The 461,373-nt window shown below is 63.6% G+C and carries 399 protein-coding genes and 4 pseudogenes (2 of these 403 cut by a window edge); 234 read left to right on the top strand and 169 right to left on the bottom strand.

Translation table 11 applies throughout. The annotated features are described in order from the left end of the window. The 3 genes in view from B9Z01_RS18785 to araD are tightly spaced (at most 26 nt apart) and all read left to right on the top strand, a layout consistent with a single transcriptional unit that may run on beyond the window. Positions 1-287, top strand: the 3' portion of a protein-coding gene (locus tag B9Z01_RS18785) for an ABC transporter permease (RefSeq protein WP_085485663.1). It extends 592 nt beyond the left edge of the window; 287 of the gene's 879 nt are visible here — the last part of the coding sequence; its start codon lies off the left edge, out of view; it ends in the stop codon at positions 285-287. Beyond that, positions 287-1,228, top strand: coding sequence for an ABC transporter permease (locus B9Z01_RS18780; protein ID WP_085485661.1), 942 nt, complete (start codon positions 287-289; stop codon positions 1,226-1,228). Before B9Z01_RS18785 ends, B9Z01_RS18780 begins: the two co-directional genes overlap by 1 nt. Positions 1,229-1,254: 26 nt before the next feature. Continuing rightward, the gene (gene araD, locus B9Z01_RS18775; protein WP_085485659.1) at positions 1,255-3,015 is read left to right on the top strand and encodes an L-arabinonate dehydratase; all 1,761 of its coding nucleotides are present in this window, start codon (positions 1,255-1,257) and stop codon (positions 3,013-3,015) included. A gap of 120 nt (positions 3,016-3,135) precedes the next feature. On the opposite strand, the gene B9Z01_RS18770 is transcribed toward araD, so the two are convergent. Beyond that, on the bottom strand, positions 3,136-3,588 hold the full coding sequence (locus B9Z01_RS18770; RefSeq protein WP_085485657.1) for a DUF3005 domain-containing protein: 453 nt from the start codon (positions 3,586-3,588) through the stop codon (positions 3,136-3,138). A 343-nt stretch (positions 3,589-3,931) separates the two neighbouring features. Between B9Z01_RS18770 and B9Z01_RS18765 the strand changes: the two genes are divergently transcribed. Continuing rightward, on the top strand, positions 3,932-4,165 hold the full coding sequence (locus tag B9Z01_RS18765) for a hypothetical protein (protein WP_085485655.1): 234 nt from the start codon (positions 3,932-3,934) through the stop codon (positions 4,163-4,165). Positions 4,166-4,332: 167 nt separating this feature from the next. Next, complete coding sequence (gene epsC / locus B9Z01_RS18760; protein ID WP_085485653.1) at positions 4,333-5,259, top strand: serine O-acetyltransferase EpsC; 927 nt, start codon at positions 4,333-4,335, stop codon at positions 5,257-5,259. Positions 5,260-5,291: 32 nt separating this feature from the next. On the opposite strand, the gene B9Z01_RS18755 is transcribed toward epsC, so the two are convergent. Then, the gene (locus tag B9Z01_RS18755; RefSeq protein ID WP_085485651.1) at positions 5,292-5,804 is read right to left on the bottom strand and encodes a metal-dependent hydrolase; all 513 of its coding nucleotides are present in this window, start codon (positions 5,802-5,804) and stop codon (positions 5,292-5,294) included. 167 nt (positions 5,805-5,971) lie between these two features. After that, positions 5,972-6,325 carry a hypothetical protein gene (locus tag B9Z01_RS18750; protein ID WP_143808977.1) on the bottom strand — a complete coding sequence of 118 codons (354 nt, stop codon included), beginning with the start codon at positions 6,323-6,325 and terminating at the stop codon, positions 5,972-5,974. A 732-nt stretch (positions 6,326-7,057) separates the two neighbouring features. On the opposite strand from B9Z01_RS18750, the gene B9Z01_RS18745 reads away from it, so the two are divergent. After that, positions 7,058-7,606: a hypothetical protein gene (locus B9Z01_RS18745; RefSeq protein ID WP_085485647.1), complete on the top strand. Its 549-nt coding sequence runs from the start codon at positions 7,058-7,060 to the stop codon at positions 7,604-7,606. Positions 7,607-7,680: 74 nt separating this feature from the next. Here B9Z01_RS18745 and B9Z01_RS18740 read toward each other — a convergent pair whose 3' ends face one another. Continuing rightward, positions 7,681-8,124 carry a hypothetical protein gene (locus tag B9Z01_RS18740; RefSeq protein ID WP_085485776.1) on the bottom strand — a complete coding sequence of 148 codons (444 nt, stop codon included), beginning with the start codon at positions 8,122-8,124 and terminating at the stop codon, positions 7,681-7,683. 245 nt (positions 8,125-8,369) lie between these two features. Here B9Z01_RS18740 and B9Z01_RS18735 point away from each other — a divergent pair, with 245 nt between their 5' ends. The 5 genes from B9Z01_RS18735 (at position 8,370) to B9Z01_RS18715 (ending at position 13,272) form a co-directional block, all read left to right on the top strand. Continuing rightward, entirely contained in the window at positions 8,370-9,077 is a 708-nt protein-coding gene (locus B9Z01_RS18735) for a CDP-alcohol phosphatidyltransferase family protein (RefSeq protein WP_085485645.1), read from the top strand. A 14-nt stretch (positions 9,078-9,091) separates the two neighbouring features. Continuing rightward, on the top strand, positions 9,092-9,916 hold the full coding sequence (locus B9Z01_RS18730) for a HalD/BesD family halogenase (protein WP_085485643.1): 825 nt from the start codon (positions 9,092-9,094) through the stop codon (positions 9,914-9,916). Further along, a complete protein-coding gene (locus tag B9Z01_RS18725) occupies positions 9,913-10,938 on the top strand; it encodes a lysylphosphatidylglycerol synthase domain-containing protein (protein ID WP_085485641.1) in 1,026 nt (341 codons plus the stop codon). The genes B9Z01_RS18730 and B9Z01_RS18725 overlap by 4 nt, the downstream gene beginning before the upstream one ends. A 27-nt stretch (positions 10,939-10,965) precedes the next feature. Beyond that, positions 10,966-11,730 (top strand): phosphocholine cytidylyltransferase family protein, encoded by a 765-nt coding sequence (locus tag B9Z01_RS18720; RefSeq protein WP_085485639.1) that lies wholly within the window; start codon positions 10,966-10,968, stop codon positions 11,728-11,730. A 138-nt stretch (positions 11,731-11,868) separates the two neighbouring features. Next, positions 11,869-13,272: an MFS transporter gene (locus tag B9Z01_RS18715; RefSeq protein WP_085485637.1), complete on the top strand. Its 1,404-nt coding sequence runs from the start codon at positions 11,869-11,871 to the stop codon at positions 13,270-13,272. Positions 13,273-13,385: 113 nt separating this feature from the next. Here B9Z01_RS18715 and B9Z01_RS18710 read toward each other — a convergent pair whose 3' ends face one another. Further along, positions 13,386-14,588 (bottom strand): Fic family protein, encoded by a 1,203-nt coding sequence (locus tag B9Z01_RS18710; protein WP_085485635.1) that lies wholly within the window; start codon positions 14,586-14,588, stop codon positions 13,386-13,388. A gap of 156 nt (positions 14,589-14,744) precedes the next feature. Continuing rightward, the gene (locus B9Z01_RS18705; protein ID WP_085485633.1) at positions 14,745-15,791 is read right to left on the bottom strand and encodes a S1C family serine protease; all 1,047 of its coding nucleotides are present in this window, start codon (positions 15,789-15,791) and stop codon (positions 14,745-14,747) included. A gap of 238 nt (positions 15,792-16,029) precedes the next feature. On the opposite strand from B9Z01_RS18705, the gene B9Z01_RS18700 reads away from it, so the two are divergent. Together B9Z01_RS18700 and ppk2 are read left to right on the top strand one after the other, a co-directional pair. Beyond that, positions 16,030-16,428, top strand: coding sequence for a VOC family protein (locus B9Z01_RS18700; RefSeq protein ID WP_085485631.1), 399 nt, complete (start codon positions 16,030-16,032; stop codon positions 16,426-16,428). 226 nt (positions 16,429-16,654) lie between these two features. Next, the gene (gene ppk2 / locus B9Z01_RS18695) at positions 16,655-17,581 is read left to right on the top strand and encodes a polyphosphate kinase 2 (RefSeq protein WP_085485629.1); all 927 of its coding nucleotides are present in this window, start codon (positions 16,655-16,657) and stop codon (positions 17,579-17,581) included. A gap of 158 nt (positions 17,582-17,739) precedes the next feature. On the opposite strand, the gene B9Z01_RS18690 is transcribed toward ppk2, so the two are convergent. Further along, positions 17,740-19,326 carry an inorganic phosphate transporter gene (locus B9Z01_RS18690; protein WP_085485627.1) on the bottom strand — a complete coding sequence of 529 codons (1,587 nt, stop codon included), beginning with the start codon at positions 19,324-19,326 and terminating at the stop codon, positions 17,740-17,742. 550 nt (positions 19,327-19,876) lie between these two features. On the opposite strand from B9Z01_RS18690, the gene B9Z01_RS18685 reads away from it, so the two are divergent. Next, positions 19,877-20,722, top strand: coding sequence for a CHAD domain-containing protein (locus B9Z01_RS18685; RefSeq protein ID WP_085485774.1), 846 nt, complete (start codon positions 19,877-19,879; stop codon positions 20,720-20,722). 289 nt (positions 20,723-21,011) lie between these two features. Here B9Z01_RS18685 and B9Z01_RS18680 read toward each other — a convergent pair whose 3' ends face one another. The 3 genes from B9Z01_RS18680 to B9Z01_RS18670 form a co-directional block, all read right to left on the bottom strand. Further along, positions 21,012-22,049, bottom strand: coding sequence for a VTT domain-containing protein (locus tag B9Z01_RS18680; protein ID WP_085485625.1), 1,038 nt, complete (start codon positions 22,047-22,049; stop codon positions 21,012-21,014). 81 nt (positions 22,050-22,130) lie between these two features. Continuing rightward, on the bottom strand, positions 22,131-22,772 hold the full coding sequence (folE, locus tag B9Z01_RS18675) for a GTP cyclohydrolase I FolE (RefSeq protein WP_085485623.1): 642 nt from the start codon (positions 22,770-22,772) through the stop codon (positions 22,131-22,133). Between the two features lie 157 nt (positions 22,773-22,929). Continuing rightward, positions 22,930-23,859, bottom strand: a complete 930-nt coding sequence (locus B9Z01_RS18670; protein ID WP_085485621.1) for a LysR family transcriptional regulator — start codon at positions 23,857-23,859, stop codon at positions 22,930-22,932. Between the two features lie 396 nt (positions 23,860-24,255). Here B9Z01_RS18670 and B9Z01_RS18665 point away from each other — a divergent pair, with 396 nt between their 5' ends. From B9Z01_RS18665 to pcaC, 5 genes are all read left to right on the top strand, one after another. Beyond that, positions 24,256-24,963 carry a 3-oxoacid CoA-transferase subunit A gene (locus B9Z01_RS18665; RefSeq protein ID WP_085485619.1) on the top strand — a complete coding sequence of 236 codons (708 nt, stop codon included), beginning with the start codon at positions 24,256-24,258 and terminating at the stop codon, positions 24,961-24,963. Between the two features lie 13 nt (positions 24,964-24,976). Next, on the top strand, positions 24,977-25,636 hold the full coding sequence (locus B9Z01_RS18660) for a 3-oxoacid CoA-transferase subunit B (RefSeq protein ID WP_085485617.1): 660 nt from the start codon (positions 24,977-24,979) through the stop codon (positions 25,634-25,636). Positions 25,637-25,953: 317 nt separating this feature from the next. Then, the gene (locus B9Z01_RS18655; RefSeq protein WP_085485772.1) at positions 25,954-27,333 is read left to right on the top strand and encodes a 3-carboxy-cis,cis-muconate cycloisomerase; all 1,380 of its coding nucleotides are present in this window, start codon (positions 25,954-25,956) and stop codon (positions 27,331-27,333) included. Between the two features lie 5 nt (positions 27,334-27,338). Continuing rightward, positions 27,339-28,130, top strand: a complete 792-nt coding sequence (gene pcaD / locus B9Z01_RS18650; protein ID WP_085485615.1) for a 3-oxoadipate enol-lactonase — start codon at positions 27,339-27,341, stop codon at positions 28,128-28,130. Further along, positions 28,127-28,528 (top strand): 4-carboxymuconolactone decarboxylase, encoded by a 402-nt coding sequence (gene pcaC, locus B9Z01_RS18645; protein ID WP_085485613.1) that lies wholly within the window; start codon positions 28,127-28,129, stop codon positions 28,526-28,528. Before pcaD ends, pcaC begins: the two co-directional genes overlap by 4 nt. A gap of 67 nt (positions 28,529-28,595) precedes the next feature. On the opposite strand, the gene B9Z01_RS18640 is transcribed toward pcaC, so the two are convergent. After that, positions 28,596-29,357 (bottom strand): TetR/AcrR family transcriptional regulator, encoded by a 762-nt coding sequence (locus tag B9Z01_RS18640; protein ID WP_085485611.1) that lies wholly within the window; start codon positions 29,355-29,357, stop codon positions 28,596-28,598. A 315-nt stretch (positions 29,358-29,672) separates the two neighbouring features. Here B9Z01_RS18640 and B9Z01_RS18635 point away from each other — a divergent pair, with 315 nt between their 5' ends. From B9Z01_RS18635 to B9Z01_RS18585, 11 genes are all read left to right on the top strand, one after another. Beyond that, complete coding sequence (locus B9Z01_RS18635; protein WP_085485609.1) at positions 29,673-31,274, top strand: 6-hydroxynicotinate reductase; 1,602 nt, start codon at positions 29,673-29,675, stop codon at positions 31,272-31,274. 69 nt (positions 31,275-31,343) lie between these two features. Then, positions 31,344-32,282: a UPF0280 family protein gene (locus B9Z01_RS18630; protein WP_085485607.1), complete on the top strand. Its 939-nt coding sequence runs from the start codon at positions 31,344-31,346 to the stop codon at positions 32,280-32,282. After that, on the top strand, positions 32,258-32,848 hold the full coding sequence (locus B9Z01_RS18625) for an amino acid synthesis family protein (protein WP_085485605.1): 591 nt from the start codon (positions 32,258-32,260) through the stop codon (positions 32,846-32,848). The genes B9Z01_RS18630 and B9Z01_RS18625 overlap by 25 nt, the downstream gene beginning before the upstream one ends. A 123-nt stretch (positions 32,849-32,971) precedes the next feature. Further along, positions 32,972-33,556: an amino acid synthesis family protein gene (locus B9Z01_RS18620; RefSeq protein WP_085485603.1), complete on the top strand. Its 585-nt coding sequence runs from the start codon at positions 32,972-32,974 to the stop codon at positions 33,554-33,556. A 189-nt stretch (positions 33,557-33,745) separates the two neighbouring features. Continuing rightward, a complete protein-coding gene (locus B9Z01_RS18615; protein ID WP_085485770.1) occupies positions 33,746-35,698 on the top strand; it encodes an ABC transporter permease in 1,953 nt (650 codons plus the stop codon). After that, the gene (locus B9Z01_RS18610) at positions 35,695-36,510 is read left to right on the top strand and encodes an ABC transporter ATP-binding protein (protein WP_085485601.1); all 816 of its coding nucleotides are present in this window, start codon (positions 35,695-35,697) and stop codon (positions 36,508-36,510) included. Before B9Z01_RS18615 ends, B9Z01_RS18610 begins: the two co-directional genes overlap by 4 nt. After that, positions 36,507-37,220: an ABC transporter ATP-binding protein gene (locus tag B9Z01_RS18605; RefSeq protein WP_085485599.1), complete on the top strand. Its 714-nt coding sequence runs from the start codon at positions 36,507-36,509 to the stop codon at positions 37,218-37,220. The genes B9Z01_RS18610 and B9Z01_RS18605 overlap by 4 nt, the downstream gene beginning before the upstream one ends. Positions 37,221-37,269: 49 nt before the next feature. Further along, the gene (locus B9Z01_RS18600) at positions 37,270-38,469 is read left to right on the top strand and encodes an amidohydrolase family protein (protein ID WP_085485597.1); all 1,200 of its coding nucleotides are present in this window, start codon (positions 37,270-37,272) and stop codon (positions 38,467-38,469) included. Positions 38,470-38,497: 28 nt separating this feature from the next. Beyond that, positions 38,498-39,007 carry a (2Fe-2S)-binding protein gene (locus tag B9Z01_RS18595; RefSeq protein WP_085485595.1) on the top strand — a complete coding sequence of 170 codons (510 nt, stop codon included), beginning with the start codon at positions 38,498-38,500 and terminating at the stop codon, positions 39,005-39,007. Continuing rightward, entirely contained in the window at positions 39,004-42,684 is a 3,681-nt protein-coding gene (locus tag B9Z01_RS18590; RefSeq protein WP_085485593.1) for a molybdopterin cofactor-binding domain-containing protein, read from the top strand. Before B9Z01_RS18595 ends, B9Z01_RS18590 begins: the two co-directional genes overlap by 4 nt. 104 nt (positions 42,685-42,788) lie before the next feature. Further along, a complete protein-coding gene (locus B9Z01_RS18585; protein WP_085485591.1) occupies positions 42,789-43,997 on the top strand; it encodes an ABC transporter substrate-binding protein in 1,209 nt (402 codons plus the stop codon). Positions 43,998-44,134: 137 nt separating this feature from the next. Here the strand turns inward: B9Z01_RS18585 and B9Z01_RS18580 are convergent, their stop codons facing one another. The 5 genes from B9Z01_RS18580 to aptA all read right to left on the bottom strand — a co-directional run bounded on the left by B9Z01_RS18580 (position 44,135) and on the right by aptA (position 48,692). Beyond that, entirely contained in the window at positions 44,135-44,386 is a 252-nt protein-coding gene (locus B9Z01_RS18580) for a hypothetical protein (RefSeq protein WP_085485589.1), read from the bottom strand. Between the two features lie 180 nt (positions 44,387-44,566). Beyond that, the gene (locus tag B9Z01_RS18575) at positions 44,567-45,997 is read right to left on the bottom strand and encodes a DHA2 family efflux MFS transporter permease subunit (protein WP_085485587.1); all 1,431 of its coding nucleotides are present in this window, start codon (positions 45,995-45,997) and stop codon (positions 44,567-44,569) included. After that, positions 45,990-46,556, bottom strand: a complete 567-nt coding sequence (locus B9Z01_RS18570) for an isochorismatase family protein (RefSeq protein ID WP_085485585.1) — start codon at positions 46,554-46,556, stop codon at positions 45,990-45,992. The genes B9Z01_RS18575 and B9Z01_RS18570 overlap by 8 nt, the downstream gene beginning before the upstream one ends. A 66-nt stretch (positions 46,557-46,622) precedes the next feature. Next, the gene (locus B9Z01_RS18565; RefSeq protein ID WP_085485583.1) at positions 46,623-47,084 is read right to left on the bottom strand and encodes a MarR family winged helix-turn-helix transcriptional regulator; all 462 of its coding nucleotides are present in this window, start codon (positions 47,082-47,084) and stop codon (positions 46,623-46,625) included. Between the two features lie 279 nt (positions 47,085-47,363). Beyond that, positions 47,364-48,692: an omega-aminotransferase AptA gene (gene aptA / locus B9Z01_RS18560; RefSeq protein ID WP_085485581.1), complete on the bottom strand. Its 1,329-nt coding sequence runs from the start codon at positions 48,690-48,692 to the stop codon at positions 47,364-47,366. A gap of 248 nt (positions 48,693-48,940) precedes the next feature. Here aptA and B9Z01_RS18555 point away from each other — a divergent pair, with 248 nt between their 5' ends. Next, positions 48,941-50,356 (top strand): aminotransferase-like domain-containing protein, encoded by a 1,416-nt coding sequence (locus B9Z01_RS18555; protein ID WP_085485768.1) that lies wholly within the window; start codon positions 48,941-48,943, stop codon positions 50,354-50,356. Between the two features lie 15 nt (positions 50,357-50,371). Here B9Z01_RS18555 and B9Z01_RS18550 read toward each other — a convergent pair whose 3' ends face one another. Further along, positions 50,372-50,995, bottom strand: coding sequence for a LysE family translocator (locus tag B9Z01_RS18550; protein ID WP_085485579.1), 624 nt, complete (start codon positions 50,993-50,995; stop codon positions 50,372-50,374). 257 nt (positions 50,996-51,252) lie between these two features. Here B9Z01_RS18550 and B9Z01_RS18545 point away from each other — a divergent pair, with 257 nt between their 5' ends. Further along, complete coding sequence (locus B9Z01_RS18545) at positions 51,253-52,155, top strand: glutamate/aspartate ABC transporter substrate-binding protein (protein ID WP_085485577.1); 903 nt, start codon at positions 51,253-51,255, stop codon at positions 52,153-52,155. Between the two features lie 275 nt (positions 52,156-52,430). Further along, a complete protein-coding gene (locus tag B9Z01_RS18540; RefSeq protein ID WP_244196066.1) occupies positions 52,431-52,766 on the top strand; it encodes a hypothetical protein in 336 nt (111 codons plus the stop codon). Between the two features lie 105 nt (positions 52,767-52,871). On the opposite strand, the gene B9Z01_RS18535 is transcribed toward B9Z01_RS18540, so the two are convergent. The 3 genes from B9Z01_RS18535 to B9Z01_RS18525 all read right to left on the bottom strand — a co-directional run bounded on the left by B9Z01_RS18535 (position 52,872) and on the right by B9Z01_RS18525 (position 56,364). Further along, positions 52,872-54,671, bottom strand: a complete 1,800-nt coding sequence (locus B9Z01_RS18535; RefSeq protein WP_085485573.1) for a chloride channel protein — start codon at positions 54,669-54,671, stop codon at positions 52,872-52,874. Positions 54,672-54,673: 2 nt separating this feature from the next. Then, complete coding sequence (locus tag B9Z01_RS18530; RefSeq protein ID WP_085485571.1) at positions 54,674-55,090, bottom strand: MarR family winged helix-turn-helix transcriptional regulator; 417 nt, start codon at positions 55,088-55,090, stop codon at positions 54,674-54,676. 107 nt (positions 55,091-55,197) lie between these two features. After that, on the bottom strand, positions 55,198-56,364 hold the full coding sequence (locus tag B9Z01_RS18525; RefSeq protein ID WP_208626078.1) for an HPP family protein: 1,167 nt from the start codon (positions 56,362-56,364) through the stop codon (positions 55,198-55,200). Between the two features lie 314 nt (positions 56,365-56,678). Between B9Z01_RS18525 and B9Z01_RS18520 the strand changes: the two genes are divergently transcribed. From B9Z01_RS18520 to B9Z01_RS35610, 3 genes are all read left to right on the top strand, one after another. Then, positions 56,679-56,996, top strand: coding sequence for a DUF1840 domain-containing protein (locus B9Z01_RS18520; protein ID WP_085485567.1), 318 nt, complete (start codon positions 56,679-56,681; stop codon positions 56,994-56,996). A 156-nt stretch (positions 56,997-57,152) separates the two neighbouring features. Further along, positions 57,153-57,617 (top strand): universal stress protein, encoded by a 465-nt coding sequence (locus tag B9Z01_RS18515; protein WP_085485565.1) that lies wholly within the window; start codon positions 57,153-57,155, stop codon positions 57,615-57,617. A 127-nt stretch (positions 57,618-57,744) separates the two neighbouring features. Further along, positions 57,745-57,882, top strand: coding sequence for a hypothetical protein (locus B9Z01_RS35610; protein WP_167387513.1), 138 nt, complete (start codon positions 57,745-57,747; stop codon positions 57,880-57,882). An 18-nt stretch (positions 57,883-57,900) separates the two neighbouring features. Here the strand turns inward: B9Z01_RS35610 and fabI are convergent, their stop codons facing one another. Next, positions 57,901-58,692 (bottom strand): enoyl-ACP reductase FabI, encoded by a 792-nt coding sequence (gene fabI / locus B9Z01_RS18510; RefSeq protein ID WP_085485563.1) that lies wholly within the window; start codon positions 58,690-58,692, stop codon positions 57,901-57,903. Positions 58,693-58,971: 279 nt separating this feature from the next. On the opposite strand from fabI, the gene B9Z01_RS18505 reads away from it, so the two are divergent. Genes B9Z01_RS18505 through B9Z01_RS18495 form a run of 3 tightly spaced genes read left to right on the top strand, consistent with a single transcriptional unit; the run spans position 58,972 to position 61,340 of the window. Beyond that, entirely contained in the window at positions 58,972-59,250 is a 279-nt protein-coding gene (locus B9Z01_RS18505; RefSeq protein WP_085485766.1) for a hypothetical protein, read from the top strand. Continuing rightward, complete coding sequence (locus tag B9Z01_RS18500; protein WP_244196065.1) at positions 59,247-59,570, top strand: hypothetical protein; 324 nt, start codon at positions 59,247-59,249, stop codon at positions 59,568-59,570. Before B9Z01_RS18505 ends, B9Z01_RS18500 begins: the two co-directional genes overlap by 4 nt. Next, entirely contained in the window at positions 59,571-61,340 is a 1,770-nt protein-coding gene (locus B9Z01_RS18495; RefSeq protein ID WP_244196064.1) for a PepSY-associated TM helix domain-containing protein, read from the top strand. 17 nt (positions 61,341-61,357) lie between these two features. On the opposite strand, the gene B9Z01_RS18490 is transcribed toward B9Z01_RS18495, so the two are convergent. After that, the gene (locus tag B9Z01_RS18490; protein WP_085485561.1) at positions 61,358-61,924 is read right to left on the bottom strand and encodes a TetR family transcriptional regulator; all 567 of its coding nucleotides are present in this window, start codon (positions 61,922-61,924) and stop codon (positions 61,358-61,360) included. An 81-nt stretch (positions 61,925-62,005) separates the two neighbouring features. On the opposite strand from B9Z01_RS18490, the gene B9Z01_RS18485 reads away from it, so the two are divergent. After that, positions 62,006-62,899 carry an SDR family oxidoreductase gene (locus B9Z01_RS18485; protein ID WP_085485559.1) on the top strand — a complete coding sequence of 298 codons (894 nt, stop codon included), beginning with the start codon at positions 62,006-62,008 and terminating at the stop codon, positions 62,897-62,899. 124 nt (positions 62,900-63,023) lie between these two features. Here the strand turns inward: B9Z01_RS18485 and B9Z01_RS18480 are convergent, their stop codons facing one another. Both B9Z01_RS18480 and B9Z01_RS18475 read right to left on the bottom strand, forming a co-directional pair. Beyond that, entirely contained in the window at positions 63,024-65,225 is a 2,202-nt protein-coding gene (locus B9Z01_RS18480; RefSeq protein ID WP_085485556.1) for a TonB-dependent receptor, read from the bottom strand. A gap of 772 nt (positions 65,226-65,997) precedes the next feature. Further along, positions 65,998-66,453, bottom strand: a complete 456-nt coding sequence (locus B9Z01_RS18475; protein ID WP_085485554.1) for a hypothetical protein — start codon at positions 66,451-66,453, stop codon at positions 65,998-66,000. A gap of 667 nt (positions 66,454-67,120) precedes the next feature. On the opposite strand from B9Z01_RS18475, the gene B9Z01_RS18470 reads away from it, so the two are divergent. From B9Z01_RS18470 to B9Z01_RS18460, 3 genes are all read left to right on the top strand, one after another. Next, entirely contained in the window at positions 67,121-67,546 is a 426-nt protein-coding gene (locus B9Z01_RS18470) for a phasin family protein (protein WP_085485552.1), read from the top strand. 490 nt (positions 67,547-68,036) lie between these two features. Beyond that, a complete protein-coding gene (locus tag B9Z01_RS18465; RefSeq protein WP_085485550.1) occupies positions 68,037-68,837 on the top strand; it encodes a hypothetical protein in 801 nt (266 codons plus the stop codon). Next, on the top strand, positions 68,834-69,091 hold the full coding sequence (locus tag B9Z01_RS18460; protein WP_085485547.1) for a hypothetical protein: 258 nt from the start codon (positions 68,834-68,836) through the stop codon (positions 69,089-69,091). Before B9Z01_RS18465 ends, B9Z01_RS18460 begins: the two co-directional genes overlap by 4 nt. Before the next feature lie 166 nt (positions 69,092-69,257). On the opposite strand, the gene B9Z01_RS18455 is transcribed toward B9Z01_RS18460, so the two are convergent. Further along, positions 69,258-70,442 (bottom strand): zinc-binding metallopeptidase family protein, encoded by a 1,185-nt coding sequence (locus B9Z01_RS18455; protein WP_085485545.1) that lies wholly within the window; start codon positions 70,440-70,442, stop codon positions 69,258-69,260. A 418-nt stretch (positions 70,443-70,860) separates the two neighbouring features. On the opposite strand from B9Z01_RS18455, the gene B9Z01_RS18450 reads away from it, so the two are divergent. From B9Z01_RS18450 to B9Z01_RS18440, 3 genes are read left to right on the top strand one after another with little or no spacing between them, the layout of a single operon-like run. Further along, positions 70,861-74,397, top strand: coding sequence for a transglutaminase family protein (locus B9Z01_RS18450; protein WP_085485543.1), 3,537 nt, complete (start codon positions 70,861-70,863; stop codon positions 74,395-74,397). Positions 74,398-74,426: 29 nt separating this feature from the next. Next, on the top strand, positions 74,427-77,129 hold the full coding sequence (locus B9Z01_RS18445; protein ID WP_085485541.1) for a circularly permuted type 2 ATP-grasp protein: 2,703 nt from the start codon (positions 74,427-74,429) through the stop codon (positions 77,127-77,129). Beyond that, a complete protein-coding gene (locus B9Z01_RS18440) occupies positions 77,126-78,028 on the top strand; it encodes a transglutaminase family protein (protein WP_085485539.1) in 903 nt (300 codons plus the stop codon). Before B9Z01_RS18445 ends, B9Z01_RS18440 begins: the two co-directional genes overlap by 4 nt. Before the next feature lie 129 nt (positions 78,029-78,157). Here the strand turns inward: B9Z01_RS18440 and B9Z01_RS18435 are convergent, their stop codons facing one another. The 4 genes from B9Z01_RS18435 to B9Z01_RS18420 form a co-directional block, all read right to left on the bottom strand. Then, on the bottom strand, positions 78,158-78,658 hold the full coding sequence (locus B9Z01_RS18435; protein ID WP_244196063.1) for an energy transducer TonB: 501 nt from the start codon (positions 78,656-78,658) through the stop codon (positions 78,158-78,160). 250 nt (positions 78,659-78,908) lie between these two features. Next, positions 78,909-79,307 (bottom strand): ExbD/TolR family protein, encoded by a 399-nt coding sequence (locus B9Z01_RS18430; protein WP_085485535.1) that lies wholly within the window; start codon positions 79,305-79,307, stop codon positions 78,909-78,911. Next, positions 79,307-79,939 (bottom strand): MotA/TolQ/ExbB proton channel family protein, encoded by a 633-nt coding sequence (locus tag B9Z01_RS18425; RefSeq protein WP_085485533.1) that lies wholly within the window; start codon positions 79,937-79,939, stop codon positions 79,307-79,309. Before B9Z01_RS18425 ends, B9Z01_RS18430 begins: the two co-directional genes overlap by 1 nt. A 21-nt stretch (positions 79,940-79,960) precedes the next feature. Further along, positions 79,961-82,306, bottom strand: coding sequence for a TonB-dependent receptor (locus B9Z01_RS18420; protein ID WP_085485531.1), 2,346 nt, complete (start codon positions 82,304-82,306; stop codon positions 79,961-79,963). 540 nt (positions 82,307-82,846) lie between these two features. Here B9Z01_RS18420 and B9Z01_RS18415 point away from each other — a divergent pair. The 13 genes from B9Z01_RS18415 (at position 82,847) to B9Z01_RS18355 (ending at position 96,855) form a co-directional block, all read left to right on the top strand. Then, positions 82,847-83,269: a MarR family winged helix-turn-helix transcriptional regulator gene (locus B9Z01_RS18415; RefSeq protein ID WP_085485530.1), complete on the top strand. Its 423-nt coding sequence runs from the start codon at positions 82,847-82,849 to the stop codon at positions 83,267-83,269. An 81-nt stretch (positions 83,270-83,350) separates the two neighbouring features. Then, positions 83,351-83,773, top strand: a complete 423-nt coding sequence (locus B9Z01_RS18410; protein ID WP_085485528.1) for a MarR family winged helix-turn-helix transcriptional regulator — start codon at positions 83,351-83,353, stop codon at positions 83,771-83,773. Between the two features lie 81 nt (positions 83,774-83,854). Further along, a complete protein-coding gene (locus B9Z01_RS18405) occupies positions 83,855-84,967 on the top strand; it encodes an HlyD family secretion protein (RefSeq protein WP_208626075.1) in 1,113 nt (370 codons plus the stop codon). Between the two features lie 7 nt (positions 84,968-84,974). Then, the gene (locus B9Z01_RS18400; RefSeq protein ID WP_085485524.1) at positions 84,975-86,546 is read left to right on the top strand and encodes a DHA2 family efflux MFS transporter permease subunit; all 1,572 of its coding nucleotides are present in this window, start codon (positions 84,975-84,977) and stop codon (positions 86,544-86,546) included. A 9-nt stretch (positions 86,547-86,555) separates the two neighbouring features. Then, entirely contained in the window at positions 86,556-87,989 is a 1,434-nt protein-coding gene (locus B9Z01_RS18395; protein WP_085485522.1) for an efflux transporter outer membrane subunit, read from the top strand. 387 nt (positions 87,990-88,376) lie between these two features. Beyond that, a complete protein-coding gene (gene panE, locus B9Z01_RS18390; RefSeq protein ID WP_085485520.1) occupies positions 88,377-89,312 on the top strand; it encodes a 2-dehydropantoate 2-reductase in 936 nt (311 codons plus the stop codon). Between the two features lie 57 nt (positions 89,313-89,369). Then, positions 89,370-89,669, top strand: a complete 300-nt coding sequence (locus tag B9Z01_RS18385) for a hypothetical protein (protein WP_085485518.1) — start codon at positions 89,370-89,372, stop codon at positions 89,667-89,669. Positions 89,670-89,751: 82 nt separating this feature from the next. Beyond that, positions 89,752-91,239: a MocR-like pyridoxine biosynthesis transcription factor PdxR gene (gene pdxR / locus B9Z01_RS18380; protein ID WP_085485516.1), complete on the top strand. Its 1,488-nt coding sequence runs from the start codon at positions 89,752-89,754 to the stop codon at positions 91,237-91,239. A 379-nt stretch (positions 91,240-91,618) separates the two neighbouring features. Further along, positions 91,619-92,071 carry an HU family DNA-binding protein gene (locus B9Z01_RS18375; RefSeq protein ID WP_085485514.1) on the top strand — a complete coding sequence of 151 codons (453 nt, stop codon included), beginning with the start codon at positions 91,619-91,621 and terminating at the stop codon, positions 92,069-92,071. Between the two features lie 383 nt (positions 92,072-92,454). Then, complete coding sequence (locus tag B9Z01_RS18370) at positions 92,455-93,864, top strand: circularly permuted type 2 ATP-grasp protein (protein WP_085485512.1); 1,410 nt, start codon at positions 92,455-92,457, stop codon at positions 93,862-93,864. A gap of 178 nt (positions 93,865-94,042) precedes the next feature. After that, positions 94,043-94,993, top strand: a complete 951-nt coding sequence (locus tag B9Z01_RS18365) for an alpha-E domain-containing protein (protein ID WP_085485510.1) — start codon at positions 94,043-94,045, stop codon at positions 94,991-94,993. 12 nt (positions 94,994-95,005) lie between these two features. Continuing rightward, positions 95,006-95,806: a transglutaminase family protein gene (locus B9Z01_RS18360; RefSeq protein ID WP_085485508.1), complete on the top strand. Its 801-nt coding sequence runs from the start codon at positions 95,006-95,008 to the stop codon at positions 95,804-95,806. 176 nt (positions 95,807-95,982) lie between these two features. Then, positions 95,983-96,855 (top strand): proteasome-type protease, encoded by an 873-nt coding sequence (locus B9Z01_RS18355; RefSeq protein WP_085485506.1) that lies wholly within the window; start codon positions 95,983-95,985, stop codon positions 96,853-96,855. A 129-nt stretch (positions 96,856-96,984) separates the two neighbouring features. Here the strand turns inward: B9Z01_RS18355 and B9Z01_RS18350 are convergent, their stop codons facing one another. Then, on the bottom strand, positions 96,985-98,163 hold the full coding sequence (locus tag B9Z01_RS18350; protein ID WP_085485504.1) for a porin: 1,179 nt from the start codon (positions 98,161-98,163) through the stop codon (positions 96,985-96,987). A 458-nt stretch (positions 98,164-98,621) separates the two neighbouring features. Continuing rightward, on the bottom strand, positions 98,622-99,971 hold the full coding sequence (locus B9Z01_RS18345) for a YihY/virulence factor BrkB family protein (protein ID WP_085485502.1): 1,350 nt from the start codon (positions 99,969-99,971) through the stop codon (positions 98,622-98,624). A 215-nt stretch (positions 99,972-100,186) separates the two neighbouring features. Between B9Z01_RS18345 and B9Z01_RS18340 the strand changes: the two genes are divergently transcribed. Then, positions 100,187-100,726, top strand: coding sequence for a YbaK/EbsC family protein (locus tag B9Z01_RS18340; RefSeq protein ID WP_085485761.1), 540 nt, complete (start codon positions 100,187-100,189; stop codon positions 100,724-100,726). Positions 100,727-100,929: 203 nt separating this feature from the next. Here B9Z01_RS18340 and B9Z01_RS18335 read toward each other — a convergent pair whose 3' ends face one another. The 5 genes from B9Z01_RS18335 to B9Z01_RS18315 all read right to left on the bottom strand — a co-directional run bounded on the left by B9Z01_RS18335 (position 100,930) and on the right by B9Z01_RS18315 (position 107,897). Continuing rightward, entirely contained in the window at positions 100,930-101,520 is a 591-nt protein-coding gene (locus tag B9Z01_RS18335) for a BPSL1445 family SYLF domain-containing lipoprotein (RefSeq protein WP_085485500.1), read from the bottom strand. Positions 101,521-101,827: 307 nt separating this feature from the next. Continuing rightward, a complete protein-coding gene (locus tag B9Z01_RS18330) occupies positions 101,828-103,216 on the bottom strand; it encodes an FAD-binding oxidoreductase (protein ID WP_085485499.1) in 1,389 nt (462 codons plus the stop codon). Positions 103,217-103,347: 131 nt separating this feature from the next. Next, entirely contained in the window at positions 103,348-103,665 is a 318-nt protein-coding gene (locus tag B9Z01_RS34955) for a hypothetical protein (RefSeq protein WP_143808975.1), read from the bottom strand. A 586-nt stretch (positions 103,666-104,251) separates the two neighbouring features. Continuing rightward, on the bottom strand, positions 104,252-106,726 hold the full coding sequence (locus B9Z01_RS36660) for a hypothetical protein (protein ID WP_275937507.1): 2,475 nt from the start codon (positions 106,724-106,726) through the stop codon (positions 104,252-104,254). A 601-nt stretch (positions 106,727-107,327) separates the two neighbouring features. Further along, on the bottom strand, positions 107,328-107,897 hold the full coding sequence (locus B9Z01_RS18315; RefSeq protein ID WP_244196061.1) for a hypothetical protein: 570 nt from the start codon (positions 107,895-107,897) through the stop codon (positions 107,328-107,330). A gap of 154 nt (positions 107,898-108,051) precedes the next feature. Between B9Z01_RS18315 and B9Z01_RS18310 the strand changes: the two genes are divergently transcribed. The 3 genes from B9Z01_RS18310 (at position 108,052) to B9Z01_RS18300 (ending at position 110,397) form a co-directional block, all read left to right on the top strand. After that, complete coding sequence (locus B9Z01_RS18310) at positions 108,052-108,402, top strand: FKBP-type peptidyl-prolyl cis-trans isomerase (protein WP_208626092.1); 351 nt, start codon at positions 108,052-108,054, stop codon at positions 108,400-108,402. 108 nt (positions 108,403-108,510) lie between these two features. Further along, positions 108,511-108,972: a DUF488 domain-containing protein gene (locus tag B9Z01_RS18305; RefSeq protein ID WP_085485495.1), complete on the top strand. Its 462-nt coding sequence runs from the start codon at positions 108,511-108,513 to the stop codon at positions 108,970-108,972. Between the two features lie 351 nt (positions 108,973-109,323). Further along, positions 109,324-110,397 (top strand): DUF6765 family protein, encoded by a 1,074-nt coding sequence (locus tag B9Z01_RS18300; RefSeq protein WP_085485494.1) that lies wholly within the window; start codon positions 109,324-109,326, stop codon positions 110,395-110,397. A gap of 84 nt (positions 110,398-110,481) precedes the next feature. Here the strand turns inward: B9Z01_RS18300 and B9Z01_RS18295 are convergent, their stop codons facing one another. Next, a complete protein-coding gene (locus B9Z01_RS18295) occupies positions 110,482-110,730 on the bottom strand; it encodes a hypothetical protein (RefSeq protein ID WP_208626069.1) in 249 nt (82 codons plus the stop codon). A 404-nt stretch (positions 110,731-111,134) separates the two neighbouring features. Here B9Z01_RS18295 and B9Z01_RS18290 point away from each other — a divergent pair, with 404 nt between their 5' ends. The 3 genes from B9Z01_RS18290 (at position 111,135) to B9Z01_RS18280 (ending at position 113,039) form a co-directional block, all read left to right on the top strand. Next, on the top strand, positions 111,135-111,473 hold the full coding sequence (locus tag B9Z01_RS18290; protein ID WP_085485757.1) for a hypothetical protein: 339 nt from the start codon (positions 111,135-111,137) through the stop codon (positions 111,471-111,473). A 194-nt stretch (positions 111,474-111,667) separates the two neighbouring features. Further along, positions 111,668-112,510 carry an H-NS histone family protein gene (locus tag B9Z01_RS18285; protein WP_085485493.1) on the top strand — a complete coding sequence of 281 codons (843 nt, stop codon included), beginning with the start codon at positions 111,668-111,670 and terminating at the stop codon, positions 112,508-112,510. Positions 112,511-112,532: 22 nt separating this feature from the next. Next, positions 112,533-113,039, top strand: a complete 507-nt coding sequence (locus tag B9Z01_RS18280) for a hypothetical protein (RefSeq protein ID WP_085485492.1) — start codon at positions 112,533-112,535, stop codon at positions 113,037-113,039. Between the two features lie 9 nt (positions 113,040-113,048). On the opposite strand, the gene B9Z01_RS18275 is transcribed toward B9Z01_RS18280, so the two are convergent. From B9Z01_RS18275 to B9Z01_RS18235, 9 genes are all read right to left on the bottom strand, one after another. Further along, positions 113,049-113,987 (bottom strand): hypothetical protein, encoded by a 939-nt coding sequence (locus B9Z01_RS18275; RefSeq protein WP_244196059.1) that lies wholly within the window; start codon positions 113,985-113,987, stop codon positions 113,049-113,051. Next, positions 113,981-114,769, bottom strand: coding sequence for a MetQ/NlpA family lipoprotein (locus tag B9Z01_RS18270; RefSeq protein WP_085485491.1), 789 nt, complete (start codon positions 114,767-114,769; stop codon positions 113,981-113,983). The genes B9Z01_RS18275 and B9Z01_RS18270 overlap by 7 nt, the downstream gene beginning before the upstream one ends. Continuing rightward, positions 114,766-115,848, bottom strand: a complete 1,083-nt coding sequence (locus tag B9Z01_RS18265; protein ID WP_085485490.1) for a formylglycine-generating enzyme family protein — start codon at positions 115,846-115,848, stop codon at positions 114,766-114,768. Before B9Z01_RS18265 ends, B9Z01_RS18270 begins: the two co-directional genes overlap by 4 nt. Before the next feature lie 7 nt (positions 115,849-115,855). Continuing rightward, positions 115,856-117,874: an arylsulfatase gene (locus tag B9Z01_RS18260; RefSeq protein ID WP_244196058.1), complete on the bottom strand. Its 2,019-nt coding sequence runs from the start codon at positions 117,872-117,874 to the stop codon at positions 115,856-115,858. 144 nt (positions 117,875-118,018) lie between these two features. Next, positions 118,019-118,561, bottom strand: coding sequence for a hypothetical protein (locus tag B9Z01_RS18255; RefSeq protein WP_085485489.1), 543 nt, complete (start codon positions 118,559-118,561; stop codon positions 118,019-118,021). Between the two features lie 123 nt (positions 118,562-118,684). Continuing rightward, positions 118,685-119,368: a Fe2+-dependent dioxygenase gene (locus tag B9Z01_RS18250; protein ID WP_085485488.1), complete on the bottom strand. Its 684-nt coding sequence runs from the start codon at positions 119,366-119,368 to the stop codon at positions 118,685-118,687. Continuing rightward, positions 119,365-120,177 (bottom strand): tetratricopeptide repeat protein, encoded by an 813-nt coding sequence (locus tag B9Z01_RS18245; protein WP_085485487.1) that lies wholly within the window; start codon positions 120,175-120,177, stop codon positions 119,365-119,367. Before B9Z01_RS18245 ends, B9Z01_RS18250 begins: the two co-directional genes overlap by 4 nt. Before the next feature lie 20 nt (positions 120,178-120,197). Then, complete coding sequence (locus tag B9Z01_RS18240; RefSeq protein WP_085485486.1) at positions 120,198-122,447, bottom strand: TonB-dependent receptor; 2,250 nt, start codon at positions 122,445-122,447, stop codon at positions 120,198-120,200. Between the two features lie 432 nt (positions 122,448-122,879). Further along, positions 122,880-124,112, bottom strand: a complete 1,233-nt coding sequence (locus B9Z01_RS18235; protein WP_085485485.1) for an NAD(P)/FAD-dependent oxidoreductase — start codon at positions 124,110-124,112, stop codon at positions 122,880-122,882. Between the two features lie 285 nt (positions 124,113-124,397). Between B9Z01_RS18235 and B9Z01_RS18230 the strand changes: the two genes are divergently transcribed. Genes B9Z01_RS18230 through B9Z01_RS18215 form a run of 4 tightly spaced genes read left to right on the top strand, consistent with a single transcriptional unit; the run spans position 124,398 to position 128,922 of the window. Then, positions 124,398-125,210 carry a DUF3348 domain-containing protein gene (locus B9Z01_RS18230; RefSeq protein WP_085485484.1) on the top strand — a complete coding sequence of 271 codons (813 nt, stop codon included), beginning with the start codon at positions 124,398-124,400 and terminating at the stop codon, positions 125,208-125,210. Positions 125,211-125,220: 10 nt separating this feature from the next. Then, the gene (locus B9Z01_RS18225) at positions 125,221-127,578 is read left to right on the top strand and encodes a DUF802 domain-containing protein (RefSeq protein WP_085485483.1); all 2,358 of its coding nucleotides are present in this window, start codon (positions 125,221-125,223) and stop codon (positions 127,576-127,578) included. Further along, the gene (locus B9Z01_RS18220; RefSeq protein WP_085485482.1) at positions 127,575-128,228 is read left to right on the top strand and encodes an OmpA family protein; all 654 of its coding nucleotides are present in this window, start codon (positions 127,575-127,577) and stop codon (positions 128,226-128,228) included. The genes B9Z01_RS18225 and B9Z01_RS18220 overlap by 4 nt, the downstream gene beginning before the upstream one ends. 28 nt (positions 128,229-128,256) lie before the next feature. Then, positions 128,257-128,922, top strand: a complete 666-nt coding sequence (locus B9Z01_RS18215) for a DUF2894 domain-containing protein (protein WP_244196076.1) — start codon at positions 128,257-128,259, stop codon at positions 128,920-128,922. Between the two features lie 41 nt (positions 128,923-128,963). Here the strand turns inward: B9Z01_RS18215 and B9Z01_RS18210 are convergent, their stop codons facing one another. Both B9Z01_RS18210 and B9Z01_RS18205 read right to left on the bottom strand, forming a co-directional pair. Continuing rightward, on the bottom strand, positions 128,964-129,263 hold the full coding sequence (locus B9Z01_RS18210) for a TFIIB-type zinc ribbon-containing protein (RefSeq protein WP_085485480.1): 300 nt from the start codon (positions 129,261-129,263) through the stop codon (positions 128,964-128,966). A 118-nt stretch (positions 129,264-129,381) separates the two neighbouring features. Next, positions 129,382-130,137 carry a TerC family protein gene (locus tag B9Z01_RS18205; RefSeq protein ID WP_085485479.1) on the bottom strand — a complete coding sequence of 252 codons (756 nt, stop codon included), beginning with the start codon at positions 130,135-130,137 and terminating at the stop codon, positions 129,382-129,384. A gap of 123 nt (positions 130,138-130,260) precedes the next feature. On the opposite strand from B9Z01_RS18205, the gene B9Z01_RS18200 reads away from it, so the two are divergent. Next, on the top strand, positions 130,261-131,142 hold the full coding sequence (locus B9Z01_RS18200; protein WP_085485478.1) for a LysR family transcriptional regulator: 882 nt from the start codon (positions 130,261-130,263) through the stop codon (positions 131,140-131,142). A gap of 73 nt (positions 131,143-131,215) precedes the next feature. On the opposite strand, the gene B9Z01_RS35600 is transcribed toward B9Z01_RS18200, so the two are convergent. Then, the gene (locus B9Z01_RS35600; protein ID WP_167387512.1) at positions 131,216-132,289 is read right to left on the bottom strand and encodes a hypothetical protein; all 1,074 of its coding nucleotides are present in this window, start codon (positions 132,287-132,289) and stop codon (positions 131,216-131,218) included. Between the two features lie 524 nt (positions 132,290-132,813). Here B9Z01_RS35600 and B9Z01_RS18185 point away from each other — a divergent pair. After that, positions 132,814-133,776, top strand: a complete 963-nt coding sequence (locus tag B9Z01_RS18185) for a response regulator (protein WP_085485475.1) — start codon at positions 132,814-132,816, stop codon at positions 133,774-133,776. Positions 133,777-133,783: 7 nt separating this feature from the next. On the opposite strand, the gene B9Z01_RS18180 is transcribed toward B9Z01_RS18185, so the two are convergent. Then, positions 133,784-134,299 carry a thioesterase family protein gene (locus B9Z01_RS18180; RefSeq protein WP_085485474.1) on the bottom strand — a complete coding sequence of 172 codons (516 nt, stop codon included), beginning with the start codon at positions 134,297-134,299 and terminating at the stop codon, positions 133,784-133,786. A 281-nt stretch (positions 134,300-134,580) separates the two neighbouring features. Between B9Z01_RS18180 and B9Z01_RS18175 the strand changes: the two genes are divergently transcribed. Beyond that, a complete protein-coding gene (locus tag B9Z01_RS18175) occupies positions 134,581-134,919 on the top strand; it encodes a DUF4148 domain-containing protein (protein WP_085485473.1) in 339 nt (112 codons plus the stop codon). Positions 134,920-135,103: 184 nt separating this feature from the next. Here the strand turns inward: B9Z01_RS18175 and B9Z01_RS18170 are convergent, their stop codons facing one another. The 4 genes from B9Z01_RS18170 to B9Z01_RS18155 all read right to left on the bottom strand — a co-directional run bounded on the left by B9Z01_RS18170 (position 135,104) and on the right by B9Z01_RS18155 (position 140,153). After that, a complete protein-coding gene (locus B9Z01_RS18170) occupies positions 135,104-136,525 on the bottom strand; it encodes an MmgE/PrpD family protein (protein WP_208626066.1) in 1,422 nt (473 codons plus the stop codon). Positions 136,526-136,655: 130 nt separating this feature from the next. Further along, positions 136,656-137,402: an MmgE/PrpD family protein gene (locus B9Z01_RS18165; RefSeq protein ID WP_085485471.1), complete on the bottom strand. Its 747-nt coding sequence runs from the start codon at positions 137,400-137,402 to the stop codon at positions 136,656-136,658. Then, complete coding sequence (locus B9Z01_RS18160; RefSeq protein WP_085485470.1) at positions 137,395-138,750, bottom strand: MmgE/PrpD family protein; 1,356 nt, start codon at positions 138,748-138,750, stop codon at positions 137,395-137,397. The genes B9Z01_RS18165 and B9Z01_RS18160 overlap by 8 nt, the downstream gene beginning before the upstream one ends. Beyond that, positions 138,747-140,153: an MFS transporter gene (locus tag B9Z01_RS18155; RefSeq protein ID WP_244196057.1), complete on the bottom strand. Its 1,407-nt coding sequence runs from the start codon at positions 140,151-140,153 to the stop codon at positions 138,747-138,749. The genes B9Z01_RS18160 and B9Z01_RS18155 overlap by 4 nt, the downstream gene beginning before the upstream one ends. Positions 140,154-140,382: 229 nt before the next feature. Between B9Z01_RS18155 and B9Z01_RS18150 the strand changes: the two genes are divergently transcribed. Further along, on the top strand, positions 140,383-141,075 hold the full coding sequence (locus tag B9Z01_RS18150; protein ID WP_085485468.1) for a GntR family transcriptional regulator: 693 nt from the start codon (positions 140,383-140,385) through the stop codon (positions 141,073-141,075). A 32-nt stretch (positions 141,076-141,107) separates the two neighbouring features. Here the strand turns inward: B9Z01_RS18150 and B9Z01_RS18145 are convergent, their stop codons facing one another. The 5 genes from B9Z01_RS18145 to phnC form a co-directional block, all read right to left on the bottom strand. Further along, positions 141,108-142,397 carry a 4-aminobutyrate--2-oxoglutarate transaminase gene (locus B9Z01_RS18145; protein ID WP_085485467.1) on the bottom strand — a complete coding sequence of 430 codons (1,290 nt, stop codon included), beginning with the start codon at positions 142,395-142,397 and terminating at the stop codon, positions 141,108-141,110. Positions 142,398-142,611: 214 nt separating this feature from the next. Then, a complete protein-coding gene (locus B9Z01_RS18140; protein WP_085485466.1) occupies positions 142,612-143,448 on the bottom strand; it encodes a DMT family transporter in 837 nt (278 codons plus the stop codon). A 180-nt stretch (positions 143,449-143,628) separates the two neighbouring features. Then, a complete protein-coding gene (phnE, locus tag B9Z01_RS18135) occupies positions 143,629-144,507 on the bottom strand; it encodes a phosphonate ABC transporter, permease protein PhnE (protein ID WP_085485465.1) in 879 nt (292 codons plus the stop codon). Continuing rightward, on the bottom strand, positions 144,504-145,481 hold the full coding sequence (gene phnD / locus B9Z01_RS18130; protein WP_085485464.1) for a phosphonate ABC transporter substrate-binding protein: 978 nt from the start codon (positions 145,479-145,481) through the stop codon (positions 144,504-144,506). The genes phnE and phnD overlap by 4 nt, the downstream gene beginning before the upstream one ends. A 125-nt stretch (positions 145,482-145,606) precedes the next feature. After that, complete coding sequence (gene phnC / locus B9Z01_RS18125) at positions 145,607-146,497, bottom strand: phosphonate ABC transporter ATP-binding protein (RefSeq protein ID WP_085485463.1); 891 nt, start codon at positions 146,495-146,497, stop codon at positions 145,607-145,609. Positions 146,498-146,809: 312 nt separating this feature from the next. Here phnC and B9Z01_RS18120 point away from each other — a divergent pair, with 312 nt between their 5' ends. The 4 genes from B9Z01_RS18120 to B9Z01_RS18105 all read left to right on the top strand — a co-directional run bounded on the left by B9Z01_RS18120 (position 146,810) and on the right by B9Z01_RS18105 (position 154,905). Further along, the gene (locus B9Z01_RS18120; protein ID WP_085485462.1) at positions 146,810-147,847 is read left to right on the top strand and encodes a M14 family zinc carboxypeptidase; all 1,038 of its coding nucleotides are present in this window, start codon (positions 146,810-146,812) and stop codon (positions 147,845-147,847) included. Continuing rightward, entirely contained in the window at positions 147,844-148,740 is an 897-nt protein-coding gene (locus B9Z01_RS18115; protein WP_085485461.1) for an alpha/beta fold hydrolase, read from the top strand. Before B9Z01_RS18120 ends, B9Z01_RS18115 begins: the two co-directional genes overlap by 4 nt. A 204-nt stretch (positions 148,741-148,944) precedes the next feature. Then, complete coding sequence (locus tag B9Z01_RS18110; RefSeq protein ID WP_085485460.1) at positions 148,945-153,783, top strand: NAD-glutamate dehydrogenase; 4,839 nt, start codon at positions 148,945-148,947, stop codon at positions 153,781-153,783. A gap of 216 nt (positions 153,784-153,999) precedes the next feature. After that, a complete protein-coding gene (locus B9Z01_RS18105) occupies positions 154,000-154,905 on the top strand; it encodes a cation diffusion facilitator family transporter (RefSeq protein ID WP_085485459.1) in 906 nt (301 codons plus the stop codon). A gap of 99 nt (positions 154,906-155,004) precedes the next feature. On the opposite strand, the gene B9Z01_RS18100 is transcribed toward B9Z01_RS18105, so the two are convergent. The 3 genes from B9Z01_RS18100 to B9Z01_RS18090 form a co-directional block, all read right to left on the bottom strand. After that, a complete protein-coding gene (locus B9Z01_RS18100; protein WP_085485458.1) occupies positions 155,005-155,985 on the bottom strand; it encodes an aldo/keto reductase in 981 nt (326 codons plus the stop codon). 354 nt (positions 155,986-156,339) lie between these two features. Continuing rightward, positions 156,340-156,645: a DUF4148 domain-containing protein gene (locus B9Z01_RS18095; RefSeq protein ID WP_085485457.1), complete on the bottom strand. Its 306-nt coding sequence runs from the start codon at positions 156,643-156,645 to the stop codon at positions 156,340-156,342. A gap of 300 nt (positions 156,646-156,945) precedes the next feature. After that, a complete protein-coding gene (locus B9Z01_RS18090) occupies positions 156,946-157,950 on the bottom strand; it encodes a LysR family transcriptional regulator (RefSeq protein WP_085485456.1) in 1,005 nt (334 codons plus the stop codon). A 160-nt stretch (positions 157,951-158,110) separates the two neighbouring features. Here B9Z01_RS18090 and B9Z01_RS18085 point away from each other — a divergent pair, with 160 nt between their 5' ends. The 4 genes from B9Z01_RS18085 (at position 158,111) to B9Z01_RS18070 (ending at position 165,280) form a co-directional block, all read left to right on the top strand. Next, entirely contained in the window at positions 158,111-158,965 is an 855-nt protein-coding gene (locus B9Z01_RS18085; RefSeq protein ID WP_085485455.1) for an alpha/beta hydrolase, read from the top strand. Between the two features lie 34 nt (positions 158,966-158,999). After that, complete coding sequence (locus B9Z01_RS18080; RefSeq protein WP_085485454.1) at positions 159,000-160,220, top strand: efflux RND transporter periplasmic adaptor subunit; 1,221 nt, start codon at positions 159,000-159,002, stop codon at positions 160,218-160,220. Between the two features lie 145 nt (positions 160,221-160,365). Next, complete coding sequence (locus tag B9Z01_RS18075; RefSeq protein WP_085485453.1) at positions 160,366-163,551, top strand: efflux RND transporter permease subunit; 3,186 nt, start codon at positions 160,366-160,368, stop codon at positions 163,549-163,551. A gap of 13 nt (positions 163,552-163,564) precedes the next feature. Beyond that, positions 163,565-165,280 carry an efflux transporter outer membrane subunit gene (locus tag B9Z01_RS18070; RefSeq protein WP_085485452.1) on the top strand — a complete coding sequence of 572 codons (1,716 nt, stop codon included), beginning with the start codon at positions 163,565-163,567 and terminating at the stop codon, positions 165,278-165,280. Positions 165,281-165,441: 161 nt separating this feature from the next. Here B9Z01_RS18070 and flhC read toward each other — a convergent pair whose 3' ends face one another. The 5 genes from flhC to B9Z01_RS18045 all read right to left on the bottom strand — a co-directional run bounded on the left by flhC (position 165,442) and on the right by B9Z01_RS18045 (position 169,592). Then, the gene (gene flhC / locus B9Z01_RS18065; RefSeq protein ID WP_085485451.1) at positions 165,442-166,005 is read right to left on the bottom strand and encodes a flagellar transcriptional regulator FlhC; all 564 of its coding nucleotides are present in this window, start codon (positions 166,003-166,005) and stop codon (positions 165,442-165,444) included. Between the two features lie 14 nt (positions 166,006-166,019). Further along, positions 166,020-166,340, bottom strand: coding sequence for a flagellar transcriptional regulator FlhD (gene flhD, locus B9Z01_RS18060; protein ID WP_085485450.1), 321 nt, complete (start codon positions 166,338-166,340; stop codon positions 166,020-166,022). Between the two features lie 536 nt (positions 166,341-166,876). Beyond that, on the bottom strand, positions 166,877-168,100 hold the full coding sequence (locus B9Z01_RS18055; RefSeq protein ID WP_085485449.1) for a YeeE/YedE family protein: 1,224 nt from the start codon (positions 168,098-168,100) through the stop codon (positions 166,877-166,879). Positions 168,101-168,180: 80 nt separating this feature from the next. Further along, entirely contained in the window at positions 168,181-168,708 is a 528-nt protein-coding gene (locus tag B9Z01_RS18050; protein WP_420814691.1) for a GNAT family N-acetyltransferase, read from the bottom strand. Positions 168,709-168,731: 23 nt separating this feature from the next. Then, positions 168,732-169,592 carry a helix-turn-helix domain-containing protein gene (locus tag B9Z01_RS18045; RefSeq protein ID WP_244196056.1) on the bottom strand — a complete coding sequence of 287 codons (861 nt, stop codon included), beginning with the start codon at positions 169,590-169,592 and terminating at the stop codon, positions 168,732-168,734. Between the two features lie 158 nt (positions 169,593-169,750). Here B9Z01_RS18045 and B9Z01_RS18040 point away from each other — a divergent pair. Next, a pseudogene (locus B9Z01_RS18040) lies at positions 169,751-169,861 on the top strand (BrnA antitoxin family protein); the annotation flags it as partial. Between the two features lie 108 nt (positions 169,862-169,969). On the opposite strand, the gene B9Z01_RS18035 reads toward B9Z01_RS18040, so the two are convergent. Next, entirely contained in the window at positions 169,970-170,314 is a 345-nt protein-coding gene (locus B9Z01_RS18035; protein WP_143808971.1) for a hypothetical protein, read from the bottom strand. Between the two features lie 102 nt (positions 170,315-170,416). Continuing rightward, positions 170,417-170,710, bottom strand: coding sequence for a hypothetical protein (locus B9Z01_RS34935; RefSeq protein WP_143808970.1), 294 nt, complete (start codon positions 170,708-170,710; stop codon positions 170,417-170,419). Between the two features lie 75 nt (positions 170,711-170,785). Between B9Z01_RS34935 and B9Z01_RS18030 the strand changes: the two genes are divergently transcribed. From B9Z01_RS18030 to B9Z01_RS18010, 5 genes are all read left to right on the top strand, one after another. After that, complete coding sequence (locus B9Z01_RS18030) at positions 170,786-171,154, top strand: nuclear transport factor 2 family protein (RefSeq protein ID WP_085485443.1); 369 nt, start codon at positions 170,786-170,788, stop codon at positions 171,152-171,154. Between the two features lie 40 nt (positions 171,155-171,194). Then, complete coding sequence (locus B9Z01_RS36920; protein ID WP_244196055.1) at positions 171,195-171,578, top strand: hypothetical protein; 384 nt, start codon at positions 171,195-171,197, stop codon at positions 171,576-171,578. Positions 171,579-171,869: 291 nt separating this feature from the next. Beyond that, on the top strand, positions 171,870-172,334 hold the full coding sequence (locus B9Z01_RS18020) for an RbsD/FucU family protein (protein ID WP_085485441.1): 465 nt from the start codon (positions 171,870-171,872) through the stop codon (positions 172,332-172,334). A 333-nt stretch (positions 172,335-172,667) separates the two neighbouring features. Further along, complete coding sequence (locus B9Z01_RS18015; protein ID WP_085485439.1) at positions 172,668-173,102, top strand: DoxX family protein; 435 nt, start codon at positions 172,668-172,670, stop codon at positions 173,100-173,102. Positions 173,103-173,193: 91 nt separating this feature from the next. Next, positions 173,194-173,466 carry a hypothetical protein gene (locus B9Z01_RS18010; RefSeq protein ID WP_085485437.1) on the top strand — a complete coding sequence of 91 codons (273 nt, stop codon included), beginning with the start codon at positions 173,194-173,196 and terminating at the stop codon, positions 173,464-173,466. Positions 173,467-173,482: 16 nt separating this feature from the next. Here the strand turns inward: B9Z01_RS18010 and B9Z01_RS18005 are convergent, their stop codons facing one another. After that, complete coding sequence (locus B9Z01_RS18005) at positions 173,483-174,991, bottom strand: MFS transporter (RefSeq protein WP_085485435.1); 1,509 nt, start codon at positions 174,989-174,991, stop codon at positions 173,483-173,485. A gap of 233 nt (positions 174,992-175,224) precedes the next feature. Then, positions 175,225-176,526, bottom strand: coding sequence for an MFS transporter (locus B9Z01_RS18000; RefSeq protein ID WP_085485433.1), 1,302 nt, complete (start codon positions 176,524-176,526; stop codon positions 175,225-175,227). A gap of 368 nt (positions 176,527-176,894) precedes the next feature. On the opposite strand from B9Z01_RS18000, the gene B9Z01_RS17995 reads away from it, so the two are divergent. The 7 genes from B9Z01_RS17995 to B9Z01_RS17965 all read left to right on the top strand — a co-directional run bounded on the left by B9Z01_RS17995 (position 176,895) and on the right by B9Z01_RS17965 (position 182,815). Next, complete coding sequence (locus B9Z01_RS17995; protein WP_085485431.1) at positions 176,895-177,632, top strand: response regulator transcription factor; 738 nt, start codon at positions 176,895-176,897, stop codon at positions 177,630-177,632. Positions 177,633-177,791: 159 nt separating this feature from the next. After that, positions 177,792-178,748, top strand: a complete 957-nt coding sequence (locus B9Z01_RS17990; protein WP_085485429.1) for a 4-hydroxyproline epimerase — start codon at positions 177,792-177,794, stop codon at positions 178,746-178,748. Beyond that, positions 178,745-179,908, top strand: a complete 1,164-nt coding sequence (locus tag B9Z01_RS17985) for an NAD(P)/FAD-dependent oxidoreductase (protein ID WP_085485427.1) — start codon at positions 178,745-178,747, stop codon at positions 179,906-179,908. Before B9Z01_RS17990 ends, B9Z01_RS17985 begins: the two co-directional genes overlap by 4 nt. Further along, a complete protein-coding gene (locus tag B9Z01_RS17980; protein ID WP_085485425.1) occupies positions 179,901-180,176 on the top strand; it encodes a (2Fe-2S)-binding protein in 276 nt (91 codons plus the stop codon). The genes B9Z01_RS17985 and B9Z01_RS17980 overlap by 8 nt, the downstream gene beginning before the upstream one ends. Beyond that, complete coding sequence (locus B9Z01_RS17975) at positions 180,173-181,531, top strand: FAD/NAD(P)-dependent oxidoreductase (RefSeq protein ID WP_085485423.1); 1,359 nt, start codon at positions 180,173-180,175, stop codon at positions 181,529-181,531. Before B9Z01_RS17980 ends, B9Z01_RS17975 begins: the two co-directional genes overlap by 4 nt. 171 nt (positions 181,532-181,702) lie before the next feature. Next, positions 181,703-182,470, top strand: coding sequence for an AraC family transcriptional regulator (locus B9Z01_RS17970; protein ID WP_085485752.1), 768 nt, complete (start codon positions 181,703-181,705; stop codon positions 182,468-182,470). 15 nt (positions 182,471-182,485) lie between these two features. Continuing rightward, positions 182,486-182,815, top strand: coding sequence for a hypothetical protein (locus tag B9Z01_RS17965; RefSeq protein ID WP_085485421.1), 330 nt, complete (start codon positions 182,486-182,488; stop codon positions 182,813-182,815). A 72-nt stretch (positions 182,816-182,887) separates the two neighbouring features. Here the strand turns inward: B9Z01_RS17965 and B9Z01_RS17960 are convergent, their stop codons facing one another. The 3 genes from B9Z01_RS17960 to B9Z01_RS17950 all read right to left on the bottom strand — a co-directional run bounded on the left by B9Z01_RS17960 (position 182,888) and on the right by B9Z01_RS17950 (position 185,879). Beyond that, positions 182,888-183,142, bottom strand: coding sequence for a hypothetical protein (locus B9Z01_RS17960; RefSeq protein ID WP_085485419.1), 255 nt, complete (start codon positions 183,140-183,142; stop codon positions 182,888-182,890). A gap of 178 nt (positions 183,143-183,320) precedes the next feature. Beyond that, positions 183,321-183,653 (bottom strand): hypothetical protein, encoded by a 333-nt coding sequence (locus tag B9Z01_RS17955; RefSeq protein ID WP_085485417.1) that lies wholly within the window; start codon positions 183,651-183,653, stop codon positions 183,321-183,323. A 333-nt stretch (positions 183,654-183,986) separates the two neighbouring features. Beyond that, a complete protein-coding gene (locus B9Z01_RS17950) occupies positions 183,987-185,879 on the bottom strand; it encodes a bifunctional sugar phosphate isomerase/epimerase/4-hydroxyphenylpyruvate dioxygenase family protein (protein WP_085485750.1) in 1,893 nt (630 codons plus the stop codon). Between the two features lie 318 nt (positions 185,880-186,197). Here B9Z01_RS17950 and aroQ point away from each other — a divergent pair, with 318 nt between their 5' ends. The 3 genes from aroQ to B9Z01_RS17935 all read left to right on the top strand — a co-directional run bounded on the left by aroQ (position 186,198) and on the right by B9Z01_RS17935 (position 189,044). Next, positions 186,198-186,653 (top strand): type II 3-dehydroquinate dehydratase, encoded by a 456-nt coding sequence (gene aroQ / locus B9Z01_RS17945; protein ID WP_085485415.1) that lies wholly within the window; start codon positions 186,198-186,200, stop codon positions 186,651-186,653. After that, positions 186,650-187,579, top strand: coding sequence for a shikimate dehydrogenase (locus B9Z01_RS17940; RefSeq protein ID WP_085485413.1), 930 nt, complete (start codon positions 186,650-186,652; stop codon positions 187,577-187,579). The genes aroQ and B9Z01_RS17940 overlap by 4 nt, the downstream gene beginning before the upstream one ends. Before the next feature lie 91 nt (positions 187,580-187,670). Next, complete coding sequence (locus tag B9Z01_RS17935) at positions 187,671-189,044, top strand: MFS transporter (protein WP_085485411.1); 1,374 nt, start codon at positions 187,671-187,673, stop codon at positions 189,042-189,044. Between the two features lie 101 nt (positions 189,045-189,145). Here the strand turns inward: B9Z01_RS17935 and B9Z01_RS17930 are convergent, their stop codons facing one another. The 3 genes from B9Z01_RS17930 to B9Z01_RS17920 form a co-directional block, all read right to left on the bottom strand. Further along, entirely contained in the window at positions 189,146-189,841 is a 696-nt protein-coding gene (locus B9Z01_RS17930; RefSeq protein ID WP_085485409.1) for a TetR/AcrR family transcriptional regulator, read from the bottom strand. A gap of 106 nt (positions 189,842-189,947) precedes the next feature. After that, positions 189,948-191,249, bottom strand: a complete 1,302-nt coding sequence (locus B9Z01_RS17925; protein ID WP_085485407.1) for an NAD(P)/FAD-dependent oxidoreductase — start codon at positions 191,247-191,249, stop codon at positions 189,948-189,950. A 105-nt stretch (positions 191,250-191,354) separates the two neighbouring features. Beyond that, positions 191,355-192,290: a dihydrodipicolinate synthase family protein gene (locus B9Z01_RS17920; protein ID WP_085485748.1), complete on the bottom strand. Its 936-nt coding sequence runs from the start codon at positions 192,288-192,290 to the stop codon at positions 191,355-191,357. A gap of 182 nt (positions 192,291-192,472) precedes the next feature. On the opposite strand from B9Z01_RS17920, the gene B9Z01_RS17915 reads away from it, so the two are divergent. Both B9Z01_RS17915 and B9Z01_RS17910 read left to right on the top strand, forming a co-directional pair. Next, positions 192,473-193,435: a LysR family transcriptional regulator gene (locus B9Z01_RS17915; RefSeq protein ID WP_085485405.1), complete on the top strand. Its 963-nt coding sequence runs from the start codon at positions 192,473-192,475 to the stop codon at positions 193,433-193,435. Positions 193,436-193,627: 192 nt separating this feature from the next. Beyond that, positions 193,628-196,732, top strand: coding sequence for a transglycosylase domain-containing protein (locus B9Z01_RS17910; RefSeq protein WP_085485403.1), 3,105 nt, complete (start codon positions 193,628-193,630; stop codon positions 196,730-196,732). Positions 196,733-196,772: 40 nt separating this feature from the next. Here the strand turns inward: B9Z01_RS17910 and B9Z01_RS17905 are convergent, their stop codons facing one another. Further along, positions 196,773-197,846, bottom strand: coding sequence for a LacI family DNA-binding transcriptional regulator (locus B9Z01_RS17905; protein WP_085485401.1), 1,074 nt, complete (start codon positions 197,844-197,846; stop codon positions 196,773-196,775). Positions 197,847-198,038: 192 nt separating this feature from the next. Here B9Z01_RS17905 and B9Z01_RS17900 point away from each other — a divergent pair, with 192 nt between their 5' ends. From B9Z01_RS17900 to B9Z01_RS17880, 5 genes are all read left to right on the top strand, one after another. Beyond that, the gene (locus tag B9Z01_RS17900; protein WP_085485399.1) at positions 198,039-199,223 is read left to right on the top strand and encodes an ABC transporter ATP-binding protein; all 1,185 of its coding nucleotides are present in this window, start codon (positions 198,039-198,041) and stop codon (positions 199,221-199,223) included. A gap of 20 nt (positions 199,224-199,243) precedes the next feature. Next, entirely contained in the window at positions 199,244-201,244 is a 2,001-nt protein-coding gene (locus B9Z01_RS17895) for a beta-galactosidase (protein WP_085485397.1), read from the top strand. Positions 201,245-201,331: 87 nt separating this feature from the next. Further along, entirely contained in the window at positions 201,332-202,585 is a 1,254-nt protein-coding gene (locus B9Z01_RS17890) for an ABC transporter substrate-binding protein (RefSeq protein WP_085485396.1), read from the top strand. 67 nt (positions 202,586-202,652) lie between these two features. Next, complete coding sequence (locus B9Z01_RS17885; RefSeq protein WP_085485746.1) at positions 202,653-203,627, top strand: carbohydrate ABC transporter permease; 975 nt, start codon at positions 202,653-202,655, stop codon at positions 203,625-203,627. 10 nt (positions 203,628-203,637) lie between these two features. Next, a complete protein-coding gene (locus B9Z01_RS17880) occupies positions 203,638-204,489 on the top strand; it encodes a carbohydrate ABC transporter permease (protein WP_085485395.1) in 852 nt (283 codons plus the stop codon). A gap of 105 nt (positions 204,490-204,594) precedes the next feature. Here B9Z01_RS17880 and B9Z01_RS17875 read toward each other — a convergent pair whose 3' ends face one another. Then, positions 204,595-206,805 (bottom strand): hypothetical protein, encoded by a 2,211-nt coding sequence (locus B9Z01_RS17875; protein ID WP_085485394.1) that lies wholly within the window; start codon positions 206,803-206,805, stop codon positions 204,595-204,597. An 824-nt stretch (positions 206,806-207,629) separates the two neighbouring features. On the opposite strand from B9Z01_RS17875, the gene B9Z01_RS17870 reads away from it, so the two are divergent. The 6 genes from B9Z01_RS17870 to B9Z01_RS17850 all read left to right on the top strand — a co-directional run bounded on the left by B9Z01_RS17870 (position 207,630) and on the right by B9Z01_RS17850 (position 212,088). After that, positions 207,630-207,962 (top strand): DUF2322 family protein, encoded by a 333-nt coding sequence (locus tag B9Z01_RS17870; protein WP_085485393.1) that lies wholly within the window; start codon positions 207,630-207,632, stop codon positions 207,960-207,962. 231 nt (positions 207,963-208,193) lie between these two features. Beyond that, positions 208,194-208,484, top strand: a complete 291-nt coding sequence (locus tag B9Z01_RS17865) for a hypothetical protein (RefSeq protein WP_085485391.1) — start codon at positions 208,194-208,196, stop codon at positions 208,482-208,484. Positions 208,485-208,545: 61 nt separating this feature from the next. Beyond that, positions 208,546-208,689 (top strand): hypothetical protein, encoded by a 144-nt coding sequence (locus B9Z01_RS35595; RefSeq protein ID WP_167387511.1) that lies wholly within the window; start codon positions 208,546-208,548, stop codon positions 208,687-208,689. Positions 208,690-208,787: 98 nt separating this feature from the next. Further along, complete coding sequence (locus B9Z01_RS17860; protein ID WP_085485389.1) at positions 208,788-209,015, top strand: hypothetical protein; 228 nt, start codon at positions 208,788-208,790, stop codon at positions 209,013-209,015. Positions 209,016-209,362: 347 nt separating this feature from the next. Next, entirely contained in the window at positions 209,363-210,388 is a 1,026-nt protein-coding gene (locus tag B9Z01_RS17855) for a M23 family metallopeptidase (RefSeq protein ID WP_085485387.1), read from the top strand. An 833-nt stretch (positions 210,389-211,221) separates the two neighbouring features. Next, entirely contained in the window at positions 211,222-212,088 is an 867-nt protein-coding gene (locus tag B9Z01_RS17850; RefSeq protein ID WP_085485385.1) for a sterol desaturase family protein, read from the top strand. 98 nt (positions 212,089-212,186) lie between these two features. Here the strand turns inward: B9Z01_RS17850 and B9Z01_RS17845 are convergent, their stop codons facing one another. From B9Z01_RS17845 to B9Z01_RS17825, 5 genes are all read right to left on the bottom strand, one after another. Further along, positions 212,187-213,365 carry an MFS transporter gene (locus B9Z01_RS17845; protein ID WP_085485383.1) on the bottom strand — a complete coding sequence of 393 codons (1,179 nt, stop codon included), beginning with the start codon at positions 213,363-213,365 and terminating at the stop codon, positions 212,187-212,189. Then, on the bottom strand, positions 213,362-214,156 hold the full coding sequence (locus tag B9Z01_RS17840; RefSeq protein ID WP_085485381.1) for a DeoR/GlpR family DNA-binding transcription regulator: 795 nt from the start codon (positions 214,154-214,156) through the stop codon (positions 213,362-213,364). The genes B9Z01_RS17845 and B9Z01_RS17840 overlap by 4 nt, the downstream gene beginning before the upstream one ends. Before the next feature lie 88 nt (positions 214,157-214,244). Next, positions 214,245-215,768, bottom strand: coding sequence for a PepSY-associated TM helix domain-containing protein (locus B9Z01_RS17835; RefSeq protein ID WP_085485379.1), 1,524 nt, complete (start codon positions 215,766-215,768; stop codon positions 214,245-214,247). 73 nt (positions 215,769-215,841) lie between these two features. After that, positions 215,842-218,229, bottom strand: a complete 2,388-nt coding sequence (locus B9Z01_RS17830) for a TonB-dependent receptor (RefSeq protein WP_085485377.1) — start codon at positions 218,227-218,229, stop codon at positions 215,842-215,844. 82 nt (positions 218,230-218,311) lie between these two features. After that, positions 218,312-218,722 (bottom strand): DUF2946 domain-containing protein, encoded by a 411-nt coding sequence (locus tag B9Z01_RS17825; RefSeq protein WP_085485375.1) that lies wholly within the window; start codon positions 218,720-218,722, stop codon positions 218,312-218,314. 231 nt (positions 218,723-218,953) lie between these two features. Here B9Z01_RS17825 and B9Z01_RS17820 point away from each other — a divergent pair, with 231 nt between their 5' ends. Together B9Z01_RS17820 and B9Z01_RS17815 are read left to right on the top strand one after the other, a co-directional pair. Beyond that, positions 218,954-221,074 (top strand): tetratricopeptide repeat protein, encoded by a 2,121-nt coding sequence (locus B9Z01_RS17820; protein WP_085485369.1) that lies wholly within the window; start codon positions 218,954-218,956, stop codon positions 221,072-221,074. 206 nt (positions 221,075-221,280) lie between these two features. Beyond that, positions 221,281-222,210, top strand: coding sequence for a DUF1932 domain-containing protein (locus B9Z01_RS17815; RefSeq protein ID WP_085485367.1), 930 nt, complete (start codon positions 221,281-221,283; stop codon positions 222,208-222,210). 5 nt (positions 222,211-222,215) lie between these two features. On the opposite strand, the gene B9Z01_RS17810 is transcribed toward B9Z01_RS17815, so the two are convergent. Together B9Z01_RS17810 and B9Z01_RS17805 are read right to left on the bottom strand one after the other, a co-directional pair. After that, positions 222,216-223,523, bottom strand: a complete 1,308-nt coding sequence (locus B9Z01_RS17810; RefSeq protein WP_420814687.1) for a LysR substrate-binding domain-containing protein — start codon at positions 223,521-223,523, stop codon at positions 222,216-222,218. Further along, on the bottom strand, positions 223,520-224,221 hold the full coding sequence (locus B9Z01_RS17805) for a GntR family transcriptional regulator (protein ID WP_085485742.1): 702 nt from the start codon (positions 224,219-224,221) through the stop codon (positions 223,520-223,522). The genes B9Z01_RS17810 and B9Z01_RS17805 overlap by 4 nt, the downstream gene beginning before the upstream one ends. Before the next feature lie 390 nt (positions 224,222-224,611). Here B9Z01_RS17805 and B9Z01_RS17800 point away from each other — a divergent pair, with 390 nt between their 5' ends. The 3 genes from B9Z01_RS17800 (at position 224,612) to ppnP (ending at position 226,309) form a co-directional block, all read left to right on the top strand. Continuing rightward, complete coding sequence (locus tag B9Z01_RS17800) at positions 224,612-225,457, top strand: gallate dioxygenase (protein WP_085485365.1); 846 nt, start codon at positions 224,612-224,614, stop codon at positions 225,455-225,457. Next, positions 225,454-225,813 (top strand): protocatechuate 3,4-dioxygenase, encoded by a 360-nt coding sequence (locus B9Z01_RS17795; RefSeq protein ID WP_085485364.1) that lies wholly within the window; start codon positions 225,454-225,456, stop codon positions 225,811-225,813. The genes B9Z01_RS17800 and B9Z01_RS17795 overlap by 4 nt, the downstream gene beginning before the upstream one ends. Before the next feature lie 175 nt (positions 225,814-225,988). Then, positions 225,989-226,309, top strand: a complete 321-nt coding sequence (gene ppnP, locus B9Z01_RS17790; protein ID WP_085485362.1) for a pyrimidine/purine nucleoside phosphorylase — start codon at positions 225,989-225,991, stop codon at positions 226,307-226,309. 46 nt (positions 226,310-226,355) lie between these two features. Here the strand turns inward: ppnP and B9Z01_RS17785 are convergent, their stop codons facing one another. Further along, positions 226,356-227,096 carry an ArsR/SmtB family transcription factor gene (locus B9Z01_RS17785; RefSeq protein ID WP_085485360.1) on the bottom strand — a complete coding sequence of 247 codons (741 nt, stop codon included), beginning with the start codon at positions 227,094-227,096 and terminating at the stop codon, positions 226,356-226,358. 134 nt (positions 227,097-227,230) lie between these two features. Between B9Z01_RS17785 and B9Z01_RS17780 the strand changes: the two genes are divergently transcribed. Continuing rightward, complete coding sequence (locus tag B9Z01_RS17780; protein WP_085485358.1) at positions 227,231-228,625, top strand: MFS transporter; 1,395 nt, start codon at positions 227,231-227,233, stop codon at positions 228,623-228,625. A gap of 42 nt (positions 228,626-228,667) precedes the next feature. Here B9Z01_RS17780 and B9Z01_RS17775 read toward each other — a convergent pair whose 3' ends face one another. Further along, complete coding sequence (locus B9Z01_RS17775) at positions 228,668-229,315, bottom strand: DsbA family oxidoreductase (protein ID WP_085485356.1); 648 nt, start codon at positions 229,313-229,315, stop codon at positions 228,668-228,670. Between the two features lie 308 nt (positions 229,316-229,623). On the opposite strand from B9Z01_RS17775, the gene B9Z01_RS17770 reads away from it, so the two are divergent. From B9Z01_RS17770 to B9Z01_RS17755, 4 genes are all read left to right on the top strand, one after another. Further along, a complete protein-coding gene (locus B9Z01_RS17770) occupies positions 229,624-230,349 on the top strand; it encodes a 2OG-Fe(II) oxygenase (protein ID WP_085485354.1) in 726 nt (241 codons plus the stop codon). 119 nt (positions 230,350-230,468) lie between these two features. Continuing rightward, positions 230,469-231,383: a LysR family transcriptional regulator gene (locus tag B9Z01_RS17765; protein WP_085485353.1), complete on the top strand. Its 915-nt coding sequence runs from the start codon at positions 230,469-230,471 to the stop codon at positions 231,381-231,383. A gap of 143 nt (positions 231,384-231,526) precedes the next feature. Continuing rightward, the gene (locus B9Z01_RS17760) at positions 231,527-233,512 is read left to right on the top strand and encodes an aconitase family protein (protein ID WP_085485740.1); all 1,986 of its coding nucleotides are present in this window, start codon (positions 231,527-231,529) and stop codon (positions 233,510-233,512) included. A gap of 230 nt (positions 233,513-233,742) precedes the next feature. Then, positions 233,743-235,239: an MFS transporter gene (locus B9Z01_RS17755; protein ID WP_085485351.1), complete on the top strand. Its 1,497-nt coding sequence runs from the start codon at positions 233,743-233,745 to the stop codon at positions 235,237-235,239. A 34-nt stretch (positions 235,240-235,273) separates the two neighbouring features. Here the strand turns inward: B9Z01_RS17755 and B9Z01_RS17750 are convergent, their stop codons facing one another. The 3 genes from B9Z01_RS17750 to B9Z01_RS17740 form a co-directional block, all read right to left on the bottom strand. Continuing rightward, on the bottom strand, positions 235,274-237,658 hold the full coding sequence (locus B9Z01_RS17750; RefSeq protein WP_085485349.1) for a DNA polymerase II: 2,385 nt from the start codon (positions 237,656-237,658) through the stop codon (positions 235,274-235,276). A 182-nt stretch (positions 237,659-237,840) separates the two neighbouring features. Continuing rightward, positions 237,841-238,851 (bottom strand): DUF2891 domain-containing protein, encoded by a 1,011-nt coding sequence (locus B9Z01_RS17745; RefSeq protein ID WP_143808982.1) that lies wholly within the window; start codon positions 238,849-238,851, stop codon positions 237,841-237,843. 154 nt (positions 238,852-239,005) lie between these two features. Then, entirely contained in the window at positions 239,006-239,923 is a 918-nt protein-coding gene (locus tag B9Z01_RS17740; RefSeq protein ID WP_085485346.1) for a LysR family transcriptional regulator, read from the bottom strand. 104 nt (positions 239,924-240,027) lie between these two features. Between B9Z01_RS17740 and mdlC the strand changes: the two genes are divergently transcribed. The 9 genes from mdlC (at position 240,028) to B9Z01_RS17695 (ending at position 252,671) form a co-directional block, all read left to right on the top strand. Beyond that, complete coding sequence (mdlC, locus tag B9Z01_RS17735; RefSeq protein ID WP_085485344.1) at positions 240,028-241,683, top strand: benzoylformate decarboxylase; 1,656 nt, start codon at positions 240,028-240,030, stop codon at positions 241,681-241,683. An 89-nt stretch (positions 241,684-241,772) separates the two neighbouring features. Continuing rightward, positions 241,773-243,224, top strand: a complete 1,452-nt coding sequence (locus B9Z01_RS17730; RefSeq protein WP_085485342.1) for an aldehyde dehydrogenase — start codon at positions 241,773-241,775, stop codon at positions 243,222-243,224. Between the two features lie 26 nt (positions 243,225-243,250). Further along, positions 243,251-244,183, top strand: a complete 933-nt coding sequence (locus B9Z01_RS17725) for a ketopantoate reductase family protein (protein WP_338047377.1) — start codon at positions 243,251-243,253, stop codon at positions 244,181-244,183. Between the two features lie 55 nt (positions 244,184-244,238). Continuing rightward, entirely contained in the window at positions 244,239-245,642 is a 1,404-nt protein-coding gene (locus tag B9Z01_RS17720) for an MFS transporter (protein ID WP_085485738.1), read from the top strand. A gap of 234 nt (positions 245,643-245,876) precedes the next feature. Continuing rightward, complete coding sequence (locus B9Z01_RS17715) at positions 245,877-247,013, top strand: porin (RefSeq protein ID WP_085485339.1); 1,137 nt, start codon at positions 245,877-245,879, stop codon at positions 247,011-247,013. A 468-nt stretch (positions 247,014-247,481) separates the two neighbouring features. After that, the gene (locus B9Z01_RS17710) at positions 247,482-248,816 is read left to right on the top strand and encodes an FAD-dependent oxidoreductase (protein WP_085485337.1); all 1,335 of its coding nucleotides are present in this window, start codon (positions 247,482-247,484) and stop codon (positions 248,814-248,816) included. Positions 248,817-248,857: 41 nt separating this feature from the next. Beyond that, positions 248,858-249,598, top strand: a complete 741-nt coding sequence (locus B9Z01_RS17705) for an enoyl-CoA hydratase/isomerase family protein (protein WP_208626063.1) — start codon at positions 248,858-248,860, stop codon at positions 249,596-249,598. After that, positions 249,595-251,196 carry a CoA-transferase gene (locus B9Z01_RS17700; RefSeq protein ID WP_085485333.1) on the top strand — a complete coding sequence of 534 codons (1,602 nt, stop codon included), beginning with the start codon at positions 249,595-249,597 and terminating at the stop codon, positions 251,194-251,196. The genes B9Z01_RS17705 and B9Z01_RS17700 overlap by 4 nt, the downstream gene beginning before the upstream one ends. A 179-nt stretch (positions 251,197-251,375) precedes the next feature. Further along, the gene (locus tag B9Z01_RS17695) at positions 251,376-252,671 is read left to right on the top strand and encodes an MFS transporter (RefSeq protein WP_085485331.1); all 1,296 of its coding nucleotides are present in this window, start codon (positions 251,376-251,378) and stop codon (positions 252,669-252,671) included. 75 nt (positions 252,672-252,746) lie between these two features. Here B9Z01_RS17695 and B9Z01_RS17690 read toward each other — a convergent pair whose 3' ends face one another. Continuing rightward, complete coding sequence (locus tag B9Z01_RS17690; protein ID WP_085485329.1) at positions 252,747-253,442, bottom strand: GntR family transcriptional regulator; 696 nt, start codon at positions 253,440-253,442, stop codon at positions 252,747-252,749. Between the two features lie 218 nt (positions 253,443-253,660). Then, entirely contained in the window at positions 253,661-254,392 is a 732-nt protein-coding gene (locus B9Z01_RS17685; protein WP_085485327.1) for a DUF2278 family protein, read from the bottom strand. A gap of 232 nt (positions 254,393-254,624) precedes the next feature. On the opposite strand from B9Z01_RS17685, the gene B9Z01_RS17680 reads away from it, so the two are divergent. From B9Z01_RS17680 to B9Z01_RS17660, 5 genes are all read left to right on the top strand, one after another. After that, entirely contained in the window at positions 254,625-256,553 is a 1,929-nt protein-coding gene (locus B9Z01_RS17680; protein ID WP_143808967.1) for a phospholipase D-like domain-containing protein, read from the top strand. A gap of 176 nt (positions 256,554-256,729) precedes the next feature. Beyond that, complete coding sequence (locus B9Z01_RS17675) at positions 256,730-257,722, top strand: ABC transporter substrate-binding protein (protein ID WP_085485323.1); 993 nt, start codon at positions 256,730-256,732, stop codon at positions 257,720-257,722. Between the two features lie 25 nt (positions 257,723-257,747). Next, positions 257,748-258,830: an ABC transporter permease gene (locus B9Z01_RS17670; RefSeq protein WP_085485321.1), complete on the top strand. Its 1,083-nt coding sequence runs from the start codon at positions 257,748-257,750 to the stop codon at positions 258,828-258,830. After that, entirely contained in the window at positions 258,824-259,627 is an 804-nt protein-coding gene (locus B9Z01_RS17665) for an ABC transporter ATP-binding protein (protein ID WP_085485319.1), read from the top strand. Before B9Z01_RS17670 ends, B9Z01_RS17665 begins: the two co-directional genes overlap by 7 nt. A gap of 58 nt (positions 259,628-259,685) precedes the next feature. Then, the gene (locus B9Z01_RS17660; protein WP_085485317.1) at positions 259,686-260,723 is read left to right on the top strand and encodes an ABC transporter substrate-binding protein; all 1,038 of its coding nucleotides are present in this window, start codon (positions 259,686-259,688) and stop codon (positions 260,721-260,723) included. 70 nt (positions 260,724-260,793) lie between these two features. Here the strand turns inward: B9Z01_RS17660 and B9Z01_RS17655 are convergent, their stop codons facing one another. Genes B9Z01_RS17655 through B9Z01_RS17645 form a run of 3 tightly spaced genes read right to left on the bottom strand, consistent with a single transcriptional unit; the run spans position 260,794 to position 264,197 of the window. After that, on the bottom strand, positions 260,794-261,897 hold the full coding sequence (locus B9Z01_RS17655) for an LLM class flavin-dependent oxidoreductase (protein ID WP_085485315.1): 1,104 nt from the start codon (positions 261,895-261,897) through the stop codon (positions 260,794-260,796). 42 nt (positions 261,898-261,939) lie between these two features. Next, complete coding sequence (locus B9Z01_RS17650; protein ID WP_085485313.1) at positions 261,940-263,160, bottom strand: acyl-CoA dehydrogenase family protein; 1,221 nt, start codon at positions 263,158-263,160, stop codon at positions 261,940-261,942. A 41-nt stretch (positions 263,161-263,201) separates the two neighbouring features. Next, entirely contained in the window at positions 263,202-264,197 is a 996-nt protein-coding gene (locus tag B9Z01_RS17645) for an ABC transporter substrate-binding protein (RefSeq protein ID WP_244196053.1), read from the bottom strand. Positions 264,198-264,412: 215 nt separating this feature from the next. Here B9Z01_RS17645 and B9Z01_RS17640 point away from each other — a divergent pair, with 215 nt between their 5' ends. Continuing rightward, on the top strand, positions 264,413-265,324 hold the full coding sequence (locus B9Z01_RS17640; protein WP_085485311.1) for a LysR family transcriptional regulator: 912 nt from the start codon (positions 264,413-264,415) through the stop codon (positions 265,322-265,324). A 61-nt stretch (positions 265,325-265,385) separates the two neighbouring features. On the opposite strand, the gene B9Z01_RS17635 is transcribed toward B9Z01_RS17640, so the two are convergent. The 5 genes from B9Z01_RS17635 to B9Z01_RS17615 form a co-directional block, all read right to left on the bottom strand. After that, positions 265,386-266,993, bottom strand: coding sequence for a rhodanese homology domain-containing protein (locus B9Z01_RS17635; protein ID WP_085485309.1), 1,608 nt, complete (start codon positions 266,991-266,993; stop codon positions 265,386-265,388). Positions 266,994-267,019: 26 nt separating this feature from the next. Then, a complete protein-coding gene (locus B9Z01_RS17630; protein WP_085485307.1) occupies positions 267,020-267,598 on the bottom strand; it encodes a cysteine dioxygenase family protein in 579 nt (192 codons plus the stop codon). Continuing rightward, positions 267,598-268,413 (bottom strand): class II aldolase/adducin family protein, encoded by an 816-nt coding sequence (locus tag B9Z01_RS17625; RefSeq protein WP_085485305.1) that lies wholly within the window; start codon positions 268,411-268,413, stop codon positions 267,598-267,600. The genes B9Z01_RS17630 and B9Z01_RS17625 overlap by 1 nt, the downstream gene beginning before the upstream one ends. Positions 268,414-268,432: 19 nt before the next feature. Next, on the bottom strand, positions 268,433-269,509 hold the full coding sequence (locus tag B9Z01_RS17620) for an LLM class flavin-dependent oxidoreductase (RefSeq protein WP_085485303.1): 1,077 nt from the start codon (positions 269,507-269,509) through the stop codon (positions 268,433-268,435). 224 nt (positions 269,510-269,733) lie between these two features. Continuing rightward, positions 269,734-270,753, bottom strand: a complete 1,020-nt coding sequence (locus B9Z01_RS17615; RefSeq protein WP_085485301.1) for a DedA family protein/thiosulfate sulfurtransferase GlpE — start codon at positions 270,751-270,753, stop codon at positions 269,734-269,736. A gap of 262 nt (positions 270,754-271,015) precedes the next feature. Between B9Z01_RS17615 and B9Z01_RS17610 the strand changes: the two genes are divergently transcribed. Continuing rightward, a complete protein-coding gene (locus B9Z01_RS17610) occupies positions 271,016-271,621 on the top strand; it encodes a peroxidase-related enzyme (protein ID WP_085485299.1) in 606 nt (201 codons plus the stop codon). 39 nt (positions 271,622-271,660) lie between these two features. On the opposite strand, the gene B9Z01_RS17605 is transcribed toward B9Z01_RS17610, so the two are convergent. Further along, entirely contained in the window at positions 271,661-272,923 is a 1,263-nt protein-coding gene (locus B9Z01_RS17605) for an MFS transporter (RefSeq protein ID WP_085485298.1), read from the bottom strand. Positions 272,924-273,005: 82 nt separating this feature from the next. Beyond that, positions 273,006-274,001 carry a LysR substrate-binding domain-containing protein gene (locus B9Z01_RS17600; RefSeq protein WP_085485296.1) on the bottom strand — a complete coding sequence of 332 codons (996 nt, stop codon included), beginning with the start codon at positions 273,999-274,001 and terminating at the stop codon, positions 273,006-273,008. Positions 274,002-274,346: 345 nt separating this feature from the next. Here B9Z01_RS17600 and B9Z01_RS17595 point away from each other — a divergent pair, with 345 nt between their 5' ends. The 4 genes from B9Z01_RS17595 (at position 274,347) to B9Z01_RS37060 (ending at position 277,422) form a co-directional block, all read left to right on the top strand. After that, a complete protein-coding gene (locus B9Z01_RS17595; protein ID WP_085485294.1) occupies positions 274,347-275,072 on the top strand; it encodes a DUF899 family protein in 726 nt (241 codons plus the stop codon). A gap of 686 nt (positions 275,073-275,758) precedes the next feature. Then, positions 275,759-276,241 carry a DUF2778 domain-containing protein gene (locus B9Z01_RS17585; protein WP_085485292.1) on the top strand — a complete coding sequence of 161 codons (483 nt, stop codon included), beginning with the start codon at positions 275,759-275,761 and terminating at the stop codon, positions 276,239-276,241. Beyond that, the gene (locus tag B9Z01_RS17580) at positions 276,238-276,537 is read left to right on the top strand and encodes a hypothetical protein (protein WP_085485290.1); all 300 of its coding nucleotides are present in this window, start codon (positions 276,238-276,240) and stop codon (positions 276,535-276,537) included. Before B9Z01_RS17585 ends, B9Z01_RS17580 begins: the two co-directional genes overlap by 4 nt. A gap of 450 nt (positions 276,538-276,987) precedes the next feature. Then, positions 276,988-277,422: an HU family DNA-binding protein gene (locus B9Z01_RS37060; protein ID WP_476704043.1), complete on the top strand. Its 435-nt coding sequence runs from the start codon at positions 276,988-276,990 to the stop codon at positions 277,420-277,422. Positions 277,423-277,660: 238 nt separating this feature from the next. Here the strand turns inward: B9Z01_RS37060 and B9Z01_RS17570 are convergent, their stop codons facing one another. From B9Z01_RS17570 to B9Z01_RS17560, 3 genes are all read right to left on the bottom strand, one after another. Beyond that, positions 277,661-278,779: a 3-deoxy-7-phosphoheptulonate synthase gene (locus B9Z01_RS17570; protein ID WP_143808966.1), complete on the bottom strand. Its 1,119-nt coding sequence runs from the start codon at positions 278,777-278,779 to the stop codon at positions 277,661-277,663. Positions 278,780-279,089: 310 nt separating this feature from the next. Further along, positions 279,090-279,935 (bottom strand): DUF72 domain-containing protein, encoded by an 846-nt coding sequence (locus B9Z01_RS17565; RefSeq protein ID WP_085485286.1) that lies wholly within the window; start codon positions 279,933-279,935, stop codon positions 279,090-279,092. 38 nt (positions 279,936-279,973) lie between these two features. Continuing rightward, positions 279,974-280,813, bottom strand: coding sequence for a TetR/AcrR family transcriptional regulator (locus B9Z01_RS17560; RefSeq protein ID WP_244196052.1), 840 nt, complete (start codon positions 280,811-280,813; stop codon positions 279,974-279,976). A 239-nt stretch (positions 280,814-281,052) separates the two neighbouring features. Between B9Z01_RS17560 and B9Z01_RS17555 the strand changes: the two genes are divergently transcribed. The 4 genes from B9Z01_RS17555 to B9Z01_RS17540 all read left to right on the top strand — a co-directional run bounded on the left by B9Z01_RS17555 (position 281,053) and on the right by B9Z01_RS17540 (position 286,875). Further along, a complete protein-coding gene (locus B9Z01_RS17555; protein WP_085485284.1) occupies positions 281,053-282,234 on the top strand; it encodes an isovaleryl-CoA dehydrogenase in 1,182 nt (393 codons plus the stop codon). Between the two features lie 83 nt (positions 282,235-282,317). Then, on the top strand, positions 282,318-283,925 hold the full coding sequence (locus B9Z01_RS17550) for a carboxyl transferase domain-containing protein (protein WP_085485282.1): 1,608 nt from the start codon (positions 282,318-282,320) through the stop codon (positions 283,923-283,925). Positions 283,926-283,987: 62 nt separating this feature from the next. Continuing rightward, complete coding sequence (locus B9Z01_RS17545; RefSeq protein WP_085485280.1) at positions 283,988-284,773, top strand: enoyl-CoA hydratase/isomerase family protein; 786 nt, start codon at positions 283,988-283,990, stop codon at positions 284,771-284,773. A 44-nt stretch (positions 284,774-284,817) separates the two neighbouring features. After that, positions 284,818-286,875 (top strand): acetyl/propionyl/methylcrotonyl-CoA carboxylase subunit alpha, encoded by a 2,058-nt coding sequence (locus B9Z01_RS17540; protein WP_085485278.1) that lies wholly within the window; start codon positions 284,818-284,820, stop codon positions 286,873-286,875. Positions 286,876-286,917: 42 nt separating this feature from the next. Here B9Z01_RS17540 and B9Z01_RS17535 read toward each other — a convergent pair whose 3' ends face one another. The 10 genes from B9Z01_RS17535 to B9Z01_RS17490 all read right to left on the bottom strand — a co-directional run bounded on the left by B9Z01_RS17535 (position 286,918) and on the right by B9Z01_RS17490 (position 297,202). Next, positions 286,918-287,709, bottom strand: a complete 792-nt coding sequence (locus B9Z01_RS17535; protein ID WP_085485276.1) for a phosphate/phosphite/phosphonate ABC transporter substrate-binding protein — start codon at positions 287,707-287,709, stop codon at positions 286,918-286,920. 19 nt (positions 287,710-287,728) lie between these two features. Next, positions 287,729-288,007: a DUF1488 family protein gene (locus B9Z01_RS17530; RefSeq protein WP_085485274.1), complete on the bottom strand. Its 279-nt coding sequence runs from the start codon at positions 288,005-288,007 to the stop codon at positions 287,729-287,731. A 287-nt stretch (positions 288,008-288,294) separates the two neighbouring features. Further along, positions 288,295-289,026 carry a maleate cis-trans isomerase family protein gene (locus B9Z01_RS17525; protein ID WP_085485272.1) on the bottom strand — a complete coding sequence of 244 codons (732 nt, stop codon included), beginning with the start codon at positions 289,024-289,026 and terminating at the stop codon, positions 288,295-288,297. Positions 289,027-289,047: 21 nt separating this feature from the next. Beyond that, positions 289,048-290,427, bottom strand: coding sequence for an isoxanthopterin deaminase (locus B9Z01_RS17520; protein WP_420814696.1), 1,380 nt, complete (start codon positions 290,425-290,427; stop codon positions 289,048-289,050). A gap of 135 nt (positions 290,428-290,562) precedes the next feature. Continuing rightward, the gene (locus B9Z01_RS17515; RefSeq protein WP_085485268.1) at positions 290,563-291,903 is read right to left on the bottom strand and encodes a nucleobase:cation symporter-2 family protein; all 1,341 of its coding nucleotides are present in this window, start codon (positions 291,901-291,903) and stop codon (positions 290,563-290,565) included. 89 nt (positions 291,904-291,992) lie between these two features. Beyond that, complete coding sequence (locus tag B9Z01_RS17510; protein ID WP_085485266.1) at positions 291,993-293,111, bottom strand: CobW family GTP-binding protein; 1,119 nt, start codon at positions 293,109-293,111, stop codon at positions 291,993-291,995. 40 nt (positions 293,112-293,151) lie between these two features. Continuing rightward, the gene (locus B9Z01_RS17505; protein ID WP_085485265.1) at positions 293,152-293,790 is read right to left on the bottom strand and encodes a UbiX family flavin prenyltransferase; all 639 of its coding nucleotides are present in this window, start codon (positions 293,788-293,790) and stop codon (positions 293,152-293,154) included. Then, on the bottom strand, positions 293,787-295,181 hold the full coding sequence (locus tag B9Z01_RS17500; protein WP_085485263.1) for a UbiD family decarboxylase: 1,395 nt from the start codon (positions 295,179-295,181) through the stop codon (positions 293,787-293,789). Before B9Z01_RS17500 ends, B9Z01_RS17505 begins: the two co-directional genes overlap by 4 nt. 138 nt (positions 295,182-295,319) lie before the next feature. Further along, positions 295,320-296,246, bottom strand: coding sequence for an amidohydrolase family protein (locus tag B9Z01_RS17495; protein WP_085485261.1), 927 nt, complete (start codon positions 296,244-296,246; stop codon positions 295,320-295,322). Next, on the bottom strand, positions 296,246-297,202 hold the full coding sequence (locus B9Z01_RS17490) for an amidohydrolase family protein (RefSeq protein ID WP_085485259.1): 957 nt from the start codon (positions 297,200-297,202) through the stop codon (positions 296,246-296,248). Before B9Z01_RS17490 ends, B9Z01_RS17495 begins: the two co-directional genes overlap by 1 nt. Before the next feature lie 241 nt (positions 297,203-297,443). Between B9Z01_RS17490 and B9Z01_RS17485 the strand changes: the two genes are divergently transcribed. Continuing rightward, on the top strand, positions 297,444-298,331 hold the full coding sequence (locus B9Z01_RS17485; protein ID WP_085485257.1) for a LysR substrate-binding domain-containing protein: 888 nt from the start codon (positions 297,444-297,446) through the stop codon (positions 298,329-298,331). Here B9Z01_RS17485 and B9Z01_RS17480 read toward each other — a convergent pair. Then, the gene (locus B9Z01_RS17480) at positions 298,328-299,224 is read right to left on the bottom strand and encodes a LysR substrate-binding domain-containing protein (protein ID WP_085485256.1); all 897 of its coding nucleotides are present in this window, start codon (positions 299,222-299,224) and stop codon (positions 298,328-298,330) included. The two genes, B9Z01_RS17485 and B9Z01_RS17480, sit on opposite strands and share 4 nt — an antisense overlap. 164 nt (positions 299,225-299,388) lie before the next feature. Between B9Z01_RS17480 and B9Z01_RS17475 the strand changes: the two genes are divergently transcribed. From B9Z01_RS17475 to B9Z01_RS17465, 3 genes are all read left to right on the top strand, one after another. Next, positions 299,389-299,916 (top strand): (2Fe-2S)-binding protein, encoded by a 528-nt coding sequence (locus B9Z01_RS17475; protein ID WP_085485254.1) that lies wholly within the window; start codon positions 299,389-299,391, stop codon positions 299,914-299,916. After that, positions 299,916-302,204 carry a xanthine dehydrogenase family protein molybdopterin-binding subunit gene (locus B9Z01_RS17470; RefSeq protein ID WP_085485252.1) on the top strand — a complete coding sequence of 763 codons (2,289 nt, stop codon included), beginning with the start codon at positions 299,916-299,918 and terminating at the stop codon, positions 302,202-302,204. The genes B9Z01_RS17475 and B9Z01_RS17470 overlap by 1 nt, the downstream gene beginning before the upstream one ends. 1,138 nt (positions 302,205-303,342) lie before the next feature. Continuing rightward, the gene (locus B9Z01_RS17465; protein ID WP_085485250.1) at positions 303,343-306,501 is read left to right on the top strand and encodes an amino acid adenylation domain-containing protein; all 3,159 of its coding nucleotides are present in this window, start codon (positions 303,343-303,345) and stop codon (positions 306,499-306,501) included. Between the two features lie 277 nt (positions 306,502-306,778). Here B9Z01_RS17465 and B9Z01_RS17460 read toward each other — a convergent pair whose 3' ends face one another. Next, positions 306,779-307,984, bottom strand: coding sequence for a succinylglutamate desuccinylase/aspartoacylase family protein (locus tag B9Z01_RS17460; RefSeq protein WP_085485248.1), 1,206 nt, complete (start codon positions 307,982-307,984; stop codon positions 306,779-306,781). A gap of 414 nt (positions 307,985-308,398) precedes the next feature. Then, positions 308,399-309,202, bottom strand: a complete 804-nt coding sequence (locus B9Z01_RS17455; RefSeq protein ID WP_167387510.1) for a TetR/AcrR family transcriptional regulator — start codon at positions 309,200-309,202, stop codon at positions 308,399-308,401. A 515-nt stretch (positions 309,203-309,717) separates the two neighbouring features. Between B9Z01_RS17455 and B9Z01_RS17450 the strand changes: the two genes are divergently transcribed. The 8 genes from B9Z01_RS17450 to B9Z01_RS17415 all read left to right on the top strand — a co-directional run bounded on the left by B9Z01_RS17450 (position 309,718) and on the right by B9Z01_RS17415 (position 320,841). Beyond that, complete coding sequence (locus B9Z01_RS17450) at positions 309,718-310,599, top strand: enoyl-CoA hydratase/isomerase family protein (RefSeq protein ID WP_143808965.1); 882 nt, start codon at positions 309,718-309,720, stop codon at positions 310,597-310,599. Between the two features lie 340 nt (positions 310,600-310,939). Beyond that, a complete protein-coding gene (locus B9Z01_RS17445; RefSeq protein ID WP_085485242.1) occupies positions 310,940-312,040 on the top strand; it encodes a porin in 1,101 nt (366 codons plus the stop codon). Between the two features lie 283 nt (positions 312,041-312,323). Then, positions 312,324-313,247, top strand: a complete 924-nt coding sequence (locus B9Z01_RS17440) for an amidohydrolase family protein (protein WP_085485241.1) — start codon at positions 312,324-312,326, stop codon at positions 313,245-313,247. A gap of 295 nt (positions 313,248-313,542) precedes the next feature. Next, entirely contained in the window at positions 313,543-315,282 is a 1,740-nt protein-coding gene (locus B9Z01_RS17435; protein WP_167387509.1) for a CocE/NonD family hydrolase, read from the top strand. Positions 315,283-315,345: 63 nt separating this feature from the next. Beyond that, positions 315,346-316,134 (top strand): enoyl-CoA hydratase/isomerase family protein, encoded by a 789-nt coding sequence (locus B9Z01_RS17430; protein WP_085485237.1) that lies wholly within the window; start codon positions 315,346-315,348, stop codon positions 316,132-316,134. Positions 316,135-316,209: 75 nt separating this feature from the next. Further along, the gene (locus tag B9Z01_RS17425; protein WP_085485732.1) at positions 316,210-317,946 is read left to right on the top strand and encodes an AMP-binding protein; all 1,737 of its coding nucleotides are present in this window, start codon (positions 316,210-316,212) and stop codon (positions 317,944-317,946) included. Between the two features lie 115 nt (positions 317,947-318,061). Next, complete coding sequence (locus B9Z01_RS17420) at positions 318,062-319,822, top strand: FAD-dependent oxidoreductase (RefSeq protein ID WP_085485235.1); 1,761 nt, start codon at positions 318,062-318,064, stop codon at positions 319,820-319,822. Between the two features lie 71 nt (positions 319,823-319,893). After that, a complete protein-coding gene (locus tag B9Z01_RS17415) occupies positions 319,894-320,841 on the top strand; it encodes a hydroxymethylglutaryl-CoA lyase (protein WP_085485233.1) in 948 nt (315 codons plus the stop codon). Between the two features lie 41 nt (positions 320,842-320,882). Here the strand turns inward: B9Z01_RS17415 and B9Z01_RS17410 are convergent, their stop codons facing one another. From B9Z01_RS17410 to B9Z01_RS17400, 3 genes are all read right to left on the bottom strand, one after another. Then, positions 320,883-321,566: a TetR/AcrR family transcriptional regulator gene (locus B9Z01_RS17410; RefSeq protein ID WP_085485232.1), complete on the bottom strand. Its 684-nt coding sequence runs from the start codon at positions 321,564-321,566 to the stop codon at positions 320,883-320,885. 132 nt (positions 321,567-321,698) lie between these two features. Next, positions 321,699-322,772: a maleylacetate reductase gene (locus B9Z01_RS17405; RefSeq protein ID WP_085485230.1), complete on the bottom strand. Its 1,074-nt coding sequence runs from the start codon at positions 322,770-322,772 to the stop codon at positions 321,699-321,701. Positions 322,773-322,817: 45 nt separating this feature from the next. Beyond that, positions 322,818-323,702, bottom strand: coding sequence for an intradiol ring-cleavage dioxygenase (locus tag B9Z01_RS17400; RefSeq protein ID WP_085485228.1), 885 nt, complete (start codon positions 323,700-323,702; stop codon positions 322,818-322,820). Positions 323,703-323,833: 131 nt separating this feature from the next. Between B9Z01_RS17400 and B9Z01_RS17395 the strand changes: the two genes are divergently transcribed. Then, positions 323,834-324,784, top strand: coding sequence for a LysR family transcriptional regulator (locus B9Z01_RS17395; RefSeq protein WP_085485226.1), 951 nt, complete (start codon positions 323,834-323,836; stop codon positions 324,782-324,784). A gap of 41 nt (positions 324,785-324,825) precedes the next feature. Here the strand turns inward: B9Z01_RS17395 and B9Z01_RS17390 are convergent, their stop codons facing one another. Next, positions 324,826-325,755, bottom strand: coding sequence for a LysR family transcriptional regulator (locus B9Z01_RS17390; protein ID WP_085485224.1), 930 nt, complete (start codon positions 325,753-325,755; stop codon positions 324,826-324,828). Between the two features lie 180 nt (positions 325,756-325,935). Between B9Z01_RS17390 and B9Z01_RS17385 the strand changes: the two genes are divergently transcribed. The 3 genes from B9Z01_RS17385 (at position 325,936) to B9Z01_RS17375 (ending at position 328,128) form a co-directional block, all read left to right on the top strand. Next, positions 325,936-326,640, top strand: a complete 705-nt coding sequence (locus B9Z01_RS17385) for a pirin family protein (RefSeq protein ID WP_085485222.1) — start codon at positions 325,936-325,938, stop codon at positions 326,638-326,640. A gap of 42 nt (positions 326,641-326,682) precedes the next feature. Further along, positions 326,683-327,099, top strand: coding sequence for a DoxX family protein (locus tag B9Z01_RS17380; RefSeq protein WP_085485220.1), 417 nt, complete (start codon positions 326,683-326,685; stop codon positions 327,097-327,099). A 165-nt stretch (positions 327,100-327,264) separates the two neighbouring features. Next, complete coding sequence (locus B9Z01_RS17375; protein ID WP_085485218.1) at positions 327,265-328,128, top strand: aldo/keto reductase family oxidoreductase; 864 nt, start codon at positions 327,265-327,267, stop codon at positions 328,126-328,128. 245 nt (positions 328,129-328,373) lie between these two features. On the opposite strand, the gene B9Z01_RS17370 is transcribed toward B9Z01_RS17375, so the two are convergent. Then, on the bottom strand, positions 328,374-329,225 hold the full coding sequence (locus B9Z01_RS17370) for an aldo/keto reductase (RefSeq protein WP_085485216.1): 852 nt from the start codon (positions 329,223-329,225) through the stop codon (positions 328,374-328,376). 68 nt (positions 329,226-329,293) lie between these two features. Continuing rightward, positions 329,294-330,214, bottom strand: a complete 921-nt coding sequence (locus tag B9Z01_RS17365; RefSeq protein ID WP_085485214.1) for a pirin family protein — start codon at positions 330,212-330,214, stop codon at positions 329,294-329,296. Positions 330,215-330,809: 595 nt separating this feature from the next. On the opposite strand from B9Z01_RS17365, the gene B9Z01_RS17360 reads away from it, so the two are divergent. Together B9Z01_RS17360 and B9Z01_RS36275 are read left to right on the top strand one after the other, a co-directional pair. Then, on the top strand, positions 330,810-331,259 hold the full coding sequence (locus tag B9Z01_RS17360; protein ID WP_085485212.1) for a nuclear transport factor 2 family protein: 450 nt from the start codon (positions 330,810-330,812) through the stop codon (positions 331,257-331,259). A 37-nt stretch (positions 331,260-331,296) separates the two neighbouring features. Beyond that, a pseudogene (locus tag B9Z01_RS36275) lies at positions 331,297-331,374 on the top strand (GMC oxidoreductase); the annotation flags it as partial. A gap of 93 nt (positions 331,375-331,467) precedes the next feature. Here B9Z01_RS36275 and B9Z01_RS17350 read toward each other — a convergent pair. Beyond that, positions 331,468-332,403, bottom strand: a complete 936-nt coding sequence (locus B9Z01_RS17350; RefSeq protein ID WP_085485208.1) for a LysR family transcriptional regulator — start codon at positions 332,401-332,403, stop codon at positions 331,468-331,470. Between the two features lie 175 nt (positions 332,404-332,578). On the opposite strand from B9Z01_RS17350, the gene B9Z01_RS17345 reads away from it, so the two are divergent. From B9Z01_RS17345 to B9Z01_RS17280, 14 genes are all read left to right on the top strand, one after another. Next, on the top strand, positions 332,579-333,196 hold the full coding sequence (locus tag B9Z01_RS17345) for an FMN-dependent NADH-azoreductase (RefSeq protein WP_085485206.1): 618 nt from the start codon (positions 332,579-332,581) through the stop codon (positions 333,194-333,196). Positions 333,197-333,403: 207 nt separating this feature from the next. Continuing rightward, positions 333,404-334,003, top strand: a complete 600-nt coding sequence (wrbA, locus tag B9Z01_RS17340) for an NAD(P)H:quinone oxidoreductase (protein WP_085485204.1) — start codon at positions 333,404-333,406, stop codon at positions 334,001-334,003. A gap of 144 nt (positions 334,004-334,147) precedes the next feature. Further along, a complete protein-coding gene (locus B9Z01_RS17335; RefSeq protein WP_085485202.1) occupies positions 334,148-334,309 on the top strand; it encodes an alpha/beta hydrolase fold domain-containing protein in 162 nt (53 codons plus the stop codon). A 142-nt stretch (positions 334,310-334,451) separates the two neighbouring features. After that, positions 334,452-335,126: a Crp/Fnr family transcriptional regulator gene (locus tag B9Z01_RS17330; RefSeq protein ID WP_085485200.1), complete on the top strand. Its 675-nt coding sequence runs from the start codon at positions 334,452-334,454 to the stop codon at positions 335,124-335,126. 101 nt (positions 335,127-335,227) lie between these two features. Further along, a complete protein-coding gene (locus B9Z01_RS17325; RefSeq protein ID WP_085485198.1) occupies positions 335,228-335,641 on the top strand; it encodes a RidA family protein in 414 nt (137 codons plus the stop codon). Positions 335,642-335,796: 155 nt separating this feature from the next. Then, entirely contained in the window at positions 335,797-336,750 is a 954-nt protein-coding gene (locus tag B9Z01_RS17320) for an MBL fold metallo-hydrolase (protein WP_085485196.1), read from the top strand. An 84-nt stretch (positions 336,751-336,834) separates the two neighbouring features. Further along, the gene (locus B9Z01_RS17315; protein ID WP_085485194.1) at positions 336,835-337,866 is read left to right on the top strand and encodes a 4-hydroxyphenylpyruvate dioxygenase family protein; all 1,032 of its coding nucleotides are present in this window, start codon (positions 336,835-336,837) and stop codon (positions 337,864-337,866) included. Between the two features lie 173 nt (positions 337,867-338,039). After that, complete coding sequence (locus tag B9Z01_RS17310) at positions 338,040-338,432, top strand: YybH family protein (protein WP_167387508.1); 393 nt, start codon at positions 338,040-338,042, stop codon at positions 338,430-338,432. Positions 338,433-338,632: 200 nt separating this feature from the next. Further along, the gene (locus tag B9Z01_RS17305; RefSeq protein WP_244196049.1) at positions 338,633-340,069 is read left to right on the top strand and encodes an amino acid permease; all 1,437 of its coding nucleotides are present in this window, start codon (positions 338,633-338,635) and stop codon (positions 340,067-340,069) included. 233 nt (positions 340,070-340,302) lie between these two features. Next, positions 340,303-341,478, top strand: coding sequence for an ABC transporter substrate-binding protein (locus B9Z01_RS17300; protein WP_085485188.1), 1,176 nt, complete (start codon positions 340,303-340,305; stop codon positions 341,476-341,478). Positions 341,479-341,480: 2 nt separating this feature from the next. Then, the gene (locus B9Z01_RS17295; protein WP_085485186.1) at positions 341,481-342,509 is read left to right on the top strand and encodes a branched-chain amino acid ABC transporter permease; all 1,029 of its coding nucleotides are present in this window, start codon (positions 341,481-341,483) and stop codon (positions 342,507-342,509) included. Continuing rightward, positions 342,499-344,298, top strand: a complete 1,800-nt coding sequence (locus B9Z01_RS17290; protein WP_085485184.1) for a branched-chain amino acid ABC transporter ATP-binding protein/permease — start codon at positions 342,499-342,501, stop codon at positions 344,296-344,298. The genes B9Z01_RS17295 and B9Z01_RS17290 overlap by 11 nt, the downstream gene beginning before the upstream one ends. Next, complete coding sequence (locus B9Z01_RS17285; protein WP_085485182.1) at positions 344,295-345,023, top strand: ABC transporter ATP-binding protein; 729 nt, start codon at positions 344,295-344,297, stop codon at positions 345,021-345,023. Before B9Z01_RS17290 ends, B9Z01_RS17285 begins: the two co-directional genes overlap by 4 nt. A 152-nt stretch (positions 345,024-345,175) precedes the next feature. Continuing rightward, positions 345,176-346,489 (top strand): amidase family protein, encoded by a 1,314-nt coding sequence (locus B9Z01_RS17280; protein WP_244196048.1) that lies wholly within the window; start codon positions 345,176-345,178, stop codon positions 346,487-346,489. Between the two features lie 62 nt (positions 346,490-346,551). On the opposite strand, the gene B9Z01_RS17275 is transcribed toward B9Z01_RS17280, so the two are convergent. Continuing rightward, entirely contained in the window at positions 346,552-347,190 is a 639-nt protein-coding gene (locus B9Z01_RS17275) for a Crp/Fnr family transcriptional regulator (protein ID WP_167387507.1), read from the bottom strand. A 335-nt stretch (positions 347,191-347,525) separates the two neighbouring features. Between B9Z01_RS17275 and B9Z01_RS17270 the strand changes: the two genes are divergently transcribed. The 3 genes from B9Z01_RS17270 (at position 347,526) to B9Z01_RS17260 (ending at position 350,297) form a co-directional block, all read left to right on the top strand. Then, a complete protein-coding gene (locus tag B9Z01_RS17270) occupies positions 347,526-348,023 on the top strand; it encodes a flavin reductase family protein (RefSeq protein WP_085485176.1) in 498 nt (165 codons plus the stop codon). 118 nt (positions 348,024-348,141) lie between these two features. After that, positions 348,142-349,281, top strand: a complete 1,140-nt coding sequence (locus tag B9Z01_RS17265; RefSeq protein WP_167387506.1) for an acyl-CoA dehydrogenase family protein — start codon at positions 348,142-348,144, stop codon at positions 349,279-349,281. Between the two features lie 236 nt (positions 349,282-349,517). Further along, complete coding sequence (locus B9Z01_RS17260; RefSeq protein ID WP_275937506.1) at positions 349,518-350,297, top strand: SDR family NAD(P)-dependent oxidoreductase; 780 nt, start codon at positions 349,518-349,520, stop codon at positions 350,295-350,297. A 111-nt stretch (positions 350,298-350,408) separates the two neighbouring features. On the opposite strand, the gene B9Z01_RS17255 is transcribed toward B9Z01_RS17260, so the two are convergent. The 3 genes from B9Z01_RS17255 to B9Z01_RS17245 all read right to left on the bottom strand — a co-directional run bounded on the left by B9Z01_RS17255 (position 350,409) and on the right by B9Z01_RS17245 (position 353,569). Beyond that, positions 350,409-351,362, bottom strand: coding sequence for an HpcH/HpaI aldolase/citrate lyase family protein (locus tag B9Z01_RS17255; RefSeq protein WP_085485170.1), 954 nt, complete (start codon positions 351,360-351,362; stop codon positions 350,409-350,411). Then, positions 351,359-352,516: a CaiB/BaiF CoA transferase family protein gene (locus tag B9Z01_RS17250; protein ID WP_085485168.1), complete on the bottom strand. Its 1,158-nt coding sequence runs from the start codon at positions 352,514-352,516 to the stop codon at positions 351,359-351,361. Before B9Z01_RS17250 ends, B9Z01_RS17255 begins: the two co-directional genes overlap by 4 nt. Before the next feature lie 126 nt (positions 352,517-352,642). Continuing rightward, the gene (locus tag B9Z01_RS17245) at positions 352,643-353,569 is read right to left on the bottom strand and encodes a LysR substrate-binding domain-containing protein (protein WP_085485166.1); all 927 of its coding nucleotides are present in this window, start codon (positions 353,567-353,569) and stop codon (positions 352,643-352,645) included. 180 nt (positions 353,570-353,749) lie between these two features. Between B9Z01_RS17245 and B9Z01_RS17240 the strand changes: the two genes are divergently transcribed. From B9Z01_RS17240 to B9Z01_RS17220, 5 genes are all read left to right on the top strand, one after another. Then, positions 353,750-355,195 (top strand): aldehyde dehydrogenase family protein, encoded by a 1,446-nt coding sequence (locus B9Z01_RS17240; RefSeq protein ID WP_085485164.1) that lies wholly within the window; start codon positions 353,750-353,752, stop codon positions 355,193-355,195. 49 nt (positions 355,196-355,244) lie between these two features. Further along, positions 355,245-356,357 (top strand): zinc-binding dehydrogenase, encoded by a 1,113-nt coding sequence (locus B9Z01_RS17235; RefSeq protein ID WP_085485162.1) that lies wholly within the window; start codon positions 355,245-355,247, stop codon positions 356,355-356,357. A 156-nt stretch (positions 356,358-356,513) separates the two neighbouring features. Next, positions 356,514-357,545 carry a TRAP transporter substrate-binding protein gene (locus tag B9Z01_RS17230; RefSeq protein ID WP_085485160.1) on the top strand — a complete coding sequence of 344 codons (1,032 nt, stop codon included), beginning with the start codon at positions 356,514-356,516 and terminating at the stop codon, positions 357,543-357,545. Next, positions 357,542-359,446, top strand: coding sequence for a TRAP transporter large permease (locus B9Z01_RS17225; RefSeq protein ID WP_085485158.1), 1,905 nt, complete (start codon positions 357,542-357,544; stop codon positions 359,444-359,446). Before B9Z01_RS17230 ends, B9Z01_RS17225 begins: the two co-directional genes overlap by 4 nt. 133 nt (positions 359,447-359,579) lie before the next feature. Continuing rightward, positions 359,580-360,338: an SDR family NAD(P)-dependent oxidoreductase gene (locus B9Z01_RS17220; protein WP_085485156.1), complete on the top strand. Its 759-nt coding sequence runs from the start codon at positions 359,580-359,582 to the stop codon at positions 360,336-360,338. 6 nt (positions 360,339-360,344) lie between these two features. Here B9Z01_RS17220 and B9Z01_RS17215 read toward each other — a convergent pair whose 3' ends face one another. Continuing rightward, entirely contained in the window at positions 360,345-361,232 is an 888-nt protein-coding gene (locus B9Z01_RS17215; protein ID WP_085485730.1) for a LysR substrate-binding domain-containing protein, read from the bottom strand. Between the two features lie 285 nt (positions 361,233-361,517). Between B9Z01_RS17215 and B9Z01_RS17210 the strand changes: the two genes are divergently transcribed. Both B9Z01_RS17210 and B9Z01_RS17205 read left to right on the top strand, forming a co-directional pair. Further along, complete coding sequence (locus tag B9Z01_RS17210; protein ID WP_085485154.1) at positions 361,518-362,795, top strand: ribulose-bisphosphate carboxylase large subunit family protein; 1,278 nt, start codon at positions 361,518-361,520, stop codon at positions 362,793-362,795. 55 nt (positions 362,796-362,850) lie between these two features. Beyond that, complete coding sequence (locus B9Z01_RS17205) at positions 362,851-364,260, top strand: four-carbon acid sugar kinase family protein (RefSeq protein WP_085485152.1); 1,410 nt, start codon at positions 362,851-362,853, stop codon at positions 364,258-364,260. A 137-nt stretch (positions 364,261-364,397) separates the two neighbouring features. Here the strand turns inward: B9Z01_RS17205 and poxB are convergent, their stop codons facing one another. Next, a complete protein-coding gene (gene poxB / locus B9Z01_RS17200) occupies positions 364,398-366,119 on the bottom strand; it encodes a ubiquinone-dependent pyruvate dehydrogenase (protein ID WP_085485150.1) in 1,722 nt (573 codons plus the stop codon). Positions 366,120-366,444: 325 nt separating this feature from the next. Between poxB and B9Z01_RS17195 the strand changes: the two genes are divergently transcribed. The 4 genes from B9Z01_RS17195 (at position 366,445) to B9Z01_RS17180 (ending at position 370,214) form a co-directional block, all read left to right on the top strand. Beyond that, a complete protein-coding gene (locus tag B9Z01_RS17195; RefSeq protein WP_143808961.1) occupies positions 366,445-366,738 on the top strand; it encodes a hypothetical protein in 294 nt (97 codons plus the stop codon). A 195-nt stretch (positions 366,739-366,933) separates the two neighbouring features. Continuing rightward, positions 366,934-367,737, top strand: coding sequence for a MurR/RpiR family transcriptional regulator (locus tag B9Z01_RS17190; RefSeq protein WP_244196047.1), 804 nt, complete (start codon positions 366,934-366,936; stop codon positions 367,735-367,737). A gap of 371 nt (positions 367,738-368,108) precedes the next feature. Next, the gene (locus B9Z01_RS17185) at positions 368,109-369,536 is read left to right on the top strand and encodes an MFS transporter (RefSeq protein WP_085485145.1); all 1,428 of its coding nucleotides are present in this window, start codon (positions 368,109-368,111) and stop codon (positions 369,534-369,536) included. Positions 369,537-369,551: 15 nt separating this feature from the next. Further along, positions 369,552-370,214, top strand: a complete 663-nt coding sequence (locus B9Z01_RS17180; RefSeq protein ID WP_085485144.1) for an aspartate/glutamate racemase family protein — start codon at positions 369,552-369,554, stop codon at positions 370,212-370,214. A gap of 37 nt (positions 370,215-370,251) precedes the next feature. Here the strand turns inward: B9Z01_RS17180 and B9Z01_RS17175 are convergent, their stop codons facing one another. Both B9Z01_RS17175 and B9Z01_RS17170 read right to left on the bottom strand, forming a co-directional pair. After that, complete coding sequence (locus tag B9Z01_RS17175; RefSeq protein WP_208626054.1) at positions 370,252-372,420, bottom strand: gamma-glutamyltransferase family protein; 2,169 nt, start codon at positions 372,418-372,420, stop codon at positions 370,252-370,254. A gap of 307 nt (positions 372,421-372,727) precedes the next feature. Then, complete coding sequence (locus B9Z01_RS17170; protein ID WP_085485142.1) at positions 372,728-373,597, bottom strand: MurR/RpiR family transcriptional regulator; 870 nt, start codon at positions 373,595-373,597, stop codon at positions 372,728-372,730. A 241-nt stretch (positions 373,598-373,838) separates the two neighbouring features. Here B9Z01_RS17170 and B9Z01_RS17165 point away from each other — a divergent pair, with 241 nt between their 5' ends. Beyond that, positions 373,839-374,543: an SDR family oxidoreductase gene (locus B9Z01_RS17165; RefSeq protein ID WP_085485140.1), complete on the top strand. Its 705-nt coding sequence runs from the start codon at positions 373,839-373,841 to the stop codon at positions 374,541-374,543. 121 nt (positions 374,544-374,664) lie between these two features. On the opposite strand, the gene B9Z01_RS17160 is transcribed toward B9Z01_RS17165, so the two are convergent. The 13 genes from B9Z01_RS17160 to B9Z01_RS17100 form a co-directional block, all read right to left on the bottom strand. Further along, positions 374,665-375,009 carry a GFA family protein gene (locus B9Z01_RS17160; protein ID WP_085485138.1) on the bottom strand — a complete coding sequence of 115 codons (345 nt, stop codon included), beginning with the start codon at positions 375,007-375,009 and terminating at the stop codon, positions 374,665-374,667. Positions 375,010-375,040: 31 nt separating this feature from the next. Further along, positions 375,041-376,069, bottom strand: a complete 1,029-nt coding sequence (locus B9Z01_RS17155) for a zinc-dependent alcohol dehydrogenase (protein WP_085485136.1) — start codon at positions 376,067-376,069, stop codon at positions 375,041-375,043. Between the two features lie 24 nt (positions 376,070-376,093). Beyond that, entirely contained in the window at positions 376,094-376,795 is a 702-nt protein-coding gene (locus B9Z01_RS17150; RefSeq protein ID WP_085485134.1) for a hypothetical protein, read from the bottom strand. 29 nt (positions 376,796-376,824) lie between these two features. Then, positions 376,825-378,192 carry an MFS transporter gene (locus tag B9Z01_RS17145; protein WP_143808960.1) on the bottom strand — a complete coding sequence of 456 codons (1,368 nt, stop codon included), beginning with the start codon at positions 378,190-378,192 and terminating at the stop codon, positions 376,825-376,827. A 61-nt stretch (positions 378,193-378,253) separates the two neighbouring features. Next, positions 378,254-379,390, bottom strand: a complete 1,137-nt coding sequence (locus B9Z01_RS17140; protein WP_167387504.1) for a porin — start codon at positions 379,388-379,390, stop codon at positions 378,254-378,256. Between the two features lie 206 nt (positions 379,391-379,596). Further along, positions 379,597-380,508, bottom strand: a complete 912-nt coding sequence (locus B9Z01_RS17135; protein WP_085485128.1) for a LysR family transcriptional regulator — start codon at positions 380,506-380,508, stop codon at positions 379,597-379,599. A 262-nt stretch (positions 380,509-380,770) separates the two neighbouring features. Next, positions 380,771-383,626, bottom strand: coding sequence for an ATP-dependent Clp protease ATP-binding subunit (locus tag B9Z01_RS17130; protein ID WP_085485126.1), 2,856 nt, complete (start codon positions 383,624-383,626; stop codon positions 380,771-380,773). 13 nt (positions 383,627-383,639) lie between these two features. Next, a complete protein-coding gene (locus B9Z01_RS17125; RefSeq protein WP_085485124.1) occupies positions 383,640-384,491 on the bottom strand; it encodes a family 1 encapsulin nanocompartment shell protein in 852 nt (283 codons plus the stop codon). Further along, a complete protein-coding gene (locus tag B9Z01_RS17120; RefSeq protein ID WP_085485122.1) occupies positions 384,484-385,533 on the bottom strand; it encodes a Dyp-type peroxidase in 1,050 nt (349 codons plus the stop codon). The genes B9Z01_RS17125 and B9Z01_RS17120 overlap by 8 nt, the downstream gene beginning before the upstream one ends. Before the next feature lie 363 nt (positions 385,534-385,896). Beyond that, a complete protein-coding gene (locus B9Z01_RS17115; protein ID WP_208626050.1) occupies positions 385,897-387,213 on the bottom strand; it encodes a cytochrome c in 1,317 nt (438 codons plus the stop codon). A gap of 2 nt (positions 387,214-387,215) precedes the next feature. Further along, the gene (locus tag B9Z01_RS17110; protein WP_085485120.1) at positions 387,216-388,988 is read right to left on the bottom strand and encodes a GMC family oxidoreductase; all 1,773 of its coding nucleotides are present in this window, start codon (positions 388,986-388,988) and stop codon (positions 387,216-387,218) included. A gap of 87 nt (positions 388,989-389,075) precedes the next feature. Next, positions 389,076-389,756, bottom strand: a complete 681-nt coding sequence (locus B9Z01_RS17105) for a gluconate 2-dehydrogenase subunit 3 family protein (protein ID WP_208626047.1) — start codon at positions 389,754-389,756, stop codon at positions 389,076-389,078. A gap of 408 nt (positions 389,757-390,164) precedes the next feature. Beyond that, a complete protein-coding gene (locus B9Z01_RS17100) occupies positions 390,165-390,929 on the bottom strand; it encodes an aspartate/glutamate racemase family protein (RefSeq protein WP_085485726.1) in 765 nt (254 codons plus the stop codon). A 526-nt stretch (positions 390,930-391,455) separates the two neighbouring features. On the opposite strand from B9Z01_RS17100, the gene B9Z01_RS17095 reads away from it, so the two are divergent. From B9Z01_RS17095 to B9Z01_RS17070, 6 genes are all read left to right on the top strand, one after another. After that, the gene (locus B9Z01_RS17095; RefSeq protein ID WP_085485116.1) at positions 391,456-392,616 is read left to right on the top strand and encodes a porin; all 1,161 of its coding nucleotides are present in this window, start codon (positions 391,456-391,458) and stop codon (positions 392,614-392,616) included. 106 nt (positions 392,617-392,722) lie between these two features. Next, entirely contained in the window at positions 392,723-394,471 is a 1,749-nt protein-coding gene (locus B9Z01_RS17090; RefSeq protein WP_085485114.1) for a thiamine pyrophosphate-dependent enzyme, read from the top strand. Positions 394,472-394,496: 25 nt separating this feature from the next. Further along, entirely contained in the window at positions 394,497-395,951 is a 1,455-nt protein-coding gene (locus B9Z01_RS17085) for a protoporphyrinogen/coproporphyrinogen oxidase (protein WP_085485112.1), read from the top strand. Positions 395,952-396,042: 91 nt separating this feature from the next. Then, positions 396,043-397,077 (top strand): ABC transporter substrate-binding protein, encoded by a 1,035-nt coding sequence (locus B9Z01_RS17080; RefSeq protein WP_085485110.1) that lies wholly within the window; start codon positions 396,043-396,045, stop codon positions 397,075-397,077. Between the two features lie 29 nt (positions 397,078-397,106). Next, positions 397,107-397,910: an ABC transporter ATP-binding protein gene (locus tag B9Z01_RS17075; protein ID WP_244196072.1), complete on the top strand. Its 804-nt coding sequence runs from the start codon at positions 397,107-397,109 to the stop codon at positions 397,908-397,910. Then, positions 397,907-398,827: an ABC transporter permease gene (locus B9Z01_RS17070; protein ID WP_085485106.1), complete on the top strand. Its 921-nt coding sequence runs from the start codon at positions 397,907-397,909 to the stop codon at positions 398,825-398,827. The genes B9Z01_RS17075 and B9Z01_RS17070 overlap by 4 nt, the downstream gene beginning before the upstream one ends. A 153-nt stretch (positions 398,828-398,980) precedes the next feature. Here the strand turns inward: B9Z01_RS17070 and B9Z01_RS17065 are convergent, their stop codons facing one another. Both B9Z01_RS17065 and B9Z01_RS17060 read right to left on the bottom strand, forming a co-directional pair. After that, a complete protein-coding gene (locus B9Z01_RS17065) occupies positions 398,981-399,580 on the bottom strand; it encodes a UbiX family flavin prenyltransferase (protein ID WP_085485104.1) in 600 nt (199 codons plus the stop codon). Then, positions 399,577-400,920 (bottom strand): UbiD family decarboxylase, encoded by a 1,344-nt coding sequence (locus B9Z01_RS17060; RefSeq protein ID WP_085485102.1) that lies wholly within the window; start codon positions 400,918-400,920, stop codon positions 399,577-399,579. Before B9Z01_RS17060 ends, B9Z01_RS17065 begins: the two co-directional genes overlap by 4 nt. A 253-nt stretch (positions 400,921-401,173) precedes the next feature. Here B9Z01_RS17060 and B9Z01_RS17055 point away from each other — a divergent pair, with 253 nt between their 5' ends. Together B9Z01_RS17055 and B9Z01_RS17050 are read left to right on the top strand one after the other, a co-directional pair. Continuing rightward, positions 401,174-402,352 carry a helix-turn-helix transcriptional regulator gene (locus tag B9Z01_RS17055; protein ID WP_085485100.1) on the top strand — a complete coding sequence of 393 codons (1,179 nt, stop codon included), beginning with the start codon at positions 401,174-401,176 and terminating at the stop codon, positions 402,350-402,352. A 166-nt stretch (positions 402,353-402,518) separates the two neighbouring features. Beyond that, positions 402,519-403,946 (top strand): aldehyde dehydrogenase family protein, encoded by a 1,428-nt coding sequence (locus B9Z01_RS17050; RefSeq protein WP_085485098.1) that lies wholly within the window; start codon positions 402,519-402,521, stop codon positions 403,944-403,946. A 436-nt stretch (positions 403,947-404,382) separates the two neighbouring features. Here B9Z01_RS17050 and B9Z01_RS17045 read toward each other — a convergent pair whose 3' ends face one another. Then, positions 404,383-405,981: an MFS transporter gene (locus tag B9Z01_RS17045; RefSeq protein WP_208626044.1), complete on the bottom strand. Its 1,599-nt coding sequence runs from the start codon at positions 405,979-405,981 to the stop codon at positions 404,383-404,385. Positions 405,982-406,301: 320 nt separating this feature from the next. On the opposite strand from B9Z01_RS17045, the pseudogene B9Z01_RS36915 reads away from it, so the two are divergent. Continuing rightward, a pseudogene (locus B9Z01_RS36915) lies at positions 406,302-406,403 on the top strand (IS6 family transposase); the annotation flags it as partial. 40 nt (positions 406,404-406,443) lie between these two features. On the opposite strand, the gene B9Z01_RS17040 reads toward B9Z01_RS36915, so the two are convergent. Both B9Z01_RS17040 and B9Z01_RS17035 read right to left on the bottom strand, forming a co-directional pair. Then, on the bottom strand, positions 406,444-407,289 hold the full coding sequence (locus B9Z01_RS17040; RefSeq protein WP_085485094.1) for an NHL repeat-containing protein: 846 nt from the start codon (positions 407,287-407,289) through the stop codon (positions 406,444-406,446). Positions 407,290-407,630: 341 nt separating this feature from the next. Continuing rightward, entirely contained in the window at positions 407,631-408,263 is a 633-nt protein-coding gene (locus B9Z01_RS17035; protein ID WP_167387503.1) for a TetR/AcrR family transcriptional regulator, read from the bottom strand. Between the two features lie 185 nt (positions 408,264-408,448). Here B9Z01_RS17035 and B9Z01_RS17030 point away from each other — a divergent pair, with 185 nt between their 5' ends. The 9 genes from B9Z01_RS17030 to B9Z01_RS16990 all read left to right on the top strand — a co-directional run bounded on the left by B9Z01_RS17030 (position 408,449) and on the right by B9Z01_RS16990 (position 420,080). After that, complete coding sequence (locus tag B9Z01_RS17030) at positions 408,449-409,522, top strand: hypothetical protein (protein WP_085485090.1); 1,074 nt, start codon at positions 408,449-408,451, stop codon at positions 409,520-409,522. Positions 409,523-409,544: 22 nt separating this feature from the next. Continuing rightward, positions 409,545-410,897 (top strand): MFS transporter, encoded by a 1,353-nt coding sequence (locus B9Z01_RS17025; protein ID WP_085485088.1) that lies wholly within the window; start codon positions 409,545-409,547, stop codon positions 410,895-410,897. Between the two features lie 23 nt (positions 410,898-410,920). Beyond that, positions 410,921-412,531: an acetate--CoA ligase gene (locus tag B9Z01_RS17020; RefSeq protein ID WP_208626041.1), complete on the top strand. Its 1,611-nt coding sequence runs from the start codon at positions 410,921-410,923 to the stop codon at positions 412,529-412,531. A gap of 281 nt (positions 412,532-412,812) precedes the next feature. Continuing rightward, positions 412,813-413,574 (top strand): enoyl-CoA hydratase/isomerase family protein, encoded by a 762-nt coding sequence (locus B9Z01_RS17015; protein ID WP_085485086.1) that lies wholly within the window; start codon positions 412,813-412,815, stop codon positions 413,572-413,574. Positions 413,575-413,654: 80 nt separating this feature from the next. Further along, complete coding sequence (locus B9Z01_RS17010) at positions 413,655-414,716, top strand: ABC transporter substrate-binding protein (protein WP_085485084.1); 1,062 nt, start codon at positions 413,655-413,657, stop codon at positions 414,714-414,716. A 10-nt stretch (positions 414,717-414,726) separates the two neighbouring features. Beyond that, the gene (locus B9Z01_RS17005; RefSeq protein WP_085485082.1) at positions 414,727-415,788 is read left to right on the top strand and encodes an ABC transporter ATP-binding protein; all 1,062 of its coding nucleotides are present in this window, start codon (positions 414,727-414,729) and stop codon (positions 415,786-415,788) included. A gap of 31 nt (positions 415,789-415,819) precedes the next feature. Continuing rightward, complete coding sequence (locus B9Z01_RS17000) at positions 415,820-417,601, top strand: ABC transporter permease subunit (RefSeq protein ID WP_085485080.1); 1,782 nt, start codon at positions 415,820-415,822, stop codon at positions 417,599-417,601. Positions 417,602-417,629: 28 nt separating this feature from the next. Continuing rightward, positions 417,630-419,171, top strand: coding sequence for an AMP-binding protein (locus B9Z01_RS16995; RefSeq protein ID WP_085485078.1), 1,542 nt, complete (start codon positions 417,630-417,632; stop codon positions 419,169-419,171). A 66-nt stretch (positions 419,172-419,237) separates the two neighbouring features. Further along, positions 419,238-420,080, top strand: a complete 843-nt coding sequence (locus tag B9Z01_RS16990; RefSeq protein ID WP_085485076.1) for an IclR family transcriptional regulator — start codon at positions 419,238-419,240, stop codon at positions 420,078-420,080. A 67-nt stretch (positions 420,081-420,147) separates the two neighbouring features. On the opposite strand, the gene B9Z01_RS16985 is transcribed toward B9Z01_RS16990, so the two are convergent. From B9Z01_RS16985 to B9Z01_RS16965, 5 genes are all read right to left on the bottom strand, one after another. Then, positions 420,148-421,620, bottom strand: coding sequence for a benzaldehyde dehydrogenase (locus B9Z01_RS16985; protein WP_085485074.1), 1,473 nt, complete (start codon positions 421,618-421,620; stop codon positions 420,148-420,150). Between the two features lie 85 nt (positions 421,621-421,705). Beyond that, positions 421,706-423,352 (bottom strand): GMC family oxidoreductase, encoded by a 1,647-nt coding sequence (locus tag B9Z01_RS16980; RefSeq protein ID WP_085485072.1) that lies wholly within the window; start codon positions 423,350-423,352, stop codon positions 421,706-421,708. A 153-nt stretch (positions 423,353-423,505) separates the two neighbouring features. Beyond that, positions 423,506-424,408: a LysR substrate-binding domain-containing protein gene (locus tag B9Z01_RS16975; protein WP_085485070.1), complete on the bottom strand. Its 903-nt coding sequence runs from the start codon at positions 424,406-424,408 to the stop codon at positions 423,506-423,508. A gap of 184 nt (positions 424,409-424,592) precedes the next feature. Beyond that, on the bottom strand, positions 424,593-425,348 hold the full coding sequence (locus B9Z01_RS16970) for an SDR family NAD(P)-dependent oxidoreductase (RefSeq protein ID WP_085485068.1): 756 nt from the start codon (positions 425,346-425,348) through the stop codon (positions 424,593-424,595). A 45-nt stretch (positions 425,349-425,393) separates the two neighbouring features. After that, positions 425,394-425,834, bottom strand: coding sequence for a YybH family protein (locus B9Z01_RS16965; protein WP_085485066.1), 441 nt, complete (start codon positions 425,832-425,834; stop codon positions 425,394-425,396). Between the two features lie 232 nt (positions 425,835-426,066). Here B9Z01_RS16965 and B9Z01_RS16960 point away from each other — a divergent pair, with 232 nt between their 5' ends. Further along, positions 426,067-427,767, top strand: coding sequence for an FAD-dependent oxidoreductase (locus tag B9Z01_RS16960; RefSeq protein ID WP_085485064.1), 1,701 nt, complete (start codon positions 426,067-426,069; stop codon positions 427,765-427,767). Positions 427,768-427,868: 101 nt separating this feature from the next. Here the strand turns inward: B9Z01_RS16960 and B9Z01_RS16955 are convergent, their stop codons facing one another. Next, a complete protein-coding gene (locus B9Z01_RS16955) occupies positions 427,869-428,162 on the bottom strand; it encodes a YciI family protein (RefSeq protein WP_085485722.1) in 294 nt (97 codons plus the stop codon). A gap of 195 nt (positions 428,163-428,357) precedes the next feature. On the opposite strand from B9Z01_RS16955, the gene B9Z01_RS16950 reads away from it, so the two are divergent. From B9Z01_RS16950 to B9Z01_RS16890, 13 genes are all read left to right on the top strand, one after another. Then, positions 428,358-429,599, top strand: a complete 1,242-nt coding sequence (locus B9Z01_RS16950) for an ABC transporter substrate-binding protein (protein WP_085485062.1) — start codon at positions 428,358-428,360, stop codon at positions 429,597-429,599. A gap of 67 nt (positions 429,600-429,666) precedes the next feature. Beyond that, positions 429,667-430,419 (top strand): ABC transporter ATP-binding protein, encoded by a 753-nt coding sequence (locus B9Z01_RS16945; protein WP_085485060.1) that lies wholly within the window; start codon positions 429,667-429,669, stop codon positions 430,417-430,419. Further along, the gene (locus tag B9Z01_RS16940; RefSeq protein ID WP_085485058.1) at positions 430,412-431,143 is read left to right on the top strand and encodes an ABC transporter ATP-binding protein; all 732 of its coding nucleotides are present in this window, start codon (positions 430,412-430,414) and stop codon (positions 431,141-431,143) included. Before B9Z01_RS16945 ends, B9Z01_RS16940 begins: the two co-directional genes overlap by 8 nt. A 51-nt stretch (positions 431,144-431,194) precedes the next feature. Further along, a complete protein-coding gene (locus tag B9Z01_RS16935) occupies positions 431,195-433,105 on the top strand; it encodes an ABC transporter permease (protein WP_085485056.1) in 1,911 nt (636 codons plus the stop codon). 61 nt (positions 433,106-433,166) lie between these two features. Beyond that, positions 433,167-434,033 (top strand): SDR family oxidoreductase, encoded by an 867-nt coding sequence (locus B9Z01_RS16930; RefSeq protein ID WP_085485054.1) that lies wholly within the window; start codon positions 433,167-433,169, stop codon positions 434,031-434,033. An 89-nt stretch (positions 434,034-434,122) separates the two neighbouring features. Beyond that, positions 434,123-434,911, top strand: a complete 789-nt coding sequence (locus B9Z01_RS16925) for an SDR family NAD(P)-dependent oxidoreductase (protein WP_085485052.1) — start codon at positions 434,123-434,125, stop codon at positions 434,909-434,911. A gap of 46 nt (positions 434,912-434,957) precedes the next feature. Next, a complete protein-coding gene (locus B9Z01_RS16920) occupies positions 434,958-435,734 on the top strand; it encodes an SDR family NAD(P)-dependent oxidoreductase (protein ID WP_167387502.1) in 777 nt (258 codons plus the stop codon). 158 nt (positions 435,735-435,892) lie between these two features. Further along, a complete protein-coding gene (locus tag B9Z01_RS16915; protein ID WP_085485048.1) occupies positions 435,893-437,152 on the top strand; it encodes an alpha/beta fold hydrolase in 1,260 nt (419 codons plus the stop codon). A gap of 15 nt (positions 437,153-437,167) precedes the next feature. Further along, complete coding sequence (locus B9Z01_RS16910; RefSeq protein WP_085485046.1) at positions 437,168-438,031, top strand: VOC family protein; 864 nt, start codon at positions 437,168-437,170, stop codon at positions 438,029-438,031. 26 nt (positions 438,032-438,057) lie between these two features. Beyond that, complete coding sequence (locus B9Z01_RS16905) at positions 438,058-439,749, top strand: AMP-binding protein (RefSeq protein WP_085485044.1); 1,692 nt, start codon at positions 438,058-438,060, stop codon at positions 439,747-439,749. Between the two features lies 1 nt (position 439,750). Next, on the top strand, positions 439,751-440,533 hold the full coding sequence (locus B9Z01_RS16900) for a maleate cis-trans isomerase family protein (RefSeq protein WP_085485042.1): 783 nt from the start codon (positions 439,751-439,753) through the stop codon (positions 440,531-440,533). 116 nt (positions 440,534-440,649) lie between these two features. Next, on the top strand, positions 440,650-441,789 hold the full coding sequence (locus B9Z01_RS16895; RefSeq protein WP_085485040.1) for an FAD-dependent monooxygenase: 1,140 nt from the start codon (positions 440,650-440,652) through the stop codon (positions 441,787-441,789). Positions 441,790-442,034: 245 nt separating this feature from the next. Next, the gene (locus B9Z01_RS16890; RefSeq protein ID WP_244196046.1) at positions 442,035-442,730 is read left to right on the top strand and encodes a TetR/AcrR family transcriptional regulator; all 696 of its coding nucleotides are present in this window, start codon (positions 442,035-442,037) and stop codon (positions 442,728-442,730) included. On the opposite strand, the gene B9Z01_RS16885 is transcribed toward B9Z01_RS16890, so the two are convergent. The 4 genes from B9Z01_RS16885 to B9Z01_RS16870 are packed head-to-tail and all read right to left on the bottom strand — an operon-like array spanning position 442,727 to position 445,385. Further along, positions 442,727-443,215, bottom strand: coding sequence for a nuclear transport factor 2 family protein (locus B9Z01_RS16885; RefSeq protein WP_085485036.1), 489 nt, complete (start codon positions 443,213-443,215; stop codon positions 442,727-442,729). The two genes, B9Z01_RS16890 and B9Z01_RS16885, sit on opposite strands and share 4 nt — an antisense overlap. A gap of 24 nt (positions 443,216-443,239) precedes the next feature. Next, positions 443,240-444,070, bottom strand: a complete 831-nt coding sequence (locus B9Z01_RS16880) for an oxidoreductase (RefSeq protein ID WP_085485034.1) — start codon at positions 444,068-444,070, stop codon at positions 443,240-443,242. Next, positions 444,067-444,966, bottom strand: a complete 900-nt coding sequence (locus B9Z01_RS16875) for an NAD-dependent epimerase/dehydratase family protein (RefSeq protein WP_085485032.1) — start codon at positions 444,964-444,966, stop codon at positions 444,067-444,069. Before B9Z01_RS16875 ends, B9Z01_RS16880 begins: the two co-directional genes overlap by 4 nt. 32 nt (positions 444,967-444,998) lie before the next feature. Next, positions 444,999-445,385: a nuclear transport factor 2 family protein gene (locus B9Z01_RS16870; RefSeq protein WP_208626039.1), complete on the bottom strand. Its 387-nt coding sequence runs from the start codon at positions 445,383-445,385 to the stop codon at positions 444,999-445,001. 203 nt (positions 445,386-445,588) lie between these two features. On the opposite strand from B9Z01_RS16870, the gene B9Z01_RS16865 reads away from it, so the two are divergent. Together B9Z01_RS16865 and B9Z01_RS36270 are read left to right on the top strand one after the other, a co-directional pair. Beyond that, on the top strand, positions 445,589-446,485 hold the full coding sequence (locus B9Z01_RS16865) for a LysR family transcriptional regulator (RefSeq protein WP_085485028.1): 897 nt from the start codon (positions 445,589-445,591) through the stop codon (positions 446,483-446,485). 211 nt (positions 446,486-446,696) lie between these two features. Beyond that, positions 446,697-446,795: pseudogene (locus B9Z01_RS36270) on the top strand (GntR family transcriptional regulator); the annotation flags it as partial. Between the two features lie 6 nt (positions 446,796-446,801). Here the strand turns inward: B9Z01_RS36270 and B9Z01_RS16855 are convergent. Beyond that, on the bottom strand, positions 446,802-447,746 hold the full coding sequence (locus B9Z01_RS16855) for an AraC family transcriptional regulator (protein WP_085485024.1): 945 nt from the start codon (positions 447,744-447,746) through the stop codon (positions 446,802-446,804). Between the two features lie 186 nt (positions 447,747-447,932). Here B9Z01_RS16855 and B9Z01_RS16850 point away from each other — a divergent pair, with 186 nt between their 5' ends. The 7 genes from B9Z01_RS16850 (at position 447,933) to B9Z01_RS16820 (ending at position 456,447) form a co-directional block, all read left to right on the top strand. Further along, entirely contained in the window at positions 447,933-448,394 is a 462-nt protein-coding gene (locus B9Z01_RS16850) for a (2Fe-2S)-binding protein (protein WP_085485022.1), read from the top strand. Positions 448,395-448,396: 2 nt separating this feature from the next. After that, the gene (locus B9Z01_RS16845) at positions 448,397-450,607 is read left to right on the top strand and encodes a xanthine dehydrogenase family protein molybdopterin-binding subunit (RefSeq protein WP_085485020.1); all 2,211 of its coding nucleotides are present in this window, start codon (positions 448,397-448,399) and stop codon (positions 450,605-450,607) included. Positions 450,608-451,003: 396 nt separating this feature from the next. After that, positions 451,004-451,732 carry a basic amino acid ABC transporter substrate-binding protein gene (locus B9Z01_RS16840; protein ID WP_244196071.1) on the top strand — a complete coding sequence of 243 codons (729 nt, stop codon included), beginning with the start codon at positions 451,004-451,006 and terminating at the stop codon, positions 451,730-451,732. A gap of 103 nt (positions 451,733-451,835) precedes the next feature. Beyond that, the gene (locus B9Z01_RS16835; protein ID WP_085485018.1) at positions 451,836-452,618 is read left to right on the top strand and encodes an amino acid ABC transporter permease; all 783 of its coding nucleotides are present in this window, start codon (positions 451,836-451,838) and stop codon (positions 452,616-452,618) included. A 355-nt stretch (positions 452,619-452,973) separates the two neighbouring features. Next, complete coding sequence (locus tag B9Z01_RS16830; RefSeq protein WP_085485016.1) at positions 452,974-454,407, top strand: MFS transporter; 1,434 nt, start codon at positions 452,974-452,976, stop codon at positions 454,405-454,407. Positions 454,408-454,420: 13 nt separating this feature from the next. After that, the gene (locus B9Z01_RS16825) at positions 454,421-455,620 is read left to right on the top strand and encodes a CaiB/BaiF CoA transferase family protein (protein WP_085485014.1); all 1,200 of its coding nucleotides are present in this window, start codon (positions 454,421-454,423) and stop codon (positions 455,618-455,620) included. A 2-nt stretch (positions 455,621-455,622) separates the two neighbouring features. Then, positions 455,623-456,447: a citryl-CoA lyase gene (locus tag B9Z01_RS16820; RefSeq protein WP_085485012.1), complete on the top strand. Its 825-nt coding sequence runs from the start codon at positions 455,623-455,625 to the stop codon at positions 456,445-456,447. Here B9Z01_RS16820 and B9Z01_RS16815 read toward each other — a convergent pair. The 5 genes from B9Z01_RS16815 to B9Z01_RS16795 all read right to left on the bottom strand — a co-directional run bounded on the left by B9Z01_RS16815 (position 456,435) and on the right by B9Z01_RS16795 (position 458,901). After that, a complete protein-coding gene (locus tag B9Z01_RS16815) occupies positions 456,435-457,304 on the bottom strand; it encodes an IclR family transcriptional regulator (protein ID WP_244196045.1) in 870 nt (289 codons plus the stop codon). The genes B9Z01_RS16820 and B9Z01_RS16815 overlap by 13 nt on opposite strands. Before the next feature lie 146 nt (positions 457,305-457,450). Continuing rightward, positions 457,451-457,669: a hypothetical protein gene (locus tag B9Z01_RS16810; RefSeq protein WP_085485008.1), complete on the bottom strand. Its 219-nt coding sequence runs from the start codon at positions 457,667-457,669 to the stop codon at positions 457,451-457,453. Positions 457,670-457,697: 28 nt separating this feature from the next. After that, entirely contained in the window at positions 457,698-457,994 is a 297-nt protein-coding gene (locus B9Z01_RS16805; protein ID WP_085485006.1) for a 4Fe-4S dicluster domain-containing protein, read from the bottom strand. Then, complete coding sequence (locus tag B9Z01_RS16800; protein WP_085485004.1) at positions 457,991-458,305, bottom strand: hypothetical protein; 315 nt, start codon at positions 458,303-458,305, stop codon at positions 457,991-457,993. The genes B9Z01_RS16805 and B9Z01_RS16800 overlap by 4 nt, the downstream gene beginning before the upstream one ends. 17 nt (positions 458,306-458,322) lie before the next feature. Further along, positions 458,323-458,901, bottom strand: a complete 579-nt coding sequence (locus B9Z01_RS16795) for an RNA polymerase sigma factor (RefSeq protein ID WP_085485002.1) — start codon at positions 458,899-458,901, stop codon at positions 458,323-458,325. Positions 458,902-459,122: 221 nt separating this feature from the next. Between B9Z01_RS16795 and B9Z01_RS16790 the strand changes: the two genes are divergently transcribed. Next, positions 459,123-459,890 carry an SDR family oxidoreductase gene (locus B9Z01_RS16790; protein WP_085485000.1) on the top strand — a complete coding sequence of 256 codons (768 nt, stop codon included), beginning with the start codon at positions 459,123-459,125 and terminating at the stop codon, positions 459,888-459,890. Between the two features lie 113 nt (positions 459,891-460,003). Here the strand turns inward: B9Z01_RS16790 and B9Z01_RS16785 are convergent, their stop codons facing one another. Further along, positions 460,004-461,373, bottom strand: partial view of a pyridoxamine 5'-phosphate oxidase family protein gene (locus tag B9Z01_RS16785; protein ID WP_244196044.1) — the 3' portion only. 682 nt of this gene lie beyond the right edge of the window; 1,370 of the gene's 2,052 nt are visible here — the last part of the coding sequence; the start codon falls outside the window, past its right edge; its stop codon occupies positions 460,004-460,006.

Genomic DNA, 461,373 nt, shown 5'->3' with positions numbered 1-461,373 from the left:
GCCGCATCTATCTGCCGCTGCTCATGCCGGGTCTGACGATGGCCGCGTGTCTGTCCTTCGTGCAGGCGTTCTCGGTGTTTCCGTCGGCGGTGCTGCTCGGCGCGCCCGCGGGACCGACACGCGTGATGTCGATTGCGGCCGCCGAAGCCGCGTTCGAAAGCTACGACTATTCGCTGGCCTCGGCGATTGCGATGGTGATGGGCTTCGTGCAGTTGCTCGTGGTTGCCGCGCTGCTCGGCGCGCGCCGCTGGTTCTACCGCGGCCCCGTAACCGGAGGCAAAGGCTGATGACGACCGATCGCCGCGCGGCGCAGCCCGAATGGTCCGCATCCGGGGCCGTGTCCGCTTCGCAACAGCCGGGCGACGGCGCGCGCGAGCCCGTGAGCCACGCGCGGCAGCGCGCGAGCGTGGCGGGGCGCATCTGGCAGGTGCTCGTGTGGACCCTGATGGCATTCTTCCTCATCAACGTGGTGCTGCTGATCGCGACCGTCGCGGTCAACTCGATCGCGACGCGCTGGTTCGGCACCGCGTTGCCGCAAGGCTTCACGCTGCACTGGTATGCGCAGGCGTGGAGCGACTTCCAGCTTGCGAGCGTACTGTGGGTGACCGTCGAGGTGGTCGGCGCGGTCGTGCTGCTGTCGGTGCTGCTCGGCGTGCCCGCCGCGTATGCGCTTGCGCGCGTGCAGTTTCCGGGCAAGCGCCTCGCGATGCTGATCTTTCTGTTGCCCCTGATGGTGCCGCCCGTCACCTATGGCATTCCGATGGCGACCGTCATGTACAAGGTCGGACTCGCCGGTACGCTGTGGGGCGTGATTCTTGCGAACCTCGTGCCCGCATTGCCGTTCGTGATTCTCGTGATGACGCCGTTCATCGAGCAGATCGATCCGAATCTCGAAGCGGCCGCGCGCATTTTCGGCGCGAACACGTTCCGCTATTTCCGCTACGTGCTGCTGCCGCTGCTCGTACCCGGCATGCTGGCGGCCGGCTTGCTCGTGCTCGTGCGCACGATCGGCATGTTCGAGCTGACGTTTTTCACAGCGGGACCGGCGACGCAAACGCTCGTGGTCGCGTTGTACTACGCTGTATTTTCAACCGGTGTGCGCGCGCCGCAATCGATCGACGCAATGGCGATGATCTATATGGCGATCACGCTGATCTGGGTGCTGATCGCGCTGCAATTCGTGAGTCCCACGCAGATCGTCTCGCGCGTGAAGGAAGAGAGGCACTGAAGCATGACGAAATCCTGGAGTAGACGTTGACGAAGAGAAAGACCCCCGAGGAATTGCGCAGCCACCGCTGGTACGGCGCGAACGATCTGCGTTCGTTCGGACATCGCTCGCGCACCGCGCAGATGGGCTACAACCGCGACGAATACGCGGGCAAGCCGGTCATCGCGATTCTCAATACATGGAGCGAGATCAACGCGTGCCATACGCATTTCAGGCAGCGCGTCGAGGAGGTGAAGCGCGGCATCTGGCAGGCCGGCGGCTTTCCGGTCGAGCTGCCGGTGCAGACGCTTTCCGAGCCGTTCCAGAAGCCGACCACGATGCTGTACCGCAACTTCCTCGCGATGGAAGCCGAGGAGACTTTGCGTTCCTATCCCGCCGATGGCGTCGTGCTCATGGGCGGCTGCGACAAGACCACGCCCGCGCTGCTGATGGGCGCGATTTCGATGGACTTGCCCGCGATCTTTCTACCCGCCGGTCCGATGCTGCGCGGCAACTGGAACGGCGTGACGCTCGGCTCCGGCTCGGACTCCTGGAAGTACTGGGCCGAACTGCGCGCGGGCACGATCACGCCGGAGGACTGGCAGGGCATCGAAGGCGGCATCGCGCGCTCGCCGGGGCATTGCATGACGATGGGCACCGCCTCGACGATGACGAGCGCGGCCGAAGCGCTCGGCTTCACGCTGCCCGGCTTCGCATCGATTCCGGCGCCCGATTCGCGCCACGCGCAGATGGCGGTGCACACCGGCATGCGCATCGTCGAGATGGTGTGGGAGGACCTGAAGCCATCGGACCTGCTCACGGCCGGTTCGGTCGACAACGCGGTGACCACCTGCCTCGCGCTGTCCGGCTCGACCAATGCGGTCGTGCATATGATCGCGGTGGCGCGGCGCGCGGGCATCGAGTTGACGCTCGATCGCTTCGACGAGATCGCGCGCTGCACGCCGGTGCTCGCGAATATCCGGCCGACCGGCGCGTATCTGATGGAGGACTTTTTCTATGCGGGCGGCTTGCGCGCGTTGCTGGCGGAACTCGGCGAACTGATCGACCGCTCGCAGAAAACCGTGAATGGCCGCACGCTCGGCGAGAACCTCGAAGGCGCGCGGATTTTCAACGACGACGTGATTCGCCGCCGCACTGCCGCGCTGCTGCCGGACAGCAGCCTCGCCGTGCTGCGCGGCAATCTCGCGCCCGATGGCGCCGTCATCAAACCCGGTGCGGCCGAGGCGCGGCTGCTCGTGCATACCGGCCGCGCGGTCGTGTTCAGCGACTACAACGACATGGCGGCGCGCATCGACGACGAAGCGCTCGACATCGACGAAAACAGCGTGATCGTGTTGCAGCACGCAGGGCCGGTCGCCACGGGCATGCCCGAGTGGGGCCAGTTGCCGATTCCGCGCAAGCTGCTGCAAAAGGGCGTGCGCGACATGGTGCGCATCTCCGATGCGCGCATGAGCGGCACGAGCTACGGCGCATGCGTGCTGCATGTGGCGCCTGAGTCGTTCGTCGGCGGGCCGCTCGCGCTCGTGCAAAGCGGCGATCTGATCGAACTCGATGTGCCGCAACGCAAGCTCAACATGCTCGTATCGGACGAGGAGCTTGCGCGCCGCAAGGCCGCATGGATCAAACCGGTGCCGCGTTTTGCGCGCGGCTACGGCGCGCTGCATCAGGCGCACGTGATGCAGGCGGACCGTGGTTGCGACTTCGATTTTCTGCAACGCGGGGGGGCGCAGGCATCAGTGGATGGCGTCGCGGGCGAGGGTCAGGCGGGCGAGCCGGAGATTCACTGAGGCGGCTGCTCGAGGCACGCACCAGAATTGAAACGGTGCGTGCTCTCTTATTGATTGATTAATGGGAATAAACGCCGCAATTCAAACGCGAACCCGCATGCGGCAATGCGCGGCCCACGCCTATTTCAGCCGATGCAATTCGATTACGCGCGCGGGCCGCAAATGATTGAGCGCGTAATGGATGCGGCCGCGGTCCTGACGGCGCCCGACCGGACGCGGGTCGTCGTATTGATGGTCGGCCGAATAGACGGCTTGCGGCGCGATCATGCCCCGGTCGATCACGGCGTAACCCGGCTCGAGCGCGAGCAGCAGATGATTGCCGCCAGACCGGCTGTCGAAACCGGCCATGCCGTCGAGCGCTTCAGGCACGCTGTTGGTGAGCGTCGCATTGCTCGTGGTGATTTCGTCGGGCGAGATCACGCTGTAGCCCGCGATGCGCGCGGCTTCGTGATTCTTGCCGTCGGTGTCGACGGTGCTGTCGTGCGTGCGGTCGTTGTGCAGGTCCGTCGTTTTCGGGTTCCTCGCGTCCGGTTTCGTGCCGGCGTTTTCTGGCTTGCTGATCGCGCTGTTCATCGTGCATTCTCCTGAAGAGGACATGGTTGAAGGCAGCAAAAGCCGTTCCGGGTGACACGGCGCTTCTTTCACACTTCTCTCGCGCGGCACTTGCCCTGTGCATGCCAGGTGCTCTCATGCGACGGACGTTTCTCCGCGCGATTAGATGGCGATTGCGTTCGCGATTCTTTTCGTTTTTTTTAATGGACGCATATTTTCTACAGAGTATGATCTTACTCCGACGAGCGATGCGCGGCTAAATTGACGACATGCTCCGGCTGCTCCACCGTGGTCGGAAATAATGAACAACAAAATGGCCGCGCGACTGAATACCTATTCCGGGGCTGTCAGGGGCGGGCAACACATGCACTTCGATGCTGCATTCACACATCGCGGCTATCTGCTGAATTGTGAACCGGCGCGCGCGGGCGACGGCAGCTGGCAACCGTATGTGGTGATTTCGCGCTCGAGCGACGGCGAACTGGTCGCCAACCGTTTCTTTCCCACCGAGCTGCGTTTTTCCGACGAAGCTGCCGCGATAGCACATGCCCGCGACTGGGCAGTGCGCTGGATCGACGCGAGCAGCATGACTATCTGAAGAACGGAACGCACACGGCGCACCATGAACGCATGCGGGCTGCACGGCCGCGCGCGTCGGCCGCGCTGAGCCGCACGGTGCGAGCCACCGCGCGCGAGTCACGATAAAACGCGGTAATCTCTGCGCATAACCACTTCGAACCGTGTTCGTCGCACGGCGCTGTCCTTATGCCTAACGTGCCTACCCAGAACTGGGGTCTCGAACAGATCGTCGCGGATCTGCGCGCCTCGCGCGAACAATTGCATCGCACACGGCATCCGCTCGGCATTCGCGAATTGCCGTCGCGTGAAGCGGTCGTCAACATCGTGACCGGCCTGCGCGCCGCGCTCTTTCCCACCCATTACGGTGCGCCCGATCTGACCGACGAAACCGTCGACTACTACGTCGGCCATACGCTCGAGAGCACCCTGCGTCTGCTCGCCGAACAGATTCGCCGCGCGCTGCGCTTTCTGCCCGAGTTCGGCGCGACGCCGGACACGGAGTTGCAGGAGCGCGCGTTCGCGGTGGCGCGCGAATTCGCGACGCAATTGCCGGGCATTCGCGCGCTGCTCGTAAGCGACATTCAGGCGGCTTTCACCGGCGACCCCGCCGCGCAGCACATCACCGAAATCCTGCTTTGCTATCCGGGCGTGTGGGCGATGACACATCACCGGCTCGCGCATGCGCTGCATCGGCTCGGCGTGCCGCTGCTCGCGCGCTTCATCAACGAGATCGCGCACTCGGCGACCGGCATCGACATTCATCCGGGCGCGACGATCGGGCCGAGCTTCTTTATCGACCACGGCACGGGCGTCGTGATCGGCGAGACCGCGATCATCGGCGAGCGCGTGCGTGTCTATCAGGCGGTGACGCTCGGCGCGAAGAGCTTTGCGGCCGATGAAGACGGCACGCTCATCAAGGGCAATGCGCGGCATCCGATCGTCGAGGACGACGTCGTGATCTACGCGGGCGCGACGATCCTCGGGCGCGTGAAGATCGGGCGCGGCTCGGTGATCGGCGGCAACGTGTGGCTCACGCATAGCGTGCCGCCGGGCAGCAGCGTGTCGCAAGGCAAGATCCGCGAAGGCGAACGCGGCGACGAGGGGCGGCAGTGATGAGCGGTGCATGTGGCCAGCAACCCGCTCCCTCACCCCACGCGCAAATGCTCCCACCACGGCAGCCCATGCGCGCCATGCAGCCACAGATGCTCGCCGACGAACCACGCCGCCGCCCACGATGCCGCCACCACGATCAGATCGCAGTGCCCGCTATTCCATAGATTCAACGAATGCCGTCTGGCGATCCACGGCACGCCGAGCGGATTCGGCCAGTCGGCGAGCAGGTGCATGAGGCCGCCGCATGCGAAACCGAACGCGGGCGCGGCGTAGAGCGAATGCCCAAGCGAGCGGTACGACACCGCGAGCAACGCGAGCCATCCGATGCCCCAATGCGTCAGCGTGCGATGCGTGATCCACAGCCGCCGCGCGCGCGACCACCATGCGACTTCGAGCCAGTCCGGCGCGGTGCCGCCGGCCACGCCGGCGATGAAGCCCAGCAGCACGCCCGGATGAAACAGACTGCCGCCGTTGTGCGCGACGATGACCGCCGCGATGACGCCGGCCGCAAAACCGGTCGCATGATGTGCCTTGCTGGATGCCATCGAAACTCGCGGTACGAGCGCCGCGCGAAAAACAGAGGGCGGCTATGTTCGCAGATGAGCGGATAAAAAAATAGCCGATGCGCGAGATAAAAATTCGTGCATCGGCCTTGCGTTCATGACGTTCACGGCGTTCACGATACCGGGGCCGTGAACGTGCGAAGCGATGCTCAGGTCGCGCAGCGCGCGATGTCGAAGCGCATTTCCTCTTCGGGCGGATCGGCGGGAGCATTGGCCGGATGCATGACCTTGATGGTCGTGCTGCCGTTGAGCGGCGTCAGCGTGATGAAGTACGAGTTGTTCGAATCGGAGCCGACCGCGAGTTCGGTCGTGGCGCCGGCTTGCGACGTGCGAACGCGCGGCAGACGATCCTTGAGGCAGGCGGCGATGGACGCAGGCGTGCGTGACGACGACACATAGACCAGCGGCGCGGACGCATCGCGTGCGGGACCGCTCGAGGAGCCGCACGCGGCGAGGGTGGCGGTGATGGCGACAGCGGAGGTAAGCAGGAGAAGTCTTTTCATGATCCGATCATCGGCGTTCCCGGTCGTGCATGGGAAGGTGAGGCGCGGGCGAAGCGCGCTGCGCTGGTGCGCAACGCACTGCTTCGCGGCGAAGCCGCCGTGCATCCGTCGCGGCATCGCTGAGGATGAGGTGGCCGGGGCAGTATACCCATCGTGCGTTGGCGCCGTCACTACCTGCTGCCTTCGTTCGTCTCCTTGGCGTTTCGCAGCGAAGCGTAATGCCCGTTATGTGGGTATTTAATTGAATGCGATACGACAATTAATTTCCGCATTCGAGATGAGGGGAATTAATCGCGTAAATACAGGCTGATAAAAGTTAAATGTTATTTACAATAAACTGCGCGTAAGCTGTCAAATCCAAAACATGGCCCGGCCGCAACGGTGCACGGAACAGCGAGACGCTTCATGGCCGTCGATTCATGCTGTTTTTCGCAATGCAGTCTTCCGGCATTGCCGCTAAACCGAAGGAGCTTGCCCCTTATAATTTTGTTAGACCCCTTTGACCAAGGGTGTCTTTTTCATTTTTTCACGCGACCTTCGGGTCGCGTTTTTTTATGCGATTTTTAAAACGGATTTATACATTGCCGCGACTCGCGAATTGGCTTGTTTCGAACGGCGCGAGGCGCGCCGTGGCTTGTCCGTTCGTCAGAGGGAGCAGGGCGGCATCTGCCTGGCGGGTAGAATTGCAAGTTCGATATGTTTTTCGCCCCCGCGAACGCGAGTGAACCTGTAATGACCGACACGCCCCTTTCCTCGTCCAATGCAGATGCCGATCTGGCTGCTGATTCCCTCACGGAAGATTCGTCCCGCCTCGACGAAAGCGTGCACGAAGATCGTCTATGGCGCGACAACGGCTGGACCGCGCGCGTCATCAAGAATGAAGACGACGACGGCTGGGCCGTCGAAATGATCAAGGACGGCGAAGCGGAACCCGCGCTCGTCGGACCGTGGACAATGGGCCGCAACAAGAAGGACCCGAAGCCGCTCGACGTCTCGGCGTTCAACACGCTGGTAAAGACCGCTTCGGAAGTGCTGCGCCGCCACGAGCAGCAACTGCGCGCGCAACTGCATAAGGCGGTGCGGGTGCCGAGCGCGGACGGCGACGGCGAACTCGATATCACGCTCGACATCATCCCCGACGAAGACGAGCCCTATGCGCTGCTGAGCGCGCTCGATCCCTTCGGCGAACAGCTCGCGCAGGTTCAGGTCGCGCCGGGTTTCAAGCTCACCAAGGCAAGCGCCGCCGCGTGGGTGGAAAGCGGCTTTCGCCGGCCGGGTTAGAGGGGCGGCGCAGGCCGAATCGAAACGTCCTGGGCAGACCGGGCCGGGGACCCCGCGGCCTGGCTTCCCAAACCTCAGTTGCGCTTGCAGAAAATCGCGGTGATGAGCGGCGCGACGTGATGCACGATCGCCGTGCTGCCCGCATCCGTCAGCGCGCTCTGCACCTTGTCTTCGCTGCCGAACACGACCACGCCGTAGGCGGACTGCGCGAGCGGCTCGCCGTCGCCGGTACGGAACATCGGGTCGTCTTTTTCAAAGCCGACCACCGCGAAGACGCGAAAGCCGAACGCGGTCAGATGGGCGTTAGGCGTCGGCGAAAACGCGTTGATCGAATTGCGTTCGACATGGCTCGGCTTCGGGTTGATCAGTTGCTGGTTCATGAGGTCAGCAATGAACTGGTGGCCGCTTTCGTTGCAGACGAGCGGCGCGTCCAGCGTCGCGTCGGGCGTTGCGGCGAAACTGCGAAGCGGCAGCGCCGCGACCACGAGAAACGATAGAGAGACAAATAAACGGTTCATGAGCTTGAGCGGCAATCCGGATTCGATGTCGTGGATGCGCAACGGCCAGTGGCGTCGCGTGTAGACCCGCAGGGCATTGCATATCGAAGGGATTCAGCATGACGGGCCGGGCGCAACTGGATTCGCACTTTATCGTGATTCGGCGAATTCCGCTTCATGACCGACACGGAATTGTCATCGACAAACTGCAAAGAAACGCACGGGAGGAAAGCAACAATTTGTAATCCCGTATATATTTCCGGGTTATGACTTCGCAACCCCAACCTCCATTTAATGTTCCACCGCCACGCACATGGGACGCGCGGCTCGCCCGCCGGCTCGTGACGCCGCTCGTCAATACCTGGGTCACGCCGAATCATCTGACCACGCTGCGCCTGCTGATCGGCCTCGCGGGCGCGCTGTGCCTGGCTCACGGCGGATTCACGTGGACCAATGCAGGCGCATTGTTGATCGTGCTCTCCAATTTTGTCGATCATACCGACGGCGAACTCGCGCGTATCGGCGGCAAATCGAGCCGCATCGGTCATTTTTACGACCTCGCCTGTGACGCGCTCGTGACCGTGATGCTGTTCGTCGGCATGGGCGTCGGTGTGGGGGTTGGTTCGGGCGTTGGTGCGGGCGGCGTGCAAATCGGCGGCACCGAGGTCGCGCCGGGCGTGCTCGGTGCGATAGCCGGCGTGGCGGTCGCGCTGATCTTCTTCCTGCGCATGCGCATCGAGGAAATGGTCGGCAAGGCGGGCACGAAGCAGGCATCCGTCGGCGGCTTCGAAACCGAAGACGTGCTGTACCTGCTGCCCATCGTCACGCTGACGAACGTCGTGATGCCATTCGTCGTGGTGGCCTCGATCGGCGCGCCGCTTTTCGCCGCATGGGTGGTGATCGACTACGTGCGCGTTTCGCGCCGTAGCGCTCACCTCGCAGCCGACACCGCCAACGCCTCCGAAACCCGTTAACTTTGAGCCAGCGAATGAGTACCCACGCCGAAGACGACGTGATCGCGCCGGTGTCCGCCGTGGCCGGTACATCGGCTTTCACGACCGCCGTGCCTGCACCGCAGGCCGATCGCGCGGTCGCGAGCCGCACCCGCACGTTCGACAACGCGCGTCTGCGCAAGGACTTTGCCGCGCAGGACGCGTTTCTCTACCTGGAAGACTTTCTCGCGCCGGAAGTCACCGCGCAACTGGTCCACAGCGCACGGGCGCTGCTCGACGAGGTGAACCGCAACTATCTGCCAGGTCACAAGCAGGGCGGCAGCGTAAGCCGCCATACGATCGACCGCCTTGCGCCGTTCATCGCTGAGCTGTATCGCTCGAAGGAGCTGATCGGCTGGCTCGAGCAACTGAGCGGCGACAAGCTGCAGGTCTCGCCCGCCGACGATCCGCACGCCTACGCGCTCTATTACTACACGCGGCCGGGCGATCATATCGGCTGGCACTACGATACTTCCTACTACGATGGACGCCGTTACACGCTGCTGCTCGGCGTGATCGACGAATCGTCGTGCCGGCTCGATTACGAGCTGCATACGCGCAATCCCGACGTGCCCGATCAGCCGGGTTCGGTGCAGATTCCGCCGGGCGGCCTCGTGTTTTTCGACGGCGACAAACTCCGCCACCGCATCACGCCGGCCGGTGCGAACGAGATGCGCGTCTCGCTCACGTTCGAGTACGTCACCGATCCCAACATGCGGCCGTGGCGCCGTTTCATCTCGAACATGAAGGACGCGGTCGCGTACTTCGGTTTTCGCCAGGTTTTCCGTCAGATGGCCTCGCGCGGCAAGGGCTCCGCATGAGTCGCGCCGCACTGCTTCTGCTGTCGATCGGCACGGCGCTGTTCGTCGGCCTGCTCGCGTGGCAGGGGTTCGGCTCGGTGGCTTCGACCTTGCTCGCCGCCGGCTGGGGGCTGGCGGTCGTCGCGGCGTTCCACGTCGTGCCGCTCATGCTCGATGCAGGCGCGATCTCGGTGCTGATGCGACGCAGCGACGAATCGCGCGGCGCTTCCCACGGTGTGTCGCTGCGCGACGCGTTGTTCGCGCGCTGGATCGGCGAGTCGGTCAATAGCCTGCTGCCGGCCGGGCAGATCGGCGGGCCCGTCGTGATGGTGCGGCAACTGTCGCAGCGCGGCATGCTGCTGCGCGATGCGGCCGCCGCGATCACCGTCAGCACGACCTGGCAGGCGCTCGCGCAAATCATCTTCGCGCTCGGCGGCCTTGCGCTGTTCGGCGCCTACGCCGCGCACGGCGCGCTGCATGATCTGCGAATCGCGACGCTGATCGCCACGGCCGTGCTCGGCGCGATGATCGCCAGTTTCTACTACGCGCAGCGCCGCGGCCTGTTCGGCCGGCTGCTCGGCGTGGTGTCGAAGGTGTTCGGCAAGCGCGACTGGTCCTCGCTGATGACGCGCGCGGAAGCCGTCGATGCCGCCGTGCAGTCGCTGTATCGCGAGCGCGGCCGGGTCGTGGCGAGCTTCGCATTGAGTCTCGTGGGCTGGGTCGTCGGTACGGTCGAGGTGTGGCTTGCGCTGCGTTTTCTCGGCCATCCGGTCGGCTGGATCGACGCGCTGCTGCTCGAAAGCATCGGCCAGGCGATTCGCGGCGCGGCGTTCATGATTCCGGGCTCGCTCGGCGTGCAGGAGGGCGGCTATCTGCTGCTCGCGCCGCTCGTCGGTCTGCCGCCCGACGCGGCGTTGGCGCTCTCGCTCGCCAAGCGCGCGCGCGAAATCCTGCTAGGCTTGCCGGGCCTGCTGGTTTTGCACTTCAGCGAAAGAAGCTGGCAACGGCGGCGCTCCATGCAGCGCGTGCCGGTTGCCGATTGATTCCCGTATTTTTTCAAAGGACCGCGCATGCGTGCCATCATTCTCGCCGCGGGCCTCGGCCTGCGTCTTCAGCAGCCGCCGCAGGCCCAGTTCCCGAAATGCCTGCTGCAGTTCGACGGTATGAGCCTGCTCGAGCGGCATCTGCAAATGCTCGAAACCGCCGGCGTGACCGATGTCGTGCTGGCGCTCGGTTTCCAGCCGGAATCGGTGCAGGCGGAACTGGAGCGCATCAACTGGCCGCATGAGGTCGAGACCGTGCTGAACCCGCGTTTCGATCTCGGCAGCGTGCTGACGGTGCATACGGTGGCCGATGCGTTGACGCGCGGCGGCGATGTGCTGCTGATGGACGCCGACGTGCTCTATGACGAACGCATTCTGGACGCGCTCGTGGCTGGCGACTCGGTCAACCGTCTCCTGATCGACCGCGATTTCGAAGCGGGCGACGAGCCCGTCAAGCTGTGCCTGAAAGACGGCGTGCCGGTCGAATTGCGCAAGCAGCTCGCGGTCAATCTCGAGTACGACACGATCGGCGAATCGGTGGGCTTCTTCCGCTTCCGCGAGGAAACCGCGCGGCGCTTTACGCAGATCGTGGCGGGCTATATCGACAGCGGCCGCGCCAACATGCCTCACGAGGAAGCGGTGCGCGACCTGCTGCTCGAGCGCAGCCAGGTGTTCGATACCGCCGACGTGACCGGCGCGCCATGGATCGAGATCGACTTCCCGAACGACGTCGAGCGCGCAGCCCGCGAAATCCTGCCGCAGTTGCAGCCGCTCGTCAGCGCGTCGCGCTAAGGCGCTCGTGCTGCGCGTTCAGCGGCCGCATTGCGGCGCGCGGCACGATCCCTTCGCGCAACAACATCACATCTGCTGCCGCCGCAATGCCATAATCGTTGCTTTACATTGCTGGCCTAGCCGCCCGTCGCCACGCCAATGCCGCTCGCTTTAGGCGCTTTCATCGTTCCGCTGATCGTCGCGTGCGCGATGTTCATGGAAAACGTGGACGGCACGGTGATCGTGACGTCGCTGCCGGTTCTGGCGCGCGATCTCGGCCACGACCCCATCACGCTGAAGCTCGCCGTCACGGCCTATGTGATCGGCCTTGGCGTGTTCATTCCGATCTGCGGCTGGGTGGCCGACCGCTTCGGTTCGCGCACCGTGTTCCGCACGGCCATCGGCATCTTCATGGCGGGCTCGCTGATGTGCGCGGCCTCCACCTCGCTCGACACCTTCGTGGCCGCGCGCTTCGTGCAGGGCATCGGCGGCGCGCTGATGGTGCCGGTAGGCCGCATCATCATTTTCCGTTCGGTGCCGAAGTCCGAATTCATTCGCGCGATGAACTATCTGTCGGTGCCGGCGCTGCTCGGACCTGTGGTCGGGCCGCCGCTCGGCGGCTTTATCACGACGTATCTGCACTGGCGTCTGATCTTCGTCATCAATATTCCGATCGGCCTGTTCGGCATCTGGCTCGCGAACAAACACATCGCCAATACGCGCGAGCCGCATCCGGGCCGGCTCGACTGGATCGGCTTCGCGCTGTCGGCGAGCGGCGCGTCGCTATTCATGCTGGGGCTTTCGCTGGTGGGCGGCGAACTCGTGTCGACCAGTGAGTCGGTCGGTATGTGCGTGACGGGTGTGGTGCTGCTGCTGATTTACGTGCTGTACGCGAACCGCGTCGCGTTGCCGGTGCTCGATCTGCGTTTGCTGCGCATTCCGAGTTTTCATGCGAGCGTGGTGGGCGGGTCGCTCTTTCGTATCGGACTTGGCGCGGTGCCGTTTCTGTTGCCGCTTGCGTTGCAGGAAGGACTCGGCATGACCGCGTTCAGGGCGGGCGCGATTACCTGCGCGTCCGCGTTCGGCTCGATCTTCATGAAGACGGTGGCGTCGCGCATTCTCGGACACTTCGGCTTTCGCACGGTGCTGATGGTCAACGCCGCTTGCGCGGGTCTCGCGATCGCGGTGTACGGGCTGTTTTTTCCAGGTACGCCGCACTGGCTGATCTGGTGTGTCGTGCTGGTGGGCGGCTTCTTTCCGTCGCTGCAATTCACGTCGCTCAATACGCTCGCGTATGCGGATATTCCGAGCAGCGATGTCGGCCGCGCAACGAGCGTGGCGAGCGTGATCCAGCAGATGTCGCTCGGGCTCGGCGTGACGGTTGCCGGTATCGTGCTGCAGATTTCGCATCATGTGCAGGGCCATCCGACAATCGTGTTCTCCGATTTCTGGCCGGCCTTTCTCGTCGTCGGCCTGTTCTCGTGCCTGTCGATTCCGATTACCGCACGCCTGCCGCAAGGCGCGGGCGATGAAATTGCGCGCGGCAGCCGCGGGCGCGCGTGAGCGATGGCCTTTTTGTGTGCCGCAGCAGAGGGGTGACGCGGGTGATTCAGTCGGCGTTGCGAGGGGCCGCCGGGAGTATCCAGCGGCTCTGTCTGGCGGGTGCGGAGTACGGCCTACTCCTGATCGACTTCCGGCCAGAGTCGCGGGAACAGGAAGCGAAGGCTTTCTAATGGGAGTCCGAAGAAAAGGTCGCCGCGATGTGAGGGCGAACTGAGCAGGCCGATATCGAGCAGCGAGCGCGTAATCCTGCGAGCCAGAACATCGCTTACGCCGAGCATCTGATTGAATTCCGCGCGCGTGACTGCGCGACGCGTCGCGACGAATTCCATTGCCAGCGCCGAAGCTTCCGGTTTGATAACCGATTTTTCCGAACCGATCATCCACGGATTGGAATCGAGATATCGCAATAGATCGGCCAGACGATCTGCAATGCCGTCGAACCCGGTCATGCGGACCATAAAGCGTACCTGGTCCAGACAACAGTCGAGGAAGAACTGCGCGAACTGCACGAGACCCTCCTGAGAGAGATTGCCCCGGCCATCGAGATCATTGCGGCGCGTCTGGTCGGCCCCACTCAATCTGGCGTAGTACTGCTCATGTTCGCGCGCGAGGCCACGAAGCGGGGACCATAGGTCGTGGGTCAAATCGGCGGCGCGCAAGGCGAGATGGGAATGCAAACGTGCTACCCGGCCATTGCCGTCCGCAAATGGGTGAATCCATGCCAGGCGATGATGCGAACAGGCAATGCCGATCAGTTGGTAGTCCTTGATTCGTATCCGCGCATATCGCGTGGCCCACGCAATGAGGAGCGGTTCGATCATCTCGGGCTCCGGTGCCAGATGGCGACCCACGGTGACCTCCGTTTTGCGAAGCTCGCCCGGCACAATCGGGTCGCCTTCGCTGGTCAATCGCTCATCGGCCGGCAGATAGGAAAAGAATCGGTCGTGAATGGTTGAAAGCCGAGCCGGCTCGAACAGGGCGGGCACCGCAAGCGAAGACCACTCTTCTTCGAGTGCGGCTTCCGTTGCTATATGCGCCATCGCAAGGCGTTGCTTTTTGCGCTCGGCAACGTCGGCCGAGTAGTCCCGTTTTAGCGCAGCCTCGATCCTGGCAGGCGTGGTGTGCTGACCTTCGATCTTGTTCGTGTAGTACGAATTCATCGCGCGCAATTGCGGGACGAGCGCCGCGGCAAGCGGCGTTTCTCTTACGGCAAGCAGCTTTTGCGACGAATCGATGAGCTCCGCGGTACGCTCGAGCAGCGGATCGAGTACACGGTCTTCGGGAAACAATGGTTCGAACGAAACGACTGTCGTCATAGCGGACTGTACGGTTTTGTGTAGGGTTCGATGTCCGCGATTATATATCGTAATTATTTGATTTATATTGATTTGTTATTTTTTATGTAGAGTTTCATGTAGGGTTGTAAGTCGGGTTCCGCGGTTAGCCAGCCGCATGGTGGCCAGCCCCTCTCCTCACCCCGCCTGCTCCACCGGCGTCAACGTCAATTCAACTCGCTGCGCGCCGCGCAGCACGGTCACGCTGACCGGCTTGTCGATACGCGAAGCGTCGAGCGTACGTTGCAGGTTATCCACGTCCTGCACAGGCTGCGTGTCGATCGCGACAATCGTGTCGTCGGTGCGCAAACCGCCGAGCGCGGCCGGGCTGCCTTTGACGATCTCCATCACGTGCACACCGCTTTGCGCGCTGAGGCCGAAATAGCGCTGCACGCGGCGCGACAGCGGCGTCGTCGTGCCGGCCACGCCGATATACGCGCGCCGCACCCGGCCGTGCGCGAAGATCTGCATGATGACCCACTTCGCGGTATCGATTGCCGTTGCAAAGCAGATCGCCTGCGCGCCCGGGATGATCGCGGTATTCACGCCGATCACCTGGCCCGCCGAATTGATTAGCGGTCCGCCCGAGTTGCCGGGGTTGAGCGCGGCGTCGGTCTGGATCACGTCGTAAATCATGCGGCCGGAGTTCGAGCGCAGCGAACGGCCGAGCGCCGAGATCACACCGGTCGTCACGGTTTGCTGGAGACCGAGCGGATTGCCGACCGCAATCGCGATCTGCCCGACGCGCAGTTTCGACGATTCCCCGAGTTCGACATGCGGCAGCGGCTCCGGCGAGCCGATGCGCAGCACCGCAAGATCGCTGCCGGGGTCGTCGCCGACGAGATCGGCGTCGAATTTCGCGCCGTCGGCGAGCGTCACCTGAATATGCGTGGCGCCATGCACGACATGGCTATTGGTCAGCAGATAGCCGTCGGGCGTAAACAGAAAGCCCGAACCGGTGCCGCCGCGCGCGCCCCGGCCACGTTCCGGCGGCTCGCCGGGCAATCGGCGTTCGACGGCGATAAACGCGACGGCCTGCTGGACGCGTTCGAGCGCGCCGATCACCGTGCGCGAATACGCGTCGAGCAAGGTGATGTCGTCGATTAGAAGTTCGGTGGACTGGGGCCCGGGGGCGTCGGATGCGGCGCTCGACAGGTCATCGATGAAGCGTGGGCGGCTTCCCATGGCGATGCTCCGGATGAACGGGCTTCGAGATGCGGGGCGGGGCGCGGGTTTTCAAGGGCGCCAAATATGGGCGCGGCGCCGGCGGCGTATGAGACACTTTCTGCACGCCCGCGGCTGGGCGGCGATCCGGTTTCCCCGCGCGGCTGCGCGCTGCCCGCGGTTTGGACCGGGCGAGTTGGCCGGCGGCGAGGCGTTATCGATGCGCCGTCACGCTTCATCATCACGAAGGAGACGTCTCATGTCGGCCGCTATTGCTTCATCGTCGCAAACCGCTGTGCCGGAACCGCAAATCGAAGCGCTGAGCGCGATCACGCTCGCCACCGGCGACATGCAGCGCGCTGTGCCGTTCTACGAGGCGCTCGGTTTTCCGCTGAAATTCGGCGGTCCGCAGGAGGCGTTTACGTCGTTCGCATTCGGCGGAACCTACCTGAACCTGATTGCCGATACGCGCGCACCGGTCAACTGGTGGGGGCGCGTGATCTTCTATGTATCGGACGTCGATGCGCTTTATCGCAAAGCGCTGGCGGCGGGATTGCAGCCGTCGTTCGCGCCGTCCGATGCGCCTTGGGGCGAACGCTATTTCCATATCACCGACCCGGACGGCCACGAATTGAGCTTCGCGCGGCCGCTGCGTTAGCGCCGGACGTCCGCGCAAAACTCGCTATCATGGGTATCGCCACGCGTGTGCGACGCCGCGATGCGCGTTATTGCGCCGCAGCCGTCGTTCAATGCACCGCTGGAGCGTCCAACGTCGTTCGGCGCGGTAACACGGCTGACACCTCCCGCTTCGATAATCGGCCGATTGCATCCGCGTCGCGCTTGCCGCCGCGCACCGAACCATTTCTGTTGCGAGGAGAGCCGCTATGAAAGAGCTTGACCCGAGGTCTGAAACCCAATTGATGGCTGAGCGGCAGCGCCGTTTCGAGGAAGACCTCATTGATGCGTACGACGAAGAGCTCGAGATGGAAGTCGACGATCGCATGCTCGACGGCGCAGACGGCTTTACTCCCGAGCATCGCGAAGCGCGCAAGCGCTATTTCCGCGAACTGTTCCGCTTGCAGGGCGAACTGGTCAAACTGCAGGACTGGATCGTGCAGACCGGCCACCGGCTGGTCGTCATTTTCGAGGGACGCGATGCGGCGGGCAAGGGCGGCGCGATCAAGCGCATCACACAGCGCCTCAATCCGCGCGTATGCCGCGTGGCGGCGCTGCCCGCGCCGAGCAACCGCGAGCGCACGCAATGGTATTTCCAGCGCTACGTATCGCATCTGCCCGCGGGCGGTGAGATGGTGCTGTTCGATCGCAGCTGGTACAACCGCGCGGGCGTCGAACGTGTGATGAATTTCTGCACCGACGACGAGTACGAAGAGTTTTTCCGCTCGGTGCCGGAATTCGAAAAGATGCTCGTGCGCAGTGGCGTGCAGATCATCAAGTACTGGTTTTCGATTACCGATGAAGAACAGGAAATCCGTTTCCAGACCCGCATTCATGATCCGCTCAAGCAGTGGAAACTGAGTCCGATGGATCTGGAGAGCCGGCGCCGCTGGGAAGCCTATACGCTCGCCAAGGAAGTGATGCTGCAACGCTCGCATATTCCCGAAGCGCCGTGGTGGGTCGTGCAGGCCGTCGACAAGAAACGCGCGCGCCTGAACTGTATTCATCATCTGCTCGGCCAGGTGCCGTATCACGAGATCGAGCATTCGCATATCGAATTGCCGTCGCGCGTTCATCACGAGGACTACAGCCGCCAGCCGGTGCCGCAGTCGATGATCGTGCCTGAAGTGTATTGAGTGGCGGGGTGACGTGAATTTGGCGTTGGTTTGGCGTATGAAGTAGCAGGTCGATAAAAAAGCGCGATACGTAGATACGTATCGCGCTTTTTCATTGGCGGGCCGGTGGTCGTGCAAACCACCGGCCCGCTGTCTGCATCGATGCCCGGTCAGCGCGCCTAGAACACCGCCCGGAACAACCAGTACAACCCCGCCGCGAGCGCGATCGACGCGGGCAGCGTCAGCACCCAGGCGAGGATGAGGCTGCGCACGGTGCCCCATTGCAGCCCCGAGCCGTTGGCGGCCATCGTGCCCGCCACGCCGGAGGAGAGCACATGGGTCGTCGACACCGGCAGGCCGTATGCGTCGGCGGCGCCGATCGTCACCATCGCCACGACTTCAGCCGCCGCGCCTTGCCCATATGTCAGATGCTGCTTGCCGATCTTCTCGCCCACCGTGACGACGATGCGCTTCCAGCCCACCATCGTGCCGAGCCCCAGTGCGATCGCGACCGCCACCTTGACCCATGTCGGAATGAACTTGGTCGCGTGGTCGATCTGCGTTCTGAAATTGCTGATGATCCGCGCATGTTCGGGCGCGAACTGCGGCTGATTGGCCTTCAGCATCAGACGGATCGCCTCGGATGTGACATACATGTTGTTGCGCACGTTATCGACGATGCCTTGCGGCACCGCGGCCATCGATCTCGATTCTCCAACCTGGTGGCCGATCTGTTCGGTGAGCTGCTGCAGCGCCGGCAGCGTGGCGGGCGTCAACTGACGCGTGCGCACGAAGGCCTCGACATCGGCACGCGGATTCAAGGAAGGCGCCGCGCCCTGCGTATAGTGCGCGAGCGTCGTCGCGGTCTGCTGGGCGACCGCGACGAAGGTCTGCGTCTGCTCAGCCGTGACCGCCTTGTTCAACGCGTAGGCGGTCGGCACCGTGCCGATCAGGATCAGCATGATGAGGCCCATGCCTTTCTGGCCGTCGTTCGAGCCATGCGCGAACGAGACTCCCGTGCAGGTCAGAATCAGCAGACAGCGAATCCAGAACGGCGGCGGCTCCTTGCCCTTCGGCTCGGCATAGAGGGCGGGCACGCGTACTACCGCTTTCATTATCAGCAGCAGCAAGCCGGCGAGCAGAAAGCCGACGATCGGTGAAAACAGCAGCGACTTGCCGACGCCGAGCGCCTGATTCCAGTCGACGCCGCTCGTGCCGTTCGCACCATGCATCAACTGATTCATCAGGCCCACGCCGATGATCGAGCCGATCAGCGTGTGCGAACTCGAAGAAGGCAGTCCGAAATACCAGGTGCCGAGATTCCAGATGATCGCGGCGATCAGCAGTGCGAAGACCATGGCGAAGCCGGCGCTGCTGCCGACCTGCAGAATCAGCTCGACGGGCAGCAGTTGCAGGATGCCGAATGCGACTGCGCCGCTCGACGTCAGCACGCCGAGAAAATTCCACGCGCCGGACCACACGACCGCAAGGTTCGGCGTCAGCGAATGGGTGTAGATCACGGTGGCGACCGCGTTGGCCGTATCGTGAAAGCCGTTGACGAATTCGAAGCCTAGCGCGATCAGCAGCGCCACACCGAGCAGCAGATACGGCAGGATCGAGCTTTCACGAACGGGTTGCAGATCGTCGAGCAGATGCACGGCGCAATAAATGATGCCGGTAACGAGCAGGGCCAGAAAAATATACAGGCCGAAATTGCGCCCTTTGCCGCTGGCGGCGCCTGGTTGCGGATACGAAAGTTCCGGCATGACGTGAGCCCCAAAAGTTGGTCGCAGAGTTTTCGATGCTGCTTTCACCATGTGTCGCAATGATGACAGCGGGGTGACCGCAGGCGCGAGGCGGGCAATGGCTGTACGTCATACGATAAAGTCCGCCGCGAAATGGCGGGCCAAGAAAGTCAGACGTCCGAATCAAGCTGGAGCGGTAGCCGAGCCACGAAGTAGGGATCACTTCGCCGCGCGCGTTGCCGTCATGGTTGCATTGATTGGTCTGCGCGATGGATCGCGGCCGGCTCACCTTGCAATGCGATTGCGGTCCATCGGCAGCGGGTCTGACTATCTGCGCCGCCAACATGCTGCATGACGTATGCGTGCCTACTCGCGCGGATGCAATATAGGTTCGGGATAGACGCCCCGGGGCGCGCGGCGCCATCGAGTGGCAGGAAAAGCGCTCGGATACGCGCCGGCAATATTTTGTCGCGCGTTTTTGCGCGTATCCGGCATATCAAATGTGTCCGAATATCTTCTGAGTATTATTTTTTGCTACGCTGGAAGGAAGGTCATGTTCCATGGGGCGTCGATGAAGCAAGACAGCGAAGCAGCCAGCCCGCCGGTGGGCGAATCCTCGGCGCAGCAGGCTTTTGCGTCCTATGCCGCGCCGCTGATCGGCCAGGTGATCGAACTGGCCGAAGCGGTGCGTGAAGACACATCACCCGAAGCGCTGCACAAGCTGCGGGTGTCGCTGCGGCGGTTGCGGTCGTTGTGGTGGGCATTCGCGCCTCTGCTCGATAAGGGCGAGAACGCCCGCCAGCGCGCAGTCTTCCAATTTCTCGCGACAGCGGCCGGTAAGACGCGCGACTGGGACATCCTGATCGAATTGCTCGCGCAGAGCGACAGCGGCGCAGGCGAACTGTTGCCCAAACTCGAGGCGGCGCGCGGCGAGACACTCGCGCTCAGCCGCGAAACGTTATCGAACGCGGACGTCAAGCGTCTGCTGCAGGAGGCGTTCGCGAGCACGTCGGCGGAACTGGACAGCAACCAGGAGCCGCGCATTGCACTGCGCAAATTTGCCGCTCGGCGTGTGAGCGCATCGAAGCGGTCGCTAGAAACGCGCATCAAACGCGCGAGCCGCGCGAAGCGCTCGAACTACGCCGCCTTTCACGATGTCAGGAAGGCGGGCAAGAAACTGCGTTATCTGTTCGAGTTTTTCGGGCCGGTGCTGAAGGGAAGCCATCAACGCACGCTCGAACGTTTGAAGCGAATTCAGGAACGCTTCGGCCATCTAAACGATACGGTCTCAAGCGAAGCGCTGTTACGCGAGCATGCCGCATTGCTCGCCGGGGCCGACGACATGGATGCCGCACTGCTTTGGCTCGGCAGGGAGCGCAAGCGCCGCATGCGCGCGGCGGCTGGATTGCTGCACTGATTTGCTGCACTGATTGCGCGTGATGCAAGTTTTCGGCGAGTCGACGAGGCGCGCCTTGGCCATGCTCGAATCTCGACACGGATGTATGTCGCAGTGCAGCGACCGCGCGAAAGGAGCGTCTGCGAAAGAAGGCGACGAGGGTGGCATGGCAGACGCTTTCGCTGCGCTGCCGGCCGTGCATGATGTTGTGCCTGTCGCCAGAGCCGGCATGACGCGCCAGATGGACGCCAGCCGTGGGCCGCCGGCTTGGCGGGCACGCCGCTCAGCCTGCTGCAACGCGATTCGCGCGCTAAGCGCTGCGCGGCGCGAAACCACGCAACGTGATCGAGCCTTGCGTGTCGCCCGGCAACGGCGGGGCCGCTTGATCCGCAACCTGTCCATCCGCACCCGCCAGCAATCCGACCGGAAAGCCGCGCCGCTGCCATGCGTCGAGGCCGCCGTGCAGTGCGCGAATCCGCGTATAGCCGTGGTTGCGCATGCGTTGAGTGACTTCGAGCGCGGTTGCGCTGTCCGGACAGATGCAATAGATCACCATGTCATGCGTGCACAGCGCGCCGTCGATCTGCTCGGGCGAGTAGGGATCGAGCGCGAGCGCGCCGGGAATGCCGCTCAGCGAGTCGACCATCAGCGCGCCCGGACGGGCATCGAGCACTCTGGACGGCGCCATGCGGCGCCAGCCGCGCGCGGTCCTCGATGCGCGCGGCATCGATGCGGCGCGCGCGAACAGGCGCCGCTCGCGGTAGCGCAGATATAACCGGTAAAGCAGATAAGCGAGCGCCGCGGCAAGCAGGATATCGGCGAGCGTGCCGCCGCGCGACTCGACCAGCGCGCGCAGCATATGCAGCTCTCTTTCCACCGCGGCACCGCCGAGCAGCCAGAATGTCGCCCAGGCGAGCGCGCTTGCGAAATCCCACAGTGCGTAGATGCGGATATCGACGGCGGTCGTGCCCATCAGCGGCGGCGTGATGAGGCCGAGCCCGGGCACGAACTTTGAGATCGACACGAGCGGCACGCCATAGCGCTCGAATAGCGAGCGCGCTATTTCGACTCTGGCATCGATTGCGGGAGACAGGCGGCCGAGCGCGGCAAGCAGCTTGCGGCCATAGAGACGGCCGGCCGTGAACCAGGTGCCGTCGCCGATCAGCGCGCCGAGCACCGCGGCGCCGAGGATCGGCCAGAACGACAGGGTACCGGCGGCGATTGCCGAGCCCGCGAAAAGCAGCATGGGGACGGCGGGAATCGGCACGCCGAGGCGCGTCAGCAATACGTTGACGAACACGATTGCGCTGCCCCAGGTTGAAACCGCCGACGACGGAAACTCTACCAATTGAGGCGCTCCTGTTCCTGCTGTTGGGCCGGCATGCGCGCGCAAGGCCCTGGCGTGCGGGGGGAGTGGGCCTCGCCCCGCTCACGTATTCGGCACCGCCATTCCCTCCGGACTCCCCACGATCGACAGAAACTCCCGCCGCGTCGACGGATCGGTGCGGAACGTGCCGAGCATGCGCGACGTCACCATCGTGACGCCGGCCTTGTGCACCCCGCGCGTCGACATGCACTGGTGCGCGGCTTCGAGAATCACGCCGACGCCCGCCGGTTGCAGTACCTCATTCAGCGTATCGGCGATCTGCACCGTCATCTTTTCCTGGATCTGCAGGCGCTTCGCGAACGCATCGACAAGCCGCGCGAGCTTCGAGATGCCCACCACCCGGTGTTGCGGCAGATAGGCGACGTGCGCGCGTCCGATGATCGGCACCATATGGTGCTCACAATAGCTTTCGAAGCGGATGTCCTTCAGCACGATCATTTCGTCGTAGCCGTCCACTTCGGAGAAGGTGCGGGCAAGGATATCGCGCGGGTCGGTCTGGTAGCCCGCGAAGAACTCCTCGTACGCGCGCGTCACCCGCGCGGGCGTATCGAGCAGCCCTTCGCGCTGCGGATCGTCGCCGGCCCAGCGCAACAGCACGCGAACGGCTGCCTCAGCTTCTTCGCGGCTCGGGCGTTCCACGACCGCTGCGGGTGGGGTGTTGTTTTCTGCCTTGCTGCTGGTCATGCGTCGTTCCTCCTGGAGCGCGCGCCGACGCTGCACGGGGCGCGCGGGGTCAGTAACTGCGGTCATTGTTCCATGTTTTGCGCTCAGGGGTATCGATGCCCCCTTTGGCTGTCGGGGCGCCTGCGCCCGGACCGCGCCGGGTTTGCGCCGGGAGCCGTTACTTCGGCCACTCGTCCATCGCGTCGTTGAAGAGTTCGGAGACCACGCCGCGCAGCCAGCTGCCGCGCGGATCGTTATGAAACTTGCGATGCCAGTGCTGCCGCAGATCGAAGCGCGGCAACGGCAGCGGCGGCTCGACGAGCATGATCGACGCATGCTCCGACACGTACGCGAAGCCGATTGCGTGCGGCACGGTTGCGAGCAGGTTGGTGCGCGCGAGGATGAACGGCAGGCTCATGAAATGCGGCGTTTCCAGCACCGCGCGGCGCTTGATGCGCTTCTTTTCGAGGTACTGCTCGAGCACCTCCTGGCTGCGTCCCTCGGCGCGCACGACCGCGTGCCCCGACGCCACGTATTGCTCGAGCGTGAGCGGCCCCTTCGACAGCGGGTGATCGCTGCGCATCAGGCAGATGAAGCGGTGCGTGAAAAGCCGCTGCTGGAAGAAGTTGTTGCCCGACAGATCCGGGAAATAGCCGATGGCGAGGTCGACGTCGCCTGATTCGAGCCCGCGTTCCACCTGCGACGGCGACACCGTGACCGAGCGCAGATTCGCGAACGGCGCGCGCTCGGCGAACAGTTGCAGGAGCCTCGGCAGGAACACGATTTCGCCGACATCGGACAGGGCGATCGAGAACGTATGGGTGCTCGTGGCCGGGTCGAAGTCCTGCACGTCGAGCATGCCTTTTTCGATGCGCAGCAGCGCGTCGCGTGCGGCGGGCAGGATGGCGAGCGCGCGCGGCGTCGGCTCCATGCCTTTGGACGTGCGCACGAAGAGCGGGTCGTCGAAGTATTCGCGCAGACGGCCGAGCGCGGTGCTCACGCGCGGCTGGCTCACGCCGAGCTGCTCGGCGGCGCGGCTCACGTTGCGCGTGTCTTCCATCGCGACCAGATAGGGGATCAGGTTCAGATCCAGTTGTGTTTCGGACATGCTTGCTGTCGGTTTGCGGGCGGGTGCGGCTTGACCATGTCTATTCGGTATCGCCATAAAGGGTAGATCAAAAATCGCCCTTAAGGATACTGGAAGTACGTACAGCGGGCTTTTTCGTGAGCCAGGGAAGCCGTCTTTGTCGCGCGCAACGACCTATGATGAAGGGGATTTCCCTGCCTTGACAACCCGCCCAAAGGACAACCATAATCGCTGGAACGTTCGCTAAACGAATCACTGTTCATGTAACGAACAATTCAACCGTGAACGAACCGAAGGCGCCAGCCCGCTCCCAACTTCGCGAGCCGTCGCCAGCATGCCCGGAGACTGTTCCGCGCGAGCCTTGCCGGTCACGGCCGCCGGCTCAGCGGCACGTAGCGCCCCCAAAGGAAATTCGACATGATCAACAAGATTTTCGAGTCACTGCAGTCGGCGGTCGCCGATGTCCACGACGGCGCGACCGTCATGATCGGCGGCTTCGGCACGGCAGGGATGCCGTCGGAGCTGATCGACGCGCTCATCGAGCAAGGCGCGCGCGAGCTCACCATCGTCAACAACAACGCGGGCAATGGCGACATCGGCCTCGCCGCGCTGCTCAAGGCGAAGCGCGTGCGCAAGATCATCTGCTCGTTCCCGCGCCAGACCGACTCGTATGTGTTCGACGCGCTCTATCGCGCCGGCGAAATCGAACTCGAACTCGTGCCGCAAGGCAATCTCGCCGAGCGCATCCGCGCGGCGGGCGCCGGCATCGGCGGCTTCTTCACGCCGACCGGCTACGGCACCAAGCTCGCCGAAGGCAAGGAAACCCGCCTGATCGACGGCCGGCATTACGTGCTCGAAGCGCCGCTGCATGCGGACTTCGCGCTCATCAAGGCGTACAAGGGCGACCGCTGGGGCAACCTGATCTATCGCAAGACGGCGCGCAATTTCGGCCCGATCATGGCGAGCGCGGCGAAAACCGCGATCGTGCAGGTGTCGCAAGTCGTGCCGCTCGGCGGGCTCGACCCGGAAGAAATCGTCACGCCCGGCATTTTCGTGCAACGCGTGATCGAAGTGCCGCAAGCGGCACATGCCCCGACGCCCAATCCTCACGACGCTGCTGCCTGATTCGGAGACCGACATGAAGAAACTGACCCGCGATGAAATGGCGAAGCGCGTTGCCCAGGATATTCCTGAAGGCGCTTACGTGAACCTCGGCATCGGTGTGCCGACGCTGGTGGCGAACCACCTCGGCGCCGACAAGGAAATCTTCCTGCACAGCGAAAACGGCCTGCTCGGCATGGGCCCGGCGCCCGCGAAGGGCGAGGAAGACGACGAACTGATCAACGCCGGCAAGCAGCACGTCACGCTGCTGACGGGCGGCGCTTACTTCCACCACGCCGATTCGTTCGCGATGATGCGCGGCGGCCATCTGGACTTCTGCGTGCTCGGCGCGTTCCAGGTGTCGGCGAAGGGCGATCTCGCGAACTGGCACACCGGCGCGCCCGACGCGATTCCGGCCGTGGGCGGCGCGATGGACCTCGCGATCGGCGCGAAACAGGTCTACGTGATGATGGAACACCTGACCAAGCAAGGCGAAAGCAAGATCACTGCTGAGTGCTCATACCCGGTGACGGGCATCGGGTGCGTGAACCGTATCTACACGGACCTCGCGATGATCGACGTGACGAAGGAAGGCCTGGTGGTGCGCGAGATTTTCTCGGACATCGATTTCGCCGAGTTGCTCAAGCTGACCGGCGTGCCGATGACCGACGGCACGCAGGCTGCGCGCGCAGCCTGATGGTTGGCTGAGGCGTGGCGGCGTCAATGCCGCCACCCACGTGGCGCATAGTGTTTTGCGAACAGGCCAGCGCTGATGGAGCAAACGCTTCGTCAGCGCTGGCCTAGCGACTTCGGCAACGTGTTTGCCGCGTTTGGCGCAAAATACGCAACGACGTGCACCAGTGCGTACCGGCATGCAACGCGACAGCATGCATGTCATGCGCCTGAGCGAGCGTCAGCGCGAAGCACGGCAGTGAGCACGCAGCCGCGCCTGCCTTGAGACGCTACACGCCGCGCCCATTCTTCATCTCCGTTCCCTCGAACATCGACGTGACCATGCTCGACTCCAGCGCCCGTCTGACGGGCCTTCTTTGCGGCACACAGCCGATGAACGACATCTGGGCGCCGCGTGCCACGCTGCAACGGATGCTCGATGTCGAAGCCGCGCTCGCGCGCGCTTCGGCAGCACACAAAGTCATTCCCGAATCCGCCGTGCCCGCGATCGAGGCGGCCTGCCAGGCCGATCAGCTCGACGCCGAAGCGCTCGCGCGCGACGCCGCGCTCGGCGGCAACCTCGCGATTCCGCTCGTCAAGCAGCTCACCGCGCGCGTCAAGGCAGCCGATGCCGAGGCGGGAAAATACGTGCACTGGGGCGCGACGAGCCAGGACATCATCGACACGGCGACGGTGCTGCAACTGCGCGACACCTTCGATCTGCTCGACAGCGGTTTGCAAGCCACCTGCGATGCGATCGCGAAACTCGCGGCCACCCATCGCGCGACGCCGATGATCGGCCGCACCTGGCTGCAACAGGCGCTGCCGATCACGCTCGGCCTCAAATTCGCGCAGTGGCTCGATGCGCTGCTGCGTCATCGCGAGCGGCTCGATGCATTGCGCGAGCGCGTGCTCGTGCTGCAATTCGGTGGCGCGGCCGGCACGCTCGCAAGTCTGCGCGATGCGGCGCCGCAGGTCACGCGCTCGCTCGCTCAGGAACTCGGTCTCGTGGTGCCGACGCTGCCGTGGCATACGCAGCGCGATCGCATCGCCGAAACGGCGTCGCTGTTCGGCATGCTGATCGGCACGCTCGGCAAGATCGCGCGCGACATTTCCCTGCAGATGCAGACCGAAATCGACGAACTCGCGGAACCGGCCGCGGCCGGCAAGGGCGGTTCGTCGACGATGCCGCACAAGCGCAACCCGGTCGGCTGCGCGGCGGTGCTGACGGCCGCGACGCGCGCGCCGGGCCTCGTCGCGACAGTGTTTGCCGGCATGGTGCAGGAGCACGAGCGCGCGCTCAGCGGCTGGCAGGCCGAATGGGACGCGCTGCCCGATCTCGCCCGCCTCGCGGGCGGCGCGCTCGCCAATATCGAACAGATCGCCGCCGGCCTCAACGTGAACGTGGCGCGTCTCGCCGCCAATCTCGACGTCACGCACGGCCTGATTCTCGGCGAAGCGGTCATGCTCGCGCTCGGCGACAGCATCGGCCGGCTCGACGCGCATCATCTCGTGGAGCGCGCGTCGAAAGCGGCGATCCGCGACGGCAAGACGCTGTTCGACGTGCTCTCCGCCGATGCGGAAGTCACCGCTCATCTTTCCCCCGAGCGCCTGAAAGTGCTGCTCGATCCCGCTCAATACGTCGGCCAGGCGCACGCATATGTGGACGCTGCGCTGGCGCTTCATTCCACGCGCGCGCAGCGCGCCCATTCCAAGGAGTAACCGGCATGCCCTACGCCGCAGTCAACGGCACCGAGCTTCACTATCGCATCGACGGCGACCGTCACGGCCACGCGCCGTGGATCGTGCTGTCGAATTCGCTCGGCAGCGATCTGTCCATGTGGACGCCGCAAGTCGCGGCGTTGTCGAAGCACTTTCGCGTGCTGCGCTACGACACGCGCGGCCACGGTCATTCTGAAGCGCCGAAAGGGCCGTACACGATCGAGCAACTGACCGGCGACGTGCTCGGCCTGATGGATACGCTGAAGATCGCGCGCGCGCATTTTTGTGGCGTGTCGATGGGCGGCCTGACCGGCATCGCGCTCGCCGCGCGTCACGGCGAGCGCTTCGAGCGTGTCGTGCTGTGCAACACGGCCGCACGCATCGGCTCGCCGGAAGTGTGGGTGCCGCGCGCCGCGAAGGCACGCAGCGAAGGCATGCTCGCGCTCGCCGACGCGGTGCTGCCGCGCTGGTTTACGGCCGGCTATATCGAGCATGAGCCGGTCGTGCTCGCGATGATCCGCGACGTGTTCGTGCATACCGATAAGGAAGGCTACGCATCGAACTGCGACGCGATCGACGCGGCCGACCTGCGTCCCGAAGCGCCCGGCATCAAGGTGCCGGTGCTCGTGATCAGCGGCACGCACGACCTCGCCGCCACGCCCGCGCAAGGCCGCGAACTCGCGCAGGCGATTCCGGGCGCGCGCTACGTCGAACTCGACGCCTCGCATATTTCCAACATCGAGAAGGCGGATGCTTTCACGAAGACCGTGCTCGACTTCCTTACGGAGACGAAATGAACGACGAAGACCGTTACGAAGCCGGACTCGGTGTGCGTCGCGCGGTGCTCGGCAGCGCTCACGTCGACCGTTCGCTCGCGAACCGCACCGAATTGACTGAGGAATTCCAGAACCTCATCACGCGCTATGCGTGGGGCGAGATCTGGACGCGCGACGGCCTGCCGCGCCATACGCGCAGCCTGCTGACCATTGCGATGATGGTTGCGCTCAACCGCAGCGAGGAACTCGCGCTGCACCTGCGCGCCGCGAAAAACAATGGCGTGACGCGCGAGCAGATCAAGGAAGTGCTGCTGCAAACCGCGATCTATTGCGGCGTACCGGCGGCCAATTCGGCGTTCCATCTTGCCGACAAGCTGTTCCGCGAAGACGATGCGGCGGCCGCTGCTGCCAAGCCGTAAAGCCAGCAGGCTGTAGCTTTCTGCCTGATTCAGAAGACGCGCGACGGAATACCCGTCGCGCGTTTTTTTATGCGGCGCCGCGCGCGGGTTCGCTTTGATTCCGGCGTTGGCTGTCGCTCCCGCTTTCGTGATGATCCAGCGAGGCCGTCGCCGCTGCCTCGCCTGCCGGTATCCGCACACACACCGCGCGCCGCACCGTCTCCTTGATGACCTCCTGCCAATGTGCGAGCGCCGCCTTGTCCATCAGCGGCTCGCCGAGAAACGCGCCGAGCGTGTACTGATTGGCGTTATAGAAATAGCCGAGCGACGCGATCATCAGATATACGTCACGCGCTTCTATGTCGGCGCGAAATACGTTTTGTACGCGGCCGGCGTCCAGTAGCTTCTGCACGACCGAAATCGCGTAGCCGGAAATCTCCCTGAGTTTCAGCGATTTTTTTGCATGCTTGCCTTGGTGCAGGTTCTCGCTCGACAGCAGCGTGACGAACTCCGGATGATCGAGGTAGTACTGCCAGACGAATTCGACCATCTGTTCGAGCCCATGCACCGGATCGCGCAGATCGAGATCGAGTTTGCTTTCCGCCTCGTTGAACTGCGTGTAGATCGTCTCCAGCACTTCGATGAACAACTGCTCCTTGCTGCCGAAGTAGTAGTAGATCATCCGGTCGTGCGAACGCGCAGCCTTCGAAATACTTTCGATGCGGCCGCTCGCATAACCCTGCTTCGCGAACACCTTGATGGCCGCTTTCAGCAGCTTGGCGCGCGTGTCCTGCGCCTGTTTCGCGCGGATGCCGGGGGCGCCCGGCTTGCGGGCGGCGGTGGGACTCATGGCGGTCCTGGATCTCTGGTCTCGAATCTTTGTCAGCGTCGGTCGGCGTAGCGTCAAGATGCATTCACGGTGTCTTGCGTGCGTGTTTCGCACGCCGATACCGCATCGCACCATGAGGCCGCGCGGTGGAAAACACGTTGCACAGTCGATTTTGATCGGGTAGATTTCAATCGAGTTTGATGTAGAAGATACTACATGAACGGTAAGTGGCCGCAACATGAAAATGCTCGGCCCACGCGAAAATGTCCTGAAACAAGGGCGATTCACGAACCGCGCAGTACCACCAGGGCCTGTTGTGTCGTACGGAACCCCACGATGACAGAACATACGAAGGTCGATTTCGGTGCGGAGAGCGTCGATCGCGATACCGCGTCGACGCCAGGTCCGACCGTGCTCGAAAAGTCGGCGCCGCGCAGCGAGCGGATGGCGTCGAACAAGATCGAATGCAATGCATGTCCGGTGCTATGCCAGATTTCGGCTGGGCGCACCGGCGCGTGCGACCGGTATGCGAATGCGGACGGGCGGCTGATACGGGTCGATCCGGTGGTGCTCCTCTCGCGGGCGGCGGCGTTGCCCGATGCTGCTCACGCCGACGCTTCGGACGCGGCAATCGCATTCGGCACGGCGCCCGAAGTGCCGGACAGCATCGACGAATCCGCGCTCTTCGTCACCGGCGTCGGCGCGTCGTCCACCTATCCCGACTACAAGCCCGCTCCCTTCATCGTCGCGTCGAAGCTCGATGACGTCGACATGATCACCGTTGTCACCGAAGGCATCTTCAGCTATTGCAGCTTCAAGGTGAAGATCGACACCGACCGCTTTCTCGGCCCCGAACAGGCGAACGTGCGCTGCCAGGGCGAGATCGTCGGACACGTGACGACGGCCGAATACGGCTCGCAGATGCTGAGCCTCGGCGGCGTCCATCATCTGACCGGCGGTAGCAAGAAAGAAGGCCGCGTGACCTGCGACATGATGCTCGCGCTAGGCAACAAGGAGGCGGTCGAACTGAGTATCGACGGTGGCGCGAGTCTCGTGATTCGCGCGGGCGCGGCGCCGGTGGTCGATGGCGTCGAGGAGCAGCGCATGCGCGTCGGCTGCGGTTCCGCGACGATAGGCATTTTCGCGAAACAATGGTTCGGCCACGTGGACGAAGTGGTGGTGGTCGACGATCACATTACCGGCGTGCTGACCGAACATCAGGCAGGGCGGTGTCTCGGCATGACGCGCTCGGGCCTGAAGATTCGCGGCCGCAAATCGACGCCGGGCCGCTATTTTCAGGTCGCGAATCCGGGCACTGGCTGGGGCGGCACCGACATTCAGGATCCGCTCGCGATCGTCGAAGGGTTCGACCCGGCCGTCGCGAAACCGGGCATGCGCGTGCTGATGGTGTCGACGACCGGCGAGCACGCGCAATGGTATGAACTCGACGCGCAGCTCGTGCCGCGCGTCGCCCCGATGCCCGACGCGGTGCGCCACACGGTCGAGCGGATCGGCGAGAACTGCGAGCCCTCGCTTGCGACGGTGCTGTTTCTCGGTGGCGCGGGCGGCAGCCTGCGCGCAGGCGCGACCGAGAATCCGGTGCTGCTCACGCGCGCGATCAAGCGCAAACTCGTCAACGTTACCTGCGGCGGCGCGCCGGCCTATGTGTGGCCGGGCGGCGGCATCACCGTGATGGTCGACGTGATGCGTATGCCGGACCGTTCGTTCGGGACCGTGCCGACGCCCGCGATCGTCGCGCCGATCGAATTCACGATGACGTACGACACGTATCGCGATCTCGGCGGCCACGTCGACGCGGTGCGCTCGTTACAAAGCGTGCTCGCGAATGGGCCGGCGCATTCGGAAGGCGCGCCGCTCGCGCGTCGCACACTGGTGCGCGACCCCGACAATCCGTGGCCGCCCGTGCTGCCTGGTTAAGCATCCCGACTCAACGATCCCGGTTCATTCACGCCGCTGCTCACCGATTTCACTGACGCCACCGACCCGATGACCCCCACCCGCACCCGGCTCGACGAACACCGCTGGCACTGGCAGCACGGGCCGATCGACCTGATTCTCGGCGCTAACGGCGAGCCCGCCGCGCTGCGGGCTGCGTATCACGCGTGCTGGGAGCGATTCGGCAGCGTGTTGCAGGACCTGGTCGGCGAATTGAATGCGCTTCGGCAACCGGTGCGGGCCGCGGCGTTTTTGCAGGACTGCCCGTTGCAAGGACCGGTCGCGCGCCGCATGTGGCGCGCGTGCCATCCACATCGCGCGCGCTTTATCACGCCGATGGCGGCGGTCGCGGGCAGCGTCGCCGATGAACTGATCGCCGCGTTTGCGCGCGACGGCATCGAGCGTGCGTTTATCAACAACGGCGGCGATATCGCGCTGCACCTGAGCGAAGGGCAGCGCTATCGCGTCGGCGTATTCGCGGACCTTGCGCAATACGCGGGCACACGCTTCGCGCGCGATCCCGCACTCGACGCGCATCTGACGCTCGACGCGAGCCAGCCGATCCGCGGCATCGCGACGAGCGGCTGGCGCGGCCGCAGCTTCAGCCTCGGCATCGCCGACAGCGTGACCGTGCTCGCGCGCGACGCCGCGAGCGCCGACGCCGCCGCGACGATGATCGCGAACGCGGTCGACCTCGACCATGCGGGAATCGTGCGGCGTCCGGCTTCATCGCTGAAAGACGAGAGCGATCTCGGGGATCTGCTCGTGACCGTCGACGTGTCCCCGCTGCCGCTGCCGCTGATCGATTTCGCGCTGGCACGCGGTGTCGACGTCGCGCGGCGGCTGCGCGAGCAAGGTTTGATCGAAGGCGCCGCGCTGTTCCTGCAAGGGCAGGTGCGCGTGACTGGCATTGACGACATCGGCGCGTTGCCCACAACGCGCGCTTCACTGACAACGGAGGTTCCGTGTTCGAAATACGCCGCGTGCTGACGCACGTCGAAGACATCTTCCACGAGTTCGGGCCCGCGCCCGCGCAGCCGCTCCGGCGCGGTGCGATTGCAGCGGTCATGACGAATCCGTTCGCCGGGCGCTACGAAGCGAAAATCGAGCACGCGATGGACGCGCTGAAGCCGATCGGCTTCGACATGGCGCAACGGCTGCTGACGGCGATGGCGGTGCCGCATGCGTCGATCGAAAGCTATGGCAAGGGTGCGATCATCGGCTCGCGCGGCGAACTCGAACATGGCGCGCTGTGGCACGTGCCCGGCGGCTATGCGATGCGCGAGCTGCTGGAGAAGAACGGCGTGCCGACCAACGCGATCGTGCCGTCGACGAAAAAAGTCGGTGCGCCGTCCACCGCGCTCGACGTACCACTCACGCATGTGAACGCGAGCTATGTGCGCAGCCATTTCGACGCGCTCGAAGTGCGCGTGCCGGGCGCGCCGGCCGCCGACGAGATCGTCTACATCCTCGTGATGAGCACCGGGCAGCGCGTGCATGCGCGCGTCGGCGGTCTCGCGAAAGAGGCGATCGTCGGCAAGGATGGTTTGCGCTGACGCGGCACGCCGAAGCGCCGGCACTCACACGGGGCCGCGCAATAGCGCCGCACGGAAGCGCTGCAAACAAACAGCGAAACAAACGCAACGAAACAGTAAAGCATCGAAACTCGGAGAGCGGAAATGGCAATCAGGCTTCGCAAGCTGGTCGTGCAGGTCGACGAAACGCGTATCGAAATGGGCCAGGCGGTCGAGCCGCCCGTGCGCCGTGCGGTGGCGATCGCGGTGATCGATAATCCGTATGCAGGCCGCTACGAGGCGAAGCTCGACGCGCTGATCGAAGCCGGCGAGGAACTCGGCGCGCTGCTCGGCAAGCGCTGCGTCGAAGCGCTCGGCATCGCGCCGGGCGAAGCGCAAAGCTACGGCAAGGCCGCGATCGTCGGCGAGGCGGGCGAACTCGAACACGCAGCCGCGATCCTGCATCCGAAGCTCGGCGCGCCGCTGCGCGCGGCGGTCGAAAAGGGCGCGGCGTTGGTGCCGTCGGCGAAGAAGATGGGCACGCTCGGTACCGCGATCGACGTCCCGCTCGGCCACAAGGATGCCGCTTTCGTGCGCAGCCATTTCGATGCGATCGAGGCGCGCGTGTCCGACGCGCCGCGTGCCAACGAAATCGTCGTGGCGGTCGCGGTCACGGCATCGGGCCGGCCGCTGCCGCGCATCGGCGGCCTGCAGGTCAGCGAGATCAAGGGCGAGGACGGCCTGCGCTGAAGCCCGCGCCGGTCTTTTCCCCGCCGCTTTTTGCACCGCTTTTTGCACCGCTTGTAGCGCGGGTTGTTTCGCTGGTAGTGTCCTGCCGTTGATGCGGGCGCGCAGGGTGCCGCCCGCGCTGCAACGTCTGCCGGGCGGGTCGATATGCGTGTCATACACGCGCCGTTCAGCAAGCTGCCGAGGGTCGCGATGCTTTCGAATCTGCTGGTACAACTGGTCAATGGACTCGCCGACGCGTCGACGCTGTTTCTGGTCGCCACCGGTCTGTCGTTGATCTTCGGCGTGACGCGCATCGTCAACTTTGCGCACGGCTCGTTCTATATGTTCGGCATCTACGTCGCGTACAGCATCGCGAGCCGCTTCGGCCACACGGCGGGCGGCTTCTGGCTGTCGGTGCTGGCCGCCGCGCTGGCGGTCGCGGTGCTGGGCGCGCTGGTCGAAATCGTCGTGCTGCGGCGGATCTATCAGGCGCCCGAGTTGTTCCATCTGCTCGCCACTTTTGCGCTGGTGCTGATCTTTCGCGACGCCGCGCTGTGGCTATGGGGCCCCGACGATCTGTTCGGCCCGCGCGCGCCGCATCTGGCCGGCGCAGTCGATTTTCTCGGCCACCCGCTGCCCACCTACGATATCGCGCTGATCGTGATCGGCCCGCTGGTGTTGCTGCTGCTCTGGTACGCGTTGACGCGCACGCGCTGGGGCACGCTGGTGCGCGCGGCGACCCAGGACCGCGAGATGCTCGGCGCGCTCGGCATCAACCAGGCCTGGCTGTTCACCGGTGTGTTCTTCGTCGGCGCGTTTCTCGCGGGACTCGGTGGCGCGCTGCAAGGGCCGCGCATGTCCGCGAACCTGTCGCTCGATCTCGAGACGATCGGCAATGCGTTCGTTGTCGTCGTGGTCGGTGGAATGGGCTCGATTCCGGGCGCGTTCGTCGCGGCGTTGCTGATCGCCGAGATCAAGGCGCTGTGCATCGGCATCGGTCATGTGACGATCTTCGGGGTGGGGCTGTCGCTGAGCCGCTTTACGCTGGTCGCGGAATTCGTCGTGATGGCGGTCGTGCTCGTCGTGCGGCCGTGGGGGCTGCTCGGTCGCGCGAGCGCCGCGGTGCGCGCGATGGGCGCGCCGGAAGCGCCGTTGTGGCCGGCGGGCAAGCGTCTGAAGTGGCTCGCCGGGTTCGTGCTGCTGGTGCTCGTGCTGGCGCCGCTCGCGGCCAACGCGTTTCCGTATATGCCGGTACTGCTGGTCGAAATCCTGATCGCGGTGCTGTTCGCGGCGAGCCTGCATTTCATCATGGGCCCGGGCGGCTTGCATTCGTTTGGGCATGCCGCGTACTTTGGACTCGGCGCCTACGGCGCGGCGTTATTCCTGAAGGTGCTGAATCTGCCGATGGAAGCCGCGCTGCTGCTCGGGCCGTTGCTCGCGGTGGTGGGCGCGCTGGTGTTCGGCTGGTTCTGCGTGCGCCTCTCCGGCGTCTATCTCGCGATGCTGACGCTCGCGTTCGCGCAGATCGTCTGGTCCGTCGTGTTCCAGTGGGACGACGTGACCGGCGGCAGCAACGGCGTGCTCGGTCTATGGCCGTCGAACTGGTTATCGTCGCCGGTCGCGTTCTATTACCTGACGCTCGCATGCGCGGTGCTCGGCGTGTGGCTGCTGCGCCGCATGCTGTTCTCACCGCTCGGTTACGCCATGCGTGCATCGCGCGATTCCGCGTTGCGCGCCGAGGCGATCGGTATCGACGTGAAGCGCGTGCAGTGGGCGTCGTTCGTGATCGCGGCGCTGTTCTGCGGGCTGGCCGGATCGCTGTACGCGTTTTCGAAGGGCAACATCTCGCCGGAAGCGATCAGCGTCAGCCGTTCGGTCGACGGCCTCGTGATGGTGCTGCTCGGCGGCTTGCAGACGCTGAGCGGGCCGATCGTCGGCGCGGCGGTGTTCACGTGGCTGCAGGATACGGTCGCACGGCAGACCGACTACTGGCAGGCGCTGCTCGGCCTCGCGATCCTGCTGCTGGTGATCGCGTTCCCGCAGGGCATCGTCGGTTTCATTCGCGATCGCTTCGGCGACAGCAATGCCGATCAGGCCGATAAAACCAATGGCGGCGCCGCGTCGCCGTCGCAACGGGCCGCGGCGGTCAAGGAGGGGCTATGAGCCTGCTGCGCGTGAGCAATCTGTCGCGATCGTTCGGAGGCCTGACGGCTGTCGATAATGTTTCATTCGATCTCGAAGCCGGCCAGTTGCTGGCGCTGCTCGGGCCGAACGGCGCGGGCAAGTCGACCTGCTTCAACATGGTCAACGGCCAGCTGCAGCCGTCGTCGGGCTCGATCCGGCTCGACGGTCATGAGCTGGTCGGCATGCGGCCGCGCGATATCTGGCGGCGCGGCGTCGGCCGCACGTTCCAGATCGCCGCGACGTTCAACTCGATGACGGTGCTCGAAAACGTGCAGATGGCGCTGGTGTCGCGTGAGAAAAAGACCTTCGGTCTGTGGAAGCCGGCGGGCTCGCACTATGCCGACGAAGCCTTCGCGCTGCTCGAACAGGTCGGCATGGGTGCGCACGCGAATCGCGCATGCGGCGTGCTCGCGTATGGCGACGTGAAGCGAGTCGAACTCGCGATCGCGCTCGCGAACCGGCCGAAGCTGCTGCTGATGGATGAACCGACCGCCGGCATGGCGCCGCAGGAACGCAACGAATTGATGGCGCTGACCAAACGTCTGGTGACCGGGCACAAGATCGGCGTGCTGTTTACCGAGCACAGCATGGACGTCGTGTTCGCCTACGCCGACCGGATGATCGTGCTCGCGCGCGGCAAACTGATCGCCGAGGGCGATGCCGACACGATTCGCAACGACGCGCGCGTGCAGGAAGTTTATTTCGGCACCGGCAAGACGTTCCGGCCGCATGCGCCGCTGCACGATGCGGCGGGCGGCGCGCAAGATCAGAGCCGGGGAGCGGTGCAATGAGCGAGCCGATGCTGAAAGTCTCCGGCCTCAACGCGTTCTATGGCCGCGCGCATATCCTGTTCGACGTCGGCCTCGAAGTCGGCCGCGGCGAGGTCGTCGCGCTGATGGGCCGCAACGGCGCGGGCAAATCGACGACGATGAAAGCGGTGATGGGGCTGCTGCCGCGCCGTCAGGGCGAGGTGACGTTTCGCGGCCAGAACATCGGCGCGCTGCCGCCGTACAGGATCGCGCGCATGGGCATCGGCTTCGTGCCGGAAGACCGCCGCGTGTTCGCGGACCTGACGGTGATGGAAAACCTCGACACCGGCCGCCAGCCGCCGCGCGAAGGCGCGCCGCAATGGACGCCCGAAAAACTGTTCCGCCTGTTTCCGAATCTCGGCGAAATGCCGAGGCGCCCCGGCGGCCAGATGAGCGGCGGCGAACAGCAGATGCTGACCGTGTCGCGCACGCTGATGGGCAATCCATATCTGGTGCTGCTCGACGAACCGTCCGAAGGTGTCGCGCCGGTGATCGTCGAGCAGATGGCGAACATGATTCTCGAACTGAAGCGCGAAGGGCTATCCATTCTGTTGTCCGAACAGAATCTGCACTTCGCCGAGCTGGTCAGCGACCGCGCGTATGTGCTCGAAAAAGGGCAGATCCGTTTCAGCGGCACGATCGGCGAACTCGCACGGAACGAAACAGTGAGGCGCGCGTATTTGAGCGTATGAACTGAGCGTGTAAATCCATCCGGTAGTGTCGTGGCGAAAGGAGAGGCAGATGGCGGCAGAGACGTTGACAGGTTTGTCGGGCAAGGTCGTGGTAACGAACATCGGGCTGCTGCTATCGGGCGATATCGACCGGCCGATTCTGGACGCCGACACGCTGGTGATCGACGACGGCGTGATCGTCGCTGTTGGCAAGGAGAAAGACTGCGATCTCGAAGGCGCGCGCACCACGGTCGATTGCAAGGGTACGACGGTCGCGCCCGGCCTGATCGATTCGCACGTGCATCCGGTGTTCGGCGACTGGACGCCGCGCCAGAATCAGCTCGGCTGGATCGAATCGAATCTGAACGGCGGCGTGACGACGATGATTTCCGCCGGCGAAGTGCATCTGCCCGGCCGCCCGAAAGATGTGCTCGGCGTGAAGGCGCTGGCGATTACCGCGCAACGCTCGTTCGACGGCATGCGCGCGGCCGGTGTCGGCGGCGGCGTCAAGGTGATGGCCGGCGCTCCCGTGATCGAGAAGGGCATGGTCGAGCAGGACTTCAAGGAGCTGTCGGAAGCGGGCGTGAAGCTGCTCGGCGAAGTCGGGCTCGGCAGCGTGAAGGGCGGCGAGGAAGCGCAGCAGATGGTCGCGTGGGCGCGCAAGTACGGCATCCAGAGCACGATTCACACGGGCGGGCCGTCGATTCCGGGCTCCGGGCTGATCGATCGCGACGTCGTGCTCGCCGCCGATGCCGACGTGATCGGCCACGTCAACGGCGGCCACACGTCGCTGTCGTACCGGCACGTGTGTGATCTGTGCGAGCAGTCGAGCCGCGCGCTCGAAATCGTCCACAACGGCAACGAGCGGATCGCGCTGCTGACCGCGCGTCACGCGATCGAACTGAAGTGTCCGCACCGGATCATTCTCGGCACCGATAGCCCGGCCGGCTCCGGCGTGCAACCGCTCGGCATTCTGCGGATGATCGCGCTGATCTCGAGCCTTGCCGACGTGCCCGCCGAAATCGCGTTCTGCTTCGCGACCGGCAACACCGCGCGGCAGCGCAATCTGCGCCAGGGGCTGATCGAAGCGGGCCGTCCCGCCGACCTCGTGTTCATGGACCGCGCGCAGCATACGGCCGCCGATACGCTGCTCGAAAGCGTGCAGCTCGGCGATATTCCGGGCGTCGGGATGGTGATGATCGACGGCTTGATCCGCTGCCGGCGCAGCCGCAATACGCCGCCCGCGACCGAAGTGCCGGTGGTGCTGTGAGCGCACGGCGTCGGCGGGTGGCGGGATCATGACGAACCGTCCCGCGCAGTTCGTGCTGAAGGTGAACGGCGCGACGCACGTGGTCAGCGCGTCGGTGCGGACGCCGCTGCTGTATCTGCTGCGCAACGATCTCGCGCTGAACGGGCCGAAGTTCGGCTGCGGCCTCGGCGAATGCGGCGCGTGCACGGTGCTGCTCGATGGGGTGCCGACGCGCGCGTGCGTGACCACCGCCGAAGTCGCGCTGGGCCGCGAGATCACGACGCTCGAAGGGCTCGGCACGCGCACCGCGTTGCACCCGGTGCAGCAGGCGTTTATCGAGGAGCAGGCCGCGCAATGCGGCTACTGCCTGAACGGCATGATCATGACGGCGAAGGCCTTGCTCGATCGCGATCCGCATCCGGACGTCGCGACGATCCAGCACGAGTTGTCGCGCAATCTGTGCCGCTGCGGCACGCATGTCGAGATCGTGCGCGCGGTGCAGCGCGCGGCGCAATTGCTCGCCGAGCGGGCTGACGCGCACGACGGAGCGCACGTATGACGGGGCCGGATTTCAGCGTCGATCGGCGCGGCGCGCCGCCGTCGCGCAAGCAGCTGTACGACGCGCGGAGCGTGCTGATCGTCGCGCGGCCGCCGCAGGCGCCGGTCAAGGCCACGCCCGGTCAGCCGGGTTCGCGTTCGTCGTTCGTGCCGACCGAGGCCGATCTGTTTCTGGTCGTGCGTGACGACGGCAGCGTGGTCGCGTTCAACGGTCACGTCGATCTGGGTACGGGCATCGGTACGGCGCTCGCGCAGATCGTCGCGGAAGAACTCGACGTGCCGCTCACGCGTGTATCGATCGTGCTGGGTCACACCGGCGAGGCGCCGAATCAGGGGCCGACGATCGCGAGCGCGACGATCCAGATTTCGGCGGTGCCGCTGCGGCAGGCGGCAGCGCAGGCGCGTCGGTATCTGATCGGCGAAGCGGCGGCGCGCCTCGGTGTCGACGCACAAAATCTCGACGTGCAGGACGGCCGCGTTTTTCCGCGCAGCGGCGATGCGGCGCAAGGCATTTACTACGCAGACCTGATCAAGGGCCGGCGAGTCGAACTGCTGCTTGCCACCGACGCTCCATTGAAACCGCCGCACGACTACAGGATCGTCGGCAAAAGCGCGCCGCGCATCGACATTCCGGCGAAGGCGACCGGCGAGCTCAGCTTCGTCCACGACGTGCGCGTCCCGGGCATGCTGCATGGGCGCGTCGTGCGTCCGCCGTATGCGGGCGTCGCGCAAGGCGAGTTCATCGGCAATAGTCTGCTGGAAGTGAACGAGGCGTCGATTCGCGATCTGCCGGGTATCGTCAAGGTGGTCGTGATTCGCGACTTCGTCGGCATCGTCGCCGAGCGCGAGGAAATCGCGCAGCAGGCGGCGCAGCGGCTCGACGTGCGCTGGAAAGCGGTCGATGGTTTGCCGCCGCTCGATACCAGCGAACAGGTCGAAGCGGCGTTGCGCGCGAATCCAGCCCAGCGGCGCGATCTGGTGATCGAAGGCGACGTCGATGCGGCGCTCGCGCAGGACCCTGCGCGTACGCTCGAACGCACGTACGTGTGGCCGTTCCAGCTGCATGCATCGATCGGCCCGTCGTGCGCGGTGGCCGATTACCGGAGCGCTCGCGACAACAGCGCCGGCGCCGCGCTGAAAATCTGGTCCGGCACCCAGAATCCGCATTCGCTGCGCGCCGATCTCGCGCTGCTGATGGCGCTCGACGAAGCGCGCATCGAGGTCGTGCGGATGGACGCGGCGGGCTGCTACGGCCGCAATTGCGCGGATGACGTCGCCGCCGACGCGGCGCTGCTATCGCGTGCGGTAGGCAGCCCGGTGCGTGTGCAACTGTCGCGCGAAGACGAACATGCGTGGGAGCCGAAGGGGGCCGCGCAACTGATGGACGTGCGCGGCGCGCTGACCGGCGAAGGCGAACTGGCCGCTTACGACTTCGCGACACGCTATCCGTCGAACGATGCGCCGACGCTCGCACTGCTGCTGACCGGCACGCTCCCCGCGCAGCCGCAGGTGTTCGAGATGGGCGACCGCACCGCGGTGCCGCCGTACGACTATCGCAGCATGCGCGTCGTCTGCGACGACACGCCGCCGATCGTGCGCGCCGCGTGGCTGCGCGGCGTCTCGGCGTTGCCGAACACGTTCGCGCACGAGTCGTTCATCGACGAACTCGCGGAGCAGGCGGGCGTCGACCCGGTCGAATTCCGCCTGAAACATCTGACCGATCCGCGCGCGATCGACCTCGTTAAAGAGGTCGCGGAGCGGGCCGGCTGGGAACCGCGCGAGCCTGCGTTCAAGACACGCGGCAAGGAAGACGGCGCCGCAAACGGCAACGCGGACGGCGACATCGCGCGCGGCCGTGGCATCGCCTACGCGCGCTACGTGCACAGCAAATTCCCCGGCTTCGGCGCCGCATGGTCCGCGTGGGTCGCCGAGGTCGAAGTGAACCGCAAGAGCGGCGAACTCGCGGTCACGCGCGTCGTGGTGGGCCAGGACAACGGCACGACGGTCAATCCGGACGGCGTGCGCCATCAGATTCACGGCAACGTGATTCAGGCCACGAGCCGCGCGCTGAAGGAGCAGGTCGGCTTCGGCGGCAACGCGGTGACGAGCCAGGAGTGGGGCGCGTATCCGATCCTGACGTTCCGCGAAGTGCCGGTGATCGACATCGTGATGATGCCGCGCCATGGCGAGCCGCCGATGGGCGCGGGCGAATCCGCGTCGCTGCCCGGCGCGGCCGCGATTGCGAACGCGCTGTACGACGCGACCGGCGTGCGCTTTCGCCGGCCGCCGTTCACGCCGGAGAAGATCCGCGCCGCGCTCGCCGACGCGCAGGCCGAAGACGCGGCGGCGGCACGCCGCAAAAAACGCTGGCGGCGCGGCTTTTTCGGCTTGCTGGCGGCAGGGGCAGCGGGCGCGGTGGGTTGGCTCGGCGCGTTGTCGTTCGCGTCGGTGCCCGCCACGCCGATTGCGCCGATCGCGCCGCCGCTCGCGAGCGCGTTCGCGCCGGAGCTGGTCGCGCGCGGCAAGCTGCTCGCGTCGCTTGGCAACTGCGCGGTCTGCCATACCGCGCACAACGGTGTGCCGAACGCCGGCGGCAAACCGCTCGCGACGCCGTTCGGCACCGTCTACAGCACCAACCTGACGCCCGATGGCCTGACCGGCATCGGCAACTGGTCGCTCGACGCGTTCGTGCGCGCGATGCGGCACGGCATCAGCCGCGATGGTCATCGGCTGTATCCGGCGTTTCCGTACACGTCGTTCCAGAACATCTCCGACGACGATCTGCACGCGCTGTACGCGTATCTGATGTCGCAAACGCCGGTGCGCAGCCGCCCGCCGCAGACGAAGCTCGCGTTTCCGTTCAGCGTGCGTCCGTTGATGGCCGCCTGGAACGGACTCTTTCTGCAGCGCACGGCGTTTGCCGCCGATCCCGCGCAAAGCGCGCAGTGGAATCGCGGTGCGTATCTGGTGAACGGCCTCGGCCATTGCAGCGCGTGTCATACGCCGCGCAACGCGTTCGGCGCCGAGAAGACCGGCGCCGCGTTCATGGGCGGCGGCATCGCCGAGGGCTGGGAAGCGCCGGCGCTGTCCGCGTTGTCGAACGCGCCGGTGCCGTGGAGCGAAGAGGAGCTGTTCAGCTATCTGCGCACCGGTCACGCGCCGCTGCACGGTGTCGCGGCGGGGCCGATGGCGCCCGTGATCGGCGATCTGGCGGCGCTGCCCGACAGCGATATCCGCGCGATGGCCGTCTATCTCGCGTCGCTGAACCCGCTGGAGCCGAACGCCGATCCGGGCGCGACCGCGCGCGAATACGAGCAGGCCAGCACGCCGGCCGGTGCGCCGGTGAGCGTGGGCGCGCGCCTGTTCGACGGCGCGTGCGCCGCCTGCCATCACACCGGCAGCGGGCCGCAGCTGTTCGGCGCGCACCCGTCGCTCGCGCTGAACACGAACCTGCATGGCGCGACGCCGGACAACCTGATTCGCGTGATTCTCGATGGCATCGGCTCGCCTGCGCGGCCCGAACTCGGTACGATGCCGGCTTACCGCGACAGTTTCAACGACGCCCAGGTCGCCGAACTCGTGTCGTACCTGCGCGCGCAATTCGCGGGCGGCAAGCCGGCATGGCAGGACGTCGCGACGAGCGTGGCCAGAATCCGCGCCGAGCCGCGCGAGCAATGAGCCGCGTGAGCGCGCCGTGGGTCTGTCGTGAGCCTTGTCGTGAGCCATCGGGCCGCCCGAACGCCTCAAAAAAACCAGCAATCCTTCTGATAACGGAGAAACGCATGACCACGCGCGCAGGACGGATCTCTCGCTTCATGGTGTCGACCTTGTGCTCGTTCGCCGCACTCGGCGCGAGCGCCCAGCAGACCATCAAGATCGGCGAGATCAATAGTTACAAGGCGCAGCCCGCCTTTCTCGGACCCTACAAAAACGGCTGGAATCTCGCGCTTGAGCAGGTGAACGCGGCGGGCGGCGTGCTCGGCAAGCAGCTCGAAGTGGTGTCGCGCGACGACAACGGCAACCCCGGCGACACGATCCGCGTCGCGCAGGAACTGATCGCGCGCGAGCAGGTGCAACTGCTGTTCGGCGGCTTCCTGTCGAACACCGGCCTCGCGCTCGCCGACTTCGCGAAGCAGAAGAAGATTTTCTTCCTCGCCGCCGAGCCGCTGACCGACAAGATCGTCTGGGCCGATGGCAACAAATACACGTACCGTCTGCGTCCTTCGACGTACATGCAGGTCGCCATGCTGGTGCCGGAGGCGGCGAAGCTGAAGAAAAAGCGCTGGGCGCTCGTGTATCCGAACTACGAGTACGGGCAATCGGCGGTCGCGACCTTCAAGAAGCTGCTGAGCGCCGCGCAGCCCGACGTGCAGTTCGTCGTCGAACAGGCAACGCCGCTCGGCAACGTCGACGCGGGCGCCGTGACCCAGGCGATCGCCGACGCGAAGCCCGATGCGATCTTCAACGTGCTGTTCGGCGCGGACCTCGGCAAGTTCGTCCGCGAGGGCAATACGCGCGGGCTCTTCAAGGATCGCGCGGTGGTGTCGCTGCTGACCGGCGAGCCGGACTACCTCGATCCGCTCGGTGCCGAAGCGCCGACCGGCTGGATCGTGACCGGCTACCCGTGGTATTCGATCGATACGGCCGCGAACAAGCAATTCGTCGACGCGTACCAGGCCAAGTATCACGACTATCCGCGCCTCGGCTCGGTGGTCGGCTATTCGGCGCTGATGTCGATCGCGGACGGGATCAAGAAGGCCGGTTCGACCGATCCGGACAAGCTCGCCGCCGCGTTCAAGGGACTCAACGTGCAGACGCCGTTCGGGCCGGTCATGTATCGCCCGCAGGACAACCAGTCGACGATGGGCGCGTATGTCGGCGTGACCGGCGTGAAGGACGGCAAGGGCGTGATGACGTCGTACCGGTATATCGACGGCGCGAGCGTGCAGCCGTCGGATGCCGAGGTGAAAAAGCTGCGGCCGGCGGACTGAAGGCCCGGGTGCGTGTCAGCGGCGCACATGCCGCAGATGACGGTTGCGCACCGGCTTCGCGACCCTGCGCCCGTGGCAGCCATTGCCGCGGGCGTGCTGAAAAGCGGGCGCCGCACCGTTACGCGCGCCCGCGCAAACTACTCCTCCGCGTCGTGCTCGGTAACGAAGCGCTTCAGATAAGCGAGCACGGCCGCCTCGATCGCACGATGATCGGCGGTGCTCTTCGAGCCCGCGTTCTCTTCGTCACCGAACAGTGTGCATGGCGCGTCGTGCACGTCCACTTCCTGCCCCTCGCGAAACACGCGAATTTCGTGGACGTCTTCGGCGTACTCGGCGACCCAGTGCACGCCCTCGATATGCGCGCCCGCGCGAACGGTAGGTATCTTCATGGACATCTCCTGTCGATCGGAGCGAGCGCTTCAGCACTCACCCCGATCCCATGCAAAGCCGTCGGGGCGGACCATGCGCCGACCCTTGTCCACAACCATACGCCGTCCTGCTGACAGGCGCGAGTCCCGCCCGCCAAATTGCCGGAGTTTGGTGGCGATTCACGCGGATGCGCGAATCAATCAACCCTCGACGACGGCAAGCGGTAGCCGCGTGGTTGCCATGCACGTCAGTCCATGCAGCGCGCACAACGCGATGAATGCCCACATGTACGGCCCCGGCATCCACTGAGCGGCATGCGCCTGCTCCTTCAACTGCCAGGCGAGCAATAAGGTGCACAGCGTGGTCCAGGTTGGGCCGCCGAGTCGCTGGACGATATTCATCGTCGTCGTTGCCATCGGCAGATGCGGTCGCTCGACCGATGCATACGCCGCGGATAGCGATGGCGCGCCGATGGCGCTCAGTCCCATCCCGCGCAGAAAAAGCGCCGGGGCAAGGACAGACGGATGAAGGCCATGGCGCGCCAGCCAGACAAACGGCAACGTGCCGAGCAGCGAAAGCAATGCGCCGCTCAGGGCAAGCTTGCGTACGCCGAACCATGTCGTCAGCTTGCCCATCCATAGATACGTGACCAGCATGCCCAGGCCCATCGGCATGAGCATCCAGCCCATTTCTCCGGGCGAGCGGCCACAGGCGTCGATCAGGAACATGGGCACCAGCGCCTGGCCGGCGAACATCGCGCCGTTCGACAGGAACTGCGTCGAGGCCACGGCGCCGAAGACTTTGCCCCGAAAGAGCCCCAGATCCAGCAGCGCGCGATCACCCTTGCGGCGCTGCACGTACAGAAAGGCCATCAGCAGCGTGACGCTGACCGGTAACGTCACCATGCCGGCAGGCTCGCCAAGCCGCGCGCAGCCGTAAAGAAAGAGGACCAGCGCTGGCGATAGCAGCATGAGCCCCAGCCAGTCGAGTTCGCGCGGCTGCGTCTGGGTTCGGTCGTGCGGCAGGAACCGCCATGCCAGCACGAGCGCGAGCACGCCGATCGGCAAGTTCAGCAGAAACAGCCAGCGCCAGGATGCATGCTGCAGGATCGCGCCCGCGACCAGCGGCCCGAGAATCGGCGCCGCGAGCACGGGTAGGGCCACGTAGCCGATCACACGCGCCATCTGCACGCCCGCCGCGCGCGCGACGATCATCTGCGCCATCGGCGCGAGCAGCCCGCCGCACGCGCCCTGCAGCACGCGAAAGCCGATCAGGGAAGGCGCGGACCACGCCATGCCGCACAAGGCCGACGTGAGAGTGAATGCCAGAAAACACCACAGATAAACTGCCTTCGCGCCGATCCGGTCCACCAGCCAGCCGCTCATCGGCAGAACCAGCGTGAGCGTCAGCAGATAGCCGCTCGTCACCCATTGAATCGTCGCGAGACTGGCATGCAGTTCTGATGCGAGACTCGACAGCGAGACGTTCACGATGGTCGCATCGAGTTGCGACAGCAGCGAGCCAATCGTCGCTACGGAGATGATCTTCCATTGCGCGGCACCGAGCCGCCTCGCGGATTGGTGGCGGGACGCGGAATCCACGCCCTCGGCATTGCCGGCATCTTCAGGCATCGCGCCGATCCAGAGCCTCGCAGATGGCCTGCGCCGTGCCTGTTTCTCCCAGTCGCGGGAAAATCCGCGACAGACTGTTTTCGTGAGCTTCCGCGCTCAGTTCAGACATCGCGTCGATCGCGAGCGTCACGTTAAACCCCAGTTCATGCGCCTGACGCGCGGTGGATTCCACGCCGATGCTGGTCGACACTCCCGCAAGAACGACCTGCGTGACACCGCGTGCGCGCAGATGCGTTTCGAGATCGGTGCCGGTGAAGGCTCCCCAGGTCCGCTTCGTGACCAGGTGGTCGTGCGGCTGCCGGTTCAGCTCGGGCAGCAGTTCCATCCAGTCGTCGGGCATCGACATGGCCTGATACGGTTGTTCATTGCGGCCTGGGGCGACGCCCGCGACGTTGACGAACACTATCGGCAAATCGTGGCGGCGGAAGGCCTCCACAAGCATGACAGCGCTTGCCACGGTCTGGCTGAGCGGAGGCACGACATTGGGCAGAATGGTCACGCCTTTCTGCAGATCGACAACGATCAGTGCGGTCTTCGGGTCAATAGCCGTGATGCTCATGCACTTCTCCTGCGAAATTGAAAAGAACTGCGAGTTGAAGGGTTAACTCGACGGGTTAAACCAGATTCATATCGAGCCGCCCGATGGCGGGTTGCCTAATCGCCTGAGCAACGGAATGGCAGCTTCCAGTGCCCGCATCTCCTCGGGCTGGAAGGTGGCCAGCGCCGCCATCATCCATTCGCGCTTCGCGACGCCGCGCCTTCTGCGTTCTTCGGCGCCCGCGGCAGTCAGTACGAACAGGATCTGGCGTCCATCGGTCGGATGCGGGCGCCGCTCGACCAGGCCGTCTTCTTCGAGGCCCGCGAGAATCGCCTTCATCGACTGAGGCTTCATGGCCTCCATACGCGCCAGATCGGCAGTTGTCGCCGGGCCTTGCCGCTCAAGCCTCGCAAGCGCGCCCATTTGCGACAGATTCAGTTCGTTCGGATTGCCTTCGGAGCGTAGCCTGCGGACGATCTGACCCAGGGCCAGCATCAGGTCGGCGGTGATGGTTTCGGCAGAAGGGGCGGGGTGGCGGTTTTTCTTCATGTGCGCATCATAGATATAGAAAGTTTATCTTGCAAGATTGACTTGCAAGTTTATCTGTTTAATTTCTTGTGAAGCCGTTTTTTTCCGGTGCGAACCGGTATCAGATCAGGCGCAGATACGCGAGTTGAAAGACTCGGTTCCCAGGAGCTCGATAGGGCCGCGCTGAGGCGTGGTAGCCCAGCGAATCGCGGTGCAGGGGTCATCGTGAAATAAAAAAAGCGGCGACACGCCTTGGCGTGCCGCCGCTTCGTCGCGACGCGAGCGTCGTGCCCGCCGCGCTTACTGCACGGTCGCGAGCACGTCGCCGACCGTCTTGAAGAGGTGCGCGATCTGTTCCTCGTCGATGATGAGCGGCGGCGAAAACGCGAGGATGTCGCCCGTGAAGCGGATCAGCACGCCCGCCTCGAAGCATTTGACGAACGCCTCATAAGCGCGTGCGCCCGGTGCGCTGTCGCGCGATTCGAGTTCGATGCCCGCGACGAGGCCGAGGTTGCGCACGTCCTTCACGTGCTTCGCGCCACGCAGCGCGTGCGCGGCAGCCTCGAACTTCGGCGCGAGACCGGCCGCGCGCTCGAACAGGTTTTCGCGGCGATACAGATCGAGCGTCGCGACCGCGGCGGCGGCCGCGGCCGGGTGAGCTGAATACGTGTAGCCGTGGAACAGTTCGATCGCGCCCGGCGCGCCGCTGCCCACGACCGTGTCGTGGATCGTGCGGCTCGCCGCGACCGCGCCCATCGGGATCGACGCGTTGTTGATCGCCTTCGCCATCGTAATCAGGTCCGGCGTGACGCCGAAGTGCTCGCTCGCGGTGGCTTTGCCGAGACGCCCGAAGCCGGTGATGACCTCGTCGAAAATCAGCAGGATGCCGTGCTTCGTGCAGATTTCGCGCAGCTTCTGCAGATAGCCTTGCGGCGGAATCAGCACGCCGGTCGAGCCGGCCACCGGTTCAACGATCACTGCGGCGATCGTCGACGCATCGTGCAGCGTGACGATCCGCTCCAGTTCCTCGGCCAGATGCGCGCCCCACGCGGGCTGACCCTTCGAGAACGCGTTGTGTTCGAGGTCGTGCGTGTGCGGCAGATGATCGACCGCGGGCAGCAGCGCGCCCGAGAAGGTTTTGCGATTCGGCGCGATGCCGCCGACCGAAATGCCGCCGAAGCCCACGCCGTGATACCCGCGCTCGCGGCCGATCAAACGCGTGCGCTGGCCTTCGCCGCGCGCGCGGTGGTAGGCGAGCGCGATTTTCAGCGCGGTATCGACCGATTCGGAGCCCGAGTTCGTGAAGAAGATACGGTCGAGCCCGGCCGGCATCAGCCCGGCGACTTTGGTGGCCGCTTCGAACGCGAGCGGATGGCCCATCTGGAAGGTCGGCGCGAAATCGAGCGTCGAGAGCTGTTGGGTGATCGCCGCGACGATCTCCGCGCGGCCGTGGCCTGCGTTCACGCACCACAGCCCGGCGCAGCCGTCGAGAATCTCGCGCCCGTCGGTGCTGCGGTAGTACATGCCCTGCGCCGATTCCAGCAGGCGCGGCGCGGCCTTGAACTGGCGGTTGGCGGTGAAGGGCATCCAGAACGACGACAGGTCTTCGATGACGGGGCGCGAAGTCATGGTTTCTCCTCGATGAGGTGGGTAAAGGGCGAAAGGACGAAATGACGAAAGGGCGTAGCGCAACTGTAGCGTCCGCGGTTTAATGTCGGCATAAACAGTTGACGAAGTGTGGTGCTAACTGTGCTGGCAGATTCGTGCGAACTGTCTCGTTGCGCTCGTTTCGCGGCACGAGCAGTCCGGCATCGCATCCGCCCAACCCCAGCCGGCCGCCGCAGCCTGCTTTTTCGCCAGGACTCATCGCCCGCATCATGATCGAACTGGAACTTCAGCGCGACCGCCGCGCCGCGCCGACGCTCGTCGAGCAGGTCGTGCAAGGCTTCGCGCGCGCGATCGAGGCGCAATCGCTGCGCGCGGGCGCGCTGCTGCCGTCGGTGCGGCAGCTCGCGCACAGCCACGCGCTGAGCACTTTCACGGTGACCGAGGCGTATAACCGGCTCGTGTCGATGGGGCTCGTCGTCGCGCGGCGCGGCTCCGGCTATCGCGTCGCCGCGCGCGGGCCGGCCACGCGTGCGACCGCCGCCGACTGGCAGCCGCCGAGCCTGACCGCGACCTGGTTGCTGTCCGACGTGTTCGCCGACCACTCGGTGCCGATCAAGGCCGGCTGCGGCTGGCTGCCGAGCGAATGGATCAACGAGAGCGGCCTGCAGCATGCCTTGCGTGTGGTGAGCCGGGTGCCGGCTGTGCGCCTTGGCGACTACGGGCATCCGTACGGATTTGCGCCGCTGCGTGAACGAGTCGCCGAACAGCTCGACCGGCGCGGCCTGCCGGTCGACGTGACGAACGTGCTGCTCACTCAAGGCGCGACGCAGGGGCTCGATCTGATCGTGCGCACGTTGCTGCGCGCGGGCGACGCGGTGATCGTCGAAGACCCCGGCTATTGCAATCTGCTACAGATCCTCAAGCTCGCCGGTCTCGTCGTGCACGGCGTGCCGCGCACGCCGGCAGGCGTCGATACCGACGTGCTCGACACGCTGGTCGCGCGGCACAAGCCGAAGGCGATCTTCGTCAACACGACGCTACAGAATCCGACCGGCGCGACGTTCGGCATGTCGGCCGCATTCCGCTTGCTGCAGATCGCCGAGCGCGAGCGCATGTGGGTGATCGAGGACGATGTGAGCCGCGAACTGGCGCCCTCCGGCGCGCCGCTTTTTGCCGCGATGGAGGGGCTGCAGCGCGTGGTGTACGTGAGCGGCTTTTCGAAGACGGTTACGCCCGCGCTGCGCTGCGGCTATGTGGTCGCCGAGACGGCGGTGCTGCGCGAACTGGCGCGCACGAAGATGGCAGTGGGGCTGACCTCGTCGGAAACGATCGAGCGGATCGTCGAGAAGGTGTTGCTCGAAGGGCGTTACGCGCGCCATGTCGAAACCGTCAACGAAAGACTCAAGCTCGCGCATGCGGCGCTCGAGGAACGGCTCGATGCGCTTGGACTCGAGATATTTCACCGGCCGCGCGCGGGGCTTTTCCTGTGCGCGCGCCTGCCGGTCGAGCCGGAGCGCGCCGGCGAGGTCGCGACGGCCGCGCTCGCGCACGGCATCTGGCTCGCGCCGGGCTCCTATTTCCGTCCCGACGACGCGCCGAGCGCATGGTTCCGCTTCAACGCGCCGTATTCGACCGACGATGCGTTGTGGCGCTTCATCGAGCGGGTCGGACGAGGGGCGCTGTAGGAGTTGGCGGCGCGCTCAGGCGCCGTGACCCAGCAGTCTCAACGCGATCGGATACAGCGAGGCCACCAGCAGCAGTGCCATCGCCACGTTGAAAACGCGCAGCCGTTTCGGATTCGACAGCACCTGCCGCATGGCCGTGCCGAAACCTGCCCACAGGCAGATGCACGGAAAACCGATCACGTAGAACACCACTGCCATCGCGACGACGTTCATGCCGAAGCTCTCGCTCAGGTGGATCGTGGTGGCGGCGGTGAGCACCATCATCCAGGCCTTCGGATTGACCCACTGAAACGCGATAGCCTCGTGAAAGCGCATGGGCCGGCGCTCGCCCTTCTTGAGTTTCAGTTCGCCCGAGGTGCCGATTTTCCACGCCAGATACAGCAGATAAACGACGCTGACGACTTCGAGCACCGTGTACAGCACCGGGAAATGCACGAACGCTTCGCCAAGACCGATGCCGACCGACAGCATCAACAACACCATCCCGGCGCTGATGCCCGACAGATGCGGCAGCGTGCGGCGAAAGCCGAAATTGACGCCCGAGGCCAGCAGCATCGTGTTGTTCGGACCGGGCGTGATCGAGGTGACGAGCGCGAACAGAATGCCGGCGGGTAGCGCGCTGAGACTGACGAAGGACATGGGGGCTCCGGTATCGGCGGAAAGACGAATGGCACGTGGGGCTCATTCTAGCGACACTTGCCTGTACAGTACCTGTACGGTTTTTGGGATGGTGTCCGGTACGGATCAGGTGTACCGGAGCGGCTTGGGAAGCGGTGCTGCGTCGCACTCGGTAGTTAACATATGTTGCAATTATTTTTTTAATGGCAACATATGTAGACGGCTCGTAAAGAAGCCCGCAATCCATGAGAACCATGCCGTACGATCGGAGAAAACCCATGAAAGTCATGAACTGGTCCGTTGCCGCCGCGCTCGTTGCCCTGAGTTCGGCGAGTTCGAGCGCTTTCGCGCAGGACTCGCAGTCCACGCTCGCGAAAATCCAGCAAAGCGGTGTGATCGCGATCGGTCACCGCGAAACGTCGGTGCCGTTTTCGTATGTCGATGCGAACAACGAGGTGATCGGTTTTTCGCAGGATCTGTGCAACAAGGTCATCGAGGCGGTCAAGGTAAAAACGAAACGCCCCGACCTCAAGGTGCGCTTCATTCCGGTGACGTCGCAGAACCGTATTCCGCTCGTGCAGAACGGCACGGTCGATCTCGAATGCGGCGTGACGACCAATCTCGCGGCGCGGCAAAGTCAGGTGACGTTTGCCGATACGTTCTTCGTTGCGACGACGCGGCTTCTGACGCGCAAGGATTCCGGCATCAAGGACTTTCCTGATCTCGCGGGCAAGACCGTCGTGACGAATCAGGGCACGACGTCCGAGCGCATTCTGCGCAAGATGAACGAAGACAAAAAGATGAACATGCAGATCATCAGCGCGAAGGATTACGGCGAAGGGCGGCTCACGCTCGAAAGCGGCCGCGCGGCCGCGTACATGATGGATGACGTGTTGCTTGCCGGTACCCGCACGCTCACCGCGAAGCCGTCGGACTGGATCATTACCGGCACGCCGCAATCGTCGGAAGCGTATGGCTTCATGATGCGCCGCGACGATCCCGAATTCAGAAAGCTCGTCAACGGCACGCTCGAACAGGTGATGAAAGGGCCGGAAATCCACACCATGTACGACAGATGGTTCGTGAAGCCCGTGCCGCCGAAGAACATCAGCTTTGATTTTCCGATGAGCGCTTCGCTGAAGCAGCTTTACGCGACGCCGAACGACAAGGCGCTCGAATAACGGCGTTTTAGCGCTTGTGATGCCGTGCGGTGCTGTCGCGCCCGCACGGCGGTCATCTGGAGGTCATCTATGCGCAGCCGCTAGCGAACGGCGTTTCTGTGGCAGTCCCCGTGGCAGTCCTTGTAGCAGTCCTTTTCTCTTTCTTCTATACCTGATAGAGGCAACGCGTTTCGGCCAATCAGGCGGCTGCGCGATTCGAAGGGAGACGCAAAGTGACCGGGCTAACAGAGCATGCAGGGGACGGACGGGCTTTCCTCAGTGGAATCTTCCGCTCTATGCCGTTGATGGCGGGCATCTTCCTGTTCACCGCGAACGCGGCTGCGGAAATGCGCTCGATTACGATCGTATCGGGCACCTATGGCGAGAACTGCGGCGCGCCGCGCGGCAACATGACTCATGACGTCGCGCGCCATTGCAATGGGCGCGCGAGCTGCGATTACACGATGCCCGGGATATATAAAGACGGGCTGGTCAGCGCGTGCAGGAGCGATTTTCTTGCCGAATGGCATTGCGACGGCACGGATCTTCACAGCGCCGCGCTGAGCGCCGGTGCGAAATCGGGCGATACGCTCGTGCTCAGTTGTGTCGAGTCACGTGGCGCGGGCAAATAGCCAGCGCGTGTTAGCCGTGGAGCGCGCGCTGTGCGAGCGGAAGTTGCAAATAGAAAGGCCGAGGCCATGACTGGCCTCGGCCTTTCATCTTCAATGGCGATTTTTTCAGCCGGTCTTGCGAACCGGCGCAAAGCGCCGTTTGCCAAGCGACGGTCCAATGCGCCGGAAGCGTTCCCGCTTGTGTTCTTCCTCGAAGTGCGTGAGCGACGGTTTGACGAGGTCGCTGCGTGACACGATGCCGACAAGACGCATGCTCCTGGCGTCAGCCACCACCGGCAAGCGTTCGAGACCGAGCACGGCGAGGCGCGTCGCGACGAGCCGGCATGTTTCGGATGACAAAGCAAATGCGGTGCTCTGCTGGGCGAATACGTCGGCGAGCGTCATGGCGCGTTTGCGTTCCGCCTCTTCGGCGCAAAAGCGTTCGAGCAGCATGCGATCGGCCACGCCGATCACCGCGCCGTCGCGCACCACCGGATAGGCACGGCGCACCTGGTTCGCGCCGAACAGCGTTTGCAGCGTTGCGCCGACCGTCTGGCCGGCATCGACCGATTCGACCGAGGCTGTCATCACTTCATCGACATAGTGGCGCTCGAGTGGATCGACGCCGTACTCGCGATAGATGTGATAACCGCGGCGCGCGATTTTCTCGGTCATGATCGAGCGCCGCATCACCACGGTCGCAAAGCCGTGCGCGATCAGCGTGGCGGTCAATAGCGGCAGCAGTGCGTTGCTGTCGTGCGTGAGGCCGAACGCGAACACGATGGCCGTGAGCGGCGCGCCAAGCGTGGCGCCGAGCGTCGCGGCCATGCAGACGAGCGGCCACAACGCCGGCTCGCTGCCCGGCAGCCAGTGTGCGAGCACCGTGCCGAGTCCGGCGCCGAGCATCAGCAGCGGCGCGAGCACGCCGCCGGACGTGCCGGAGCCGAGCGCCACGACCCACATCACCGCCTTCACGGCGAGCAGCACGAGTGCGACCTGTACCGCGATGTGCTGGTGCAACAGGTCGCCGATCACGTCGTAACCGACGCCAAGTGCGCGCGGCTCGAGCCATCCGCCGATACCGACCACGATGCCGCCGAGCGCGGGCCACCACATCCAGTGGATCGGCAACTTGCCGAACAGGTCTTCCACTTTGTACAGCGAGGCGGACAGTCCCGATGCCAGCGCGCCCGACAGCACGCCCGCGATGGCGCATGAAATCAGCGCCCAGGCATTGGGCGCGACGGTCTGAAGCGGAAACAGCGGACCTGTGCCGAAGAAAATCGCGCGGGTGAAACCGGCGACCGCGCAGGCCACCGCGACCGGCAGGAAGCTGCGCGGCCGCCATTCGAACAGCAGCAGTTCGACCGCGAGCAGCACGGCGGCGAGCGGCGTGCCGAACACCGCGGTCATGCCCGCGGCGGCGCCGGCGACCAGTAGCGTCTTGCGTTCCGCCGACGTGACCTTCACGCACTGCGCGATCAGCGAGCCGAGCGCGCCGCCCGTCATGATGATCGGGCCTTCCGCGCCGAATGGCCCGCCGCTGCCGATCACGATGCCCGACGACAGCGGCTTGAGCACGGCCACTTTCGGCGACATCTTGCTCTTGCCGAACAGGATCGCTTCGATCGCCTCGGGAATGCCGTGGCCGCGGATTTTTTCGGAGCCGAAGCGCGCGATCAGCCCGACGATCAGCCCGCCGATCACCGGCACGCCGATGACCCAGAGGCCGAGCGTATTGGTAGCGGGCGACCGTTCGACGAACGACAGCGTGCCGAAGAAAAACAGATTGGTGAACAGACGAATCAGGTTCAGCAATACGAAAGCGGCAAGCGTACTCACCATGCCGATGCACGCCGCCAACGCAAAAATGCCGGGCAACCGTGCATTGGTCGAAAAGTCGCGCTTGTGGGAATCCATGCTCATAGTTAGTCGAAGTCGATCTGTGGAATCTGGAAAGAACCTTCGAGCGATTTCAATTCAGCGCGGTGCAATTCCGCGAGACGCTCGAGTACCCGCTCGCCGGCTTTTTCGAGGTGCACTTCAACCTGGCGGCGATCGGTTTCGCTGACCTGGCGGCGCACGAGCTCGAGCGCTTCGCAGCGCGACACCAGTGCGACGACGCCGTGATGCTGCGCCTGCAACCGCTCCGCGAGTTCGCCGATGCTCGCCCAGTCGCGCTCCGGATAACCCTTGATATGCAGCAACAGCAGGTATTGCAGCGGCGTGATGCCTTCGTTCTGCGCGGCCTGTTCGGAGAACCGTTCGAAGCGCCGCATCTGGTAGCGAAATTGCGACAGTTGTTCGAAGTCGCTCTTGTTCAGCTTGCGAGACCGTACTTTCATGGGTTATCCGCTGATGTGAAGAAGCTGCAAATATATCATATAGTGATGTATTTGGTCGAATTGCGGCCCTTGTACGCGACTTGCGCGTTGTCTTTTTTCAGTTAGTCCTAAGCCGCCTGGCGGGCTTTGGCGACGGTTTGCCGGTAAAGCCCGGAGATCAGATCGACCTGCGTAATCATGCCGACCACACGCCCCGCGTGATCGAGCACCGGTACGTGGTGATGGCCGAAGTTCGCGAACATTGGCACGAGTTCGGTAATCGGCGCGTTTGCGTTGACGGTACAGACTTCGGTGGTCATCACGCTGCCGACGTTGGGAGTACGAAGCGCGTCGCCGCGCAGCCAGCCGTCGAAGTAGTCGAGGATCGGCGCGAGCGCTCCGAGGCTTCTCTTGTCGACGAAATCGGCGCGCGTGACGATGCCGAGCAGTTTCTGCTCCGCGTCGACCACCGGGAGTGCCTTCACCTTGTTGCGCTTGAACAGATCCCAGGCGCCCGCCGCGCGCGTGGCCGCGGAGACCGACACGACGTGGCGGGACATGATGTCTTCGCAACGCAGTTCGTCGAAACTGCGCGAGAACGCCTGAAGCTGCGTTTCGCGCAGCAGCGAATAGAGATCGTCGGGATCGATGTCGAGCATTTCGCCGCGGCGCGCGAGAACCGCTTCGACGTCTGCTCGCGCAAAGCCGACACGCGATGCTTCGTCGGCGGCCTGGCTGGCCGTGGCGCGATCCTGGCGGCCCGCATGCGGATAGCGGTGGCCGGTGGCGGCGTGATAGGCGAGCGCCGCGAACAACAGCGCGGCCGACTGAATCGCAATGGGTTCGAGCACGAAGCGGTAGCCGAGCGCATGAATCACTGGGCCGCCCAGCACCGCGGTCAACGCGACAGCGCCCGACGGCGGGTGCACGCATCGCAGCGCGAACATGCCGCAGATCGACAGCGCAACCGCTAGCGCGGCCGCGAGAGTCGGATCGCCGATCAGTTTCGCGCAGGTCACGCCGATCGTCGCGGATACGAGATTGCCGCCGATGATCGACCACGGTTGCGCGAGCGGACTCGCGGGCACCGCGAATAGCAGCACCGCGGAGGCGCCCATCGGCGCGACGAGCAGCGGAATATTCGCAGCGGGCCCGAGCAGCAGGTACATGAGCCCGCCCGTGAACGCGATGCCGAGCAGTGCGCCGAGGCACGATCGCGCACGCTCGTGCCATTTCACGGCGACCGGTGCGGGGAGAAAGCTGGCAAGCCAGCCAAGGACGAAGGAGCGGGACAAGATAAGGAAGAAGCAGAAAGTAGTCGATGATGCCGGGCCCGACATTACCGGGGAAACCCTGGCAACGCGAATACACTCTGGTCATGATTATATTTCAATGTGATATAAAACGCCGGTTTTGCGTGTCGCAGTGCGGAAAAGCCGTGGCGTTGCGCCGACAATCGACAGTCGTGCCTCACGGGTGGACTGCGCGCCGGATGTATCGGCATCGGGCGGCGGTCGTGCATTTTTATCATGTTGTGATATAAAATGACCGCAGAAGATCGAGCCGGCTCGGTGACTGGCGCGGCTCGCCCATCCAGAAAGGAGCTGTCATGATGATTACATTTCAATCGACAGCGTCACCGGACGTCGTGATGCTCAGGGATCTTGCGCAATATCTGCTGGGCTTGATCGGCAAGCGGCTCGGCGAACGTGGCGTCATCATGCACGACGAGCTGCCGCATGCGATCGATCGGCTCGAAGCCGCGATCTCGGAAGACGCGACCGCGGAAGCGACGCTCGAAGCGTTACATCATTCGGCGGGCAATCGCCGTGACTCGCGCAACCGGCTCTCGCAGCGCGCATGGCCGTTTCTCGACATGATGCGCGAAGCGCGCAAGAGCGACGCGGACATCATCTGGGGGCTTTGAAAGCGTTCCATTGATGACTGCGGAGAATCGAAAATAGTGAGCGCTTGACCGCGATTCTTTATGTATTTGCGTGGCAGCCTGGCGGCGCTGTATGTATCATGAATTGACATATAATGAATGACTAATATGCCGCGAAAGCAGTGCAGGGGAAACGATATGTCGAGCTTCAATCGCATTCTTCTCTGTTACGACGGAACGCGCGAAGGGCAACACGCGCTAAAGGACGGCGCCGTCCTGGCGCAAGATCTGAACGCGCAGGTACACCTGCTTTCCGTACTCAACAATACGGCCTGGATGCAGGGCGCGGATATTACTTCCGCGGTGCCGGTCGATTTCATCAACGAGTCCGCGAAAAACCTGCTCGACGAAGGATTGAAGAAACTCGCTGCACGCGGAATTCACGCTACGGGGCATCTCGCGATCGGCGAGCCGCTCGAGCAGATTCCATTCTTCGCCAAAGATCTGAACGTCGATCTCGTCGTCGTGGGGCATCGTCGCAGTCACGGACTCGCGCGCTGGTGGGGCGGCCGTCACGACGGCCTGCTGCTCGACCGGGTCACGTGCAGTGTGCTCGTGACGATGGGCGCGGAAGCCGATGCACCTTCGGCGGCGGCCGGCTGAAACGCCACCGGCGTGGGGGCTCCTTCACGTTGTCCGAGCCATGCGAAGGCTCATTTCCATGCTATGTCATAGAGTGATATATTCAGGCGCAGCGCTTCATTGATCTGCCTTGGCATGGAGGCACGCCATGAGAGACGTCGAAGAACAGTTCCGGCACCCGCAGCCTGTGAAACACAGCGACAACGAAAAGAGCAAGCTGCCGCAGCGCGACGACGACCAGCACAAGCAGAAGAAAAAGCCCGAGGGCGAGCCGCCTGTCGAATGACGCGCGGCATCGGTCCGCTTAGTTCGCGCGTCCGTCCATGATGCTGACGCCACCGTCGACGAAAATCGTGTTGCCTGTCATACGCCGCGCGTAGGGCGTCGCGAGAAACGCGCAGGTGTAGCCGACGTCCATGATGTCCACGAGTTCGCCGATCGGCGCGCGCGCGGCGGCTTCGTTGAGCAGCAGATCGAAGTCCTTGAGCCCCGACGCCGCGCGCGTTTTCAACGGCCCCGGCGAGATTGGATGCACACGGATGCGTTGCGCTCCGAGTTCATGCGCGAGATAGCGGCACGACGCTTCGAGCGCGGCCTTGACCGGGCCCATCAGATCGTAGTTCGGCACGACGCGCGTCGCGCCGAGGTAGCTCATCGCGAACAGCGAACCGCCTTCGTTCATGAGCGGCGCCGCGAGTCGGGCCATGCGGATGAACGAGTGGCACGAGATGTCCATCGCCTGCGCGAACCCTTCTGCGGAGCTGTTGAGCAAACCGCCTTGCAGATCGTCCTTCGGGGCGAACGCGATCGAGTGGACCGCGACGTCGAGCCGCCCCCAGCGCTCGCGGATCGTGTCGAATACGGCGTCGAGTTCGCCGGGCTTCGCGACGTCGAGCGGCAGGAAGATTGACGCGCCGAGTTCTTCGGCCAGCGGCTCGACATAGGCTTTCGCCTTGTCGTTCAGGTAGGTGATCGCGAGATCCGCGCCCAGCTCACGGAAGGCGCGCGCACATCCATAGGCGATCGAATGTTCGTTGGCGATGCCGACAATCAGCACCTTGCGTTGCGCGAAGGGCTGCGCGGACAGCTTCTCCATGCTCATTTCTCCGGTCGGTCGAACGAGGTCGTGCGTCCCGGACACGGGACGCGGAACGGCATGTGCTGCACTGCATCAACCCGTGCAGTGTAGATGGCGCAGTTGCGGCTGACAAACAGGATGGAGAACGCGGATCCCGGGCACGGATGCCGGACGGGTGAGTGTTGGGTGGGCGTTGAAAACCCGAGCCTCGCCGCCCGAATCTCATGCTTACGTGTATGATAATGATTCTCATTAATCAGCGTGGGCAACACCAGCCTCACGCTGCTTCGCCGAATCATGGGGAATCTTCTGATCGTCGCGTCGGCCGTGGCCGGCGCGCTCCTGTTTTATCTCAGCTCGCCGGGCCAACGCTGGCTGCGCGCGCCGTGGCCCTCGCGGCCAGCGCGTATCGTGGCCGCAGCATGCGTTGCGCTCTCGCTCGTGTGTGCGGCGCGTGCGTTTCAGCCCGCGACATCGTTATCGGTTGTCGTGACGACGCTGATGGCGAGCCTGACCGCCTGGCCGTTCATCGGCGCGTTGATCGAGCGTGGCCGTGCGCGGCGCACCGCGCGATGATGCGCGAGCGCGCCACCCGCGCCACCGGTCGCGCGGCCGGGTCGATCGAACACGATCTGCTCGCGAAATTCGTGGCTGGCATCGTTGGCGGCTTCGGTCTCGCGATCGCGGCAAGCGCGTTGTTCGCGCGGCTCTCGCCAGGCGGCCTGACCGCGGCGAGCAAATTTCACGTTGCAATGTGGCTCGTGCCGCCGCTGTGGATCGCGGCCGCTTCCGCGTCGTTCATGTTTCGTAGCGGCGCGCGCGCGTCGGGGTGGCTGGCGTTGAGCAATCTCGCTGCGTTTGCACTGGTGCTGCTGTGTCAGCACGTGCCGCTGTGAATGTTCGATCGAGGCGCGCGCGCCGCGCTGCCGCTTCTGCCGCCGCTTCTGCTTCCGTTACCGTGCTTCCGTCATTCATTCCGCGAGCGGGCCGCCCGCCAGCCGTTTCAGTTCCGTCTACCGTTCAGCATGCGCAGCGACATTCTTCGCGTCTATAAGACCGTTCATACGTGGACCGGCATCGTTGCCGGTCTGCTGCTTTTCATCGCGTTCTACGCAGGCGCGATCACGATGTTCAAGGACTCGCTCAGCGACTGGACCACGCCGCCCGCCGTCGCGGCGTCGCCGACGGTGCCGCTCGAGCGCGCCGACGCGCTGATCGAACGCACGCTCGACGCGCATCCGGCCGCGCGCAAGCTGTTCACGCTGGCGCTCGTCGGCGGGGACCGCGTGCGGCTGTCGTGGCAAGCGTCGCCGGGGCAGCGCTGGGACGCATGGCTCGACGACGCCGGGCAACTGCACACGGCGCAAAGCCGGCCCTCGGACGCGGCGCGCTTCATCGACGTGCTGCATATGACGGCGGGTGTGCCGGGCGGCTACGACGTCGGCATGGGCGTAATGGGCGTGGTCTCGCTGCTGTACGGACTCGCACTCGTGTCCGGCGTGATCGTGCTGCTGCCGACGCTCGTGAAGGATCTGTTCGCGCTGCGCATCGGCAGGAATCTGAAGCGGATGTGGCTCGATGCGCACAACGCGATCGGTATTCTGAGCCTGCCGTTTCATCTCGTGATGGCGCTCTCGGTCGTCGCGTTCGGCTTGAGCGACTACATCTTCAACGTGCAGGACAAGGTGATCTACGACGGCGCGCTCAAGCCGATGATGCTCGCGCAGAACCCGTACTTCGCGAAGGCGCCCATCGTGCCGCGCGCGGCGTCCGGGCCCGCGCCGGTGATGCTGCCGCCCACCCGGCTACTCGCGAAAGTGCGCGAGCGCGCGCCGCGCTTCGAGCCGGCCGCGCTGCGCTATCGTCGCGCGGGGCAGCCGGGCGCGACCGTGTTCGTGGCCGGTGGCGATCCGCGCTATCTCGCCCGCGACGGCGGCTTCGCGTTGATGGACCCGTTCACCGGCAAGTTTCTCAACGCGCAGTTTCTGCCGGGCGGCGACAACGGCAACAACTGGTCGGCGTCGACGAGCGCGTTCTACGCGCTGCACTTCGGCAGCTATGGCGGCGCGCCGGTGCAATGGGGCTATTTCGTGCTCGGGCTCGCGGGCGCGTTTCTGTTCTATTCGGGCAACCTGCTGTGGATCGAAAGCCGGCGCAAGGCGATGCGGCGTGACGGCATGCCTGTCACGCAGCGGCACTCGGCGTTCGTGATGGCGTCGCTGACGGTCGGCGTCGCGCTCGGCTGCATCTGCGGAATTTCGCTGACGCTGCTCGCGGGCAAGCTGCTGGCCGGACGCGTCGACGACCTGCACACGTGGCATATCGGCCTCTACTACACGGTGTTCGTTGGTTCGATTGCGTGGGCGATGGTGCGCGGCGCGGCACGCGGCTCGGTGGAACTGCTCGCGCTCGCGACGTTGTCGAGCGCGGCGATTCCGCTCGCGAGCCTGGTCGGCGCGCTCGCGCCCGCGAGCGGACTGTGGTTTTCCGCCGATGCGGGGCCGCTCGGTGTCGATATCGGCGCAGCGCTCGGCGCGCTGTGTTTCGCGTGGATGTGGCGCAGGACGCGTCGGCGGATCGCGTCCGACCGGACGGATAGCGTGTGGTCGTTGCGCGCGGAGCAGACATCTCGGTCTTGCCGGCAACGGGGTGTGGCTCAACAGTGAGCCAGTCGGTGAGCCGGTCAGTTGGCCACGAGCGTTCTCAGTCGCGCCAGCGATTCCTGCACGATCCCGCCGTAGCTGCGCCGCTCGTCCTCGCCGACCCATTGTGCGAACGCAACCCGAAAGACGGCGATGCCTGCCTCGGCTGCGAGGCTCGCGTCCGGCTCGCCGACACCGCGCTCGCGCAGTGCCTGAGCGAGCGCCGCGGACAGCCTCGCCAGCTTGATCAGCTCGCGCTCGCGCAGGTCCGCGTTGGCTGCGATCACCGTGCTGCGCAGACGCGAGAATGGGCGCAGGTCGTCATCGAAGAACTCGCCGGCCTTCATCAAGGCGGCGGCGATCGCATCTACCGCTGAAGCCTCGGCTGGCGCATCGGCCAGCGCATCGACCATCGTCTGCTGAAGATGTTCGGAGCCATTGAAGAGCACTTCGCGCTTGTCGGCGAAGTAGCGAAAGAACGTGCGCGCAGTCAGCCCCGCGCGCTCCGCGATGGCCGCGACGGTCGTCTGCTCGTAGCCGATCTCTCCGAACAGTTCGATGGCCGCCGCGCGGAAGCGGTTCTCGGCATTGGGCTCCCAACGACCCATGTTCCCTCCAGTTTTTTGTTGACACAGAGTGACATCATAGGCCTATACTGATGTCACTCAATGACATCAACGGAGTTTCCCATGCGAATTCTCGTCACCGGCGCCTCGGGCTGGATCGGCTCGGCCAGCGTCAAGGAACTCATCTCCGCAGGACACCATGTTCTCGGCCTCGCCCGCAGCGACGAGTCCGCAGCCAGAATCGCCGGGCTTGGCGCCGAGGTGGTGCGCGGCAGCCTGGACGACCTTGCCAGCCTGCGCGGCGCAGCCGCGCTCGCCGAGGGTGTCGTGCACCTCGGCTACAAACACGACTTCTCGCAGATGGCGGCCGCGGCGCAGACCGATCGCGCGGCCATCGACGTGTTCGCCGATGCGCTGCAAGGCACGGGCGGTCCGCTGCTGATCGCCTCGGGCACAATGGGACTGGCTCCGGGCCGCGTGGGCACCGAGCAGGACATGCCGAATGCCGGGATCCACCCGCGCATCGCCAACGCGGCCTACACGCTGGGCCTCGCTGATCGCGGCATCCGGTCGATGGTCGTGCGCTTCGCGCCGACGGTGCATGGCGCGGGCGGCGACCACGGATTCGTCGCGGTGCTGGCGCGCATCGCTCGCGAAAAGCGCATCTCGGGCTACATCGACGAAGGCCAGAACCGCTGGACGGCGGTGAACCGGCTCGATGCCGGCAAGCTCGTACAACTCGCGATCGACAAGGCCACGCCGGGCAGCGTGCTGCACGCCGTCGCCGAGGAGGGCGTCGCCACGCGCGACATCGCGACGGCGCTGGGGCAGTCCCTGGATGTGCCAGTGGGATCGATTCCCGCCGAACGCGCGCAGCAGCACTTCGACTGGCTCGGCATGTTCTTCGGTATCGACGCCGCGGCCTCCAGCGCACGCACGCGTTCGCTGCTGGGTTGGGAGCCGACGCACGGAACGCTCCTGGAAGACATCGCGGCTGGACACTACCCCGGAAACTGAGCGCGGCGTGGCTGGCTACGCACGGCCTCGCGCGCCTCGGGCTGCAGTAGCGCGGTGTCCTTCCCGTGGTCGGGCGGGTAAGGGGTAAAGGGTAAAGGGAAGCGTCTCTCGCGACCTGGTCGGCTTAGAAATCCGTCGTCATCGACATCAGGAACGTGCGCGGCGCGCCTTGCGTCAGGTAACCGCCAGTCGTCGACGCCCAGTACGACTTGTTCGCGACGTTGAACACGCTTGCGCGGAACGTGGTCGGCTTGCCGAACAGCACCGTTGCGTAGCGCGCGCCGAGGTCCACCGTGTCCCACGTCGGAATCGACAGCGTGTTGGCCGTGTTCAGATACTGCGGACCCGTGTGCGTCCAGCGCGCGGTCAGCGTGAGGCCGTTGACCATCGGCACGTCGTATTCGGCGCCCAGATTGAAAAAGAAGCTCGGCACGCCGATCGGCCGCTTGCCGTCGGTGGCGGCGCTGCCGGTGTCGAGCTGCGTCGCGTTGATGTAGGTCGCGCCCGCGATCAGACGGACGCCCTTATATGGCTCGCCGAACACCGATGTCTCGATACCGCGATGCCGCTCGGTGCCGTCCGCAACGAAGATGTTGGCGCTATTCGTGAAGGTCTGCGGCTTGTCGATCTGGAACGCGGCGATCGACGCGCCGTATTTGCCGTTGTCGTATTTCGCGCCCACTTCGTATTGCTTCGAGCGCTCGGGCGGGAGTTGCTGGCCGAAGTTCGCCGCCGACGAAGGCGCGACCTCGCCGGCCGCCAACCCCTCGCTGCGGTTCGCAAAGAGCGCCACGTTCGCCCACGGCTTGACGACGAGGCCGAACAGCGGCGTCGTGATCGAGTCGTTGTAGTTCTGCGTCTGCTTGCCGGTGTAGTCGAACGTGTTCGAGAGAATCGACTGATGGCGCGCGCCGAGCGTCAACAGCACGCGATCGTTCAGGAAGCCCAGCGTATCGGACACGGAGACGCTACGCAGCAGCGTGAGCGCCGTGGTCCGCGGATCGGCCATGTTGCCGCCGGTATACAAGGTGGGCGGCGACGGCACCTGCGGCGTGTTGTACAGGTCGGTGTCGAACGAGCCGCTCATCGTGTAGGCCGACTGTGCGTCGACCCGCACGATCGACGCGCCCGCCGTCACGAAGTGCGAAACCGGACCGGTGTTGAAGCGGCCGCGCACGCCGGTTTCGGCGGAGGTCGCGTCTTCCTTGTGCGGGACGGTCAGGCGCGTGGCGGTCGTGCCGGTGTCGCCGAAGTACGGCGACGAATAGCTGCCCTGTTCGTCGGTATGGCGCGCGCCGCCCGCGACGTAGGCGGTCCAGTTCGGCGCGAAGTCGTACTCGGCGCGCAGGATGCCGACCGTGTCTTCGAGCGATGCGTAGGTCCACGTCTGCGCGAAGTTGTAGGTTGCCGACGGCGTGTCCGGCACGGTGTCGCCGGTGACGAACACGGTCGGGCGGCCGCCGTTGACGCGCTGGCGCTGATACAGGAAATCACCGTACAGACGCAGCTTGTCGCCGCGCCAGTCGAGCGAAACCGCAGTGGTGTTGTCGCGCCGGTGTTCGCCGTCGATCGAGGTTGCGCCGTCGCGATTCGCCTGGTTCACGCGAATGCCGAACTGGTCCTCGCTGCCGAAGCGCCGGCCTACGTCGATGTGCGCGCCGATTTCACCCGAGCCGCTGCCTTCCAGCGTGACGCGGGTGATGGGCTTGTCGTCCGCGCGTTTCAGTTGCAGGTTGACGCCGCCGCCGATCGCCGAGCCAGCCGGCGACGCACCGCCGAGGAACGCATTCGCACCCTTGAACACGTCGACGCGCTCGAGCGCGTCGGTTGCGACCAGTTGGCGCGGCGTGATGCCGTAGAGCCCGTTCAACGATACGTCGTCGCCTTGCAACTGGAAGCCTCGGATCACGATCACCTGCGAGAAGTTGCCATAGCCGTAAGCCGTGCGTACCGCGGGATCGTTCGCGAGCACGTCCGCGATCGTGCGGGCCTGCTGGTCTTCGATCAGCTTCGACGTGTACGTCGTCATGCTGAACGGCATGTCGATGTTCTTCTGCTGGCCGAGCACGCCGAAGTCGCCGCCGCGCGCGACCTGGCCGCCGCGGAAGGTCGGCGCGAGGTCGCCCGGCAGCACGTCCTTGGCGGCCTGAACCCGGACGGTCGGCAGCGTGCTGTCGGTGGTGGGAGCAGGAGCAGGGTCGGCGGATTGGGCTGAGGCAATGGCCGGGGCGGCGAAGGCCAGGGCGATGGCGGCGCGGATCGTGGCGCGATGGAGGGCGGTTTTGGCAGGCGCGACCTGCGGTTCATACGGGCGTGAAACGGACATGAAATGGAAGATTGGCGTGGTCGTCGGTGCTCCGTCCAGGGGCGCTCACTCGAATCCGGACCGCATGTTTTCTGCGTGCGCGGAAGATGCGGTTCGATGTAAGTCATCAACGTACGGAACGAAAGGTTCGCCGTAATTATAGTGAAAATAAGAATCATTCCTATTGCATAAATACAACGTTTTAAGTGCCGAATGTAGAAAGAATGGGGGTGCGATGAGGAGGAGCGTGCCTTGCCGCGCTAATTGTGCGTCGCGGCGGGCACGGAACAGGGCGTGTTATTCGTTGATATTTTTAATCGCAAGCTGCCGCGCATGTTCGCGGCATTGTCACGTTCACGGGTGAGTTGGAATCATCGGCATGCGGCCAGTACGCGAAACGGAACGTGCCTCGGCAAAGACGCGTGGCGATCATTGCAACGCGAGCTTGACGATGCAGCACAGAACCAACACGAGCAGAACGGCGGCAACAGCCATGTTTAGCGGATAGCGCATTCTTCACCCTGCACGAACGTTTCGGTGCTCCTATCCTAATCACCTGAGGGAAGATGAAAAGCGGCAGTGAGGCGGCAATGTGGGACATCCAACGCAGTGCGCGCAAGGGCTGCGCGACGGAGGCGGCGGGAGCGCTTCCAGTGGGGGCGGCCGGCAGCGATCGCCAGTCGTTTTGCTGAATGGGATGCGAAAGGACGCGCCGCGTTGCGCGCGGCGCTCTTTCGCAACGTGCTGTGAGAGCCGGCTGCGAGAACCGGCCGCGAGAACCTGCTGAGAGGATTTACTGCGACTGCCCCGGCGGCATGCCGCCCGGCGCGCCATGCGGCGCTTTGTTCGCCGCGGCGAGGTCTTCTGCGAGACTCGTGCGCAGCGTCGCGATTGCCTGTTCGGGATTGGCGGGCTTCAATTGCTCGCGAGCCAGCGAGTTGTACACGTAGTGCCGCAGCATCGGATCCTGCGTCTTGTTGAGCACATCGTGATAGACCGCGACGATCTCGCCTTCATGGCCGCTCAGCGCATAAAGACGGCGCAACTGCTCCAGATCGCGGATCACCGCGACGCTCGGGCCGCGCGGACCCATCATCGGACCCATTGCGCCATGTGCGCCGTGAAACGGCGGCGGCCCGTCGCCATGCATCGCGGCAGACGGCGGAGGCGGCGCTTCGTCGGCGAACGCGGCCGTTGCGGTCACGCCAAGAACGGCGGCGAGAGCCGCGCTGAAGAGTGCTTTTTTCATGATGTCGCTCCCATGGCAAACAGCGCCGGCGCCCCGGCGGGCCAGCGCAGGAGCAACGATAGTCGACCCGCTGGTGCATCGTGTTACTGAAATGCTTCTGTAACTTACCGGAGCTTGCATGCCGCGCGGCGCAGGCCGTTTGAGGCGATCGAGCGCGAACGGATGCAACCGGTGCGATCAGATGCGACTGAGTGCGATTGAATGCGACTGGGTACGACCAGATGCGACTAGATGCGACTAGATGCGACTAGGTGCGATCAAGTGCGATCAGGTGCGATCAGGTGCGCCTCCGGACGCAATCGAGCTACTGACCCGCCCGGATGCAACCCGGCTCCACGAGAAACGATTCGCAGCCACCAGAAACAATCAGACCTGACCCGTACCGCCGCGGCCGCGTTGCGCCGGGGTGAGTCCGCTGGCGCGTTGCGCCGGGGTGAGTCCGCTGGCGCGTTGCGCCAGGGTGAGTCCGCGGCCGCGTTGCGCCAGGGTGAGTCCGCTGGCGCGATGCGGCCGGATAGAGCATGATTGATCCGATGTGCCGTGCGACCCCACAATCAGCCTGCCGTGGCGGCACGTGCGGTACACGCCGCCGTCAGGTGCCGGCGTCACGCTTCTTCCCGGTGGCGACGCGCCGGTGACGAGTATTCAACCGCAAGGAGGATTTCGCATGGACCGACCCGAAGCTGCCAATCCGTTTGGCGATCTCACCAGAATGCTCGAGCAGTTCAAGCTCCCCGGCTTCGACGTACCCGCCATCATGGAAGCGCGGCGCAAGGACATGGAAGCGCTGGTTCAGGCGAATCAGACGGCTTTCCAGGGCATGCAGTCGCTCGCCCAGAAGCAGGCCGACATGTTGCGCGCAACGTTGAACGAACTGCAGTCGCTGACGACACAACTGTCGACGGCGGGCGCGGTGCCGTCGGCGAAAACCGCGGAGTTAGTCCAGCAGAGTCTGCACAAGTCGCTTGCCGACATGCAGCAGCTCGCGCAGGCCGCGTATCAGACGCAGGCGGAGTCGTATGCGGTGATCGCAAAGCGCGTAGAGGAAAACGTGCAGGAGTTGAAGTCGCTTCTGCAGCAGCAGAAGAAGTAGCGGACGAAGTAACCGGACGCTTCGCGTCCCGAAGATCAATGCCGCGGAAGGCGAGAGCCATCCGCGGCATTTTTTTTTGCCCGGATGGAAGTCATTCGCGAGCCGCCGGCGGTCGGGGAGTACGCACGAATACGTGTATGCGGCGATCGAGCAGCAAGCGACGCCGGGTGGCCCGCGGCCATATGTTGCTTACTGAGCGATTAGGGGCCGTGAGCGCGTGAGCGAGGCGCTCAAGCACCCAAAAGCGCATAAGCGAAAGCTGCGCATCGCCAAACCTATGAAGCCCGTAGCCTGTCAATCCGGCAACGGGCTTCTTTCATGCGCTTGATGTTGTTTGCAGTCTTATTGATAACGTTCGTCATTTTTTTGTTTCATCGAAGGCAGTGGAGATTTTTGGGCCGTCGCCCATGTACGGACAGCCCGTCGCACGGTATTTATTCTGATCTCTGCCGATCCGGGCAGCGATTTCAGATAGAGCGTCGACACACCTATGTCCTTGTCCGTATTTGAGATGTGCTCCGTGGAACTGTGCTGTCAGAGACCACTGGGCGCCCGTTATGTTATCTGCGATGAACAGCACTACAAAGCGTGCCTGAGAAAGGCCGCCGACCTCGGGAAGGCTAAAGCCGATACGCAGGAATTTCTCGGTATTGCCGGGTTGAACCGTCGCGGGTGGGAGAAGGACGGGAATCTGGTCAGGAGTATCCAGAAGCGTGGCTGGCTGTGGTTGCGTGGTGTTCGGGACCGCAACCCCGACACCGATGGCTGGTGGGTTATCAATGCGCTTCTCTCCGAGGTGCACAGGGGCTCGCTGCTTGCCATCAAAGGCCCTCGTGCCGACCTGTTTCCGCGACCCCACAGCACGCCGTTGCGGACTCTCCCAGCGAGCGCAGTCTATCTCCCGAACAGAGAACCCACGCTGTTCGGCCGGTATGATCCGGGCACCCGGCAAGGCCGGTTGATCGGCGCACGCGCGGCCATGGCTGGCGGCAGCGGCGGTGGCGGTCTGCCCGACGCGGCTGTCGTCGGTGCGCTGACCGGTGATGGGGACACCTCAACGCCACTCAGCGATGCGCAGCCGTTCGAGTACGTTGAGAAAGTGGCCGATGCAGTTCAGCAGGTTGCTGTCGGCTCAGCACAGGCGGCAGAATGCATGATGCAGTGGGAACAGGATGAAGCTGACTGCCGATTGTTCGGGAAAATGATGGGCGGGTACGCTGGCGTGCAAATGTGCCTGGACAGAGCGCGGTATCGCTATAACGTTTGCATGGGATACACGAGGCCAATATGAGCAAGCAAAGAACTCCCAGTTCGATCGTCGTTCACTACGATACCGAGCAAAAAATGCTGGTGTGCAATGCTGTCGCTGAGGCGGCAGTACGTCCCTTGTGCGAGGGGAAACTGGATATTCCCGTGCTGCTGGAAGAATTCGATTTCAAGCTTGACGACGAGTTCGCACGTCGTTTCGGCGCGGCTATTCTGAGCCTGCTGGCCGAATACAAGCCGGAGTTGAAACAGTTCGTTTCTGTCACGCCAGCACAATAGGGTTAGGAAATCAAAGCGCTGATATTCCGGCTGAAAACGGCCTCCATCGACTGCAAACATGAGGGTGGCGCTGCTGCCCCCGAGTCGCCATCGCGAGCGCGGATCGAAAGCAGGTGCGCCTCGCCGGAGAGCCTGGTTGCTTCATACAGAAAGAGGGTATGCAGGCTCAGACTTTGTCGCCGTCGAACTGACGCCGCGGTGTAACCGCTGGGTCCGATGATGCGGGTTGGTCCGCGGCGGGTTCATCCCTGCTGGCGAGCCCCGATGGCGCCGCCGCTTCACGCGCCTTTCCATCCCCCGCCGCCGCGATCACGCGATGCACGAAGCGCAGCTTGCCCACCACCGGCGCGGCGAGCGTGAACGGATAACCGTCGGCGATACCGAGGCTGCGGTTCAGGCTGTTCAGCGCATACGTGAGCGGAAACCAGCGCTGCATCAGATTTTCGAAGCTCGCGTCTTCGACCGGTGTGCGGTCGGTGAGGGTCGGCTCGCGCGGATCGCCGGGCAGCAGCGCGAGGCCGTATGTGCTCGCGGTATCGAGCACGTCGACGATCAGCAGATAGTGCGCCCACGTCTCGGCCCAGTCTTCCCACGGATGCATCGTCGCATACGCGCTGATGTACGACGCCTGCCAATCGGCCGGCGCGCCGTTGCGATAGTAGGCGTTCAGCGCCTCGCCGTAGTCGGCGCGTTCGTCGCCGAACAGCTTGCGGTACGGCTCGAGCCAGCGCGGCTCGTTTTCGATCAGCTGGCTGAAGTAGTAATGCCCCGTCTCGTGACGGAAGTGCCCGAGCAGCGTGCGGTATGGCTCGCCCATCGAGGTGCGCACTTTCTCGCGGTGGGCGTCGTCGGCTTCTGCGATGTTCAGCGTAATCAGGCCATTGTCGTGGCCGGTCATCACGCGCGCGCCGTCGCTGTCGTCGGCGAGAAATTCGAACGCGAGGCCATGCTCGGGGTCCGCGTCGCGCGACGTCACTTCGAGTCCGAGTTCGCCGAGCGTGTACAACAGACGCCGCTTTGCCACTTCGAGCCGATACCAGTAGAGCCGGTTTTCCGGTTCGCCCAGGTTCGGAATCGTGCGTGTCAACTGACAGGCGCGGCACAGCGTGTCGGGAGAATCGGCGGGGATCATCCAGTTGCAGATGTTTTCGACCGCGTAGTTGTGGCATTGCCGGAACAGCGCGCCGTTCGCGCGCGGATGCAGACTGCGCCAGCGGCCATCGCCGGCATCGTCGAATGCGCTGATTTCTCGCAGTTCGGGCAGATAGCCGAGCAAGGACTCGCAGCGTTCGCAACGGACGTTCTCATAGAACACGAGTTGCGCGCAGCGATTGCAGAGGAAGGTTTTCATCGGTGAGGCCCGGTGGTGTGCAGCTTGAAGGATGCGCTCGTGAGTGAAAGCGGGCTGCAATCTTCATGCCGCGATTGCCAGAGGTCACCGCTTTAACGCACAGTACGTACATGATCGTGCATCGGCGCCGCGCCGGTTTGGTGCATAGGTTGACGAAACTCCGTGGCAACGCTTGTTCCGCCTCGGCGGCGGCCGGGCGCGCTCGGGGTTGGACCGGATGGCGAATCGATCGAAGGCCAGCGCGCTGCGATGAATTTCGCGGCGGGTGGAAGTGGCCGCTGCAAGCAGCAGATGAAACCCCAGCAGGCACAAGCGCAACGCAGTTCATGAGTTACAGGCGGTTCAGGCACGGCTTGTCGTTCAACGGCATAAAGCTTGCTTTTTCGGCGGGCTGCCCATCTTCGTCGAGGAGTCCGGAGTGTCCATTCGCGTCGCGTTGCATCACGTCACTCATTATCGCTATGACAGGCTGGTCACGCTGTCGCCCCAGGTCGTGCGGCTTAGGCCCGCGCCGCACTGCCGTACGCCGATCCTGTCGTATTCGATGCGGGTCGAGCCGGCGCGGCACTTCATCAACTGGCAGCAGGATGCGTTCGCCAACTACCAGGCGCGGCTCGTGTTTCCCGAGCAGACGCGCGAGTTCAAGGTGAGCGTCGATCTGGTCGCCGAAATGGCCGTCTACAATCCGTTCGACTTCTTCCTCGAACCGTCGGCCGAGCAGTTTCCGTTCGATTACGCGCCGGAGCTGGCGGCGGAACTCGCGCCGTACCGCATCAAGCGGCCGATGACGCCGCGCTTCGCCGAATTCGTCGCGAGCATCGACCGCGCGCCGGCCGGCACCGCGAACTTCCTCGTCGCGCTCAATCAGCGGCTGCAACACGAGATCCGTTATCTGATCCGGATGGAGCCCGGTGTGCAGACGCCCGAGCAAACGCTCGTGAACGCGTCGGGTTCGTGCCGCGATTCGGGCTGGCTGCTCGTCGAGACGCTGCGGCAACTCGGCCTCGCGGCGCGCTTCGTGTCGGGCTATCTGCTGCAACTCGCGCCCGACGTCAAATCGATCGACGGCCCGAGCGGCACCGAAGTCGACTTCACCGACCTGCATGCGTGGTGCGAGGTCTATCTGCCCGGCGCGGGCTGGATCGGGCTCGACCCGACCTCGGGGCTGCTCGCGGGCGAGGGGCATATCCCGGTCGCCTGCACACCGGAGCCGGGCAGCGCGGCGCCGATCTCGGGCGCGGTCGACGAATGCGAGGTCGAGTTCGGCCACACGATGTCGATCGAACGTATTCTCGAAACGCCGCGTGTCACGAAGCCGTATAGCGAAGCGGCCTGGAACGACGCGCTGAAGATGGGCGCGCAGGTCGATCGCGAACTCGCGGACATGGACGTGCGCCTCACGATGGGCGGTGAGCCGACCTTCGTGTCGGTGCGCGATCGCGACGCCGCCGAATGGAACACCGACGCGCTCGGCCCGACCAAGCGCGGCTACGCGGTCGCGCTGATGGACCGGCTGCGCGAGCGCTACGGCGCGAACGGCTTCCTGCACATCGGGCAGGGCAAGTGGTATCCGGGCGAGCAACTGCCGCGCTGGGCGATGTCGCTGTACTGGCGCGCCGACGGCGAGCCGTGCTGGCGGAACCCCGCGCTCTTCGCCGACGAGCGCGAGCCCGGCCGCTACACGGCCGGCGACGCGCAGCGCTTCATCGCGCATCTGGCGGACAGGCTGGCGGTCGCGCGGGACTGCATCGAGACCGGCTATGAAGACGCGTGGTACTACCTGTGGCGCGAGCGCCGCCTGCCGGTCAACGTCGATCCGTTCGACGCGCGCCTCGACGACGAACTCGAGCGCGTGCGTCTGCGGCGCGTGTTCGATGCGGGCCTCGGCAATCCGACCGGCTACGTGCTGCCGCTCGGTCGCGAGCGCAGCCTGCCGGGCGCCGCGCCGAAGTGGGTGAGCGGCCGCTGGTTCTTCCGCGACGAACGCATGTACCTGATCCCGGGCGATTCGCCGATGGGCTACCGGTTGCCGCTCGAATCGTTGCCGTGGGTGTCGAAGACCGACTATCCGTATCAGCACGCGCACGACCCGTTCGCGCCGCAGCAGCCGTTGCGCACGGCCGCGCAGTTGCGCGTGCAGTACGAAGGCGGGCGTGAGAGCGCGGAGGCGGCGACAGGCACCGGTCCGCGCGAGGCGGCCGATCAGCGTGAGGCGGCTGCGCTGTCGCTTCGCGCGGCGGATTTGCTGAGCGGCACGCCGGGCGGCACCGTGCCCGGGTATGCGCGTCAGCCCGGCGCAGTACTGGAGAACTCGCAGGAAAACCCACAGGAAAACCCGCAGCCGCCCGCGCGCGGGCAGTCGTCGACGGACACGCTGCGCACCGCGCTGTGCGTCGAGGCGCGCGACCCGAAACGCGCGGCCGGCCCGAAAGCCGAGACCGATTCGTTCGGCAGCGGCCGCACGCTGCTGCATGTGTTCATGCCGCCGCTCACCGATCTCGACGATTATCTCGATCTGCTCGCCGCGGTCGAAGCGACAGCCGCCGAACTGAAGATGCAGGTGGTGCTCGAAGGCTATCCGCCGCCGCGCGACGCGCGCCTGAAAGTGCTGCAGGTGACGCCGGACCCCGGCGTGATCGAGGTCAACATTCATCCGGCCGCGAACTGGGACGAACTCGTCGATCACACCGAGTATCTGTACCAGTCGGCCGCGCACAGCTATCTGAGCAGCGAGAAGTTCATGCTCGACGGGCGCCACACCGGCACCGGCGGCGGCAATCACTTCGTGCTCGGCGGCGCGACACCGGCCGACAGTCCGTTCCTGCGCCGCCCCGATCTGCTCGCGAGCCTGATTGCGTACTGGCACAACCATCCTTCGCTGTCGTATCTGTTCTCGGGGCTGTTCATCGGACCGACGAGCCAGGCGCCGCGTATCGACGAAGCGCGTAACGACCAGGTCTACGAACTCGAAGTCGCGTTCGGTGAATTGCAGCGGCAGATCGATCTGCTCGGCGGCCGCGACAGCGCGAGCCTGCCGCCGTGGATGATCGACCGCGCGCTGCGCAACATCCTGATCGACGTGACCGGCAACACGCACCGCGCCGAATTCTGCATCGACAAGCTCTATTCGCCCGACGGCCCGGCAGGCCGCCTCGGCCTGCTCGAACTGCGCGGCTTCGAAATGCCGCCGCATGCGCGCATGAGCCTCGTGCAGCAACTGCTGCTGCGCGCGCTCGTCGCGCGCTTCTGGCGCACGCCATACACGCAGCGCCTGACGCGCTGGGGCACCGAGCTGCACGACCGCTTTCTGCTCGGCACCTTCGTGGAGATGGATTTCGACGACGTGCTCGCCGAACTCGGCGAGGCCGGCTTCGCATTCCACAGCGCGTGGTTCGCGCCGCACTTCGAATTCCGCTTCCCGCTCGTCGGCGAGATGACGGTGGGCGGCGTCGATCTGACGATCCGCAGCGCGCTCGAACCGTGGCACGTGATGGGCGAAGAGGGCTCCGCGGGCGGCACGGTGCGCTATGTCGATTCGTCGGTGGAGCGGCTCGAAGTGCGCGTGCTCGGGTTGAACGGCAACCGCCATCTGCTGACCGTCAACGGCGTGCCGGTGCCGTTGCAGCCGACCGGGCGCGTCAGCGAATACGTGGCCGGCGTGCGCTTTCGCGCATGGTCGCAGCCGTCGGCGCTGCATCCGACGATCGGCGTGCATGCGCCGCTCACGTTCGATCTCGTCGACACATGGATCGGCCGTTCGCTCGGCGGATGCCAGTATCATGTCGCTCATCCGGGCGGGCGCAACTACCAGACCTTCCCGGTCAACGCCTACGAGGCGGAAAGCCGGCGGCGCGCGCGCTTCTTCGCGTCGGGTCATACGCCGGGGCCGCTCGCGGTTGGCACGCCGCAGCGCAGTCTCGAGTTTCCGTTCACGCTCGATCTGCGCCACTGTTGAAACCGATGGATTCCTGAACGCACACAACCTTGGCCTTTCAATCGACCTTGCCCTTCGAAGCATCCGCGCAGCACGCGGATGCTTCGTCCCTGTTGCGGTTGCTGCCGGGTCATGACGGACATTGGGACGAATTGCGCGACGCCTCCGGCGCGCTGCGCGAACCGTGGCGGCAGTTCTTCGCGCTGCTCGGCGAAAGCGGCATCGCCCGGCTCGCGGACCATCACGCGTCGATCGCGCAGCAGATCCGCGACAACGACATCAGCTACAACGTCTACGCGGACAACGGCAAGTCGCGGCCCTGGGCGCTCGACCTGCTGCCGTTTCTGATCAGCGAGGCCGAGTGGGCGCAGATCGAGCGCGGCGTCACGCAGCGCGCGCATCTGCTCAACGCGATCGTCGCCGATATCTACGGGTCGCAGACGCTGCTCGAACGCGGGCAACTGCCGCCCGCGCTGGTGTTCGGGCATCCCGGCTATCTGCGCCCGGTGAAGGGCTTCACGCCGCTGGGCGGCCAGTATCTTCAGGTTGTCGCGCTCGATCTCGCGCGCACGCCGAATGGCGACTGGAGCGTGATCGCGCATCGCACCGAGGCGCCGTCCGGTCTCGGCTACGCGCTCGAAAACCGGCTCATCGTCTCGACGCTGTTCGCCGAGCCGTTCCGTTCGCTGCACGTGAGCCGCCTCGCGCCGATCTATTCGCAACTGATGGCGACGCTGGTGCAGGCCGCGCAGGAGACGATGCGCGATGACGAAAGCGCCGATTCAGCGTCGTTCGACGCGTCGCCGCATATCGCGCTGCTCACGCCTGGGCCGTACAGCGAAACCTATTTCGAGCACGTGTTTCTTGCCCGCTATCTTGGCGTCACGCTGGTCGAGGGCAAGGACCTGACCGTGCGCGGCGACCGGCTCTATCTGAAGACGCTCGCCGGGCTCGAGCGTGTGCACGTGGTGCTGCGCCGTCTCGACGACGCGTTCTGCGATCCGGTCGAGTTGCGCGCCGATTCGACGATCGGCGTGCCGGGCCTGTTGCAGGTGATGCGCGCGGGCAATGTGATCGTATCGAACGTGCCGGGAGCGGGCTTCGTCGAATCGCCTGCGCTGCACGGTTTTCTGCCGGGCATCGCTGAAGCGCTGCTCGGCGAAGAACTCGTGCTGCCGGGCGTGCCGACCTGGTGGTGCGGCGAAGAGGCCGCGCGCGAGCAGGCGTTCACGCATCTCGACGACGCGTTGATCGTGCCGACGTGGCCGCTCGCGGAACGCGCCGCGCCGCCCGGCATCGAGCAGGGCGCGCAGCCGCTCGCGGCATGGCGCGAGCGCATCGAGGCGATGCCCGACGCGTTCACGATCCAGCAGGAGCAGCGCTTTTCCTGCACGCCGCGCTACGAGGCGGGCTCGATCGGCAGCCGGCCGTCGGTGCTGCGCGTCTATGCGATTGCCGACGTCAACGGCGGCTGGCATGTGATGCCGGGCGGCTTCACGCGTGTGGCCGGCGAGCGGCAGCGAACCGTGTCGATGCAGCACGGCGGCAGCAGCGTCGATACGTGGGTGCTGTCGAGCCAGCCGACCTCGACCTTCACGCTGTTGCCTTCGCCGATGCAGCCCGCCGACCTCGCGCGCAAGCATCGCACCGTGTCGAGCCGCGCCGCGGAAAACCTGTTCTGGGCCGGCCGCTACGGCGAGCGCGCGGAAAACAACGTGCGGCTCTTGCGGCTGATTCTCGGTTCGCTCGAAGGCAATGACGCCGACGCGATGTTTCCGGCGCTGGTCGAACTCGCGACGTACTGCGGCCTCGTGCAGCCCGGCGATATGGCGTCGCCGCATGCGCCGCCTTCGCCGCAGACGTTCGAGCGCGCGCTCGTCGCGAATCTCGGCGAGAGCGCGGGCAGTGTGAGCATCAGCCAGAACCTGAACTGCCAGGCGCGCGCGAACGGCGAGGTGCGCGGGCGATTGTCGAACGATCACTGGCGCGTGATTCTCGCGGCGCGCAACGACTTCGAGGATGCGTTGCAGGCGTTGCTGCCTTTGCAGGGCAACGGCAATGGCGGCCCTGGCGGCGCAACGAATGGCGCAACGAATGGCGCGACCAGCGGCGTGATGAATGGAGCGATGAATGGCCCGGGCAGCAGTGCCGTCGACCGCTACGACCGCGTGACGCTCGCGAGCGCGCTCGAACATCTGTCGGTGCAGTTATCGGCGATCAGCGGCGCGCAGGGCGATCGCATGACGCGCGACGAAGCGTGGCGCCTGCTGTTCGCCGGACGCCACATCGAGCGCGTGGCGACGATGGCCGCGTTCATGCGCGGCGTCGCCGCGCACGGCCAGCTTGCCACGCCGGCCGGTTTCGATCTGCTGCTGCAACTGTTCGACAGCACGCTTACGTATCGCTCGCTGTATCCGGGTCGTTTCGAAGTGCCGGCCTTGCTCGATCTGCTCGTGATCGAACCTCAGAATCCGCGCGGTATTTACGGCGTGTATGAACGCTTGCGCAACAAACTCGACGAAATCGCGGTGACGGCGGGCGGGGTGCGGCACCGGCCATTCGCGGAATTGTTGCCGCCGCTTTCATTGCTGCCGACGCTCGAATCACTGTGCGAAGTCGACGAGCACGGCGCCTACGCCAGGCTGATTGCGCTCTGCGATCAGATTGGCGGCCTCGCGAACGCAGCCGCTCATGAAATCAGCGCGCGTTATTTCAGTCACGCGACCACGCTCGCCTCGCAGGTATGGGTATGAAGCACGCGCCGACCGTGCTGTCCGTATCGCATCGGACCACTTATCACTATTCGACCTATGTCGAGACCGCGCAGCATCTCGCGACGATCCGGCCGCTTGCGTGTCCGTGGCAACACGTGATTTCGCGCAGCGAACGGATCGAGCCGCAGCCGTCGTATCTGCACAGCCGCATCGACGCGTTCGGCAACGACGTGCTGTACTTTGCGCTCGACACGCCGCACGAGCGCCTGCAACTCGTCAGCGAAACCACGGTGTCGCTGACGCCGCGCTGGACCGACCTCGACGCCGAGGCCACGCCCGCGTGGGAAACGGTGGCCGAGGCGCTGCGGTTTCACGTGGGCGGCGAGTTCCGGCCCGAGGCGGAGTTCTGTTTCGCGTCGCCGAACATCGCGCTGCGGCCGTCGCTGCGCGACTATGCGTTGCCGAGCTTTACGCGCGGCAAGCCGCTCGTTGCAGGCGCGATCGATCTGATGCGCCGGATTCACGCGGACTTCGCGTACAAGCCGTCGGCGACGCTATTCGATACGCCGGCCGAGCGCGCGTTCGAACTGAAGAGCGGCGTGTGCCAGGATTTCGCGCAGGTGATGATCGGCTGCCTGCGCTCGCTCGGTTTGCCCGCGCGCTACGTGAGCGGCTATCTGCGCAACGATCCGCCGCCGGGGCAGCCGCGGCTCATTGGCGCCGACGCATCGCATGCGTGGGTGTCGGTGCATTGCCCGGGCAGCGGCTGGATCGATCTCGATCCGACCAACGACGTGCTCGCCGACCTCGATCATGTGACGCTCGCAATCGGCCGCGATTACAGCGACGTGTCGCTGTTGCGCGGGACGATTCTCGGTGGCGGCGCGCATCGGATGGAAGTGGGGGTGACGGTGCTGGGGCTGCAAGACGCGTCCTGAAGACGGGTTGCGGGTTCGCGCGCTTCTCGCCGATCCGGTCTGATTCGGTCCGATCCGCGCGCGGGCTTTCCTTGGCGGTGAACCGCGGTTAGCAGAACCTCCTTCCGCAACGCCATCGGGCACGCCCGCTTAGCTGACGTTGAAATGCACGCGAACGTCCTGCGTGCTTTCGACGGGACGCCCATCGCGTAAAGCAGGGAAGAAGCGCCAGCGGCGCAGCGTCTCGAGAAGCAACTGGTTCAATCGCGGATTAGGCGTTGCCTTGATCAGCTCGACATCGACCGAGCCGTCCACATGAATCGTGAAGCGCGCCGTCGCGACGGTTTGATACGCCTGCTCGCGCAGATCGTCGGGCAATGCCGGTAGCGGCTGCGAGATCGAGCGTGCCGTGGCGTTCGACGTTGCCGCGGCGGCCGGTGCTTCAGCGTGTTGCCCGGACGTTGGCTGCGGTTCGGCTGTGGCCGTCTGTTCTGGCCGCTCATCCTGAGTTTGGCGTTGTGCCGGATTAACAGGCGGGGCAGGGGGGGCGGCAGGCGAGTCGATCGTATCGGACCTGGTTTGCACGGACGGCGTCGCGCGATGTGCCGGTGTGCGCGCTTGCGTTTGCGCGCGTGGGAGCGATTTTTCCACTGCGACTGCCGCGCGCGGCTTCGAGGACGTTGAGGGCGCTGGCGGCGCGCTGGAACCTGGCGGTGCGGGCGAGTCGAGTACGACGATGCGCATGTCCAGCGGAGCAGGCGATCGATGCGGATGGATTGGCCTCAGCAAACCGGACGAGAGTGCGAAAAGAACCAGCAGCCAGATGCCGAGCGCAATCGTGCAGGCGATTGCGGTGCGCAAGGTCCCCACGCCTCGCTCGTCAAGCAGCGCGTCGCAGCTTCTATTCACGATGCACGGCAATCAGAAAGTGTTCCGCGCCCGCGCGCCGTGCAGCGAGCATTGCCTGCACGACTGCGCCGTGACCCGCGTGATCGTCCGCCGCGATGATGACATTGCCGTCCGGGCGCAGCAGGCGCTTCACTTCCGCTTCGACCTGATCCACGCGCACGATATGGCGATTGACCGAGACCGCATCGTTGCCATCCACGGAGATCGTCAGCGGCTCGCTGGCGTTGATCGGTTGCGCGCGTCCCGACGGCAGGTTGATCCGCACCGCGTCGAGACGCTGCATCGCCAGCGATGCAAGCATGAACGTCGCGAGCAGGAAGAACATCACGTCGATCATCGGAATGATTTCGATGCGTCCGCGCCGCGCGGTCCGCGAGCGTTTGAGTTCCATCACCGCTCTCCCCGCGCTTCGTGGCGCAGGCGTAGTTCATTGAGCCGCGCGTTGGCGAACAGTTCGAGTTCGTCCATCAGACGTTCGAGCCGACGCGAAAAATAGTTGAATGCGAAGAGTGCGAAGACCGCGACGATCAGCCCGATCGCGGTTGCCACCAGCGACTGCGCGACGCCGCCCGTGACCCCGCCCGGATCGACGAGCCCATTGCCGCCGAACAGCTGGAACGATTTCATCATGCCGACGATCGTGCCAAGCAGTCCGAGCAGCGGAGCCGCCGTGACGATCGTCTCCAGCAGCCAGAGACCGCGGCCCATGTCGCGCTCGATCTGTGACGCGATCGCTTGCGCGTCGGCCTCGCGCAGCCACAGCGGCGAGCCGGATTCCGCCAGCCACGGCGCGGCCATGCGCCGGAACGCATTGTGTGGCGCGAGACCGTCGAATCCCTGGGATGACTCATTATCGACCGACGCACCGCGCGGAAACGGGCGCGTCGGCGCACGCGCGAAGCGCGCGAACACATAGGCCCGCTCGATGATGATGGTCAACGCGAGAATGCCCAGCACGCTGAGCGGATACATGATCCATCCGCCCGTGCGCATCGCTGCCATAAAGCCTGTCCATTCCTGCATGATTCTTCTCCGTGTCGTCGATCAGAAGTACTTGGTTACGCCCGCATACACGGAGAAATGTGGACCGTACTGCGGCGCACCGACACCGATGCCCGAGCCGTCGCGCAACTCGTACACGCGGTTGAATGCGTTGACTATCAGCACGCGCGCATCGAACTTGCCGATCATCGGCTCGTTGAAATGCTGGATCACGCCGAGATTGAACTGGGCGTACACGGGCAGGCGATCCGTGTTCGCAAAGCCGCTGCGCAAACCCGAGCCGACGATTCCGTCGAACGTGAACGTGGTTCGGTAGAAATCGTAAGCGGCGCCGAATGAAGCCGTCACGCGCTGGTCGTGATCGAGAAATACCCAGTGGCTCGAGATGAACGCGAGTTCTTCCGGATCGAAATTGAACTGCGCCGAACTGATCTGTTTGCCCTGCGCGCGGCTATAGGCGAGGTTCAGATAAGCGGAGATATTGTTCTGCTTGTAGTTCGCGGTGAATTCCACGCCGTATGTTTTGCCGTACTGATAGTTGAACGGCGTGTAGATGAGCGCGGAGCCGAATTGCCCTTCGTCGAGCAGATCCGTCGATTTCTTGTAGTACGCGTCCAACCCGAGTGTGACGGCCGGGCCGAGCTTCTGCGTGATACCGAGGTCGAAGTAATGACTGCGTTCCGGCTGCACCGGGGCGTTCTGGCTCGACGGGCTCTGGTTCGTCGTGCCGTCGAACTTCGATATCGTCGAGCCGGACACGAGTTCGAAGGGAGGCGGCGTGAAATAGCGCGCGTAGCCCGCGTGCACGGTCGTCGTCGGCGTGAGCGTGTAGACGAGGCCAACGCGCGGGCTCAACTGGCTCGCGCTCGTGTACTCGTCCATCCGGTCGTATCGCAGGCCGTAGTTCATGGTGAGCCGGTCGGTGAGCTTCCACTCGTCCTGCGCGTACAGACTGTACAGATAGCCGGTCTTGCTGCTGCTGTCCTGGATGTTGAAGGGTATGTCGGAGAGCTGGTTGCCGTTTTCGTCGGCTGGGAACACGCTCACGTTGTTGTCGAACACCGCGTGTTCCTGCTGGAAAAAGAGACCCGCGCGAACCGTATGGCTGTCGTTCAGACGCCATGTGGTGTCGACCTGCACGCCGTTGGCCGTGTTGCTGTGGAAGTCCTCCGAAGCCACGCCGTTGAACATCAGGTCGCCAATCGGATCGGGGTTGAACTTCGTGCGCGTATAGCGCGTGAAGAAGGCGACCTGGTAATCGAGCGCGGCGCCGTTCGTCCCCTGAAGCGCGATGGCCGCAAAATTGTTCAGCTCGGATTGCGTTTCGTTCAACTGCGACGAGTCGAATGTGCTGTGGCCGTTCAGCGCAAAGTTGGTCGGCAGCCCAGGCGTGTTCGGAATTTCGAACTGGTTGCTGGTCGCACCGAAAAGCAGGCTCACGCGCGTCAACGGATTGATCAGATATGACAGGTAGCCGAACGCATTGCCTTGCCGCGTGTGATCGTGAATGGCATTCGCGCTTGCGGTGGGGTTCTCGATGCCGAGATTGTTCATGCCGAGCGAGCCGCTCAGATAGTAGCTGAACGGCCCCTGGCTGCCGAATACGTCGGCACTGGTTCTGATGGTCCCGTGGCTGCCCCCGAATACATCGACCGAACCGCCGCTCCCCGTGTCGCCCGACTTGGTGCGGATGTCGACAATGCCGGCCGTGCGGTACCCGTATTGCGCGGGCAGTGCGCCGGTGAGCAGATTCAGTTGATCGATGATGCGCGTGTCGAGCGACTGACCAAAGCCGCTGATCGGCTCTGGAATGATGATGCCATTGATCCGGTATTGCAGATTCGCGTGCTCGCCACGCACATGCAATTGTCCGTATGAGTCATTTGCGACCCCGGGCGCCTGCAGCAGCACCTGATTGAGCGGAGTGTTCGCACCCGCCGGCATGGTGTCGATATCCGCTTGCGTAAAGCGGTAGACGCTGCTGCCCGTTTCGGGCAGCAAACCGTTGCGCGCTGTGTTCAGACGTTGTGCGTTGACCTGTACATCAAGCGCATCGCTCTTTTGCAGTTGCACGCTGACGCTCGCCGGGGCGCCGGACTGCGCCGTGGCAATGCTGCTGCCGCTGGCAAAACCCGGTGCGGTGACGACGACTGCGTACGTGCCCGGCGCCACACCGCTGATCGCGAAATGCCCGGACGAGTCGGTGTTCGATGTGCTGACGGATGCGCCGCTCGCATCCTGCACGTCCACTTTCGCGTGGGCGACGGGTTTGCCCGCGGGATCGGCCACCGTGCCCGTCAGCACGGTGCTGCCCGGCGCGCCCCACGCGCTCGAGACGGCGGCACAGAACACAATCGCCGCGTGCGCGGTCAGTGTGCGGTTTTTCATTGTTTTACTCGCTCTATGGACGATGCGTTGATGATGGGATTCGATTGGCAAAAGCTCGCCCACCTCGCCCCTGGCTGCCAGGAGAAGGACGTATGAAGAAAGATGAGACGACGCTCGCTGCATCGCGCTATCGGCCGCATCAGGTGGCCGGCACGCGACAGCGATCACGTCATTCGATCAGGACTACTTTGTGATGGAAAGGAGTAGGGACGGTGGCGGTCATAAGCGGTCGATGGATGAGGGTAGTCCGCTCGCATGTCGGACGGATTTCTTTCGCAAAACGGTTAGCTGCGGTTGGATAACCGCAGAAATGTTATAACATAACATTATTGGGTGGCAAGCCCGAAACAGCAGATTGCTGTCGCGCAACGGACGACAGACTTGCCGGAACCAACGGACCAGACCAGACGTCAATGAGGCTCTCCTTGTGCCGGGTGCGATTTGGGCGACCTTCGAATGAAGACCGTGATGACCGGCACACCGGTTCCGGGTCACAGCAAAAACTTGACTCTGTGCGTATGCACATATAGACTGCCTCGCATGACCCGTCCTCTCTCTTACGACGAATGCAACTGCTTCGCGCTGCGCCAGGCGGCGCGGCACGTCACGCAAATCTACGAGCGCCATCTTGGCGAGGTAGGGTTGACGGCCGCGCAGTTCACGATTCTTGCCAAGCTCGCGCGCACGCCGAATCTGCCGATGGCGGATCTCGCGGAAGCCATGGTGATGGAGCGCACCACGCTGGTTCGCGCCATGAAACCGTTGCAGCGCGACGGCCTCGTGTTGGCCGAAGCGGCCGAGCACGATGGCCGCACGTTCCTGTTCAGCCTGACGGAAAAGGGCGAGGCGACGTTCGATCAGGCCTCGGTGGCATGGCGCGCAGCGCAGGACGAATTTGAAAAGAAGTTCGGCCGCGCGCGTGCCAGAACGCTGCGCGCCGAGTTGTTCAGCATCACCGGTTAGATAGCGCGTATGAACCCGTCCCGGCGGGTTTCAGTACGCCTTTAAATGTGCATATGCACTTTAAGGCAAGGAAGTATCGAAATGGAAGTGCTTTTCGATGACGACTGCTTTGCGATCCGTCAGGCCGCGCGTCACGTGTCGCAGATTTACGACCGGCATCTGTCGAATGTCGGGCTGACCATCACGCAGTTTTCGCTGCTGGGTCGGCTCAAACGCACCGGTCCGGCGACGATGAGGCAGATTGCCGAGGCGATGCGCATGCAGCGCACCACGCTGGTTCGCACGATTCAGCCACTGCGCCGCGATGGCCTCGTGTCCAGCGAAACGATGGGTGTGGATGCGCGCACGCTTTTGATCTCCTTGACCGAAGTCGGCGAAGAACGGCTGGAAGCGGGCCGCGCGCATTGGTATGCCGCGCAAGCCGAATTCGAGCACCGCTTCGGCGAGCAGCGCGCGGCCGCGCTGCGCGGCGAACTGTTTGCGCTCACAAAGGATTTTCTCTGACGCAAACGATAAAGGTAGCGGAGACCGGCGCATTGCGCCGTTTTTTTCAACTTAACGAGTGCATACGCACATATAGAGACTATGTCTACTACACCTTCGACTGTCGCGCCGCCGAGCGCGCTGCCAGCCGCGAGACAGGCGCGGCGCATTCCGTGGATGCTGCTTGCGATTCTCTCGGTTCTCGTCGTGCTGGCGCTGGCCGCTTCGTACTGGTTCTTCGTCGGCCGCTTCGTCGAGACCACCGACGATGCCTACGTCGGCGGTGACGTGACCGTCATGGCGCCGAAGGTGAACGGCTTCGTCACCGACGTGCTCGTGCACGACAACGAGTTCGTCCACGCGAACCAGGTGCTGGTGCGGCTCGATGCGCGCGATTACGACGCTCGCCTCGCGCAGGCGAACGCGGAAGTGGAGAGCGCGCAGGCCGCCGTGATCGAGCTGGAAGCGAAGAAATCGCTGCAGCTTGCGGCGATCAGCGAGCAGGCTGCCGAGGTTCGCGCCTCCGGCGCCGAATTGACGCGCAGTGCCGCCGACCAGACGCGCTACCGCGAACTCGTGAAGGACGACGCGGTGTCGAACCAGGTCGTCGAGAAGGCCGACGCCGATCTGACCAAGGCGCGTGCCGCGGTCGATCGCAGCAGTGCGGCACTGCTTGCCGCGCAGCGTCAGATCGCGGTACTCGACGCGCAGATCGGCGACGCCAAGGCGCGTATCGCAACCGCGCAGGCGGCGCAGCGCGTCGCCGCGTTGAATGTCGAGTACACGACGATCCGTTCGCCAATCGACGGCTATGTCGGCAATCGCACCGCGCGTGTGGGGCTGCTCGCGAACACCGGCGTGTCGCTGCTGACCGTCGTACCCGCGAGCGGCCTCTGGGTCGACGCCAATTTCAAGGAAGATCAGTTGAAGGAGATGCGCACGGGCGACAGCGTCGACGTCGATCTCGACGCATCGAACAAGCCACTGCACGGCGTGGTCGAAAGTCTCGCGCCCGCTACCGGCGCAACCTTCAGCGTATTGCCCGCCGAAAACGCGACCGGCAACTTCACGAAGATCGTGCAGCGTGTGCCGGTGCGCGTGCGCCTCGACGTGCCGAAGGACATGCAAAACGTGCTGCGTCCCGGTCTTTCCGCGACCGTCAAGGTGCACGTCGACTCAGGTAGCGGCTCAAGCAACGCAGCCGCGCACGGATAAGCCGATCATGACTCACGTTCCCGACAATCCCGCCGACCAGCCGACCCGCACCAAGGTTTTCGCGTTCGCGCTGATGTGCGTCGGCTTCTTTATGGCGACGCTCGATATCCAGATCGTCGCGTCCTCGCTGCGCGACATCGGCGGCGGGCTGTCCGCGAGCCAGGACGAACTCTCGTGGGTACAGACCTCGTATCTGATCGCGGAGATCATCGTGATTCCGATGTCCGGCTGGCTCACGCGTGTGTTCTCGACGCGCTGGCTCTTCACGTTCTCTGCGTTCGGCTTCACGGTCACGAGCATGCTGTGCGGGCTCGCGTGGGACATCAACTCGATGATCCTGTTCCGCGGTCTGCAAGGCGCGCTAGGCGCCGCGATGATTCCGACGGTGTTTACCACCGCGTTCGTGCTGTTCCCCGGCAAGCAGCGTTTGATTGCGGCCACCACGATCGGCGCGCTCGCGTCGCTCGCGCCGACGATCGGCCCCGTGGTCGGCGGCTGGATCACGTCGCAATGGTCATGGCACTGGCTGTTCTATCTGAACCTCGTGCCCGGCGTGTTCGTCACGCTGATGGTGCCGAAGTACGTGCATATCGACAAGGTCGACCTGTCGCTGCTGAAAAAAGGCGACTACGTCGGCATTCTGCTGATGTCGGGCTTTCTCGGCTGCCTCGAATACGTGCTCGAAGAAGGCCCGCGCAAGAACTGGTTCGGCGATGACGTGATCGTGCTGTGCGCGTGGGTGGCGGCAATCTGCGGCTTTCTTTTCATCGTGCATGCGTTCACCGCGAAAGAGCCGATTGTCGATCTGCGCGCGCTCGCGGTGCGCAACTTCGGTATCGGCAGTCTGCTGTCGTTCATCACCGGCATCGGGATTTTCTGTACGGTGTTTCTGACGCCGGTGTTTCTTGCCCGCGTGCGCGGCTTCGACTCGTTGCAGATCGGTCTCGCGTTGCTGTCGGTCGGCTGTTTTCAGTTGCTGGCGCTCGCCGCCTATTCGACGCTCGCGCGCTTCGTCGATATGCGCAAGCTGATGGTGTTCGGCCTCGTGCTGTTCGGTCTCGGCTGCTATCTGTACGTGCCGCTGACGAGTCAATGGGGCTGGCAGCAGCTGCTGATTCCGCAGGCGTTGCGCGGTATCGGCCAGCAGTTCTGCATTCCGCCGATCGTCACGATGGCGCTCGGCGCGTTGCCGCCGTCGCGGCTGCGCTCCGCGAGCGGGTTGTTCAATCTGATGCGCAATCTCGGCGGCGCGATCGGCATTGCGGTCAGCAGCACGATGCTCAACGACCGCCTGAATTTCCACTACGAACGGCTCGACGAACATCTGAGCGCGGGGCGTCCCGTGGTCGAAGCGATTTTGCAGAAGCAGGCCGAGTATCTGTCGGCGATCGGCGGCAACGTCCTGAACGCCGCGAACGCGGGGCTCGGCGAATTGCACGAGATCCTGATGCGCGAAGCGCTCGTGCTTACTTTCTCCGACGCGTTTCTCGCCGTGTCGCTTTGCTTCGTGGTCGGCCTGTTGAGCGTGCTGTTCTCGCGCCCGTTCGGCAATTCCGCGCCACCGCCCGAAGCACATTAAGGAGCCAACATGAAGCGAATGGTGATGAACGTAGTGGCGAGCGCGGCATGGCTCGCGCTCGCGGCCTGCGCGGTGCAGCCGGCCACGCACGCGGATTTGCCGCAGACAGTGAAGACGGTTGCGCCGGTTGCATGGAGCGTCGACGCGCCGCAGGACAGCGTGAGCGCCGACGCATGGTGGGCGCAATTCGGCGACCCGGTCATGCATCAACTGGTCGAAGCGGTGTTGACCGGCAATCTCGACGTGCAGGCCGCAGTGGAACGCGTGAAGCAGGCGCGGGATCTCGTCACGCAGGATCGCGCGGCGCTGGTGCCGGAGCTGAACGCGAACGCAGGCGCGTCGACCACGCGCCAGAACACGCCGCCGCCGCTCGGCTATGTGCGGCAGGCCGGCTTCGGCGTGGCGGCAAGCTGGACACCTGACGTGTTCGGCGGCGAACGTCTCGCGGTGCTGGCCGCGCAGGCGCAGGTGTCGGGGCGCGAGGCGGCCTTGAACGAGTTGCGGCTCGCGCTCGCCGCGAATACCGCCGCAGCCTATATCGACCTGCGCTGGGCACAGGCGCAATTGCAGATTCTCAGCGACAACGAAGAGATCCGCAGCCGCGCGCTGAAGCTCACGCAGGAGCGTTTGCATTACGGTCTGTCGACGCAGCTCGACGTGGCGCGCGCACAGAATCAGCTGGAAGATTTGCAGGCGCAGATTCCGCGTATGCAATCGGCGGTGCAGCATCAACTGAGTCTGATCGCCGTGTATTCGGGGCGCACGCCGGAGAGCGTCGACGATCTGCTGCTCGCCAACGCGCGCGAGATTCCGGTGCCGGCGCAAAGCGCGCCGCAGGTGTTGCCGTCCGAGGCGCTGCTGCATCGGCCCGACGTACGCACCGCATACGCGCTCGTCGAGCAGCGTGCGGCGGAAGTAGGGGTATCGAAAGCGCAGCGTTATCCGCAGTTCAGGATCAATCTCGCGGACGGCCTGCTCGCCTCGTCGTATCTCGGCCTGCCGACGCTGACCGATAATCTCTTTAGCGCAGCGCTCAATGCGACGAGCCCGATCTTCAACGCCGGCCGCATTACCGCGAATATCGACGCGAGCGAAAGCCGCATGCGCGAATCGCAACTTGGCTTGCAGCAGACGATGCTGCAGGCGCTAAAGGAAGTCGAGGACAGCCGCAGCGATCTCGTGAGCGGCGCGCTCCAGGTGCAGCGCCTCGGCGGCGCGCTCGATGCGTCGAATCACGCGCTGCGTCTGTCGACCGAGCTGTACAAGGGCGGCGCGTCGAGTTTTCTCGACGTGCTCGCCGCGCAGGAGGCGTATCTGCGCGACGCGGAATCGTTGAACCAGGCAAGGCGCGAGCATGCGCTCTCGGCAATCGCGCTGTATCGGTCGCTCGGCGGCGGCTGGGACGAGCATGAAACGGTGGCGTCGGCGGCGGCGAATCGGTGATTCGTAGGAAGAGAGCGAACACGAAGCGTCGCGGGGCGCGCGTGATGGTTGGGCAGACGAGCTGCATGGGGCGAGACGCGCGGGCAAAATGCGCAGATGAAGCGCGCAGATGAAACGCGCTGGCGAGACGCGCAAGTGAAATGCGAGGTGAAATGCAGGGTGAAACAATCAGCCAGAGAATCAGCCGGAGCGCACTCATGAACCCGCGCACGTTGCATTGCAGCACGCGCAACCCCGCGAGGGTGGCAGGAAGCGATCCGCAATCTTTGCTACATTCCTGCACACGCAACGCATACGCGGCATCGCAGTGTGCGTCGAAAGTCGCGGTGCGTGATGGAACATGAGTAGGCACGAGCGGCGTGACCGAAATCTTTCAAGAGGCTAAAGATGCGAATTCTGGTGGTGGGAGCAGGCGCGGTCGGCGGATACTTCGGCGGCCGTCTGGCGGCGGCCGGTCAGGATGTGACCTTTCTCGTGCGAGCGGGCCGTGCGGAAAAGCTGCAGCGCGAAGGGCTCGTCATCAACAGCACGCGCGGCAATCTCGTGCTGCGCGACGTGAAGACGATTCTCGCCGGCGCGAGCGCCGAGCCGTTCGACCTCGTGCTGCTTAGCTGCAAAGCCTACAGCCTCGACGACGCGATCGATTCGTTCGCGCCGCTCGTCGGCGAGTCGACCGTGATCCTGCCGATGCTCAACGGCATGCGCCATATCGACGTGCTGACCGAGAAGTTCGGCGAGGAGCGCGTACTCGGCGGCCAGTGCGTGATCGCCGCGACGCTCGATGCCGAGCAGCACATCGTGCATCTGAACGACATGCAGGCCATCACGTTCGGCGAACTGCCGGGCGGCACGTCCGAGCGCGTGCAGGCGATTGCCGAGGCGATGGGCGGCGCGAATTTCGACGTGTCGGTCAGCGACAACATTTTGCTGCGCATGTGGGAGAAATGGGTGTTCCTCGCCACACTCGCGGCCAGTACGTGCTTGATGCGCGGTTCCGTCGGCGATATTCTGGCTGCGCCTGACGGCAAGCGCGCGATCGAAAACCTGCTTGGCGAGTGCCGCGCGGTGGCCGAGCACAACGGCTTCACGATGGGCGCGGACTTCGACGCGCGCGCCACGCAAACGCTGTTGACGCCGTCGCCGCTGACCGCGTCGATGCTGCGCGACGTGGAAAATCACTCGCACACCGAGGCCGATCACATTCTCGGCGATCTGATTTCGCGCGGCGGCGATGCGCAGAAGGGCGAGCATGGTTTGTCGCTGCTGCGCGTCGCCTATAGTCATCTGAAGACGTACGAAGCGCGGCAGGCGCGTACTTCCTGACGGAGCGCCGCGGCCGGCGCGGGAGCGCCGTCGCAATCTGACTATCGGAGATGAAGCATGCCGAGTCCAACCGGATCGGTGGCCGCGATCAGTGCCGCCTCTGCAACCGTTTTCTCGATCGGTATCATCTTCCTCGGCTACTGGGGCATGTATGAGCCGACCGCATGGCGCGCTGCCGACGTCGTGGTCGTCGTGTTCGCGCTCGGAGGCTTCGCGTGTCTCGGCCTCGTGCCGTGGATGGCGACGAGCCCCGTCGACTCGGAGAGCGACGACAGCCGCATCCGCATCGCGCGGCACCTGTTTCTCTCGGGCGTGAGCGCGATCTGGCTCGCGGTGGCGGTCTCCGTGATCTTCTGAATCGAACCGCACCGCGCTTGCCGCAGCCTTGCTCCGGCTTCTTCCCGAACGACGTCGGCCGATCTCCGAGGTAGCCAGTCGAATGGACATTCACATCGCGGTCCAAGGGCATCACGATCTGTCCGGACAGATTTATCGCCAATTGCGCGCGGGCATCGTCGAAGGACGCCTTGCCGGCGGCACGCGCCTGCCGTCCACGCGCGATCTCGCGACGCAGCTCGGCGTATCGCGCAAGACCACGCTCGACGTGTTCGAGCGGCTGCTGTCCGAAGGCTATCTGAGCGCGCGCACCGGTTCCGGCACCTTCGTCGCCGACGGGCTCGAACGCCTGCCCGTCGGGCGCCCGGCGCAGGCGCGTGCCGCGGATGCGTCGCGTGAACGGGCCGCGGCGAAAGCAAAGGCCGCCGCACGTGCGCAACCGCTGTGGGAGCAGATGCCCGACAGCCTGCCGTTGCCGCGCCCTTCGGTGCCGTCGCCGCTCGATTTCATCGGCGGCGCAACCGACAAGACGCTGTTCCCGTTCGACGTCTGGCGCCGCTGCGTGAATCACGCGCTGCGCGCGCAGGCACGCAGCTCCGGCACCTATCGCGACGTGGCCGGCGACCAGGAACTGCGGCTCGCGATCTCGCGCTACCTCGCGTTCAACCGCGCGGTGTCGAGCAACTGGGACGACGTGATCGTTACGCAGGGCGCGCAGCACGCGCTCGATCTGCTGGCGCGCATCACGCTGCGGCCGGGCGAAATCGCCGCGCTCGAAGACCCCGGCTATCCGCCCGCGCATGCGTGCTTCACGGCGACCGGCGCGCGCGTCGTGCCGGTGCCGGTGGACCGCGAAGGGTTGATCGTGAGCAAGCTGCCGGACAAGGCGCGGCTCGTTTACGTGACGCCTTCGCATCAGTTTCCGCTCGGCATGCCGATGAGCCTCGAGCGTCGCGTCGAACTGCTCGAGTGGGCGCAAAAGCGCGGCGCGGTCGTCATCGAGGACGACTACGACTGCGAGTACCGTTTCGAAGGCCGGCCGATGGAGCCGCTCAAGAGCCTCGATCGCGCCGGACTCGTCGCCTACGTCGGCACCTTCTCGAAGACGATCTTCCCCGAGTTGCGCGTCGGTTACGTCGTGCCGCCGGCCTCGCTGCACGGTCCGCTGCTGAAAGCACGCCAGATTGCCGACACGCACGGCTGCACGCTCACGCAAATCGCGCTCGCGTCGTTCATGCTCAACGGTGACTTTGCGCGGCATCTGCGGCGCATGCACAAGGCGTACGCGGCACGCCGCGCGATGCTGCTCACGCATCTGCAGGGCGGGCTCGCGCGCTGGTTCGAACCGATCGTGCCGACCGCGGGCATCCACATGGCGGCGCGCCTGAAGGCGCCGCTCGCGTCGCTCGGCGAAGCGGCGCTCGTCGGCGCGGCACGCGAAGCGTCGATCGGACTCTATGGACTCGCGCCGTTTCACCACCGTGTGACGCCGCAGCCGGGGCTGATCTTCGGCTACGGCAGCATCGCGGTCGAGCATATCGACACGGCGCTCACGGCGCTCGCGGGCATCCTGCCGCGTCTCGCGCGCTGAGCGAAACGTGCCGCAAGCGGGGCAAAAAGCCTCGACGAAGCCTCGGGCGAATGCTGCGGCTTTAACGAAAAATGACGAAAGTGCCTTGATTCAAGGGGTGAAAAGACCACGGCGGCGCGCGGCAACCCGCCCCGGCAGCTACCCGAAACGAACTGTAACGAGCGTTACGTGCCCGTGTTGAAGACCGCTCCGCACACGTTTTACCCGCTAAAACAGGCATCAAAACGTGTTGCGCAGTCGGCGCTACGCAACAAACCTGCATCGCTATACATAAAAGAGTCGCGCAAATCGCGTGAGCGCTTGTAGAATCCGGCGTTGAAGCGTGCGCATACCGTGTGCGCTTCGTGCAATTCAATTGACCACAACAGGTAGGAGAAACATGCCGACTTCCGCAAAAAAGGTGGCCAAGAAGGCTGCTGCCCCGGTACCGACCAAGAAGGTTGCTGCAAAGAAAGTTCCTGCGAAGAAAGCCGTCGCAGCCAAGAAGGTCGCCGTGAAGGCGTCCGGTGCACCCGCGCCGATCAAGGACACCTTCACGAAGGCCTCGTTGGCAGCTCACGTCGCTGAACGCGCTGCAGTGGAACCGAAAACCGCCAAGGCCGTGCTGGCCGCGCTCGAAGACACGATCCTCGGCTCGGTGCACAAGAAAGGCGCTGGCGAATTCACGCTGTCCGGTCTGTTGAAGATCGTCGTGCAGTCTGTGCCGGCGAAGAAGAAGCGCTTCGGCAAAGACCCGTTCACGGGCGAAGAGCGCTGGTTTCCGGCCAAGCCGGCAAGCGTGCGCATCAAGGCACGCGCGCTGAAGAAGCTGAAGGACGCAGCATCAGCCTAAGTGCCGCACGCGCTTTTCGGGCGTCGAGGTTTAACCATGCCTGACGTTTGAGCGCGCGTTCGAGTGCTTGCATGCAGTAGTCCGAATCCCCGTGGATGCGAATCCACGGGGATTTTTTTATGCGCACGCTTCGTAGTGAGTCGCCGGACAGCCTTCATACGCGCATAGTGCGCACCCTGATGGCGCGTTCGCACAGCACTGGCGCATCATGATCCACGGCAGTACGATAAGAGCGACGCGATGCCATTCCGATGCGCTTTGAGTGTGCACGCAAGCATGCTTCATCGCGGGAAACTCAATGGCATAACGCTTGCTTGATCGAGAGTCGAGTACCGAATGCGCAGCGCATTCGCCTTCTATCCGACAACAAGAGTGGGGCTGAGATGCGATGCTATGACGAGATGCGTCATCAGGACGATGGCGTGCGGCCGCATTACGCACGCTTCGAGCGATGGTTGGTGAAGCAGGGGAACGAGGCAATTGCACGCAAGCGTGCGGAGGCCGACCTGCTGTTCCGGCGGGTCGGCATCACCTTCGCGGTGAACGGCGACCTGTCCGGCACCGAGCGGCTGATTCCCTTCGATCTGATCCCACGCATCATTCCGCGCGGCGAGTGGCAGACGCTCGAGGCGGGTTTGCGTCAGCGCGTGCAGGCGCTCAATCTGTTCATCCACGACGTCTATCACGAGCGCAACATCGTGCGCGCGGGCGTCGTGCCGGCCGAGCAGGTTTATACCAACGCGCAGTATCGTCCCGAGATGCAGGGCGTCAATGTGCCGCTCGGTGTTTACGCGCATATCGCCGGTGTCGACGTGGTGCGCGCCGGCGACGCGGGCGAGTTCTACGTGCTCGAAGACAATCTGCGCGTGCCGTCGGGCGTCTCCTATATGCTCGAAAACCGCAAGATGATGATGCGGCTTTTCCCCGAGCTGTTCGTGCAGAACCGCATCGCGCCGGTCGCGCATTATCCCGATCTGCTGCTCGATACGTTGCGCTCGGTGGCGCCCGAAGGCGTCGACGATCCGGTCGTCGTCGTGTTGACGCCGGGCATGTACAACTCCGCCTATTTCGAGCACTCATTCCTCGCGCAGCAGATGGGCGTCGAACTCGTGGAGGGCAAGGACCTCTTCGTCGACGACAACTACGTGTTCATGCGCACCACGCAGGGGCCCAAGCGCGTCGACGTGATCTACCGGCGCGTCGACGACGACTTTCTCGATCCGCTCGCGTTTCGTCCCGATTCGGCGCTCGGCGTGCCGGGTCTGCTCACCGCTTATCGCGCCGGCCGCATCGCGCTCGCGAACGCGATGGGCACCGGCATCGCCGACGACAAATCGATCTATCCGTACGTGCCGGACATGATCGAGTTCTACCTCGGCGAGAAGCCGATCCTCAACAACGTGCCGACGTACCAGTGCCGCAAGCCCGACGACCTCGCGTATACGCTCGCGCATCTGCCGGAGCTCGTTGTCAAGGAAGTGCATGGCGCGGGCGGCTACGGGATGCTCGTTGGGCCCGCTTCGACGGCGGCCGAAATCGAAGCGTTCCGCGAGCGTCTGATCGCGCGTCCGGCCGGCTATATCGCGCAGCCCACGCTCGCGCTGTCCGCGTGTCCGACGTTCGTCGAGGCGGGCATCGCGCCGCGCCATATCGACCTGCGGCCGTTCGTGCTGTCCGGCAAGACCACCACGATGGTGGCGGGCGGCCTCACGCGCGTCGCGTTGCAGGAGGGCTCGCTCGTCGTCAATTCTTCGCAGGGAGGCGGGACCAAAGATACATGGATGGTCGACTGACGCGGTTGGCGCCGCGCCCGTCTGCGCCTTTTGATGAGGCACAGCACGGCGCCGCGCTCGCAGCCCAACGCGCCGGTAGCGGCACGCAGTGCGCCGCCGGCGCTTACGGATAACCAGCGCAGACCTTCGCCGCTGACGAAGGCTCTGCGTCATCAGCTCTCAGATATGGAACGCCGTCATGCTTAGCCGAACCGCCGATCACCTCTTCTGGATGGCCCGCTATATGGAGCGTGCGGAGAACACCGCCCGCATGCTCGACATCAACCTGAAGGCGCAGCTTCTGCCGCAGACGCCCGAACAGGAGGCCCGCGCGCAGCGCTCGGTGCTGCGCATCTCCGAGCTCGAAAACGCATTCGCGCAGCGCTACGAGGAGGCGACACGCGAGCACGTGCTCGACTTCATGATCGCCGATGCGGGCAATCCGTCGAGTATCCATTCGTGCCTGCAGGCCGCGCGCGAAAACGCCCGCGCAGTGCGCGGCACGCTCACGACCGAGTGGTGGGAAACCATCAACGACACGTGGCTCGAATTCAACGAGCGGCTGTCAGGCGGGCAGGCCGCGAGCAATCCGGGCGCGCTGTTCGAATGGGTCAAGTTCCGCTCGCATCTGTCGCGCGGCGTGACGATCGGCACCGCGCTGCAGGACGACGCGTTCCTGTTCTCACAGCTCGGCACGTATCTGGAGCGCGCCGACAACACCGCGCGGATTCTCGACGTGCGTTTCGCGAACGTCGAGCCGAATTCGCGCGACGCCGCGCGCCAGCTCGAGGACTTCTATTACTGGACCTCGATCCTGAGCTCGGTGTCGGCGCTCGAGATTTATCGCAAGGTGTATCGCGACGTCGTGACGCCCGCGCGCGTGGTCGAGCTGATGATTCTGAACCAGCAGATGCCGCGCTCGCTGCTCGCGTCGCTCGACGGCGTCTGCACGAATCTCGCGATGCTGCGCACCTCGGGCTCGAATCAGTGCGAGCGTTTCGCCGGCAAGCTGCGCGCCGAGCTGCTGTACGCCGACATCCGGCAGATTTTCGAAACCGGCCTGCACGCCTATTTGACGCAGTTCCTCGCTCGCGTATTCGAGCTGGGCAACCTGGTGGCGCGCACCTATCTGATGCTGCCAGTCGCCTGACGGAGTTCTTTTATGTACCTGACGATCCGCCACGACACTTCCTATCGCTACGAAGCGACGGTCCATTATTCGATCCAGCAGTTGCGTCTGACGCCCGCGAGCGGCGCCGCGCAGACGGTGCGGCGCTGGAGCATCGACGCGCCGGGCAAGCTCGACGCGACGCTCGATGCATACGGCAACGTGCTGCATACGCTCGTCATCAACAAGCCTCATAGCGAGATTCATCTGCGCGTGTCGGGCGAGGTGGACACGGTGCCGCTCGTCGACGGCGTGCTGCGCGATCCGCCCGGCCCGATTCCGCTTGAGCATTTCACCTGCGCGACGCGCCTGACCGAAGCCGATGCGGCGATCCGCGAACTCGCGGCGACGGTGCCGGGTCTCGCCAGCCCCGCGAATCTGATCGCGCTGTCCGAGCAGATCGTGCAGCGCGTGCAGTACCGCACCGGCATCACCGAGGTCAGCAGCACGGCCGCCCAGGCGCTCGCGCTCGGCAACGGCGTGTGCCAGGACCACGCGCATCTGATGCTCGCGTGCTGCCGCGCGCGCGGCGTGCCGGCGCGTTACGTGAGCGGCTATATCGAGCCCGGTGAGGTCGCGCACGCGGCGAGTCATGCGTGGGTCGACGTGTGGCTCGAAGGCAAGGGCTGGGTGTCCGTCGACGTCACGCATGCCGCGTTTGCGAGCGAGATCTACTGCCGGCTCGCGGTGGCGCGCGACTACGAGGCCGCGGCGCCGGTGCGCGGCCGGCGCATCGGCGGGCTCGAAGAGGAGCTGGACGTGTCGGTGACGGTCAGCGCGCAGATGCCGCAGTAACCTGAGTCCAGCGGCGTGCCGGCGCTTCGCCGCCGGTTCTCCCGATGCTCTGCCGCGGGTTCCCGCGTTTGACAATTGTTCGGATCCGACGCGCAAAAAAGGCCGTAAATACCGATAAAACGGACATCTGCGCCGCATTACAATAGCGTCGTTCAGTTGTCTCCTGCGGATTCCTCATGACCTATTGCGTAGCGATGGCCGTCAACGACGGCCTCGTGTTCCTGTCCGACACGCGCACCAATGCGGGCGTCGATCACGTCAGCACCGCGCGCAAGATGTCGGTGTTCGAGCAACCCGGCGAACGCCTGCTCGTGCTGCTCGGCGCCGGCAATCTCTCGCTCACGCAGGCGGTGCTGCACGAGCTGTCCGAGCCCGCCGACGCCGCGCAGCCCACGCTCTGGAGCGTGCCGACGATGGCCGATGCGGCCCGCGTGGTCGGCAATGCGGTGCGCCGCGTCCATCAGCGCGAGGCCGACGCGCTGCAGGGTTTCGGCGTCGATTTCAATTGCAGCTTCATTCTCGGCGGGCAGATCGCGGGCAACCGGATGCGTCTGTTCATGATCTACGCGGCCGGCAATTTCATCGAAGCATCGGCCGTGAATCCGTATTTCCAGATCGGCGAGTCCAAGTACGGCAAGCCGATCATCGACCGCGTGCTGACGCCATCCACGCCGCTCGACGAAGCCGCGAAATCCGCGCTGATCTCGATGGACTCGACGCTGCGCTCGAACCTGTCGGTCGGTCTGCCGCTCGATCTGCTCGTGTACGAGAAGGACGCGCTGCGCGTTACGCGGTTCGTGTCGATCGATCGCGACAACGCGTACTTCGAGATGATTCACCGCACGTGGGGAGAGCGCCTGCGCCAGATATTCGCCGAGATCCCCGACCCGGACTGGCAGGAATCGCTCGGCGCGCCGACGCTGCAACCCGAGCAGGCGCTGGTGCTGTATCACGCGCCGGTCGGCGAGGACGGCATCGAGCATGAGCGCGATGCGACACCCGCACAGACGCTCGCGCAGGCCGACAGGGGCAAGTCGCAGCGGCGCTAGGTTCACCGCACGGCCGCGCTGCGCACCGCGATTAGCCGACAAAACCTCAGGACGAAAAAAAGCCAGCCATCGGCAATGCCTCTGGCTGGCTTTCGACTACGCGGCGGATTAGCCGCGTATCAAGTCCGATTAGAACTTGTGACGGATACCGACGCTGACCATGACCTGGTTGTCGGTGCTCGACTGGTTGCCGTACGAACCGATCGAAGCCGTTGCCGACACGAGTTCGCCGGTAGTCGGATCACGCTGCTGGCCGCTTGCATGCTGCCATGCGCCAACCGCGTACAGGTCCGTGCGCTTGGACAGCGCGTAATCGCCGCCCAGCGAGACCTGGTTGTACGTTGCTGTCGCGTCGCCCGTACCGCGGGTGTACGCGTAGCCGATACCCAGCAGGGCTGCCGGCGTGACCTGGTAGCCGAGGTACACGCGGCCGACGTTGAACTGCTGCGACGACAGGAAGGCCGACTGCGCGTCAGGCTTGTAACGGGCGTTGCTGTACGACAGGTTAGCCGTGAACGGGCCCGTTACGTACTGAACCGCTGCCGAAGCAATGCCGATCGACTTCGCCGTGGAGTAAGCGGCGTTGATGCCCGCGTTGTTCGGGAAGTTGGAGTCGAACGTACCGCCCGTCGTGCTCGACCAGCCCGTGCGCAACGGGAGATCCGTAGTCGTGTTATCCGCATGCAGGTAGCCGGCAGCGACGCTGAACGGACCCGTTGCATAAGTTGCCGCGCCCGCCCACGTCTGGCCCGAACCCGTCGCACCCGCGACGCCGCCCAGCGCGTACATGCCTTCGAACTGGAAGCCGCTCCACACCGGCGACACGTACTTCAGCGCGTTGTTCACGCGGAAGCTGTTGTCGTTGTTGTCGACGTCACCCGGCGTAGCGAACGTGCTGCCGAAGTAGTTGTCGCCCGTCAGCGGCTGGATCATGTCGACCAGCGGGTCGTACTGACGGCCAGCCGTCATCGTGCCCCAGGAGTCGCTCGACAGACCGACGAAAGCCTGACGACCGAACATCAGACCGCCTTGACCGAGCTTGCCGCTGTTGATGTCAAAGCCGTTTTCCAACTGGAAGATTGCCTTCAGGCCGCCGCCGAGGTCTTCGGTGCCCTTCAGGCCGAAGCGGTTGCCTTGCAGGTTGCCGCCGAACATTTGCACGAGGCTACCGCCGTGGGGCGTAGCGTTGTTTACGTATTGGACCGATTCATCGATCAGGCCGTAGAGGGTCACGCTGCTTTGAGCGTGGGCCATGCCGGTGACGCCGAGTAGCGTCAGCGAGAGGGTAGACAGTGCGATTCGTTTCATCCAATTCTCCACGCAGATGATTGTTCGTTGTTGCGGAAAGCAGAATAGCTCACTGGCTCAATCGGTAAAAACAGGAAAAAAAAGAGTGTCGTCAAAAACTGACAAGTTGCGTAAAGCCTTGTATTTAAAGCTCGTCAAGGATTGTTTCTATTTGCGCAATACTTATTGAGTAATCGAGCATTATTGTTGTTTTGTCGATAGTGACAGGGTGAATAAGCGTGCTTTCTGCATTGATTTGGATGTGGAATGTAATCTAGTCGTCTACTCGTCTGGCCGACTTTGTAGCGAATACATAAAGACGGGCCCGGCCGGCTCGCTCGGCAGGCTGGACAGATTCAGTGTGTTGTGCCCAGGCGCAACCTGGGAGGTCCGAAAGGTGCAACCGCGAGGCGCGCGGAGGTGGCAAGTTGGGAAAGCGCTAGTGCAGCGCTTGCCGGTGGCGTTCGGAAAGCGGCGGTTCAGCGCTTGTCCGCGCCGCGGCGCGCTACCGCCGCGGCGGCTAACCCGGCGGCCGCCGCTAGCAGTACTGAAGTCCAGGGGTTGCGCCGGACGTAGCGATCGGCGGCGGCGGCCTGGCGGCCCGCCTCGACGAGTGCGACGGCCGCCATGCGGGTGGCTTGCGCCTCAGTATCGAGCAGCTTGCGGCCGATCTGCACGGCGGTTTGGTGTGCGGAAGCCGGGCCGCGCGTGTGCGTTCCGGGCGCTGCCGCTGGTGCCATTGGTGTCGCCGCTGATGCTGACGCAGGCGCTTGTGTCGTCGCCTCCACCGTGCCGGCGGCCGCGCGAGCGGCGGGCATGGACGGCGTGGCGTCGCGGCGCGCTGGTTCGCCGGCGCGTGACGCGGCGCCCATGCCGACCGTCGACGCCGCCAGCACCGAAGCGAGCTTCGCGCGGCTGCCCGCCGGAGCGCCGCTCTGGATGCCCCAGCCGCCGCGCGGATCGTGCAGGCGTCCGCGCGCCGCCGAAAACTCCGCGCCGAGCAGCAGCACCACCGCCGAGAAGTACAGCCACATCAGCAGCACCGCGAGCGAGCCGGCCGCGCCGAACGAGCTCGCCATCCCGGCATGCGCGAGATAGAGCGCGAACAGTTTCTTGCCCGCCGTGAACAGCACGGCTGCGACGATGCCGCCCACCAGCGCGTCGCGCCAGAGCACTTTCGCGTCGGGCAGGAATTTGAGCAGCCCGGCGAACGCGAACACCAGCACGAGCAGCCCGACGCCGAGCTGCAACAGGTTGCCGATCACGACATAGGGCGAGTCGCCCCACAGCCATCGGCCGATGAACAGGATGACCGTATCGAGCACGAGCGAGACGATCAGCAGGAACGCGACGCCGAGCACGAGCCCGAACGAGATCAGGCGCACCCGCACGAGCGCGAGCACGCTCGAGGTGCGCGGGCCGGTATCCGGCCACACCATATTGAGCGCGCTGTTGAGTGACGAGAACGTGGCCGACGCGCCGATCGCGAGCAGCGAAAACGAAATGATCGTCGCGATGCCGCCTTTGGCACCGGCATGATGGGCGTTTTCGACGATCGTCTGCACGCCGGCCGCGGCTTGGTCGCCGATCAGGCCGTTGATGTGGCCATACAGTTCGCCACGCGCCGCCGCCGGGCCGAAGAACCAGCCGGCCACCGCGATCACCATGACGAGCGTCGGCGCGAGCGAAAACGCCGCGTAGAACGCGATGCTGGCCGCCATCGCCGGGCAGCGGTTTTCCGAGAACTGCCGCAGCGCGCCGATCACCCAGTTGGCCTGCTTGCGGGCTGCCTGCTGGAGATTCTCGGGAGAGAGGGAGTCGATGTCCATGGTCGTTTTCTGAGCGGTGCCGGTGCCGCAGGGCGTTCGCGAGGTTTTCGCCTGCGTGCCTCTCGCAAACCTTGTGCCTGTTACTAGTCACTATACAAGCTAAGCGCCGCCGGCCGTCCTGATAAGGGCACGTGGCGGACACTCGGGCGAGCCATCTGCGGCGAGCGGCGCATGCCGTTAGAATGCAGCGGATTCTTTCCACATTCGTCGTCATCATGCATTCGCACGAACTCATACAGCAACTGGACGTCATCGCGACCGAACAATGGCGCGCGCACCTGCCCGCGCACGTCGTCGAGCAATTACCGGCGCAGGGGGTGAGCGTTTTCATCGTCAGCGACGACGCCTCCGATACCGCCGAATTCAGCGCGCGCTATGGCTTCGGCCTCGAAGACTGCGCGAACACGATCGTGATCCGCTACAAGAAAGAGGGCGGCGAACATTACGCGGCGCTCGTCTCGCTCGGTTCGCGGCGGCTCGACATCAACGGCGCGGTGAAGGCTGCCCTCGGCGCGCAGCGGCTCTCGTTCGCGAAGCGCGAGGCGGCGGTCGAGCATAGCCAGATGGAGTTCGGCGGAATCACTGCGTTTGGACTGCCGGACGATTGGCGCATCCTCGTCGACGCCGCGGTGATGGAGCGCATGCAGATCGTAATGGGCGCGGGTGTGCGCGCGGCCAAGCTGCTGCTCTCGCCCGAGGTGCTGCGGCAATGGCCGCGCTGCGAGATCGTGTCGCTGACGCTGCCGCCGCAGTGATGCTGCGGGCGGCGCCTCGGTGCACACATTGACGTAGGCAGCAACGCATTCTTCAAGTTACGAAGGCACGAGTGGCACGGAAGATCGAAGGCCGCGTGCTCCCAGTCGCGATGGGCAAGATAGGGTGCCTCAGTCGAGAAATTGCGTTACGCCAATGAAGTCACGCAAACGCGCTTCGCAAACGCGTTTTGCAAATACCCCGCTCAAATGATCAGACGCGAAATCTTCGTGCCTTCGAGCGAGACGCCCGCCATCAGCCCGCCGTTGGTCAGCACGAAAGCCTCCACCGGGCTCATGGCGGTCGAGGTGTCGACCGCGCCGTTCGCGCCGACCTTCAGCACCGCGACGGTCGCGTCCGCGCCGGCTGCCCATCCCTGGCTGTGCGTGAATTTGTCGAGTGCTTCCTGTGTCATGAACAGAAACACGAGCGCCTTGGACTGCGCGCCGATCTGCAAACCGAACGAGCCCGCAACCGTGCTGTAGTAGCCGGCCGTGCGGCCGTCGATGCGCAGCGCGCCTTCACCGTACTGTGCGCCGACCCAGAAGCCGGCCGAGATCACCGACGGGAACACGAGCACGCCGCGTGCTTTTTCGACGAGTTCGCGCGAGCCGGTGACGTTTTCGTAGAGACGCGCGAGTGTCGAGTCGACGCCCGCGTTGATCGTGTCGCGCCTGCCGGCGTTGGCCGAGGGCGAGGCGCTGGAGGACGGCGAAGTCGTCGTGCAACCGGTGAGGCTCAGGCCCGCGGCGGCCAATGCAGCGCTGCCGGTCATGATGAACTGTCGTCTGCGCATGAATGTTTTCCTTTACGTTTTGAACGCGTGTTGTCCGTTATCGGAGAGTGCGGCAGTTTTGCCCACCTTCGTTTGTTCTGTTTTGCGCCCCAGAGTTTCCGCGCGGGCTCCGTTGCAGTGAAAAGGATGTGCCGCGCCGCCGGCGTGCAGGTGCGTCAGCGCGTCAGCGAATGATCTGAAAGATTGAGCAGACGGCGTGCTCAAAAGGGGCGCGCCGCCTTGCGCAAGGGCTGCGGCGCACGTCGTTGCCGTTGCGCCGCAAGCCGAGGATACGCGGGACTTGCGGCAGGTTCGCGGCTTTGTCCGGCTAGAGCGTTGGGCGAATGTTCTGGTTGTGGCGGAACCAGTTGTCCGGATCGTAGCGGTTCTTGACGGCGACGAGCCGCTCGTAGTTCGACCCATATGCTTGCCCGACGCGGTCGCCTTCTTCCTGCGTCATGAAATTCACGTACACGCTGCCGAGTGCGAATGGCCGCGCTGCCTCGAAGAATTCGCGCGCCCACGCGACGCAGCGCTCGTCGTCGCGCGCATCGTCCCAGCGGCCGTGCACGTTCATCGCGTAGAGCGTGTCGCGGCACGGATAGGCGGTTGCATCGACCGGCACGCGCTGCGTTTGCGCGCCGATCAGCCCGAAGAATATCTCGCATTGAGCCGACGGCAGATGATCGATTGCGTGGAGCAGCGCATCGATCAGGCCGTCGTCGATGCCGGCGAGATTGTGCGATTTCCAGTAGTTGCGCGCGCCCGGCGTGAGCAGCGGATCGAATGCCTGCTGCCACATTTCGTACGGCATCGGCCCGAGATGTTCGCCAAGCGGCGTGCCGAAGCCGCGCGCGCTTTCCACCGCGGCCGGCCCGTTTTCGAGCGGGCCGCTGTAACACATCGCGAAGACGAGCACCGGCTTGCCGTGTACGTCGGGCGGCAGGAACGGCAACGGCGGCGCAAGCCGCGCAACCGCCCACACGCTCAGCTCGTCTGGCATGCCGGGCGCCGCCGCGCGGTATTTGACGAGCGCATCTTTCGCGCTCTCGATCGGCAGCACGACGAGGCCGCCGTACACCAGCGGGCCGACCGGATGCAGTGCGAATTCGAATAGTGTGACGACGCCGAAATTGCCGCCGCCGCCGCGGATCGCCCAGAACAGATCGTCGTGCGAAGTGGCGCTGGCGCGGCGCCATTCGCCGTCCGCGGTGACGACGTCGGCGGCGACGAGGTTGTCGACCGTCATGCCGTAGCGGCGGCTGAGCCAGCCGAATCCGCCGCCGAGCGTGAGACCCGCGACGCCGGTCGTCGAGTTGATGCCGAGCGGCGTCGCGAGTCCGAACGCCTGCGCTTCGTGATCGAAATCGTGCAGCGTCGCGCCCGGTTCGACGTAGGCGCGCAGCCCGGCGGGATCGATACGCACGGATTTCATCGGCGACAGGTCGAGCACGAGCCCGTCGTCGCATAGCGCGCTGCCGCCGATGTTGTGACCGCCACCGCGAATCGCGAGCGGCAGGCCGTGCTCGCGTGCGAACGCGATGCCGCGGCGCACGTCGGCCGCGCCGGCGCAGCGCAGAATCATCACGGGATAACGGTCGATCATCGCGTTCCAGATGCTGCGCGCTTCATCGAAGCCGGGGCTGTCGGACAGCAGAAGCTGGCCGCGCAGACCGGATTTGAATTCGTCGATTGCGCTGCTGGAGAGAGTAACCATGGCGTACCTCGCAGGAGAGTGGAAGGCGCTCCCAGGACACTTATTCAGAAGACCAAACTAAATGGGATGCGCTGACTGAAAACGTATTGAGAGGTTGGTGTGCGTCCAGTAAACGGGGCGGCGCGCTCAAGTCAAACAAAGGTATACCCGCGCCTGCTCGCGACGGCGCGCAATCGCTCCTGCAACAGGCGTTCGCGTGCCGTATCGCTGACGGCGCCCTGGCGAGGTGTCGTGGATGGTGCAAATACTTCGGGAAAAGATCGCGCGATGAAGTGTTGGTTTGCGCCGCGCTGGTGGATGCGCCGCGACACTTCGCATGCGGCGCGCGAGTGTGGAGGCGGTCCCGATTGTGGTTTCAGTTTCGGCTGCGCTTGCGATTGTTTGAAGCGTGAGTTCGTCTCCGGTTTTGCCGGGATGATGTGCTTGCCGATGTATGAGTGGTAGCGCACATCGCGTGAGATCCTTTTCTCAGAGAGAACAATGCGCCGTCGATCTGGTGTTTCGAACGTGATGCGGCGGTTTTCGCTAAATCGTCTGTGGGGTTGCGCTCATTCGGCTTTTGGCATTTTTCGCTTTATGTGCGGATAAACACATGAATAAAACGGGCGATATGTAAATGGCCCGCTTTACTCCGAGAAAACCCTGAATGATTTTGCCGTTGCCGATTCGCGTTCGTCGACGGCAATAGTGTGTTGCGCATGTCTGAGCATGACGATTAGCGGCCTTTTTAAGGCGGTGTGTCGATTAACCATATTTGACAGTCTGTTTGCGGAACTCGCCTGAAAAAAATGGCGATATCGCATTGCGTGGTCTAGCGCACGGTCACGCTATCGCTCTGCGCATAACTTCAACGTCCATCGAGCCTCGCTGTGTCGTTCTAACGATTAAGTCCACGCACAGCCTGCCGATTCTCTCGACGCACGTTAAATCGGACCGGGGATTTTCCGCGAGAGAAGTGTCTTGTGTGACTGGTTTTTATATCGCGCGAGACGAAGCCGGCCAGGCTCCGAATTTTCGTTTTCTCAATGAGCGGAGTCAGTCGTTATTGAGACCGGTCGTTCTGGATGAAATAATTAGGAGAGTGAAATGAAAAAGCAAAACGGGGATGCGTGGATTTTGGGGACGCGGCGTGCGGCATTGGCGGTTGCGGTAAGTCTTTATGCGGCGATGGCGGGTGCGCAGACGAATCCGGCGCCGTCCGCCGCGCAGATGACCGGTTTGGGGACCATGGTGCTTGCGCAGGCCGAGGGCGGCCGATGCGGGGTCGGCGGCGGACCCGGTTGCTCCACCACGGGACCCAGCCTGATCGCGGCAGGTGGGATGGGCGTCGCATCGGTGGGACTCGGGTCGACCGCCGCAACGGGCTCGCAGGCGGGCAACGGCAACGGAACGTCGTCGACGGGCACGAGCGGCAGCGGCGGGAATAGCGTGAGCAACGGGAATAGTGCGGCCAATTCCGGCACGGGCGGACTGGGCTCGGGAACTACTGGAGGGGATGGCGGAAAGGGCAACGGCAACGGCAACGGCAACGGCAACGGCAACGGCAACGGCAACGGCAACGGCAACGGCAACGGCAACGGCAACGGCAACGGCAACGGCAACGGCAGTGGTGCTGGCAGCGGTGGTGATGGGTCGGGAAGCGGCGGGACCGGAGGCGATGGCTCCGGAGGAGACGGCGGTAGCGGTGGCGATGGCGGTGGTGGAGATGGTGGTCACGGACACGGCCATGGTGGCGGTCACGGTGATGGTGGCCATGGTGATGGCGGTCATGGCGATGGCGGTCATGGCGATGGCGGCCACGGTGACGGTGGCCACGGTGATGGTGGTCACGGTGACGGTGGCCACGGCGATGGTGGCCATGGTGACGGCGGCCACGGTGACGGTGGTCACGGTGACGGTGGCCACGGTGATGGCGGTCATGGCGATGGTGGCCATGGCGATGGTGGCCATGGTGACGGCGGTCATGGTGATGGGGGGCATGGCGATGGTGGCCATGGTGACGGCGGTCATGGTGATGGGGGGCATGGCGATGGTGGCCATGGCGATGGTGGCCATGGCGATGGCGGCCATGGCGATGGCGGCCATGGCGATGGCGGCCATGGCGATGGCGGCCATGGTGACGGCGGCCACGGTGATGGCGGCCACGGTGACGGCGGCCACGGTGACGGCGGCCACGGCGATGGCGGTCATGGCGATGGTGGCCATGGTGATGGCGGTCACGGCGATGGTGGCCACGGTGATGGCGGCCATGGTGATGGCGGTCACGGCGATGGTGGCCATGGTGACGGCGGTCATGGTGATGGTGGCCATGGTGACGGCGGTCATGGTGATGGTGGTCACGGTGATGGTGGCCATGGTGATGGTGGCCATGGTGACGGCGGTCATGGTGATGGTGGTCACGGCGATGGTGGCCATGGTGATGGCGGTCACGGCGATGGTGGCCATGGTGACGGTGGTCACGGCGATGGTGGCCATGGTGATGGCGGTCATGGCGATGGTGGCCACGGTGATGGTGGCCATGGTGACGGCGGCCATGGCGATGGTGGCCACGGTGATGGCGGTCATGGTGACGGTGGCCATGGCGCTAGCGGGCACGGTGGCAGTGGTGGCCCGGGTAATGGTGGCGACGGTGGTGGCCAGGGCAACGGCGGCTCCGGAAATGGTGGCAACGGTGGCCCCGGTAACGGAGGCAACGGCGGCGGCCAAGGCAACGGCGGTTCCGGGAACGGCGGTCATGGTGGCAACGGCGGCCCTGGCAACGGAGGCAACGGTGGTGGCCAGGGCAACGGCGGCTCCGGAAATGGTGGCCATGGTGGCAACGGTGGCCCCGGTAACGGAGGCAACGGCGGCGGCCAGGGCAACGGCGGTTCCGGGAACGGCGGTCATGGTGGCAACGGCGGCCCCGGCAATGGAGGCAACGGAGGAGGCCAGGGCAACGGCGGCCCCGGTAACGGCGGCAACGGTGGCGGCCAGGGCAACGGCGGCTCCGGAAACGGCGGCAACGGTGGCGGCCAGGGCAACGGCAGCTCCGGAAATGGTGGCCATGGTGGCAACGGCGGCCCCGGCAACGGAGGCAACGGCGGCGGCCAAGGCAACGGCGGCAACGGTGGTGGCCAGGGCAACGGCGGCCAAGGCAACGGCGGTCATGGTGGCAACGGCGGCCCCGGTAACGGCGGCAACGGTGGCGGCCAGGGCAACGGCGGTTCCGGTAACGGTGGCCATGGTGGCAACGGCGGCCCCGGCAACGGAGGCAACGGCGGCGGCCAAGGCAATGGCGGTTCCGGGAACGGTGGCCATGGTGGCAACGGCGGCCCCGGCAACGGAGGCAACGGCGGCGGCCAAGGCAACGGTGGTTCCGGAAACGGTGGCCATGGCGGCCCGGGCAGCGGCCACGGTGGTGGCTTCGGCGGCGGCTTCGGCGGTGGTCATGGCGGCGGCTTCGGCGGCGGCCACGGTGGTGGTGGCTACGGCGGCGGCCACGGCGGAGGCAACCACTAACCACAGCGACATCCCCGCACCACGCGGGGGTTTTACCAGCGGAGACCAGCCCCGGTCTCCGCATCGAAGTCCGCTCAGAGCACTGAGCAGCAGGCAGCAAACGAAGTGGACGGCCGCCGCCGTCCACTCACCCTACCGGCTCGATCACCTTCTCCCGCCCCACGAGAAAGACGAGAAAGACCTTCTCTCCAGTGATGCGCCCAGTCTCACGCGCTTCTTCGACAAAATTTCCAAACGCCAGCAAGCAGCATTCCGCAGTCGATCCCAAACGGGAAACATGGCACACGCACCGGCTCGGTCCACGTCGTGATCCGATAGACCGGATGCCCATGATCCGCAAGCACGTACGCGTCTTCGACTGCACGCGGGTGACGACACAGTGCCCACGACCCAGGACCCCACGGCTCTCTCTCACGTATTCGATCTTCAACCTGCGAGGCAACGCACTCGCACGCCGGTCGTGATGACCTTCGACGAGTGCTACCCGCGAGTGCGCATGCATTCGTCGCACGCGAGGCATGCATGCGCGTCAGTGATAAAGAGCGCGTACAACACGGGATCGAAACTTGCGCGCAAGCTCGACAGCACGGGCGACTGTCAGCGGGCTTTATCTTTACGCCGCTTTTTCGAATTCGACCCGCATCCGCTCGACGCGATCCGCAGAGCCTCTGCGCGTTGCCCATTTTGCGCAAGCATCCAACGTCAACGGAAACGCTAACGGCGTCGGCTTCCCTGGATGCATGACGACGCGACTCGTGTTCATACACTCGGGCAGGAAGCGAATGTGCTCTATGCCGAGTCCTTGCCACAGTACTTCGGTATCGGTTTGACCCGACAGAAGATTGCCGCAATCGTGCCCGCGGAAAATTCCGTAGAGAAGTCCGCTCGAAGGTTCGCTCGACACCTGCAATCGCCGCGCGCTTTTTTCCCGCCTGGCATGCATCGGAAACACGAGACCCGAGACGCGCGCAATCTTGCGAAAAATCCGAAACGTGCGCTCGAAACATTTAAGGCTCGCGAGAATGCCGTAATCGAGTTCATTGGGCGGGAGCAGTCCGTTCTGAAATTGCGCTTCCCGATCGAATGGTGGTGCGCACAGCAACTCGAAACCATAGTCGTTTATCGAAATCGAAAACGTGCTGGGCTTTGCGTGTGCAAACCGCAGTTCGAGCAACGGCTGCACTACGCGCATTTCCGGTTCGTCGATGATCGAATGCGAGGGCGGCTGCGGGCGACATCCGATCCGTTACAATGGAGTGAATCGATTACCCCACTGGAGACTTGCCTTGAAATCACTCGTTGCTCTGCTGGCCGCAACCGTTCTTTCTTCGACCGCAATGGCCGCCGCGCCGACCACGGAAAAACTGCCGTCGGGCGTCATCGTCGAACACCTGACGCAAGGCACGGGCCCGCAGCCCTCGGCGGAGGACATCGTGAAGGTCAACTATCGCGGCACGCTTCCCAACGGCACCGAATTCGATAGCTCCGCGAAGCATGGTGGTCCGGCAACGTTTCCGCTCAATCGCGTGATTCCGTGCTGGACGCAAGGCGTTCAGAAGATGAAAGTGGGCGGCAAGGCCCGGCTTACGTGCCCGGCCGCGACCGCTTATGGCGACCGCGGCGTCGGCCCGATTCCGCCGAATACCGATCTGACGTTCGAAGTCGAACTGGTTGGCATCGTCAAGTAAAGGTGCGTGAAATGCGCTGAAGACGCGCTGAAATGAGGCCTCGCTCCGGATATCGCAGCGAGGCTTTGTTTTTTGGGGAACCGAATTGCCCACCTTGGGGGATTCATCATGAAGCGTGATAAAAGTGCCGTGCAGGTAGCCAGCATCGGCTTTACTGGCAAGACCGCGCAGAAGTTCTTCGATCTGCTGAAAGAAGGCCACGTGCGCACGGTTCTCGACATTCGCCTGAATAACACCTCGCAGCTCGCAGGCTTTGCGAAGAGACAGGATCTGCCTTACTTTCTCGAACACTTGTGCAATGCGGCGTACGTGGAGGTGCCGGAGCTGGCTCCCGAGCCGGATTTGCTGAAACGTTACCAGGGGAAGGAGCTGACCTGGGAGAACTTTCGCGAGGAGTATGTCGAACTGCTTGCAAGGCGTCGTGTGGAAAGCAACCTGGATATCGCGCTCTTTCAATCGGGCTGTCTGCTTTGCAGCGAGCATTTACCCCATCACTGCCACCGGATGTTTGCGCTCGAGTATCTGAACAAACACTGGAATAACCGTTTCGCCATTACGCACCTGACCTGACCCAATGGGCGCGCAGCGGCTTCACGAGCCGTCCGGCGGCGGTTTTTCCACGCGGTTTTCACGCTGCGCTGGCTGCGTTGCGCGGGTCCGATTCATCGTTCCCTCAGTAGCCCGAATGTTCGGGCCGCCCGACACGCGGGAACGATGTCGAAAAAGCATGCGGAAAGGCGCGCAAAGAAAAGTTGAAAAAACACTCGAAAGCGCGTCCTTTTTTCAAGTTGCGCATACCTCGCTCGTCTACTATCTACTCACGCGCAGCACCCCGTATCCGCTGCCATGCCGCCGGCAAAACCTCGGAAAATCGCCTGGAAACCGCCGGCCGTCTTTCTACGCGCGCGAGGAGCGCTCCCCATGAATATCGACTTTCACTACGGTGTGGTCTACATTGCCGCGCGGGTGGGCGGAATGACCGCCGGAGACGCGCTGACCGTGGCGCATGCCTGCCAGTATGTCGACGACGCGACGACCACCGGAATACTGCGTTTCAAAGGCGGCGAGACTTTCGAGCGTTTTGCCACCGCACACAAGTTATTCGATTACGCCAATACCGAGAATGACCAGAACCGTCTCGTGTGGACGCCATTTCATTTTCTGCCGGCCGGCGAGGGCGCAACCCTCGAAGAAAAAGCGATTTGTCGGCCGGATAGCGAGGTGGCGCGCGAGTTGGTGCGGCGCGCAATCCGCCAGCGCGATGCGCAGACGTGTTTGCACCGGTTGGGCGTGACGCTTCATACGTATGTCGATACGTGGGCGCATCAAGGGTTCGCGGGGATCGAAAGCCCGTGGAATCGCGTGCATCTGCTGGAGGCGCAGGATTGCACGCGCAAGGGCTGGCTTGCCAGACTCAGGCTCGCGGCCGGGCATCTGCTCGAACATATCGAGGAAGATGTACTGACGATCGCGCTGCCGGTCGGTCATGGCGCGGCGTTGCATTATCCCGACCAGCCGTGGGCGCGCTGGCATTACATCGACGGTCGAAACAACTTCATCTCGCGGCACAATCTGCCGGATTTCGTGCAGGCGGCGGAGATGGCGTGCCGGGCCGTGCGCGGATATCTGGCGGGACGTGAGGACTTCGAAACTCAGGCCGGTATGCCGGAGGATGCGAAAGATGCGATCACCAGGCTGCTCGACACGAACCGGGATCCGGACGATAACCAGCGCCTGCGAAACGTTTGCGAATGGATCAAAGCCGGCCGTATTCCCGGCTTGAAAGAAGCGGTGCCCGGCTATATCGCCAAAGGCCCCGGCTCGTGGAAACACAAAGCCACCGGACTGTTGTGCGACGACGACACCGGGGACAGACCGGAGTGGACAAACGCCTTCGAGGAAAGCGACTACCGCCTTTTTCACGACGCAGTCAAACAGCATCGTTTCGTGGCGACCCAGGAGATCTTGCCCGCGCGCGGCTTGCGTATCGCGTGAATAGGCGGGACGGGGCGCTTTGTCGAAAACGAGGTTTCAAACCGCATGACGTGATGGTTTGCGGCGACGCCCGCCTCTTCCCAACTACTGAATCCTTGCCTGCTGGCGTTGGGTGGTCTGTTCCGCAGCCTGCTCTTCAGCGTGCTTTTTAGCCATATGCCGTCCGACGAAACAGCCGCCGACGGCGCCGGCCACCGCGTGATGCCCCGCATAATGTCCGGCGACGCCGCCCACTACTGCTCCCTTCAGGCAACCTGCCGCATTTGCCGTGCCGGCCATTGCGCAGGAGAGTGCTACCGCCGCGAGGGCGGCCCGAATATAACCAGTCTTCATTGCAAGTACCGTACTGTCGAGTGGGTCGAAAATGGGGTGGCCCGGCATCTTTTCAATAGCCTGCGAGAGTCTCTGTGCTTCGCGAGCGCTCTATTGAACACGAATGTGCTGCGGGCACGGACTGAAGTGTAGAAGGATGGTCCTCGCGCAGGCGCAACAGGCATTGCAAGATTGGTAACCGAAGGTTACCGGCTGAAGCAGGTGTATTTTCGCGCTCCCCAGGTTGCGACCTTTTGCCATCTTCAATGTGCTGTCCTAAAGCCGGTCGCGAGAAAAAGGCGTTTTCAATAGAAAAAATGAACGACTCTCCTTTGCATATTCGAATGCTTGCCTATAGTAGAAGCGACTATTGTCGCGAAACACGGCAACGGTTTTTTGTTGATGCGGGTGACGGGGAAACACAAATGACGACATCGAATGCTGCGATCCGTCCGTCGAGGACCTGTACGCCGGAGTCGTTGCGAACACTCGCGGGCTACCTCGAATTGGCGCTCGACGAAGGAAAGAGTGTGGTCGTGATGAGAGTCGGCAAGCAGGTGCGCAGCGTTTATGTCGGCAACCCATCCGGCGCATTGGAGGATTTAACGGATTCCGGTGTTGTCGATGCATTCCAGGCGGATGAAATGCTGATGTTGACCTGCCTGGGGCTCAACCGGATAACGGCAGACGGCCAACACTACCGGTTTGTGCGGAGTGTGAGGTACATTGCCGATCGCCAGGTTGTCGTTTTCACGCCGATCTGAGTTGCGGAACTCAGACAGGAAAGAAGAATCAAGAGAAAAGAAAGAAAACGTGGCCGAGTTAGTAGAGAAGCTGAAAGCTTTGTATTTGAACGTCGCGTGACCGGCTCATATCGATGTACTGAAGGCACTAATAGGCCACCTTTCTTCCGTCATTCATGGCATAGTTCGACGATTACCACATAAGGAGCACTCGAATGCCTACGTTAGAGCAAATCCAAGCAAAGCTTAAGAAGCTCCAGGCGCAAGCTGATGTTCTAATTGCCAGAAAAGCACAGGCCGCGGTCGACCAGATTCGCGAACTGATGCTCAAGCATGGCCTTACTACCGCAGATATCGAATCCCAGGCAAAGGCAAGACGTACAGCGAGAAGCCTGAATGGCGCGGCAAAAGCCGCTGGCGCGACCAAAGCGGCCAGAACCGCGACGCCGGCGAAGTACCGCAATCCTGAAACCGGCGCGACGTGGACCGGTCATGGCCGCGCACCAGGCTGGATTGCCAGCGCGAAGGACCGCGCGTCGTTCCTGATCGACGGCGCGAGCGAAACGAAATCCGCGGCTGCGCCCGCGAAACGCGGCAAAGGTCAGCCGAAAGGCGCGCAACCGCCGAAGTATCTGAATCCGAAAACCGGCGCGACCTGGAGCGGTCGTGGTCCGGCACCCGCATGGCTTGCATCGGTCAAGGACCGCACCAGATTCCTGATCGACAGTGCGGCAGCGGCTGCGGCTCCCAAAGCCACCAAGGCGGCGGCAAAAACCGGCAAAGGCAAATCGGCAGCGAGCAAAAAGACCGCCGCGAAAAAGGCTGGCGCTACCCGGAAGACTGCAGCGAAGAAAGCCACAGCGAAAAAGGCCACAGCGAAAAAGGCCGCCGCGAAAAAGACACCCGCTGCGAGCAGAAAAGTCGCTGTGAAGAAAACCGTGGCAAGGAAAGGCGCCATGAAGACGGCGAGAAAGGCGCCGGTGCGCAAAGCCGCCGCGAAAAGCTCCGCGTCGGCGTCCGCGGCGCCGCAAGCCGCTACGGTGGAAGCCAGCGCGTAAGCGCATCGGAGTCGTGAAGTAGATGGTCAGCACGTTCGATGCACCCCAGCAGGAAGACGAGGTCGTCCTGCTGGACTCCGCTCCCCATCCGGCAGCCGATACCGCCGAGCCTTTTCTCGTTGCCAGCGACCGCCGTGTGGTTCTGACTTATCCCATCGCGGAAGCAGACTTCGAACGGTTCGGGCCATTCGATCCCGACGACGATCCCTTTTGCGCAGTGCTATTTCCCGGCACCGTGTTTCACCGGCTGGGTCCGCCGGGCGACGAAGATCTCGGGATTCATCCGCTCACCGCGCAAGGTCTCCGCGGCTATTCGGCGCATGAGGTCGTGAATTCGTCGCTGTGCGCGGAAATTGCCGCAGTGCCGCCTGGCGCGATGCCGGTGGCGACCGCGGCACCGGCGCGGCGTCATTTCGTCATTACGTTTGGCGAGTCGACGTTCGAATGCGTGGCGTCGGACTATACGGTAATCGGCGTATTTGGCGCGGGCGAAATCGCCAGCCGGGAAGCATTTGCATTGGTCAGATAAAGCGCGCGGTCAGTAAAGCGGCTTATCGTCGAGTCCAATTTCACTCCGGCCGAAAAAACCAGAAACAACTTCATCCGCGAGCGCTGCCCTTGCATGCCGGTACGCGTTCGCGAAACCGCGCAACTGCTGTGTGACTGGACGATCGTCGAGCCGTCGCCGCAATAACGCTCGTTCGATACTGCGCTCGATCAACGCAAGCTGACTGTCGATATAGCCGATGCACAACTCGCGACAGCGCGCGGAAGACTGCGCGAGCGTCAGCAACGCGGGCACGATCGAGATCGTCAGAAAGCCGCCTGCGGGAATGCGCGCGAGTGCGGCGGGCGAATCGAACAGATCCTTGCGCAGCGCCTCGAAGACCGCTTGCGTCCATACCACGCGCTCCTGTTCGAGCGCACGACGGCGCCGCATGAGTGCGTCCCGCGCCTGTGCATCCACAATGCGGCCTTGCGCGAACAGCAACGCCGCGTTATCGCGCTCGCCTTCCTGAATGCAGGCGCTGCCGAGATAGACAGCGCTGTGGCCGCGTTCCGCCAGTACCAGATTTTGCAGACCGTCGGGCACGAGCGGATCGAGTGGCACCACTTCGCACGTGAGCGGCTTGCCGTGCAGATGGATCGCGCAGCGTCCATCGTCGGCAAGAGCAGGGCAGCGCGCGAGCGAGGGATAGTCGAAACCCTGCGCGGTGATGCTGAAGATGTTGTCGCCCGCGCGATGCAGCAGCGTCCCGGCAATGGCATCGAACGCGGTGCAATCGGCTTCGTCGAGCACGGCTTCATGGCTGCCCGCGCGCAGCCGCTCGCCGGGCCGTCTGCGCGGCACGCGCCCAATCGCAATGCAGCCGATAAACAAGTCCCGATGCGCGAATAGCTCCGCGAGCGTCATCGACGGCGGGCTGTTGCAGCATTGGCCGCATGCCGAGCACGCGAACGAAAACGTGTTCACCATGGCCGGCGCACCGAGTCCTGATAGCGCGTGAGAATGAAATGCGCGACCTCACTCGAATGATAGGCGGCGACCAGTTGCGCGACCCATGTGTCGCCGCGGTCGCTGTCGCGCACGGTCAGCACATTCGCGTAGGGCGAGCGCGCATCCTCGAGGCTGAGACTGTCGCGCGCCGGATAAAGGCCCGCGCGGGCTGCGCTGTCGCTGTCGATCACCACGAACGCGGCGCTGTTCAGCGCCTCGTGGAGACGCGCGCGCGGCACCTGGCGAATCTTCAGATTCAGCCGGTTGCTCGTGATGTCGGCGAGCGTCGCGTGCAGACCCGCGCTGTCTCTGAACGTGAGCAATGTGTCGTTCTGCAGCAGGATCAGCGCGCGTGCGGTGCCTTCGCGATCGCCGGGAATCGCGATCGTCGCGCCGCGTTGCAACTGGCCGAGGTTCGTCAGCTTGCGCGAGTACAGCGCGGCCGGAAAGGTCACGGTCGTGGCGACACTCGTCAAAGCGTAGCCATGCTGTTTGCGCTGCGTGTCGAAAGCCGGTTCGTCTTCGAAGCTCGCGGCATCGATCTGTTTCGCGGCGAGCGCGGCATCGATACGCGACGGCTGATCGAACACGACGACGTCGAGCGCGAGCCCCTCGTTTGCGGCAACGCGTCGCACTTCGTTCATGATCTCGGCGTGCGGGCCGGGACTCACGCCGATTCTGATCGTTTGCGATGCGGCCTGCGCGAGTCCAGGCAGCAAAACGGGCAACAACGCAAACGCCGCAACGATATATCGCATCATGATGCATCTCTCAGCACGGTGCGAAAGCCGATATGCGAGGCCGGCAAATCGGCTTCCTGCTGCTCGCGTGATGCCGCGCGATACCTCACGCAATAGTCGCGCGAGCACAGGAACGAGCCGCCTTTGATGACCATCGGCGTATCGTGCCGGCGCCCGGGCGGCGCGACCGCCGCCGTGTCGCCATTGGTGTGCGGCTGGTGTGGGCCCGTGTACACGTCTTTAGTCCATTCCCACGCGTTGCCGATCATGTCGTAGAGCCTGAAGTCGTTCGCCGCATAGCAGCCGACGGGTGCGAGCCCGACGTGACCGTCCTCGTTGGTGTTGAGCACGGGAAACACGCCTTGCCAGTAATTCGCGCTTGGTTTGCCATGCGCATCGCGCGGCGCGGTGTCGAGATCCGCGCCCTCGTGGCCGGCCTTGCCCGCATATTCCCACTCGGCTTCGGTCGGCAAGTCGCGGCCGAGCCAGTGCGCGTAAGCGAGCGCGTCGGCCTGCGTGATCATCGTGACCGGCTGGTTCAGGCGGCCGTCGAGATTGCTGCCGGGGCCGGCCGGATGATTCCACGCGGCCCCCTTCACCCAGCTCCACCACGCGAGATCGCGCGCGTTCATCTCCTCGCGTGTCGGCGTGTGGAACACGACGGCGCCGCCCTGGCGCTCGGCATCGCTGACATAGCTGGTCGCCTGCACGAACGCGGCGAACTGCGCGTTCGTGACGTCGGTCTGGTCGATCCAGAATCCCGCGACACGGGTTTTGCCGTCGCCGGCGGGACGTTCGTCTTCGTAACCGAGCTTGCTGCCGAGGATGAAGTTGCCCCCATGCAGATGCACCATGCCGGCTTTCGGATCGTCGCGCCAGCGCGCGGGCAAACCCGAGTAACGCTCGCATTGCCGCTCGGAGCCGAGCGCGACGAGCGGGCGCGAGCGGTTCAGGCTGTCGAATGCGCTTTGCTGGCCGCCGCTGTCGAACGCGTTAGCCGCCGCCGCGGCGGTAAAGGCCACGGCGAACGCGGCGGCGGCGATCGCGGCATAGGTGCCGTACAGCGCGGCGCGGCCCTCGAGCTTGAATGGAAAACTCATCGCGTGCTCAGTAGTAACCGCGCGGACGCAATGGCTCGACGCCGCCGACGCTGCTCATATAGCTGTTCCATTGCTGCACGAGGCCGTCGATGATCGACGGATTCTGCGTGGACACGTCCTGCGTTTCGCCGCGATCGGCGCTCATGTCGAACAGTTGCCAGTGACCGTCGACGGGACCGGTCGGCGGTTCCGTCCACAGCGCTTTCCAGCGGCCGTCGGCGCTGCGCAGATAGCCGCGCCCGTAGGCTTCGTCGCCGAACGACGCGGTATGCACCGCGTCTGTCGTCTGATCCTCGAGCAACGGCAACAGCGATTGCCCGGTGATCGGATACACGTAGCGATTGTTGTAGACCACCTTGCCCTTGTTCTGATCGACGCCGGTCAGCGTGTTGATGAGCGCGGGCGCGGGTGTGGTCGGCGGAGAAATCTGCGCGACGGCGAGGAATGTGGCGGTGTTGTCGGTCACGTGCGTGAACTCGCGCAGCGTCGGCTTCTGCGAAGTCTGGCCCGGCAGATGCACGATCAGCGGCGTCGACACACCGCCTTCGCCCGAATAGCCCTTCGTCAGGCGGAACGGCGTCGCGCTCACCTCGGCCCAGCGCAGACCGTATTGCAGGCGCTGCGCGTTCTGCTTGCCGTTGTCGGTGCCGAGCTGCGAGTAGGTGGGCTCGGTCGCGTTCGCGGTGTCGGTTGCGGTCGGGTCCGCGCCGGAGTCGATCGGCCAGCCTTCCGCGCCGTTATCCGACTGGAACATGATGAACGTGTTGTCGTATTCGCCGATGTCCTTCAGATGCTGGATCAGCAGGCCGATGTTGTGATCGAGGTTTTCGACCATGCCCGCGTAGATTTCCATGTAGCGCGCCTGCGCTTTCTTTTCGGCGGGCGAAAGGCTGTCCCACTTCTTGTTCACGTAGCCGGGGCCGTAGTCGGTGTAACCCTGGGCGGCGCTATGAACGGCGCTCACGTATTTCGCGTTCGCGGTGCCGTTGTTCGCGGTGGCTGGGCTCGCGGCCAGCGCCTCGGGTGCGCCATCGTACGGCACGAAGTCTTGCGGGATGATGCCGAGCGCTTTTTGCCGTGCAATGCGCGCGTTGCGGATCGCGTCGTAGCCCGCATCGTATTTGCCGGCGTAATTGTGCAGATAGGGTTCGGGCACCTGCAGCGGCCAGTGCGGCGACGTGTAGGCCGCATAGGCGAAGAACGGCTTGCCGTCGCCCTTGTTCGAATCGATGTACGAGATCAGGCGTTGCGTATAGAAGTCGGTCGAATAGAACACCGCGGGGCTGCCGCCAGTGCCGCCCGGTTGTCCAGGCTGGCCGGGTTGCACGTACTTGCCGTCTTCGGTGTAGTTCTGCGAGCCGGCCAGTTCGTGTGCGAAGTGATTAGTCGCGGCGCCGCCGAGCAGCGCATAGCTGTGCTCGAAGCCCCACTGGTCCGGCGTCTGCCCGCTGCCCGTCGCACTGCCGACGATGCCCGAGCCGATGTGCCACTTGCCCGCCATATATGTGTGATAACCGCGGTCCTTGAGCAACTGCGCCACCGACAGCGCGCGGTCGTTCAGATAGCCTTCATAGCCCGGCAGCCCCTTGCGTTCGTCGGTCGGTACACCCATCGTGCCTTCGCCGACCAGATGGTGGTCGGTGCCCGAGATCAGCATCGAACGCGTGATCGCGCAGACGGTGCCGGTGTGGTGATTCGTGAGGATGCGGCCGCTTTGCACGAGCGCATCGAGATTGGGCGTGTTGATCTCGCCGCCGAACGCGTGGATGTCGGAATAGCCGAGATCATCGGCCATGATGTACAGAATGTTCGGCCGCTTCTGCGCGACGACGGGCGTGCTGGCCGGCGCGGCTGTGGATGCGGGCAGATTGTCGTCGCCGCATGAGGCGAGCGCGACGAGGCTCGCGGCGGCAGCGGCGATCAGGGCGGGGCGAAGTGAGGTGTGAATTGAGTTGTGAAATGAGCTGTGAAATGAGGCGTGAAGCGAAGAGCGAAACTCGGGGCGGCGGGATCGTGGTGTTGTCATTGTTTTGCGGACCGTAAGGTTGAGCCGCCGATGTTAGCAATGACGTCATGAGGGCCAAAGATCGATTTCTGCGTTGCTATCGACGTTTGCCGATATAGACGACCGCAACGAAAAACCTCGCGCTAAACCTCGCACTACGCTGCGCTAATTGCCCGGTTCGAGCACGGGCTTGTCCGGATCGGCCTGCGTGCGGTACGGCAGTTGCGCGGCGTGCGGGTTCGTGACCGTGTTGTCGATGACCCGTTCGACGTCCGCGGTTTTCGCCAGTTCGGCGAGGAAGGTCGTTTTGTCGAAGCCGGGCGCGACGCAACCCTCGACATAAATAAAGCGGCGTTGCAGCGTGAGCCAAAGCGAGGACTGCTCGCGCCAGTGCGTCGCGACGTTGAGATTCGCGAGACGCCGCTGCACGGTCCCGGCGATTTCCTCATCGTAGAGATAGGCGTTCGGCAAACGGCAGCGGCCTTCTATCCAGCAGCTATTGCCGCGCTCGATGCGGTAATGGCTGTCGTCGAGCCATTCCTTTTCCGTTTCGAACGGACCGAGCGGCGTCGGGCAGCCGGCGATTGCTTTGGATATCTGAATGAACGGATCGTGACCGCGATTGACGCGCGGTGCTTCGGCATAAGCATGGACCGTTGCCGCGCAGATCAGCAGACAGGCGAGCCGGAGTTCGATCAGGCGTTTCATGCTCGAGCCGCTCCAGGGTGTGGGGTCGTCAAGCGCCGGCAGCGAGCCCGGATTCGAAGCGTCGCCGCACGCTGTTCGTCCATTATCGCGCAGGCAGGCACATCGGCGCCGCGCGCGCTCCATTCAGGCGTCGGCCCAGCGGCGTAGCAGATTGTGATAGATCCCGGTGAGACTCACGACCGTTGCGTCGCTCGCGCCTCGTTCGGCGGCAAGCTGCTGCACGTCGTTATCGAGCTGGAACAGCGTCGCGCGCTGGCCGTCGTCGCGCACCATGCTCTGGATCCAGAAAAACGACGCGACGCGCACGCCGCGCGTGACCGGGCTCACGTGATGCAGACTCGAAGCAGGGTAGAGCACCATGTCGCCGGCCGGCAGTTTCGCGCGATGCACGCCGTAGGTGTCCTCGATGCAGAGTTCGCCGCCGTCGTAGGTATCGGGCTCGGCCAGAAACAATGTCGCGGACAGGTCGCTGCGAATGCGGAAATCGGTGCCGCGCAATTGCCGGATCGCATTGTCCACGTGTGTGCCGAAACCGTCGCCGCCCGCATAGCGGTTAAAGAGCGGCGGGAACACTTTCAGCGGCAATGCGGCGGAAAAGAAACGCGCGTTGCGGCCGAGCGCGTCCTGAATCGCATCGCCGATCGCGCGTGCGGCGGCCGAGCCTTCAGGCAATTGCTGGTTGCGCTTGGCCTGAGCCGACTGTACGCCGGACGTCGCATTGCCGTCGATCCATTGTGCCGCATCGAGCACGTCACGGCATTGCGCGACCTGCTGTTTGCTGAGCACCCCTTGCAGATGCAGCATCATGCGCGAGGCTCCTGCGTGCGGTTCAGCATGGCACGGCCCTGCGGGTTCACGTCTGCATCCGGACTTCCATTCACGCTCCCGGCAAGGCTCTGCTCGAGCGCACGAAACGCGCTGACCGGCGACGCAGCGAGCCATCTCCGCATCTTCGCGACGAACGCCGCGGTCGCCGTGCCCGGCACACGCTGCAACCATTGCAATGCATCGGCAATCTCGCCACGCTCCGCGAGCAGCCGCGCGTAGTTGAACTGGCCGCGAAAATCGCCGCCTTCGGCCGCGCGCCGATAGTAGTCGAGCGCGATATCCGCATCGGCGTCGACGACCCAACCGTCCTCGTAGAAACTGCCGACGAAGTTCAGCGACTTCGCGTGCCCGAGTTCGGCGGCGCGCTGAAACCACTGCAATGCCTGCGCGCGATCGCACTCGATGCCATGACCGAGCGCAAGCGCCGACGCATAGTTGTACATGCCCCAGTCGAGCCCGGCACGCGCCGCGAGACGGTACCAGTAGACGGCCACCGGCGCGCACGCGGCCGTGCCCCAGCCATGTTCGTAGCAGCGGCCGAGCATGTTCATCGCCATCGGATGATCGCGCCGCGCCGCATGCCTGAACCAGACGAAGGCTTCGTCGAGGTTGCGCTCCACGCCGTGACCGTCGAGCAGATATTGGCCGTACACGGCCTGCGCCTCGACGATGCCGTTCTGCGCAGCCGCCCCGACCCACGCGGCGGCCTGCGCGGGCGGGCCGGACAGGATCGCCGCGAACTCGTCGTGCGAAACGTTCGCGAGCGCCTTCAACGTGACCTGTGTCATCGTGCCGTGGTCCGCCGTGCTCAGTAGTGCGCGCTGAGCGTCAGGAACGCCGAGCGTCCCGGCGCGATCGACGCATAGTGCGCCGCATAGGCCTGGTCGTAGTACGTGCGGTTGAAAATGTTTTGCACGTTCAACTGCAGATCGAGGTGCTTGTTGAAGCGATACGTCGCCATGCCGTCGAAGCGCCAGTAAGAGGGCACCGCGCGCAGATTCGCCGTGTCGCCGTATACCTGCGACATGTAGAACGCGCCGCCGCCGATCGTGAACTTCGGCAGCACCTCGTAGTTGGTCCACAGGCTGATGCTGTTCTTCGGCGTATTCGGGAACTGATGGCCGTTGTCCGACGTCGTCTTGCCGTTGTCGCGCAACTGGCTCTTCAGATATGTATAGCCGCCGAACACCTGCCATTTGTTCGTCAACTGGCCGGCCACGCCGAACTCGAAACCTTGCACGCGCTTGTTGCCCACCATCGCGTATTCGTTGTTCGGCAGCGTGACGCGCGCATTGGTCGTGTCGATCTGGAACAGCGCGCCGGTCAGCGAGAGCTTGTTGTTCAGCACGTTCCACTTGGTGCCGAGTTCGATGCTGCGGTTCTTTTCCGGCGACAGTTCGTCCGCGTTCAGGCCGACTCCGCCACGGCCCGGCGTCAGCGACTGCGTTTCGCTGCCCTGGCCCAGCATCGCGCCGGCCGGCGTCGACGAAGTCGCGATCGACGCATACACGCTGCCGTTCGAAGCCGGCTTGAACACGAGGCCGAACTGGTAGTTGAACAGCGTGTCGTTGCGTGAGACGCGCGTCGCGCCGTTGGCTACGGTGTTGCGCAACTCGGTCGAGTAATCGTCGACGCGCAGGCCGACGTTGGCCTGCCAGCGCTTCGTGAATTCGATCGTATCGAATGCGTAGAGGGATTTCGTCGTGGTGCGCTGCTCGCTCGGATCGTTAGTCTGACTAACCGATCCAGCCCACGGATCGTTTGGATTCGGCGTCCAGAGGCTCGTGCAGTTGTAGCCCGATGCTACGCCGATGCCGTTGGTCCGGCAGATCGCGCCGGTCGCGGCGGCAACCGTGTACGAATCGTTGACGCTCGTTTCGCGCGACAGTTCGATGCCGGTCGTGAAGCTGTGCTTGAGAAAACCGGTCTTGAACTCGCCGAACAGTTCGGTCTGGTTCGCGAGACTGTAGACGTCGCTCGCACGCGTATTCGCGCGGCGCCACACCATGCCGTTGACGACGTTGCCCTGACTGTCGTCGGGCTGGGTCCAGATGTAGTCCTGAGTCGCCTTCGTATAGCGCGTGGTATTGCGGATCGTCAGATCGCTGTTGATGTCGTGCTCGATGCGCAGCGTGCCGATGTCCGAAGTCGTCTTGCGGAAATCGCGGTCGATGAGCCCGTAGAAGTTGTGGCGGTCCACCGGGGCCGGGTAGATCGTATTGACGTTCGCCGGCTTGTTCGTGGTCGTGTAGTAGTACGGAATACCACTGTCGGGCAGATCGTCGGTCGTGAGGTGGTAGTAGCTCGCGGTCACGCGGGTCGGCGTGCCGAGGCCGTACGTGAACGAGGGCGCCACGCCCCAGCGTTCGTTGTTGACCGCGTCGCGGCCGGCCACGTCGTTGTTGTGGCTCATCACGTTCAGGCGGAACGCCGCGTGATCGGCCATCTGCCAGTTGCCGTCGGCGGTGAAGCGGCGGTAGCGGTCGGTGCCGAGGCCCGCGCTGCCGTCGGCGGAATTGCCCAGGTGCGGCGTCTTCGTAATCAGGTTGATGCTGCCGCCCGCGCCGCCGCGGCCGCCGAAGGCGCCGTCCGAGCCCTTCGTCACTTCGATGCTCTCGATGTTGAACACTTCGCGCGTGGTTGCGCCGATATCGCGCATGCCGTCGACGAACGTGCTGGCCTGGGCGTCGTAGCCGCGAATGAACGGCCGGTCGCCGAGCGGATTGCCGCCTTCGCCGGCGCCGAACGTGATGCCGGGCACGGTGCGCAGCGCTTCGGTCAGCGTCGACGCGCCGGTGCTGCGGATCAGTTCCTGCGGGATCACGGTGACGGACTTCGGCGTATCGAGCAACGGCGCGGTGAATTTGACCGACGCGGAATGATCGGTCTTGAAGCCGTCGTCCGATTGACCCTGCACGGAAATCGGCGCGAGCTGGTTCTCGCTGTCGGGCGGCGCGGCAGCCGTTGTGCCCTGCGCGAGGGCGGGGCCGGCAGCCAACATGCCGCACAGTGTCGTGCTGATTTTGCCGAGCTTCGGATCGTCGGACCGCAACTTCATTTTTATCCCCGTCGAGTTCGGGAAGCCGGTTTGGGCGTCGTCAGCCTTACCCGTGCATTCCATGTTTATTACAAAATATTTGCGACGTGCATTCTATGCAATCAGCGAGTAATTGAGAAGCGTTCTCAATCAAGTTTTTGCGGAATACGCACAGAATAGAGGGTGGTGAAGAGGGGGATTAAGAGAGGAAGGGTGTTAATTGGTGATGGAAGTAGTGTATTTGGCAGTCAGTTGGCTGATTTTTTGAAAACTGCGCGGAAGGCTTTGATAAGCGGGTGGAAAGGCTGTAAAGGACGGGAGGAGCTTCGGCCAAGGCCCCCTGGGCCGGCCCGGAACAGCACAAAACAGGCATTGGAACAGCCCTATTCCGTCGCCGGAAGCGGGTCATTTCTTTCACAAAAATAACAAACCCGCGCTCCGGACCCGCCGCGGCTAGAACCGCTCGACCCGGAACGGCCGCGGATCCACGAGCGTGTCCTCGCCGGTCATCATCTCGGCGATCAGCCGCCCCGTCACCGGCCCGAGCGTGAGACCGTGATGCGCGTGGCCGAACGCGAACCACAAGCCCTGGTGATTTCTCGCGGGCCCGATGATCGGCATCATGTCCGGCGTGCAGGGACGGCGTCCCATCCACGGTTCGGCGTCGAGACGCTCGCCCAGCGGGAACAGCGTGCGCGCGATCGGTTCGACCGCGTCGAGCTGCGCCGGTGTCTTGTCCGCATCGCGCCGCGCGATTTCCGCGCCGGTGGTCAGACGAATGCCGCGCGCCATCGGCGCGAGCACGTAGCCGTTTTCGACGTCCAGCACCGGGTGATTGAGCCGGGCCGTCTGACGCGGCGCGTAGTGCATGTGATAGCCGCGCTTGACGGCAAGCGGCAGCCGGTAACCGAGCCGCGTGCTCACGCGATCCGACCACGGCCCGAGCGCGACGACCACCGACGACGCCTCGATCGTCCCCGCCTGCGTATCGACCTGCCAGCCTTCTCGCAGCGTGTCGGCGTCGCCGATGAAAAACCGTCCGCCAAGCGTTTCGAAATACCGCGCGTATGCGGTGACGAGCGCGTTGGGATCGCTGACGGAGTCGGATTCCGGATAGCGCAGCCCGCCTTGCAGGCGCTTGTCGAGATCGGGCTCCATCTGCTGCAGGCGCGATGCGTCGAGCGTTTCGAACGCGACGCCGTATTCGCGATGCCATCGCTCGGCAATCTGTATTTCGGCGTCCCTGGTAATGCTGCTGCGAAACACCTTGATCCAGCCGGTCGGCCGCAGGAGCGCGCTCGCGCCCGCGGCGGCGGCCAGCGCATGGTGTTCGCTGATGCAGTGCTCGATCAGCGTCGCGTAAGACTTCGCGATCTCCGCGTGCTTCGCGGGATGCGAGTTGCGCCAGTAGCGCCACAGAAACGGCGCGGTTTCGAGCATCGCATTGGCGTGGTAGCGAACGTCGGGCGACTGATTGCGCGCGTAACGCAGCAGCGTGCCGAGCCCGCGCGGAAACGCGTACGGATAGACGCCTTCGCGCTGGATCAGCCCGGCGTTGCCGAACGACGTCTCGTTGCCGGGCAGCTTGCGGTCGATCAGCGCGACCGCGCGTCCGCGCTTCTGAAGATGCACGGCCACGCAGACACCTACAATGCCGGCGCCGAGCACCACGGTATCGAATTTCATGCAGCTTTTCGCCTCGTATCGTTCACTGCGTTCGACGCTCCGGAGTGGCGGCAGCCTGGACGCTGCGATGTGCAACGGGGAGCGAGTTTTCATCTTATACGGGTATGGGCCGGTTATTCCATTGGCATAAAACCGTGGTCGGGAAAACATAGGGAGTGCGCCGGGAGCGCGCAGGGAACGTCGATCAGCGTTGCCGAAACCCGCGTTCGAACGTCGGGTGGATCGGCCGAGATCGGCCTCGCGACCGCCAGCGTGTAAACTGCTGACTTTTTTGCTTCCGGTGGTATGTTGCAAGCCCCCCAGCGCACCGCCCTCAGCGGGCCCGCACTCGTTCGCCTACTGGCCCGTCTCGCGGATGTCGATGCCGTCGAATCGAAGCAATCGCTGTCGGACCGGCTGAGCCAGTGGCTCGGCTGGACCGATGCGATTGCGTTGTCGTCGGCGCTGAACGGCAGTCCGCCGGCCGCCGCCGCTGGCGCGCGCAGCTTCGGCCGTGCCGAGGAAGACGAATGCGCGCGCGTGCGCAACTCGCTCGCGAGCGCGATCGCCGGTGACAGCGTGTTCGCGGTGGCGCGGCGGCGTGGTTCGGCGCAGGCGGCGCCGCGCGGCTCTGTCGAGACACAGGCGGACTACGCGGTGTTTCGCCAGCGCTATCTCGCGCTCCAGCAATCGATGGAAACGGCGATCGGCACGTTGCGCGGCCGCTTGCGCGCGCTGCTCGCCGCGCGAACGCCGGCATTCGCGCGGCTCGCGGTGGTCGATGCCGTGATGGAGCGAGCGCTGAGCGAGCGCGAGCGGACGCTGCTGGCCGCCGTGCCGGGACTGCTGGGCGGACACTTCGAACGTTTGCGCGACGCCGCTGCGCAGCAGAGCCTGGCTGAGGCTGAAGTCCACGCCGCCACAGAAGCAGAAGCCGAAGCAGCCGCGACGTCCACGGACCCCTCGCGGCCAGCGGCGACCACCGCCCACGCCGCGCCGCTCACCCAGGACACGTGGCTGAACGTATTCCGCAAGGACATGCAGAGCGTCTTGCTTGCCGAACTGGATGTTCGTTTTCAACCGGTCGAAGGGCTGCTCGCAGCTCTTCGCGCCTGCTAACCGGGACCCCATGTCCAGATATCGTATCGATCTCGTTGTGTTTCTCGCGGGTCTCGCCGCTGCGTGCTGGATCGCGGCCGGCTATGCCGTGTCCAACCCGCTTGCGCTGGCCGTCACGCTGCTGATCGGCGTCTTCTATGTGACGGGCGCGCTCGAATTGCGCCGCTATAGCCAGGCCACCGCCACCTTGACGCGCGCGCTCGCCGCGCTGTCCGGGCCACCGCCGAGCCTCGCCGCATTTCTCGAACCTGTGCATCCGAGCCTGCGCAACGCGGTGCGTCTGCGCGTCGAGGGTGAACGCGTCGCCTTGCCGGGGCCCGCGCTGGCGCCTTATCTGGTCGGTCTGCTGGTGTTGCTGGGCATGCTCGGCACACTGCTCGGCATGGTGATGACGCTGCGCGGCACAGGCCTCGCACTCGAAAGCGCGAGCGATCTGCAGGCGATTCGCGCGTCGCTGGCGGCACCGGTGAAAGGGCTTGGCTTTGCGTTCGGCACGTCGATCGCGGGCGTCGCGACCTCCGCGATGCTCGGTCTGCTGTCCGCGCTGTACCGCCGCGAGCGGCTCGACGCCGCGCAACAGCTCGACGTGAAGATTGCGACGACGTTGCGTGTCTATTCGCAAAGCCATCAGCGCGAGGAAAGCTTCAGGCTGCTGCAACGTCAGTCCGAAGCGATGCCGCAACTGGTCGAGCGTCTGCAAACGATGATGAGCGCGATCGAGCAGCAGAGCGTCGCGTCGAACGAACGGCAAATCACGAATCTCGACGCTTTTTACGGGCGCACCGAAGCGGCGTATCTGCGTCTCGCCGGCGTCATCGAACAGTCGCTGAAGGACAGCGTGGCGGGTAGCGCGCGGGCCGCCGGCGAGACGCTGCAACCGGTCGTCGAAGCGACGATGGCCGGTCTCGCGCGCGAGACCGCCGCGTTGCACGATTCGGTGACGCACGCAGTGCAAAAGCAGCTCGACGGCATGTCGAGCTGCTTCGCGGCGACGAGCGCGAACGTCGCCGGGATCTGGAACGACGCGCTCGCCGGACACCGCAAGGCGAGCGAGGAACTGGCCACGCAGCAGCACGCGTCGCTCGCGGGCGTTGCCGAAGCGTTCGAACAGCGCTCGGCCGCGTTGCTCGACGGCGTGTCCGCGCGCCTCGAGGCGGCCGCGAGCGGCATGTCGCAGGCGTGGAGCGAGGCGCTGTCGCGCCAGCAAAGCGCGGGCGAAAAGCTCGCGGAGAACAACGAGCAGGCGCTGGCGCGGGCCGCCGCGACGTTCGAGCAGCATGGCGCCTCGCTGCTGCGCGCGCTCGACCAGTCGCATGCGCAATTGCAGACGGAATTGGCCGCGCGCGACGAACAGCGTTTGATCGCGTGGACCGAAACGCTCGGCTCGATGAGCGCGAAGCTGGGCGAGGAGTGGCAGCAGACCAGTGCGCAAACCGCGAACCGTCAGCGCGAGATCGGCGAAGCCTTGGCGCAGACTGCCCGCGATATTTCGGCGCAGACGCAGACCCATGCGCGCGAAACGATCGGCGAAATCGAGCGCCTCGTGCAGGCGGCTGCCGAAGCACCGAAGGCGGCACTGAATCTGCAAACCGAACTGGCCGCGCGCGACGAACAGCGGTTGACGGCGTGGACCGAAACGCTCAGCGCAATGGCCGCGAAGCTGGGCGAAGAGTGGCGGCAGAGCGGCGCGCAAACCGCGCACCGTCAGCAGGAGATTTGCGAAACGCTGGCGCAGACAGCGCGCGACATCTCGGCGCAAGCGCAGACGCATGCCGGCGAAACGATCGCCGAAATCGGGCGTCTCGTGCAGGCAGCGTCCGAAGCGCCGAAGGCCGCGGCCGAAGTCGTCGCCGAACTGCGCCAGAAACTCTCCGACAGCATGGTCCGCGATACCGCGATGCTGCAGGAGCGCAGCCGTCTGCTCGAAACGCTGGAGACGTTGCTCGACGCGGTGAACCACGCGTCCACCGAACAGCGCACAGCCGTCGATGCGCTCGTCGCCACGTCGGCGGATCTGCTCGAACGCGTCGGCAGCCGCTTCACCGAGCACCTCGAACATGAAACCGGCAAGCTCGGCGCGGTCGCCGCGCAGGTCACCGGCAGCGCGGTCGAAGTGGCGAGCCTCGGCGAAGCATTCGGCGCGGCCGTGCACGTGTTCGGCGAATCGAACGACAAGCTCGTCGCGCACCTCGAGCGCATCGAAGCGGCGCTCGACAAATCGCTGGCGCGCAGCGACGAGCAACTGGCCTACTACGTGGCGCAGGCGCGTGAAGTGGTCGACCTGAGCGTGATGTCGCAAAAGCAGATCGTCGAAGATCTGCAGCAGCTTGCCGCGCAGCGCGCGACCGTTGGAGCCGACGCCGTATGAGCGAGGAAATCGATGGCGGCGTGGAAACGACCGCGCCCATCTGGGCCGCCTTTGGCGATCTGATGTCGGTGCTGCTCGGCGCGTTCGTGCTGATTCTGGTGAGCGTCATCGGCGTGCAGCTGGAGCTGTCGAGCAAGCTGGAGCAGGAGGTCAAGCAGCGTCAACTCGAAACGCAGCGCCGCAAGACGCTCGAGCAGGCGCTCGCCGGGCCGCTGGCGGCGGGGCGCGTGACGCTGGTCAACGGGCGCATCGGCATCAGCGGCAACGTGCTGTTCGCGTTGAATTCCGCTCAGTTGCAGCCCGAGGGCCGCGTGCTGTTGAAGAGTCTCGCCGGACCTCTCGCCGCTTATCTGCACGCGAGCGACCAGATCCTGATGGTGAGCGGCTTTACCGACGATCAACGCCTGCGCGAAGGCAATCGGCATTTCGCCGATAACTGGGAGCTGTCGGCGCAGCGCGCGTTGACCGTGACGCGCGCGCTGATCGACGAGGGCGTGCCGGCTTGGTCGGTGTTTGCGGCCGCGTTCGGCTCCGGGCAGCCGGTGAGTTCGAATGCCGATGAACAGGGCCGGGCCAAAAACCGCCGCGTCGAAATCGCGCCGGTGCCGCGGCCGTCGAGCGCGGCGGCAACGGAGAAGTCCGGTGCTTGACGGCGATTGTGGTGATAGCGGCGATAGCGTGGTAACGGACGACGCGGTTCATCCGGCCCGAGCGACGCTCGACGCGTGGCGCGCGCGCGGCGCGGATCGCCTCGACCCGGTGCGTTTTCATTTCATCGCTGCACTCGCGCGGCGTGCGGCTCATCACCGGGGCGAGGCGCGGCGTGTTCTTGACGAGAGAGTGTCGGGACTGCTGGGCGCTTATGCGGCGGATCTCGCGCGCGCCGATACGGCGGCCGCTTCCGATATCGTGTCCGAGTCCGCCGCGGCAAGCGGGCCTGACAATGCCACGCTCGCGGGACTGGTCGAATACATCGAACGCAGCGAACACACCGTCCATCAAGCCGTCCATCACGCGCGAACGGATAGCCGTGGCGCCGCCGCTTATCCCGAACTGCCCGCGCTCGACTACTTCCGGGAAGTCTGGTCCAAAGTCCGTACCGAGAAACAGTTGCGCCAGTCGCTCGCGCAGGTGCCCGGCAACGCGGGACCGCTCAATTCGAGCAGCCTCGTGCATCGGTCGCTGTCGCTGATGCGCGAGTTGTCACCGGGGTATCTGAAGCAGTTCCTGTCGTACGTCGATACGCTGTCGTGGCTCGAACAGATGAACGGTGGTGCGCCCGCTGCCAAAGAGGCGCCGCGCGCCGCGACCGCGAGCAGGAGCGCGCGCGGGAAAGCGCGCTAGTTCCTGCCGCTGTTTCTGCTGCTCCCGCTGCACCGAGGCGTTCAGTCGAAATCGAACATGTCGAAAATCGAGCGCTTCTTTTTATATCCGCGATAGTCCGCGCGACGCTCGTCATATCCTCGATGGCGCTCGCTCTCATACGCATGGTCCCGGCGCGGTAAGTCGTCGCGAGCGGCGCGCGCCGTAGCGAGCGCGTCCGCGTTTTCCACATCCTGCGCAATCAGCTTGTCCAGTTCGCCGCGATCGAGCCATACGCCGCGGCAGTTCGGGCAGTAGTCGATCTCGATCGAGCGGCGCTCGGTCATGAGCAGATCGGTTGTCGTGCAGACAGGGCATTTCATGATGACGCTCCTTGAGTTCGAAGGCATCGAACAGGACGATGCCCTTTGCTGAACCGCATTCCAGATGCGGACCTGAGGTGCGCGGCGGCGCACGCGATGACGTTTCCCGCCGCGCCCGTCATGACTGCGCGCCGCTTCCCGCGCGCTTCATCTTTGTGCGTCTCGCCAGCATGTTCATCGCCTCGACGAACGCGGAGAACGCCATCGCCGCATAGATATAGGTCTTCGGCACGTGCGAACCGAAACCCTCCGCGATCAGCGTCATGCCGATCACGAGCAGGAAGCTCAGTGCGAGTATCACGATGGTCGGATTGCGGTCGATGAAACGCGCAAGCGGCTGCGCGGCGAACAACATCACCATGACCGAGACGATCACTGCGGCGAACATGATCGGCATGTGCCCGGTCATGCCGACCGCGGTGATGATGCTGTCGACCGAAAACACGATGTCGAGCAGGATGATCTGGCCGATCGCGGCCGCCACGCTCAACTGTACAGTCGAGCTTGCCGTGGCGGCGTTCTCGTCCGCGCGGGTCACGTGGTGACGGATTTCGCTCGTCGCCTTCCACACGAGGAACAGGCCGCCGCCGAGCAGGATCAGATCGCGCCACGAAAAATCATGGCCGAACAGCGTGAACGCGGCTTCGGTCAATTGCGCGATCCACGCGACCGTGCCGAGCAGGGTCAGCCGCATCACGAGCGCGAGCATGAGGCCGAGGCGCTGCGTGCGCGCGCGTTGCGCCGGCGGCAGCTTGTTGCTGAGGATCGAGATGAAGATGAGATTGTCGATGCCGAGCACGATCTCCATCACGATCAGCGTGAGGAGCGCGGCCCAGACGGCGGGGTCGGCAGCGAGTGCGAGCAGATAGTCCATGACGTAGCGGGAAAAGGAGGTGCGCCGAGTGTGGCGGAACCGTCATGATCGCCGTCTGCATGGTTCGAATAAACCAGTGATAATCTGAACGATCTATCGGTTTTTTCGAAGTATCAGGCGAGCATGCTCAACTACCGTCACTTGTACTATTTCTGGATCGTCGTGAAGGAGGGCGGCTTCGCCCGCGCGGCCGAGCGGCTCGACATGGCCGTCCAGACCATCAGCGCGCAGGTGCGCGAGCTCGAGAAAGCGCTCGGGCGTCAGTTGCTGAAGCCTGCCGGGCGCGGCGTCGCGATGACCGAGGCCGGCGAGCAGGCGTTCAATCGCGCGGAACAGATCTTCCAGCTCGGCGCGGCGTTGCTCGACGAGATGCGCGAAGCGGCGGGCGAAGGCGCGGCGCGGCTTGCGGTGGGGTTGTCGGATGGCATTTCGAAGCTCGCGGCGCATGCGTTGCTCGCGCCGGTGCTCGCCACGCCGTCGCTGAGGCTGCTTTGTCACGAGGGGGAGCCCGCGCAGTTGTTGTCGGAACTCTCGCTGCATCGGCTCGACCTCGTGCTGGCGTGTCAGCCGGCGCCGCACGGCACGGACTTGCGCGTCGTGAGCCAGCGCGTCGCGGGTTCGCCGGTGGACTGGTACGGGCCCGCGCAGATCGTGCGCAAGCCGGTCCGCGCGAGCTTTCCGCACTGTCTCGCGGAGGTGCCCGTGCTGCTGCCGACCCGGCACGGCGCATTGCGCGCGCGGCTAGACCGGTGGTTCGAGGCGCAAGGAATCCGGCCGCGTATCGTCGGCGAATTCGAGGACAGCGCGCTGATGGCGGTGTTCGCGGCGCGCGGGCTCGGCGTGTTTCCGCTCGCGGAGTTAGGCGCCGAAGACCTGTCGTTGCTGCGTAGGTTGCGCTGGCTCGGGCGCGCGGAAGGCGTGCTCGAGGAGATTCACGCGATCCGTTCGCGACGCGGCCAGCATCATGCGCTCGCGTCGCAGGTGATCGCGGCGGCGCAGCCGTAAGGACGCCGCATGCCGGCCGTCACCGCCGCCTGCGCGCTGCCGCCCGCGCAGCGCAGCTTTTCGCGCGAGCCTCTCAGGGCTTGCCAACCGCCTGCGACGGCGACTGTTGCGCCGGCGTCACTTTAGAGGATTGCCTCACCAACTGATCGGTCAGCGCCGAGGCGACCGGATTCGTGCCTTGGCCAGCGGGCGTCTGCAGCGGCACGCTGACACCGGATGGCATCGGCAGCGACGGATCGGGTTTGGCGGATTCCTTCACCAACTGATCGGTCAGTGCCGCCGCGACCGGGTTCGAGCCCCGGCCATTGTGCGTCTGTGCCGGTATCTGTGCGGGCATCTGCGCCTGCAGCGGCACGCTGACGCCGGAAGGCATCGGCAGCGATGGATCGGGCTTGGCTGAGTCATTGACCAGTTGCTGCGTGAGCGCCGCCGCGACCGGGTTCGAGCCTGCAGCCGGGTTGGGGGCGGCGCTCGCGTACGGGCCGGTCACGTGCGGCTCGTTGTGCCGGCGGGCTTGCGCCTGTTCGACGCGCGGGGCGGGCTGAGGCTTGAACTGCGGCTGGGGTTGCGGCTTCGGCTGCGGTTGCGGTTGGGATTGGGTTTGCTGCAGCGGTTGGGACTGGGGCTGCGGCTGCGGCTGGTATTGGGGCTGCGGCACCGGCTGGGACTGCGATTGGGATTGGGCTTGCGGCAGCGGTTGGGACTGCGGCAGCGGCCGCGGCGTCACGGGGACCGGTGCCGCCGGTTGAACCGCTGCAACCGCCGCATTGTCGATCCGCCCGGAAGCGACCTGGCCGGAGTCCGGCGCGACATTCGGCGCGGGCGCGACCGGCTGCGCCGGCAAAGCGCCCACGGCGGGTAGCGGGGACGACGGCGCCATCGCCACTTTGTCCGTCGTGCTGGCGGGCGGCGCCGCCGGGATCACGCTGCCGCCAGCCACGGTGGGCGAGTCACCTTGCGAATCTAGTGCCGCATCGCTATCGGTGCTGCCGGGCACCGTGCCGACGGCTGCCGGCCGCCGGTCTTCCTTAGGGAAAAGCATATAACCGGCGACCCCTGCATCGATCAGGAGCAGGCCGATTATCAATATCTTGCCGGTATTCGTCATATCTAACCAACGGTCATTCAGGAACTGCAACAAGTCCATGATAAACGACCGCTCCCCCGACGACGATTTTTCCCCAGCAGATCGAGATCGCTCACGATCGCTGATGTCGGACTCGATCTGGAACCAATAAAGAGCGCGCGAGTGTTGTTATGACGATTGGCGCGCAACGCCGGAATGGGATATTTTTTGTGCTATTCCGATTTTATTTTTTTGCCCCGGTTAATCGCGCCAGATTCAATTGGCATACACCAGCGGCAGTGCGTGCAAGTTGCACTGTCGATACACGGAGCCTGTACTATATGGATCAGCGGAGACGACCGGCAGCCAAGGTTGGATTATCCGGCGCGCAAAAACTGACCATCAGATCACGCGCCGGCATGCTCGCGGGAAGCGGCGGCGGCAGGCGAGGACCGGAAGTGGCGGGAATGACACATTGACAATGCGATCCACGGCGAGGCATCGCCTTGCGTCTGTTGGGTTGTCGTGCTGCGAAACGCTGCAAGGACGGGCAGCCTTGCTCGCCGAAGCGTTTCCAGCGGGGGCGTGACGAACCACGTGAAAATATGAACAACTTTATTCGACCACCAGTTTTTTATCCGTCAACGGTTGTTTTCGTCGACGACAACGACAGCTATCTCGATGCCTTGCGCCGGTTCTTTCCGGACACGGATACCAATCTGTTTTTTACGCGGCCGCAAACCGCGCTCAACTATATCAACCAGCATGCGCGCGAGAATTCGCTCGAATTCGCATCGGCATCGGCCTGTCTGAGCGAGCCGGGCGTCGAGCGTTTCGTGGAAACCTCGGCGGAGCGCGATATCGTCGCGCGGCCGTCGCGCTTCGAGGAAGTGGCGGCGGTCGTCGTGGACTACGACATGCCCGGCATAGGCGGGGTCGAATTTCTGTCGTCCATTTCGCATCTGCGCTGCGCGAAGGTGCTGCTCACCGGCGTCGCGGATGAAACCGTCGCGGTCAAGGCGTTCAATGCCGGCATCGTCGATCTCTACCTGCGCAAGACCGACCCCGATTCCGCCAATCGGCTCCTGCACTTTCTCAAGGACGCGAAGAACCGGCATTGTTCGGAATCGGGCTGGCTCGCGCTTGGCGAGAACGGCATGACCTATTGCGATCCGCGCACACGCAAGGTGATCGACGAAGTGGTGGCCGCGCAAGGCATCGTCGAGTGTTACTGGCGGCCCGAGCAGAACGTGATCCTGATGTTCGACGGAGCGGGCAATCCGAGCGTGTTCGTCGCGTGGGCCGAGAACGACTGGATTTCGCAGGGCGAGATCGTCGCCGACGAGGGCGGCCCGTCCGAGCTGCTCCGGCAGCTCGCGGTGCGCGAGGTCATGCCGCTTTTCTGGCCGGACCTCGCCTACCGCTCGGGCATGAAGTTCAGAACGCTGACGCCGCAGGGCATCCCCGGCTGGGACGACGCGTTCTACGGCTGGACCCGCATCGAGCCCGCCGACGTCGGTCTCGACCTCGTGACGTTTGCGCAATGGCGCAAGCAGCGCAATCGCTGAGGTTCGCTCACACATCCTTGCTCTTCGCATGTTGCGTTGCGACCGGCAGGCCGATTACGCGCCCTGCGAAGCGGGCGGGCGGTAACGCAGCGTGAGCCCGGGCGAGTTCGCGCACGCGCGCTTCGACATCGGGATCGAAAGCGACGCCGCGCGGTCCGCTCGTATCGACATGCAGCAGCATCTGCTCGCCCGTGGCAACGGGTTCGACGCGGTTGCTATCGGGCACGAACATTTCGAGGTATAGATGCAGCCGCTTCGTGTCGTGCGCGAGCACGCGCATGTCGACGCGCACCTGCGTGCCTTCCTTGATTTCACGCAGGTAGTTGATGTGCGCTTCGAGCGTGTAAATCGAGCGCTGCCGCTTTTTGCGCACAGCGTCGGGAAGGCCGATCAGATCGATCAGTTCATCGCCAGCGAGACTGAAAATCAATAGGTAGAAAGCGTCGCGCATGTGGCCGTTGTAATCGACCCATTCGGTGCGCACGGTTTCGCGATAGGAAGGCAGGGCAACGGGATGCGGCATGGGCGCGTGTCTCCTCGATCGGATGCGATGGCTGTGGCGCATGGTTCTGCGTTAGCAGTGTAATTCACGGTGATCGGGCGGCGCGGGCGGCTTGTTTGAACGGCGGCATCTGCGCCGAATCGTAGCGGCCGAATTGTGGTGGTTATAGCAACAGTGAATTCATGCTTCAGGGGTTTCTATGTGGGGTGGCCGGCTTCTAAACTGTGTTCATCGCTGCGGATATCTGATGGTTACACGAGGCTCCGCGGCAATTGCATAACACAATCTCTGGAGGTGGAATCATGAAGTCGCTGATCAAAGCTGCTGTTATCGCCGCTCTCGTTACTGCGCCGTTCGCGGCGTTTGCCCAATCGAATCAGAACAATCAGCCGGTTACGCGCGCACAGGTGCGCGCCGAACTGATCCAGGTGGAAAAGGCCGGCTACGATCCGTCCACCGCGAACGACATCGATTATCCGGCGAATATCCAGGCGGCCGAAGCGCGTGTCGCGGCGCAAAACCAGGCTGTGCAGAATAGCGGTTATGGTTCGCCGGCGAATGGTTCGTCGCAGACGGGCGGCCGTACGGATTCCGCGGCGAGTTCGTATTCGGTGCCGGTGGTGAACTACGGCCACCAGTGAGTCGGTGAGCGTGAGCGTGGGGCTCGCGCTTGTGGTTCTAATTGATCTCTAACGCGAATGGTCTGCTGTCGCCGAGCGGCGAAGCAGGCCATTCGCGCATCTGGCTTCTGCTCTCCAGGCTTGTGCTCGCCACATCACGTACTGCGTGAAAATGTGACCCATACGCGGATCGTTGACGTCCTGCTCAGCCAGCCGTGTACAGCGGCCGCAACTCCCGCATGTCCTTCACGGTTTCCAACCGGTTGATCTGCTCGATAAGCCGATCAGTTTTTGCGGAACCTAGAACCGGCGCCATCAGATCGCGCGCTTTCGCGCTGACGGCTTCGGTACTCAGTGGGTTTTCCTTCGTGCCGGGCGGGAATTTCGTGTAGTGCTCGACCTTCCTTCCATCGGTCAACGTCACTTCGACGATCGCGCCGCGCGGTGCGGCCGGATCCATCAATGCGGCATCTGGCGTGACCGTCACCTTTGCGCGCTGCGCGAGAATGCGTGGGTCGTGCATCAGCGCGACGTCGTGGCTATCGGCGAAAGAGACCGCTCCCTTGACGAGCGCGACCGCGACGAGATGCTGGCAATTCACGTCCGGCATCGCGCTGTCGCCGACGATGCCCTCGGCGTCGGTCGGAATCTTCACGACGATGCTGCGCACGTTGTCCGGGTTGAGACCGTATTGCTTGCGCAAGGTGAGGAGCGCGTCGAGCGGCGACTGGATCGGATAGCCGACCGAGTACGTTTTGATCGCGGTTTCTGTGACGTAGAAATGGTTGCCCAGTCCGTCGAGCATCGCCTCCGGTTTCGGGCTCGTGGAGAGCGCGATGAACAGATTGTTGGTGCCGTCGAGTACGTCGTAGACGCCGGTGAAACCTGCCTGTGCCATGTCTACCGCCATCACGCCGTTGCGCGCCCCCATGCCCGCGAAGTCGAACGCCTTTTCGATGTGGTCCTTGTCCTTCACCCAGCTCCACAAGCCGGACACCTGTTGTGCGGAGTAGGAGATCGCGTAGCGCGTCTGCAGTTCATTCAGTTGTGCAAGCGCCGCCGCCGCGCCCAGCGCGCCGAACGTGGATGCGGTGCCCTCGGCGCTGCGATGCGTGCCGCGCACGAGGTCGGGGCCGAGCGCCATCAGCAGACGGCAACCGAGGTCGTAGCCGAGCGTGACCGCGCGAATGAACTGCACGCCGCTGCTGCCTTCGCGATCGGCCAGTGCAAGCGCCGACGGCACAACCGAGCTGCCCGGATGTGCCTTCGTGACGGGCTCGAAGTCGTCCGTTTCATCGGAATGCGCGCACATTGCGTTGGCGAGTGCCGCGTTGACCGCCGTCGTGCGAAACCTTGCGCCAATTACCGATGACTGTGGCTCGCCGCCGAGCTTCCGAACGTAGCTGACCGCCATCGACCCCGGCCTCATGCGGGAGCCGGAGACCATTGCGCCGAACGTGTCGAGAATACGATGCTTGCATTCGAGCACGACCGCGTCGGGCAGCGTCGCGCCGCGCGCGGAGACCATATAGCGGGCGAGCTGTCCGGTTACGTCGGCGCTGTCCGCGGCGAGAAGGCGAATAGGTGACAGCGTCAACGCGACGAGTGCCCCGGTGGATTGAAGCATGCGGCGGCGCGTTGGCATCGGGCACTCGGCCATGGGTTTTCCTGATGGTTATGAGTTATTCAGTTGTACTACTGAAACGATCAATTCCATCGATGTGCGCCTGAAATCGGTATCGCGGTTTTATTTGATTTCATTGCGGTAACGACACCCAACGTGTGCCCAGCCCTTCGATGATCGAGGCTTCATCGAAACGGTACGCCATCAGGGCAGCGAAGCCGCGCCGGCCGTCTATCGATGCTGGTGCGCTCGTGAACCCATGTTTGGCGAGCAGAACCGCTTCGATTGCGTCGGCGGCGGCCTTGCCGGTCTCGATGGCCGACATCGGCTGTCCTTCGTTGCGCGCCAGTCCCGCCGCCTGGGTGGCCGCGATACCCAGCGCATGGCGGGTGCGTGCCGCGTCGAGCCGATGCAGGCGCGCGAGCGCCAGCGCCGCGCCCAGAATGCCCACGGCGGATGAGCCATTCCAGCGGGCACGAAATTCATCGTTATCCACCGCGGCGAGCAGGCGCGCGGCTGCTTCGATGCCGATGGCGGCGGCCGCCGCGATTTCGTCATCCGATGCAGCGAGTTTGCTGCCCGTCGCGATGACCGCGGCAAGAATCGGCGTTGCGGTCGAGGCGGGTGTCTGCTTCGCGAGTATCGCGCCGAGCAGCCATGCACGCGTGCGCGTGTCGTTTGGCGTCGAGTCATGCGTTGGGTCTTGTGCTTGCAGCAGCACGGCGAGTTGCTGCGCTGTGTCGCCAGCTTCAGCAATCTGCTTGCGTGCTTCATCGAGCTTCCGTTGCGCGGCGCTCCGCACGTGTTGATCCGTCAACGGGATGGCGGTGAATCCGGTGAGCGCATCCGACACGGCGGATTGAGCGGCTGGGTTATGCATGATTCAGTTCCTTGTTCGGAGTGCACAGCGAAAACAGCGCATCGAGATCAGGCGCGGTATGCAGCGCTTCCACGCTTGCGGCGAGCTTTGCGGCGGTGCCCGCGCCCAGTTGCGGGTCCACCAGCAGACGGACCTTGTCCATCAGTTCGTCGTCGGTCAGCGGCCGCGCGAGGCTGCCGCGCGCATGCTCGACGTGATGCGTGAGCGTTGTACCGTCCTCCATCTTCGCTTCGATGAACACCTCGTCGCGTTTGACCGACGCGTCCGGTGCGAGCGTCGTTTTCGCACGCAACGCGCACACGTCGTCCCGCACTACACGCTGGTCGTCGTATTGCGCGAGGCCGACCTGCTTGTCGCACAACGCGGCCGCGACACCGTGAATCGCGCTGAAACGGGCTTGCAGGCCATCCTTCGGTTGCGGGTTGCCCATCAATTCGGGCACGAGCGGGTGGCAGCGCAGCGTAATCGAACCGATCGAATCGACGTTGCCAATCCGCGTGGAAAGCGCGAGCCCGCCGTCGATGGCGGGATGCGCAACGATTCCGCACGGATAGGGCTTATAGGTATTGAAGAGCAGTTCCCAGCGCTCACCGAACTCGCCGTTCATCTGCCCGAAATCGACTCGTGTTGAAAGCGAGTGCGAGTAACCGCCCGGCGCTTCGAAGATATCCGGCAGCGCACGCTGGCCGCGCTGCGCGAGCCGTGCAGCTGCGATGCCGTTCGCGGCCGCCTTGCCGGGGTGATAGGGCTTCGTCATCGTGCCGAACGCTTCGCGCTGGCCGACGAACATCGACGCGGCAATCGAAACGGCCTCGGCAAGCCCCATTTCATCGAGCCCGAGCAGCAGCGCCGCCGCTGCCGCACAACCGACCACGCCGCAAGTGCCGGTAATGTGCCAGCCGCGGTCGTAGTGTTCCGGCGAGATCGACACGCCCACGCGCAACTGCGCTTCGCAGCCGAGCGCGAATGCGGCCAGCGCCTTCGCGCCATCCGGCCGCGTTTCGGGAGCGAGCGCCGTCAACACGGCGAACACCGAAGCGGCCGGATGAATCACGGTGGCGAGATGGGTGTCGTCGAAATCGTCGAGATGACCGGAAAAGCCCGTGGCCAGCGCGGAGAAATGACTATCGACGCGCTCGCGGCGGCCGGGCACCGGCGCGATTTCACGCGAGCCCAGTTCGCTGGCGGTCGCGAGAATGGCTTCGACACCCGGATGCCGGCAGGCGCCGATCGACGTGCCGATCACGTTGATCAGCGAGCGCTTCGCTTCCTTCGCGACATGGTCGGGCAACGGGCGCTGCGCGAGACGGTGAAGGCCCTGTGCGAAAGCGGCGGCAATGGAACTCATTGGGACAACTCCTCGAGACGAACGCCGTTGGTCCTCGGCCCGAACACACCGACCATCACGACGATCACAAGCATGGCTGACGAAATCAGCACGAACACGGCAGGCACACCCGAATGCTTGAGCAATGCCGCCACCCAGAAGCCGACGAAGATCGAACTGATCCGGCTCCAGCTGAACACGAAGCCGACAGCACGGGCGCGGATGCGTGTCGGATACAGCTCGGCCTGATACGTATGGAAAATGCCGATCATCCAGTTGTTCGCGATGGTCACGATGCAGCCGAATAGCACGATCAGCACCGGCTCGCGCACCATGCCAAACAGCACGCCAGCGATAGCGACGGCGAGAGCGCAGCCCACCAGCTGCCATTTGCGTTGCAGACGTTCGGCGCAGCACATGGCGCCGAGCGCGCCGAGCGGCGTCGTGAACGCAATCACCATCGTGTAGAGCAACGAATGTGTGATCGTGATCCCCTTCGAGTAGAGCAGAACCGGCACCCACGCGCCGAAGCCGTATACGCCGAAGGTCTGGAAGAAGTTGAACATCGACAGCATGATCGTGCGGCTCAGATAGCGCCCGTGCCATATCTCGGCCCACGAGCCCCGTTCGCCGCGGCATGATCCGGGTGCGTCGAGGCTCGGCGCTGGCAGCGTGGCGCCGGTCTCGGCGATCACGCGCGCTTCGATCATATCGACGATCGCATGCGCTTCGGCCTCGCGGCCCTTGCTTTCGAGCCAGCGCGGCGACTCCGGCAGGCCGCGCCGCATGAACCAGATCAGGATCGCGCCGGCCGAACCGAAGATCATCACCCAGCGCCAGCCGTCGAGGCCGAGCACCGCGTGCGGCACCAGCAGATACGACAGCACCGCGACGATCGGCACCGAAGTCAGGATCACGAGAATGCTGAATGCCGAATAGCGGCCGCGTGTGCGGGACGGCGTGAGCTCGGAAATGTAGGTATCCACAGTAATCAGCTGAACGCCGATACCGACGCCCGCGAAGAAGCGCCATACATCCATCGCAACGGGGGTCGACTGGAACGCCGCGATGAAGGTCGCGATCGAGTAGATCAGCATCGCGGCGGTGAAGACCGCACGCCGTCCGAAGCGGTCGGTAAAGCCGCCGAGCGCGACAGTGCCGATGAACATGCCCGCGAAGAACGAACCGAGAAAGCTCGCGAAGCCGTTGACGTCGAACAGGCTGGCCGTGGTCGCGCGATAGAGCCCGCTGTGAATGAGGCCGAGAGAAATGTACGCGGCCATGAACATTTCGTAGAACTCGAACCAGCCGCCGATCGCGATGCGCACGACGAGGCCGCGGAAGTATCGCGTGGGCGGCAGGCGGTCGAGGCGTGCCGACACGCTGGGCGCGGCGTGAACCGACCCCGCAATTTCCTTTTCCATGTACATGACGTCTCCTGGTCTGTATGGAATGAGCGTGCCGTATTTGGATTTAGTGTCGACACTTTGCTGATGATAATGGGTATTCATTGAAGAATACAAGGTATGTATCAATAATCTGTGTACACTTTGTCTGGTGCTATGAGACGATTCCAGGGCGGAACCGGGCGGGGCGGTTTGCTAGAATCCGCTCCTGTGGCCGCTCGGGCACGTTCCAAGAAGAGGACAGCAGATGGACCAGAATGTCGACAGAAGCGCGCTGACGGACGACGGCGAACCGTCGCCGGTGGCGGAGATCGTCGACTGGGTGGCGCGCGAGATTATTGAAGGCAGGCTCGTGGCCGGCGACGATCTGAATTCGGTTGAACTGGCGAAGCGCTTCGGCGTGAGCCGCACGCCCGCGCGCGAAGCGCTGTTCGTGCTGAGCCGCGAAGGGCTCGTCGACTGGTCGCCGCGACGGCGGCCGCGTGTGTCCGCCGTCAAGCTGAAGGATGTGCGCGAGATTTATCAGCTGCGCGCCGTTCTGTATGCGCAGGTGTCGCTCGCGATCGTGGAGAACGCCACCGACGAAGACATCGCTTCGCTGTGGCGAGCGCATCAGCGTCTGGCCGACGTCGCCGCGAAAGGCGACGTGGACGGCTATTTCTGGGCCAACGTCGCGTTTCGCGATGAAGAGCTGCGCGTGAGCCGCAACGGCATCTTCAAGGAAGTGCTCGATTCATTGCGGATGCGCACCAATCGTCTGCGGCATCTGAGCACGACGCTGCCTGGCCGTCTGCAGCGCTCGTGCACGGACCATCAACGGCTGTGCGAAGCGTACGCCGAGCGCGACGGTACGCTCGCGGCGGCGTTGAATCGTTCGATCGTGCTGAGTGCGTTGCATGCTATCGAGCAGGCGTGGACGAAGGGGCCGGACGAGCACTGAATCCGGGGCACCTCCCAGCGCGACCGAAACCCTCAGGCCGCGACTTCGACGCTTTCCTTCAACACATCCCCGAGAATCGCGAGCGCCTCGTCGAACACCGTGTCCTGAATCGTGAGCGGGAACAGGAAGCGCACCACGTTCGAATAAACGCCGCACACGAGCAGCAGCAGACCGCGTTCGAGCGCGCGCGTCTGCACGCGCTTTGCAAATTCCGCGTCCGGCTCCGTGCTGCCCGGCTTGAGGAATTCGGCGGCTACCATTGCGCCCGGGCCGCGCACCTCGGCGAGCTGCGGCACGTCTCGACGCAGCTCATCGAGCTTGGCCTTGAGGCGGTCGCCAAGCGCGTTGGCGCGTTCGCAAAGCTGCTCTTCGTCGATGATGTCGAGCACCGCATGCGCGGCCGCGAGTGCGAGCGGATTGCCCGCATAGGTGCCGCCGAGACCGCCGGGCGCCGCCGCATCCATCACGTCCGCACGGCCGACCACGCCCGAGAGCGGCATGCCGCCCGCGAGGCTTTTCGCCATCGTCATCAGATCGGGCACGACGTCGTAGTGATGCATCGCGAACAGCTTGCCGGTGCGCGCGAAGCCGGTCTGCACTTCGTCGGCGATCAGCAGAATGCCGTGCGCGTTGCACAGCTTGCGCAACGCGCGCACGAACTCGGCCGGCGCCGGATAGAAGCCGCCTTCGCCTTGCACCGGCTCGAAAATGATGGCGGCGACGCGCTTCGGATCGATGTCTGCCTTGAAGAGGGATTCGAGCGCCTTCAGCGAATCGGCGGTCGTCACACCGTGCAGAGGATTGGGAAACGGCACATGGAACACGTCCGACGGGAACGGTCCGAAGCCGCTCTTGTACGGCACGACCTTGCCGGTCAGCGCCATGCCGAGCAGCGTGCGGCCGTGGAACGCGCCGTTGAACGCGATCACGCCGGGGCGGCCGGTCGCGGCGCGCGCGATCTTGATCGCGTTTTCGACGGCTTCGGCGCCTGTCGTGAAGAACGCGGTTTTCTTCGGATAGTCGCCGGGGGCGCGCGCATTGATCTTCTCGGCCAACTCGACATACGACGCGTACGGCACGACCTGATACGCGGTGTGTGTGAAGCGATCGAGCTGATCGCGAATCGCGGCGACGATCTTCGGATGACGGTGCCCCGTGTTGCACACGGCGATGCCGGCGGCGAAGTCGATGAACCGGTGACCCTCGATGTCCCACAACTCGGCGTTTTCGGCACGCGCGGCGTAGAAATCGCACATCACGCCGACGCCGCGAGGCGTCGCGGCGTCCTTGCGGCTCTGCAGTTCGGCATTCGTCTGGCTCATCTCGCTCGCTCCGGTTTTGGGACTGACGCCATGCGTGTGGCGCGGCACATGGAGCGAACTATAAAGAGATTTGGCTCTCGACTTTAGAGCCATTTCGATGAAAATGTAGGAGCCAATTGCGTGCGCGAGCGGATCCCGGAGCCGCTTGCGCGGCGTGTCGAAGGGTGCGGTGAGCGAGCCTCGCAGGCCCGTGCGGAGCCTGTTGCGCCGTATGTCAAATGCGGATCAGCACCGCGCCGAGCGTCACGAGTGCGCATGCAACGATACGCCGCGCGGTCAGTTTCTCGCGCATGAAGAGCCAGCCGATCAGCACCGCGAAGATGGAACTCAATTCGCGCAGCGCGGAGACCATCGCAATCGGCAGATAGCGATACGCCTCGATGATGAGGCAATACGCGCCGAGCGCGAGCGCGCCCGACGCAATGCCCTTGAGCACGAGCGTGCGGCCGATAAAGAGCCCCTTGGCGCCGCCGCGCCAATGCCATGCGAGCAGGAACTGCGGGATGTTCCAGATCAGATAGACCCACATGATGTAACTGAGGCCATTGCCCGCGACGCGCGCGCCGACGCCGTCGACGACCGAATACGCCGCGATGAACAGACCGGTCAGCAGCGCGAACGGCACGCTCTCGCCGGAAAAGCGCATACCGCGGCGAAACGCGAGCGAGATGATGCCGATCGATACGAGCGCCACGCCCGTGGCGGCGAGCGGCTTGAGTGTTTCGCCCGCGAACACGAGCGCGCCGGCGAACACGAGCATCGGCGAAAGGCCGCGCGCGATCGGATAGATCTGGCCGAAATCGCCGCTCCTGTAAGCGCGGATCAGCGCGAGCAGATAACCCCATTCGAGCACCACCGAGGCGACGATATACGGCCATGCGGCGGGCGCGGGCAATGGCAACACGAGCACGCCGATCGCGCTGACCGCGATGTACGGCATCGCCATCATGCCGAGCAGCCAGACGCGGTCTTCGGACAGGTGCAGGAACGCGTTCCAGGTGGCGTGCAGCAGCGCGGAGAACAGCACCAGCAGGACGACAAAGGTTTCCATCGACGGCGGGAAAAAGCGGGGGCAAGGGGAAAGGCCGCGCGTCTCGCGCGCCGCAAGCCCGTGATTATTCCAGCAGAAAGCCCTCCTGACGGAGTGCACGACCAAAGTGAAGGGGCATTATGGGGAGAAAAGCGGCGTTTTGCGGTACGCAAAACGCCGTGCCGCGAACCTCAGCCCAGTTCAGATCACGCGCTCACGCAACCACGCCGAGCCGAGATCGATCACGGTCACGACGACGATCACCATAATCATCACCGCCGCCGTCTGCGCATAGTTGAACGAGCGGATCGCCTCGTACAGCACGACGCCGATGCCGCCCGCGCCGACCATGCCGACCACCATCGCCGAGCGCACGTTCGATTCGAAGCGATACAGCGCGTACGAGATCCATAGCGGCAGCACTTGCGGCAGCACCGCATAGACGATTTCGTCGATGGGCGTCGCGCCGGTCGCGCGCACGCCTTCGGCCGGGCGCGGATCGATTGCCTCGACGGCTTCGGCGAAGAGCTTCGCGAGCACGCCCGTGGTATGCACCCAGAGCGCGAGCACGCCCGCGAACGGCCCGAGTCCGACCGCGACGATGAACAGCATCGCGAAGACCATTTCGTTGATCGCGCGGCACGCATCCATCAGGCGGCGCACCGGCTGCACGATCCACATCGGCGCGATGTTGTGCGCCGACATCAGGCCGCACGGCACCGCGCAGACGAGCGAGAGCGCTGTGCCCCATACCGCGACCGAGAGCGTCACGAGCATTTCATGCACGTAGCTGCGCCACTCGGTGAAGTCGGGCGGAAAGAAGTCCTTCGCGAACTGGCCCATGTTCGCGGAGTCGCTAAACAGATCGAGCGGACGCATGTCGGCGCCGTGCCATGCGCCGCCGAGAACCGCGAGTACGGCGATCCAGCCGAGCAGCGACGCCCAGCCGCGCTTGCCGGCCTTCGCGCGCGCTTGCGCGGCGTGCGTGGTTTGCTCCGCTCGCGCCGCGGCCTGTTGCGCCTGCGCCGCGGACGTTTCGTTCGCGCGCGCCGGCGTGCTGATCAGATCGGCCGTGTTCATTGCTTCGACTGCGCGCCATTGAGCGCGCTCAGCTTCGCATCGAGCGCGGCGAGCTGGGTCTTGCGCTCGCTGTCGGACAGATGCGCGTCACTCTCGATCTTCTGCTTCTGCTGGAACAGCGCGACCTGGCGGATCGGCAGCAACTGTTCATCCGATGCCGCCGCGAAACCGCTGTAGCCCGTAATCGCAGCCATCACCGCTTTTTCGTGCGCATCGGTCTTCGCGTAGTTCAGGAAGAAATTGCGGATCTTGTCTTTGGTCGCTTGCGGCAGATCCTTGCGCCACACGAGCGGGTCCGACGCAATCAACGGCGAGGTCCACAGCACGCGCACCTGGGCGAACTTGTCCGGATGCTCGCGTTTGAGCGTGTCGAGCATCTCGGTGTTGTTGGTCGCGATGTCGATCTTGTTGTTCACGACGGCCAGCAGATTCGCCTCGTGACTCGACGGCAGCACGCTCTTGAACGACGTATTGACCGGCGCGTTGTGCTTCGCGAACAGGTAGTATCCCGGCACCAGCGTACCCGACGTCGAGTTCGGATCGCCGAAGCCGAGCGTGACGTCCTTGGTATTCCTGAACACGTCGTCGAGCGTCTTGAAGCGGCTGTTCACGTTGGTGATGAGCACCGAGTAGTAGCCGCCTTGACCGTTCGCATGCACGACCTTCGCAAATACTTCGCCGTTCGAGCGATCCACCGCCTCGATCGCCGACGCGTTGCCGAAATAGCCGACCTGTACCTTGTTGAAGCGCATGCCTTCGATAATGCCGGCGTAGTCGGTCGCGAAGAACGCCTTCACGTTCAGGCCGGTCTGCTTCTTCATGTCTTCGATCAGCGGTTCCCAGCGTTGCTTCAGCACCGACGAAGAATCGGTCGAGATGATGCCGAGGTTGATGTCCTCGGCGTGAGCCGCGGCGACGCAGGCGAAAGCGGCCGCGCCGGCGGCCAGCGTAATCAGGGAGCGCAGGAATTTCATCGGTAGAGATCCGGGTGAGTGAACGGAATGGGCGGAATGGGCGGAATGGGCGGAATGGGCGGAATGAGCGGAATGGGCGGAATGGTTTGAATGGGCTAAGCAGCGCGCTGCCGACTGGTTCGAGCTCAGCTCGAATGCGCGGGATCGAGCGCGAGCGCGAAAGGGTGGTGCGAAACGGCGGGCCTCGCGTCGTTCTGCTGCGCGGGCGCGGCAGAGGTGTCCTGCGGTGCCTCGTCGAGCAGTTCGCGCGCGTCGTCGCCATAAAGCTTCTTGAGAAGCACCGGCGTGAGCGCGCCGGACGGGCCGTCGTAGACCACCTTGCCGCGCCGCAGCGCGATCGTGCGCGGGCAGTACCGCATCGCTATGTCGACCTGATGCAGCGACACGAGCACCGTGATCCCATGCTCGACGTTGAGCGCGCGCAGCATGTCCATCACGCGGCGCGACGATTCCGGATCGAGCGACGCGATCGGTTCGTCGGCGAGCACGATGCGTGCGCGCTGCACGAGTGCGCGCGCCAATGCCGCGCGTTGCTGCTGACCGCCGGACAGATTCGCGGCGCGCTCACGCGCATGTTCACCGATGCCGACTTCATCGAGTGCGGCGAGCGAGAGCGCGCGCTCCGCCTGAGGAAAGCGGCCGGTCAGACGCCGCCACCACGACAGCCGCGCGAGCGCGCCGATCAGCACGTTGGTCTCGACGGAAAGCCGGTTGATCAGATTGAATTGCTGGAACACGAAGCCGATGTCGCGGCGAATGTTGCGCACTTCCCTGACGATGCGGCCGTTCTGCTGGATCGGCCGGCCGAGAATCTCGATCTGCGACGGCTGCGCGTCCGAGGCCGTGAAGCCCGCGATATGCCGCAGCAAGGTCGACTTGCCCGAGCCCGATGCACCGATCAGCGCGACCATTTCGCCTGGCGCGACGCGCAGATCGATTTCATCGAGCGCTTTGCGGCCGTTGCCGAACGTCTTGCTCAAACGCTCGATTCGAATAGCTTCACGGATCGCTTCCATCTATATCCCCTCGATGCAGCCGGCTGCTGCCGGCATGTGTGAGGCTCATTCTAGGAAGCGTCTGTGACGGTTGAGTGAAGGCATCGCAACGTCTAGACGACTATATCTTTGGCACATCCTTATGTGTCGTCAGGATGGCAAAACAGAGTCACTCAGAAGTCAGTACGGATTCGATGGACCGAACGAAAAATGACGTGCGTGTGACACGATTGGCGCGGCGATGCACCGCTCGCGCATGATGACGCGCAGCCAGGCTATATTGCGGCATCCACGTGCCGCCCCTCATGGCCCTTTCACTCCGGTCACGCCGTCATGCAGACTCCTTTGAGCTTTCTTCCCGACAGTTTTGCGGAATACGAAGATCTCAAGTCGATTCTCGACCACGGCAGCGCGAGCTTCGAAATCCGCGCCGTGTGCGAAACCTCGGTGCGTGGCCGGCGCTTTTCCGTCTACACCGCGAGCATCGGTTCGTCCGATCCGCTCGCGCCCGCCATCGGCTTTTTCGGCGGCATTCACGGGCTCGAACGGATCGGCTCGCAACTCGTACTCGACTACATGCGTTCGCTGCTCGCGCGGCTCGAGTGGGACGAACTGCTGGTGCGGCAATTGCAGGCGATCCGCCTGATCTTTCTGCCGATCGCCAATCCCGGCGGCATGTGGGCGTCGACACGCGCCAATCCGCGCGGCGTCGATCTGATGCGCAACGCGCCGCAGAACGCGGACGAACGCGTGCCGCTGCTCGCGGGCGGCCAGCGCGTCGGCGCATGGCTGCCGTGGTATCGCGGCCGTGTTGGAGAGCCGATGGAGCCAGAGGCGGCCGCGTTGCTGCAGGTGGTCGAAACGCAACTGGCCACGCGGCCGTTGAGCATCGCGCTCGATTGCCATTCCGGTTACGGCTGGCGCGACAGCATCTGGTTTCCCTACGCGCGAACCCGCAAGCAGATGCCGCATTTGCCCGAGATGTACGTGCTGAAAAGCATGTTCGAACACGCGCATCCGCATCACGGCTATACGTTCGAACCGCAGAGCCACCAGTATCTGCTGCACGGCGATCTATGGGACTACGCGTACGACCGCGCGCCGGCGCCGAACATCTTCCTGCCGATGACCCTCGAACTCGGTTCGTGGCTATGGATCAAGAAGAATCCGCGCCAGCTGTTTTCGCGGCAGGGCATGTTCAATCCGGTCAAGGAACATCGCACCGCGCGCGTGCTGCGGCGCCATGCGAACCTGTTCGACTTCCTTGCGCGCGCGGCGTTTTCGGCGCAGCGCTGGCTGCCGCAGGGCAATCGCCGCGAGCAGATGCTGCAAAGCGCGATCGACCACTGGTATAAACAGGACACCCTATGAGCACGTGGATTCTGCTGCGTGGACTCACGCGTGAAACGCGTCACTGGGGACACTTGCCGGATGCGTTGCGCGAGAGCTTGGGCGCTGCGTCATGTGATACCTCATGCGATACCTTGCACGACAGCTTGCGCGATGCAACAGAGGGGGCGGCGCACGATCCGCGTTTGCTGCTTCTCGATCTGCCCGGCAACGGCGAATTCGCGCATCTGCGCGCGCCGGCAACCGTTGCGGGTATGGTGGCGTTCGTGCGGCAGGCAGCCATGCAAATGGGCGCGCCGGGGCCGTACAGTGTGCTCGCGATGTCGCTCGGCGGCATGGTGGCGACCGATTGGGCGCAACGGCATCCCGGCGAAATCGAGCGGCTCGTGCTCATCAACACGAGCATGCGGCCGTTCAGCCGTATGCACGAGCGGCTGCGGCCATCGGCGTGGCTAGGCCTGCTCGGCGTCGCCGCGCACTGGAGCGATGCGGTCGATGCCGAGAGCGGCATTCATCGGCTGACGTGCAATAACGTCGAGACGCTCGGTGCGGATCTCGACGCGTGGGTCGGGATTCGCCGCAGCGCGCCGGTGAGCCGCGCGAATGCGCTGCGGCAGCTCTGGGCCGCCGCGCGTTTCACCGCGGCCGCCGCGGCGCCGCATTGTCCGCTGCTGATCTTGTCCTCGTGCGCGGACGGGCTCGTCAATCCGGTCTGTTCGGCGAAGCTCGCGGCGGCGTGGGGCGCTGCGCATCGCGAGCATCCGTGGGCCGGGCACGATCTGCCGCACGACGATCCGGCGTGGACCGCGGCGCAGATCCGCACATGGCTTGGGCAGCGAAGCGCAGAGGAGAGTGCGCGCGTGGCCGCGCCCGGGGCCGTCGATCCGGCCGCGCCTGCGAAACCCGCGCTCTGAGCGGTCCGCGCAAAGGCAGCCGCACCGCAGCACTGCCGCGCCGCGGCGACGCAAGAAGCGCTTCCAGCGCCGCGGCTTCGTTAGCGGGTATTACCTGACTGCGCCAATCGATCGCATTGCCCGCAGCAGGCGCATAATCCGTTTTCAGACGTTGCATGCGAATCACACGATACTCACCATTGCCGCCAGTCAGGGGAGTCGATCATGCAAGCAAAGAACGAAGAAGCCGTCACACACCTGCTGAACGATGTCGTCGAATTCGCGCGCGGGCGGCTGCCCGAGCCGACCTTCAACGTCGTCGAACCCTTCCTGCGGCACTACTACGATTTCGTCGACAGCGGCGATCTGCAAAGCCGTTCGATCGCCGATCTCTACGGCGCGGCGTTCGCGCACTGGCAGACCGCGCAGCGTTTCGTGCCGGGCGAGCAACGGCTGCGCGTCTATAACCCGATTCTCGAACAGCATGGTTGGCACTCCGATCACACGGTGGTCGAGATCGTCAACGACGATATGCCGTTTCTCGTCGATTCGGTGTCGATGGCGGTCAACCGGCAGGGGCTCGCACTGCATTCGGTCGTGCATCCGGTGTTTCGCATCTGGCGCGCGGCCGACGGCAGTATCGAGCGCGTGAGCCAGGGCGCCGAGGAAGCCGGCGACACGCGCTCGCATCTGACCTCGTGCATCCATTTCGAAGTGGACCGTTGCGGCGATGCCGCAAAACTCGATGCGCTGCGCGACGACATCGCGCGCGTGCTCGGTGACGTGCGCGCGGCCGTGGAGGACTGGCCGAAGGTGATCGAGCGCGCGAAAACCACGATCCAGGACCTCAAGGCGCGCGAGACGAGTCCGGAAGGCGTGGAAGCACGCGCGTTCCTCGAATGGATGGTGGCCGACCATTTCACGTTTCTCGGCCAGCGCGACTACGAACTGGTGCAGCAGGAGAGCGGCTATGGCCTGCGCGCGGTGGAGGGCTCCGGCCTCGGCATTCTGCGCGATGCGTTGCGGCCCGCCGGCGCCGCGGAAGTCACGTCGCTGCCGCCGGCCGCCGCCGAGATCATCGCGGGCTCTTCGCCGATCTTTCTGACCAAGGCCAATTCACGCGCCACCGTGCATCGGCCCGGCTATCTCGACTATGTCGGCATCAAGCTGACCGGCGCGGATGGCAAGGTGACCGGCGAGCGGCGCTTCATCGGGCTCTATACGTCCACCGCGTATTTCGTATCGGCCGCGGAAATTCCGATCGTGCGGCGTAAATGCGCGAATATCGTGCGCCGCGCTGGATTCTTGCCAAAAGGTCATCTGGCGAAATCGCTCGTCACGGTGCTCGAAACCTATCCGCGCGACGAACTGTTTCAGGCCGACGAAGACCAGCTCTACGACACCGCGCTCGGCGTGCTGCGGTTGCAGGAGCATCAGCGCACGCGTCTGTTCGTGCGGCGCGACCGCTTCGACCGCTTCGTGTCGTGCCTCGTGTTCGTGTCGCGCGACAAGTACAACACCGATTTGCGCCAGCGTATCGCGAACCTGCTTGCCGACGCGTTCAATGGCGAGAACGTCGAATTCACGCCGCTGCTCTCGGAGTCGACGCTCGCGCGGATTCATTTCGTAGTCCATGCGAAACCGGGCGGCATGCCGAACGTCGACACGCGTGAGCTGGAGGCGCGGCTCGTGCAGGTCGCGCGCCGCTGGCAGGACGATCTGGCCGACGCTTTGCTCGACGTGTACGGCGAGGAGCACGGCAACCGTCTGCTGCAGCTCTACGGCGATTCGTTTCCGGCCGGCTATCGCGACGACTATCCGGCGCGCACGGCGGTGCGCGATATCGAACTGATCGAGCGCGTGCAGGGCAGCGAAAGACTCGCGATGAACCTGTACCGGCCGATCGAATCGGGACCGCGCGCGTTCCGCTTCAAGGTTTATCGCGCGGGCTTGCCGATTGCGCTGTCGCGCAGCTTGCCGATGCTCGAGCATCTCGGCGTGCGCGTCGACGAAGAGCGGCCTTATCTGATCGAGGCGCCGGGGGCCACGCCGGCATGGATTCACGACTTCGGCCTCGAACTCGCGGACGATGCCGAATTCGACATCGAGCGCGTGAAGGATCTCTTCGAGGAAGCGTTCGAGCAGGTATGGACGGGCGCGATCGAAAGCGACGACTTCAATCGTCTCGTGCTGCGTGCGCAACTGAACGCGCGCGAGGTGACGATTCTGCGCGCGTATGCGAAGTATCTGCGCCAGGTGGGCTCGACGTTCAGCGATGCGTATATCGAGCGCGCGGTGACCGGCAATCCGGCGATTGCGCGCATGCTCGTCGATCTGTTCATCGCGAGCTTCGGTCCCGTGCCGGGCGATGCGCGCAAGGCGCGCGTCGAAAGCTGTCTCGCGGCGATAGACAGCGCGCTCGACCAGGTGCCGAATCTCGACGAGGACCGCATACTGCGGCAGTTCCTCGGCGTCATCAAGGCAACGAAGCGCACGAACTACTATCGCTACGACGCCGAGGGACGGCCGAAGCCGTACCTGTCGTTCAAGTTCGATCCCGCGCAGGTGCCGGGCCTGCCCGAACCGAAACCGATGTTCGAGATCTGGGTCTATTCGCCGCGCGTCGAGGGTGTGCATTTGCGCGGCGGCCGCGTCGCGCGCGGCGGCTTGCGCTGGTCCGACAGACGCGAGGATTTCCGCACGGAAGTGCTCGGCCTCATGAAGGCGCAGATGGTGAAGAACGTCGTGATCGTGCCGGTGGGCTCGAAAGGCGGCTTCGTCGTGAAGAATCCGCCGCCGCAGAGCGAGCGCGATGCGTGGATGCGCGAGGGTGTCGCGTGCTATCAGACCTTCCTGCGCGGCCTGCTCGATCTGACCGACAACCTCGCGGGCACGGACGTGGTGCCGCCGCCCGACGTGGTGCGCCACGATCCCGATGATCCCTATCTCGTGGTCGCCGCCGACAAAGGCACGGCCACGTTCTCCGACTACGCGAACGCGATCTCGCAGGAATACGGCTTCTGGCTCGACGACGCATTCGCGTCGGGCGGCTCGGTCGGCTACGACCACAAGAAGATGGGGATCACCGCGCGCGGCGCATGGGAGTCGGTCAAGCGGCACTTCCGCGAAATAGGCGTGGACACCCAGAGCATGGACTTCACGGTGGCCGGTGTCGGCGACATGTCGGGTGACGTGTTCGGCAACGGCATGCTGTTGTCGCCGCATATCAAGCTCGTTGCCGCGTTCGATCACCGGCACATCTTTCTCGACCCGGATCCCGATCCGGCGAAGAGCTTCGCCGAGCGCGCGCGGCTTTTCATGCTCGACCGTTCGAGCTGGGCCGACTACGACCCGTCGCTGATCTCGGCGGGCGGCGGCGTGTTCCCGCGCGCCGCGAAGACGATTCCGCTGTCCGCGGCCGTGCAGTCGGTGCTCGGCATCAGCGCGGCGGCGTTGTCGCCGGCCGAACTCATGCGCGCGATTCTGCAGGCGCCGGTCGATCTGCTCTACAACGGTGGCATCGGCACGTACGTGAAGGCGAGCCGCGAGACGCATCAGCAGGTCGGTGACCGCGCAAATGACGCGATTCGCGTGAACGGCGCCGATCTACGCTGCAAGGTCGTGGCCGAGGGCGGCAACCTCGGTCTGACGCAACTCGGCCGCATCGAATTCGCGCAGCGCGGCGGGCGCATCAATACCGATGCGATCGACAATTCCGCGGGCGTCGATTGTTCGGATCACGAAGTCAACATCAAGATTCTGCTCGGCCTCGTCGTCGCCGATGGCGAGATGACCGAGAAGCAGCGCAATGCGCTGCTCGCCGAAATGACCGACGAAGTGGGTCTGCTCGTGCTGACGGACAACTACTATCAGACCCAGGCGCTGTCGATCGCGGGCCGCTATGGTGTCGAACTGCTCGATGCCGAGGCTCGCCTGATGCGCTATCTGGAAAGGGCGGGGCGGCTCAATCGCGTGATCGAGTTCCTGCCCGCCGACGAGGAAATCGCCGAGCGCGCCGCCGCGAAGCAGGGCCTCACGACGCCCGAGCGCGCGGTGCTGCTCGCCTATAGCAAGATGTGGCTGTACGACGCGCTGCTCGAATCGTCGATGCCGGAAGACCCGCTCGTCAGCGACATGTTGATCGAGTATTTCCCGAAGCCGTTGCGGCAGCGCTTCCGCGAACCGATGCAGCGCCATCCGCTGCGCCGCGAAATCCTTGCGACGCATCTGACCAACGCGCTCGTGAACCGCGTGGGCTGCGAGTTCGTGCACCGGCTCATGGAAGAGACCGATGCGCAACCGGGCGACATCGTGCGCGCGTGCATCATGGCGCGCGACGTGTTCGATCTCGACCGGATCTGGAGCAACATCGACGCGCTCGACAACCGCGTCGCCGACGACGTGCAGGCGCGCATGTTCGCCGAAGTCGCGCGGCTCGTCGAACGTTCGGCGCTGTGGTTCCTGCGGCATCTGCAATCGGGCGCGGCCGGCGACGACGTGGCGGGCCTGCTCGCGCGCTGCCGTGACGCCGCGCAGCGCCTGGCGCCGCAGTGGCCGTCCCTGTTGCCGGGTGCGGACCTCGAAGCGCTGTCCGAGCGGCAGCGCGTGTTCGTCGATGCCGGTGTCGATAGCGATCTCGCGGTGCGCATTGCAAGCGGCGAGGTGTCGGCGGCGCTGCTCGATATCGCCGAAGTGGCGTCGACGTGCGGGCGCAATCTCGAACAGGTGGCGGGTGTCTACTTCGCGCTCGGCACGCTGCTGAACTATGGCTGGATCAGCGAGCGCGCGGCTTCATTGCCGGCGCCGACGCATTGGGACATGCTCGCACGCGCGTCGGCGCTCGCCGAACTCGCCCGGCTCAAGCGCGCGTTGACCACGAGCGCGCTGGCCGGCGCGAACGACGCCTCGACGCCGGACTCGCTCGTGCAGGCCTGGCGCGAAAAGCGCGCCGCGCAACTGGAGCGTTATACGCGGCTGCTGACCGATCTGCGCGCAACCGGCGGCGCGAGTCTTTCGGTGCTGCTGGTGGTCGTGCGCGAGATGGCGGCGCTTGAAAGAGCATAGCGGGAGGCTGTGCGCGGCGGGCGATGAGCGTGGGAGTGCGACCTGCGATCAGGAAGAGGGCTTGAACGGAGAGGCTCGAACATCGCCGCGCATGAAGTATGAGCGACGATGCCATGCAAACGACGCCCGGGTTGGACGCACACGGCCTGGCGTGTCCATAATACGGAGCCATGCCTCCTGGCAGCTCCCAGCAAACTCACGGACGCGCTCCCGAAGATGAAAGAAGAATCGCCGAAAGCTATTTTTTATGCACTCGCCGCCAACCTCGGCATCGCTATCTGCAAGTTCGCCGCGGCGGCGTTTACAGGCTCCGGCTCGCTGTTCGCCGAAGCGATTCACTCCACCGCCGACTGCGGCAATCAACTGCTTCTGCTGTTCGGACTGCGCGAAGCACGCAAGCCGGTGAGCCCTTTGCATCCGATGGGCAGCGGCCGTGAAATCAATTTCTATTCGCTGCTCGTTGCGCTGCTGCTGTTTTTTGTCGGTGGCGTGTTCTCGGTGTACGAGGGCGTGCATCGTCTGATTGTGCGCGAGCCGTTGCAGTTTGCGTTCGTCGCGCTGGCGGTGCTCGGCGTTTCAGTGGTGCTCGAATCGTTGTCCTTGTGGGGCGCGGTCAAGGAGATTCGCAAGACGCACCCGGAGAAGAGCATGTGGCGCTGGTTCCGGGAGACGCGCGAGTCCGATCTGCTCGTCGTGGCCGGTGAGGATATTGCCGCACTGGCGGGTCTTGCCATCGCGTTTATCGCGGTACTGCTGACGATGGTGACCGGCAATCCTGTCTATGACGCGCTCGGCTCGGTCGGCGTGGGTCTTCTGCTGATGATTATCGCGTGGCTAGTGGCGCGCGAAGTGAAGTCGATGATCGTCGGCGAATCGGCGAGTCCGGAAGTGCGCGGCGCCATCGAAGCGCATCTGCGTGCGCGTGCCGAGATTCGCGGCATCATCAACATGATTACGCTGCAATGGGGACGTCACGTCGTGGTGGCGGTGCAAGCGGAAATGATCGACTACGCGAGCGGCCGCGCGATGGTGGACGCAATCAACATCATCGAGGCCGATTTGCAGGCGGCGTTTCCGCAGGTGCGCTGGGTGTTTTTCGAGCCGGACGTGCCGCGCAATTAAAGAAGTGAGTGTCATGAATAGAGCTGGGCGGGAATCGAGCGCGGCAAATCGCGCGCAAGTTCACCGCCCGCTTTCATTTCATGCGAGCGCGTACCGCGCTTATTTGAACCCGCTCACCGCATGCGGCACATAGAGTTCCTCGAGCCGGCGAATTTCGTCGTCGCTCAGCTTCAGCGACAGCGCCGCGACCGCATCGTCCAGATGATGCAGCTTGGTGGCGCCGACGATCGGCGCGGTAATCGGCTTCTTCTGCAATACCCACGCTAGTGCGACCTGCGCGCGCGGCACGCCGCGCTCCTTCGCGATTTCGCTGACCCGCTCGACGATCCGCCGGTCCGCATCCTGCGTAGACGCGTAAAGCGTGCGGCCGAATTCGTCGGTTTCCGAGCGCGCGCTTTCCGTGTCCCAATCGCGCGTCAAGCGCCCGCGTGCAAGCGGACTCCACGGAATCACGCCGATGCCTTCGCTTTCACACAGCGGCAACATTTCACGTTCTTCTTCGCGATACAGCAGATTCACGTAGTTCTGCATCGTGACGAAGCGCGTCCAACCATGGCGTTCGGCAACATGCAGCGCCTTCGCGAACTGCCACGCGTACATCGACGACGCGCCGATATAGCGCGCTTTGCCGGCCTTCACGACATCGTGCAGCGCTTCCATGGTTTCTTCGATCGGCGTGCCGTAGTCCCAGCGATGGATCTGGTACAGGTCCACGTAATCGGTGCCGAGACGCCGCAGGCTGTGGTCGATTTCCGCCATGATCGCCTTGCGCGACAGGCCCATGCCGTTCGGCCCCGGATGCATGCGGCTATTGACCTTGGTCGCCAGCACGATTTCATCGCGCCGCGCAAAGTCCTTGAGCGCACGGCCGACGATTTCTTCGCTGGTGCCGTCCGAATAGACATTGGCGGTATCGAAGAAATTGATGCCGTGATCGAGTGCCTGCTTGATGAAAGGGCGTGCGGCTTCATCGTCGAGCGACCAGGGGTGTGTGCCGCGCGAAGGCACGCCGTAGCTCATGCAACCGAGACAAAGACGCGATACATCGAGGCCGGTGCGGCCGAGTTTCACATAGTCCATCGTGGTGCTCCTGTTGTGAAGCGCGCAAACACGCTGAGGGGAGAGCCGTCGATTATAGGAAAACATCGGCGAAAGCGTGAGCGGCGCTCGAAACGGCTTTCAAAAGCAATGCGCCCGCGAAGCAAGGCTTGCGGGCGCCCGGCGGCCAACGCCGCCAACCACAAACGGACACTCAATGCTGCGTCGGACGATACGGCGTCCACACAGGCGTGTCGGTATCCCAATGATCGAGTTCTGACGGTGTCATGATGTGCTCCTTGATAAAGAGTGTGCGGACAACATCGCGACGATCATTTCTTTTGGAAAACTGATCGTCGCGTCAGCCGCGCTTCCATTGATTCGTTAACTGATCCGTTATTGATCTTTCGCCACACGGGTCACGTCGCCGTTCGAATTTTCCTGCAACGCGATACGTGCCGCCTGCGTTTGACCGATGAGGCCCTTGTCCGGATACGAGGTGCGATTCAGCGCGGGCAGCGAACCGTCGCGATAGGCGGCCACCAGTTCCGCCTTCACCTCGGCGCGCGTTTTCGTGCTCACGGTCGGCGCGGGTTGCGTGTCGTACGTGCCCGCCCGGCCGATTCCTCCGCCGCCTTGCGCGAATACCGGAGCGCTGACGAGCAGCGAAAGGGCAACACCTGCCAACAGATTGCGTTTCATGATCCACTCCTGTCGATTCCTTGGCAGCACGGATAGCGCTGCGACAGGGTGAACTGTAGAGGCTCGCTCAGTGCGGATAAATCGCACTTTTGCGAAATGAATTGTCGCGATTCCAGAACAATCGCGAGCGGAGCTTTGCCAGGCGAGGTAACTGTGAATGCAGCGACGTGTGAACGCAGCGACGAAGGCCGCTACGAAGGCTGCTACGAAGGCACTGCGCAGCAGCCGCGGCATTGGCGCCGCGGCTGGAATTCACTGTTTCAGTTTGCGTACTTCGTTGCGAACCTGCTCATGCAGTGCTTAGGCGACCCATTCGGTCATGACCGGCGTGTCGAGTGCCGGTGCGGACTCGCGTTCTTCGAACGTGCGCTTCGTGCAGGCAGTGTCGAGACGGCCGCGTCCGCTTAGCAGCGGGCAACGGTCGAACAGCTCCGCGATCCAGTCTACGAAAACACGGACTTTCGGCGACAGATGCCGACTGTGCGGATAGACTGCGGAAATCGGCATCGGCAGGGGCTTCAATTCCGGCAGTACTTCGACGAGTTGGCCCGAACGCAGATGCGGCAGCACCATGAAGAGCGCCGGCTGAATCAGGCCGAAGCCTTCGACTCCGCAGGTCACATAAGCATCCGCATCGTTGACCGAGACGATGCCCTTCATCTTCACTTCCACTTCCTGTCCATCGACCATGAACGCCCAATCGATCGTACGGCCCGTGCGGCTCGAGAAGTAGTTGACCGCTTTGTGGTTGTCGAGATCTTCGAGCGAAGCGGGCATGCCCGCGCGCTTGATGTAGTCCGGTGACGCGCAGGTCACGCCCTCGAACAGACCGATGCGGCGCGCGACCAGTGACGAATCCTGCAGCGCGCCGACCCGCACCACGCAATCCACGCCTTCCTGCAGCAGGTCCACCGGCCGGTCGGTGAGGCCGAGTTGCAGATCGATATCCGGATAGCGCGTGTGGAATTCGCACAGCGCGGGAATCACGATCAGCCGGCCAAGCGACCCCGGCATGTCGATGCGCAGCTTGCCGTGCGGCTTCTTGTTGCCGCTCTGGAAGCTGGCCTCGGTTTCCTCGACGTCCGCGAGGATGCGCACGCAGCGCTCGTAATACGCCGCGCCGTCCGGCGTGAGCGACAGGCGCCGGGTGGTCCGGTGCATCAGCCGCGTGCCGAGAAACGCTTCGAGGTTCTGAATAATCGTAGTAACGGATGCACGCGGCAGATCGAGCGTTTCCGCTGCGCGGGTAAAGCTGTTGGTGTCGACGACACGTGTGAACACTTGCATGGCCTGAAGCCGGTCCATCGCAAACCTCCGGAAGGGGCGGGGTGGAATCCGTGGAGCAATCGCTGAGGATTGTTCAGGGGCACCGAATTGTGTTGCCGGATTATAGGCATTTATTTGCGAGTCTGCCGAAGCCACAATTCGCACCATTGAAGTTCTATGCGCATTTGCGCGGCTCGACATGGATGCATTCAAATCGCCGTACACCTTTGTTCCCGCGGACGGCAGCGCCGCGGAAGCCAACGAGGCGGCACTCGAAGTCACAGATGTGCGAATCGACGGACACGCACAGGAAATTACGTTGCGGTTGTACCGGCTTGCGAAAAAAACCGCACTGCCAGTACTGCTTTATTTTCACGGCGGCGGTTTTACGAAAGGCTCGATAGAGCAGGCCGACTTCGCCGCGCGTTATTTCGCAGAACACTTACCGGCGCTGGTCGTGTCGGTCGGCTATTCGCTCGCGCCGCGGTTTCCTTTTCCCGCCGCGCCGGAAGACGCGCATCGCGCGGCGCTGTGGGTGCAGACGCGGGCGCGCGCATTCGGCGGCAATAGCAGAAAGATCGGTGTGGCCGGCCACGATGCGGGTGGCCAGCTCGCGAACTGCCTCGCGTTCATCGCGCGCGATCGCGGCGACGTGCAGATCGCTGCTCAGGCGCTGTTCGGGCCGATGCTCGATCCGAGCCTCACGCGTCTGGGCGACGAGAAGCGCCTCGGCTCGGACATCACGGCGCGCGAGTGCGCGGCATGTTATCGCGCGTATCTGCCGCAGGCGTCGCAGCGCATGCATCCGTATGCCGCGCCGCTCGAATCGCTGCGGCTCGCGGGCTTGCCCGCCACGCTGATCGCGACCGCGCAGAACGACGTGTTGCACGTGGAAGCCGAGAAATACGCAAGCAGTCTGATCGACGCGGGCGTGCACACCCAGGTGGTGCGCTACCCGAGCGTCTCGCACGCGGCGCTCGCCGATCACCCGCCGGCATTGCAGGAAGCGGTGCGCTTTTTTCAGTGGCGTTTCGACGCGCGCGCTCATCGATAAACAGAAATTCAATCAACGATACCGGGAGCTACACATGACTATCCTTCCTCTTTCCCGCCGCCGCGTGGCGCTTGCCGCGCTCGTTGTGGTCGTTCTCGCCGGACTCGGCACGTTCGGCGCGATTCGCGTGGATGCGAGTTCGCCGACCGCGCCGACCATCGTGCCCGAAGTCGACGTTGCCACTGTGGTGCAGAAGACGATCACGGACTGGCAGAGTTATTCGGGCCGTCTCGAAGCCGTCGAAAAAGTAGACGTGCGTTCGCAGGTGCCGGGCACGATCGTGTCCGTCAACTTCAAGGACGGCGCGCTCGTGAAGAAGGGCGACACGCTGTTCGTGATCGATCCGCGTCCGTATGCGGCGGAAGTCGATCGGGCCGAAGCGCAGCTCGCGGCCGCGCAAGCGCGCACGGGCTACACGCAAAGCGACTGGGAACGCGCGCAACGCCTGATCGCCGACAACGCGATCGCCAAACGCGACTACGACGAGAAGCAGAACGCCGCGCGCGAGGCGAGCGCGAACCTGAAGGCCGCGCAAGCCGCGCTCGAAACCGCGCGCATCAATCTGGGCTACACGAAGATCGTCGCACCGGTGTCGGGCCGCGTGTCGCGCGCGGAGATCACAGTGGGCAACGTCGTGTCGGCGGGTGCGAGTGCGGCGCCGTTGACCACGCTCGTATCGGTGTCGCCGATCTACGCCTCGTTCGACGCCGACGAGCAAACCTACCTGCAATACCTGAGCCGCGCGAAGGACGGCGGCAAGGTGCCGGTCCAACTGGGTCTCGCCGATGAAACCGGCTACTCGCGCAGCGGCACGATCGAGTCGGTCGACAACCGGCTCGATACGTCGTCGGGCACGATTCGCGTGCGCGCGCGTTTCGATAACGAGGACGGCGCCCTGATTCCGGGCCTCTACGCACGCGTGAAAGTGGGCGGCGGCGCGCCGCACCCGGCGCTGCTCATCGATGACGCCGCGGTCGGCACCGACCAGGACAAGAAGTTCGTGCTCGTGGTCGATCAGGGCAATCACGTCGTGTATCGGGAGATATCGACAGGCGCGATGCAGGGCAATCTGCGCGTCGTCAAGGACGGACTGAAGCCGGGTGACCGGATCGTCGTCAACGGTATTCAGCGTGTGCGCCCCGGCGATGCGGTGCGCGCGCACATGGTGCCGATGACGACCGACGATGACCCGAACAGCGCACCGCTTGCGCAAACGCGCGCGAAGGCGAGCGCCAGCGCGAACAGTAATTCGTGAGCCTCGCGCGCCGCCGCGTTCGTTGCCGTTCGGTGCCCGCCTGGTACCCGGTTTGGTATCCGTTTGGCACCTCATGCCTGGCATGACCGCGCAACGCCGCACGACTCAGCACGCGCGGCGCACGCTCCAACGTTAAGAGCTTCCCATGAACATATCCAAATTCTTCATCGATCGCCCGATCTTTGCAGGTGTGCTATCGGTATTGATCCTGCTCGGGGGCATCATCTCGCTGTTCAAGCTGCCCATTTCCGAGTACCCGGAAGTGGTGCCGCCTTCGGTGGTGGTGCACGCGCAGTATCCGGGCGCCAATCCGAAAGTGATCGCCGAGGCGGTCGCCGCGCCGCTCGAAGAGCAGATCAACGGCGTCGAGAACATGCTGTACATGCAGTCGCAGGCGAATAGCGACGGCAATCTCACGCTCACGGTCACGTTCAAGCTCGGCACCAATCCGGACCTCGCGACGCAACTGGTGCAGAACCGCGTCAACCAGGCGCTGCCGCGTCTGCCGGACGACGTGCAGCGGCTCGGCGTGACGACGATCAAGAGTTCGCCCACGCTGACGATGGTCGTCCATCTGATCTCGCCGAACAACCGCTACGACATGACGTATCTGCGCAATTACGCGCTGCTCAACGTGAAGGATCGGCTCGCGCGGATTCAGGGCGTCGGCGAGGTGCAGTTGTGGGGTTCGGGCGACTACGCGATGCGTATCTGGCTCGATCCGCAGAAAGTCGCGCAGCGCGGCCTCACTGCAACTGAAGTCGTGAACGCGATTCGCGAGCAGAACATCCAGGTCGCGGCCGGCGTGATCGGCGCGTCGCCGTCGGTGCCGGGCACGCAGTTGCAGTTGTCGGTGAATGCGCGCGGACGGCTCAGGACCGAGAGCGAATTCGGCGACATCATCGTGAAGACCACGCCCGATGGCGGCGTGACCTATCTGCGCGACATCGCGCGTGTTGAACTCGCGGCGTCGGAATATGGCTTGCGTTCGCTGCTCGACAACAAACCTGCTGTTGCGCTCGCGATCAACCAGGCGCCGGGTGCGAATTCGCTCGCGATCTCCGAGCAGGTGCGCGCGGCGATGAAGGAACTGGCCGTTGACATGCCGGCCGGCGTCGAATACCGGATCGTCTACGACCCGACGCAGTTCGTGCGCTCGAGTATCGAGGCGGTGGTGCATACGCTGCTCGAAGCGATCGCGCTCGTGGTGATCGTCGTGATCGTGTTCCTGCAGACGTGGCGCGCGTCGATCATTCCACTGATCGCGGTGCCGGTGTCGATCGTCGGTACGTTCTCGCTGCTGCTCGCATTCGGCTTTTCGATCAACGCACTCTCGCTATTCGGCATGGTGCTCGCGATTGGCATCGTGGTCGACGATGCGATCGTCGTGGTGGAGAACGTCGAGCGCAACATCGAAAGCGGGCTCAGTGCGCGCGATGCGACCTACAAGGCGATGCGCGAAGTGAGCGGGCCGATCATCGCGATTGCGCTCACGCTCGTCGCCGTGTTCGTGCCGCTCGCATTCATGACGGGTCTCACGGGGCAGTTCTACAAGCAGTTCGCGATGACCATTGCGATCTCGACCGTGATCTCGGCGTTCAACTCGCTGACCTTGTCGCCGGCACTGTCGGCGCTGCTGCTGCGCGGTCATGGCGAAAAGGAAGACTGGTTGACGCGCGTGATGAATCTGCTGCTCGGCGGATTTTTCCGGCGCTTCAACAAGGTCTTTCATCGCGGCTCCGACGCGTATGGCCGAGGCGTGACCGGTGTGCTGCGTCGCAAGGGCGCGATGCTCGCGGTGTACGCGATCCTGCTCGGCGCGACTGTGCTGGTGGCGCGTGTCGTGCCGGGCGGTTTCGTGCCCGCGCAGGACAAGGAGTATCTGATTGCGTTTGCACAGTTGCCGAACGGCGCCTCGCTCGACCGCACGGAGAAGGTGATTCGCGACATGAGCGCGATCGCGCTGAAGCAGCCTGGCGTGGAAAGCGCGGTCGCGTTCCCTGGTTTGTCGGTGAACGGCTTCACGAATAGTTCGAGCGCGGGCATCGTGTTCGTCACGCTGAAGCCGTTCAAGCAACGCGGCGACCGCAAGCTCTCGGCTGGCGCGATTGCCGGTGCGTTGAACCAGCAGTACGGCGCGATCAAGGATTCGTTCGTCGCGGTGTTCCCGCCGCCGCCGGTGCTCGGGCTCGGCACGCTCGGCGGCTTCAAGATGCAGCTCGAGGATCATGGCGCGCTTGGGTACGCGGAACTGAATAAGGCTGCCGAGGCATTCGTGAAGCGCGCGGCGCAAACGCCTGAGCTCGGTCCGACCTTCTCGAGCTATCAGATCAACGTGCCGCAGCTCAATGTGGACCTCGATCGCGTGAAGGCGAAGCAGCTCGGCGTGCCGGTCACGGACGTCTTCGACACGATGCAGATCTATCTGGGCTCGCTGTACGTGAACGACTTCAACCGCTTCGGCCGCGTGTATCAGGTGCGCGTGCAGGCGGATGCGCCGTTCCGTCAACGCGCCGACGACATTCTGCAACTGAAGACACGCAATGCCGCGGGCGAGATGGTGCCGTTGTCGTCGCTCGTTACCGTGACGCCGACGTACGGGCCGGAGATGGTGGTGCGCTACAACGGCTACACCGCGGCCGACATCAACGGCGGACCGGCGCCCGGCTATTCGTCGGGGCAGGCGCAGGCCGCGGCCGAACGCGTGGCGGCTGAAGTCCTGCCGCGCGGCGTGAAGCTCGAATGGACCGATCTCACGTATCAGCAGATTCTCGCCGGCAATGCGGGCATGTGGGTGTTCCCGATCAGCGTGCTGCTCGTGTTCCTCGTGCTGGCAGCGTTGTATGAAAGCCTGACGTTGCCGCTCGCGGTGATCCTGATCGTGCCGATGAGCGTGCTGTCCGCGCTGACCGGCGTGTGGCTCACGGGCGGCGACAACAACATCTTCACGCAGATCGGTTTGATGGTGCTGGTGGGCTTGTCGGCGAAGAACGCGATCCTGATCGTCGAGTTCGCGCGCGAACTCGAACACGATGGACGCACGCCGCTCGCGGCGGCGATCGAGGCGAGCCGTATGCGTCTGCGGCCGATTCTAATGACGTCGATCGCGTTCATCATGGGTGTGGTGCCGCTGGTGCTGTCGAGCGGCGCGGGCTCGGAGATGCGTCATGCGATGGGTGTTGCGGTGTTCTTCGGCATGCTCGGCGTCACGCTGTTCGGCTTGATGCTGACGCCGGTGTTCTATGTGGTGCTGCGAACGCTCGCGGGCGGGACGATTCACGTCGCGCAGAAGGATTCGCCGCGTTATGGCGCGGCCGTTACGGACGCCTGAGGAGAAAACAATAATGAAACGCTTTGAATCTCGCTTTGCATCTTTGAGCGGATGGGGCCGCGCGGCAGCCAGCGGTCTGCTGGTCGCGCTGCTCGCGGCGTGCTCGCTCGAGCCTACGTACAAGCGGCCGGATGTCGATACGCCGGCGGCGTTCAAGGAAGCGCCGGCGGCGCCGGCAGCATCGGCGTCGGGCGTGCCTGCGGCAACGGACGCTCCGGTGGCAACGGCACAGAATGCCGGCACCTGGAAAACCGCGCAACCCGCCGACGACACCTTGCGCGGCGAATGGTGGAAAGTCTTCGGCGACCCGCAACTCGATACGCTCGAAGAGCAGGCCGCTGCCGCGAATCAGGATCTGAAGGCCGCGGCGGCGCGTGTGCAACAGGCGCGCGCGGTCACGCAGGCGGCGAAGTCGGACTGGTTTCCGAAGTTCGATGCGGGCTTCGGCCCGACGCGCGAGCGCGCGTCGGCGGCGTCGCAATTCCTGCCGGACAGCGCGGGCGGCACGACCGGCACGATCTGGCGCGCGCAGGTCGGCGCATCGTATGAGGCGGATCTGTTCGGGCGCGTCGGCTCGAACGTGAATGCGTCGCGCGCGGACGAGCAGCAGAGCGAAGCGCTGTTCCGTTCGGTGCAGTTGTCGTTGCAGGCCGACGTCGCGCAGAACTACTTCCAGTTGCGCGAACTCGATACGGATCAGGACCTGTACCGCCGCACCGTCGCGTTGCGCGAGGACACGCTGAAGCTCGTCGAGCGGCGCTTCAAGGAAGGCGATATCAGCGAACTGGATCTTTCGCGCGCCCGCAACGAACTCGCGAGCGCGCGTGCCGATGCGGTCGGCGTCGCGCGCCAGCGAGCGGCGTCGGAACACAGCCTGGCGATTCTGCTCGGCAAGCCGCCTGCGGATTTTTCGTTCGCGGAAGCGCCGCTCGTGCCGGTGGCGGTGCGTGTGCCGCCTGGCTTGCCGTCGGCGTTGCTCGAACGGCGGCCCGATATCGCTGCGGCTGAACGCGCGATGCAGGCAGCGAATGCGCGCGTGGGGCTCGCGAAGTCGGCGTTTTTCCCGAAGCTCGATATCACCGGAGCGTTCGGCTTTGAATCGGCGACACTCGGCGATCTCTTCATGTGGTCGAGCCGCGCGTTCATTCTCGGTCCGTTCGCGGGCACCGCGCTGACCGTGCCGATCTTCGACGGCGGGCGCCGCAAGGCCAACCTCGCGCAGGCGCGCTCGAAGTACGACGAGGACGTGGCGCAATATCGTCAGCAGGTGCTCGTGGCGTTCCGCGAAGTCGAGGACAACCTTGCCGATCTGCGTCTGCTCGACGATCAGATGCGTGAGCAGAACAATGCCGTCGACGCATCGCAGCGCGCCGCGCATCTGTCACGTACGCAGTACACCGAGGGTGCGGTTAGCTATCTCGACGTGATCGACGGCGAGCGGCAAGTGCTGCTTTCGCAGTTGCAGGCGAGCCATCTCGCGGGCACGCAGGCGGTGGCGACGGTGAATCTGATTCGTGCGCTCGGTGGCGGCTGGGGCGATGTGAAGGCGGGGGATACGGCGGTGGGTGCGGCCTCCGCGCCTGCAGTTGCAGTTGCTGCTCCTGCGGGTGCTTCTGGCGTTGCCGCGACTTCGCTTGCTGCTTCGTCCGCTGCTTCGTCCGCTACTTCCCACGACTCCGCGCCTGAAGCCGTATCCGTTTCGGCGCAACAGCAGGTGGCGAAGCGCTAACTGCGTGCCGGGCTGGTTGAACACGGCAGTCCTGCCAGGTGCGATGCCGTTGCCCGCTGCGACGGCAAAAAAAATCCGCGCAGTGTTGCACTGCGCGGATTTTCCCGTGAGTTTCGGTTCGAATCGGCTGGCCCTGTCTTTCCCGCCGCGACTCAATCCATTCAGGCAGCCTGTTGTGCTGCGCTGAGTGCTTCCCGGCGGGCGGCCGCCGCCTTCTTCGTCTTGCCGGCGCGCGACGGCGGCTGGCAGGCGCCGCATACGACGTTATGCTGCAGATCGTGCCTGTGCGCGACGAACTTGCCGGAACAACGGCAGCATCGGGTCAACTGCAGCATGTCGGCGTCGAAGAAACGCACGAGCGTCCATGCGCGCGTCAGGTCCAGCACCGGATCGGTTTCGCTGTGCTGGCAATGTTCGAGATACAGCCGATACCCTTTGGTCAGCGCGTCCAGATGCGAGCAGCGCGCTTCGTTCTTGAGGAACAGGTACGTGTTATAGAACAGCGACGCGTGAATGTTCGCGAGCCATGTCATGTACCAGTCCGCCGAAAACGGCAACATGCCCTTGGGTGGCGATACGCCCTTGACCTCGCGGTACAGGCGGATCATGCGGTCGCGCGAGAGCGTCAGTTCGCTTTCGAGCACCTGCATGCGTGCGCCGAGTTCGATCAGCGCGATTGCGCGGAATACTTCCTGCGCGTCTTCGGTGAGGCTTCGCTTGAGCATTGCCGTCATCTCGATCAGGCAAACTGCTCGGCGGGTTGGCCTGCGAGCAGGATTGCCGTGTGGGTCGGTGCAACCGCGGCGTGCTTCGTCGTTTGGGTCAACGCCGACAGCATCGAGTGGTCGTTGAAGCGGAAAAAGCACAAAAGCTGATCGGAAGAGGCCAGCTTGACGATCTGCGCGAGCGACAGCCCGGCAAGCAAATCGGCCAGTTCCGACGACAATCCCAGGCGGAACATCCCGACCGGTTTGTCCTCACGCAACATACGTTGCGCGAGCATGATGTAAGACAAGTTGATTTCGCGGATTGAATCCAGCGTCTCGCTGCTGCGGTCCATTTTCTCTGTTTCCGAAGCCCCGAATTACTATGTCGGCTTTTCGCCGTTATGTCTTTTCTGCCTCGCCGGAACGATCCCCCGGCTACTTGTCACTGCCTGATACAAACAGCGAACTTTTGATACATTGCGTTACATTTCGTAACAGCTTGGGCGAATTGTATGAAGTGTGAAACGAGAAATCAATCCCTTCTCGAAAAAATATCTCAAAAAGTTGCGTCAATTTTCGGTAATTATTTCACGATGCTGTAATGAATGATGCCTAGCGAATCTCTCGCTACCTGAGATTCCCCTCTAATCGATGGAAACCCTTGCTGTACATATATTTGGCTTAATTGTCCGAGTATATTGGTGTGGCCGGCTATTGATCGGCGAGTCGATTTTGAAATAGAAAGGCAACAGAAAGAATAGCCAATAACCGGTAATAAATGCGAGTCTTGGGTGTTCAACGGGGACGGATTGAAAGTGTAACGAAATGATGCTGCCCCTGTTACAAACAAGTGCAACAGGGGCAGCATTTGTAACGTCTTGCGCGAGTTCTAGCAGCCGGTCTGGCGGATGCGTTCGACCTCGAGGCCGAAGAGCGGCCGCAGACGCGTGCCGAGAATATTGCCGGCGAAAGCCGCGACGAGCCAGAGCCAGCCGTGCAGGCTGCCTGACACGATGCCGCTGAAATAGGCGCCGATATTACAACCGTAGGCGAGGCGGGCGCCGTAACCCAACATCAGGCCACCGATCACCGCGGCGGCGAGCGAGCGCGCCGGCACCTTCCACACCGGTGCGTAACGGCCGGCAAGGGCGGCGGCCGTCATCGCGCCGAGGACGATGCCCAGGTCCATCACCGATGTGACGTCATGTGTAACAGGCGCGGCTAGCGACCCCGCGTTGGCGTGGGCGGCCCAATACGGCCAGCTCGCCACGTCGATGCCGAGCGCCGAGAAGATCTTGGCGCCCCACAGCGCGAACGCCGACGTGACGCCCCAAGGCCGCCCCGACAGGGCCAGCGTTGCGAAATTGAGCACGACGAGCGCAATCGCGCCGACGAAGAGCGGCCACGGGCCATGCAGCCACGGCGACGCATGGGGCTGGCGCAGCGGCTCGTTGACGAGCTGCCCATGGCGGCGCCGCTCGACCAGCACGGTAAGCGCCGCGATGGCCGCGAAAATCACGAGGTTCAGCGCGATCGCCCAGCCCGCGCCGAGCGTCGTCACCATCGAAAGCGGTTTCAACGACGGCAGCGCGCTCCAGAACGGCATATGCGCGGTAGCGATGACCGAGCCGACGATGAACGCCGCCAGCGTGACGAGCATGCGGGTACTGCCGCCACCCACGGTGTACAGCGTGCCGGACGCGCAACCGCCGCCCAACTGCATGCCGACGCCGAACATGAATGCGCCCACCAGCACGGACGTGCCGGCCGGTGCGACGAGCCCGCTCACCGGGTGGCCGAACAGCGTGCCCGCTGCGAGCGCGGGAAAAAACAGCAACACGCCGAGCGCGAGCATCAGCATCTGCGCGCGCAGGCCCGCGCCGCGGCCATCGGCGATGAAAACCCGCCAGGCCGAGGTGAAACCGAACGCCGCGTGATAAAGCGACATGCCTAGCAGCGCCCCGACGATATAGAGCGCCGCCTGGCGTCCGCTGACGGTTTGTGCCAGATAGAGGGCGCCGAGCGCGATGAGGATGAGCGCGACGCCGAGCGGTTTCGGGTTGATATCGAAACGGCGCGGCACGCGTGGAAGCGGAGTGGAAAGATCGGACATGGATAAATTGACTGACTGACAACGGAGCAAAGGCCGCTCGACGGCGGCCGGGAAAACGGTTCGATACGGCTGTCGAACCCCTACAACAAACGCATCATCAGATCCGCGTCGTGGAAGACGCCGCCGACATTCAACGCACCGGCCTCGCAGCCATATTTGCGAAAACCGAGCGATTCGTAGAGCTTGCGCGCCGCGTCGTTGCGGCTGCCCACGGTCAAGTAGATTTGCCGCAGACCGTCTGCATGCGCTGCACGCGTCAGCAATTCGCTGAGCAGCGCGCGCCCAATGCCGCGTCCAGCCGCTTCCGGCGCGACGTACATGCCGACCACGGCTGCCTTGTGCCGCTCCTTGTCGGACCGGTTGCGCAGCAATCCGACCACGCCGATCAGCGGCGCGCCGGCCGATGCGTAGGCGCCGAGCAGGAATGTACCTTCCGCCTGCGAGCCCTGCAACGTCGCGTCGTGCTGAGCGGGGCCTTTGGCCAGCGCTTCCTCGTAACTCTGGCCGAACGATTCGGGATGCGCTTTCAGCCCGCGCAGACGAAGCTGGAAATAGACGTCGCGGTCGGCGGGTCCGAGTTGGCGAATGAGTACGGTTGCGTCGTTCAATGGGATGCTACCTCGCTACCTCGCTACCTCGCTACCTCGGCGCTCTGGCTCGCGGCGAACTCACGCAGTGCCGCGGCGGTTTGCTGATCCGCGGGAAAGAACGCCTCGATTGCGAGCTCGGACAGCGTGACATCCACCGGCGTGCCGAACACCGTGGTCGTGCTGAAGAAAGACAGCACGCCGATCGGCGTGCGCAGCTTCAACGGCACGGCGATCTGATCGACGCCGGTGTCGTTTGCGGCTGCGGCGTCTGCGCCGGGCGGCGCGGGATATGCGGCCAGTTCTTCGCGCAGCGCGCTCAGCGTATCATCGCCGCTTACTTCGATTTGCCGTTGCAGCCGGGCCAGCACATGTTCACGCCACGCATGCCAGTTGACGATCGACGGCGCAATGCCTTGCGGATGCAGGCTCAACCGCAGCGCGTTGACCGGTGGCTTCAGCAGCTCCGGGCTTGCGCCGCTCAATAACGGCGCGAGCGCGTTGTTGGTTGCGACGATGGTCCAGTGGCGATCGATTGCCAGGGCGGGGTAGGGCTCATGCCCCTTGAGCACCAGCTCGACCGCTTCGCGCGCCGCGGCAAGCTGCGGATCGGACAGCGGGCGCTCACGAAACAACGGTGCGTAGCCGGCTGCCACGAGCAGCGCATTGCGTGCGCGCAGCGGCACCTCGAGCCGTTCGGCAAGATGCATGACCATTTCCCGGCTCGGCAGGGCGCGACCCGATTCGACGAAGCTCAGATGCCGGGTCGAAATCTCGGCCTCAGTGGCGAGCAGCAACTGGCTCATGCGCCGCCGCTGACGCCATTCACGCAGCAGATCGCCAACCGTGCGGCTGGCGGCGCGCGCAGGAGAGGGAACCGCTTGTGCAAGAGAGAGTGTGTTCATGCCACCGATCATAGTCGAAGCGTGTGAGCAAACCATTACGTGAGAGGTAAAGTCCTTAATACGACGATCTCTCGTACAAATCAACGCGTTACTTCTGTTTTTGTGATTTTGCATGAGGGCATGTGTTTGCGTATTCATGCGCTGGTGATGTCGGCCGTTTGCGATACGAGGCAGACGTTGTCGAAGCGTTCAAGGCGACTGGCGACGGTTGGCAGACGCGCATGAACGATGCGTTGCGCGATTGGCTGAAAGACCATCAACCGGCATGAAATGAAGTTTGTAGGCCCGCAAATCTTTTGATATTGCTACGTGCCGTGGCGCCCGAGTTGCGTCCAGAGAAAACGAAAGCCTGCACGGCTCGCGCCGCGCGGGCTTTTTCATTTGCAGGGAAATGTTTTCCTGAGGGCCATTAACAACGTCATTCCAAGCGCATCGCCGCCCGGCGTGTTGTTTTCCTTGATGTAGCTGTCGAGGATTGAATAGTAGTTGTCGAGATTGATCACGAGTGTGGGCGGGGGGCAATAGAGTCGCTGCGCTTGCTCGGCTCGCAGAGCGACATTCGCCCAAAGATAGGCCTGGCCCAGGCCGGATATGTACGTCGGCAGAGGGCCGTTTTTTCGATCGAGTTTCTGGTAATCCGAAATCGTCGGCTCTGCATGTGCTACTGATCCCACCGCCAAAAATACTGATGCGGCGGCAAGGCAGCGAATAGCCAGTTTCACGACCTTTTGTCTAAAGCATTGCATTTGCGAAGTCCCCGTTGAATGTATTCGTTTCCTGTAGGCATCAATTCTACTCGTCGCCGGGAACCTCAAAGCCATCACTCAGAAGATCGCCTCGTGGTTCAAGGCAGAGGGGGAAACGGCCGAGCAGGATGCGATCGTCAGCGCAGATAAGCCGGTAGCCGAAGGCTGAACGCTATCTAAAGTCGGTGCGTTTCTCGTTACCGACAAATTCATCAAGGATGACTCCATGCGCACTCCTGCACCGCGCACAACGCCGCCGGCAGTAAAGCATTGCGGCTGGAAACCGGCTGGCGCGACGTAGTGCGGCTTTAGGCGAATGACTTCGAGATATTTACCTGCCACGTAATCGACGCGATGCACGAGAGCGGTCAATCTTCACTCCGAGCCCGCCGCATACGACGCGTGTGCCGAGCGTAGCGCTCAGTCCTGCCAATCAAGGAGTTTGAGATGAATGCACATACCGATCTGATCGACCGTTATTTCGACGCCTGGAACGAGACCGATGGCGCGCGCCGCCGCGAGTTGATTGTTGCGACGTGGAGCGCCGATGCCGACTATCGCGACCCGCTGCTTGCCGGTGCGGGACACGACGGCATCGACGCGATGATCCGCGCAGTGCACGAGCGTTTTCCGCATCACACGTTTAGCCGCACGACCGACGTCGACGGCTTTGCGAATCGCCTGCGGTTCTCGTGGGCGCTGACCACGCCGGCCGGCGAGGCGATCGTCAAGGGTTCCGACTTCGGCGTGGTGGATGCGCACGGCCGCCTGCAGGCGGTCACCGGTTTTCTCGACGAAGCCCCTGGCGCAGCCTGACGCCACTCACGACCCACACCGAATTTTCACGGAGACGATCATGCACGAGCCCGCAGCCTCCACGCCTGTCCTGACTAACTGTACGTTCGCGCGCGTGTCCGCCGCCGTCGATGCGCTATCGGGCGCGATCGCCGGCTTTGCGCTACTCGCCGGCGCGCGGGCGTTCATGTTCATGGCGCTGCTCGGCTGGCGCGAGCCGGTGCTGGGCGGCGCGGGGCTCGTGCTGCTGGCGATGGTCGGCTGGCTGCGCTGGCAGTGCAGCGCAAGCGTCGACTCGCATGCCGCACGATGCAGCGGATCGGCGATGGCCTGCGTGGGCGGCGTGTATCCAATTGATGGGACGCACAGCGTGTTCGCCCATGCGAAGCCGGGTTGTGCGGAAGTGCGCAACCCGGCTTGCTACAATCGGTCGGCCGTGAAGTAGACGCCGTGAAGTAGACGCCGTGAAGTAGACGCCGTGAAGTAGACGCCGTGAAGTAGACGCCGTGAAGCAGACGCCGTGAAGCAGACGCTGTGAAGCAGAAGTCGCGATCGAGACCGTGGCTCACGTGTTTCGCCGCGTAGCCGGTGCGAATGTACGCGCACGAGCCGATCACCCATCAATCACGAGCGGATCGCAAACCGATTACAAGTCGGTCACAAGCCGCTCAGGCGCACGGCCGAACCGCGCGTCATGTCAAACGGCAAGCCATCAACCGCGCCACAAGGAGACACTGTGCTGAAGAACCTGGACCCGCTGCTGAACGCCGACATACTGTATGCGCTGCGCTCGATGGGCCATGGCGACGAACTCGTCATTTGCGATGCAAACTTTCCGGCCGAATCGGTCGCGCGCGACACCGTGCTCCGCAAGCCGCTGCGTCTCGATGGCGTGAGTTCGCCGCGTGCGATTCGCGCGGTGCTGTCGGTGCTGCCGCTCGATACCTTCATCGATCACCCCGCCTCGCGCATGGAAGTAGTCGGCGAGCCGCATACTATCCCCGCGGTGCAGCGCGAAGCCCAGGCCGAGGTCAATGCGGCGGAAGGGCGCGAAGTGCCATTCGTGTCGATCGAACGATTCGCGTTTTACGAGCGCGCCCGCAAAGCGTATTGCGTGATTGCAACCGGCGAGGAGCGCGGCTACGGCTGCTTCGTGTTCACGAAGGGCGTGCTGCTCGCGCCGGACGCGCCGCGCGCATAGGCGGCAGTGCCGAACGGTGCTTTGTGCCAGCCGCGAGCCCTGCCGGAGCGAAGGCGCGGCGGCTCGCCGACCGCGCGGAAATCGAGGCAGGGCCATTCGAGCGCGACGGTGCGAGCGGCAACATAACCTTGGTGTATTCACTCGATCCGGACGACAATCTGCCCTAGGGCGCCACCTATCCGCGAGGCGGAGCGCGCCGCACTCGCGCTCCGCGCGCCTGGCCTCATGCCAGAAACTTGGAAAAGGCGGCCGTTGCACATATGCTCAGGGGCAAGGCGGGGAACTGCGGCTGCCCTTCCGGGTCTGCTGCTTAGTCAATTACAGGAGTCCCACATGACGCGTCCCGTCGATTACGGCATCATTTTCATCGCCCGTCTTGCCCTTTCCGTGCTGTTCCTGTGGAGCGGGGTGATGAAGCTGCTGGGCTATGCGGGCTTTGTCGGCTACCTGCATTCGAAAGGCGTGCCGTTCGTGCAGATCGCCGCGCCTATCGCGACCGCGGTCGAAGTGCTCGGCGGGCTGCTGCTGGTCGTCGGTTTCAAGATTCGTCCGCTCGCGCTGTTCATGGCCGCGTACACGGTGATCACCGCGGTGCTCGGCCACGATTTCTGGAACATCACCGATCCGGCCATGCAGCACGACATGGTGATTCACTTCTGGAAGAACATCGGTATCGCGGGCGGCTTCCTGCTGCTGTTCGTGACCGGCGCGGGACGCCTGAGCATCGATGGCGCACGCGCGCCGCGCGGCGGCCTCGGCGGGCTTTGAGGCATCACCGTTGGCGGCCGGCGCGGCACGCTTGCGACGCGGCACGCGCTGACGCGCGCGCCCGGTTCTGCGGCAATCAGGGGAGCAGAGAATGATTCAGAACTTCGAGCAGATGATTGGCGGCAAGCTTACGCAACTGTGCGCGAGTCTCGGTGAAGGGCCGACGCCGCATCGCGTGATCATCAGCCTCGCCGATTCGGCCACGACGCTGGTGATTCTCGATGCGTCCGGGTTTCTCGGTGCGTTGAAGGTGGAAATCGAGGAGCCGGAGAAGCTGATCGCCGACGCGATCGCCAAGGCGCGCAACGAAGGGTTGATCGAACGCGCGATCGACACCGGCGCGATTCAGGAGGCGTCGCTTTAGGCGATGCCGATGTCCCTTACCGCGACTCGCTCAACCGCTGAGCCTGACTTTCGCGCACAGCCGGTGCCGGCGCATGCGGTTCCGGATGCACGAGACACGCGAGCACCCCGCCCAGCGCCAGCAAACCGACTGAGATAGCGGTGGCGGCCTGCGTCCCCGCGACGATCTGCGTTGCGTCCACGCCGCCCGCGAGCGCGCCGAAGGCGGCCACACCCACCGCGCCGCCCGCCTGCCGCGCCGTATTCAATACCGCCGATGCGGTCCCCGCGCGCTTCGCCTCGGTCGATGCAAGCACCGCGGTGGTCATGGCCGGCACGGCCAGGCCCATGCCCGATGGAATCAGCAGGAACGGCAGCAGCAGGGCGGGGAGCGGCGTGCCGGCATCGACGAAATGCAGCAGGCCGTAGCCGAGGCCGGCCGTGATCGCGCCGAGAATCATCGGCACGCGCACGCCGAAGCGGCCGATCACCCGGCCGCTCGCGAGATTCGAGACCAGGAAGCCGCCCGTCAGCGGCAGGAACGCGAGCCCCGCCTGCAACGGCGTGTAGCCGCGTACGCGCTGCAGGTAAAGACTCAGCACGAACACCATCCCGTAGTAAGTCAGGTTCACGCAGATGCCGAACAGCACCGCCGCGCTGAACGTGCGCTTGCCGAACAGCGATAGCGGCAGCATCGGGCTTGCGACGCGCGCCTCGACGAGCACAAAGGCGCTTGCCGCAAGCAGCGCGATGACGAAGCCGCCGGCCACGAACGGATGCGCGAGGCCGAGCGGCCGCCATTCGATCACGGCGGCGACGAACGCGGTCAGCGCGACGATCGCGAGACCCTGGCCGCCGAGGTCGATGCCGCGCGGCGCCGCGCCCGTGTTGCCACGGGCAGCGGCCGGCGCGCTGGGTTGAGCGGCGTGTCGTGCGGCGTGTTGCTCGGTGTGCTGTACGGTCTGCGGGCGCGGCACCCACAGCAGCGTTGCGAGCAGGCCCGCCGCGCAGATCGGCAGATTGACGAGGAAGATGCTGCGCCAGCCGAACGCGGCGATCAGCAGGCCGCCGGCAACCGGGCCCGCCGCAATCGAAATCGCACCGGACGCGGTCCACAGGCCGACCGCGCGTGCCCGCAGCTTCGGGTCGTGTCCATACGACTGATTGAGCAGCGCGAGCGAGTTCGGCAGCATCGCGGCCGCGCCGATGCCTTGCAATGCGCGCGCGCCAACCAGCATCGCGGCATCGAGCGCGAGCCCGCACGCGAGCGACGCGAACGCGAACAGCACGATCCCGGCCGCGTACATGCGCCGCGCGCCGAAGCGGTCGCCGAGCGCGCCGGACGACAGCATCAGCACCGCGAACGCGAGCGTGTATGCATCGACGACCCATTGCAGGCCAGCGACATTCGCATGCAGGTCCGCGCCGATGCGCGGCAACGCGATGTTGACGATGGTCACGTCGAGCTGCGTGACGACGAAGCCGACGCTGACTGTCACGAGAACGCGGCCGAGGGCGGGCGAGACCGAGGGAGTGGAGGAGTTCATGACTGCATCGTAAAACCGATGCAGTGGGCCATGTTTCGGGGCGACGTGAAGTATGGATGTCGCCACCGGGGAGCAATGCGCGCGGTGTGCCGAAAGCATGGAGCGTTCAGTTTTCGCAAGTCGCCGCGCGTGAATCGCGACAAGCAAACCGCAGCAAACAAACCGCAGCAAACCACCGCAAGCGACGACGCTTCAACCCAGCGCCGCGCCGTCGCCAACTCCCAGAGAGCCGGTCACCGCCCCCGCGGCGCGTCCTTGATGAACAGCGTGGTCACTGCCCCCAGCACGCAGATCGCCCCGACATACAGCGGCGCGGCCATCGGATTGGACTTCATCAGCAGCGACACGACGACCGGCGTGAGGCCGCCGAACACCGCATACGCGACGTTGTACGAGAACGAGATGCCCGAGAAGCGCACCACCGGCGGGAACGCGCGGACCATCACGAGAGGAATCGCGCCGATCACGCCGACGAAGAACCCCGCCAGCGCATACAGCGGCACGAGCATCGACGTATCGACGAAGAGCTGACGGAACATCACGTAGTAGGTCACCGCGAGCGCGAGGCCGCCGACGAAAATCGTGCGGCCCGCGCCGATGCGCCCGGCGATCGAGCCCGCCATCACGCAGCCGATCGTCAGGCACAGCGTTGCCACGCAGTTCGCGATCAGCGCGGTGGCCGGCTCGATGTGGAATTGCTTTTGCAGCAATGTCGGCGTCATCAGGATCACGACGACGATCGCGGCCGACAGCATCCACGTGAGCAGCATCGAGACAACCACCGCGCGGCCGTGGTCGCGCAGCACCGCCTTGAGCGGCACCTCGGCGGCGATCGCCTTGCGCTGCTTGAGTTCGGCGAACACCGGCGTCTCGTGCAGCCAGCGGCGCAGGTAGACCGAGAACATGCCGAACACGCCGCCGACGAGGAACGGAATGCGCCACGCGTAGGCCGAAATGTCGGCGGGCGTGAAGTGGCGGTTCACCGCCGAGGCGATCAGCGAGCCGAGCAGGATGCCCGCGGTGAGGCCGGCCGTCAGCGTGCCGCACGCATAGCCGACGTGCCGCCCCGGCACATGCTCGGAGACGAATACCCACGCGCCCGGCACTTCGCCGCCGACCGCCGCGCCTTGCATCACGCGCAACAGAAGCAGCAGCACCGGCGCCAACACGCCGATGCTCGCGTAGGTGGGCATGAAGCCCATCAGCAGCGTCGGCACCGACATCAGCAGCACGCTCAGCGTGAACATGCGCTTGCGGCCGAACAGGTCGCCGAAGTGCGCCATGATGATGCCGCCGAGCGGCCGCGCCAGATAGCCCGCCGCGAAGATGCCGAAGGTCTGCGCCTGGCGCAGCCAGTCCGGCATCGAGGCCGGGAAGAACAACTGGCCGATCGCCGGCGCGAAGAACACGAAGATGATGAAGTCGTAGAACTCGAGCGCCCCGCCGAGCGCGGCGAGACCGAGCGTCTTGTAATCGTTGTACCCAAGAGGGCGTGGGGTGACGGTCTGCGCTCCACCCAGATTTGTCGCTTGCATTGCTAAGTTGTTCTGTTGAATTGGACGCCACACGCGGCGCGCGTGGTCATGCGGCGGTCGTTGGGCGAGAAGTGTGGCGGGCGCTGGGTAGAGCACGGGACACCGGCGCGCCGTCCGGATAGGGCGGGCGCTCACGACTGAGGCCGGCGCGGATTTTACAGGATGAAAGCCGGCTCCTTCCGCAAGCGCTCAATGAGCTTGAAGAAAGCTTCGGAAGCGGTTTCATGCGGAGATCGGCGCGCCTGCGCTGCGAGCGCGGCGGTCCGCAGCCAGTGTGCGCTGCGCGCGCAAATTCGGAATGCTCCTATGGGAGCGGCGCAGCGTGCCTCCGAGAATGGCTTGCGTTCCTTCTGTCGGGAGTCCATTCCATGCGCGTCGCCGTTCTTCAGCGTGACCCGGCCGTGCGCCAGTCGATCGAACACGTCCTCGTGAGCGCCGGCTATTTCTGCACGGCGTATCGTGACGGCCCCACGATCTCGAAGGCGCTCACCCATTCCACGATGGATCTGCTGATACTGGACTGGCTGGGCACGCGGCTCTTCGGCCCGGAACTCCTGCACTCGGTGCGCCGGGCCGTCGGCGAGCATCTGCCGATCATGTTCGTATCGGGCGACGCGTCGGAGGACAGCATGGTGCGCGCGCTCGCCGGCGGCGCGGACGACTACGTCGCGCTGCCGCTGCGCCCCGCCGAGTTTCGCGCGCGTGTCGCGGCGCTGCTGCGGCGCGCGTATCCGCAGCGCCTGCGCGCGACGGCGAGCTTCGCGATCGGCCCGTACCGCTTCGACATGGTGCGCAAGGCGGCTACGTTGCGCGGCAAGCCGATGCCGCTGTCGCGCACCCAGTTCGAACTGGCCGTGCTGTTCTTTTCCAACCTCGGCCGCACGATGTCGCGCGATCATATCTTCGTGCTGGTGTGGGGCCGCGAGCCATGCAGATCGATCCGTACGATCGACAGCCACGTGTCACGGCTGCGGCAACTGCTCGAGATCGGGCAACGCAACGGCTTCAGGTTGCAGCCGGTGTATAAAAGCGGCTACCGGCTGTTTTCGTGCGAGGATGCGGCCACGGGCAACGTGGCCCGTGAAGCTGCGCACGATCTATGCTGAAATCGGCGTAAAGCTTCGCCGCAAGCGCCGATCACGCATCTTCCCGCATTGACCTTATGAGTGTCTCTGCACAGGGCCATGCGCAAGAACGGATCTATGCCGAAATCGTCATAATCCGCGCGCAAGCGCACCAAGACCCGCGAGCGCCTGGTTTCTACCATGGTCGTCATGAAAACCTTAGACATTATCGACTCGCACACCGGCGGTGAACCCACCCGCCTCGTGGTGTCGGGTGGCCCGGATCTGGGCGGCGGCACGCTCGCGCAGCGGCTCGACGTTTTTCGCACGCGCTTTGACGACTGGCGCGCGGGCATCGTCACCGAACCGCGCGGCTCGGACGTGGTGGTCGGCGCGCTGCTGTGCGAGCCCGACGACAGCACCTGCGCGGCCGGCGTGATCTTCTTCAACAACGTCGGCTATCTCGGCATGTGCGGACACGGCACGATCGGGCTCGTCGTGTCGCTCGCGCATATGGGGCGGATCGGGCCGGGCAGTCACCGGATCGAGACGCCGGTCGGCGTGGTCGAGGCGACGCTGAACGTTGACGGCAGCGTCGCGGTGCGCAACGTGCCCGCGTATCGCTATCGCCAGGCGGTGCAGGTCGACGTGCCCGGCTACGGTGTGCTGACCGGCGACATCGGTTGGGGCGGCAACTGGTTTTTCCTCGTCGCCGATCACGGCCACGAATTGCACGCGTCGCAGATCGCGCGTCTGAGCGCGTTCAGCTCGGCGATTCGCGACGCGCTGATCGCGCAGAACATCACCGGCGCCGACGGCGCGCTGATCGACCATATCGAACTGTTCGGCCCCGGTTCGCGCGACGGCCTCGACAGCCGCAGCTTCGTGCTGTGCCCGGGCAATGCCTACGATCGCTCGCCGTGCGGCACCGGCACGAGCGCGAAGGTCGCGTGTCTCGCCGCCGACGGCAAACTCGCCGAGGGCGTGGTGTGGCGGCAGGAGAGCATCATCGGCAGCGTGTTCGAGGCGAGCTATCGCGCCGCGGGCGACGGTGTCCACGTGATTCCGACGATCACCGGCCACGCGCACATCATGGCCGAAGGCCGCCTCTGTTTCGACGAACGCGATCCGTTCGCGTGGGGCATTCGCACCGCATGAGCCCGGACGCGCTGATTATCGGCGCCGGCATCGTCGGCGCCGCGTGCGCGGCGGAGCTGGCCGCGCTCGGCATGCGCGTCGAGGTGCTCGACGCGCAACGTATCGGCGGCGGCGCGACCTCGGCGGGCATGGGCCATATCGTCGTGATGAACGACTCGCCCGCGGAATTCGCGCTGAGCCACTACTCGCGCGAGCTGTGGCTGCAACTCGCGCCGCAACTGCGCTCGCGCGACGCGTTCACGCGCTGCGGCACGCTGTGGATCGCTGAGGATGACGAAGAATGGCAAGCCGCGCGCGCAATGCACGCGGCGTTCGGCGCGCAAGGCGTCGCCGCGGAACTGCTCGATGCGGCCGCGCTGCGCGAATGCGAGCCGGCGGTTGCGCAATCGATGGCTGGCGGCTTGCGGATCGTGCACGACAGCATCGTGTACGCGCCCACGGCCGCCGAATGGCTGCTCACGCAATCGCCCCATGCGGCGAATATCCGCGTGCGGCTCGGCGCTCCGGTGAGCTCGCTCGGCGCGGGCGGCGTCATGCTGGCCGATGGCGAACGCGTCGGCGCGGGGCACGTGATCGTCGCCAATGGCCTCGGCGCGGCGCAACTGCTGCCGTCGCTGCCGTTGCAGCCGAAGAAGGGGCATCTGCTGATCACCGACCGCTATCCTGGACTGATCCGTCATCAGCTGCTCGAGCTCGGCTATATCAAGAGCGCGCATCATGCGGCCGGCACGTCGGTCGCGTTCAATGCGCAGCCGCGTCCGACCGGGCAATTGCTGCTCGGCTCGTCGCGCCAGTTCGACACGACCGATCCCGCCGTCGAGATGCCCGTGCTCGCGCAGATGCTGCAACGCGCCGCGCGCTATCTGCCGGCGCTGCCGACGCTCAACGCTATTCGCGCGTGGACCGGCTTTCGCGCGGCATCGCCGGACGGGTTGCCGCTGATCGGACCGGCCGGCGACTTCGCGCCGGCTCATGTATCCGCTCACGCGTCCGCCGACGCTGCCCGGATCTGGCTCGCGGTCGGACACGAAGGATTGGGCGTGACCACTGCGCTCGCCACCGCGAAGCTGCTCGCGGCGCAGATCGTGGCAAGCGCCGCGCCGATTCCGTGCGAGCCTTATCTGCCGGTCCGTTTTGCTGAACAGGTGACCCATGACTGATACAGGCGCGGTGCGCATCCGTCTGACGGTCGATGGGCGCGGCATCGAAGTGGAAGCCGGCACGACCGTGGCCGCGGCGCTCGCGATGGCGGGCGTGAGCGGCTCGCGGCTGTCGGTCAAAGGCGAGCCGCGCGCGGCGTTGTGCGGCATGGGCGTGTGCCAGGAGTGCCGCGTGACGATCGACGGCCGCGCGCACGCGCTCGCTTGCCAGACGCTGTGCCGCGAAGGGCAAAGCGTGCGTACATGGAACAAGGCGGGCGAGGCATGACAGAGCATTTCACGCAGTACTTCACGGAGCAATTCGCGCAGCACTTCGGCGTGGTCGTGATCGGCGGCGGTCCGGCCGGGCTCAATGCCGCGCTGGCGGCGGCGCGCGCAGGCGCGAGCGTGGCGCTCGTCGACGACAATCCGCGTGCCGGCGGCCAGATCTGGCGGCAGGGGCCGGGAAATCGGGGAAAATCGCCGCAACAGGCCTCGCAGCACGCTCAGTTGCACGCGCTGCTCGCCGCCTTGCAGACGCACGACGGATTCACTCACTGGCCGTCGACCCGCGTGATCGCGCCGCTCGGCTCGCACGCTTTGCTGCTCGAATCGGCCGCGCACGGCGGCGTGTCCATTTCCTATGACCGGCTGATTCTCGCGACCGGCGCGCGCGAGCGTCTGCTGCCGTTTCCGGGCTGGACCTTGCCCGGCGTCACGGGTGCGGGTGGCCTGCAGGCACTCATCAAGGGCGGCATGCCGGTGCGCGACGAGCGGATCGTGATTGCCGGCAGCGGTCCTCTGCTGATGGCCTCGCTCGCCACCGCCCGCGAGGCCGGCGCGCACGTGATCGCGGTCGTGGAGCAGGCTCCGGCGCTCGATGTCGCGCGCTTCGGCGCTTCGCTGTTGCGCGAGCCCGCAAAGCTGCGCCAGGCGATCACGCTCACGCGCGGTTTCACCGGACTGCGCTACTGGACCGGCAGCATGGTGCGGGAAGCGCGCGGCACGGACCGTGTGCGGCAAGTGACGATCCGGCGCGGCGCGCGCGACGTGACACTCGATTGCGACCGCATCGCGTGCGGCTACGGGCTTTTGCCGAACGTCACGCTCGCGCAGGCTCTCGGCTGCGCGATCAGCGAGGCGGGTGAGATCGTGGTCGACGATGAACAGCGGACTTCGCTGGCACACGTGTACGCGGCGGGCGAATGCACGGGTGTCGGCGGCGCGGAGCTGGCCTGCGTGGAGGGCGAGATCGCCGGGCTCGCGGCAAGCGGCGCGGCGGCTGAGCCGGCCGCGCTTCAGACGCTGCAGGCACTGCTGGCACGCAGGGCGCGCTGGCGCCGCTTCGGCGCGCGCGTCGCAACCGCATTTGCGTTGCGCGACGCGGCCCGCACGCCGCCCGCGGACACCACGCTTCTTTGCCGCTGCGAAGACGTGAGCGTCGGCGAGGTGCGCCGCTGCGCCGACTGGCGCGACGCGAAGCTGCAGACCCGCTGCGGGATGGGGCCGTGCCAGGGAAGAATCTGCGGCGCGGCCGCGAATCTGTACTTCGGCTGGCCGGCCGCCATGCCGCGTCCGCCGTTCAACCCGGCGCAGATCGGCACGCTGATGACGGCCGCCGAACCGCCAGCGGCAACGCAATGATGACCTCGCGCCTGCGCGCAGCGGATATTGTCGGGCGCCGCGCGGTTTTATAATCGACCGCACCCGATCACGATCGACCGCACATGCAGGCTGCCCGGCCGCGCCGGCGCAGGCATCCGCAAACGCATCCTGAACGCATTCAACCAGGCACGGACCCACGGAACCCGCATGATGAACACGCTGGCTCATCCGCTCGAACCGAACGATACGACGCTGTCCGGCATGCTGTCGCACTTCAGGTTGCTCGAGCCGGTATTCGACGCGATGCCGGACGTCGTCTTCTTCGTGAAGGACGCCGACGCGCGTTACGCGCTCGTCAACCGCACGCTCGCCTCGCGCTGCGGCTTCAAGGAAAAGGCCGCGCTGCTCGGCAGGACTGCCGAGGACGTCTTTCCGCGCCGTTTCGGCCGCATCTATACCGCGCAGGACAAGGCGATCATCGGCGTCGGCAACCAGATGCTCGATCAGCTCGAATTGCACCTGTATCCGGCCCGCCAGCCCGGCTGGTGCCTGACCTGCAAGCAGCCGCTGCGCGATGCGGCGGGCAAGGTGGTCGGGCTCGCCGGTATTTCACGCGATCTGAAGGCGGACGAAAGCAGCCACCCGGCCTACAGCCGGCTTGCGGCGGTCGTGCAGTCGATCCAGGAAAATTACGTGCAGCCGCTGAATCTGAAGCAGCTGGCGGCGATGGCCGACATGTCGGTCGCGCAACTGGAGCGCTATTTTCACAAAGTGTTTCATTTGACGCCGCGCCAGGTGCTGCTGAAAACGCGGCTCGACGCGGCGACCGCGCTGCTGGTGTCGCACGACAAGGTCACCGACGTCGCCGCGCGTTGCGGCTACACCGATCACAGCGCGTTCACGCGGCAATTCAAGGCGACAGTCGGCGTCACGCCGACCGAATACCGGATGCTGCTGCACGGCACGTTGCGCAATTGAGCGGCACCCCGTCTCATGGCCGGTCGTGGGCATCACTACTACGTGTACGTCGTCGCGCTCGACGACAAGGTCTGGAACGAGGCGCGCTTTCGCCGAGCGAATCCCGATTACCGGTTCGACCGGCCGTGCGTGTATGTCGGCATGACGGGGCTCGACCCGGACCTGCGTTTCGACAGGCACAAGGCGGGCATTCAGGCCAATCGCTACGTGCGCGATTACGGCCTGCGCCTGATGCCCGAGTTGTACGAAATGTTCAATCCGATGCCTTATCGCGGCGCCCAGGATATGGAAGTGGAACTGGCGATCGGGCTACGCGAGGCGGGGTACGGCGTGTGGCAGGCTTGATCGGCCAAATGGAAAAGGCCGCGTCAACGACAGGCGTTGGCCGCGGCCTCGAATGATGACGACGATGGTGTGTTACTTGACCCCGAGTCCACGCAATACCGCATTGCCCTCGGACGTGAGGCGGATATGCGCGGGGCCGGCGTCGTTCGAAACGGTCTCGACGAGACCGGCTTCGTAGAGTTGCGGAATTTCGGGTTTCGCCGATGCGTCGATCGGCGCATGCAACAACAGCAGCAGCGTCGCCAGTTCGTGATGACTGAGCAAACGACGCAGAATGGTGGGCCGCTTGGCCGGCGTTTCGTTGGTGTTCGGTTCAGGCTGGTTCATGGGGGCGCACCTCGTGCGGGATCATGTCGGAAGGATCATGCGGACGAAGTCTTAAACGATTCTTAAGACTCCATTGTCTCGTAACACCGTGACATGACCGTGGCAATGGATCAGATTCCGGCGCCCGGAACTTCACGCCCGCAACCGCGTAAAGCGCGCGCAAATCGCCCGCAAACCCTTATGGGGCGCAGGTTTTGCCCGCCGACTCGAGCCACAGGTTGCTTACATGACGCTTGCCTGCATAGAAACGGTAAGTTGTCGAGCCATTGTCGCTGCGCACCTTGACGATGTTCGAGTCGCCGAAATCAAGCATCTGACCCTGCGGGATCTCCATGGACTTGAAGGCGGCATCGTGGCGGTTGGCTATCTGCGTCAGGCAGGAGACCACGTCGTCGACGGAGCGCTGCGTCGTGGTATCCGTGACGGGCTCGCCGGCATCCGGATCTTTCTGGAAATACGCGCAAGCGCTGACGAGCAGCGGAAGGGACAGGGCTACAGCGAACTTCTTCATATCTCTCCTGGCGTTGATTCGGCTGGCGGTCCGGCACGCCGCGCCGCGCGTCATGAGAGGCACACGGGCTGGACCGCGAAACAGGCGCCATTATATCGAGATGGCGAGCCTGCCCCGGCGGGGGCCGCATGTGGCGTGCCAGGGGGCCGACTCGCGGGAGAGGCGGCAGCCGCTATCGTCGCGCGCCTGCAAGTCGTTCGGCCGGCCTGGTTTCGGGGCGGCGGCCTTCTGGTAACCAACCGTCCAGTCGCCGGTGTCCCGGCGGGCAAGGTTCGCAGAGGCCGGTTCCGGCGCGGTAACGGTCGAGGAACAGGCTCCCGCCATGCCTGCGCGTTACTTGCGCCGCTGCGCCTGCGCGGCGAGCCGCACCGCCGCATTGGCCGCGCCATAGCCGTCGTAGCCGCCGCGCCGCTCGACGATTTCGAGAAAAAAGCGCTGATCGAGCTGTTCCGTGTACGCATGAAAAAACTCGCCGCCGCGTTCGTCGCGGTCGTAGAGGATATTGTTCGCGCGCATCGCTTCGAGCAGCGTGTCGGAGAGCGCGTAGCGGGCCTCGAGGTCATCGTAGTAATTGCGCGGGATGCGCAGCACCGGCACGCCGTCCGCGACGAACTCGGGAATCGCGCTGAAGATGTCGCCGGTGCTGAACGCGACGTGGTTCAGGCCCGAGCCGTGATACGTGTGCAGCGCCTCGGCCACCGCCGTATGGCGATCCACCGATGCATTCAGCACGATCCGCACCGAGCCGTCGTGGCTGCGCAGCGCGCGGCTGCGCACGAGCCCGTACGGGTCGGGCACGAGCACCCCCGGCTCCGCCTGGAAGCCGAGCGCGGTGCGCAGGAATAGCACCCACGTATCGAGCGAATTGGCCGGCACCGAGAGGCACACGTGATCGATGCGCGTGAGCGGGCCCACTTCGACCGGGCCGTTGATATCGGTGAGGACGAAATCGGCTTCGAACAGCGTCGGCTGATCCGGCGTTTCGTCGACGAAATAGTTCAGGCTGCTGTCCGGTCCCTGCACCGCGGGCAGCACCCGTTCGTTCGGGCCGATCTGGCCGGAGAACGGCGCGTAGCCGAAGCCGGCCGCACGCTCGAACGCCTGGCTCGCGTCGTCCACGCGAAACGCCGACGCGCACAGCGACAAACCATGCTGCTGGAAAAACGCGTTCGCGAACGAATCGGGCTCGGCGTTCAGCACGATCGACGCGGCGCCATGCTGATACAGCGTCACGTCTTTCGAGCGATGCTGGCCGGCCTGGCGAAAGCGCAGCTTGCCGAGCCAGTCGGCAAGCTGCGCGCGCGTGGTGTGATCGACCGCGAATTCGAGGAACTGATAGCCGACGTGTGTGGGCGCGGCAGGCGACTGGTACAGGTCGGCGGCTGTCTGCTGCGGCTCCTGCTGTTCCTCGAGCAGCGTGCGGGTCTGTTCCTCGAGAAACAGCAATGAGCGGTGGCCGTCCGCGGCCGTGATCGTGGTGGGGGCGGCGCGAAAGCCGTCGTTGAAAATTTCGAGCGAAAGCGGGCCCTTGTAGCCGGCTTTCACGATCTGCGCGGTGAAGTTCGCGAGATCGAAGTCGCCCTGGCCCGGAAAGCAGCGGTAGTGGCGGCTCCATTCGAGCACGTCCATTGCGAGCTTCGGCGCGTCGGCGATCTGCACGAACGCGATGCGCTCGCCCGGAATGTCGGCGATCGCGTCCACCGTGTCGTTCAGCGACAGCGTATGAAAACTGTCGAGCACGAGGCCGAGGTTCGGATGATTGACCGCGTCGACGAGCTTCCACGCGTGGCGGTAGGTCTTCACGTGCTTGCCCCACGCAAGCGCTTCGTAGCCGGCGATCACGCCGGCCGCTTCGGCCGCGCGGGCGAGCGCGCCGAGCTGGTCGGTCATCAGCGCGTCGTCGCAGATCGTCTCCGGCGAGACGTTGCTGCACACGAGAATGCGGTCCGTGCCGAGTTCGTGCATTACGTCGAACTTGCGTTTCGCACGTTCGAGATTGCGCTCGAGCCGCTCCGGGCTCACGCCGTCGAAATCGCGAAACGGCTGGAACAGCATGATCTTCAGACCGAGGTCTTCGGCGATACGGCGCACGTCGGCGGGCGAGCCGTCGAAGTACAGCAGGTCGTTTTCGAAGATCTCGACACCTTCGAAGCCCGCCGCGCGGATCGCGCCCAGCTTCTCGACGAGGGTGCCGCTAATCGACACGGTGGCAATCGAACGTTGCATGAACGGCTCCTGCAGTAACGGACAAACGACGGAGAAAACGAGAGCGGCGAAACGGTGCGGCGCGCCTGCCAGCGCCGTCAGGCGGGCATGTTGCAATGCGCAAATTGGGCCAGTTCGTTACGCGCCGAGGCAAGGCGTGGGTCAGAGTCTCCCACACTAGCCGCGAGTTTCGCTAGTCTATACAAACTAACTAGATGGTACAAATTCGTAGAAACCCCGAATGACGGCGGCGGCCGATGCGCGCACACTTCGCTACGCGTCGAAGAACCGCACGCGGGCGCCGCGGTTCGCCACGCGCCTCACTTTGCAGGAGTCGTCATGAGTTTTGCCTCCGTACTGGTCCTCAACGGACCGAACCTCAATCTGCTCGGCACGCGCGAGCCGGCCATCTACGGCGCGCAAACGCTCGACGACGTCGCGAAGCTGTGCCGCGACGCCGGCGAACGCCTCGGCCTCGCGATCGACTTCTGCCAGTCGAACGCCGAGCATCAACTGATCGACTGGCTGCATGCGGCGCGCACCAAGGTCGACGGCATCGTCATCAATCCCGCCGCTTATACGCATACGTCGGTGGCGATCGCCGATGCGCTGACGGCGATCGAAAAGCCCGTCATCGAGGTGCATATCTCGAACGTGCATCGGCGCGAAGCATTCCGGCATCACTCGTACGTGTCGGCGGTGGCGGAGGCAGTTATCGTCGGTTGCGGCACTCAGGGCTATGTGCTCGCGCTCGAGCGGATGGCGACGATTCTTAAGAATAGGGCGGCAAAATGAACACTCAAGAGAACACCCGGACGGACGCGCAGATCGGCGCGCTGGCGAATGCGCAGGCGAGTTCGCGGGCAACCGGCCACTCGTACCTGGTCGGCCTGATCGGCTCGGGCATCAGCGGTTCGCTCACGCCCGCGATGCACGAGGAAGAGGGCAGCCAGCTCGGTCTGCACTACGTGTATCGCCGTATCGATCTCGAAGCGCTGAAGCTCGACACCGCCGCGCTGCCGGAACTGTTGACCGCCGCCGAGCGCATGGGCTTCAACGGCCTGAACATCACGTATCCGTGCAAGCAGGCGGTGATTCCGCTGCTCGACGAACTGTCCGACGACGCGCGCGCACTCGGCGCGGTCAACACCGTGCTGTTCAGGGACGGCAAGCGCATCGGCCACAACACCGACTGGTCCGGCTTCGCGCGCGCGTTCCAGCGCGGCCTGCCCGACGTGTCGCTCGAGCGCGTCGTGCAACTCGGCGCGGGCGGCGCGGGCGCGGCGGTCGCGCATGCGGCGCTGAACATGGGCACGCAATCGCTGACGTTATTCGACGTGGACGCAAGCCGCGCACAGTCGCTCGCCGGTGAATTGCAGAAGCGTTTCCCCGCAGCCAGGGTCAGCGCGGGCACGTCGCTCCCGGAATCGCTGGCGGCCGCGCAGGGCCTGATTCACGCGACGCCGACTGGCATGGCTAAACTGCCGGGCTTGCCGCTGCCGGCCGAATTGCTGCATCGCGACCTGTGGGTGGCCGACATCGTTTATTTCCCGATCCGCACGGCGCTCCTGCAGGCGGCCGAAGCGCTCGGCTGCCGCACGCTGAGCGGCGGCGGCATGGCGGTCTATCAGGCGGTCGACGCGATGCGCATCTTCACGGGACTCGAACCCGACGCGGAGCGCGTCTACACGCACTTCCAGTCATTGCTGGAACGCCCCTGAGCGTTCCTGGGTAAAAGTAAGAAAGCCCCGTCGAGGGCCGCTATCCGGCAGCGTATGTCCGGCACAATCTGTTTGAAGAGACCAGCACGACATGCCGCAACCGATTCAATCCAGTCCCGCGAACGCGCCGCTCCAGAAGGGCGCGGCGGTGAGCACCGCGCGCCGCTCGAAGGCCCGCTACAAGATCCTCGCGCTGCTCGCGATCGGCACGATGATCAATTATCTCGATCGCACGGTGCTCGGCATCGCGGCGCCGCAGTTGACCAAAGAGCTCGGCATCAACGCCGCGCTGATGGGCTTGCTGTTCTCCGTGTTTTCGTGGAGCTACGTGGCCGCGCAGATTCCGGGCGGGCTCTTTCTCGACCGCTTCGGCAGCAAGGTGACCTACTTCCTGTCGATGACGTTCTGGTCGCTCTGCACGCTCGCACAAGGTCTCGTGCACGGCATCGGCGCGCTGTTCGCGTTCCGTCTCGGCCTCGGTGTGTCGGAAGCGCCCTGCTTTCCGACCAACAGCCGCGTGGTCGCCACGTGGTTCCCGCAGAGCGAACGCGCGATGGCGACGGGCACGTACACGGTCGGTGAATATATCGGCCTCGCGTTTTTCAGCCCGTTCCTGTTCATGCTGATGGGCGCGTTCGGCTGGCGCTCGCTTTTCCTCGTGGTCGGCGGCGTGGGCCTCGTGTTCGGCGTGGTGTGGTGGCTGCTGTATCGCGAGCCGCGCGATCATCCGGCGGCGAATCAGGAAGAGCTCGACTATATCGAGGCGGGCGGCGGGCTCACGCAACGGGGCAAGGATGCCGATGCGGCAGCGGGTGACGTAGCGGCTTCGCCGAAGCGCGGGTTCGAATGGCGCACCATCGGCCAACTGCTCAGGCATCGTCAACTGACCGGCATCTGCCTCGGCCAGTTCGCGGGCAATTCGACGCTCGTGTTCTTCCTCACGTGGTTCCCGACGTATCTCGCCACCGAGCGTCATATGGCGTGGCTGAAGATCGGTTTCTTCGCGATCATGCCGTTCATCGCCGCGTCGATCGGCGTGATGTTCGGCGGCGTGTTCTCCGATTGGCTGCTGCGTCGCGGCAAGTCGCCGAACGTGGCGCGCAAGCTGCCGATCATCGCCGGCCTGCTGCTCGCCTCGACGATCATTCTCGCGAACTATGTCGAGAGCAATGTGGTGGTGATCGCGATTCTGTCGGTGGCGTTCTTCGCGCAGGGCATGGCCGCGCTCGGCTGGACGCTCGTGTCGGATATCGCGCCGGAAGGGCTGCTTGGCGTGACCGGCGGCATCTTCAACTTTGCCGCGAATCTGGCGGGTATCGTGACGCCGCTCGTGGTCGGAGTGATCGTTGCCGCAACCGGTTCGTTCGTCGGTGCGCTGGTGTTTATCGGCGTGATCGCGTTGATCGGGGCGCTGTCGTATATCTTCGTGGTCGGCGATATCAAGCGGATCGTGCTGGCGGACTAAGCGCTATGGTTGAGCTGTCGTGAGATGTGACGGCAGCGTTGGCTTCTGAACCCCCGGTTGTCGTCGCAGTGAGGCGATAACCAGGGGTTTTGTGTTTTCGCTCAATCTTCCTTCTTTACGAACCGCAAGATCGCATCGACGATCATCGCCCGATGCCGCGCCCGCAAACGCGGATGCGACGGATCCCGCCCAAACGCGGTGCCGAACGTATGCCGGTTGCCGACGCGATGAAAGCATAGCGAGCTGATCATCAGATGCAGATCGATCGGATCGATATCGCTGCGGAACTGCCCCGCCGCAATGCCGCGCGCGAGCAGATCTTCAATCGTGTGAATGACGGTAACGTTGCGGCCTTTGAAGGTCTTCACCTGCTCGACGTACTTCGCGCCGTGAATATTTTCGATCGTCACGAGGCGCACGAAATCGCGCTGGCGGTCGTGGTAGTCGAACGTGAATTCGACCAGTGCGCGCATGCCCTCGATGGGATCGAGTTCGCTGATGTGCAGATCCTGTTCGAGCGCACGAATGTCTCCATACACCTTCTCCAGCACCGCCTGGTACAACCCTTCCTTGCTGCCGAAGTAGTAGTACAGCATGCGCTTGGTGGTGTTCGTGCGTTCCGCGATCGCGTCGACGCGCGCGCCCGCCAGTCCCATCGCGGAGAACTCCTGGGTCGCGACGTCGAGGATGTTGCGCTTCGTCTGTTCGGGGTCGTACTTGCGCCGGGAGTCGGCGCGCGACGAGCCTGACGCGTTGCCGTTGGTATCAGGCTCGGCGGCCTTGCTTCCCTTTTTCATTGTGGATTCGAGCGGCGGTGACGGCGCATTCTAGCATGCTGAAACCGGCCTTCGGCGCGGGTCTCAGGCGTAAGCGGCGGGGTCCCGAGGGGCCCCGGGGTAACGCTCAGGTGGCGGGATGCGTGCGCCGGCGGCGCGCGGCGAACGCGTCGCGCGTTTGCATCGCGGTGTAGGTGAGCTGCGCGGCGGCGAGGCCGAGCGCGCCGTACGTGCGCGTCAGGCCGAACGCCGCGAACGCATCGGGCACCGGCTTCTCGCCGCTGATCGCCGCGGCCAGCAGCTCGCCGGACACCGTGGTCGGCGCCATGCCGTGTCCGCCGAAAGCGACCGCATACCAGACGCCGTCCGCGCTGCGGCCGATCTGCGGCATCTTGTGACGCGCGTAGCTCATCAGGCCGCCCCATGCGTGCTCGATGCGCACGTCGCGCAGCTGCGGATAAACCCTCAGCAGATCCTGCCGCAGCAGACGCGCGATCGCCTCGGGTTCGCGGTCACGCACCGAGATGCGTCCGCCCCACAGGATGCGGGTGTCGGGCAGCGGCCGGTAGTAGTCGAACGCGAAGCGAGTGTCGTAGATCGCGGCGCGCGTGGCGATCGCCTCGGACAGACGCGCGCCGAGCGGTTCGGTCGCCATCACGTAGGTGGCGATCGGCAGCACCGCCCGCTCGACGCGCGCATAGACGTTGCGCGCGTAGCCGCCGCCGGCCATCACGACGTGGCGCGCGTCGAGCGCGCCTTGCGGCGTTTCCACGACGAAGCCCGCATCGGAGGCCGCTCCCTCACGCCGCAGACGCACGACCGGCGAACGCTCGTGAATCGTCACACCCGCTTGCGCGGCCGCGGCGGCAATACCGAGCACATATTTGAGCGGATGAAAGTGGAATGCGTTGCGCTCGAAGAGGCCGCCGTGATAGTGGTCTGTCTTCAGTTGCGTGGCGAGTTCGTCAGCCGCGATCGGCTCCCAGTCGACGCCGAACGAATCGCGCATCAGACGCCGCTGTGCTTCGAGCCGGGCGGGTTCGTCGAACCAGTTGGCGAGGATCACGCCGGCGTCGGTCGCGTCGCAATCGATCCGGTAGCGCGCGATGCGCGTGCGCATGAGGTCGACGGCGTCGGTGGTCAGCGTATAGAGTTCGCGTGCGCGGGCCGGGCCGAGTGTTTTGAGCAGGTCGGCGCAATCGAGACTGTAGCCGCCGAACACGAAACCGCCGTTGCGTCCCGAGGCGCCGAAACCGACCTGCTGCGCTTCGAGCACGACGACGTCCTTGACGCCGCGCTCGGCGAGTCCCAATGCGGTGGAGAGTCCCGCGAGCCCGCCGCCGATGATGCAGACGTGGGCGCTGCGCCGGGCGGTGAGCGGTGCATAGGCGGATGAGCGGGCGACTGTGGCTTCGTAGAAACTTTGCATGGCCGCTAGCGTAGCGGCAATCGAGTGTCGGCGTCTAGCCGTCGGATTCGCTTTCGGATTTCTGCACGGGGCCGCGCCACACGGCCTCTCGTCTATTCGTCTCTCTCAGCGCCCCCAGCGCAGCACGAGCGGATCGAGCCCGCGCGCGATCCTGAGCAGCCCGTCGCGCGTCGCGGGATGCATCTGCGGCAGCGGATGACGCACCGCGTCGGAGCGGATCACGCCGCCTTCCTTCATCAGCGCCTTGCACGACGCGAGGCCGCCCTGGCGGTTCTCGTAGTTGATGAGCGGCAGCCACTGCTGATAGTGCGCGGCGGCCGCTTCGGTGTCGCCTGCCGCATAAGCGTCGACGATCAGGCGAATACCATCCGCGTAGCCGCCGCCCGTCATCGAGCCGGTCGCGCCCGCATCGAGATCGGCCATCAGCGTGATGGCTTCCTCGCCGTCCCACGGACCGACGACCGCATCGCCGCCCAGTTCGATCAGCTCGCGCAGCTTGTTCGCGGCCTGCGGCGTTTCGATCTTGAAGTACGACACGTTGTCGATTTCGCGCGCCATGTGGGCGAGAAACGGCGCGGACAACGCCGTGCCGCTGACGGGCGCGTCCTGAATCATGATCGGAATCTGGATTGCATCGGATACCGTACGATAGAACTCGTCAATACCGCGCTCGCCGATGCGGATCGTCGCGCCGTGATACGGCGGCATGATCATCACCATGGCGGCGCCCGCGTCCTGCGCGGCGCGGCTACGCTCCGCGCACTGGTACGAGCTGAAATGCGTGGTCGTGACGATCACCGGCACGCGGCCCGCCACGTGTTCGAGCGCGAGGTGCATCAGCGTGCTGCGCTCGTCGTCGGAGAGCACGAACTGTTCGGAGAAGTTCGCGAGGACGCACAGGCCGTTCGAACCGGCGTCGATCATGAAGTCGATGCAGCGCTTCTGGCCTTCGAGGTCGAGGCGGCCTGCGTCGTCGAAGATCGTCGGTACGACGGGGAAGACGCCGCGCAAGGCGGCGGCTGGGCGGGATGGCTGGGTCATGGCGATGGTGTCCGTGCCGGGTTGCTGGATGCGCGTGTGCCGCAAGAGGGCGGCGCATGTGAGTGAATGTCTCCGGTCCCACGCAAGATGGTTGCTGCCGACTATACGGCGCCCGCCCCCGAAGGTATATTGAATTGTTTCCATCCTGTGATCGCTTTTGCGACTCACCCACTTCGAACCCGATGAAAAACACGCTGAACGTCCTGCTCTCGAAGCTGCGCATGAAGCAACTGCAACTGCTGATCGCGCTCGACGATCACAAGTCGCTGCACAAAGCTGCCGGCGTGATGTCGATGACGCAGTCGGCGGCGAGCAAGGCGCTGCAGGAACTCGAATCGATGCTCGACGCGCCGCTTTTCGAGCGCTCGAAAAGCGGCATGATCCCGAACCAGCTCGGCCATTGCGTGATCCGCTACGCGCGTCTCGTGGCGACCGACCTCACCGCGCTCTGCCAGGACGTCGCCGAGATACGCTCGGGGCGCGGCGGCCGGCTCGCGGTCGGCGCGATCATGGGCGCGATTCCCGAATGCGTGGTGCCCGCGTTGAACCAGTTGCATGCGGGGCAGCCGGATCTGTCGATCGAAGTCGTGGAGGACACGAGCGCGCGCATGCTTGCGCAACTCGACGACGGGCGGCTCGATCTCGTGGTGGGCCGCGCGGCGGTCGCGGCCGATCCGTCGAAGTATCAGTATCGTCCGCTCGGCGACGAGCCGCTCTCGGTGGTGGTCGGCTATTGCCATCCGCCGTTGCCGCGCCGGGACATGACGTTGCGCGATCTGACGGACTATCGCTGGGTCATGTATCCGTCGCACATGCCGCTGCATGCGCTGCTCGAACGCGAGATGGATCTGGCCGGACTCGGCATGCCCGACAATCCGATTTCAACGGCTTCCACGTTCGTGACCGTCGCGCTACTGCAGCGCAGCGCTGAACTCGTGTCGCTGCTGCCGAGCGCGATTGCCGGGCCGTTCGTGCGGCACAAGATGCTGCGCGTCGTGCCGCTCAGGCTCAAGTCGCCGTCGCAGACGTTCGGCATCGTCACGCGTAAGGGCGGGGTGTTGTCACCGCCGGCGGAGCGGTTCATCGCGCTGTTGCGCGCGCAGGCGCAGACGAAAGTACCGGCTAAAAATGACAAAACCGCCTGAAACGGCGGTTTTTTCCGATCTGAAAGACTTTCAATATCTCACGGCGCTTCGCGTTTTGTCATCCGCCGTCGACAGGTGTTGTAGCGATGATACTGTCGGGTAACTACGAACCGAGGGCGATTTCTCGTTCCGCGCTACACTGATTCGAGTGAGCCGGGCGGTGCAGCCTGGCGATCGCTCGGGGGAGCAGCCATGAATCGGCCACCGCTTCGGTTTCCGCTTCGCGCGACCGGCACCGTGCCGGTCCGGACCTGGCTCAAATGGGGGCTGGCGGTAGCGCTTTTGCTTGCCATCGCGGTGATCGCGCGCCTCGTGCAGATCGAGATCGATACCTCACGATTGCAGGCGCGCTACCTTTCCGAACTGACCCGCGACGTTGGTTTTTCGGTCGACGCGGGTCCCAGTCATTCCATCCGCTTTCCGCAAGCCGACAAAGGCCCCTACGACACCCGTTTAGGCTACGCGCTGCTGCCGTCGATCCAGCAACGGCTGCTGCAACGCGGCTTCGAAATCAGCTCGCAGGCGCGCGATTCCGAGCGGATGTTGTCGCTCGCCGATAACGGCCTTTTCTTGCCCTACGAGGAAAAGGATACCGCTGGTCTGCAACTGTTCGACGGCACCGGCGCGCCGCTTTTCAGCGCGCAGTTTCCAGGCCGCGTCTACGATAGCTTCGACGCGATTCCGCCGCTCGTCGTGAACTCGCTGCTGTTTATCGAAGACCGTTATCTGCTCGATCCGGATCAGCCGAACCGCAATCCGGCGATCGACTGGGGACGCTTTAGCCGCGCGCTCGCCGACCAGGGCGTGCGCATCTTCAACCATCATCAGCAGACGCCGGGTGGCAGCACGCTCGCGACGCAGATCGAAAAATTCCGTCACTCGGCCGGCGGCCGCACCGCGACACCGCCCGAAAAACTGCGGCAAATTGCGTCCGCTTCGGTGCGCGCGTATCTGAACGGTCCGCAGACGCTGCCCGCGCGCCAGCAGATCGTGGTCCATTATCTGAACTCGGTGCCGCTCTCCGCGCAGCCGGGTATCGGCGAAATCAACGGCATTGGCGATGGTCTCGCCGCATGGTACGGACGCGATTTCCGCGAGACCAACCGCGTGCTGAGAGCGCCGTCGACGCAAGCGAATCTGGACGAGCAGGGCGCCGCATTCCGCGAAGTGCTTTCGCTGATGATCGCGCAGCGCGCGCCGTCGTATTTCCTGCAGCGCGGCTACCCCGATCTCGAACGGCGGACCGACAGCTATTTGCGGCTGCTCGCGAGCGGCGGTGTGATATCGGCCCCGTTGCGCGATGCGGCGCTTGCTGCGCACGTCGAGTTGCATCGTGCATCGAGGAGCGTGTCGAACACCGATTCGTTCGTGTCGCGCAAGGCCGTGACGTCGATGCGTTCGCATCTGCTCGCCGCGCTCGGCGTGCGCAGCTTCTACGAACTCGATCGCCTCGACGCGCAGGCGCAAGGCACGCTCAACAATGCCGTGCAGCAGGCCGTCAGCGACCGGCTCGCCGCCGCCGCGACACGCGACGGCGCAAAGGCCGCGGGGCTCGTCGGCTACGAAATGCTGCGCGCATCCGATGATCCTTCGCATATTGCCTATAGCTTCACGCTGTTCGAGCGCAAGGGCGGCGCGAACCTCGTGCGCGTGCAAACCGACAGCGTGAACCAGCCGTTCGATATCAACTCGGGCGCGCGTCTGAATCTCGGCTCGACGGCGAAACTGCGCACTATCGTCACGTATTTGCAGATCGTCTCCGATCTGCATACACGCTATGCATCGCTAAGCAATGCGGAACTGAAGGCTGTCACGCCCGATCCGAACGATCGGCTCACGCGCTGGGCGATCGACTATCTGCTGCACACGCGCGACCATTCGCTGCAGCCGATGCTCGACGCGGCCGTCGAGCGCAAGTACTCGGCAAGCCCCGGCGAAACGTTCTACACCGGCGGCGGCGCGCAAACCTTCACGAACTTCGACTCCGACGACAACAGCCGCATCCTGACGGTGCATCGCGCGTTCCAGCATTCGGTGAACCTTGTGTTCGTGCGGCTCATGCGCGACATCGTGCACTACGAAATGGTGCAGACCACGGGGCCGTCGGCGCAATGGCTCGGCGATCCAGCGATCCGCAAGATGTATCTGACGCGCTTCGCCGATCAGGAAAGCCGCGTGTACATGAAGCGTTTCTACACGAAGTATCACGACAAGACGCCCGATCAGGCGCTCACGTTGCTGCTGCTCGGCGTGCGCAAATCGCCGCCGAAAGTGGCGACCGTCTTGCGCAGCGTCGCGCCGGACGAATCGAATGCCTGGTTCAACGCAATGATGCGCGCGGCGTTGAAGAAAACACCGGCCGCTTCGATACTCGATGACGAAGACCTCGCGAACCTGTATGGGAAATATGGCATCGACCGCTTCAATCTGAACGATCGCGGCTATATCTCGGGCGTGCATCCGCTCGAACTGTGGACGCTCAACTATCTGCGCTCGCATCCCGACGCGACGCTCGCGCAGGTCGAAAGCGCGAGTCAGGACGTGCGGCTGTCCACCTACTCGTGGCTGTTCAAAACGCGCTATCACGCCACGCAGGACCGCCGCATCAAACGCATGGTCGAGTTGCGCGCGTATCAAGCGATCGGCAAGTCGTGGCAGGCGCTCGGCTATCCGTTCGCGACGCTCACGCCTTCATATGCGGCGGCGATCGGCGCATCGGGCGACCGGCCCGCGGCGCTCGCGCAACTGATCGGCGTGATTACGAACGACGGCAACAAGATGCCGACCGAAACGCTCACGCAAATCGACTTCGCGAAAGACACGCCGTACGAAACGCATTTCCGGCGTGCGGCGGTCGCGCCGCAGCAGCAGGTGTCGCCGGAAATCGCGGGCGTCGTCAGGATGCTGTTGCGCGACGTCGTGACGGGCGGCACGGCGAGGCGTCTCGCCCAGGGCATGACGTTCCCCAATGGCGAAACGCTCGACGTGTACGGCAAGACCGGCACCGGCGACCAGCGGTTCAACGTGTTCGCCAAAGGCGCGCGGTTGATCGAGTCGCGCAAGGTGAACCGCAGCGCAACCTTCGTGTTCGCGCTCGGCGACCGTTTCTACGGCACGCTGACCGCGTGGGCGCATGAGCCCTACGCGGCGCGTTACGACTTTACGAGCGCATTGGCCGTGCAGTTGCTGAAGTCGATGGCGCCGGCGTTGCAGCCGTTGCTCGATAAGCCGGCTGGGAAGACCGTGGCGATGCGGGCAAAGCCGGAGCCGGCCGTGACGAAGACTGCCGTGCAGTGAGTTTTTGCAGGGCGTTGGCCGCGCTCAATCTGTTATCGATTCATTCGAGGTTTTCTGTTCGCCCCGCATTCGCCGCTGCTTTTCGTCGCGCGCGCGGCACGGCGGTCGAAGCGCGCACGACCAGTCTCGGCGCCGATGAAATCCGCATCGGCACGTGCTTCGTGCCGCGTCCGGCCTGTCCGTACGACGACTCGATCAGCTCGCGCAACAGATCGACCGCGAGTCCGGCGGCCTCGACGGTCGGCACGGCTACCGTCGTCAGCGCGGGACGTGATTCGCGCGCGAGTTCGATGTCGGTGATGCCGACCACCGAGAGATCGTCCGGCACGCACAGGCCGAGATCGGCGGCGGCGTGCATCGCGCCGAGCGCGGGCAGGTCGTTGGTCGCGAAGATCGCGGTGAGTTGCGGATCGGCTTCGAGCAGCGCGCGCGCTGCGAGGTAGCCGCCGCGAATCGTATCGACCGCGTGCCTGACACGATTCTTCGCGACGCCGGCCGCACGCAGCGCATCGACGAAACCTTCATAGCGCGTCGCGTGAATGCCCGATGCCTTGCTGCCGACAATCGCGCCCATGCGCCGGTGCCCAAGCTCGAGCAGATGCGTGCCGGCCAGCTCTCCGGCGAGCCGGAAATCGACCGCGACGCACGGCAGACCCGGCGGCTCGCTGGGCCGCTCCCACATGCACAGCACCACGGGCGTGCCGCGCGCTTCGGTCGTGTGAAGGTCCGCGAAATCGAGGTTCGCATTCGTCACGAGCACGCCTTCGGAGAGCGTGCCGGCGATCTGGTCGAGATACGCGCGGCCGGTCAACGGATCTTCGTTAGTATTGCAGATGATCACGAAATGGCCGCTCGTGCGCGCCGCGCGTTCGACGGCGAGCGCGAACTCCGGATAGAACGGATTGGCGATGCTCGACACCATCAGCGCGAGCGTCGGCGCGCGGCCTTCGGCGAGCGCGCGCGCGGCGAGGTGCGGACGATAGCCGAGCGTCTCGACTGCGTCGAGCACGCGCTGCCGGGTCGTTTCGCCGACGCGGCCGCGGTGGCGCAATACGTTGGAGACCGTGGCCGGCGTGACGCCGGCATGACGCGCGACTTCGCTGAGTGTGGGCATGATGTTTTCAGTATTTGGGACGGCTACCCGGCATTTGCGTCGCGGCGCAAGGCGCGGCAACATCTGTCGTCGAACAGGCAGACAAACGATATCGGAGACAGCCCCACGATCGCATGCGATCGATTTTTTCGGTCCTGCTGATTAAGCGCTTAATCTCCGACTTCGAGCCGATTAAATCACGGAGTCGAGGCAATGGCGAGCATTTCGTTACGAGGTGTGCAGAAGGCGTATGGCGACGGCACGCCGGTGATCCGCAACGTCGACCTGGACATCGGCGAGAACGAATTCTGCGTGTTTCTCGGGCCATCGGGCTGCGGCAAGTCCACGCTGCTGCGCATGATCGCCGGTCTCGAAGACGTGACGGACGGCGATCTCGCGATCGACGGCGCGATCGTCAACGACGTGCCCGCCGCGCAGCGTGGCGTCGCGATGGTGTTCCAGAGCTACGCGCTGTTTCCGCACATGACCGTGTTCGAGAACATGGCCTTCGGCCTGAAGCTCGCCAAAACGCCGAAGGACGAAATCGAGCGCAAGGTGCGCGAAGCGGCGCGCATCCTGCAACTCGAAGCGCTGCTCGAGCGGCGGCCGAAGGCGCTCTCGGGCGGGCAGCGCCAGCGTGTTGCGATCGGCCGCGCGATCGTGCGCGAGCCCGGCGTGTTTCTGTTCGACGAACCGTTGTCCAATCTCGATGCGACGCTGCGCGGGCAAACGCGCGTCGAGATCGCGCGCCTGCATAAGCAGTTCGCGAAGGCAAGCGTGGTCTACGTGACGCACGACCAGATCGAAGCGATGACGCTCGCCGACAAGATCGTGCTGCTGTATACGGGCAAGGACACGGAGCGCTACGGCAGCATCGCGCAGATCGGCGCGCCGCTCGAACTGTATCGCCGCCCGAAGAGCCGCTTCGTGGCCGGCTTCATCGGCTCGCCGCGCATGAATTTTCTGCCGGGCAAAGTCGCCTCGCTCGACGCGCAGGGCGTCGTCGTCACGCTCGATCACACCGGAGAAAACGTGCGCGTGCCGGTGAGCGGCGCGGGCCTGCAAACGGCGCAGCCCGTCACGCTCGGCGTGCGTCCCGAACATCTCGAATTCGTCGATGCGCTTGCGGTTGCACCGGCAACGGCAGCGACTACTGTTGCTGCATCCGCCGACAGCGTGCTCACGCGCACCGTCTCGCTCGTCGAACAGCTCGGCGAACACAGCTACGTTCACCTCGATCAGCCTGGCGGCGCCGTGCTAATTGCCAAAGCGCCGGGCGAGACGCGTCTCGCGCCCGGCGATCGCGCGAGCCTGCGCGTGCCGCGCGCGGTTTGCCATCTGTTTACCGAAGACGGTTTCGCGGCCGACGCGCTCGAATCCGTCGAACACTACGCTTGAAGAACATTGGGGACATAGGGATGCGTCTAGGAGTCTGTTACTACCCGGAACACTGGCCGGAGTCGCTGTGGGAAGACGACGCGCGCCGGATGAAAGCGCTCGGCATCGAGCAGGTGCGGATTGCCGAGTTTGCGTGGAGCCGAATGGAGCCGACGCCCGGCGAATACGACTGGGGCTGGCTCGATCGCGCGATCGACGTGCTCGGCGCGGCGGGTCTCAAGGTCGTCATGTGCACGCCGACCGCCACGCCGCCGAAGTGGCTGATCGACCGTCATCCCGACATCCTGCCGGTTGGCGCCGATGGACGTGCGCGTGCGTTCGGCTCGCGGCGTCATTACGACTTCTCGTCGCCTGCGTATTTCGAAGCGTCGCAGCGCATCTGCACGGCAGTGGCCGAGCGTTACGGCAAGCATCCGGCCGTCGCGTACTGGCAGACCGACAACGAGTTCGGCTGCCATCACACGGTGGTCAGCTATTCGCCGGCGGCCGTGGCGCGCTTTCGTGAATGGCTCAAGGCGCGTTATCGCACGATCCAGGCATTGAATGAAGCATGGGGCACGGTGTTCTGGAGCATGGAGTACCGCAGCTTCGACGAAATCGACGCGCCTGTTGCGACCGTGACCGAAGCGCATCCGTCGCACCGCCTCGATTACCGGCGTTTCGCGTCCGACGAAGTGGCGCGCTACAACCGCATGCAGGTCGAGATCATTCGCGCGCATTCGCCGGGCCGGCCCGTCGCGCACAACTTCATGCAGCTCTTCACCGAGTTCGATCACTACAAGGTCGCGGCCGATCTCGACGTTGCAAGCTGGGACAGCTATCCGCTCGGCGCGCTCGAAGAGCAGTGGTTCGCGCCGGACATCAAGGCGCGCTGGCTGCGCAGCGGTCATCCGGATTTCGCGTCGTTCAATCATGACGTCTATCGCGGCATGTCGAAGCTGCCGTTCTGGGTCATGGAGCAGCAGCCGGGGCCGGTGAACTGGGCGCAATGGAATCCCGCGCCGCTGCCTGGCATGGTGCGGCTCTGGAGCTGGGAGGCGTTCGCGCACGGCGCGGGCTGTGTGTCGTATTTCCGCTGGCGTCAGGCGCCGTTCGCGCAGGAACAGATGCATGCGGGCCTCAATACGCCCGACAACCGGCTCGATGTCGGCGGCAACGAAGCGGGACAGGTGGCCGACGAAATTCGCAACGTGCTCGCCGCGAATGCCGATGCCAATGCAACGGTCCGCTCGAAGGCCGCGCTCGTCTACGACTACGAGGCGAAGTGGCTGTTCGAGATTCATCCGCAGGGCGCGGATTTTCACTATCCGCGTTTCGCGTTCGAGTACTACTCGGCGTTGCGCTCGCTCGGACTCGATGTCGATATCGTGCCGGCCGGCGCATCGTTCGACGGCTATAGCCTGGTCGTCGTGCCGCCGCTGCCGGTCGTGCCCGATGATTTCGCCGGGAGGCTTGAGAAGTCGGGCGCACAGGTCGTGTTTGGTCCGCGTGCGGGCTCCAAGACGCGTGACGTGCACATTCCGGCGAATCTGCCGCCCGGCGCGTTGACTGCGGTGTTGCCGCTGCGTGTGTGGCGCGTCGAATCGATGCGGCCGAACGTAACGGAGGCGGTCATTCTCGAAGGTCGCGGGAAAGATGGAGAAAAAGACGGAGAAAACGTGGGCGACGGCTTCGCGCGTCACTGGCGCGATTTCATCGACAGCGATGCATCGTCGGCGCTCGACGTGCGCGCGCGTTTCGCGGACGGTCATCCCGCTTACGTGCGCAGCGGCGCGTGCCACTATTTCGCGGGCCTGTTCGACGACGCGCTTACGCAGCGGCTGTTCGCGCGGATCGCGCAGGAGGCCGGCATCGAAACGATTCCGCTCGGCGACAGCGTGCGCGTGAGCCGGCGCGGCGCGTTGACCTATGTGTTCAACTACGGCGCCGAAGCTCATACGCTCGATGAAGTCGCAGGGAATGCCTTCGTGATCGGCTCGTGCACGGTGCCCCCTCAAGGCGTGGCGATTTACCGTTCGTGATGGAGGTTCGGCCGCAATAGATTCACGCAGTAGTTCGACGCAGAAGCGACAACGACGTAAAACCATGGAATGAAGGAGACAGGCAGAATGAAACTGAAACCACGCAAGATTCTGTTGGCACTCGCGCTGGCTGCGGTGGCGGCGGGGACGTCCGTCGTCAGCACGGCGCAGGCGAGCACGCTTGCGCTCAACATCGCGTACAAGGGGGCGAGTCAGCGCGCGGTCTGGCAGCAGGTTGTCGACGAGTTCAAGAAAGCGCATCCCGGAATCGACGTGAAGGTGTCGTTCATCGACGAGGAAGCTTACAAGGTTCAGTTGCCCGGCTGGCTTTCCACTGTCGCGCCCGACGTCGTCAACTGGCATGACGGTGAACGCATGGCGTATTACGCGCAGCGCGGCCTGTTCGAGGACCTGAGCGGCGACTGGCAGAAGAACGGCTGGAACGAGATGTATGCGTCGACGAAGGACGCGTCGTCGTATAAGGGCAAGCAGTATGCCGCGCCGACCGTGTATTACTCGTGGGGGATGTTCTACCGCAAGGATCTGTTCGAGAAGGCCGGTATCAAGGGCGAACCGAAAACGTGGGACGAGTTTCTCGACGCCGCGAAGAAGCTGAAGGCGGCCGGCATTACGCCGATTGCCGTGGCGGGGCGTGACGCGTGGACACTCGCGGGCTGGTTCGATTATCTCGATCTGCGCCTGAACGGCAATGCGTTCCATCAGAAGCTCATGGCCGGAGAAATTCCGTACACCGATCCGCGCGTGAAGAAGGTCTACACGACATGGAAGCAACTGATCGACGACGGCTACTTCATCAATAATTCGCTCTCCTACGATCTCGATTCGGTACAGCCGTTCCTGTTCCAGGGCAAGGCCGGCATGATGCTGATGGGTACATTCATCACAGCAGGTTTTCCGCAGAACGTGAAGCCGCAGATGGGCTACTTCCAGTTCCCGATCATCGACCCGAAGGTGCCGACCGCCGAGGATGGTCCGGTCGAGTCGCTGCACATTCCGTCGAAAGCGAAGAACAAGGCCGATGCGCACACGTTCCTCGCCTTCGTCGAAACGCCCGAGATCGGCGCCCAGCTTGCAACGGGGCTCGGTTCGTTGTCGGCGAACAGCAAGTCGCCCGAGCCTGAAGATCCGATTTCGAAGATCGGCTTCCAGATCCTGTCGAACACGAAGGGCGGCATCGCGCAGTTTTACGATCGCGATATGACGAAGGAAATGGCCGACGAAGGGATGAAGGGCATGCAGCAGTTCGTTTCCGACCCGTCGAAGCTCGACGATATCCTCGCGCAACTCGAGCAGACCCGTCAGCGTATCTACAAGAAGTGAGCGGCGGCGGCCGCGAGGCCGCTGCTCGTTGCTATTCGCCGTATTGGATCGGATCGGGAGATTGATCGTGTCGCATTCCGTGAACCGTCAGAGCGCCGGCGGTCCTGTTGAACCTGGCGGGTCGGGCTTGCCCGCACCCGGCGGCGCACTGCGCGGCTCGCCTGCCACGTCGCGCCGGCGCGGCCCAACGCCGACCGCGCGGCGCCAGCGGCGCGCCGCGTTCCTGTTTCTCGCGCCGGCCTGCATCATGGTGGCCGTGTACGTGGTGTGGCCGATCCTCTCGACGATTCGCCTGAGCTTTTTCAACTGGGACGGCATGACCGAGCCGTCGTTCATCGGTCTCGCGAACTACGTCGAACTGTTCCATACGCCGACGTTCTACACGGCGCTCGAGAACAACCTCATCTGGCTCGTGCTGTTTCTGCTCGCTCCGCCAATGGGGCTTGCCGTCGCGCTGTATCTGAACCAGGCGGTGGCCGGCATTCGCATCGTCAAGTCACTGTTTTTCGCGCCGTTCGTGTTGTCGGGCGTGGTGGTCGGTTTGATCTTCTCGTGGTTCTACGATCCGACCTTCGGCCTGCTCGCGATGATTCTCGGCCACGGCGTGCCGGTGCTCGGCGATCCGCGCTATGCAACGCTCGGCATCGTATTCGCGGCGCTGTGGCCGCAAACCGCGTATTGCATGATTCTTTACCTGACCGGCCTCACCGCATTGAACGCCGAGCAGATCGAGGCCGCGCGCATGGAAGGCGCGCACGGCTGGTCGATGCTGTGGCACGTGATCCTGCCGCAACTGCGGCCCACCACGTTCATGGCGATCGTCGTCACGATCATCGGCGCGCTGCGCAGCTTCGATCTGATCTCGGTGATGACGGGCGGCGGTCCGTTCGAAAGCTCCACCGTGCTTGCATATTTCATGTATGACCAGGCGATCAAGTATTACCGCATCGGCTATTCGGCGGCGATAGCGGTCGTGCTGTTCGGCATCATGCTCGTGTACATCATCTACCACCTGCGGCGGATGCTGCGCGCCGAGCAATAAGGAGCCGCTCATGTTTCCGATTCCTATCGACAAATGGAAGCCGGCCACGCGCCGCGTGTACAAACTGACCTTGCCGATCGCACTCCTGATCTGGCTGTTGCCGATGATCGCGGTGCTCGTCACGTCCGTGCGTTCGACCGAAGAGCTGAGCGAAGGCAACTATTGGGGATGGCCGAAGCACTTCGCGATGTTCGACAACTATCGCGAGGCGCTGACGACTTCGCCGATGCTGCATTACTTCTGGAACAGCGTGCTGATTACCGTGCCTTCGGTGGTCGGCTCGATCGCGCTTGCTGCCATGGCGGGCTTTGCGCTCGCGATCTATCGGTTTCGCGGCAATTCGACCTTGTTCGCGACGTTCGTCGCGGGCAATTTCGTACCGATCCAGGTGCTGATGATTCCGGTGCGCGACCTCTCGTTGCGACTCGGTCTGTTCAATACCGTGGGCGCGCTGATTCTGTTTCATGTGTCGTTCCAGACCGGTTTTTGCGCGCTGTTTCTGCGCAACTTCATCAAGCAGTTGCCGTTCGAACTCGTCGAGGCGGCGCGCATCGAAGGGGCGAACGAGTGGACCGTGTTCTTCCGGATCGTTCTGCCGTTGATTCGGCCAGCGCTGGCCGCATTGACGATTCTCGTGTTTACGTTCGTGTGGAACGACTATTTCTGGGCGTTGTGTTTGACGCAGGGCGATGATGCCGCGCCGATCACCGTGGGCGTGGCCGCGCTGAAAGGACAGTGGACGACCGCATGGAATCTCGTCTCGGCGGGGTCGATTCTGGCTGCGTTGCCTTCGGTCGCGATGTTCTTCGCGATGCAAAAGCATTTTGTCGCGGGCCTTACGTTTGGGGCGACGAAGGGGTGAAGGTGTTGTCCGTCGTTGCGCACCCTTGACGAGGAACGCAACTTTTCCCGCAATGAACAAAAAAACCGGCCTTCGCGAGAAGGCCGGCGGATTTGCCTACCCCGATCAGGCCGGGTCGGCGTATTTCAGCGTCCACGTGAACGTGCGGCTGGCGCCGCCCGTCAGCGCGAACGAATTCGTCTTACACACGAAATTGGAGTGCAGCTGTCCAATCGGCGTGGTCGACAACGGGTTGGTCGCACCGTTCACCGTATCGAATTGCGACAGTGCGCAATTATCGAAGCCGGTGGTGGCGTAGTTGGTTGCGGCGCTATTCGTGTAGTTGACCGAGAAGCCGTCGCCACCCGCGGTGGTGTTCTGGAAATCCGCGAAAGACGAGAAGTCCGTTTCCACCGACAGATTGCCAGCCAGCGGGCTGCCCGTCGCCGCGCCCGAAGTCATCGTATCGGAGCGCGTGATCGTGCCGTGGCTGAAGGTCACGGTCGTATGCACCTGCAGATCGATATCCGTCGTGTACAGCGCGTTCTTCGCGGCCTGCCGGAACTTGGTCGTGTCGAACGTGACCACCACCTCACCGTTATTTTCCTGCACGTTCAGATTCTTGTAATACGTGACCGGAATATAGGTTTTGCTGTTATAGGTCACTTGCGGAATCAGCAAGGCGTAGGCGAGGTCGGTCGTGCCATACGCGAGCTGGTCCGAAGACGGCACCGGATAATACGGCGTGTACGAGTTGTAGTCGGGCGCCTGGCTCAGATTGAAGTTGATCACGCGCTTTCCATCGCGCACCGTGATGAGCGCCGCGCTGTACGGATGCGCGGTATCGGTCGGCTGGTTGTACCAGGTCAGCGTGTAATGCGGCTTCGTATTGAGGTAGGTTTGCATGTCGGCGTCGGACAGCGGCGCCTTGCCGTTGAAGCCGAGCTTGTCCCACCATGCGTTGACGTACATGAACTGGTGCAGCAGGCTGAAGTTCTCGCCCATCACGCGAGGCTTGCCGCGATACGAGTCGGTGCCGCGGCCCTTGACCCACATGTTCACCGACGGTGTCGGCAAGGTCGGGTCGTACCAGAAATTGCTGTAACGGTACGCCGCCTTGTAGATGTACGAGTAGGCCACCTGCATTTCCTGCTGCGTCAATACGCCTGCGTTGGCCGCGGCGGTCAGCACTTCCATGAAGGCCGTATCGCCGTACGGGCCGATCGAGCGGCCATAGTTGAAGCCCTGCCCATTCGTGTTGAGCTGCGCAAGAATCAGGTCGACCGACTTGCGCAGATAGGATTTCAGCTCGGGCGTCAGATTGGCCTCGTTGCCCATTTCCAGCGTGCGCTCGGTCACCTCGCCGATCAGCAGCGTGCTGTAGCGGTCGTAACGCGCCTGGTCGTAGTAAGTCGTGTGCGTGTTCGACGCTTCGTCGGAGAAGCCGCCCGTCGAGTCGTTGCGAATGTGCTTCGTGAGCGTGTACAGCAGCGCATCGCGCGCGCCCATCGTGGCGACGCTCGCGTCGGTCGACGAGGAGAACGTCGGATTGCTCCAGCCGAGTTTCTGGCGCAGCCCCGCAATGCCGTACGACACCGCGTAGTAGTTCTGCGCGGTATTGAGCGACGCCACGTCGATCGGCGTGCCGGCGGCCGGGCAGGTATTCGTTTTCCCGCTCGCGTCCGCGCCGAACATGTCGCAGAAGGTGAGGCGGGTTTGCAGCGTGGCCAGCATCGAGTCGCTGAACACTTCGTGCAGCATCCCGTGCGCGTTGAAATTGTTGAGCGCGACGAGATAGTAGTACTCGCCCCAGGACGTATTCGCATACGTGTAATCGGTGCCGTTCATCTGCGTCATCATCGCGGTCGTGATTTTCTGATACGTCGCGAGATAATCTGCGTAGGCCGGATCACCTTTCGTTTTCATGTCGATCAAAATCCACGACAGGCCAAGCGCGAGCTTGCCTGGCAGGAATTTGTCTCCGGTGTTCGTATCGAGCACGTGAACGGGGCTGCCGTCGCCTAGATCCATGACCACCTGCGTGAAATCGGGAGATTTCCTGATCAGATCGAACAGCGCTCGCATTTGCCCCATCATCGTGATCGGGATGCCCGCGCCGTCCGGCACGCTGGTGTCGGCCGAGCCGTAGACGATGCCGTGCAGCGAAATCGCCGAGTTCTGCGTCGGATCGGTCGTGGGCGTCGAGGTGGGCGGAGAAGTCGGGGAGGTCGACGAGCCAGGCGAACCGTCGTTCGTATTGCCGCCGCAGGCGGCGACTAACAGGGCGGTGGCAGCACTGAGGGCAAACGCAAGCGTAGTTTTCTTTGGTGAAAGCATTTCGTCTCCAGATTTTGATTTAATGAGTGCCTATTTGAGTTTTCGGATTTTCAGTGAATTTATGTTTTTATCTCCTTTAATTAATTAATCTCTGAAACCAGTTTTTTGAGGCCTTTTCAGAAGAACATTTTCCAGGCTTTAATGTCTGTCGTCATACAACTAAAACGATTGATGAAAAAGATGCCTGCATCGGGATAACAGCTAGTGTTCCCGTCGCATGGTGCTCCTGTCAGTCTTCTATCTCGGCCTGGCGGGTGTCTCCACAATCAGCCGTCGTTGCGACGCAGCACAACGATTACGGTAACCCGTGTTTTGAGTTACAGAAATATTCGGTAAGTCGTAGGAGATCATATCTCAAAGAAGATTGCAAGCGGCCTGAAATGCCGGCAATAGGGCGCCCGAACGCGTCTGAAGTCGAAAGTGAATGTCCGCTTTCGCGTGTGGACTGTTTCTGGATTCCCCTTTTGCGCGCTGTTTCTAACGCGCTTTCCAGAGTGATTGTCAGGGAGGATTTACTGCACCCTAGATTCATTAGTCCACCGAAGTTTTCTGCTTGTCGTGATGCTGATGCATTGCTTTCGCGCAGGTACCGTTCAGCTTCGAAAATGATTACACGGTGTGCACTTTTTGCTCATGCCGAAGCGTTGAAGTTAAACGTTTTCCTCGTTTGCTCAAGCTCAAGAACGACGTCGAAAATTATCTGGGATTCCTTATCATTATCGGCTGCCTGGCAGCCGGTTTTGGGTGGTCGGCAATGGTTCGCGGCGTCCTTCGGCTAAGATACGGCCCGCCTTGCATTTTTTAGAAGAGAAGGAGTTTTTTCGATGTTCCAACCGAGCAACGTATTCAAGGAAAATCTCGCGCAGATGCCCGCGATCGACGGCATCGCGCGTATCGATCTGATCGACGGCGCGGGCGCCGTGGTCGCCGGCATCGAGAACAAGCCGGGCAAGCAGGGCTCGCTCGCGGTCTACAATTATCTGCACGCTACGTTCGGCACGCTGGACGCAAAGGCCGCCGAATATGGCCTTGCGCTCTTCGCCGAACATACGGCCGACGCGCGCAACCGCCCCGGCGCACATCCGAATGTCGACCATCTGCTCGCGATTGCAGCAGGCGGCGGCGCGCTGCGTATCGACATCATCGCGGCCGGTTGAGACGATGTTGCCGTGCAGCAGGTTAGACGTTTTCCTGCCGCTGCCGCGAATCCACGCACACCCGCAAATGGATTCGCGGCCTGCCAGCATCTGTTTTTAAGTAGAAACCCCTAGTTTTTTTGAAAACATCGGATTGGCTTCACAATCGGCTTCTGTTCGGCGAATTGGGAAGCCAGCGGCCGGCGCACACTGAGTTCGTGCCAATCGCGCCCATTGCGCCTGGAGCCCGAAATGTCTTCCCGCCACGACAAGAGCCATCATTTCGAAGCCGGCTTGCCGGAATTTGCGACCTCGGAGCGGGACAGCCCGTTGTCCGGTCCTGATGCCGAGGCAATGCGCGAGTTGCAGCGCGCGTCCGAGGCCGTATTGCATCTCGCGACACAGGCCCACGCAGCCGTTGCACGCAGCGATGCGGCCGGCGCGGAAGCCGTGCGCAAATCGCTCGAAAAGCAGTTGACGCTCACCACCGGCCTGATCGACGAACTTCTGTCCGGCGCGCCCGGCCAGTCCGTACTGCATTGACGGCTCGCGTGCCTTCGGTGCCTTGGTATTAACCCGTACTGCCGATTTTCCGGAAACTCAAATGAGCGCTCTGACAGTAATTCTCTGCATCTGGGTGATGCTGGCAATTTGCGCGATCCTGTTTATTCGTGGCGCGAGTCCACGCATCGAGCCCGTGGCGAAACAGCCGCACGGCCGTCCGTCGCGCTATTCGCTTTCCGAGTGACGATTCCCGGCCAACGGCACCGAACCAACGGGGTAACATGAAGGGCGCCGGCGCTCATGCTGGGCTGCACTGTCGATGTTTCCACCGGAGGTTCTCGCATGGACGCACATTCGATTCTCGGCATGATGCATGCCGAAGAGGCTTTGCTGGTTTCCATCGTGCGGTCGCTGCCAGAGGACATCAAGCGCAGAATCGCCAATGACTTTCACGAGCAGGTGCAACTCGCCGAAACCTCGCATCTGAATCCGACGACGAATCGTGAAGCGGGCGACGCGTTCAGGGCGCATATCCGGCGCCTGTCGAACATGCTTGCTTCGTTGTCTTAACTAATGTGGTATTGCGCGGCGCGCGCTGAGCGTCGCGCTTCATCTTCGTCAGAGCAGCCAGCTTTCGGCGAAATGACTTGTAAGGACGCGGTGACGAGGTCACCGGCAGCGCCTTGCGTCTCCGTTTATTGGGGGCAGCTTAAGCCTGGCTTAAGAAAGCATCCCTAGGCTTCCCCCAGCCTCATGCAGCGTCTCACGCAGTGTCTGGAGACGCTGATTCAACGAAACCACCTCGTCGTGCGTGCCTTTCGCGCATGCGGCGGTCGACCGCTTAGCTTTAGCCAATGCCTCTATCTGTAGCTCGCATCCTGCCGGGGCGCGCCAGCAAAATCATCGTTGTGTGTGCAATGAGCTCGGTGTGCGCGGCGTACCTGATGACTCGCGACCATGCTGTGCCCAACGACGAACCAGGTGTCTCGCTGGTGAGCAAGGACTCGACGAAGGCCGTGGCCGGTTCGCAGACGTCGGCCACCGCAGGCGGTGCGCCGGCTGCATCGGCTGCTGCGGCTGCGCAGCCGCCCGCGTTCACCGTCAAAAAGGCCCCGATCGAACGCAACTTCGCGGCGGCGGCGCAGAGCATGGGTGTCGATACGGGCACCACCGCGATTCTGGTGCGTGCGTTCGACAACGAACTCAATCTCGCACGCGATCTGCAACCCGGCGACCAGGTGAGCGCGGTATTCGACAACGGCGGCAACGGCGGCAACGGCGGCAACGGCGATAGCGGCGCCAGCGGCGGCAGCAACAAAAGCGCCGCGAACGTAGGCGGAAACCAGGGCGCCACGCGCGCACCGCTCGCGGTTCGCATCGTTCGTGGATCGACCGCGCACGACGTGTTTCTGTACAAGGACCTTCAAGGCCAGCCGTTCTATTACTCGAAAGATGGCGCGAGCACGAAGCCCGCTTTCGAGCGATATCCGCTAGATTTCACACGCGTCTCGTCGGGCTTCTCGCTGCGCCGGTTCGACCCTGTGCTGCATCGTTGGCAAAGTCATAACGGCGTCGATCTCGCCGCGCCTGCCGGCACGCCGGTGCACGCGACGGCGAGAGGCGTGATCCGCTTTATCGGCCGTCAGACCGGCTATGGCAAGGTGGTCGTCATCCAGAACCCCGCACCGTATTCGACGACGTTCGCGCATCTGTCGCGTTTCGCGAAAGGGCTGCGACGCGGCAGCCACGTCACGCGCAATCAGGTGATCGGTTATGTCGGCGAGACGGGTTGGGCGACCGGTCCGCATCTGCATTACGAGGTCCACGTCAACAAGGTGCCGCAGGATCCGTTGACGGTCGAGTTGCCGGAGAAAACGCCGTTGCGTGCCGACGAGTTGCAGCAGTTCGAGGCGCGCGTTGCGCAATTGACGGCGTTGCTGTGAGCCGGGCAGGTTGCCGTCTCAGCTTTGCGACACGCTGGTCCGCACAAGGTAAGCGCTACTTCCTCGTGTAGTGCCGCGGCAATTCTGACCGGCGCGCTTCGCAAACCTTGGTCCGTCAATACGCGTGCGGGTTTTCCCGTGCGCCTCGAATCGACGCGCGCCGGTGCGCGAGAGGCATCGCGGCGGTAAGGTGGCGTCTCAATTCCGATTCATCAGATGCAATCGAGTGCTCGCGATACCTCATGCGAAAGTGCCGATCGTTGCCTGGTAAGGCTTTAGCCCGTCATGGCATGGCCGTTGCAATAAGAGAATCACAAGAACTACATATGTTGCAGCCGGAAACCACGCAGTGAATAAATACCGGCAGCAACAAACGTCTTCGTGATTCGCGTTCGGGGAGGGAGGCGCGTCTTGCGAAGTGCGGCGGGGCCAACTCTATACGGATGTCGATAAACAACGACGCGAGCGGGCGATGGGGAAGCATCGGTCACTCGCGATCGTGACGGCGTGAAGCGGAAACCTCGCCATTTTTCCGTCCCTGCGGACGGATCTGAATTCGCTGTACGTTCGCGGTAACGCATGGGCAAAGCATGGGCAACACGCGGGCAACATGCAGACCACGCACGGCGCGATTCGCGCAACGGGCGCTTGCGTGCCGGCCGGCAGGCTGCGAAGATCATGTTAACGCTCCTGTCGTTCCCGAATCCCGGGCGTGCTTCATGTTTGCGACGGTTCCAGTCGCGTCGGTCGGTCAAACCGCGCAGGCCACTTGCGTGAAAGCACGCGCAAGCGCCGTCCATGCCCGGTTGGCATCCTCCGCAGCGGGGAATTCCATGTTGGCGTCGATCCCGTTTCCTGAACTGCTGCACCACGCGAGCCTCTGGCTGCGAGCCTACGCGCTCGTGCTGGTGATGATGGGCGTCGGCGCATTGCTCGAGCGCCGCTGGCCCGCCGCATTGCTGCAATCGCGCGCGGGGCAGCGTTTGAACATGGCGTACGCGGGTTGGTATCTGGCGCTCGCCGAGGCTGCGAAGCCTCTCGCGGCCGCCGCCAGCGTCGCGATTGTGAATGCGTTCGGCGGCGGCATGGTGGTGCTCGTGTCGCAAGGCTGGGGGGCGCTTGCGTCTTTCGTGATCGTGCTGCTCACGATCGATCTGCTCGAATACGCGTTTCATCGCCTGCAGCACACGTGGCCTGTGCTATGGAAGCTGCATTCGCTGCACCATAGCGCGGTGGATTTCAACGTGACGATAACGCTGCGGCATCACTGGCTCGAAGTGTTCATCAAGGGATGTCTGCTCTATCCGATCGTCGGCGTGCTGTTCAGGGTCGAACCGTGGATCGTCGGCGCGACGTCGATCGTGTTCATGTTCGGCAACTACTTCTCGCATCTGAATCTGCGCGTGGACCTCGGCCGCTACATCACGTGGGTCAACAATCCGCAGTACCACCGCCTGCATCACTCGATTCGCGCCGAGCATCTGAATCACAACTTCGCGCAACTGCTGCCGCTGTGGGACCACGTGTTCGGCACGCGCTGGGTGCCCGCGAAACACGAATGGCCCGTCACCGGGCTCGACGACGGTACGCAGCCGCGTTCGTTGCTCGGTGCGTTGAGCTGGCCGCTGGGGCTGCATGCCGAACTCGATTCGGCGCCTGCTCGCAAGCCGATCGCGCTACTGGACAAGGAAACGAAATAAGACCTGGGGCAGACGTGCTTCACGGGCGTGCTTCACAGGCGCGCTTCACATGCGCAGCCACGCTGCGCAGCGGCACGGTTGCAAAGCCGGCTTGCCCGCTATGCCGTCTGCGCGTTTCGCACCGCCTTGCCGCCTAACAGCGACACGATCAACGTCGCCATCACGAGCACGCATAACGCGACGCGCAGGCCGAGCCAGCCGGCGCCGAGGCCGATCAGCGGCGGCCCGATCAGAAAGCCCGCATAACCAGCCGTGGCCGCCATCGAGACGCCGACCGCGGGCATCGGGCTCGAGCGGCCCGCCGCGCTGAAAATGACCGGAACGATATTCGCGAGACCGACGCCGACCATCGCGAAGCCGACGCACGCGGTCAGCACCGTCGGCAGGCTCAGGACCAGCGCGAGTCCGGCCAGCGCGATCAGACCACCGAGCGCGACCACCTTGCTCGAACCGAAACGGCGCACTGAGGCATCGCCTGCAATCCGGCAGGCCGCCATCGAAAATGCAAACGCCGAGTAGCCGATCGCGGCAACGCTCGCTTCCTGATTCAATGCCGAGCGCAGATAGACGGCGCTCCAGTCGGCCACCGCGCCTTCCACGAGCATGCAGAGAAACGCGAGCATCGCCAGCTTCATCACGCCGCCCTCGGGCCACGCGAAACCGCTCGACGCGGCGTGCGCGCGCGGGCCGACATCGCGCAATGCAAGTACCGCCGTAAAAACAATCAGGAGTGCGATGAATATATCGGGTGCCAGCAGCCCGCCGATCACGCCGACGCCGTTTTTTTGCAACATCGCGCCTGTCGCCGCGCCGAGCAGTCCGCCCGCGCTCCACGCCGCATGAAACGACGACATGATCGGCGCGCGCCACTGTGTTTCGATTGCGCTGGCGTGCCCGTTCATCGACACATCGAGCGCGCCGTTCGACGCGCCCAGCACGAACAGCACGATGCAAAGCGTCGCCATGCCGGGCGCGAGCGCGGGCAGCGGCAAGGCGATTGCGAATGCCGCGCCGAGCAGCGCGGTGGCCCGGCCGCTGCCGAAGCGCGGCGCCAGTTGCCCCGCGAGCGGCATCGCGACAATCGCGCCGAGCGCGAAACAGAACAGCGCAATGCCGAGCGATGCGTCGCCAAGCGACAGCCCTTCCTTGATGCGCGGCACTTCGACCGCCCACGCGCCGATGCCGAAGCCGTTGGCGAGAAAGACGCCGATCGTCGCGATGCGTTCCTTGACGGGCCTGATGAGCGGCCTGATGAGCGTGGCGTCGGGCGAAGTCATGGGCGCACCGCCATCACGTTGTCGCAGACGGCCTCGAAGCTCGCGAGCCGCGCGCGCGGCACATCGGCTTCGACGAACAGATAATCGACCGCCGATGTGGGCGCCACGGCAAACGGCGCGGCTGTCATCAGCTTTTCGGAAGTCAGTGCGATCGCGATCTGGCTGCTTGCCTGCACCATCGCGCGTTTCAGTTCGGCGTCCTCGGCATCGAACGCGGCGACACCTTCGTCGGGATCGAGCGCGCAGGCGCCGAGGAAGCACAGGTCGGCGCGGATCTGCTGGATTTGCAGCAGCGCGGTCGCGCCGAGCGAGCCGGCCGCACCGCGTGCAATGCGTCCTCCAATGAGTATCACGTCGAAGCCCGGCCGGTTCAGCAAGCGCGCGCAGGCTTCGGGCGAATTCGTCACGACGGTCAGATCCGCGTTCTCGGGCAGTGCCGCCGCAATCGCGACGTTCGTGGAGCCCGCGTCGAGCAGGATGATCTGCTTCGGGCGCACGATCGATGCGGCCGCCGCGGCGAGGCGCGCCTTGCGATCCACGGCTTCGTGCATGCGGACCGCGGCGGGTTTGTCGGCGGGCGAGACCACCAGCGCGCCACCGTAGACGCGCTTGCAGTGCCCCTGGCCGGCCAGGTCGCGCAGATGGCGGCGCACCGTGTGCTCCGAGGTCTGCAGCTCGGCGGCGAGTTCCGCCGCCAGCACGCGGCCGTGCGTGCGCAGCCGCTCCAGAATGAGCGCCTCGCGCTGCTCGGGCAGCAGCCCGTTGATGGCTTCCTCTCGCGTTCGCTGCATCGTCTCTCCTCGTTCGACCGGTATAAAACGATCATAAACGAGCAAAATATATCGTAAACGTGCAGGCAGTGCAAGCAGCGCGGCTGGGTTAGACGGCGCGGTTCAGGTCCCGCCTGGTGCGGCCGAAGACCAGCCAGTCGATCAGCCATACCGCGACGAGCGTCGCGCCCATCAGCGGAAAGACGGCGCCGAGCAGGATGAGGCCGGTTTTCCAGCCGAGCAACGGCGGCGCGGCGCGTTCACGCGACGGCGCGCCGAGCGAGTGTTGGGGGCGCCGCTTCCACCACATCACGCAGCCGGTCACGGCGAGCGCGGCGAGGCCGAGGGAAATCGCCGCGCACAGAAGCTGGTTCGCGACGCCGAAATAGCGGCCCATATGCAACGACGTGCCGTACGACACGGCTTTCGCGATTGCGCCGTAGTCGCCGTAGCGGATGTCTTTCAGCACGGCGCCACTGTATTGATCGACATACAGCGTGCGCTCATCTTTCGGATTCCCTGGGAAATATGAAATGGTGTAGACGCCGCTTGCCGAGTTGGGCAGCACGATGTTGTAGCCGTCGGTGATGCCGAGAGAGGCCGCGAGCGCGACGATGTGCCCGAGCGAGAGGGCTTGCGCGTCGCCGGCCGCATCGGCAGAAACAGGCACACGTGCGTTGCCGGCGGCCCATGGCTTGAGCGGCAACGGCAGATCGTCCATGACCATGCCGGGCATCGAGTCCATCCCGGCATGCACGTCATGCACGTCATGCGCGCCGCTCGTTGCCTGTGCATCCGTCGTGGCGGCGTGGTCCGCGTGCGCGCCCGGCAGCGCGGAGCGCAGCGCCAGGCCACCCCATGCGCCCGGCGGCGCGCCGAGATGCGTGGCTGTCGCGAACGCCTTGAACTGCTTGCCCCACGAGCCGGTCCACGGCAAGCCCGTCAGCACGAATGCGAGCGCGCCGAGCGCGAGCCAGATGCCGAGCGTCGCGTGGATGCTTTTCCACAGTGGGCGCCCTTGCAGCGAGAAGCGCGGCAACAGCGCAGCGCGGAAACCAGTCTTTCCGCGCGGCCACCAGAGCGCGATACCAGTGCCGATCATCACGAGCGTCCAGCATGCCGCCAATTCCATGAGTAATTCGCCGGGTTTGCCGAGCAGCAGCTTGCGATGCAGCATGCGATCCACCTGCATGAAACGGCGCTCGACGCTCAGCGTGCCCAATACCTCGCCGTTGTACGGATTCAGATAGACGCTTTGTTGCGTGCCGTCCGCGAGACGAAAAACGAATTCGGCACTGCGTTGCGGGTCGCTCGTGATAGCCGCGGTCGCCGCGACGGAATTGGGCGGCATCGCCGCGCGCGCTCTAGCGAGCAGCGCGTTTTCGGACAGCTTCGGCACCGCTTGCGGTGCGACGATCAGGCGCTGCCGGTATAGCAGCGGTTCGATCTGCGGCTGGAAACAGTACAGCGTGCCGGTGATAGCCAGCACGAGCAGAAAGGGCATCACGAAAAGGCCCGCGTAAAAATGCCAGCGCCACAGCGTTCTGTAACCTGGGTGGGCCGGGCTGGCAGTGGCGCCTGGAGTTGGGCGGTTCGCGGCGCGCATGCGTTCGGCGGCGTGAGTCGTGGACATGGAAATCCTCATCGGGCAAATTAAATCGATCAGTTGGCGTTCATGAAGCGCTCATTTCGCGCTCATGCCGCGTTCACAAGCGCAGCTTCGCTTCCGCATAGAACGTGCGGCCCGGATAGGGGTGGTAGACGAAGTAGCGCGCATCGAAGAGGTTGTCGACGCCAATACCGATTTCACTGATCCGGGTTGGCTTGAACGTGAACTTCACATCCGCGACCGTGTACGTACTGGTGCCGCCAAATACATTGGGGTTCGTGTCGGTATTCGTGAGCGTGTTGTACTGGCGGCCCGAATAGCGCGCGGCGAGCGTCAAGGCCGAGCGCGCATCGAAGTGATAGGTCGCGGCAATATTGGCGCGCCACAGTGGAATGCGGTAAAAGTACTTGCCGACTGTCGCCGGGTTCTGCGCATTGGCGATGATCTTCGACTGCGTATAAGCGACGCTTGCGAGCAGATCGAGGCCGCGCACCATGACATCCTCGCCGGAATAACTCGTCTCGACGCCGCGCGAGCGCACCTTGCCGATGTTCTGGAAGTTCGTCACGTTGGGAATCACGGTCGTGTCGGTCTGACTGAAGATCGTGTTCTTGACGTCGTCCTGAAACAGAGAGAAGCGGAAAACGCCATTCCAGTGCGCCCATTCGGCGCTCAGTTCTTTCGAAAGATCGTCTTCGGGTTGCAGATGCGGATTGTTGTTGACGATCGCGGAGCCGTTGATTTGCCCCTGGAACAGTTCGCTTACCGTCGGGAAGCGGTAGGCGCGGCCAATCGAGGCGCGCAAGACAAGATCATCGCTGACGTCGAACGACAGCGAGGCTTTCGGCGAGAAGTGGCGCTGGCTCGCGTCGCTGTACGCAATGGTCTGGCCCGGTAGCGATTGCGCGCCATCGTAGGCTTGCCAGTCTTCATAGCGCACGCCGTAGACGAGCTTCCAGCGCGGCAGAAAACGCCACGCGTCCTGCGCATAGAGCGCCTGGGTCTGCGTCTTGCCGGTGAATGCGTTGGCGAACGACGCCGCGTCGCCGTCCCGCCAGTTCAGGGTGTTGTAGCTCTGGTTGTCGAGAAAGTAGTTGTCGTAGTGATAGCCGAAGCTCAGCGCGTGATTGCCGAGTCCTGCCTGAGTTGAGACGGGAGTGTACGTGCCGCGCAGATCGAGCGTTTTCCAGCCAGTGCCGTCGCCGAACAGCACCGTGCCGGGGCCGTTGCCCGGGCCGCCCGCATTCGCGGTGCGCGCCACGCTATTGCCGATGTCGTAGTACGACGCGATCGCTTCGCCATTCCAGCCCGTGGCGTTGCGTGTTTTTAGCGAGACGCCATAGAGCCAGTTTTCGCTGTGGCCGAAGCTCGGCGCAAGGGCAGCCGCGGGAATCGTGTAATGGTAGCCGCCGATCGACACGTTGCCGCTATACACGGGGTTGCCGTTCGCATCGCGCAGGAAAGTCGACGTCTGGCTGTCGTAGGTCTGGTGCCAGTAGCCGAGCGTGAAGCCGGCTTGCAGCGTCGGCGTGAAGTCGTACTGCATTTTCAGCTTGAACTGGTCCTGCACCGTGTGCTCGATGCCTTCGCCGTTCACGCCGAGCACGGCCGTCGGCGTATTGGTCTGGTTGTTGTAAAAGTACGCGCCGGTGACGGGCGTGTCGCCCGCTTTCGCGGGGGTGCCCGATTGCGCGAGTGTGGCGAATTGCAGCGGCTGGCTCGTGTTCTCGAGATGATTCACGCCGAGCAGATACGAGAACTTGCCGACCCGGTCGCCAATCGACGCGCTCGCCTCGCTGCCGTTGAAGCTCTGGTTCACGCCGAACAGGCTGAAGTGCTGCGTAAACGCCTTCACGTCCGCGTTGGCCTCGAACTGCTTCGGCATGCGCGTGCTGATGAGCACCGTCGCGCCGAGCGAATTGCCCGGATACAGCGCGGAAAACGGCCCGTAGATTACGTCGACCTGCTGGATCTCGTCGGGAAACACCATCGACCAGCGCGGCGGAAACGAATAGCTATTGCCGAGCAGATTGCTCAGCATCAAACCGTCCGCATAGACGAGGCCGCGCGCGCTTTGCGTATTGCTCGTGCCGCGTACGGCGATGATCGAATTCAGATCGCCGATAAAGCGCTTGCGCACGGCCAGATTCGGCATGTACTTGAGCACGTCCTCGGTGTTGACGACATTCCAGTTGGCGAACTGATCGCGCGTGACGGTCTCGACGGACGCGGGCAGGTTCGGATCGACCGCGGGCGCTGCCGCGCTCGTGCTCGCACTCGCGCTGACGCTGACAGTGGGCAGCGTGGAGTCGGGGTTCGCGTCGTCCGCTCGCGCGGGCGAGGCGACGAAGGCCGGCACGAGCGCCGGAACGAGAATCGGCCAATGAGCGGACCGGCGAGCGGCGCGATGAACCGCGCGATAAGCGGAAAAACCAGCGCCACGGCGGACGCAAAAGGACAGCCTTCGCAGGGCGAAGTTGAGCATGAACGTTTCCTCGATGCGTTGAACAGGCGAGCGCAGGCGTCGTCGGCGGAGGCGACGAACGTGCGATCAGAACCGGCAGCGATCAGGAAACGACAGGTGGGGCTCGTGGACGTCCCGACGGGAACGCGCCAAGCGGCGTGAAGCGGGTGGACAGCGTGGGCGGTGCAGTGCTGGCGAGCAGCAGGGCGGCCAGAGGTTCGACGGCGGCGAGCGCCGGCATCGCGACGTGATGTTCGAGCAGATGACAGTAGCCGCAGGCGCCGAACGCATCGTCGTGGCTCAGATGCACCGGCGCCTGGCCCGTTTGAGCAACGATGCCCGCGTCGCTCGCATCGCCCGCGCCGGACGGATGCAGCGCCGAACAGAGCGCGGCAATGGGCTCGTGCGCGCGGCTCGACGCAAGCAACTGACTCACGAGCGGCGCGAACACGACGAGCCACATGGCGACGAGGCCAAGCCATGCGGTCATGCGGTTGCGGGAGCGTGGAGTCATGATGGTCGAAATAAAGACGGGGCGATTCTATCACCGCCGTACGATCTTTTCTTTCGTGATGACAGGTATAGCGGCGGATTAGACGGCAAAAAGCCGCTCATTTCGAAGCGCTGGCGCGGCGCCGGATCACTTACGCTGTGGGATCACCCGAGGTGCGCCGCCGCTCGACGCGCATCGCGGGAACACCGACGAAACAACGCTGGAACACAGCGATTTCCATCGCCACGACCCATGACGCCCACGCAGACGCTTGCCTCTTCGATCGCCGATATCACCCAGCGGGCCGTCTCGTTGTGTTCGGCCGGACAGTTCGCCGACGCGTTGCCGCTCGTCTTGCCGTTGCTCGACGACACGGCCTTGCCGAACGACCGGCGAGCCGATGTACTGAATATTGCCGGTGCGTGCTCGTTCATGTTGCATCGGGTGACGGACGCGGAGAACTATTGGCGCCAATGCCTGCGTCTGAAACCCGATTACGCCGACGTGTACGCAAGTCTCGGCTCACTGTTCCGATCGCTCGGCCGTCTTTCCGCGGCGAAAGCGATGTATCGGCAACTGGTGTCGCTGCGCCCGCTCGACGCCGACGCGCATCATCAATTGGGCTGCGTGCTCTACGGGCTCGGCTACCAAGACGAAGCGGAGGCGTCGCATCGTCAGGCGGTGACGCTTCGCCCCAGCCATGCCGAGGCGCATTACAGCCACGGTATCGTGCTGCGCGATCTGCGCCGCCCGCATGAAGCGGAAGCGGCTTATCGTCATGCGCTGCTCGGCTTGCACGGTCACGCGGAGGTGCACAACAACCTCGGCAGTGTGCTGATGGAACTCGGACGCCTCGCCGAAGCGGACGCGGCGTATCGCGAGGCGCTGACGCTCAAGCCGCAGTATCCGGAAGCGCTCAACAATCTCGGCGGCGTGCTGAAGGCCACGCAGCGGCTCGCGGAGGCCGAGCTGGCCTGCCGGCTCGCGTTGGCTATCCGGCCCGATTACGCGGAGGCTCATCTTAATCTCGGTGCGGTGCTGATGGATCTCGCACGGGTGTCCGAAGCGGAAGCGGCTTATCGAGAAGCGATCGCTCATCGTGAGCACTATGCCGAGGCGTACTACAACCTGGGCATTGCACTGTTCAAACAGGAGCGTTTCGCGTTGGCCGAGCAGGCTTACCGTGACGCGATTCGTTGGCAACCGGGCCTCGCGCATGCGCACAACAATCTCGGTTGCGTGCTGCGTGTGTTCGAGCGTTTTCCCGAAGCCATCGAGGCATTCCGGCACGCGCTCGAAGTATTTCCTCAACTAGCGCAGGCGCATGCGAACCTCGCCAATGCACTGGTGCAACTCAGGCGATTCTCCGAGGCCGAGAAAGCATATCGCGAAGCGCTTGCGTTGCGGGCCGACTACGGTGAGGCGCGTTTCGGTCTGGCTGTGCTGCTGCTTGGCATGGGTCGTTTCGAGGAAGGCTGGCAACTGTACGAGAGCCGCTATGAGCAGCCCGATTTCATTCATCGCAAGACCCGCGCGATGCTCAGTTGTCCGCAATGGTCGGGCGGCGCGCTCGACGGCAAGTCCGTGCTGGTCTGGCAGGAAGATGGTCTCGGCGACATGCTGCAGTTCGGCCGCTATCTTGCGTTGCTGAAGGCGCAAGGCGCCGCGCATGTCGCGTTTGCCTGCGTGCCGCCGCTGCATCGGCTGATGGCGAGTGTCGACGGTGTGGATGCCGTGTTCGATCACAGCGTCGCGCTGGCACGCGCATCGACCTACGATTGCTGGACGAGTCCGCTGAGCGCGCCGCTGTATTTGCGTACGACCGTCGATACGATTCCGCGGCCCGTACGGTTCAGGATCGATTCAGCGCTCGTCGAACAATGGCGTCCGGCGTTGGAGAAGCTGCCGCCAGGACGCAGGATCGGTCTGGTCTGGAAAGGCAACGCAAAGCACCATAACGACGCGAATCGCTCGATTCCGTCGCTCGCCACGCTTGCGCCGCTCTGGAGTGTGCCGGGCCTGAGCTTCGTGAGTCTGCAGAAAGGGCAGGGCGAGGACGAAGCGCGCAATCCGCCTGCCACGCAACCGTTGCTCGATCTGGGTACTGGCGTGACGGATTTCGCGGACAGCGCGGCCATCGTCGCACAACTCGATCTCGTGATTTGCGTCGATACGTCCATCGCGCATCTGGCCGCGTCGCTCGGCAAGCCATGCTGGGTCATGCTGCCCGAACGGGATGTCGACTGGCGCTGGATGCACGAGCGCGACGACTCGCCGTGGTATCCGCATACCCTGCGCCTGTTTCGCCGCGCGCCGGACGAGGATTGGGCGGCGTCGATCGAACGCGTGCGACAGGCGTGCGTCGAGTGGTAGCGGCGTATGCCGCTCACGTTGAAGCTGGCACGCTTGGCCGGAGAAACTGATGAGGCGGTTCGTGTCGATGCGCTTCTTCGCAGGTTCAGGATGAAGTACTGTTATGTCGTAGCAGAAACCTGAACTGCAAATGGGAGGCAACGCATGGGAGGCAACGCAATGTCACGCACGACACGCATTCGTTCATTGACCTGCGAGGCGCGGCTATGAACGAACTCAGGCATATCGCATTCATCGGTTTCGGTGAGGCGGGCGGAATACTCGGCGCAGCGCTGGTCGCCCAGGGCGTGCAGGTGTCGATGTTCGATCTGCGGCGCGACGCGTTGTGTGAGAAGGCGCATGCCGCCGGCGTTCGCGTCGCCGAGACGCTGCAAGGCGCGATGGACGGCGCGCAGCTCATCGTATCGGCGGTCACGGCCGAAGCCGATTTCGAGGTAGCGCAGGCGGCCGCGCGCTGCATCGGGCCGGAGCAGTTCTATCTCGACATCAACTCGGTTTCGCCGCGCACCAAGCAACATGCGCAAGCCAGTATCGAAGGCGCGGGCGCGCAATACGTCGAAGCGGCCGTGATGGCGCCCGTGCCGCCCTACGGCCTTGCTGTGCCGATGTTGCTCGGCGGCGCGAGCGCCGAGCGCCTCGCGCCGTGGCTCAACGCATTGGGCTTCAACGCGCGCGCGGTGTCGGAGAAAATCGGCGTCGCGTCGGCGGCGAAGATGTGCCGTAGCGTGATGATCAAGGGCATCGAGGCACTGACTGTCGAATGCCTGCGCGCCGCGCGGCATTACGACGCGGAGTCGATCGTGCTCGAATCGTTGGCGGAGACGTTCGGCAAGATGCGCGGCGACACGGGCGTGCCAGGCTATCTGGTCAGCCGTGTCGCCGAGCATGGCCGGCGCCGCGCGGCGGAAATGCGCGAAGTCTCGCAGACGCTCCAGGAAGCGGGTATTACGCCGTTCATGAGCGACGCGTCCGCGCGTGTGCAGGACAGCGTCGTGGATGCCATGGAGGCGGGCGGTATCGATTACGGGGCGCTGCCCATGCCGTTCGACTGGCGTGAGTTTTTCGACGGGCTGCCGGACAACGAGCCGGATAGGTCAGTGAACTCACCGCGAACCAGCCGCGAATCAACCGGATAGAACCGCTAGTTCGTGCCAATGCTGACCTTGCGTGTCACATCGACGACCGACAGGCGGATCGCATCGATCAACGCGCGCGCGGCCGGTGATGGCGTGCCCGCCGCGCGCAGTGTCAGCCCGATGTCTCGCCGCGTGTTGTGCAGGGGTATGTCGAGCACGGCGAGTTGCCCTGACTGAATCTCGTGGTGCAATTGCTGCGCCGACAGCGCCGCCGCCATGTCGGTGCCGAGCAGCAAGCCGCGAATCACGGCAAGATCGGCGGTCTCGACCGTCGGTAGCGGCGGCTTCACCTTCATTCGCCTGAATTGCGCTTCAAACAGCGCACGTGCGGGCGCATTGCTGCGCGGCAAGATCCACTGCGCGTCGCGCAGGCCCATGACGGTCAGATTGCGCGCCCGCGTGAGCGGATGATCGCGTCGCACGAGCACCACCATGTCTTCCGACATCAGCCGCTCGTTTTTCAGGCCGCTCGTCGCGTCGTTCTCGCGCAGTGCGCCGAGAATGAAGTCGATGTCGCCCGCGCGCAGGCCGGCCACCAGCGTTTCATACGAGCTTTCGTCGGTCACGACGCGCACGCCTGGATTTTCCGAGGTCATGCGCGCAATGGCCTTGGGCAGAATCAGCGTGCGCCCGAGCGGCAGCGCACCGACCGTCACCGAGCCCTGAATCTTGCCGTGCAACGCGGCGATATCGTCGGGTACGTGCCGTAATTCGTTCAGCGCGCGGCGCACGTGCAACAGAAACGTTTCGCCTTCCGTAGTGAGCAGGATGCCGCGCGGGCTTCGATGAAACAGACTCAGGCCCGAGCCGCTTTCGAGCACACGGATCGCGGTGCTCACCGCGGGCTGACTGATACCAAAAGTCTTCGCCGCACTCGGCATGTGCCGATGCCGCGCGAGCGCCGCGAACAGTTGCAGCCGCCGCGTGTTCAGCAGATAGGCGGGCAATGCGCCGTCCGCGACGGGCCGGCGGCGCGTTTGACGCGCGGCGCACCATTGCGCAAGCTCTTCCAGTTCCGCGAAGATGCGCTCGCAACGGTGCAGCACCGCGCGGCCGACCGGTGTCGGCAGCATGCCCGATGGACCACGATCGAACAACGGCTCGCCGAGCGCTGACTCGAGTTCCTGCACCGAGCGCGTGACCGCCGACTGTGCACGAAACAGGGCGGCCGCCGCGCGCGTTGCGCTGCCCATGTCGGCAACGAGCCTGAACGCGCGCAACTGCGCGAGATTGAGCAGGTCTTTACCGCTCATCGACAGCGGCGCTTTGGCCGGCACGGGGCTGTTTTCCGCAGAGGTGTTATCGCTCGTCATGCTGCGCCTGCGATCAGATGCAATGCCGGCAGCGAGAGGTTCAGGCTTTCCTTCGAAATGTGCGTGTGCTCTTTCATCAGTGCATCGACGCGCGCGCCTTCGCCTTTTTTCAGCGCATCGACAATCGCATGATGCTGGCGATGCGCGTACATCAGCATCATGAACTGGCGCTCGCGCGCGGATTCGTCGAAAGCGATCGTGAACGGCGACACGAACGGGATCTTGTCGTTCAGACTCAACGCGGCCGTCACCGCCTGGTTCTGCGCCGCGTCGACAATGAGCGCGTGAAAGCGGCCGTTCATCTGCGCGTAACGCACGTCGTCCCCTTGTTTCAGGCGTTTTTGATCGAAGATGTCATCGCCCTCGCGCAGGCAGTCATCGAGGGCCGCGGCTAAAGCCGGGCTGACGCCGCTTTCGGCGACCGAGCGCGCAGCGAGTCCTTCGAGCACACCGCGTACGTCGATTGCATCGAGCACGTCCCGCACGCTGAAACGGCGCACCACGTAACCGCGCGATCCCGAACGGTCCAGCAGACCTTCCGACGACAACACGCTCAACGCATAGCGCAGCGGCGTGCGCGATACGCCGAGCCATTGCGCAATGTGCGCTTCCACGAGACGCTGACCGGGCGACAACTCGCCCGAGAGAATCCTCTCGCGCAACGTCTGGACAATCGCTTGCTGGGTCGTCTCGTTCATGGTTTTCCAGTTCGTCAGAAGCACCGAAGTATAGCCACGCGCGCAGCGCGTTACCACGCATTCAAAGCAGCTTGCGAGTTGTTTTCCGGGCCATCTGTTTTGTTTATCGCGCGTTGCCTCATGAAGATACGGCGCGAGGCTCACCGTGCGGCCTTGGGATACCGACGAAGCCATGCGCCGCGCGGCTTGCAGCGATGCTTTCCGGCTTGCACGGCGCATGGTTAGGCGGTTTCGACCCGTTAGCCTACCGCTAACTGAGGTTTACCCGTACTTCCTGTATGACGGCACAATTCCTATCTTTGTATCCCAAGATGGCCGCGCTGGCTATGACGATGACAGCGACGGCCTATCCGATTGGCACGCAGCATCAAGTGACGCAAGAGGGCGAGTATGGCAAGAATCATTGGCGGTATCGGCACGTCGCATGTACCCACTATCGGGTTGGCGTACGACAAGGGCAAGCAGAACGAACCCGCATGGGCGCCGCTCTTCAAAGGCTATGAGCCGGTGGCGCAATGGCTCGAGGAGCGCAAGCCCGACGTGATGGTGATGTTCTACAACGATCACGCGAACAGTTTCTTCTTCGACTGCTATCCGACGTTCGCGCTCGGCGTGTCGGCCAATCATGAATTCGCCGATGAAGGCGCGGGCAAGCGTCCGCTGCCGGACATCGCCGGTCATCCCGATCTCGCGATTCATATCGCCGAGCAACTGGTGGCGGACGAATTCGATCTGACGGTCTTCCAGGATCGCCCGCTCGATCACGGCTGCAACTCGCCGCTTTCGCTGATGTTGCCGCATCAAGACGGCTGGCCGCTTTCGCTCGTGCCGTTCGAAGTGAACGTGTTGCAATATCCGCTGCCTACCGCGAATCGTTGCTACCGGCTCGGTCAGGCGCTGCGTCGCGCAATCGAATCGTTCGAGCAGGATCTCAAGGTCGTGGTGGTCGGCACGGGCGGGCTGTCTCACCAGGTGCACGGCGAGCGCAGCGGCTTTAACAACACAGAATGGGACATGGAGTTCCTCGATCTGATCGTCAACGACCCCGAGCGTCTTGCCGCGATGAAGCACGTCGACTACGTGCGCCTCGGCGGCGCGGAAAGCGTCGAGACGATCATGTGGCTCGCGATGCGCGGCGCGCTCGGCTCGAAGGTCCGCGAACTGCATCGCAACTACTATCTCGCAACCAGCACCGCGATGGCCGTGACGATTTACGAGGACGAGGTGGCGCAATGAATCCGCAACTGATCGGTGTCGAGGAACTGACCGGCACGTATCCGTTCGATATTCGCCAGAGCATCAAGGCGATGCGTCTGAACCGCTTCTTCTGGCAGATGCGCGAAGCGCCGGCGCGCGCGCTGTGGCTCGAAAACCGTACTGCCGCCTACGATGCCGCGGGACTTACGCCGCAGGAGCGCGCGCTGGTCGATAACACGGACTGGATTGGACTGATTCGCTATGGCGTCTGTTTTTTCGTGCTCGAAAAGTTTGCACGTGTCGTGAAGATCACCAACCTCGGTATGTACGCGAGCATGCGTGGTGAAACGCTCGAAGCGTTCCTGAAGACGCGCCAGGTGCCAGAGGCGGTTTGAAAGCGGCATGGCTGCCGGCCGGCGGCGCGAACCTTGCCCGAGCCTGTATGATGGCGGCCTCGCGCCCGGACCTGCATGCCGCGCGGGCGGGCTGCGCAGATTCAGTTCGTGCGCAGTTCGCTGTGTCGGCCGGACGTCCACGCATTCATTCACGATGACCCCGAGGAAGACCGCCATGACGGCTGCAACGCAATTCGATCAGGTTTCTGTTGTCAAACGAGCCAACGTCTATTTCGACGGCAAGTGCGTGTCGCACACCGTTCTTTTCGCCGATGGCACGCGCAAGACGCTCGGCGTGATCCTGCCCGGCACGCTCAACTTCGGCACCGACGCGCCGGAACTCATGGAAGTGCAGGCGGGCAAGTGCCGCATTCGCCTCGATGGCAGCAACGAATGGAAGACCTACGGCGCGGGCGAGTCGTTCTCGGTGCCGGGCAAGAGCCGTTTCGATATCGACGTGCTTGAGACGCTCGACTACGTTTGCAGCTATCTGTAAGCGTAAGCGAGGGCATGCGGCGCAGCGGCGCTATTTCCCCGCCAGATCACCGGCCTGTACCTTCGCCGTCGCGGCCGTCGCTGCCGCCGCTCAAGCCATCCGCCGTCACGCCCAACTTTTCATACAGCGCCGCCCAACCGAGCGGCGTTACCTGCACAACCCTTGATGAAGGCGCGCGCCGCAACCAGCCGTTCTCGCACAGCGTCGACATGAACCTGACGCCGAGCGGGCCGGCGAGATGGTGCTGCCGCTCCGTCCAGTCGAGGCATTGCCGGGCGACTCCATGCTTGCCCGGCCGCAGTGTCGCCACGTCGATGCCCAGTTCGCTGAACCACTGCGCGCCGGCTCGCGTCACTTCGAAGCGTTTGTCTTCGCCGGCCGCGAGAAGATCGCGTTGCATCAACTGCTGTGTGATCGTCACGCCGACCTGCCCGGCAAGATGGTCGTAACAGCATCGCGCGAAACGCAATTGCCGCGCGTCGCGCCCATACGGTTTTCGGCGCACCGGCGCTCTTGCACTGATTGCGGCGAGGTTCTCGAGTAGCGATGCGACCTGCGCATCCGCAAGCCTGTAGTAACGGTGACGCCCCTCCTTTTCGACCGTGAGGAGGCCGCCGTCCAGCAACTTGGCGAGGTGGCTGCTCGCCGTCTGCGCCGTCACGCCGGCCGCGTAGGCTAGCTCGCCGGCGGGCAGCGCGCGTCCATCGGCGAGAGCCATCAGCATTGCCGCGCGGGCCGCGTCGGCGATCAGGAACGCCGTCGCGGCGACTTTCGGTTGAACGTCCATGTCCGTCTCCTGGGCATTTATCGACAGCGTAGCCGAATCTCGCAGCCGCATACTTCGACGCGTATCGAAGCATCACGAATTCGCGATCCCGGATACTGAAGCGATACCAGCCACCATGTCCGGGGAATCGCCTGATGAACGATCGAATACAGCAACGGTCCGTACTGCTCGCAACGAGTCTCAGCTATGTCGTCGTAATCCTCGATACATCGATCGTCAACGTCGCGTTGGGACCGATATCGATGAGTCTCGCGGGCGGCATGAGCGGTCTGCAATGGGTGGTGAATGCTTATACGCTGACCTTCGCGAGTCTGCTGCTATCGGGCGGTACGCTGGGCGACCGGCTCGGTGCGCGCAACGTGTATATCGCCGGTCTCGCGGTCTTCACCGGTGCGTCGGCGCTTTGCGGCGCGGCGTCCAGTCTCGCGGCGCTGATCGGCGCGCGCGTTTTGCAGGGCGTCGGGGCGGCGCTGCTGGTTCCTGCTTCGCTCGCGCTCATCAATCGCGCGTGCCCGCACCCTCAAGAGCGCGCGGCCGCGTTCGGCGTGTGGGCCGGCCTCGGGGGCCTCGCGATGGCGGCGGGACCGCTGATCGGCGGCGTGCTGATCGGGCTTGCAGGCTGGCGCAGCATTTTTCTGCTGAATGTTCCTGTATGTCTGATCGGCATCGTGTTGGCGCGCAGGGTGGAGATACAGGCGGGGGCGCGGAGTGCGGCCGCGCCAGGCTTCGATATCGCCGGCCAGATCGCGGCAATCGCGACCCTCGCGCTGCTCAATATCACGGTGATCGGATTGCCCGCATACGGATGGTTTGCGCCACCCATTGCCGCCGGCTGCGCGGCAACGCTGGTTGCGGGCTGCGTGTTCGTTGCGATCGAAACGAAGCGTGCGCAGCCGATGTTGCCTTTCGGTCTTTTCCGCCATTCCGGCTTTTCCTGCGCGATTCTCGTTTCCATGGTTTCGGCGTTTACGTTCTACGGCCTGATGTTCGACCTTAGTCTGTATTTTCAGCATCAGCTTGGCTACTCGCCGATGCGTACGGGGCTCGCCTTCCTGCCGTTGACCATCGTCGTGCCAATCGGCAGCTTTCTGTCGAAACGCGCGGTGACCTGGTTGGGGCCGAGAAGTCTTGTCGGTGCTGCGTGCGTGCTCGCTGCGCTCGGTTTTGCCGGATTGTGGGCGATCGTCTCCCGCTTCTCCGCTGTGCCGTTCGCTTTCGCATTGCCTGCCATTGGTCTTGCTGCAAGCCTGATTACGCCTGTCGCCACGACGACGCTAATGGCATCGGTCGAGAGTGTCCGCTCCGGTATTGCGGCGGGGGTGCTCAACGCCGCGCGTCAAACGGGGGCGGTACTTGGCGTCACTGTTTCGGGGAGCATGATCGCAATGAGGCATTCGATCGTCGATGGCATGCGCAGCGGGTTGTTGCTTGCGGGTGCGTTGTCGTTTGCGGCCGGAATGGCCTGGTGGTTTGCGTCGATGCAGGCCGGTGAGGTTGGCGAGGGCGTGTCCGGTGAGCTCCACCGCTAGATGCTCTGAAAAACGTGAATGCCGCGCCACCTCAAGCCAAAACTACGCCACCCCCTTCGCGACAATTTCCTCGATCGCCTGCACGAATTGCTCCACCGGCTGCCCGCCCGTTATCAGATATCGATGGTTGAAGATAATGGACGGCACCGATTGAATACCCATCTGCTGATTGTTCTTTTCCGCTTCCCGAACCTCATCGGCATAAGCGCCGCTGGTCAGAACCTCGCGCGCTTCGTCGGCATCGAGCCCCACGGACTGCGCCGCTTCGATCAGCACGTCATGATTGCTCGGGTTCTTGCCGTCGGCATGATAGGCGCGCAGCAGCGCGAGCTTGAGCGGCAACTGCTCGCCCTTGATACCGGCCCAATGCAGCAGGCGGTGCGCGTCGAACGTGTTGTAGGTGCGCGTGCGTGGACCGAAATTGAAGCCGACGCTCGCGCCGCGTTCGCGGATCATCGCCTGCGTCTCGGCGATCTGCGCGGGCGTGCGCCCGTATTTCTTGCCGAGATAATCGACGATGTCCTCGCCGTCCGGTCCCATCTCCGGATTCAGCTCGAACGGATGCACGACGATCTGCGCGTCGACGCTATCGTGAAGACGCGCGAGCGCAAGCTGAAGCGACGACAGGCCGATCGCGCACCACGGGCAGGCGATATCGGAGACGAAATCGATGGTGAGTTGCTGTTTCATTACTGTCCTTGAAGGAATGAAGTGCCATGCGCGCCGCCGGATGCGGGCGCAACGGATAACGACAGCGTAGCGTGAATTGGCCGCCCGTGCAGAGCGCGGCCCGTGCGCGATTCCAGCGACGCACGCACGGTCCGCCGAATTCGAGCGCAAGAGCCGGAGTGTTTTCCTGTCGCCGCACTCGTACACTTACGTTATCGATCTACTTTCATGGCGCTGACGGCGCACTCCGCCGCCAGCCACGTCAAGCGAACCCACCGACGATGACTTCACACGAAACGGCACTCCCCGCCATCGCATCCGCGCAAAGAATGGACCAATGCGTCGACCAACGCGTCGACCAACGCGTCGGCGCGCTCGACTGGCGCCGGATCGAGCAGGACCTCGATCAGTACGGATGCGCGACCGTGCCGCAACTCATCACGCCACACGAGTGCGACGCGCTGGCGGCGCTTTATCCGCGCGACGATCTCTATCGCAGCCGTATCGTGATGGCGCGCCACGGTTTTGGCCGCGGCGAATACAAGTACTTCGCGTATCCGCTGCCTCGGATCATCGGCGAATTGCGCGGCGCGATCTATCCGCGCCTCGTGCCGGTCGCGAACCGCTGGAACCGGGCAATGGGCATCGACGTGCGCTATCCGCAGCAACACGCCGATTTCATTCGCCGCTGCCACGACGCCGGCCAGCTTCGTCCCACGCCGCTGATCCTGCAGTACGGCGAGGGCGATTACAACTGCCTGCACCAGGACCTGTACGGCGAACATGTGTTTCCGCTTCAGGTCGCGATACTGCTGTCGGAACCGGGGCGGGATTTTACTGGCGGCGAGTTCGTGATGACCGAGCAGCGTCCGCGCATGCAGTCGCGCGCCGAAGTGGTGCCGCTCGCGAAGGGCGACGCAGTGGTGTTTACCGTGAACAGCCGGCCCGTGCAGGGCACGCGCGGCCCGTATCGCGTCAATCTGCGGCATGGCGTGAGCCGTCTGCGCTCGGGGCATCGGCATACGGTGGGCATCATCTTCCATGACGCTGCCTGACGTTGCATAACGTTGCATGAGGCGCCATGACGGGAATGGCGCATCGGCGCGCTCCATGAGACGATAAAGGCCACGATTCCAGCGTTTGCCCGCGATCCTCGAAAACCGCGCCCCGTCCCATGGAAAACCTGCTCAAGAAACTCGACCTGACTTCGCTGCGCCTGTTCGTCGCCGTTTGCCAGGAGCGCAATATCGCGCGTGCCGCGGAGCGCGAGTTCATCGCGTCGTCGGCGGTGAGCCGGCGCATTGCCGAGATCGAGGCCGTGATCGGCCTGCCGGTGATCCAACGCCAGTCGCGCGGGATTACCGTGACGCCGGTCGGCGAGACCGTGCTGCGATACGCGCTCGCGATCATCGGCAACATCGAGCAGATGAGCGCGGAGCTGTCGCGCTTCTCGTCGGGTGCGAAAGGGCGCGTGCGCGTGGTGGCGAATCTTTCGTCGATCGTGCAATTCCTGCCTGAAGACGTCGCCGCGTTCGGCCGTGCGTTCCCGGACGTGTCGATCGAACTCGAAGAAGAAAATAGCGCGGACGTGCTGCGTATCGTCGACGAACACGGCGCGGACTTCGGCATCTGCAATCCGGTTGCCGGCAGTGAAGTGTTCGAGCAGGTGCCGTATCGGCAGGACCGGCTCGCGGTGCTGGTGCCGGGTGCTCACCGGCTCGCGAGCGCCTCGCGTGCGGCGTTCGACGATCTGCTGTATGACAGCTTCGTCGGCTTGCGCAGCGAAAGCGCGCTCACGCGTTTGCTCACGCAGCAGGCGGCGAGCGCGGGGCGGCAGCTCGATGTGCGGATTCGCGTGAGCAGCCTCGACGCGCTGTGCCGGATGGTGCATGCAGGTCTCGGCATCGCGATCGTGCCCGAGCAGGTGGGTCTGCTCTACGTGAATACGCTCGACGTGCGGCTGCTTTCATTGAGCGACGCGTGGGCCGAACGCCACCTCATCATGATCTTCAAGGCGCGCGAGCAGTTGAGCGCGAGCGCCGCGGCACTGGTCGCTTTTCTCGGCAATCTTCTCGGCAATCAGCCTTAGCAAATCCAGCATACGGGCAGCAAGCGGCTGAATCGAACCGCGGCGCAACATGCCGCGTTCGCGAAACGAGACGGCAGCGTTGCCGGACCGGCACTTCGGCATTGACCTTGCGCGCCGTATAGTGAGCGCAAGGAGAATGCATGATGAACGATACGATTCGTCTGGACGGCCGCGTGCTGTACCTGTCGCAAGATCCGGCGGTAATCGACGCGCAACTCGCCGGCGAGAATTTCACGCGCGCGAGCGCGGGGCCGCTGCGCGACAACGTATCCACCGACGAAATCACGCCCGTTACGGTGATGCTCACGTACGACGAGCGCCTCGGCCAGTATCCGTACGTCGGCTTCAAGGCGGGCGAGCGTCTGCCGATCGGCCGCCATGCGGTGAAGGACGGCGGCTTCCAGGTTACGGTGGCGGGCAAGCGTTACGGCAAGGGGTCGTCGCGCGAATCGAGTCCGCTCGCGGAACTGTCGGCGGGCATCCGGCTGATCGTCGCGGAGAGCTTCGAGCGTATCTATCAGCAGAACTGCGACAACATCGGCATTCTGACCACGACCGATTTCGCCGTGCTCGATCGTCTGCTCGCGGGCGAAGCGGTGCCGATCGACGAATTCCTCAAGGGCCGCGACGCACTCACGCAGCAGATCATCCGCAGCGGCGGGCTGCTCGCGTACAGCCGGTTCGCAGACTGGCCCGCGCCGCGCGAGCGCGCTCACGCCGATCACGCCGATCACGCAGGCGCAGCCGACGCGGTGGATTCAGCCTCCTGCACTACACCGAAAACCCTGGTCGAGAAAATCATCGACCGTCATCTGCACCCCGGCACCGCAAGCGCACAGCGTGGCGACGGCGTATTCATCGCCGCCGACTGGCGCTTCAGCCACGACTACTTCACCGGCATGTGCGCGCATCTCATGCATCGCGCGTTCGGCAAGCCCGCGCCTTTGCATGCGCCGGATCACATCATCGCGTTCCAGGATCATCTGGTGCTCGCGCCGCAGAGCATTCCGCACGTGCGCGACGGGTTGCTGCCGGGCGTCGCGAATCTGATGGAAGGCCACACGTCGTTCTCGCGCGACTATCCGGTGCGCTCACACGGCGCGCTCGATGGCGCGCCCGGTTCCGAGGGCATCTGTCATGCGCTGATGGCCGAGCAGTACGCATTGCCGGGCCAGGTCGCGTGCGGCACCGATTCGCACACACCGCATTCGGGCGCGCTCGGCTGTCTCGCGTTCGGGGCGGGGGCGACGGAAATCGCCAATAGCTGGGTGACGGGCTACGTGCGCTGCAAGGTGCCGGAAACGCTGCGCATCGAGATCGACGGCAGCCTGCGCGACGGCGTGACCGCGAAGGACGTCGTGCTGCATCTGCTGCACATGGACGCGATTCGCTCGGGCGGCGCGATCGGCCTCGTGTTCGAATACGGCGGCGCGGCGGTGCGTGCGATGTCGATCGACGAACGCGCGACGCTGACCAACATGGTCGCGGAACTGGGCGGCTTCACGGGCATCGTCGAGCCGGACGAACGCACGGTTACGTTCCTGAAGGAGCGGCGCGGCATCGATTTCGTGCTGGAAAGCTGGATGAAAAGCGACGCGGCTGCGACCTACCGCGACACGATCCGCATCGACGCGGCACAGATCGAGCCGATGCTCGCGCGCCCGGGCGACCCGGGCAACGGCATGCCCACGCAGCAACTGCGCGAGGACGTCGCGATCGATATCGCGTACGGCGGCTCGTGCACCGCGGGCAAGCGCGAGGACTTCGATTTCTATCACGAGGTGCTGCGTTGGGGCGTGGAGCACGGCATTCGCGTGCCGGACGGTACGCGCCTTTATCTGCAATTCGGCACGATGGCGGTGCGCGCGTATTGCGAGGAACAGGGCTATCTGCCGGTGTTCGAACGCGCGGGCGTGACGCTCGTGATGCCGGGCTGCGGCTCGTGCGCGAATTGCGGGCCGGGGCAATCGGCGAATGCGAGCGACGTGACGATCAGCGCGATCAACCGCAATTTCCCGGGCCGTTCAGGGCCGGGCGACGTGTGGCTCGCGAGCCCGTACACGGTTGCGGCGAGCGCGTTGGCGGGAAAAATCACGAGTTTCGAACAATTGAAGCGCGCGCACGGCTAGAATGCAGGCCGGACTCCGGCCCGGCATCGTGTGTGTGCGACGCGCGACAAGGCGCAGGGCCGGCATCGTACCGGCCCCGGCGAGCTTCGTGCTTTGCCGTGAAAGCAGCGCAATAGCAGTTGCATGGGATCGGAGTAAATGCTCTGCATGGGACCGTAGCAGGCGCTAAAGCGCGGACTACGGATCGACAGCTAAAGCGCCAACTCCGATCGACATAGGAGACACATAACATGACATCCCCCGATCACGCGGGGTCCGTCGCGCGCAGCGGCGGCGACGCGGCGCATTCCACCCATACCGCCGACGGCCTTGCTCATCGCGCGGACAGTCCAGACAGCGCAGACCACGCCGCGTCGCTCGACGCCGGCAGCATTTCCGCGCGTCTCGACCGGCTGCCCGCAACGCGCTCCATCTGGAAGCTCGTGGTATTGCTGAGCCTCGGCTTCTTCTTCGAACTCTACGACCTGCTGTATTCCGGCTATGTCGCGCCGGGCCTCGTCAAAAGCGGGATTCTGAGCGCGACGACGCATGGCCTGTTCGGCTCGACCGGCGTCGCGAGCTTCATCGCCGCGCTGTTCAGCGGGCTTTTTATCGGCACGATCGCGTGCGGCTTTCTCGCGGACCGCTTCGGGCGCCGCGCCGTCTTCACGTATTCGCTGCTTTGGTATTGCGTGGCCAACGTCGTAATGGCGTTCCAGGAGAGCGCCACGGGCCTCAATTTCTGGCGCTTCGTTGCCGGTGTCGGCATCGGCGTCGAACTCGTGACGATCGGTACATACATTTCCGAACTCGTTCCCAAGCAGATTCGCGGCCGCGCCTTCGCGTGCGAGCAGGCAGTCGGCTTTACGGCGGTGCCGGTGGTCGCGTTTCTCTCATTTCTGCTGGTGCCGCGCACGCTGTTCGGCCTCGACGGCTGGCGCTGGGTCGTGTTGATCGGCGCGCACGGCGCGCTGTTCGTCTGGTGGATTCGCCGCGCGTTGCCGGAAAGCCCGCGCTGGCTCGCGCAGCAGGGGCGTTTCGCCGAGGCGGAGCGCGTGATGAGCGCGCTCGAAGCGAAAGTGCGCAGCGAATACGGCCGCGAGTTGCCGCCGCCCGCGCCGCCGGTACCGGTCGCGCCGCGCGGCAGCTTCCGCGATATGTGGGTGCCGCCGTATCGCAGCCGCACGCTGATGATGACGATCTTCAACATCTTCCAGACGGTCGGCTTCTACGGCTTCGCGAACTGGGTGCCGACGCTGCTCATCAAGCAGGGCATCACGATCACCACGAGCCTCATGTATTCGAGCGTGATCGCGCTGGCGGCGCCGCTCGGTCCGATCATCGGGCTTTTCATCGGCGACCGCTTCGAGCGCAAGACGGTGATCGTCGTGATGGCCGGCGTGAATATCGTGTGCGGCTTGTGGTTCAGCCAGGCGTCGGGTGCGGTGCTGCTCGTGAGTCTCGGCGTGTGCCTGACGCTCGCGGGCAACATCATTTCGTACAGTTATCACGCGTATCAGGCCGAACTCTTTCCGACCAGTATCCGGGCGCGCGCGGTCGGCTTCGTTTACTCGTGGAGCCGGTTTTCAGCGATCTTCACGGCCTTTCTGATCGCGGCGGTGTTGCGCTACTTCGGTACGACCGGCGTGTTCGTGTTCATCGCGGGGGCAATGCTGATCGTGATGCTCGCGATCGGCTTGATGGGGCCGCGCACGAACGGGCTCGAACTGGAGAAGATTTCGAAGTAGCGCGCGGCCGTGCGCTGCCCGACGAAATCAGCAATCAGAACAACTGCCTTTGCCCCGACATCAGCGTCGTAAAGTCGTCGCGCAGCAGAGGCAGAATCGCGTCGGCAACCGGCTGCAATTGCCGCGTCAGATAGTGCTCATAGTCGATCGCCGAGCGCAGCGTTTCCAGCGGCTCAGGCCCGGCGATCGTCATCACGTAGCTGATCCAGCCACCGTTCTGATATTGCAGAGGGCGCCCCTGCGCGCGATTGAATTCATCCGCGACGCGGGCTGCGCGCACGTGCGGCGGCACATTGCGCTCGTAGGCGGCGAGCGGCCTGCGTAACTGCTTGCGATACACGAGCTGATCGTCGAGCCGGCCCGCGAGCGTATCGCTCACATAGTCGCGCACGTAGTCCTGATACGGTTGCTGCCTGAAAATGCGCAGATACAGACCCTGCTGGAACTGCTGCGCGAGTGGCGTCCAATCCGTGCGCACGGTTTCGAGCCCCTTGTAGACGACTTCCTCGCTGCCGTCCGGCAACATGATGAGACCCGCGTAGCGTTTCTTGCTGCCTTCCTCGGCGCCACGCACCGTAGGCATGAAAAAGCGCCGGTAGTGCCGCTCGAATTGCAGTTCGAGCGCGCTGTCGAGCCCGAAGCGTTCCTGCAATTTCTGCCGCCATGCCGCGTTGATGTGTTCGACGAGCGCGCGGCCGACGCGCGCGGCGTCGTCCTCGCTGTGCGCGTGCTTGAGCCACACGAAGGTCGAGTCGGTGTCGCCGTAGATCACCTCATAGCCTTGCGCCTCGATCAGCTCGCGCGTCGTGTGCATGATCTCGTGGCCGCGCATCGTGATCGACGACGCGAGACGCGGGTCGAAAAAACGGCAGCCAGTCGAGCCGAGCACACCGTAGAACGCGTTCATGATGATCTTGAGCGCCTGCGAAAGCGGTTTGTCGTGCTCGCGTTTGGCCGTTTCGCGTGCCTGCCAGACCTGTGCGACGACCGACGGCAGGCAGTGGCGCGTGCGCGAGAAGCGTGCGCCGAGAAAGCCCGGCACCGAGTGCTCGTCGTCGGGATGCAGCATGCCTTCGACGAGGCCCAGAGGGTCGATCAGAAACGTGCGGATGATCGACGGATAAAGGCTCTTGTAGTCGAGCACGAGCACGGAGTCGTAGAGGCCGGGCCGCGAATCCATCACGAAGCCGCCGGGGCTCGCGGCGCCGGCCACGTCGCCGAGATTCGGCGCGACATAGCCTTGCCGGTGCATGCGCGGCATGTACAGATGCGTGAATGCCGCGACCGAGCCGCCGCTGCGATCGGCGGGCAGGCCGGTCACGTTCGCGCGTTCGAGCAGAAACGGCAGCAGTTCGGTTTTCGCGAAGATGCGCGTGACGAGTTCGCAATCCTTGAGGTTGTAGCGCGCGAGCTCGGGTTTGGCTTCGTCGAAGCGGCGCTGGATTTCGTCCATGCGCTGATACGGGTTGTCGATCGCCTTGCCTTCACCCAGCACCGAGCGCGACACGTATTCGAGGCTGAACGATGGAAAGCTCCACGTTGCCGAGCGCAGCGCCTCGATGCCGTCGATAATCAGGCGTCCCGCCGCGCCCGCAAAAAAATGATTGCGCGTGACGCTATGCTCGCGCCATTCCATCACCGCACCGCCGCGGCCGATGCGCAGCGGTACGCGATATTGCTCAGAATGCTGTTGCAGCACCTTCAGATCGAACTGCACGAGATTCCAGCCGATGATCGCATCGGGATCGTGCCGCTCCATCCACTCAATGAGTTTTTCGAGCAACTGGGCGCGGGTTTCGCAGTATTCGAGCTTGAAGTCGAGGCTGCTTCCGTCACCATCGCCGCCGTCGACACCATTAGGCGGCCCGAGCATATACACCTGCCTCTCGCCGCAGCCTTCGAGCGCGATCGAATAAAGCTCGGCGTGCGCGCTCGTTTCGATGTCGAGCGAAACGAGCTTCAATGGCGGACGATAACCGCTGGCCGGTTTCAGTTCGCCGTTCGAGAGCGGGCCTTTCTGCTGCGGCTCGCCGCTGAACCATACGGGCGCGGTAATGAAGCGCTCCATCATGTAGCGCTCGTGCGGCTGGATGTCGGCTTCGTAGACGTCGACGTCGCCTTGCTTCAGGCGTTTTTCGAAGCTCTTCAACTGCCGGTACTGCGGGCAGTAAAGGCCCATCACCGGCCGATGCTGGAAGTCGCAAAGCTCGAGCGGGCGCAGATCGTACTGCTTTTCGTCACGCAGAATCGTCTCGGCGCGCTCGCGATGTTCAGCGGGAATGAAGGCGACGGACGGCTGAGGACGCAGACGGATGTGGCGCGGCCCGCTGTCCGTGGCCAGCCAGAATTCGATCTCCGTGCCGGCGGGCGTGTCCCGCCAATGCCGGGTCAAAATGAAACCCTGCTCAAACTCAGTCAAACTGCCACCTTTTTGCCGGCTTGATCGCCTTGCGCGATTTTACCGCCGCGGGCGATGACTGACGACGAGCGGGATTCTGTCGCGTTGCTGGAAAACGAGGGGAGCCGTTGCGTCAAACGGTCGAATAAGAAAGGCGCTCCAGACCGGAGCGCCAGCCAAACGCAGCCTGGATAAAAAAACAGTCAGGCTTCGAGCGCGAGCGTCGCAAACGTGGCGAGCCAATGCTCGCCCATGTAATCGCCGGCCACGTGCGCGAGTGCGCTGTGCAGATGACGCTCCGCAGCTTCGAACAGCACCGTGCGGCGCACGTCGCCGGCGGGCAATGCGCGCGCGAGCGAGCGCTGACACCACGCGCGGCTCAGATTGAGGCCGTCGAGGTGCGCGATCTTGCCGTCGCTGCGATCGGTCACGGTGACGGGCTCGAACAGCGTCGCGGGCTTTTTCGCACCGAGGTCCGGCAGAAAGCGCCCGAACCAGGCGACGAATTGCGCGGACGGCAACACGCGCCGCATCAGCTCCGCTTCCATCAGCGAAGGCGAGAGGAATTCGTCGCCGGCCGGCTCCCACGCCTGGCACGCGACGTCGTTGAGAAACCAGCGCTCCGCGGTGCTGACGATCAGCGCTTCCAATGAACTGCGCGAGGTTTGTCGCGCGAAATCGAGCGTCAACGCAAGCGCGAAAGCCATATTGAAGTGCGTGCCGACGCGCAGCGGATAGGTCGCCTTCGGCAGAAACTCCTCGAAGCGTTCGACGAACGTGGCCGTCAGCGGCGCAAACGTCTTCGACCAGCGCGCGGCCTCGGAGATTTTCAGCGATTCGAGCTGCGCGCTCAGCGCGAGCAGCCACGCCCAGCCATACGGCCGCTCGAAGCCGCGATTGTGCGGCAGATCGAGATACGCGAGTTCTCCCGCGACGTTCGCGCCGGTGAAATGCTCGTCGACCACCGCGACGATGCGCGCGGCTTCGGGCAGATCGGGGAAGCGTTCGAGCAGATACAGGACCAACCAGTAGCCGTGCACACACGAATGCCAGTCGTAGCTGCCGTAGAAGATCGGGTGTAACGCGCGCGGGCCTTGCACGTCCTGCGGTCCGGCAAGCGAGTGCGTGAGCTTGTTCGGATATTCGCGCGGGAGGTGGGCGAGCGCGAGATTGGCGAATTTCGACGCGAATTCGCGGGTGAGTTGTTGGGGCAACGGCGCAATCATCAGCGGCTCCTCGGAAGCGGGATACGAACAGGTACGACAGTATGGTGTTGACTATCGCCAATAGTAAAGCGGGCGGCCTGTGTACTTTCTTCGAGCGCTTCTTGCCCGCGCTTCCTTCATGCGCGTTGAAAGACGAAAAACATCACCCCGCGTTGATCCCCGCCGCCGTCAACTGTCTCAACTGCTCGAGCAGCTTCACCGCCGGACTCGGCAGAATGCCCTGCCGCCGCCGGAACGCCGTGAGCGTGCGCCGCCCGACGACGCCCGGCACACCGAGCGTATCGAACACGCCAGCCTTGCCCTCGGTCACGTACATCGTCGAGGCCATCCAGCTCAGAAAGCCCGAACGCGCGACGAGGCTCTTCAACACCGTGATCGAACGCGTTTCGACGACCACGTTCGGCAGCCCGAGCCCGTGCTCGGCGAACACGCTTTGCATATGCTCGAACGGCCCAGTGCCGCGCGGCGGAATCGCCCAGCGTTCGCCGAGCGTGTCCGCCAGCGAGAGGTCGGGCTTGCGCCGCAGCGGATGATCGAGCGCGGCGACCACATAGCTCGCGTCTTCCCAGCGGCAATCGGCGATCGCCGTGATCTCGTCGGTATCGGGTACGGCCATGCTGAGCGCGAGATCGATCTCGCGCTTGACGAGCGCATCGGCGAGCCGGTCCCACACGCCTTCGATAATCTGCACGCGCAGATTCGGCCACTTGCTGAGCACGCCGCTCACCGCAAGCGGCAGCACGAGGCTCGCGATGCTGCCCACCGCGCCCACCCGGATCGTGCCGCGCGCAAGTCCGCGCATCGCGTCGATTTCCTCGCGCGCCTGCTCGGCTTCGCGTTGCAGCAGAATGGCATGGGGCAAGAGCGCCTCGCCGACCGCGGTCAGATGCATGCCGCGCGAATGCCGCTCGAACAGCGGCGCACCGACCTGTTCCTCGAGACGGCGAATGGTTCGGCTCAACGCGGGCTGCGTGATGTGCAGCGCTTCGGCCGCGCGGCCGAGGCTGCCGCTTTCGACGATCGTCGCGAACACCTGAAGTTGCTGGAGGTTGTAAGTCATGCCCAAAGGTAATGCCTTTTTGCAGATTAGGCAATTTTCGGTTACCCCACCCAACGCGATAATGGCTGTTCGATTTTTCGCGCTCATACGACAGGAGGCCTCGCATGACAGGCAGTGCGCCGCAGCAGAATAAAGGGCAGGCAGGCGAACAGGGCGCCGGCAAAAACACGCAATGGACCGTGCGGGACGCGGTCATCGACTTCGCGCGCCGCGTCGGCATGACGTCGATCTTCGCGAACCCCGGCTCGACCGAGCTGCCGATGTTCCGCGATTTCCCCGCGGATTTCCGCTACGTGCTGGGCCTGCAGGAAGCGGTCGTGGCCGGCATGGCCGACGGCTACGCGCAGGCCACCGGCAACGCGGCGCTCGTGAACCTGCACTCGGCGGCGGGTGTCGGCAACGCGATGGGCAACATCTTCACGGCGTTCCGCAACCGCACGCCGCTCGTCGTCACGGCGGGCCAGCAAGCCCGTTCGATCCTGCCTTTCGACCCGTTCCTCGCCGCGACCCAGGCCACCGAATTGCCGAAGCCCTATGTGAAATGGAGCATCGAGCCCGCGCGCGCGCAGGACGTGCCGCTTGCGATCGCGCGTGCCTACGCAATCGCGATGCAGGAGCCGCGCGGTCCGGTGTTCGTGTCGATTCCCGCCGACGACTGGGATCAGCCGGCCGAGCGCGTGCCCGAGCGCGAGGTCGCGCACGTCATGCGTCCCGATCCCGCGATGCTCGAGCGCATCGGCGCTTTGCTCGACGCGTGCGAGCGGCCCGCGTTCGTGGTCGGCGGCGCGGTCGATCGCGCGAATGCGGCAGAGGATGTCGTGCGGCTCGCGGAACGTCATCGCGCGCGTGTCTATGTCGCGCCGATGACCGGCCGTTGCAGCTTTCCCGAAACACATCGCCTGTTTGCAGGTTTTCTGCCGGCGATGCGCGAGCGCATCGTCGAGCTGCTCGGCGCGCATGACGCAATCTTCGTGATCGGTGCGCCCGCGTTCACGTATCACGTCGAAGGCAGCGGGCCGCATGCGCCGCCTGGCGCGAAGCTGTGCCAGCTGATCGACGATCCGGGTGTCGCGTCATGGACGCCGCAAGGTATCGCGGCGGTCGGCAACGTGCGGCTCGGCGTGCAGGATCTGCTCGCGCGCGCCGCGCCGAAGGAGCGCGCATTTCCCGCGCCGTGCGCCGTGCCGCCGCGCGCGTTGCCGCCTGCGGCAGGCGAGCGCATGTCGGTGGCATTCGCGTTGCAGACGCTCGCCGAGGTGCGCGATCCCGACGGCATCGTCGTCGAGGAAGCGCCGAGCGCGCGTCCCGTGATGCAAACCTATCTGCCGATCGCGCGCCCCGGCACGTTCTTCACGATGGACAGCGGCGGCCTCGGCTACGGCATGCCGGCCGCGGTCGGCGTCGCGCTCGCGCGGCCGGGCGAGCGGGTGATCGCGCTGATCGGCGACGGTTCGAGCATGTACTCGATCCAGGCGATCTGGAGCGCGGTGCAGATGCAGCTGCCGATTACATTCGTGGTCCTGAACAATACGCGCTACGCCGCGCTGCAGGATTTCGCGCCCGTGTTCGGCTTCGGGCCGCACGAGCCGGTGCAGGGCACGGATCTGCCGGGGCTCGATTTCGTGACGCTCGCGGCGGGCATGGGCTGCCCCGGCGAGCGCGTGAGCGACGCGGCTAAATTGGCCGACGCGTTGCGCCGTGCGCTGTCGGCGGATGACGTGAAGAACGGTCCCACGCTCGTCGAAGCAATCGTGGCGTAGCGCGCACTTCCTATTCAGTACTACAACCAGCTTGCATGGGATCGGAGTCAGTGCTTTGCACTCACTCTGCTCGATATAGGAGATAGACGATGAAAAACGTATCGATGCTGATCGGCGGCGAACAGGTACAGGCACGCAACGGCGCGACCTTCGAGCGCCGCAACCCGCTCGACGGCGAAGTCGCGACGCGCGCGCCGGCTGCGACGGTCGAAGACGCCGTAGCCGCCGTCGATGCCGCCGCGGCCGCCTTTCCGGTCTGGTCGGCGCTCGGCCCGAGCGAGCGCCGCGCGCTGCTGACGAAGGCCGCGCACGCGCTCGAAGCGAAAGCCGACGCCTTTGCCGCAGCGATGGCCGCCGAAACCGGCGCGTCGAGCATCTGGGCGGGCTTTAACGTGCATCTCGCGGCGGCGGGTCTGATCGAGGCGGCCGCGCTCACCACGCAGGTTGCCGGCGAACTGATTCCGTCGGACGTGCCCGGCAGTCTCGCGATGGGCGTGCGCCAACCCGCGGGCGTCGTGCTCGGCATCGCGCCGTGGAACGCGCCGGTGATTCTCGCGGTTCGCGCGATCGCGCTGCCGCTCGCATGCGGCAACACGGTCGTGCTGAAGGGCTCGGAGATTTGCCCCGCCACGCACGGCCTCATCATCGAGGCGATGCAGGAGGCGGGCTTGCCGCGCGGCACCGTGAATTTCGTGACGAACGCGCCGGCCGACGCCGCGCGGATCGTCGACGCGATGATCGAACATCCGCACGTGCGCCGCGTGAACTTCACGGGCTCGACGCGAGTGGGCCGCCTCATCGCCGAGACGTGCGCGCGCCATCTGAAGCCTAGCGTGCTCGAACTCGGCGGCAAGGCGCCGCTCGTCGTGCTCGACGACGCCGACATCGGCGCCGCCGTCAACGCGGCTGTGTTCGGCGCATTCGCGAATTCGGGGCAGATTTGCATGTCGACCGAGCGCATCATCGTCGACGAAAGCATTGCCGATGCGTTCGTCGATCAACTCGCCGCGCGGGCGCGCGCATTGCCGCTCGGCGATCCGCGCAAGGGGCCGGTCGTGCTCGGCTCGGTGGTCGACATGAGCACCGTCGAGCGCTGCAACGCGCTGATCGACGATGCGCTGGCGAAAGGCGCGACGCTCGTCTGCGGCGGAAAGAGCGAGACCACGTTGATGCCCGCGACGCTGCTCGATCGCGTGACACCGGACATGCGCATCTATCACGACGAATCGTTCGGCCCCGTGAAGGCGATCGTGCGCGTGAGCGGCGAAGAGGCCGCGATCGCGTGCGCGAACGACAACGAATACGGGCTGTCCTCGGCGGTGTTCAGCCGCGATACGGCGCGCGCGCTCAATGTCGCGAAACGCATCGAGTCGGGCATCTGTCATGTGAACGGCCCGACCGTGCATGACGAAGCGCAGATGCCGTTCGGCGGCGTGAAGGCGAGCGGTTTCGGACGCTTCGGCGGCAAGGCGGGGATCGCGGAATTCACCGATCTGCGCTGGATTACGCTGCAAACGACGCCGCGCCACTACCCGTTCTGAGCTGGAGGCTTGCGATGCTTGATGCTTTGGACATTGCAATTCTCGGCGCGGGCGCGATGGGTTCGCTGTTCGGCGGCCTGCTCGCCGAAGCGGGCCATCGCGTCACGCTGGTCGATATCGACGACGCGCATCTCGACGCTATCCGCCGCGACGGGCTGAGCCTCACCACGGACGCAGGTACGCGCATTGTCGGCAATCTGCGCGTGAGCCGTCCTGAGCAGGCCGTATCGGCGCCGGAGCTGCTGATCGTCTTCACGAAGACGATGCACACCGAAGCAGCGCTCGCGTCGGTGCAGGCACTGCTCGGGCCGCACACCGCCGTGCTGTCGTTGCAGAACGGACTCGGCAACGTCGAGCGGATCGCACGTTACGTCGCGCGCGAACGCGTGATGGCCGGCATGACGACGTGGCCCGCGGACAAACCGGGACCCGCGCAGGTGAGCTCGCACGGCGCGGGAGAAATCCGCCTCATGAATGCGGACGGCGAAACGCATGCGCATGTGCGACGCGCGGTCGATGCATTGAACGCGGCGGGTCTCAATTGCATGGCCGATTCCAACGTGTGGTCCGCGATCTGGGAGAAGGTCGCGTTCAATGCGGCGCTCAACAGCCTGTGCGCGCTTACGCAATGCACGGTGGGCGAGTTGTCGAACGTGCCGGACGGCGAGGCGTTGACGCTGAAGATCGTCGCCGAGGTTGCGACCGTGGCGCGCGCGAACGGTATTGCATTCGACGAAGCGCATGTCGTCGATAACGTGCGGCATGCGCTTGCGCATCACCGCGCGCATCGGCCATCGATGCTGCAGGACGTGCTCGCGGGCCGCAAGACCGAGATCGAGGCGATCAACGGCGCGGTCGTCGCGGCGGCGCGCGCGGCGGGCGTTGCCGCGCCATGCACGGAGTGTCTGCTGCAACTCGTGCGGCTCGTCGATGCGCGTGGTACGCGGCGACCTTACTGACGACAACAAAAAAATCGATAAACGCGCACGCAGCGCGAAACATGGAGACACGCTGATGAATTACGTTCCCCCGGCTTCCGCCGCGGCCTCGAAGACGCACGACGACGCGGCCCTCGCGGGCATCGCGCGCGGCGGCAGCATGGTCGACATCGGCCATGCGCTCGACGACGGCCCCTACACGTTGCTGCAAAAGATTGCGGTGGTGCTCGCGGCGCTGTCGATCATCGTCGACGGATTCGACAGCCAGTTGATCGGCTTCGCGATTCCCATGCTCATCAAGGAGTGGGGCATTACGCGCAACGCGTTTGCGCCCGTGGTCGCATCAGGGTTGATCGGCATGGGCATCGGCAGCGCGTTCGCGGGCCTGTTCGCCGATCGCTTCGGCCGCCGCTGGGCCGTGATCGGCAGCGTGTTCGTGTTCGGCATCGCGACCTGCGCGATCAGTCTCGCGCCGAACGTCGCGGCGATCGCCGCGTTGCGCTTTATCGCGGGGCTTGGCATCGGCGGGGCGTTGCCCACCTCGACCACGATGACCGCCGAATTCACACCCGCGCGTTTTCGCACCTTCGCGGTGACGGCGACGATTCTCTGCGTGCCGGCGGGCGGCATGATCGCGGGTTTGTTCGCCGCTCAGGTGTTGCCGGTCTATGGCTGGCGCGGTCTGTTCGTCGCGGGTGGCGTGCTGCCGCTTGTGCTTGCCATCGTACTGCTCGCCGCGTTGCCGGAATCACCGCGCTTTCTCGCGCGCCGTCCGCGCCGCTGGCCCGAACTCGTCAAGCTGCTGCGGCGCATGGCGCGCGATGTCGCGCCCGATGCGAGTTTCACCGACGTGCGCGAGCAGAGCGCGGAGAGGCACGTCGGCTTCACGGCGCTGTTCCGCGACGGCCGCGCACGCGACACCGTTGCCATCTGGGGCGCTTTCTTCATGTGCCTGCTCGCGGTGTACGCCGCGTTCAGCTGGCTGCCGTCGATGCTGACGAGCGAAGGCCTGAGCGTTTCTCTGGCGGGCTACGGCCTGAGTGCATACAACCTCGGAGGCGTGATCGGTGCGCTGCTGTGCGCGCTCGCCATCGGGCGCTACGGCTCGCGCTGGCCGCTGCTGCTGTGCTGCGTCGGCGGCGTGGCGAGTGCGTGGATGCTGCTCGGCGTCAGCGCGACACAGCACACGGCGCTGCTGATCGTCGGCCTCGGCTTGCACGGTCTCTTCGTGAACGCGGTGCAATCGACGATGTACGCGCTGTGCGCTTACGTTTATCCGACCAGTGTTCGAGCGACGGGCACCGCGTCGGCACTCGCGTTTGGGCGCGTCGGCGCGATTCTCAGCGCGTTCGCGGGCGCGGCGGTGATCACCGCGGGCGGCGCGTCGGGCTATCTGCTGATGCTCGGCATCGCCATGGCTATCGTGCTGATCGCGCTCGCGGTGGTGCACCGGCATATCCCGCGCCGGGGCGCTGCATAGGAGCGCTGCCCGACGGTCTCTCGCGATGCGTTCGTATCGCGAGGGATCGCTCCGCATGATCTGATTTTCTCCTTGCCGTTATCCATTCTTCGGAGCGTGATTCCTGAGTGGATCGCACCTGTGCATTCAATCAGTAATGCAGATTAAAAACGAAACAGCGTGCATGGTCGTGCACGTTCGATAACAACCGGCCGCCGCTTGTTCAGGCAGGCCTCCAAAAAAGTCATGGAGACTATGAAACTTCGGATTGCAGCAGGACTTGCGTTGTCCAGCATCAGCTCGATGGCGTTCGCGCAGAGCAGCGTAACGCTTTATGGCATTGTCGATACGGGTGTCGAATATGTTTCGCATGCGAATGCGGCGGGCGACAGCATCGTGCGCATGCCGGGCATCACGGGAGAAATGCCATCGCGCTGGGGCTTGCGCGGCAATGAAGGACTGGGCGGCGACTGGTCCGCGATCTTCACGCTCGAAAGCGGTTTCAACACGCGCAACGGCTCGCTGAATCAGGGCGGCCGTCTGTTTGGACGCCAGGCCTGGGTCGGCCTGAATACGCCGTACGGTGCGCTGACGTTCGGCCGCCAGTACACGATGACGTTCTGGGCGCTTTCGGATGCGGACCTGCTCGGCCCCGACATCTACGGTGGAACCGCTTCGTTCGACCAGTATTTGCCGAGTTCGCGCAGCGACAATACGATCGCCTACAAGGGCAGTTATGCGGGCTTCACGTTGGGCGCGACATGGTCGTTCGGCCGCGATTCGACGGGTACCGGCAATTCGCCGGGACAGGGAACGTGCGCGGGACCGGTGGCCGGCAGCGGACCGACCTGCCGCGAATGGTCCGCGATGCTGCGCTACGATCGCAACGGTTACGGCGTCGCCGCGGCCTACGATCAGCAACATGGCGGCCCAGGCGCCATGGCGAATATGTATGACGGCACGCCATCATTCGAATTGACGAACCCGAGCGATACCGACGTACGCATGCAACTGAACGGTTACGGCCACATCGGCAATCTGCGCCTCGGCGGCGGCTGGCTCGGACGGCGTGTCGACACGGTTTCGCCGACCACGCCGAACGTGCATTCGGATCAGTTCTATCTGACGGCATCGTATCCGGTGACGCCTGCATTTATCGTCGATGGCGGCGTGTATCACATCGTCAACGACCGCGACGATGCGCGCGGCACGATTGCCGCGCTGCGCACGACGTATTTGTTATCCAAGCGCACGGCGGTGTATTTGCAGGGTGCGTATCTGTGGAATAGTGCAAAGGCTGCATATACGGTGAGCCAGGGCGGTGGCGGCACGACGCCTGCGCCGGGGATGGGACAGCTTGGGTTGATGGCGGGGGTGCGGCACAGCTTCTGATTTCATGTTGTGCACCCGCGCAACTATGCGGTTGGACGTTCATTCCGAATGAAACCTGGTTTGGATTACGAAAATAACTTCGGGAAAACGTCCAGTTCTTTTTCTCCCATCATCCCGCCGCGCTCCTGTCGGGCGCGGTTGAATTCCCGATAGCCATCTCAGCGTATTTTCGTCTCTCGTCCTGTCGGCTGCCTGGACAATCCTGCCAATCATTAGACCGATAGCAACGGCATTCCTGCCATCGTTTCCCCGCACGCGCATGTCGCGCCCAACCACGTCAGAATAATCCCTTAGGGAAAACGTTAGGTAAGCGGGCTGTTTCTCCCTCAAACCGCCGCCGTGTCTGCCGCTCAAGGCATTCATCTCCTCGCTGCACAACTCCATTTCCAATCAGCGTCATTGACAGGTCAATTCCGCTTCGCTAAAAATGTCGTCAACTGACATATCAGATGACGACAAGAGGTGGAAATGAAAGTTGGAGTCGATGTCCGATCCGTTGATGGTCTTCAATGCGACGTCCTCGTGACAGGTGGGGGCGCTGCTGGCGTCGCGACGGCCGTGACGGCCAGTCGCCAGGGATTGAAAGTGATCCTGCTGGAACGCTATGGCTTTTGCGGCGGCGGGGCGGTGGCGGGGCTGTCGGGCACCGTGTGCGGCATGTATCTCGCCACCGATCGCGCCGGCGCAAAGCCAGAGGCAATCGTGTCCGGTTTTGCCCAGGAGTTCTGCGACGCGCTGGAACAGCGTGGTGGTCTCGCCGCGCCGGTGCGCTATGGAAAAACCTGGACACGGGTGCACGATCCGCTGGTGTGGCGAGACGCTGCCGATAGTCTGCTGGAAGCAGCAGGGGTCAAGGTGATCTACCACGCGGTGGCGACCGGCGTGCTGCTGGATGGAAACGAGCGTGTCGAAGGGGTGACTGCCTGGACCAAGCAGGGGCCGCTGCCGATTCGCGCGCGCATCACCGTCGACGCCAGTGGCGATGCCGATCTCGTCGCGATGGCCGGTTTCGATAGCTTCGTGGGCGACGGTTCCCGTGTGCAGAATCCGACGATGATCTTCAGGCTTCAGGGCGTGGACGTTGAACGTTTTACCAGCACTTATGGCGACGACACGATCATGGGCGAAGCGGTTTCCGCTCTGCTGCGTGAACGGCAACTCGCCGGTGACAACCTGCCGCGCTCAAAAATCTGGCTATTCCCAACGACGCGCCCCGGCGAGCTGTTATGCAATTGCACGCGAATTACCGGCTCTGACGGGCGCGAGCTGAATCCGCTCTTCTACGATGATTTCACGGAAGGCGAGCTGAACGGGAGGAAACAGGTTCAATCGTACGCAAAATTTCTTAAGGATTACATAGCAGGATGCGAAGAGTCCTTTGTCAATGATACCGGCGTTCAGGTGGGTGTGCGGCAGACGCGTCAGGTCGAGGGTGTCGCGAAGCTGATGAACGCCGACGTCGTCGGTGCGAGAAAGTTCTCCGACGGTATTGCGCTTTCGCCGTGGCCGATCGAATTGCATGCCGGCGCAAAGCCGAAAGTGGAATGGGTGCTCGACGACTACTACGAAGTGCCTTACGGCTGCTTCGTGCCGTCGCGCGGCGAGGGGCTGCTGATCGCGGGGCGCTGTCTGTCCGCGGAGCACGAGGCGGTCGCGTCCGCGCGCGTCACGGCTCAATGTTTTTCATACGGTCATGCGATCGGGCATGCGGCCACTCTAGCTATACGTGAGAACGTCGAGCCGCGCAACGTCGATGCGCAGGCAATACGAAGTGCGCTCCGGCGGGACGGCGTCCGTCTGTAGAAAAGATTGTGGTTGAAAAGGCAAACATGGAGGGTGTGTCAGTGATTATCGTGAACATGGGTAACGTCCGTCAGTTGACGTTGAACCGGCCCGAGCGGCGCAACGCGCTCGATGGCGATTCGATCGCGAAACTGGAGCAGGCGTTGCTGCAAGCCGACCGCGATCCGGGCGTGCGTGCGATCGTTCTCTCGGGAGCGCCGCCTGCCTTCTGTTCGGGCAGTGATCTGAAAGAACTCGCGATGATGTCGATTCAGGAGATGTGCGACTCCGAATCGGAGACCGCGCGCGTCGCGCGCTCGATCGTGGCACTGTCGAAGCCGGTGATCGCCGCAGTAGAAGGTTTTGCACTCGGCGGTGGCTTCGTTCTGGCGATCTCGTGCGACATCGTGGTGAGTGCATCGAACGTGCGCTGGCATCTTCCCGAAGTGCCGAACGGCTGGCTGCCGCCATGGGGGCTCCAGGCATTGCTCGCGCGTGTGGGCCCCGTGCGTGCCCGCCTGCTGACCTGGGCTGCGGAGGCGATGAACGGTGTCGAGGCGCACCGTCTCGGCATCGCTGACTATCTGAGCGAACCCGGTGACGCCGACCAGACGGCTCTTGCTCTCGCAGATCGGCTGGCAGCGCTTCCACCCGATGCGGTCGCGTCGACGAAACGCTTCTTCGAGCCCTTCGTTTCGCTCGACGGCGAGCGGCTCGACAAGCTGGCTTCCCGGCATTTCGCAGGCAACTGCGAAGGAGGAGCGGCTCAGAATATTTTTTCGAAATTCAAGGTGAAGTCATGAAGAAAACCATGTCGGCGGCACAGGCCGTCGCGTCGATTCAGGATGGGCAGACAGTGGCGTCGGTTGGCGTTATCGGCTGGGTTGTGCCTGACGCCACGCTCGAAGCGCTTGGCAAGCGTTTTCGCGAGACCGGTGCGCCGCGTAATCTCACGTTCTATTTTCCGTGCGGAACGGGTGATGCGGTGGACATTCGCGGAATGGATCACGTCGCGCAGGAAGGGCTGATGAAGCGCATCGTTTCCGGTTCCTACATCAATCCGGTGAATCCGCGAACCGGCGAGCGTCCGGCGCTGATGCGGCTCATTCAGGAGAACCGGATCGAAGCGTATTCGTGGCCGATCGGCGCGTCGATGCACTGGCTGCGGGAGGTCGCGCGCAAGAGCCCCGGCTATATGACGCGCGTCGGTCTGGGCACCTATGCTGATCCGCAATATGGCGGCGGAAAATTCACGAGCCGTTGCGAAGACGATCTGATTCAGAAGATTCGTCTGAACGACGAGGATCTGCTGTTCTATCCGAGTTGGCCCATCGATGTTGCGATTATTCGCGCGAGCAGTGCCGACGAATTCGGCAATCTGTCGTTCGAGGACGAGCCGCTGGTTTCAGCAAGCCTCGCGCTCGCATTGGCAGCGAAGGCGAGCGGCGGCCGTGTGATCGCACAGGTCCGCCGCATCGTGCCGGGCGGCGAACGCGCAGCGACGTCGGTGCGGCTGCCCGGCATGTTCGTCGATGCGCTCGTGGTCGAGCCGCAGATGATGATGAGTACCGACACGCCGTATGACGAAGCCTATCTGCGCGCGGCGGGCGTCGATGCACGTCTGCCCGCGATTCCGTTCGGTCCCGACAAGGTGATCGCGCGCCGGGCGGCGCTGGAAGTGCGCAAGCACGAGCTGTCGATTTTCGGCTTTGGTGCAGCCGCGGACGTGCCGCTCGTGATGGCGGAGCAAGGTCTCTTCGATCCGGAAAATGGTTCGGATGACTACTGGTTCACGACGGAGCACGGCTCGTATGGCGGCATCGTCATGAACGGCTGGCAGTTTTCGGCGAATCTTCGACCGCAGGCTTTGCTGGACGGTGTCACGCAATTCGACGTGATCGACGGAGGATTGTGTCGATTCGCGGCACTCGCGTTCGCAGAATACGATTCGCATGGCACGGTCAACGTCAGTAAATTCGGTAAGGTCAATCCGGGCGCGGGAGGCTTCATCGACATTGCGATGAACGCGCAACGGCTTGTGTTTACCGGCTCATTTACGACCGGCGGACTCGATATCGCATACGAGGCGGGTCGCATGAAGATCGTGAAGGAGGGTAAGGTCAGCAAGTTCGTCGATACGGTGCAGAGCAGAACTTACCAGGTAGCGAACGGTGTTGCCGCGGGGCAGAGCGCGCTGATCGTGACGGAGCGAGCCGTGTTCGAGCAGACCGCGCGCGGCCTTGTGCTGACCGAAGTGGCGCCGGGTGTCGACGTACGAAAAGACGTGCTCGATCTGATGGCGTTCGCGCCGGTTCAGATTCTCGATCCGCTGCCGCTGATGCATGAATCGCTGTTCGTGGAGAACGCCGACCATTGCACGGAAGCCGCGGTAGAAAGCTAGCCTTGCGAAGACAACGGCGCGGCGCCTGAGCAACGCATAACGATCATCGTCGCCAGAGCGTAAAGCGTAAAGCGTCGCGCCGATTCCAACAATCGTGCCTGCCGAATGCCACAGTTCAATGCGGCATCGAGTACAGCCCAACCATCCTGATCGCTATGGCGAGTCTGGAGGAGACAATCATGAAGTACCGCTGGTTCATCGTTTTCATGCTGTTTCTCGCGTGCGCGATCAGCTACCTCGACCGGGCCGCGCTCTCGGTTGCCGCGCCGCTCATTGCCCAGGATCTCCAACTCGACGCCGCTCATCTCGGCATTGTCTTCAGTGCGTTCTTTGTCGGCTATTCGCTGTTCTGTTTTATCGGCGGCTATGCCGCGGACCGTTTCGGCGCGAAGCGGGTGCTGGTCGTCGCGATCGCCCTCTGGTCGATCTTTTGTGGCTTGACCGCCGCAGCGGCGAGTCTTGCAAGCCTGCTCGCAATCCGCGTGATATTCGGCGCAGGGGAAGGGCCGCTCGCCACGTGCACGAACAAGATAATCAGCAACTGGTTCGAACGGAAAGAGCAGACCACGGCAGTGGGCTTTGCGAACTCGGGCCTGCAACTGGGCGCGGCATTGGCTGGGCCGATCGTCGGGATGATGGCCTTGCACTGGGGCTGGCGCATTCCATTCATCGTGATCGGCGTGGTGGGCCTGCTATGGGTGCTGATGTGGTCGATCTTCTCGACGGACCGGCCTGAACATAACCGCTGGATGCGCGGCGCGATCTCGCCGGCATTGGACGTGCGCGACGATCATGCGCAATCCACCGCACAACCACAGTTGTCGTTGGGCTCGTACCTGAAGCGCCCGACGATCTGGGCGACCTCGCTTGCCTACTTTGGCTATGCGTACATCCTGTACTTCTTCCTGTCGTGGTTCCCGAGCTATCTGATGATGGAGCGGCATCTGAGCCTCTCGTCGATGAGCATCGTCAACGTCATTCCCTGGTTGCTCGGATTTGCGGGGATCGCACTGGGCGGCCTGACGTCGGATCTGATTTTCCGCTGGACCGGCAATGCGCTGAAGTCACGCAAGATCGTGATCGTCGGCGGTCTGCTGGTTGCCGCGGCATGCGTCGCGTGCGCTGGCACGGCAACCAGCGTTGGTGCGGCGGTGGCGCTCATGGGTATCACGGTGTTCTTCATGAACCTCACGCTGAGCGTGTACTGGGCGATCATCCTCGATACAGTCGAACCTGCGAGGATGGGCGGCGTGGGCGGCTTTATGCACCTGCTCGCCAACACAGCGGGGATTCTCGCGCCGATCCTCACGGGCTTTCTCGTGCAATGGACGCATGTCTTCACGAGCGCGTTCCTGCTGAGCGGCGGCGTGGCTCTCGCGGGTGGGCTTGCGGTAGCCGTCTTCGTAGGCCCGCCGCGTGAGGATACCGAAGCGCATAGCCGCGGCGTGGAGATTGCGCAGCCACAGGCTGAATAGCCGCAAGAGCGAATGGTATCGGACGGCGGTCTGCCCGGTTATGCGGCAGGGCCGCCATTCGCGCGATGTAAGTTATCAGAAAGTATCGAGTGCGGAGCGGGTGAATCGCTCGATGAACTGCATCAGTCCATGCGCCGCCGCGGCAGCCCGATCGCCGTCGCCATCGGCAATGGCCGTCAGCACGTTGGAGTGCAGCTGCGCGCCTTCGACGTACGCGCGATTCTGCGCAATATGGTGATACCAGAAGCGGCGTGACTGCGCGTGAATCGGCAGCATGCTGGTGATCAGCATGCTGTTGTGGGTGGCGCGAACTTCGGCGTCGTGGATTTCTCCGCCAGTCCTGATCCATGCTTCCATGTCACCGCGCTCGCCAGCGGCGGTCATCTGTTGCGCGAGTCGTTGCAGATTCGCGCGTTCTTCCGGCGTGGCCCGTAGCGCGGCGACGCGCACGACGAGTTCTTCGAGCGGGCGCCTGACCTCGAGCAGTTCGAGTTGCTGGCGAATGTCGACGCCGGCGACGAGCGTGCCGCGGCGCGGCAGCATTTCGACGAAGCCGATCTGCCGTAGCCGCTGGAGCGCTTCGCGCACAGGGGTGCGCCCCATTTCCATTTCTGCGGCAAGCTGGCTTTCGGAAATCATCGAGCCGGGCGGCAGCTTGCGCGTGATGATCATTTCCTCGATCTGCACGAATGCGACGTCGGCCAGCAACTGCTCGGGCGGATTGACGGGTTCGCGTCGGGCGGTGTTTCTGGTGGAGCTATTTTTCTTCATGTGGACGGACAGAACGATGAACTCACGGATTATGCCCCGGTGAGCCGGAAAGTGGCGTGCTGTCGTCAGGATACACGTCGGCGGCGGGCGGCTCGTGCGCGACGGCGCTATAGGTGATGCCACCGGGTGATGCCACCGGGTGGTGCCACCGCCTTCACGACGGAGAGTCCGCGCGATATGGCGGAGACCGCCGCCGCGAGCCGCCGCTCACCGCTTTCTCAATTCCCCTGGATGAACTCCGGCAACGGACGCGAGTTCGGCGTCGGAAATCCGCCCGCATTGGTCGGCAGACGCTGCGTCTGGAACGCGGTAAATATGGCGGCAAATCCGTCAGCGCGCTGAACGATGACCGCGCCGTCCTGAAACGCGCCGTTTTCCTTGTAGTGCGGGCCCGGCGGATTGCCCTGATTCATATGGGTTTCGTGAAGACCATCCTTCTGCGGCAGAAATAGAAAACCGAACCCGTAGACCACGATGCCCGTCACCGTCGGTGTCCAGAAGTCGCGGTTGTGCAATTGACCGCTGCCATTGTCGAACGGAAGACTTTCCGGCTTCTGGCTTTCGTCGATGCTCAGGATCCCGTCGATGACGTCGTTCACGTCGGCGCGATTGCCATTTTCATCCTCGTAGGGAATCGGCCGCATCCGGTGAATGTCGAGCAGGCTGCTGTCCTGCCAGTAATCGAGCCGCGGAAAACCGCTCGTGTACAGGCCCGGAGCGAGCGCCTGCAATTTCGCGGTGAGCGGATCGGTGAAATTCAGGTCGGCATAGAAATACACCTCGTCGCTGCCATTTGCCGCGGGGTCGGTCGATGCCGAATTCACGACGAGGTTGAACGGCTTGTTGTCGTTGCCGCTCACCGTAATCACATAGTGCGGACTCCCAATATAGGTGTCCTTGAAAGGAGCCGCGCGTAGCAGCGTCCCTTTGAACATGCAGTATTCGTTCATGACTGGTGAACCTTGCTGAAGTTGAGTGGCAAGCATAAGCCGACGTTCATCGATAAACAAGCGCAGTGCATGTCACACGTTTGCAACGTTCATCGGGGCTAGATGAGTGCTCCGTGATGACGGGGATGCAGCTGGAGAACTGGGCGCACCGGTACTTTTGTCCGGGCGCTATCGCGGTCTCCAGGCTTGCCGTCTTCAAAGAACGACGTCAGTCGAATAGTGTGGAGGACGGGTGAAAGCGATTGCTTTTTCTAACAATGACATGGCGGTCATTGCATGGACGTTGGGCGGCAAGCTGAAAGGATGTCTCGGCTTCGCCATCACCCGTATCGATGTGCTGGCCGGAACGGAAACGCCGCTTCCCGCGATGGCGACGTTCAAGGGGCAGGCCGCGGGTCCGGGACGCACCACGTTCGTAGACCCGATCCAGAAGTTCTTCTGGAAGGACGTCACCGCGATTCGCGGCAGAACTTACCGCTATCGGGTCGTGCCGATGGGCGGGACGCCCGGCAATCTGAAGCCGCTGCCCTATGGTCCGCTGCTGTCCAACCAGATCCAGTTGACGCCGGATTATGGCGCGCTGTCGGTCTATTTCAATCGCGGCATTCTCGCGACGCAATCCACCGCCAATGTACTCGAGGCGACGCCGGGCGGCGGCAAGCTCGTCGACAAGCTGCAAACGCATATCTACAAGATTGGCGACCCGCTTCGCAACGATCTGGCCGGAGAGATGATCGCGGCGCTCACCACGCTGCCGAAAGAGGCGGCGCAAACGGGCGCGGCTTTGCAGTGCGCGTTTTACGAGCTCGACGATCCCGAGGTGATCGCGTGTCTGAAGCCGTTGCAGCGCTCGTTGAATCTGATTCTGTCCAATATGCCGGGCGAGGACGCGAATCATCAGAAAACCAACGACGTCTATGCGCCCGAGCGCGCCGACATGAAAGCGGCCGGTGTCAAAGTTATCGATCGCTTCATGGCGAGTAACCATATCGGACACAACAAGTTTCAGGTGCTGCTGCAAAGTGGCAAGCCTACGGTCGCATTGTTCGGTTCGACCAACGTGACTGCGCATGGTCTGTGCGCGCAGACGAACAACACGATCATTGCGCGCTCGCCGGCGGTGGCCAACGTGTATAGCGACTACTGGGCACGCCTGAAGAAAGACACGCTGGCTCCCGGCCCGAAGATAACCGGACCGCAGGCGAAGCCCTTGCGTTCCGCCGATGCGAAAGGCCTCGCCACCGTCGATCTCGAAGACGGTAGCGGGACGATCGACATCTGGTTTTCGCCGAACACGCCGAAAGCGAGGTCCAGCAAACCGCCAGCCGATGAAGCATGTCCGCCCGATCTGCAGGAACTCTTCGATCTGATCGGCAAGGCCCAGCAGTCGATCGTTTTTCTCGTTTTCGAGCCGGGCTATCCGAGCATCATCGATGCGATTGCGGCCGCACAAAAGGCGCGGCCAACGCTATTCGTGCGCGGCGCGGTCACCGCGGCGAATGCGGCCGGCGAGTTCTACGCGGCGATCCACGATGGAGAGGTGCCCGTGAAAACGCCCAGGAAAGGCGATCCGCCGTTGCCCGAAGATTTCCGCGTGATTCATACGACGGGTGTCACCAAGGGGGATGCCTTCGCGCAATGGAAGCAGGAGTTGAACCGCGCGGGTAATGCGGTCGTGCACGACAAGATCGTCGTCATCGATCCGTTCACGGATCACTGCGTCGTCGCGATGGGCAGCCACAACGATGGCTACAAGGCGTCCTATAACAACGACGAGAACCTGAACATCATCAAAGGGCACCGCTCCGCGGCCGAGGCTTATGCCGCGCATTGCCTCGATGTCTACGATCATTACGCGTGGCGCTACTGGCTCGAAACGCGCAAGAGCAAAGCGTGGCATTTCCTCGCGTCGGACGACGCGTGGCAGGACGCGTATTTCGCAGCCGACAACACGGTGAAGTCGGCTGAACTCGCATTCTGGTTGAGTGCGACGCCGAAGTCGGAGGCCTTGCCGACGCCTCATGCGGAAGGCTCGACACGCAACCGGCCGGCGCTGCAATTGTTGACGGGCGGTTTGTCTCCGGCGGTCGGACCGCATTCGTTGAAGCCGGCGAGGCACGGCAAATTCGCCGCAAAGCGGCGGCGCGGTGAAGGACGGTGATGAAGCGTCACGACGCCGAGGCTCGCGAGCCGATGCCGCTATTCGCCCGCATTCGCGCGCACGCCTCGCAAGATGCAAAACATAAATATTGAATCGAGATAAACATATCGAAATAGAATGATTCTCAGCGCGGTTTTTCGTCGCTACGCTGTGCTGCATATCGACAGCGAGGACCTATGACCGCATCCGTTCCAACGTCTATTTCGACGCGGCGGCGCAAGCTGCTGCGTTCGCTGGCTGCCGCGCCGTTCGCCATGGCGTGCGCAACCGCAAGCATGCGCGATGCCCGCGCGGCAGATGACGTGAGCCTCGTGCTCGGCGATCAGGCGGGCGGCACGCGGGCGCTCGTCGAAGCAGCCAAAGTGCTCGACGGCACACCGTACGCGTGGCGTTGGGCCAACTTCCAGGGCGCGGCGCCGCTCTTCGAGGCGCAACGCGCGGGCTCGGTCGATCTCGCCCCGGCCGGCGACCTGCCGGTGCTTGCCGCGGCCATCGGCGACCCGTCGCTGAAAATCGTGGCGACGCGCGTGGGTTCGGGCGCGCAACTCGGCATTCTCGTCGCACCGCATTCGACGATCCAGTCGGTCGCCGATCTGAAAGGACGCACCGTTTTCGTTTCGTCGGCGCGCGGCAGCATTTCGCAGTTCCAGTTATACGGCGCGCTGGCCGAAGCGGGTCTGTCGAAAGACGACGTGACGGTGCGCTTCATTCTGCCCGTCGATGCGTTCGCGGCCTTCGCCTCGGGCGCGATCGAGGTGTGGGCGACCTTCGATCCGTACTACGGCATCGCCGTGCAGCGCGGCGGACGTGTCCTGCGCGACGGCAGCGGCATCAACAGCGGGCTCGGCTTCATCACGGCATCGGGCGAGTCGCTGGCGGACCCGCGCAAACGCGTCGCGATCGCGGACCTGCTGCTCCGTTATCAGCGTGCGGGAAACTGGGCACTCGCCAACCCCGACGCCTACGCGCAAATCTACGCGACGCTCACGCGCTCGCCGCTCGATGCCGCGAAGCAGATCACGAGGCGCGCATCGCTCAAGCAGCATTTCGTTATCGACAGCGACATCGACGCGCTGCAAAAAGTCGCCGACCGCGCGTATCGCGATGCGATCCTGCCGCGCCGCATCGACGTGCGCGCGATCTCGGAGACCCACCTTGCCAGCACCTGAGCTCGCCCTGACGGAGCGTCCCGCCATGTCTACCCAAACGCAGACTCTCGAGCTTGCCGGTTTGCCGGCCAACGCCGAACTCGCGACGCGCGAGCACGGCAAGCGCCTCGTCGCGCTGCTGGCCGCGCTCGGCTGGCTCGGCGGCGCGGCGGTGACGCAATGGTGGCCCGCGCTCGACGACTGGCCGTACACGCGTGAACTGCTGATTCTCAAGCTCGTGCTCGCGGTGCTGTCGCTGGCGATCGGCGTGGCGGGCTGGCGTAGCGGAGCGTCGGCGCAAGCGCAGACGCATGCGGGAAGCGGGCGTCTCGAAGTGTGGTTCAAGGCGTGGCTCAGGGCGCGGCTCAATACATGGCTGAGCGCGGCGGCATGGCTGCTCGCGCTGTCGCTCGGGATAACGGCGTGGGAAATCGCCACGGCGCAGCTCGAATGGCTGCCGCGCCCGTTCTTCGCGCCGCCGCAGGCACTGATCGCGGTCTATGCCGACGATCTGCCGCGCCTCGCGGCGAGTGTCGCGCATTCCTTCGTACTGCTCGCTTATGGCTACGCTGCGGGCGCGCTGACGGGCTTCGTGATTGGCGTCGCCATCGGCTGGTCGAAAGCGGTCGGCTACTGGCTGCATCCCGTGCTGCGCCTGGTCGGGCCGCTGCCTGCCACTGCATGGCTGCCGCTCGCGTTTTTCTTCTTTCCGTCGAGCTTCAGCGCGAGCGTGTTCCTGATCGCACTGGCGACGGCGTTTCCGGTTGCCGTGCTCACGTGGTCCGGTGTGGCGAGCGTGAACTCCGCGTACTACGACGTGGCCCGCACACTCGGCGCGAAGCCTTCGTTCCTGATTCTTCGCGTGGCGATTCCCGCTGCGTTGCCGTCCGTGTTCGTGGGCCTCTTCATGGGCCTCGGCGCTTCGTTCGCGGTACTGATCGTGGCCGAGATGATGGGCGTGAAGGCAGGCCTCGGCTGGTATCTGCAATGGGCTCAAGGCTGGGCCGCCTATTCGAACATGTATGCCGCGTTGCTCGTGATGGCGCTGATGTGCTCCGGGCTCATCACGCTGCTGTTCCGCGTGCGCGATCGTCTGCTCGCCTGGCAAAAAGGAATGCTGAAATGGTAGTGGCCTCTCAAGCGCAGTCTCAGGAGCGCCCCGCCGCCGATACCCGGCAGGGCGCGCGTATCGACGTACGCAACGTCAGCCACCGCTTCGCTCTGCGCGGCGCGGCGTTGCCTGTTCTCGACGACGTCAGTCTGACGATCGAGCCCGGCGAGTTCGTCGCGCTGCTCGGTCCGAGCGGTTGCGGCAAGTCGACCTTGCTGCGCCTCGTTGCCGGACTCGAAGCGCCGGCGCACGGCGCGATCCACGCGGATGGAGAGCTCGTCACTGGACCCGATCCCTCGCGGGTCGTCGTGTTTCAGGATCCGACGCTGTTCCCGTGGCGCACCGTGCGCGGCAACGTAGGGCTCGGCCCCGAGGCGCGGCGCACGCGGCGCGACGCGGGCCAGCGCATCGATGCCGCGCTCGAACTCGTCGGTCTCGCCGCATTCGCGAACGCATTTCCGCATCAACTGTCGGGCGGCATGGCGCAGCGCGCGGCGCTCGCTCGCGCGCTCGTCAACGATCCGCAACTGCTCGTGCTCGACGAGCCGTTCGGCAAGCTCGATTCGCTGACGCGCATCCGCATGCAGGGCGAACTCGTGCAGCTATGGCAGGCACAGGGATTTTCGGTGCTGTTCGTCACGCACGACGTTGAGGAGGCGCTGTATGTGGCGAATCGCGTGATCGTGCTGAGCGAGCGTCCGGCGCGCATCGTCGCGCAGGTGCGTAACGATGCGCCTTATCCGCGTCATCGCGACGACCCGGCGCTCGTGGCGTCGCGCCGCGAGGTGCTGGCGCTGCTCGGCCTCGACACATAACACGCGCGCCCGCGCGTGCTCATAGACCATCACATCACACATCAGGGGAAGCAAAGCGATGAATCATTTCGACGACGAGCGCGCACCGGCGAACCTCGCACGTCGCGCATGGCTGCGCAACACAGCGTGGGCCGCGGGAGCGGCGGCGTTGGGCGGCGCTGCATTCGGGCTGCCTGGCGTGCGCGCCTCGGCCGATGAAGCGCTCAAGCCGCTCAAACTCTCGTGGAATGCGGGCGCGATCTGCACCGCGCCCGTGCCGGTCGCCGCGCAGCAGGGATTTTTCCGCAAGCATGGTTTGCAGGTGGAACTCGTCAATTTCGCGGGCTCGACCGATCAATTACTCGAAGCGATCGCAACGGGCAAGTCCGATGCCGGTGTCGGCATGGCGTTGCGCTGGATCAAGCCGCTCGAACAGGGATTCGACGTCAAGCTGACGGCGGGCATTCACGGTGGCTGCATGCGGCTGCTCGCGACGCGCGCTTCCGGCATCGTCGATCTGCAGGGACTCAAGGGGCGCACCGTCGGCGTGAGCGACATGGCGAGCCCGGCGAAGAATTTCTTCGCGATCACGCTGAAGAAGCTCGGCGTCGATCCCGACAACGATGTGCGCTGGCGCCAGTACCCCGCGCCGCTGCTCGGCGAAGCGCTGAAGAAGGGCGAGGTGCAGGCGATTGCCGATGGCGACCCGACCATCTGGACATTACGCGAGACCGATCATCTCCAGGAAGTGTCGAACAACTTGTGCGGCGAATACGCGAATCGTGTGTGCTGCGTGCTCGGCGTGCGCGGCTCGCTGATTCGCAAGGACCGCGCGAGCGCGCAGGCGTTGACGCAAGCGCTGCTGGAGGCGACCGAGTGGACCGCGAATCATCCGGCCGAGGCGGCGGCGATCTTCGCGCCGAATGCGCCCGGCGCGAACGTCGCGCAATTGACTGCGATGCTGAAGAGCCACACGGATCGCCATCATCCGGTGGGTGACGCGTTCAGGAAAGAGATCGCGCTTTATGCGGACGATCTGAAATCGGTCGGCGTGTTGAATGCCGGTACGAGTTCGGACCGGTTCGCGACGCGAGTGTTTTCGGACGTGCTGGTTTAAAGGACTGCGGACTGCGCGCGGGTTTCGCGCGCGCCCACGTGGGCACGCACCTTTGCCCACACCTCAGTCATCACGCGGCAATGGCCTCGCTCGCGGCCTCTTTTCGAGCCACCGCGCTGCGCACGAGCGGCAACAGATCGCGCCCATAAGCCAGCGCATCTTCGAGCGGATCGAAGCCGCGAATCAGGAACGTCGACACGCCGAGCTTGTGATATTCGAGCAACGCGTCGCTCACCTGTTGCGGCGTGCCGACCAGCGACGTCGAATTGCCCGCCGCGCGCGTGAGCGCGGCGATGCCTGTCCACAGACGCCGATCGACGACACTGCCCTTATCCGCTTCGGCCAGCAGCCGCTGCGAACCGACGTTCTTCGGATCCTTAGGCCGCCGCGTGAAATTCGGCGACGCTGCGACGACATCCTTCGCGCGCTCCAGAATCGATTCGGCACGCGCCCACGCGGCGTCTTCCGTTGCCGCGATGATCGGGCGCAGCGACAGGCTGAAGCGGATGTGCTGCTCGCGTCCATGCTGAGCGGCGGCCTTGCGCACCTTCGCGATCGTTTCCGCGACGGCCGCGAGCGATTCGCCCCACAGCGCGTACACGTCGGCATGCTTGCCCGCTACTTCGATCGCTGCGTCCGAGGAGCCGCCGAAGTACACCGGTAAATGAGGCTGTTGCAGCGGCCGGATCTGCGACTTGTGACCCGTGACGCGGTAGTACGCGCCTGCGTGATCGAACGGCGTGTCGCTCGTCCATGAACGTTTGACCACGTCGAGATATTCGTCGGTGCGCCGGTAGCGTTCGTCGTGCGGCAGGTAGTCGCCGTCTCGCTGCTGTTCGATGTCGTCGCCGCCCGAGATGATGTGCACGGCGGCGCGTCCCGCGCTGAAGTGATCGAGCGTGGCGAGCTGCCGGGCGGCGAGCGTCGGCGCGACGAAGCCGGGGCGATGCGCGAGCAGGATACCGAGGCGCTTCGTCTGCTGCGCGACGAACGACGCAATCTGGAAACCATCGGGCGATGCGCTCGAATGCGCGATCAGCACGCGGTCGAAGCCGCCGTATTCGTGCGCCTGCGCAACGGCCGCGATATAGGGCGGATTGAGCGCTGGTCCTTGCGGCAAATGGATTTCGCTCGATTCCTGATGGCTCACGTAGCCGATAAATTCGACGCTCATCTGCGTATGCTCCTCATAGGGGTGACGGGACGGCTTGCGCGGTCAGCGCGTGGTGAAAGCAGCGAAGGAGGCGAAGGCGGCACGGCCCAGATTGCCGAGCACGGTATCGTTCTGCGGCGTGTGAATGCGCGCGCACAGCACATCGCGATAGTGGCGCTCGAGCGGGTTGCCGCGGCTGAGCCCCGGGTTGCTGCTCGCTTCGAGTGCGAGTTCGACGGCCTCGATCGCGTGCTGGCTGACGAGGTACTTGATCGCCGGCGCTTGCGCCGCGTCGACGAGACCTGCCGCGCCCGCATCGAGCAGCGTGCGGTTGTTGAACAGCAATGCTTCGATGCGGCCGGCGGTCTGCTGAAAACGATCGAGGCTCGCGAGCGGCGCGTCGAGCCCTGAAGGCACACGCTGCGCGGCCCATTGCACGAACCAGTCGCGCGCGGCGCGCGCGACGCCGTCATAGATCGACGGCAGCAGCACGTTCATCCAGAGGCTCGTCGCGGGGTCCATGCCGGTGGCCTGGCTGGGGAGCTGCAAGTCGACGGCGTGCTCGAGCGGCACACGCACGTTCTCGAAGATCACTTCGTGGCTGCCCGTTGCGCGCATGCCGAGATGATTCCAGGGCTCGCCGAAGCGGATGCCGGGCGTATCGCGATGCACGAGCCATGCACCGACGCGCGGCGATGCCTCGTCCGTGCGCCCCCATACCGCGAACCACGTGAGGCCGGGGCTGCCCGTCGAATAGAGCTTGCGGCCGTTCAGCCGCCAGTGATCGCCTTCGATCCGCCCAATCGTCGCGGGCAGGCCGCCGCGCGACGGCGAACCGAGTTCGGGCTCGACGCGCAGCGAGTTGATGAGCGCGCCGCGTTCGACGGCATCGCGCGCGATGCGTTCCTTGAGCGCCGCCGGCCAGTTCGGATTGGCCTGCAAACGCAGATGGTAAAGACACTGCATCACGAGGATCAGCGCCGTGGACGGTTCGCCGCGCGCGACCGCGCCGACCACGCGCAGGGTTTGCGCGAGCGTGGCTTCGCGGCCGCCGAGCGCGCGCGGCACCGTGAGCGAAAGCAGACCCGCGCGGCGCAGGCGCGCGAGGTTGTCGTGCGGGAACGCGGGGCCGGCATCGAGTGCGGCGGCGCCCGCGGCGAATTCGCGGGTCAGCGCGTCGAGCCAGGCGGTGGCTCCTGGACTGTCGAGATCGGCGAGCGCATCGAGTGCGTCGGCATCGCGTTCGACTTCGGCGAGAGCGTTATCGGGGTGACGGCTCGTCATCGTGAGGGGAGCGGTGGCGGGTGGCGGGCATGCGTGCGAAGTCATCGCGCGTCGAGCGGGAATTGCCGGTCGAAGCTCTGCGTGACATCGAGGCGCGTCTTGATGACATCGGCGCGGTGATAGAGGTCGGCGGTCTTCTGCTGTTCGGCGACGAGTCCATCGTCGATCGCGACGGGGTGCAGTTGCGCGCGTTGGTAGACCGTCTTCAACACTTCGGGCGGCAGGCCCGTGACCTTCGATTGCATCGCGGCGACTTCGTCGGGATGCGCGAGCGCCCAGCGCTGGCCGGCTGCGACGCGCTTGAGGAAGTCGGCGATTTCCGCACGCTTCCCCTTGATCGAGCTTTCCGTCGCCGCCTGAAAACTGAGGCCGGACGAAAGATTGATGCCGTTGGCGATGGCGCGGTCATGATCTTTCTGTTCGGCGAGCGCGACATACGGATCCCACGTGGACCACGCATCGACATTGCCCGACGCGAGCGCCGCCTTGGCGTCGGCGGGCTGCATGAAACGCAGCGAGACGTCGGAGAGCTTGATGCCTTCGCGCTCCAATGTCGCAATCGCGAGGTAGTGGCCGATCGAGCCGCGCGTCGTCGCGATGCGCTTGCCCTTGAGATCGGCGGCGGTTCTGATCGGCGACGCATCGGGCACGATGATCGCGAGATCGCGCGGCGTGGAGCGCGTCGCCGCCACCGCGCGCACCTGCGCACCCGCGGCATAGGCGAAGATCAGCGGTGCGTCGCCGAGTCCGCCGACATCGATCGCGCCTGCATTGAGCGCTTCGCCGAGCGGCTGCGCGGCCGGAAAGTTGAACCATTCGATCCGGTACGGCAGGTCTTTGAGTTGCCCGGCCGCTTCGAGAATGCCGCGAGTCTGCAACTGCTGGTCGCCGACCTTCAACGTGGTTTCGGCAAGCACCGCATGCGGCGCGGCCGCCATGAAAACGAGCGCGACGGGCGCGCCGAGAAGAAGGCCGGAGAATTTCCGTAGAAGCCGATTCGCGAGAGGGGGCATGGAGTACGAAGGAAGGTAGGACATGAGCGGCGCTGCGCGGGCAAGGTAGCGGAAAAGCACACGATACGGACACGGCTTTTATAAGGCAAACGCATTGTTCTTCTTTGTTAATATGCGAGAGAGGAAAGCGCGCGCCACTTGAACATAAGCGCCGCGGCACGCTAAGCTCATGCAACGGTCATGCAGCGGTCATGCATATGTGAGCCGCACCAACGTTCCATCAAACGACAAAACAACCCATGAAACTCGATGAAATCGAGGCCTTCGTCGCCGTCGTGCGCAGCCAGTCGCTGAGTCAGGCTGCCGAGTCTTTGGCGCTCACGCAGCCCGCCGTCACGCGGCGTATCCAGAACTTCGAGGAAGCGCTCGGCGTCGAGCTGCTCGACCGCAACACCAAGCCGCTCAAGATCACGCCGATGGGCCGCGTCGTCTACGAACAGTGCCGCGCGATCGTGCGTGAAGTCGACGCGCTCAGGCATCTCGTGACCGACGACGCACCGCTCGCCGGTGTGCTGCGCCTCGGCGTCGCGCAGACGGTCGCCGACGTCGCGATGCTCAAGGCCTTGCATGCGTTGAGAGGCGCGCATCCCGAGTTGCAGGCGCGCGTGTCGACGGGGTGGGGCAATCCGCTGCTGCAAAAAGTCGAAGATGGAGAACTCGATGCCGCGATCGTGCTGTTGCCGGCCAATCGCGTATTGCCCGAAGCGCTGGCGGGAGAAGCGCTCGGCGAACTGAAGCTTGCGGTTGTCGCGCAAAAGGGCAGTCTGAAGAAGCGCTCGCATACGCTTGCCGAATGCCAGTCGTACGGCTGGGTGCTCAATCCCGACGGCTGCGGTTTTCGCGCGGGCTTGCAGCAGGCGCTCGCCGCGCAAGGCTATGCGCTGAAACTGAACCTCGAAACGCTGGGTACGGAACTGCAGTTGGGGCTCGTCGCCGATGGCGTCGGGCTCGGACTGGTTCCGTTGCCGTTATTGCACGTCAGTGCATATGCCGCGCAACTCGACGCGATTCAGGTCAGCGATTTCAAGCCCGAAATCGCGGTGTGGATCGTGAGATCGCGCGCGCTCGGTAAGATGCAGTCGGCGCTCGCGGTGCTCGCGCAGAGCGTCGGGCAGAGCTTCAAGGCGGCGCGTTTGTCGCGCGCGGCCTGAGCGCGTCGATGCGGGCGGGCGTTGTGGTTGTGCGTTATATCGCCAGCACCGCATGCGCCGTTCAGATCACGAAGAAGCCGTGCGTGCCATCGCGATCGAGTTGCGCGACAAGGCCGTACTCCCATTCCAGATACGCGTTCATCGCCTCGCGCGCGTTGCCGGTGCCTTCATACGGACGCCGGTAGCGATCGATGCGCGGTGAAGCGAGGCGCGCGTCACCGGCTTCGGTGGGCAGGCCCGCACGAATCCATGCCGACGTGCCGCCTTCGAGCACATGCACGGGCTTACCCGTCAGCGCCGCGATTTCCGGTGCCGCGAAGGGCGCAAGCGCACTCGTCGCGCACGTGACCACGTAGCGTTTCGCATCGGGCAGCGCGCGCAGATCGTCGGCGTCGTTGGACAGGCGCGAGCGCACGATCCAGTAAGCGCCCGGAATATGGGCCTTCACGTGATTCGCGCTGGCCGTGACGTCGATCACGATGGTGTTGCTGGAAGCGTCGGCAATGAGCGAGGCCAGTTCCTCGGCGGACACGGTGGACGTTGGCGCCGGATCAGGCTTTGCGCCGCGCCACGCGCCGCTCGCGGTGAGCTCCGGCGCGGCTGCGCTGTCGACCACGTACACCTCGATGTTCATCTGTGCGAGCCATGAGGCCGTCATGTTCGCGCGCACGCCGTCGTCGTCGAACAGCACGACGCGCGCACCGCGCACGGGCGCGAACATGTCGGTTTCCTGAACGAGCTGGCCGCCGGGTGCGCCCTGAAAGCCCGGTGCGTGCGCATGCTCGTATTCGGCGGGCGTGCGCACGTCGAAGCGATAGGTCGTTCGCGACGATTCGGCAGCCCAGCGCGCAGCTTCGTCGAGCGTCGTGCGGCTTACACCTGCACGGTCGGCCAGTGCGCGCGCCGCATTGCGCGAAGCGGCGAGATTCTGAGCATCGAGTCCGGCCGGCGGATCGAATTGCCGGTCGCTGCCGTGTTCGAGTGTCTGTCCCGCGAGCGTCCAGCCGATCGTGCCGTTGCGCAGCGCCGCGACCGGATTCGGCAACCCCGCGTTGACGAGCGATTGCGCGCCGATGATGCTGCGCGTGCGGCCCGCGCAGTTGACGATCACGCGTGTGCCGGGATTCGGCGCGAGCGCTCGCGCGCGCAACGCGAGTTCGGCGCCGGGCACGCTGATGCTGCCGGGGATGTTCATGGTCTGGTATTCGTCGAAGCGGCGCGCGTCGAGCACCACGACGTCGTCGCCGTTCTTCAGCAGCGTTTCCACCGTTTCAGCCGAGAGCGAAGGTGTGTGCCGCCGCGCTTCGACGAATTCGCCGAATGCCTTGCTCGGCACGTTCACGTCGCGAAACACTTCGCCGCCCGCGCGAATCCAGCCGTCGAGACCGCCCGCGAGCAACGCGACATGGGTGTAGCCAAGCGCTGCGAGCTTGCCGGCCGCGCGCGCGGCGAGTCCTTCGCCGTTGTCGAACAGAACGATCGGCACGTCGCGGCGCGGCAGACGCGTATAGGCATCGAGTTCGAGCTTCGAGAGCGGGAAATTGGCCGCAAAAAGCGGATGAGCCTGCGCGTGCGGGTCTTCTTCACGCACATCGAGCAGCGCGATTTCGCGGCGTGCGAGCAGCGCTTCGCGCACGTCCTCATAGGTGCGAACCGGATAGGTCGTCATGAATGATGCAGTTCCTTGCTGAGGTACTAGATATTCGGGAGCGTTTCGTTCGAGTAGCCGGACATGAACGGCTTCGGCAAGCCGTCGGGTGCATAGGTAGAGCGGCGTACCGCGCCGATGTTCGCGCCATACACGTGAATGCTGATCGAGGTGCGGTCGTCATACGCGTTGCGCACGCGGTGAATGTCGCCGATCGCTGGCGACACCGCTTCGACGTCGCCCGCTTCGAGACGCACCTCGGCGCCGGTTTGACGCAGCGAGCCGTCGTCGTTTCGGGCATAGGGCGTGGCGAGTTCGGCGCCGCGCAGCACGCCGATCAAACCCCACACGGTGTGGTCGTGAATCGGCGTCTGTTGCCCCGGTCCCCACACGAAGCTGACGACGCTGAAGCGCTGGCGCGGATCGGCGTACAGCAGGAATTGCTGATAACGCTCGGCGGACGGCTGCGCGTAGGCGTCCGCAAGCCAGTCGTCGACCCGGATCAGCTCGCGTAGCGCGTGCGCGCCTTGTTCGAGCAGTTCGGCTTCGCCGGTATCGGAGTCGATGGCGGAATCGACTAAAGAGGCAATCTCGCCGACAAAGCGGCGCAGTTTATGAATAGCCATCAGTCGAGCAGTTCCGGTTCGGCTTCGACGAGCCCTTCATACAGGCTCTCGAATGCATGCCGCGCGCCGTTCGCGCGGCCCACCTGCTGATGCGTCAAGGCGGCCATGTCGTGCGGAATCGGCTGTGGCGTGCCGGCTGCCTGCGCGAGCAACTGGGTGTGGCACGCGTTTTCGAGTGCGATATACCACCATGCGGCCGCTTCGACCGACGGGCCCGCCGTGAGGATGCCGTGGTTCTTCAGGACCACGGCCTTGTGCGAGCCGAGCGCTTCGGCAATGCGTGCGCCTTCCGTGGTGTCGAGCACGACGCCGCGAAAATCGTCGAATAGTGCGTGGTCTTCGTAAAACGCGCAGGAGTCCTGGGTCAGAGGATCGAGCTTGCGGCCGAGCGTCGACCACGCCTTGCCATATAGCGAATGCGTATGCGCCGCCGCGACCACGTCGGGCCGCGCTTCGTGAATCGCCGCATGAATCGCAAACGCGGCCTGATTCACGGGACCGTCGCCGATCACGATTTCGCCGTGACTGTTGACGAGCAGCAGGTCCGACACGCGAATGCGGCCGAAATGCCGGCCAAGCGGATTGACCCAGAAATGATCGGTCCATTCGGGGTCCCGCGCGGTGATGTGGCCGGCGAGACCCTGCGCAAAGCCATAGCGCGCGAACAGACGGAATGCGCCGGCAAGACGCTGCTGCCGGTGCAGACGTTCCTGCACGAGCGAGCGGGACGGCTCGGTGTCGTCGTCGAACCAGAATTTGCGCAGCGGCGTGGGGCGAAACGCAAGCGAAGGCGTATCGGTGAGTACGGTGCTCATGATCTCGTCGCGCTCCCTTTCATGCCGCGTGACGTGCGCGCGACGTGAGTTCGCGCGTCGCGGGAATCAGTTCGCGGCCGTAGTCGATCGCATCTTCGAGCGGATCGAAGCCGCGGATCAGAAACGTCGTGACGCCCAGTGCATGGTATTCGGCGAGTGTCTGCGCGACGAGCGCCGGCGTGCCAACGAGCGCGGTCGAATTCGAGCGGCCGCCGATCTCTCGCGCGACGGCTGTCCATAGACGCTCGTCCGCGCGCACGCCGTCGCCCGCGGCCGCGAGTAGACGCCGCGCGCCTTCGCTCTGTTGCGGCCCGCCACGCGCGAAGCCTTGCTTGACCCGCAGGCGGCGCGTTTCTTCGAGAATGTGTTCGGCGCGCTCCCATGCGGCTTTTTCCGTCGACGCGAGAATGGGACGGAAGGAGACCGAGAAGCGCACGTTGCGGCCATGTTTCGCGGCTTCGGCACGCACGCGCGTCACCTGTTCGTGAACCTGCTGCTTCGACTCGCCCCATAGCGCGTAGACGTCCGCGTGTTTGCCCGCGACCGCGAGCGCCGGTTCGGATGCGCCGCCGAAATAGATCGGCACATGCGGCGACTGTTTGGGTTTGACTTCGGAGAAGGCCTTTTCGACGCGGTAGAAGCGGCCCTCGTGATCGAACGGGCGATCTTCGGTCCACACGCGGCGCAGGATCTGCAGATACTCGTCGGTGCGCGCGTAACGCTCGTCGTGGCTCAGAAAGTCGCCGTCGCGACGCTGGTCTTCGTCGCTGCCGCCGGAGATGAAGTGCACCGCGAGCCGGCCGCCCGAGAAGTGATCGAGCGTCGCAATCTGTCTGGCCGCCAGCGTCGGCGCGACAAAACCGGGCCGGTGCGCGAGCATGAAATGCACGCGCGATGTCACGCTGGCCGCGTAAGCGATCGTGATGGTCGCGTCGGGACTCGTCGAGCTGTGCGGCACGAGAATGCGATTGAAGCCCGCGTTTTCGTGCGCCTGCGCAAATGCGCGCACGTACTCGGTATCGATCGCGGGACCTTGCGGCGCATGCGTTTCCGATACCTTGCGCTGCTGGATCATGCCGATGAATTCGACGCTCACGTTAGCTCCTTGTGGAAATTCGTTGCGATGGAGGAATGGACGCGGGAGCAGACGCTACCCGGTCGCACGCCTGCCGGACGAATTCAGGCTAACATCGAGCTATGCAAAAACTAAATATTAGATTCAGCTAAAGATATAGAGCGCGCATGTTAGGCGCGTAGGGGAATGGTGTTCCGGCTGTTCGTGGCGGGGGCAAAGTCGAAGCGTAGCGGCACGGACGATGCTCACTCCGCAAGTCGCGCGCGCACCGTGTATTCGCCTTCGTTGCTTTTGTCTTCGAGAATATGCGCCATCGCCGTATTGAAGTCGGGCGGCAGCGGCTCGACAGGGTAACCGCGTTTCTCCCACGCATCGAGGCCGCCCTTCAGCGCGCGAACATTATGGATGTTCTTGCGATGCAATTGTTTGACGATACGCTTCGCTGTCGCTTCGTTGGGGCACACGCAATAGACGACGATCGGCCGCTTCAGCAACTCCGGATGAATCGGATCGGGCGAATCGAGATCGAGCGGCCGCGCGCCGGCAATCCGATGCGATTCCTTCTCGCGCACCGCGTTTGGCCGGGCATCGAGAATCAGCGGCGGCTCGTTCGATTTCATCATTGCGTCGAGCTGTTCGGGCGAAATGCGTACATGCGCGAGCCAGCGGCGAAACTGCAGACGGCGCAGCCAGCGATAGAGCAGTACCGCTGCGAAGATCGCCGCGAACGTATCGGCGATCGTGCCGCCGTTGTTCCGCACGAGCAGTATCAGTTGCACGATCTGATCGTGCAACGCGCCCCCGCCGATCACCCACGCGCTCGCCCACAGCGTGGCGCCGACCAGATCCCACCACAGGAACACGGCGGCACTGATCGCTGTCGTGCCAAGCAGCGGCGCGGAAATCAGCCCGAGACCGGGCATAAACTTCGCGACCGTGAGAATCGGCGCGCCGTAGCGTTCATAGGTGTTGCGCGTGACGCGCACGGTCGTGTCCAGGGAAAGAGAGAAGCGCACGAGGTAATTCAGCAGACGGCGGCCATACGCGCGCCCCGTGAAAAACCACAGCGAGTCGGCGATCAGCGTGGCGCCGACCGCCGCGCACACCACATTGACGTACGAAGTCTGTCCCATGGCAGCCATGGTTCCACCGAGAATCAGCATCGGCGCAGCCGGAACCGGCATGCCGAGTTGCGTGATGAGCACGCTCATGAACACGGCCCACACACCGAGAGAAGCTGGAATAGCAACCGGAAAATGCCACACAACCGCGCTCCTGAGATCGCAATGAAAGGAAAGGGAAAGGGAAGTCGTCCGCGTCCGGCCTGCTCGTGACACGAGTGGCACGAGCAGGCACGGGGTGGTGCGAGCAGCCTCGCGGCAACAGGCATGCACGCCGGTGCGAAAGACCGATTTAAGCACAGGTAGCGGGTAGACGTCGTGAAAGGGCGCGCGCCCGGCGCAACCGGCGTCGAGAGGGGTTGCTACAATGATCCTCATGCACTTACAGACATAACGGAGACAGCACATGGCAACACTTCAGCCCATCAGCCGCTACCCGGTGCCCGAGCCGGGCGAATGGCCCGCGGACATCAGCGCCCGCATTCTCGAAGTGCAGGAGAAGGCGGGTTTCGTGCCGAACGTGTTCCTGACGCTCGCGCATCGGCCCGATGAATTCCGCGCGTTCTTTGCCTATCACGACGCGCTGATGCTGAAAGAAGGTGGGCTCACGAAAGGCGAGCGCGAGATGATCGTGGTCGCGACGAGCGCGGTCAACGAGTGTCTCTACTGCGTGGTCGCGCACGGCGCGATTCTACGCATCTACGAGAAGGCGCCCTTGCTCGCCGATCAGGTTGCGGTCAATCATCGCAAGGCCGATATCACCGAGCGCCAGAAAGCGATGCTCGATTTCGCGCTGAAGGTGTGCCGCGCTTCGGGCACGGTCGGCGAGGACGATTTTCAGGTCCTGCGCGGGCACGGTTTTACCGACGAGGACATCTGGGACATCGCGGCCATTACCGCATTCTTCGGCTTGTCGAACCGTATGGCTAACGTGATCTCGATGCGTCCGAACGACGAGTTCTTTCTGATGGGCCGGGTGCCGAAAGCCGCAGCGGATGCGCCGAAAAAATAGCATCGGCTGAAATTGCTTCGGGATCCGTAGCGGTTTGCATCAGGCTCGTGCGGGTTCGGCGCGTGACGAGGGCATGCTCACCGCCGTGTCGTCGATCGGAAAATGCAGCATGGCGGCGATCAGGCCGGCGGCAACCGTCGCTTCCCAAAGCAGCGAATACGAGCCGGTCAGATCGAACGCGAGGCCGCCTAGCCACGCGCCGAGAAACGAGCCGATCTGATGGCTCAGAAAGCAGACGCCGAACAGGCTGCCGAGATGGCGTGTGCCGAATACCTTCGCGACGAGACCACTCGTAAGCGGCACGGTGCCGAGCCACGTGAGCCCCATTACGGCCGCGAACATCACCACGGAGGTGGCGCTTTTCGGCAACACGAAGAACGCGCCGATCGTCGCGCTGCGAATCAGATAGAGCCACCCGAGCACATGATGCTGCCGGAACCGGCCGCCCAGCCAGCCGCACGCCCAGCTACCCGCCATGTTGAAGAGGCCGATCAGCGCGAGCGCGGTGGCGCCGAGCCCGATCGGCATATGGCAGAGCGTCAGATACCCGGGCAGATGCGTTGCGATGAACGCGAGCTGGAAACCGCAGGTGAAGAAGCCGAGCGTCAGCAGACGATAGCCGCGATGCCGCACGGCTTGTGCGAATACCTTGCGCAGCGAGGCGGCGGGCGCTTCGTGTGTCTGAGCGGTGGCACGCGCCTGGGCGCGCCGGTCGAGCACGATGCCGAGCGGCGCGATCAACAGCATCAGGAACGCCAGCACGAACAATGAGGTCGCAATGCCCGCGTTCAGGCGAATACCTTGCACGAGCGGCACCATCAGCACCTGTCCCGCGGAGCCGCCAGCACTGACGAGCCCCATCGCCAGACTGCGTTTTTCCGGCGATGCGACGCGGCCGATTGCCGGCAATACGACGCCGAACGTCGTACAGCTCACACCGATCCCGACCAGCAGCCCCATGCCGACGATCAGCAGTGCGCCACCAGGCGCGACCGCCGAAAGCCCGAGGCCGGCCGCGAACGTCGTTGCGCCGAACGCGACCACCGGCGCCGAGCCGTAGCGGTCCGCGGCCGCGCCTGCGAACGGCTGAGCGAAGCCCCACACGAGGTTGTGCAGCGCGATGGCGAACGCGATCTGCGTGACCGGCACGCCGCGATCGTACGAAAACGGGCCGATGAAGAGCCCGAAGGTTTGGCGGATGCCCATTGCCGCGCTCAGGATGAGCGCGCCAGCGACGATCACGAGCGTGGTCGTGGTCGGATGAAGGGCGAGCGTGTGGCGCTTGCTGTTGGCGGTCGACATGGCGGGTTCTCCTTGAGCGCCATGGTCGCAGTCCGCCGCATAGGCAGCAAAAGAAAAGTTTTCGACGACAGGTGAGCATGGCTCACCTGTGCGCCTCCTGCGTCGCGGCTTGCGTGTCGAACTGCGCGGCCTCGCCGACGAGCCAGCGCTTGAAGTCCGCAAGCTCCGGCCGGCGGATTGCGCTTTCCGCATTTTCGGCGCTGACCAGCCAGTAAGCGGTGGTCGACGCAATCGTGTTGGCGCATGCTTCGACGAGTGCGCCGCGCGCGAGATCGCTATCGACGAGCGGTCTGCGGCCGAGTGCAACGCCGAGGCCCATGCTGGCCGCTTCGAACGCGAGCTGGATCGTGTCGACGCGCAGGCCGCCGTTTGTGTCGATACCGTCGGTGCCGCCGGTGCCGTCGGTGCCGTCAGTGCCCGTCGCGTCGAGCCACGCCTGCCAGTCTTCGCTCGCGGCGTTCACGTGAATCAGCGTCGCGTGCCGCAAACTGACGTTGACTTGCCCGCTGCCTTGCCCGTTGTCCTGCTCGTCACTCCGCGTCTCGCGCAGCGTCTCGAGGTAAGCCGGGCTGCACACGGGCACGAAGCGCTCGCCGAACAGGCGCGTCCATGCGGTGCCGGCAACCGGTGCGCGGCTCATGCGGATCGCGAAGTCGAAGCCGTCGACCGGAAAACCCACCTGGCGGTGCGAGGTGTCGACGCTCACATTCACGTTCGGCCAGCGCGCGCGGAAACCGGCGAGACGCGGCAGCAGCCAGCGCGACGCGAAGGTCGGCGCGCAACTGAGCGCAATGGGCCGATCCGCGCGATGATTCGGCAGACGCTGCGTGCCGATCGCAATCAGCGAAAACGCCTCGGAGACGTACGAGAGATAGTCGGCGCCCGACGCCGTCAGCGAGATGCCGCGCGGCTCGCGCACGAACAGCTCGACGCCGAGCGCCGCTTCGAGACCGACGATGCCATGACTGATCGCGCTCGGCGTGACGTTGAGTTCGGCGGCGGCGAGCTTGAAACTTTGATGCCTGCCGGCTGCTTCGAAAAAGCGAAGCGCGGGCAGGGGCGGCAGACGAAGCGGCATGGTGCGTTCCCCAGAACGGCCGTCTCGTGGACGGCGCGCGTGCTGCGTGGTGTCATGGGTGTGTGGTGTCGGGCGGTGTCGCCTCGTGTCGCGCGACATCGCTTCGCGCAAGCATACCTTGCTGCGGTGCATCCTGAAGGGGGCCGCGCACGCTGGAGAATACGCTGCAAAAAGTGTTGCAAATAGCGCTGTAAAAAACGCTCCAGAAAATTTCGCCATGACTGTCGATTTGCCGCGATCCCGTTCGTCGTGGCTATAGGGCAGGCGGCAACCGCAAGCCAAGCGCAGGCGGCCGCGCACGCCCACCGTCCATTTTTTGCACGATTTCGCAAGAGGAGATGGCTGATGACTGACGCGACCCCACACCCAACCCCATCGGCGCAGGTGCTGCGACCGGCCCGCGAACTGGCCGCCATGCCCTCGCGCTTTCCAGGCGAAAGCGCGGAATATCGGCGCGCGCGCAACGAACTGCTCGCCGAGGAAATCGAACTGCGCCGCCATATCGAGCGGGTTGCCGCGCAGCGCCGCGCGCTGCCGCCAGGCGGCATCGTGCCCGAGGATTATCGCTTCGAGGGCGAGGCAGGCCCGCTCACGCTGTCGCAGATGTTCGGCGCGCACGATACGCTCGTCACCTACAACTGGATGTTCGGCCCGCAGCGCGCGCGGCCGTGCCCGATGTGCACGTCGCTGTTGAGCGCATGGGACGGCGAAATGCCCGACATCCTGCAACGTGTCGCGTTCGCGGTGATCGGCCGCTCGCCGATCGACAAGCTCGCCGCGTTCAAGCAGGAGCGTGGCTGGCGGCATCTGCGGCTCTATTCGTCGGGCGGCAACACGTTCAATCGCGACTACGCGGCCGAAGATCCGGCCGGCGACGATCTTCCCGCGCTCAACGTGTTCACGCGTTCGGGCGGTGTCGTGCGGCACTTCTGGGCCGAGGAGATGGGATCATCGACGGCGGACCCGGGTCAGGACCCGCGCGGCGCGCCTGATCTGATGCCGCTGTGGACGATACTCGATACGACGCCGGGCGGTCGCGGCAGCGACTGGTATCCGAAGCTCGAATATTGAAGCGACGAAGCGCTGCGGCAGCAACGGATGGGGTTATCACGCGAGCGCCGCCGCGCCGCGTAGGTTGCGGCGTGCGCCGACGTCGAGTAGCGGCTGCCGATGGATTGAACGGCAGATAGAGCGTGAGCAGCCAGCTCGCGACTTCGGCGAGCGCTTCGTGCCGTAGCACGCAACGGCACTTCGGTGATGTCCAGAATCAGTTTGATACGCTCTGCAATCCGAATGAATTTTGCCGGCCTGACTATGCCGAGCCGCGTGTTCTGCCAGCGGTCGAGCGCTTCGAGGCCAGCGTGACGTAACGCCTGCGTCACGAGACTTAGGCAGCGAATGCGAGCTTCATGTCCGGCGTCGCGAAAATCACCGCCGCGCTACTGAACACGATGCCGATCAGGCCGATAAGCCAGGTCCGGCTGCGTGTTTCGTTAAACGTTTGCGCGTTGACCCGCGCCGATGGCTACCGACGATCTGCTGACCGAAATCAGCCGGCCTAACCGTGCCGCGCGGGTCGGCGCGATTACCCGCCACCGAACATTCTCGCGCTTCAAGAAACCACCCTCAGGCTCGTGAGCCAGTGGACAGCGCTTAGTCATGTGAGCAGCCGTCAAGCTTCCAACTTTGGGCCGGAGCCCATATTCACCACGCGAACGCGGTGATAAATGTGAAGCTCCACCAGGGAGAGGACAGCAATGACAGCTTTTTGTACTTTCAGGCTCAACAACCGCGAGACATCACAATTGTCCTGTGTAGGCTTCGGCAGTATCGAAGCCTATTCAGGTCAGAGGCAGGGGCGCGACAATCCGGATGCCGTTGCCTTGCCCGATGTGGGTGCACTGCCGCCGGGCACCTATTACCTTGTTGACCGCCAATCAGGCGGGCGGCTCGGTTGGTTGTGGGATTGGATAGGAGCACATAGCACAAGTACCGATCATAAAAAATGGTTCATGCTATGGAATGCGCACGGCGGTGATACCACAATGATTGACGGCATCAGGCGCGGTTCGTTTCGCCTGCATCCCGAGGGAGAAAGGCACCTTAGCAAAGGGTGCATTACCGTGAAGAATCCGGCAGACTTCGAACGCTTGCAGCGGTATATAAGACTGCACAAGCCCGCAATGCCAATACCTGGCAATAGCGAACTGAAGGCGTATGGTCGGGTTGAGGTTCGATGATGCGCCGTACTGTGTGGTTATGGTGGCTCGCGTCACTTGCCGTATGGTTCGTCCTGGGGCACCTGCTCACCTGGGCGTTCCTGCACATTTCATGGGATGTTCCGCTATGGTTGCAGCACGGCATTGAGTGGGCAATACGCGAGGTCGAAACTCCAGACTATCGCCCTGATGCGGCGGACATTGACAGCATGTTATGCCTGTTGCTATTCGTCGTCGCCTATCTGCTCGCCGCCGCAATCGTTGTATCGGCGAGCGTCGTTGCGTGGCGGCATACATACGGCAATCCTGCTGATTGACGACTTGCGGGGTTTCGCGCGGGCTTCCTGCTACGCGTAAGCGGACCGCGTAATGCCACGCCGCAGTGGCCACACCGCCGCGCCGCGCGTAGATTATATCGGCGTAATGCCGATGAATTCGAGCGTACCCATGGGGGTAGGGCGCGGTAAGTACTACCTTCCGATATCCGCTATCCAGGCGGAAGGCGGTCGTTTCTGCCGAGCAACCCCATGCCGCGCACATGCCGCGGCATGTTGCAATCCGGCGAATTTCCATTTGTTAATTTTTTGCCGAACGCAAACTTTTGGCGCGTCGAGCGAGCGCGGCGCGGACTCTTCGCGAACCACCCAGCCATCGCGGAAAACCGCGCCGTGCCGGCAAACGCAGCGCTAAAGCACTGAAATTGCAACGGATTGTGATGCGCCGCGAGCGCGCATAACACTGCGGAAACTCATAAGCTCGCGATTCTTATGGCACTTTGCGTCCAGAAATCGTCAAATGGGCGCTGCGCCGGTGATACAAGCCTTACACCAAGGGTTTGCGCGAATGTGGGCCTATGCGTTAGTGTGTCGGTCCCGGCGCCACAGAAAGGGCGCCGGTTCCATGATTACCATACGGGAAGTGCTATGAACAAACAGGAACTGATTGATGCAGTCGCCGCAGCGACGGGCGAAAGCAAAGCGGCCACCGGCCAGACCATCGACGCAATCGTCGAAGCGGTGACCAAGGCCGTGGTGAGCGGCGATACGGTGCAACTGGTCGGTTTCGGTTCTTTCTCGACCGGCGCGCGCGCGGCACGCGTGGGCCGCAATCCGTCGACGGGCGCGGAGATCCAGATCGCCGCGGCCAAGACGGTGAAGTTCACCGCGGGCAAGGCATTCAAGGAAGCCGTCAACGCGTCGTAATGCAACGCGCTTCGCACCGGATTTGCACAAGATTCGCAGTGCGCTCTCCAGCATGCTGTGAGGAGCGCGAAGGCGATGCATCGGGTGCGAGGAATCACGCGCTGCCCCATCCCCGGCAAGCAGGTTTGCCCGGCGGCTGGCGCGGCGCGTGTGCCTGGCTCTCACTGAGGCCAGGCGTCGAGCGGATTCTCTGTTGCGCTTGACTGCCGCGATTCTCCGCATCCGAGATGCGGCGGGCTTAGCCCGCGCGGCGTTTGCGGGTGGCCTCGGCGAGCATCGCGAGCACCGGCTCGGTTTGTGCCCAGCTCACGCACGCATCCGTAATCGACACGCCGTAACGCAAAGGCACCCCTGCCTTCAGATCCTGGCGGCCTTCTTCCAGATGACTTTCGAGCATCACGCCGATGATGCGGCGCTCACCTTGCGACAACTGCTGCGCGATATCCTGCGCGACTTCGATCTGACGCAGGTGCGACTTGTTCGAGTTCGCGTGCGAGCAGTCGATCATCACCTGTTCGCGCAGACCCGCTGAGCGAAGCGCGGCACAGGTCGCCTCGACCGATGCGCTGTCGTAGTTCGGTCCTTTCTTGCCACCGCGCAAAATCACGTGCGCGTCGTCGTTGCCGCGCGTTTCGAAGATCGCCGCCATGCCCATTTTCGTCATGCCCATGAACGCATGGCTCGCGCCGGCCGCGACGATCGCATCGGCGGCGATCTGCACGCCGCCGTCAGTGCCGTTCTTGAAACCGATCGGGCAGCTCAGGCCCGAGGCCAGTTGCCGATGGCTCTGGCTCTCGGTCGTGCGTGCGCCGATCGCGCCCCACGCGATCAGATCGGCGATGTACTGCGGGCTGAGCAGATCGAGAAACTCGGTCGCGGTCGAAAGCCCCAGACCGTTGATATCGAGCAGCAGTTGCCGCGCGAGACGCAGGCCCTCGTTGATGCGGAAGCTGCCGTCGAGACGCGGGTCGTTGATATAACCTTTCCAGCCGACCGTCGTGCGCGGCTTCTCGAAGTAGACGCGCATCACGATCAGCAGATCGTCCTTGTACGCATCGGCGGCGGCCTTCAGCTTGCGCGCGTATTCGATCGCCTGGTCGTGGTCGTGAATCGAGCAAGGGCCGGTAATCAGCACGAGCCGGTCGTCCCGGCCATGCAGAATGTCGGCGATTTCGACGCGCGTTTTCTCGACGAGCGTCTGCACCGCGGACGGCACTGGCAGTTCGTCCTGTAGCAGCGCGGGGGAAATCAGCGGGCGGACCGCGCCGATGCGCACGTCGTCGATGCGCGTGGTGTCCTGGGTCGCGTCGGCCGAGCCGACTTCCTGATCGTGCAGGGGGTTGTCGAGGGCGCTCAAGATATTCTCCGGAATCGGTTGGGTAGACGGCATGGCCGTCCGGTCATGCGCCCGCCGCGCGACGGTGGCGCGGCGGGCGCTGCAAAGGTTTGACGTGGGCCGTGCGTGGCTTTTCGATATAGCTCGCGGGACACCTTGCGCAATACTTCGCGCGGCATCTCGTGCGAGGCCTGGTGCCGGGTTTGGCACGAAGCGGGCAGGGAGCAGGCACGAAGCAGGCATGAAGCCGAGGCGAAATTGATGCGCCAGCGCACGGCTGCGCTGGCGCGATTATGACATCTGCCCGGCGGGGCGGGCAGCGCGCGGCTCGTCAGAGTTTCCGTATCAGCGCCATCGCGGCGGCCGGATTGCGTTCCTTGAAGCCGCTGATGACGTACAGGTAGACGTCGCGCGCGGCTGCTTTCGCGGGCGGTTCGGCGCAGGTTTCCAGGTCGCCGGGCGTGCGGCCGGCGGCAAGCTCGCGCGCGCGTTCGGCCCATGCGTCGATTGCTTGCGCCGAATAGCCTTGGGCTTCCTTCTCGCTCGTGCCCATGATGCGCGCGTAGACGAACGGCGCGGTGATATCGGCGATCTGCGGATATTCGCTGTCGGCGGCGAGCACGACAGCGACCTTGTATTTGCGTGCAAGCGCAATGAATTCAGGTGTCTTGAACGTGTCGTGACGGACTTCGACCGCGTGTCGCAACGGCTGTCCTTCGATGCTCGCGGGCAGCAGTTTCAGAAACGCCTCGAAGTCTTCGTGATCGAATTTTTTTGTCGGCGCGAACTGCCAATTGACCGGACCGAGTTTCTGCCTGAGCAACAGCACGCCGCTCGCGAAGAAACGCTCGATCGTTTCGCCCGCTTCGGCGAGTACTTTGCGGTTGGTCGCGTAACGCGGCGCTTTGAGCGAGAAGACGAAATCGTCCGGTGTTTCCTGATACCACTTCTCGTAGCTGGCCGGCTTCTGCAAACCATAAAACGTGCCGTTGATTTCGATCGACGTGAGTTGCCGGCTCGCGTATTCGAGTTCGCGGTTTTGCGTGAGGCCGGGCGGATAGAACGGGCCGCGCCACGGCGCATAGGTCCAGCCGCCGATGCCGATGCGAACGCGTGCGGTGGCGGTGGTTTTCTCGCTTCGCTCGTTGCTTTCCTTCGCGCTTTTCGCTGCGGGCACTTGGGCTCTCCTTCGGGCTGCGGCGGGGAGAGTGTAGATTAGCCGCTTTTCGTCCGGCGCGCGGTTCTGGCCGTGCTTGCCGCCGCAGCCGTCGTTGCTGCCTTTGCTCCCGCGCACGCGTTGGCAGGCTTCGCCGATCCCGCTTCCTTGGGCGCCTCAGCCCCCCTGGTCGCCTCCTCGAAACGCCGGTTCGCCTCAGCCACGTCCGCCCGGAAGCGCTGCAACGCGCTCACCGCGGGATCGGGCGGCGTGAGCGCGGCCCACAGCACGTCGATCAGTTGATCCGCGGTTGCGTCGATATCGATCTGCCGGTTCGTCAGCGTCGCGTCCCACAGCACGTGTTCCATCGGCCCGAACACCATCGAGCGCAGCAGGCGCAGCGGCATGTCGGCGCGAATCTGTCCGCTTTGCTGGCCTTCGGCGAGTACCCACATCAACGGCGCGGTGTAGCGGCGCTGCAATTCGGTTAGCGCTTCGCTCAACTCGTGATGCCGCGCGCGGCCTTCGGACAGCACGAGCGCGCACAGGTCCGTGCCGTTCACGAGCATCAGCCGCAAATGCGTGCGCACGATGAACGCGAACTGCTGGCGTACGCTGCCGTCGCGCGGCAGGCCCGCTTCGATCGCCTCGATGATCTCGTCGTACCAGTCGCCGATCACGCGCGCGCACAGCTCGCGCTTGCCGCGAAAATAACTGAACACGGTCGCCTCCGAAATGCCGAGGCGCTGCGCGATTTCCGCGGTCGTCGCGCGCTCGTAGCCTTTTTCGGAGAAAACGTCGCGCCCCGCCTGAAGAATTTCCTTCACGCGCTGCTGCGACTTGCGCCCCGCCGGCTCGCGGCGCGAGACAGGCAATCCGGTCTTCACGGCAACCGTCATATGAGTCAGGTTCAGTTTTGTGATGCGGGTTAGGGCGGAACATGAACTTCGTATGTCCGATGAAAGCGATCCTAGCACCGAATTGGCTGCCTGGCGCAGGTTTCGGAAAATTTCTGAGTAAAACTCAAAAATACCTATTGACGTTTACGTCAATCTGGCGTGAAATGCGCCTTGACACGATTCGCGTGCTGATTCGCGTACCAGGCGAGCGGCCGCCAACGAACTCTGGAGACACCGCAATGCGCAACCTGCCCGGTTTGCAATTCCCGCTCGGCGAAGAGATCGAAATGCTGCGTGACAGCATTGCGTCGTTCGCCGCCAAAGAAATCGCGCCGCGCGCGGCGGAAATCGATCACACCGATCAGTTTCCGATGGACCTGTGGCGCAAGTTCGGCGATCTCGGCGTGCTCGGCATGACCGTCTCCGAGGAATACGGCGGTGCGAACATGGGCTATACCGCGCACATGGTCGCGATGGAGGAGATTTCGCGGGCGTCGGCCTCGGTCGGCCTGTCGTATGGCGCGCATTCGAATCTGTGCGTGAACCAGATTCATCGCAACGGCACGGACGCGCAGAAGCGCAAATATCTGCCGAAGCTCGTGTCGGGCGAACACGTCGGCGCGCTTGCAATGAGCGAGCCGAACGCGGGTTCGGACGTGGTCAGCATGAAGCTGCGCGCCGAGAAGAAGGGCGATCGCTACGTGCTCAACGGCACCAAGATGTGGATTACGAACGGCCCCGATTGCGACACGCTGGTCGTCTATGCGAAGACCGATCCTGAAGCGAATTCGCGCGGCATTACCGCGTTTATCGTCGAGAAGGGCATGAAGGGTTTCTCGGTTGCGCAGAAGCTCGACAAGCTCGGCATGCGCGGCTCGCATACCGGCGAACTCGTGTTCCAGGACGTCGAGGTGCCGGAAGAAAACATTCTCGGTCAGTTGAACGGCGGCGTAAAAGTGCTGATGAGCGGCCTCGATTACGAACGCGCGGTACTCGCGGGCGGCCCGACCGGCATCATGGTCGCGGTGATGGACGCGGTCGTGCCGTATATCCACGACCGCAAGCAGTTCGGCCAGTCGATCGGCGAATTCCAGCTGATCCAGGGCAAGGTCGCCGATCTCTACACGACGTTGCAGGCGTGCCGCGCGTATCTGTACGCGGTGGGGCGTCAGCTCGACACGCTCGGCAGCGAGCACGTGCGCCAGGTGCGCAAGGACTGCGCGGGCGTGATTCTCTATACCGCCGAAAAAGCGACGTGGATGGCCGGCGAGGCGATCCAGATTCTCGGTGGCAACGGCTATATCAACGAGTATCCGGTTGGACGTTTGTGGCGCGATGCGAAGCTCTATGAAATCGGCGCGGGCACGAGCGAGATTCGCCGCATGCTGATCGGCCGCGAGCTGTTTGCCGAAACGCTGTGAGCGGGAACGCGCAAGCGGGTGCACGTTACGCTGCCCGTTGTGCGTGAGTTCATGAAAGAGCGGCAACAAGGAGAAGCCACGTCATGCCGATCATCGAATCAAAGCTGAACCCGCGCTCGGACGACTTTCGCGCGAACGCCTCGGCGCTCGAAGCGCTCGTCGCCGATCTGCGCGCGAAGATCGAGCAACTCGCGCTCGGCGGCGGCGAAGCCGCGCGCGACAAGCACACGGGCCGCGGCAAACTGCTGCCGCGCGAGCGCATCTCGCAACTGCTCGATCCGGGCACCCCGTTTCTCGAGTTCTCGCAACTCGCCGCGTACGGCATGTACAACGACGACGCGCCGGGCGCGGGCGTAATCACCGGCATTGGCCGCATCGCGGGGCAGGAATGCGTGATCGTCTGCAACGACGCAACGGTCAAGGGTGGCACCTACTATCCGGTTACCGTGAAAAAGCACGTGCGCGCGCAGGAAATCGCGAACGAAAACCGCTTGCCGTGCGTGTATCTCGTCGACTCGGGCGGCGCCAATCTGCCGAATCAGGACGAGGTGTTTCCCGATCGCGATCACTTCGGCCGCATCTTCTACAACCAGGCCAATCTGTCGGCGGCCGGCATTCCGCAGATCGCGGTCGTGATGGGCTCGTGCACCGCGGGCGGCGCGTATGTGCCGGCGATGAGCGACGAGTCGATCATCGTCAAGAATCAGGGGACGATTTTTCTCGGCGGCCCGCCGCTCGTGAAAGCCGCGACCGGCGAAGTGGTGAGCGCCGAGGACCTCGGCGGCGGCGATGTGCATACGCGCCTCTCGGGCGTCGTCGATCATCTCGCGCAGAACGACGCGCATGCGCTCGCGATTGCGCGCAGCATCGTCGGCAATCTGAATCGTGTGAAGTCCGCGCCGCTCGTTTTGCAGGAGCCGAAGCCGCCGCGCTATGACGTGAAGAGCATCTACGGCGTGATTCCGGTCGATACGAGGAAGCCGTTCGATATCCGCGAAGTGATCGCACGCATCGTCGACGACTCCGCCTTCGACGAATTCAAGGCCCGCTACGGCACCACGCTCGTGACCGGCTTCGCGCATATCTGGGGGCATCCGGTCGGCATCATTGCGAACAACGGCATCCTGTTTTCGGAGTCGGCGTTAAAGGGTACGCACTTCATCGAGTTGTGTTGCCAGCGCAAGATTCCGCTGGTGTTCCTGCAGAACATCACCGGCTTCATGGTCGGGCGCAAATACGAAAACGAAGGCATCGCGCGCAACGGCGCGAAGATGGTGACAGCGGTCGCAACCGCGAAGGTGCCGAAGTTCACGGTCATCATCGGCGGGTCGTTCGGCGCGGGCAACTACGGCATGTGCGGCCGCGCGTATTCGCCGCGTTTCCTGTGGATGTGGCCGAACGCGCGCATTTCGGTGATGGGCGGCGAGCAGGCGGCGTCTGTGCTCGCCACGGTCAAGCGTGACGGCATCGAAGGCAAGGGCGGCGCATGGAGCGCTGAAGAGGAAGAGGCATTCAAGCAGCCGATCCGTGAGCAATACGAACATCAGGGGCACCCGTACTACGCGAGCGCTCGTCTGTGGGACGACGGCGTGATCGACCCCGCGCAAACGCGCGACGTGCTGGGTCTCGGCCTTTCCGCGGCGATGAACGCGCCGATCGAAGACACGCGCTTCGGCGTGTTCCGGATGTAACGGCACCCGATGCAAAGATACAACGCAAGAACACGGCGCAACGACGTAAGGGAGTGCTAAGTATGCAATACGAAACGCTGAAGATCGACGTGGCCGGACAGGTCGCGACGGTCACGCTGAATCGCCCGGACGTGCGCAACGCGTTCAACGAAACGATGATCGCCGAGCTGACCTCGGCGTTCACGGCGCTCGATACGCGCGACGACGTGCGCGCGGTCGTGCTCGCCGCGAACGGCAAAGCGTTCTGCGCGGGGGCCGACCTGAACTGGATGAAGAAGATGGCCGGCTACTCGGACGACGAGAACCGCGCCGATGCGATGCGGCTCGCGGGCATGCTGTCGGCCGTGTACCGCTGCAGCAAGCCGGTGATCGCGCGTGTGAACGGCGACGCGTACGCGGGCGGCATGGGTCTGATCTCGGTCTGCGACATCGTAGTCGCGGTGGACAGCGCGCATTTCTGCCTCTCCGAGGCGCGCCTCGGCCTGATTCCGGCCACGATCGCGCCTTACGTGATTCGCGCGCTCGGCGAGCAGGCCGCGCGACGCTACTTCGTCACCGCCGAAGCGTTCGACTGCGCGACTGCCTTGCGCCTGGGCCTCGTCAGCGAAGCGGTGAGCGCGGAGCAACTCGACGCAACCGTCGCGCAACTCGCGCAAACGCTGTGTGCGAACGGCCCGCAGGCCGTGCGCGCGTGCAAGCGGCTGGTGCAGGACATCGCGGGCCGCGAGCTGAACGATGCGCTGATCGAGGATACGGCCGTGCGTATCGCGCGCACGCGCGCCGGCACGGAAGGCCGCGAAGGCGTCGCGTCGTTCCTCGAAAAGCGCACGCCGTCCTGGCGCAACTGATTCGCCACCTTGGCCCCGAACCGCATACTTCAGCGAGACACCTCATGTTCAACAAGATCCTGATTGCCAACCGGGGCGAGATTGCGTGCCGCGTCGCGGCCACCTGCAAGCGGCTCGGCATCGCGAGCGTGGCCGTCTATTCGGACGCGGACGCCAACGCGAAGCACGTCGCCGCGTGTGACGAAGCGGTTCACATCGGCGGCTCGACGGCGGCGGAGAGCTATCTGCGCATCGAGCGCATCATCGAAGCCGCGCGCGCGACCGGCGCGCAGGCCGTGCATCCGGGCTACGGTTTTCTGTCGGAGAACGAGGACTTCGCACACGCCTGTGAGGCAGCCGGGATTGTCTTCATCGGACCGCCGGTCGAGGCGATTGCCGCGATGGGCTCGAAGGCCGCCGCGAAAGCGCTGATGCACGCGGCCGCGGTGCCGCTCGTGCCCGGCTATCACGGCGACGACCAGGACCCGCAGCTACTGCATCGCGAGGCGGACACGATCGGCTACCCCGTGCTGCTGAAGGCGAGCGCGGGCGGCGGCGGCAAGGGCATGCGCGTGGTCGAGCGCAGCGAGGATTTCGCCGCGGCGCTGCTGTCGTGCAAGCGCGAAGCGGCGAGCAGCTTCGGCAACGATCGCGTGCTGATCGAAAAGTATCTGACGCGGCCGCGTCACGTCGAGGTGCAGGTGTTCGCCGATCAGCACGGCGGCGCGGTCTATCTGTTCGATCGCGACTGCTCGGTGCAGCGGCGTCATCAGAAGGTGCTCGAGGAAGCGCCCGCGCCGGGCCTTGCCGCCGACATCAAACGCGCGATGGGCGAAGCGGCCGTGGCTGCCGCACGCGCGGTGAGCTACGTCGGCGCGGGCACGGTCGAGTTCATCATGACCGGCAGCGGCGAGTTCTATTTCATGGAAATGAACACGCGCTTGCAGGTCGAACATCCGGTCACCGAGATGGTGACGGGGCAGGACCTCGTGGAATGGCAACTGCGCGTCGCGTCAGGCGAAGCGCTGCCGCTCGCGCAGGAGCAACTGAAGCTCGACGGTCACGCAATCGAAGCGCGCATCTACGCCGAACATCCGGCGCGCGGTTTCCTGCCCTCGACGGGCACGCTCAAGCATGTGCGCATGCCCGAGGGCGTGGAGTTCGCCATCGACGCGGCAGGTCTTGGCGAGCCCGGCCGCAAGGCGCCGGTGCGTATCGACAGCGGCGTGCGCGAAGGCGACACGATCACGCCGTTCTACGATCCGATGATCGCGAAGCTGATCGTCCACGGCGCGACGCGTGAAGAAGCGCTGGCGCGTCTCGCTCGCGCGCTGCACGCGTGCGAGGTGGTCGGCCCGCATACGAACGTCGAGTTCCTGCAGCGCATCGTCGCGAGCGAACCGTTTGCGAACAGCGATCTCGACACGGGTTTGATCGAGCGTCATCACGACGCGCTGTTTGCGCCGGCGAAAAAACCCTTCAGGGAAGCGCTCGCGCTCGCCTGCGCCGCGCTGCTTACGCGCGAGGGCGGCGTCGCGCACGGCGCGTCGCCGTGGGATGCGCTGTCGCACTGGCGCCTCAATAGCGGCTATACGCAAACACTGGGTTGGCGCGCGATCGACGATGCGGGCAACCACGACAACGACAGCGCATTCACGGTCACATTCGCGCGCAACGGCGAAGCGCAGACGCTCGAACACGACGGTGTGCGCGACGGCTTCAGCTGGTCGGCCGGCGCGGGTCAGCACGAGTTTCGCGCGACGCTCGGCGACGCGCGCGTGACGGGCCGCGTGTTCATCGACGGCGACACGTTCCATGTGTTCTGCTACGGCGAGGCGCTCGCGTTCGAATGGCAGAACCTGCTCGCGCATGCCGCGGATGCCGAAGGCGGCGAAGGGCGTCTCACCGCGCCGATGCCGGGCAAGGTGATCGCGGTGCTGGTCGAGCCGGGCGCGGTGGTCGAGAAGGGCACGCCGCTCATCGTGATGGAAGCGATGAAGATGGAGCACACGATCGGCGCCCCGGCAGCCGGCACCGTTGCCGAGGTGCTGTATGCGGTCGGCGATCAGGTCACCGATGGCGCGCAGCTTCTGGTGCTGGACGTGCACCAGGCGGGTGAATAAGCGCGCGATTCGGGTGCAGGCAGGCCTGATTCAGGCATGAAGTCAGGCGAGGCGCGCATAGCCGGCGGCGCGCGCTTCGCTTTCGAGTTCGCCGATGCGCGCGTAGTCCGCGAGCGGCAGCGTGGAAAAGCCGCGCAAACGCAGACGTTTCGCGCGTTCGGGCCGCATCACGAGCGCTTCCTGCAGCGCTTCGCGCAATGCGGCGACGGTGGCGGCCGGCACCGTGCTCGCGGCGATCAGCGGCAAGCCCGGCGATGCGGCGGTCATGCCGATCGCGCGAATGCGCCGCGCGAGTTCCGGCAGCACGTCGCACACAAAAGCAAAGGTTACGCAGTCGATCGCGGCGACGTCCGCGTGATTCTCAGCCACCGCGCGCAACGAGCCGAGATGGGAACCCGTGCGCAGCACCGCGCTGAAGAACATGCCGGCGCGCGCGAGCGGCGCGACCGCGTGACGGAATGCGTTCATGCCGCTATTCGAATCGTCCTGGTTGTAGGCGGCGCGCGCGCCGCGGCAGGAGGCGAGGGTATCGAAGCGCGCGTCGGCGCGCGTCACGAGCACGCTCGAATAATGTGCGCCGTGGCAGCCCGGCGCGTCGAAGCACGGCGTCGCGATCAGTTGAACCTGCTCGTGGAGGCCGTGCATGAGCGGATAGCCGCACGTTTGCGAAATCAGCAGATTCGGGCGCCGCCAGAAGCCGTGCAACTCCTCGTCCGCTTCGACGATGCGGCAGGCCGGTTTGACCCGGCGCAGCACGTCGTCTAGCCATTCGCGCCACTCGAGGTCGAGCGCGGGCGTCACGTTGTACATCGGCAAGGCGGCGATCCAGGTCATGAGGGCGATTCTGGCACGCCTAATGTCTGACCAATCGAAATTCGTCGAGCCCGAGCCGCACCGACTCGGTCGGCACGAATTTCCATTTCTGCTCGGCCACCGAAAGAATTTCCTCCTGCGCGTCCTCGAACGCGACGAGCAGGTCCTGCTTGCGGCAACTCGCCGCCCCGCAGAACGTCACGAGCGCTTCGGCGCTGACCTCGAAAATCTGCGCACGATCGTCGCAGCACACCCGGAACGCGACCGTTGCGCATTCCGTCACACAGGGCCGGAACCCTTCATCGACATAGACCGACATGGCGAACTCCTTCGGACGCCCGAATCGACAGGATGACATACCGCGCCTGCCTGGTATGTTGGGGAACCGGCATTGACGGCGAAATGTCCGGCGCCGCGTGAAACGCGGCGGCACGGATCCTCATTGGAAGATTGCCAGAAGTGGGCGAGACGTGCAGGGAGAGCACAGACGAACGCTGCTCAAAAGACGCTTAAAAGATCCGCCCGCGGCGTGGGGTGCCGGTGCGCAGAAGCGCGTGCGCGATGCGCGCACGGCCGATGTCGTGCGCGAGAGGGTTTGATTGAAGGCTACCGCACGTCCATGAACAACCGTCCCCAATGCATCAGCGGTTCCGTGTCCACCCCTAACATGCGCAAGGCTTTCCACACCACGGTTGCCACCGTGTCATAAGCGGGGATGTCGGTCGCGGCCTCGAACTCGCGCACGAGACGGGCGGCGTGCAGATTCGTGCAGAAGGTGGTCACCGCATCCGGTCTTGCGAAGGCCGCCTCGCGCATCATCAGCATCAGTTGCTGGTCGGACACTTCGGCGAAGCTGAAGTTGTCCTGCAACCCCGAATGCCGTTCCGCCACGCATTCGATTCCGAGCCGCTCGTAGTTGCGCACGATCTGCTGCTGGACATCGTCCGTATAAGGCGACACGAGGCCGAAGCGCCGCACCGCCGTTTTCGCGAAGATTTCATTGAGCGCGAGCACGGAGGTGGTGGCGGGAATGCCGGTCGCTTCGGTGATCTGGCGGCACAAGGCCTCGTCGCGCTCGAATCCGAGCCAGCCGGCCGACGTGCCGCTCCAGCCGATCACGTCTACCCGCGCATCGGCCAGTTGACGCGCTGCCGCGAGGATCCGGCTCGTGTCGAACTGGCCGGTCGCGCGCTCGGACAGCGTGATCTCGGTCACCGTGAAGCGGGCGAAATGCGCGCTGACGTGCGGCAGCTCGCTGAGCATCGCCGAAGTGATGGGCTCGAGTGCCGTGTTCGACGACGGTGTCAGTATGCCAAGGCGGAGTCGTTTGCTTTGCATCGGAGGGAGTCCTGAGAGTTTTTAATCGGCGAGCAACAGCTTCACGCCTTCGGCGGCTTCATGACGAAGCGCGTCGAGATCGAGGCCCGGAATGACGCCGTTGTCCACCACGACGCAGCCGTTTACCACGCTGTACCGAACACGTGACGGTTCGCCTGCCGCCACCGGCGCCACGGCGAGATCATGGAAGCCGTGGAAGCGCGGATGATTGACGTCGTACAGCACGAAGTCGGCGGCCTTGCCGACTTCCAGCGTGCCGACTGCGTCGAGGCCGAGCACGCCCGCGCCGCCCTGTGTGCCCCAATGGATCGTTTCTTCCACGGTGGTCGCCGATGCACCTTGCGCCGCGCGGTGCACCAGCCACGCAAAATGGGCCTCGTTGGTCATGCTGCCGGATTCGTTCGAGGCGACGCCGTCCACCCCCAGCGACATCGGCACACCCGCGTTCGCCATTTGCGGCGCCGGTGCGATACCGCTGCCGAGGCGTGCGTTACTGACGGGGCAGTGCGAACATCCGCTGCCGGTTTCGGCGAGCATGGCGATTTCGCTCGCTTGCAGATGCACGAGATGCGCGAACCACACGTCGGGTCCGAGCCATTCGTGATCGGCAACGAACTCGACCGGCAACTGGTTGAAACGCTCCTTGCAGAAGTCGACATAGCGGCGCGTCTCGGACAGATGCGTATGCAGCCGCAAGCCCATCCGGCGAGCCGCGCGCGCGACTTCGGGCAGCAGCTCGGGCGGCAGGGAGAACGTCGGCGTGGTCGGCGCGACGACGACACGGCGCATCGAAGCATCGCCGCCATCGTGATAGCGCGACTTCAGACGTTCGATGTCGGCGAGCATCTGATCGAGCGTCTCGGGCTTGAGCGCAACTTTGGAGAAACCCGGGTGATCGCCCGCCGCCTGCAATGCGCCGCCGCGGCACAACACGAAGCGCATGCCGAACGAAGCCGCTTCGTCGAACAGCAGGTCGCCCGTTTCGGTGGTACCGCTCGCGTGATAGAGATAGTGGTGATCCGCGCAGGTCGTCACGCCGGAGAGCAGCAATTCGGCAAAACCGAGGCGCGCGGCAATGCGTGCCAGCTCCGGCGTAAAGCGCGCAAGACGCGGATACGGCACGGCGGCGAGCCATTCCTCGAGATTCGCATTGATCCCGGACGGCACCGCCTTCAGCAGATTCTGGAACAGATGATGGTGCGTGTTCACCCAGCCGGGATAGACGACGCAGGAACTTGCGTCGATCACCCGTTCATCGGCGCGCGCGTCGAGATTGGACGCGATGGTTTCGATACGGCCATTGCGCACGCGCAGATCGACCTTGCCCAGCCTCGCGCTCTCGCCGCGCAGTCCGCTCATGACCGCAACGGGATTCTTGATTAGCAACGCTTCAGTTTGCATGCTCACGATTCGATATCCTTTCAGTTACCGCGAAGCGGCCGCCGGTCCGCAGAGGCACACGACGGCCGCACCCGTCTTCCAGCGTCCGTGTTTTCAGGTGGCCATGTCTTTAGCGGCCAGGACTTTGGCGTTCATTTATTCGCGGACCATGTTGTGCGCAGGAACCACGTCTTCCTCGTGCGCGCCGTTGAGCACCGCGTTCAGCACCACGGAGACGAGGCACGCGAGCACCACGCCGCTATGCAGGAACGGCTGCGTCCAATTGGGCATGTGCTTGAATACCTGAGGCGCCATCACGGGGATCAGCGCGGTGGCGATCGTGAAGCCGACGATCAGCACGTTGTAGCGATTGCGCTCGAAGTCCACTTTCGCGAGTGTCTGCACCCCGGCCGCCACCACGACGCCGAACATGGCGATGCCGGCGCCGCCGAGCGCGGCGGACGGCGTCGCGGCCACCACCGCGCCGATCTTCGGCACGAGCGCCACCATGCACATCAGCACGCCGCTGATCGCCACCACCCAGCGGCTGCGCACGCCGGTCAGAATGACGAGGCCGACGTTCTCCATGAACGCGATGAACGGGAAGGCCGCGAACATGCCGGCAATCGCGCTGGCGAGGCCATTGGCGCGCAGGCCGCGCACCACGTCTTCCTCGCTCACCTCCTTGTTGACGATGCCGCCGATCGCGACGAACAGGCCCATCGACTCGACCATCTGCACCACCATCACGACGACCATCGTCAGCACCGGCACCAGCGAAAAGACTGGTGTGCCGAAGTGAAACGGCAACGGCAGGGTGAACCACGGCGCCTCGCCCACGCTCGTGAAGTTGCCCATGCCGAGTGCGCACGCCAGAACGCCGCCTGCAACCAGGCCGATCAGCACCGACAGATTGCGTAGAAATGCATTGGCAAAGCGGTTGATCGCGAGAATCACCAGCGCGACGAACAGCGCGACGCTCAGGAACGGCAGAGCGCCGAACTGCTGCTGCGCGGCCTCGCCGCCACCGGCCCATTGATACGCGACAGGAAAGAGCTGCAAGCCGATCACGGTCACGATGCAGCCGGTCACCACAGGCGGAAAGAACCGTCGCAACCGTCCCACCAGCGGCGCGGCGAACATCGTGAACAGACCCGCGCCGATCACCGCGCCGCACACGCCGGCAAAACCGACATCCGGACTCGTGCCGATGGCGATCACCGGCCCGACGCTGCTGAATGCGACGCCTTGCAGAATCGGCAGGCGCACACCGAACTTCCAGATGCCGACGGTCTGCAGGATCGTCGAGATGCCCGAGCAAAACAGCGCCGTGCTGATGAGCACGGTGGTGTCGGCCGGCAACATCTTCAGTGCCGACGCGACGATCAGCGGAACGGCAATCGCGCCGATATAAGCCACTAGCATGTGCTGCAAGCCGAGCGTAATCATCTGGCGCTTGGGCAGAATCCGATCGACGGGATGATGCGCGGTGTTCATGACGTGTCTCCTGATTATCGTTGTCGATCGGAGCGCGCCGCACGGGTCTGGCCGTGCAGCACCACTTCGCGCGCCGACCGGATCTCCCGTCAGGCCGCTACCGGCACGGCAAGACAGGCATGGAAGCGGTCGGTCAGCGCGGCGCGATCGAGATCGCGGCCGATGAATACGATGCGGCACGAGCGCGGCTCACTGCCCCACACCTGCGCCGCCCGCAATTCGATGACGTTGTGCACGCCCTGCAGCACATAGCGATGCGACTGGCCTTGCACGGCGAGAATGCCTTTCATACGGAACAGGTTTCCGGCATCGGCCTCGCGCAGTTCGGACAGCCAGGCTTGCAGCGCGTCGAGATCGATGTCGGCGTTGACTTCGATGCCGACGGACGAAACGCTCTCGTCGTGCTGATGGTCGGCGTGGCCGGCGTGGTCGTCATGATGCTCGTGATGGTCATGCTCATGAGACTCGGACGCAGCAGCGGCTTCGTGTTCCGCGTGGGCATGCGCATGCTCTTCCTCGTGCATGCCGCCGGTTTCGACGAGAATCTGCGAGAACTCGTTCGCGCCCACGCCGAGAATCTTGCCGAGGTCGATTTGCGCATAGCTCGATTCGACAATCTCGGCGGTGGCATTGAGTCCGCGAATCCGCTGAGTCAGCGAAGCAATATCGTCGCGTTCAACCAGATCGATCTTGTTGATGACGATGCGATCGGCGCACACGATCTGATCGACCGCCTGGTTGTCGCTGCCGTCGAGCACCAGATCGTCCAGATGTGCCGCGATATGTTTCGCATCCACCATGGTGACCACGGCGTCGAGGCTCACCTGCTTCGCGATCGGGTCGTCGAGAAAGAAAGTCTGCGCAACCGGATACGGATCGGCGAGCCCGCTGGTTTCGACGATGATGTGATCGAGCCGGTCCGGCCGTTCCACGAGCATGCGCACGATCCGCACGAGATCCTCACGCACCGCGCCGACGCAGCACACGCAGCCGTTCGTCATCTCGTAGATCTCTTCGGTCGATTCGAGCACGAGACCACCGTCGATGCCGATTTCGCCGAACTCGTTTTCGATCACCGCGATCTTGCGGCCATGTTTCTCGCGCAGGATGTAGTTGAGCAGCGTCGTTTTGCCGGCGCCGAGAAACCCGGTCAGCACGGTGACGGGAATTTTCTCGATGTCGTTGTGCGTGGTGTGAATGTGATTCATGGCTCGTCTCCGTTTCTTCGTTCGTACTGCGATTCGGCTATCAGGCGATCTGCGGTGCCTGTACTTCTGCTGCGGATTGCGCTGTGGACTCCGCTGTGGACTCCGCTGTGGATTCCATCTCTCGCCAGCGCCTGACGGTGCCCGCCTCGAGACCGAACAGATCGAGCACGCGGCCGAGCGTGTGGTCGATCATCTGGTCGAGCGAATCCGGGCGCGCGTAAAAGGCTGGCACGGGCGGCGCGACGATTGCGCCCATTTCCGTCACCGCGGTCATGTTGCGCAAATGCGCGAGCGTGTAGGGGGTTTCGCGCGCGAGCAGCACCAGCGGGCGGCGCTCTTTCAACGTGACGTCGGCGGCGCGTGAAATCAGGCTCGACGACATGCCGTTGGCAATTTCGGCAAGCGTCTTCATCGAACAGGGCGCGACGATCATGCCGAGCGACCGGAACGAGCCGCTGGAGATCGCGGCGGCCATGTCGTCGCAACGATAGGTGAAGCTGGCGAGCGCGCTCACGTCGGCGAACTTGTGCCCGGTTTCGTGCGTCATCGTGAGCAGGGCGCTGCGCGAGACGGTCAGATGCGTTTCGATTTCGAGCTGACGCAGCAGTTGCAGCAGGCGCACGCCATACGTAAAGCCGGAGGCGCCGCTGATGCCGACCACGAGCCGCAGCGGGGTCATCGCTGTGCTCCCGTGGCGCGAGCCAGAATGTCCGTCGCGCGGAGCGTGGCGGTTTCGCCGATGCGCGCGCGGATGCCGTCGAACTGCGAGCCACGCGTTGCATCGATGCCCATGCGCGACGTCGTGCCGGCCGCGGACGAGGACGGATCGAGCGGGCTACCGGGCAAACCGTCGACGATAAACACGTCCTGGTGTGGTTGGGAATGCGTGGCGATCGCCCACAGGACCTGCGAGTCGTTGGTGATGTCGACGTCGCTGTCGACCGCCACGACGTTCTTCAGATACGGGTCCCAACCGAGCAGCGCGAGCATGATCTGGCGCGCTTCGCCGTCGCGGGTCTGATTCAACGCGACGTAGCAGTGAAAGTGCGTGCCGGAGTTCGGATAGTGCAGCGCGGTGACCGAGGGAAAGCGCGCCTTGAGCTTTTCGCTCATCTCCGCTTCGCGCGGCAGCCGCGCAAGCGTCAGATGTTCCGCGTACGGACCGCCGACCACATCGACGAGCCATGCATCGTTACGCCGCATCATGGTGTCGACGCGCAGCACGTTGTTGGTCGAGCGGTCCGACGAATAGCCGGTGAATTCGCCGAACGGGCCTTCGTCGGCGCGTGCTTCCGGATCGATCGTGCCTTCCAGCACGAACTCGGCGCAAGCGGGCACGCCAATGCCGTAACGCGGCGTGCGCACCAGTTCCAGCGGCGCGCCGAAGAGACCTCCTGCAATCGCGCGCTCGTCGGTGCCGAACGGAACGCGGGCAGCGGCGGCCAGCATGAACAACGGATGTGCGCCGATCACCATGGCGACCTTCAACGTGTCGCCGCGCGCCTTGGCCGTTTGCAGCATGCGCCAGAGATGACCGCGCGAATGCAGGCTGGTGGCGAGCGCGTTTTTCGCATGCCGCATGGAACGGTGATAGCTGAGATTCGCCACGCCCGTGACCGGATCTTCGGCGACGATCACCGCATTGGTGACGTAGGGGCCGCGATCGGTCTCGAAGTGGCGGATCATGGGCAGTTGCGCGAGATCGACGGCGTCGCTTTCAATTACCTGGTCGAGCACCGGACCGTTCGCGACGAACACGGGTGCGATAGGCGCATTGGCGCGTTGCTGATAGGCGTCGAACAGGCCGGACGCGTCCACGTCGAACAGGCGTCCAATGCGGGTGCGCGACGCGAAGAAATTGGTGACGAGCGGCGTCGTGATGCCCTCGACCGTTTCGCAGATCAGCATCGGATGCTGGCCGCGCGCGGCCAGTTCCGCGACGACGGCCGTCACGTCCTGATCGGCGGAGAGCGGTTGGGAAAGCGTCAGGACGTCGTCGGGATAGCGATCGCGATACGTCAGCGCAAAGCGATGAAAATCCTGGGTGGCGCGGAAAAGGTTATCCGCCATAGTGAACTCCGTCGAAAGCGAAAACGATCGCAAACCGCTGAATAAAGCAAACTGAAGCAGACTGAGGCAAGCGCGCGATGCCAGCCAGCCAGCCGGGCGCGGTGCTGACCGCGCCCGCCGTTCAGGCATCAGTTCTCGTCAGGCCGGCTGGGCGACGTCATGCACGTAAGTCGCCTTCAAACGTTTCTCCGCTTCGGCGAGATCTTTCGGAGGTTTGGTCGGCTCGATCCCGACCAGACGGGCGATGTTGTTGCCCATGTAGTCTTCGAGACCATCCTCATCGAGATTCATGCCTTGGGGCGCGGGGCCGCACAGCATTTCGAGCTCGCGCAGCCACATGCCGGGCTCGTTCGGCGGCGAATCCGTGCCGAACACGATCTTGTTGCGCGGCAGTTCGCGAGCGAATTCGACGATGCGCGACTGATAGCACCAGCCCGATTCGCAGTACACGTTCGGCGTATCCATCGCCATCCAGAACGCTTCGAACGAGTAGTTGCCACCCGTCTGGATTCCGAAGTGACCGATGATGAAGTTCACCATCGGGAATTCGCGGATGATCGGGTAGAACTGCGTCGGGATCGTGTACGGTCCGTCGCCGGTGTGAATCAGCACGACCACGCCGAGCTCCGCGCATTTCTTCATGGCCGGACGCAGCCAGTCGAGCGCGCGATCCGGCCGGTAGCCGTGCATGTTCGCGTGCAGCTTGAGCATCTTGAAGCCGTACTCCCTCACGTGGAATTCGAGTTCGGCCGCGCCGTTTTCCGGGCCCCAACGCGGGTTGTAGGTGAAGTTGCCGATAAAGCGATCCGGGTATTTCTGCGTGAGTTCGGCGATATACGACATGTAATCGCGAATGCCTTCGCGGCCGCGGCGGTTGCCGTCGCGATAGCCCGTGTTGCCCGGCGGCGGCTGGATGAAGCCCATGTCGATGCGGCGCGGCTTGCCGTTGATGATGTACGGGCCGTCCATCATCTTCAGCAGGCGTTCGCCGGTAAACGGCTCGCCGGTATGGCGCCATGCTTCGTCGACGAGATTGGTGGGGTGCAGATGGGTATCGATGATCATCAGCGGACTCCTGCGTAGTCGGCCTCGTGCGCATGTTTCTTCGCGGCACCGGCATGGTGTTTCAGATAGGCTTGGGCTTCCTCGACGCTGCGCGGCGGCGCGCTCGGCTCGAGGCCGATCATGCGGGCGAGGTTGTTGCCGAGATAGTCCTCGAGGGTGTCCTCGTCGAGGTTCAGGCCTTGCGGCGGCTCGTGGCACAGCACTTCGAGCAGGCGCAGCCACATGCCCGGCTCGTTCGGCGGCGTGTCCGAACCATAGAGAATCTTGTGCGTGGGCAGCACCTTCGCGAATTCGACGATGCGCGATTGCAGGCACCAACTCGATTCGCAGTACACGTTCGGCGTATCGAGCGCCATCTGATAGGGCTCGAAGCAATACACGCCACCCGTTTGCACGCCGAAGTGCGCCATGATGAAATTCACCGAGGGGAATTCGCGGATCAGCGGATACCATTCGCTCGGAATGCTGTATGGGCCGTCACCGGTGTGCAGCTTCACCAGCAGGCCGAGATCCGCGCATTTGCGCAAAGCGGGACGCAGCCAGTCGAGTGCGCGGTCGGGGCGGTACGCGTGCATGTTGGCCTGCAGCTGCACCATCCTGAAGCCATGCTCCTTCGCGTAGAACTCGATGGCTTCGGCGCCGTTCTCGGGGCCGCAGCGCGGGTTGTAGACGAAGCAGCCGAGCAGACGGTCCGGATACTTCTGAACCATTTCGACCGTGTACGCCATGTAGTCGTCGATCGACTCGCGGCCCGTGCGTTCGCCGTCGGTCCACGTATAGATGGTGTTGCCTTGCGGCGGCTGAATGAAGGCTTTGTCGATGCGGCGAGGCTTGCCGTTGATGATGTAAGGGCCGTCCATCACCTCGATCAGACGCTCGCCGGAAAATGGCTCGCCGTCATGGCGCCACGCGAGGTCGACCAGGTTGGTCGGGTAACAGCTAGTGTCGATGATCATGTACTCGATCTCCTTGAGAGGAACTGGTGTATCCAGTTGCCGGATCGCGGGCAGGCGCATCGATGGAACTCAGCCCGTTGGGCTTGCCCATGCGGCCTTTTGCAAGGCGCCGTGCTTGTGCGCCTTCCCCTCGCCGGCATCGAGTGTCACACTGATGTGCACTGCTGCTTGCGATGCAGTCTCACAAGACAAAAGCGCTCTGTACAATATTTTTTAATCACGATCTTGATACGTTCCCGATATGGACATCAGGCTGTTGCGTTACTTCGCGGTGCTTGCCGACGAACTGCATTTCGGCCGGGCAGCCGCGCGGCTGCACATTTCCCAGCCGCCGCTGAGCCAGCAGATCCGCATCCTGGAAGAGGAGATGGGTACCGCGTTGTTCATGCGCTCGCAGCACCGTGTCGAACTCACCGAGGCAGGGAAAACACTTAAAGAACAGGTGCCGCTGATCTTCGCGCAGTTCGAGCGCGCGATCGATCTGACGCGCTGTGCGGGGCGCGGCGAAGTGGGCAGTCTCGAGATCGGCATCATTAGCTCGGCGATGGTCGAGCCGATTCCGCGCGCGCTGCGGGTATTCGCGCAAAGACATCCGCAAGTGCGCTGGACCCTGCACGAGATGACGCCTGCCGCGCAGATTCTCGCGCTCAAGGAGCGCAGGCTCGATGTGTGTTTCTTTCGCGTCGCGCACGAGGACCCGGAGGTTCAAAGCGAAGCCGTGCTGCGCGAGTCGGCGGTGCTCGCGTTGCCGTTGGGGCATCCGCTGGCTTCGCGCAAGGAGATTGTGTTGCGTGAGTTGGCGGCGGAGCGCTTCGTGTCGTTCGGGTTGCGGCAATCGCAACTGGCGAGCTTTTTACAGGACTGTTGCGTCGAAGCAGGGTTCACGCCGAAGATCGAGCAGGAGGTGGTGGAGGTATATACGCTGCTGTGCCTCGTGCGCGAAGGGCTGGGCGTCGCGTTGCTGCCTTCCTCGGCGCGGCAACTGTCGACCGGCGGCGTCGCCTTCGTGCCGATGACCGAGCCGCGTCCCGACGTGTCGCTGCACGCGCGCTATCGTGCGGGCGAGTCGTCGCCAGTGCTGTCGCTGTTTCTCGAAACCCTGCGGGAAGTGGCTGCCGGTACGAGCTAACGCGCGCCCGCTGTTTGCGCGACCAGGTCGCGTATCACGCCGATCAGCGCAGCCACGCGCCCGGCTTTCTCACGGGGCCACACGGCGTAGAGGTTGTAGTGCGTGGGAATCTCGACCTGCGTGAGTTCAACCAGATGGCCATTGCGCCGGGCGTCGGCGGCGAGCAGGCCGCGCGCGAGACCCACGCCGACGCCCGCGCTGGCGGCGGCGATCAGGCCCGCGGCGTTGTCGAATACGGCGACCGCGTCGGGCTCGACGGTGGGCATGCCCGCCGCGGCAAGCCAGGGAATCCATGAACGCTTCGTGTAGCCGAGCAACGGCAGCTCCAGCAGTTGCGCCGGCGTGAGCGGCAGGCTGAGGCCGCGCGAGCGCAACAGCGAAGGCGAGCCGACCGCCGTCAAACGATCGCCGCACATCAGCGCATTCTCGAAGCCGTCCCATTCGCCATAGCCGTAGCGCAGCGCGAGATCCACACGCTCGAATGCGCTGCGCTCGTGACGCGGCGTGGACAGCACGGTCAACGACGTGCCCGTCAACGCGCCGAGCAGGGCGGGCAAACGCGCTACCAGCCAGCTTTGCGCGAGTTCGGGATCGACGTCGAGCGTGATCGACTGCTTGACCGTGCGCTCCGTCACCGACGACAAGGCTCGATCGATCTGCTCGAAGCCATCCGTCAACTGATTCGCAAACAGCACGCCCGCGTCGGTCAGCACGACGCGGCCGCCTTCGCGCATGAAGAGCGGCTGGCCGACGAACTCTTCGAGCGTGCGGATCTGCTGGCTGATCGCGCTATGCGTGAGCGACAACTGCCGTGCCGCACTCGAAAAACTGCCGACGCGCGCGGCCTGCAGGAAGGTCTGCATCGACTGAATGGACGGATAGCGCTTCAACATGGGTGTTAGCCGGACTTACGGGTGATGGAAGAAATGGTCGCTGGCGTTATGTTTAACGGCTTTCAATAATGGCCTCGAGCACGCGGGGTTTGTGATGCACACCGATGCATGCCAATGCACACCGGCACACACCGCGCTGCACCATACCATTCAGGAGACAGCCCATGATCGAGATCGTGGTCAACGACACGCGGCACTCTCTCGACAATGTACCGGAAGACATGCCCCTGTTGTGGGTGTTACGCGACCGGCTCAAATTGACCGGCACGAAATTCGGCTGCGGCGGCGGCTTCTGTGGAGCGTGCACGGTGCATCTGGAAGGCGAGGCGGTGCGTTCCTGTTTGCTGCCGATTACCGTCGTGGCCGGCAAACGCATCACGACGATCGAGGGTCTGTCGAAAGACGGCCGGCACCCGCTGCAACTCGCGTGGGTCGCCGAGGACGTGCCGCAATGCGGCTACTGCCAGTCCGGCCAATTGATGCAGGCGGCGGCGTTTCTCAAGGACAAGCCGGCCGTCACCGACGAGACCATCACGGCGGCGATGTCGGGAAATATCTGCCGCTGCGGCACGTATGGGCGGATTCGCCGGGCGATCAAGCGAGCGGCGTCGGGCGATCCTGCATTGGCAGCGGTAGACATGCCCGCCTGCGCGTCCGCCTGCTCCTCGCATGCGATGACGAGGGAGGCTTGATGCGTAACGACCACAAAGCCAACAGAGAGGCCTGCAAAGAAGCCTGCAAAGAAGCGCTGACTGGCGCTCACGGCGCTGCGCGCCGCCGCTTCATCAAGGAGAGTTCGGCGTTGCTGGCCTCGGGCCTCGCCATCGGCTTCCAGTTGCCGGCGGCGTCGGCGAAGGGCAGTAATGCGAGCGGCAATGCGAGCGGCGATCCCAGGCCGCAGCCGGGCGAATTCGAGCCGAATGCGTGGGTGCGCGTGCTGCCCGACGATACGATCAAGCTGGTTGTCCATAAGCACGACTCCGGCACGGGCACGCGTACCGCGCTCGCTGCGGTGGTGGCGGAGGAACTGGACGTCGATCCGTTTCGCGTGGAGGTCATCACGCCGGAGAATCCGTTCTATGGCGACTACATTCATCCGCTGTGGAAGGTGTTTTCGACGGGCGGGAGCACGAGCGTTGCGCTGGAGTACGACCGCTTGCGGCGGGCAGGGGCGACCGCGCGCGCGATGCTGATTGCCGCCGCCGCGGCACAGTGGAAGGTGGCGCCGTCGGCGTGTTCGACGCAGGACGGGGCAGTGATCGACAAGGCCAGCGGCAGGCGCGCGAACTACGGTTCGCTCGCGCGGATCGCGGCGCAATTGCCCGCGCCGAAAGAGGTGACGCTGAAAGATCCGGCGCAGTTCAGGTACATCGGCAAATTGCAGAAGAAACGCGGCGCCGCGCAGAAGGCAAGGGGAACGTTTCCGTACAGCATCGACGTGTCCTTGCCGGGCATGCTGGTGGCTGTCGTCTCGCGCGCGCCGGTGATCGACGCCCGTGTGCGCAGCGCCGACGCCAAGGCCGCGTTGGCGGTTCCGGGCGTGCGGCAGGTGGTGCAGATTCCTGGCCGTCCCGATGTGCTCGGCGGCAATCAGGCGGGCGTTGCCGTGCTCGCCGACGACTATTGGTCGGCGCATAAAGGGCAGGCCGCGCTGAAGGTGGAGTGGGAAGACAGTCCGCTGGAAACCTTCGACAGCAGCACGCTTGCTGTCCGTCAGGCTGCATGGCTCGACGATCCCGTCGCTCGGGTGGTGCCGACGATTCAGACCGGTGATCCAAAAACGGCGTGGCCGCGCGACGCGCGCGTGATCGAAGCTTCGTATTCGATGCCCTACAAGGCACAGAATGCACTCGAACCGATCAACGTCACCGCCTGGGCGAAGGACGGCTCCATCGAGTACTGGGGCGGTCTGCAAGTGCCTTCCACGGTGCAGGAGGCGGCCGAGGTGATCGGCGGTATTCCCGCTGAACGCGTGAGCTTGCATGAGCTCGTCTCGGGCGGCAGCTTCGGCTCGCGCGAATCGAAGTACTGGTTATTCGAAGTGACATGGCTCACGCTGAAGACCGGCAAGCCGGTCAAGCTGATGAACAGCCGCGAAGACGAAATGCGCGCGTTGTTCTATCACTCGGCGAGTTACCACCGTGCCAAAGCCGCATTCGACGCGAGCGGCAATCTCATTACGCTGCAATTGCGCGCGGTGATGCCCGCCTCGGCGGAACAATGGGAGCCGGGGTATTTCGATCGTCCGGACCGGATGGACTACAGCACGACCGAAGCGATCAGCAAGTACGAGTTCGCTTATGACGCGCCGCACGTCGATCTTGGCTGGGTGCGTCACGAAACCGGCGTGCCGACTGGCTGGTATCGGGCGGTGAGTTATATCCCGAACGTGTTCGCCGTGGAGTCGTTCATGGATGAGGCGGCGCATGCGGCGCAGCGCGATCCGGTGGATTTCCGGCTCGCGCATATGAAGGACCCGCGGCATGCGGCTGTGCTGCGCGAGGCGGCGGCGCGGGCCGGTTGGGGACAGCCGCTGCCTGACGGCACGGCGTTGGGGGTGGCGACGAATCAGGCGTACAGCAGCTATATCGCGGTAGTGGCGCGGGTGAGGCGCAACGACAAGGGCGTGGTGGTCGAGAAGCTGACGTGTGTGGCTGATTGCGGATTGGCGGTGTCGCCAGGCGGGGTCGAGGAGCAACTGTGTGGCGGACTGATGTGGGGGCTTGGCCATGCGACGGCGGATCGCATCGATATCCGGCACGGCAGAGTCGAGCAAAAGAACTTTGATACGTACCGCGTGATGCGGATGAGCGATATGCCGGAGATCGATATCCATATCGTGCAGGGCGATCCCGCCAAGCCGGGTGGGGTTGGCGAGTTGTCGAGCCCCTCGGTCGCGCCGGCGGTGTCGAATGCGGTGTTCAGGTTGACGGGGCGGCGGTTGAGGGACACACCGTTTGGGTTGGAGGCGGTGGCGTAATTTCGTAATCTTTACCGTGCCGATGCTCGTTCATTTCGCAATTCACAGTAATTGAAATAACGATTTTCAAGAATATCGAACGATATTTGTGAATTTGTTGAAAATATCCTGTTCGTTATTCTCGGTCACCATAGCACCGATTTTGCAGGATACTCGCATATACTGGCAACGATACCTGTTTACATAGGTAGGTATTTGCGTCATTCCAGTGTCATGATTCAAAATCAGAAGATATAAGACCTCGGAAAAGATGCCGGATCATTTAGGAATTTTGTGAATTCGACAAAATGAGCACGCATTTTAAAGACGCGATATGCTATCTTGGTCGGTGAGTGATTCGAGTAACTTTCCCGACTGTACCAACGGTGCCGTGTCGTGAATTGCGCGTTGAGTTCTCTGCGATGGTGCGAAGCGCCCATCGGGTATCTATGCGCGTGAGCTCCGGCGAACCGGTCGGAAACCTGCGAGGAACATCGGCGTCTGCTGCGGGATACTGAAGCCTTCAATGCGCCACTCGCGCGCGCGGGTCGGCTCATAGCCATTCTATGCGTGGCTCTCCAGCCGGCTCACTGCCCGGATGAAAACATGTTTTTCATGCCTGGGTTCGGAGATCCATACTCTCGCGGCAGGGTAACTGTACAAGTAATCGCTAATTACCTTGTAAGGCACCGGATTTAAACGCTCAACGTGTGCGACGGAGCGTCTTGCCGCAGTTTTGTCGTGCAGATCCAGGGTCGATGCGGGACTCGGCATCATACTGGCCCACAACCTGTTACAGCAGCTACGGCTTACCAGCCACGAAGCATATATATGGATTTTCCCCAGATGCTACATGCAGTCCGGTTTGTGACGTTCGGTATTAGTTGCTGTTTTATGTGATCGCAATGAAATTGCCACTTTCACAGTTTTTTTGACTACGCGGCGCATCCGTTTTAGTTCGGGAACGAGTTAGTAGGTTGACAAAAAACACCTTCAACAATCGATTGGCAAAACAGTCGACCAGAGAGTGTCAGTGAGGAAGAGTCGGGCGGCACCGCATTCGCAAAGCGCGCCATTCGCCGGCAGGCAGCAGGCAGCAGGCGTGTTCGAGGAACGAAATCGTTGGAAGTCTTATGACAATCGCTATCGGGAGATATGCATGAGCACCATTGAAGCCAGTTCAGAAGACGTCTGTTTCGATCCTGCGTCGAATGCATCCAGCCAGCCTGGTATTGATGCCATCTTCCGGCGGCAGGCTGCGCGGTGCGCAACCGCGATTGCAGTCGTGTATGGAGCGCAGGAACTCTCTTATGCCGAGCTCGATCGGCGTGCCAGTCGGCTTGCGGGTTATCTCAAGCAGCGCGGCGTTCGCCCTGAAGAGCCGATTGGCATTCTGCTGGCGCCAGGACTTGAGCAGGTGGTCTGTCAGGTCGCGGTAATACGCGCGGGTGGCACTAGCGTACCGCTCGACCCCGACGCGCCGCGCGAGCGGCTGAGATTCATGCTGGAAGACGTCGGCGCAAGAATCGTACTGACGTCGGCTGCCGGACAGTCGCACCTGTCAGTCCCGGAGCCGGTGCTGGTTGAGGAAAGCGAAGCGTGGCCGTCGTATCCCGTGGCGGAAGACATGTTGAGTCACACTGCGCGTGCCCCCGACCACCGAACTCACGTTCTTTTTACGTCAGGTACCACCGGCCGGCCCAAGGCCGTTGAGATTCTCGCTCGCGGGATCATCCGGCTCACGGTGAATACGCGCTACGTGAGCCTTGCCTCGAATGATCGCATCGCGGCGATTGCAAACCCGACCTTCGATGCTTCGCTGTTCGAAATATGGGGCGCCTTGCTTAACGGCGCAACGGCTGTATTGCTGCCCAAGCAAACCTGCATAGATCCTCATGCATTGCGTCACAGCTTGCAAGTTCAGCGGATCACCGTGATGTTCATCACGACCACGCTGTTCAATCAGACCGTGTATGCCTATCCCGACGCATTCCGGGGAGTGCGCCAGCTCCTGGTTGGCGGTGAGGCGCTGAATCCGCGGGCCGTACGCGCGATGCTGGAGGTCGCGCCGCCGCGGCGTTTGCTCAATGCGTACGGTCCGACCGAGGGAACCACGTTTTCGCTGTATCACGAGATTACCCTCGAAGAACTCGATGCGGGAGCGGAGTCTATTCCCATTGGAAAGCCGATCGACCGCACCCAGGTCTTCGTGCTGGACAGCGAACGACGTCCCGTTCAGACAGGCGAAATCGGCGAGATTTATATTGGCGGCGACGGCCTGGCCAGAGGGTATTGGAATCGCCCTGAATTGACCGGTGAGCGCTTTGTCGAGGTCGACGGTCTTGTCGAGGCAAAGGCGTGCCGACTGTACAGGACAGGCGATCTGGGCAGCCTCCGGATGGATGGCGTGCTCAATTTCCACGGCCGCAATGACAATCAGGTGAAGATTCGTGGTCACCGTATCGAGATCGAAGAGATCGAGGCCGTGCTGCTGGCGAGTGGTCTTCTGCGGGAAGCTGTCGTCACGGTTCAACAAACCGAACTGGGCGACAGGTACCTGGTGGCGTTCGTCGTGCCTTACGGGGAAGCGGGATCCAGCGATTCCTCGCGCTCACAGGATTCGCTCAGCGACCGGCTGGCGGACCATCTTTCCAGCCGGCTTCCGGCGTACATGCGTCCGCGTCTTTCGTGCGTGAAAACGCTGCCGATGAACGCGAACGGCAAGGTCGACCGGCGCGCGCTGGGCCAGCAGGATGGCAAGCCGCAACCGCCGGTGAATGGGGAGCGGAGCGGTTCCGGGACGCGCGAAGACAAGCTCGAAGCAGATGATACGGAAACCCTCCTGCGCGCCATCTGGTGTCGTACGCTGAACGTCGAGGCGGTTGACGCCAATGACAATTTCTTCGAACTGGGCGGAGACTCCCTGCAAGCGGCAAGTCTGATCGTGCAGTTGAGCAAACACTTTTGCTATCCATTGCCGGTACAGGCCCTGTACGACAATCCGACGCTATCCCGACTGGCCGCCTATCTGGGCAATCACACGCGGATGAATGGCGGGTTCAACGTCGTCGATGAAATGGCGACGCTGGTTGCCGATGCGGAGTTGCCAGACGATATTCACCCGCTGGCCGCGAAGCCCGGTCCGTGGTGCGTGCCTGGTAAAGGCCGTGTTTTCCTGACGGGTGCCACGGGTTTTCTCGCCGCGTTCCTGTTGCGCGATCTGCTTCGTTTGCCGGAGGTGAAGGAGGTGGCCTGCCTCGTGAGAGCGGCGACAGACGAGGGCGCGTTGGTTCGCATCCGAAGCAACATGATGCAATACGGAACATGGGAGGACGCTTTTTCTTCCCGATTGAAACCGCTTGCCGGAGATCTCGCACAACCGCACTTCGGGCTGGGGCAGTCGCGTTTCGAGGCGTTGGCGGGAGCGGCGGATGTTGTCTTTCACCTCGGCGCGCACGTCAACTACATCGAACCCTATTCCGCACACAAGGCGGCCAACGTCACCGGTACGATCAATGTGATCCGCTTCGCGACGACGACTAACGTCAAACCATTGCACTATGTCTCCACCATCGCGGCGTTTGGGCCGGCAGGACTCCTCGAATCGACCGCCGTCGTCTACGAGGACGACGATATGGCTGGATATCTGAACGGCCTGAAGTTCGACTCAGGCTATTCGCAGAGCCAATGGGTTACCGAGCAACTTGTCTGGGAGGCCGTGCGCCGGGGCGTCCCGGCAGCGGTATATCGTCCGGGATTTATCATGGGCGACAGCCAGACGGGGACGGGCAACCCGAACGATTTCGTCGGCCGGCTTGTCAAGGGATGCATCGCGCTGGGCGCTTATCCCGCGCTTGCGCGTCAAGGCAAACAATTCGTTCCGGTCGACTACGTCAGCGCGGCCCTGCTGAGGATTGCGGGCGACAATGCCAATCTGAAGCGTGCCTATCATCTGGTGCCGCCAGGCACAGTCGCGCAGGTTGATCTCATCGCCTTCTTCAAACTACTCGGTGAATGCGGTTATCCACTCGAGGAACTAACCTATCAGCAGTGGGCCCGACGCCTGACCGACGACCCCCGCCTGCAGGAAAGTCCGCTAATGCCTCTCCTGCCGATGCTTGCCGAGCCAGTGTATGGGCAACTCACGCGATGGGAGGTCTACGAAGGCATGCCGGTCTATGACTCGAGCAATACGAGGCAAGCACTGGAGAAGGCGGGCGGTATTGCATATAGCAATCTCGATCATCCGCTTTTGCAGCGGTACCTGGATTACTGGGTTGCGATTGGTTTCCTTGGTAAAGCAAAGGGCTCTCGCTGACCATTGAGTGGCCCTGGCGAACAGCACCATCCTGTAATCAGGATGCCTGTCTATCCCACGCGTCGCCCGCGCACTGCTCGATCACGCCGAGCAGTGCGCGCTTGGGTGCGCTATCCAGATGTGCATAGACGAGGCCGATGCCGGCCCGATGATCGGCGAGTTCGAGCGGACGCGCGATGACCTGCGCGATGCGTCCACGGACACGGCCGCCGTGGACGGAGCGCGGATGTCCCGGGCGTACTAGATGATGCCGGGTTCAGGTGCCTACCCGTAAGGATTATTCCGCGTAATCCTCCGGATTCTCCCGCGCCGCACTCTGATAAATAATCATCATGAGCGGAATGCCGGGCTCCGCTGTCGCATCCGTGCGGCGTGCCGCCACTTCGCCCGCCACCGCGGTCGTGTATTCCGCGACCACCTCGCCGAACGTGTTGCGCTGGATCGCCACCTTTTGTCCGGGCACGACCTTGTCGTTCAGCTTGACCAGCATCTCGACGAAGCCGCCGTGCGTCGTCAGGATCGCGTGCGCGCTATTGCCGACGAAGATGCCCACGTCGCGCCCGGTGCGCCCCATCGGACCAGGCACGACGCCATAGTGCTTGAGCACATTCATCGTGCCTTCGACGAACAGCGGAATCATCTCGAGATCGAGGATGCGCGAGGCGCCGATCTCCGGCGTGATCGCGGGAATCCCCACGTCGATGAGCGCATTGGCAAGCAGTGTGGGATACGCGGGGTTATCGAAGATCTGCTTGATCGGAAACAGCTCCGCCATCGCACGCGCTTCCGGCAGTTCCATGCGAGCGAGGTTGAACGAGGTCACGTCCATGGCGGTCGTGCCGGTATGAAAATCGAGGGCGTAGTCCGCGTTCGGCCGCAGCAGCCGGTTGAACAGCAGAGCCGCGTGCCGGCTAGGCGCATTGGGCCCATTTTCGTGGCCCGGCCATTCGCGGTTGATGTCGATGAGGTCCATGCCTCGTCCCGAGTTCGGCCACCGGCGCGACATCAATTCGAGCGCGGGACGCGATACGTCGAGCACCGCGACCACGCTGCCCGACATCTGCGCGGGGTCGAGCTGGCTCACGATGCTTTGTATCGTGCGCACTGGGCTGATCTCGTCGCCATGCACGCCGCTGACGAGCGCGACGCGCTTGCCCGGCTTCGCTCCGTGCACGACGATCACCGACACGTACCAGTGCTGCCCCGTCGGCATCTGCACGCCCTGAAAATAGAACATGTGCTTCGTGCCGCGCGGCAGGTCGTTGACGTCGAGCGCGCTGATGACCTTCTTTCCGCTGATGACGTCGCCGGTGTAGACCGTTCCATGATGCGCGCCCGTTGCCGTGCCGGCGGCCGGGGCATTCGCGTTCTGGGTCTGCGCGGTGCCGGCCTGCGAAACGAGTGCGGTCGATGCGCCGACCAGGGCAATAGCCGTCTTCATGAAGTCGCGTCGATCGACACCGTCTTTCGGTTCATTCTGCATGATGAGGGATCCTTATGTTGTAGGAGTAACGGTCAGTGGTGCATTGAAAGGAGACGGTGACATCTGTCGGCTCTCGTGGTCACACTTGTGAACTCATATGCGATGCGGTGCATGGACGCTGCCGGACCAACGCCGCAGCCGAGACATAACGAGTGATGCGAACCCTTCGAAGAGCGTCACATCAATAGCATAGACCACCCTCGGGTGATGTTGCACATGTGTCGGGGCCGAACGCTCAAAGAGTCAGAGCGAACGCGGCGGGACTGGCGAGCGTCATCAATGCGGCCAGCAACACGACGCCGCCGGTAATCGGATAGATCGAAGGAAAGACGCGAACCGCGTTTAATACGGGAAGAAGCGCAGGGGGCCGATCGCCGTGACGGAGAGGAGTGCCTTGCCGCCGCGCTCCCTGTTTTATTCCGGATTTTTTACGCCATCCGCCACGCGTGCCCGCCGGCCGGCTTTGCCAGAAGGTGATCCGGTTTTGCCCGAATCCTGAGTCGCAGATGGCCTGTTGAAGATGAGTTCCTCAACCATTTTCCAGTAGGCATCGACCACGGCCGGATCAGACGCGGAAACATTGCTGGTTACCTGCATTTCCGGCCCGAACCCCGAGAGAGTCGATGTCAGGCTGATCAGCAGATAGTGAATGAGAATGGGGTCGGCTCGCGGCAAGGAGCCTTCGTCCTGGGCGGCATGAATCTGCGGGAGTAGCCAGTTGATCAACGGCTTCAGCACGGTGTCGGCGAGCCATTGCAGCCGGGGGCTATAGCCGAGGAACTCCTGGAGCATGAAGCGATGAAACTCGGGAAAATCGACCGTGAACCGGAACAGCGCCTGATACACGAGCTTGACCCGATCCGTCGCTCTGGCAGGCGGCTCGTCTGTCAGGTAGTTCTTCCACGAATGCTGGATGCGTTCGAACACATGCTCTGCCACTGCCTGCCAAAGAATGTCCTTGGTCCGGAAATGGTAAGTGATCAGCGCATGTTGCAGTCCGATCCGATCGGCGATGCTTCGGATGCTGGCCGCCTCGAAGCCCCTCGACGCGAATTCGGTCAGCGCGGCGTTCAGAATTGCCGACCGGGTCTCCTGCGCCCGCTGCTGTTCCGCACGCCGGAGTTCTGTCGGCCTACCCTTGGGAGCTGCGCTCTTTCTTGACACAGTGCTGTCCGTCATCTGGTTTCTCGATCGGGATTGCCTGACTTCAATGCCCATTCTGTGTTCCTTCGGTGCTTCTTCGGTGCTCCCATACCTGCCGCGTTCAGAAGACTGCGGTCTGTAAGCGTGGCAGCCTGACGTTGGCGATATATCGGAGCGTCGGCGCGGAACGTCGGCGGAAGCGAGGTTCAGAAGGGTATCACACGCTCGACGCCATCCCTCGCCGTTGCTGCGCCTCACAATCGACAGCGCGAGGTCGATTATGTGCCGGCACGGTATCACGTCTTGAAGCGGGTTTCGGCCAGAGTCGCCAACCGTGAGTGGGCTTATCTGCTGGCTTGGCCTGCTTTCAAAACGCGGTGTGTGCTTTGTAAAACTGTTATCCATTTGACAGCTTGCTTTTTGCCTTTAAATTATACGATGGTGAAGTATAATGAAGTGCAACCCGGCTATACCGATGACCGCTGGACTCGTTGCCGGGCTCAATGGGGCATGACTGATAGCTACCAGCGGCAGGCCATGTCTTTGTCGATGGAGACATCGTCCCGGCACCCTGGTTCGGTCCCGCCCGAGTGTTGCGGATCGGGGCGCTGGGCAAGCTGCTCCCTAGCAGAATCGAGTCCGACAACAGACTCGATGCAACCCGGTCACCGAAAATGGAAAGCAAAATTACGCTGACGTCCACTGGCGGTATTGCGCTGGTCACGATGGAAAACCCGGCGGGCGCGAATACGGTCGACAGGGTGTTCTGCCAGGAAATGCTGGGCGCGCTGCAGGAGATCGAGCGGTTGCCGGACTGTCGTGTGGCGATACTTCGAGCCCGGGGCAAGATATTCTCGGCCGGGGGCGATCTCGTGCAAATTCTTGATGGGCTGCGCCGTTCCGATTCCTTTCTCGAATCGCTGATCGGTGAACTCAATGCCACGATCATGGCGATACGCCGCTTGCCGGTACCGGTGATCGCCAGCGTGCAAGGGGCAGCGGCAGGTGCGGGTTTTTCGCTGGCGATGGCGTGCGACATGGTTGTCGCGTCGCACGCGGCTCGTTTTGTCGTCGGCTATGCGAAGCTCGGGACCTCGAGCGACGGTGGTCTGTCGTTCCATCTGGCGCGTCGATTGGGCGCCGCACGGGCGCTCGAGATCATGTTGACGCAAGATTCGTTGACTGCGCACGAGGCACGAGAACTAGGGCTCGTCCAGGTCATCGCCGATCCTTCTTCGCTGGAAGACGCCAGCCTCGCGCTTGCGCGGAAACTGATCGACTTACCCGCCTCGGCGGTGAGAGAAACGAAATCGCTTGTCGGCATGGCGGCGGAGAATGAGCTCGAGTGTCATCTCGAACAGGAAAAACAGGCGTTCCTGAGATGCGCTGCGACCGAAGCGTTTTCCGAACGGGTCGCGCAGTTCGTCGCGCGCTCCAATTCCAGTTCATCCGGAAGAACATCGGATAGCTAATCAATATATTTCGATGGTCAGACTGCAGTAGCCGCCCGAGCATCCGCTCAACGTGCGCACGCGCGTGCCTGTTCAGTTGCACATTCGCTGCTGCACTGAACCGAATTCAATACGTCTTCCATATTTGCCAGCAAGTCTCCTGCCGCTGACGAGCCGTCGTGCCCGTCACAGCTCCGTGCACTTGCGCACCGGCTACGCGCTTTCTATTCATCAGCCGAAAGTACTTGGGGATAGTCCTGGTCAAATAATATTGTACGAACGGAAAGTTTAACAATATCCTTCTCCCAACACTTCTGCACGGCGGTTGCTCGTGCAATCAGAAGTACTGAGGAGACTGGAGATGAGGAAATGGTCCTGGGCCGGGGCGATGCTTTGCGTCGCGCCGGCGGTGGTCTACGCACAAAGTTCGGTGACGCTCTACGGTCTGCTGGATGAAGGCGTGACCTTTGTGAGCAATGAAAACGGTCATTCTGCCTGGCTGCTTCAGAGTGGCGGCGGATCATTGTCCAGATGGGGAATACGAGGCGCCGAAGACCTGGGAGGCGGCTATAAAGCGATCTTTACGTTAGAGAACGGCTTTGACGTGTCCTCCGGAAGCCTCTCGAACAATGGGCGTTTGTTCGGGCGGCAGGCCTACGTCGGAATTTCAAGCCCCTACGGGACGGTTACGTTTGGACGTCAGTACGAGGAAGTGGCCGAAATGCTCTCGACCGTGGCGGCCGGGTTGAACTGGGCGGTCTACCTTGCCCATGCCGGTGACGTTGACAACGCGGGCGGGAGCATCCGGATCAACAATTCGGTCAAATACGCGAGCCCGAAAATCGCAGGGTTCACGTTCGGCGGGTTGTATAGCTTCGGCGGGCAGCCGGGACAATTTTCAGCGAATAGCGCGACGTCGGTCGGGCTTAGCTACACGGCAGTCAACTTTCCGTTGTATATCGCGGCCGCTTACACGGTCATCAAGAATCCGTTTGCGGCGGCCTTCGACGACATCACGGCACGCAACATCATTTACGCCCCGTACGTGCCGGACGCGGAGAGCGAATCCATCTTCGGAGCGGGTGCGTCGTACAAGTTCGGCGGCGCCAACGTTTCTCTCGAGTACACATCGACTCGCTTCAAGAAGGGATACCTTGGCGGTGACGTGCGGTTCGACAACTACGAGGCGAACGCCGGGTACTTCATTACACCTTTCCTGTTTGCCGGCGTGGCGTATATCTACACGCACGGCAAGGTCGATGCGACGAGCGCGTCCCCCAATTATCGCGCGGTCGATCTCTACACAAACTACTTTCTGACGAAGCGAACCGACGTCTACTTCGCTGCCGAATGGTTCAAGGCAGCGGGTTCGGCGACTGTCGCGCAGATCACGTTGATTCCATCGCCATCGAGCGGACAGACGCAGAGTCTGTTGCGCATCGGAATCCGTCATCGGTTTTAACGGAACTGGATTGCCCATGTGGATGGGTGACAGCGGTCGATGGTGCTTTCCGTCTGCTTTGCGGTTACGGCAATCGTGGGTCTCGATACGGTCGTGATCGGCTCGATCGCGCCTGCGATCGCAACCTGCATGAACCGGTCCTGATCCGGCAAGACACATGCTATCGGCCAGATAGTTTATTAAATTGTACGAACGTAAAGAATAGGTATAAGATGATTTTCATGCGAGGCGGCATCGATTGCCGTTCCCGATGCGCTAGAGACTAGTTCAGGAGACAACGGTCATGTCGAAGAGAAAGATTGATACGCACCACCACTTTTTGCCGAAACTCTACGTGGACGCAGTAGGTCTGGATTTGCTCAATGCGGCGATGCCGGGCGGCGTGGCCCCGAGCTGGTCTGTCGAGGCCGCTATCGCGATGATGGATGAGAACGGCATCGACGAGGCGATCCTGTCCATCTCATCCGGACCCACTCTTCCGGACGCAGCGACGCTGCTGAGAAAGTGCAATGACTACGCCGCGGATCTCAGAGCGCGGCATACCGGACGATTCGGCTCCTTCGCGAGCCTGCCGCTGCCGGATGTCGATGCGGCGCTGAAGGAAGTCAGCTATAGCGTGGACCAGTTGAAGGTCGATGGTTTCATTGTCTTTACGAACTACAACGGGCTGTATCTCGGAGACCCGCATTTCAGGCCGTTGTGGGAAGAACTGGACAGGCGCGGGGCGGTGGTTTTCGTTCACCCTAATCAGCCGCCTCACGAAGTGCCCCCGGTTGCTCCAGCGTCCGTGCTCGAGTATCCGTTCGAGACGACCCGCACGGCTGCGAGCCTCGTCATTTCCGGGGTAGTGAATCGCTTCAGGAATATCCGGTTCATCCTGTCGCATGCCGGTGGGACGCTGCCGTTTCTCGTGCCTCGTCTTGCGCTCTCTATTTCCATGATGCCTGAGGCGGCGGAACGCGTGGGCGACACGCATGCGGCGGTTCGATCCTTCTACTTCGACACGGCCCTTGCGGCCGGCAATGCGCCGTTGAGCGCGTTGGCGCAAGTCGCGGATCCGGACCACATTCTCTTCGGCACCGACTTCCCGTTCGCGCCGACAAGCGCCATCCGGCAGTTCGGGAAAGTGCTCGACGACATCCGGATTCCCGGCGTCGAAATGAAGAAAGTGTATGGGGAAAACGCCGCCCGGTTGCTCGGACGTTAGCGATATAGGCGACTGGGTGGCCTGATGACGGCAGTCCCCGGGCTTGGAAAGAGGCGTGTGGACGCTATTGCCGCAGGATCGTGATGACTAGCCAGAAGCCGATCTTTTCCATCTATCTCGTCGTTCGCCTTGCATACTTTACGACTGTGAAGTATAGTGAATCACGAAAGCTATACGATCGTGCAATGTTTGTGTGGAAGCGAATCAGAAGCGCAGGTCGGTAGATAGCGGATTTTTTTCAGACCAGACACGACTGCCTGCTGAGGCGATGCGTGCCTGCGAAACAGGAGGAGACATGATTGAGGAACGCGACGTCGTCGTCACCATGCGCGACGGAACCCGTCTTGCGGTAGACGTCTATCGGCCGGATGCGGACGGCGCATATCCGGTTCTGTATGCTTCGGCGCTGCACAACAAGGATCTCCAGGGGCCGGACATTGCCGACGTGCTGCCGCCGCAGCCCGCGCATGCTCCGCTCTGGTTTGGGCCGATCGAAGCGGGCGACACCCGCCGCTTCATCGCCAATGGCTATGTGCACGTCATTGCGCAACCTCGGGGTTCCGCCAAGTCGGAAGGTCACTATGGCGAGGAGAACACCGACCATTACGACATGATCGAATGGATTACGCAGCAGCCGTGGTCCAACGGCAAGGTCGGGATGGTTGGGATTTCGGGTTTCGCCGGCGAGCAATGGCGCGCGGCCGGGCAAGGGCACCCAGCGCTCAAGGCGATCTTTCCGTATGACGCCTGTAGCGCATACGGCGGCATGTTCGGGTTTCGGGATTTCAATCCCGGTGGTGTTCTCCACACGTTTCCCTACCTGCTCGATGTCTTCAGCACGGTGCATGAACCGCGCGGCGTGCCGGGGCCGTTACCCGATGCGCAGGAGGCGCTGTGGCGCGAAGCCATGCGCAATCCCGACTACAAGATGTACATCAACCTGTACAACATCCTGACGCAGAAGGGCCAGCGGACGGCGGTGATGTATCACATGATGACCCATCCGTGGGAGGCGGACGGCACAGTCGAGCGCGCCGAAGAAGCGTTTAAGGCGATCAAGGTGCCGTTCTATACGGGTTCCGGTGCTTACGCATACACGTACAAATTGCACTGGCTCGGCGCCCAGCATTACTTCAGGAACGTCGAGCAGCCGCGCAAGCTGATTTTTACTGGGCCCGCGCATCTGGAACGGCCGTTCCATCAGTACCACGACGAAGTGATCCGTTGGTACGACTACTGGTTGAAGGGTATCGACACGGGCATCATGGATGAACCCCCGGTTCGCTACTGGGTCATGGGCGCCAACGAATGGCGAACGGGAACCGACTGGCCCTTGCCCGAAACGCAATGGGCGAAGTACTACCTCGGTGGCTGGGAGCGGCTTTCCACCGACGCCCCCCGACCTTCAGCGGAAGTTGGCGACGCGCATCGCGAGCCCGATGTCTTTACGCAAATGCCGCTCAAAAAGACGTCCAAAGTCGAGCGTTTGCGCTACATGACAGACCTGCTTCCTCAGGACGTGCTCGTTGCCGGTCCCATTTCGCTGACCCTCTACGCGGAGATCGACCAGCCGGATACGAACTGGATCGTCGTGCTCAAGGACGTCGGGCCGGACGTATCGGTCGTCACGGCGCGTGTTGGCGAACGAACGGTGCCGCAGACGTTGCCGGAGCGCGAACTCACGCGCGGCTGGCTGAAAGCGTCGTATCGCGCAACGGATCCTGATCGCTCCACACCGGCGGAGCCCTTTCACAAATTGACGAAGGATTCGATCGAGCCGGTCACGCCGGGCGAGATCGTCAAGTATGAAATCCAGATTCTCGCGACGGCGAACCAGTTCAAGGCCGGTCATCGAATCTGTATCGAGATCTGCAGTCTCGACGCGCCGACAGGCACGGGCGCAATGACTGACGTCGAATACATTCCGTATCACGTATGCAGCAGTAATACCGTCACCCACAAGGTCTACCGCGACGCGGAGCGGCCCTCGCATTTGCTGCTTCCGATCATTCCGCTGAAAGAGCAGGTGTCCTGATTGACGAATCGCGCCGCGACGTCATGGACGCGCGGCGAATTTAAACAGAATCGAGGGTAGGCGATGAAAAGCATACGTTTTGAGCGCGATGGCAACGTTGGGAATATCGTCCTCGCGAATCCGCCGTTCAACAGACTGGATGTGCGCTATGCACAGTGTCTCCGGGACGCGGTTCACGAAGCCAGTGAAAGTGACATTCGGGTGCTCGTGATCCGGGCCGAGGGCCCTAACTTCAGCCTGGGCGGGGAAGTTCGGGAATGGCCGGGTAAAGACCTGAACTGGTTCCGCACCTTCGTCGCGGAAGTCAACACTTCGTATCGCGCCATCGAGGCGCTCCGCGTTCCCACGGTGGCCGTGGTGCAAGGCCTCGCTTTCGGCGGCGGCCTGGAACTCGCGTTGGCCTGCGACTTTATTGTGGCGGCATCCGACGCCGTGTTCCGGTGCGTCGAGGTAACGACTGCGATGCTGCCCATCGCGGGAGCACTCCAGCGGCTTGCCGAGCGGGTCGGACGCAGTCGCGCCTCCCGCTTCGCGATGCTGGGCGAGCCGATTTCGGGCAGCGTGGCTGGAGAGCTTGGGATTGCGACCCACGTTGCCGAGCCCGGCGCGCTCGAACGTGTCGCCGCGGAACTGGTCGCGCGGCTTGCCGATGGCCCCACGCTTTCGTATGCGGCAACGCGTACGTTGCTCAAGGCGTGGTCGAGCGGCGGTATTGCGGGTGCGGACGCCGTTTTGCTCGACGTAACCATGGACTTGTACAACACGGAAGACGCCACGCGAGGCTTTATCAACACGGCCAAAGCGTTCGATGTCGACGAGGAGCCAGGCGATCTGGTCTTTTACGGGAAATAGCCTGACGCGCCTGGGACAGACGAGGGCGGCTGACTCTGCGGCCCGACCCGCGCGGCAATGATGGAGGAGGGCTTCATGCATACTTTACAAGGGTCCATCGGGCTCACCGTGCCTGCCGATGGAATTGCCTACGTAAGGGGGGCGACGGACGTTCCGTTGAGCGAGTCTACGGTCGGCCAGTTTCTGAGGGAAACCGCACGCCGCTTTCCCGATCGGCAAGCCGCGGTATTCCGGGAACAGCATGTGCGTTGGACATGGACGGAACTGGACGAGCGCGTCGATCAACTCGCGGCGGGTTTCCTGTCGTTGGGAATCGAAAAGGGAGACCGTATCGGCATCTGGTCCCCCAACCGGTTCGAATGGCTGCTCACGCAGTTCGCGGCGGCGCGCATCGGCGCGGTGCTGGTCAATATCAACCCCGCCTATCGTGTGTCGGAACTCGAATACGCGCTGCGCAAAGTAGGATGCAAGGCACTCGTCACGGCGGAGAGTTTCAAAACGTCGAACTACATTGCCATGTTGCTCGACATAGCGCCGGAGCTGGCATCGCAGCAACCGGACGAATTGAAGGCCGCGCGTCTGCCGGATCTGCGCGCGGTGATTTCCGTGGGCGATTGGGGCGTGTCGGGTGTCGTGCCGTTCCACGCCGTCATGCGGCGCGGCGAGGGGATTCTTCAGGAGAAGGGGCGCGCAGAAATCGAGGCCATCGAGCAAACCCTTTCTTCACGAGATCCGATCAACGTTCAGTTTACGAGCGGCACCACCGGCAGCCCGAAAGGCGCGACGCTGACCCATCGGAACATCGTCAACAACGGGCGTTTTGTCGCCATGGCGATGAAGTTTTCCGAAACCGACTCGCTCTGTATTCCGGTTCCCCTTTACCACTGTTTCGGCATGGTGATGGGGGTGCTGGCGTGCGTGTCGGCTGGTGCGCAGATGGTTTTCCCGGGAGAAGGTTTCGATGCGGGCGCGACGCTTGCCGCCATCTCGGAGGAGCGTTGCACCGCGCTGCATGGGGTGCCGACCATGTTTATCGCCGAGTTGGAGCACCCGGAATTTGCATCGTTCGACTTGAGCAGTCTCAGGACAGGCATCATGGCCGGCTCGCCGTGTCCGATCGAAACCATGAATCAGGTCGTGGTCAGAATGAATATGCGGGAGGTCACTATCGCGTATGGAATGACGGAGACCAGTCCCGTTTCATTCCAGAGCGCGATGACCGATCCGCTGGATAAGCGCACTACCACCGTTGGGCGGATCCAGCCTCATCTCGAGGTCAAGATCGTGGATTTCGATGGCCGCACCGTGGGTGTTGGTGAGACGGGAGAACTCTGCACAAAAGGGTACTCGGTAATGCAGGGGTACTGGGAGGACGACGACAGAACGCGCGAAAGTATCGTCGACGGATGGATGCATACAGGCGATCTGGCAACGATCGACGCAGATGGATACTGCAATATCGTCGGAAGGCTGAAGGACATGGTGATCCGGGGCGGGGAGAACATTTACCCTCGCGAAATCGAGGAATTCCTCTTCAAGCATCCGAAAATACAGAATGTGCAGGTGTTCGGCGTGCCGGACGAGCGGACCGGCGAGGAACTGTGCGCATGGATCGTGCTGCGGCGAGGCGAAGGTTCCACTGAAGAAGAGATCAGGGACTTTTGCCGAGGGCAGATCGCTCACTACAAGGTACCCAAATATATTCGCTTCGTGAGCGAGTTGCCGATGACTGTGACTGGGAAAGTGCAGAAGTTCGCGATGCGAGAGGAGATGATCCGCTACCTGAACCTGACCCAGCACAGAACCGCCTGACGGTGTTTCACCAGTAGGTCATCGTAAAAGGCTGGAAACGTGAAATCAAGATGATTAGACATCCATAACAATATGGATCGAGTGGAAAAGAGAACTGAACAGTTGGAGGTGTCGAATGTATGAAATAACCACGGACGTACTCATCGTTGGGACCGGGCCCGCCGGCTCTGCCTGCGCCGCGCTGCTTTCGACGTACGGCATCAGGAACATGGTCGTCAACTATCATCGTTGGCTGGCTAACACGCCTCGAGCGCACATCACCAATCTGCGCACGATGGAGGTGCTTCGCGACCTCGGTCAGCAGGTGGAGCAGGAAGCCTATCTGCATGCGACCAACGAGGACCTGATGGGCGGGACGGTGTTCTGCGAAAGTCTCACCGGGGAAGAAATCGGCAGAGTGCCCAGCTGGGGGCTGCATCCGCTTTCGAGAGCGGAACGCCAATTGTCGAGCCCGGCAAAAATGAACGATCTGCCGCAGACGTTCATGGAGCCGCTTCTGTTCAAAACGGCCTGCTCGCGCGGTACAGAGGCGCGCATGAGCACCGAGTATCTGAGTCATACGCAGACCGAGGACGGCGTGATTACGCTCTGCCGCGACCGGTTGTCGGATACGGAGTTCACTGTCAGATCGAAGTACCTCATCGGCGCGGACGGCGGCAACTCCCAGGTCGCAAAGGACGCGGGTCTGCCTTTCGAAGGTCAGATGGGGGTTCGGGGATCGATGAACATCTGGTTCCGCGCGGACCTGTCTGAATTCGTCGCGCATCGTCCGGCGGTGCTGTACCCGATCATGCAACCCGGGGCGGAAGTGGGCGGTATCGGCATGGGGCTGATCCGGATGGTTCGCCCCTGGAACGAGTGGCTGATCGTTTGGGGCTATGACATCAACGAGCCCGCTCCCGTCGTGGACGAGGCAAAGGCCACCATGATTGCGCGCCAACTGGTAGGCAAACCGGATCTCGAGATCGAATTGTTGGGCACGAGCACCTGGACCGTGAACAATATGTACGCAACCCGCATGCAGGACCGGAAAGTGTTTTGCATGGGCGATGCGACTCACCGGCACCCGCCGTCCGGCGGACTGGGATCGAACACGTCGATTCAGGACGCGTTCAATCTCGCGTGGAAGCTCGCGGCAGTCATCAAGGGGCAAGCCGGCGATGCGCTTCTGGAGACGTATTCAGCCGAGCGCGCGCCGATCGCGAAGCAGATCGTCACGCGCGCGAACCAGTCGATCGCCGAATTCGCGCCACTCTACAGCGCGCTCGGTATCGACAAATCGAACGACGGGGCAGTCCTGCAAGCGAACATGCACGCACGAAGCCTGTCGACGGCGGCAGCGGAAAAGCAGCGCGCGGAGATTCGCGAGGCGTTGGTGTTCAAGCGATACGAACTGGACGCACACGGCGTGGAGATGAATCAACGCTATCGTTCGAGCGCCGCGGTGACCGACGGTCAAGCCGAACCGGCGTTCGAGCGGGATCGTGAGTTGTACTACCAGTCGACGACGTGGCCCGGCGCACGGCTGCCGCATGCGTGGGTTTTCGACTCCCGCGGACGGCAGCACTCGACGCTCGATCTCGCAGGACATGGGCGATTCGCGCTGTTTACGGGCCTCGGTGGCGAAGCATGGGTCGACGCCGCGGCAAAAGTCGGTGAGGAACTGGGTTTGAAGATCGACGTGCACGTCATTGGTCCTCGCCAACCGTATGCGGACTACACGGGTGATTGGGCACGCGTGCGCGAGATCGGCGACAGCGGGTGTGTATTGGTCCGCCCTGACCATCATGTGGCGTGGCGCAGCTTCGCGCTGTCCGATGATCCGGAAGCCGAGCTTCGCCGGGTATTGCAGCGCGTGCTTTCGAAGCAAAGCTGAGAGCAGCGTCTCGCCTGGGTTTCGTGCGATTTCGTACCACCGGCGAGACGCATCTGCATAAGGAGTCCACAATGAATCACCGCGAACAATGGGCAGACGGCTTGGGCCGCGATCTTCCAAAGCGCGTGCAGGTTGTCGAAGTCGGCCCGAGGGATGGGTTGCAGGCGGAAAGCACGTTTATCTCGACCGGCACCAAAATTGAACTCGTCAATCGGCTGGTCGATGCCGGCGTGCGGCGGATCGAAGCGGCGTCTTTCGTGTCACCAAAATGGATTCCGCAAATGGCGGACGGCGCCGCCGTCATGGCGGGAATGGATCGCAAGGCGGGCGTGACTTACGCCGCGCTCACGCCCAACATGAAAGGGCTCGACGCCGCAATCGCGAGCAAGGCGGATGAGGTCGTTATCTTCGGGTCCGCGAGCGAACCATTTTCTCTTCGCAACATCAATTGTTCCGTTGCCGAATCCCTCGAACGCTTTGCCCCTGTGGCGCGCCGGGCGAAGGAAGAGGGGCTGCGATTGCGCGCCAGCATTTCATGCTCGTTCGGATGTCCTTATCAGGGGCCGGTGAGTGTCGACGCCGTCGTTGATATGGTCAGGCGCTTTCGCGATCTGGGGTGCGACGAAATCGACATTGCCGATACGATCGGGGTAGGCACGGTACACCATGTCCGGCGAGTCATTCAGGCCGCCGCGACGGAGTTTCCGTTGGAACGCCTTGCCGGTCACTTTCACGATACTTATGGGCAAGCGTTGGCCAATATCGTTGGCGCCCTTCAGGTTGGCATGTCGGTGTTCCACTCGTCCGTTGGCGGACTCGGCGGCTGTCCTTATGCCAAGGGTGCCACCGGCAATGTCGCGACAGAAGATCTGCTTTATCTTCTGGACGGTCTCGGGATTGAAACGGGAATTGATCTGGACGCCATCGTTTCGATTGGCGATTGGGTGAGTCAGCAAATGGGCAGGGACAATGGTGCGCGCGCAGGTAAGGCGCTGATAGCGAAAAGAGTACGCGACTGATAACGACCGGAGCCTCGCTCTGCCGTTGCCCCCGCGGCTTCCTACGACGGCTCCAGGGCTCCAAACACGAGCCGTTCCACGGTGCACCAATATTCCTCAGCCAGCGCCGGATCAGACGGTGACCGATTACTGGTTGCCGAAAATTCTGGACCGAATCCCGACAAGGTCGACGTCAAACTAATCAGCATGTAGTGAAAAACGATCGGCTCGACCTTGGGTAGCGAGTGTTCTTCCTGGGCAGCGCGGATTTGCGGCAGCAGCCAGTCGATCAGCGGCTTCAGGTTTGTCTCGGCGAGCCATTGCAGCCGCGTGCTGTGACCTAGCGATTCCTGAAGTATGAAGCGGTGAAATTCGGGGAAGTCTACCGTGAAGCGAAATAGCGCCCGGTAGGCCAGCTTGACCCGGTCGACCGCACTGGCCGGACCGAAGCTGGACAGACTGGCATCACGTTCCTGACGGACGCGTTGGAATACATATTCCGCCACCGCCCGCCATAGAATTTCTTTGGAACGGAAATGATAGGTGATGAGCGGATGCTGCACCCCAATACGCTCTGCAATACTGCGAATACTCGCCGCTTCGAAACCTTTTGCCGAAAATTCTGTAAGAGCAGCACTCAGGATGGCTAAACGAGTTTCCTGCGCTCGCTGCTGCTCAGCACGCTTCGGTTCTATTGGGCGATGCGCTCCGATATGTCTTTCAACAGGCAGTGTTCTTGACGCCATGTGCGAGTACGTTGCGACAGGTTGGCTTTAAACTCTATCCTGTACAGTAGCACAAATTTATTCGACTCGCTGGTTTTTAAATTGAAATCCGCCGCGGAACGATCCATTTCCTTGGCGGCAGATGAGCTCGTTTTACACGCCATCCTTGGGTGCATCACCGTCAAATGCGCGCTGCAGCAGCGCGCGAATCGCTTCGCGTTCCAGCGGACGGGGATTCCAGTAAGCGTTGTTGCATGCGATGCCGGCGGCCTCGTCGAGTTGTTCCTCGAGCATGCCGATCTCCTTGAGCGCAACGGGTGCGCCGTTCGCGCGCGCAAGTTCGTATAGGCCTTGCGCGGCACTGTCGTGCCCGATAGCCCGCGCAATCCGTTTCATGGCATCGGGCACGGCGTTGGCGTTGTACGCCAACGCGTGCGGCAGCACGATGGTATGAGTGGGCGCGTGCGGCAGATTGAAACTGCCGCCAAGTGTGTGACAGAGCTTGTGATGCAGCGCCATGCCGACACTGCCGAGCACGGTGCCGCACAGCCAGGCGCCGTAGAGCGCGTCGGCGCGTGCGGATGAATCGTTCTGCCGTGCAACGATCCGCGGCAAACTGCGTGCGAGCGCCGCGATGCCTTCTTCGGCCATGAGGCTGGTAAGAGGATTGGCATCGCGTGAATACAATCCTTCCGCTGCGTGCGCAATCGCGTTGATGCCGCTGGTGACGGACAGGCCGACCGGCAGCGTCAGAGTCAGGTCCGGATCGTAGACCACCGTTTTGGGTAATACGCGCAAGTCAGTGCCTGTACGTTTCAGGCCCGCATCGGTCAACCCGAATATGGGCGTCATTTCACTGCCCGCGTAGGTGGTCGGCACGGCGAGAATGGGCAGGTTCGTTTCGAGGGCGAGGCCCTTGGCGAGCCCGATCGCGGAGCCGCCACCCACGGCGACGACACAGTCGGCAGCGAGTGACGCCGCGACCGCGCGTGCCTGCGCGACCAGTTCAACCGGCACATGCATGGCGGCGCGATCGAATACGCCTGCTGCACGCTCACCCAATTGCCCGGCAACGGACGAACCCAGCTCTCGCTGCTCGTAGCTGCACAGAATCAGAGCGCGCCGTGTCTGCAATGCGTCTAGTTCCCGTTCGATGTGGGCGCGTGAGCCGCGCCCAAAGACGACACGCGTGGCGCGCCCGTTATAGACGAATTCAGAGGTGGACATATCGGGTTCCGGCGAGAGTATCGGTGAGCGTATCGACCTGTCGTGTCACGACGCATGCTCCGCAGGGTTGAGAACGAAGTCGTAATCGAGCGTATAGAACGAGGTGTCCATCACGGTGCCGTCCGGCGCGATGCCCGGCGGATGCTCTACCCAGTCGACGATCAAGGTCGAGCGCACGCCGAACACGGCGTCCGAGTCGAGGTATTGGTCACCGTTGCGGAACACGTGTGTAATCAACGGCTCGTAGCCTGGCGCCTTGATCCAGAAATGCAGATGCGCGGGACGCCACGGATGGCGCCCGAGTGCATCGAGCATTCGGCCTACCGGCCCATCGTGCGGAATCGGATAGGCCTCGGCGAGAATCGAGCGGAAATGAAAGCGTCCGTCGGGCAGCGTCTGCAAACGGCCGCGGGCCTGGAAATCTATCTTCTCGTCCTCGGCGTTTCCATACTGGACGTCGTAATACCCATCTTCATCCGATTGCCAGACCTCGATCGCGGCTCCCGCCACGGGCTCACTCGAAAGACCCTGAATGCGGCCGGAAACGAAACACGGAAGGCCCGCCGCGCCGTTGGAAATATCGTCGCCGTTCCTGTATTCGGGGGCACCCGAAACGAAGAACGGACCCAGAACCGTTGCTTCCGTGCATTCGGCCGGCTTGCGGTTGTTCTGTGTCGTCACCAGCATCGAAAGGCCGAGCGTGTCCGACAGGAGTACGAACTCCTGGCGCTTTTCGTCGGTGATGTGGCCGACGTCGGTGAGGAAATTGATCGCGTACAGCCATTCGCTCTCGGTCAGCTTCACTTCTCTTGCGAACGAATGCAAATGCTGGACAAGGCTGGTCATCACGGTGCGCAGCCTGTCGTCGGAGCAGCCGGACATCGCTGCGAGCACTGCCTGGGTGATGGTGTCTTCGCTGATGTTGCGCATGATCTTTCCTCGAGTTTCGTGTTGCCGGGCACATCGCCTGGATGGCCTGTCTGTCTACTGTAGCGGCGTTATGCGCCGGGAAATATGCGCTATAGTAAAAACATATTTCCAATGAGCGGAAAAGTCTCGACATGGATCGCTACACGCAAATGGAGTTCTTCGTGCTGACGGCAGACCTCGGGAGTCTGTCGCAGGCGGCCGAACGGCTCGGCATTTCGAATGCGGCGGCGAGCCGCACGTTGAGCGCATTGGAAGACCGCTTGGGCGCGCGGCTCGTCGAGCGCACCACTCGGCGACTGTGGCTAACGGATGCCGGGCGCGAATATCGGCGTCGTTGCGTGTCGATCCTTTCGGAGCTTGCCGAAGCGGATACCGCGATCAGCGATATGGCGCAGCGCCCGCGAGGCGTGTTGCGCGTGACAAGTTCAGTGTCGTTCGCGGTGTTGCACATCGCACCGTGGCTCTCCGAATTCAATCAACGCTATCCTGAACTCGTCGTACAGATCACGGCGGCGAACCGTTACCCGAATTTCATCGAGGCGGGCATCGACGTTGCGATCCGCACGCGCGAGCATGAGGGCGATTCGGGCATTACCGTGCGGCGGCTCGCGCATACGCGGCGCGTGCTGGCCGCATCGCCCGGCTATCTGGCGCAGCACGGCGTGCCGCGGTCGCCGGAAGAGATCGCGAAGCACAATGTGCTCGTTTATAGCTATGCGGAGAGCCCTTATCAGTTGCAATTGAGACGAGGGCGCGAGCGGCGCAGCATCGCGATTAGCGCCGCGCTGGAGTCGAACGAAGGGCAGGTGATTTGCGCGGCGGGCCGCGCCGGCCTCGGCATCGTCATTCAGCCTCTCTACATCGTGCACGATGACATCGTTGCCGGCCGCCTGATTCCGTTATTGAGCGACTGGGAGTTGCCGCCCCTGACGATCAACATCGCCTACCAGAGCCGCCGGAACCAGCCCGCGAAGATTCGCGTTTTCGCGGATGCGTTGAGCGAGCACGTCAGGAAACTGGATCTGGAAGCTCGCTGGACCACTTTGCCGAGCAGCATCTCACGCGCACAAAAGAAGAACTGAGCGGCCCACTCGCTGAGGTAGAGACGCATCGCACTGGCGTATCAACGGCCGCCGTACCACTTTTCGTTGAGCGCTCCAAATCCCGCAACGAGTGCGTCGAGCAGATGCCGGACCGCCGGAACCATACCCCGGCGCGTGGCGAAGATCGCGTGCACGAGGCCCGGCGTCGTTGCCAGATCGGGCAGCAACTGCCGTAGCCGGCCAGCCTGAAGGTCCTCTCCGACCAGCTCCCGAGGCAGCAAGGCCACGCCGACGCCCTGGATTGCCGCGATCCTCAGGCTGGCGAGATCGTCGGTTGCCAGGCGGGGCTGATGGGTCCACGACATCGCCTCACCCTTGGCGTCGACCAGGTTCCACGCAAATCGCCCGCTGCTGCTCGCCATCGCGAGGGTGGGCCATTCTTTCAGAGAGTCGATGGAACTGGGCGCCGGATAGCGCGCGGCCAATTCTGGACTGGCGACCAGAATGTGGATCGACAAGCCCAGTTGCCGCACCGCCAGATCGGTGTTTTCGAGTGGGGGAAGCCGGACCCGGATGGCAAAGTCCAGACCCTCCTCGACGACATCCACGCGGCGGTTGGTTGCATCGAGCAGTACCTGGACTTGCGGGTTGTCCTCTACGTATCGGGCAATGATCGCGGAGACACCCGCGCTCAGCAATGCCAGCGGGCAACTGACGCGTACCGTGCCCTGGGGCGTTGTCAGCGTCTGCTCGACGATGTCTTTGGCCGCCTTCGATTCCGCCACCACGGCCACGCAATGCTGATAGAACTGCCGCCCGGTTTCCGTGAGCGAGAGGCTCCGGCTCGTGCGATTGAGCAGGCGGACCTGAAGCTCCTCTTCCAATGCGCGAACGCGCCGGCTGAGTTTGGACGTCTGTGTGCCGAGGGCGCGGGCGGCGGCCGTGAAGCTGCCGTGCCCGACCACCTCCGCGAAGATTCTCAGGTCATTGAGGTCGGTGATCTGGGTCATGGGCGGACCTTAATGGGGTTTCCATCGTTCTACCACGAGCAATGATGCATTGCAATTGGGGAGATATGCGCGTGATCGTTGCGTCTATAGCATTCGGTCACGGTCTGAATCATCACTGGCATCAGCGGGCGCCGATCCGGCGACTGTCCCATGTCCGGGCCGAAGGAAAAAGGAGCCGACATGTTTGCACACCGCCGTTGGGAGTCACTGGGCAGCGCCGATCTCGGCTGGCTGCGCGCGAAGCACCATTTCGCCGTCAGCGCTGACGACAATCCCGAACACGATGCTCTGGGTCCCCTGATCGTCTGGAACGACGATGAGATTGCGGTCGGCGGCGGCTTTCCAATGCATGGACACCGCGACGTGGAGATCATCACCTATGTGCGCCAGGGGGTTCTCGGTCATCGCGATACTTTGGGATCCGAAGGAACGATCCGCGCGGGCGACGTTCAGGTCATGAGCGCCGGCAAGGGCATACGCCACGCTGAGTTCAACAAGGGTGACGCGCCGCTCAAGCTCTATCAGATCTGGCTGTCGCCTCGCGTGGCCGGTGGCGAACCTCAGTGGGATACGAAGCCGTTTCCGAAGAGCGATCGCTCGGGGCGCTTCGTCATCCTTGCGAGCGGTTTCGCCGAGGACGAAGGCGCGCTTCCCATTCGTGCGGATGCGCGGCTGCTTGGCGCAACGCTCAAGGCGGGCGAGAGCATCCGGCAGGCGTTGAGTTCATCTCGTTGCGCCTATCTCGTGGTGGCGTCGGGACGAATCGAAGTCGACGGCGAGCCTATGGGTGCGCTGGATGGCGTTGCGATCACGGAAGTACCGGCAGTTGAAATAACCGCGCTCGAAGATTCCGAGCTGGTGATGGTGGACACCGGCCAGGTGTAATTTTTTTGATCCACCTACGTAAGTCAATTTCAGGAGATCATCATGGATCGTTACAAGTTTCTTCCACTGTTGGGTCGTATCATGATTGGAGCACCGTTCGTGCTGAGCGGGCTGGGCAAGCTCGGCGCACACGCCGCGACGGTCGGCTATATCGCTGCCATGGGTTTGCCGGTGCCGCCGCTCGCTTACATTGGCGCCGTGGCGGTAGAGCTGGGCGGCGGCTTGCTGTTGCTGTCGGGATACCGTGCCCGCTACGTGTCGCTCGCGATGGCGGTGTTCTGTCTCGTGACGGCGGCATTCTTCCACCACAACTTCGCCGATCAGAACCAGATGATTCACTTCATGAAGAACGTGATGATGGCTGGCGGCCTTCTGCAGATTACCTACTTCGGTGCTGGCGCGTTCAGCCTGGACTCGCGCGCCTCGCGTGCGCGGCTGGCGTCTTTGGGTGCGAGCTAGGACGACGGATTCGTCGAGGCGAACGCCTGCCTGAACAGGCGGGTGTTCGTCTTGTCTGGTGTTCTGTTTTACGCGGACCGTATGGCCGCATCTGAAAGCAAGCTCCGGCGTGATTGAAGCCAGTCACGCGCGAGAGCAGTCGAAAGACCCAACTGGAGTTCAGCTATGACCGCTACACCTATCCCCGCCACGTTCCCGCTCGGCGATCGTGTCGTGAACCGCATGGGCTATGGGGCGATGCAACTCGCCGGGCCGGGCGTGTTCGGGCCGCCGAAGGATCGCGACGCGGCGATTGCCGTGCTGCGCGAGGCGGTGGCAAGCGGTGTGAACCATATCGACACCAGTGACTTTTATGGTCCGCACGTCACGAACCTCATCATTCGCGAGGCGCTGCATCCTTATCCGGCCGACCTCACGATCGTGACGAAGGTGGGCGCCGTGCGCGGGCCGGACGCTTCGTGGAACCCCGCGCAAAGTCCGGCTGAACTCACGCGAGCGGTGCACGACAACCTGCGCAATCTCGGTGTCGATGTTCTCGACGTCGTGAATCTCCGCGCGATGGGCGACAATCGGCAGCCGGTCGAGGGCTCGATCGCCGAGGCATTCACGACGCTTGTGGAGTTGCAGCGGCAAGGCCTGATCCGGCATCTGGGGCTTAGCAATGTCACCGCCGCGCAGATCGAGGAAGCGCAGTCGATCGCGGCGGTCGTCTGCGTGCAGAACCTGTTCAATCTCGTGCAACGCGAAGACGATCGGCTGATCGATGCGCTTGCCGATCGCGGCCTGCCCTATGTGCCGTTCTTCCCGCTGGGCGGTTTCTCCCCGCTGCAGTCCGCGACGTTGTCCGAGGTCGCGCAATCTCTCGACGCAACCCCGATGCAGGTCGCACTCGCGTGGCTGCTGAAACGCTCTCCTAACGTCCTGCTGATCCCGGGTACATCATCGCTCAAACATTTGCGGGAAAACCTGGCGGCGGCAGAACTCGTTCTTCCGGCTGAAGCGCTTGACCGGTTGAACGGAATGATCTGAGCATAGTAAGGATGCCGGAGCGATTTTCTGGTTGAGGTGAAGGCGGTGCCGGTGAGTTCCGCCGATGTGAAGCACCGGTGCCGGGAGAATCGTGCCGAGGGCTGGGGTCTCAGGGTATTGGGCTACGGCCCAGCAGGCGCTGTTGACGCGGTTGGAAGCGGGGTTACCCCGAGATCGCCCCGAGTTCCCCCTTTCAAGCCCGGTCATGAGGTCTCCCACGCGGACACCTCGGGCCGGCTGATCTATTAGTCCGGCAAGCGAGGTTCCGTGCTGTCCCACTGCGGGGCGAGCCCCGGTGGATTGACGATTCTGCTGCCCGGTCTGGCGAGCGCATGAATCGCCGCCATGTCTGCGGCTTGCAGTTCGAAGTCGAAGACGGCAAGGTTCTCTGGCAATCGCTCAATCTTCGATGTTCTGGACAGCGCCACGACACCATCCTGTTGGACGAGCCAACGAAGGACGATCTGCGCGATGGTTTTCCCGTAGCGGGCGGCCATCTCCTTCAATACCGGGTCCGATAGAACCTGGCCGACCGCCATGCCGCAATAGCCGGTGACCGCGAGCCCCGCGTTGAGCGTGCTTTCGATCAGCAGAGACTGATTCAGATACGGGTGGTACTCGAACTGATTCGTGGCGAGCGGAATCTCCGAAAGCTCGATAGCTTCTGCCATGAGCGCGCGGTTGTAATTGCTGACGCCGATATGGCGCACCTTGCCGGATCTGGACGCCGCATTCAATGCGCCGATCTGTTCGGATAACGGAATATCCGATCCGGGCCAGTGAAGCAGAAGAAGGTCGATATAGTCGGTCTTGAGCTTTCGAAGACTTTCGTCGACAGACGCCGCGAAGCGGGTAGGGTGATAGTTGCTCACCCAGACCTTGGTCGTGATGAACACGTCCGCCCTTGGGATGCCGGACGCGGCGACACAGTCCCCGACTTCGGCCTCGTTTCCATAGACTTGTGCGGTGTCGATATGACGGAACCCGGCACGAAGTGCCGCGGGGAGAACGCGATGCACTTCGAGCGGGCTCATTCCATAGGTGCCGTAACCTAGCGTGGGAATGGCGGCATGACCCGCCTGGACGACGTTTTGCATATGGTGTCGGAGTGGGAGAGGTGGTAACTCGGTGGTGACATTCGGTGACGATATTCGTGAACGGCGTACTAGCCGATCCGACCCGACCGGCGCAACTGTTCCCCGATCTCGGCGATCCCGGCTTCACCTGTCTGCAAGGCTTCCTTCGAAGTATGCACCGAGTAGTACCCCAGCACGAGATCGTGCGGATGCGGAACCGCGGAGCCGAGAACGAATTCCGTGTCTTCGTCGACCGTGAACTCGAGGACGTCCTGAGACTCGTTGAAAACGGCAACTTCCGCGCGAATCTGATCGCGGCCTACGAGCAGCGCGCCACGCTGAACACTGACCCATGCGACCGTATGGCCTGCCGGGGGCGTATACCGCCAACTCTCGCCGGCCGAAAGCCGCACGTGCAGATAGTTGATGCCCTGGGGCGCCAATACCGGACTCTGTACGCCTTCGTAGCTGCCTAGAACGACTCGGGCCGGGCCAATCCGCGGAATCTTGTCCACGGACAGATACTGGCTGAGCGGCTTGCCCAGTTCCAGTTCACGCGGCAACGCCGTCCACAACTGATAGCCCCGCACTCGCGAGCGTCCCTCGGGATACCCGTCATGCCACACGCCGCCGCCAGCGTTCATCCACTCGACACTGCCCGTTGAGAGGACGCCGGATGCACCCGTCGTATCCTCATACCCGACTTCTCCGTCCAGCAGGATGGTCGTCGTTGCGATGCCCGAATGCGGATGCATCGCAAACCGTGTTGCGGAATGCGCCGGGATGTCGAAATAGTCGAGAAAGACAAAAGGTTTGAGCCGTCTGCCGAGATCGCCCGGGCTGAACAATCGGTTGACAGGACCATGTGGCCTTCCCGCCGTCCGGGAGACGATCGTTCTTGTGGAGTGGTGTGAACTTGACCGGCTTTCTATTCCCGTCGCGGTGGAGGGCTCTACGGGATGTTCCGGGCCTGACGGTAAAACAGGGGATTGGATCGTATCGAATGTCATGATGTCTGTGCATTCCTGAAATTTGCCTATGGTGGAAGATAGGGGCTGACATCGGCGCACGGAAGCCTGTATTTTTCGATGCAACCAATCGCCGCAGGCGATACGTCCCGGATGCAGTTTTCCGCGTCGTTGACGGCCGTTGACGGCGATGCGATTGCGCCGTTGATGGACGCATGCCGGTACGGCGGAAAGCGATGAAGTCTTGTTGTCGGCGTGAGCGGCTAGAGATCATCGGCTACATGCGCGCTAGAACGTGTGCCGTATTTCAAAATTTGCTCCAACCGCAGTCGTCCCCGGAACGCACGCCTCCAGGCACCGTGTCGAATGGCGAAGCAGGAATAATTATAAATTTCCCGATCGTACAGATTTTATGTCATGGCATTTCCCCAGGTAGTGCCAGGTAAAGATCTGGATTGGAAGAGAAGCGTGGCGCAAAACCTGATACTTCAACGCTCGGACGTCGAACTCGGCTACGTCCATCTGCGGAATCGATAAGTACCATCGAAAAGTTTCGGCTATTCAGATGCGACACGGCCGTGCGACATTGCAGTCGTGTTCTTGCCGAAGCGGCCTTACATCTTGAAGGAAAAAGGCGATGGAAATCAGAACGATGACGGATGAGCAACGAAAGGCAATCGCGCTCGAGTACTTCAAACGTATGGACCGAGGCGAAAGCGTCTTTGACCTGTTGGACGACAACGCCGAGGTTTACTTCCCCAAGTGGGGCGTTGCACGCGGCAAGCAGGAAATCGAGCAGCTGTTCGGCGATCTGATGAGAATTCTCGCCGGTGTCTCGCACGACATCGCTCACGCCAACTTTGTCCAGCAGGGCGACATGGTCGTGGTCGAGGGGCTTTCGAGCGGAACGCTGAAAAGCGGCGCCGAGTGGCGCGCCGGTACGACGTTCGCGGGCAGGTGGTGCGATGTATTCGAAATCCGCAATTTCAGAATTCAGCGGTGTCATGTGTACCTGGATCCTGACTATGCCGGCTCGGACACGGCCCGCTACCCGTGGCTGAGCGCCGGACGCGAAACCCGCTACTAGACACATTCTGCGGGACTTCGCCCGCAATGCCACGATCAGTTTCGGTCACCCGGTCGGTACCTGCAAAATGGGCGTCGACGAAATGGCGGTGGTCGATCCGCAGTTACGCGTTCGGCGCCAAGGCCGCACGGATGATTCTCGGCACAGCGTGATGGTGCTCAGTTGGTGCTTGATTGGCGCCCGATTTGCCATGACGAGCCGCGTTGCCTCAGCCACCCAGCCGCGCCGTTGCATCGACCTCAGCCGCCTCCGGTGGGCACGTGCGCAACCGCTCGATGAACCATCGTCCCGCGGGGCCCGGTGGTGTGGCTAAGGGGTAGACGGCCGACATCGGGAGAATCAGGCCGCCGGCCGGCACGTCTTCGACCTGGAGCTCAACGAGCCGGCCGGCGGCCATGTCGTCCTTGATGGCGTGCGCCGGCATGCCGCCCCAGCCCAGCCCATGCAGCAGAAAGGCGTGCTTGGCGAACAGATCCGCCAGCCGCCACGTCAAGCCCGACATGACGCCAAACTCGCGGTCGGCCGACAGATTGGAGCGGTCGGTCAGTACGAGCTGGGTGTGGCGCGCCAACTCGTCTTTGGGAATCGGGCCGTTGATTTTCGCCAGTGGGTGGCTGCTCGCGGCGACCATCATGAAAGCGACACCCGTTAGCCGCTCCGCCGTGAAACCCGGCGGAACGAACGGCAGTGAGCCGACGATGCCGACCGCGGCACGTCCGTCGATGACCGGCTGATAGGCGCCGCCGAGCGCCTCGGCATAGAGCCGCAACGGCACCGAAGGGAAGCGTTCGCGAAACTCCTTGGCCGCTTCGATGATGGCGTCAATCGGGAAGAACACGTCCAGCACCACCGCCAGTTCGGGCTCGAGGCCCGACGCCATGCCTTTCGCGCGCGCCTTCATCCAGTCGACGCCGGCAATGATGCTGCGCGCATCGGCCAGCAGAATCCTGCCCTCGGCCGTCAACAGTGGATATCGGCCGCTTCGATCGAACAGCGTGACGCCGATCTGGCCTTCGAGGTTGGCGACAAGCTCGCTGACCATCGACTGCGCCCGGCGCAGCTTCCTCGCCGCGCCTGAAAAGCTGCCTTCATCGACCGCTGTGATAAAGGTTCGTAGCTGATCTAACGATACGCCGTCCAGCATCGTGATCTCCTGATCTATCGTTAGAGGCGATGGACATGATCGAAAAATAACGGCTATTCAGGTGCAATGCAACCATGCGACATTGGCGGCGTATTCCCCGCATTGGCGTCCGGCCAGGTGTCTCGTGCATCGACGTGCATCGACATGAGGCGGCTCGCTACCCGAGGTTCCCGACATGAAACTGCTGCACATCGACTCCAGTATTCGCGGCGCCCAGTCGGTCAGCCGCACGCTGACCGCGGAAATCGTCAAGTGCCAGAAGGCGCTGCACCCTGGAATCGAGGTCATTTATCGCGATCTCGCGGCCGACCCCGCGTTGCATCTGTCCGATGTGCACATTGCGGCTTGGGCCGGTGGGGCGGTCGAAGGCGCGGCGCTCAGTTGCGATCTTGAAACCGGCCAGGAATACCTTTCCGAGCTGTTCGAGGCCGATATTATCGTCGTTGGCGCGCCGATGTATAACTTCTCCGTGCCGTCGCAACTGAAGGCCTGGATCGATCGCATCATCGTCTTGGGGCAGACCTTCGAGTACGACGAGTCCGGCGAACTCCAGACATTTCTTCCTTCCGGCAAGAAAATCATCGTCGTGTCCACGCGTGGCAACGTTTATCAGCCTGGATCGCCGACGGCCGCGCTCGAACACCATGAAAGCTATTTGCGAACTGTGTTCTCGTTCCTCGGTCTGCATGACGTGACGGTGGTGCGGGCGGAAGGACTCGCGCTCGGTCCCGATGCCAGGGACGCCGCCATTAGAGAGGCACGATTCAGGATCGCCGCGGCCATCGCGGTGTGATCTTCGGCGAGATTCAGCCAGATTGGAAGGGCGCTCACGCTCGCGCGCGCCGTGGCAAAGGCATCTATCGATCCATCGGTAATAGCGATAGGACTCATCGAAAAATGATGCCTGTTCAGATGCGATCCACCCGTGCGACATTGCGGAAGTATTGTCCGTGCTGAATTCTCACCGCGGCGTTGCCGCAGATATCGAAAGGAGTTCGCAATGTCGAAAGTACTGGTGCTGTACTACTCATCATATGGTCATGTCGAGACGCTGGCGGATGCCGTCGCCGAGGGCGCGCGCGCGGCGGGCGCCACGGTCGACGTCAAGCGGGTGCCGGAAACGGCACCGGCAGAGGTGGCCAAGGCCGCCTACTTCAAGCTCGATCAGAAAGCGCCGGTCGCGACGGTGGCCGAGCTTGCCAACTACGACGCGATCGTGGTCGGCACGCCTACCCGTTTTGGACGCATCTCGTCGCAGATGGCTGCGTTTCTGGATCAGGCGGGCGGGCTGTGGATGAGTGGTGCGTTGAATGGCAAGGTCGGTGGCGCTTTTACCTCGACGGCCAGTCAGCACGGCGGCCAGGAAACGACGTTGTTTTCGGTCATCACCAATCTGCTGCACTTCGGCATGACGATCGTCGGCCTGCCGTACAGCCACCAGGGGCAAATGACGCTGGACGAGATCGTCGGCGGCGCGCCCTATGGCGCCACGACGATCGCCGGCGGCCAGGGGCAGCGCCAGCCGAGCGCCATCGAACTCGCAGGCGCGCGCCATCAGGGTGAACTGATTGCCAGGACGGCAAACAAGCTGTTCGGCTGAACGCCGCTCGTCATTCGCATTGCCGGCCTGCAAACGGGACTGGCCCGGACGGAATTCCGCCCGGGTCAGTCCCGAGGACCGGTGCCATCCTTGACCTCCCCGTTTCAAAGAACGCGTGATGACGGGTTCGTCTAACGACGACGCATTCCCGCCGCCGTTGATGATGTGCTGGCCTCTTATCGGGGACTCGTTGAACACGGTATTCGCCGGGTTGCCGTCACGGGAGACTCCGCCGGAGGCAATCTCGCACTCGTGCTCGCTTCGCGTGTGACCGGCGAAGCGGTTTCCGCCGGGGTGACGCAATGACGAACCACGCACAGAACCAGACCGCCCGATAAGTTCGCAGCCTTACCCAACGAAGCAAATATCGATCAACGAATCGGTTAGAGTGTCGGCCTGGAAGGCACGGCAATCGCGCAACCGCGCGCGAACGGGGAAGGAGACGAGTTTGAGCAAGAGCGCCCTGGCGACAACTGAAACCTGGCACATGGACGATGCGACCGCGGGCGTGTGGATTCGCGCCGCGCATCTCGGCCGGAAGATAAAGGTCGAGAAGGGCACCATGATCTACCGTCAGGGCGAGCTTGGCTTTACGTTCTACTTTCTGTTGTCAGGCCGCATTCAGGTTTCGATATTTCAAAGCGACGGTTCCGAGTTCATGCTCGAGATGATGGGGCCGTGGGCGATGTTCGGTGAATCTCCGGCCATGGATGGTTTTCCTCGCATCGCCACGGCTATCGCGGCCGAGACTTCGGAACTGATTGAATTCGATATCAGGGTTATTACCGAGGCAATTCCCTCCTGCCCGGAGTTGGCTATCTCCCTGATGCGCATCGTTGCAATCAAGCAGCGGATTCTCGCGTCCCGCATTCAATACCTTGCGCTCCCGAAGCCGGAAATGAGGATTGGGGAACTGTTGGGCAGGCTGGCAGAGTTGTATGGGGAAAAGCGCGAGGGCGGAACGCTGATATCGATTCCCCTGACTCATGAGCAAATCGCTGCGATGACGGGCGCATCCCGGGTCACCGTCACGCGCGCCCTGAAGCGGCTCACGACCCTCGGCGCAATCGAACTCCGGCAGCGTCGCATCTGGGTGCTCGACCCGTCAAAGCTTCTCGGCTGATTTGGTAACTCGCTATACAGACGACAGTCCGCTCGCTCACGTAGAGTGGGGCACATTGGATTTACATCCCCTGTACCACATCCGCTGATTGAAGGACTGCCATGAGCCAAATCGAGCGTCTGCGTCTTCCTGAAGACGACGCAACTTTCGGAAGCAACCGCATTTTCGACCTGTTCCAGTACTCGCCCGCTGTGACGGCAAACGGACTGGTTTTCATCGCGGGACAAATCGGCCTGCGTGCCGACGGATCGATTCCCGAAGACCCGAAGGAGCAAATCGATGTCGCGTTCAAACGAATCGAGGCGGTGCTCAGGCATCTCGGTCTCGACTTCACGGACGTGGTCGAACTGGTTTCCTATCACGTTGACGTCGGCTCGCAACTCGCGGCATTCCGCGAAGTGAAGGAGCGCTACATCCGCTCCGACTTCCCGGCATGGACCATTCTCGGCATCGCGGCGCTCGCGCGTCCTGAGCTTATCGTCGAGATCAAGGTTGTCGCTGCAACTCGTAAGTAAGCCGAATCTTCGCCGGCTCGCATCTTCGCCGGCCGCCGGCGGCAAACCGAAATTTAACCGACCCACGCTCCCTCGCGCGGCCAGGCCGCAACGTTGTGCCCGCGTGCGCAACGTTGCGGAGCGGGTTCTGCATACAGACGAACGGAAACCAGAAAATGGGCAAATCATTCGCCTCGCACGGCGACCTCGAAGACAAGGTCGTCTCGTTCGAGAAACTCTCTGACAACGCCTACGCCTACACAGCCGAGGGCGACCCGAACACCGGCGTCATCATCGGCGACGAGGCGGTGATGGTCATCGATACACAGGCGACGCCCGTGATGGCGCAGGATGTGATTCGCCGCATCCGCGAGATCACGGACAAACCCGTCAAGTACGTCCTGCTGTCTCACTACCATGCCGTTCGCGTGTTCGGCGCGTCGGCGTACCAGGCTCAGGAAATTCTCGCAAGCCGCGACACCTACGACCTGATTGCCGAGCGCGGCGAGCAGGACAAGGCAAGCGAAATCGGCCGCTTTCCGCGCCTCTTCCGCAACGCGGAGTCGATTCCGCCGGGTCTCGTGTGGCCGACGATGACCTTCAACGGCGAAATGACCGTCAACCTCGGGAATCTCGAAGTGAAGATTCTCCAGGTCGGCCGCGGCCACACCAAGGGCGACACCATCGCCTGGTTGCCGGAGCAGAAGATTCTGTTCGCGGGCGACCTCGTGGAGTACCAGTCGACGCCGTACTGTGGTGACGCCTATTTCCGCGCATGGCCGACGACGCTCGACACGCTGGCTGCCTTCAAGGCGGAAAAGATGGTTCCGGGGCGCGGCCCGGCGCTGAAGAATGCCGGGGAAGTGCGCCAGGGCCTCGCCGGCACGCGCGCCTTCCTGACCGACCTCTACGGCGCGGTGAACCGTGGCGTCGCCGAAGGCAAGGATCTGAAGACTATCTACCGCGAAGTCTACGACTTCATGAAGCCGCGCTACAGCGATTGGGTCATCTTCGACCACTGCATGCCCTTCGATGTCTCGCGTGCATACGACGAAGCGACTGGCTTTGACGACCCGCGCATCTGGACGGCGGAGCGCGACATCGAGATGTGGAAGCAGCTCGAAGCGTAAGCCGCCGCGCGCGGCCTCACGGGTAACGAGGCCGCGCTGTGCGACGGTTCCCACGGACAATATTCAGGAATACTACTTTGCATCATGAACACGAAAGTCAAAACTGACGGATTCGCCTTTGTGGAATTCGTTTCATCGCGCCCGATGGAGCTCGTCGAGCTTTTTGAAAATCTCGGGTTCCGCCTTCGCGGCAAATCGAAGAACGATGTGTTCCTGATGACGCAAGGCGCGGCTGCGTTCCTCGTCAACGGCAACCCGAATGCGTTCGAGAAAAAGCATGGCCCGTCGGTGCGTGCAATCGGCATTCGCGTCGACAACGCGAAGCTCGCCCACGCGCAGGCGCTGGCTGGCGGAGCGCTGCCGGCCTCGCCTGATGCGGAGGGCGCGTTCGTCGTCGATACACCGACGATTCTGGGTATCGGGGCAAGCCTCGTGTACTTCGTGGAGACAGACTTCCGCGGCCATTTCTCGCTGCCCGTTGAAGCGCGGAATACGCCGGAAGGCGACGCCAGTATCCTGGCCGTCGACCATACGTCCAACATCGTTCACCCGCAAAACCTCGACCTTTGGGCGAACTTCTACCGCGACACGTTCGGTTTCGCGGAGAAGCAGTACCTGGAGGTCAAGGGACATCTGTCCGGCATGCGCGCCCGCTCGATGGTGAGCCCGTGCGGCCGTGTGTCGATTCCGGTGGCGGCAGCCGCGCACGACCAGCCGGGCGTGCTCAACCAGAATGACGAATTCATCCGCGACTACGGTGGTGAAGGGATTCAGCACATCGCGCTGCTGACATCGGACATCGAAGACACGATCAGCAAGCTCAGCGCCGCTGGCATCGAGTTCATGGCCGCGCCGTCGAAGAATTACTACGACGGTATCGATGCCCGTTTGCCCGGGCACGGCCTTGACGTCGCGCGCCTCGCCGAACAAGGCATCCTGGCCGATGGAAAGGGGCCGCGGAAGATTCTGCTGCAGCGCTTTACGAAGCGACAGATTGGCCCGGTGTTCTTCGAAATCATCGAGCGCCGTGGAGAAGATGGCTTCGGCGAGGGCAATTTCAAAGCCTTGTTCGAATCGCAGGAGAAGGACCAGCAGCAACGCGGCACGCTTAACTGAGCGCAATGCGGGCGCAATACAGTCGGACTAACCGGCGCTTGCGTCGTCGCCGTCGTTGCCATTCTCCCAAGGGCCGCTCATGAGCGGCGACTCGAAGATTGGCCTTTGGAACCGTTTCGCCGCGCTGCTGCATTCACGGAATGCGGCGCGGGATAACCCGAGGGAAGAACGCTATGAACGAACAGCTTGTCCGGGATCATCTCCTGACCCGATACGACGCGTGGATGAAGGCCATCGCCGAAAAGGACATCGATGCGATTGCGTCAATCTACGCGAACGACGCCGTGTACATGCCGCCCGGCCAGCCTCGCCATACGGGCAAGGAAGCCATCCTCGCAGTGTGGCGCACTTACTTCACCCGCCCGGACTTCAAGGCGCTCTACACACCGGTGATAAGCATTTCAACGGGCCTCGACATCGCGTACGACGTCGGAAGCTATGTCATCTCTCTTACCCGCGACGATGCGCCGGTCGAAATCCGCGGAAAGTATGTCGTCATCTGGAAGAAGGAGCAGGGCGACTGGTTCGTCGCCGTGGACATCGACAATACGGACCACCCGCTCTAACGGGGTTCGGCCTGACAACCCGGTTTCCCGTTCTCGCCCGACAAGACTTGCGAGCCATATCGACCCGGCGATGCATGAGCGTTTCAGAAAGCAATCAGGACATCCGCCCCGCGCGCTTCACGGCGACACGCGGGAGCCAATAGTTCGCCGTATAAGGCGACAAAGAAACATTGGAGACAAACATGAAAGCGCAATCTCAGGTGTCCGAACAGGTGCCAGAAGGAGGGCATGCTGAAAACGCGGGACGTGGCGAGCTGAAGCAACGCTTGAGCAACCGTCACATACAGTTGCTCGCGTTGGGAGGCGCGGTCGGGACCGGACTATTTCTCGGTTCGGCTGGTGTGCTTGAACTCGCCGGGCCGTCGATGATTCTCGGCTATGCGTGCGTCGGCATCATCATGTTCCTGATATCGCGATACCTCGGTGAGATGCTGGTCGAAACGCAGGTGTCGGATTCGTTCAGCTATTTTGCTCGCAAGTTCTGGGGCGAGTTCCCCGGATTCTTTTCCGGCTGGAACACGTTCCTGCTGTACGTATTGGTAGGGATGATCGAGCTGACCGCCGCTGGGAAATTTATTCAGTTCTGGTGGCCTGGCATTCCAACGTGGATGTCGGCCGCGCTCTTCTTCGTCGTGGTGAATGGTCTGAACTTCGTCAGCGTACGCATCTACGGCGAGACGGAGTTCTGGCTTGCGGTCATCAAGGTCGGCGCTGTGGTCGCGATGATCGTCATGGGTATCTTTCTTCTCGGGTCCGGCAGGGCGGGCCCCGATGCGACGATTTCGAACCTCTGGTCGCATGGCGGCTTTTTGCCGAAAGGCTGGCATGGGCTAATCATGTCGCTCGCCTTCATCTCGTTCTCGTTTGGCGGACTCGAGATGCTCGGCTTTACCGCCGCGGAGGCGAAGGACCCCAAGAGAACGATTCCCAAAGCCATCAATCAGGTCCTGTTCCGCATTCTCATCTTCTACGTCGGCTCGATGCTGATTCTCATGGCGTTGGTGCCGTGGACGAACCTGCTTGCCGCACTGAAGGCTGGCGGCGATACGTACAGCAATAGCCCGTTCGTGATGGTGTTTTCGGTGTTGGGCAGCAAGTTCGCGGCGAACGCGCTGAACTTCGTAGTGCTGACGGCTGCACTTTCTGTTTACAACGGAATGGTGTACTGCAATAGCCGTCTGCTCTACGGAATGGCGCGCGATGGCCAGGCGCCCCGTTTTCTGGCGAAAGTGAATGCACGCGGCGTCCCCTACGCGGGGATTCTGTATCCCGCTGCTTACACGGCGCTGTGCATTGTCCTCAACTACATCATGCCGCGCGGCGCGCTGGAATTGCTGATGTCGCTGGTCGTGGCCGGGCTGGTACTGATGTGGGTCATCATCATCGTGACCCATCTGAAGTTTCGTGCCTCCATGCGGCAAGAAGGCAAGCCGGCGGACTTTCCCGCGCCGCTGGCTCCGTATTCCAATTACCTCTGCCTTGCTTTCATGCTTCTCATCACGGTGGTGCTGTTTCTTACGCCGGATGTGCGCATCTCTGTGTATGCGATGCCCTTCTGGGTTGCCGCTGTCTATGGCGCATTTGCGCTCAGGAAGGGCGTTGCGCGCCGTCACCGTGGCGTGGCGGAGTCGATCTGAGTTTTGCCCGCATTGACCGCGACGAGGAAGGCCGCGTGCCGACGCCTCAGAGCGTCATCGGCGCGGAGCGTTCGTTCCCCGGGCATGCGCTCAGGGAACAAACTCAGGGAAACAAAGCTTCATTCCTGTATCGCGTGATACCGCGAGCAGAAATTTGACCGTCGAATAATTCAAGCGCGGGGCCTCAATTCCGGGCCATCCAAACAAGTCAATTCCAAATACGCGGAGAACCTATGCGCTTTCTGGCCTTAATCATGGGACTGGCCCTCTTCGGCGCCGTGGCGAGCAGTCAAGCTCAAGAGAAGCCCAACTACAAAATCGGCATCGTGACTGCGACGACCGGTTCGGCATCGGTCATCGCGGCGCCCGCCAACAATGCCATTGCACTATTCGAAGAACAGCTCGCGGCACAAAAGAACCTGCCGTTCACGGTGCAGTTCATCAAATACGACGATGCCTCGGACCCGACGAAATCCGTCAATGCTGTGCGCAAGCTCATCCAGGACGATAAGGTCGACGTCGTTGTCTGTTGCACGACCACTCCGTCATCGCTGGCAATCAACAAGGTGATCGAGGACTCGAAGGTGACGGCCATATCGATGTCGGCGGGCGCGGCCGTTGTCGAGCCGGTTTCGGAAAAGCGTTACATGTTCAAAACACCCATTACCGATCGGCTGATGATTAACTACACCCTCGACGAGATGAAGAGAAAGGGCATCAAGACCGTGGCGTTCATGGGTCTCGACGACGCCTACGGGGAAGGCGCCTGGGTGGAGTTCAAGGAACTCGCCGCGAAGAAAGGCATCAGGATTGTCGCGGACGAACGCTTCTCGCGCGGCGATACGAACTTCGCGCCGCAAGCACTCCGGGTGGTGCGGGCCAATCCCGACGCAGTCTACTTCCACGCCATTCCGCCGTCCGCGGCACTTGCGCACGAGGCTTTGAAGCGGGTCGGCTACAAGGGCCCGATTTACCACGGCGCCGGCTCACCGACCTCGAGCTTCATCGCCATTGGCAAGCAGTCTGTTGAAGGCGCAATCGTGGGCGCGACCCCTATTACCGTCTATAAGGAACTGCCCAAAGACAATCCGCTGGTTCCGGTCATCACGTCGTTCGTGAATGCCTACGACACAAAATATGGGCAAGGCAAAGCGGAAATCTTCGCGACCCAGGGCTACGACGCGGTCGGCCTCGCTGTCGACGCCCTGAAGCGCTATACGGCGTCGGGCAAGAAGGGCGATCTCGCGCAGCGGCGCATGGATATCCGCGACATTCTGGAGAACACGCACGATTACATCGGGACGGTCGGCATCTTTAACTACTCGCCGACGGACCACGTGGGCCTCGACACGCGCACGCTGTTCCTCGTGCAGGTGAAGAACGGGCAGTTCAAGCTGTTGAAGGACTAGGAATGGACTGGTTTTCGACTCTCTTCCTCGGGCTCGACGGCGTCACGAACGGTGCCGTCTATGCCCTGGTTGGGCTGTCCCTCGTGCTCGTCTACACCACTACCCGGGTGGTCAACGTCGCACAGGGTGAGTTCCTGACGTTTGGCGCCCTCTCGTTCGCGAGCTTTATCGAGGGCTCGCTGACACCGCTGCTCTATGTCGTTCTCGGAACGGGGGCGGTCTGCCTGTTGCTCGACGTGTTGCAGGCGGTCAAATTCCGCCGCAATCCGCTGAGGCTGGTGTCGAAGTTTGCGGCATGCGGGGTCGCGCTTTCGGCATTGGCCTATGGAGCATGCCACACGAGTTCCATTGCTCTGCAGATGGTGGCGGCACTCGTGCTGGTGGCGGCCATGGGACCGCTCATCTACAGGCTGACCGTCGAGCCCAATCCGGGTAACTCGCCCGTCGTGCTGCTGATCTGTTCGGTCGGTGTCTCGCTCGTCCTACACCCACTCGCGCTTCTGATCTGGGGCGCGGACCCCAGAACGGTACCGCCGATTAGCGAGCTTCGCTTTAGCGTTGCCAACGTGGATATCGCCATGCAGTCGGTCATCATCCTGTCGGCCGCTATCGTGATGACGGCGGCCCTGTTCGTCTTCTTCCGTTTCTCGCTCGTCGGTAAAGCCCTGCGTGCGGCATCGATCAACCGCGACGGGGCGCAGTATTGCGGTATCCCCGTCGGCATGGTTGGCCGGTTGAGCTACTTCATTGCGGCGGGAATCTCCGCCCTCAGCGGGATGCTGCTTGCGCCGCTCGTGACGGCAAACTACGAAATGGGATTCATCGTCGGGCTGAAGGGCTTCGTGGGGGCAACGATGGGTGGGCTCATCAATTACCCGCTTTCGCTCGCAGGGGTGTTCCTGGTTGGCGTGTTCGAGTCTTTCTCGGCGTTCTTCAGCAGTTCGCTTCGTGACGCCTGGGTGTTCTCGCTGGTCATTCCGATTCTTTTGTGGCGCAGCGCCCAGCATGGAGGCGAGCTTGATGAACATTGACGAAACGTCCCGGCGGCCCGCGCAGCCAGGCACCATGGGCCGCATCAGGCGGGAGTACGCGCTGGCAGGGCTGATTTTTGCAGCGGTCCTGCTCTCTCTCATGCTGTCTCCGACCTACTATGTCGGGCTGGTAGCCGTCGCGGGAGTCAACTCGATTGTCGTGCTCGGGCTTGCTTTCCTGCTCGCAACGGGCCAACTGTCGTTGGGGCACGCCGCATTTCTGGGCTTGGGGGCCTATGCCTCGTCGCTGCTGACACTGAAGTGCGGCGTGCCGCCACTCGCGGCGATACCGCTGGCGACTGTTCTGTGCGCCGCGATCGGCTGGTTTCTTGGCAAGCTGACGCTCGGCATGAAGGGGCACTACCTTCCACTCGCGACGCTCGCATACGGCATGGCTATTTCGGCATGCTTCGTTGCGCAGACGGAGCTCACAGGGGGCGCGTCGGGTCTCACGGGAATTCCGGCCTTGAGCCTCTTCGGCGTGCCGATGGAGGCTCGCGGCATGGCGACGCTCATCTGGGCCGTCGTCCTGCTGGTTTTTCTCGCGTATCGCCGGATTTACCGCAGCCGCGTCGGCCGGGTCGCGCGTGCTCTCAGGAGCAACAGCACCATGGCGAGTGCCTTCGGCGCGGATGTGGCGCGCGTGAAAACACAGGTGTTCGTGATGTCCGCGGCGCTGGGCGGTCTCGCCGGTGCGCTATACGCGTACTACATGCAATTCCTGAGTCCTTCCTCGTTCTCGCTGGGCGCGTCGATCAACCTGCTCATCATGACCGTGCTCGGCGGCGTCGCGCATCCGTTGGGCGCGCTACTGGGCGTTGTGTTCTTCAACGTGCTCGAACTGAGCGGGCAGCATGTCATCGCGAATGTCCTTGGTTTGCCTGGGCAGGTCGAGTCGATGGTTCTGGGGGCGGTACTCATCATCGCATTGCTGAAATGGCCTGATGGCCTGCTCACGTGGGCCGGGGTAACGAACAGCTATGACGTGGAGCCGGACGATGTTCCCGCTGTGAGCAGGCGCGAGCCGTCACACCCTGCCACGCTCGACGCGCAAGCCGTGACGAAGCGCTTTGGCGGCTTGACGGCGCTGTCCGAGGTGACCGTCAACGTACCGGAGCGTACGATTACCGGCCTCATCGGGCCGAATGGGGCCGGCAAGTCGACGCTCTTCAATGTGATGACAGGGGTGCTTCCTGCCAGCAGCGGCAGCGTGACCGTAAGCGGTCGACCTTTACCCGGCAAGCTGAGAAAGGTCATTGCATGCGGTATCGCGCGCACCTTCCAGCACGTGCAGCTCGTTCAGGAACTCGACGTTCTGCAAAACGTGCTGATCGGCGGCTACATTCGCGGCAGGAGCGGATTGCTATCCGCTGCCGTCGGCGCGGACCGGCATGAGGAGAGCGTGATGGTCGCGGACGCTCTTGCCGCATTGCGACGCGTCGGCCTGAGCGAAATCGCGAACGCGCGAGTTTCCGAGCTTCCGTTGGGCAGTCAGCGTCTGGTCGAAATCGCCCGTGCCTTGATGGCGAGGCCTGCCATCCTGCTGCTCGACGAGCCGGCCGCCGGCCTGCGGGCACCTGAAAAGCAGCGTCTGTCGCAACTGCTTCAGTCGTTGCGCGACGACGATGGCATGACCGTTCTCATCGTCGAACACGATATGGAACTGGTGATGGGATGCGCGGACTATCTGTTCGTGCTGAATTACGGGAGCCTCCTCGCTCAAGGGGCGCCGCATGAGGTCCAGCAAAATCCCGACGTCGTCCACGCCTACCTCGGAGCGCAAGCATGAACATTCTCGACGTCGAAGGTCTGACGGTGAAGTACGGACAGGTCAGGGCGGTCAGCGAGATGTCATTCCACGTCGCGGCGGGAGAACTGGTCTCGCTGATCGGTGCGAATGGAGCAGGGAAGACGAGTCTGCTGCGCTGCGTGATGGGCGCCGTACCCGCGGCGGCTGGCGACGTGCGCTTCTCCGGCGCCTCGCTCGGACGCGCGCCTGTCGAAGATCGCGTACGCCGCGGAATGTATCTGGTTCCCGAAAAGCGTTCGCTCTTCAACTCGATGTCCGTGCGCGACAACCTTCAATTAGGCACTTACGCAAACCGCGCTCGCATCAGGTTCGCCGAAGAGGTCAAGCGCATCTACGCGCTCTTTCCGATTCTGGAGGAGCGCCAGGAGCAGCTTGCGGGTACGCTTTCCGGCGGGCAGCAGCAGATGGTCGCCATTGGGCGGGCCCTCATTGCGCGGCCTGAGCTTCTGCTGCTGGACGAACCGTCCATTGGCCTCGCACCGCTCGTCGTTCAGCAAATCATGGACGTGATTGTCGAGTTGCAGCGCAAGGAGGGCCTGACGGTCATTCTGGTTGAGCAAAACGCTCGACTCGCGCTGAACGCTGCAAACCGCGCATACCTGATCGAACTGGGCCGCATCATCAAGGCAGGGACCGGTGAAGAGCTGGCAACCGACCCTCATCTCAGCGAGATTTATCTGGGCGCGAAGCGAATGGCTGCCTGATCCGGCCGCTCAGTGAGGATGGGTGAACGAAACCCCGGCCGCGCAATCGGGTGTCGCCGGGTTGCAACTTGAGAGATGCAGGCATGGTACATAAACAGTCATTCGAAACATTGCGGGCGTTGTACAAAAGAGGTGAGCTTTCGCCTGTCGATGTGACGACATCGTCGCTCGAGCATGCGGAAGCAGTAAACAGAACGCTGAACGCATTCGCGCTCATCGACGGCGAGCGTGCAATGGCTGCCGCGCGTGCGTCCGGGAAGCGGTGGCGCGAAGGTACACCGCTGAGCGAAATCGACGGCATGCCGATTACGCTCAAGGATGGCATCGCCGTCGAAGGCTGGCCTTCGCGAAAGGGTTCCGTCGTCACGACGCCGGAACCCGTGTCCGGGAACTCCGTGCTGGCCGCGCGCCTGGTCGACGCGGGCGCCGTGCTCATCGGCAAAACCCGCATGCCGGAATTTGCGTGGAAGGGTGTCACCGATAGCCCTGGGTACGGAGTGACGCGCAACCCGCTCGATCCCGATCTCACACCAGGCGGCAGCAGCGGTGGCTGCGCCGCGGCGGTGGCCGCGGGCGTCGTTCGCGTTTCGATTGGCAGCGACGCGGGCGGATCCGTTCGCATTCCAGCGGCTTTTACGGGGACCTTTGGACTGAAGCCGACCTATGGGCGCGTGCCGATTACTCCACCGGCGAGCATCTTCTTCAACGTGGCTCATTACGGCCCGATTGCTGCGAGTGTCGGCGATATGGTCTCGGTCATGAACGTCATCAGCGGCCCGAGCCCGCGCGACTGGACCTCGGTCGGCCTTGCGCCGGCGGATTTCGGATCGAACGCGTCGCCCCACGAGCTTCGCATTGGCCTGCTCAACCCGCTTCGCTGGGACGACAGTGCGGATATCGTCAAGCGCGCGATGGACCAGACCTACGGCATCCTCTGGAGCAATGGCTTCCAGGTGAGCACCGTGGATTTCGACGTGCAGGAAGCGTCGCGCGCGGCCGCCCATCTTTATCGACTCGGATGTCTGTCCGCGGTCAACGGCGTTCCTGCCGACCAACATAATCTGTTGGACCCCGGGCTGCTCGGATTCATCGACCCTGTGCGCAATGCGTCATTCGCCGATGTCCAGCGCGCGGCGTTGCAACGCGACACATTGAACGGCCAGTTCTGCGCGCTTTTCGATGAGATCGACGTGCTGCTGCTGCCGACGATGCCCATTCTGCCTTTCGTGGCCGGCAGGGATGTTCCGCCCGGCTCGGCGGACGACGACTGGTTCTCGTGGAATCCGTACACGCCGGCATTCAATCTGACCCAGGCGCCGGCGATGTCGGTGCCGTTCTGGCCCGAGGGCTCGGCGTTGCCGGTCGGTGTGCAACTCGTTGCGGCCAGGTGCCGGGAGGATGTGCTGCTGCGGCTCGCGTCGTGGCTTGAACCGCGCCTTGCGCGGCGGCGGCCAGGCGACTGTTGATATCGGGGCCGGCGCATTCGGCCGGCTACCAACCGGCTGCTACCGGCTGCGACGGGCTGCCGTCAGGCGTTATTCAAGCGCCGCTGGTCGAGCACCCAGAAGTGCTGCCCCTCGTTTTGAATCACTCCCTCCGATTTCAGCCGTGTAATCGTGCGAGTCACGGTGACACGGCTCGTTCCTGTCAGGCTCGCGACCTGCTCATGCGTGAGCGGTGTGCGGATGCGCACGCCGACTTCGTCGGCTTCACCGTATATGTTCGCGAGGCGTCTCAACAGTTCGACAATCCTCAGTTCAGGCTTGGGCATCGCCATGAACTGAATCCGCATGCCCAGAACCCATTGCTTGACGGCGACGACTTCCATCAGCGTGGTCGCGAATTCGACGTTCTGCGCGAACGCCTGCTTGATCGCCACATAGTCGAACTTGATGACGACACAGGGTTCGAGCGCAATCGCCGTGCTCATTCGGCGCTGGCCGGCGATTGCCGTACCTTCTCCAATGAGCGACCACGGCCCCATCAATTCGAGGATGAACTCCGTGCCATCCTCCTGAAAGATGCCAACCTGAACTCGCCCGCTGACGAGAAAGAAGAACGTCGTGCCGGGTTCTCCCTGCCGGTAGAGCGTCGTGCCTTTCTGGAGGACCTGACGTTGTCCAAGGCGCTCCGCATTCATGAAGACGTTCGCAGCATGCCTATCCATGTGCCAGGTCTCGGTTGAAAGCACTTCGGCTGAGACGTGAGGCGTAGTCATTGCGTACCACCGTTTTTCGTTGATGACGCCGCCATGACGAGCGGCAGGTTGAAACCGCCGCCTTGCCATGACGCAACAGATCATTCAATGGCTCGGGCACAAGGCGGTATCGCATAACTTTATGCAGCTTCCATTGCATGGCTAGTGGGTCTTTCCCCAGCCTGGATCTCCGGGGAATCCGGCTGCGTTGGACGCACTTTTTCATCAGGCCCGTATCGGCGGATACGTAGGCTCGGGCACGCGCACGGATACATTGGTTGCAGGCCGATTTTTTGGAGACTTGAATGTCAGCCGTTGCAACCCACACGCGATTCCGAACATTGATGAGCCGCTTCGTGACAGGCGTTACGGTCATTGCCGTCGAATCCGAGGGCAGACCTTCTGGTGTCGCCGCCATGACTGCAAGCGCCGTTTGCCCCGTCAGCCTGAGTCCGTTGCTGCTTCTGTTTTGCGTGCGCAACGAAAGCTCGCTTCTTCCACACCTGAAGCATTCCGAAGCATTCTCGGTGAACGTGCTTGCCTCGGGACAGGATGCGGTGTCCCGCTACTACGGCGGTCAACCGCAGCGCGGTATCGAAGGCACATGGGATTTGCACGCGGCGTCTGCCCCTGTGCTGGATGGCGCCAACGCGACGTTCGTTTGCCGCATCGCCAACCTCCAGCAGCTCGGCGACCATCACGTCGTGGTGGGCGAGGTCGTGGACATGCACTCGATCGACCCGCCCGCGCCGGCTCTCGTCTACGCAGCCGGCAAGTATCTCGACGTTGCGCTCGCCCACTGAGGCAGCGAGCAGCGTCAAGCAGTGAGCAACGATAACCCAGCCAATCATTCTTATGGTGCACATTCAAATGATCGACCCCATTCCTGACGCTGAGACCCTGATCGAACGAGCACGGTCGATGATTCCGATGTTGAAGGCGCAAGGACCCGCGCACGACAGCGCGAAGCGCATATCGGACGACGTCGGCGCCGAACTGCGCGCAGCGGGCTTCTTCCGGATCTGCCAGTCCACCGAAAATGGCGGCTACGGGTTGCGCCCGTCCGTCTTGTGGCGTGTGTGCCGCGAAGTCGCACGCGGCGACAGCGCGACGGCATGGATACTCGGCCTCGCCGGACTGCACCCGTGGATGGCCGGCATGTTCGGCGCACGCGCGCAGGACGACGTTTTCGCAGGCGGACGCGATGCGGTCGTCATTGCACTGACCGGCAACGTCGGGCGCGGCGTCGAGGCGCGCCTCGATCGGGAGCACTATGTTCTGAATGGGAAATGGACGTACGCGTCCGGCATCGACGTCGCGGATTGGGCGAGCGTTCTCGTTGACGTTCCCACCGCTGAAGGAGAGCGAGAGTTGCGGCTCCTGCTCGTGCCCAAGGAGAGCTTTCGCATCGACCATGAAAGCTGGAACGTTTTCGGCATGAAGGGAACCGGCAGCAAGGATGTGTACCTCGAGAACGAGCGCGTTCCGCTTTACCGCAGCATCAAATGGACGGACGTGCAGCGCATCGAATACCCGGGGCGCGAGCGCAACAAAAGTCCGATGTACCGGATCCCGCACACGAGCCTCTTTGTCATGTCGGTCGCCGCGGCCATTACATCGGTGGCGCATGGCCTGCTGGACATTCACGCCGAGACCGTGCGCAAACGGATTCCCGCCGGCCTGAACGCTCCGCAGACCGAGGACCGCTTCACGCTGGCCGAACTCGGCAAGGCCGCGGCGAAGATTGAAGGGGCATTCAACATGCTCCTGCACGACGTCGACGAGATGTGGGACTGGGCTCAGGCAGGAAAGGAGTTCTCGGCTACGCAGCGAGCGCGGTATCGAACGGACGGCGCCATCATCTGCGACATGGCGCTCGCCGCGTCCGATGATCTGGTGCGCAATCTCGGCGGCAGCCTCATGCCGCCCGGGCCGGTGGAGAGGTACTTCCGCGACCTGCACAGCATGGCATCGCACTTTCTGATGCAGGTGAATCCGTCTGCTGAGATTTACGGACGCGTCCTGCTTGGCATGCCGTTGCCCGCCAACGCCCGTATCTAACCTCGCGCGCCGCATCCGTACCTGCACCTGTACCGCAACCGTATTGCAGACGCACCGCAGACGTATCGCAATCTTGAGTGATCTTTACTCACAATACGCTGCATTAATATCCATTGAGCGTCCCCCATGCTTCTCTGATAATGGCTCGCAAGACGGCCTCGCGCCACGGGCGCGTACGCCGCCGGCGAACCGCGCGAACACCGCGCGGTTGCGAACCCATACGGACTGGAGACAACGTGGAGAAGACGATCGGAGGCGGCGCTGGCCGTGTCGCAGTGGTGACCGGCGGTGCAATGGGCATCGGCGCGGATACGGCGGAGCAACTGGCGAAGCGCGGCTATCACGTGGTGCTGGCCGACCTCAACGAGCAAAGCGCCGCTGAAACCGCCGCGCGCCTCTCGGCGGAGAATTTGTCGGTGTCCTCCGTGCGGATGGACGTCGGTTCCCCCGAATCGATCGCCACGGCATTCGGCTCCATCGCAAAGCAACATGGCCGTTGCGACGTGCTCGTGAACGGCGCGGGCATCGCCAAGCTGGTGCCGTTCATCGACTATCCGCTCGACACGTTCCTTACCACCATGCAGGTCAACCTCGTCGGCACGCTGCTGTGCGCGCAGCACGCGGCGCGGCTGATGATCGAGCATCGCTGGGGCCGCATCGTCAATATCGCGTCGGTGGCGGGCATGCGCGCGGTCGGCAAGGGACGCACCGCGTACGGCACCTCCAAGGGCGCGGTGATCGCGCTCACGCATCAGATGGCCGTCGAGCTGTGCGACTACGGGATCACCGCCAACGCGGTCGCGCCGGGTCCGGTCGACACGCCCATGACCCGAGCCCTGCACAGCGATCAGTTTCGCGAGGAATACTCACGCGCGATTCCGATGCGCCGCTACGGCACGACCTCGGAAATCGCCGCGGCGATCTGCTATCTCGCGTCGGACGAAGCAGCCTATACGAACGGGGTGGTGTTGCCGGTGGATGGCGGCTTCCTGTCGTGGGGCGCCGGCGCGGTCTGAACTTCCGGAAGCGGTGTGGGCCCGAATCGACCCGGGTCAACCGCGGGTCAATCCGGGTGAGAAACCCGAAACATGCCGTCCGAACCCGCGCGAGTTCAGACGGCACGATGTTCAGCGCCGGTCCGCCGCGCCGAGCATGAGGATGCGCTGCGCCATGCGCAGATTCGCGTAGTCGATCATCTTGCCGTCGACGGCCACCGCGCCTCGTCCTTCGGTTTCCGCCTGCCGCATCGCCTCGACGACGCGCGTGGCGAAGGCGAGGTCTTCCGGCGACGGCGTGAACGCGTCGCGCGTTGCTTCAATCTGCGAGGGGTGAATCACTTGCTTGCCGTCGAAACCGAGAGCCGCCGCTTTCTCCGCCCATGCGCGGGTGAGCGTCGCGTCGCGATAAGCGCCGCACGGTCCGTCGATCGCGCGCAGGCCGAACGCGCGCGCGGCGACCAGCACGCGCATCATCGGATAGGCGAACAGGTCGAGCGGCGTTTCGACGTAGCGCGCGCCCGCGGAGATGCTGGTCTGCCGGTAACCCTCGGGCGAGCCGCCGATCTCCGCGCTGCGCGCGCCGATGGAGCCCGCGAAATCGCCCACGCCCAGATGCAGCGCCGCGATGCGCGCGCAACTCGCGGCGAGCGCATCGACCATCACGAGGCCCAGCGCGGTCTCGATCAGCAGGTCGAGGGCGAGCGGCGCGCGGCGTGCGCCGCCTTCGGCGGCATCGATCAGGCGCGCGATCGCTTCGATATGCGCGACTCGCTCGGCCTTGGGCACGATGATCGAATCGAGCCGCGCGAGCGGCGCGAGCGCGCGGATCTCTTCTTCGACGAAGCGGCTGCCGTATGCATTTACGCGCACTAACACCGTTTTCTCGCCCCAGTCGAGCTCTTGCAGCGCGCTGCATGCGCCTTGCAGCGCGTCCGTTTTTTCCGTTTCGGGGACGGCGTCCTCGAGATCGAGAAACACCGCATCGGCCGTTGAGCGCGCCGCTGATTCGACCATGCGGCGGCGATTGGCCGGCACCGCGAGCACGGTGCGCGTCAGGCGATAGGAAGAATGGGCTTCACTCATGCGGCACTCCGTCTGTTGTTGCGCAGTTCGTCGAGCACGCTTTGCGTGTGCTCGCCGACGGCGGGAATCGGATTCATCACCGGCTCGACGCCGGGTATGGTGATGGCGGGCACGAACATGGTCTGCGGCCCCGTGGGCGAATCCACTTGCCGTGTGCGCCCGCGTGCATGCACTTGCGGATGCCTGACGAATTCTTCCACCGAGTTCATGCGCGCGTTGGCGATGGCCGCGGCGTCGAGGCGCGCGAGCACGTCGTCGCTGGTCCAGCCGGCGAAGCGCGCTTCGATCAACGCCTCGAGCGCGTCGCGGTTGGCGAGGCGTCGAGGGTTGCTGGCGAAGCGCGCGTCGCTCGCGATGGTCTCGTCGCCGAGCACGACACGGCAGAACGACACCCACTCGCGCTCGTTCTGAACGCCGAAGAAGATGCTGCGGCCGTCGCCGGCGCGAAACGGTCCGTACGGCGCGATGGTCGCATGGCGCATGCCGTTGCGCGCGAGCGGCTTGCCGCTGCCGCTCACGTAGTACGCGGGATAGCTCATCCATTCGGTCATCGAGTCGAACAGCGACACTTCGAACGCGGTGCCGTGGCCCGTGCGCTCGCGATGGTAGAGCGCCATCAGGACGCCGTTCAACGCATACATGCCGGTGGCGATGTCGGCGATGGCGAGGCCGCATTTGGCGGGCTCGGCTTCGCTGCCGTTGATGTCGAGAAAGCCGGACTCGCATTGCACGAGCAGGTCGTAGGCTTTCTTGCTGCTGTACGGTCCGCCGCTGCCGTAGCCGGAGATGTCGCAGGCGATCAGGCGCGGAAAGCGCGCGACGAGCGACTTCGCATCGAGCCCGAGCCTCGCGGCGGAGCCCGGCGCCAGGTTCTGCAGGAACACGTCGGCGGTTTCGAGCAGCGTGAAGAGGGCCTGGGCGTCCTCGGGGTTCTTGATGTCGAGCGCGACGCTTTGCTTCGAACGATTGGTCCAGATGAACTGGCTCGACATGCCGTTCGCCACGGTGTCGTAGTCGCGGCAGAAATCGCCCTTGCCGGCTCTTTCGATCTTGATGACGCGCGCGCCCCAGTCGGCGAGATGGCGGGAAGCGAGCGGCGCGGCGATGGCCTGTTCGAGCGACACCACGGTGATGCCCGAAAGCGGAAGCGACATGCTTTGTCTCCTGATTGTGCGGGTCACGATGACGGCGTCTCGCGCCGCCACACGAAAATCGTAACGCGCGCGGCCGCTCAGGAGGAAATACTGTTTGGAACTATGGGATATAGGCGAAACCAATACTCAATCGCCGCGCCTCGCCGCCGCGGTGTCGAGCGTCGGCGCCATCTCCGCGACGAGCTGCTGCATGCAGTCCTGCACCGCGCGCGACGCGGCCGTCTGCGGCACGGAATTGAGCCGGCACAGCGCGACGGAGCGCTCGAGCGAGGGGCTCACGAGATAGCGCGCGAGCAGGTCCTTGTGCGCTTTGCCGCGGCCGAGGAAGCCCGACAGGATGGTGGCCGCTTCGCCGCGGCGCGCGAGTTCGAGCATGGTGGGCAGCGAATCGATATCCGCGACGACGTTGAGGTCGAGGCCCGCGCTGTCGAACGCGCGCTCGACCAGCAGACGCAAACCATGCGAGCGGCCCGGCAGCACCAGCGGCACGCCCGAGAGCAATGCGAGCGGCACGGTCTTGGCGCGCGTATTACCGACCCACGCGGCGCCATGCACCGCGAGGCGCTCGCTGAAGAGCGGCGCCACCGTCACCCCGCGCGTCTCGGTTTCGCGGAACAGCACGGCGATATCGAGCCGCCCGTTGGCGAGCAGCTCGTTCAGATAGCCGCTCATGCTCTCGAAGATCTGCAACTGTATGCCGGGATACTTCGCGCGCATGCGCTCGAACAGGGGCACCGCGAGCACCGCCGCGACGCTGGTCGGCAGGCCGACCGCAACCTGGCCCGAGAGCGCGTGCTCGCCGCGCTTCACGTCGCCGCGCAGTTGCGCGAACTGCTTGATGATGGACTGCGCGTGGCGGTACAGCGTGCTGCCCGCTTCGGTCGGCGCGACGCCGGAGTAGCTGCGCACCAGCAGCGGCGCGCCAAGGTCGTTCTCCATTTCGGAGATCTGCTGGCTCAACGAGGGCTGCGAGATGGACAGCGCGAGCGCGGCCTTCGAGAGGCTGCCCGCGTCCACGCAGGCCACGAAATAACGCATCTGGCGAATGTCCATGGCGCAGTGTCTCCTGGTGATGTGGCCGATGCGGCGGCCGGCGAGGCAGCCTTAGGGTATAGGTGCGGACTATATCATCTATTGCCAATTCGTATTTGTAGCGGTTTGAGCGATCTCCCTATACTTTTTTCACCCAAAGCACATCAACCGATATCGCTCACATCGAACAGGAGACACAGCATGGCAACGCAGGCCAGGACCATTTTCATCGGCGGCGAATGGAGCGCGGCTCGCTCGGGGGCGTCGCTCGACGTGCGCTCGCCCATCGACGGCGAAGTGTTCGGCGCGATTTCGCGCGGCGAGAAGTCCGAGATCGATCACGCGGTGCAGGCGGCGCGCGCCGCGCTTGCCGGTCCGTGGAGCACGATGGCCGGCTTCGAGCGCGGCCGCATCATGAGCCGGCTGTCCGCGTTGATCCTCGAGCAGGTGGAAGAACTCGCGCAGCTCGAAGCGCGCGACACCGGCAAGCCGATCACCCAGGCGCGCACCGACATTCGCGCGACGGCGCGCTATTTCGAGTTCTACGCGGGCGCCGCCGACAAGATTCTCGGCGACGTGCTGCCGTTCCTCGACGGCTTCCAGGTCACCGTGCAGCGCGAGCCGCGCGGCGTGTGCGGCCTCATCATTCCGTGGAACTATCCGGCCTCGATGTTCGGCCGCACCATCGGCCCGGCGCTCGCCACCGGCAACACCGTCGTGCTGAAGCCCGCCGAGGACGCGAGCATGAGCTGCACGCGGCTCACCGCGCTCGCGCATGAGGCGGGTGTGCCGGTGGGCGTCATTAACCTCGTCACGGGTCTCGGCGAAGAAGCGGGCGCGGCGCTCTCGCAGCACCCGGATGTCGATTTCCTCTCGTTCACCGGTTCGCCCGAAGTCGGCACGCTGATCCAGACCGCCGCCGCGAAGAATCACGTGCCGTGCGTGCTGGAGCTCGGCGGCAAATCGCCGCAGATCGTGTTCGACGACGCCGATTTCGACAACGCGGCGAAGACCATCGTCGGCGTGATTACGCAGAACGCGGGGCAGACCTGCTCGGCGGGCAGCCGCGTGCTCGTGCAACGTTCGGCCTATGAGCGGTTCGTCGCGCTGCTCGCGCAGAAAATGTCGGACGTGCGCGTCGGCGCTCCGCAGGCGGACCTTCAGTGCGGCCCGGTCATCAACCGCACGCAGCAGACCAAGGTGCAGGGCTTCATCGAGCGCGCGCGCGCCGGCGGCGTCGAGGTGATCGCGCAAGGTTCGCTCGACGGCAGCGCGGTCGAGACCGGCTATTTCGTCACGCCGACGCTGTTCGGGCCGGTGCCGACCGACCACGAGCTCGCGCAGGACGAAGTGTTCGGCCCGGTGCTCGCGGTGATTCCGTTCGAGGACGAAGCCGAAGCCGTTGCCATCGCCAACGGCACCGCGTATGGCCTCGTCGCGGGCCTGTGGACGGAGAACGGCGCGCGGCAGATGCGCGTGGCGAAGAAATTGCGCGTGGGCCAGGTGTTCATCAACAACTACGGCGCGGGCGGCGGCATCGAATTGCCGTTCGGCGGCGTGAAGCGCAGCGGGCATGGCCGCGAGAAGGGGCTGGAAGCGCTGAAGGAATACACCGTCGCCAAGACCATCGTGCTGAAACACGGTTGAGCCGCACAGGCCAACGCTTCGAACACAAAGCAACAGGAGACTGAATCGCATGACCGCCGTTCCCGAGTTTTCCCGCGCAGCCGTGCTGCGTGAATTCAAGGCGCCGCTCAAGATCGAGGAAGTGCCGCTGCCGCGCGAGGTCGAGCCGAACGCCGCGCTCGTCAAGATCGAGATGTGCTCGATTTGCGGCACCGACGTGCACCTGTGGCAGGGCTCGCTGTCGCTGAAGGTGAATCTGCCGGTCATCATCGGCCATGAGATGGTCGGGCGCGTGGTGCGCGCGGGCGCGGGCGTCACGACCGACTCGGTCGGCACGCCGCTGAAGGTCGGCGATCGCATCGTGTACACGCATACGTCCTGCGGCGGCTGCTACTTCTGCACGACCGCGCGCAAGCCGACGCTGTGCACCAATCGCCGCGCGTACATGTACGAGAACATCGAGGAATCGCCGTATCTGCTCGGCGGTTTCTCGCAGTACGGCTACGTGCTGCCGCAAGCCGGCCGCCTGCGGGTGCCGGACGCGGTGCCCAATGAACTCGCGAGCCTGTCGAGCTGCGCGCTGCGCTCGGTGATGAACGCGTTCTCGCAGATTGGCGAAATCGAGCCGACCGACACCGTGCTGATCCAGGGCGCGGGTCCGCTCGGCCTGCTCGCCACGGCCAACGCGCGCGTGCGCGGCGCGAAGAAGATCATCGTGATCGGCTCGCCGCAGGCGCGCCTGAAAATGGCGGAGCGCTTCGGCGCGGACGTGTGCATTCCGGTCGAGGGCACGAGCGCGCAGGAGCGTCTCGATACGGTGCTCGCCCATACCGAAGGGCGCGGCGCGGACATCGTGATGGAGTTCACCGGCGTGCCAGCCGCTTTCGCGGAAGGCCTCGCGCTCGCGCGCAAGGGCGGCCGCTATCTGGTGGTCGGCCAGCTCGGCGAGGCATCGACGAGCGTGGCGCCTTCGATGATCGTCAAGAAGAACCTGCAACTGATCGGCTCGTTCTCCGGCGACGCGCGCAGCTACTCGCTCGCGTTGCAGTTCCTCGAGAAGCACCAGCACGCGTTCCCGTTCCACGAAATGATTACGGGCCGCTATACGCTCGACGAGGTGAACACGGCGCTCACCCGCATGAAGAACTTCGAAGAGGTCAAGCCAGTCATTTCGGTTGACTAAGGAATCTCGCAGCAGCAAATCCAGTGGCAACTCCAGTGGCAACTCCAGTGGTAAATTCGCCGGCTTGCGCCGGCACCCCTTGAAAACAAGCCGTTTTCCGCGCGACACCCCTCGCCGGATCCAGTCGCGGCAGATTAAATAGATAGGAGACAACCCATGAAAATCGATCGTCGCAGCTTCCTCGTCAAAAGCGCAGGAACGGTGGCGGTTGCCGCCTCGGGCATGATGGGCGCGCCGTGGATCAGGCGCGCGCAGGCGGCGGAATTCAGCTACAAGATCGGCACCGACCTGCCGGCGTCGCATCCGCTGAACGTGCGGCTCCAGCAGGCGGCCGACGCGATCAGGAAGGACACCGACGGCCGCCTGGACCTGCGCGTGTTCGCGAACAACCAGCTCGGCGGCGACCCGGACATGTTCGCGCAGCTGCGCGCGGGCGCACTGGAATTCTTCACGCTCTCGGGCGCAAACGCGTTGTCCTCGCTCGTGCCGAAGACGGCGATCACGGGCGTCGGTTTCGCGTTCAAGGACTACAACCAGGTGTTCGCCGCGCTCGACGGCGACCTCGGCGCGCATCTGCGCGGGCTCATCACGAAGGCCGGCCTCATCGTGCAGGACAAGGTGTGGGACAACGGCTTCCGCCAGATCACCACCAGCTCCAGGCCGATCAAGACGCCGGGCGACCTGCAGGGCATGAAGATCCGCGTGCCGCCGGGCCGTCTGTGGATCTCGCTGTTCCGCTCGCTCCAGGCCGCGCCGACTTCGATCAGCTTCAACGAGGTGTATTCGGCGTTGCAGACCCGGGTCGTGGAAGGGCAGGAGAACGCGCTCGCGGTGGTCGAGACGGCCAAGCTCTACGAAGTGCAGAAGTATTGCTCGATGACGAGCCACATGTGGGACGGCTTCTGGTGCCTCGGCAATCGCGCCGCGTGGGAGAAGCTGCCGTCGAACGTGCGCGACATCACCTCGAAGCATCTGAACGAGTACGCGCTCCTGCAGCGCAAGGACGTCGCGCAACTCAACGCGTCGCTGCAGAAGACGCTGGAAGGCCGGGGCCTGCAATTCAACTCGCCCGACCTGGGCGGCTTTCGCGACATGCTGCAGAAATCCGGTTTTTACGCCGAGCAGAAGCAATTTTTCGGTGAGGAAGAATGGGCGCTGCTCGAAAAAGTCACCGGGAAACTGGCATGAGAACGCACATCGTCGACGACTTCCCGCAAGGCGCGCACGAGGGCGACACCCTGCGCGGCCTGCCTTCGAGGCCGCACGGCCTCGCGCTCGCGGATCGCGTGCTCGGGCTGATGGCGGCTGTGCCGGCGGCGCTGCTGGTGCTTGCCGAGATCGTGCTGCTCTTTAGCGGCGTGTGTGCGCGCTACGTGTTCCATCGTCCGCTGGTGTGGGGCGACGAGCTTGCCGGCATCCTGTTCCTGTGGCTCGCCATGACAGGCGCCGCGACCGCCTTGCATCGCGGCGCGCACATGCGCATGACGGCGATGGTCAATCGCGCGAGCAAGGAGTCGGCCGCGTTCTGGGACACCGTCGCGCTGGTCGCGAGCCTGCTGTTCCTCGGGCTGATCGCCGCGCCGGCGTATGCCTACATCCGGCAGCAATGGATGATCGAGACGCCCGCGCTCGAGATCAACGACGGTCTGCGCGTGGCCGCGATCGTCTACGGCGTCGCGCTCATGTTGCTCATGTCGCTCGTCAAGCTGCTGGCGCTCGGCTGGAAGCCGGCGCTGACCGGCATCGTGGTGTCGGCGGCGATCGTATTCGGGCTCGACACGGCGGGCCCGGTGCTGCAATCGCTGGGCAACCTGAATCTGCTGATCTTCTTCGTCGGCGTGGTTGGGTTCACGGTGTTGAGCGGCATGCCGATCGCGTTTTCGTTCGGCCTCGCGGTGTTCTCGTACCTGTCGCTGTCCACCTCGATGCCGCTCGAGATCGTCGTGAGCCGCATGGACGAGGGCATGTCTCAACTGCTGCTGCTCGCCGTGCCGATGTTCATCTTCTTAGGCCTGCTGATCGAGATGACGGGCATGGCGCGCGCGATGATCAACTTTCTCGCGTCGCTGCTCGGGCACGTGCGCGGCGGGCTGTCGTACGTGCTGATCGGCGCGATGTATCTGATCTCGGGCATCTCCGGCTCCAAGGCCGCCGACATGGCCGCGGTCGCGCCGATCCTGTTTCCCGAGATGAAGCGGCGCGGCGAGCGGCCGGGCGAACTGGTTGCGCTGCTTTCGGCAACGGGCGCGCAGACCGAGACCGTGCCGCCTTCCATCGTGCTGATTACGATCGGCTCGGTGACGGGCGTGTCGATTTCGGCGCTGTTCACGGGCGGCCTGCTGCCGGGCTTCGTCCTCGCGCTCGCGCTGTGCGCGCTGGTGTGGTGGCGCACGCGCGGCGTGGAGCCGGTTTCGGCGAAGCGCGCGGGGGGCTCGGAGATCATGAAGACGCTGATCGTCTCGATTCCGGCGCTGGCGTTGCCGGTGGTCATTCGCCTCGCGGTGGTCGAGGGCGTCGCGACCGCGACGGAAGTGTCGACGGTGGGCATCGTCTACTCGCTGATCGCGGGGCTGCTGATTTACCGGCGCTTCGAGTGGAAGCGCATCGGTCCGATGCTGGTCGAGACGGCGGCGCTTTCCGGTGCGATCCTCATCATCATCGGCACGGCAACCGCGATGGCCTGGGCGCTCACGCAATCGGGCTTCTCGCACAGCCTGGCGTCGTTCATGGAGCACTTGCCGGGCGGCGCGGTGAGCTTCATGGCGGTCTCGGTGGTGATGTTCGTGCTGCTCGGCAGCGTGCTGGAGGGCATTCCGGCGATCGTGCTGTTCGGGCCGCTGCTGTTTCCGATTGCGCGCGACGTCGGCATTCACGAAGTGCAGTATGCGATGGTCGTGATTCTTTCCATGGGCCTCGGACTGTTCTCACCGCCGTTCGGCGTGGGGTATTACGGGGCTTGCGCGGTGAGCAAGATTCATCCGGATGAAGGGATTCGGCCGATCATCGGGTACATGGTCGCGCTGTTCGTGGGAATTGTCGTCATTGCGGCCGTGCCCTGGATTTCCACCGGGTTCCTGAGGACGCAGTAAGTCAGTGAGTTTTTCTCCTCACCCGGGGAGATCATTTCGTTTGCTCGAACCGAACCCGAAACCTACTATTTCGCACAACCGGCGCGAAGCCGCCATTGCGCGAAGTCACGAAAGCCACGAAAGCCACGAAAAAATGACGAACGAGACACCTGTAGCCATCATCACCGGCGCCGCCAGCGGCATCGGCCAGTCCACCGCGCAACTGCTCGCGAGCCGCGGCTATCGCGTCGCCATTGCCGACCTGCGCGAACCGGCCGCCGCCGACACCGCCGCCTCCATCCGCGCGAGCGGCCATGAAGCGATCTCCGTGCATGTCGACGTCGCCAACGAAGCCAGCGTGAAAGCGATGGTCGAAACGGTCGTAGGAAGCTGGGGCCGTCTCGACGTGCTCGTCAACAGCGCCGGACTGGAAAGCGCGAAAGCATGCCTCGACATCACGCCGGAAGAATTCCGCCGTGTTATCGAAGTGAACACGACCGGCACCTGGCTGTGCTGCCAGGAAGCGCTGCGCCGGATGCTCACGCAAAACAGCGGCGCCATCGTCAATCTGAGTTCGATCGCGGGGCAGAAGGGCGGCGGCATGCTCGGCACCGCCGCTTATGCGACATCCAAGGGCGCCATTCTCGCGATGACCAAATCGCTCGCGCGGGAATTCGCGAGGTCGGGCATTCGCGTGAACGCGGTCGCGCCCGCTTTCACGCTGACCGACTTCGTGCGCCGCCAGCTCGCGACCAAGCCGGAAGGCTTCATCGATTCGATCTATGCCGCCACGCCGATGGGGCGCGGCGCGCAGCCCGAGGAAATCGCCGAGGTGATCACGTTCCTCGCGTCGCCGCAAGCCTCGTTCATTACCGGGGCCGTGTACAACGCGGACGGCGGCACCGCGATGTAAGCATGCTCACGCGCCTTTGCCTTCGGCGCGCAGCATCTCTTCCTTGAGCCATTGAACGAGCGCGACCGTTTGCGGCCGTGCCTGCAAATGCGGCGCGACCCAGAGCACGAGCTGGCGCGGCCCCTTCACGAAGCCGAAGGGTGCGACGAGCGTGCCCGAATCGAGCTCGCCGCGCACCAGCATGCGCGGCACGGTCGCCACGCCGAGCCCGCACTTTGCGGCCTGGATCAGCAGATAGAAATGCTCGAACGATTCCGCGATGGCCGGCCGCCGCGCGGGCATGTGTCCGCTCGCCTCGAACCAGTCGTCCCACGCGGCCGGACGCGTCGCGGTTGCGAGCAGGCGGGCGCGTTCGAGATCGTCCACGGTGGTGATGCGCGTCGCGCTCATGTATTCCGGCGAGCACACCACGCCGATCCATTCGTCGACGAGCGGCTCGGGCTCCACGTCCCTGGGCGGCTTGATGGTGGTCAGGCGAATCGCCACGCTGATGTTCTCGCGCGCGAAATCCACTTCGCCGTGACCCGTATGAAAGCCGATCTCGAGCTGCGGCTCCTTGCGATGCAGGGTGCTGAGGCGCGGCAGCAGCCAGTACATCATGATCGACGCCGAGCATGACAGCGTGAGCGGTCCGGGCCGCACCTGATCGAGGCTCGCCTGAATGAGATTGAACGCGCGCGACAGCCCCTGGGCGAGCTGCGCGCCTTCGGGCGTCGGCTCGGTGGCGTGCGCGTTGCGCAGCAACAGCAGCACGCCGAGGTTGTCTTCGAGCGAACGGATGTGACGGCTGATCGCGCCATGCGTGACGGACAGCTCCTCGGCCGCCTCGCCGAAGCTGCGCAGCCGCGCAGTGGCTTCGAATGCACGTAACGCGTTGAGTGAAGGACGGGGCACGCGCGGATGACCTCTCGACGAAAACACTCACACCGTGCGGATCGAGTTCGGCGCGATGGGAATGCGAAAAGAAAAGTGGAAAGCGGCAAAGATCGGACGCGACGTTATTGTGAGTTTTTCGCATCGCGCGTGGAAATCATATCGTTTGATGCTTTCGAGCGTCAATCTTATAGTCCCTCAAAACGCACATGCGGCAGCGCCCTCATGCGCACCCAAAACCATCGGGATACGGAGACATGCGGCGCACTCCTTTTTTTCGCGCCAGCCGCAACGTGAAGCCATAACATGTCCAACAATAATCGTTCGCGCGCTGAATTCACGGCGCGCTATTTCGTCGAAAGCTCGGTGCCGCTCGCGAGAGCGGCGGAGGTGATCGCAGGCGAGCAATCGAGCGGTACCTTCCTCGCGCTGCCCGGCGAAACCGATGATCTGAAGGAGCGCGCCCGCGCCCGCGTGGCGCGCGTCGATTCGCTGCCGCCCGTGCTGGAGCCCTCGCTGAAAAGCGCGTTCGTCGAGCGCAAGGAGCCCGCGCGGCTGTTCTATCGCGGCGAGATCGAGATCGCGTTTCCGGTCGACAACGTCGGCGCCAATCTGCCCGCGCTCCTGTCCACCATCGCGGGCAATCTGTTCGAGCTTGGCGAGGTGACCGGCCTGCGGCTGCTCGACATCGACCTACCCGCCGATCATGCGGCGCGTTTTCCCGGCCCCGCGTTCGGCATCGAAGGCACGCGCGAGAAGACCGGCGTGCTCGGGCGTCCGCTCATCGGCACCATCGTCAAGCCGAGCATTGGGCTGCTGCCCGGGCAGACCGCGCAGATCGTCGACGATCTGTGCGCCGCCGGAATCGACTTTATCAAGGATGACGAACTACTTGCCGATCCCGCGTATGCGAGCTTCGATGCGCGCCTGGAAGCGGTGATGCCGGTGCTGCATCGTCATGCCGACCGGATGGGCCGTATGCCGATGTACGCCATCAACATCTCCGGCACCATCGACGAGATGCTGCGCCGTCATGACAAAGTGCTCGCCGCGGGGGGCACCTGCGTGATGATGTGCGTGAACTGGGTCGGGTTCGCGGGTGTGGAGCACGTGCGCCGCCACGCGCAATTGCCCATTCATGGTCACCGCAACGGCTGGGGCGCGCTCACGCGCTTTCCGCAGCTCGGCTTCTCGTTCGCGGCCTATCAGAAGCTCTGGCGTCTCGCGGGTGTCGATCATCTGCACGTGAACGGCGTGCGCAGCAAGTTCTGGGAGCCGGATGCGTCGGTGATCGATTCCGCGCGTTCGTGCCTTGCGCCTTTCGCGGGCGTGCAACCGGTGATGCCGGTGTTTTCGTCGGGACAATGGGCCTCGCAGGCGCCGGATCTTTTCAAGGCGCTGCGCTCCGTCGATCTCATGCATCTCGCGGGCGGTGGCATCATAGGCCATCCGCAAGGTATCGCGGCAGGCGTCGCGAGCATGCGCGAAGGCTGGGAAGCCGCGGCCGAGGGCGTCGACCTGGAGACTTACGCGCGGTCCCATCCCGCCTTGCGCGCGGCGCTCGCGCACTTCAAGGCGGTCTGAACCGACGACGGGCGGCGCGCCGCTCTCCTTTCCATCAAAGCGATCCGAACTCACGATGAGCGCCGCCGCGTTGCCCACTCCACCGAATTTGCGACTCGCCTTCTACGGCGACGACTTCACCGGCTCCACCGATGCGCTCGAAGTGCTGAGCTTCGCGGGCCTGCGCTGTGCGCTGTTTCTGAAGCCGCCGACGCGCGAGCAGCTCGCGGCGCTCGGCGGCTTCGACGCGATCGGCGTGGCCGGCGACAGCCGCGCGATGACGCCCGCGGAAATGGACGCGGCCTTGCCGCCTGTGTTCGAGGCGCTCGCATCTCTCGATGCGCCGCTCATCCACTACAAGGTTTGCTCGACGTTCGACAGCGCGCCGCATATCGGCAGCATCGGCCGCGTGATGGAGCTTGCGCGCACGCGCTTCGGGCCGCGCACGATTCCGATTGTCGCGGGGACGCCTGCGCTTGGGCGTTATTGCACGTTCGGCAATCTGTTCGCGCGCTCGGGTACGGATGGACTCATCTATCGCATCGACCGTCATCCGATCATGAGCGCGCATCCGGTCACGCCGATGGACGAAGGCGACCTGTTGCGTCATTTCGGACGACAAACGGATCTGCGGCTCGAAGGCTTCTTTCTGCCGCATTTCGCGCAGGAGCGTGAAGCGCTCGATCGCTCCTGGCGCGATGCGCTCGAAGCGGCGCCCGCGGGCCTGCTGCTCGATACCGCGACGCATGCGCATCTGACCGAAGTCGGACGGCTGCTCGACGCGCACGCGAAGGCGCATGGGCCGGTGTTCGCCGTGGGATCGTCGGGGCTCGAATATGCGCTCACGCAATGGTGGGCCGAGCAAGGCACGTTACCGGCGTCGCGGCGCGCGTTCGATCGCGTGGAACCCGCCGGGCCGATACTCGTGCTCTCGGGCAGCGCGTCGCCTTTGGCCGCCGCGCAGATCGACGCGGCCGTCGCGGCTGGATTCACCGATATCGAAATCGACGCGCGCGCGTTGATTGACGATCAGGAAGGCGCGCGCGCGTTCGATGAGATGGTCAACCGTGCGCTCGATGCCTTGCGCGATGGACGCAGTGTCATCATGCACACGGCGCGTGGGCCGCGTGATCCGCGTATCGGCGGCTTGCTCGATGCGCTCGTCGCGACCGGCATGACACGCGATGATGCACGGCATCGCGGCGGACGAATGCTCGGGCAGCGGCTCGGCGCGATGGCCGATGCCATTCTTCGCGCGAGGCCGTTGCGGCGGCTGATTCTCTCGGGCGGAGATACGTCGAGTCAGGTCACGCAGGTGCTCGGGCCCGATGCGCTGGAGATCGATTCGCGCCTGACGCCGGGAGCGCCGCTGTGTCGGGTGAGGTCGGATTTGCCGCACCTGAGGGAGTTGCAGGTTGCGCTCAAGGGTGGGCAGATGGGCGACGCGCGGTTTTTTGTTACTGCGCGGGATGGGCGGGTAGGGTAGGTTTCCGGAGGGAAACGATGAGGCTGCCACGAGCGAGGGTGGCCGTGCGATGAACAGCTTCAGCGAGCCAAAGGGCGATTCGCGGGACCGGGCGCGCGAGGGGCAGGGAAGTCGCAACGCGAACCCGGTCGCGCGGGTCAGCGCGTCAGATTCACCTTCGCGAGATCGATCAATTCGCGGCCTCGGCCATCCATTACCGCCTTCATCATGAAGAGCCCAAAGTGCCACGCTTCGTCGACGGTGGTCTTGGGCGGCATGATCAGTTCCTGCCGCGCGCTGACCACGTCGACAAGCGCCGGACCATCATGCGCGAGGGCGGCTGCGATTGCGCCTTCGAGGTCCTGCGGTTTTTCGACGCGAATACCCTTCACTCCGATCGCTTCGGCCATGTGCGCGAAGTTCGGATTGACGAGGTCGCAGCCGGTGTCGACGAAGCCCGATGCGCGCATCTCGATCTCGACGAAACCCAGCGTACCGTTGTTCAGCACGATCACCTTCACCGGCAGCTTTGCCTGAACCAGCGTGAGGAACTCGCCCATCATCATCGTGAAGCCGCCATCACCCGACATCGAGATCACCTGGCGGCCGGGATGCGCGGCCTGCGCGCCGATCGCGTGCAGCATCGCATTCGCCATGGAGCCGTGATTGAACGAACCGACCAGCCGGCGCCGTCCATTCAGTTTCAGATAGCGCGCTGTCCATGCGATCGGGGTGCCGACGTCGCAGGTGAAGATCGCGTCGTCGGCCGCGAGCTGGCCCACAAGCCGCGTCACGTATTGCGGATGGATCGTCGTGCTCGACGGATTGCTCTCGGCGAGCGCATCGAGATCCTTGCGTGCCTGCTGATAGTGAGCGAGCGCGCCGTCGAGATGCGATGCATCGGTTTTTTCGTCGAGCAGCGGCAGCAATGCGGCGAGCGTGTCCTTGACCGTACCGATCAGGCCGAGATCGAGCGAGCACCGATTGCCGAGCGCTTCCGGGCGCACGTCGATCTGCGCGATCTTCGCGTTTTCCGGATAAAACTGCCGGTAGGGAAAGTCCGTGCCGAGCAGAAGCAGCATGTCGCACGCCTTCATCGCGGCATATCCCGACGCGAACCCGACCATCCCGGTCATCCCGACGTCATATGGATTGTCGTGCTCGATATATTCCTTGCCGCGCAGCGAATGCACGATCGGCGCCTTGAGCCGCTTCGCGAGTTCGATCACTTCGTCGCGCGCGCCCGCGCAGCCCGCGCCGCACATGAGCGTCACGCGCGATGCCCCATGCAGCAGGCCAGCGAGATTCGAGATCTCCTCGTTGGCCGGACGCAGGACGGGCGGTGCCGACGGCACGAGCCACGGCGCTGCCTTGGCGACGAGCGGCGACAGCGCGACGTCCCCCGGAATCACGACGACCGCGACTCCGCGCCGCCCGACCGCGACCCGCATCGCACGCGTGAGGATCTGCGGCAGCAGACTGACGTTCGACACGAGTTCGACATAGTGGCTGCACTCCTTGAACAGGCTTTCAGGATGCGTCGCCTGAAAGTAGTCGATGCCGATCTCGCTGCTCGGGATATGCGCGGCGATCGCGAGCACGGGCACGCCACTGCGATGACAGTCGAACAGGCCGTTGATCAGATGCAGGTTGCCCGGACCGCAACTACCCGCGCACACCGCGAGCTGGCCAGTGAGATGCGCCTCGGCGCCCGCCGCAAAGGCCGCGCCTTCCTCGTGCCGCACGTGAATCCAGTCGATCTCGCCTGAGCGTCTGAGCGAATCGGAGATGCCGTTCAGCGAGTCGCCGACGACGCCGTATATGCGTTTCACGCCAGCGTGCATGAGCGTGTCGACCAGATAGTCCGCCGCGGTAGTCATGATTCGCCTCCAGTGGATTGGCTGTTGAACTGTGAGTGGTTTGTGAGCCTCGTCATCGCATCAGACCGATGTGCTCGCGATTCGTGCGGCGCGCGCGCATTTGCGTCGCGCATTTTGATGTAGGAAATCGGCTGTATTGCCGAAACGCACGTATTCCCGGTGTTTTTCCGTTGCTAGCATGAACCTGCATCATACGGAATCGCGCGGCTCGCCGCCCGGTCCGCGATGCGCCGGGCGCGATTTCGCTGCCCGGCGGCATACCCGCAGCGGAAGGAAGTGAATCCAAATGTACTGCATAAAAGCAACATACATTCCCCGAAACGACATGTTTTTCAACGAGACTTACTACGTCGATCACCATATGCCTCTGGCTGAGCGGCTGCTTCAGGGACATGTGAACTTCGTACGCATGGCGGCGGAGTTCGATGTAACGCTGCTGCGTGACCCCAATGTGGTGCGATCGCCGTGTGTGTATCACCTGTACGTTGCAACGCTCGCGGATGTCGAGGCATTCCGAAGGTTTCTGGGCGGTCCCATGGTGCAGCCCCTTCGTGACGACATGCTGGTATATACCAACTGCGAGTGCGAGTGGTCCGTCTCCAGGTTCACACATGACTGATTGGGGAAACTATCTGCCTGCCCGAAGTTCTTGCCGGGGAAAGTCGAACGACGGACGCGTCATCCTTTTGTACGGAGATTCCGTTCGTCGAAGGCACTTTTCCTGAGGGACTATACTGAGCGCCAACTTCATGAAGCGCGTTCACGCCGATCCCGTATGCCACAGCAAGAGCGTTCGTTCATAGGCCGGATTCGCATGCAACTGGATGAGTTACCTGCGACCGAGCGCAGACTCGCCGACTTCGTACTTGAATTTCCGGGAGATCTGGCGAGTTACACCGGCGCGGAACTAGCCGTACTCGCTGAAGTGTCCAAGGCGACCGTCAGCCGCTTCGTGCGGCGTCTGGGTTACGACAGCTTCGAGGCAGCGCGCCGCCATGCTCGCAATGAGAAGGAACGCGGCTCGCCACTTTTCCTGTCGGCATCGCCGAGGTCTTCGGCGTCGAATGCGCTCGAGGCGCACGTCAATCTGGGCGTGCAGAATCTCACCGCCACGCTCGGGCGACTCTCGGACGAACTCGTCGACGAGATTGCGCGCTCGATAGTCGATGCGCGTCAAGTACTGATATTCGGTTTTCGCAGCAGCCAGGCATTCGCCAATTACTTCCGCTGGCAGATCCAGCAGGTGGTCGAGCGGACTGCCACGCTTCCCGCCGCCGGCGAGACGGTCGGCGAACATCTGGCCAGTCTCGAACCGCGCGATATGGTGATCGTATTCGGCTTGCGCCGGCGTGTCCCGCAAACCCAGGCCGTGCTCGACTACGCGGTAAGCGCCGGTATCAGGACACTGTATATCGCCGATCAGCACGCGCCGGCGCCTCGCGGAGTAACCTGGACCATCCATTGCGATACCGCGGCGCCTGGTCCTCTCGACAACCATGTGGCGGTGATGGGGTTGTGCAACGTCCTGATTACGCGGGTATTCGAGCGGGCAGGCAATCGCGGCAAAAAGCGCCTGAGCGCGATCGAAACCGCGCACGACGCACTCGATGAATTATGACTTTTCGCCCGGCGCACCGCATGGAACGTGTCCTTGCTGATGAAATTATCGTTTCATCGCGCTCTTTCACTTCGACATTCACGCTGCACCGCAAAGGAGCAAGCCCACGCTGGACGGCGCTGACGCGCGCCACTTCACGGTGAAACGGCCCGATTCATCGCACTGCTGGAGTGCTAATCAAGCTTGAAGCCGATCCGTGCCGGTGCAGCATAATCGTCTGAAAAATCAACGACTGCGCAGCGACTGCGGGGCCGGAGATGAAACGGATCGGGTGAAATTAAAATTTCCTTGATGGATATAATTTGAAACCATAGGATCGTTTCATCCAGGGCGCAGCGGCCTTCGCTTCGCTGGAAACCGGAGAAACGATCATGAGTGGTCCTGTCCAGTCTGACTCGTCGTTCGCAGGTTCCGCGCAGCTCGACCGCGCGCTCGATGGCATCGGCGTCACGTCCGCGCACAAGACCATCATCTGGCTCATCCTGATTGGCTGTCTCTTCGACAGCTTCGAGCAGAACTCCATCGGACTGATCGCACCGCTGCTTCGCCAGCAGTGGGGACTGACGGCCACCGACATCGGCATGCTCAACACGGTCACGTTTGCCGCCGCGGCGGTCGGGCGGCTCGTGTCGGGCTACATCGCCGACCGCTGGGGCCGGCGCGTGATGCTGACCGCCGACCTGCTGCTGTTCACGCTGGGCGCGGTCATCTGCGCCATCGCGCCGTCGCTGCTGATTCTTTGCGTAGGCCGGGCGATCGTCGGCTTCGGGCTGGGCGGCGAGGTGGCGGTTGCCGTCACGATGCTCGCGGAGTTCTGCTCGCAGAAGTTCCGTGGCACGGCGGTGGGCCTCGTCAACGTGGGCGCGGGCGGCATCGGCAATTTTCTGGCGCCCGCTTTCGGCCTGCTCGTCTTTGCGATCTTTCCGGGCGCCGACGGCTGGCGCTGGCTCTTCGCCAGTCTCGTGCTGCCAGCCATTCTCGGTGCGTTCTACCGCCGGCTGATTCCGGAGACTCCGCGCTTCCTGCTGTCGAAAGGGCGTATTGCCGAGACCAACGGTGTGCTCTCGAAGCTCGCAACGGGCAAGCTCTCGGGCGCCGTCCCGGTAACGTCCTACATTTCCGGCGACGACCTTTCGGATCCGGCCACCGCGCGCGTCAACGCCCTCGACATTTTTCGCGGCAAGCTGCTGCGCCGCACCGCATCAGTCGGCATCGCGATCTGGATGACCTACGGCGCGCAGATTTCCGTCCTCACATTGATGCCGATGATTCTCGTCGGGCAGGGCTACACGATCACGCGCAGCCTCGTCTATACGCTCATCATGCAGGGTGGCAGCTTCGCGGGTACGCTCGCCGCGTCGTTGCTCGGCTACCACCTGCCGCGCAAGCGCGTGCTCACCGTTGGCGCGGTACTCGCGTGTCTCGCGGCGCTCGCATTCGGCTTCCTCGCGAAGAACATCGTGATGGTGCTCGCCTGCGGCGCGCTGTTCCAGTTCTTCGTGCTGATGCTGAACACGACCATCTGGATCTACGCGCCGGAACTGTTCCCGACCCGCGTGCGCGCGTTCGGCACCTCGTTCATCCTGGCAACCGGCACGACCGCGGGCGCACTGATGCCGCTGATCTCCGGACGCATGCTCGACACGAACGGCGTGGCGGGCGTGTTCGGCATGATCGCCGTGATGTACGCGATCTTCACCGCGTGCATCCGGCTCGCACCGGAAACCTACGGGCACAAGCTCGACGAAACGGCAGCCGAACCCGAGATCGACACGGGCGCAGCGGCGAGCCACGCATAACGGAGACAGACGACCATGCCAGATATCTTGCTGATCAACCCGAATACGTCGACCGACACCACGGCCATGATGGTCGCCATCGCCCAGGCTGAAGCACCGCGAGGCTTCACGATTCGAGGGGCGAGTGCGCAACGCGGCGAGCCGATGATCGTTACCGCGTCGCAACTCGAGGCGGCAGCCGAAGGCGTGCTCGAGAACGGGCGCAGGCATGGCGCCACGGCGCAGGGCATCGTCATCAGCGCATTCGGGGACCCGGGCATCGGCGCACTGCGCGAGATTGTCGATGTGCCGGTCGTTGGCATCTGCGAGGCTTCGATCCTGGAAGCTGCGCATGGCGGCCGGCGCTTCGGCATCGCCACGGTCACCCCCGATCTGGTCGAGCCGATCGACGCCAAGGTCCATGCGCTGGGTGTCGGCGCTCAATACACTGGAACCCGCCTGACCAGTGGTGATCCGCTGGCGCTCGCCGCAAACCCGGAACGTTTGCTTGAAGCCCTGGCGGGAGCGGTCGCCGAGTGCATCGATGCCGATCGCGCGGAGGCGGTCGTCATTGGTGGCGGCCCGCTGGGCCAGGCCGCAAAGGACCTCGCGAGGCAGTTTTCGGTGCCGGTGATTGCACCGATTCCGGCTGCCATGCGCCTGCTGTTAGCGAGGCTCGAGCGATCCATGCAGACCTGAGCGGCGGCGCCGGACGGAAAAACCTCCGGACACCGAATCAATATCCGTACGCAGCACCGTTCCGACGATTATCGGCGGCGCCGGAGTAGATCGGATATCCATTGGCATCGTAGGAAACCGCAATCCCGGACAGACCGCTCACCAGTCCATCGAGCGCGATCGTCCCGCTCGTATAGGTGTGATCGGTCGTGAGTGTGCTCAGCATCGACGCAATCGGTTTGCCTGTTTCCAGTTCGGCAACGGAGTCGGCGCTGTCCTGCCCACTCCAGTTGTCCGCATTGAGCGACGCCTGCAGGTCCTGCCCGAATACCACGTTGCCGAGGAAGGCCTTGACGATGTAATCCGGGATCGGGCCACCGCCAGCCGACCCCCAGACGAGACGCAGACGATTCTGTCCGTCGAACGCGAGCGACGGAGAAATCGACGTACGCGGACGCTTGTTAGGCGCAAAGCCATTGACGTCGCTGCCCACCGCGCCGGCGGAAAAATTCGACAACGCGTCGTTCAGCATCATGCCTGCTGCTTCGATGTGAGCGCCCCAGTGCGTATTGATGGTGGTCGTCATGGACAGTGCGTTACCGTATCCGTCGACGATCGCCACATTGCTCGTGGTATTGAAGTCCTCGTTACGCAGTCCCGGACCACCAATCTGCGCACGCGTGAGCGGCTTGCTCACCGCGCTTGCGAGCCGCAGCGCGCTTTGCGCCTGATTCGATGCCAACGGGTCGTAGGTGCCAGGATCCGTCGCCACATAGGCAGGAATACCCTGCGCCGTGGTACCCGCGGTCACCGAAGGCAACGCGGTTTCGGTCATCAACGCCGCGCGGCTGTCGAGATAGCTGTCCGCGAGCAACGCCTGAACGCGGGCATCCGTATTCGAATAGGCGGGGTCGCCGAGATAGGTACGACGATCGATGTTTGCGAGACGGCTGGCCTCGGTCGCGAGATAGAGGTATTCCTCGCTGCCGAATGTCTGCGCGGCCATATTTTTCCGCTCCAGCAAACCGAGCGTATACAGCACAACCGTGCCTCCGAACGACGGCGCCGGCTGGGTGTACACGGTCGCACCAAAACGTGAAGCGCTCAGCGGTTTGCGCTCGATGGCCTGATAGTTCGTGAAGTCCGCAGCCGTCATCAGGCTGGGAATACGCGCGGGCACCGGATTGGTGGACGAGTACAACGTATAGCAATTGTTGGTCGTGGTGCCCGGCACATATTTGTCGGCGGCGAAGCGCGCGAGAATCGCCGCCACGATCGGGCCATTTGCGTCGTAGAACGCGGCAGCGCCGCCATCGCGCACCTGCGCCAGCGTGGTGGCCAACTGCGGGTTCCTGATCGTGGTACCGACAGGAAGCGGCAAGGCTGAATTCGGATCGGACGTATCGCAGTAGCGATTGTGAATGTCGGTGTACTTGCAACGTACGGCGCCTTTCGCCGTTCCCGTGCTGTTGATCCATGCGGGTTCGCCACCGGCGGGCAGCGGCAATCCCGTATCCTCATCGTAGTCGGTGCCGGCATTGTAGAGCGTCGAGTACATGTACTTCGACATCGGGAAGCCGTTGGCCGCGTAACTGATTGCGTCGGTCCACAGCGTGTTCCATGCCTGCTTGCCATAGGCCTGATGCACCATGTCGAGTACTTTCAGCGTGCCGGGTACGCCTGTCGCGCGGCCCGTGATATTGGTGTTGCCTTGCCAGGCCGAAAGGCTGTCGCCGAGTTTCAGACCAGACTTGCACTTCAGGTCGTCCGCCACGGCGGCCTGATAGATCGACGACACACCGCCGGTGGTGGACGGCGCGGCTGCGAGGCCGTCGAATGCGCGCACTTTCTTCGTCGCGGCGTCGTAATACGTAATCAGACTCCCTCCGCCCAGGCCCGAGGCAAAAGGCTCGACCACCGCGAGTACGCCTTGCACCGCGATCGCTGCATCGATCGCCGAGCCGCCGGTCGCCAGAATCTTGCAGCCGGCCGCCGACGCGTTGATGTCCGCCGAGGTCACCATCATGTTGGTGCCCGTGATACCGACCGTCTGACCATATGGCGCGTTGGCCTGGGGCGTGCACAGCGCGGGGTCGAACTTGACCTGACGGGTGGCTCCGGCCGGTGCGCTCGCCGGTGGCGTGTCCGTGGCCGTCGTGCCCAATGAAAGACCTTCCCCGCACGACGCGAGGGCAACGCAAGTCATGAGCAGCGACGCGCGTGTCATAGCCCGATTTCCATACTTTCCGTGTTTCATGGTCTTCCCGCACCTCTTATTGATTTGAAATGGATAACGCCTGGCGATACCAGGCGGCGTGCCGTTACCGGATGCCAACGGGTCTAAAGCAAAAACTGCCTATGGCTTTCTATCAGGACTCCATAGCGCTCGATCGCTGATGGCAGCCGGGGTACTTCGAAACGTGTGCTACTGCAAGCATGCAGATGTTCAATCGGGCGGGAATCGGGATGTGCGTTTCAGACCGGATTCTGTCTTCGTTTTCGTCATCGATAGCGTCAGGTTGTGCAGTGCGTTGTCATTCTGCGAGTTCGCTGCGCCGCGCTCCCTCAATCTGCCTCAGCGTTTCGAGTTCGCGCATGCGCGTTCTGGCCTGTTCCGGTATTGCGCGCAGCAGCGCAGCCATCAAGGCCTCGCATTGCGCCAGAGCGGGCACCTTGGTGTCGAATGGCGACAGGTTCTGCACCGCGCTCGTGAGCGTGATCTCGGCGACGCTGGAAATAGGCGACTTCCACTCGTCGGTAAAGAGGACAATCCTCGCGCCACGTTTTTTTGCCTCGAGCGCGTAGTGGACGACGGTTTCCTGATACCGGCGAAAGTCGTACACGACAAGCACGGTGCCTGGCGTCATGTCCATCAGGCTGGCGCTGGCGCGGTCGATCGACGGCTCGATCTGCATGGTCCGCGGACGAATCTGATTGAGGTGCGAGGCGAGTCGCCACGCGAGAAATGCGCTTGCCCGGCCTCCGCAGCACAGAACTGTCTGACGGGTATCGGCGAGCAGATCGATGGCCGCGCGGAAGTCAGCGCTCGCGCCTTGTTCGGCGACTTTCGCGAGCGAAACCGCCAGATGCCGAAACACGCTTTTTTGCACGTCATCGTCGGTGTAGTCGGGAGCCAGTCCCTCCAGCATGGAGAGCGGCGAATTCATGCGTTCGTCGACCTCGGCGAGCAGCGCTTGCTGAAACTCGGGGAAGCCGTCGAAGCCGAGTTTGACGAGCATCCGGTAAACCGTCGGATCGCTGACCCCGGCTTGCGCCGCCAGGTTGGACAACGAGGTCAATCCCGAGCTTGGGTAGCTGCTGAGCAAAACGTTCGCGATCTTCAACTCTGATGGAGTGAAGTCCGGTACCTTCTGTTGCACTCGCAGTCTGATCGGATCACGCATCCAAACTTGCTTACGCTTTGTTGGTGAATGGTAGGTTTCTTTACAGTGCGATTGTATATTGCAAGAATTTGTAGGGGAAAGATTTAAAAAATAAGCATTTACCCTTGCTTGATTGTTGGTTCTTCTACATTTCTGATGGAGAAATCATCGTTCGACAAGCTCACCCCAGCGCCATAAAGTATCTCTGCCGCAGGGCGGAAACATCGCGATGGCTCGCAGTCGACACGTAAAGGAGAGCAAGATGGCTGTAGAAAAAGTGGCACTGGTAACAGCAGCGGGGAAGGGAATGGGAGCCGCGATTGCGAGAGACCTCGCGGCGAATGGCTATCGCGTGGCGCTGATGTCGCCATCGGGCAGCGCGGTCGAGTTGGCGAGGGAATTGGGCGGCCTGGGTGTTACAGGGTCCGTGACCGAAGAGGCCGACATCGATCGTTTCGTTCGCGAAACCCTGGCGAAATATGGCCGTATCGATGCCGTCGTCAACAACACCGGCCACCCGCCGAAGGGCGACCTCCTCGCGATCGAGGACGACAAGTGGCACGAGGGGCTGGATCTGATCGTGCTGAATGTGGCCCGCGTACTGCGCCATGTCACGCCGGTTTTTCTGCAGCAGGGCGGCGGCGCGGCGGTCAACATTTCAAGCTTCGCGGCAGATGCGCCGGAACAGGCCATGCCGATTTCTTCCGCCCTGCGTGCGGCGCTCAGCGCATTCACACGCCTGTATGCGGATCGCTATGCGAAGGAGAACATCCGCATTAATTCAGTCTTGCCGGGTTTCATCGACAGCTGGCCGGAAACGCCGGAGATCGTGGCGCGTATACCGGTCGGCCGTTTTGGCAAGACGCAGGAAATCGCCAGAACGGTAACGTTTCTGTTGTCGGATGGCGCGGGTTACATCACTGGTCAAAACATCCGGGTCGACGGTGGCATCGTGCGAGCTCTGTAAAGGGCGCCGCCGGAACGGTGTCGCTACCGATTACCACGGATTGGCATGCGTATCTTCGCCGGCACGGAAACGCGCCGGTGAGGCGCACATCGATTCGCTGAGACCCGTGGCGCGGCGGAGACTATCTGCTTCGTCCATCCATCTTGCGCACGGGCAGTGCGGCCACATCCAGCCCTTCGACGCAGAACGCGTTGACGCCGTACACCTCAGGATCGATGCGCCGCTGATGAAACGTGTACACGCCGCACCGGGTGCAAAAATAGTGGCGGGCAGCATGCGTATTCCACTGGTATAGCGTCAGCGAGTCCTCGCCGCTCAGAATCTGCAGCGCGTCTCGACGCACGGTTAGCATCATCGCATTGCGGCGTGTGCATAACGAGCAGTTGCACATCACGAGTTCGTCCACCTGCGTGCAGAAAGCGAACTTTACGTTGCCGCAGTGGCACGACGCCAGATAGCGCTGCATCTCATTCTCCCTGACGGCGATATCCCGGTGTTCAAGGCATCAACAGAATCTTCGAGCCGATCTTGTTGCGTGCCATTTCAAAGCCTTCGATCGCGCTCGTCAAAGGCAAACGATGCGTCACCATCGGTGCAAGTTCTGCCTGATGCGCGACGACGAAGTCACGCACTTCGCCCCAGGTCGCGCGCGACGCCCGGTACGTGCCGCGGATCTGATGGCGGTTGCGCACCAGCTTTGCCGCGTCGAAGCTGACCGGCGCGCCATGAATGCCGCAGATCACCAGCACGCCCGACGGGCGCAGCAGATCGAGACCCGCCTGGACTGTGGAGGGCACCCCGGTTGCCTCGATCACGATGTCGAACTCGGCGACGCCCGCGAGCGTCAATGCATCGGACAACGGCCGGGTTTTCAGATCGAGCGTGGCGTCGATACCGAGCGCATTGACATTGCGAAGGCGGTCCTCGTCGTCGTAACCTGCGACCACGACTTTCGCACCGCGCGCTTTCGCGAGCAGGCCGATGCCTTGCCCGATCGTGCCCGGTCCCATTACGAGCACCGTGTCACCCGCGGCGACTGCGGCCGCTTTGATCGCGCTCATCGCGATCGACAACGGCTCGCAGAGTGCCGCGATGCCCAGGTCCATCGTGTCGGGCAGGGGCAGGCAGTTCATCGCGGGCACACTGACATAGCGCGCAAAGCCGCCGTCGCGCAGCATGCCGATGCCGCGGCGGTCGCGGCATTCGTCCAGGCGGCCGGCCACGCAGGCGGCGCACGCGCCACACTCGACCGAAGGAATCACGACGACCGGTTGCCCCACTCGCAATGCGCCAACGTCGGCGCCGAGCTCGGCGATTTTCCCGGCGAACTCATGACCGATCGTCACCGGAAACGCCTTTTTCAGAAAGTCGTAGCCGCCGGACCAGTCGTAAATATGCACGTCGCTGCCACAAATTCCGGCGGCGGCCACATCGACGATTACCTCACCGGCAGCCGGGCTTGCCGGTTGCGCGACCTCACAGAGTTTCAACCCGAATTCGGGTGTTGTTTTACGCAATGCCTGCATCTCTTGCTCCTGACAATAACGGGCTCAGCGTGAGCGCGCCGAAGCGGGCGCCACTCTGAGCAATGATGCGTCGACCTGCGCATGCCTGATCTCGAACGCAAGGTGATACGCGTCGATCAGCGCGGCGCATGCCGGATCGAAATGGGCGCTGACGAGCCGATCCAGCGCGTCGAAGCACGCGCGCAAGCTTTCCTCGCTGACGCCGTCGATCAGCATGACATGGGTCGGATTGTCGTCGCGGGACCATTTCTCGAACGCGCCCGGCACCGATGAGCGCGTGACCCCGAGGTGCGCGGCCGTCACGCCCGGCAGCGCGAGACACGCGTCCAGAAGCGCCTCGCAGTCGTGCGGCACAGTGCGTGAAGACGTGATGCGCACACAGGCAATCCCGTTGCCGGACTCGCCGCCACGCGAAGCCACGATATCGCAAGGTGCCCGCACGACGTTCTGCAACAGCGGCCGCATGGATGCCGACCACGGTGTAGGCCGGTCGATGACATCGCGGTAAGCCGCCGATTCAAACACACCCGCATCTTCGAGCGCGTACAGCGTGAAGTAGCGAGCTTGCGCAGGCGCGGCGGATACGTAGCGCCGCCCCGCAATGAAGCCTGCAATACCGACACGCTCGGGCACGTGCTCGACGGTGTGCCAGCGATTGTATTCGGCGTCGAATTCAGCGTCGACGTCGTTCCACAGCGCGAGAAACGCTGAACCGCCACAAGCCATGATGCGATTTTCCTTTGATCGAAGTCGATTCACGATGAACGCGTCTGCAGCATCGGACGAGGCGCGGCGGGCATGCCGAACATGCACAACGCCGCAACCGAGGCAGGCAGCGCGACGAGGGTGAACAGCGTGCCGTAGCCGAGACCGGAAGACAGCAGGAAGCCGCCTATCGCCGAGCCGAAGATCGAGCCGAAGCGGCCGATGCCGGTTGCCCACGCCACGCCGGTTGCGCGGTTCGCCGTGGTGTAATGCGTCGCCGCCAGTCCGTTGATGCCGACTTGCGAGCCGCTGATGCAGAGCCCCGCCAGGAACACGACAGGGCCGAGAAGCGCCGGCGTGGTATAAGCCTGGCCGACCGTGTAGATCGCGACGCAACCCAGCGCATACGCGCAACCGAGAACGCGGTGAGGCGCGGCGAAATCCATCGCGCGGCCGAGCAGCAGTCCGCCGCAGGTTCCGCCAACCGACCACAGCGCGGTCGTCAAGGCAGCCGACTTCATCGACGCGCCGGAGTGCGTGATGATGGTGGGCAGCCAGCTCGACATCAGAAAGAGCACCGACAGACCCATGAAGAACGTCGTCCATAGCAGCAGCGTGCCGCGCCGATAGGGCGTAACCAGCAACTCGCGGACAGCGGAGCGGATCTGCCGGGTTTCGTGCGCCACGAAGCGGCTGCTTTCGCCACTGGCCCCCTGGCCGTTCGCATTCGCAGACGATCGAGGCGCGATCCGGCGCGCGAGCCGCTGCAAGTCGGTCTGCTGCGCGGGCCGGCGCAGTGCGAGAAAGCGCATCGATTCCGGCAGGCATAGCCACAACACCGGCAACAGCAGCAACGGCGTGACGCCGCCGACCAGCAGCATCGCGTGCCATCCGAACCGTGAAATCACCTGCGAGGCGACCACGCCGCCGAGCGCCGAGCCGAGCGAGTTGCCGCACAGCATGACGGTGATGATCGTCAGGCGCCGCCGCGTGGGCGCGTATTCGGCGGTCAGCGTGACGGCGGTCGGCGTTGCACCGCCAATGCCCGCGCCCGCCACGAACCGGAGCAAGGCGAGTTCCATCACGTTGGTGGCGTACAGGCTCAGCAGCGTCGCCACCCCGAAGAATCCGACCGATAGCAGCAACACGGGCCGTCGCCCGTAGCGATCCGCAAGCGGCCCGAACACCAGCGACCCCGCCATCATCCCCAGCAGCCCGAACACGAAGATCGGCGAGAGTTGCGCGACCGTCAGCCCCCATTCAGCGCGTACCGACGGCGCAATATAAGCGGCGAGGCCGATGTCTATGCCATCTATCGCCACCGTCAGAAAGCACAACGCGATGACGAGCACCTGGAAGCGTCCAAGCGGCTGTATGTCGATAAACTCCTGAACGTCGATCGATCGACCTTCTTTCATTGCTGTCTCCTGCATCCATCGTCAGTATCGGGCAAGCGAGGCTTGCCACGTTTCATTCCGGTCAGAACATCTTCCGCAGTCCGACGCGCACGGCCACCTGATTGGCCGTGCTCGACGGCGTCAGACCGAACAGATTGGCGACGGCCGTCTCGCCCGTCGAATCGACGCCGCTCGCATGCTGCCACAGGCACATGCCGTACACGTACGTCGACTTCGAGAACAGATAAGACGTGCCCGCCGCGAACGAGTTGTAATTGCTGTGCGGTGCCGCGCTGTATTGCCATGCGACGCCTACCATCGTCGCCGGCGTGAAGTTGAAGCCGTAATTGATCTGGTAGTTGTTGAACGCGGCATTGGCGGGCGCGTTGCGATTCGACGCCGTGCGTACGATGTCCAGAAAACGGACATTCGAATAGAGGAACGACGCCTGCGATCGCCCATACGTGTATTTCGCGCCGCCGCCCAGCACCTGCTGACTCGTCGCGCTCACATAGTTCTGGAAGATGGGGTTGCTGACCGGATTGGCGAATGCGGCACCCGCGACTGGCGAGCTCGTTGCACCGAAAATCGAGGTGGCCGGCGTGCGCATGTTCATATAGGCGCCAGCGATGACGAGCCCGCCGTTCGCATACTGCGCGCCGGCGCCATACACGCGGTTATTCGCGAAGTCGCCTGCCGTGCCGCCCAGGCTCAGCATCGCGCTGTAGTTGAAGCCGTGATACACAGGGCTTTCATACTTGATGACGTTGCTGATCTTGTTGTAGTTCCACGAGCCATCGATATCGCCGAGCGTCGCGCCGAGTCCGCCGGCGAACAGCATGCTCGTGCTCAACGGCACGAAATAGTCGTTCGTCATCGAGTACTGGCGGCCGAGGTACAGGTTGCCCCAGTCGCCGCTCAATCCCACATAGGCCTGACGGCCGAACAGCGTGTTGGCCGGCTGGAACGCGCCTGTCTCGATGCTGAAACCCGCTTCGAGCACGAAGACGGCCTTCAGATTCGAGCCCAGATCCTCGACGCCGCGCAAACCGAACTTGTCGCCCGCGCGGCCGCCGCTGTAGGTCTGGAGCGCGCTTTTGCCGCCCTGGTTGTTCGTATAGGTCAATGCGCTATCGACCGCGCCGTACAACGTCACACTGCTTTGTGCGTGAGCATATGCGCATACCGCCAATGGCAGGCAGGCCACCAGATATTTCATTGCGTCTCCTGTTTGTCGGGGCGGCGAGTTGCCCACCCGCTTTTTTCCTCCCGCATCCAGGCTGGAAGACGGGTGGGGAAAAATCATCTCCGAAACGACGTCGCGGAAATAGCGGCAAACGGGAAGTTCAGAACGCGGATTTTGGAAAATATCGGGTGGAAGGGCCGGAAGCGGGCGCCACGCTTACGCTGGATGCTGGCGATGCCTTAGAGAAAGTCGTCTTCTTTCGCGAGGTCGGTCAGGCCCTGCGTCAGGAAATCGAGCAGCGCCCGAAACAGCTTCGGGTTGTTGTGATCGGCCGGACGCAACACCTTGATCCAGAAGTCGGGGAGGTCGAAGCCTTTCAGGATTTGCACGAGCTGCCCCTGTTGCACGCAGGCCTTCGCGCGATAGCGCGGCAGGACGGCAATGCCCAGACCGTCGACCGTGGCGCGATGCATGGCATCGATGTCGTTGGTCGAAAACGCGCCGTTGACGGTGACGTCGATGCCGCCGGACCCGCGTTCGCTAAAGGTCCAGTTTCGCACCGGGCTCAGGTACGAATACAGCAGGCATTGATGCGCGCGAAGCTCGGACGGATGCGAGGGTTCGCCATATCGTTCCAGATAGGACGGCGCTGCATAAACGAGACGGCGAAACGGGCAGAGCGGGAATTCCTCGACGCCGTCGTATGCGACCGGCAGTCCGGTAATGACGAAATCGAAACCTTCGAGCAACGGATCGACCGGGCGGTTCGTCAGTTGCAGTTCGATATCCACCTTCGGGTGGGCGCGGAAGAAGTCGTTCAGGAGCTTGCCGAGGAAATGATTCGTGAACGAAGAGGGCGCCTTGATCCGAAGACGGCCCGACAGGGCAGGGCCATCATCGACGGGGGCGCTCATCAGACGTTCGTACGAAGCGAGAAAACTCCTCGCGGCCGCGATCGTTTCCCTGCCGCTGGACGTGAGGTGAAGACTACGTGTGGTGCGCTGGAACAGCAGCATGTTCAGTTCTTTTTCCAGTGCGCTGACCCGTTTGGTGACCACCGAGCCTGCGAGGCCCAGCCTGAGTGCCGCACCGGCAAAACTGCCGACTTCGACCACGGCCAGGAATGCGCGCACGTTCTCAACGCTATCCAACTCTCGTCCCCCCGGCCCCTGGTGAGCCTGTATATGTGCCTTAGTGCGACGTCAAAAAAACGCTGTACTTTAGCATTGCGCGCAGGCGGTTGCGCGGATGGGGAGACGAGCGGCGTCCGCTAATTCTGCTAATGCGATCGAGGAGGGGCGCTCGAGGGGCTTCGTGACGGATGCCGGCGGTGGGTGGATGGGTTCGTGAGGAGCCGTGCGGAGCGCCGCGTGACTTCTTATCAATCACTCGGCGCTCACGCCCGGATTCACATTAGCCGCGCTTTTTGCGTTCCTTTCCTGCCGAAGGCCGTTCTCCGGCCGGCGCGGCCTTTGCGGTCTTTTTAGCAGCCTTATCAGCAGTCTTTTCAGCGGCCTTTTCAGCGTCCTGCTTCGCGCCGGCACCCTCGGCAACCTTCTCCGCTCGAGGCCCGGCAGCGCCCGGCGTCCTGTTGAACCTGACTTCACCGCTGTCCTCGTCGTAGTCGATCTCAGCGCTGTCGCCGGACTTCAGCGCGTCACCCAGTATTTCCTTCGCAAGACGCGTTTCCACGTCCTTGCGAATCTGCCGTTTCAGCTCGCGTGCGCCGAACTCCGGCTGATAGCCGACTTCGACGAGATGGCCGAGCAGCGCGTCGCTTATCTTGAGCGTGATGTCCTGCGCCGCGGCCGTGCGCACCAGCCGGTCGAGCTGGATCTGCACGATCGACCGGATGTTGTCCTTCGAGAGCGCATGGAAGACGATCACTTCGTCAATACGGTTCAGGAACTCGGGACGGAAGTGGCTCTTGAGCACCTTCATCAGTTCCTCGCGCACGTCCTTTTCGCTCCTGCGCTTCGCCTCGGGCTGCGCGAGGTTCTCCATGATGATCGAAGCGCCCAGGTTGCTCGTGGCGATGATGACCGTATTGCTGAAATCGACCACGCGGCCCTTGCCGTCGGTGAGGCGTCCGTCGTCGAACACCTGCAGCAGCACGTTGTACACGTCCGGATGCGCTTTCTCGATCTCGTCGAGCAGAATCACGCTGTACGGGCGCCGCCGTACGCGCTCGGTCAGCTGGCCGCCTTCGTCATAGCCGACGTATCCGGGCGGCGCGCCAATGAGCCGGGCTACCGCGTGGCGCTCCATGTACTCGCTCATGTCGATGCGGATGATGGCCTGCTCGTCGCCGAAGACGTTCTCCGCAAGCGCTTTGGCCAGCTCGGTCTTGCCCACGCCGGTCGGTCCGAGAAAGAGGAACGTTGCAATCGGCCGGTGCTGCTGGCCGAGGCCCGCGCGCGAGAGGCGCACCGCGTCGCTCACGGCGACCACGGCGTCGTCCTGGCCCACCACGCGCTCGCGCAGCCTGTCTTCCATCTGGAGCAGCTTCTGGCGTTCCTCCTGCGTGAGGTCCGCCACCGGAATGCCGGTGAGACGCGACACCACTTCGGCCACGGAGGCCACCGTGACCTCCAGCGTTTCCGTGCCTGTCTTGCGCTGCCAGGCTTCCATCTGCTCGTCGAGCTCCTTCTGCTGTGCCGTGATGCGTTCCTCGAAGGCCTTCGCTTCATCGAAGCGTTTGCGCGACGATGCATAGTCCTGTTCGCGCTTCAATTGCGTGATCCCGGCTTCGAGTTCCTGCACATCCGCGGGGCGCGAGGTGGCGCCGATGCGCACGCGTGCCGCGGCCTGGTCGATCAGGTCGATGGCCTTGTCGGGCAGAAAGCGCTGCGTGATATAGCGGTCCGCAAGCTCGGCGGCAGCGACGAACGCGTCGTCGGTGAAGGTCACCTGGTGGTGCGCCTCCAGCTTGTCACGCAGGCCGCGCAGGATCACGATGGTCTGCTCGACACTCGGTTCCGGCACGAGCACGGGCTGGAAGCGCCGCTCGAGCGCGGCATCCTTCTCGATGTACTTCTGGTATTCGTTGAGCGTCGTCGCACCGATCAGGCTCAGCTCGCCGCGCGCAAGCGCGGGCTTGAGCACGTTCGCGATGTCGAGGCCGCCTTCGCCGCCACCCTGTCCGGCGCCGACGATCGTATGCAGCTCGTCGATGAAGAGGATCAGCTCGTCCTGTTTGGCGGTCACTTCGTCGATCAGCTGCTTGGCGCGCTCTTCGAACTCGCCGCGATACTTCGCGCCCGCGACCATCGAGTTGATGTTCACTTCCACGAGCCGCTTGCCGCGCAGCACCTCGGGCACATCGCCGTTCACGATGCGTTGCGCGAGGCCTTCGACGATGGCGGTCTTGCCGACGCCCGGCTCGCCGATCAGCACCGGATTGTTCTTCTTGCGCCGCGCGAGCACTTCGATGGTGTTCCCGATCTCCTGCGCGCGTCCCAGCACGGGGTCGAGCTTGCCCTGGCGCGCCATCGCGGTGAGATCGCGGCCGAACTTGTCGAGGTTCGGCGTGCCCGTGGGCGTATCGACGCGGCCGTCTTCGGCGCCTTTGCCCACGACCTTGACGACCTTCTGCCGCAGTGCCTCCGGCGTCACGCCGTATTTTTTGAGCAGCGTGCCCGCGAGACTATCGGGCACGGCGGCAAGACCGATCAGAAGATGCTCGGGGCCGACATACGAATGACCGAGATCGCGGGAGGCCTGGAACGCATACTGGAACGCTTTTTTCAGGCGCGGCGACACGGTCATCTTTTCGGGCGAAGCGTCGGCGTCGGCGCTCGCCGTGCCTTGCCTTGCATGCTCGTCGATATAGTTTCTGATGTCCTGCGGGGAGAGCTTCAGCTCCTTGAGCAGGGCTGCGCACACGTCCGTGTCGGCGAGAACGTAGAGCAGGTGTTCCGTATCCAGTTCGTTGCGGTGCAGCTCGTGCGCCTTCTCCGCCGCACGCTGGAGAATTTCGAGGGTCTGCTCGCTGAACGCGTCGGTGGCGTCGACGGATTCGCGCGGCACTTCGGCCTCGAGGCCCGTTTCTCCGGCGCCAGGCTCGCCTTCGCCGCCCAGGCCGCCGAAGAAGCGCGACAGGCCGCTGCCGCCCAGCAGCGAGTCGAACGGGTTGAGCATGCTTTGATGACGCATCAGCTGCCGGTAGTGGTAATCGCAGATCGACAGCGACTTGCGCTCGCCGTTCTCATTGACGACGACGCGCGCGACGGCGGGGCGGGCATGGCAGATATCGCAGAGCGTAGGCATGATCGGGTCACCTCTAACCGTTGGACGGCGAGTCCTGCACAGGTTGGCGCGCGCCTGGCGCGGCCTGGGAAAGCGCAACCTGCACCGACGCTTCGCCAGTGAGCATCAGGAAAGTGAACGTCTCGCGCAGATACAGGCGGACCGTGCTGTCCGTATGGCTCAGATAGCCGATGGACAGGTCCTCGCCGAGATGGAGTTCGTAATCGCCCCCGCGCGTGGAAAGAACGCTGCCGCCTTGCAGGGCCGGCGCCCAGATGATCTCTCCGCTGACGATGCGCCGAAGATGCTCGATGACGGGATACCCCCGGTCGCGTGCTTCGGCGAGCGCCGTGTAGGCGTCGGCGCCTAGCAGGACGGAGTAGGGGCCGTCCACGCCGGCAAGGCGCAGGGCTTCGAGCGCGTCGCTGATGACGTTCGGATAGTCGCCCACGTTGTCGGGCAGCGTGATCCGCGGATTGGACGAACCCGCGCGAACGCCCACGATGCCCGCCGCCGCGTAGCCGTCGAAGATGGCGCGGTCCTCCGCGAAAGCGAGCGCCTGCGCGGCGTCCTTGGCAGGCTGCCAGTCGGAGTCTTCCGAGCCGCGCTCGACGTCGTCGATCGCGTCGCGCTGCAGCTCGAACGGCACGGTCAGTTGGACGACCGGCCTCGATTCGCGGAGCTTCGCCTCCACGCCCTGCTGCGGCGACGCGATGGCGTGCTGGTGGCCGGTGCCGACAGCGGCCAGGGTGGCGCCTGCCGGTCCTTTCACATCCACCACGCGGCGCCCCGCGACGGAGCGTTTGAAAGTGCGGGCGACTTCCGCTTCGATCTGTTCCCACGCCGCGCCCGAAATGGGCGCGAGTTCGCGATGGAGATTACGCATGATGGCGTTGTTCCTTGAGCGAGCCGATATTGAGTGAACCGTCCCCGTTCGCCGCAGCCGGTGCGTCCGGTTGCGGCGCGCTTGCTGCGGCAGCCTGCGCGCCGGGTTCGACGAGCGCTTCGAGCAGGTCGGCGGAGGGGACGAAGAAGAGGCCGCCGGTGACGGCGCGGCTGAAATCGAGCAGCCGGTCGTAGTTGCCGGGCGGCCTGCCGATGAACATGTTCTCCAGCATCTGTTCGATCGGCGCAGGCGAGCGGGCGTAGCCGATGAAATACGTGCCGAACTCCTTGTCGCCCACGCGTCCGAACGGCATGTTGTCGCGCAGGATCTTCATCTCCTCGCCGTTTTCGTCGAGCGTGGTGAGCGAGCTGTGCGAGTTCGACGGCTTGACGTCGGACGCGAGTTCGATATCGGAGAGCTTCCTGCGGCCGATGATGTTCTCCTGCGTTTCGACAGGCAGCGCATTCCAGCCCTTCATGTCGTGCAGGTACTTCTGAACGAGGACGTAGCTGCCGCCCGCGAAGGTGGCGTCCTCGTCGCCGATGATCGTGAACTTCGTGGCCTCGCGACCTTGCGGGTTCTCGGTGCCGTCGACGAAGCCGATCATGCTGCGCATGTCGAAATTGCGAAAGCCGTGGACTTCGTCCACCACGGTCACGGCATCGCCGAGCCGCTCGAGCATCTGCGTCGCAAGCTCGAAGCACAGGTCCATATGGGAGGCGCGAATATGCAGAAGAATGTCGCCGGGCGTGGCGACCGCCACACGCTCGCCCGCGCGGATCTCGCGAAAGGGGTGCAATTGCGCGGGGCGCGGCGCGCCGAACAGCGTGTCCCACGCATGCGAGCCGAATCCGCACACACAGGACAGGTAGCCCGAAGGCACGCGCTTGCCCACCGAGCGCACGAAGGCGGCGACGTCGCCGCACCAGTCCCGTACGGTCGAAGCATGATCGTCGCCGGGGGTGAGCGTCATCACGATGAAGATGGCGCTGGCGGTGATGGGACTGTCTACCGCTTGAGGCTCGGTATCAGGCATAGGCATAGGCGACTCCTGTAGAAAGCGCGATCGGTGCGCCTCGAATCCATGGGGGACACCGCCGGAACCGGCGATTATCGCGCTATGGGCGAGCCCGGCTTCAATGCGGCCGAAGTCAGGGGCCGCAGGCGGCGCGGTGTCCTGAATATCTGGTCTCTTGCGCGCCGCTCCTTGAATCGCGCGGCAATGGAATGGGACTGTCTTGCGATTGTCGGCCGAGCGCGCCGAAGTCTGCAAGCGGTATGTCGACGCGGCGGTTCTTTCAACTCGTCGATGTCTCGAAGAAACAGGCGGTTTCTCGCCTGCCACCGCATTTGCGCCATAGCTTCGGCACATAGGATCGCGCCGAAAAAACGACCCCTGCTGCTTCTACTGCGCGGCCTGCCTGATACCTAGCGGAGCCTGAGCGCCCAGGCTCTCACGTGCTTTCTTGACGTCGTCGCTGCTAACCGGCGCGGCGGCGTTGCCCATGCTGTTGCGCACATAGGTGCCGACCGCCGCGACCTCGGCGTCGGAAAGCTTCCAGCTGAAATTCGGCATGGCTGCACCGGTCGGATTGCTTTGCGTCACCGCGCCGCGGCTGCCGACGAGAATCGTGCGCAACAGGTTGGTCGTGACCGGCGCCTGGATGCTGGAGCTGCTGCTCAACGACGACACCATTCCACCCACCCCTTCGCCCGACGAACGGTGACACGCCGTGCAGTTGGCTATGAACAGATCGTGGCCCGCCGTCATCAGCGGATCGCTTGCATTGAGCGGCGCCGGCGGCTTGTTGTTCGAACCCGGAAAGCTTCGCAGATACACGCCGATCCCGTGCAGATCCTGCGTCGTCGCGTGCTGAAGCGAATTCGTCACCGCTTCGGCCATGGGACCCGACGCGACGCTGCGATCGTTGCCGCCCGTCTTCAGATACTGAACGATGTCGTCGGTTGTCCAGCTACCGAGGCCGGTATAGGGATTGCTTGTGATCTCCGGTGCAAACCAGCCTTGCAGCAAACCGCCCTGCAGCGGCGCCTTGTCGCCGCCCAGGAAATTTTTGGCGGTATGACACGCTCCGCAGTGGCCCAGTCCCTGGACCAGATACGCACCGCGATTCCATTCCACCGATTGCGTGTCGTCATGCCTGAACGGCGTGTTATCGAAGAACAGCAGGTTCCAGAAGAACAGCAACTGACGGATGTTGAAGGGAAACGGCAACTGATTCGACACGACCGGATTGTGCACGGCGGGCACCGTATCCATGTACGCCTTGATATCGCGGATGTCCTGATCGGTGATCTTCACGTAGGCCGTGTACGGCATGGCGGGATACAGAAACTCGCCATGCCTGCCTCTGCCTTGCCGCACCGCGCGAATGAACTCTTCGTCGGTCCATCCGCCGATACCGGAGTCCTTGTCCGGCGTGATGTTGCTCGAAACGATCGTGCCGAACGGCGTTTGCAGCGGCAGGCCGCCCGCGAACGGCTTGCCGCCTTCGGCGGTATGACAGGCGATACAGTCGCCCAGACGCGCGAGATACATGCCGCGCGCGACGGCATCGGCATTGGCCGGCGCGGTTTGCGCAACGGTGGGCTGCGCCGCACCGGCTTGCGCGTCGGCCACGCCGGTGCGGCCCGAGGCGAACAAAGCCGCGGCGGCGACAGCGAGCGCGGCGATAGAAGCGATGAAGGTCTTTTTCCTGTTCACGATCACACCTTCACCAGAGGGCCCGGCGACTTCAGATACTGCGTCCTGATCGCCTGCGCTGCCCACAGCGTCAAGGCGCCGACCGTACCCGTCGGGTTGTAGCCGCCGTTGTTCGCAAACGCCGACGCACCGATCACGAATGTGTTGTGCACGTCCCAGCTTTGCAGGTAGCGATTGAGCGCGCTCGTTTTCGGATCATCGCCGATGATGGCGCCACCGGTCGTATGCGACGAGAGGTTGTCCATCGGCGAAAACGGTTTTGCGGTCGGCTCACTGCGCACCACGGTCTTCGCGCCCATCGCGCGGCCGATCTCTTCCGACCTGTCGGCCATGAACTTCGCCGAACGCTTGTCGTTCTCGATCCAGTCGAAGGTCACGCGCAGGAGTGGCCGGCCAAAACGATCCTTGTAGGTCGGATCGAGATCGAGGAACACATCGCGATGCGGGTAGCTGTTACCCATGCAGTAGATCGAGTTGTAGTTCTGGTAGGCATGCTGATAAGCCTTCTTCCATGCACTGCCCCAGCGCGGCGTTCCCGGCGGAACGCCGTTAGCCAGACCGATCGGGCGGCCATTGGTCGAATGAATCAGTGCGACGCCGCCGCCGATGAAATCGTGGTTCGTATGGTCGAAGTTGTCGCCGTTGAAATCGTCGATGGCCTGCGCAAGCGCACCCGCTCCAATGAAGGGGTTCAGATGCTCGTTTTCGAAAAACACCGAGGCGCCCGCAATCGTCTGATACGCGTAGTTGCGGCCCACGACGCCTGCGCCGGTGTCCCGGTTATAGGGCTGGCCGATACCCGACAGCAGCATCAGGCGCACGTTGTCCATCTGGTACGCGGAGATGACGACGATGTCCGCGGGTTGCTCCCACTCGTGGTTCTCGTGATCGACAAAGGTCACGCCGGTGGCGGTCTGTTTGTCTTCGGTGAGGTTGACTCGCAGCACCTCGGCCTCACTGATTACGCTGAAGTTCGAGCGTTGCATCAGCGCGGGCAGGATACAGGCTTGCGGGCTGCTCTTCGACCAGTTGCCGCAACCGAAGAACTCGCAATAGCCGCAATACGTGCACGGCGCCATATGCACGCCGAGCGGATTCACGTAAGCACCCGAGGTGTTGCCGGCAGGCACCGGAAACGGGTGATAGCCGAGTCCACGCGTGGCTTTGTCGAACATCATCGCGGCCTGCGTGCGCTCGAGAGGCGGCAGCGGATAGTCGCGATTGCGCGGACCTTCGAACGGATTGCCGCCTTCCTGGATCTTCCCCTGAATGTTGCCCGCGCGACCGGATGTGCCAGCGAGGCGCTCGAACTTGTCGTAGAACGGTTCGAGGTCGGCGTAGGTTACGCCCCAGTCCTGCACCTGCATGCCGTCGAGAAACCTGCCCTTGCCATAGCGCTGGACGGTATTCGTGTAGGTCTGGAAATCGGTCGGCAGAAAGCGCCACGTCATCCCGTTCCAGTGCGTGCCCGCGCCGCCGACACCCCAGCCGAACTGATAGGTGTTCCAGTCGCGCAGCGGTAGCGCAGTCTGAGCGACGTTATTACGGAACGTGAGCGTTTCGATCGCGGGAGGCTGCATCAGCGAGCGGCGCGTGGAGAAACGCAACTCGTCGGTACTGATCGTGGTGGGAAAGTCACTGCTGGTATCACGCCAGGCACCGCGTTCGATCGCGACCACGTTCAGACCCGCCTCGGTGAGTTCGTTCGCCATCAGCGAACCGGCCCAGCCGAGCCCGACTATGACTGCGTCAACCTTGGGACGCTTGTCCGCCATGTCATTCTCCGCAAAACGCCATGTGGGGCATGCTGTTATGTTTGCTATTGCGACGCGCCCGTGCTGACCGGACGCGGATACTGCGCGTCAACTCTTCCTGTTGATGAGGCTGATCGGAATGATCTTGAGGTCTTCGCCGCGGCGGCCGATCACATCGCGAAAGTCATACTGCGCGCCGGGAAAACCGAGCATTTTCCAGCCCGCCATGTTCTTGTTGCCGCCGTAGATCGGATCGGCAAAGAAGCCTTCGCGCACGTTCTGCAGCAGCATGTTGAAGAACGCTTGCGAATCGACGGCCTCGAGCGCGAGTTCGCCTGATTCGATCTGCGTTAATAGTGCGTCCTGCTGGTCTGCGGAGAGCGCCGCAAACGCCTTGCCGTCGAATGCTTTCTTGCAGTGCGCATCGAGCGCGCCCAAGCCGGCACGGTAGCGCTGCGCGGGCGTGTCGCTAAACTGCGGGCCTTGCTGCGGCGTGCCGGGCGTCACGGACCCTAGCCGGTATTGCGTGATGGCTTTGCCGTAATCTCCGCTCAACTGGCGGTCGATGAACAGCGCACAACCTGCTTCCTTGCCGCCAATGCTGATTTCGTCGTGCGGGATCAAACGGTCGGCAATCGCTTCGACCGCTGCCGCCTCGTCCGCGGTGAAGTATTTCCAGCCATCCGGCGTTACGGGTTCCGGCAGTACGACCGGGTCCTTGACCCACGGCATGCCACCGTAGATCACCTTTGCTTTGGCAATCACGACGGTCGCTGCGAACAACAGCATTGATGAGAGAAACCTTCGCCTTTTCACTTCGTTCTCCAAAGAGATGAAGGTTTATGACAACTTCTTTAAAAGGCAATCGTCTGTCCAGATCGATCAAGGTAGGCCAAGTCTACCCAACTATTTTGTTTTTGAAAATGCCAGCTGTGTATCACGAACGGAAAAATCAATGCGTTTTCAAATCAACACCCGATATTAAGAATCGGATAATCTCTGACGCCCTTTGAACAATCCGCCGATGTCTTCCGGCTCGCTCATTGGTGCGTGATCGTCAAAAGCTCTCGCGTGACAGACCGGCGCATTGCAATTGCGCCACGGCCGGATTTCGCGCCTGAGTGTTGCAGTCATACATCGGGTACGAACGGAAATGCCGTCGACATTTACTGGTTGCACGAGCAGGAAACCGGAGCGTCAGAAGCGCCTTGGCCGCAGTCCCGCATGAAACCATTCGACCATCGTGACGATGTCGAACACGGGGATGCCGAACCGCTCGCTCAGCAAAGCCGAGTAGGGCGCGAAGTTGCTGCATTCGCTGACGATCGCGCCGACGTTGGGATGACTGCTCAGCAGGCGGTCCGCGCATTCGAGCAGATCGTCCGCCTGTTCGTCGAAATCGACCCGGGGCGCATTCGTTAACTGATTCTCGAGGAAGCGGCTATCGTCGCGCAGGCCCGTGACGGGTAGATCGGGTGGCGCGTTCGCTGCGCGCAGGTGCGTGGCCGTCAACGCGGCCTCGCGCGCGGTCAGAATGCCGACGCACTGTCGTTTCGGCAGCAGTGCCGCGACAGATGGAATCTGCAGCAGCGCCGACGTTGCAACCGGCACGGTGCAGCGTTCCGCGAGCGCAGCCTGGAATGCCACGAGGAATCCGCAACTCGTCGCGATGCCGTCCACGCCGAGCTCGACGAGCTGTAGCGCTGCGTCGGCGAACCGGTCGATCAGCGGCTGCGCGGCCGCGATGTCACCGTTTGTCGCTGCCATCACCTGCGGGCCCGTCACGCCTCTCAAGACACCGTACTGCACCGGAAAGCGCCATGTCGCGCCGTGGCCGATGTCGCCGGGCAAGCGCTGGAAGCCGGTATCGAGCGTGAGAATGCCCATGCTCACGCCGTGAACAGTGCGCGCACGCGTGGCCGAAGCTGCGATTGCGTGTCGGGAAAGCGTCTCTTTGCTCATGGTCGTCGTCAATTGCCGGAGCGTTCGCAGTCATCAAGGTTCCCGGAGGAACAGGGGAATACATCGAGGGGAATACATCGGGCGAGTACATCGGACGAGTACATTGCCACCCACGCGCGGATGGCCTTCAGTCGCCGGATTTTCGCCCATCGCGTGTGCGCAATTCCTTGGCGGGATGCAAACAGTTCCGATTGACTCATTCTTGAAACGGAATGCACATGAAACCGGCGCGCGCCCCGATGCATGCGGCGGCTGCCTCACGTCCGGCACGCGTCCGGCACGCGTCCGGTGCGCGATCGCTACGCGCGTCTGCTCAGGCGGGATAGCCGGCGTCGACAGACGCGCCGCTCTAGTGAAGCGATTCTCAGATGAAGGAAAACGGTTCTAACTTTTTTGATGCGATTGTCATGGGCGGTGCCGCTTTTTAGTCTTTGCTCCTGCGAATGCGTTCATCTGTGAACGCGCCGTGCACGACCTGATCCATGCAGTTTCCATCCCTTACCGATTTCCTCACCGGACTACTGAGATGAAACGTATCTGTACCACGGCCATGCTTCTTTCGGTGGCGTTTGCCGCACACGCGCAGAGCAGTCCGACGGCCTCCACTTCCAGCGTCACACTTTATGGCGTGGTCATGAGTGGCCTCATCTATTCGAACAACTCGCTGAAGGGGGCTTCGCTGGGTACGGCCAATGGCCCGAGCCGCTGGGGCTTTCGCGGTGTCGAGGACCTGGGTGGCGGCATGCGGACCGTGTTCGTGATCGAGGGCGGCTTCAATCCGAACACCGGTGCCTCGGCGCAAGGCGGCCGGCTGTTCGGCCGGCAGGCGTACGTCGGTCTTCAGGACGACACGTTCGGCACGCTGACGTTCGGCCGGCAGTACGACCTGACTCAGGACTGGCTCGCGCAGTATTCGTCGCCGCTCATGTGGAACGGCTACACGGCGACCGTGGGCGACAACAACAACTTCAACTACCAGTTCCGCACGAATAATGCCGTGAAGTACGTGTCGCCGTCGTACCGGGGGCTACAGGTGGGCGCGCTGTACAGTTTCGGCGGTGTGGCCGGGAGCTTCGGCAATCAGAGCGCGCTCGGCTTCGGGGTGAACTATGCGCAGGGCAGCCTCAAGCTGTCGGCCGCGTATATGCGGATGAATCATCCGGCGCAGGCGGCCAGCGAAGGGCTTTGGAACACGTCGCAATTCGCGTCGATTTCGGCTGCCTCGCCGACGTACTCCTACGCGATCTCTCCAACGAGCATGGAGCTGTATGGCGCGGGCGGCCAGTATGCGTTCACGCCGAGCACCTTCGCTGGACTCGTCGTTACGCATAGCCGCTTCGACAACCTCGGTGTCGCGCAACTGGGCCTGCAATACGGGCGGGCGAGCTACACCAACATTGAAGCGAACGTCAGCCACTTCTTTACGCCCGCCTACCAGGTCAACTTCGACTACACGTATACCCTCGGCGACGTGCAGCCGACCGACTTCCGTCCTCAATATCACCAGTTCTCGCTGATCAACAACTATTTCCTTTCGAAGCGCACCGCGCTGTACCTGGTCGGTATCTTCCAGTTGGCCGCGGGTGACGCGCAGCATGCGAACATCGAGTATGCGAGCGGCGGAGCCGGTGCATCGTCCACCAAACGTCAGGTTGCGATCACCGCGGGGATTTACCATCGGTTCTGAGCGCGCCGCACCGGGAGGCGGAGCACCGGGGCAGCGGTATGCCTCCCGTGTTGGCCTAGCCTAGGCCGGATGCGCATTGCAGGAGGAACGATATGCCGAGGAGCAGATGAGTCAGGAAAGAACAGCGGGCGACGTCCCGAAAGACAGCACGATAGCCCGCGACGCGCAGCCCACGGCGAGCGGCGCGCGGATTCTGGCCGATACGTTGGCGGCGTTCGGCGTGCCCGTCGTCACGTACATTCCGGGAGAGGGCGTGCTGGAAGTCGTCGACGCACTCGCCGCCCATGCGCCGCAAATCGCGCTCGCGAGCTTTCGTCACGAAGCCGGTTGTGCGTACGCGGCGCAGGCGATCGGACAGTTGAGGGGCCAGCCGGGCGTCTGCATCGTCGCGCGCGCGCCGGGCGCGCTGAACACGACGCTCGCGGTGCACACGGCCTTTACGGACAGCGCGCCGATGATCCTCGTCATCGGTCAGGCGAGCCGCGCGATTTCGGGCCGCGAAGCGATGCTCGGACCCGACGATTTCCCGCGAGCATTTGGACCCCTAACCAAATGGGTTGGGACGATCGACGCGCCGGAGCGGATTGGCGAGATGTTCGCGCGTGCCTGGAGCATCGCCATGAGCGGGCGGCGCGGGCCCGTGGCGCTGGTGCTGCCGGAAGACGTGGCGCAAGCGCAGACGCGCGCATCGGTTCCGCACATACCGTCTGCGCCACGGCCTGCGATTGGGGGTAACGAGCTGGCCGCGCTGCGCGATCTGCTGCGGCACGCGAGCCGGCCATTGCTGATCGCGGGCGGCACGGGCTGGCAGCCGCGTTCGCTGGAGCGGCTCGCCGAGCTCGCGCAGCGGCATGCGATACCGCTTGCAACCACGTATCGCCGCCGCGATCTGGTCGATCACGCCGACGATGTTTTCGTCGGCGAAATCGGCATCGGGATCGATCCGGCGCTCGCGGCGCGTGTCGCCGATGCGGACCTGCTGATCGTGCTGAACGGCCGGCTCGGTGAACTCAACACGCTCGGAGAGGGTTTCAAAGGCTTCGCGCTGATCGATCCGGACCCGGACAGACGTGCGCATCCGCAACGCCTCGTGCATGCCCATTCCGACTCGGGCGAACTGAACGCGGTCTATCACGCCGACCTGGCGCTTCTTGCCGATCCGAATGCCGCGGTCGATGACTGGCACCGCGAGAGCTTCGCCCAGGCCGACCCATGGATCGCGCCCGAGCAGCGTGATGAGCGCCGGCGCTGGCTCGCCGATGCGCGCGCGGCCCGGCTCGCGTTCGTGTCGGGCGGACGCTGCGAAGGCCCCGTCGATCTGCGCGCCGTCTACGCAACGCTGAACGACGCGCTGGACGAGGACGCGATCGTCACGTCCGGCGCGGGCGCGTACGCAGTCTGGCCGCAGCGCTATCTGAAACATCGCCGCTATGGGACACAGCTCGGGCCGAAGAGCGGCGCGATGGGCTACGGCCTCGCGGCGGCCATCGGCGCGGCGCTGGTATCCGCGCCGACGCGCCAGATCGTTGCGATTGCCGGCGACGGCTGCCTGACGATGCACGTGGAAGAAATGGAGACGGCGGTCCGCCTCGGGGTGTCGCTGCTCGTGCTGGTCATCAACAACTGCGCGTACGGTGCGATCGACGGCGCGCAGCGGCGAATGTTCGGGCGCAGTGTCGGCACCGAACTCGGCATGATCGATTTCGCCGCGCTTGCGAAGGCTTTTGGCGCAAAGGGATGGGTAGTCGACGAGACGGCCGGGTTCGCACCCGCGCTCGCCGCCGCGCTCGCGCAGCCCGGCGTCAAGCTGATCGAACTGCGCGTGCCGCGTTCGGTCGGCAAGCCACTCGCGTAAACCTTGAACGCAATTTCGAGTCGAGATGACTGAAAAATTCTATCCGGCGAACGCGCGCGCGCGTGATCCGTCCGTGGCAGGCGGCGGAGCGCCCGCCGCAAAGACGCGTGGCAACGGCTCGCACGTCGTCGTGATCGGTGCCGGCATTGCCGGGCTCACGGCGGCCTACCGGCTCCAGCAGGCGGGCATGCGTGTGACGGTGCTGGAGGCAGCCGGCATGGTCGGCGGCCGCATGGGCGACCGGCGCAGCGGCGAGATCGTATTCAACAGCGGCGCCCGGCTCATCTATCCTTTCGGGCGCGTGTTCAACCGGCTGATCGCCGATCTTGCGCTCGGCGACGCGCTGATTCCACTGCGCAATCTGAGCGCACGCTGCGTGACGCCGCGGGGCGATCACCTGATTGAACTGATGCCGACCGCGCGTTCGCTGATGACGCCGGGGTTGCCGATGGGTGAGCGCCTCGCGCTGATCGCGCACGGGGTGCGGATGCGGCTGCAGAGAGGCCGCGTCGACCCGGACTGGGCGGTCAGCGCACTCGACGTCGACCCCGAGGCCGACCGGCTGACGCTCGCCGACTACATACGCGGCGAAATCGGCCCGCACGCGCTGGCGAGCCTCGTCGATCCGGTGTTTCGCGCCACGCGCAGCTTCAACGCGGAGACACTGTCGTCGCTGTTCTACCGGACCACGGTGCCGCATCTCGTGGGCGAGGACACGGTCCACACGCTGCGAGGCGGCATGGGATTCGTCTGCCAGACGCTCGCCGGACAACTGGACGTACGGACCGGCGCGCGGGTTGCCTCGGTCGAGCACCGCCGCGAAGCCGGTGTGCTGCGCGTTGCGGTGACGCTCGCGGACGGTGGGATGCTGGCGGCCGACCACGTGGTGTGCGCGGTCGAGGGCTCGCTCGCGGGCGCGCTGATCCGCACGCCCCAGACCGCGGAGCGCGAGATGCTCGCCCAGGTGCGATACAACGCGCTCGGCGTCGTTCACTACGGCTTCGCGCAGCCGCTGCCCGCGCTGATGCAGTTCGCGTCGCGCGACATCGCGAGCCGCATCTCGACGTTCCAGCAGATGCCGGCGGCGCCCGCCAGCGGCCGGCCGCTCACGCAGCTGTATTGCCAGTTGACGCCCGAGGCCGTGGAAGAAGTGCGGCGGCGCGGCTGCACGGACGACATCGATACGCTGCTGCGCGACGAGTTGCGCGCGCGGATTCCGGACTTCGACCGGCACGTGGTGGCGGTTGTCAATCAGTGGATACCGCGCAAGTTGCCGGTATTCGCGCCGGGCTATGGCGAGCGCTTGCGCGCATTCTGGCATTGGCAGGAAGACCCGGCGCGCGCGAGCGAGCGGCCGGTGGTCTACTGCGGCGACTGGACCTCGCAGGCGCTGCTCACGGGCGCTTGCGCGAGCGGCGAGCGTGCCGCGAGGATCGTGCTCGACCGCGCGCAAATCCAGGCAAAGCGAACAGATTCTTAGCGAAACGGCAAAAGCGCTCTGTCGAATAAGGTCGTCCGCGGTATCGATGCTACAAATTCCCTACCTCAAAACAGCCGCCGGGATACTTGCAATGAACGAATCGAACACGACAGCACGTCACAAGCCCGTTGCACGGCAGACATGGCGCAGGGCTCTCATAGCGGGGGCGGCCGTGCTCGCCGCGTGGCTTGCCGCTCCCGTGCCGGTAAGCGCGCAGAGCAGCCAGCCGGTGACGGTAGGCATTGCGAACCTGGGGCCGCACCCATCGCTCGCGAAGACGATCCAGGGGTTCAAGGACGAGATGGCGCGCGAAGGATACGTCGATGGCAAGAACGTGAACTACGTGTACAGCGACGCGAATTTCACGCAAGCGTTGATGCCGCAGATGTTCTCGCAGATCCTCTCGAAGAATCCCGCGCTGATACTGACCCTGACAACGTCAGTGTCTCAGGTCGCGCTGTCCGCGGTAGCCAACCGTCGTATTCCGCTCGTTTTCGCGGAAGTCACGGACCCGGTCGCGGCCGGTCTCACGCCGGGCTGGACGCACGGCAGCGAACGCTTCACCGGCGCCTCCGATCTGCAGGACTTCGATGCGGTTCTTGTGTTTGCCAAAAAACTGCTGCCCGGCGTCAAATCGTTCGGTGTGCTTTACGATTCGGGAGAGGCCAACGACGTCGTCACGACACAGGCGCTCAAGGCAGCCGCCGCGCGCGCGGGGCTCGAGTTCCGGCCTGTCAGCGTGGACAGCGTGAACGACATCACGCAGCGCGCGCAACTCCTGAACGGCGTGGGTTTTGTCTATATCACCGGCTCGAATCTCGTGCAGTCGGCGATTCCTGCCGTGGCCGCGGCGATGCAGCGGATGAAGGTGCCGGTCATCAGCTCGGAAACGGAGGCCATTAAGCGGGGCATGGCCGACGCGTCGTATGCCGTGTCGCTCGAATCGGTCGGCGCCAACGCGGCGCGGGTGGCGGTGCGCGCGCTGAAGGGCGAAGCCACTTCGACGCTGCCGGTCATGAAGCCGGCGCAGTCGAATTATGTGACCTCGATCAGCCGCGGCCAATTCGCGAAGCTCGGTCTGACTATCCCCAAGTCCTTCGAGGATTGCCAATGTCTGATCAACTGAAAACGCAGCGGTCCGCCCAGGTGATAACGATGCGTGAAAACGACAGCCCACTTCTCTCGGTCGAGCGAATCAGCAAGACCTTCCATGCCGGCACCGTCGACGAGCGTGTTGCATTGACGGACGTCTCGCTGAAACTGCAGCCCGGCGATTTCGCGGTCGTGGTCGGCGGCAATGGCGCGGGCAAGTCGACTTTCCTGAACATGCTGGCGGGCGAAGTGATCCCGGACGCGGGGACGATCTCGATCGAAGGCCGCGAGATCACCACGCTGCCGACGCACCGGCGGGCGAAGTACATCGCGCGGGTGTTTCAGGACCCGTCGATCGGCACGGCCACGGCGCTGAGCCTGGAAGAGAATCTCGCCGTCGCGAGCCAGCGCGGCCTCGCGCGCAGCTTCAGACTCGGACTCACGCGCGCCCAGGCCGACGCGTTTCGCGACCGCATCGCGTCGTTCGATCTCGGGCTGGAGAAGCGGATGAAAGCTCAGGCGTCGCTGCTGTCCGGCGGCCAGCGGCAGGCGCTCTCGCTGCTAATGGCCGTGCTGCAGCGGCCGCTGCTGTTGCTGCTCGACGAGCATACGGCTGCGCTCGACCCGCGCACCGCCGCGATCGTGATGCGCGTGACCGAGCAGGTCGTGCGCGAAGCGAAACTGACGACGCTGATGGTGACGCACAACATGCAGCACGCGCTCGACTACGGCAACCGCCTCGTGATGATGCGCGACGGCCGTATCGTCGGCGATCTGACGGGCGAGGAGAAGCGCACGATGACGATGGAGCGCCTGATGGCGACCTTCAACGAAGAGCAACCCATGACGCGCACGGTGAACGCATGAATCTGATCAGTGGATTTGTCGGGCTTTTCCCGGTCGGGCTGATGCAGGGTCTGACCTATGCGCTGATCGCGCTTGCGATCACGATTCCGTTTCGCATTCTCAGCTTCTCCGACATGACGGCCGAGGGCTCGTTTCCATTCGGTGCCTGCGTGTGCGCCAAGCTGCTGATGCTGGGCTTCGATCCGGTGATCGGGCTGCTCGGCGGCGCGCTGGCAGGTTTCACCGCGGGGCTGCTCACAGCCTATATTCACGAGAAGGCGAAGATCAACACGCTGCTGTGCGGCATTCTCGTGCTCTCGATGCTGTACTCGGTCAATATCCGCGTGATGGGGCAACCGAATTCGGCGCTGTTCGCGTATGCGAGCGTGTTTTCGTGGCTGCCGGACACGGGCGGCGGCTATCTGCCGCGCATCCTGATGCTCGGCGCAATCGATACGCTGCTCGGCGCCGGCGTGCTCTGGCTTCTCTGCACGCAACACGGGCTGGCTATGCGCGCGATCGGGTCGAGTCCTTCCATGGCGAAGGCGCAGGGCATCAACGTGAAAGTCTATACGCTGGTTGGTCTCGGTCTGGCGAATCTGTTCGCCGCGGTTGGCGGCGCACTGCTCGCGCAGAACCAGGGATTCGCGGACGTGAACATGGGTTTCGGCGTGCTGGTCAACGGGCTCGCGGCGCTGCTGCTCGGCGAGGCGATCATCGGCAACCGGTCGATGGCGCGTCAGGTGCTCGCGCCGATCCTGGGCTCGATCGTCTACTTCCAGCTGATCTCCGTCGTGCTCGTGATCGGCTTCCAGCCATCGGACCTGAAGCTCGTCACTTCGCTGTTCGTGCTCGGCACACTGCTGTCGATGGCGCAGCGCAAGAAGCGCGGGGCAACTCGCCGGAAATCCGCGGCGGCAAGGATGCCGGCAGGTTGACGGCACGCGGGCCGGCTGTGCTGAAGCCGGAAAGCCCGGCGTTGCGGAAGGGAACCGCAACGCCGGGTTTTTTACGTTATCCGAAAACGCCGTCTGGAACAGGCTGTCTGGAACAGAGGCCGTGGCACGTGGGATGGGTGGACCAATTTGCGGTCAACGCGCGGCGGACAGCCCTTGCCAGCGCGACATGGCCACCGGAGGCTCGATGTGCAACTGGTCGAGCACGCGCATGACCGTGTAGTCGACCATCGCGTCGAGACTGTCAGGCTTCGCATAGAAGGCAGGCAGCGGCGGCATCACCGTCGCGCCCATTTCGGCCACCAGCGTCATGTTGCGCAGATGCGCGAGCGTGAGCGGGGTTTCGCGTGCGAGCAGGATGAGCTTGCGACGTTCCTTGAGCGTGACGCTCGCGGCCCGGGCGATGAGGTTGTCGTCGAAGCCGTGCGCGACCGCCGCGAGCGTTTTCATGGAGCATGGCGCGATCACCATGCCGTCGTGCAGGAACGAGCCGCTTGCAATGGTGGCGCCCACCTCGTTCTGGTCGTGATGGACGCTGGCCGCGTCGCGCAGCGCATTGCGTTCCAGACCGGTCTCGTCGTGCAGCGTCATCCAGCCCGCGCGGGATACGACCAGATGCGTGGCGACGCCGCAGCGGCGCAGCATGTCCAGCAGCCGCACCCCGTAAATGGCGCCCGTTGCGCCCGTGATCGCAACGACGACGCGCTTTTGCCCGGCGTGTGCGGCGCCGGTCATGGCTGCGCCCGCGTCGGGAAATGCGGCAGGTAGTCGCCGAGCGTGATCTGCTCATATCCGGGAATGGTCTTGCGCTCGAACTCGGCCTCGCGCCCCCAGGGCCGCGTGGCGTCGATCGCGAGACGGCCCCAATGATCCTTGTGGGGATCGCGGTAGAAGCCCGGCACGTCGTTCAGCACCATCGTGCGCGTGTCGGCGCGTCCGCGCGTGAGAAACGCCCAGATCACATCCTCCATGTCGTAGATGTCGACGTCCTTGTCCACCACGATGACGAGCTTGTTGTAGTCGAGATGCGAGCCGAGCGCGGCCAGCAGCGCGTGCTGCGCGTGGCCTTCGTATTGCTTGTCGAGTTTGATGACCGTGTTCATCACGGTGGGGCGGCAGCTCACGTCGAGCACGCCGCGCACCTGGCTCGAAATGGCCTTGTAGATGCGCGCGGCGGTGGCGGCCTCGAGCGGGCGCAAGTCTTCGTGCGAGCCGCAGATCAGGCCTTGAAAGACCGCGCCTTCGCGCCAGCCGACGTGGGTGACTTCGAACACATGGTTGTCGCCCACTTCGACGTAATAGCCCATGAATTCGCCGAACGGACCTTCGGGTCTTCGCTCGTTCGGCAGGATGCGCCCTTCGATGACGATCTCGGCCGAAGCCGGCACATCGAGATCGATCGTGTACGCCGGGCGCATCGCGATCGGCCCGCCGCGCATCGCGGCAGCCAGCGCCAGTTCGTCGCCGTCGGGTGGCAGGGACACGCAGGCGCTCATGAATATTTCGGGGTCCGCACCGATCAGGATAGCCGCCTCGAGCGCTTCGCCGCGAGCTTCGGCCTGCTGCTGAAAACGCGCGAGATCGTGCGTGCTGCCGAGCCGGATGCGCAACTCGTCGTCCGAGATCAGCATCGAGCGATGGAACGAGAGATTCGTACGGCCGCTCTCGGGGTCTTTCGCGAGAAAGACCCCGGCGGTGATGTACGGTGCGCCGTCACGCTCGTGATAAGTCGGGATCGGCAGGTCGGAGAGTTTGCCCGTGACCCAGTCGGCCGGCGCCCCGATGCGTTGGGTCGGCGTGTCGAGCGTCGCGGCGAGCGAGATCTCGCGGTCGAGCCGCGCGCAGAACGTTTCGTCGCTTTCGCAGCGGATGATCTCGCGCAGCCGCTGGTGGTCGGTGTACAGATTCATCAGCACGGGCAGGCGGCTGCCCCGAACGTTCTCGAACAGCACCGGCTTCGTCGTTTCCTGCTGGAGCCGGCGTGCGACCGCGGCGATTTCGTAGCGCGGATCGACCTCGCGCTTGACGCTTAGCAGTTCGCCGCGCGTGCGCAGGCGGGAAAGATAATGTCTCATCGTGTAGCGGCTTCCGTTCAAAAAGGGAGTGGAGTGCGGGCGCGGTGCGATGGCGGGCAGGCGCCGGGCCAACGGGCGGTGCGGCCGGTCTCCGACTTATACCCGCGAGAACGCGGCGCCATTTCATCGATCGGGGCGTCGAACTAGGAAAAGCGGTTTTTATCTGCGAGCCTGAGGTTATGCCCGCGTTGCGCACCCTTAACACGAGCGGGATAATGCCGGTGCCCGTGCCGCCCATCACCCGGAGCCCGCTATGCCGACGTCGTCATCTGGTCTGTTTCGCACCTCGCTCGCCGGACCCGAGTCCCGCCTGACCGAGGCGTTCGACAGCCTGCGCATGCTGCCCGACTGCATCAGCGTGCCCGAGTTCGGACTGTACGGCGCGGTGGTGCCCGTGCCGGCGCCGGCGGACACGGAAGAGGGCGTGTGGCGCATGGCGAGCATCCGCGACGAGATATTCCTTGTCATTTCCGACTGCAATTACGCGCACAGCCGTTCGGAGAGTGTGCTGCCCGAGTCGTTCGTCGAATTCCACTTTTCGCTGTCCGGGCCGGCAAGCGTCGACTTCTCCGATACCGGCACGCTGCAGGTCAACGCGCCGAATCTGCTCGTCTGCCGGCAGGGCGCCGATGTGCGCTACCAGGTGACGTGCGGGCCGGGCCCGTGGCAATCGGTCGGACTCTATGTCACCCAGCGCTATTTCGACCGTTTGCTGCGTGCGCTCGGCAGCGAAGCCGACCGTATTCACGTCGAGCTGGCGGCGGTCGGATCCGATCAGATCTACAACCGCCAGATGCCCTTCAGCGTCGAGGCGCTTCAGATTGCCGGGCAACTGCTTGCGTCGCCGTACCATGGCGCCCGGCAGATGATCTATCTGGAGGGCAAGTGCACCGAGATCCTGTGTGCGTGCATCGAGATGTGGCTCGCGCACGCCCGTGCCGACAATCCCGGCGAGATGCTATCGGCGCGCGATCTGCGGTTGATCGAACAGGCGCGGGAGATGATCGTCGGCGACATGCGTCTCGCACCCACGATTCCCGAACTCGCGCGAGCAGTTGGGACCAACGCGTCGAAGCTCAAACGCGGGTTCAAGTTCCTGTACGGCATGACGATCTTCGAATATGGGCATCGCTGCCGGATGAATCATGCGCTGCGCCTGCTCATCGGCGAGCGCCAGCCGGTCGGGCAGGTTGCATTGGCAGTCGGCTATCAACACCAGACGAGTTTTACGGCAGCGTTTCGCGACTACTTCGGCTTCGCGCCCAAAGATGCGCGCCGCCTCGCGAGCCCGATCCCGCTTGCGCCATCCCACGCGGCTTTGCCGCCTGCCGACGGCGCCGCAGCCGTACGCGAGATCGCGCCCGACGAAGCGCTGCGCGATCTCGTGCCACGCAAGGATGCGGCGAAGCGCACACCGTCCCGCCAGGGTTAGGCATCGCCCATGCGTTTGCGTCGCGCACTTTGATATAGGAAAACGGCTGTATTGCCTGCACGCGTGTATTCGCCGCGTTCTTCCGTTGCTAGCATGAATCGACATCCCGGACCCACGCGGTTGGCCGCGCGGGCCGGCGACATCTTCGCAACGGAAGGAAAACACGATGACATCTATCGCTGTACGTAATCCTCGAACCGGCGAGTTCGACTACGAAATCGAGAACATGAATGCCGCGCAGATCGGCGCGGCAGTTGCCGCGGCGCGCGACGCGCAGCGCGCGTGGGAGGCGGGCGGTTTGCCGCACCGTACCGCGGCGCTGCTCGAGTGGGCCGCACATCTGGAAGCGCATGGCGATGACATTGTCACTGCGCTGTCGATCGATACCGCGCGTCATCGCATCTCCGCGGAAGAACTGGGCGCGGTGGTCCACTTTATCCACGGCTTCTGCGAGCATGCTCCGAGCGTGCTCGCGACGCCTTTTCGCAAGCTCGACGCGCATCCGGATATCGTGTTCAAGGTCACGTATCCCGCGTACCCGGTGGTCGGCGTCATTAGCCCCTGGAATTTTCCGCTGGTGTTGTCGTTCATCGACGCGATTCCGGCGCTCGTGGCGGGTGCGGCGGTCGTAATCAAGCCGAGCGAGGTCACGCCGCGCTTCATCGAGCCGCTGCGCCGCTCGATCGAAGCCGTGCCCGCGCTGCGCGGCGTGCTCAAGCTCGTGACCGGCGGTGCGCAGGCCGGCGAGGCGCTCGTCGCGCAGTCGGATGCGGTCGTGTTTACCGGCAGCGTGCCGACCGGGCGGAAGATTGCGAGTACGGCGGCGCAGGCGTTCATTCCCGTGTTCCTCGAACTCGGCGGCAAGGACGCGGCCGTGGTGCTCGCAGGCTCCGACGTGAAGCGCGCGGCCACCGGTATTCTGCGCAGCGCGCTCTATAACTCCGGGCAGGTCTGCTATGCGATCGAGCGTGTCTATGCACACGAGTCGCTATACGATGCGCTCGTGGAGGAACTCCGTACTCAGGCCGCGAGCCTGCGGCGCAGCTATGTCGAGGGCGATCGCGGTCATTACGGTCCGATGATCTTCGAACGGCAAGCATCGATCATCGACGCGCAACTGCAGGATGCACTCGACAAAGGCGCGTCGATCGTACTTGGCGGCAAGAGCGAGCGTGCGGACGGCGCCGTGTGGATTGATCCGACCATTGTCGCGAACGTCGATCACAGCATGACGCTGATGACGGAAGAGACGTTCGGCCCGATCGTGCCGGTGATGCGTTTTTCCAGCGACGCGCAGGCCGAGCAGTTGATGAACGATTCAATCTATGGACTGAGCGGCGCGGTGTTCGGCCCCGATACGCATACCGCCGGCGACTTCGCGACGAAGATGGAGGCGGGCGGCGTCAGCATCAACGACACCGAACTGCCGCGCGTGATGATGTTCGACGGCGAGAAGACGGCATTCAAGCAATCAGGGATGGGCGGCTCGCGTTACGGTGCGACGAGCATCATGCGCTATGTTCGCAAGCGCGCGCTGCTTGCGAACGAAGGGGCGATTGCGGGCCTCGACAAGCTTGCGGAAATAGCGGACTGACGCGTCCAGCTTCGGCACGGTTTGGACCGTGCCGACCACGCACCGGCCAGAAACGCCCAGGCGATTCTGGCCTTTTTTTGTTGGCTTTCGTTGGATGGAGCTCGAGTGACGACAGTGCTGTGCTGTGGCGGCGCAGCGAGGCTGGTAACCGGGTCGCCGAGGCTTCGGCGCACGCAGGGCAGCAGCAACCGGGCTTCGCACACGTGGCGTTGTTATAGCCTTGTTGCGCGATATATCGAGGACGCGCGGCTATCCTGCGCAGGTAAAACGAAGCCGTGTTTGCCGGGATCGATTGCGATCAACGTGACACAACCCATGATGATCTCCCGAAAAAGGAAGCAGCCCGAACAGCGCAAGCCGATCGGGCTACCTTGGTCAGGCTGACCATCACACTAGCGGTGAAGAAAAAACACTCCGGCTCTTTGGCAACGACCCGCTACATTTTCTCGACCGGCGCGTCGTGCATATAACGAAGGCCCACGACGAACGCCACGGCCAGCGTCACGAGAGGATAGGCCACACCGGCGATCATGTTGCCGGTACTGGCCGCGAGCGTGCTCATCACGAGCGGCAGGAAGCCGCCGAACCAGCCGTTGCCGATATGGAATGGAAAGGAAACCGCGGTGTAACGGATCCGTGCTGGAAAGAGCTCGCTCAGGTAGGCGGCCATCGGTCCGCTGATCATCGCGGTGCAGGCGAGCAGCACCATCAGCAGCAAGGTGACGGCGACCCGGTCGACGTGCGCGGGATTGGCCGACGACGTCCAGCCCTCGGCCGCCAGGGTGGCCCGGTAGCCCGCTTCATCGAACCCCTGCAAGGTGTGGGTGCCGATGCGTGTGACGACGTCATCGGCGCCATCGGCCGGCAAGCTGGTGTAGTTGATCCCGGCGCGGGACAGGAACTGCCTCGCCTTGTCGCATGTCGACAGGTGCGTATTCGGCGTCACGAAAAAGCGCGTGTGGCAATCGCGCGCGGCAACCGTGACGAGCACGCGCTGCTGGAATTCCATCAGATCGGGATTGGCGTAACGGCCCAGCGATGAAAACACCGGATAGCAGGTGACCAATGCCAGAAAGCAACCGCAGAGCATCACTTTGCGCCGGCCAATTCTGTCGGACAGACTGCCGAACACGATGTACAGTGGCAGCGTGACGATTAGCGCGACGGCCATCATTCCATATACCAGCAGCGAGTCGACGTGAAGCGGGCCCGACAACAGGATGAGCGGCGCAACGGATGCCGCGATGGAGGTCACGCCGAGTGGCATGGTGCCGCCGAGCAGCGCAATGAACATGGCCTTGAGGTTGCGCGGCTCGGCGAATGCTTCGGTGAGCGGCGCTTTCGACACCTGGCCGGCAGCCTTCATTTTCAGGTAGACAGGTGACTCGTCGAGCTTGAAGCGGATCCAGATCGACACGGCCAGCAATACCAGAGAGAACCCGAACGGCACGCGCCAGCCCCACTGCGCGAATGCCTGTGGACCGATCAGGGCACGCGCGGCAAAAATCACCACCGTCGCCAGCAGGAATCCCGCGGAACCCGTGATCTGGATCCAGCTCGTTTTGTAGCCGCGTACACGGGGCGCACAATGCTCGGCGATATAAACGGTCGCGCCACCGAATTCGCCGCCTACCGCTAACCCCTGAATGAGCCGCAGTGTGACCAGCAGCACGGGTGCTGTCCAGCCAATATGCTCGAAGGTCGGCAGCACACCGACTGCCGCCGTGGATACTCCCATCAGAATGATCGTCAGCAGGAATGTATTCTTGCGACCAGCCATGTCGCCCAGCCTGCCGAAGACGAGCGATCCCAGCGGGCGCACCGCGAACCCCGCTCCGAACGTGGCGAGACTCGCGAGCAGGCCGGCTGTCTGATTCTCCGGCGGGAAGAACCAGACGCCGAAATAGGTGGCGAGGCTGCCGTACAGGAAGAAGTCGTACCATTCGAATACGGTACCCAGCGACGCGCCCAGCACCACCCATCGGGATGCATGGCGTTCTTCTACGGCGTACCGCGCGGGTGCGGTTGAGTCCATCTCGTTGCTCCTCGTCTCCATATGATTGATCCACGACTGATATCGCGTTGTCCTGACGTGACTATGATTGCCCCTTGCCGGCAAGCACAACCCCCTGGATGACGTTACATCCGAATCCCTAGCTATCGGGTCTGATTTGCCGAACCCGAAGCGGCGCACGAGCCGGATGCGTTTGCGGCGCGCGGCCGATCACTTCTGTCGGATCCGGCCGGATTCGGCTGACATGCGACTGCCAAAGCGCGACAGGTCGCCATGTGATGACGTCAATCCGTGAGGTTCGGGTGAAGTGGCCCTTCCTGTCACACGGAAGGGCCAATCGTCGGAAATATCTGAACAACGTGATCGAGCAGGGGCATCGCGACATCAAATCGAGAACGGATGTGATGCCCGGTTTCAAACGGCTTGGGAGCGCCGCGGCCACGAATCCGATTTTCCGCTTGCTCGTTGCAAAGACTGTTGCAGTCAATCCGCGAGCAGCGGAAAGAAAATAACCGCTTGACCGTTCAGCCGTGGCATGCGCACCACCGAATCAAGGAAGCGTCCGTCATCGAAATCAAATGCCAGGACACTGTCGCGCGCGACACAATACAGATGGCCGTCGGGACTGAATCGCAGGCCACGAGGCTGATCGAACGCGATCCCGGACGGCGGAGTGAATACGCGTACGAGTTTTCCGGTCGCGTAATCATATTCCCGGATGCTGGTCGTGGCATGAGGGGCGCGAAACGGAAATTCACTGGAAACGACGATGTTTCCGTTGGGCGCGATCGTCAGATCGAGCGGGCTCACGGCGTCGTCGGCGATGAAGCGGGATGCCAGTGGTGTGCCGTATGCATCGAACACCGCGATGGTGTTTTCGCCCTCGCCATTCGGGCCGATACCCGAGGCGAGATAGACCGTGCCGTCTTCGGCCGACGCGAAGCCGCGGGGAAACGGAACGATGTCCACAGGCAGGATACGTTGCGGCGCGCCTGAGAGATCGGCGGCAAACGCGGCGATGGTTCGCGCGCTGCGCAAACCGACGAGATACCTTCCTTCGGGCGCGAGACTGCCGCCGCCCGCATTCAGTCCCGGGATCGGTCCCGTGTCGCGTACGACCTCTCCCGTGGCGTCCAGGGCGAGTATGCGGTCGCTGCCGCTATTCACATACAGAAGTTTTCGGTCGGCGCTTACGCTCAGGCCGCGCGGGTCGGTGATGCGAGGATCTGCGCTGAACGTGCCGCGGGCGGTTCCGTCGAGGTCAAACGAAAGCAGTGAACCATACCCGTTGCCATTGGCACCGGACGCACTGGTGACGAGGATTTGCATAGGGGACTTCCGCGAAGAGCATCTCTGCCCGATTGAACCCAGTTTATCTTCGCGAGGCGCGCGGCACTACGGGCGCGGGGGGATAGCACTTATCGCCAGGGGGAATAGGTGTTGCAAAGGTTGCGCGTTCTCCGTCGGTATAGCCTGAGTGTTCAGGTCCGTGCGATTGGCTCCGCCTGCTCGCCGAAGAGCCGTGCTGTTTCTTGCCTTCTTTCTGGCCCAATCCGGGCGATCTGAGTCACACGTATGGGATGGCCGGCCCCCTGCAAATAGGCTTACCGAGGGCCGCCCTATGCGAGATGACGCGAGAACCCGGTTCGTCCTGAATCAACCGCGCGTGCTCATAGCAGCACGCGCTTCCAGATGGCGGTCAGCTCGTGTGCGAACGCCTCGCTGTCCACGTTCGCCAGCGCGAACGCCGGATTGCGCACGACAAACGCTTCGCGCAGCACGTCGTCGACCATCGAGCCGAGACAGTGAATGCGTAGCTCCAGCGCCTGCTCGGTCACATCGCTCGTGCCGGCCTTTTTCACGCGCGAAAGAATCTTGCGTGTCCAGAGCGAGTTGACCCGCTGCCTGTCGAGCAGGATCTCGGGATCCTTGCTCATCAGTTCGCGCACACGCTCCATCAGCGCCGAATTGCGGGCGTAATGCTCGACATAGGCAACATTCGTTTGATGAATGCTCTCCTCGACATTGCTCGATACCCGCGCCTGCGCGAGCACGTCGAGTGTCATCTCGCGGAAGTCGCTCAGCACTTCGCGCGTCAGATCATCGACCGAACGGAAATACAGATAGATCGTCGGACGCGACACGCCCGCGATAGCCGCAATCTGGTCCATGCCAAGCTCGCCCAGCGTGCTCGTCTCCAGGCACTGCGCCGCGGCCAGCTTGAGCTGACGCCTTGTCCGCTCGCCTTTTTTCAGTCCCGGCTCTTCGGCGAGACGGGCCATTCGCCCCACGAAAGTTTCCACTTGTTTTTTGCTTGCCATTTTGTGACACACGTGTCAGGATCGTATTTATGACGCAGATGTCAGTTTACCAGTAGTTAGCCAGTGGTCAGGCTTTGGACGTGCGTTCCGCACGGCGGCTTCGTCTGACTCCGCACGGCAGATACGCGGGTTGCGTCGTGATGAGCGATATTTAAATAGGATTCCATATGAAAAGTGATGATCCGTCCTTCTCGAAGGATGCGCTGTCCGCGTTGCGTTTCGAAAGCCAGCTTGCTTCGGCATTTCTCTCCCGCACGTTCTCCGGGCTGACCGCCGTGGCCTTTCGTGAACTCGGAGAAGGCGCGGTCAACGAGTTGTGGCACCGCGTGCTCACGAGTCACCAGGGCGAGCGCTACGAAGAAGGGCTGCGCAAGCTCGGCATCGAAAACGATCCTGCCGCCGTCGCCGCCGCGAAATATCACTATTTCACGAATATCATCGGCGGCCTCGAGATGGAGTATGTCGAGGAGTCGGAGCGCAAGGTGTGGATCCGCTATCTCGCGCCGATGTGGACCTACGCCGGCGTCGCGCTGATGGCGATGCCGGCGAGCGTGCGCCGCACGGTGTTCGGCGCGTGGCATCCGCGAAACGGACGCTATATGGGCAACCCGCGGCTCGGTTTCGTCGCGACGAAGTTTTCGATGGACGGCGATCCATACGACGAAGGCTACTTCTACGAGTACGACCGCGACCTGCGCGAGGACGAAACGTATCGCATCGAAGTGGTGCGGCACACGCCGCGTTTCGATCCGGCGCGCGCACCGACGCTCGACGCTGATCTGTGGCCCGAGCCGCGTATCCTCAAGGCGCGCCCGAAGTTCTCGGCGGGCTATGTCCAGGCGACCATCGACAGTCTGTACTGGATGATCGGCGAATTGCGCACGCACCAGATCGTGCGCAGCACCATGCGCATGCTGGCGATCCAGCTAGGCCCGCAATTCGTCGCGCAGACGGGCGTGGAAACGAAGGACGTCGCGAGCATCCTGCGCTTCCATCAGGTGCTACTCAAGGCGATGGGCCGCGAAGCGTCGGTGGAATCCACGGGCGCGAGTAGCGGGTGTCTGCATTTGCATGGCTACAAGCCGTTCGATGAGCGCTATCCGCCCGAGCTGCACCAGGCCTTCTTCGAATTCCATTCGATGGTCACCCGCATGATTAGCGGCACCGTGAAGATCACGCGCCAGGAAAAGGGTTCCGGAGAAACCTGGGAACTCGTCGATACGGGCAACTGGCTTTATTGACTTTCCACAGGAGGAGACAGCCGTGGATAACGTAAGCCATACCGCCGCGCACGGAGACCGCCTGCAGGCGGCGCAACGCGCGGCATCCGGCAAGACAATGAGACTGCTGGCCGGCGTCGCGGCCGGCAACTTCGTCGAATGGTTCGACTTCGCCGTGTACGGCTATTCGGCCTCGACGATCGCCCGGCTGTTCTTTCCCGGCAGCGATCCGACGTCCGGCCTGCTCGCGACGCTCGCTATTTTCGGTGTCACGTTCCTGTTCCGGCCCGCGGGCGGCATTTTCTTCGGCAAGCTCGGGGACCGCGTCGGCCGGCGCAATACGCTGTCGATCATCATTCTGATGATGGGCGCCTGTACGACGCTGATCGGCTTCCTGCCCACCTACGCCAACATCGGCGTGCTGGCGCCGCTGCTGCTCGCGGTGCTGCGTCTCGGGCAAGGCTTCTCCGGCGGCGGGGAAGCGTCGGGCAGTTCGACCTTTCTCAGCGAGCACGCGCCCGCCGCGCGCCGCGGCCTCTGGACCGGCATTTCGAATTCGTCGCAGACGCTGCCGTTCGTCGTCGCGGCGATTCTGATGACCGTCATCGAGGCTTCGATGTCGAGGCAAGCGTTTCTGTCGTGGGGATGGCGTATTCCGTTTCTGCTGTCCGCGCCGCTCTCGCTGATCGGGCTGTATCTGCGCGCGAGGCTCGAGGACACGCCCGCGTTCGTCGAGATCCAGCGCTCGGGGCGCATCGTCGAGACGCCGATCAGGACCGTGCTCACGCACTACCGCAAGCAGGTGCTGTTGCTCGCCGGCGTCGCATCGCTCAACGCGCTCGCGTTCTACACGATGTCGAGCTACATGACGACGTATCTGAAGCAGGTCATCGGCCTCAGCCCGACGATCAGTCTCGTCTCGAACGCAGTCGCGCTGCTGCTCTACAGCCTGCTGATTCCGTTCTTCGGCAGCCTCGGCGACCGTTATGGGCGCAAGCGCATCGTCTTCGCGGGCGCGTTGGGGCTGGCGCTCACATCGGTGCCGGGCTATCTGCTGGCGGCGCAAGGCGGCATGTTGAACGCGATTCTCGGGCAGTGCCTGATTACCGTCTTCCTGACGCTGACGGCATCCGTCGTCGCTGTCGTGCAGTGCGAACTCTTTCCGACGGAAGTGCGTTACTCCGGCGCGGCGCTCGGCTATAACCTCGGTTATATGCTGTTCGGCGGCACGGCGCCGTTCGTCGCGCAATACCTCGTGGTGGTGACCGGCGCGCCGCTGTCGCCCGCGTTCTATATGTCGGCGGTCGCGCTGCTCGCGCTCGTGCCCATCGCGATGTTGCCCGAAACCGCCGGCACGAAGATCGCCCATTCCGGCACGTCCTTTTCTTCACACTGAATCGAATCGGGACACGAAGACTGATGGCTGACGCTGAATTTATGGAAGAACGTGCCGCCGGCACCGCCATGAGCGAAGACCGGCTTCGCTATGAGCACTGGTATCGCGGCTATCGGTGGGACGTACCGGAGCGCTACAACGTCGCGCGCGATGTCTGCGACAAGCATTCGCCCGAGCGCCTCGCGATGATCCTCACCGGCGAATCGATCGAGGACCGCTTCGTGCATTGGGGCGAGATCCAGATGCTCGCCAATCGTTTCGCCAATTCGATCGCCGCGCAGGGTGTGCGTCCCGGCGACCGCGTGGCGGTGCTGATGAGCGCATCGGTGGAAGCGGCGGCCGCGATTCTCGGCATTCTGAAGCTCGGCGCGATCGGCGTGCCGATGGCCGCGCTCTGGAGCGACGAGTCGCTCGTGTACCGGCTCGGCTGCGCACAGGTCGCACTCCTGATCGTCGACGACGCCAATGCCGCGCGGCCGCTCGAAGGTATGCATCGCACGCTGCGCTACGACGCCGCGCACATCGCGTCGTTCGACAGCGTGTTCGAAACCGCCGACACCCGCGCCGACGATCCCGCGCTCATCTACTTCACGTCGGGCTCGACCGGCAAGCCGAAGGGCGTGGTGGCGCCGCATCGCGGTCTCATCGGCCATAACGAATTCGAGGTCTGCCAGGACCTGCGCGACGGCGAGCGGTCCTACTGGATGGGCGACTGGGCGTGGGGCGTCTACAAGGTGCTCGGCCCGTGGCGTTACGGCGCGGTGAATCTCGTGCACATGTCCGCGCATCGCTACGATCCCGAAGGCCTGCTCGCCGCGCTGAGCCGTCATCAGGTCAGCAACGTCTTTCTCAACCCGAGCGGCCTGCGTCTCATGATGAAGACCGTGCCCGATGCCGGCACGCGCTATCCGCAGGCGTTTCGCATCTGCTGCAGCGCGAACGAGCCGCTCGGCCGCGCGGAGGCGACGTGGTTCAGGGAGCAGTTCGGCATCGACGTGCTGGAAAACTACGGCATGACCGAAGCGTATCCGATGGTCGGCAATTTTCACGGACTGCGTATCAAGCCCGGCTCGATGGGGCGTCCGGTGCCCGGCTGGGACGTGCAGTTGCTCGACGACGCGGAGCATCCCGTCGCCGATGGCGAGCAGGGCGAGATCTGCTTGCGCACGCGTAGCAACCCGCAGTTTCCGCTCGGCTACTGGAACCGGCCCGACGATACGCAAGCGGTCTTCGGCGGCGAATGGTTTCACACGAACGATCTCGCCGTGCGCGACGCCGATGGTTTTATCTGGTACGACGGGCGCAAGGACGATGTGATCAAGACGTCCGGCTACCGCATTAGTCCGTTCGAGGTGGAAGAGGCGTGCTGTCAGCATCCGGCGGTCGCGGCGGCGGGCGTCATCGGCGTGTCCGATCCGGAGCGTGGAGCGCGCGTGAAGGCGTACATCGTGCTCGCCGAGGGTTTTGACGCGAGCGGCGCGGTGGCGGAGAGCATCCGCGAGTTCGTGCGCGGCGCGCATTCGCAGTTCGGCTATCCGAGGCTGATCGAGTTCGTCGACGAACTGCCGAGTTCGCAGTCCGGAAAGGTCAATCGCAAGGCGCTCCGCGAGCGAGCGCGCGGCGCGGAATTCTGAAAAAACGCGTGTTCAGAAGCAGGGCGCCTGACGCGCCGCCACATCCCGGGCGGCGTTTTCTCTTATCTCTCCCACCGCAGCGAATGCCCGGCTAACAACGGCTCGGCTTCGCTCGCACGCTGTTTTCCCCATCGCGATCTCCGCAAGGCACGCCACCGGTCGGCGCGTAGCGATGCGCCGTTCCCAAACGAGTTGCACCTCCTTCGCGTAAACCCGCTTGCAACGCATTTTTGATGCATCTATATTTCTATACACCACAAACTATTGGAATGCGATAAATCATGAGCGAAGACGTCCTGTTCTCGAATCACGGCCGCGTCGCGGTCATCACGTTGAACCGCCCCGATCGGCTGAACGCCTGGACCACGCCAATGCGCGAAAAGATCATCGAGGCGCTGGACCGTTTCAACGCCGACGACGAAGTCGCCGCGATCATCATGACGGGTGCCGGCAACCGCGCCTTCTCGGCGGGGCAGGATCTGTCGGAAGCACATGACTTCGACGGCGCGCGCGCGGTGGCGTGGGTGAAGGAGTGGCAGCGCTACTACGCTTCACTGCGCGGCCTGAGCAAGCCGCTCGTGATGGCGCTCAACGGCACCGCCGCGGGTTCGGCATTCCAGGTCGCCTTGCTCGGCGATATTCGCGTGGGTCACGCGGGCGTGCGCATGGGTCAGCCGGAAATCAACGCGGGCATAGCCAGCACGACCGGCCCGTGGATCATGAACGCGATGCTCGGCATGTCGCGCACCATCGAGCTCACGCTCACCGGCCGTCTGATGGATGCGCAGGAGTGCCATCGCATCGGCCTGATTCATTACCTCGTCGATGAAGACAAGGTGTTCGAAAAGGCGCTGGAAATCGCCACCGAACTCGCCGCCAAGCCGCCCGTCGCGATGCGCCTGGACAAGCAGCGCTTCCGCGAGATGACCGAAGCGGGCTTCGTCGACTGTATCGAAGCGGGCGAGCGCATCCAGCGCGAAGCCTACGACTCCGGCGAGCCCGCGCGCATGATGGAAGAGTTCTTCAAAAAACGCGCGAAATAGGCCGGACCCCGAAGCCGGACAAAGGCCGAGTCGAGCCAAGCCGTTCCCATCTCAACCCCCAAGTGCGGGAGACCTGAACCATGACGCAAGACTTCAACCCGGCGCGCCGCCGCATCCTGCAAGGCGCGGGCGCGCTCGCAGTGGCCGGCGCGCTGCCGCTCGCCGCGCGAGCGCAATCGAAGCAGATCGTGGTGTCCGACCCGGGCGGCCCGTATACGACCGCCTATCGCGAAGCCTTCTATGACCCGTTCGAGAAAGCGACGGGCATCAAGGTCGTGAGCGTCGCACGCGAGTCGCAGCCGGTCGCGCAGTTCGCCGCGATGGTGCAGACGAAGAACTACGTGTGGGACGTCACCACGCTCACGTTGTCTGCCGACATTCCGTATCTGGAAGCGAAAGGTCTGCTAGAGCCGATCGGGCTGAAGGCGAGCGACTATCCGGACATCATGCCCGAGGCGATCACGCCGAACTGGCTCGGCGTCGACGTCTACTCGACGGTGCTCGCGTATCGCGCGGACAAGTTCAAGGACAACGGTCCGAAGTCCTGGGCGGACTTCTGGGACGTGAAGAAATTCCCCGGCCGCCGCTGCCTGCGCCGCAGTCCGCTCGATACGCTCGAGCAGGCGCTGCTGGCCGACGGCGTGCCGCTCGACAAGCTCTATCCGCTCGACGTGGACCGCGCATTCAAAAGCCTCGACAGGATCAAGCCGCACATCGACATCTGGTGGACCTCCGGCGCGCAGGCGATGCAGGCGATCCAGAGCGGCGACGTCGACATGATCTCGGCGTGGAACGGCCGCGCGCAGGCCGCGAAGGACAGCGGGGCGCCCGTCACCATCGTGTGGAATCAGGGTTTGTATTCGATCGAAGGCTGGGGCATTCCGAAGGGCACGCCGCGCGCCGATGCCGCAAAGCAGTTCGTGCGCTTCTGCGCCGACGCGAAGCGCCAGGCGCTGCTTACGCACACGCTCGCATACGGCCCGACCAACAAGCGGGCGTTCGAGAGCATCCCGAAAGAGCGCGCGGCACTGTTGCCCACCGCGCCGGACAACATCCGCGACATGCGCCTGCCGAGCCCGCAATGGTGGGAAGCGAATCGTCAGAAGGTCACCGAGCGGTTCAATTCGTGGATCATTTCGTAAGGACTGCAACATGAGCTCGAAACTCGAGGCGATCGGCATCGCGAAACGCTATGGAGATTCGGTCGCGCTGGAACCGACGGACCTCGCCGTGCAGGTCGGCGAATTCCTGACGCTGCTCGGTCCCTCTGGTTCGGGCAAGACGACGCTCCTGCAGATGATTTCCGGGCTCGTCGCGCCGAGCGCGGGGCGCATCGAGATCGACGGGCGCGACGTCACGCATGTCGAGCCGGGCAAGCGCGGCATCGGCATGGTGTTTCAGAGCTACGCGCTGTTTCCGCACATGAGCGTGTGGGACAACGTCGCGTACGGTCTGCGCATGCGCCGCAAGTCGCGCGAAGAAGTGCGCGCGGCCGTCGACGACGCGCTCGCGATGGTGCGCATGACCGACTACGCGAAACGTTTTCCGAAGGAACTGTCCGGCGGGCAGCAGCAGCGCATCGCGCTCGCGCGCTGCTTCGCGTACCGGCCTTCGGTGATTCTGCTCGACGAACCGCTCGGCGCGCTCGACAAGAAACTGCGCGAGCACATGCAGGCCGAGATCCGCCGTCTGCACAAGGAGCTCGGCGCGACCTTCGTCTACGTGACGCACGATCAGGACGAAGCGCTTACGCTGTCCGACCGCATCTGTCTCATGAACCAGGCGCGCATCGAGCAGGTGGGCACACCGGCCGATCTTTACGATCGTCCCGCCACGCGCTTCGCGGCGGGGTTCATCGGCCATTCGAATCTGCTCGAAGGCGAGCTCGACGACACGCGCGGCGCGGGCGGAGAACCGATTCTGCTCGCGGCGGGCGGACGCATTCCGCTGCCGATGAGCGCCTCGGTCACACCCGCTATGCGCCATACCTTGCTCGTGCGTCCCGAAGCGCCGCGCCTCGTGGAACCGCAAAGCGGTTTTGTCGACGGCACCATCGCCGATGTCGTGTTCTTCGGCAGCGACACGCGCGTGCAGCTCTCGATGAACGACGGCAGCGAGCTCACGGTGCGCTGCGAGCGCAGCCTGTCGCCGCGCGTCGGCGACAAGGTGGGCCTCATGTGGGACCCGTATCGCACGACGCTGCTGCACGCCTGAGAAACGCCAGAAAAACGCCTGAGGAATCGTCATGACCATCGCTCTACACGCGGATCGCGAGAACGAAAGCTCGCGGCGCGGCCGGTCCGTCGCGCTCGCGCGCTTCATGCGCTTTTTGCCGATCCTGCCGACGCTTCTGTTCATGCTGGTGTTTTTCATCGTGCCGGTCGGGGAGATCCTGCAAGGCGGTCTCGTCGGCCCGGACGGGCAGATCGGGTTCGCGCAGTTCGAGCGCATCGCGCGCACCCCGGTCTACGCGAAGGTGCTGTGGATCACCTTCGCCATTTCGTTCATGACGGCGGCGCTCTCCATCCTGCTCGGCTATCCGGTCGCGTACATGCTGAGCCGGTTGTCGGAGCGCGTGCGCGAGCGCTGGCTGTTGTGGATCATGCTGCCGTTCTGGACGAGCTATCTCGTCAAGACTTACGCGTGGATGCTGCTGCTCTCGAAGACCGGCGTGCTCTCGACCATTGCGCTGGCGCTCGGCCTCGTGCATGAGACGACCGGCACGATTCCGTCGCTGACCGGCGTGCTCATCGGCATGGTGCATTCGATGCTGCCGCTCGCCGTGATGACGATGCTCCCCGTGATGCGCGGCATCGACGAGCGCTTCGCGCAAGCGGCCGAAACGCTCGGCGCGGAACGCAGCACGAGCTTCTTCACGGTGTTCCTGCCGCTGTCGTCGCCGGGTGTGGCGGCCGCGGGGTTGCTCGTGTTCATTTCGAGCCTCGGCTTCTTCATCGTGCCCGCGCTGCTCGGCTCGCCGAAGGAAACGATGATCGCGCAACTGGTGATCTCGTCCGTACTCGAGCTCTTCGACATGCGTTTCGCGGGCGCGCTCTCGACGGTGTTGCTGGTCTGCTCGATCGTGATCTTCTTCGTCTACGACCGCATGGTCGGACTGACCTCGCTCACCGGCGAAGTGACGGAGCGCTCGCGCGGATCGCGTGCGCAGGGTTTCAGGCTCGCATTGCTGATGACGGCGGGGCGCGCCTTCGCGCCATTCATGATACGCCGCAAGACGCACGCGGAGCCGTTGGCGCGCGCCGCCAGCCCGCTCGGACTCTATACGTGCGTCATCATGGTGATGCTCGTCGCGCCCGTGCTCTCGGTGATTCCATATGCGTTCACGAAGAGCGACTACATCGCGTTTCCGCCGAAGCTCTTCAGCGTGCGCTGGTTCGGCACGTTCATGGACTCGCCGGTGTGGCAGAGCGCGATCATCCGTTCGTTCGAAGTGGGCCTCGGCACCGCGCTGCTGTCGCTGCTGCTCGGCTTCGGCGCGACGCTCGCGATGACGCGGATGCCGCGCCGCGCCAGCAAGTCGATGTTCGCGCTGCTCGTCGCGCCGCTGATCGTGCCGCGCATCGTCGTGGCGGTGGGCCTGCTGTATCTGTTCAGCCGCTTCGGGCTCACCGGCACGAATCTCGGCCTCGTCATCGGTCATACGGTGCTCGCCATTCCCTATGTGGTCGTGACGCTCGCCGCGGGCTTCCAGCGCTTCGACTGGCGTCTCGACGACGCCGCCCGCGTGATGGGCGCCTCGCCGCTGCGGCGCATCACGTCGGTGGTGCTGCCGTTGCTGATGGCGAGCGTGACCGCCGCGTTCCTGTTCGCGTTCCTCGTGTCCTTCGACGACCTGACCATCGCGATCTTCGTGAGCGGCGGCATCAATTCGACGCTGCCCAAGCAGATGTGGGACGACATCCAGCTCGCGGTCACACCGACGCTCGCGGCGGTGTCGACGACACTCATCATCCTGATCGCGCTGGTCGTCGCGGTTTCTTCCTGGTTCAAGCGCCGCGCGCGCTAAACCTCAGGCTTTATCAACCGGTTCGAACATGCATCGTTATCCAGAATATTTCGCTCACCGCCACGCAGAGGACGAACTCGACTGCGTGCCCTTGCTTGCGGCGGGATTGCGCCGCGCCCCCGCGCGCACCGTCGCGCATTTCGACGATCACGCGATCACTTGCGAAGACGTCGCGCGGCATATCGCGCAGTTGCAGCGCTGGTTCGCGGAGCACGGACTCGTGCCGGGCGATCGCGTCGCCGTGATGCTCGGCAACAGCGCGGAGCATGTGCACCTGATTTACGCGCTGGTGCTGAGCGGCCTCGTGTGGGTGCCGGTGAATACGAAGCTGCGCGCGGCCGGCCTCGAATATCTGCTGCAGCACGCGGAGCCGAAGCTTTTTATCATCGAGGACGAGTTCGATGAGCTCACCGGGCAGATCGAATGCGGCCCGTCGCGGCGCGTGCGCCTGCCTGCGTTCGATGCGAACGATGCGAACGCCGAATTCTCCACGCCGCGCATCGATGTGTACGATCCGCTGTGCGTCATCTATACCTCGGGCACGACGGGCGCGCCGAAAGGCGTCGTCTTCACGCATCGCATGATGCGCATCGCGAGCGAGGCGGCGCTACGCGTCGCGGACGTGCGCGAAGGCGACCGGCTATTCCTGTGGGAGCCGCTGTGCCATATCGGTGGGGCGCAGATGCTGCTGCTGCCATTTCTCGAAGCGGTGACCCTGCACGCGGTGCCGCGCTTCTCGGCGTCACAGTTCTGGCCGCAGGTCGAACGCGCGGGCGTGACGCAACTGCACTATCTGGGCGGCGTGCTCGATATCCTCATGCAGTTGCCGCAGGACGCGCAGCCCGTGGCGCACACGTTGCGCGTCGCGTGGGGTGCGGGCGTGAGCGCGTCCGCGTGGGAGCCGATTCAGGCGCGGCTCAAGCTGCGTCTGCGCGAATGCTACGGCATGACCGAATGCTCGAGCTTCGCGACGATGAACGCCACCGGCAAGCCCGGCTCGATCGGCCGCGCGCTGCCGTGGATCGACATCGAGCTGCTCGATGAAAACGGCCAGCCGGTGAAGGAAGGCGATGCTGGCGAGATCGTGCTGTCGAGCAGGGTGGAGGGCACGTTCCTGCCGACGTATCTGAAGAATCCGGATGCGACGAAATCGGCGTTGCGCAACGGCAAGCTGCACACGGGGGACCGCGCGCGGCGCGATGCAGACGGCGATCTGTTCTTCATCGGCCGGCAGACGGACAGTATGCGGGTGCGCGGCGAGAACGTATCGGCATGGGAGATCGAGCGCATTTTCGCGGCGCATCCGGCGATTCGCGCGAGCGCGGCGATCGGCGTGGCGTCGGCGATCGGCGAGCAGGATATCCTGCTCAACGTCCAGTTCAAGGACGAGCCGGTCGCCTGGGAAAGCATGCACGCCTGGGCGCGCGAGCGGCTTGCCGGTTTTCAGCTGCCTCGCTATTACCGCGCGGTGGAAAGCTTCGAGCTCACGGCGAGCGAGCGCATCAAGAAGCACCTGTTGCCGCGCAGCGTCGAAGACGCGTGGGACCGCCTCAGCAGTGCGGGGAGCTAATTATCATATAAAGATAGGCTGTTAGGGCTATGCGATAATTCATCAACAAACGGAAAATGAATAGTGATGAGTGACGAGCCCAAAGTTCCGCGCAAACGCAAGAGCCCCGCGGCCCAGCCGCGAGGCGAGGCAATCGATCCGAGCGCGTCTTCGCTGTACGTGCAGTCCGTCGAGAAGGCCATGAAAGTTCTCACCGCCTTCGACGGCAGCAAGCGTCAGTTGTCGCTCTCCGAGATCGCCTCGCTCACCGGCTTCGACATGAGCGCGACGCAGCGTTTCGCTTACACGCTCGCCGCGCTCGGCTATCTCTTCAAGGACCCCGACAGCCGCAAGTACGAACTGTCGCCGCGTCTGCTGGACTTCACTTACCACTATCTCACGTCGAACGATCTCGTCAGCCGCGCAACGCCTTATCTCCAGCAACTCGGCTCGGAGACGGAAGAGGCGACCAATCTCACCGTGCTCGACGATACCGACATCGTGTTCGTCCTGCGCATCGTGAGCCGCAACGTGTTCAACGCGCACGTCATTACCGGCTCGCGCCTGCCCGCCTACTGCACGGCGCCGGGGCTCGCGATTCTCGCGACGCTTCCGGACGGCGAAATCGACGACATTCTCTCGCGCACGAATCTCGTGCCCTATACCGCGTCCACCGTGTACCAGCCGCGCAAGATCAGGGAGCGCATCGCGCAGATCCGCAAGCAAGGCTATGCGCATACGGAGGACGAATATTTCGTCAGCGACATTTCGACCGCGGCCGCCATCACGAATGCGCACGGGCGCGGGGTCGGCGCGGTGAACATCGCGGTGGCGAGATCGCGCTGGCACGCCGACCGCGATGAAAAGCGCTTCGCCGATCTGGTCATTTCGACGGCTTCCGCGATCTCGACGCGGCGTCGGATCGAGTAGTAGTCGAATAGTGGTCGAATAGCGCGGTAGGTGCCCGCCTGCCTGATCTGGCAAGAACGCTACCGCATCAGAACGGGTAGCTGGGTAGCTGCGAGCGCACGGTGATCCATTGCCACTCGCTGAACTGGTCGGCATTGCTGGACGCGCCGTGGCCGAAGCCGTTGCCGGAAATGCCGAGGCCGCCAATCGGGCCGTAAATCCCATGCACCACGGTCTGATCGTTGATGTGGATCACGCCGGAATGCAACGCATCGGCGACGCGTTGGGCACGGGCCAGGTCGGGGGAAACCACCGCCGCCGACAGGCCGTACTCGGTCGCGTTGGCGAGAGCGATCGCTTCCTCGTCGGTGCGGAACGTCGTGAGCGCCGCCACCGGCCCGAAGATTTCTTCATCGAACGCCGCCATGCCGGCTGTCACTCCGGTGATAACGGTCGGCTCGAAGAAGAGTCCGTTGCGTGAACCGCCGGTCAGCAGCTTCGCTCCCTGCGCCACTGTCTGCGTGACGATCCGCTCGGCATTGGCGGCCTGGCGTTCGTTGATGATCGGCCCGACCTGGACCTTTGCGTCGAGGGGATTGCCGACGACGAGCGCCTTCGCCTTTCTCACCAGCGCTTCGACGTAGGCTTCGGCGACCTTCTCATGCACCAGATGACGGCCGGTGGTGAGACAGATCTGGCCTTGGTGGAAGAAGGAGCCCCATGCGCCAGCGCTCGCTGCCGCTTCGATATCCGCATCGTCGAGCACGATGAACGGATTGTTGCCGCCCAGTTCCAGTGAGACGCGCTTGAGCTGTCCGCTGGCGATCGAACCGACTTCGCGGCCGACGCGGCTGGAACCCGTGAAGCTGATCATATTGATGAGCGGTTCCTTGACCAGCGCGGCACCGGTTTGCGCGGCACCCGGCAGGACATGGAACAATCCCTGGGGCAGGCCCGCTTCTTCGAGCAGCCGGGCAAAGGCCACGCCACCGATAATCGGCGATTGCACGTCGGGCTTCAGCAGGACGGCGTTTCCCATCGCCAATGCCGGGGCGATCGCCCGCACGCCCAGGATGAAGGGCGAGTTCCACGGCGTAATGACGCCGACCACGCCGAGCGGAATGCGCCGGGCGATGCTCTGAAAGCCCGCCTCCATTGTTTGGGTCAGGATGCCTTGTGGCTGGCTGCCGAGCGCGGCTGCTTCCAGAAGCTCGCGCGCGGTGACGTGCACCTCCCACTGTGCTTTGGCTCGAATCGAGCCGGTCTCGCGGACCAGCTGTTCTGCGAGCTCGTCGGCGTGCGCCAGCACCAGGCGGGCAGCCTCTCTCAGCACGTCGCCACGCTGCGGCCCCGCCAGTTTGGCCCAAACCTTTTGCGCCTCGCGTGCCGATGCGGCGGCAACCGCGATGTCTTCGGCGGACGCGATGCCGATCGCGCCGAGCTTCGCGCCCGTGGCTTTTTCCTTCACCTCCTCGGTGCCGAGACTCGCGTCCTTCCATCCGTTGCTGTAGATTTTTTCATTCCACACGTGTGCAGGTGTAAACAATGTTGTGCTGGTCATTTTCGTTCTCGAAAAAGATAGTTATCCAGAATAATTTTGTGCTGCTGTTAAGTGCCGCAATATGACGTGCCGCCGCGGCACGGATTCAGACGGAAATCCTTGCGGCGATGCGCTCGGCCACCATGATGGTCGTGACGTTCGTCGGTGCCGACGGAATGTCGGGAATAATCGATGCGTCGACAACCCGCAACGCGTCGACGCCGCGTACCTTGCCCCAGGCATCGACCACGGCGGTGGGATCGGTGTCTGCACCCATGGGCACGGTCGAAGTAGGGTGCAGATAGGCGGCGACATTCGAAACGATGTTCGCTCGGAGCGCCTTGACGTCGCTTACCGCATTGCCCGGCGCCATCTCGTGATCGACCACGTCCAGAAACGGTGCGGAACGGCCAATCTGGCGGGACAACTGCACGGCTTCGACCAACCGGTCGAGATCGTTCTGCTCAGCGAAGAAGTTGTAGCGAATATCCGGCGCAGCGCGTGGGTCGCGGCTCGAGAGTCGCAACTGACCGAGCGACTTCGGCAGCGTCACCGCGCAAGCCAGAACGATTGCACCGCCGGTCGGGCTGACCTTCGGGTCGATCAGATGCGTGCCCGAGATCTGCAGATCGAGATCGCCGGGTGCCGCGCTCTGTGAGCGGGTCCACACGAGCGCCCCCGCGGCCGGCTGCATCGCGTTTGCTTCGCGCTTGAGTGCGTAGACATTGTAGAAAAACGGGTGGTCCTGCAGCCGGTTGCCCACTGGCAGATCGGCGATGGTCGCAATGCCGAGTTCGGATAGATGCGAGGCCGGCCCAATGCCCGAGCGCATGAGAATCGCCGGGCTGCCGAAAGCCCCCGACGCCAGAATGACTTCACCCGCGGACAGGACCGAGCCGTCGATCAGCCTGACGCCGACGGCCCGCTTGCCTTCGAAAACCACGCGGTCCACTTCGGCGCCGCCGCGGATCGTGAGATTCGGTCGCGCACGCACGGCTGCCGTCAGATAGGCCATGCCCGTATTGATGCGCACGCCATCGACCACATTGAGCGTGTAGGGCCCGGCACCGTGCTGGTCCGCACCGTTGAAATCCGCTACGTGCTTCAGGCCGAGCGTTTCAGCGCCATCGACAAAGGCTCGCATCGACGGCGTGTTTTCCGCGGCGGCACGCTGGCGAATTGGAAACGGCCCGTTGCGTCCGTGCCAGGCGTCGTCGCCGGAGGGCGTATTTTCCATCGCCTTGTAGGCGGCCAGCACGTCTTCCCACGACCATCCTTCGATACCGCGTTGGGTCCAGCGGGCGAAATCGGCCTGCCGGGCGCGTATGGCGACGGCGGCGTTAACAGCGGAGCTGCCGCCGACCACGCGGCCTCGGGGCACGGGTATGTCGTGGCCCAGGCGGGCGGCGTCGTCCGTGTGGTAGTGCCAGTCATAGGCAGGCGAGCCCGCGACGATATTGGCGTCTTTCAATACCTGAGGGTAGTCGTTGGGCGCGAAGTTCGGTCCCGCCTCCAGCAGCAGAACGCGGCGGCGCGAGTCCGCGCTCAGGCGTGCGGCGAGAACCGCGCCGGCCGAGCCGCCGCCAACGATAAGGATATCGAAATGCCGGGCCAACTTTGGCGATCGACCCGCCTCGGTGCTGCCGGATTGCTTTTCCACCCCCACGGCTGCTGCGGTACCGGTAACCGTACCGAATGCGGCAACTGCCACTGCCGCGCCTGTAATAAGGACCTCCCGTCTGGACATCTTCATTGCTGTACTCCTGAACACGTTTGCGGCGCTTCAAGCGCTCGATGAACCGTTCGATCGGCGTCGACCGGTTGTGTGCTCAGAATGGCCTCGCATCAGAAGGACAACAAGATGGCTTGCCTGGAACCTGTGTCCAATCAGCTGGACGATGCGGCCTTATGCTACGACCGGTGGGATGCGCTCAACCAGAAAGTCCAGAAATGCGCGAACGGAGGGCAGCATGCCGTGGCGAAACGGGATGACCGCGGTGATACTGGCTTCGCCGGCCGACCAGTCGGGCAGCACGCGCTGGAGTGCGCCGGATCGCATGTCTTCACCGCAGACATAGGTGGGCAGCGCAACGATACCGAGACCGTTCTGCGCGGCCTGTTTAAGGGTCATGATGTCATTGCCGGCTAGCCGGGGTTTGAGCGGCACGATCATTTCTCCGCGCGTCGGGTGCTTGAGCTTCCAGGTCATTGGACTGTTGTGCCTCAACATGACCAGCGTGTCATGCCCGGCAAGACTTTCCGGCGCGAGCGGCATACCGTGGCGCTTGACGTAGCCGGGAGAGGCGAACAGGCACCAGGGCGCCGGCGCCAGCGTGCGCTGCACCAGTGTCGAATCGGACAGTGGACCGCTATGCGAGCGCAGCGCGAGGTCGTAGTTGCCGCCGGCTATATCGACCTGCTCGTCGCTGATGTGCTGGATCACATTGATCTTGGGGTAGCGCTGAATGAAATCGGGCAGTACCTGTCGCATGGCGAATAGGGACGTCGCCACCGCGGTGGTGAAACGGATCGTGCCGCTCGGCTCGGCAAGGCGTTCGCGCACCGCGCTTTCCGCAAAGTCGGCGCGCTCCAGCATGGCAACCGCATGCCGGTAAAACACATCGCCCGCATCGGTCATGCTGAGCCTGCGCGAGGTCCGGTTGACGAGCCGCACGCCTAGGGCTGTTTCGAGTTGCTGAAGGCGATGGCTTACCGTCGACTTCGGTACGCTCAGATTGCGGCCGGCGGCGGTGAGTCCGCCGCACTCCACGATGCGAACGAAGTAGCGAAAGTCGTTGAGATCTAGCATAGGCACACCTTGCGAGGCTGTGTGATGGACGGCGCCACTTTATACCGTTTGCCGATTCGCCGGATTTTTATCGGATCAGGAAGTATGTGTGTTCGGAATGGTTAGCAGTTCTTTGGAAGCGGGCGCTGCGCGGAAACAGTCGTCAGTTTCAAGGCAGGCCTGTGCCGACCGTCGCGTCGGCAGGTTACGCAACGGTCGTGCCGCTCTCCGCGAGGAAGATCGAGCCGGTGGTGACACGGGACTCTTCCGAGGCCAGGAACAGCGCAGCGTAGGCGATATCGATGGGTTCCGCCGCGCCGAGCAGGTTCTTCGCGGCTAGCTCACGCATGCCCTGACTCACCTGCAGGCGCTCGATAACCCGGGGCGAAAGCGTAGTGGACGGCGCGATTGCGTTGACACGAATCCGGTCGGCCGCGTAGGTCACGGCAAGGGAGCGCGTCAGCGCGGCGACACCGCCCTTGGCCGACGTGTAGCAGTCCACACCGGGTACGCCCATCAACGCGACATTCGATACCATGTTGACGATCGCACCGCCGCCGTTCTTGCGCATATGGGGTATCGCGAAGCGACAACCAAGGAAGGTGCCCCACAGGTCGACTCTGACGACGCGCCAGAACTCTTCCAGATCGGCGTCGACCACGGTGTTGTCGCGCGGCGTCGAGCCGCCCGCGTTGTTATAGAGGACGTCGAGTTTGCCAAACTCTGCCACGGCTGCCTCGATCGTGGCGGCGACGCTGTCGCTTTGCGTGACGTCAGTCGTTATTGCGATCGCCTCGCCGCCGTCCGCGCGAATGCCAGTGGCGACGGCCGCCGCCTCGGCGGCATCGATATCGGCCACCACCACGCGCGCCCCTTCACGGGCGAACAGTTGCGCCGCGCTGCGGCCGATGCCGCTTGCGGCGCCGGTGATGATCGCGACCTTGTCGTTGAGCCGGGGCATGTCAGAACCTCTCTTGTCGCTGAGTGTGGTGGGTACAAACGGGCGTCATTGCGGTACCGGCGGCACTTCGGGGGTGGCCGAAAAATGGTGATGCGCGATCAGCCATCGCCCGCTGCGCCGCACCAGAAGCCACGTGGTGCGTAAAGTGCAAGCCGACGGTTTGCCGTTGACGAGCGTAAAGCGGAAATTGCCGTAACCCTGGGCGAGAAACGCGTCAGGACCGAGTTCGGTGATTACCTGTTCGACGAGTTCGAGCTGCGTCGAACTCAGCATGCCGATGTACGACGCGAAGTATCCGCATACGCCTTGCCTGCCGGCTGCCATGCCGGGCCGCCCCGCGAACATCGTGGCGTCGTCGCTGTACAGCGCGCTCAGGCCGTTGACGTCCCAATGCAGCGCTGCCGCATTCCATGCGTTTTCCATCGAACGCAGCACTTCGCTTGCTGTGCCGGGCGCCTCTTTCGCGGTGGTTTCTGTTGTGGACATGCTGGTCGCCTTGCAAAGGGGAAGTCATGGCGTGCGTCTGCGTCCTGCCTGATTCAGCCGCAATAGCCGGTTTGCACTCATTTAACTTTGAGTTGACTATAATGTCAATAGTTAGTCTAATGTGTCAAAAATCAGGCGAGCCGATGAACGAATCCGGGTGATCACCGAGTCAGCGTGATCCCACGAATTCTCCGCGTGCACCGACAACGCATTCAGACAGACGGAGGAAGGCATGAGCGATAGGGTGGAAGTGACATGCGATGTGCTGGTCGTCGGCACCGGCGCAGGCGGTCTCGCGACGGCAATCACGGCGAAGAAGCAGGGGCTGAACGTGATCGTGGTTGAAAAGCAGCCCGTTTTCGGCGGCAGCACCGCGCTATCAGGCGGATGGCTCTGGATACCGAATAATCCGCTGGCACGCAGAGCCGGCATAGAGGACACGGTGGAGGCGGCACGCAACTACCTCGAGCGCGAAGCCGGCGAGCACTTCGACGGGCCGCGCGTCGACGCTTTTCTCAGGCACGCGCCTGCCATGGTCGATTTCTTCGAGCGCGAAACGGAAGTCAGGTTCACGCTCGGCGCGGCCTTTCCCGACTATCACGCGGAGACGCCGGGCGCTTCGAGCGGGGGCAGGCCCATTTGCGCCGAGCCGTATGACGCCAATGAACTGGGCCCTCACGCTGCCTTGCTGAGCCCGCCGATTCGCGGCATGACCTTCGTCGGCCTCACCTTTGGCTCCGGCCCGGACATGCGGCACTTTCTGAATGCGCTGTATTCGGTGAATTCGGCCTGGTATACGGCAAAACGTCTGGTCAAATATGGCCGGGACCTGCTCCTTCACGGCCGCAGCATGAGGCTTTTCAACGGTGCCGCACTGGCCGCGCGCCTGTACAGGTCGGCCGTCCAGCTCGACATTCCGATCTGGCTGAACACGCCCGTAACAGGTCTGCTCGTGGAGAAGGGATGCGTCCAGGGCGCCGTGATCACGCATGAAGGGCGGTCTGAACGGGTCAGGGCGACACGCGGCGTCGTTCTCGCGACGGGTGGTTTTCCGGGCGATCTCAGCCGCCGCCAGGCCGTGTTTCCGCACGCTCCCAGTCCCGGCGAACACATTACGATGGCGCCCGCAGCCAATACCGGCGACGGTCTGCGCCTTGCGGAGTCGATTGGCGCCGCCACCAACATGACGTATCCGCACATCGGTTCGTGGATGCCCGTGTCGCGCGTGCCGCTCGGCAATGGACGGGAAACCGCGATCACGCACATTCTGGATCGCGGCAAGCCCGGCATCATCGCCGTGCGTGCTGACGGGCGGCGCTTTACGAATGAAGGCGCCAACTATCACGATTTCGGCGCCGCCATGATCGGCGAGACGCCGGGCCCGCGTCAGGCGGTCTTTCTTGTCGCCGATCATCGGGCGGTGCGCAAATACGGGCTTGGGTTCGCCAAGCCGTTCCCGGTGCCGCTCGGCCCTTACCTGCGCTCCGGTTATCTGTTGCGCGGCGCGACCATCGAGGCATTGGCGAGACGTGCGGGGATCGACGCTGGCGGCCTCGTGCAAGCGATCCAGCAGTTCAATCTGCACGCGCGTGATGGCCGCGATCCGGAGTTCCACAAAGGGGAGGCTGCCTACGACCGCTTCCAGGGCGATCCGCTGCATACGCCGAACCCATGCATAGGGCCGCTCGAGAACGGACCGTACTACGCCGTGCGGCTGATGCCTGGCGATATCGGCACGTTTGGCGGCTTGCGCACCGATATCGCGGGGCGCGTGCTCGATGAGCGGCACGAGCCCATTGCCGGGCTGTATGCCGTCGGCAACGACATGGCGAGCATCTTCGGCGGCAGCTATCCGGGTGGCGGCTCGACCCTGGGGCCTGCGATGACGTTTGGTTATATCGTCGGCCGACACCTCGCCGGAGTCGGCGACTGACATTGAAAAAGCCGTTTGCGTCCCCCGCAAACGGCTTTTTTTATCGTTGCTGCCGACGCGGTGGCGTTCAGGCCATCCTGCTTCGGCATCACGTGCGGGGCCTACATGCAGTTCTCGAAGTTGAAGAACGACTTGCGCCACTGCACGACCTTCACCTCCTGAAACAGGCCGCCTTTGTTGAACGGATCGCCGGCGGCGAATGCTTCGGCAACGGACCGGTCATCGGTATCGATGATGATGATGCCGCCCTGCGGCAGACCTTCCGGATCGAGCATGGCGCCTCCGGCGAGCATCAGATGCTTGCGCTCGTTCAGGTAGGCGACATGTTGCGGCCGCAATTCGATGCGCAGTGCACCGCTGCCGGGCTTGTCGAAAGTGAGTATGGCGTGGGGCATGAAATATTCCTCCGGTAGATGGATGGCCATGTAAGGACTTCATCAATTTTACGATGTAGTCAAAAAACAAACATACAAGTTAACCCTCGCGGCATCAGGGTAAAAACCGACAAGCGTTGGCTTGACTGTTTGACGTTAGTGTAGAAATAATGACACAAACGACAACAAGATGTTAAATCAACCGGAGACACAGTCATGAACTTTCGCCGCTTCATTGCCAGTATCGCTAAATGCGGTGTCACATCGCTGCTGGCGTTTGCCGCCTTGACCACGGCATGGCCCGCTGCCGCCCAGTCGAATGCCCCGCTGAAAATCGGTGTGCTGACCGACATGTCGTCGGCCTATAGCGATCTGGCGGGCAAATACTCGGTGGCCGCCGCGCAGATGGCGATCGAGGATTTCGGCGGCACGGTCAACGGCCGCAAGATCGAACTGGTCACAGCCGATCATCAGATGAAGCCTGCCGTCGGTTCGGCAATCCTCACGCAATGGTTCGATCGCGACAACGTGGCCGCCGTATTCAGTCTGGCCGGTTCGTCGGTCGCGATGGCTGCGTCGGCGATCGCGAAGACGCGTCCGACGCGCACCGTGGTCTACACGATCGCCCAGACTCCCGAGCTGAACGGCAAGGCGTGCCTGCCTAACAGCATTCACTGGTCGCCCGATTTCTACGCGCTCGGTGTCCCGCCCACGCGTTATGTGAGCCAGAAGCTCGGCAAGGCGTGGTACGTGATGGTGCAGGACACGGCCGCTGGTCCGCCTGCCTACAACGCCGCGATCGAGGGCATCAAGAGCGGTGGTGGGCGGCTCGCCGGTGAAGTGCGTGTGCCGGTCAATGCAGGCGACGTGTCGTCGTTCGTGCTGCAGGCGCAGGCGTTGCGGCCTACCAGCCTTGCGGTCGGCTTCGGCGGCACCGACATGGTCAACGTCGTCAAGGCAGCCCGCCAGTTCGGCATGACGCAGGGCGGTGTCACGCTGGTCGCCAACGGCGGACTGTTCGCAACCGACATCAAGGCGATGGGGCTTGATCAGGCGGCCGGCATCGTATTTGCCACACCGTTCTACCCGGAGATGAATGCCGACGCACTCGCCTGGTCGAAGCGTTTCATGGCGAGAACGGGCGTCGTGCCAGCGTTTTCGCACGTTGCCGAGTATGAGGCCGTTACTCACTACCTCAAAGCCGTCCAGCAGACCCGAAGCGACGACGCCACGATTGTCGTGCCGGCGATGAAAGCGATGCCCGTCAACTCGTTTGCCGTCAGGAATGGCCATATCCGCGCCGACACCGAACTGATCCGTCCGATGTATCTCGCGAGAGTGAAGATGCCGTCGCAATCGAAATCGGTATTCGACTACGCCGAATTGCTCGCCGTCGTGCCGCCCGACGAAGCGTACTCGCCGCTAGCGCGCAGCGAATGCCCGTTGGTGAAAAAGTGATGCCGGGGCTTCCGTCAACGCTTTCTCCCGGCACATCCGGCTCACGCTACGACATAGGAGTAATTTCATGAGTCAGTACATTCTCGAAGCACGGGGGCTCATCAAGCAATTCGGCGGCCATCTTGCGGTCGGCGGCGTGGATCTGCGTATTGAACGCGGTCACATCCACGCGTTGATCGGGCCCAACGGAGCCGGCAAGACCACGGTGTTCAACCTGCTGACCAAGTTCCTGCAACCGACGGCGGGCACCATTACCTATCGCGGCAACGACATCACGCGTGCCCGGGCTGCTGAGGTTGCACGCATGGGCATAGTGCGCTCGTTCCAGATCTCGGCGATCTTTCCGCACCTGACGGTGCTCGACAACCTGCGTCTTGCCCTGCAACGCAAGCTCGGCACCGCGCTTCATTTCTGGCGCAACGAACGCAGCCTCGACGTGCTCAATGAACGCGCCGAAGAACTGATCGCCGCAGTGGGGCTCACCGACTACACACACGCGGTCGCTGCCGACCTGTCTTATGGCCGGCGGCGCGCGCTCGAAATCGCCACGACGCTGTCGCTCGAGCCCGAATTGCTGTTGCTCGACGAGCCGATGGCCGGCCTCGGCCGGGAAGACATCGGCACCGTCTCGAACCTGATCGCCACGGTCGGCGAACGCTACACGGTGTTGATGGTCGAGCACAACCTGTCCGTGGTCGCGGCACTGTCGAACCGGATCACCGTGATGGCGCGCGGCAAGGTGCTGGCCGAAGGCGCGTATGCCGAGGTATCGAAGGATCCCGAGGTTCGCGCCGCTTACATGGGGGCCGCCCATGACTGACGACACGACGCACGTCGATTCCGCCGACGTCCTGCTGACGATACGGAACCTGCGGGCCTGGTACGGCGAATCGCAGGTGCTGCACGGCATGAACTTCGAAATCGGGCGCGGCGAGGTCGTCACGCTGTTGGGCCGCAACGGCGCGGGCAAATCGACGACGCTCAAGACCATCATGGGCATCGTCGGGCGCCGCGACGGCGAGATTCGCTTTGCGGGCCGCGATTGCACGACACTGCCTTCGGAACGTATTGCGAAACTGGGCATTGCTTATTGTCCGGAGGAGCGGGGGATCTACGCCAGTCTGACGGTCGGCGAGAATCTGCTGCTGCCGCCGGTGGTGGCCGACGGGGGCATGCCGGTCGACGAGATCTACCGGATCTTCCCGAACCTGTACGAGCGCCGCCAAAGTCAGGGCACGTGCATGTCGGGCGGCGAACTGCAGATGCTCGCGATCGCCCGCATCCTGCGCACCGGCGCGCGGCTGTTGCTGCTCGATGAGCCGACCGAGGGTCTCGCGCCCGTCATCGTCGAACAGATCGGCATGCTGATCGGTACGCTCAAACAGCGGGGATTCACCATCCTGCTGGTCGAGCAGAACGCTCACTTCGCGGCGGGCGTCGCCGATCGTCACTACATCGTCGAGCATGGCCGCGTGGTCGATATGATCCCGCGCGCCGCTTTCGACAGCGGCAGCGAACGCGTCAATCAATACCTGTCGGTCTGAGAGCGGCAAGCCCCGCATCGCACGACATCTGATACGGATCAGGAGCAGAAGATGGACTCGTTACTTCAAGCTTTGCCGCCGCCCGCGGCGTTTTTCGGACAGTTGCTGATCGGCCTCATCAACGGCGGCTTTTACGCGATGCTCAGTCTTGGCCTCGCGGTGATCTTCGGCTTGCTGGGCATCGTGAACTTCGCGCACGGCGCGCAATACATGCTGGGGGCGCTGGGCGCCTATGTGCTGCTCGATACATTCGGCCTCGGCTACTGGCCTACGCTGATCGTCGCGCCCATTCTGGTCGGCGGCTTCGGCATCGTGCTCGAACGTACGTTGCTCAAGCACATGTACCGTCTCAACCATCTGTACGGCATGCTGCTCACGTTCGGTATGTCGCTCGTGATCGAGGGACTCGTGCGCTACAGGTTCGGCTCGACGGGCGTGCCTTATCCGATTCCGCCTTCGCTTGGCGCGGCATGGGATCTGGGCTTCATTTTTCTGCCCGCCTATCGTGTGTGGGTGATCGGCGCCGCGCTCTCGGTCTGCCTCGCGACGTGGTACGTGATCGAGCGCACATCGCTCGGCGCGCATCTGCGGGCCGCGACCGAAAATCCCGGGCTGACCCGCGCGTTCGGCATCAACGTGCCGCGCCTCGTCACCTTGACTTATGGGTTCGGCGTGGGCCTCGCGGCGCTCGCGGGCGTGATGGCCGCGCCGATTTACCAGGCCAATGCCCAGATGGGCTCGGACGTCATCATCGTGGTGTTCGCGATCGTCGTGATCGGCGGCATGGGATCGATCATGGGCGCGATCGTCTCGGGATTCGCTCTCGGCGTGGCCGAAGGCCTGACGCGCGTTTTCTACCCCGAGGCCTCGACGACCGTCGTATTCATGATTATGGTCGTCGTGCTGCTGGTGCGTCCGGCGGGACTTTTCGGCAACGCATTGCTGACAGGCCAGGGACAGGCGGTGCACTGCGAACCGACGCGGCCGTTCTGCTCGCCGGCCACGACGCGCGTGCTGATACTGCTTCTGCTCGCGCTCGGCCTCGTGGCGCCAGCGCTCGTCTATCCGGTGTTCCTGATGAAGGTGCTGTGCTTCGCGCTGTTCGCTAGCGCGTTCAATCTGCTGCTCGGCTACGGCGGCCTGCTGTCTTTCGGCCACGCGGCGTTCTACGGCTTCGCCGGCTATGTGACCGCGCATTGCATGAAGGAGTACGGCTTCGACCCGTTGCTCGGCGTTCTCGCCGGCGCGGCCGTTGCGGCGGTGATGGGACTGGCGTTCGGTTTCGTCTCGATTCGCCGGCAGGGCATCTATTTCTCGATGGTGACACTCGCGCTCGCACAGCTTGTCTATTTCTTTTCGTTGCAGGCGCCGTTCACGCACGCCGACGAGGGCATCCAGGACGTGCCGCGCGGCATGCTGTTCGGCAGGATCGATCTCAGCAACACCACGGCGCTGTACTACTTCGTGTTCGTCATCTGCGTGGGCGGGCTGTGGGTCATCTATCGCGCCATTCATTCGCCGTTCGGCAACGTGCTGAAAGGCATCCGGGAGAACGAGCAGCGCGCCATCTCGCTGGGCTACGAGACGCATTACTTCAAGCTGCTCACGTTCGTGCTGTCAGCGACGATGGCGGGTGTGGCGGGTTCGCTCGATTCGCTGGTGTTCCAGCTGGCGTCGCTCAACAACGTTCACTGGTCGATGTCGGGACTCGCGATCCTGATGGCGATTCTGGGCGGCGTGGGTACGTTCTCCGGGCCGATCGTCGGCGCGGCCGTCGCGGCGGCGATGGAGAACTACCTGGCGGCGCTGGGCGCGTGGGTGACGGTTATCCAGGGCGCGATCTTTATGGTTTGTGTGCTGGTGTTCCGGCGCGGAATCGTGGGCGAAGCTGCCCGGTTGTTCAATCGGCGCGCGCCGGCACCGCCGAAGGCGAACGAAGAACTCGTCGCCAAAACGTCGTAGACGCGCGCTGTGCCGTTCATGACGCGGCCGATGTTTCCTTGCCCTTTATGGAGTCGATGAGATGACAACTGTGGGAAATGGCACGATCGACGACGTGCCCGCCGGGATTCGCCGGCGCGCCGTCGTCACGGGTGCGGCGCGCGGGCTTGGCCGCGCGATGGCGAACGGGCTGCTCGACGCTGGCCACACCGTGCTGTTCGTCGATCGTGATGCCCAGCAGGTCGTGGAAGCGGTCGCGCAGGCAAATGGGCGGCGCGGCGCAGTCAATGCCTTCAGCTTCGCCTGCGACCTGACGCAACCCGATGCAGTCGCGGACGTGATGCACAGGGCGGACGAAACGCTTGGCGGTATCGACATACTGGTCAATAACGCGGGTGTGGGGCCGTCTCTCGTCAGCCCGGATTACTTCGACCATCCTCCTTCGTTTGTGGATTTATCCGATGACATGGTGCGGCTCTTCTTCGAGATCAACGCCGTCGCGCCGTTCCTGCTCGCGATCCACGCCGCGCGGCGCATGCGCGCGCAACACTGGGGGCGCGTCGTCAATGTCACGACCAGTCATGAATCGATGATGCGACGCGGCTTCGCACCATACGGCGGCTCGAAGGCCGCGCTCGAATCGCATTCGGCCATCATGGTCCAGGACCTTGCCGGCACCGGCGTGACCGTCAACGTGCTCGTGCCGGGCGGCCCCGCCGATACGCCGATGATTCCCGACGAGGCGGGCTTCGACCGTTCGAAGCTGGTACCGCCGCAAGCGCTGGTTGCGCCGCTCGCGTGGCTGGTATCGGAAGGCAATCGCGCGCCGAACGGCAAGCGGGTGCTGGCCGCCACCTGGACACCCGAGGCTGCCGTGACAGCCGGCGATGCTTCGGTTGCGCCGATCGGTTGGCCTCTCGTCGGCAGGACGATCATGCCGGACCGATAGCCGCTACTCCATTACCTCATTACCTCATTGCCTCATTACCTCGTTGAGCAGCGCATCGCGCTGTCATCGAATTCATCACAGGAACCAGCATGCAGACATTTCAGGAGAAGGTTGTCATTGTCACCGGCGGCGCACGCGGTATGGGACGCGTCGAGTCGACATTGTTCGCCGAGGGAGGCGCCTATGTTGCGATCTGCGACGTCACGCCCGAGGAGGGCGAGCAGAGCGCTGCCGAACTGCGGGAGCGAGGACTGCAAGCGCGGTTTTTCAAGCTCGATGTGACATCGCAGGAAAACTGGAGTCAGGTCATCGCAGCAGTACTGGAGTGGCGCGGGCGTATCGACGTCCTCGTCAACAACGCCGGCATTCTCTATCGCAAGACGATCTCGAACTATCCGGAAGCCGAGTGGCGCCGGGTACTCGACGTCAATCTCACAGGCACCTTTCTCGGTGTGAGCCAGGTCGCATCGACCATGTGCGCGCAACGCAGCGGTGCGATTGTCAATATCGCGTCCAATGCAGCGCTGTCCGGGCACGCGGATCCGGCCTATACGGCGAGCAAATGGGGCGTGCGCGGGTTGACGAAGTCCGCTGCGCTCGAGTTCGCGGCGTTCAATGTCCGTGTCAACTGTGTTTGCCCAGGACTTGTCGTGACCGACATCAATCGCCATTCACCGCATCTGCAACCGATGATCGACATGACACCGGCCGGCCGCGCGGTCGAAGCCGAGGAGATTGCATCCGTCGTCGCGTTCCTGGCGGGCCCTGCGTCGGGCGGCATCACCGGTGAGGAGATCGTCGTGGACGGCGGCTTTACCGCAGGTGCGGCCTATTGGAAGGTGGCTAGCCAGGCCGGTCTGTATCAGGTGCCCAAATGAGCCCGGTACGCATCGCACTATTTCATATCAACGCAAGGGGTTGGCTGTGAGTCTGTCCACTTTTGAAGGCAAGTCAGTGCTGGTCGTTGGCGGCGGCACGCGCGACGGGATTGGTTTTGCGACCGCACAGATGCTGGCCGAACAGGGTGCCCGCATCGCGCTGGCCGATCTCGATGGCGAGCGTGTCCGCGAACTCGTGGCCGATCTGCCGGGAGGCGAGCGGCATTCGGCCCATGCGCTCGATGTCACGGACGAGGCCGCGATTGCGCACGTCGTCGAAGCGGTCGTGCAGAACCACGGCGCGCTCGACGGTCTCGTGGTTGCGGCTGGTCTGTATTCGCCGGAGTCCTTCACGACGACTTCGCGCGCCACCTGGGATCGTATGTTCGCGGTCAACGCCACTGGTGCGTTTCTGGTCTCGCAGACGGTCGCGAAGCACATGCTGGAGCGGGGCCGAGGCCGCATCGTTCTGGTTGCTTCGATCGGCGCGCGCCAGCCGCAACTGACCGCTGCGGCCTACGGCGCATCGAAAGCCGCGGTGATCCAGTTAGGCCGTTACATGGCGCTTGAACTGGCGCGCAAGAACATCACGGTCAACATCGTGTGTCCCGGCTCGACCGCCACGTCGATGATGGGCACCGACCCGGTCCGGCACGAGATCGCGATCAACGGCAATCTCGCGCAATGGCGGCTCGGCATTCCACTCGGACGCATGGCGCAGGCGGCCGATCAGGCGGCGGCCATTACGTTTCTGCTTGGCGAAACCGGCCGCCACATCACCGGGCAGGTAGTAACCGTTGACGGCGGCCAGTCGTTTCTTTAGTCCGGGCCTGGCGCGATAACAGGCACGGGCGCCGTCCAGCCGGACAATGCCGGAACAGCATGACGGGCTTCGAAGAATACAGTCAGATTTTTCTGTCGAAAATTTGACGTTGACGTCAAAAAAGCTATACTAACGTCAACGGATACGGAGGCATTGATATGAGCAACATACCCGCCGGTGCAGTTCTCGAACGTCCTCATGCGTTGACGATTGACTGGTTTCCCGACGCCTTGCCGCCCGCCGCGCAACAGGCCAGCGTCGCGTTGCGCACCGAAGATGGTGCGGCCACATGCGGCGTGCTGTATCGCGGCGCATCGGCGAAAACGGTCGTTTGCCTGATGCACCCACGCGAGAACTTTACGTTCCACTATCTGATTCCAGGGCTATTGCGTGCGGGCGCGTCGGTCTGGGCGCAGGCGGCACGCTCGGTCGGCAACGATCTGCGGCTCGAGCATGAGCTTGCCCTGCACGACGTCGCGGCCGGCTTGCGCTATCTGCGCGAGGCAGGTTTCGAGCGCATCGTATTGCTCGGCAATTCGGGCGGTTCCGGGCTCTATAGTTTCTACATCCAGCAATCGGCGCTTCGCGCGCAAGACCGGATCGCAAAGACGCCTGGGGGCCGCGCTACCCATCTGGCAAGCGCGACCATGCCGATGGTGGACGGCATGATCTTTCTGGCGCCGCATCCGGGGCAGGGCCGTTTATTGATGGGTTGCATTGATCCGTCGGTTACCGACGAAGGCGATGCGCTATCGATCGACGACACGTTGAACCCGTTCGACCCCGAGAACGGCTATTCCCGCGAACCGGGGGCGACACGCTATAGCGCTGAGTTCGTCACCCGTTATCGCGATGCACAGCGCGAGCGCGTCGCGCGCCTCGACCGGATAGCACGCCAATTGATCGCCGTGCGCCAGGACGCGCGGCAAGCCGTGAAGGACAAGGCGGCGACCCGTCGGCAGAAGCTCGTGGCCAACCACACGCCGGTCATGACCGTATGGCGGACCGACGCCGATTTGCGCTGTCTGGATGCCTCGCTCGATCCGTCCGAGCGCAAGCCCGGTTCGCTGTGGTCGCCCAATCCGGTCATCTCGAACTATGGCTCGGTCGGTTTTGGACGCCTGTGTTCACCGGAATCGTGGCTCTCGACATGGTCCGGCCTCTCGTCGAACGCAGCGCTGGAAACCACCACACCTTCGGTCGTCGTGCCCTCGCTGCTGGTCGAATACACCGGCGATCAAACCACTTTTCCATTGGCCATTGCCGACATCTTTGCCGGTATCGGTTCGAACGATAAGACCCACGTTCGCGTGCGTGGCGATCATCACGGCAGGCCGCTGGAGGCCGGTGATGAACCGGGCCGGACGATTGCCGCGCGCGCGGTCGGCGAATGGCTGCATCAACGGTCTTTCTTATAACTCGGGAGTTGACGAATGAATCAATCAGTACCGCTCAGGCTGTCGGGGGTCGATCACACGGCGCGTCCGACGTGGAAGCTGCGCGAAACGATCGAGTTCTATCGTGACACGTTGGGTCTGCCGCTTGTCCACACGATCTCCGCACGGGGCTGGGGTCCGGAAAGTCACCCGGACTTCCTGCATTTTTTCTTCGATAGCGGCAACGGCAGCACGATCGCCTTTTTCTACTATCTGGGCGAACCGCGGCCGCAAGAACGCCCCTCGATGCCACCCACGCCGGATGACCACGTATTCGATGCGACACACACCGCGTGGCTGACCGATAGTGCGGAGCAGTTACTTGCCTGGAAGGATATGCTCGAGGCGAAGGGCGTCGAGGTTTCATCGGCCACCCAGCATGAAGTGATCGAATCGATCTATTTTCGTGATCCCAACGGTTATTTCATCGAGATCACTGTCAAGCTGCGTGAACTGCAATCGCTGGACGCACGGGATGCGGCGCTAACACTTGAAGCGGCGATCATGGCGGAGCAGATCGCCAGCGATCATGCAGGACAGGTCCGTGAGATTGATGCTGTATGGCAGGAAAAAGGCAGACTGTTGAGTGGGCAATGCGGCATAAAGAGCGAAGGTCCGGGCATTTTCGTGCCGGCGCTGGCGGAATTCGCAAGCGTGGTCGATGCGGCGCGGCGCAATTCGGCGTATCGCGTCTCGCAACCGTCGCCGGGTTACTTTCTGATTGAATCGAACGAGGCGCTCGAATTCAATCGCAAGGAACTGGGCTTGAAACCGGCCGTCTGGTATGGACTCTTCACCGGCGGTTTGTGCGGGCGTATCGATACGTTTGACAAAGACCGCGTTCGCATCGTCGAACAATAAGAGCGGGTCGACTGGAGAAGACAGACATGGCAGGCATCCACTATCCGCTCGAAGGCGTCGCGTACTGCGAGTCGTCGGTCGCCCGGCACTATTTTCAGGTCGGGGCATGGAAAGACAGAACGTTCGGCCAGGCACTCGCGCAGACGGCGCAACGCCTTCCCGACAAGCTGGCCCTGATCAGCGACGAACGCAGCATCACCTTTCGTGCGCTGGATGAGCAAAGCGACCGTCTGGCCGCCGCCTTGCTCAAACTCGGACTCGAACCCGGCGCACGCGCCGTGTTCCAGATGGGCACGACGATCGACACCGCACTGGCTTTGTGTGCATGCTACAAGAGCGGCATCGTTCCCGTTTGTGCGCTGCCGCAGTATCGTGAGGTGGAAATCGGCAAGCTGGCGAGTTTGTCGCAGCCGCAAGCCTATTTCGTGCAGGCCGACGCGGGACAGTTCGATCTGGTTGGTTTTGCGCAGAAGATGCGCGCCGGGCATCCTTCGTTCAAACATCTGGTGGTTGCACGCGGTGATGCGCCGGCCGGGACACACTCCATGTCCGTGTTGCTGGAGGCGGTCTCGCTGGATGAGGCGAGGGCCACCCTGCGCGGTGTGCACATCGGCTCGGAAGACGTCCTGAGCTTCCAGCTCTCCGGCGGCACGACCGGAGTGCCCAAGATCATTCCGCGTTTTCACGCAGAATACCTCGCGCATGCCGACGCCTGGGCGAGGCACGTGGAGGCAGGTGAACACGCCACGCTGATCTGGTCATTGCCGTTGCTGCACAATGCGGCGCATCTATACGCGCTGGTGCCCACGATATCCCTCGGGCAAACCACCGTACTGATGCCGAAAGTCGATATTGTGCGGATGGCGGAGCTGATCCAGCAGCACCGCGTAACGCACGCTGTTTCAATCGGACCAGTCGCGCCGCAGATCATGGCGTGTGCTGAGGTGCTCGATTACGACCTGTCGTCGCTCAAGCTGTTCTTTTGTCTGACCCGGGCCGATGCGCTCGAAACGTTTCTCGGCGTGACCAGTTCGAACATGTACGGTACGACGGAAGGACTGCTGATTGGTTCTGGCCCGGCAACCGACGCATTCGTCCGTCATCACACGCACGGGCGTTCGGGGTGTGAGCATGACGAACTCGTTTTGCTCAATGCCGATAACGAATCGCCCGTGGCACCCGGCGAAATGGGCGAACTGTGTTTTCGTGGTCCGTCCAGCCTGAGAGGCTACTACAACGCGCCCGAGGCGAACGCCAAGGCCTTTACGTCGAACGGCTTTTTCCGGACCGGCGACATGATGCGCGCGCATGTCATCGGTGGCGTCACCTACTTTTCGTTCGAAGGACGCCTGCGTGACAACATCAATCGCGGTGGAGAGAAGATAGGTGCTGAGGAAGTCGAAGCATTTCTGAGCTGTCATCCCGCTGTTCTGGACGCAAAACTGGTGGCGATGCCCGACCCGTTTTACGGAGAGAAGGGCTGCGCGTTTCTCATCATCCGTGAAGGCCATACCGCGCCGGATATCCCGCAGATGATCGAATTTCTCTCGGCACAGGGGCTTGCGAAGTTCAAGTGTCCGGAGCGGATCGAAATCGTGGATGAGTTTCCAGTCACGCGGGTCGGCAAAGTCGACAAACCCGCCATGCGCCGGATCATCGCGCAGACCATCGAGTCTGAAGCCGCAGCGAATCTTTCACCCTCCAGACAGGATCAATGACATGAGCAAGATCGCTTACCGGATCGGCCAGATCGTGCCGAGTTCCAACACGACGATGGAAACGGAGGTGCCTGCGTTGCTGCGCCGCCGCGAGACGCTGGCGCCGGAACGCTTCACGTTTCATTCGAGCCGCATGCGTATGCATAAAGTAACGAAGGAAGAACTCGCCGCCATGAACAAGGAAGGCTTGCGATGCGCTGCGGAGCTTGCCGATGCCCGCATGGATGTGATGAGCACCGCCTGTCTTGTCGCGATCATGGCAATGGGACCGGGATATCACCGCACGGTGGAAAGAGAGCTGGCCGAGGTGGTCAAAGCCAATCAGTGCGATGCGGCAGTGATGACTTCAGCCGGTGCGCTCATAGAAGGCCTGAAGATCATGGGCGCTCGCAGAATTTCGTTGATGGCGCCTTACATGAAGCCGCTGACCAGACTAGTGGTGGAGTACATCGAGAGCGAAGGGATCGAGGTCGTCGACGCACTGTCGTTCGAGATCCCCGATAACCTGGATGTGGGGCGGCGTGACCCCATGCAGCTTCTACAAGACGTGGAAAAGCTTTACGTGGCGAATGTCGATGTGGTCGTCGCGTCGGCGTGTGTGCAGATGCAATCGCTGCCGGCCATCGAAGCGATCCAGACCCGGCTCGGCATTCCCGTGACGTCAACCGCGGTGTGCACGACGCGGCGCATGCTCGACAGGCTGGGGCTCGACGCAAAGATTCCAGGCGCAGGCGCGTTGTTGACGGAAAAATTTGCGGTGCCCGCGGCGCCGGTTGAGGCCTGAGATGAGCACCTTCGAGGGTGTCGACACAGGCCCGTCGGAGTGGCTGATTTTGGCAGCCGTTTGATGAAAGTCGCGGCGCAGCGCACGGAGCTTGCGTCAGACGCAGGAGACTGAAAATGGACATCAATATTGTAGGAGGGGGGCCCGGCGGGCTGTTTTTCTCGTATCTGGTCAAACGGCGCTTTCCGCAATGGACGGTCCGGGTCTATGAACAGAATGACGCCAGCGCAACTTATGGCTGGGGCGTGGTGTTCTCGGATGTCGCGTTGTCGTTTCTCGAGAAATCGGATCCGGAATTTTTCCGTCGTTTTACCGCCGGCCATGTGCGTTCCGAGCACATGGAAATCGTTCACCGCGGCGTGCACGTGCCGATCCATGGCAACTGCTTTTCGCGGGTCGCCCGCATTGCGTTGCTGCAGTTTCTGCATGCCGAATGCAGGTCGGCGGGCGTCGATCTACGGTTCAATGCTCGGGTGGACGACGCGGGCGCATTGCGTCAGGCAGACCTCGTGGTGGTGGCCGATGGTGTGAGCAGCCGGACTCGCGCGCAGTATGCGGATGCGTTCAAACCGTCGTTCGTGAAGCGCCGCAACAAGTTTGCCTGGTACGGAACTCGCAAACCGTTTCATGCCGTCTCGCTGATTTTTCGCGAAACCGAATTCGGTGTGTTCATCGCTCATAGTTACCAGTACAGCGACCGGATGAGTACGTTCCTCATTGAAACAGATCCGCAGACCTGGACGCGCGCCGGATTGGATGAGATGAGCGACGCGGACAGCCGCGCCTTCTGCGAGCGGGTTTTTGCCGACGATCTGGACGGACAGGGTCTTTTGTCGAACAAGTCCACATGGTTTGAAGCTGTGACGGTCAGGAACGAGAATTGGCATCACGAGAATATGATTCTGATCGGCGACGCGCTACGCTCAGTGCACTTCTCGCTGGGCTCCGGTACACGTATGGCGATGGAAGATTCGATCGCGCTGTACGAAGGTCTGCATGCCCATGAAACTGATCTCCATGCCGTGTTTGAGCATTTCGAGGCGTCCCGGCGCTCGGCCTCGGATCGCTTCCAGCTGGCCGCGGCAAAGAGCCTTGATTGGTATGAAAACGTCGGCGACAAACTGCATCTCGATCCGATCGGCTTCACCTACGACTATATGCGCCGTACCGGACGTGTCACGCACGAAGATCTGCGCAAGCGCGACCCCGAATTCGTTCGCCAATACGAACGGCTGCACGGTGAAGCAGTGAACTGACATGTGTCGAGAGAATACCTGGGCGCAAAAATAAAAGCATGCATTGCCTTGCTGCGCGAGTTTGTGACGGCGGCGCTTGCTGCCTGTCATGCCCGACCCTCTCGCGCGGCGAAGCGTGACGGGGGCGCATGAGCTGGAACAGGCCGCGAGGCGTTGAGCGCCATGGTCTGCGCGCTACAATCACGCAAACACAACACTACGGTAGGGCGGCCGTCTGGCCGTCGACCGCTATCAGGAGTGGTTTCGTGGCAAAGGTGAATGCTGAGGGGCAGAAAGAACAGATCCTGAACGCCGCGGCCGCGCTCTTCATCGAGAAGGGTTTCGGCGGTGCGTCGATGCAGGAAATCGCCGAGGCGCTCGGCGTGACGCGCACCGCGGTGTATTACTACTTCAAGAACAAGGACGAGATACTCACCGCACTGGTCGAGGAGGTCACGTTGAGAGCGAGGCGGCTGTCGAGCCAGGCGGTTGCCGAACCCGATGCGGATCCGAAAGAGCGCCTGCGTCTGCTGGTTCATCAGCATACGATGCTGATTCTGAGCCACTACAACGAATTTCGCGTGGTCCATCGCACCGAGCAGCAACTGCCCGCACGGGCGTTTCGCGCGAACGAAGATGCCAAGCGCGCGGTGCTGAGCAACTTTACCGCGGCAATCGAAGCGGGAGTGAGCGCCGGGGTGTTCCGCGTCGTCGACGCCAAGGTCACGGCGTTCACGCTGATCGGCATGTGCAGCTGGCCCGCGTTCTGGTACAAACCGGAAGGGGCGAGCAGCGCGATCGAGATTGCCGACACGATCGCGGAACTCGCGGTGCAATCAGTCGTGCGACCCGCCAGGCGGCAGTTGAAGGGCAATAGCGCCGTCAGCGAAGCGTTGGCGCTGCTGCGCGAGGATCTGGATCACCTGTCGCTGATGATCGACAAAACGCCGAAGGCAGACTAGTTATCGACTGCTTGCGGTTTGACGCTCTCGCTGCCCGCAACCGGTTTCCAGTTGGCGAGCGGTGTGAGGAAATGCAGGTCGAAACGGCGCTCGACGATCGCCCAGCGGCCGTTGCGACGCTCGAACCGGTCGTGGTAGAGGCCGCTGATTTGCACCGGACCCATCTCAACATGGGTGCACAGGCAGTCGACGGCAGCGCGGCCGGTCGCTGTATCGCCGTCGATATCGATCAATGGATTGGCCATCCAGTGATGCATGTGAGGCATTTTTTCCCAGTTCTGCCGGGCTGATTCGAGAATCGCCTCGACGCCTTCGAAGTTGCCGAACGCGTCGCCGAGCGACAGTAATGCACCTTCATGCCATATGCTGCGCAGCAGGGCCTCATCATGGCTATCGAAGGCCTGCGCGTATTCAGCGATCAGCCGTTCAAGGGCGAAGCGGCTTTCCACTGCATCGAGCCGTGAGTCCAGAGTTTGAAGATTCATGAAGCGTGTCCTGTGATGGATGATCTAAAAATCGGTGGATCGGGACAATTCGCGCCAGCGTTCGACTTCACGGGCAACGTAGTCCAGCTTGTCGTCCACGACCTTGAGCGCGTCGGCGCCGGCGACGAAGCGCAGCGGCGGGTCCGTTTCGTTTGCGATCTGGACTAGCGCAAGGCCGAGTTTGCCGGGGTCGCCGACCTGGTTGTGATTGCGGGCTTCGAACACCGCGTTGGCCTCGGCCCGGAAATCGGCATAGTCATCCAGGTCGTGCGTGCCGCGTTTTAGCGAACGGTCGTCGAGAAAGTCGGTACGGAAGGCGCCGGGTTCGACGATGGTGAGCTTGAGACCGAAGTCGGCGATTTCCTGCGCGAGCGCCTCCGAGAATCCCTCGATGGCGAACTTGGTGGCCGAATACATCGAGGCGCCGCGAACACCTTTGAAGCCGCCATTCGACGACATGTTGATGACGTGTCCGGCCCGTTGTCGGCGCATCACCGGCAATACCGCCCGGGTGACGTTGAAGGTGCCGAACACGTTGGTGGCGAACTGGCGCTCGATCGCCTCGGGCTCGATCTCCTCGAACGGCCCGAACTGGCCATAACCCGCGTTGTTGACCAGCACGTCGATGCGGCCGAAACGGGCGAGGGCGGCTTGCACGGCGGCCTCGGCCTGAGCCGCGTCGCGAATATCCAACTGCGTTGTCAGAACGTGCGCGGCGCTCGCTGCATAAACCTCTTGCAGCCGTTCAGGATCGAGATCGGTGGCGACCACGAGGTCCCCCGCACTCAGCGCGGCGCGCGCAATACCGGCGCCGATGCCACCGGCGCTTCCAGTGATGAACCAGACTTTGCTCATAGCGGCATGTTCTCTTCGATCCAGGTCAGCGCCGACGTGTGGCGCGGCGTCCAGCCGAGTTCCTTGCGGGCACGTTTGGCGCGCACGCGGCTGTTGGAACCGAAGGTGTAGTACGCATGGAGTTCGCCCCAGCGTTCGGCCGCTTCCTCTACTGTCCATGATTGAACCGGCGCGAGATTCAGCCGTCGCGCGATGGCATCGCCTATCTCACCGAACGACGCTTCGCCGTTCTCGATGAAATAGAACGCGCCGGCCGGCGCCTTCTCCAGCGCGAGCAGATAGAGCTCGGCGACGTCCTCGATATGCACGTTCGACCAGCGATTGACGCCTCGCCCGACAATGTGCACCACACCGTCCTTGCGCGCCTGGTCGACCAGAAACGGGATCTGTACGCTGCGCGGATTGAGGCCCGTGCCGCTGCCGTAGATGTTGCTCGGACAGATCACCACGGCGCGCACACCTTCAGCGGAAGCGGCGAGTACCCGCAGTTCAATCTCGCGGCGGGGTTGCTTGACCGGCTCGACGATCATCGGGGTGTCTTCGTCGTAAATGGCCTCCGAAACGCTGTTGCCCTGTGCGTCATCGCCGATCACGCTTGAACCGCTCGTGTGCAGCAATGGCTTGCCGGAGTCGCGCAGGCCGTCGATAAGGGCTTCGATCGCCGGCCGGTGATCGCTGTCGGCAGCGTGAATCACCCCCTCCGATTGCTGAGCCTCGCGCGTCAGCAGATCGCTGTCTTCGAGGTCGCCGATCACGGGTTCGATACCCAGTGTTTTCAATGATTCGGCTTTGCTTGCGTCGCGTATCAATCCGCGAACGCTGTGGCCCGCGGCGAGCAGGCGGCGGCCGACAGTGCCGCCGACAAAGCCGCTTGCACCAGTAATAAAAATACTCACAGTGTGTTCCTTTAGCGTGCGTAGATAGCCGCTCAAGCCGGCAGCAAGGTGGTCTGGTGGGCGACAAGCCGCCATGTTTCCTGCTCGCGGCGCCACACCACCATGAAGAGCGAATGGAGACTCCGTTCGGTTCCACGTACGGTCGCCTCCATTTTCACGGCGCCGCTCGCGATGAACGACCGGTCGCCAAGCGACACGACGGTCTCGATACGGCTATTGGCGTTTCGATAGATCACCGATCCCGTCCGGATGGCGTCGAGGTAGTGCTTCTTGTCGTCCTTCAGGCCACTCGAATGCACGAATTGCAGATCGTCGGATACAAGGTCGGTTAGCGCGTCGACATCGGCATCCAGCAACAGTTGCCAACGTGTGTCTTCGAGTTGGCGCGCGAGATCGAAAAGGTCTGGCCCGGTTGTCATCATGAGTTCCTGTTCAGGCATTGGTTTGCCGTCGCACATTCGGTGCGGCGGGAATGGAGATCGCCAGGTCGCGATGGCCGAAGCGGCAAAGCGGCCGCGACTTCTGCATGACGCAAAAGTAACGGCTTTCCGGGCGCGAATTAAGTAGGGTAGAGTTCCCGATAGAGCGGACAATGTGTCCGCGCAATAGATGCCGCGAGACTATGGATAGCGTTGCGCTTAATGTTTTTGTGCAGGCTGCGGAGACACGCAGCTTTGTTGCTGCCGGCCGCAATCTGGGTATTTCAGCTTCCGGCGTGGGTAAAAGCGTGACGCGTCTCGAGCAGAGTCTCGGGGTCAGGCTGTTTCATCGAAGCACACGCAGCGTTACGCTGACTGCCGAGGGCGAGATGTTTGTCGAACGCGCACGCCGCATTCTGGCGGAGTTCGACGCGGCGCAAGCAGAGCTGTCCGAAGCCTCGGCGGTCCCCAAAGGGCGGTTGCGCATCGGCTTTCCGATGATCGGCGAACCCTTTCTGCCTGTGCTTGTCGAGTTTCAGCGGCGTTATCCCGAGATCGAACTTGATCTCGATTTTGATAACCGGAAAGTCGACGTGATCGAGGAAGGCTACGATGCGGTCGTACGTAGTGGCGACGTCGCGGATTCCCGGTTGACCTCGCGGCGATTGGGCTCTTTCCGGATGCTGCTCGTCGGCGCGCCGGACTATTTCGAGCGCCGCGGCAAACCGGCGAATCCAGCGCAGCTCGCTGAACACGCGTGCATTCAGTTCCGCATGCCGAACACCGGCAAGCTGCAGGTCTGGCAACTGCGGCGGGATGCCGATGAACCCGAAGCGCAATTCGCCACCGCAGTGACGTGCAATACCAACGAGGCGCGCCTGTGCTTCGCGCTGGAAGGTCTCGGGATTGCCTACATGTCGGACTTCAGCGTGCGCGATGCCCTCCATGACGGCAGGCTGGTGACGGTTCTGGACGAATACACGACCGACCACAACACCTTCCAACTGTTGTGGCCGTCCGGCAGACATATCACACCGAAGTTGCGCGCGTTCATCGATTTCATCAGTGAGCACGTACCGCTGGAGAAGGCATATCAATAGCTGGCGAGCCGTGTGTGTCGTGGCCATTCAGGCGGCGACTCAGGCGGCGACTCAGGCGGCGACTCAAGCGGCGGCCCGCAGCGGTAAAGGGCTCGCAGAATGCGGTCCGGCACCGGGCTCGGCCCGGGGATCTGCAGGAAATGACGGCTGGCGGGATGGAAGTCGGGTTTCAGCATTTGTCTCTCCTGTTGAATTTTGAATGTAATATTCAATGTATTCAACCGATGCTTCACCCGCTTCCGTGCTTCCGAAAGTCGAGCGGCAACGTCTGCATGACACGGTGGTGAGCGAGCTGCGCAACTTCATCGTCCTCTGCTTACTCCCCGAACCCCACCCCGTCCCGCCGCCTCAATTGCGCGACGTCGCGAAGCGGCGGCGCGCCGAAGAGCCGGCTATATTCGCGGCTGAACTGCGAAGGGCTGTCATACCCGACCCGGATCGCCACCGATCCGACATCGCCGCTATGCCGGAGCAGCAATCTCCGCGCCTCGTGTAGCCGCAGTTGCTTCTGGTACTGCAGCGGAGTCAGCGTCGTGACATTCTTGAAGTGATGATGGAGCGACGACACGCTCATGTTCACCGCCTGTGCCAGCGTCTCCACCCGCAAAAGCTCGGCGTAGTGATTCTGGATCCACTCGATCGCCCGTGCGATCCGGTAAGTCTGGCTCCCGTTCACCGCGACGTGCCGCAGCCGTTTGCCTTGCTCGCTCGTCATCAGGCGATACAGCAGTTCCTTTTCGATGAGCGGTGCGAGTACGGGAATGTCACCCGGAGTATCGAGCAATCGCACGAGCCGCAGTGCGGCATCGAAAACCGGCGCCGAGAGCGGGGCCACCGCGATGCCTTCGCCGGCCGATACGGCATCCGGTTCAGGCAAACGCAGTTGCGTGGCCAGTTCGACGATCCGCTGCGGGTCTAGCGTGAGCTTGACGCACAAATAAGGCGCGTCGGACGATGCCCGCGTAACCTGCGACATCATCGGCAGATTGACGGACGTCACGAGGCAATGCAGGTGATCGTAGTCGTACGCCTGCCCCGCGACCATGACCCGCTTGGCGCCCTGCGCCGCGAACACGAATGCGGAGCTCGTCACGCCGCAGCCGAGATCCGCGGGCTGCGAGTAGCGGTAGAACGTCAGCGACGGGATCGCCGTCTGATAGGCGCCGTCCGCCGGCGCGAAGCGGCTGATGAGCGCGGCGAGTTCGCAGCGCGCCGTTTCGCGCGCCACCGAAGGATCGAGCGGAGAAGAGGGCTGTTTCATGCGCCTGGAAATCCGTGAATGGAATCGAGCATACTCAACCACTGCCGGGCAAGCGCGGCTGGCCTGTTGAATTTGCAGCATTGTTCAATAAATTTGCAGGATTGTGTAAGCACAACGGCAGGCAGCCGGTACACACTGCCGCGTACACCCGGCGCCAAGTCCGGGCTTTCCCCACGGAGAGGTTCCATGTCTACATCGTTTGTCCTCAACGGTAAGAACGTTACGCTCGATGCCGATCCCACCATGCCGCTCCTCTGGGCCATCCGCGAGAACGTCGGCCTGCATGGCACCAAGTTCGGCTGCGGCATGGCGCAATGCGGCGCCTGCACGGTTCATCTGGAAGGCGAAGCGACCCGCTCGTGCGTGCTGCCGCTCGCGGCCGTCGCCGGCAAGCACGTCACGACCATCGAAGGTATCGAAAGCCGGCCCGCGAAAGCGATCCAGGCCGCATGGGTCAAGCTGCAGGTGCCGCAGTGCGGGTACTGTCAGTCCGGACAGATCATGTCCGCGACGGCCTTGCTCGAACATAACGCCACGCCCACCGACGCCGATATCGATGCCGCGATGAACGGCAATATCTGCCGCTGTGCGACCTATACCCGCATTCGCGCGGCCATTCACGTAGCCGCTGCCACCCTGAAGGCCTGACCATGACGACCGATCTCGATTTCACGGATGCGGTACGCCCGTCGCGCCGGACCTTCCTGAAAGCAGCCGGCGCCGTCGCGGCGGTGGGTCTTACCATCGGCTTCGAATGGACGGGCACGGGCCGCCGCGCGCTCGCCGCCACCATGCCCGAGGCGACGTTCGCGCCGAATGCGTTCCTGCGCGTCGCTCCGGACAACAGCGTCACTGTCATCGCAAAGCACGTCGAGATGGGCCAGGGTGCTTACACCGGTATCGCGACGATCGTCGCGGAGGAACTGGATGCGAACTGGCAGGACGTGCGTGTCGAAAGCGCGCCCGCCGACGCGAAGCGCTACGCGAATCTCGCGTTCGGGACGATCCAGGGGACGGGCGGCAGTTCGGCGATGGCCAACTCGTGGATGCAATTGCGCGAAGCCGGTGCGAAAGCGCGCGTCATGCTGGTCTCCGCCGCCGCCGAGCAGTGGAAGGTGCCCGCGCCCGAACTGACGACGCGCGACGGCAGCGTTCATCACGCGGCCACGAACCGGAGCGCGACCTACGGATCGCTCGCGTCGGCCGCGGCCCGCTTGCCGGTGCCGGACACGGTCACGCTCAAGTCGCCGAAGGATTTTCGTTTGATCGGCCATCAACTGCCGCGCGTCGACGTGCCGGCGAAAACCGACGGCACCGCGCAGTTCACGCTCGACGTGACGTTCCCCGGCATGCTGGTCGCTCTACTGCAGCGGCCGCCGCTTTTCGGTGCGACGGTCAAGTCGTTCGATGCGTCGGCAGCGAAAGCGGTGCCGGGTGTCGTCTCGGTCGTGCAGGTGCCGGGCGGCGTCGCGGTGGTCGCGAAGGGCTTCTGGGCGGCGAAGCAGGGCCGCGACGCGCTGAAAGTCGAATGGGACGATTCGAAGGCCGAAAAACGCAGCTCGGACGCGATCATGGCCGAATACCGGCAGCTCGCCGAGCAACCCGGCGCATCCGCCCGCAAGGAAGGCGACGCGACACAGGCGCTCGCGGGCGCGGCGAAGAAAATTTCGGCTACCTACACATTCCCGTATCTCGCTCACGCGCCCATGGAGCCGCTCGACGCCGTCGTCAAGCTCACCTCCGACAGCTGTGAGATCTGGGCCGGCGACCAGTTTCAGACCGTCGACCAGAGCAACGCCGCGCGCACGGCCGGGCTCGATCCGCAGCAGGTGAAGATTCACACGCTGTATGCGGGCGGCAGCTTCGGGCGGCGCGCGAACACGCGCTCGGACTATATCGTCGAGGCCGTGTCGATTGCGAAGGCGCTCGGTGCGAACGGCACGCCGGTCAAGCTGCAATGGACCCGCGAGGACGACATCCACGGCGGCCTCTACCGGCCGATGTACTTCCACAAGCTCGACGCGGGCTTGACCGCGGACGGCAAGCTGGTCGGCTGGCGGCATCGCATCGTCGGCCAGTCGATCCTCGCCGGCACGCCGTTCGCAAGCGTGATGGTCAAGAACGGGATCGACGGGACGTCCGTGGAGGGGGCCGCCAACGTGGCCTACGCGATTCCGAACATCTCGGTCGAACTGACCACGACGCAGACCGGCGTGCCCGTGTTGTGGTGGCGGGTAGTCGGCAGTTCGCACACGGCATTTGCGGTCGAGGCGTTCATCGACGAAGCCGCATATGCCGCAGGCAAGGACCCGTTCGTCTTTCGCCGCGATCTGCTCGCGCACGAACCGCGCATGCGGGTCGTGCTCGAACTCGCCGCGCAGAAAGCGGGCTGGGACCCGGCCAAACCGTTGCCGAAAGGCCGCGGGCGCGGCATCGCGGTGGCCGAGGCGTTCAAGACGTTCGTCGCGCAGGTCGCGGAAGTTTCCGTCGACAAGGACGGTAACGTGAAGGTGGAACGTGTCGTCTGTGCGGTGGATTGCGGCACGCCGATCAATCCCGATGTCATCGCCGCGCAGATGGAGGGCGGTATCGGCTTCGGTCTCGGCGCGGTGTTGCACAGCGCGATCACGTTGAAGGACGGCAAGGTCGAGCAGAACAACTTCGACGGCTACCAGGTGCTGCGAATCGCCGAGATGCCGAAGGTCGAGGTGCATATCGTGCCGTCGGGCGAAGCGCCGACGGGTGTCGGCGAGCCGGGTGTCGCCCCGGTCGGGCCGGCGGTGGCGAACGCGATCTTCGCGGCCACCGGCAGGCGGATTCAGTCGCTGCCATTTCCTGCCGCATCGGCAAAGACCGCCTGAGGGACTGTCCGAAGACGACGCGCTGTTTCGTCGTTTCGGCTTTTACTCGCGCGAGGCCGGCCGCCGTCATGGGGCCGGTCTCGTCGAGGCGACTCGGGATTTCCACGACCTGAGTCTGGAGAAAGAAACCTCCCCCCTTGATATTTCATAGCTCCCAGTTCACCCGACTCGCAGCCCCAAGGCACGGCGACACAGGGTGGCGAGCAGCCTGCCATCCGCCTGATAGGAACGCCTCGAAAGCCGGAACCGTGACCAGCTTCGAGGCATAGCCTGGCGGGGGCGCAGACCATTTTTGGGCCGGTAGGTTTCCTGGGGGATTGCTATATACTTCTCCGACTTTTCTTGTCTCGGGGCGACGCCGCTGTGAAAAAATTCATCCTCACCCTTGCCGCCTCGGTGGCTGCCTGTGCTATCTGGTCTGCCGCCGCACACGCAGAAGACCGCGAACTGGTTGTGGCATCGAGCGCCACCTATACACCGTTCGCGTTTGAAAACAAGGACAAGCAGATCGTAGGCTTCGACATCGACATCATCGATGCGATCGCCAGGCAGCAGCATATGAAACTGCGTATTGTGAATACGCCGTTCACCAGCATCTTCGCGTCGCTCGACAACGGAGATGTGGACATGGTCATCTCCGGTGTCACGATCAACGATAAGCGCAAACAGAGCTTCGACTTCTCGGCACCCTATTTCGATGCGCGCCAGTTGATCGCCGTGCCGAAGAACAGTCCGGTGAAGTCGCTGAAGGATCTGGACGGCAAGAAGGTTTCCGTGGTGAGCGGCTCCACGGCTGACGACGTCATGAGCCGTGAGGTGGGCAAGACCAACCCGAATATCCGCCGTTTCGAGAGCACGCCGCTCATTATTTCCGAACTGGCTTCGGGCGGTGTGGATGCGGCAATTGGCGACAACGGTGTCATTGCCTACCGGGTATCGCAGACTGCTGGCCTCAAGACCGTGGAAGACGCAAATTTCCCTAAGGAATACTACGGGATTGTGGTGCGAAAGGGCGACAAGGCCTTGCTGGAAAAGATCAACGCCGGGTTGGCTGCGATCCGCGCAGATGGCAGCTACAACGTGATCTACAAGAAGTGGTTCAACCAGGACTACAAGCCGCAGTAATGGCGTGATGCACTCGCGCGCGCCGGGCCACACCCGCGCCCGCGCCCGCGCCGCAGAATAGCCCCTGGCCGCGCTGCGGCCTTCTGTTTTATTGAAAGCGAGCATGGAAGACAGCAATCCGGTCATGTGGTTCGGGTGGTTCCGCCCGGACATCCTGGTGGAGTACAGGCAACTGTTTTGGGACGGGGCGCTGGTCACGGTTGGCACGACCGTGGTCTGCGTGCTGATGGGCTGCGCCCTGGGCCTGCTGTTGGCGCTGGCGCGGCTGGCCGACACGAGACATCAGCCGTGGCAGGCCGCGTGCAAATATCTGCTGCGCTGGCCGTCAACGGCCTATGTGAGCTTCTTTCGCGGCACGCCGTTATTCGTGCAGATCCTGCTGATACATTTCGCGGTGATGCCGGTGTTCATCCATCCTGTGCACGGGCTTTTGATCAGCGGCGATCTGGCTCGTAGCCTGAAGCAGAACCACGGGGCGCTGATCTCGGGCGTAACGGCGCTGACGCTGAACTCCGCTGCCTATATCTCCGAAGTGTTTCGAGCAGGCATCCAGTCGATTTCGATCGGCCAGAGGCAGGCCGCCCAGTCGCTGGGCATGACGCATGGGCAGATGATGCGCTACGTCGTGATCCCCCAGGCATTCCGGCGCATGCTGCCGCCGCTGGGCAACAACGTGATTTCGCTGCTCAAGGACACGTCGTTGATCTCGGCGATCGGACTGGGTGAGATGGCCTATGCCGCGCGCACGGTGGCCGGAGCCTACGGCCGCTATTGGGAGCCCTACCTTGCGATTGCCGCAGCATATTGGCTGATGACATTGGCGCTGACAATAGGCCTGCGCAGGCTCGAGAATCACCTGGCGCGAACCGATCGCGTCACACGGTAACGCACAAGGCGGCATAACCATCGAGCGTGATGGTCTCCGGCGACTGGCCTTGCTGAAGAGAGCCTGGGCGGAGGCCACGTTACGCCTCGCCCAGCGCAGGCTCATCGTGCGAGCCTGCGACAGACCCCGTTCGGCCATTATCTCGACTCGATCGCGTAGGCTCGGTTTGCCGCGCAGGTACCCCTCAGTAGAACCCCTGATTTCCGACCTTGTCCTGACGGACTAATCTCGCCACACTCATTAAATAGAACATCGTTCTGTCTGACAGAATGATGCGAGAGATTCAAGGCAATCATCTTTCATGGGACCAGGGTAGGCGCTAAAGCACTCACTCGGGTCGACAAAGGAGAGTCTCATGGCAAGTCTGCCGATCGGAGCGACAAGCGTTCCATCTCATTCGGGCACGGGCGCGCCCGAACCGACGACCGGCGTCAACGCGCGCATCGACCGCTTGCCGGCCACGCGTGAGGTCTGGATGCTGGTGTTCCTGCTGTCGATCGGCGGCTGGTTCGAGTTCTACGACCTGTTTTTCACGGCCTATGTTGGCCCTGGGCTCGTCAAGAGCGGGCTCTATGCGACGACCACCGCGTCGTTCTTCGGCGTGTCGGGGCTGGGAGCGTTCGTGGCGGCGTCGTTCGCCGGGCTCTTTATCGGCACGTTCTTTCTGGCGGGCCTTGCTGACCGCTATGGGAGGCGCAAGGTCTTCACGGTGTCGCTGCTGTGGTACTCGGCGGCCACGCTGGTCATGGCGCTGCAAACCACCGCGCCCGCCATCAACCTGTGGCGTCTGATCGCGGGCATCGGCGTTGGGGTCGAGCTGGTCACGATCGATACGTACGTCAGCGAGCTGGTGCCGAAACATCTGCGCGGCCGGGCGTTTGCCTTCGTGCATCTGGTGCAGTACACGGCGGTGCCGGCGGCCGCGCTGCTTGCGTGGTGGCTCGTGCCGCAAACGCCGTTCGGCGTCGACGGCTGGCGCTGGGTCGTAATCATCGGCGCGCTGGGTGCGCTCGTGGTGTGGGCGATCCGCCGACGCGTGCCCGAGAGCCCGCGCTGGCTCGCGCAGCAGGGCCGCGCTGAAGAAGCCGAACGCGTATTGCAGGCGCTCGAAGCGAAGGTCGCCGCGCAGTATGGCCGACCCTTGCCTGAACCCGTGCCGACGATCGAACCGGCCACAAACAAAGCCGCGTTCCGCGAAATCTGGCAACCGCCGTATCGCCGGCGCGCCATTACGATGCTCGTCTTCAACCTGTTTCAGGCGATCGGCTTCTACGGCTTTGCATCGTGGGTGCCGACCCTGCTCGTATCCAAAGGCGTCACGATCACGCACAGCCTGATGTACTCGTTCGTCATCGCCGTCTCGAATCCGTTCGGACCACTGATCGGTATGGCGATCGCGGACCGCATCCAGCGCAAGACGCTGATTGTGCTGTCGGCGCTCGGTATCGGCGTGTTCGGCAGCCTGTTCGCGACGCAAACGTCGCCCGCGATGCTGATGCTGCTCGGCGTGCTGATCACGCTATGCGGCACGCTGCTCTCGGTTGGCTATCACGCTTACCAGACCGAGCTGTTTCCGACGCGCCTGCGGGCCCGCGCAGTGGGCTTTGTCTATTCGATGTCGCGGCTGTCGGCGATGTTTTCCGGTTTCATGATCGCCTTCGCGCTGCGGCATTTTCAGGTGCCCGGCGTGTTTGCGTTGATCACGTTTTCGATGGTGATGGTCATCGGCGCGATTGGCCTGTTCGGGCCGCGCACCAACAACCTCAACCTCGACGAAATTTCCCATTGAGAGAGGCTCGACGATGACGTTGCCGCTGGCTGGAGTGCGCGTACTCGACTTATCGAATGTATTGGCAGGGCCGTTCTGTGCCTATCAACTGGCGTTGCTGGGTGCCGAAGTGATCAAGATCGAACATCCGGAAGGCGGTGATCTGGCGCGGCGCCTCGGTGCCGACAAGGCGGCGTCGCTGCGCAACATGGGTGCCTCGTTCGTCGCGGTGAACGCGGGCAAGCAGTCGGTCACGCTGAACCTGAAAGACCCGCGCGGCAAGGCGATTCTGCGTGAACTCGTCACCACCGCGGACGTGCTCGTGGAGAACTTCCGCCCGGGCGTGATGAAGCGGCTCGGACTCGATTTCGACGCCTTGCGCGAGGTGAATCGCAAGCTCGTGTATTGCGCGATCTCAGGCTTCGGCATGGACGGCGAGTTTGCGAAGCGCCCCGCGTACGACCAGATCATCCAGGGCATGGCGGGCGTGATGAGCGTCACGGGCGACGCCGGCAGCGCGCCGTTGCGCGTCGGCTATCCGGTGTCGGACACGGTGGGCGGGCTGACCGCGGCATTCGGCATTTGCGCGGCGCTGCTGGATGCGCGCGCAACGGGTCACGGCCGGATGCTCGACGTATCGATGCTCGAGTCGACGCTCGCAACGATGGGCTGGGTCGTGTCGAACTACCTGAACGCGGGCGTGACGCCTGTACCGATGGGCAACGAGAACTTCACCGCCGCGCCGTCGGGCACGTTCACGACGGGCGATGGCCCGCTGAACATTGCCGCGAACGAGACCAAACAGTTCGTGAGCCTGTGCGATCTGATCGGCCGCCCGGATCTGCCCGACGATCCGCGTTTTGCCGAACGCAATGCGCGCAAGCTCAATCGCGCTGCGCTGAAGGCAGAGATCGAAGCCGCTCTCGCGGCCGATAGCGCCGCCAACTGGGAGGCGAAATTTTTCGAAGCAGGGGTGCCGGCTGGGCGCGTGATGTCGGTGCCGGAGATCCTCGCCCATCCGCATCTCGATTCGCGTGAGTTCATCCGCGAGTTTGCCGCCGATGAAACCTCGGAGCGGCAACGCGTGACGCGCGCCGGTTTCCGCCTGTCCGATGCCGACACTGCCCCATCGTCGCCCGCGCCCTCGTTGTCCGCTCACACACGCACGCATCTCGCATCGCTCGGTTACGACGATGCGCAGATCGACAACCTCTTTGCCGAAGGAGTGATCTGAATATGACCCAGGCCATCGATGCCACCGCGCTTGCCGCCGACTACTGGAGCACCTCGATCATCGATATCCATCCGGGTTCGATCAAGGTGCGTGGCTATCCGATTCAGGAGCTGATCGGCACCATCGGTTTCCCGCAGATGATCTGGCTGATGCTGCGCGGCGAATTACCCGAAGCGGCGCAGGCGCACCTGTTCGAAGCGGCGCTCGTGGCCTCGGTGGATCACGGGCCGCACGCGCCTTCGATCGCCATCTCGCGCATGGCGACGAGTTGCGGTCTGCCATTGAATGGCGCGATGGCTTCGGCGCTCAACGCGCTCGACGATGTGCACGGAGGTGCCGGGCAACAGGCCGTCGAGCTTTATGAATCGATTGCGCAACTGATGGACGCGGGCGCGGCTGAAAGTGCAGCGGTCGAGCAGGGCGTCGATGCGTTCATTGCCGCGCATGGCAAGTATTTGCCCGGCTTTGGCCACCGCTTTCACCCGGTCGATCCGCGTGCGACGAGGCTGCTTGCGCTGGTCGATGAGAGTGTTCTTGAAAAGACGATTCACGGCCGGTACGCCGCCATCGCACGCGGTATCGAAGCGCTCCTGAAGCAGCGCAAAAACAAACCCGTGCCGATGAATATCGATGGCGCCACGGCCGTGATCTACGCTGAACTTGGCTTTGCGCCGGAACTGGCGCGCGGGGTGTTCTGCTTATCGCGCGCGGTCGGCATTCTGTCGCATGCGTGGGAGCAGCGCGGCCGCAACGAGCGCAACAAGGGGCCCATGCCGCGGCAGATGAGTTACCGCTACACGGGCCACGGCGAGCGTCATTTGCCCTGAACTTCGGCCGCGCGCCGTCGCGCGTTGCGCATGGCGCGCGAGTCGCCGCCGAGCGCATCGGTTGCGCGTGCGGCGCAATCGAACAGTGTATCGAGATTGCGTTCGAAGAATGTCTGATCGATGCGTGAGCTTGGACCCGCCAGCGTCAGCACACCACGCAAGCTTTGCCTGACACCGAACACGGGAATCGAGATACCTGCCGTTTCGCGATCGCGTTCGCCGATTGAAATGCAGTAGAAGTCTTCGCGAATCCGCTGGAAGGCGGCGCCTTCCGTCCCGCTGAACGCCAGCAATGCGCGTCCGCCCGAGCCGCTTTCGAGCGGAAGCACGTCGCCCTCGCGCACATGAAAGCGCACGGCGTGCTTCGAATCCACACGATGCAGGCAGACACGCACCGCTTCGTCGCGGACATAGAACGACACGCTTTCGCCGCTCGTTTCGGCGAGCTCACTCATCAGCGGCACGAGGATATCGCCGAGGTTCAGGCTGCGCTGATACAACGCGCCGAGCATGAAGGTGGCCGGGCCGAGCTGGAAGCGACCGTCGTCGAGACGCAGCAGCAGGCGGTGCTGGATCAGCGAGCCGGCCAGCCTCAGCAATGTGCTTTTGTAGAGACCTGTGCGCGCCGCGAGCTCTGCGAGGGTTAGCGCGGCATCGTCGGGCTTGAAGGCAAACAGGATTGCACAGGCCCGGTCGATGACGGCCACCCCCTCGCTTTCTTTGGGACCTCGGGATTCGGCGGGCGTTGGCATGAAGTGAGGGGCGTGTCGTGTCGGAGGGGAAATTTTACGCCAGGATGGGATGGAGGCATGGCGGGGAACACGAATAATCGCAGTTGCAGAGAGCCTCTTGACCATCTTCGCCAGCTAGTCGATGGTCGCCGCCGCGAATAGCATTCTTCTATTCCTGGGTTGATGCTCGGGTAGTCGTCCTTAATTTCACCTTTGCATTCAGCCGGGCCAGATCCACGAATTGAAAGACCCGACGACTCGAAGAAGGGGCGTTATGTCAGCCCTTTTTCCGTCAGCCGCGCAGCGGCCTCCAGCAGATGCGCGCCAGCTGGTGTCAACATCGGTCGTTGCCGCTCTCCAGTGCGTGGCTCCAGCGAGATAAGCTCGCAGTTCAGCAGGATATCCAGCTCGATACGGGTCATGTCGATCTGGTCAGGCACGCTGCGGATCAGCATCAGCGTGGCCAGTTCATGCGGGCTCAGCATGTTCATTTTCTCTGGCTCCATGTGGAACGACTGTCTATCGCGTCCTGACGAGCGTGATGGCATGCTCGGGGCACGCCGACACGCAGAGACCGCACGCGCGGCACGCGTCTGCATGCGGCGTATAGGCCACCTTCATGCCATGCACGCGCAGCTTGAACCGCTGCAATGGCCGCAGCTTCTGGTAATCGGCCGTTTCGACGCGGCGGATCTCGAATACGTTCTCGGGGCAAACGACGGCGCAATCCGCCTTACCTTCACAGCGGCCGAAATCGACGGACGGCGCGATGGCACCGGGCGACTGTTTGCAGGTTGCAGTTGCACGCGGGCTCATGCGCCGATCCCCTCGTTCGGGCGGGATGCCGACGGTGGTTCGTTGCGGAGTTGCTCGCGCTCTTGCGGCGTCATTCGTTGCCAGTGCTCCCATTGCTTGCGCCTGTGCCAGCCGCCATGCCCACGGAATCCGCCGAACAGGATCCGGCAAAGCACCAGCAGACCGATCGCGCGGGGATAGTCGAGTGCATGGGCGCCGACAACGAGCGTGGGCAGGATCCAGTTCCACAGCGTCATCACGATCCAGCCCAGCACCGCGATGATCAGCACGAGTAGCACAGCCTTGGTCAATAGTTTTCGGCGAAACGTCATTCCAATTCTCCTTCGGTTCAAATCTCAGGTCCGTCATAAGACGATTGCAGCCGCTTGCGCAGGTGCAGCACGGCATAACGCTTGCGCGCCAGCAGCGTGTTGACGCCGACGCCGGTCGCTGCCGCCAGCTCCTTGAAGCTGTGTCCGTCCAGTTCGTGCGCGACGAAAACCTCGCGCTGGGTTGCGGGTAGTTCGTCGAGTGCGGCGCGCAGCGTGTCGAGCAGCGCCGCGCGCGCATAAGCGGCCTCGGGCCCGGCATCGGGCGAGGGCAGCGCAAGATCGAGGCGGTACTCTCCGCCGGGGCCGTCTGTATCGATGGCATCGGGCAGCGGCGCTTCCTTCTTCTTGCGGAAACGGTCAATGATCCGGTTTCTCGCGACGCGAAACAGCCACGCACCGACCTGCTCGATGGGTTCCGGTAGTCGCCAGGTTTCGACCAGTTCTTCGAAAACGTCCTGAAGAATGTCCTCGGCTTCGTCCTGATCGATGACGCGGCGGCGGATGAAATTACGCAGCCTCGGGCTCTCGCGGGCGACGGCGTCGGCGATGTCGCGGTCCTGCTCGGTCAGTGGGCTCGGGGTGTGCGGAGGTTCCATGCCCGTGATGACGATTGAGGAAGAGGAATATTGTGGGGCGAGCGGCTTGGTTGCGAAATTTTATTTGCCGACATCCTGTCCGCTCTGTATGGAGCACTCCCCCCGTTGATCCGCCGAGCCGGAGTGAATAAGTTTGTTCCTGCATTGAATTGCATTGTCTGTCGCCGGTCATCGGCCTGTGACAGCCGAGCCATCCAAACTTTTCATCCCGGAGAAAACAGATGTCGAACAGTTCCAGAACTTACGTCATTACTGGCGCCGCGTCAGGGATCGGACGCGAAACGAAGCAGCTTCTGGAGTCGCTGGGCCACCGTGTGATCGGTGCCGATATTCGCGACGCGGAGGTGGTGGCCGATTTGGGCACACCTGCCGGGCGGGCTTCGCTCGTCGAGCAGGTTACGGCCATCAGCGGCGGTGCGATCGATGCAGTCCTCGCGATCGCAGGTGTGGACCTCGGTGGCCCGCCCACCGTGGCAGTCAATTACTACGGCGCCATTGCGACGCTGGAGGGGCTGAGACCGCTTCTGTTGCGCTCCAACGCTCCGCGCGCCGTTGCAGTCTCGTCGATCACTTCGGTGCATCCGTACAACGACCAACTGTTGAACGCACTGCTGGATGGTACCGAGGCGATCGCGCTCGAAAAGGCGGAAGAGGTGCCGTTTGTCTACGCCACGACCAAGCGCGCACTGTCCCGGTGGATCCGTCGCAATGCGCTGAAAGCGGAATGGGCAGGAGCGAATATTCCCCTGAACGCCATCGCGCCGGGTCTCGTCAAGACCGAGTTGCTCAAACGTCTTTTCGACGAACCCGAGACGAGGAAGCGAATCAGCGCCGGCACGCCGATGCCGCTGGGTGGTCCGTACGAGCCTCGCGCAGCGGCCGAACTGCTTGCATGGCTGGCCAGTGAGCAGAACGGACACATGACCGGCCAGACCATCTTTATCGATGGCGGTGCCGACGTGATGATTCGCGGCGATTCCGTCTGGTAAGAAGCGCGGCGCGACGACGCATGGGTCCGCCCGATGCCGTTCCAGTGCACAAACGTGGCCGGCTTCCTCTCACCGGTCCTCGCCCAAGCTTCTTCCGCGGTTGTTACTCTGAGCTAGAGATCCAGCGTCACGCCGGCCGCCGCCGGATGCCCGACGCAGATCAGCGCATAACCCGGCTCGACGTGGAAGTCCGGCGGCTCGTCGTATTCCACAGCGCCATCCAGCACGCGTGCGGTGCAGGTCCCGCACATGCCGGCGCGGCAGTTGGACGCCGCGCGGGCGCCGCAGTGCTCGGCGGTATCGAGCAGCGAGCCTTGCTGCGGCTGCCAGTGCACGGTTTTCTTCGTGCGGGCGAATGTCACCGGTATGCCCTTCGTTGCTTCTCTTCCAACGAGAGTCCGGTCAGGCACGCGTTTCAAACTCGAAGGCCCGAACGACTCGAAGCGGATCCGCTCGTCCGCGATATTCAGCGCGCGCAGGCCGTCGTACAGATCGCGCATGAACGCTTCGGGGCCGCACAGATAGAAGTCGTAGTCGTCGAACGGAAGCAAGCGCCGCAACGCATCGACGTTCACGCGGCCCGCGAGCCGGTCGCCATTGGGCGAATCGTCGTGCGCGGCGCTATCGAACAGATATACCGACACGTTCGGATGCGCGCGTTCGATCTCGAGAAGCGCCGCTGCGAACGGCCTTTCGTGCTCACCGCGCGTACCATGAAACACATGGATGGGGCGCTTCGGTTCGAGCACCCGCGCCGCGTCGAGCATCGCCAGCATTGGCGTGATGCCGATGCCCGCCGCCGCCAGCACGATCGCGCGCGGGCTGCGTGCATCGAGCTTGAATGACCCGCGCGGCGCTAGCGTGTCGATCAGCGAGCCGGTGCGTGCATGCTCGTGCAGCCAGCGTGACACTACGCCGTCGCGCTTTACACTGATCCGGTAGCGCGCTGGATGTGCGGCATCGTCCGCTGCGGAGAGCGTATAGGTGCGCATGGCCGGCTTGTCCGATCCGGGTATGACGACGCGTAACGGAAGATACTGGCCCGCTTCGAAAGGCGCGAGCGGCTGACTGTCCACCGGTTCGAGATGGAACGAGCGGATCGTTGGGGATTCGTCGCGCACGTCGACCACGCGCAGCGTGCGCCACGAGGGACCGTCGGCATTTTTCGGCGTGGGCTGCGCAGCAGCCGACGGTAAAGATTCTGCGGAAGCCTGCTCGAACTGCGGCGCATACTCGACCGCCGACCAGCGCAGCGGCAACGCGCGTCGTACGCGCCGCGCTTCGTCCAGATGAAACCGCACCAGCCGTTGCGCCATCGGGAATTGTGCGACCTCCGGACCATCCCAGTTCACCTCGGCGCGTACGGCCAGATACAGCAGGTCACCACGTGCGAAATCGACGAACAGCAGCCCCGCGCGCGGATCGTGCAGCAGGTTGCCGATCGTGTTGAAAAAGTTGTTGCCGCTGAAGTCGGGCGTGGTCA

Source organism: Paraburkholderia susongensis (assembly GCF_900177725.1).
Taxonomy (GTDB): Bacteria; Pseudomonadota; Gammaproteobacteria; order Burkholderiales; family Burkholderiaceae; genus Paraburkholderia; species Paraburkholderia susongensis.
The sequence above is the reverse complement of the archived record's forward strand: the minus strand, read 5'-3'. Positions and strand labels throughout refer to the sequence as shown.

Bases quoted from the DNA above. Each gene is read 5' to 3' on its own strand.
- B9Z01_RS18780 (WP_085485661.1), top strand. From the start codon at position 287: ATGACGACCGATCGCCGCGCGGCGCAGCCCGAATGGTCCGCATCCGGG.
- B9Z01_RS18770 (WP_085485657.1), bottom strand. From the start codon at position 3,588: ATGAACAGCGCGATCAGCAAGCCAGAAAACGCCGGCACGAAACCGGAC.
- B9Z01_RS18765 (WP_085485655.1), top strand. From the start codon at position 3,932: ATGCACTTCGATGCTGCATTCACACATCGCGGCTATCTGCTGAATTGT.
- epsC (WP_085485653.1), top strand. From the start codon at position 4,333: ATGCCTAACGTGCCTACCCAGAACTGGGGTCTCGAACAGATCGTCGCG.
- B9Z01_RS18755 (WP_085485651.1), bottom strand. From the start codon at position 5,804: ATGGCATCCAGCAAGGCACATCATGCGACCGGTTTTGCGGCCGGCGTC.
- B9Z01_RS18750 (WP_143808977.1), bottom strand. From the start codon at position 6,325: ATGAAAAGACTTCTCCTGCTTACCTCCGCTGTCGCCATCACCGCCACC.
- B9Z01_RS18745 (WP_085485647.1), top strand. From the start codon at position 7,058: ATGACCGACACGCCCCTTTCCTCGTCCAATGCAGATGCCGATCTGGCT.
- B9Z01_RS18740 (WP_085485776.1), bottom strand. From the start codon at position 8,124: ATGAACCGTTTATTTGTCTCTCTATCGTTTCTCGTGGTCGCGGCGCTG.
- B9Z01_RS18735 (WP_085485645.1), top strand. From the start codon at position 8,370: ATGACTTCGCAACCCCAACCTCCATTTAATGTTCCACCGCCACGCACA.
- B9Z01_RS18730 (WP_085485643.1), top strand. From the start codon at position 9,092: ATGAGTACCCACGCCGAAGACGACGTGATCGCGCCGGTGTCCGCCGTG.
- B9Z01_RS18725 (WP_085485641.1), top strand. From the start codon at position 9,913: ATGAGTCGCGCCGCACTGCTTCTGCTGTCGATCGGCACGGCGCTGTTC.
- B9Z01_RS18720 (WP_085485639.1), top strand. From the start codon at position 10,966: ATGCGTGCCATCATTCTCGCCGCGGGCCTCGGCCTGCGTCTTCAGCAG.
- B9Z01_RS18715 (WP_085485637.1), top strand. From the start codon at position 11,869: ATGCCGCTCGCTTTAGGCGCTTTCATCGTTCCGCTGATCGTCGCGTGC.
- B9Z01_RS18710 (WP_085485635.1), bottom strand. From the start codon at position 14,588: ATGACGACAGTCGTTTCGTTCGAACCATTGTTTCCCGAAGACCGTGTA.
- B9Z01_RS18705 (WP_085485633.1), bottom strand. From the start codon at position 15,791: ATGGGAAGCCGCCCACGCTTCATCGATGACCTGTCGAGCGCCGCATCC.
- B9Z01_RS18700 (WP_085485631.1), top strand. From the start codon at position 16,030: ATGTCGGCCGCTATTGCTTCATCGTCGCAAACCGCTGTGCCGGAACCG.
- ppk2 (WP_085485629.1), top strand. From the start codon at position 16,655: ATGAAAGAGCTTGACCCGAGGTCTGAAACCCAATTGATGGCTGAGCGG.
- B9Z01_RS18690 (WP_085485627.1), bottom strand. From the start codon at position 19,326: ATGCCGGAACTTTCGTATCCGCAACCAGGCGCCGCCAGCGGCAAAGGG.
- B9Z01_RS18685 (WP_085485774.1), top strand. From the start codon at position 19,877: ATGAAGCAAGACAGCGAAGCAGCCAGCCCGCCGGTGGGCGAATCCTCG.
- folE (WP_085485623.1), bottom strand. From the start codon at position 22,772: ATGACCAGCAGCAAGGCAGAAAACAACACCCCACCCGCAGCGGTCGTG.
- B9Z01_RS18670 (WP_085485621.1), bottom strand. From the start codon at position 23,859: ATGTCCGAAACACAACTGGATCTGAACCTGATCCCCTATCTGGTCGCG.
- B9Z01_RS18665 (WP_085485619.1), top strand. From the start codon at position 24,256: ATGATCAACAAGATTTTCGAGTCACTGCAGTCGGCGGTCGCCGATGTC.
- B9Z01_RS18660 (WP_085485617.1), top strand. From the start codon at position 24,977: ATGAAGAAACTGACCCGCGATGAAATGGCGAAGCGCGTTGCCCAGGAT.
- B9Z01_RS18655 (WP_085485772.1), top strand. From the start codon at position 25,954: ATGCTCGACTCCAGCGCCCGTCTGACGGGCCTTCTTTGCGGCACACAG.
- pcaD (WP_085485615.1), top strand. From the start codon at position 27,339: ATGCCCTACGCCGCAGTCAACGGCACCGAGCTTCACTATCGCATCGAC.
- pcaC (WP_085485613.1), top strand. From the start codon at position 28,127: ATGAACGACGAAGACCGTTACGAAGCCGGACTCGGTGTGCGTCGCGCG.
- B9Z01_RS18640 (WP_085485611.1), bottom strand. From the start codon at position 29,357: ATGAGTCCCACCGCCGCCCGCAAGCCGGGCGCCCCCGGCATCCGCGCG.
- B9Z01_RS18635 (WP_085485609.1), top strand. From the start codon at position 29,673: ATGACAGAACATACGAAGGTCGATTTCGGTGCGGAGAGCGTCGATCGC.
- B9Z01_RS18630 (WP_085485607.1), top strand. From the start codon at position 31,344: ATGACCCCCACCCGCACCCGGCTCGACGAACACCGCTGGCACTGGCAG.
- B9Z01_RS18620 (WP_085485603.1), top strand. From the start codon at position 32,972: ATGGCAATCAGGCTTCGCAAGCTGGTCGTGCAGGTCGACGAAACGCGT.
- B9Z01_RS18615 (WP_085485770.1), top strand. From the start codon at position 33,746: ATGCTTTCGAATCTGCTGGTACAACTGGTCAATGGACTCGCCGACGCG.
- B9Z01_RS18610 (WP_085485601.1), top strand. From the start codon at position 35,695: ATGAGCCTGCTGCGCGTGAGCAATCTGTCGCGATCGTTCGGAGGCCTG.
- B9Z01_RS18605 (WP_085485599.1), top strand. From the start codon at position 36,507: ATGAGCGAGCCGATGCTGAAAGTCTCCGGCCTCAACGCGTTCTATGGC.
- B9Z01_RS18600 (WP_085485597.1), top strand. From the start codon at position 37,270: ATGGCGGCAGAGACGTTGACAGGTTTGTCGGGCAAGGTCGTGGTAACG.
- B9Z01_RS18595 (WP_085485595.1), top strand. From the start codon at position 38,498: ATGACGAACCGTCCCGCGCAGTTCGTGCTGAAGGTGAACGGCGCGACG.
- B9Z01_RS18590 (WP_085485593.1), top strand. From the start codon at position 39,004: ATGACGGGGCCGGATTTCAGCGTCGATCGGCGCGGCGCGCCGCCGTCG.
- B9Z01_RS18585 (WP_085485591.1), top strand. From the start codon at position 42,789: ATGACCACGCGCGCAGGACGGATCTCTCGCTTCATGGTGTCGACCTTG.
- B9Z01_RS18580 (WP_085485589.1), bottom strand. From the start codon at position 44,386: ATGAAGATACCTACCGTTCGCGCGGGCGCGCATATCGAGGGCGTGCAC.
- B9Z01_RS18575 (WP_085485587.1), bottom strand. From the start codon at position 45,997: ATGCCTGAAGATGCCGGCAATGCCGAGGGCGTGGATTCCGCGTCCCGC.
- B9Z01_RS18570 (WP_085485585.1), bottom strand. From the start codon at position 46,556: ATGAGCATCACGGCTATTGACCCGAAGACCGCACTGATCGTTGTCGAT.
- B9Z01_RS18565 (WP_085485583.1), bottom strand. From the start codon at position 47,084: ATGAAGAAAAACCGCCACCCCGCCCCTTCTGCCGAAACCATCACCGCC.
- aptA (WP_085485581.1), bottom strand. From the start codon at position 48,692: ATGACTTCGCGCCCCGTCATCGAAGACCTGTCGTCGTTCTGGATGCCC.
- B9Z01_RS18555 (WP_085485768.1), top strand. From the start codon at position 48,941: ATGATCGAACTGGAACTTCAGCGCGACCGCCGCGCCGCGCCGACGCTC.
- B9Z01_RS18550 (WP_085485579.1), bottom strand. From the start codon at position 50,995: ATGTCCTTCGTCAGTCTCAGCGCGCTACCCGCCGGCATTCTGTTCGCG.
- B9Z01_RS18545 (WP_085485577.1), top strand. From the start codon at position 51,253: ATGAAAGTCATGAACTGGTCCGTTGCCGCCGCGCTCGTTGCCCTGAGT.
- B9Z01_RS18540 (WP_244196066.1), top strand. From the start codon at position 52,431: ATGCCGTTGATGGCGGGCATCTTCCTGTTCACCGCGAACGCGGCTGCG.
- B9Z01_RS18535 (WP_085485573.1), bottom strand. From the start codon at position 54,671: ATGAGCATGGATTCCCACAAGCGCGACTTTTCGACCAATGCACGGTTG.
- B9Z01_RS18530 (WP_085485571.1), bottom strand. From the start codon at position 55,090: ATGAAAGTACGGTCTCGCAAGCTGAACAAGAGCGACTTCGAACAACTG.
- B9Z01_RS18520 (WP_085485567.1), top strand. From the start codon at position 56,679: ATGATGATTACATTTCAATCGACAGCGTCACCGGACGTCGTGATGCTC.
- B9Z01_RS18515 (WP_085485565.1), top strand. From the start codon at position 57,153: ATGTCGAGCTTCAATCGCATTCTTCTCTGTTACGACGGAACGCGCGAA.
- B9Z01_RS35610 (WP_167387513.1), top strand. From the start codon at position 57,745: ATGAGAGACGTCGAAGAACAGTTCCGGCACCCGCAGCCTGTGAAACAC.
- fabI (WP_085485563.1), bottom strand. From the start codon at position 58,692: ATGGAGAAGCTGTCCGCGCAGCCCTTCGCGCAACGCAAGGTGCTGATT.
- B9Z01_RS18505 (WP_085485766.1), top strand. From the start codon at position 58,972: ATGGGGAATCTTCTGATCGTCGCGTCGGCCGTGGCCGGCGCGCTCCTG.
- B9Z01_RS18500 (WP_244196065.1), top strand. From the start codon at position 59,247: ATGATGCGCGAGCGCGCCACCCGCGCCACCGGTCGCGCGGCCGGGTCG.
- B9Z01_RS18495 (WP_244196064.1), top strand. From the start codon at position 59,571: ATGTTCGATCGAGGCGCGCGCGCCGCGCTGCCGCTTCTGCCGCCGCTT.
- B9Z01_RS18490 (WP_085485561.1), bottom strand. From the start codon at position 61,924: ATGGGTCGTTGGGAGCCCAATGCCGAGAACCGCTTCCGCGCGGCGGCC.
- B9Z01_RS18485 (WP_085485559.1), top strand. From the start codon at position 62,006: ATGCGAATTCTCGTCACCGGCGCCTCGGGCTGGATCGGCTCGGCCAGC.
- B9Z01_RS18480 (WP_085485556.1), bottom strand. From the start codon at position 65,225: ATGTCCGTTTCACGCCCGTATGAACCGCAGGTCGCGCCTGCCAAAACC.
- B9Z01_RS18475 (WP_085485554.1), bottom strand. From the start codon at position 66,453: ATGAAAAAAGCACTCTTCAGCGCGGCTCTCGCCGCCGTTCTTGGCGTG.
- B9Z01_RS18470 (WP_085485552.1), top strand. From the start codon at position 67,121: ATGGACCGACCCGAAGCTGCCAATCCGTTTGGCGATCTCACCAGAATG.
- B9Z01_RS18465 (WP_085485550.1), top strand. From the start codon at position 68,037: ATGTCCTTGTCCGTATTTGAGATGTGCTCCGTGGAACTGTGCTGTCAG.
- B9Z01_RS18460 (WP_085485547.1), top strand. From the start codon at position 68,834: ATGAGCAAGCAAAGAACTCCCAGTTCGATCGTCGTTCACTACGATACC.
- B9Z01_RS18455 (WP_085485545.1), bottom strand. From the start codon at position 70,442: ATGAAAACCTTCCTCTGCAATCGCTGCGCGCAACTCGTGTTCTATGAG.
- B9Z01_RS18440 (WP_085485539.1), top strand. From the start codon at position 77,126: ATGAAGCACGCGCCGACCGTGCTGTCCGTATCGCATCGGACCACTTAT.
- B9Z01_RS18430 (WP_085485535.1), bottom strand. From the start codon at position 79,307: ATGGAACTCAAACGCTCGCGGACCGCGCGGCGCGGACGCATCGAAATC.
- B9Z01_RS18425 (WP_085485533.1), bottom strand. From the start codon at position 79,939: ATGCAGGAATGGACAGGCTTTATGGCAGCGATGCGCACGGGCGGATGG.
- B9Z01_RS18420 (WP_085485531.1), bottom strand. From the start codon at position 82,306: ATGAAAAACCGCACACTGACCGCGCACGCGGCGATTGTGTTCTGTGCC.
- B9Z01_RS18415 (WP_085485530.1), top strand. From the start codon at position 82,847: ATGACCCGTCCTCTCTCTTACGACGAATGCAACTGCTTCGCGCTGCGC.
- B9Z01_RS18410 (WP_085485528.1), top strand. From the start codon at position 83,351: ATGGAAGTGCTTTTCGATGACGACTGCTTTGCGATCCGTCAGGCCGCG.
- B9Z01_RS18405 (WP_208626075.1), top strand. From the start codon at position 83,855: ATGTCTACTACACCTTCGACTGTCGCGCCGCCGAGCGCGCTGCCAGCC.
- B9Z01_RS18400 (WP_085485524.1), top strand. From the start codon at position 84,975: ATGACTCACGTTCCCGACAATCCCGCCGACCAGCCGACCCGCACCAAG.
- B9Z01_RS18395 (WP_085485522.1), top strand. From the start codon at position 86,556: ATGAAGCGAATGGTGATGAACGTAGTGGCGAGCGCGGCATGGCTCGCG.
- panE (WP_085485520.1), top strand. From the start codon at position 88,377: ATGCGAATTCTGGTGGTGGGAGCAGGCGCGGTCGGCGGATACTTCGGC.
- B9Z01_RS18385 (WP_085485518.1), top strand. From the start codon at position 89,370: ATGCCGAGTCCAACCGGATCGGTGGCCGCGATCAGTGCCGCCTCTGCA.
- pdxR (WP_085485516.1), top strand. From the start codon at position 89,752: ATGGACATTCACATCGCGGTCCAAGGGCATCACGATCTGTCCGGACAG.
- B9Z01_RS18375 (WP_085485514.1), top strand. From the start codon at position 91,619: ATGCCGACTTCCGCAAAAAAGGTGGCCAAGAAGGCTGCTGCCCCGGTA.
- B9Z01_RS18370 (WP_085485512.1), top strand. From the start codon at position 92,455: ATGCGATGCTATGACGAGATGCGTCATCAGGACGATGGCGTGCGGCCG.
- B9Z01_RS18365 (WP_085485510.1), top strand. From the start codon at position 94,043: ATGCTTAGCCGAACCGCCGATCACCTCTTCTGGATGGCCCGCTATATG.
- B9Z01_RS18360 (WP_085485508.1), top strand. From the start codon at position 95,006: ATGTACCTGACGATCCGCCACGACACTTCCTATCGCTACGAAGCGACG.
- B9Z01_RS18355 (WP_085485506.1), top strand. From the start codon at position 95,983: ATGACCTATTGCGTAGCGATGGCCGTCAACGACGGCCTCGTGTTCCTG.
- B9Z01_RS18350 (WP_085485504.1), bottom strand. From the start codon at position 98,163: ATGAAACGAATCGCACTGTCTACCCTCTCGCTGACGCTACTCGGCGTC.
- B9Z01_RS18345 (WP_085485502.1), bottom strand. From the start codon at position 99,971: ATGGACATCGACTCCCTCTCTCCCGAGAATCTCCAGCAGGCAGCCCGC.
- B9Z01_RS18340 (WP_085485761.1), top strand. From the start codon at position 100,187: ATGCATTCGCACGAACTCATACAGCAACTGGACGTCATCGCGACCGAA.
- B9Z01_RS18335 (WP_085485500.1), bottom strand. From the start codon at position 101,520: ATGCGCAGACGACAGTTCATCATGACCGGCAGCGCTGCATTGGCCGCC.
- B9Z01_RS18330 (WP_085485499.1), bottom strand. From the start codon at position 103,216: ATGGTTACTCTCTCCAGCAGCGCAATCGACGAATTCAAATCCGGTCTG.
- B9Z01_RS36660 (WP_275937507.1), bottom strand. From the start codon at position 106,726: ATGTCGCTGTGGTTAGTGGTTGCCTCCGCCGTGGCCGCCGCCGTAGCC.
- B9Z01_RS18310 (WP_208626092.1), top strand. From the start codon at position 108,052: ATGGCCGCCGCGCCGACCACGGAAAAACTGCCGTCGGGCGTCATCGTC.
- B9Z01_RS18305 (WP_085485495.1), top strand. From the start codon at position 108,511: ATGAAGCGTGATAAAAGTGCCGTGCAGGTAGCCAGCATCGGCTTTACT.
- B9Z01_RS18300 (WP_085485494.1), top strand. From the start codon at position 109,324: ATGAATATCGACTTTCACTACGGTGTGGTCTACATTGCCGCGCGGGTG.
- B9Z01_RS18295 (WP_208626069.1), bottom strand. From the start codon at position 110,730: ATGAAGACTGGTTATATTCGGGCCGCCCTCGCGGCGGTAGCACTCTCC.
- B9Z01_RS18290 (WP_085485757.1), top strand. From the start codon at position 111,135: ATGACGACATCGAATGCTGCGATCCGTCCGTCGAGGACCTGTACGCCG.
- B9Z01_RS18285 (WP_085485493.1), top strand. From the start codon at position 111,668: ATGCCTACGTTAGAGCAAATCCAAGCAAAGCTTAAGAAGCTCCAGGCG.
- B9Z01_RS18280 (WP_085485492.1), top strand. From the start codon at position 112,533: ATGGTCAGCACGTTCGATGCACCCCAGCAGGAAGACGAGGTCGTCCTG.
- B9Z01_RS18275 (WP_244196059.1), bottom strand. From the start codon at position 113,987: ATGGTGAACACGTTTTCGTTCGCGTGCTCGGCATGCGGCCAATGCTGC.
- B9Z01_RS18270 (WP_085485491.1), bottom strand. From the start codon at position 114,769: ATGATGCGATATATCGTTGCGGCGTTTGCGTTGTTGCCCGTTTTGCTG.
- B9Z01_RS18265 (WP_085485490.1), bottom strand. From the start codon at position 115,848: ATGAGTTTTCCATTCAAGCTCGAGGGCCGCGCCGCGCTGTACGGCACC.
- B9Z01_RS18260 (WP_244196058.1), bottom strand. From the start codon at position 117,874: ATGACAACACCACGATCCCGCCGCCCCGAGTTTCGCTCTTCGCTTCAC.
- B9Z01_RS18255 (WP_085485489.1), bottom strand. From the start codon at position 118,561: ATGAAACGCCTGATCGAACTCCGGCTCGCCTGTCTGCTGATCTGCGCG.
- B9Z01_RS18250 (WP_085485488.1), bottom strand. From the start codon at position 119,368: ATGATGCTGCATCTGCAAGGGGTGCTCAGCAAACAGCAGGTCGCGCAA.
- B9Z01_RS18245 (WP_085485487.1), bottom strand. From the start codon at position 120,177: ATGACACAGGTCACGTTGAAGGCGCTCGCGAACGTTTCGCACGACGAG.
- B9Z01_RS18240 (WP_085485486.1), bottom strand. From the start codon at position 122,447: ATGAAGTTGCGGTCCGACGATCCGAAGCTCGGCAAAATCAGCACGACA.
- B9Z01_RS18235 (WP_085485485.1), bottom strand. From the start codon at position 124,112: ATGAAATTCGATACCGTGGTGCTCGGCGCCGGCATTGTAGGTGTCTGC.
- B9Z01_RS18230 (WP_085485484.1), top strand. From the start codon at position 124,398: ATGTTGCAAGCCCCCCAGCGCACCGCCCTCAGCGGGCCCGCACTCGTT.
- B9Z01_RS18225 (WP_085485483.1), top strand. From the start codon at position 125,221: ATGTCCAGATATCGTATCGATCTCGTTGTGTTTCTCGCGGGTCTCGCC.
- B9Z01_RS18220 (WP_085485482.1), top strand. From the start codon at position 127,575: ATGAGCGAGGAAATCGATGGCGGCGTGGAAACGACCGCGCCCATCTGG.
- B9Z01_RS18210 (WP_085485480.1), bottom strand. From the start codon at position 129,263: ATGAAATGCCCTGTCTGCACGACAACCGATCTGCTCATGACCGAGCGC.
- B9Z01_RS18205 (WP_085485479.1), bottom strand. From the start codon at position 130,137: ATGGACTATCTGCTCGCACTCGCTGCCGACCCCGCCGTCTGGGCCGCG.
- B9Z01_RS18200 (WP_085485478.1), top strand. From the start codon at position 130,261: ATGCTCAACTACCGTCACTTGTACTATTTCTGGATCGTCGTGAAGGAG.
- B9Z01_RS35600 (WP_167387512.1), bottom strand. From the start codon at position 132,289: ATGGACTTGTTGCAGTTCCTGAATGACCGTTGGTTAGATATGACGAAT.
- B9Z01_RS18185 (WP_085485475.1), top strand. From the start codon at position 132,814: ATGAACAACTTTATTCGACCACCAGTTTTTTATCCGTCAACGGTTGTT.
- B9Z01_RS18180 (WP_085485474.1), bottom strand. From the start codon at position 134,299: ATGCCGCATCCCGTTGCCCTGCCTTCCTATCGCGAAACCGTGCGCACC.
- B9Z01_RS18175 (WP_085485473.1), top strand. From the start codon at position 134,581: ATGAAGTCGCTGATCAAAGCTGCTGTTATCGCCGCTCTCGTTACTGCG.
- B9Z01_RS18170 (WP_208626066.1), bottom strand. From the start codon at position 136,525: ATGCTTCAATCCACCGGGGCACTCGTCGCGTTGACGCTGTCACCTATT.
- B9Z01_RS18165 (WP_085485471.1), bottom strand. From the start codon at position 137,402: ATGCATAACCCAGCCGCTCAATCCGCCGTGTCGGATGCGCTCACCGGA.
- B9Z01_RS18160 (WP_085485470.1), bottom strand. From the start codon at position 138,750: ATGAGTTCCATTGCCGCCGCTTTCGCACAGGGCCTTCACCGTCTCGCG.
- B9Z01_RS18155 (WP_244196057.1), bottom strand. From the start codon at position 140,153: ATGGAAAAGGAAATTGCGGGGTCGGTTCACGCCGCGCCCAGCGTGTCG.
- B9Z01_RS18150 (WP_085485468.1), top strand. From the start codon at position 140,383: ATGGACCAGAATGTCGACAGAAGCGCGCTGACGGACGACGGCGAACCG.
- B9Z01_RS18145 (WP_085485467.1), bottom strand. From the start codon at position 142,397: ATGAGCCAGACGAATGCCGAACTGCAGAGCCGCAAGGACGCCGCGACG.
- B9Z01_RS18140 (WP_085485466.1), bottom strand. From the start codon at position 143,448: ATGGAAACCTTTGTCGTCCTGCTGGTGCTGTTCTCCGCGCTGCTGCAC.
- phnE (WP_085485465.1), bottom strand. From the start codon at position 144,507: ATGAACACGGCCGATCTGATCAGCACGCCGGCGCGCGCGAACGAAACG.
- phnD (WP_085485464.1), bottom strand. From the start codon at position 145,481: ATGAAATTCCTGCGCTCCCTGATTACGCTGGCCGCCGGCGCGGCCGCT.
- phnC (WP_085485463.1), bottom strand. From the start codon at position 146,497: ATGGAAGCGATCCGTGAAGCTATTCGAATCGAGCGTTTGAGCAAGACG.
- B9Z01_RS18120 (WP_085485462.1), top strand. From the start codon at position 146,810: ATGCAGACTCCTTTGAGCTTTCTTCCCGACAGTTTTGCGGAATACGAA.
- B9Z01_RS18115 (WP_085485461.1), top strand. From the start codon at position 147,844: ATGAGCACGTGGATTCTGCTGCGTGGACTCACGCGTGAAACGCGTCAC.
- B9Z01_RS18110 (WP_085485460.1), top strand. From the start codon at position 148,945: ATGCAAGCAAAGAACGAAGAAGCCGTCACACACCTGCTGAACGATGTC.
- B9Z01_RS18105 (WP_085485459.1), top strand. From the start codon at position 154,000: ATGAAAGAAGAATCGCCGAAAGCTATTTTTTATGCACTCGCCGCCAAC.
- B9Z01_RS18100 (WP_085485458.1), bottom strand. From the start codon at position 155,985: ATGGACTATGTGAAACTCGGCCGCACCGGCCTCGATGTATCGCGTCTT.
- B9Z01_RS18095 (WP_085485457.1), bottom strand. From the start codon at position 156,645: ATGAAACGCAATCTGTTGGCAGGTGTTGCCCTTTCGCTGCTCGTCAGC.
- B9Z01_RS18090 (WP_085485456.1), bottom strand. From the start codon at position 157,950: ATGGACCGGCTTCAGGCCATGCAAGTGTTCACACGTGTCGTCGACACC.
- B9Z01_RS18085 (WP_085485455.1), top strand. From the start codon at position 158,111: ATGGATGCATTCAAATCGCCGTACACCTTTGTTCCCGCGGACGGCAGC.
- B9Z01_RS18080 (WP_085485454.1), top strand. From the start codon at position 159,000: ATGACTATCCTTCCTCTTTCCCGCCGCCGCGTGGCGCTTGCCGCGCTC.
- B9Z01_RS18075 (WP_085485453.1), top strand. From the start codon at position 160,366: ATGAACATATCCAAATTCTTCATCGATCGCCCGATCTTTGCAGGTGTG.
- B9Z01_RS18070 (WP_085485452.1), top strand. From the start codon at position 163,565: ATGAAACGCTTTGAATCTCGCTTTGCATCTTTGAGCGGATGGGGCCGC.
- flhC (WP_085485451.1), bottom strand. From the start codon at position 166,005: ATGCTCAAGCGAAGCCTCACCGAAGACGCGCAGGAAGTATTCCGCGCA.
- flhD (WP_085485450.1), bottom strand. From the start codon at position 166,340: ATGGACCGCAGCAGCGAGACGCTGGATTCAATCCGCGAAATCAACTTG.
- B9Z01_RS18055 (WP_085485449.1), bottom strand. From the start codon at position 168,100: ATGTCCGATCTTTCCACTCCGCTTCCACGCGTGCCGCGCCGTTTCGAT.
- B9Z01_RS18045 (WP_244196056.1), bottom strand. From the start codon at position 169,592: ATGAACACACTCTCTCTTGCACAAGCGGTTCCCTCTCCTGCGCGCGCC.
- B9Z01_RS18030 (WP_085485443.1), top strand. From the start codon at position 170,786: ATGAATGCACATACCGATCTGATCGACCGTTATTTCGACGCCTGGAAC.
- B9Z01_RS36920 (WP_244196055.1), top strand. From the start codon at position 171,195: ATGCACGAGCCCGCAGCCTCCACGCCTGTCCTGACTAACTGTACGTTC.
- B9Z01_RS18015 (WP_085485439.1), top strand. From the start codon at position 172,668: ATGACGCGTCCCGTCGATTACGGCATCATTTTCATCGCCCGTCTTGCC.
- B9Z01_RS18010 (WP_085485437.1), top strand. From the start codon at position 173,194: ATGATTCAGAACTTCGAGCAGATGATTGGCGGCAAGCTTACGCAACTG.
- B9Z01_RS18005 (WP_085485435.1), bottom strand. From the start codon at position 174,991: ATGAACTCCTCCACTCCCTCGGTCTCGCCCGCCCTCGGCCGCGTTCTC.
- B9Z01_RS18000 (WP_085485433.1), bottom strand. From the start codon at position 176,526: ATGCAAGCGACAAATCTGGGTGGAGCGCAGACCGTCACCCCACGCCCT.
- B9Z01_RS17995 (WP_085485431.1), top strand. From the start codon at position 176,895: ATGCGCGTCGCCGTTCTTCAGCGTGACCCGGCCGTGCGCCAGTCGATC.
- B9Z01_RS17990 (WP_085485429.1), top strand. From the start codon at position 177,792: ATGGTCGTCATGAAAACCTTAGACATTATCGACTCGCACACCGGCGGT.
- B9Z01_RS17985 (WP_085485427.1), top strand. From the start codon at position 178,745: ATGAGCCCGGACGCGCTGATTATCGGCGCCGGCATCGTCGGCGCCGCG.
- B9Z01_RS17980 (WP_085485425.1), top strand. From the start codon at position 179,901: ATGACTGATACAGGCGCGGTGCGCATCCGTCTGACGGTCGATGGGCGC.
- B9Z01_RS17975 (WP_085485423.1), top strand. From the start codon at position 180,173: ATGACAGAGCATTTCACGCAGTACTTCACGGAGCAATTCGCGCAGCAC.
- B9Z01_RS17970 (WP_085485752.1), top strand. From the start codon at position 181,703: ATGAACACGCTGGCTCATCCGCTCGAACCGAACGATACGACGCTGTCC.
- B9Z01_RS17965 (WP_085485421.1), top strand. From the start codon at position 182,486: ATGGCCGGTCGTGGGCATCACTACTACGTGTACGTCGTCGCGCTCGAC.
- B9Z01_RS17960 (WP_085485419.1), bottom strand. From the start codon at position 183,142: ATGAACCAGCCTGAACCGAACACCAACGAAACGCCGGCCAAGCGGCCC.
- B9Z01_RS17955 (WP_085485417.1), bottom strand. From the start codon at position 183,653: ATGAAGAAGTTCGCTGTAGCCCTGTCCCTTCCGCTGCTCGTCAGCGCT.
- B9Z01_RS17950 (WP_085485750.1), bottom strand. From the start codon at position 185,879: ATGCAACGTTCGATTGCCACCGTGTCGATTAGCGGCACCCTCGTCGAG.
- aroQ (WP_085485415.1), top strand. From the start codon at position 186,198: ATGAGTTTTGCCTCCGTACTGGTCCTCAACGGACCGAACCTCAATCTG.
- B9Z01_RS17940 (WP_085485413.1), top strand. From the start codon at position 186,650: ATGAACACTCAAGAGAACACCCGGACGGACGCGCAGATCGGCGCGCTG.
- B9Z01_RS17935 (WP_085485411.1), top strand. From the start codon at position 187,671: ATGCCGCAACCGATTCAATCCAGTCCCGCGAACGCGCCGCTCCAGAAG.
- B9Z01_RS17930 (WP_085485409.1), bottom strand. From the start codon at position 189,841: ATGAAAAAGGGAAGCAAGGCCGCCGAGCCTGATACCAACGGCAACGCG.
- B9Z01_RS17925 (WP_085485407.1), bottom strand. From the start codon at position 191,249: ATGCAAAGTTTCTACGAAGCCACAGTCGCCCGCTCATCCGCCTATGCA.
- B9Z01_RS17920 (WP_085485748.1), bottom strand. From the start codon at position 192,290: ATGACCCAGCCATCCCGCCCAGCCGCCGCCTTGCGCGGCGTCTTCCCC.
- B9Z01_RS17915 (WP_085485405.1), top strand. From the start codon at position 192,473: ATGAAAAACACGCTGAACGTCCTGCTCTCGAAGCTGCGCATGAAGCAA.
- B9Z01_RS17910 (WP_085485403.1), top strand. From the start codon at position 193,628: ATGAATCGGCCACCGCTTCGGTTTCCGCTTCGCGCGACCGGCACCGTG.
- B9Z01_RS17905 (WP_085485401.1), bottom strand. From the start codon at position 197,846: ATGCCCACACTCAGCGAAGTCGCGCGTCATGCCGGCGTCACGCCGGCC.
- B9Z01_RS17900 (WP_085485399.1), top strand. From the start codon at position 198,039: ATGGCGAGCATTTCGTTACGAGGTGTGCAGAAGGCGTATGGCGACGGC.
- B9Z01_RS17895 (WP_085485397.1), top strand. From the start codon at position 199,244: ATGCGTCTAGGAGTCTGTTACTACCCGGAACACTGGCCGGAGTCGCTG.
- B9Z01_RS17890 (WP_085485396.1), top strand. From the start codon at position 201,332: ATGAAACTGAAACCACGCAAGATTCTGTTGGCACTCGCGCTGGCTGCG.
- B9Z01_RS17880 (WP_085485395.1), top strand. From the start codon at position 203,638: ATGTTTCCGATTCCTATCGACAAATGGAAGCCGGCCACGCGCCGCGTG.
- B9Z01_RS17875 (WP_085485394.1), bottom strand. From the start codon at position 206,805: ATGCTTTCACCAAAGAAAACTACGCTTGCGTTTGCCCTCAGTGCTGCC.
- B9Z01_RS17870 (WP_085485393.1), top strand. From the start codon at position 207,630: ATGTTCCAACCGAGCAACGTATTCAAGGAAAATCTCGCGCAGATGCCC.
- B9Z01_RS17865 (WP_085485391.1), top strand. From the start codon at position 208,194: ATGTCTTCCCGCCACGACAAGAGCCATCATTTCGAAGCCGGCTTGCCG.
- B9Z01_RS35595 (WP_167387511.1), top strand. From the start codon at position 208,546: ATGAGCGCTCTGACAGTAATTCTCTGCATCTGGGTGATGCTGGCAATT.
- B9Z01_RS17860 (WP_085485389.1), top strand. From the start codon at position 208,788: ATGGACGCACATTCGATTCTCGGCATGATGCATGCCGAAGAGGCTTTG.
- B9Z01_RS17855 (WP_085485387.1), top strand. From the start codon at position 209,363: ATGAGCTCGGTGTGCGCGGCGTACCTGATGACTCGCGACCATGCTGTG.
- B9Z01_RS17850 (WP_085485385.1), top strand. From the start codon at position 211,222: ATGTTGGCGTCGATCCCGTTTCCTGAACTGCTGCACCACGCGAGCCTC.
- B9Z01_RS17845 (WP_085485383.1), bottom strand. From the start codon at position 213,365: ATGACTTCGCCCGACGCCACGCTCATCAGGCCGCTCATCAGGCCCGTC.
- B9Z01_RS17840 (WP_085485381.1), bottom strand. From the start codon at position 214,156: ATGCAGCGAACGCGAGAGGAAGCCATCAACGGGCTGCTGCCCGAGCAG.
- B9Z01_RS17835 (WP_085485379.1), bottom strand. From the start codon at position 215,768: ATGTCCACGACTCACGCCGCCGAACGCATGCGCGCCGCGAACCGCCCA.
- B9Z01_RS17830 (WP_085485377.1), bottom strand. From the start codon at position 218,229: ATGCTCAACTTCGCCCTGCGAAGGCTGTCCTTTTGCGTCCGCCGTGGC.
- B9Z01_RS17825 (WP_085485375.1), bottom strand. From the start codon at position 218,722: ATGACTCCACGCTCCCGCAACCGCATGACCGCATGGCTTGGCCTCGTC.
- B9Z01_RS17820 (WP_085485369.1), top strand. From the start codon at position 218,954: ATGACGCCCACGCAGACGCTTGCCTCTTCGATCGCCGATATCACCCAG.
- B9Z01_RS17815 (WP_085485367.1), top strand. From the start codon at position 221,281: ATGAACGAACTCAGGCATATCGCATTCATCGGTTTCGGTGAGGCGGGC.
- B9Z01_RS17810 (WP_420814687.1), bottom strand. From the start codon at position 223,523: ATGACGAGCGATAACACCTCTGCGGAAAACAGCCCCGTGCCGGCCAAA.
- B9Z01_RS17805 (WP_085485742.1), bottom strand. From the start codon at position 224,221: ATGAACGAGACGACCCAGCAAGCGATTGTCCAGACGTTGCGCGAGAGG.
- B9Z01_RS17800 (WP_085485365.1), top strand. From the start codon at position 224,612: ATGGCAAGAATCATTGGCGGTATCGGCACGTCGCATGTACCCACTATC.
- B9Z01_RS17795 (WP_085485364.1), top strand. From the start codon at position 225,454: ATGAATCCGCAACTGATCGGTGTCGAGGAACTGACCGGCACGTATCCG.
- ppnP (WP_085485362.1), top strand. From the start codon at position 225,989: ATGACGGCTGCAACGCAATTCGATCAGGTTTCTGTTGTCAAACGAGCC.
- B9Z01_RS17785 (WP_085485360.1), bottom strand. From the start codon at position 227,096: ATGGACGTTCAACCGAAAGTCGCCGCGACGGCGTTCCTGATCGCCGAC.
- B9Z01_RS17780 (WP_085485358.1), top strand. From the start codon at position 227,231: ATGAACGATCGAATACAGCAACGGTCCGTACTGCTCGCAACGAGTCTC.
- B9Z01_RS17775 (WP_085485356.1), bottom strand. From the start codon at position 229,315: ATGAAACAGCAACTCACCATCGATTTCGTCTCCGATATCGCCTGCCCG.
- B9Z01_RS17770 (WP_085485354.1), top strand. From the start codon at position 229,624: ATGGACCAATGCGTCGACCAACGCGTCGACCAACGCGTCGGCGCGCTC.
- B9Z01_RS17765 (WP_085485353.1), top strand. From the start codon at position 230,469: ATGGAAAACCTGCTCAAGAAACTCGACCTGACTTCGCTGCGCCTGTTC.
- B9Z01_RS17760 (WP_085485740.1), top strand. From the start codon at position 231,527: ATGAACGATACGATTCGTCTGGACGGCCGCGTGCTGTACCTGTCGCAA.
- B9Z01_RS17755 (WP_085485351.1), top strand. From the start codon at position 233,743: ATGACATCCCCCGATCACGCGGGGTCCGTCGCGCGCAGCGGCGGCGAC.
- B9Z01_RS17740 (WP_085485346.1), bottom strand. From the start codon at position 239,923: ATGACTTACAACCTCCAGCAACTTCAGGTGTTCGCGACGATCGTCGAA.
- mdlC (WP_085485344.1), top strand. From the start codon at position 240,028: ATGACAGGCAGTGCGCCGCAGCAGAATAAAGGGCAGGCAGGCGAACAG.
- B9Z01_RS17730 (WP_085485342.1), top strand. From the start codon at position 241,773: ATGAAAAACGTATCGATGCTGATCGGCGGCGAACAGGTACAGGCACGC.
- B9Z01_RS17720 (WP_085485738.1), top strand. From the start codon at position 244,239: ATGAATTACGTTCCCCCGGCTTCCGCCGCGGCCTCGAAGACGCACGAC.
- B9Z01_RS17715 (WP_085485339.1), top strand. From the start codon at position 245,877: ATGAAACTTCGGATTGCAGCAGGACTTGCGTTGTCCAGCATCAGCTCG.
- B9Z01_RS17710 (WP_085485337.1), top strand. From the start codon at position 247,482: ATGAAAGTTGGAGTCGATGTCCGATCCGTTGATGGTCTTCAATGCGAC.
- B9Z01_RS17700 (WP_085485333.1), top strand. From the start codon at position 249,595: ATGAAGAAAACCATGTCGGCGGCACAGGCCGTCGCGTCGATTCAGGAT.
- B9Z01_RS17695 (WP_085485331.1), top strand. From the start codon at position 251,376: ATGAAGTACCGCTGGTTCATCGTTTTCATGCTGTTTCTCGCGTGCGCG.
- B9Z01_RS17690 (WP_085485329.1), bottom strand. From the start codon at position 253,442: ATGAAGAAAAATAGCTCCACCAGAAACACCGCCCGACGCGAACCCGTC.
- B9Z01_RS17685 (WP_085485327.1), bottom strand. From the start codon at position 254,392: ATGAACGAATACTGCATGTTCAAAGGGACGCTGCTACGCGCGGCTCCT.
- B9Z01_RS17675 (WP_085485323.1), top strand. From the start codon at position 256,730: ATGACCGCATCCGTTCCAACGTCTATTTCGACGCGGCGGCGCAAGCTG.
- B9Z01_RS17670 (WP_085485321.1), top strand. From the start codon at position 257,748: ATGTCTACCCAAACGCAGACTCTCGAGCTTGCCGGTTTGCCGGCCAAC.
- B9Z01_RS17665 (WP_085485319.1), top strand. From the start codon at position 258,824: ATGGTAGTGGCCTCTCAAGCGCAGTCTCAGGAGCGCCCCGCCGCCGAT.
- B9Z01_RS17660 (WP_085485317.1), top strand. From the start codon at position 259,686: ATGAATCATTTCGACGACGAGCGCGCACCGGCGAACCTCGCACGTCGC.
- B9Z01_RS17655 (WP_085485315.1), bottom strand. From the start codon at position 261,897: ATGAGCGTCGAATTTATCGGCTACGTGAGCCATCAGGAATCGAGCGAA.
- B9Z01_RS17650 (WP_085485313.1), bottom strand. From the start codon at position 263,160: ATGACGAGCCGTCACCCCGATAACGCTCTCGCCGAAGTCGAACGCGAT.
- B9Z01_RS17645 (WP_244196053.1), bottom strand. From the start codon at position 264,197: ATGTCCTACCTTCCTTCGTACTCCATGCCCCCTCTCGCGAATCGGCTT.
- B9Z01_RS17640 (WP_085485311.1), top strand. From the start codon at position 264,413: ATGAAACTCGATGAAATCGAGGCCTTCGTCGCCGTCGTGCGCAGCCAG.
- B9Z01_RS17635 (WP_085485309.1), bottom strand. From the start codon at position 266,993: ATGACGACCTATCCGGTTCGCACCTATGAGGACGTGCGCGAAGCGCTG.
- B9Z01_RS17630 (WP_085485307.1), bottom strand. From the start codon at position 267,598: ATGGCTATTCATAAACTGCGCCGCTTTGTCGGCGAGATTGCCTCTTTA.
- B9Z01_RS17625 (WP_085485305.1), bottom strand. From the start codon at position 268,413: ATGAGCACCGTACTCACCGATACGCCTTCGCTTGCGTTTCGCCCCACG.
- B9Z01_RS17610 (WP_085485299.1), top strand. From the start codon at position 271,016: ATGGCAACACTTCAGCCCATCAGCCGCTACCCGGTGCCCGAGCCGGGC.
- B9Z01_RS17605 (WP_085485298.1), bottom strand. From the start codon at position 272,923: ATGTCGACCGCCAACAGCAAGCGCCACACGCTCGCCCTTCATCCGACC.
- B9Z01_RS17600 (WP_085485296.1), bottom strand. From the start codon at position 274,001: ATGCCGCTTCGTCTGCCGCCCCTGCCCGCGCTTCGCTTTTTCGAAGCA.
- B9Z01_RS17595 (WP_085485294.1), top strand. From the start codon at position 274,347: ATGACTGACGCGACCCCACACCCAACCCCATCGGCGCAGGTGCTGCGA.
- B9Z01_RS17585 (WP_085485292.1), top strand. From the start codon at position 275,759: ATGACAGCTTTTTGTACTTTCAGGCTCAACAACCGCGAGACATCACAA.
- B9Z01_RS17580 (WP_085485290.1), top strand. From the start codon at position 276,238: ATGATGCGCCGTACTGTGTGGTTATGGTGGCTCGCGTCACTTGCCGTA.
- B9Z01_RS37060 (WP_476704043.1), top strand. From the start codon at position 276,988: ATGGCACTTTGCGTCCAGAAATCGTCAAATGGGCGCTGCGCCGGTGAT.
- B9Z01_RS17560 (WP_244196052.1), bottom strand. From the start codon at position 280,813: ATGACGGTTGCCGTGAAGACCGGATTGCCTGTCTCGCGCCGCGAGCCG.
- B9Z01_RS17555 (WP_085485284.1), top strand. From the start codon at position 281,053: ATGCGCAACCTGCCCGGTTTGCAATTCCCGCTCGGCGAAGAGATCGAA.
- B9Z01_RS17550 (WP_085485282.1), top strand. From the start codon at position 282,318: ATGCCGATCATCGAATCAAAGCTGAACCCGCGCTCGGACGACTTTCGC.
- B9Z01_RS17545 (WP_085485280.1), top strand. From the start codon at position 283,988: ATGCAATACGAAACGCTGAAGATCGACGTGGCCGGACAGGTCGCGACG.
- B9Z01_RS17540 (WP_085485278.1), top strand. From the start codon at position 284,818: ATGTTCAACAAGATCCTGATTGCCAACCGGGGCGAGATTGCGTGCCGC.
- B9Z01_RS17535 (WP_085485276.1), bottom strand. From the start codon at position 287,709: ATGACCTGGATCGCCGCCTTGCCGATGTACAACGTGACGCCCGCGCTC.
- B9Z01_RS17530 (WP_085485274.1), bottom strand. From the start codon at position 288,007: ATGTCGGTCTATGTCGATGAAGGGTTCCGGCCCTGTGTGACGGAATGC.
- B9Z01_RS17525 (WP_085485272.1), bottom strand. From the start codon at position 289,026: ATGCAAAGCAAACGACTCCGCCTTGGCATACTGACACCGTCGTCGAAC.
- B9Z01_RS17520 (WP_420814696.1), bottom strand. From the start codon at position 290,427: ATGCAAACTGAAGCGTTGCTAATCAAGAATCCCGTTGCGGTCATGAGC.
- B9Z01_RS17515 (WP_085485268.1), bottom strand. From the start codon at position 291,903: ATGAACACCGCGCATCATCCCGTCGATCGGATTCTGCCCAAGCGCCAG.
- B9Z01_RS17510 (WP_085485266.1), bottom strand. From the start codon at position 293,111: ATGAATCACATTCACACCACGCACAACGACATCGAGAAAATTCCCGTC.
- B9Z01_RS17505 (WP_085485265.1), bottom strand. From the start codon at position 293,790: ATGACCCCGCTGCGGCTCGTGGTCGGCATCAGCGGCGCCTCCGGCTTT.
- B9Z01_RS17500 (WP_085485263.1), bottom strand. From the start codon at position 295,181: ATGGCGGATAACCTTTTCCGCGCCACCCAGGATTTTCATCGCTTTGCG.
- B9Z01_RS17495 (WP_085485261.1), bottom strand. From the start codon at position 296,246: ATGATCATCGATACCCATCTGCACCCCACCAATCTCGTCGACGAAGCA.
- B9Z01_RS17490 (WP_085485259.1), bottom strand. From the start codon at position 297,202: ATGATCATCGACACTAGCTGTTACCCGACCAACCTGGTCGACCTCGCG.
- B9Z01_RS17485 (WP_085485257.1), top strand. From the start codon at position 297,444: ATGGACATCAGGCTGTTGCGTTACTTCGCGGTGCTTGCCGACGAACTG.
- B9Z01_RS17480 (WP_085485256.1), bottom strand. From the start codon at position 299,224: ATGTTGAAGCGCTATCCGTCCATTCAGTCGATGCAGACCTTCCTGCAG.
- B9Z01_RS17475 (WP_085485254.1), top strand. From the start codon at position 299,389: ATGATCGAGATCGTGGTCAACGACACGCGGCACTCTCTCGACAATGTA.
- B9Z01_RS17470 (WP_085485252.1), top strand. From the start codon at position 299,916: ATGCGTAACGACCACAAAGCCAACAGAGAGGCCTGCAAAGAAGCCTGC.
- B9Z01_RS17465 (WP_085485250.1), top strand. From the start codon at position 303,343: ATGAGCACCATTGAAGCCAGTTCAGAAGACGTCTGTTTCGATCCTGCG.
- B9Z01_RS17460 (WP_085485248.1), bottom strand. From the start codon at position 307,984: ATGCAGAATGAACCGAAAGACGGTGTCGATCGACGCGACTTCATGAAG.
- B9Z01_RS17455 (WP_167387510.1), bottom strand. From the start codon at position 309,202: ATGGGCATTGAAGTCAGGCAATCCCGATCGAGAAACCAGATGACGGAC.
- B9Z01_RS17445 (WP_085485242.1), top strand. From the start codon at position 310,940: ATGAGGAAATGGTCCTGGGCCGGGGCGATGCTTTGCGTCGCGCCGGCG.
- B9Z01_RS17440 (WP_085485241.1), top strand. From the start codon at position 312,324: ATGTCGAAGAGAAAGATTGATACGCACCACCACTTTTTGCCGAAACTC.
- B9Z01_RS17435 (WP_167387509.1), top strand. From the start codon at position 313,543: ATGATTGAGGAACGCGACGTCGTCGTCACCATGCGCGACGGAACCCGT.
- B9Z01_RS17430 (WP_085485237.1), top strand. From the start codon at position 315,346: ATGAAAAGCATACGTTTTGAGCGCGATGGCAACGTTGGGAATATCGTC.
- B9Z01_RS17425 (WP_085485732.1), top strand. From the start codon at position 316,210: ATGCATACTTTACAAGGGTCCATCGGGCTCACCGTGCCTGCCGATGGA.
- B9Z01_RS17420 (WP_085485235.1), top strand. From the start codon at position 318,062: ATGTATGAAATAACCACGGACGTACTCATCGTTGGGACCGGGCCCGCC.
- B9Z01_RS17415 (WP_085485233.1), top strand. From the start codon at position 319,894: ATGAATCACCGCGAACAATGGGCAGACGGCTTGGGCCGCGATCTTCCA.
- B9Z01_RS17410 (WP_085485232.1), bottom strand. From the start codon at position 321,566: ATGGCGTCAAGAACACTGCCTGTTGAAAGACATATCGGAGCGCATCGC.
- B9Z01_RS17405 (WP_085485230.1), bottom strand. From the start codon at position 322,772: ATGTCCACCTCTGAATTCGTCTATAACGGGCGCGCCACGCGTGTCGTC.
- B9Z01_RS17400 (WP_085485228.1), bottom strand. From the start codon at position 323,702: ATGCGCAACATCAGCGAAGACACCATCACCCAGGCAGTGCTCGCAGCG.
- B9Z01_RS17395 (WP_085485226.1), top strand. From the start codon at position 323,834: ATGGATCGCTACACGCAAATGGAGTTCTTCGTGCTGACGGCAGACCTC.
- B9Z01_RS17390 (WP_085485224.1), bottom strand. From the start codon at position 325,755: ATGACCCAGATCACCGACCTCAATGACCTGAGAATCTTCGCGGAGGTG.
- B9Z01_RS17385 (WP_085485222.1), top strand. From the start codon at position 325,936: ATGTTTGCACACCGCCGTTGGGAGTCACTGGGCAGCGCCGATCTCGGC.
- B9Z01_RS17380 (WP_085485220.1), top strand. From the start codon at position 326,683: ATGGATCGTTACAAGTTTCTTCCACTGTTGGGTCGTATCATGATTGGA.
- B9Z01_RS17375 (WP_085485218.1), top strand. From the start codon at position 327,265: ATGACCGCTACACCTATCCCCGCCACGTTCCCGCTCGGCGATCGTGTC.
- B9Z01_RS17370 (WP_085485216.1), bottom strand. From the start codon at position 329,225: ATGCAAAACGTCGTCCAGGCGGGTCATGCCGCCATTCCCACGCTAGGT.
- B9Z01_RS17365 (WP_085485214.1), bottom strand. From the start codon at position 330,214: ATGACATTCGATACGATCCAATCCCCTGTTTTACCGTCAGGCCCGGAA.
- B9Z01_RS17360 (WP_085485212.1), top strand. From the start codon at position 330,810: ATGGAAATCAGAACGATGACGGATGAGCAACGAAAGGCAATCGCGCTC.
- B9Z01_RS17350 (WP_085485208.1), bottom strand. From the start codon at position 332,403: ATGCTGGACGGCGTATCGTTAGATCAGCTACGAACCTTTATCACAGCG.
- B9Z01_RS17345 (WP_085485206.1), top strand. From the start codon at position 332,579: ATGAAACTGCTGCACATCGACTCCAGTATTCGCGGCGCCCAGTCGGTC.
- wrbA (WP_085485204.1), top strand. From the start codon at position 333,404: ATGTCGAAAGTACTGGTGCTGTACTACTCATCATATGGTCATGTCGAG.
- B9Z01_RS17325 (WP_085485198.1), top strand. From the start codon at position 335,228: ATGAGCCAAATCGAGCGTCTGCGTCTTCCTGAAGACGACGCAACTTTC.
- B9Z01_RS17320 (WP_085485196.1), top strand. From the start codon at position 335,797: ATGGGCAAATCATTCGCCTCGCACGGCGACCTCGAAGACAAGGTCGTC.
- B9Z01_RS17315 (WP_085485194.1), top strand. From the start codon at position 336,835: ATGAACACGAAAGTCAAAACTGACGGATTCGCCTTTGTGGAATTCGTT.
- B9Z01_RS17310 (WP_167387508.1), top strand. From the start codon at position 338,040: ATGAACGAACAGCTTGTCCGGGATCATCTCCTGACCCGATACGACGCG.
- B9Z01_RS17300 (WP_085485188.1), top strand. From the start codon at position 340,303: ATGCGCTTTCTGGCCTTAATCATGGGACTGGCCCTCTTCGGCGCCGTG.
- B9Z01_RS17295 (WP_085485186.1), top strand. From the start codon at position 341,481: ATGGACTGGTTTTCGACTCTCTTCCTCGGGCTCGACGGCGTCACGAAC.
- B9Z01_RS17290 (WP_085485184.1), top strand. From the start codon at position 342,499: ATGAACATTGACGAAACGTCCCGGCGGCCCGCGCAGCCAGGCACCATG.
- B9Z01_RS17285 (WP_085485182.1), top strand. From the start codon at position 344,295: ATGAACATTCTCGACGTCGAAGGTCTGACGGTGAAGTACGGACAGGTC.
- B9Z01_RS17275 (WP_167387507.1), bottom strand. From the start codon at position 347,190: ATGGATAGGCATGCTGCGAACGTCTTCATGAATGCGGAGCGCCTTGGA.
- B9Z01_RS17270 (WP_085485176.1), top strand. From the start codon at position 347,526: ATGTCAGCCGTTGCAACCCACACGCGATTCCGAACATTGATGAGCCGC.
- B9Z01_RS17265 (WP_167387506.1), top strand. From the start codon at position 348,142: ATGATTCCGATGTTGAAGGCGCAAGGACCCGCGCACGACAGCGCGAAG.
- B9Z01_RS17255 (WP_085485170.1), bottom strand. From the start codon at position 351,362: ATGAGTGAAGCCCATTCTTCCTATCGCCTGACGCGCACCGTGCTCGCG.
- B9Z01_RS17250 (WP_085485168.1), bottom strand. From the start codon at position 352,516: ATGTCGCTTCCGCTTTCGGGCATCACCGTGGTGTCGCTCGAACAGGCC.
- B9Z01_RS17245 (WP_085485166.1), bottom strand. From the start codon at position 353,569: ATGGACATTCGCCAGATGCGTTATTTCGTGGCCTGCGTGGACGCGGGC.
- B9Z01_RS17240 (WP_085485164.1), top strand. From the start codon at position 353,750: ATGGCAACGCAGGCCAGGACCATTTTCATCGGCGGCGAATGGAGCGCG.
- B9Z01_RS17235 (WP_085485162.1), top strand. From the start codon at position 355,245: ATGACCGCCGTTCCCGAGTTTTCCCGCGCAGCCGTGCTGCGTGAATTC.
- B9Z01_RS17230 (WP_085485160.1), top strand. From the start codon at position 356,514: ATGAAAATCGATCGTCGCAGCTTCCTCGTCAAAAGCGCAGGAACGGTG.
- B9Z01_RS17225 (WP_085485158.1), top strand. From the start codon at position 357,542: ATGAGAACGCACATCGTCGACGACTTCCCGCAAGGCGCGCACGAGGGC.
- B9Z01_RS17220 (WP_085485156.1), top strand. From the start codon at position 359,580: ATGACGAACGAGACACCTGTAGCCATCATCACCGGCGCCGCCAGCGGC.
- B9Z01_RS17210 (WP_085485154.1), top strand. From the start codon at position 361,518: ATGTCCAACAATAATCGTTCGCGCGCTGAATTCACGGCGCGCTATTTC.
- B9Z01_RS17205 (WP_085485152.1), top strand. From the start codon at position 362,851: ATGAGCGCCGCCGCGTTGCCCACTCCACCGAATTTGCGACTCGCCTTC.
- poxB (WP_085485150.1), bottom strand. From the start codon at position 366,119: ATGACTACCGCGGCGGACTATCTGGTCGACACGCTCATGCACGCTGGC.
- B9Z01_RS17195 (WP_143808961.1), top strand. From the start codon at position 366,445: ATGTTTTTCAACGAGACTTACTACGTCGATCACCATATGCCTCTGGCT.
- B9Z01_RS17190 (WP_244196047.1), top strand. From the start codon at position 366,934: ATGCAACTGGATGAGTTACCTGCGACCGAGCGCAGACTCGCCGACTTC.
- B9Z01_RS17185 (WP_085485145.1), top strand. From the start codon at position 368,109: ATGAGTGGTCCTGTCCAGTCTGACTCGTCGTTCGCAGGTTCCGCGCAG.
- B9Z01_RS17180 (WP_085485144.1), top strand. From the start codon at position 369,552: ATGCCAGATATCTTGCTGATCAACCCGAATACGTCGACCGACACCACG.
- B9Z01_RS17175 (WP_208626054.1), bottom strand. From the start codon at position 372,420: ATGACACGCGCGTCGCTGCTCATGACTTGCGTTGCCCTCGCGTCGTGC.
- B9Z01_RS17170 (WP_085485142.1), bottom strand. From the start codon at position 373,597: ATGCGTGATCCGATCAGACTGCGAGTGCAACAGAAGGTACCGGACTTC.
- B9Z01_RS17165 (WP_085485140.1), top strand. From the start codon at position 373,839: ATGGCTGTAGAAAAAGTGGCACTGGTAACAGCAGCGGGGAAGGGAATG.
- B9Z01_RS17160 (WP_085485138.1), bottom strand. From the start codon at position 375,009: ATGCAGCGCTATCTGGCGTCGTGCCACTGCGGCAACGTAAAGTTCGCT.
- B9Z01_RS17155 (WP_085485136.1), bottom strand. From the start codon at position 376,069: ATGCAGGCATTGCGTAAAACAACACCCGAATTCGGGTTGAAACTCTGT.
- B9Z01_RS17150 (WP_085485134.1), bottom strand. From the start codon at position 376,795: ATGGCTTGTGGCGGTTCAGCGTTTCTCGCGCTGTGGAACGACGTCGAC.
- B9Z01_RS17145 (WP_143808960.1), bottom strand. From the start codon at position 378,192: ATGAAAGAAGGTCGATCGATCGACGTTCAGGAGTTTATCGACATACAG.
- B9Z01_RS17140 (WP_167387504.1), bottom strand. From the start codon at position 379,390: ATGAAATATCTGGTGGCCTGCCTGCCATTGGCGGTATGCGCATATGCT.
- B9Z01_RS17130 (WP_085485126.1), bottom strand. From the start codon at position 383,626: ATGCCTACGCTCTGCGATATCTGCCATGCCCGCCCCGCCGTCGCGCGC.
- B9Z01_RS17125 (WP_085485124.1), bottom strand. From the start codon at position 384,491: ATGCGTAATCTCCATCGCGAACTCGCGCCCATTTCGGGCGCGGCGTGG.
- B9Z01_RS17120 (WP_085485122.1), bottom strand. From the start codon at position 385,533: ATGCCTATGCCTGATACCGAGCCTCAAGCGGTAGACAGTCCCATCACC.
- B9Z01_RS17110 (WP_085485120.1), bottom strand. From the start codon at position 388,988: ATGGCGGACAAGCGTCCCAAGGTTGACGCAGTCATAGTCGGGCTCGGC.
- B9Z01_RS17105 (WP_208626047.1), bottom strand. From the start codon at position 389,756: ATGCTGTTGTTCGCAGCGACCGTCGTGATTGCCAAAGCAAAGGTGATC.
- B9Z01_RS17100 (WP_085485726.1), bottom strand. From the start codon at position 390,929: ATGAGCAAAGAGACGCTTTCCCGACACGCAATCGCAGCTTCGGCCACG.
- B9Z01_RS17095 (WP_085485116.1), top strand. From the start codon at position 391,456: ATGAAACGTATCTGTACCACGGCCATGCTTCTTTCGGTGGCGTTTGCC.
- B9Z01_RS17090 (WP_085485114.1), top strand. From the start codon at position 392,723: ATGAGTCAGGAAAGAACAGCGGGCGACGTCCCGAAAGACAGCACGATA.
- B9Z01_RS17085 (WP_085485112.1), top strand. From the start codon at position 394,497: ATGACTGAAAAATTCTATCCGGCGAACGCGCGCGCGCGTGATCCGTCC.
- B9Z01_RS17080 (WP_085485110.1), top strand. From the start codon at position 396,043: ATGAACGAATCGAACACGACAGCACGTCACAAGCCCGTTGCACGGCAG.
- B9Z01_RS17075 (WP_244196072.1), top strand. From the start codon at position 397,107: ATGCGTGAAAACGACAGCCCACTTCTCTCGGTCGAGCGAATCAGCAAG.
- B9Z01_RS17070 (WP_085485106.1), top strand. From the start codon at position 397,907: ATGAATCTGATCAGTGGATTTGTCGGGCTTTTCCCGGTCGGGCTGATG.
- B9Z01_RS17065 (WP_085485104.1), bottom strand. From the start codon at position 399,580: ATGACCGGCGCCGCACACGCCGGGCAAAAGCGCGTCGTCGTTGCGATC.
- B9Z01_RS17060 (WP_085485102.1), bottom strand. From the start codon at position 400,920: ATGAGACATTATCTTTCCCGCCTGCGCACGCGCGGCGAACTGCTAAGC.
- B9Z01_RS17055 (WP_085485100.1), top strand. From the start codon at position 401,174: ATGCCGACGTCGTCATCTGGTCTGTTTCGCACCTCGCTCGCCGGACCC.
- B9Z01_RS17050 (WP_085485098.1), top strand. From the start codon at position 402,519: ATGACATCTATCGCTGTACGTAATCCTCGAACCGGCGAGTTCGACTAC.
- B9Z01_RS17045 (WP_208626044.1), bottom strand. From the start codon at position 405,981: ATGGACTCAACCGCACCCGCGCGGTACGCCGTAGAAGAACGCCATGCA.
- B9Z01_RS17040 (WP_085485094.1), bottom strand. From the start codon at position 407,289: ATGCAAATCCTCGTCACCAGTGCGTCCGGTGCCAATGGCAACGGGTAT.
- B9Z01_RS17030 (WP_085485090.1), top strand. From the start codon at position 408,449: ATGAAAAGTGATGATCCGTCCTTCTCGAAGGATGCGCTGTCCGCGTTG.
- B9Z01_RS17020 (WP_208626041.1), top strand. From the start codon at position 410,921: ATGGCTGACGCTGAATTTATGGAAGAACGTGCCGCCGGCACCGCCATG.
- B9Z01_RS17015 (WP_085485086.1), top strand. From the start codon at position 412,813: ATGAGCGAAGACGTCCTGTTCTCGAATCACGGCCGCGTCGCGGTCATC.
- B9Z01_RS17010 (WP_085485084.1), top strand. From the start codon at position 413,655: ATGACGCAAGACTTCAACCCGGCGCGCCGCCGCATCCTGCAAGGCGCG.
- B9Z01_RS17005 (WP_085485082.1), top strand. From the start codon at position 414,727: ATGAGCTCGAAACTCGAGGCGATCGGCATCGCGAAACGCTATGGAGAT.
- B9Z01_RS17000 (WP_085485080.1), top strand. From the start codon at position 415,820: ATGACCATCGCTCTACACGCGGATCGCGAGAACGAAAGCTCGCGGCGC.
- B9Z01_RS16995 (WP_085485078.1), top strand. From the start codon at position 417,630: ATGCATCGTTATCCAGAATATTTCGCTCACCGCCACGCAGAGGACGAA.
- B9Z01_RS16990 (WP_085485076.1), top strand. From the start codon at position 419,238: ATGAGTGACGAGCCCAAAGTTCCGCGCAAACGCAAGAGCCCCGCGGCC.
- B9Z01_RS16985 (WP_085485074.1), bottom strand. From the start codon at position 421,620: ATGACCAGCACAACATTGTTTACACCTGCACACGTGTGGAATGAAAAA.
- B9Z01_RS16980 (WP_085485072.1), bottom strand. From the start codon at position 423,352: ATGAAGATGTCCAGACGGGAGGTCCTTATTACAGGCGCGGCAGTGGCA.
- B9Z01_RS16975 (WP_085485070.1), bottom strand. From the start codon at position 424,408: ATGCTAGATCTCAACGACTTTCGCTACTTCGTTCGCATCGTGGAGTGC.
- B9Z01_RS16970 (WP_085485068.1), bottom strand. From the start codon at position 425,348: ATGCCCCGGCTCAACGACAAGGTCGCGATCATCACCGGCGCCGCAAGC.
- B9Z01_RS16965 (WP_085485066.1), bottom strand. From the start codon at position 425,834: ATGTCCACAACAGAAACCACCGCGAAAGAGGCGCCCGGCACAGCAAGC.
- B9Z01_RS16960 (WP_085485064.1), top strand. From the start codon at position 426,067: ATGAGCGATAGGGTGGAAGTGACATGCGATGTGCTGGTCGTCGGCACC.
- B9Z01_RS16955 (WP_085485722.1), bottom strand. From the start codon at position 428,162: ATGCCCCACGCCATACTCACTTTCGACAAGCCCGGCAGCGGTGCACTG.
- B9Z01_RS16950 (WP_085485062.1), top strand. From the start codon at position 428,358: ATGAACTTTCGCCGCTTCATTGCCAGTATCGCTAAATGCGGTGTCACA.
- B9Z01_RS16945 (WP_085485060.1), top strand. From the start codon at position 429,667: ATGAGTCAGTACATTCTCGAAGCACGGGGGCTCATCAAGCAATTCGGC.
- B9Z01_RS16940 (WP_085485058.1), top strand. From the start codon at position 430,412: ATGACTGACGACACGACGCACGTCGATTCCGCCGACGTCCTGCTGACG.
- B9Z01_RS16935 (WP_085485056.1), top strand. From the start codon at position 431,195: ATGGACTCGTTACTTCAAGCTTTGCCGCCGCCCGCGGCGTTTTTCGGA.
- B9Z01_RS16930 (WP_085485054.1), top strand. From the start codon at position 433,167: ATGACAACTGTGGGAAATGGCACGATCGACGACGTGCCCGCCGGGATT.
- B9Z01_RS16925 (WP_085485052.1), top strand. From the start codon at position 434,123: ATGCAGACATTTCAGGAGAAGGTTGTCATTGTCACCGGCGGCGCACGC.
- B9Z01_RS16915 (WP_085485048.1), top strand. From the start codon at position 435,893: ATGAGCAACATACCCGCCGGTGCAGTTCTCGAACGTCCTCATGCGTTG.
- B9Z01_RS16910 (WP_085485046.1), top strand. From the start codon at position 437,168: ATGAATCAATCAGTACCGCTCAGGCTGTCGGGGGTCGATCACACGGCG.
- B9Z01_RS16905 (WP_085485044.1), top strand. From the start codon at position 438,058: ATGGCAGGCATCCACTATCCGCTCGAAGGCGTCGCGTACTGCGAGTCG.
- B9Z01_RS16900 (WP_085485042.1), top strand. From the start codon at position 439,751: ATGAGCAAGATCGCTTACCGGATCGGCCAGATCGTGCCGAGTTCCAAC.
- B9Z01_RS16895 (WP_085485040.1), top strand. From the start codon at position 440,650: ATGGACATCAATATTGTAGGAGGGGGGCCCGGCGGGCTGTTTTTCTCG.
- B9Z01_RS16885 (WP_085485036.1), bottom strand. From the start codon at position 443,215: ATGAATCTTCAAACTCTGGACTCACGGCTCGATGCAGTGGAAAGCCGC.
- B9Z01_RS16880 (WP_085485034.1), bottom strand. From the start codon at position 444,070: ATGAGCAAAGTCTGGTTCATCACTGGAAGCGCCGGTGGCATCGGCGCC.
- B9Z01_RS16870 (WP_208626039.1), bottom strand. From the start codon at position 445,385: ATGACAACCGGGCCAGACCTTTTCGATCTCGCGCGCCAACTCGAAGAC.
- B9Z01_RS16865 (WP_085485028.1), top strand. From the start codon at position 445,589: ATGGATAGCGTTGCGCTTAATGTTTTTGTGCAGGCTGCGGAGACACGC.
- B9Z01_RS16855 (WP_085485024.1), bottom strand. From the start codon at position 447,746: ATGAAACAGCCCTCTTCTCCGCTCGATCCTTCGGTGGCGCGCGAAACG.
- B9Z01_RS16850 (WP_085485022.1), top strand. From the start codon at position 447,933: ATGTCTACATCGTTTGTCCTCAACGGTAAGAACGTTACGCTCGATGCC.
- B9Z01_RS16845 (WP_085485020.1), top strand. From the start codon at position 448,397: ATGACGACCGATCTCGATTTCACGGATGCGGTACGCCCGTCGCGCCGG.
- B9Z01_RS16835 (WP_085485018.1), top strand. From the start codon at position 451,836: ATGGAAGACAGCAATCCGGTCATGTGGTTCGGGTGGTTCCGCCCGGAC.
- B9Z01_RS16830 (WP_085485016.1), top strand. From the start codon at position 452,974: ATGGCAAGTCTGCCGATCGGAGCGACAAGCGTTCCATCTCATTCGGGC.
- B9Z01_RS16825 (WP_085485014.1), top strand. From the start codon at position 454,421: ATGACGTTGCCGCTGGCTGGAGTGCGCGTACTCGACTTATCGAATGTA.
- B9Z01_RS16820 (WP_085485012.1), top strand. From the start codon at position 455,623: ATGACCCAGGCCATCGATGCCACCGCGCTTGCCGCCGACTACTGGAGC.
- B9Z01_RS16815 (WP_244196045.1), bottom strand. From the start codon at position 457,304: ATGGTCAAGAGGCTCTCTGCAACTGCGATTATTCGTGTTCCCCGCCAT.
- B9Z01_RS16810 (WP_085485008.1), bottom strand. From the start codon at position 457,669: ATGAACATGCTGAGCCCGCATGAACTGGCCACGCTGATGCTGATCCGC.
- B9Z01_RS16805 (WP_085485006.1), bottom strand. From the start codon at position 457,994: ATGAGCCCGCGTGCAACTGCAACCTGCAAACAGTCGCCCGGTGCCATC.
- B9Z01_RS16800 (WP_085485004.1), bottom strand. From the start codon at position 458,305: ATGACGTTTCGCCGAAAACTATTGACCAAGGCTGTGCTACTCGTGCTG.
- B9Z01_RS16795 (WP_085485002.1), bottom strand. From the start codon at position 458,901: ATGGAACCTCCGCACACCCCGAGCCCACTGACCGAGCAGGACCGCGAC.
- B9Z01_RS16790 (WP_085485000.1), top strand. From the start codon at position 459,123: ATGTCGAACAGTTCCAGAACTTACGTCATTACTGGCGCCGCGTCAGGG.